This window comes from Cupriavidus pampae, from assembly GCF_914271485.1.
Lineage (GTDB): Bacteria > Pseudomonadota > Gammaproteobacteria > Burkholderiales > Burkholderiaceae > Cupriavidus > Cupriavidus pampae.
The window spans coordinates 56,117-473,254 of record NZ_CAJZAG010000007.1; the positions used below are offsets into that span (position 1 = coordinate 56,117).

The following is a 417,138-nucleotide window of genomic DNA, read 5'->3' on the forward strand; positions in this document are numbered from 1 at the left end:
GCGGATTTTGCTCGATCGAGTAATCACTCTCCGGCTCGGTGGGTAGCGGCAGATGCGGCTTTGACATGGTCGGGCGGAGTGGTGACGTTGTGGGCGCCCGCCACATTGGCGGTCGGCAGGGGACGCAGATGCGCGAGGAACTGCTCGGACGCCGCGCGCCACGAGAAGCGCTCGGCATGCGCGCGCGCGGTGGCGCGGTCGATGCGCAACGCTTCCAGACACGCTTCGCGCAGGTCTTCGTGCATCACGCCGGCGGGGCTGTCGCCGAGCACGTCGATCGGGCCCGTGACCGGATAGGCTGCCACGGGCAGGCCGCTGGCAAGCGCTTCCAGCAGGACCAGACCAAAGGTATCGGTGCGGCTTGGAAACACGAACACATCCGCTGAAGCATAGACCTTGGCGAGCTCGGGCTGCTTCAGCACGCCAAGATAATTCACGTTGGGATAGCGCGACTTCAGGCCGGCCAGCGCCGGGCCATCGCCCACCACCCATTTCGTGCCGGGGAGGTCGAGTTGCAGGAAGACCTCGACGTTCTTCTCCACGGCGACGCGGCCGACGTACAGAAAGATCGGATGCGCGGTGTTGAGGACGTTGGCGCGCTCGGGTGTAAAGACGTCGAGGTCCACGCCGCGCGTCCACAGCACGCCGTTGGTGATGCCATAGCGGCGCAGATCGTCGAGCACGACTGGCGTGGGGGCCATGACCGCGCGTGCCGAGCCGTGGAACCAGTGCAGGAAGCGATAGGTCCAGGCGAGCGGAATCGCAAAGCGCGCCTGCACGTACTCGGGAAAGCGCGTGTGATACGCGGTGGTGAAAGGCAGATCATGGCGCAGCGCATGACGGCGCGCGGCCAGACCGAGGGGGCCTTCCGTGGCGATATGCAGCGCGTCGGGGCGGAACGCCTCGATGCGCTGCCGCACCTTGCCGCCCGGGAACAGCGAGAGGCGGATCTCCGGGTAGGTGGGGCACGGAACGGTCTTGAATTCGAGTGGCGTCAGCAGATCCACCGTATGGCCCATGGCCTCGAGTTCGCGGCGCGTGGACTTGAGCGTGCGAACCACGCCGTTGACCTGGGGTTCCCAGGCGTCGGTGACGATCAGGATTTTCATCGAAGCTCCTCTGTCTCTTGGTGGCGTGTTGCAGTGTCGACCGGGGCAGCGATCGGAAAAAATTCAGCCGGCCACAGCAGTGGCAAATCAGCCGGCCACGGCGGTGGCGGCGGGGGCGCGACGACGCCGGCCGAGGCGCGAGACCGGCGGCGCGGGGGGGTCGAGCAACGTGGTCCAGTAGACGATGCGCAGTTCGCCTTCCATGGTTTCGACCAGCGCCGACAGGCTTTCCACCCAGTCGCCGTCGTTGCAGTAGAGCTGGCCATCCACCTCGCGGATCTCGGCCTTGTGGATATGGCCGCAGACCACGCCATCGCAGCCGCGGCGGCGCGCTTCGTCGACCATCGCGTGCTCGAACGAGTTGATGTAGCTGACCGCGTTCTTCACCTGATGCTTGAGGTATTGCGAGAGCGACCAGTAATCGAAACCGAGCCGCGTGCGCACGCGATTGAAGTGGCGGTTCACCGCGAGAATCAGCGTGTAGAGCGAGTCGCCGAGGTATGCGAGCCAGCGCGCGTGCTGCACCACGCCGTCGAACAGGTCGCCATGCACGACCCACAGGCGGCGGCCGGTGGCCGTGACGTGGATCGCATCCTCGCGCACCACGATATCGCCGAAGGCCATACCGTCGAACTGTCGCGCCACTTCGTCGTGATTGCCAGGCACGAAGATGACCTCGGTACCCTTGCGCGCCTTGCGCAGCAGCTTCTGCACCACGTCGTTGTGGCTCTGCGGCCAGTACCAGCCGCGCTTCAGTTGCCAGCCATCGATGATGTCGCCGACCAGATAGAGCTGGTCCGATTCGTTGTGCTTGAGGAAGTCCAGCAGGTACGTGGCCTGACAACCGGCTGTCCCGAGGTGGATATCCGAGATCCAGATCGCACGGTAGCGATGGGTCGGCGAGCCGGAGGCGGTATCGGGCAGATCGTCATCGGTGTCGTCGCGCCCGGTGCTCACCGCGGGTACCGATGGCGGGTTGGACGAACTGTGTGGCGAATGATGAGGCGGGGAGGATGGGGGCGATGAGGACGGAGGCGCGAATGCCGGCGCGGAGGGCATATATGCCGCCAGTACGGCGGTCAGCGGAAGCGTTGCTTCACCCTTGCCAAGCAGGCGCTGCGCGATGTGCGACAGACACCCACGGACGGATCGGATTGCTTGAACCATGTCGGCCCCGGTATCGGCGATGCGTGCATTGGGCCTGCGCCGCATGACGGTACCGTGACGGAAACATGAATGTCACATGAATGTGTGCCGCTCTTCGGGCGCCAGATCGCGCGTGCGCGCGGTCAGTAGTTCGAGCGCCGCGAGCGTGGCGGCGATCGCATCCGGATGCCGCAGCAGCGAAACATGCCCAATGCCCTGGAGCGGCACATGGCGCGCGCCATCGAGATAGGAGGTGCCAGCCGGGCCGGCAATGGAATCGTGCCAGCTGAAAATCGACACGATGCGCGCGCGCTGCGCGGTGGTTTCCGCGTCGGCGAGCGCGCGCAGCCATGGGCTGAGCCAGCGCATCTGGCGCGCGTTGTGGCCGCTGCCATGGCGCGCGAGCACGCAGCCGTGATGGGGGCTGCCGAGCGTCACGATGCCGCCGCAGGGGGCCTCGGTACCGGTGGTGCGCATCGCCTGCACCTGCGCCGCGCGTGCCGCGAGGCCGCCCATGCTGTGGCACACGAGCAGCGGGGGAGTGCCCGTGCGCGCCGCAATCTCGCGCATGCGTGCGAGCAGCGGCGCCGCGTAGTCGTCGATATCGCCGAGCACCGGCTCGAGGTCGATCGCCTCGCAGCGATGGCCGGCGGCCGCGAGATGCGGCGCCATGTCGAGCCAGACCGCGTGGTTGCAGCCGTAGCCATGCACGAGCAGCACGGTGGGTGCATCCGGGCGCGGCGTGGCCGGGGCCGCGAGCTTCAGCCGGGAGCGGAACGGCTGCAGCCAGTTGAACATGCGGAACACGACGATGCACTCGCCGAGGTAGCAGCGGAGTGCGCGACGAAATCCGAGCGGGGCGGGGCGCATGCCAGCAGGCAACAATGCGAATCGGTCGTGCGGCGGTACACCGACGCCATTGAGCGTGATAGCGAAGGCGAGGGCCACCGAGACACCGAACAGCAGCAGCGCGATCGCCGCGCCAATGACGAGCGCGAGTGGCCACGACCACGCGGCGAACGCCGCAATCGACTTGAGCGCCCACGCCACGCCAACCGCGGCGGTGACCTGCACCGCCACCGCGACACGCCGCAGGGCCGCCGCCGACAGGCTCATTTGCTGCTGGCGGCGTTGGTGGCGCTGGGCGGCCGCAGATCGATCAACCGCGTGCGCGCCAGACGATCGTGCAGGAACTGCCGCCGCGGGTCGAGCCACGCGAGCATGACCCAGATCAGCAATGCACCGACGAGAACGGCGACGAAGGGGCCTTTGACGAGCCCCAGTGCGTGGCCCACGGCCACGGCAGGCGGCAGCCACAACCACGCCAGCAGAAAGCGCAGGACCGCGCGCGGCCAGCGCACGCGGCCACCGTCGAGGGTTTCCAGCCGGATGCGCCAGGTCTGCATGGCAAGCGTCTGGCCATTGCGCTGCCAGAACCAGGCGAAGTACACGCCCATCACCAGGAAGCTCCACACCTGCGCCACGTACATGCTGTTCGCGCCGAGCTGCCGCAGCGCGGGCTGTGCGAGCACGTACACCGCGGTGGAGGCCATCAGCACACCGAACAGCAGCACGCCCTCATAGAGCATGCACGTCAGACGCCGCCGCAGCGTGGGCGCGCGGACCGGATCGGGGGCAGAAACGTAGGCGGTAGTAGTGGCAGACATCGCGCGCGGCCAAAGACCATGGAAACGGCCATTATGCCAAAGCCGCCACAGACGACCGAGCGGGTTTGCCCGCAATGTCGTCTGCGAAAGCGCTATCAGCGATTTTCGGCAGGCGCCGCGATCGGGAAGTCAGTGGAGGCTTCGCCGGTGACCGGCGGTGCCAGCGGCGCCGCGGCGGGCTGCGATGCGGTAGGGAGAGCGGGTGTGGCAGCCACAGGGGCAGAAGCGGCAGAAGCGGCCGCGGAAGCCACGGGTGCCGAAGCGGCTGCGGCGGGCGCGGCCGCCACTGCCGGCACCGATGCCGCCGCCTGCGCGGCAGGCGTACTGGCCGCAGCCTTGCTGGTATGCGGCTGATGCGTGCCACCCGTCGGCACCGTCGGCAGCTTCTTGCCCGAAGGCAGCGCGCTTACGGCACCCGGACGGCGCGGTACCTTCTCGGCAGCCGCGAGGTTTTTCTTCTGTTCTTCAGGCAGCTGCTGATAGCGATTCCACGCTTCGGTCTTCGCCTCGGGCGTCAGCGAGCGCGTGATCTGGTAGTTCTCGCGCGCCAGGCGACGCTGTTGCGGCGTCATCTGGACCCATTCCGCCATGCGCGCCTGCAGGCGTGCCTGCTCGTCGGCCGAATATTTCGGATACTGGTCGGCAATCCGCACCCACTTGTGCCGATTCAGTTCGGGGATCGTGTTCCAGAGCGGTTCGAGCGGCGCGAGAATGCGCTGGTGCGCGGGAGAAAGCTCCCGCCACGTCGGATGCGCATTGATGACCGGACCGGCCTGCGGCACCGAAGCCGCGCCGGTTTGTCCCTGCGCCTGCACCAGCGGCGCCGCGAACAACGCGACCCCGCCCGCCAGCGCAAGTGCGGACAGGCCCAGCCGCGCAGCCCGAGCCCATCCAGGCCGGCCGCTCGAAGCGTCGGAGAGTTCGAACGCGCGCGCCATCCCTATTGCCCGCGCTTGAGGTACACGTGGAACCCCTGGTCGGCGTAGGCAGTCGGCGGCAGATCGTCGAGCAGCATGGCGGCGTCCACATCCGCGAGTTCCTCCACCCGCTTCTGTTTCTGCCACTCGTAGATGCCACTCAGCCCGGCCACGAGCGCGATCAGCAGCCACACCAGCGCAAGGCGGCGCAGCCAGGAGCCAGCGCCATGCGCCGGTCTGTCGTGATCGGTATCTTCGAGGTTGTAGAGCGACGGTACACCGGCGGCCGCCAATTGCGGTACGCGCACCGGTGCTTCGGCCTTTTTGCGGGCAACGGCCATGCGCCGCGCGGCGGAGAGCCGTTCGGCGATGTCGGCCGGCACCGCATCCGCCGATGCGTCGAGCATGGTGCGGATGTCGCGGGCAAGGCGGCGTTCGAGAATTTGTTTGTCGTTTCGGCTCATAGTCGGACCCCACGCGCGCGCAGTGCCTGCGCCAGGGTATGCGTTGCACGGGAACAGTGCGTCTTCACACTACCTTCGGAACAACCCATCGCGGCAGCGGTTTCGGCAACATCCATGTCCTCCCAGTAACGCATCAAAAAGGCTTCGCGTTGACGCGTTGGAAGACGTTGGATCTCCTGTTCGATGATATGCATGACTTGCGCCCGCTCGACCTTGTCGGCGCTGCTCTCCGCGGATTGCGATCCGGCCTGCGCTTCCAGTGTGTCGAGTAAGTCATTATCGTCGCCGTCGCGGTCGTCGCGCAGCGACGAGAACAGCGTGACCCACGTGTTGCGGACCTTCTGGCGGCGGAAATAGTCGTGCACCGTGTTCTGCAGAATTCTCTGGAACAGCGGCGGCAATTCGGCCGCGGACTTGTCGCCGTACTTCTCGGCGAGCTTGATCATCGCGTCCTGCACGATATCGAGTGCGGCCTCATCGTCCCGCACCGCAAACACGGCCTGCTTGAATGCCCGCCGCTCTACGCTGGCGAGAAAATCGGAGAGTTCCTGGTCGGTGGCCATGCAGGCGAATTGCGGACGGAAATTGCGGGATGGACGGCGCCAGATGAAGGGAAGTGCAGCATACGACCTGCGACACCTCGGAATTGTCTGCGATGCTAGCAAAAAACACGCAACTCTGACCACTCCTGTCTTGCGATGCAGACATGCGCTTTCAAGACTGCACGGCGCAAATGGCCGCAAACGGGGTCTCCGCCAGAAGACCGTAGACCGCGCTGGTGCATTGCAGTATCATCCGCGGTTCACACGACATCAGTGGTTGGTCTCATTTGACCGCTTAAAAGGCGGTCTTCCATGCAGACGCGCACCGCTTGAACCCGAGCCACAAGCCCGGCAGAGAGCATCCAAACAATTTTTTGCCGAAAATTGCAAAGGACTGAAATGAATATGCCCAGCGCGGAATTTTCCCACGCAGACAGCAATGCCTCCTCCGCCCCCGAAATGATCGGCGCGGAAATCCTCGTTCATGCACTTGCCGAAGAAGGCGTCGAGTACGTCTGGGGTTACCCCGGCGGCGCAGTGCTCTATATCTACGACGAGCTCCACAAGCAAACCAAATTCGAGCACATCCTGGTGCGCCACGAGCAGGCTGCCGTTCATGCCGCCGATGGCTATGCACGCGCGACCGGCAAGGTTGGCGTAGCGCTGGTGACCTCGGGCCCCGGCGTGACGAACGCCGTGACCGGTATCGCCACTGCTTATCTGGACTCGATCCCGCTGGTAGTGATTACTGGCAACGTGCCCACGCACGCGATCGGCCAGGACGCATTTCAGGAGTGCGACACGGTTGGCATCACACGACCGATCGTCAAGCACAACTTCCTCGTGAAGGATGTGCGCGACCTCGCCGCGACCATCAAGAAGGCGTTCTTTATCGCCGCCACCGGCCGTCCCGGTCCGGTCGTGGTGGATATCCCCAAGGACGTGTCGCGCAACGCATGCCGCTTCGAGTATCCGAAGGCTATCGACATGCGTTCGTACAACCCGGTGAACAAGGGTCACTCGGGCCAGATCCGCAAGGCCGTGACGCTGCTGCAGCAGGCCGAACGTCCGTTCATCTACACGGGCGGCGGCGTGGTACTGGCCAATGCCAGTGAAGAACTGCGTCAGCTGGCGGCTCTCACCGGCCATCCGGTCACCAACACGCTGATGGGTCTGGGCGCGTTCCCGGGCACGAGCAAGCAGTTCGTCGGCATGCTTGGCATGCACGGCACGTATGAAGCCAACATGGCCATGCAGAACTGCGACGTGCTGATCGCGATTGGCGCGCGCTTCGACGACCGCGTGATCGGCAACCCGGCGCACTTCACCGCGCAGGCACGCAAGATCATCCATATCGATATCGACCCGTCGTCGATCTCGAAGCGCGTCAAGGTGGATATCCCCATCGTCGGCAACGTCAAGGATGTGCTGCAGGAACTGATCGCGCAGCTGCAGGCCAGCGACGTGAAGCCCAAGCGCGAGGCGCTCGCCAAGTGGTGGGACCAGATCGAGCAATGGCGTTCGGTGGACTGCCTCAAGTACGACCGCAGCTCCGAGATCATCAAACCACAGTATGTGGTCGAGAAGATCTGGGAACTGACCAAGGGCGATGCGTTCATCTGCTCGGATGTGGGCCAGCATCAGATGTGGGCCGCGCAGTTCTACAAGTTCGACCAGCCGCGCCGCTGGATCAACTCGGGTGGCCTCGGCACGATGGGTGTGGGCCTGCCGTACGCGATGGGCATCAAGAAGGCGTTCCCGGACAAGGAAGTGGTCACCATTACCGGCGAAGGCTCGATCCAGATGTGCATTCAGGAACTGTCGACGTGCAAGCAGTACGACACGCCGGTCAAGATCTGCTCGCTGAACAACGGCTATCTGGGCATGGTGCGTCAATGGCAGGAGATCGAGTACGACAACCGTTACTCGCACTCGTACATGGACGCGCTGCCTGACTTCGTCAAGCTGGCCGAAGCCTATGGTCATATCGGCATGCGCGTGGAGCGCTCGGCCGACGTGGAGCCCGCGCTGCGCGAAGCGTTCCGCCTGAAGGACCGTACCGTGTTCCTGGACTTCCAGACCGATCCGACCGAAAACGTGTGGCCGATGGTTCAGAGTGGCAAGGGTATCTCCGAAATGCTGCTTGGCTCGGAGGACCTGTAATGCGCCATATCATTTCCGTTTTGCTGGAGAACGAACCCGGCGCGCTGTCGCGCGTGGTGGGCCTGTTCTCCGCGCGTGGCTACAACATCGAAACGCTGACGGTGGCACCTACCGAGGATGCATCGCTGTCACGGATGACCATCGTGACCAGTGGGTCGGATGACGTGATCGAACAGATCACGAAGCATCTGAACCGCCTGGTCGAGGTGGTCAAGGTAGTGGACCTGACCGAAGGCGCGCATATCGAGCGCGAGCTGATGCTCGTGAAGGTGCGCGCGGTCGGCAAGGAACGCGAGGAGTTGAAGCGTACCGCGGACATTTTCCGTGGCCGCATCATCGATGTGACCGAGAAAACGTACACCATCGAGCTGACCGGCAACGGCGGCAAGCTGGATGCGTTCCTCGACGCGATCGACCGTACGGCGATCCTGGAGACTGTCCGCACTGGCGGCTCCGGAATCGGTCGTGGCGAGCGCATTCTGAAGGTCTGACCGGCGCCCCCGGCAGCGGCGGCAACCGTCCACGGTGACGGGCCGCCACCCCAATATCCCAGATCAAAGCAATTGAAGGAACCATCATGAAAGTGTTTTACGACAAGGACGCGGACCTCTCCCTGATCAAGGGCAAGAACGTCACCATCATCGGCTACGGCTCGCAAGGCCACGCCCACGCCCAGAACCTGAAGGATTCGGGCGTGAACGTGACGGTGGGTCTGCGCAAGAGCGGCGCGTCGTGGAACAAGGCCGTCAACGCCGGCCTGCAGGTGAAGGAAGTGGCCGAGGCCGTGAAGGGTGCGGACGTGGTCATGATCCTGCTGCCGGACGAGCAGATCGCCGACGTGTACAAGAACGAAGTGCATGACAACATCAAGGAAGGCGCCGCCCTGGCGTTTGCCCACGGCTTCAACGTGCACTACGGCGCCGTGATCCCGCGTGCCGACCTCGACGTGATCATGATCGCGCCGAAGGCCCCGGGCCACACCGTGCGTTCGACGTACGCGCAAGGTGGCGGCGTGCCGCACCTGATCGCCGTGCATCAGAACAAGTCGGGCGCCGCGCGCGACATCGCGCTGTCGTACGCCACTGCCAACGGCGGCGGCCGTGCCGGCATCATCGAGACGAACTTCCGCGAAGAAACCGAAACCGATCTGTTCGGCGAGCAGGCCGTGCTGTGCGGCGGTACCGTCGAGCTGATCAAGGCTGGTTTCGAAACGCTGGTGGAAGCCGGCTACGCGCCGGAAATGGCGTACTTCGAGTGCCTGCACGAACTGAAGCTGATCGTCGACCTGATCTATGAAGGCGGCATCGCCAACATGAACTACTCGATCTCGAACAACGCCGAGTACGGCGAGTACGTCACCGGCCCGCGCGTCGTGACCGAAGAGACCAAGAAGGCCATGAAGCAGTGCCTGACGGACATCCAGACCGGCGAGTACGCCAAGAGCTTCCTGCTCGAGAACAAGGCCGGTGCCCCGACCCTGATCTCGCGCCGTCGCCTGACGTCCGAGCACCAGATCGAGGAAGTCGGCGCGAAGCTGCGCGCGATGATGCCTTGGATCGCCAAGAACAAGCTGGTTGACCAGTCGAAGAACTAAGACGCAGCCGCAAGGCAGCGTGGCCGCGCACGACAGGGCGGCCACACTGTCCTGAAGCCGCCCACCGTACCGCCCACCCCGTCCGGTCCAACCCGGCGGGTGCGATTTTGGCGGTGCCTGGGCGGCTTTTTGTTATCCTGTCGCCGTGAATGAACTTCTGACCATATTTGCATGAACTATCCTCATCCGCTGATCGCCCGTGAAGGCTGGCCATTCCTGGCCGGCGCATTCGTCATCTCGCTGCTGGTGCACGTCAGCGCGGGCTTCTGGTGGGCGCTGCCGCTGTGGATCATCACGCTGTTCGTGCTGCAGTTCTTCCGCGATCCGCCGCGCCCGATTCCGTCGGCGGCGAACGCGATCCTCGCGCCGGCCGATGGCCGCATCGTCGTGGTGGAGAAGACGCAGGACCCGTATGCGGGCCGCGAAGCCCTCAAGATCAGCGTGTTCATGAACGTGTTTAACGTTCACTCGAATCGCTCCTCGCTCGACGGCAAAGTCGAGAAACTCGAATACTTCCCGGGCAAGTTCGTCAACGCGGACCTGGACAAGGCCTCCGTGGAAAACGAGCGCAATGCGCTGGTCATCCGCCGCACGGCCGACGGCCAGATCGTCACGCTGGTACAGGTGGCCGGTCTGGTGGCGCGGCGTATCCTGTGCTACACCAAGGTGGGAGACACGCTTTCGCGCGGCCAGCGTTATGGCTTTATCCGTTTTGGTTCGCGCGTCGACGTGTACCTGCCGGTGGATGCGCGCCCGCGCGTGACGATCGGCGAGAAGGTTTCGGCGTCGTCCACCGTGCTCGCCGAACTCGACGAACTGAAATAAGCCGCCCCCGGGACTGGAGACTGGCATGGGTGCTTTCAATCGCCGCAACAAGCGCGCCAACAATGGCAACGTGACGCATCTGCGTCCGTTCCGCCATAACCAGCTGCGCAACGACAGTACGTACGACAATGGCTTCGACGATGCCGAGGAGCACGACGACGATGTCGAGTACGTGCGTCCGCGGCCCCGCCGCCGCGGCATTTACCTGCTGCCCAACGCGTTCACCACGGCGGCGCTGTTCGCCGGGTTCTTCGCGATCGTGCAGGCCATGAACCAGCGCTTCGACGTCGCGGCCATCGCGATCTTCGCGGCGATGGTGCTCGATGGCATGGACGGCCGCGTGGCACGCATCACCAACACGCAGAGCGCGTTCGGCGAGCAGTACGACTCGCTCTCCGACATGACATCGTTTGGCGTGGCGCCCGCGCTGGTCATGTACGAATGGATCCTGCACGACCTCGGCAAATGGGGCTGGATTGCCGCCTTCGTGTACTGCACGTGCGCGGCACTGCGGCTCGCGCGCTTCAACGCGAATATCGGCGTGGTCGACAAGCGCTTCTTCCAGGGCATGCCGAGCCCGGCCGCGGCCGCGCTGGTGGCGGGCTTCGTCTGGCTCGTGATCGACAACAAGCTGCCGGTCAAGGAACTGTGGATGCCATGGGTGGCGTTCGCGCTCACGCTCTATGCGGGCCTGTCGATGGTCTCCAACGCGCCGTTCTACAGCGGCAAGGCCCTCGACGTGCGCTATCGTGTGCCGTTCGGCATGATGGTGCTGGTGCTCGTGCTGTTCGTGGTGGTGTCGACCGACCCGCCGGTCGCGCTGTTTGGCCTGTTCGTGGCCTATGCGATCTCGGGCTACGTGTTGTGGGCCTGGCGTGCGCTGCACGGTCAGCCCGGCGGCGTGCGCAAGGGCGGCGCTCCGCACTGATGTCTTGCCTCCTCCCGGTGGAGGAGGTTGCAACATTCGTTCTTGATTCACCTTATTTCACGTAGGGAGGATGTCATGGGCATGTTCGACTTCATCAGGGAAGCAGGCGAGAAGCTGTTCGGCAAGGGCGAGGCCAAGGCGGCGCAGGAAGCTGCCAAGGCGGATGCTTCGGCCGAGAAGGTCGAGGCCGCCAATCGCACGGCCGGCGATTCGATCGAGGCGTATATCAAGCAGATGGGCCTCGACGCGACGGGCCTGACTGTGACGGTGGATGGATCGCAGGGCAAGGTGACCGTGTTCGGCGTGGCGCCGGATCAGGCCACGCGCGAGAAGATCGTGCTTTGCTGCGGCAATGTCGAAGGCGTGGATCAGGTCGAGGACAAGATGTCCGTCAGCACCGAGTCCCCCGAATCGCAGTGGCATACGGTGGTGAAGGGCGATACGTTGTGGGCGATTTCGCAGGCGGCCTATGGCAATGGCGCCGAATACAACCGCATCTTCGAGGCCAACAAACCGATGCTGTCGCACCCGGACAAGATCTATCCGGGACAGAAATTGCGCATCCCGCCGAAATAAACGACCCGAGTTGCACGGTTTTGGCAAACCGGCTATAGTCGCCAACATGATTTCGCTGCACTCCCTATTCTCGCTCGCACTACTGGGTAGCCTACTAGGCAGCCCGGTCGGGACGCGCGCGCGCTAAGGGAAGACAGGAAGACGTTTTTTCCCAGCGCGAAATCCACAAGGATTCTTTCACGCCCCGGCCTGCATCGATTGCACGCCGGGGCGTTTTGCATTCTGGCCGGCACAATATAAAAGTCTCAGGAGCTCCACAAAATGTCTGACAAACTCATCATTTTCGACACGACCTTGCGTGACGGCGAACAATCGCCGGGCGCCTCGATGACGCGCGAGGAAAAGATCCGCATCGCGCGCCAGCTGGAGCGCCTGAAGGTCGACGTGATCGAAGCGGGCTTTGCCGCGAGCTCCAATGGCGACTTCGAAGCGATTCGTTCGATCGCCCAGGTGGTGAAGGATTCGACGATCTGCTCGCTGGCCCGCGCCAACGACAAGGACATCGCGCGTGCGGCAGAGGCCCTCAAGCCCGCCAATTCGTTCCGTATCCACACGTTCATCGCCACCTCCGCGCTGCACATGGAGAAGAAGCTGCGCATGACGCCCGATCAGGTCTATGAGCAGGCGCGCCTCGCGGTGCGTTTCGCGCGTCAGTTCACCGATGACATCGAGTTCTCGCCCGAAGATGGCAGCCGTTCGGATATGGACTTCCTGTGCCGTGTGCTCGAAGGCGTGATTGCCGAAGGCGCGACCACCATCAACCTGCCGGATACGGTGGGCTATGCGGTGCCGGAAGGCTACGCAGGTTTGATCCGTTCGGTGCGCGAGCGCATTCCGAACTCGGACAAGGCCGTGTGGTCGGTGCACTGCCATAACGACCTTGGCATGGCCGTGGCGAACTCGCTGGCCGCGGTCAAGCTCGGCGGCGCGCGTCAGGTCGAATGCACGATCAATGGTCTGGGCGAGCGTGCCGGCAACACCAGCCTCGAAGAGGTGGTGATGGCCGTGAAGACGCGCCGCGACTACTTCGACATGGACGTCGGCATCGATACCACGCAGATCGTGCCGGCGTCGAAGCTGGTGTCGCAGATCACGGGTTTCGTGGTGCAGCCGAACAAGGCCGTGGTCGGCGCCAATGCTTTCGCGCACGCGTCGGGCATCCATCAGGATGGGGTGCTCAAGGCGCGCGACACGTACGAGATCATGCGCGCGGAAGACGTGGGTTGGACCGCCAACAAGATCGTGCTGGGCAAGCTGTCGGGCCGCAACGCGTTCAAGCAGCGCCTGCAGGAACTCGGCATCGAGCTCGAGAGCGAGGCCGAAGTCAACGCCGCGTTCGCGCGCTTCAAGGAGCTCGCGGATCAGAAGGCCGAGATCTTCGACGAAGACATCGAGGCGATCGTGTCCGGCGAGGCCAGTGCCGCGGCCAACGAACACTTCCGCTTTATCTCGCTGTCGCAGCGCTCGGAGACGGGCGAGCGTCCGCATGCGCGCGTGGTGTTCAGCATGGACGGCCACGAGCATACCGGCGAGGGTGACGGCAACGGTCCGGTGGATGCCACGCTGCACGCGATTGAAGGCAAGGTCGTCAGCGGCGCCGAGCTCGTGCTGTATTCGGTGAACGCGATCACGACCGGCACGGAAGCGCAGGGCGAAGTGACCGTGCGCCTGTCGAAGGGTGGCCGCATCGTCAACGGCGTGGGCACCGATCCCGATATCGTGGCGGCTTCGGCCAAGGCCTATCTGGCCGCGCTCAACAAGCTGCACGACAAGGCTGTGCAGAAGATCAATCCGCAAATCTGACGGCAGACGCCTGCGGCATTCGGCTGCGCGCTCACGAGGCGCGTACGCGGACATCAAAAAAGCCCGCCATCGCGTATCGCGCGATGGCGGGCTTTTCCATTGCGGCGGCTCAAGCCGGTCGCATCAGTGGCGGTCGGAGCGGTCGCGCAACGGGTCGGGGGTGATCTGCGTCTGGCGCAGCACGCCGCTGTCGTCGAAGTAGAAGTTGAACATCGAGTACCACATCCGGTCCTGGAAGAAGCGGTAGGTCCAGACCTCGCGCTTCATCAGCGGGAAGTATTGGTTGGGCTCGCGCGGCGCGCCGAAGTGCTCGAGCACGTCCTGCTTGGTCCAGACGTTGACCTGCGACTTGTAGAGCTCGGTCGTGGTCAGCATGTTGCGGAAATCGGTCAGGTTGCCGTTGCGGTCGAACGTGGCCGCGTAGGCGTCTTCGCCCATGGGCTGCTTCGAGTAGATCCAGCGCGTGGTGCCGTCCTTGAGCTGGAACATGTCGGTGGGCTGGCCGAACGTGGCCTGCACCGCGCTTTGCGGCTGGCCGATCAGCTTCTGACCGGTTTCGACCGGTGCCAGCACCGTGCATGCGGCAAGCGTGGCAACAAGCGCGACGGCGGCCGACATGTGAAAAAGGCGGTGGCAAAAGCGACGGATGAGGCGCGGAAGGCGAGGGGGGAGGGCGGTCATGGCGGAAAATCTTCAGCGGATACCGCCAGTGTAGTCGGTGCTCAAGACGTTGTGGCGCCGACGTGGCTTTTGGCGCGGCGGGCGGCACGCGAGTAGTACGCATAAGAAGGGCGAAAGTACGTGTTTCGCCGCGCGCGGGAATTCGGCTATAATGCGCGGCTATCGTTTGCCGGGAGTCCGGTGGGCGATGGAGCTGGCACGACGCCGGCGGCGCATTCCGCGCTGCGGCGTTCGCAAGTGAAACAGAAAGGAAATCATCATGGCATTTGCCAACATCGACAAGACTGAAGTCATCAAGCAGTTCGCGCGCGGCGCGACCGACACGGGCAGCCCCGAAGTTCAGGTGGCCCTGCTGACCACCCGCATCAACGAACTGACCCCGCACTTCAAGGCGAACATGAAGGATCACCACAGCCGCCGCGGTCTGCTGCGCATGGTGAGCCGTCGTCGTCGTCTGCTGGACTACCTCAAGGCCACCGATGCCGACCGTTATCGCGCCCTGATCGAAAAGCTGGGTCTGCGTAAGTAAGATCGCAAAAAAGGTCGCGCGGATGGTGACACCAACCCTGCACGCACTTTTGCACGGTTTCGCGTGAGGCCTCGATGCCTGCGTCAGCGTTGCTGAGGCAGGCATTTTGCTTTTCTGGCGGCTGCGTGACTGTCGTACCTGTTTGCACCCGTTGCACCACGTCGTGTAACGGAGTAAGTTGTTTCGCTCTTTAGCTCCGAGACACCGGAGCCGGAACCAAAGAACCGGGGCCTTGTGTCATTCCATCGCGGGTACATCATTGGCGACATTTGCGACCCAGATGTTTGCGACCAAATATGGTGGCGCGATGGAATGGCATAGCACTTCCCTGCGACTGCGGCCGGCGACAATCCGGCAGTACGCCTGCGGCTGTGAACGCAGGCGCGGCGCGTCCATGCATGGGCATGGCGCGTCAGCACGAATCAAGGAACGCTCATGACCATGTTCAATAAGATCGTCAAGGAATTCCAGTGGGGCCAGCATACGGTCCGCATGGAAACCGGCGAAATCGCCCGCCAGGCTGGCGGCGCCGTGATCGTCGATGTGGAAGACACCGTGGTGCTGGCCACCGTCGTGGCCGCCAAGAACCCGAAGCCGGGCCAGGACTTCTTCCCGCTGACCGTCGACTACATCGAGAAGACCTACGCGGCCGGCAAGATCCCCGGTGGCTTCTTCAAGCGTGAAGGCCGTCCGTCGGAGAACGAGACGCTGACCTCGCGCCTGATCGACCGTCCGCTGCGTCCGCTGTTCCCGGAAGGCTTCTACAACGAAGTCCAGGTGGTGATCCACGTGGTCTCGATCAACCCCGAAGTGCCGGCTGACATCCCCGCGCTGATCGGTGCCTCGGCCGCGCTGGCCATCTCGGGCATTCCGTTCAGTGGCCCGGTGGGCGCCGCACGTGTGGGCTACAAGGATGGCCAGTACCTGCTGAACCCGACCCGTTCGCAGATCGCCACGTCGGAACTGGACCTCGTGGTCGCCGGTACCGAGCGCGCTGTGCTGATGGTGGAATCGGAAGCCAAGCAACTGTCGGAAGACGTGATGCTGGGCGCCGTGGTGTACGGTCACGAGCAGATGCAGATCGCGATCAACGCGATTCACGAACTCGTGCGCGAAGGCGGCAAGCCTGAGTGGGACTGGGCACCGGCCGCCAAGAACGAGCCGCTGATCGCCAAGGTGAGCGAGGTCGCTCTGCCGCTGCTGCAGGAAGCGTATCAACTGCGCCAGAAGTCGGCCCGCAGCCAGAAGCTGAAGGAAGTTTTCGCAGCCGTGGATGCCAAGCTGGTTGAAGCTGGCGTGACCGCCGAGAAGGTGGAAGTCGGTAACATCCTGTTCGACCTCGAAGCGAAGATCGTGCGTGGCCAGATCCTGGCCGGCGAGCCGCGTATCGACGGCCGCGACACGCGCACCGTGCGCCCGATCGAGATCCGTTCGTCGGTGCTGCCGCGCGCTCACGGTTCCGCGCTGTTCACGCGTGGTGAAACGCAGGCACTCGTGGTGGCCACGCTGGGCACCAAGAGCGACGAGCAGATCATCGACGCGCTGGCCGGCGAGTACCGCGATCGCTTCATGCTCCACTACAACATGCCTCCGTTCGCCACCGGCGAAACCGGTCGCGTGGGTAGCCCGAAGCGCCGCGAAATCGGTCACGGCCGTCTGGCCAAGCGCGCGCTGATTCCGGTGCTGCCGGCCGACGACGAATTCGCGTACACGATTCGTCTGGTCTCGGAAATCACCGAATCGAACGGTTCGTCGTCGATGGCTTCGGTCTGCGGCGGCTGCCTGGCACTGATGGACGCGGGCGTTCCGGTGAAGGCGCACGTCGCTGGCGTGGCCATGGGCCTGATCCTCGAAGGCAACAAGTTCGCCGTGCTGACCGACATCCTTGGCGATGAAGATCACCTTGGCGACATGGACTTCAAGGTGGCCGGCACGGATTCGGGCATCACCGCGCTGCAGATGGACATCAAGGTCCAGGGCATCACCAAGGAGATCATGCAGGTTGCGCTGGCACAGGCACGCGAAGGCCGCATGACGATCCTGAACGCCATGCAGGGCGCGATGGGCCATGCGCGCACCGAGCTGTCGGAGCACGCACCGCGCATGATCACGATGAAGATCCATCCGGACAAGATCCGCGAAGTGATCGGCAAGGGCGGCTCGACCATCCAGGCGCTGACCAAGGAAACGGGCACGACCATCGACATCCAGGAAGACGGCACGATCACGATCGCGTCGACGTCGACCGATGGCATGGCCGAAGCCAAGCGCCGCATCGAAGGCATTACCGCGGAAGCCGAAGTGGGCAAGATCTACGCCGGTACCGTGCTGAAGCTGCTGGACTTCGGTGCCATCGTGAATATCCTGCCGGGCAAGGACGGTCTGCTGCATATCTCGGAAATCGTCAACGAGCGCGTGAAGGACATCAAGGACTGGCTGAAGGAAGGCCAGCACGTGCGCGTGAAGCTGATTCAGGCCGACGAGAAGGGTCGTCTGCGCCTGTCGCTGAAGGCAGCGCTGGCGGAAGAGGGCGGCAGCATCAGCCCGATCGTGCAACAAGGTGATGCGCCTTCGAGCAATGATCAGCAGTAATCAGTAGTAGCAGGAATAAAAAAGCGGCTGGCGATGTCCAGCCGCTTTTTTGTTTACACTCCGGGACAACAAAATCGAGAGGAGTCCCCGAGATGAAAGCCATCGAGATCCGTGAATACGGTGCCCCCGACGTCCTGCAACTGACCGAGCGTCCCGATCCGGTCGCGAAGGCCGGCGAGGTCCTGATTCGCGTGGCCGCCGCGGGCGTCAATCGTCCCGACGTGTTCCAGCGCACGGGCAACTATCCGGTGCCGCCGGGCGCGTCCGATCTGCCGGGTCTCGAGGTGGCGGGTGTCGTCGTGGGTGGTGATCTTGCCCATGCAGCCAATCGATTCGGTCTCAAGGTTGGCGATCGCGTCTGTGCGCTGGTGCAGGGCGGTGGCTATGCGGAGCTGTGCACCGCGCCGATCGAGCAGGTACTTCCCGTGCCGGCCGGCCTCAGCGATATCGAGGCGGCGGGTTTGCCGGAGACGTTCTTCACCGTGTGGAGCAACGTGTTCGACCGCGGTCTGCTGGGCAAGGGTCCGCGCGGCGCGCAGGAAACGCTGCTGATCCAGGGCGGTTCCAGCGGCATCGGTACTACCGCGATCCAGATCGCCAAGGCGATGGGCTTCAAGGTATTCGTCACGGCGGGCACCGATGACAAGTGCAAGGCCTGCGAGGCGCTCGGCGCCGATCGCGCGATCAACTACAAGACACAGGACTTCGCGGCCGAGGTCAAGGCACTGACCGAGGGCAAGGGCGTTGATGTGATTCTCGACATGGTCGCTGGTTCGTACCTCGCGCGCGAACTGTCGTGCATCGCCGATGACGGCCGCATCGTGATCATCGCGCTGCTGGGCGGTGGCAAGGCGGAGATTCCGCTGAGCGACGTGCTGCGTCGTCGCATCACGATCACCGGTTCCACGCTGCGTCCCCGTCCGCCCGCATTCAAGGGGGCGATTGCCGATGCGCTCCACAAGAACGTGTGGCCGCTGCTCGCCGCCGGCAAGATCAAGCCGGTGATCCACAAGGTGTTCCCGGCCGCGCAGGCTGCCGATGCGCATCGGCTCATGGAATCGAGCGAGCACGTGGGCAAGATCATGCTCACGTGGTAAATGCCGGGGCCGCGCGCTACAATAGCGGGTTTTTGATCGAGAGGGGGCCCCGTGAGACAAAAGCTGGTCATCGGCAACTGGAAGCTGCACGGCAGCCTTGCCGCCAACGCGGCACTGCTGGACGGTATCAAGGCGGCACCGGCACCGGCGCGGGCGCGTCTCGCGGTGTGCGCGCCGTTCCCCTACCTGGCCCAGTGCCAGGCGGTGTTGTCCGGCACGACGATCGGCTGGGGTGCTCAGGATGTGTCCGCGGAAACGCGCGGTGCATTCACGGGTGAAGTGGCTGCGCCGATGCTCGCCGAGTTCGGTTGCGCCTATGTGCTCGTGGGTCACTCGGAGCGCCGCTCGTATCATGGTGAGACCGATGCCATCGTCGCGGCCAAGACGCTGCGCGCGCTGGAATCGGGGCTGACGCCGGTGGTCTGCGTGGGCGAGACGCTCGCGCAGCGCGAGGCGGGCGAGACGGAAGCGGTGGTGGGTCGTCAGTTGGCCGCGGTACTCGATGCGCTCTCTATCGAGCAGCTTGGTCGGATCGTGCTGGCCTATGAGCCCGTCTGGGCCATCGGTACCGGCAAGACCGCGACCAGCGAGCAGGCCCAGGCCGTGCACGCGTATCTGCGCAAGCAGGTAGTTGCGCATGGTGAAGGTTTTGCCGATGTGGCCGCGCGACTGCAGATCCTGTACGGCGGCAGCGTGAAGCCCGATAATGCGGCCGAACTGTTTTCGATGTCCGATATCGACGGAGGCCTGATTGGTGGCGCTTCGTTGAAGGCGGAAGATTTCTTGGCGATCGGCAACGCCTGAGTGCCGAACGCATGGATGGATCAGGCAAGCGAACGAATGTAATCACATGGCAATCTTCAAGACATTGTTAGTACTGGTGCAGGTCCTGTCGGCGCTCGGCGTGATCGGCCTGGTGCTGCTGCAGCATGGCAAGGGCGCGGACGTCGGTGCGGCGTTTGGCTCGGGCGCCTCGGGCAGTCTGTTCGGGGCCACGGGCTCCGCGAACTTCCTGTCGCGTACCACCGCGGTGCTGGCCTCGCTGTTCTTCGTCAGCACGCTGGGTCTGACGCTGCTTGGCAACTACAAGCCGCAGACTTCGCTGGGCGTGATGGGTGCGGGTCCGCAAACGACACCGGCTTCGGCGGTGACGGCTGCTTCCGCACCGGCCGCGGCTTCGGATGCATCGTCCGCGCCCGCAGCCCCCGCTGTTCCGAAATAATTGGCCTGCTCTGGCGAGGATTCCTGATTAAATTTGCAGTTGTGCATTGAACAAATCAGGAATCTTGAGTTAGAATGCAAGGCTTGAAACGATTCCCCAGCGACGGGAACCAAGCGAGAGAAAAACACTCTCGCAAGGGGACCGGAGGGTGTAAAAACCCGGCGCAAGGCAATATTGTTTCTCCCCCAGCCGACGTGGTGAAATTGGTAGACACGCTATCTTGAGGGGGTAGTGGCGAAAGCTGTGCGAGTTCGAGTCTCGCCGTCGGCACCAAAAAACTTGATCGGAGCCCGAAGTGGAAACATGGCTCCGGATGTGTGAAACCGCTTTGTAGAATCTGCGCAACGTACGCGCGGAATCTAAGAGCCCGTGCAACGTACGCGCGGAGTCTCGGCGGGCAAATTTCACAAGAACGTTCTTCAGGAATGTTCTATCCGGACCGATAATCCGCAGGGGGCTCCGGCAGTCCGCAAGGCGGCGCCGTAATCTAGACGGAATGGCGCTTGGGGTGGGCAACAGAACGCCGCTTCAGCTGGTGCTGTTGACAACATTCCAGATAAGGCTGGCCGTACCTTGACTCTCGAAGCCTACTTCCCCGTCCTCATCTTTATCCTCTTTGGCACCGTGCTCGGTCTGGCACTGATGTCCATCGGTCGGATACTCGGTCCCAACAAACCTGATCCCGCGAAGCTGTCGCCGTACGAGTGCGGCTTCGAAGCATTCGAGGATGCGCGCATGAAGTTCGACGTGCGCTACTACCTCATCGCCATCCTGTTCATCCTGTTCGATCTCGAGACGGCCTTCCTGTTTCCGTGGGGCGTTGCCCTCAAGGATATCGGCTGGCCCGGGTTCTTCGCGATGGGCGTGTTTCTGCTGGAATTCATCGTGGGCTTCGTCTACATCTGGAAAAAGGGCGCGCTCGATTGGGAGTGATGTGAAATGGCAATCGAAGGCGTTCTCAACGAAGGCTTTGTCACGACTACCGCTGACAAGCTGATCAATTGGACCCGCACGGGGTCGCTGTGGCCGATGACGTTTGGCCTGGCCTGCTGTGCCGTGGAAATGATGCATGCCGGCGCCGCGCGCTATGACCTCGACCGTTTCGGTGTGGTCTTCCGCCCGTCGCCCCGCCAGTCGGACGTGATGATCGTCGCCGGCACGCTGTGCAACAAGATGGCGCCCGCGCTGCGCAAGGTCTACGACCAGATGGCCGAGCCGCGCTGGGTGATCTCGATGGGCTCGTGCGCCAATGGCGGCGGCTACTACCACTACTCGTATTCGGTGGTGCGTGGTTGTGACCGCATCGTGCCGGTCGACATCTATGTTCCGGGCTGCCCGCCGACGGCGGAAGCGCTGATCTATGGCGTGATTCAGCTCCAGAACAAGATTCGCCGCACCAACACCATCGCGCGCAAGGTCTGATAATGGCGACCCTCGATACTCTCAAGGCAGCGCTCGAAAAGGTTCTCGGCAAGCGTGTGCAATCGCTGACCGAATCGATCGGCGAACTGACGCTGGTCGTGAAGGCCGCGGACTACCTCGAAGTCGCACAACTGCTGCGTGACGATCCTTCGCTGCGTTTCGAGCAGCTGATCGATCTCTGCGGCGTGGATTACTCCGACTACGCCGAGGGCACGTGGGACGGTCTGCGTTTCGCGGCGGTTTCGCACCTGCTGTCCATCACGCATAACTGGCGTCTGCGCGTGCGCGTGTTCGCGCCGGACGACGATCTGCCCGTGGTGGCATCGGTGATCGACGTGTGGAACGCGGCGAACTGGTTCGAGCGCGAAGCGTTCGACTTCTACGGCATCGTGTTCGAAGGCCATCCGGATCTGCGTCGCCTGCTGACCGACTACGGTTTTGTTGGCCACCCGTTCCGCAAGGATTTCCCGGTGTCCGGCTACGTCGAGATGCGCTATGACCCGGAACAGAAACGGGTCATCTATCAGCCGGTGACGATCGAGCCGCGCGAAATCACGCCACGCGTGATTCGCGAGGAAAACTACGGCGGAACGCAGCACTAAATCGCGCCATGGCAGATATCAAGAACTACACCCTCAACTTCGGCCCCCAACACCCTGCAGCCCACGGCGTGCTGCGGCTGGTGCTTGAACTGGACGGCGAAGTGATCCAGCGCGCCGACCCCCACATCGGCCTGCTGCACCGTGCCACCGAGAAGCTGGCGGAACAGAAGACCTGGATTCAGAGCGTGCCGTACATGGATCGTCTCGACTACGTGTCGATGATGGTCAACGAGCATGCCTACGTGATGGCGATCGAGCGCATGCTCGGGATCGAAGTGCCCATCCGCGCGCAGTACATCCGCGTGATGTTCGACGAGATCACCCGTCTGCTGAACCACCTGATGTGGATCGGCGCCCACGCGCTGGACGTCGGCGCGATGGCGGTGTTCCTGTACGCGTTCCGCGAGCGCGAGGACATGTTCGACATGTACGAAGCGGTGTCGGGCGCGCGCATGCACGCGGCCTACTATCGTCCGGGCGGTGTCTATCGCGACCTGCCCGACACGATGCCGCAATACCGTGCGTCGAAGATCCACAACGAGCGCGCCATCAAGGCAATGAACGAAGCGCGTTCGGGCTCGCTGCTGGACTTCATCGAAGACTTCACTAACCGGTTCCCGACCTACGTCGACGAATACGAGACGCTGCTGACCGATAACCGTATCTGGAAGCAGCGCCTGGTGGACGTGGGCGTGGTGAGCCCGGAGCGCGCGCTGCAGATGGGCTTTACCGGTCCGATGCTGCGTGGTTCGGGCATCGAGTGGGATCTGCGCAAGACGCAGCCCTACGAGGTGTACGACAAGGTTGAGTTCGACGTGCCGGTCGGCGTTGGCGGCGACTGCTACGCGCGCTATCTGGTGCGCGTGGAAGAGATGCGCCAGTCGACCCGCATCATCAAGCAATGCGTGGACTGGCTGCGCCGCAACCCGGGTCCGGTGATCACCGAGAACCACAAGGTGGCACCGCCGTCGCGCGTCGAGATGAAGTCGAACATGGAAGAGCTGATTCACCATTTCAAGCTCTTCACCGAAGGTATTCACGTGCCGCCGGGCGAAGCCTACGCAGCCGTGGAACATCCGAAGGGCGAGTTTGGCATTTATGCGATCTCGGACGGCGCGAACAAGCCGTACCGCCTGAAGATTCGCGCGCCCGGTTTTGCTCACCTCGCGGCCCTCGACGAGATGGCCAAGGGGCACATGATTGCGGATGCGGTCACGATCATCGGCACGCAGGACATCGTGTTCGGCGAGATCGACCGCTAAAGATTTGGGCCGTCGCCCGGACGACGATCCGGGCATGACGGCGGCCAACTGGCGGAACAAGGCAGCGACGGCTGCAAACCAGCGAAGGTGCCGCGTGGAATGACACGGGGCGCTCGCCGTTTTACTGCAATGACCATGCTATCAGCAGAAGCTCTCAAGGAAATCGATCGCGCGATCGCGAAGTATCCGACCGACCAGAAACAGTCGGCCGTGATGGCGGCGCTCGCCGTTGCGCAGGGCGAGGTGGGTTGGGTTTCCCCCGAAGTCATGCAGTTCGTCGCGAGCTACCTCGAGATGCCACCCGTGTGGGTGGAAGAGGTGGCGACGTTCTACAACATGTACGACACCAAGCCGGTGGGCAAGTACAAGCTGACGGTCTGCACCAACCTGCCGTGCGCGCTTTCGGGCGGCGAACGCGCGGGCGACTACCTCAAGCAGAAGCTTGGCATCGACTACAACGAAACCACCGCGGACGGCTGCTTCACGCTGAAGGAAGGCGAGTGCATGGGCGCTTGCGGCGACGCACCGGTGGCCATCGTCAACAACACCCGCATGTGCAGCTTCATGAGCAACGACAAGCTCGACGCACTGGTCGACGAACTGCGTGCCGAAGCCGCCGCCAAGGGGGGCAAGTAACATGACTAGTCTGCACGACCGTCATATCAAGCCGCTGATCCTGGCCGGCCTGGACGGCAAGAACTGGCACCTCGAGGATTACGTCGCGCGTGGCGGCTACAAGCAGCTGCGCCGTATCCTGACCGAGAAGATTCCGCCCGAGCAGGTGATTGCCGACGTCAAGGCGTCGGGTCTGCGCGGCCGTGGCGGCGCGGGCTTCCCGACCGGCCTGAAGTGGAGCTTCATGCCGCGTCAGTTCCCGGGACAGAAGTACCTGGTCTGCAATACCGATGAAGGCGAACCTGGCACGTTCAAGGATCGCGACATCATTCGCTACAACCCGCATTCGCTGATCGAAGGCATGGCCATCGGCGCGTACGCGATGGGCATCACCGTGGGGTACAACTATATCCACGGCGAGATCTGGAACGAGTACAAGATCTTCGAGGAAGCACTCGAGGAAGCGCGTGCCGCCGGTTTCCTTGGCGACAACATCCTCGGTTCGGGCTTCAACTTCCAGCTGCATGCGCACCATGGCTATGGCGCGTATATCTGCGGCGAGGAAACTGCACTGCTCGAATCGCTCGAAGGCAAGAAGGGCCAGCCGCGCTTCAAGCCGCCGTTCCCGGCGAGCTTTGGCCTGTATGGCAAGCCGACGACGATCAACAACACCGAGACTTTCGCGGCGGTGCCGTTCCTGCTGGAGATCGGTCCGGAGAACTACCTGAAGATGGGCAAGCCGAACAACGGCGGCTCCAAGATCTTCTCGATCTCCGGCGATATCGAGCGCCCGGGCAATTACGAGATTCCGCTGGGCACGCCGTTCTCGACGCTGCTCGAGCTGGCCGGCGGCATGCGCGGCGGCAAGCGCATCAAGGCCGTGATTCCTGGCGGTTCGTCGGCACCGGTGGTGCCGGGCGACATGATGATGGCAACGGACATGGATTACGACTCGATCGCCAAGGCCGGCTCGATGCTGGGCTCGGGCGCCGTGATCGTCATGGACGAGACGCGCTGCATGGTGCGTTCGCTGCTGCGTCTGTCGTATTTCTACTTTGAAGAATCGTGCGGTCAGTGCACGCCGTGCCGCGAGGGCACCGGCTGGCTCTATCGCATGGTCAATCGCATTGAACACGGAGAAGGCCGCCAGGAAGACCTGGACCTGCTCAATAACGTTGCCGAAAACATCATGGGCCGCACGATTTGCGCGCTCGGCGATGCGGCGGCGATGCCGGTGCGCGGCATGCTCAAGCACTACTGGAAAGAGTTCGAATATCACGTCGAACACAAGCATTGCATGGTCCCGGCCCACCCGGCCCACTCCTAAGCGTGGCAGAACATGGTTGAACTCGAGATCGATGGCAAGAAGGTAGAGGTTGCTGAAGGCAGCCTCGTGATGGAAGCGGCCCGCAAGCTGGGCACTTACATTCCGCACTTCTGCTACCACCGCAAGCTGTCCATCGCGGCGAACTGCCGCATGTGCCTGGTCGAAGTGGAAAAGGCGCCCAAGGCGCTGCCCGCCTGCGCCACGCCGGTGACCCCGGGCATGAAGGTCTACACGAACTCTGAAAAAGCCGTCAAGGCGCAGAAGTCCGTGATGGAATTCCTACTGATCAATCACCCACTCGACTGCCCGATCTGCGATCAGGGCGGCGAATGCCAGCTGCAGGATCTGGCGGTGGGCTACGGTGCATCGGAGTCGCGCTACAAGGAAGAGAAGCGTGTGGTGTTCCACAAGAATGTGGGCCCGCTGATCTCCATGGAAGAGATGACGCGCTGCATTCACTGCACGCGCTGCGTCCGCTTTGGCCAGGAAGTGGCCGGCGTGATGGAGCTCGGCATGCTGAACCGCGGCGAGCATTCGGAAATCACGACGTTCGTCGGTCAGACCGTGGATTCGGAACTGTCCGGCAACATGATCGATCTGTGCCCGGTCGGCGCGCTGACCAGCAAGCCGTTCCGCTACTCGGCCCGTACGTGGGAGCTCGCACGCCGCAAGTCGGTGTCGCCGCACGATGGCCTGGGCGCCAACCTCGTGGTGCAGACCAAGAACCAGCGCGTGATGCGCGTGCTGCCGCTCGAGAACGAAGACGTCAACGAGTGCTGGATCTCGGACAAGGATCGTTTCTCGTACGAAGGCCTGAACAGCCAGGACCGTCTGACCCGTCCGCTGCTGAAGCAGGGCGGTCAATGGATGGAAACCGACTGGCAGACCGCGCTCGAGTACGTGGCCAACGGCCTCGCCAGCATCAAGCGTGACCATGGCGCGGACCAGATCGCCGCGCTGGCCAGCCCGCACAGCACGCTCGAAGAGCTGTACCTGCTGGGCAAGTTCATGCGTGGCATCGGCAGCGACAACGTCGACTTCCGCCTGCGTCAGTCCGATTTCTCGGCCAAGCTCAACGGTACGCCGTGGCTGGGCCTGCCGGTGGCCGACGTATCGGCGCTGCAACGCGTGCTGGTGATCGGTTCCGCGCTGCGCAAGGATCATCCGCTGCTGGCCGCGCGTCTGCGCCAGGCTGGCAAGAAGGGCGCCCGCGTGGCCGTGTTGGGTGCCGGTGGCGAAGACCTGCTGATGCCGCTGGCCGCACGGGTTGACGTGGCGCCGTCGGGCTGGACCGCCGCGCTGGCCGGTATCGCCAATGCGATCGCCGCCGCCAAGGGCGTGGCCGCACCGGCAGGTGTCGCTGGTTTCGATGCCGACGGATCGGCAAACGACGGTGCCAAGAAGATTGCCGACGCGCTGCTGTCCGGCGAACGCCGCGCGGTGTTCCTCGGCAACGAGGCCGTGCGTCACCCGCAGTTCTCGGCGCTGCACGCGCTGGCACAATGGATCGCCACGGAAACGAATGCAACGCTGGGCTTCCTGACCGAAGCGGCCAACACGGTCGGTGGTTATGTGGCCGGCGCGCTGCCGCAACAGGGCGGCGCCAATGCCCAGGCGATGTTCGACACGCCGCGCAAGGCATACGTCGTGCTGAACGCCGAGCCGGAATTCGATACCGCTGATCCGCGCAAGGCTCTGGCCGCGCTGAACAACGCCGGTACCGTGATCGTGCTGTCGGCGTTCCGCTCGGACGCCGCGCTGCAATACGCTGACGTGATCCTGCCGGTGGCACCGTTCACCGAGACCGCTGGCACGTTCGTGAATGCCGAAGGCACGGCTCAGAGCTTCAACGGCGTGGTGCGCGCGCTGGGCGAATCGCGCCCGGCGTGGAAGGTGCTGCGCGTACTCGGCAACATGCTGGACGTGCCGGGCTTTGACTTCGATACGGCCGAAACCGTGCGTGACGAGGTGTTGGCCAAGGCGGTTGCGCCGATGCTGAACAACTCGACCGACGCGCAGATCAAGGTCACGGCCGCCGCGGCTGGCGGCGTCGAGCGTATTGCCGATGTACCGATCTATCACGCCGACCCGATCGTGCGCCGTGCCGATTCGCTGCAGCTGACCGCTGCCGCGCGCCGCGCGCTGCAAGTAGGCCTGTCGTCGGATCTGTTCGACAAGCTGGGCGTGCAGGTGGGCGATCCGGTGCGCGTGACCCAGGACGGTGGCAGCGTGGTGTTGCCCGCCGCGCTGGAAAACACGCTGCCGGCGAACACGGTGCGCGTGTCGGCCGCGACGGTTGCCGCCGCGAGCCTCGGCGCGCTGTTCGGCACGGTCACGGTAGAGAAGGCAATCGATCTGTCCGCGGGCCAGAAGGCCGCGGCGGTCACCGCCTAAGCGAATAAGAAGAGCGAGAACGCAACATGATCGATTGGATTACCTCGCAAGGTCACGCCATCTTCGGCAGCGTCTGGACGCCGCTGTGGATCCTGATCCGCGCCGTGGTCATTGTGGTGCCGCTGCTGCTGTGCGTGGCTTACCTGATTCTGTGGGAACGCAAGCTGATCGGCTGGATGCACGTGCGTCTGGGCCCGAACCGCGTGGGTCCGCTGGGCCTGCTGCAGCCGATTGCCGACGTGCTGAAGCTGCTGCTGAAGGAAGTCATGTTCCCGACGCAGGTCAGCCGTGGCATGTACATCATCGCCCCGCTGATGGTGCTGATGCCGGCCGTGGCGGTGTGGGCGGTGGTGCCGTTCCAGGCCGAAGTGGTGATGGCCAACGTGAATGCCGGCCTGCTGTACGTGATGGCGATCAGCTCGGTTGGCGTCTACGGCGTGATTCTGGCCGGCTGGGCCTCGAACTCGAAGTACGCGTTCATCGGCGCGATGCGCGCCGCCGCGCAGATGGTGTCGTATGAAATCGCGATGGGCTTCGCGCTCGTCACGGTGCTGATGGTGGCCGGCAGCCTGAACCTGTCGGCGATCGTCAACAGCCAGAACACCGGCTACTTCGCCAACATGGGCATCAACATCCTGTCGTGGAACTGGCTGCCGCTGCTGCCGATGTTCGGCGTCTACTTCATCTCGGGCGTGGCCGAAACCAACCGCCACCCGTTCGACGTGGTGGAAGGCGAATCGGAAATCGTGGCCGGTCACATGATCGAGTACTCGGGTATGGCGTTCGCGCTGTTCTTCCTGGCCGAGTACATCAACATGATCGTCATCTCGACGATGACCTCGCTGCTGTTCCTCGGCGGCTGGGCACCCCCGTTCTCGAGCTTCATCACGAACGCCATCCCGGGCTTCTTCTGGCTCGTGTTCAAGGTTTTCCTGCTGTTGTCCGTGTTCATCTGGATTCGCGCTTCGTTCCCGCGCTACCGTTACGACCAGATCATGCGCCTGGGCTGGAAGGTGTTCATTCCGCTGACCGTGGGCTGGCTGATCATCGTGGCGATCTGGATCAAGTCGCCGTGGAACATCTGGCACTGAATTAGGAAGCAATCGTCATGCTGACCACGATCAAGGACTTTTTCGCAAGCCTGCTCCTGAAGGAACTCTTCAAGGGCATGGCACTGACCGGCCGCTATCTCTTCGCGCGCAAGGTTACCGTCCAGTTCCCCGAAGAGAAGACGCCGATCTCGCCGCGTTTCCGTGGCCTGCACGCGCTGCGCCGCTACCCCAATGGGGAAGAGCGCTGCATCGCCTGCAAGCTGTGCGAAGCGGTGTGCCCGGCATTGGCCATCACGATCGAATCGGATGTGCGTAACGACGGCACGCGCCGTACCACGCGCTACGACATCGATCTGACCAAGTGCATTTTCTGCGGCTTCTGCGAAGAGGCGTGCCCGGTGGATGCGGTCGTCGAGACCCACCTGCTCGAGTACCACGGCGAGAAGCGCGGCGACCTGTACTTCACGAAGGACATGCTGCTGGCAGTGGGCGACCGCTACGAGCCGCAGATTGCAGCCGCCAAGGCAGCCGACGCGAAGTATCGCTAAGCACGCGCGGCCAAGCGTCACAAGCCGTATTTAGTCTTACGAATCAGGAGGCCCCGGCAATGTCCGGGGCCGCCAACAGAAGGATGCCGCAGCCAGGCGGGACACCCGTGGGGTGCCCTGTGCGAAGCGCGGCGAAAGAATCCGACACGGACCATGGAACTCACGACCACCATCTTCTATGTCTTTGCCCTGGTGCTGGTGCTCTCCGCACTGAAAGTCATCACGGCCAAGAACCCGGTGCATGCAGCACTGTTCCTCGTACTGTCGTTCTTCACGGCCGCCGCCATCTGGATGCTGCTGAAGGCGGAGTTCCTGGCGATCCTGCTCGTGCTGGTCTACGTGGGCGCCGTGATGGTGCTGTTCCTGTTCGTGGTGATGATGATCGATATCGACATCGAGCACCTGCGACGGGATTTCTGGACGTATGTGCCGATGGCTTCGGTGGTCGGCGCGCTGATCATCGCGGAAATGGCGATCGTGCTGGTGCGCAACTTCGTCGGCACCACCGCGCCGGTGGTGGCGGCGGGCACGCAGGACCCGAACTATTCGAACTCGGCCGCGCTGGGCAAGCTGATCTACACCGACTACATCTACGCGTTCGAAGTGGCCGGCATCATCCTGCTGGTGGCGATCATCGCGGCCGTGGCGCTGACGCTGCGCCGCCGCAAGGATGCCAAGGGCCAGGATATCTCCGCCCAACTGCGCACGCGTCGTGACGATCGCGTCCGCCTGGTGAAGATGCCGGTCCAGAGTGCCCAAGCCCGGGCGGAAGCGGATGCTTCGGCCGCCGCAAACAAGAACTAAGCCCGGAGAATTCGCTGTGCTCTCTCTCGCTCACTTCCTCGTGCTTGGTGCGATTCTGTTCGCGATCAGCATCGTTGGCATTTTCCTGAACCGCAAGAACGTGATCGTGCTGCTGATGGCGATCGAGCTGATGCTGCTTGCGGTGAATATCAACTTCATCGCCTTCTCGCATTACCTGGGCGATCTGGCTGGACAGGTTTTCGTTTTCTTCATCCTTACGGTGGCCGCTGCCGAGTCGGCAATCGGTCTGGCAATTTTGGTCGTGCTGTTCCGTAACCTGGACACGATCAACGTCGACGACATGGATACCCTCAAGGGCTGATCCGTGCCGAACCACGTTACCAACCAAGACCGCTCACCGACCGCACACCAATAAGCGTCCTATGGCAACCACGCTCAACCCTAACCTGCTGCTGGCGATTCCGCTGGCGCCGCTCGTCGGCGCCACGATAGCCGGTCTGTTCGGTACCAAGTTCTTCGGCCTGTTCTCCTCGGATTCGCGTGGGGGCCGCATCGTCGCCCACACCGCGACGATCCTCGGCGTCGCCATCGCCTGCGTGCTCTCGCTGCTGGTGCTGCGCGACGTGATGGACGGCGCGGGCTACAACGCCACCGTGTACGAGTGGATGAACATCGGCGGCCTGAAGCTCGAGGTCGGTTTCCTTGTGGACTCGCTGACCGCGATGATGATGGTGGTCGTCACCTTCGTCTCGCTGATGGTGCATATCTACACCGTCGGCTACATGCAGGGCGACCCCGGCTACAACCGTTTCTTCGCCTACATCTCGCTGTTCACGTTCTCGATGCTGATGCTCGTGATGAGCAACAACTTCCTGCAGCTGTTCTTCGGCTGGGAAGCGGTGGGCCTCGTCTCATATCTGCTGATCGGTTTCTGGTACACGCGTCCGACCGCGATCTTCGCGAACATGAAGGCGTTCCTGGTCAACCGCGTCGGCGACTTCGGCTTTATCCTCGGCATTGGCCTGCTGCTGGCCTACAGCGGCAGCATGAGCTACGCGGACGTGTTCGCGGCGCGCGAAAAGCTGGCGGCCGTGATCTTCCCGGGCACCGACTGGATGATGCTGACCGTGGCCTGCATCTGCCTGTTTATCGGCGCGATGGGCAAGTCGGCGCAGTTCCCGCTGCACGTATGGCTGCCTGACTCGATGGAAGGCCCGACCCCGATCTCGGCACTGATCCACGCGGCCACGATGGTGACCGCGGGTATCTTCATGGTGGCGCGCATGTCGCCGCTGTTCGAGCTGTCGGACACCGCGCTGTCGTTCGTGCTGGTGATCGGCGCGATTACCGCGCTGTTCATGGGCTTCCTGGGCATTATCCAGAACGATATCAAGCGCGTGGTCGCGTACTCGACGCTGTCGCAGCTCGGTTACATGACCGTGGCGCTGGGCGCTTCGGCTTACTCGGTGGCGGTGTTCCACCTGATGACCCACGCGTTCTTCAAGGCACTGCTGTTCCTTGGCGCGGGTTCGGTCATCATCGGCATGCACCACGATCAGGACATCCGCAATATGGGTGGTCTGCGCAAGTACATGCCGATTACCTGGATCACGTCGCTGGTGGGTTCGCTGGCGCTGATCGGTACGCCGTTCTTCTCGGGCTTCTACTCGAAGGACTCGATCATCGAGGCCGTCGCGGAATCGCACATCGCGGGTTCGGGCTTCGCGTACTTCGCGGTGCTGGCCGGTGTGTTCGTTACCGCGTTCTACTCGTTCCGCATGTACTTCCTCGTGTTCCACGGCGAAGAGCGTTTCGGCAAGGCGCATGCACATGATGCGCATGACGATCACGCGCACCATGCTCATGACGATCACTCGCATGACGACGATCATGGCCACGACGAGCATCATGGCCTGGCCCCGGGCCAGAAGCCGCACGAGTCGCCGTGGGTCGTGACGCTGCCGCTGGTGCTGCTGGCAATCCCGTCGGTCATCATCGGCGCCATCGTGATTGAACCGATGCTGTTTGGCGACTTCTTCAAGCACGGTGTGGCGTTCAAGGAAGTGATCTTCGTCGGCGAGAACCATCACGCGATGGAAGAGCTGCGCGAAGCGTTCCACGGCTGGGTGCCGATGGCGCTGCACTCGCTGACGACGCCGGTACTGTGGCTGGCCATCGCCGGTGTGGTGCTGTCGTGGTTCTTCTACATGAAGCGTCCGGATATTCCGGCCGCGCTCCAGCGCCGCTTCTCGGGCCTGTACAAGCTGCTGGACAACAAGTACTACATGGACGCGTTCAACCAGGCAGTGTTCGCGCGTGGTGCGCGCGTGCTGGGTACGGGTCTGTGGAAGGGTGGCGATCAGGGCCTGATCGATGGCCTGCTCGTGAATGGCTCGGCGCGTGTCGTGGCGACGTTCGCCGCGGCCAGCCGATACCTGCAGTCCGGCTACATCTACCACTACGCGTTTGCAATGATCGTCGGCATGCTGGTGCTGCTGACGCTGACGATCACTGGCGTGATCGGCACCAAGTGATAGGCACCGATTAAGGAAAACAAGGAAATGGTTCTGTCTTTCGCTATCTGGCTGCCTATCTTTTTCGGCTTGCTGGTCCTCTTCTTCGGCTCGGACAACAACAAGTGCTTCGTGCGCTGGGTGTCGTTGTTCGGCGCCGTGCTGAGCTTCATCGTCACGCTGCCGCTCGTGTTGCACTTCGAGCCGGGTACCGCCGCGATGCAGTTCGTCGAGCAGTCGATGTGGATCGAGCACTTCAAGATTCAGTACCACCTCGGGGTGGACGGTATCTCGATGTGGTTCGTCGTGCTGACTGCGTTCATCACCGTGATCGTCGTGATCTCCGCCTGGGAAGTGATCACCGAGCGCGTGGCCGAGTACATGGCCGCGTTCATGATCCTGTCGGGCCTGATGATCGGCGTGTTCTCGGCGCTGGACGGCCTGCTGTTCTACGTGTTCTTCGAAGCCACGCTGATCCCGATGTACATCATCATCGGCGTGTGGGGCGGCCCGAACCGTGTGTACGCGGCCTTCAAGTTCTTCCTGTACACGCTGCTCGGTTCGCTGCTGACGCTGGTTGCACTGCTGTACCTCTACACCAAGACCGGTTCGTTCGAGATCCTCGAATGGCATCAGGCCAAGCTGTCGATGCAGGAGCAGATCGCACTGTTCCTCGCATTCTTCATGGCGTTCGCGGTCAAGGTGCCGATGTGGCCGGTGCATACCTGGCTGCCGGATGCCCACGTGGAAGCACCGACCGGCGGTTCCGTGGTGCTGGCGGCGATCATGCTGAAGCTGGGCGCCTACGGTTTCCTGCGGTTCTCGCTGCCGATCGCGCCGGACGCGAGCCACACGCTGGCCCCGTTCATCATCACGATCTCGCTGATCGCGGTGATCTACATCGGCCTCGTGGCACTGGTGCAGGCGGACATGAAGAAGCTGGTGGCGTACTCGTCGATTGCTCACATGGGCTTTGTCACGCTGGGCTTCTTCATCTTCAACGACATCGGCGTCGAGGGCGGCATCATCCAGATGATCTCGCACGGCTTTATCTCGGGTGCGATGTTCCTGTGCATCGGCGTGCTGTATGACCGCGTGCACTCGCGCCAGATTGCCGATTACGGCGGTGTCGTGAACACGATGCCGAAGTTCGCGGCGCTGTCGGTGTTCTTCGCGATGGCCAACTGCGGCCTGCCGGCGACGTCGGGCTTCGTGGGCGAGTTCATGGTCATCCTGGGCGCCGTCAAGTACAACTTCTGGATCGGCCTGCTGGCCGCCACGGCCCTGATTCTGGGCGCGGCGTACTCGCTGTGGATGGTCAAGCGCGTGATCTTTGGCGACATCGTGCATCAGCACGTGCGCGAACTCGTGGACCTGAACAAGCGCGAGTTCTTCATGCTCGGCCTGCTGGCGATCATGACGCTGTACATGGGCCTGTATCCAAAGCCCTTTACCGATGTGATGCACGCCTCGGTGGCGAACCTGCTCACGCACGTCGCGCAGTCCAAGCTGTAAGCGGGGGAGAGAGAAATCAACATGCAAGCGTCTTCTAGCCTGGCCCCCGTGGCGCCAATCATTTTTCTCGCGATCGCGATTGCCGCGGTCAACTGGATCGACCTCGCGCGCGGCCAGGGCCGCCAGAGCGTGGCGTACCCGCTCTCGTTGCTGACCACGCTGGTGCTGACCGTCTGGTTCGGCATCAACGCCAGCCACGGCGAGACGCACTACGCGTTTGCCAATCTGGTCGTGGTCGACCCGATGGCCAACGTGCTGGCAGCTTTCTGCTCGTTAGGTCTGCTGGTCACGCTGATCTACACGCGCCGTTATCTGCAGGACCGCGACATGTTCGCGGGCGAGTTCTACATGCTCGCGCTGTTCACGCTCGGCGGCCAGATCGTGATGATCACCGGCAACAACTTCCTGACCCTGTACCTCGGTCTGGAACTGCTGTCGCTGGCTTCGTACGCGCTGGTGGCACTGCGCCGCGAATCACGCGTGACGTCGGAATCGGCGATGAAGTACTTCGTGCTGGGCGCGCTGGCTTCGGGCTTCCTGCTCTACGGCGTGTCGATGATGTACGGCGCGACCGGTTCGCTGAACCTCGGCGAAGTGTTCCGCGTGGTCGAATCGGGCCGCGTCAACACGACGATGCTCGCGTTCGGCGTGGTATTCATCGTGGCGGGCCTGTCGTTCAAGCTCGGCGCGGCACCGTTCCATATGTGGATTCCGGACATCTACCAGGGTTCGCCGACCGCGGTCACGCTGCTGATCGCCGGTGGTCCGAAGGTGGCGGCGTTCGCGCTGATGGTCCGCGTGCTCGTGGATGGCCTGCTGCCGCTGGCCACCGACTGGCAGGCGATGCTGGTAGTGCTGGCGGTGATTTCGCTGGCCATCGGCAACCTGACCGCGATCGTGCAGACCAACCTCAAGCGGATGCTGGCGTACTCGACCATCTCGCATATGGGCTTCGTGCTGCTGGGCCTGCTGTCGGGCGTGGCGGGCGGCTCGGCTGCCGGCGCGGCCGAGGCCTACAGTGGCGCGATGTTCTACTCGATTACGTACCTGCTGACGACGCTCGGCACGTTCGGCCTGATCCTGCTGCGCACCGGCAAGGGCTTCGAGGCGGAAACGCTCGACGACCTGAAGGGCATGTCGCGCCGCAACCCGTGGTTCGCGTTCCTGATGCTGGTGATGATGTTCTCGCTGGCCGGCATTCCGCCGATGGTGGGTTTCTACGCCAAGCTGGCGGTGCTGGAAGCGGTGGTCAAGTCGGGTATGACGTGGCTGGCCGTGGTGGCCGTGCTGTTCTCGCTGATCGGCGCGTTCTACTACCTGCGTGTGGTCAAGCTGATGTACTTCGATGCGCCGGCCGGCGAAGAGCCGCTGGAAGCGACGGCGGGCCTGCGCGGCGTGCTGAGCATCAATGGCCTGGCCGTGATCCTGCTGGGTCTGTTCCCCGCGGCGCTGATGAACCTGTGCTATCAGGCCATCCGCGCATCGCTGGGTTCGTAACTCGCTGACATCGACAGAAAGGACAGGCCAATCGTGAGTGCATCCGCTGGCGGTTGGTTTGTCATCTTGCTGGCACTGGTCTGTGCCAATCTACCGTTTATCAACCAGCGGCTGTTCGGTGCGATCGCGCTGAAGTGGGCACGCAAGCCGATGTGGCTGCGCGTGATCGAGCTGCTGGTCTGGTACGCCGTGGCGGGTGCCGCGGGCTTTGCCGTCGAGGCGAGCCTGGGCAATTCGTTCCCGCAAGGCTGGCAGTTCTACGCGATTACCGGCTGCATGATGCTGGTCTTCGCGTTTCCCGGCTTTACCTGGCAATACCTGGTCAAACACCGCGCGGCTTGAGCATCAGGTGACATACGGTGCCCGGGCCCGCAACTACCCGGAGCGCGCATGACGAAGAAGATCGACGACCCCACGACCGCATCGGATGATGGGCTGCGGGAACACCCGGTCGCCTCGGCCACCCTTCATCGCGGCAAATTCCTCACGCTCAAGCAGGACATCGTGCGCCTGCCGGACGGCAAGCAGGCCGGCCGCGAGTACGTGCTGCATCCGGGCGCGGTCATGATGATTCCCCTGTTCGACGATGGCACGGTGCTCATGGAGCGCCAGTTCCGCTATCCGATCGGCGAGGTCATGCTCGAATTCCCCGCTGGCAAGCTGGATCCGGAAGAGGGCGCGCAACGCTGCGGCGAGCGCGAGCTGATCGAGGAAACCGGCTATCGCGCGGCGCGCTGGGACTATCTGACGCGCATCCATCCCGTTATCTCGTACTCGACCGAATTTATCGACATCTTCCTCGCACGCGATCTGACCGAGGGCGTGGCCGAACTCGACGATGGCGAGTTTCTGGAAACGTTTATCACGCCGGCCGGGCAGATCATCGACTGGGTGCGGCAGGGGCGCATTACCGACGTCAAGACCATCATCGGCGCGTTCTGGCTGGAGAAGGTGCTGTCGGGAGCATGGCAGCCGGGCGAGCAGACCCTTGCGCCGTTGCCGGGGCGGCCAGCCTGACACCCGGAACCCTGCTAAGCTTGCGTTCCACAAACGGTCGTCGATGACGATAGAAAAAAATTAGCACGACCGTTCACAAATTTTCGATTCACGGCTACTATTGCCCGACGGGCTGGAAAGATCATGAAGGTGCTCGACCTGCGCTGTGCGCAAGACCATCGTTTCGAGGGCTGGTTCGCCTCGGAGGAAGATGCGCAATCGCAGATTGCACGCGATCTGGTCCAGTGCCCGGTCTGTGGCGACCATGCGGTCAGCCGCCTGCCGAGCGCGCCGCGCCTGAATCTGTCGGGCGCGACCGCGCCGACGGGCGGTGGTGGCAACCAGGGCGGCAAGCAGGTTGGCACGCCGGCTGGCAAGCAGAGTGGAGAGGGTGGCGGGGGTTCCGAGGAAGCGCGACAGGCGCTGCAGGCCCTGCAGTCTCACTATCTGAAAGCCGTGCGGCAGGTGCTGGCACAGACCGAGGACGTTGGCGACCGCTTTGCCGAAGAGGCGCGGCGCATGCACTACGACGAGGCGCCGGAACGCGGTATTCGCGGTCAGGCATCCCGGGAGGAAGTGCAGGCGCTGGCTGAAGAGGGCATCGACGCCTTTCCGCTCGTAGTGCCGGATGCTTTGAAGCAGACGGCGCACTGAACGCATCCTGTGTCCTGGCGAATGCAATGAGGCCGGCGCAGCGATGCGCCGGCCTCATTCGTTTACACATTCGCAGAACACGCCGGCCCCGAGCCGGCGCCACAGGAGACAGGCATGGACCTCAACTACACGGCGGCCGACGATGCCTTCCGCGAGGAAGTGCGCGGCTGGCTGGAAGCCACCTTGCCCGCGGACATTCGAGCCAAGGTACTCAATCACCGCCGGCCCAATCGCGACGACTTCGTGCGCTGGCACAAGCTGCTCGCGGGCAGGGGCTGGTCCGCGCCGCACTGGCCGGTCCAGTATGGCGGCACCGGGTGGAACGCGACCCAGCGCCATATCTGGGACGAGGAATGCGCGCGCGTGGGCGCGCCCGGCGTGCTGCCGTTCGGCGTGGCGATGGTCGCACCGGTCATCATGAAGTTCGGCAACGACGCGCAGAAGTCCTACTACCTCCCGCGTATTCTCGATTGCACCGACTGGTGGTGCCAGGGCTATTCCGAGCCGGGCGCCGGCTCCGACCTGGCCTCGCTGAAGACGCGTGCCGAACTGACGTCCGACGGCAGGCATTACATCGTCAACGGCCAGAAGACGTGGACCACGCTGGGGCAGCATGCGGACATGATCTTCTGCCTGGTGCGCACCGATCCCGAGGCCAAGAAACAGGAGGGCATCTCGTTCCTGCTGATCGACATGAAGACGCCGGGCATTACCGTGCGGCCGATCGTCATGCTCGACGAAGAGCGCGAGGTCAACGAGGTGTTCTTCGACAACGTGCAGGTGCCCGTGGAGAATCGCGTCGGCGAGGAGAACCGCGGCTGGACCTACGCCAAATACCTACTTGGCCATGAGCGCACGGGCATTGCGCGCGTGGGCAACTCCAAGCGCGAGCTCGGCTTCCTCAAGCGTCTGGCGCGGCAGCAGCAGAAGAATGGCCGGCCACTGCTTGAAGACCCGGTGTTCGGCGCGAAGGTGGCGGCGCTGGAGATCGAACTGATGGCGCTGGAGATCACGGTGCTGCGCGTGGTGTCGAGCGAGGCGGCGGGCAAGGGCCCGGGGCCCGAGGCGTCGATGCTCAAGATCAAGGGTACCGAGATCCAGCAACTGCTGACCGAGCTGATGGTCGAGGCGGTGGGGCCGTATGCGCAGCCGTTCGACACGGCCTACCTCGAGTGCGAACACGAGCATGCGGTGACCGGCTTCGACGATGCCGCGCCGCTGGCCGCGTACTACTTCAACTACCGCAAGACTTCGATCTACGGCGGTTCCAACGAAATTCAGAAGAACATCATCAGCCAGATGATTCTGGGGCTGTGAGGAGACACGCGATATGGACTTCAACCTGAGCGACGAACAGAAACAGCTGGCCGATGCGGTGCACCGCTTTATCGACCGGAGCTACGACTTCGAATCCCGCCGCGCGGCCTATCGTTCGGAGGCTGGTTTCAGCGACCAGGCCTGGGGCGCGCTGGTCGAGCTGGGCCTGACCGCGCTGCCGGTGCCGGAAGCGCAGGGCGGGTTCTCGGGCACGGCCGTCGACATGATGGTGGTGCAGCAGGAACTGGGGCGCGGGCTCGTGATCGAGCCGTACCTGGCGACCGTGGTCGCCGCGCATGCGCTCAAGCTGGCGGGCGGGCAGGAGGCGCTGCTGGAACAGGTGGCGGGCGGCGAGGCCAGGCTGGCGGTGGCCTTCAACGAGCCCGAGGCGCGCTATGCGCTGAACCACGTGCGCGTGACCGCAAAGGTCAGTGGCGGCGAGGGTCGGCTCGATGGCCGCAAGGTGGTGGTGATCCACGGCGCGCAGGCGGACAAGCTGGTGGTGTCGGCCCGTACCTCGGGTGCCGACGCGGATGAGGCCGGTATCTCGCTGTTCGTGGTCGATCGCCATGCGGCTGGCGTGGCGGTGCGGGACTATCGCACCATCGATAACCTGCGCGCGGCCGATATCACGTTCACCGATGCGCCGGCGACGCTGCTCGGCACGGCGGGGCAGGGCTGGGAGATCCTCGAGGCCACGGCCGACTACGCCGCGGTGTTGCTGTGCGCGGAGGCGGTGGGCATTATCGACGCGCTGAATGCCGCGACGCTCGAGTACGCCAAGACGCGTCAGCAGTTCAATTCGCCGATCGGCCGCTTTCAGGCGCTGCAGCATCGCATGGTCGAGATGTTCATTCATGCCGAACAGGCGCGCTCGATCACGGTGCTGGCCGCGGGACGCTTCGACGAGGCTACGCCGGAGGAACGCCGCCGCTTCGTGTCCGCCGCCAAGGCGCGCGTCGGGCAGGCCGCGCGCGCGGTGGGGCAGGAGGCCGTGCAGATTCATGGCGGCATGGGCGTGACCGACGAACTGCCGGCCGCGCATATGTTCAAGCGACTGACGCTGATCAACACCACGTTCGGTGACGTCGATCATCACGTCGGACGCTTTGCGCGGCAGCCGGGCTTCCAGCAGGCGGCCTGATCGACAACCGGGGGAGAGTCCATGCGTCCGATCTACTTCGAAGACTACGTCGTCGGTAGTGAACACCATCTGGGCAGTTACACCGTCACCGAGGATGAGATCGTCGCGTTCGCACGACAGTATGATCCGCAGCCGTTTCACGTCGATCGCGCGGCGGCGGAACATAGCATCTACGGTGGGTTGATCTCGAGTGGCTGGATGACGTGCGGCATCATGATGCGGCTGCTCGTGCAATACATGCCGCCCGAGACCGCCAGCATGGGCTCGCCCGGTGTCGATGAAATCCGCTGGCTCAAGCCGGTGTTCGCGGGCGACACGCTGAGCGTGGTGCTCGAAGTTCTGGAGGCGCGGCCGTCCTCCTCAAAGCCTGATCGCGGCATCGTCCATACCATCTGGCGCGCCACCAATCAGCGGGGCGAGCCAGTCTGCACCGTCAAGGGCATGGGCATGTACGGCCGCCGGCCGGCCTGAAGCGTTTCATCTTTACTCACCCTCATCTTCACCTTCAACGCGGAGACCCCATGCGTACGATTGCCACGCTGGAAGAACTGGAAAGCCTGCAGGGCCAGGAAGTGGCCGTCAGCGACTGGATCGAGATCACGCAGCATCAGGTCAACCTGTTTGCCGATGCGACCGGCGATCATCAGTGGATTCATGTCGACGTGGAACGCGCAAAGCGCGAGTCGCCGTTTGGCGCGCCGGTGGCGCATGGCTTTCTGACGCTGTCGCTGTTGCCGCAGTTCATGCACAACGCGCTGAAGTTCGAGAACACCAAGGTGGCCGTGAACTATGGGCTCAATCGCGTGCGGTTCACCTCGCCAGTGCCGGTGGGCAGCCGGTTGCGGGCGCGCATCAAGTTGCAGAAGGTGGAGCGGCTCGACCCGTTGCCGAATGCGCCGGAGCTGGTCGGCGGGCAGGCTTACTGGGACGTCACGATCGAGCGCGAAGGTTCGGATCGTCCGGTATGCGTCGCGGAATCGATTACCCGCCGTTATGGTTAACGGCGCGTAGAAGTTAGTGCTGTAGGGCGGGCCGCGGGCCCGCCAAATATGTAGAAAATCGCCACCAGGCGCGCGCTCGGAATCAAAAAGTAAGCGGACCGTAAGGTTTTCGTAATTGTCCGTTTTACAGAACAGTGTTTCCGTACCCCGTGGGTTTACCCTCAAACTTGCGTTGCGGTACAGTCGCGCCCACGATGCTTTACGTATTGCGATCTCTGCTCAAAAAAACGTGCGCGCAGCGCTGGCGCGCCCGGATGGTAACAGCAGACATGGCAAAGACATCGTGAATCGTTGCAGCCCCTCGGGCGCGCAACGGTTCGGGCAGTCCTCCACCTCAGCGCACGCCACCGCCTCTCCGGCGCCACGCGCACGCAGTCGTCAGTCGCTGTCCACGTCCTCCGGTTTTTACCTTGCTCAGCCCGCCTCCTGCCCCGTGCATCAGGCAGTTGAAGCCGCGTGCTCTCAGGCCGTGGCACAACCAGACCGTCGTGACAATGAAAACACCTAGAATGCCGCGCCTGATGCGGTTCCTGCCTTGCCTGGGCCTGCTGTTGCTGGCCGGCTGCAACCTGACGCTGATGGACCCGAAAGGGCAGGTCGGCGTGGACATCAAGGGCATCATCCTGATTGCCACCTGGCTCATGCTGCTGGTGGTGGTGCCCGTGATCATTCTGATCGTGGTCTTTGCCTGGAAGTATCGCGCTAGTAATACTTCGGCAACTTACGATCCCGACTGGTCGCACTCGACCAAGATCGAGGTCGTGGTCTGGTTGATCCCCTGCCTGATCATCATCGCGCTGGGCATCATCACGTGGCGCTCGTCGCACGAGCTCGATCCGTACAAGCCGCTCGAGTCCAACGTCAAGCCGATCACCGTCGAAGCCGTGGCGATGAACTGGAAATGGCTGTTCATTTATCCGGAACTGAAGATCGCGACGGTCAACCAGCTCGCGCTCCCGGTGAACACGCCCGTGAATTTCAAGATCACGTCGGATTCGATCATGAATTCGTTCTTCATCCCCGCGCTGGGCAGCCAGGTGTACGCCATGGCGGGCATGGAGACCAAGCTGCATCTGATCGCCAACGAAGCCGGTACCTATGACGGCATGTCGGCGAACTACAGCGGCGGCGGTTTCTCGGGCATGAAGTTCAAGACCCTCGCCATGTCGAACTATGACTTCGACGCCTGGGTCGCCAAGGTCCGCGCATCGTCGGAGCAGCTCGGCGCGGAAGGTTACAAGGAGCTCGCCAAGCCGAGCGAAGCCGTGGCCGTGACGTACTACGGCAAGGTCGATAACGACCTGTATCACGGCGTCCTGCACCAATACATGGACAAGAGCGGTCGTGCCGTAGCCCGTGAAGGCTTCGACGGCGGCCCTGTCTGCACGTCGCGCAACACGATTGGCGACGAACAGGTGTCCATGACCACGCCGGCCAAGCCGGCCGTGGGCGCGCAATCCTAGGAGCAACGATGTTTGGCAAATTGAGTCTGTCGGCGATTCCGTTTCATGAGCCGATCATCATGGTGACGCTGAGCGCGGTAATGCTCGGCGGTCTGGCGCTTTGTGGCGGCATCACCTATTTCAAGAAATGGAACTACCTGTGGCGCGAGTGGATTACGTCCGTCGACCACAAGAAGATCGGCGTGATGTACTCGCTGGTCGCGCTGATCATGCTGCTGCGCGGCTTTGCCGACGCGCTGATGATGCGTACCCAGCTGGCGGTCGCCACCGGCGGCAACACGGGCTTCCTGCCGCCCGAGCATTACGACCAGATCTTTACCGCCCACGGCGTGATCATGATCTTCTTCGTGGCCATGCCGCTGATGACGGGTCTGATGAACCTCGTGGTGCCGCTGCAGATCGGCGCGCGCGACGTGGCGTTTCCGTTCCTGAACACGCTGTCGTTCTGGCTGTTCGTGGCCGGCGCGCTGCTGGTCAACGTGTCGCTGGGCGTCGGTGAATTCGCGCGCACGGGCTGGCTGGCCTATCCGCCGCTGTCGGGTCTGGACTTCAGCCCGGGCGTGGGGGTGGACTATTACCTGTGGTCGCTGCAGATTTCCGGTCTCGGCACGCTGCTGACCGGCGTCAACTTCCTGGTGACCATCCTGAAGATGCGCGCCCCGGGCATGACGCTGATGCGCATGCCGGTGTTCACGTGGACCGCGCTGTGCACGAATGTGCTGATCGTGGCCGCGTTCCCGGTGCTGACCGTGTCGCTGGCCCTGCTGGGTGCGGACCGTTACCTGGACATGCACTTCTTCACCAATGACGGTGGCGGCAACGCCATGATGTACGTCAACCTGATCTGGATCTGGGGTCACCCCGAGGTCTACATCCTGGTGCTGCCGGCGTTCGGTATCTTCTCGGAGATCATCGCCACGTTCTCGGGCAAGAAGCTGTTCGGCTACAAGTCGATGGTGTACGCGACCAGCGCGATCATGGTGCTGTCGTTCATCGTCTGGCTGCACCACTTCTTCACGATGGGCTCTGGCGCCAACGTGAACGCGTTCTTCGGTATCACGACCATGATCATCTCCATCCCGACCGGGGTGAAGATCTTCAACTGGCTGTTCACGATGTACCGTGGCCGCGTGCAATTCACGTCGCCGGTGCTGTGGACGCTGGGCTTCATGATCACGTTCGTGATCGGTGGCATGACCGGCGTGCTGATGGCCGTGCCGGCCGCCGACTTCGTGCTGCACAACAGCCTGTTCCTGATCGCCCACTTCCACAACGTGATCATCGGCGGCGTGCTGTTCGGCTACCTGGCCGGCATCACCTACTGGTGGCCGAAGGCGTTCGGCTTCAAGCTGAACGAGCGTCTGGGCAAGTGCGCGTTCTGGTGCTGGATCCTCGGTTTCTACTTCGCGTTCATGCCGCTGTACGTGCTGGGCCTGATGGGCATGACCCGTCGTCTGAACCACACCGACAATCCGGCCTGGACGCCGTGGCTGCACCTTGCCGTGGTCGGCGTGGTGTTCGTGGCGCTGGGTATCTTCTTCCAGGTGCTGCAGATCGTGGTGTCGATCCGCGACCGCAAGAAGCTGGCCGACGTGACCGGCGACCCGTGGGGCGGCCGCACGCTCGAGTGGGCTACCTCGTCGCCGCCGCCGTTCTACAACTTCGCGCACACCCCGGTGGTGCGTGACCTGGACGCGTTCGCCGACATGAAGGCGCGTGGCGAGAAGCCGCGTACCGACGGTTACGAGCAGATCCACATGCCGAAGAACACGGGCGCCGGCTTCTACATGGGTGCTTTCAGCCTGGTGCTGGGCTTCGCGCTGACGTGGCATATCTGGTGGCTGGCCATCGCGGGCCTGATCGGCATGGTGGTGTCGTTCATCTTCCGCGCGAACGACGACCATATCGACTATTACGTGCCGGCCGCCGAGGTCGAGCAGATTGAGACGCAACAGCTGCAGCGCGTTGCTTCGGGGGCCTGACACCATGACGACTGAAGTCCTGGACCGTTTTGGGGCGCAAGCCCCCGCGCATGACCATGCGCATGACGACGCGCACGACCATGCGCATCACGACACCGGCGAGAACACGATCTTCGGGTTCTGGCTGTACCTGATGAGCGACTGCATCTTGTTCGCGTGCCTGTTCGCCGCATTCGCCGTGTTGCGCGGCGAAGTGGCGGGTGGCCCGTCGGGCAAGGAGCTGTTCGAGCTCAACTACGTGCTCGTGGAAACCTTCATCCTGCTGTTCTCGTCGATCACCTACGGCATGGCCATGGTGTCGCTGCAGAACAAGCAGAAGAGCCGCGTGATGGGCTGGCTCGCCGTGACGTTCCTGCTGGGCGCGGCGTTCATGGTGATGGAAATCAACGAATTCGCGCATCTGATTCACGAAGGCGCGGGTCCGAATCGTAGCGCGTTCCTGTCGTCGTTCTTCACGCTGGTGGGCACGCACGGCCTGCACGTGGCCAGCGGCATGCTGTGGATGCTCGTGCTGATGTATCAGCTGACGACCAAGGGCATTACCCCGGCCACCACCAAGCGCCTGATGTGCCTGAGCCTGTTCTGGCACTTCCTGGACGTCGTGTGGATCGGCGTCTTCACCGTGGTCTACCTGATGGGAGCAATGTAAATGGCCCAGCATCAATCCAGCCATGCCGCGCATGGCGATTCTCACGGTGCCGCCCACGGCCACGCTTCGGTCAAGTCGTATGTGATCGGCTTCGTGCTGGCGGTGATCCTGACGGTGATTCCGTTCAAGCTCGTGATGGACGGTTCGATGGACCGTGCCACGATGCTGTGGGTCATCCTCGGCATGGGCGTGGTGCAGATCGTCGTCCATCTGAAGTTCTTCCTGCATCTGGACAGCTCGAACGAACAGCGCGGCAACGTGATCGCGTTCCTGTTCACCGTGCTGATCCTGTTCATCGTGCTGGCCGGCTCGCTCTGGATCATGCACAACATGAACGCCAACATGATGCCGATGGCGCATTGACGCGTTAGCGGGCAATCGGAAAAAAAGCCGTTCGGTGCAAGCCGAACGGCTTTTTTCTTTGGTGCGCGCATCGGTCCGATCTGGCCGATTGCTGAAACTGTCTTACTTCGTCACAAATTCGGAGAACGCCTAAAGCCAGCGGCACTGCTTTCCACGACATTTCACGCATGTGTGAAGTTGACATGGGAGTGTGGCTTGAAACCTGTTTATCGTGTCGTTTCGATGATTGCAACGCCGATCGTCTCGGCGCATGCGGCGCCGCTGGTCGGCCTGGATGACGTACGGATCCATACCGCGCCTAACGGCGTGCCCGTCGCGGATATCGCTTCCGCCAACGCGGCGGGTGTCTCGCACAATCGCTATTCTCAGTTCAACGTCGGCCCACGCGGACTAGTGCTCAACAATACCGTGGCGAATTCGGAGACGCCGCTCTCTGAACTGGCCGGATATGTCGCGCCCAATGCCGGCATGACGCACGATGCGAGCGTGATCGTCAACGAGGTGGTATCGGCCCGGCGCAGCGAGCTCGCGGGCTTTACCGAGGTGCTGGGCCGCAAGGCTGATGTCGTGCTGGCCAACCCCAACGGCATTACATGTTCGGGCTGTGGTTTCCTCAATACCGATCGCGTGACGCTTGGCACCGGGACGCCGCATTGGCGTCCCGGCGGTGAGTTCGGTGGCCTCGATGTGAGGCAGGGCACCATCCTGGTGACCGGCGCGGGGCTCGACGGGTCGCGTCAGGCCGTGACGAACCTCGTCGCGCGGAAAGTCCGGGTTCACGGTGAAGTCCAGGCGCAGGCACTGAACCTGATCGCGGGTGCCACGAGGTTCGTGCATGCTACCGCCACGCCATTCCGCGCGTCGGGCGGCTGGATGCATGACGGCCCCGCCATCGACAGTTCGGAGCTTGGAGGCATGTACGCCGACCGCATTCGTCTGATTACGTACGATGACAATCAGGGCGTCCTACTGCGGGGGCCGGTGCGGGCGAGGGAGGTGCTCTCGGCCACGGTGCCACACTCCACGTTCGCCGTGGCCGACCAAGCCGTGGTGGCGGGCGGCAAGGTTGGCATTGCCGCATCGAACATCGCGGTGGAACGCGAAGCGGAGCTGGTATCGCTGGGCGATATGGCCCTCTACGCCAACACGCTGAAACTCGAGTTCGAGCCGGGGATGACCGCGACCAAGGCCGCCCGCGTGCATATTGCCGAGAGCGGCAAGGGCAACGGCCTGTTCAAGCTCCGCGAGCGTTTCGAGAACTGGGGCATCGTGAAGTCGGGCCAGAACCTCACGGTCATCGCACCGCATATCGAGAACACGGTGAAGGGTGTCATGGTGGCGCGGAAGCTGGTTCTGCGCGCGGAGGCTGGCGCATTCGATCTCAGTGCGGCCGGGAACGTCGCTGGCGCTGGCGAGCTGACGAATGAGGGCATGCTGGTTGGCCACGAGGAGCTACGCGGCACGGCGAGCGGACGGCTGCATAACGCGCGATACATGCGCGTCGGCGATGACGGCAAGATGGTGCTGCGCGCGAACACACTGACCAATCACGGTGTGATCGAGGGCGGAACGCTCGACATGACGGCCGCGACGATTCGGAACGAAGTGCCTGGCGGCGATACGCGCAGGTGGACCACCACGCTCTACGAGCTGGCCAAGGATGGCAAGGAATGGTACATCTGGCACGGCAGGACCCGCACCTACCGCTACTATCAGAACTACAAGCACCCGATGTTCCAGTGGCAGGAGCATGCAGCGGGGGTGAGCCCCACGACGCCGAAGATATTGGCCGGCAAGCGGCTCGCGCTGGCATTCACCGATTTCAAGAATCTTGCGGGGACGGTGTGGAGCGGCGGTACGATCGACATGCATGGCTTCACCGTGTCGGGCGATCAGAGCGGCCGGGAGTATCCCCAACTCGGTCTCTACGATGACGTCGGCAATCGGTTCCTGCTCAAGGATGCTCAACTCGTCAACGACAACCTTGCGCTGGAGTCGCGGGATGCTACGCGGCACTACACCGAGACGCGGCGCGATTTCTGGCTTTCGCCCGGTCGCAGCCGGGTCGATTTCGGCTGGACAACGTGTGGCGGCAAGGATGGTCCGCCTGACGCGAACTGCACGTATCGGGGCGAGCGGATAAGCATTCAGAGTTCGCGGTTCGAGAACGTGTACCACTCCGGTTTATTCGCGCGGAAGATCGAGGGGAGCGGCTTCTCGATGATGAACCGCGGCAAGCTGACTCTGACCCTGACCGATCTCATCGATCCCGCGATGGCGAAGCATCCGGGGGGGCACGAAGAGCGCACGCTGGAATTGCAGGAACGCCTGCATCTGGAGCAAGCACGCGGACCGCATGCGATATTCGTGAAGACCACCCGTCCCGACGCCGGATACATCGTCGAGGAGAATCCGCTGTATCTGCTTCGGCCAGAGACGAAGATGGGGGCGGGACCTGACATCCGGGCCGACAGCCAGCCTGACAGCCAGCCTGACAGCCAGCCCGACACTCGGGTCGACATTCCACCCGACATTCCACCCGACATCCCTACCGCCATCTCGCCCGCCATCTCGCCCGCTATTTCGTCCGATACCCGGGTCGATACCTTGGCCAACACCTTGGCCAACACCTTGGCCAGCACCTGGGTGGACACCCAGCACGAAGATCAGCACGCTAGCGATAGCCAGCACGACAGCCCATCCGGCAACTCACTCGACGCCCAGCCCGACACCGTGCCGGACACTCAGCCGGACACTCAGCCGGACACTCAGCCGGGCACCCAGCCCGAGCTCGGCAACGAGGTCAGGCCCCGGACCGGACCGCAGAACAGCATCGAACCCAAGCCGACGCGCGTGTCCGGACCCGAGGCAAGCGGAGGATTGCCAGAGCGCGCCGAGCGCGACAACGCGCTGGTCGACAGCACTTATCTTGCGACGCGTCTCGGTGACGCGGCGAACCCCCGCGAACTGCGGGTCGGCAACGCGGGATACGAGCAGTATCAGGTGCGCCGGCAGATGGCGGAGCTGACTGGCCAGGCGGTGCTGGCACAGTATCGGAACGACAATGATCAGATGCGCGGCTTGATGGATAACGCCGCCCGGGTCGCCAGCAGGCTGGAACTGGTGTACGGCAAAGCGCTGACCGCGCAGCAGGAAGCCGCGCTCGACGGAAACATCGTGTGGATGGTCAGGACCCGCATTGATGGTCAGTCCGCGCTGATGCCCGTGGTCTATCTGTCGCCGCGCATGCGCGCGATCAATCCGAGGACAGCGCGCATCCAGGCGGGCGAGGTTGCGCTGGCCGCCGATGCGGTACACAACGACGGTGGTCTCATCGTCGGGGCGTCGGTCAAACTGACGACGCGGGGGCGCATCGTCAATACCGGCAAGATCGAGGGCGATACGGTAGCGCTGAAAGCGATCCATGGCAGCATTGAAAACAACGCGTTCGACGCGCGCGATGGCGCGGAAAACCGTGGCGAATCGTCGTCCGTGGTGGGTACGATCGTTGCCACGGGCGACCTGTCGCTGACGGCAGCCGTCGACATCAGCGTGGCGGGCGCGAACGTCACGGCGGGTGGTAACGCGATATTGACGGCCGGCCGGCGCCTCCTGTTCGACACGATGGCGCGTAAGCGTACGACGTCGCGCGCGACGGGCTCGAGCGGGACGCTGTGGTCGTCCGCGCGAACGAGCACCGTGAGTGAAACGCGGCACGCGCGGCCGTCGCTGAAGGTTGGGGGCAATCTCCGGGCATCGAGCGGAAGCGCCACCCAATTCGCGGGTGCGCAGCTGACAGTGGGCGGCAATGCCGATCTCCACAGCGAGGGCGATGTCCGGATCATCGGCCGCACAGACACCATCGCCGAGCAGACGACGCAGCATGAGACTGGCTACTTCATCAACAACGCGCTCTATGACACGACGCGCACGGTGACGGAGCGTGTCGCCAGCACGCATGTGCCGAGTGCGATCGAAATCGGAGGTCACGGCACCGTGCATGCGGGCGGCGCGCTCACGCTGTCAGGCGCGCAGGTGAAGACGACTGGCGAGCTCGGGCTGGCGGCCGACAACCTTGACGTACGGGCGGCGCCCATCGTTGCCGCGTCGGCCACGACCACAGAAAGTCAGAGCACGCTTCGCCTCGGCGGCGCGACGCATGCCCAGGCGCGCGCCGGTGCGGGCACCGGAAAGTTCGCCGAGGGCAAGGGCAAGGGCGAGGGCAAGGACGAGTGGCCGGGTGCTAATGCGAACGCCAGTGCGGGCGCCGATGGCACGATCGAACTGTTTCGCGATAGCACGCACAGCACGAGCACGCTGGACGTGTCGCATCAACGATCGGTAGTCGATGCCGGCGGGGCGCTGCATATGCGGAGCGACAAACGCCTGCATGTCGAGGGCGCGCGGATCGGTGCGGGCGGCGACGTCCATGTGCGCGCGCGTCAGATTGCGATGGTGCCGGCGCAGGACCGGTCCGAGACCAGCTGGAGCTCGCGCGAAAGAGGTTTCGGCTATTACGCATCGACGAGCGCTGGTGCGCAGGCCGGTATCGGCGCGGCGTCAGCGGGAGAACAACCGAGTGGGCTGCCCGCCGCGCACATCAATGTGGAAGGCGGCGTGCAGTGGCGCGACGCGCAGGCGAAAAGCGCGACGGGCAGCACGACGGCCGTGATCACGGACATCACGGCAGGTGGCAATCTGGTCCGCCACGCGGACGAGGGGCTGCGCGATATCGGCACGGCGTTGACATCGGGCGGGAACATCTCGCAATCGGCGGGTGGGATTGTCAGCGAGGCAGCGCGCGATACCACGTACCAACGCCGCGATGACAGCGACCATAACGTGCGGCTTGGCGGTTATGGTTCCGCATCGGTGGGCGTGCCTGCGGCGGTGGTCGCCGGACAGTCGGCCGCGCAAACGATGGGCACGGGCGCCGGCGCGGGCGCGGGATTCAAGATCGACTATCGTCAGGCCGATGGCAGCGAGCGCGACACGACAGGGACTGCGGTCGTGTCGTCGATGCGCGCGCAAGGAGACGTGTCGAGCCACTCGACAGGGCAGACCCGAATGGAAGGCACCGCGATCGACGCGCAGGGTGCGATCGATATCCGTGGCGCAGCGGTCAGCCATCTGGCCGCGCATGACACCCGCGCCGGTGCTCGGCACTCCACCAACTCCGGCGGTGCCATCCAGCTCGATCTGGTTGCGTCGGGTGTCGGCGTGTCGGCCGATCACGCGACGGCCAGCGATCGGAAGCGCGATCGTACGGCGGTAGCAGGGACCCTGAATGCGCGCGGCAAAGTCACGGTGCATTCGGCTGACGACCTGACCTTCGAGGGAACCCACATCGAAGGCGCCGAGGCGGATCTGGCGGCAGGCGGAAATCTCGCATTCCGCGCAGCCGAGACCTCGACGGTCGCCAGTGGCGCAACGGTGGCCGGCAATGGTGGCCTCTCGGCCGGCGCCGCGTACTTCGGCATCAGTGCGGGAGTCAACGTGTCGAACCGTTCCGAGCGACATGACATCGCCACCGCGGGCAGCGTGCGGGCACGGGACGGCGCGGTCGCGATCGCAAGCGGCGGCGATGCGCGCTTCGTCGGCACATCGCTGGCCGCGACGACTGCGGTGGAGGTCGCGGCCGGGGGCGCGCTCACGTTCGATGTGACGCGCGAACATACGCGCCGCGACGGCAGCCAGATCAACGCGAGCCTCGATGTCGGTCGCGCGAATGGCACAACGGGCGTCGGCTCGCCGGGGGCCTTCGTGGGGCGCCGCGACTACGCACGCACCGAGGAAAAAGGGTCCCATATCGCCGCGACACGTGTGCGTCTGGCGTCGGCGGGGGATACCCACCTGGCCGATGTTTCCGTCGCGGCCGACACGGTCGATTATCAGACCGGTGGCACGCGCGTGGTCACCCATGCGCGCCCGGTGGAGGTGCGCGAGTCCACCGTCAACATCGGCTTGCCGCCGGTCATTCAACCCGCGCGCGTGGCACGTCCGGGCAGCCGACTGACGGCGCGCCACGGCGAGGCAGGGGACTTGCTATCCGCCGAGGCGAAACGTGCCCCCGCGCGCTTCCGGCCACCGACCGCGCTTGCCGATGGCCGCGTGGGATATCTGCTGTCACCGGACAAGCCGATGTCCGGCAAGGATATCGGCAGCAAGGCGCAGGGGGCGGAAACCGAAGACCGCGCGCGGTCCGTGCACGTCGCCGCGTCGTCGTCAGCGGAGCAGGGGCCGCCGCTCGGCCAGATGCGCGCCGACGCTGCCGCAGCGCCGGCGGGGGCGTTTGACCGCGTGGTGCGCGTCATCGACCGTCAGGGCATGGCCGGTGGTCTGGTGCTCGCGCGTGGTTCATCCACGGCGCGCCTGCAGCCTGCGGAGCAGACCGAGCCGCTGGATCTGCGCGTACAGCGGAACCGTTACGACAATCGTGTCGTATTCACCCTGGGCAACGAACCCGCCGCGCAGCGGGCCACGCAGCATCTCGTGAGCAAGCATCCCGGCACGCTCGCGGTGCGCGTGACGGCGGACGGCCTGATGGAGGATCCGCTGCCGCGGGATGCGCTGCACGGACGCACCAAGTTCACGATGATTGGTCATGGCGATCCGCGCAACGGGACGTTGGGTGGCCTGTCACCGAAGCAAATGGCGATACTGGCGCGCAACGGCATGCGCGGCGCCACCGGCGCGACGCTCGACAAGGTGAATCTGCTCGGGTGCGATAGCGCTTGCCTGCAGATGGACATGGGTACCGCACTCGCACGCCGGCGCTTGCATCCGCGCCTGACGGGCGAGACGGGGCCCGTCAAGGTTCTGGCTAGCGGACATAAGGTCAGGCCAACCGACGCGGCCGATCCCGACGCGCTTGGAAGGCGCCGCGCGGTGTCGCATGATCCGGCAGGGCGTGAGCATCGCGCAGACCGGCAGGGCACGAGCACGAACGCTGGTGCGTCGACCAGTGGCGCAGCTGCCAGTGCCGACCCCTCGCGGTGGCTGTTCGATGCGATGCGGCAGCCGATGACAGCGCAAGCCGCGCAAAACGAACGTGCGGTGGTCAGGCAGAGCGCGGTCGACGATGCCCGGATGCGTGTGGAACAGCGTGTATTCGCCAATCGCGATGTCTATGATCCCGTCGCAATCTTCGCGAAGCTGCCGCAGGCGTACAACGTCGGCCTCGACGGTCCGTCCACGGCCGAGGGGGCGGTGACACGCGATGTGCACGCACTGGCTGCGGCGCTGCACGCGTTGCCGCCGACGCCAGGGGTGTCGTATCTCGGCGCGGCCGCGCGGCCCGGCGCTTATGGCAAGTCGATTGTGCCGGGCCGCCTTGTGACATCGGGGCAGTTCCTGCATACCGACATGGCGCTGCCCGATGCGCGCGAGTCGTTGCGTGCTGCCGCGCCCTTCGGCATGCCGACGCTGTTCCGGATCGAAGGCCGTACCGGCCGCAACACGACGCCGTTCCACGCGGAGCCCAACGCCTCGATGGTCTATCTGCCCGGCACGCGTTTCGAAGTCACGGCGTTCGCGAACGATGGGCATGCGCAGTACGTGCGGCTAAAGGAGTCGTCCGCGGCCGGGGCCGCGCCGGAGACGCGTCACGGCAGGCCACGCATCGCGCGGGACCTGCTGACGGGCGAGCCCCGGCGCGGAGCCGGCATGGCGGACCAAGTGGCGTCCATCGCGCCGGCATTGCACCTCGATCCGCCCCCGCCGTTACCAGATGCGGAGGCGGAACGCCGTGCCGCGTTTTTCGCGCCGCTCAACCGGAGTTTTTCGGCGGCAGAGGCGAGCTACGAGCGCGCGATGATGCTGCCATCGTTACAGCGTGCCACCGCGCCGGTGACTGGCATGCTGCTGGCCGGTGGGCGACGGCCACCGGAGGAGCATGTGCGGGCATTGCGCGATTTCCCGGGCAACTCGTATCGTGGCGGTGCCACCGCGCCGGGGGTGTACGGCGGCCGCATCGTCGAGGGCGATATCGTGCGTTCGTCGGTGCCGCTGATGCAATCCGCATTGCTGTCCGATGCCGATCGCGCTTCGCGCCTTTTCAATCCCACCTATGTGCGCCCCTACGTGTTCGCCGTGGAAGGGCCCGGCGGACGCCAGTTCGAGGTGCCGCGCGCCGACGGTAACCGCTTCGGCGCCGAGATCGTGTTCCCGGCGCGCAGCGAGTTTTCGATCGTGGCGATTCGCGACACGCCCGCCCGGACGCTCGTCTGGGCGCGGCCATATTTCGGTGCATCGTCCCAGCCGATCAAGAACATGCACACCGGTGAGCGCATCGATCCGCCCCAATACGGAGACTAAGGGGTCCGAACGCACGAAAAGAGTGCGTGGTGCCGTGATGGTGGGCGGCACCACGCTGGTGCGAATATGGGCATTTGTCACGTTGGCATCGCGTTTTCATGGTGGCACGCTAGTTGCAGAAGCATCACCCGGGGTGCGTAGTCCCTAACCACACATAAAACTGGGAGCTGCAATGAAACGACGTGACATGCTGAAGCTGTCGGCGGTAGCCGCCGCGGCGATGATCGGTACCAGCCCGCTGATGGCGCAGTCGAAAGATCCGATCAAGGTCGGCATCCTGCATTCGCTGTCGGGCACGATGGCCATTTCCGAGACGTCGCTCAAGGATGTGGCCCTGATGACGATCGACGAGATCAACAAGAGTGGTGGCGTGCTGGGCCGCAAGCTCGAGCCCGTGGTGGTGGATCCGGCATCGAACTGGCCGCTGTTCGCCGAGAAGGCACGTCAGCTGATTACCAACGACAAGGTTGCCGTGACGTTCGGCTGCTGGACGTCGGTGTCGCGCAAGTCGGTGCTGCCGGTCTATGAGGAACTGAACTCGCTGCTGTTCTACCCGGTGCAGTACGAGGGCGAGGAAATGTCGAAGAACGTGTTCTACACGGGCGCCGCGCCGAATCAGCAGGCGATCCCGGCCGTGGAATACCTGATGAGCAAGGAAGGCGGCGGTGCCAAGCGCTACTTCCTGCTGGGCACGGACTACGTATATCCGCGCACGACCAACAAGATCCTGCGCGCGTTCCTGAAGAGCAAGGGCGTGGCCGACAAGGACATCGAGGAGGTCTACACGCCGTTCGGTCATAGCGACTACCAGACCATCGTCGCGAACATCAAGAAATTCTCGCAGGGCGGCAAGACGGCGGTGATCTCGACGATCAACGGCGACTCCAACGTGCCGTTCTACAAGGAACTCGGCAACGCCGGCCTGAAGGCCAAGGACGTGCCGGTGGTGGCATTCTCCGTGGGTGAAGAAGAGCTGCGCGGCATCGACACCAAGCCGCTGGTCGGCCACCTGGCCGCATGGAACTACTTCATGTCGATCAAGAACCCGGAGAACGAGGCGTTCAAGAAGCAATGGGCGGCATGGGTCAAGGCCAACAACCTGCCGGGCGGCGACAAGCGCGTGACCAACGATCCGATGGAAGCCACCTACGTGGGCATCCATATGTGGGCGCAGGCAGTGAAGAAGGCCGGCTCGACCGATCCGGACAAGGTGCGCGCCGCGATGTACGGCCAGACCTTCAAGGCACCGGATGGCTTCACGCTGACGATGGGCGACAACCATCACCTGTACAAGCCCGTGATGATCGGCGAAGTGAAGGGCGACGGTCAGTTCAACGTGGTGTGGAAGACGGCGAAGCCGATCCGCGCGCAGCCGTGGAGCCCGTTTATCGCGGGTAACGAAGGCAAGCCGGACAAGGTGAACTAAGCCACCGGCTTAACCCTGTTGTGACCCCTCTCCTGCGGGAGAGGGGAGCCTCCTCCCGCGGCCACCAAAGCCTAGACGCGACGTCGTTGACGTAAAAAACGCGCTACCTATTCACTCCGCCAGCCCCTCAGTTAGCTCTATGCCTCGACCCTTATTCCGATCATGGCTCCGCGCCATGCTGGCAGCGCTGCTGCTGGCCGCCGCGCCGCTCTGGGCCGCGCCACTGACGCAAGCCGATCTCAAGCCGCTGGCCGCAGACGACTTCGACGCAAAGACCGCCGCCGTGACGGCGCTGACCAAGGCCTCGCCCGAGCAGGCCGCGCCGATCCTCAAGGCCCTGCAGGACGATACGCTGCAATACGCGCCCTCGGTCGGCATGGTGCGCCAGGATGGCGACAAGCTCGTCGATGCGATCAGCGGCCAGGCCGTGACCGTGAAGCCGGACGAGCTGGAATCACTGACGCTCAACAATAGCCTGCGCGCGCTCGTCGATAGCGCCGCCAGCAGCCTGCAACTGCAGTCGCCCGATATCACGGTGCGCACGCAGGCCATCAACACGCTGTTCGATGCGCCCGAGAATGCCTCGCGCGAGGTCGTGGCGGCCGCGCGCAAAGCCGAGGCCGATGCCGGGCTGCGCGCGCGCCTCGACGTGATCTGGGCCAATACGGTGCTCGCCGATGGGGCCGATGCCGCGCGCGACGCACGACTCGAGGCCATCCGCATCCTTGGCCACGACAGCAATCCGCAGAGCCGCCAGAAGCTGGCGCCGCTGATGGAGAAGGACGAGACCGGCAAGTATCGCGAGCCCGATGCCGACGTGCGCCTGGCCGCGCAACAGGCGCTCGACACGCTACGCAGCGACCAGCGCCGTGCCGACCTCGTGGGCAATCTGTTTGCGGGCCTGAGCCTCGGCAGCGTGCTGCTGCTGGCCGCGCTGGGCCTGGCCATCACCTATGGCCTGATCGGCGTCATCAATATGGCGCACGGCGAATTCCTCATGATCGGCGCGTATGCCACATACGTGGTGCAGACGCTGTTCCGCGCCTATGCGCCGAATGCATTTGACTGGTATCTGGTGGCGGCCTTGCCGGCCTCGTTCCTCGCGGCGGCCGTGGTGGGCTTCGCGCTCGAACGTATCGTGCTGCGTCACCTGTACGGCCGTCCGCTGGAAACGCTGCTGGCCACGTTCGGCGTGAGCCTGCTGTTCCAGCAGGCCGTGCGCACGATCTTCGGCGCGCAGAACGTCGAGGTAGCCAACCCGGTATGGATGAGCGGCGGCATGGAATGGCTGCCTGGCCTCGTCATTCCGTACAACCGCGTGATCATCATCCTGTTCGCGCTGGCCGTGGTGGCCATTGCCTGGGGCGTGCTCAATCGCACGCGTCTCGGTCTGTTCGTGCGCGCCACCACGCAGAACCGCACGATGGCGGCCTGCGTCGGCGTGCGTACGTGGAAGGTCGACAGCTACGCGTTCGCGTTCGGCGCGGGCATCGCGGGTCTGGGCGGCTGCGCGCTGTCCCAGATCGGCAACGTCGGTCCGGATCTCGGGCAGGCGTACATCATCGACTCGTTCATGGTGGTCGTGCTCGGCGGCGTGGGCCAGCTGGCCGGCACCATCGTCGGCGCGTTTGGCCTGGGCATCATCAACAAATTCATCGAGCCGTTCTATGGCGCGGTGCTGGCCAAGATCTTCGTCCTGGTGCTGATCGTCCTCTTTATCCAGAAGCGGCCGCAGGGACTTTTCGCGCTCAAAGGGCGCAGCGCGGAGGCATGATGACGAGCTTTCAATCCAAATCCGCGACGGGTGGCGCGCCGTTCCGCTTGTCAGTACCCGAGCGCCAGCCGCTGTTCTCGCGCCGCGTATGGGTCGGCATGGTCCTGCTGACGCTGGTGGTGGCGATCGGCGTGCCGATCTGCGCGTTGCTGGTGCCGGAAGGCCACCCGCTCCATCTGTCGGCTTATGGCCTGACACTGGTTGGCAAGATCATGTGCTTCGCGCTGGCGGCCATCGCGCTCGACCTCGTGTGGGGTTACTGCGGCATCCTGAGCCTCGGCCACGGTCTGTTCTTCGCGCTGGGCGGTTATGCGATGGGCATGTACCTGATGCGTTCGATCGGCCGCGAGGGCGTGTACAAGAGCGATCTGCCCGACTTCATGGTGTTCCTGGACTGGAAAGAGCTGCCGTGGTTCTGGCATGGCACCGAGCATCTGCCGTACGCGTTGCTGCTGGTGATCCTGGTGCCGGGCGTGCTGGCCTGGCTGTTCGGGTTCTTCGCGTTCCGCTCGCGCATCAAGGGCGTGTACCTGTCGATCATCACGCAGGCCATGACGTACGCGGCCATGCTGCTGTTCTTCCGCAATGAGACTGGCTTCGGCGGCAACAACGGCTTTACTGACTTCAAGCGCATCGCGGACTTCGCGATCGCCGCGCCGCAGACGCGCACGGCGCTGTTCGTGCTGACGTTCTTCGCGCTGATCGGCGGTTTTATCGCGTGCCGATACATCGTGACGTCGAAGCTCGGCCGGGTGGTCACGGCGGTGCGCGACGCGGAAATGCGCGTGATGTTCTCTGGCTACAACCCGCTCGGCTACAAGCTGTTCGTGTGGACGTTCTCGGCGGTGCTATGCGGCATCGCGGGCGCGCTGTATGTGCCGCAGGTCGGCATCATCAACCCGGGCGAGATGTCGCCGGCCAATTCGATCGAGATGGCGGTGTGGGTGGCCGTGGGCGGCCGCGGCACGCTGATCGGCCCGATCGTCGGCGCGTTCCTCGTGAATGGCGCCAAGACCATGTTCACGGCGTACTTCGCCGAGTACTGGCTGTTCCTGCTCGGCGCGATGTTCGTGCTGGTGACGCTGTACCTGCCGGATGGCGTGGTGGGCCTGTGGCGCCGGTTGTCCGCGCGCCGCACGGCGAAGGGAAAGATCGAGAACGCGAGCGCACCGGTCGGGAGGGAAGCATGAACGCCGCACTGGATCTCCAACAAGCCGAGAGCGGCGAGACCACGGGGCTCGGGCGCATCGTCGAGCCCGGCGTCATCGATGTCACCCACGGTCCTATCCTCTACGTGGAGGACCTCACCGTGCAGTTCGACGGCTTCCGCGCGCTGAACAAGCTGTCGATCTCGATCGACCATGGCGAGCTGCGCTGCGTGATTGGCCCCAACGGCGCCGGCAAGACCACCATGATGGACGTGATCACCGGCAAGACCGGTCCGCGCAACGCGAACGTAAGCGGGCGCGTGTTCCTGGGCCAGACCATTGACCTGATGCGCATGACGGAGCCGCGCATCGCGCAGGTCGGTATCGGCCGCAAGTTCCAGAAGCCGACGGTGTTCGAGCAGCATCAGGTGTGGGAGAACCTCGAACTGGCGATGAAGGCCGACAAGCGCTGGTGGTCGTCGCTGCGCGCGCGGCTGACCGGCGAGGGGCATCGCCGCATCGAGGAGACGCTGGCACTGACGGGCCTCGAAGATGAAGCCTACCGTCCGGCCGGGTTGCTGTCGCACGGCCAGAAACAGCGACTCGAGATTGGCATGCTGTTGATGCAGCAGCCGCAACTGCTGTTGCTCGACGAACCGGTGGCCGGCATGACCGACGAGGAAACCATGCAGCTCGCGGGTTTGCTCAACAGTCTGCGCGGCAGCTGCTCGATGATGGTGGTGGAGCACGATATGGAGTTCGTGGCCGCGCTCGCGGGCGACACCGGCCGCGTGACCGTGCTGGCCGAAGGCAGCCTGCTGGCCGAGGGCACGCTCGACGCCGTCAAGCGCGACGAACGCGTGATCGAATCCTACCTGGGAAGATAACGATGCTGCAGGTCAATGCACTGAATCAGTTCTATGGCGGCAGCCATATCCTGCGCAACGTGAGTTTCGACGTGCCCGAAGGCAAGCTGACCACGTTGCTCGGCCGCAATGGCGTGGGCAAGAGCACGCTGCTCAAATGCCTGATGGGCGTGGTGCCCACGCGCAGCGGCAGCATCAGCTGGAGCGGCAACGCGCTCGAGAAGAAAGCGCCGTACGAACGCGTGGCCGCGGGCATGGCCTATGTGCCGCAGGGGCGCGAGATTTTTCCGCGTCTGACGGTCGAGGAGAATCTGCTGATCGGTGCCGCCAGCCGCAAGGCGCCGTCGGGCGTGCCCGATCGCATCTACCAGTTGTTTCCGGTGTTGCGCACCATGCGTCAGCGTCGCGGCGGCGATCTGTCGGGCGGGCAGCAGCAACAGCTCGCGATCGGCCGCGCGCTGATGAGCGAACCCAAGCTGCTGATTCTCGACGAGCCGACCGAAGGCATCCAGCCGTCGATCATCCAGGACATCGGCCGCGCGCTGCGGCTGCTGGTGGATGAATACGGCATGACCGTGCTGCTGGTGGAGCAGTACTACGAGTTCGCGCGTCATCTGTCCGATCACTACGTGGTGATGAGCCGCGGCGAGGTGGTGGCGAAAGGTGCCGGCGCGAACATGGAACAGGATGGCGTGCGCGAGCTGATTGCGGTCTGATCGGCACTATCGGTGTCCACTATCGGTTGCGACGACTGCGCGCTATGATGGCCGGCAACGACGGTCGTCATAGCGCTTGCCTGCACTGTCCTTCTTCATGCGTCATCCCGATTTTCCTTCTTCCGCCGTGACGTCCACTGTGACGTCCGCAGTGACGTCCTCATCGGTGCCTGCCACGTGGCAGGCAAACCTGCGCCTGCGATTTTCCGCACGTGCGCATGGAGAGGGCGCGCGCACAGCATTGGTCGAGCGTCGCCACAAGGGCCCGCTGCTGGTGCAGAAGCCGCTCTACCCCGAAGGCGATGCGATCTGCCACGCGGTGGTACTGCATCCGCCTGCCGGCATCGCGGGCGGCGATCAGCTCGAGATCGATATTGCAGTCGAGGCCGGCGCGCACGCCGTGCTCACCACGCCGGGCGCGACCAAGTGGTACAAGTCGCTGGGCCGCGAGGCCAGCCAGCAGGTGCGCATCACCGTCGCCGATGGCGCGCACGTCGATTGGCTGCCGCAGGAGAACATCGTGTTCGACGACGCGCGCGCGCGTATCGCCACCGATGTACGCGTGGCGCGCGGTGGCAGCGCGATCGGCTGGGATGCCGTGGTGCTGGGCCGGCAGGCCTCCGGCGAACGGTGGTCGCAGGGCGCGCTGTGGCTCGACACGCGTGTGGGCGAGCTCGATGGCGCCAGCAAGCCGCTGTGGATCGAACAATCGTACGTCGATGCCGATTGCGCGCTGCGTACCGCATTGCCGGGCATGGACGGTCTGCCGGTGCTCGGCACGTTGTGGGCGATCGGCGAGGGCGCCACGGCTGAACTCGCCGAAGCGCTCGCGGAACGATTGCCCTATCGCGAAGACCTGCGCGCGGGCGTCACCTGCATGACCTCGGCCGACCAACGCATGCTGCTGCTGCGCGTGCTCGGCCAACATATCGAACCCGTACGCCATTTGCTGATCGATTGCTGGACCCAGTTGCGCGCGCCGATCCACGGTGTGCCCGCGCGGCCGCTGCGGCTGTGGGCCACCTGACACCTCAATCCAACGAGACACACGACAAGGAACTCCGACGATGGAACTCACGCCGCGAGAGAAAGACAAGCTGCTGATCTTCACCGCCGCGCTGCTGGCCGAACGCCGCCGCGCGCGTGGCCTCAAGCTCAACTATCCGGAATCGGTGGCGCTGATCACCGCCGCGATCATGGAAGGCGCGCGCGACGGCCGCACGGTGGCCGAGCTTATGCACGAGGGCACCACCGTGCTGTCGCGCGAGGACGTGATGGACGGCGTGGCCGAGCTCATTCCCGAAATCCAGGTTGAAGCGACGTTCCCGGACGGCACCAAGCTCGTCACCGTTCATCACCCGATTGTCTGAACACCCCTCCACGCACCCCTACGCACGCTCCACGCACCCTACACGAGAACGCAGAATGAAGAAAACCGCTCGCACGCTGGCGCTCGGCGCCGCTCTCTCGCTCACGGCCGTCGCCGCCTTTGCCCATCCGGGGCATGAGGCCACCACCGTGCCCGGTAGTTTCTTCGCCGGCCTGCTGCACCCGTTGACCGGTGCCGACCACCTGCTGGCGATGGCATCGGTCGGCGTGTGGAGCGCGCTTGCCACGCGCGGCAGCCATGGGCAACAGCCGACCGCCGCGCAACTGCTGCGCCTGCCGCTCGCGTTCGTGGTGCTGATGCTGGTGGGCGCGGTGCTCGGCCTGACCGGCTTTGCGCTGCCCGCCGTCGAACCGATGATCGCGGCCTCGCTGCTCGTGATCGGTCTGCTGGTCGCACTGCGCGCGCAACTGCCTGCGGTCGCCGGCATGGCGATCGTCGGCGGCTTCGCGCTGTTTCACGGCTATGCACATGGCGCCGAACTGCCGGCCACGGCCGCGGCCTTGCCGACGGTGCTGGCCTACGTGGGCGGTTTTGCGCTGGCAACGATGGGCCTGCACTGCGCGGGCATCGGCATTGGCGCCGTGCTGCGTCGTTATGCGGGTTGGCTCGCGCGTATCGCGGGGGCTGGCGTGGCGCTGTACGGCGTGGGCCTGCTGGTGGCATGACGCCCACATACAAGGAGCATCGCGATGATTCCCGGTGAACTGATGCCGCTCGACGGCGAGATCGAACTCAATGTGGGCCGCGCGACCGTGAGTGTGTCGGTGGCCAATACGGGCGATCGTCCGATTCAGGTCGGCTCGCATTTCCATTTCTACGAGACCAACCCCGCGCTCGCGTTCGACCGCGAGGCCGCGCGCGGCTTCCGGCTCAATATCGCCGCGGGCACCGCGGTGCGCTTCGAGCCGGGACAGAGCCGCACGGTCGAGCTCGTCGCGCTCGATGGCGACCGCATCGTCTACGGTTTCAACGGCAAGATCATGGGAGCGCTGTAATGGTGAAGATCTCCAGGCAGGCCTATGCCGAGATGTTCGGCCCGACCACGGGCGATCGCGTGCGGCTGGCCGATACCGGCCTCGTGATCGAGGTCGAGCGTGACTACACGATCTATGGCGAGGAAGTGAAGTTCGGCGGCGGCAAGGTGATTCGCGATGGCATGGGGCAGAGCCAGCGCATGGCGAAGGACTGCGTCGATACCGTCATCACCAATGCGCTGATCGTCGATCACTGGGGCATCGTCAAGGCCGATATCGGCCTCAAGGGTGGGCGTATCGCCGCGATCGGCAAGGCCGGCAACCCTGATATCCAGCCCGGCGTGACGATCGTGGTCGGTCCCGGTACCGAGGTGATCGCGGGCGAGGGCATGATCGTCACGGCCGGTGGCATCGATTCGCATATCCACTTCATCTGCCCGCAGCAGATCGAGGAAGCGCTGATGAGCGGCGTGACCACGATGATCGGCGGCGGCACCGGCCCGGCCACGGGCACGTTCGCGACCACGGTCACGCCGGGGCCGTGGTACATGGAGCGCATGCTGCAGGCAGCCGACGCATACCCGATGAATATCGGCTTTCTCGGCAAGGGCAATGCCAGCCTGGCCGCGCCGCTGACCGAGCAGGTGGAGGCCGGCGCCATTGGCCTCAAGCTCCATGAGGACTGGGGCACCACGCCGCAGGCGATCGATACCTGCCTGAGCGTGGCCGATGCCACCGACACGCAGGTGGCGATCCATACCGACACGCTCAACGAGGGTGGGTTCGTCGAGGCCACCATCGCCGCGTTCAAGGGCCGCACGATTCATACGTATCACACCGAAGGCGCGGGCGGTGGCCATGCGCCGGACATCATCAAGGTGTGCGGCGAGGCCAATGTGCTGCCGTCGTCGACCAATCCGACGCGGCCGTACACCGTGAATACGCTCGACGAGCACCTCGACATGCTGATGGTGTGCCACCACCTGGATCCGTCGATTGCCGAGGACATCGCGTTCGCGGAATCGCGCATTCGCCGCGAAACCATCGCGGCGGAGGACATCCTGCACGACCTCGGCGCGTTCTCGATGATCTCGAGCGACTCGCAGGCAATGGGCCGCGTGGGCGAGGTGATCATCCGCACCTGGCAGACCGCGCACAAGATGGCGGCGCAGCGCGGCAAGCTGCCCGGCGATCCGCACGATGCGCGCGGTGGTCACGACAATTTCCGGGTGCGCCGCTATATCGCCAAGTACACGATCAACCCGGCGCTGACGCACGGCATCGCCCACGAGGTCGGCTCGATCGAGGTCGGCAAGTGGGCGGACCTCGTGCTGTGGAAGCCCGCGTTCTTCGGCGTCAAGCCGAGTCTGATCCTCAAGGGCGGCATGATCGCCGCGGCCGCGATGGGCGATCCCAATGCATCGATCCCGACGCCGCAGCCCGTGCACTATCGACCGATGTTTGCGTCGGCGGGCGGTGCGTTGCCGCGCTCGTCGCTGACCTTTGTCTCGCAGGCGGCGCTTGCGGCCAACGTCGGCGAGCGTTATGGTCTGGCCAAGACGCTGTCCGCAGTGCGCGGCACGCGCACGGTGTCCAAGCGCGACATGGTGCTCAACGACTGGCAGCCACAGGTGACCGTCGATCCGGAGACTTATCAGGTCGTCGCCGACGGTCAGTTGCTGACGTGCGAGCCCGCGACCGTGCTGCCGATGGCGCAGCGGTATTTTCTGTTCTGAGCGGTTGTATTGTGATCAAGATCGATAAACATTTGCCGTCCCCGCATGGGATTGCTCCGGTGCTGGTCAAGCGCGCGGTCAAACTCGTGCTGCCGTTTGGTGATCGCAGCAAGAGCCGCCTGCGCGCGACGCTCGACAATGGCAACGAGGTGGCGCTGTTCCTGCCGCGCGGTACCGTGCTGCGCGGTGGCGACCTGCTGGTGGCCGAAGACGGCGCCTTCGTCGAGGTCCAGGCGGCCGCCGAGTCGGTGCTGCAGGTGACTGCTGCCGACGCGTTGAGCCTGATGCGCGCGGCTTACCACCTCGGCAATCGCCACACGCCGGTGGAAGTAGGGCGCGACTATCTGCGGCTTGAATACGACCCGGTGCTCGCGGACATGCTCGTGCGTCTGGGCGTGACCATCGCGCGCGCGGAGCTGCCGTTCGAGCCCGAGGCTGGGGCGTATGGCGGCGGCCACAAGCATGGGCACGACGCGACGTTCGCGGAAGACTATGCGGCCGCGCAGGCGGTGTTCCATGAGCATCATGGACACGACCACGGTCATGACCATGATCATGACCATGATCGCGGGCACAGTCACAGTCATGATCATGGCCACAAGCACGGTCCCGACTGCGATCACGATCACGATCATGATCACGACCACGATCATGCGCACGGCCATGGTCACGCTCATCGCCACTGAGTGACCGCCGCGGCATGACCTCATTACCTCAGCTCATCTCGCTGCTGCATCTGGCATCGCCCGCGCTGCCGATTGGCGGCTTCAGCTATTCGCAGGGGCTCGAGGCCGCGATCGATTGCGGCATCGTGCGCGATGCGGCGACGGCCAGCCGCTGGATCCATGACAACCTCACGCACGTGCAGGCCACGTGCGAGGCGCCGGTCTGGCTGCTCCTGCATCGCGCCTGGCAGGCTGGTGATCTGGCCGCCGTGCGCGAATGGAACGACTGGTTCCACGCGACGCGCGAGACCGCCGAGTTGCGTCTGGAAACCGAACAGATGGGCTGGTCGCTTGCAAAGCTGATCGCGCAAATGTCATGGGGTGACGAGGCCATGCGCACCGGGCTGACGTCGCTGGCCCCGGTGTGCCTGCCCACTGCATTCACGGCCGCCTGCGTGGCGCTGCAGATCGATGCGCGCGATGGCCTGGCCGCGTATGCGTTCACGTGGGCCGAGAATCAGGTGGCCGCCGCCCTCAAGGCGGTGCCGCTGGGGCAGGTGGCCGGGCAACATATCCTGCGCTCGCTGCATGGCCCGGTCGGCGAGATGGTCGACGCCGCGCAGCAACGCGCCGACGCCAATCCGCCGCGGCTTTCCACGTTTTCTCCGATGCTGGGGCTGCTGTCCGCGCGACACGAGACGCAATACTCCCGGCTATTCCGTTCCTGAACCGAATCTGATTCAAACCGTACTCATGACCCGTACCAAGAAGAATCCTCCGCTGCGCGTCGGCGTCGGCGGCCCGGTAGGCTCCGGCAAGACCACGCTGCTCGAAATGCTGTGCAAGGCGATGCGCGATCGCTATGACCTGGTCGCCATCACCAACGATATCTACACCAAGGAAGACCAGCGCCTGCTGACGATCTCGGGCGCCTTGCCGGCCGAGCGCATCATGGGCGTGGAGACGGGCGGGTGCCCGCATACGGCGATTCGCGAGGACGCCTCGATCAATCTGGAGGCCGTCGATCGCATGCTGGCGAAGTTTCCCGATGCCGACGTCGTCTTCATCGAGTCGGGCGGAGACAATCTGGCGGCCACGTTCAGCCCGGAGCTGTCCGACCTGACGATCTACGTGATCGACGTGGCCGGCGGCGAGAAGATTCCGCGCAAGGGTGGCCCGGGTATTACCAAGAGCGACCTGCTCGTGGTCAACAAGACCGATCTCGCGCCCTACGTGGGCGCGTCGCTGGAGGTCATGGAGAGCGACACTCGCAAGATGCGCGGCGAGCGTCCGTTCGTGATGGGCAGCGTGAAGTCGGGGCAGGGACTGGACGAAGTGATCGCCTTCATCGAACGCCAGGGCATGCTGGGCGTTTGAATCGTACGTTGTGGCGCCGTTTTCGGTTATCGTCCGCCCGTCGGTGGTCGTCTGCGCGTCAGTTATCGTCCGCCAGACGCCGCGCGTGCTTCTTGGCCAAGGCACGCGCCACCGCCGCCACCACGTCCTGCTCGGTGTTGTCGAGCGCGGCCATATAGCGCAGCGTGGCCTGCACGGCCGGGGACGACTCCGGGTCGAACGGCGAACGCGGTTCGTCGACGTCGGATTCGTCGGTGTGCTTCGAGAAGTCGAGCATCTCCGGCGGCGGCACGCCGAGCGTATCGGCGAGCGTGCAGATGTTGTAGAGCGCGACATTTCGCGTACCGCGCTCGATGCCGCTGAGGTAGGATCGAGCGAGGCCGCTTTCGAGCGAGAGTGCTTCCTGCGACCAGCCGCGTTGCTTGCGCAACCACGTCAAATGTCGGCCGAATAGCTTGAGAGGGTCGCCAGTCATGAGCCGTTGTGGATTTTAAGTCGCTCAGAGACTAAGGGCTTTCGCCGGACTATGCCGACAAACTATAGGTCTCCGTTCTATCGGTGTCAGGCCGCTTTCTGCCGCTAATTTGGGCGATCAGGCCGGCGATCGCCGCCGATTGTCACATACAAGTCGCCCGCGCGTCTTGTCAAATCTGGCATTTTCGCTACCCTTTTTCGCTACCCGCTCTCGCGATCCGCGTCGCACTTCGGCGGCGCTGATATTGCGTGGCACCAAATAGCATCTCGCGCGCCTTGTCGTCCTGCAGCGCGCGGCGCTCGCCAGCCAATACCTCCACACCACGCTGCACGGCGGGCCGGGCGGCGATGGTGTCGAACCAGCGCTTCAGGTGCGGATAGGCATCGATTTCCACCCCCTGGTTTTTCCAGCTGCGCAGCCACGGGAACGTCGCGATATCGGCGATCGAGTAACTGTTGCCTGCGAGCCACGGATGCTGCGACAACTGCTTGTCGATCACGCCGTACAGCCGCTTGGCTTCATTGGTGTAGCGATTGACCGCGTATTCGATCTTCTCGGGTGCGTAGATGCGGAAGTGGTGCGCCTGACCGAGCATCGGTCCCACGCCGCCCATCTGGAACATCAGCCATTGCAGCGCATCATACTTGCCGCGCACGTCCTCGGGCAGGAACTTGCCGGTCTTGCTGGCGAGGTACAGCAGGATGGCGCCCGACTCGAACAGCGAGATCGGTTTGCCGTCCGGACCATCCGGGTCGACGATCGCGGGAATCTTGTTGTTGGGGCTGATCTTGAGGAAGTCGTCGCCGAACTGGTCGCCGGCGCCGATATTGATGGGGTGCACCTTGTACTCGAGGCCGCATTCCTCGAGCATGATGTGGATCTTGTGGCCGTTGGGCGTCGCCCACGTATAAACATCGATCATTCCGTGCTCTCCTCGCTAGCTCAGTGCTGGACTGAAATGGATCGCCGATTAGAGCACGGAAGGAATAAGCCTGTGGCGGGCGGGGTCTTCAGCTGCCGCGCGTCACGGGCATGCGGATACTGTCGGCGCTGACGTCCATGTGCTTGGCCAGCTCAAGCTTGGCAATCGCGTTGCGGTGGACTTCGTCCGGACCGTCGGCAAAGCGCAGCGTGCGTTGATGCGCCCACCAGCTCGCGAGCGGGAAATCGTTCGACACGCCTGCCGCGCCGTGGACCTGCATCGCCCAGTCGATCACGCGCAGCGCGGTGTTCGGCGCCACCACCTTGATCATCGCGATTTCGGCCTTGGCCACCTTGTTGCCCACGGTGTCCATCATGAAAGCCGCCTTGAGCGTCAGCAGACGGGCCATCTCGATATCGCAGCGGGCCTCGGCGATGCGCTCCTGCGTCACGCCCTGGCGCGCGATCTCCTTACCGAACGCCACACGCGACAGCGCGCGCTTGCACAGCAGTTCGAGCGCGCGCTCGGCCACGCCGATGCTGCGCATGCAGTGGTGGATGCGGCCCGGGCCCAGGCGACCCTGCGCGATCTCGAATCCGCGACCCTCGCCGAGCAGCAGATTGCCGGCCGGCACGCGCACGTCCTTGAGCTCGATTTCCATATGGCCGTGCGGCGCGTCGTCGTAGCCGAACACGGGCAGGAAGCGCTTGATGGTGATACCCGCCGTGTCGGCCGGCACCACGATCATCGACTGCTGTTCATGGCGGCCCGCGTCGGGATTGGTCTTGCCCATCACGATGTAGACCTTGCAGCGCGGATCGCCCGCGCCCGACGACCACCACTTGGTGCCGTTGATCACGTAATGGTCGCCATCGCGCTCGATGCTGCAGCGGATGTTGGTAGCGTCGGAGGAGGCAACGTCGGGCTCGGTCATCAGGAACGCGGAGCGAATCTCGCCGCGCAGCAGCGGCTCGAGCCACTGGTCCTTGAGTTCCTCCGAGGCGTAGCGCTCGAACGTCTCCATGTTGCCGGTGTCCGGCGCGGAGCAGTTGAACACTTCGGCCGACCATGGCGCGCGGCCCATGATTTCGCACATCGGCGCGTATTCGAGATTCGACAGTCCCTGCGGCGCGCGCGGCGAGCGCGGCAGGAACAGGTTCCACAGGCCGGCTTCGCGCGCGAGCGGTTTCAGGTCCTCGACCACACGCGTCGGTACCCAGGCGTTGCCGGCTTCGCGGTTGGCCTGGATCTCGGCGTAGAACTTCTTTTCGTTCGGGTAGATATGCGCGTCGAAGAACGCCAGCAGGCGCTCCTGCATCTGCCTGACTTTCGGGGAATAGTCGAAATCCATGGTGTCTCCTGGTCTGCGCTCAGCGATGCTGGCCACTCTACCCGATGCCCAGTAATTAGAGAAATGAATTTACTGGATTTGCCAGTATCAATGGCCTGCATTCCGTGACAGAATGGCCGGCATGCAGCTATCCCGGATCGACCTCAACCTCTTTGTGGTGTTCGACGCCATCTACAGCGAGGGCAGCATTACGGCGGCCGCGCGTCAGCTGAACCTGACGCAGCCGGCGGTGAGTCATGCGCTGGGGCGGTTGCGCGCGGTGTTCGACGATCCGTTGTTCGAGCGGCGCGGGCAGGGCATGGCACCGACCCCGCTCGCGCGCTCGCTCTCGGCCGAGGTGCGGGGCGCGCTGCAGTCGTTTGCGCGCACGCTGCAGGACACGCCGCACTTCGATCCCACTGCGACGGTGCGGCGCTTTACGATTGGCATGCGCGATGCGCTGGAGTCGACGCTGTTGCCACCGCTGATGGCGCGCGTCACCGAACTGGCACCGCAGGTGGAGATCGCCGCGATCCGCTTCGATCGGCGCGAGATGGAGTCGGAATTGCTGGCGGGCACACTCGATGCCGCGATCGATATCCTGCTGCCGGTATCGCCGGCCGTGCATCACTCGGCGTTTATGTCGGACCCGATGGTGGTGCTGGCGCGGCGTGATCATCCACTGGTGAAGAAAGAACTGACGCTGGAGCGCTATCTCGCGGCCGAGCACCTGCACGTATCGTCGCGCCGGCGCGGCGCGGGGCTCGAGGACCAGGCTTTGCACCGCATGGGTTTGACGCGCCGCGTGCGACTGCGTTGCCAACACTACGCGGGCGCGTGCCGCGTGGTCAGTTGCACCGACTTGCTGGCGACGCTGCCGCTGCGCTATGCACGCATCGCCAACGAGCCGTACGCGAACCACATCCTCGCGCTACCGTTCGCAGTGCCCGCACTCGAGCTGCATTTGTACTGGCACGGCGGCGGCGAGAACGATGGCGCGAACCGCTGGCTGCGCGAGCAGTTGCTGGCAGTCATGCAGTCGCTCGGCGGCATGTCGGAGGTGACGCCCGCCAGCGCCTCGCCGGGAGAGCCCGGGCTCGGATGAGCCATCGCGTGCTCATGGTTTGCTTTCGCCTTAGCGAAGAAAAGCGGGCGCAGTGGCCACGCTTATGTGCTGCCGGTTTGCTTTCCTCGCCCTTGAGGGAAAGCCGCCGCACGCCAACGGTTTGCTCCCCTCTCCCTTGAGGGAGAGGGGCGGGGGAGAGGGTGAAAGTTAAATTACCTATTGTTTTCTCCCCTCTCCCTCGGGGAGAGGGGCCGGGGGTGAGGGCGCCCGCGTCTACTCAGCGCTACAGCGTCGTGAACGACCAGCTCAGATTCACCCCTTGCCCACCCAACGTCCCCGTCACCGTCACGTTGTAACGCGTACCGCTAGTCAGTGGTGCCACCGGCGTACACATCGCCAGCCCCCGCGCCGCGCTCGACATGCCTGACGTGCGCGCATCCACCTTCGCGCAACTCACATTGCGCCCCTGCGCATCGGTAATCGTGAACGTATCCGCATTGAACGCCAGCGAGGTATTGATCGCCTGCAGCGTGACCGGATACCCAATGGTCTGCCCCGCATAAGCCGGCGCCGGATTCGGGCTTTCGTTGTTGACCCAGCTGGCCGGCACATCGGTCTGACCGTCGTACGGATACGCGACCATCAGATTGTCCGCGCCACCCTTGCTCGCATCGGCGAGATCGATGGTCTGAAAGTAGCTCGCGGAAGTCCCGCCATTGCTACCAACGCCAACGCTCTCGGCAAAGCCACTGCCGGCCGAGCCATAGCTTCCGAGCAATGCCGCGCGGTGAAACGGCGCGTTGATCAGATCGACGACCAGCGCGTCCTTCGGCGACATCGACAGATTGGCGCCCGCCACCGAAGTCCAGCGATTACCGGTCGCCACCACTTCCGCCGTGGCGTTGGTCGGATACACCGCCTGAATCCGCCCATCGGCGGTGGCACCCGTAAAGCCCGGCGCGCCCGACGTCTCGTCGTGCGTAAGCGTCTGGTTGGCGAGCATATACGCCGTATGGTTCTGCGCGGACGTCCCCAACGCATCGCGCGCCGTCAACGGCGGCAAGCCAACCTGTTCACGGCGATAGTTGGCATAGCAAAGCCCCGCGCTGCGCGCGTCGTCAAGCACGCGATAACCCGCCACGCCAGTGCCGCGCGCGGGCAGCACACCAATGGCGCCAGTCACTGGCGCGGTGGCATTGCCGGTCACGGTGTAGCACGCGCGCGCGGTCGTCGTCGGATTTGTGTTGCCAGGCCCAGCGTTCGAGGCCTGCGAACCGCTGCTGCCGGTGCCCGTGCCGGGGTTGGCGGTGAGCGCAGCAGCCGTCGGCGCGGTGCCGGCGTCGTCACCACCACCGCCGCAGGCGGCCAGCAGAACAGCCGCGCTGACAGCAAGCGGCAGGGCAAGAAGGGTATTGCGTGAAATCGGCGAGGTGGAGCGGCGCATCGAAAATGTATCCCCGGTAAGACAAAAACCGGACGATGGTAGGGGTCGATCGGGCAAGGGTCCAGCCCGCGAACATTTCTTTACGTTGTGATCCGCGCGCGCTGCACGGGCGGCGCGACTATATAAAGCGCTGCGTTGCCGACACGTTTAAATCTGATATTAATAATATTTACATCTAATGATGAAGGTCACCTCGAATGCGAAGAAATGGCCGCTTTGCTATATCCAGCGCGGAGGTGCGGATTTATCCTCTTGCGGGCGGGTGCCAAGGGCGACGTCAATATCGTCTCGGCCACAGACACCTACGAAAACCACACTACCAACAAGTCCAGCAGCGGCAGCATCGGCGTGTCCTACGGCGCGCAGGGCTGGGGTGTCTCGGTATCCGGCCAGATGAGCAAGGGCAATAGCGACACCGTTGGCACCACACAGGTGAACAGCCACGTCACCGGCAGCGAATCGGTGACGATCGTATCCGGCAACGATACGAACATCCTCGGTGGTGTGGTCAGCGGCGGCAAAGTCTCCGCCGACATCGGCGGCAACCTGAACCTCGCGAGCCGCCAGGACACAGAAGAAAGCCACGCCGAACAAAAGAGCGCAGGCGGGGGCCTGAGCATCAGCCAGGGCGGCGGCGCCAGCGGCTCGTTCTCGGCGTCGAAAGGCAAGGCTGACAGCAGCTACGCCAACGTCACCGAGCAGTCCGGCATCCTCGCCGGCGACGGCGGCTTCGACATCAACGTGAAGGGCAACACCGACCTCAAGGGCGCGATCATCGCCAGCACGGCGACCGAAGACAGGAACCAGTTGACGACCGGCACGCTGAGCTGGAGCGACATCGAGAACAAGTCCGACTACAGCAGCACGTCAATGGGCGTCACCGGCGGCCTGACGTTCGGCCAGAAGGTCGAGGACAAGACTAGCGGCCCGACCTCAGGCAAGAACACCGGCGGCGTCAGCCCCATGATCCCGCAACACGAAAGCGGTAGTCAGCACGGTGTGGCGCAGTCAGGCATCGCCGCCGGTACGATCACGATCACCGATCAGGCCAGCCAGAATCAGGACATCGCCGCGCTCAATCGAGACACCGCGAATACCAACACCACGGTCGGTAAGGGCCCCGACCTGAACAACGTTCTGGGCAAGCAGGCCGACATGATGGCGGCGGCGCAGGCGGCCGGGGAGGCGGTGGCCAAATCGATTGGAGAGCTAGCCAATTCGAAGAAAGCCGAAGCAGATAAGGTCCTTGCCAAAGCACAGGAAAGGTTCGATGCCGATCCCTCGGAAGTAAACAAGGCTTCCCGCGATTCTGCCGCATCCGATGTCGCGGGATGGGGTGAAGGAGGGGCATATCGCATTGCACTGCACGCGGCCGGCGGAGCGATGGTCGCAGGACTGGGTGGCGGCAGTGCACTCGCGGGCGGGGCCGGGGCCGGAATTGCTGCGGGGATTGCGCCGCAGCTCAACAGCCTTAGCAATGCCGCTATGGGTATAACGGGCGATGCCGACGTAGATCGGGCGTTGGGTAATACCCTAGCTAATCTTGTGGCCGGGGGGCTAGGAAGCTTGATTGGTGGCGGTTCCGGTGCGGCAACTGCGGCAAACGAAGACCGCTTTAACCGTTCCTCCACATGCCAAGGTACGGAAAAATGCGAGACCGCAGGCGGTGTCCTAGGCCTAATCCAATCCCTGGTACAGGGGCAGGTTGTCATTCACGATGGCCTCGCCGATCTCGGTTATGACGTTAAGAAGGTACTTCAGTATGGGCCACAACCGACTTATATCAATCCGAATGAATTGGACGGTCCCGGTGGTCCCAATACTCCTCCGACGGGCGCAAGCCCAGCATTCCCGCCTGTGCAAGCCTGCGTCTCGGGACCGGGGGGTGCCGGTGTGTGCGTCATTGCGCCACCGTCCCTCGGTTCAGCTAATGGCATCTTTGCTACCAAGGATGGCGGCAAGGCAAACACCGATAACCCGGGAAACGGCTCGGGGGTTGATATGCTTGGCGCGAACGGACCCAAAGTGGCGAGCAAAACGTTATGGAAAGGTGAGGGTAGCGAGAGGATTGACGTGGAAAACCCAAACCCAGGTCAAAGGCCCGGTCAGATTCATTATCAGGACAATGCGGGAACGAAATATCTCTATGATCCCAACACAAATAGTTTTCCGGATGCGCCACGTTCAGTGAACAAACTCCTTGACGACCCTAGGTTTAATGATGCTATTCAGAAAGCAATGACCAAGTATCTCGGAGAGAAAAAATGAAGTTGAACGACAACATGCGTGAAATGTTGGCAAATGAATACGTTGAATCTCATCTGGATGAGAGTCTGGACGTGATTGCACGTAGCGGCTTTGTTGCTGTCGAAGATTGTTATATTCTAAATTTCACGATAGGAAAAATAGGAAATTTTAGTAGGAATGATTTTCCCGACGCCACTGGCTTTGAGTGCTTTGTCAATTCAATTCATGTCGAGGACTTGGTGTCGAATTCACCATTGGCGCAGGCTGTCGAATTTGTGCGAACAATTTTTAATTCGTGGCGGGAATCAGGTGTATTGACAGCTATTATTTCGGCCGACGATCTCAGTGTTGTGACGAAAATTCATCTCAAGCGGCAGGGTCAAAGCTGGTTGAGTGATGACGTTGATGATTACATGGATGCCATCGTATCCGTAGACTCCACGGAAGATTTTCGTGGCGAAATTATGAAAATCGTGGGCGAGTGAAAAAATGAAAGTCTGGGGGTTGATGAGAGAATGACTCCCATTTCGGGTCGGATGTTTATGAGTGGCAAAACTGTCGATTTCGTTGGCTTCATAGGATCTGATGGCAACGTAAACGTAGGTCGTATTGCGGTACGGGGAGTGAAATGAGTTGGAGAGCAATAACGCGTGCGGAAGCATCTCTTCTGAAGTTTCTTTGACTGTTTGCTGTTCACGTTGCCACCGACCGGAATCGTCCTTCGCCCTGGAGGAGTGGATACAACATTTATTGCTGGCCCCGAAGGTTTCGTTAATGTAGCACTTGGACGGTCATAGCACGCTCAAACGGCACGTCGCACACTCACCTCTCGTGTCGAGGGCGTTGCGCCGACGTCACCAAGAAACAGACTTCGTACCGAAATCAGTTCTTGGATGCTGACCTTTCAATACGAAGCAATTTATGCCGCCCGCGATGGTCGTGGGGTTCGCTACTCCGAAGAGCTATAGAGCGTCTGTGACCGGAACGCTTTCGCATCGAGTTGAGGAAGGCCATGGGCGATATCAGAAGGCTACATGAGGCGATGCGCGCTCTCCGGACGTTGCTGACCAAGTACGCTGAGACCAAAGGAGATGCGGAGTATGCAATTAAAAAATGACGTGGATAGCATTAATGCTCTGAACGACGCAGTGAAGGGGTTTTATGAGAGAAATGGTGGAAGAAGTGCGATTCGTTTTCTTCATGGGTATACGGAGGATGGTGGTATTTATACGCATTTCTTGGTGGACAGGAAACATGTCATTCGATATGAAATTGGGAAAGACAGGAAAATTTGGCTGGGAGCTTTGTCATTAGCAATTGGTCCGCATTATTTCGGGCCTGCGGATTTTTGGTCTTATGAAGCCAGCGAGCGTTTCAAAATGGACGCTACTACCGATGCAGTGTTGCATAATCTTGCGTTGCTCGATGAATTCCTCGGCTATCCGGATTCCATGAAGAGTGTCTATGGTTACCGTCCGTAGTTCTGTGAATCTCTCTGCTGTTTGTACGATTGACGCACTCGAATCGCCTCAGTGGCGGCAGCTGCCAAGCAAATGAGGCCAGTGATGCGCGGATGTCGGCAGCAAATGTTTGTGAGAGATGATGTAGTGGAGATGGCCCCAAGTCGGGACGCGCGGTCCGGGAATGCCGATTGGCGCGTGATCATTGCGTCGAGGCATGGGGGTGGAAACAGGGATATGCGGAATCGCCTTCGGACCAAGACATTGGCCGAGGTGTGGGCTCACCGTCCAGACGCCTGCTTGAACTAAGCCGCCACTAGCCGCCCAAGCCGCTACAATCGCCAACATTCTTCCCCCCAGGAGAGCTGGCATGTCCGACGCGTCAAACGAGAGCAAGAACTCCAATAACATCCTCTGGCGCGCGACACTTGCGCTAGCCATCGTCGCGGCGCTTGGCGCCTGCGGTACGACCGACAAAGCTGCCGACGGTAGCGCCGCGCAGACTGCCGCCCCGAGCACCGCGCCAGCCGCAGCTCCCGCAGCTGCGCTGCCGGCCGCGCCCGAGGTCGCTTCGGGCTATCGCCCGGGGATGACCACCACATACGGCCAGCGCCATATGGCCGCAGCGGCCAACCCGTTGGCCACCGAAGCAGGGCGCGAAATCCTGCGTGCCGGCGGCTCCGCGATCGATGCGGCCATCGCGATGCAGGCCGTGCTCACACTGGTCGAACCGCAGGCCACCGGCATCGGCGGCGGCGCGTTCATCATGTATTGGGACGGCAAGCGCGTGCAGGCCTTCGATGGCCGCGAAACCGCGCCAGCCGGCGCCACCGAAAACCTGTTTATGCGCCCCGACGGCAAGCCGATGGAGTTTTCCGAAGGGCAGATCGGCGGCCGCTCGGTCGGCACGCCCGGCGTGCTGCGCGCGCTCGAGATGGCGCACCGCCAGCATGGTCGCCTGCCATGGGCGCGCCTGTTCCAGCGCGCGATCACGCTGGCCGACAGCGGCTTCCCGATGTCGCAACGGCTCTACACGCAGGTGGCCGCGGACAAGTTCATGGGCGGCTCGCCGGAAATGACGGCTTACTTCCTCGATGCCCAAGGCAAGGCCAAGCCGGTTGGCACGATGATCAAGAACCCGCAACTCGCGCAGACACTGCGCGATATCGCGCGGCGCGGGCCGAACGCGCTCTACACCGGCCAGATCGCGCAGGAGATCGTCACCAAGGTCAACGGCCATCCGAATCCGGGCAGCCTCTCGGCCAAGGACCTGATGCAATACAAGGCCGTCGAGCGCAAGCCCGTGTGCACCGACTACAAGCAATGGAAGGTGTGCGGCATGCCGCCGCCGTCGTCGGGCGGCATCGCCATCGCGCAGATCCTCGGCACGCTCGAAGCGCTCGAGAAGCGTGACCCGCGCTATGCGCTCGCGAGCCTCCAGCCGCGTCAGGTCAATACGCCCGCGCTGCTCGAAGCGGACCCGCTCGCGGTGCACGCGATCTCCGAGGCCGATCGCCTGGCCTACGCCGATCGCGGCCTCTACGTGGCCGACGCGGACTTCGTGCCGGTGGATGTGGCCGGCCTCGTCAGCCCGGCCTATCTGGCCGAGCGCGCCGCGCTGATCGGTGACAAGAGCATGGGCAAGGCGCAACCGGGCGTGCCAGCGGGCACCAAAGTGGCGTTCGCACCGGACCGCTCGCCGCCGCGCATCTCCACCTCGCAGATCGTCGCAGTGGACGATCGCGGCGGTGCGATCTCGATGACCACCACGATCGAATCGTATTTCGGTTCGCACATCATGGTGCGCGGCTTTATGCTCAACAACGAGCTGACCGACTTCTCGTTCACGCCGAGCGAAAACGGCAAGCCCGTGGCCAACCGTGTGCAGCCCGGCAAGCGCCCGCGCTCGTCGATGGCACCGACGCTCGTATTCGATCGCCAGAGCGGCCGTCTGGTCGCCACGCTCGGCTCGCCCGGCGGCTCGCAGATCATCGAGTACGTGTCGAAGACGGTCGTCGGCCTGCTCGACTGGAACATGGACGTGCAGAGCGCGGTAGGCATGGGCAACTTCGGCAGCCGCAATGGGCCGACGGAGCTCGAGAAGGGACTGGTGTCGCCGCAGTTGGCCGAAGCACTGCGTCAGCGTGGCCATCAGGTGGCGGAGATCGAGATGACCAGCGGCACGCAGGCCATCATGCGCAAGACGCGTGACGGCAAGCCGGTCTGGGCCGGCGGCGCGGACCCGCGCCGTGAGGGTGTGGCGCTGGCGGATTAAAAACAGAACGGCGCGGGCAGCATCGCTGCCCTCGCCTCAACAGACCCCCCAGACCACAGCCGTCCCGCTATCTTGTTCAGCTACATGCGGCGCGGTTTCGGCTGCCCGTCAGACGACGGTTAAATCAATACGGCAGAGAACAATCGATGCCTCAGGCATGCCGCCCGAGGCCATCAACTTCAGGCATCCAGCTTCACGCCCGAGGACTTCACCACTTCAGCCCAGCGCTTCTCTTCAGTCACAAACCACTTGTTGGTTTCCGGCGGCGTCATCGTCACCACTTCCGCGCCCTGACCCGCGAGCTGCGCGCGAATCTCGGGCGTGCGGATGATGCGGATGAGCTCGGCGCTCAGGCGCGCGACGATCGCATCGGGCATGCCCTTCGGTGCCATCACGCCTTGCCACGTACCCGATTCGAAGTTCGCCACGCCTTGCTCGGCGATGGTCGGCACCTGACCGACCAGCGGCATGCGCGTCTTCTTCGATACGGCCAGCAGCTTGAGCTTGCCAGCCTGCACCTGCGGCAGCGTGGCCAGCATGCCGTTCATCAGCACCTGTGCGGTACCGCCGACGGTATCGGCAATCGCTTGCGCGCCACCCTTGTACGGCACGTATTGCCATGCGGCGCCGGTCGCCTGCTGCACGGCCACACCGGCCAGATGCGGCGCGCTGCCGATGGCCGTCACGGCGAAGTTCAGCGTCTGCTTGTGCGACAGCGCAACCAGTTCCTTGAGGTTGTTGGCCGGCACGCTCGGATGCACGACCAGCAGGTGCGGCGAGTAGGCCAGCATCGCCACGCCCTTGAGGTCCTTGTCCGGGCTGAAGGTCAGCTTGGTGTAGACCGACGGGCTGATGGCCAGTGCACCCACATCGCACAGCAGCAGCGTGTGGTTGTCGGAGCCTTGCTGCGCAACCATCGCGGCGCCGATATTGCCGTTGGCGCCGGGGCGGTTATCCACCACGATCGGCTGGCCAAGCGCTTCGCCGAGTTGCTTGCTGATCAAGCGGGCGATGATGTCGGACGAACCACCGGCGGGGTAGGGCACGACCAGGCGGATCGGGCGGGTCGGCCATTTCTCTTCGGCCCAGGCGGACATCGGGACCATCAGGCCAGAGGTGCCAAGCGTACCCAGGGCGGCGAGGCCCGAAGCCTGGCCGAGGAAGCGGCGGCGTGCGTTCATTGTATGTCTCCAGTAACGCTTATCATCAGTTGTCGTATGACAAGAGTCGTCGTACAACATTGGTCGCGAGTGTAGTCGCGTTTCCGGGGCCGGTCTATTAGGGATTTACGCTTATCCATAAAGCGAAAATGGGCATCCGGGGATGCCCATGCGGCTGATCAGTTGTCTGATGACATTTGCTGGCTACTGCTGCGCCTTCTGCGCGTAGACCCAACCCATCTCCGCCATTGGTCGCGCCCGCTTGCCCGCGTCGGTGGCCTGTGCCGATGACGCCGTGCCATCCACCACCCGCTTCATGATCCCCTGCAGGATCCCGGCAATGCGGAACATGCTGAACGCAAGGTAAAAATTCCAGTCACCGGTAATCGGTCGCCCGGTCCGTTGCTCGTACAGGCGTCGGTATGTCGCTTCGTCGGGAATCCCCAGTCCCGCATGATCGAGCCCCGCAATGCCGCGAAACTGCCCGGGCGCGATATGCCAGCTCATGCAGTGATAGCCGAAATCCGCCATCGGATGCCCCAGCGTGGACAACTCCCAGTCCAGCACCGCCAGCACGCGCGGCTCGGTAGGGTGGAACATCAGGTTGTCGAGCCGGTAGTCGCCATGCACGATGCTCGTGAGCGCATCGGCATCGGCCGGAATATGCGAGGGCAACCACGCCATCAGATTGTCCATCGCGGGAATCGACTCGGTCTCCGACAGCTTGTACTGCTTGGTCCAGCGCTCGATCTGCCGTTGGAAGTAATTGCCGGGCTTGCCGTAATCGGCCAGGCCGATCGCGCGGTAATCCGCGCTATGCAGCGCCGCGATGACGCGGTTCATCTCGTCATAGATCGCGGCCCGCTCGGCGCGCGACATATCGGGTAGCGACTGATCCCACAGCACGCGGCCCGCGACGAACTCCATGATGTAGAACGCGCGGCCGATGACCGATTCGTCCTCGCACAGCGCGAACATGCGTGCCACCGGCACATCGGTGCCGGCCAGCGCCGCCATGACGCGATACTCGCGCTCGATCGCATGTGCCGACGGCAGCAGCTTCTCGCGCGGACCGGGCTTGGCGCGCATCACGTAGGTCTGCCCCGGCGTGAGCAGCTTGAAGGTGGGATTCGACTGCCCGCCCTTGAACTGCTCCACCGTCAGCGGTCCGGCAAAACCTTCCACATGCGTGCGCATCCAGGCCTCGAGCGCATCGACGTCGAAGCGCTGCTGATCGGCCACCGGCCGCGTGCCCTCAAATTGCGAAACGTTGCTGCTCATGGTGTCTCCGTAAGTCTTGTGTTTGTCCCGAGCCGGCCGTTCCCGATTGGGTGATGGCGTTACCGGTACTTCGGCTTGCGCTTCTCGAGAAACGCGCCGATGCCTTCACCCGCGTCGGCGTGATGCAGCGCGGAGACAAAGCTGTCGCGCTCCGCGGTCAGGTGTTCCGTCAACGTGGCGCTGCCGGCATGATTGATCAGCGCCTTGATGCCGCGAATCGCATTCGGCGATTCCTTCGCGAGGCCTTCGGCCAGACGTGTCGCTTCCACGAGCGCCTGCCCCGGCGGTACCACGCGATTGACGATGCCGAACTGCGCCAGCCGCGCGGGATCGATGGGTTTGCCTTCCATCATGAATTCGCTCGCAAGCTGGCGCGGCAGCATGCGCGCCAGCTCGTACGAGCCACCACCATCGGGCGTCAGGCCCACCTTGACGTACGCCATCACGAACTTCGCGTCGCTCGCCGCCACCACGAAATCGCACGCGAGCGCGAGCGAGAAGCCGGCGCCCGCGGCGGGGCCCTCGACCGCGGCAATCACGGGCTTCGGAAACGCATGCAGCGTTTCGATCCAGTGGTTCAGCGTCTCGATGCTCTCCGCCTGCACCGAAGGCGGCTTGGCGCGATTGCCGAGCAGCCGGTTCAGGTTGCCCCCCGCGCAAAACACGCCATCGGCACCGGTAAAGATCACGGCTCGGATCGCGTCGTCGCGCGCGGCCACGTCGAGCGCTTCGTGCGACGCGGCGTAGATGTCCGGATGCAGTGCGTTGCGGGCCTCGGGGTTGGAGATGGTAAGGATCAGCGTCCCATCGACGCGTTCGGAAAGCAGTTGGGCAGTCATGGCAGCCTCTGTACTCGGTGCTGTGAAGGGATGTAAGGGAGGGCGCAAACAAAAAGGGCGCCCCGTGTCTCGTCGGGGCGCCCGGAGATCAGGCTTCTTCGCTCAGCAGCGACAGGCCAAGGCCCGCGCGGCGCCACAGCCACGGGCTCGGGCGATAGCGCATGTCGCCGGTCAGGCGATCGAGGTTGCGCAGCACCTCGACGATCACGTCGGGGCCAATCGCATCGCCGAGCGCCAGCGGACCCTTCGGATACCCGAGGCCCAGGTTCACCGCGAGGTCGATATCGGTCGGCGTGGCAATGCGTTGTTGCGCGATGTCGCTGGCGATATTGACGATGGTGCTGACGATGCGCTGTGCCACAAAGCCAGCCGAATCGCGAATCACGGTTACGGGCACGCCATCGCTGCCGAACAATCCGTGCGCGGCTTCGCGCGCGGCGGCGGTCGTGGCGGGCGTGGTCATCAGCGTGCGGCGCTTGGTCGCTTCGAACGGCAGCAGCGTGTCGATGGCGATGGTGCGGGTGGCATCGAGGCCTTCCATCAGCGCGGCCGAGGTGGCGTCGAGGCCGAGCGGCGTGACGACGATCAGCGCATCGGCGGACGGTGCGTTGCCGGCTTCCGGCGCGATACCCAGCGCGGTCAGCAGCTTCAAGGTCATCGCATGGCCACGCTCGTTCGCGCGGCTGACCCATACGCTAGCGGGGCGCGCCGAGGGCACGGCCACCGCGGCGGGCACCTGCTTCTGCCCGTCCACGTACGCGTAGAAACCGCCGCCCGACTTGCGGCCGAGCAGACCGCCGACCGAACGCAGCGCCGTGATCGGCGACGGACGATAGCGCGGTTCCTGATAGAACTGGTTGTAGATCGACTCCATCACTGGATGCGACACATCGAGTCCGGTCAGATCCATCAGCTCGAACGGGCCCATACGGAAGCCAGCCTGCTCCCGCATGATGTTGTCGATATCGGCAAACGACGCCACGCCTTCCTGCGCGACCTTGAGGCCTTCGATATTCATGCCACGACCGGCATGGTTCACGATAAAGCCTGGCATATCCTTGCAGCGCACCGGCGTGTGGCCCATGCGGCGCGACAGCGTCATCAGCGCATCGCCCACGGCGGGGTCGCCGGACAGGCCGTCGATCACCTCGACCACCTTCATCAGCGGCACCGGATTGAAGAAGTGATAGCCCGTCACGCGGCCGGGATGCTTCGCGCCAACGGCAATCGCGGTAATCGACAGCGACGACGTGTTCGATGCGATGATCGCGTCGGGACGCAGGATGGCCTCGAGCTTCGCCACGAGGTCGCGCTTCACGTCCAGCTTCTCGACGATGGCCTCGAGCACCATGTCGCACGGCGCGAGGTCTTCCAGCGCCGTGCACGGATTGACGCGCGCGAGCGCGGCTTCCGCATCGGTGGCACTGATCTTGCCTTTATCCGCTAATTTGGTGAACGTATCCTGAAGATATTGACGCGCCGCGGCGACGGCCTGCGGGTTGGTGTCGAACAGATTGACGGTCAGGCCGGCCTGCGCGGCAATCTGGGCAATGCCACGGCCCATCGCGCCGGTGCCGACGATGCCGAGTGTATCGATCGAGAAGTTGCTCATGATTCGTCCAGAAAGGTGTGGTTAAATTAGCACGATCGTACGTTTTTTGCACTCGGCGCCGGCCCGTACTTTGGTACGTGGCGTGCGCTGATCGGCCAAAGTGCGTCAGACAGAGCGCGCAGAAGCGCCGCCTATTCACGATAAGGAGAGAGACATGCTCAAGCTATGCGGATTCGCCGCCAGCAACTATTACAACAAGGTCAAGCTGGTGTTGCTGGAAAAGAATTTGCCATTCGAGGAAGAACTGGCATGGGTGGGCGAGACCGACAAGTTGGCCTCGCCGATGGGCAAGGTGCCCTACATGATGACCGATGCGGGACCGCTGTGCGAATCGGAGACGCTCGCGGAGTACATCGAAGCCACCTATCCGCAGCATGCGCTGCTGCCGACCGATTCCTATCAGGCCTGCAAGGTACGCGAGCTCGTGACCTTTATTGAGCTCTATCTGGAACTGACCGCGCGCGAGCTATACCCGGAGGCATTCTTCGGCAACAAGGTCAGCGACAACGTCAAGGCGCGTCAGCAAAAGCTGTTCGAACGCTATGTGCCGGGCTTTGCGGCACTCGCGAAGTTCTCGCCGTATATCGCCGGCGATACGTTCACGCTGGCCGATTGCGCGGCGATCTGCCATCTGCCGCTCGTGTCGTCCGCGACGAAGATCATCTATGGGCGCGACGTGCTGGCGGATCTGCCGGTGAAGGATTATCTGAAGCGCATGGGCGAACGACCCACGGTGCAGAAGGTCATGGCCGATCGCAAGGTCAATGCCGAAGCGATGATGGCCCGCTACGCCTGAGCGGGCCATCATCGTTGTCGCGGAAATCCGTCAGATGCGGGCGAGACGCTCCAGCGCCAGCGCGAGCGTCTCTTCCTTCTTCGCGAAGCAGAACCGCACCACGCCCGACTCGCGCGTCTGCGAGTAGAACGCCGACACCGGAATCGCCGCCACGCCGATCTCGCGCGTGAGCCACATCGAGAAGTCGGCTTCGCTCATATCCGAAATCGCCGAATAGTCCACGCACTGGAAGTACGTGCCATCCGACGGCAGCAGCTTGAAGCGCGTGGTGGCCAGCCCGGTGCGGAAGAAATCGCGCTTGGCCTGATAGAACGCGGCCAGCTCCAGATACGGCTTGGGATCGGCCATATAGTCGGCCAACCCGTGCTGCACCGGCGTGTTCACGGTGAACACGTTGAACTGGTGCACCTTGCGGAATTCCGCGCTGAGCGCCGCCGGCGCGGCCACGAATCCGACCTTCCAGCCCGTCACGTGATAGGTCTTGCCGAAGCTCGACACCACGAAGCTGCGGCGCGCGAGTTCCGGATGGCGCGCGACCGATTCGTGACGCTGGCCGTCGTAGACCATGTGCTCGTACACCTCGTCCGACAGCACGAGGATGTCGGTGCCGGCCAGCAGATCGGCCAGCTGGTTCATGTCCTCGGTACGCCAGATCGTCCCGGTGGGATTGTGCGGCGTGTTGATGAGGATCATGCGTGTGCGCGGCGTGATCGCGGCAGCCAGCTTGTCGAACGGAATGCGGAACGCGGGCGCTTCCAGTTCCACGGGCACCACGGTGCCGCCGGCCAGCTCGATCGACGGGATATAGCTGTCGTAGCACGGCTCCAGCACGATCACCTCGTCGCCCGGATGCACCGCGCAGAGGATCGCGGTGATCAGCGCCTGCGTGGCCCCCGCGGTGATCGTGATCTCGCTGTTGGCGTCGTACGTGCGGCCGTACAGCGTGGCGATCTTGTTCGCAATGGCTTCGCGCAGCTTCGGCACGCCGGCCATCGGCGGATACTGGTTATGGCCCGCGCGCATGGCGCCGGTCACCGCATCGACGATACGCGGATCGCAATCGAAATCGGGAAAGCCCTGGCCCAGGTTGACCGCGTTCTTCTCGGCGGCCAGCGCCGACATCACGGTGAAGATCGTGGTGCCCACATTCGGCAGGCGTGACAGCGGAGGCGTAAGCGGGGCGAGAGTCGAGTCCATATAACCGTGTGGGAGGGGTAGCGATGTGCCCGCCATTCTAGCGGGCTTCGCTGGCGTTGACCTGCTGGGCGGCCTGCCACGCGGCGAGCCACGCGCCAAACGCGGCGGGCGTCAGGATCTCCACGCCGCTCGAGCGGCGCAGGCGGCTCCTGAGCTTGAGCACGGCCTTGTCCTTCGAGACCAGCGCCGCCGCCCGCGCGAAATGCGCGAGTTCGACGAATTTCTGATCGTCGGTATCGCGGCACCGTGCCAGCCGTGCCGCGGCAATCTCGGCGTCATCGGGTACCGGCTCGAGCGTGGCGTAGCGATCGACCTCGGCGAGGGCGGCCGCGTTGTCCACGGCGAATCGCACGAACTGCGGGTACTCCAGCACGCGGCGCAACTCTTCGCGGCAGTCGGCGCGGATCACGGGTGCGATGGTCCCGGCTTCCAGCGCGGCGCGAATCGGCTCCGCGTATGGATCGCGGAACACGAGCAGATCGACCCAGATATTGGAATCGAGGACGACGCGCGGAGGGGTTGGAAGGGCTTTGGCGGTGGGTTCGGTGGGCATTCGCTACAATCGGGTCTTTGTTTCTGCCCGCGATTTTGCCATGCTCATCGTCCTGTCTCCCGCCAAGTCCCTTGACTACGAGACGCCCGCGCCCGTCAAGACCCATACGATGCCGCGTTTTATCGACCGTTCGGCCGCGCTGATCGAGCGCCTGCGCCGTCTGGCGCCGCAGGATGTGTCCGCGCTGATGGACATCTCGGACAAGCTCGCGGTGCTCAATGTCACGCGCTATGCGGACTGGTCGCCAGAGTTCACGGCCGCCAACAGCAAGCAGGCGCTGCTGGCGTTCAATGGCGACGTGTATGACGGCTTCGACGCCAAATCGCTGGCCACCGACGATCTCGTGTTCGCGCAGAAACATGTGCGCATCCTGTCCGGCCTGTACGGCGTGCTGCGTCCGATGGACTGGATGCAGCCCTACCGGCTCGAAATGGGCACGCGCCTCGACACCCCGGCCGGCAAGGACCTCTATGCGTTCTGGGGCGACGATGTGACCAAGCTGCTCAACAAGGACATGTCCGAGCTCAAGCACGAAGGGCCGGCCATGCTGATCAACCTCGCTTCCGAGGAATACTTCAAGGTGGTGCGCCCGAAGGTGCTCAACGCGCGCGTGATCACGCCCGTGTTCGAGGACTGGAAGGGGGGCCGCTACAAGATCATCTCGTTCCATGCCAAGCGCGCGCGCGGCACCATGGCGCGCTACGCGGTGACGCATCGCGTCACCGAGCCCGCCAAGCTGCGGCGTTTCGCGGAAGACGGCTATGCGTTCGACAAAGCCGCCTCCAGCGACGACCGCTGGGTGTTTCGCCGCCGGCTGGAAGACTGAAGGAGACCCCATTCATGACGCCATCCCCACAATCCTCGCTACATATCTCCACATCGTTCGATTCGGGCGCGATCGAGGTGGAATCGCTCGCGCAAGCGGACGATATCCGCCTGCGTATCCGCGCCGACTCCCACGCGGACTTTCGGCAGTGGTTCCACTTCCGCCTGCAGGGCGCGGCCGGGCAGGCCTGCACGCTGCGCTTTCTGAACGCGGGCGAGTGCACCTATCCCGATGGCTGGCGCGACTATCGCGTGGCGGCGTCGTACGACCGCGCGCACTGGTTCCGCGTGCCCACGGAATACGATGGCGCCACCATGACCGCGCAGTTCACGCCCGAACATGACAGCGTCTGGTTTGCCTATTTCGAGCCGTACGCGGAAGAGCGGCATCTGTCGCTGCTGGCCACGTGCCAGCGCTCGCCACTCGCGCGGCTGTCCCATCTGGGCAGCACGGTCGATGGCCGCGATCTCACGTGCGTGACGGTGGGGCAACCGGGGCCGGGCAAGAAGACGATCTGGATGATTGCGCGCCAGCATCCGGGCGAGAGCATGGCCGAGTGGTTCTGCGAGGGCGTGCTGCAGCGCCTGACCGGCACCGGCATGTGGGCGGGCGATCCGATCGCGCGCAGTCTGCTGGATCGCGCGGTGTTCCATATCGTGCCGAACATGAATCCCGACGGCTCGGCGCGCGGCAACCTGCGCACCAATGCGGCGGGCGCCAATCTCAATCGCGAATGGATGTCGCCGTCGGCCGAGACGAGCCCCGAAGTCTTTCACGTGCGTCGCGCGATCGAGGCGACCGGGGTCGACCTGTTCTTCGATATCCACGGTGACGAGGCGTTGCCCTACAACTTCGTCGCGGGCAGCGAGATGCTGCCGGGCTTCACCGAGGTCCAGCGCGCGCAGCAGAATCGCTTTATCGAAGCGTTCAAGCGTGCCACGCCCGATTTCCAGGACAAGTACGGTTACGCCGCGAGCAAGTACAACGCGGACGCGCTCAAGCTCGCCTCGAAGTACATCGGCCACACGTTCGGCTGCCTCGCGCTGACACTCGAGATGCCGTTCAAGGACAACGCCGATCTGCCCGACCCGACGGTCGGCTGGAACGGCGCGCGCAGCGCGCTGCTCGGCACCTCGATGCTGCAGGCGATCCGGGAGTATCTGGGTTAAGGACGTCCGGGCAAAGGACGTCTGAGCTAACGACGTGGATGACCACCCGAGGGTGGTCCATCCCTCATTGCTTCTTCTTCGTTGTCGTCTTCGACGTTGTCTTTGTCGACGATTTCGATGAGGAGGATGCCGTCGCCTTGGCCGTCGAGGACTTGGCGGTGGCCTTGCCCTTCTTCGCCTTGGTACGGCTGGAGCCGGTCGCCACGGCCGGCGCGGCGGCCGGTTCGCTGATGGTGTCGCCGTCGCTGTCCAGCAGCTCGTACGCCAGCATCATGCCGTCGCTATAGCCACAGCGCACCTTCACCGGCTGCCATTGCGCTTCGCCCTGGCGCTTGTGCGCGCTCGCGGTGAACGTGACCACCGAGGTCACCGGTACCGCCTGCTTGCCCGGCGAGAAGCGCCCATTCCATGCCTCCACGGAGGCGGCATTCGCCGCCAGCGCACCAGTCGGAATCTTCAGCGCGTCGAACGTTGGCGAGCGCGGCACGACCCAGCTCGCATGCGCGGCGCAGTCGGCCACATCGGGCGCGGCGTTGTCGGTCTTCATCAATTGCTCGCGCATCTGCGAGCGATACTCGGCCAGGCTGACGCGGCCCTTGTCGGGCAGTGTCACGGTCTTGGTGGGCGGCCGCGTGGCGGAGCCAGAGCGGGCAGACGTGGTGGGCGCGGCGGCGGGAGTCGATGACGAGGCGGGCGGGGCAGGGGGCACCGCGGCACGGGTGGGCGCGGCGCCCGACGTGGACAACCCCGTCGTCGGGCCGGGCGTCGGGGAGCCATCGGGCTCGTCCCCCGGCGTGGTGGCACATCCGGCCAGCACGATTGCCCCGGCCACTGCGGCAGTCAGCATGCGGAGCCGGGTGCCTAGCAGGTGGGTCAGAATTCGGATCACGGAATCTTCTTGCTGGCGTCAGCAAAGGGATTGGCAAAGGATTGCCATGATAGAGGATGCCGCCGCCGGAAAGTTCGTAAATGTTGTTACCCTTCGTTCCCGGATACCCATAGCGGGTGCGATCGTCGCGCATCGGCGTGCATCTTCCGCAAAGGCGTGCGCACGCGCTTACGTGGAAAGGCCGATGACATCGTGCGCTATTAACAGACGGGTCAATTGCGGCGCAAGAGAGAAAAAACCCCGTGAGGCGCGGATGAGACGGTGCTCATCGTGCCTGACGGGGTTTGCCCGGGGTTTGCCCGGGTTTTGCCGTACGGGGCCAGCCGTGGCTGACCGTGCGGAAGCAGGCGTTACGCGGCCTGCGCGAAGCGCGACAACTCGTCCATCAACGCCTCGAGATTGCGCCGCAGCGTGACAAAACCCGCGTTGTGCGCGAGCCCGGCCTCGTCCATATAGAGCTTGCGGTTGACCTCGAGCTGCAGGCTGTGACGGTTCTCCTGCGGCCGTCCCACCACGCGCACGATCTCCACGCCCTTGTACGGGTGGTTGCGCCACACGTCGTAGCCCATGTCCTTGAGCAAGCCTTCCACGCGATCGGTGAATCGCTTGTCGCACGTGGTGCCATCGCGGTCGCCGACCACGAAGTCCGGATGCGCGATGCCGGGATGCTCGGTGGCGTATTGCGCGGCCTGGCTCGGCATCGAGTGGCAGTTGATATGGAACACGTGGCCATGACGGGCCACCGCCCGATCGGACAACTGCTGCAGCTGCGCGTAGTACGGCACGTAGTACTCGCGGATGCGCGCCTGCACTTCGGCTACCGACAGCTTGCGCGCATATAGCGCCTCGCCGGTGTCGAGCACACGCCAGACCAGTCCCTTGCCGAGCCGCGTCTTCGAGGTCTCCTGTTTGGCGTCGGGCCACGGCGCGTCCAGCAGCTTCTCGTCGATCTCCTCGAGGCCGCGATTGGCATCGAGGTAGCTGCGCGGAAAGCCCGCGCACAGCAGCGGAATGCCACGCGCCGGCGCGCCCGCGTAGAGCTCGTCCACGAACGTGTCCTCGGCCTGTCGCAGCAGCGGCAGGGGCAGGGCGGCGTCGTAGCCGAAGTCGGCCGGGTATTGCGTGCAGCTATGCGGCGAGTCCAGGAACAGCGCGCCACTCTCGCCTTCCGGCAGGTGCAGCACGTACGGCTGGTTAGGCAGACTGCCCGATCGGTCGGTATCCGTCATGAGGCATCAATCCAGCGAAATCTTGGCGGCAGCGGCCACGCGCTTGTTCTTGGCCACTTCGCTCGTGATCTGGGCGGCGAAGTGCGCGGGCGTATCGCCCACCGGCGTCGCGCCCAGTTCCTCGAACTTCTGCTTCACGTCCGGCATCGCCAGCACCTTGACGGCCGCGGCATTCAGTCGGGCCTGGATATCCGCGGGCAGCTTGGCCGGCGCGATCAGGCCAAACCATGCCGAGTCGTTGACTTCGGGCAGGCCCAGCTCGGCGAACGTCGGCACGTTCGGCAGTGCCGGCACACGCTTCGGTGCGGCCACCGCGAGCGCGCGCAGCTTGCCGCTCTTGATGAACTGCAGCGACGACGGCAGGTTGTCGAACAGCACCTGCACCTGACCCGCGAGCGCGTCGTTGAGCGCCGGACCCACGCCCTTGTACGGCACGTGCAGCAGTTCGGTCTTGCTGCTCATCTTGAACAGCTCGCCCATCATGTGCGACACGCTGCCGTTACCGGCGGAGCCGTAGGCGATCTTGTTCGGCTCGGACTTGGCCAGCGCGATAAAGGCCTTCATGTCGTTGGCCTTGACGGCCGGGTTCACGCTCATCACATTCGGCACCGAAGCCAGGTTGGTGATGGTCGTGAAGTCCTTGGTGGCGTCGTACGACAGCTTCGGATACACGGCGGGGTTGATGCCGTGCGTGGAAGCGGTGGCGATGCCCAGCGTGTAACCATCGGGCGCGGCCTTGGATAGATACGCGGTACCGATACTGCCGCCGGCGCCGCCGCGGTTATCGACGATCACGGGCTGGCCCAGCTCCTGGCCGAGCTTGTCGGCCACGACGCGCGCGACGATATCGGTGGTGCCACCGGCCGGGAACGGCACGACCAGCGTGATCGGCTTGGTCGGATAGTTGGCTTGGGCAAAAGCGGGCAGGGCCAGGCCGCCAACGGCGGAGGCAGCAGCGGCGACAGCGAGGACGCGAAGCAGGGGACGGCGTTGCATGGAAGCGGTTCCGTTAAGGATTGAGGGTCGACGTGCCTGGGCGCGAACGTCGGGAGTCGGGCTGTGCGGGATATGCGAATTTCGCAATGTCTGTGTTTGCGTGCAATTCTGCTTCGCGCGCACGCGGCATGCAAACGATTTAAAATCCCGGGGTCATTCCAATTGGTATTGAATAGGGGTGTAGCATGCGACGCTTATGTCCGTCGATGACGGAGTTGCAGGCGTTCGAGGCCTCCGCCCGGCACAACAGCTTCACTTTGGCCGCGCGGGAACTCCACGTGACGCAGGGGGCGGTGAGCAAGCAGGTCCGGAGCCTGGAGGCATTCCTCGGGGTCGAGCTGTTCGAGCGCGTGCGCCAGCGGCTGCTGCTGACCAGCGCCGGGGAGCGCTACCTCGAGCGCATTCGTCCGAGCCTCAACGAGATCGAGGCCGCGAGCGTGGAACTGATCGCGCGCAAAGGCCGTGGCGGCATCCTGCATATCGCGAGCATGCCGACGCTCGGCGCCAAATGGTTGATCCCTCGCTTGCCGCAGTTCTTCGCGCGCTTTCCGGAGGTGACCCTCGAATTCGTGCCGCATGCGCAGGGCTACGATTTCTCGGAGCCGGACCTCGATGCGGCGATTCGCTTCGGCGATGGCGTGTGGCCCGGCAGTCTCGCCGACTACATCACGGGGCGTGAAGTGGTGCCGGTGTGTCGCCCGGGCATGCTGGCCGATGCGGACACGCACGCGCCCGCGGCGCTGCTGCAATATCCGCTGCTACACCATACGACCGTGCCCGAGGCATGGCCGGATTGGCTCTCGGAACTTGGTGTCTCGACGCGGCAGGCCTGGAGTGGGGCGCGCTTCGACCAGTTCTCGCTGCTGACGCAGGCCGCGGTATCGGGCCTCGGCATCGCGCTGATTCCGCGCTGCCTGATCGAGGAGGAACTGGCCACGGGGGCGCTGGTGATTGCGCACCCCGCGCAGGTGCTGGCGAAGAAGGGATACTACCTTTGCTATCCGGAGCAGAAGGTCCACATGCCCGCGCTGCAAATCTTCCGCACCTGGCTGATGGAAAGCTGATTACTTCGTCAACACACGCATCGCCTGCTCCAACCCGGCAATCGTCACCGGATACATGCGCGACTTCATGATCTGGCTGATCACCGTGATCGACTGCCGGTACTGCCACAGCCCCTCCGGCTCGGGATTGAGCCAGATGAAATGCGGAAACTGCTCGATCAACCGGTTGAGCCAGACCGCGCCCGCCTCCGGATTGTTGTACTCGACCGACCCGCCCGGCTGCAGGATCTCGTATGGGCTCATGGTCGCATCGCCGACAAAGATCACCTTGTAGTCGGACGAGTACTTGTGGATCAGGTCGTAGGTGGAAACCTTCTCCGCATGCCTGCGCCGGTTGTTCTTCCACACATGGTCGTACACGCAGTTGTGGAAGTAGAAGTATTCGAGGTGCTTGAACTCGGTCTTGGTCGCGGAGAACAGTTCCTCCACGCGCTTGATGTGGTCGTCCATCGAGCCGCCCACGTCCATCAGCATCAGCACCTTGACCTTGTTGTGCCGCTCGGGCCGCAGCTTGATGTCGAGCAACCCGGCATTGGCCGCGGTGGAATGAATCGTGTCGTCGAGGTCGAGCTCGGTGTCAGCCCCGTCGCGCGCGAAACGCCGCAACCGGCGTAACGCCACCTTGATGTTGCGCGTGCCGAGTTCGACCGAGTCGTCATAGTCCTTGTACGCGCGCGCCTCCCACACCTTGAGCGCGGTGCGGTTGCCCTTGGACGGCCCGCCGATGCGAATGCCCTCGGGGTTGTAGCCGCCGTGGCCGAACGGTGACGTGCCACCGGTGCCGATCCACTTGCTGCCGCCCTCGTGCTTCTCCTTCTGCTCGTCGAGCAGCTGCTTCAGCCGCTCCATCAGCTTGTCGAGCCCACCCATCGCCTCGATCTTCGCGCGCTCCTCGGGCGACAGTTCGCGCTCGAGCGTCTTCTGCAGCCAGTCCAGAGGAATGTCGCTCTTCCAGTCGACGAGGTTCTCCACGCCCTTGAAGTAGGCCGCGAAGGTCTGGTCGAACTTGTCGAAGTGCTTCTCGTCCTTGACCAGCGTCATGCGCGACAGGTAGTAGAACTCGTCGATCGATGGCGAGATGACCTGCGCGCGCAGCGCTTCCAGCATGGTCAGGTACTCCTTGACCGAGACCGGCAGCTTGGCGTGGCGCAGCGAGAAGAAGAAGTCGATCAGCATCGTGGGCTCCCGGGGGCGGCTGCGCTGGTTGTGGACGTCCTTAGCGTGGCCGCGCCAGCTGGAACTGCAGATGCGAACGCACCATCGGCCATTCGCTCGCGATGATCGAGAACACCACGGTGTCCCGCAGCGAACCGTCGGGCAGCCGCTGGTGGCTGCGCAGCACGCCATCCTGCTTGGCACCGAGGCGCGCGATCGCGGCCCGGCTCTGGTGGTTCATCCAGTGCGTGCGGAACTCCACCGCGATGCAGTGGCGCTTGTCGAACGCGTAGCCCAGCAGCATCAGCTTGCACTCGGTGTTGAGCGGGCCGCGCTGCACGCGGCGCGCATACCACGTCGAGCCGATTTCCACGCGGCGGTTGTTGGCGTCGATGTTCATGAAGTTGGTCATGCCCACCACATCGCCGGAGTTGTTGCAGCGGACCGCAAACGGTTGCCACAGGTCCTGCTCCTGCAGCGCGAGGCGGCGCTTGATCTCGCTCTCCATCGTGTCGGGCGCCGGCACGGCCGTGTACCAGAGCTTCCACAGTTCGCCATCGGCGACGGCTTCCGCGAGGCCCGGCGCGTGCGCGGTGGTCAGCGGCTCGAGCGTGACGTGGCGGCCGACCAGCGTGGTCGGTTGAACGAAGCGGTTACCGGTCGGGTTGGTCATCGCGGTGGTCATGGGATCAGCGATTGGAGCGGTTCATGAACACCAGGCGCTCGAACAGGTGCACGTCCTGTTCGTTCTTGAGCAGCGCGCCATGCAGCGGCGGGATCGCGGCCTTGCGGTCGGGGCTGCGCAGCGCCTCGGCCGGAATGTCCTCGGCCATCAGCAGCTTGAGCCAATCGATCAGCTCGGACGTCGAAGGCTTCTTCTTGAGCCCCGGCAGATTGCGCATCTCGTAGAACGCGTCGAGCGCGGCGGCCACCAGCTCGCGCTTGATGCCGGGATAGTGCACGTCGACGATGCGCTGCATCGTGTCCGCATCGGGAAACTTGATGTAGTGGAAGAAGCAGCGGCGCAGGAACGCATCCGGCAGCTCCTTCTCGTTGTTCGACGTGATGATCACGAGCGGGCGATGGCGCGCGCGCACGGTCTCGCGCGTCTCGTACACGTAGAACTCCATGCGGTCGAGCTCGCGCAGCAAGTCGTTCGGAAACTCGATGTCGGCCTTGTCGATCTCGTCGATCAGCAGCACCACCTGCTCGTCGGCCTCGAACGCCTGCCACAACACGCCCTTGACGATGTAGTTGCGGATGTCATGCACGCGGTCGTCGCCGAGCTGCGAGTCGCGCAGCCGCGACACCGCGTCGTATTCGTACAGGCCCTGTTGCGCCTTCGTGGTCGACTTGATGTGCCATTGCAACAGCGGCATGCCCAGCGCGGCCGCGACTTCCTCGGCGAGCATGGTCTTGCCGGTGCCCGGTTCGCCCTTGATCAGCAGCGGCCGCTGCAGCGTGCGGGCGGCATTGACGGCGAGCTTGAGGTCGTCGGTGGCAACGTATTGAGCGCTGCCCTCGAAGCGAGTGACATTCGGGGTGGCGTCGGTGGTGCTGGCGTTATCGGACATGAGGGCGGCAACCTGGATGGCGGAGATGGCGAAGTTAACGGCCGGAATTGACGAGTATAAGAGCCTTTCCGGCCCGTGTCCGATGCGCGCCACGCCGGCTGGACTGCCAAGAGCCTGCTGCGGTACAATGCGCCGGTTTGACGCGCGCCGCAGAGCCGTTGCAACACCTCGCCCGGAGACAGCAAAAAATCAGCGAGAGAACAAGTGGGAAACCGCAAGCGGGAAACCCAAGTGGGTAACCGCAAGCGGGAAAACCGCGGGAAAACCAGCGTCGTCAGCGCGTCTGCTCGGTTTAATACTTCCCCCTATCATCAAAGACAATGAAAAAGCTCCTCACGATGGTGGTGTTGGGCGCGGCCGCAACGGCTGCGCAGGCCCAGGAAGTCAAGGGCAATGTGGACGCTGCCAAAGACAAGGTTGCAATGTGCATCGGTTGCCATGGCATTCCCGGTTACCGTGCATCGTTCCCGGAAACTTACGAGGTCCCCATGCTTGGCGGCCAGAGCGCCAAGTACATTGAGAACGCGCTGAAGGGTTACCAGAAGGGCGAGCGCAAGCATCCGACCATGCGTGCAATTGCCGCCTCGCTGACCGAACAGGACATCGCGAATCTGGCTGCGTACTATTCGCAGCAGAACGCCGAGACCAAACCCAACTCCCTGAAGTAAGAGGCGCGAGATCATGACGACGACCAAGACGTTTTCGATCGTGGCCGCGGCCGCGACCTTCATGGCCACGGCATGGCTGCCCGCCACTGCCAGTGCGGCCGATATCGCCGCCGGACGCGCGCTCGTGGAGAAGGGGGGCTGCGTGGCCTGCCACGGCGCGGGGCTCAACAAACCCATCGCACCCGACTATCCGAAGCTCGCCGGCCAGCATGCCGACTATCTGTTCCACGCGATGACGGGCTACCAGACGAGCGGCAACCTGCTCGTGGGCCGTACCAACGCGATCATGGCCGGGCAGATGAATGCGAATCCGGCAGTCACCGGCAAGGACGGCAAGCCGCGTCCGTTCACGCACAAGGAAGTGCGGGACATCGCCGCGTACATCGAATCGCTGCCGGGCGACCTGGTCCTCAAGAAGTAACGACCTTGATTGCCCCTCTCCCGCCGGGAGAGGGGCACCACCTCATCAGTTACCGCTGCCCGTTGCCAGACGACGAGCCTTGACGGCGTTCGCGAGCGTTTCCAGCACGCCCGTCGAATCGTCCCAGCTGATGCAGGCGTCGGTCACGGACTGGCCGTAGCACAGGTTCTCCACTGGCGTGCCCTGGACGTGGTCCTGACGGCCGCCCACGAGGTGCGATTCCACCATCACGCCGATGATGCGCTGGTCGCCACCGGCCACCTGTTGCGCGATATCGCCGCACACCGGAATCTGGTTCTCGTGCTTCTTGCTGCTGTTGGCATGCGAGGCATCGATCATCAGGCGCGCCGCGAGGCCCGCCTTGGAGATCGCATCGCAGGCTTCCTGCACGCTGGCCGCATCGTAGTTCGGCGTCTTGCCGCCGCGCAGGATGATGTGGCAGTCCTCATTGCCCGACGTCGACACGATCGCCGAATGGCCGCCCTTGGTCACCGACAGGAAATGGTGCGGCTGCGACGCGGCCTTGATCGCGTCCACCGCGATCTTGACGTTGCCATCCGTACCGTTCTTGAAGCCCACCGGGCACGACAGGCCAGACGCGAGCTCGCGGTGCACCTGCGACTCCGTGGTACGCGCGCCAATCGCGCCCCAGCTGACGAGGTCCGCGATGTATTGCGGGCTGATCATGTCCAGGTACTCGGTGCCGGTGGGCAGGCCAATCTCGGCGATGTTCAGCAGCACTTCGCGCGCGGTGCGCAGACCATCGTTGATCTTGAAGCTGCCATCCATGTGCGGATCGTTGATCAGGCCCTTCCAGCCCACCGTCGTGCGCGGCTTCTCGAAGTAGACGCGCATCACGATCTCGAGCTCGTTCTTGTAGAGGTCGCGCTGCGCCTTGAGCAGGTGCGCGTATTCGAGTGCCGCGCGCGTGTCGTGGATCGAGCAGGGTCCGATGATGACGATCAGACGGTCGTCCATGCCGTGCAGGATGCGGTGCATCGACTGGCGGGCGTCATAAATCACGTCGGAAGCCGATTCCGACAGCGCAAATTCGCGGATCAGGTGCGCGGGCGGCACGAGTTCCTTGAGTTCGCGAATACGCAGGTCGTCGGTGTTCTTCAGCATGATGGCTCCGGATCGGTCTTGATTGTGGGGTGATGATGTAGCTAAAAAATTGCAGCAATAAAAAAAGCCGCCAGGTTCGCTGGCGGCTTTTTTAGAATTTCGGGTACTTACAGCAGTCCCTCTCCATCCGCCAGCGGTGCGAGATCGCTAAAAAAGTAAAAATAAAACTTGGCGGACATGGCGGAATTCAGTTCGGCTGAGGTCAGCTTGTTTCAGTTTCAGGAAAACGCAATGCTTTTATGTCGCGGCAATCTTTGATGTGGCATGAAATTGCGCGCCAGGTGCGGAACTACCAATCGCAAAACGTGGCGCTTGCGCGACGAAGCATCTTTATATCTCTTTTCGAAAATGTTGGCAAGCGAGCCATGACTATCGCAACGATAGCCGTGGCGCGCCCGCCGCGGGCGTCAGGCCGTGCCGCCCACCGTCATGTTTTCGATGCGCAACGTCGGCTGGCCCACGCCCACGGGCACGCTCTGGCCTTCCTTGCCGCACACGCCAACACCCGAATCCAGGCGCATGTCGTTGCCGATCATCGTCACGTCCTTGAGCGACTCGGGGCCGTTGCCAACCAGCGTCGCGCCCTTCACCGGGTATGTGATCTTGCCGTCCTCGATCATGTACGCCTCGCTGGCCGAGAACACGAACTTGCCGTTGGTGATATCGACCTGACCGCCGCCGAAGTTGACCGCGTACAGGCCGCGCTTGACGCTGGCGATGATCTCGCCGGGATCGCGGTCGCCGTTGAGCATGTACGTGTTGGTCATGCGCGGCATCGGCAGCGCGGCATAGCTCTCGCGGCGCGCGTTGCCGGTCACCGGCATCTTCATCAGGCGCGCGTTCAGCGTGTCCTGGATATAGCCGCGCAGAATGCCGTCCTCGATCAGCGTCGTGCACTGGGTCGGGTTGCCCTCGTCATCGAGGTTCAGCGAGCCGCGACGGTTGGCCAGCGTGCCGTCGTCGACCACGGTCACGCCCTTGGCCGCCACGCGCTCGCCCAGACGACCCGCGAACGCGGACGAGCCCTTGCGGTTGAAATCGCCTTCGAGGCCGTGGCCCACTGCTTCGTGCAGCAGCACGCCAGGCCAGCCCGGTCCGAGCACCACGGTCATCGCGCCAGCCGGGGCAGGGCGCGCTTCGAGGTTGACCAGCGCCGAACTGACGGCCTCGTCCACATACTTGCGCAGCAGTTCGTCGGTGAAATAGCCGTACGCGTAGCGTCCGCCGCCGCCCGACGAGCCGATTTCGCGGCGGCCGTTGTGCTCGGCGATCACGGTCACGGACACGCGCACCAGCGGGCGCACGTCGGCGGCGATCACACCATCGCTGCGCGCCACCAGCACCACGTCGTATTCGCCCGCAAGGCCGGCCATGACCTGCACCACGCGCGGATCCTTCGCGCGCGCCATCTTCTCGATGCGTTCGAGCAATGCCACCTTCTCGGTTGCGCTCATCGAGTCGAGCGGGTCGTTTGGCGTATAGAGGTCGCGTCCGCCTTGCGAAGCCAGCGATTTGGCCACCTTCACGCGGCCGCTGCCGCTCTTGCCGATCGTGCGCGTGGCGGCGGCCGCCTGCGACAGGGCCGCCAGGCTGATGTCGTCCGAATACGCGAAGGCGGTCTTGTCGCCCGACACCGCGCGGACGCCCACGCCCTGGTCGATGCTGAAGCTGCCCGACTTCACGATGCCTTCCTCGAGGCTCCACGCCTCGTTGCGCGTGTACTGGAAGTACAGGTCCGCGTAATCGACCTTGTGCGTGAAGATGTCGGCCAGCACGCGCTGCAGCGTCGCCTCGTCGAGGTTGTACGGCGCCAGCAGGATCTGTTGCGCGGTAGCGAGGTTACGAATTCCGAGATCGCCGGCGTTCATGTTCGTCCTTATGTTTTGACAGCTGCTTCTTGTGGTGTAGGCCGCGCGGCGGGGCAATTCGTCGAATCAAGGCGGCGGCCAATGACTGACATCCTACAGCACGCGGTGACGCAATGCCGGCAGGTTCTGCCGGACCTCGGCCAGACGCGCCGGATCGATGGTGCCGCTCACCACGCCTTCGCCCTCGGGCAGCACGGCGAGCACTTCGCCCCATGGATCGACCAGCATCGAATGGCCCCAGGTGCGCCGGCCGTTCTCGTGCTTGCCGCCCTGCGCGGCCGCCAGCACATAGCACTGGTTTTCGATCGCGCGGGCGCGCAGCAGGATCTCCCAGTGCGCCTGTCCCGTGGTGTATGTGAAGGCGGCAGGCATCAGAATCAAGCTCGTGCCGCCACCTGCCGCCAGGCCGCGATACAGCTCCGGAAAGCGCAGGTCGTAGCAGACCGACATCGCCACGCGGCCGCACGGTGCGTCGAACGACACCGGCGCGGTGCCGGCGAGGATCGTGCGCGACTCGTCATAGCTCTCGGTGCCGCGCGTAAAGCCGAACAGATGGATCTTGTCGTAGCGCGCGACGCGCTGGCCACGTGGGTCGAACGTCAGCGACGTGTTGTAGACGCGGCCATCGTCACCACATTGGAGGGGCAGGGTGCCGCCGACCAGCCAGACGCGATGCCGGCGCGCGGCGTCGGCCAGAAAGCGCTGGATCGGGCCGTCGCCATCCGCCTCGCGGATCGCCACCTTGTCGGTCTCGGTGCGGCCCATGATGCAGAAATACTCGGGCAGCAGCACCAGCTCGGCACCGCCGCGCGCTGCCTCGGCGATCAAGGCGTCGGCGCGTGCGAGGTTGGCATCGACCGATGTGCCCGTGACAGTCTGCACGGCAGCCACCTGAAACGGTACGGCGCGTGGGGTCTCGTCGAGCGTCATGGGCATCCTCCGAATAGATTGAGCGGTTAGCGCGGATAGGCGCCCGAACGGTCCTGCACCGGTGCGCGCGTCTTGGGGTCGTCCACCTTGGTCACCTGCGGATCGGCCCAGGAGCCGGTCACGCGGTAATGCTGCGTAAAGACCTTGGAGAACTCGTCGGCGAACAGCAACTGCGCGGCCAGCGTGCCGATGCCGAGCACCGGGTTGATAAAGGCGGCGGCCACCGACGTGGTGGCCGCGTTGATGCGCGGCACCACTTCCACGTCGAGGTCCTGCGTCTCGCGCAGCAGGTTGGCGGAGCCCGTCATCGCCGCGTTGATCTGATTGCTCTTCATGCGGAACGACTCGATCGTGCCGACGCCGTTTTCGATCGTGCCGTTACCGGTGACGTCGTCGAACACGGTGCCGCGGCTCGTCACGCTGCGGAAGTCGAGCGTGGCAAAGCGCAGCAGGCTCTGCAGGCTCAGCACGCCGAGCAGCCGCGCCGCGCCCGGATCGACGCTGAGGATCTGGCCGTTCTCGAGGTGCAGCGCGAGCTTGCCCGACAGCGTCGGATAGTCGATCGACAGCGGCGAACCCTTCCAGTACACGCGGCCTTCGAGCGAACCGTTGCCGTCGCGCAGCGTGTGCGGCATGCCCATGCGATCGAGCATCGCGCCGGCATCGCGGATCTCGAGCTTGAAATTGAGCAGCGTGCGGCGTGCGCTGGCATCTGGATTCGTGACGGCAGCGGCGTCGCGCAGCCGGCGCGGCAGGCGCCACGAGCCGTTGCCCGTGAACGTGCCACCGGGTTGCTCGATGGTCAGCTTGTCGAGCGTCCACACCGAGTCCGCGCCCTCGATCGCCGTATGCGCGCGCAGTTCCACCTTGCCATAGTCACGGCCATGCAGCACGAACTGGTCGGTGACGAGGTCGATGGCCGGGAGCTCGTCGATATTGCTCGCCATCGTGTCGGTCATATGGCCGTTGTCGCTCGCGTCAGGAATATCGAGCCGCGCCAGGCGGACATTCAGCGCGCCTGTCGGCGAGTTCGCGTCGCGGCGCCACTGCGCGGTACCGTTGATCTGCGTCGACGCGATCTTCATGTTCCAGCCACCACGCGCGCGGTCGGCATCGAACGTGACGTCGTCGAGGTTGCGGCCGAACGCATCCACCGCGCGCGCGCGGACCGTCACGCGCTCGGGCAGGAATGGCGAGCTGCGATCGACGTGGCCGCCCGGGGCCGGGATGTCGCTGCCTTTGCCGCCGTCCTTGCCCGCGCTGGCGTCAAACAGCTTGCGCCACGTGTCGACATCCAGATGGTCGGCGCTGATCGCCGCCGTCACGCCGCTGACCGGTTGCGGCGCGGGCTGCTGCACGCCGATGCCGCCCGCGAGCACTTCCGTCGTTTCACCGCGATGGAGCACGTAGCGCATATTGAGCGCGTTGCCGTACTGGATCACCATCTCGTCGGGGGTGGCGGTATTGCCACGCGAGGTAACCGGCAGGGGGCGCAGGTCGAAGCGCAGCGGTATCTCCTGCGAAGCGGTCTTGCCGAGCGGTGCCGGCAGATCGACCGCCATGCCGTTGAGCTCCGTACCCACCTGCACCTGCAGACGCTTGTCGCGCACGCTGACCACCGCGTTGTACGACGTGCCGCCTTCCAGGCGCGCGCCGAGCGCGGCGAGCGAGGAGGATGCGAGTACCTCGCGGATGCCAGCCGCCGAGGTGTTGCCGGTGACGGTCACGCGCGTGCTGTTGTCGGGTTGCGTGCCACCGCCGAGCCTCGCCTCACCGCCGATAAAGCGCCCACGCATATTGTCGAGCCGGAAGCCGTGCTCGTTGAACGCGATGCTGCCGGTAGCGCCACCGAGTGGCGGCAGCTCGGGCATCAGCACGACGTCGTTGCCCGGAAACCGGAACTGGCCCTCGACCTTCGAGTCCACCGCATGATCCAGCGGCATATCGAGCTTGAGCTTCAGCTCGCCATTGCCCTGGCCGCGCGCCTCGTCGGTCACGCCGCCGATCCAGCCGCGCACCGGGCTGGCCGCGACATAACGCAGGAAGGCGGCAAGCGGGCCCTGGCCCATGCCTTCCACGTGCAGGCGGCCCGTTTCGCTGAGGTCGTCGATCTGGCCGCTGACGTCGTGCAGCGTCACGCCCGCAATGCCTTGCACGGCCGCGCGCTTGACCGTGAACGACATCGTGTTGCGCTGGAACAGCAGGTGGCCGTCGATCTCGCTGAAGTCGGGCCATGCCTTGCCACCAGTCGGTCCCGACTCGTGCGGCGCCACCTGATAGCTCACACGGTGCAGCGGCACGTCCACGCGGAAGTCGCCGGCCTTCTCGAACTGACCCTGAAACGGAAAGTGGAACAGGTCGCCGCGTAACAGGAACTTGACGTCCGCGCCGTCGCCGCCGACCAGCGCCCCGCTCAGATACTGCCGCGTATGCGGCATCGATGCCGGCAGGTAGCGCACCACGCGCGCGGCCTGCACACGTGCCAGCTCGCCGGACAGGTCGGCAATGCCGCTGGCGCCGTCACCGCCCGCGCGCCAGCTGCCGCGCACGGTGCCCGCCAGGTCGGCGTTGGCAAAGCGCAGGCCTTCGGTGCGAATCACGAGCTTGTCCTGCTCGTGCGTCCAGCGCACCTCGCCCGCGAGCTCGTCGAACGGCACGCGCGGCTCCTCGAACAGGCCCGGGAAGATCAGCGTGGCGCCCGCGCTGTCCACGCGCGCGGTGCCCTGACGATCGTCGAAGCTGAAGCTGCCGGACAGCCGCGAGAAACCCGGCGTGCCCACGCGCGGATGGCCGTCGGCCGACATCGCCGGCACCGCGGGCTGGCCGTTCATGGATACGCCGCGCAACGTGCCCTGCACTGTGTAGTGGGGTACGCCGGGGCGGTTGTCGAGCAGGCCCACGCGCTCGCGCACCCACGCCACGTCGAGGTTGTCGATATGGCCCGCCGGCTGCAGCGCGCGCAGCTGACGCAGCATCTCGGTGTCGATCGGCATCGAGGTGGCCAGCGCGCGCAGCGTGTTGAGGTCGAAGGTCGGCGCCTTGAGCGCGAACTTGCGCAGCACGTTCTGGCGATCGCGCGTCCAGTCGATGGTGACCTTGCGCATGCCTTCACGCAGACCCGGGTCGCTCGGGCTGGGCGGGCCGGCGATCGGCTCGGCCTGCCACAGCAGCGTGTCGATCGTCAGCCGGTTGTTGCCGGCGCGGTCGGCGCTGTGGATCAGATAGGCCTGCGCGTTGGCGAGCTTGAGCGGCGCGGGCGCGCCGGTCAGCTGCAGATCCACCGCGCTGGCGCGTAACCGGGTCTGGCTGCGCTGGATATTGCCGCCGCGGAAATCCACGGTGCCGCTGGTGCTGAAGGTGCCGCTATCCACCTTGTCGAAGATCGGCAGGTAGCGCTGCACCACGGGCAATTGCACCTGCGTGAAGTCCCAGTCGGCCTGGCCGTTCCAGTGCATCCAATTGCCGGCGTCGTGCAGGTAGTCGTGGCGGAAGCTGGCCTGGATCACGAGCGGCTGCGGTGCCAGCGCGCCACTGCGCGCCTCCAGCCGCAGCGTGTGATGCCCGCCGTTGCGCAGCGCGCTGAAGTGGATATCGGCCACATCGAGCTGCGGCAGGCCCGCGCGTTCGTCCAGCCAGCGCAGGTTGCCGCTGGTCAGCTCGATGCTGCCCTGGCTCATCAGCCAGTTAAGAAAGCGGTCGTCGCCGGCGGTGCTCGCCTGGGTTTCCACCGGCACTCCGGCCACCAGCAGCATGCCGTCCTTGGTACGGCGGATCAGCACATCGGTACCACTCGCCTTGAGGCTGGCGAACTGCAGGCTCAGGCCCGCCAGCGACTGCCAGGCCAGCGTGCCGTCGAGTGTGCCGGTCTGCAACAGCACGCGCTGCTGGGTGTCCACGGCGCGCACATTGCGCGCCCGGAAGGCCGGATGCCAGCCGTCCCAGAACGTGTCGAGCTCGCCGATGGTGAATTGCGCATGCAGCTCGGTGGAGGCGCGTTGCTCGAGCCATTTGCGGGCTTCGTGGGCCTGCGGCCACAGCACGAAGCGCACCAGCAGGCCGATGGCCAGCGCCAGCACCGCGAGTATCAGCGCCACACGCACGACCATGCGCGCGAGCCAGCGCCAGCACGGATGGTTCACCGCGGTGCGGAAGGCATGCCACAACTGCCGGGGCAGCGCGCCAGCGAACGTGCGCCAGCCGCGCGTATTGGAAGACGTGTGAGGGGTGTTCAAACCGGAAGCGTGAGAAGAGCCGGGGTGTGCGTTGGCGGTGGCGTCGAATACTGTCGGGGACGGCTGGGTGGACGCCAGTAAGGTGGTGGATTCGCTGCCCGCGCGCGCAGGGGTCGCGGAACCGTCGGCGGAGGCGGAAGGGCGGCTGGACATGGGCAGATTATCCGACAATACTAGCCGCTCTCCAAAGGGGTCCCGAACTAAAAGATTACTGAATGACTGCCTCCGATCCGACAGGTTCCTCACCGGTTGCCACACCGAGCTCCGCGAGTGGCACGCCGAGCGCCGCGCCCGGTGCCGCACCGAATGCAGCGCCGAACGCCACCGCATCCGCGGACCCGACCGTCGTCGATCCGACCGCGGCCTCCGGGACTGCGGATCCGGTGGCCGGGAATGACGCCGCCGCCACTTCCGGCGCACTCGGCACCATGACCGACGGTGCCTTCGCGACCATGCCGGCGCAGGATCTGGCCGCCCTCGATAGCAAGGGACACGTATTGTACTCGGCGGCCTATTCGCATTACGCGCGCCGCGTCATGCAGGCGCGCCCCGAGGTGACGGAGGTGGTGACGCAGGCCGCTGGCGTGCCGCTCACGCGCGCCTGGATGGAAGCGCGGCTCGCCGCGCTGCATGAGCCCGGGGCTGACGGGGCGGACGTCGACGCCGCGGCCGGCCGCGCGCTGCGCCGGCTGCGCGCGGAAGTCATGTGCGTGGTGATCGAGCGCGATCTGCGCGGTGCCGCCGCGCTGGGCGAGGTCACCGGCGCGATGACGGATCTGGCCGAACTGGCGATCCAGCACGGCCTGCATGTGCTCGGCAACGATCTGGCCGCGACCTTCGGCCGGCCGACCTGCAGACAGGGCGCCGAGGTGCAGGAACTGGTGGTGGTCGGCATGGGCAAGCTCGGCGGCCGCGAACTCAATGTCTCTTCGGACATCGACCTGATCTTCCTGTATGACGAGGACGGCGAGACGCAGGGGGGCACGCGCAGCCTTTCCAACCATGAATACTTCATCCGGCTGGGCCGGCGCCTGATCAACCTGCTGTCCGAGGTCACGGCTGACGGTTACGTGTTCCGCGTGGACATGCGGCTGCGTCCGAACGGCGATGCGGGGCCCCTGGTGTGCAGCCTCGGCATGCTCGAGGAATATCTGATCGTGCAGGGGCGCGAGTGGGAGCGCTATGCGTGGATCAAGGGCCGGATCGTATCGGCGCAGGACTCGCCGCACGCGCAGCGTACGGCGGCATTGCTGGAGCGGCTGACCACGCCGTTCATCTTCCGGCGCTACCTCGACTACGGCGTGATCGCGGCCATTCGCTCGCTGCATGCGCAGATCCGCGCGGAGGCGGCCAAGCGCAGTGGTGGGCTGGCCGGGCACGGCATGAACCAGCGCTCGTTCAATATCAAGCTCGGTCGCGGCGGCATTCGCGAAATCGAGTTTATGGCACAGGTGTTTCAGCTGATCCGCGGCGGGCAGGATCCCGCGCTGCGCGTGCGGCCGACGCTCGAAGTGCTGTCGGTGGCCGTCGGGCGCAATTTGCTGCCGGCAGGGCAGGCCGAGCAACTGGCCGATGCGTATCGCTTCCTGCGGCAGCTCGAGCATCGGCTGCAGTATCGCGACGATGCGCAGACCCATCACCTGCCGACCACGCCTGAAGAACAGCAGGCTGTGGCGCTGTCGATGGGATGCGCGGACTGGCAGGCGCTGGTCGAGCGCATGTATGCGTTGCAGGAGCCCGTGGCGCAGCAGTTCGAGGCGACCTTCGCCGATCCGTACGCCGAGGGCGATACGCAGCCGGCCGAGGAGTTGTGGCCCGAGCTCGTACGCGAGGAAGTGGCCACGCGCGCCACGCAGGATGGTCCGGACCAGAGCGACGAGACGGATCCCGGCTCTTCGCCATGCCAGCGCCTGCAGGCGGTGGGGTTTCTCGATTGCACGGGTCTCTACGACCGCCTGCGCGCGATTGCCACCTCGGTACGCTACCGCGCGTTGTCGGAAACCAGCCGCGCGCGTTTCGATCAACTCGTGAACCGCGCGCTCGATCTGGCCGCGAAGCAGGACGATGCCGATAGCACGATCGCGCGCTTCCTCGACTTCCTCGATGCGATCAGCCGGCGCGCGTCGTATCTGTCGCTGCTATCCGAATATCCGCAGGCGATGGATCGCGTGGCCCACACGTTGCACGCCTCGCGCTGGGCGGCCGCCTATCTGACGCGGCATCCGCAACTGCTCGACGAACTGCTCGACAGCGATGCGCTGGCCGGCGCGCCGGACTGGCCCGCATTCCGGAGCCGGCTGGGCGAGCGTCTGGCCGCGTCCGATGGGCAGGTGGAAACGCAGATGGACATCCTGCGGCGCGAGCACCATGCGGAGACCTTCCGCGTGCTGCTGCAGGATTTACGCGGCACGCTGACGGTGGAGCAGATCGCGGACCGGCTCTCGGATCTGGCCGATGCGATGCTCGAGGTCACGTTGCAGGCGGTGTGGCGGCAGCTGGCCACGCGTCACATCGAGACGCCACGCTTCGCGGTGATCGCCTATGGCCGCCTCGGTGGCAAGGAGCTCGGCTATTCGTCGGACCTCGATATCGTGTTCCTGTACGACGATCCGCACGATCGCGCGCCCGAGGTGTATGCAGCCTATGCGCGCCGGCTTATCACCTGGCTCACGAGCCATACCGCGGCCGGCATGCTGTTCGATGTGGACACGCGTCTGCGTCCCAATGGCGAGGCGGGGCTGCTGGTCACGAGTTTCGATGCGTTCCGTCGCTATCAATTCCGCGAGGGCGACAACACCGCGTGGGTGTGGGAGCACCAGGCGCTGACGCGCGCGCGCTTCTGCGCTGGCGATGAAGAGATCGGCGCGCGCTTCGAGTCGCTGCGCAAGGACGTGTTGAGCCAGCCGCGCGATGCGGCCACGCTGCGTGCCGATATCGTGGAGATGCGCGGCAAGGTCTCGGAGGGGCATCCGAATCCGACTGGTCTGTTCGACCTCAAGCACGACCGTGGTGGCATGGTCGATATCGAGTTCACGGTGCAGTATCTCGTGCTGCTGCACAGCGGCACGCATGCGGCGCTCACGCGCAACGCGGGCAATATTGCGCTGCTGCGTATCGCGGGCGAACTCGGCCTGATCGATGCCGCATTGGCGGCCGAGGTCGGCAACGCGTATCGCCTGTTCCGCGCCCGCCAGCACCAGATCCGGCTCGACGGCCATGCGCAGGCTCGTGTGCAACCCGCGAGCGTCGCTGGCGAGACGGAAAAGGTGAGGGCGCTGTGGCACGCGGTGTTCGGTGACGCCTGAAAACACGACGTCCGGGCGGCGGGGCGCTGGCACCGGCGCCATGATGGCCACGGTCGCCGGCGTGGCGCTGCTGTCGGCGCTGTTCACATTCGTGCCATGGCTGCACGCGCACGGGCTCTACATGCGCGATGCGGTGCGCGTCGATGGCCAGTGGTGGCGCATCGTCACGGCGATGTGGGTCCATCTGAGCTGGAAGCACTGGCTGGTGGACGTGGCCGCCGCCACCGGCCTGCTGCTGCTGACCGGACGCGAAGCACGCCCGCGCGACATGTTGGCGGTGCTGGTGATCTGCGGCGTGGTCGCGCAAATCGCCATGCTGCGCATCGCGTCGATCGGCTGGTACGGCGGACTGTCGGGCGCGCTGCACGGGCTGGCGCTATGGGGCGGCCTGCGCCTGCTTCAGGCCCCGGGCCTGTCCCGCGTGATCGGCGTGGTGATGTGCGTCGCCGTGCTGGTCAAGGTATGGACCGAACAGTCATGGCTCGCGGCCATCGTGTTCGATCCATCATGGAACTTCGGCATCGTCCGCGCCGCCCACGCGGCGGGCGCCGTCGCGGGCCTTGCATGCTGGGTACTACAGGAGTGGTGGAGCAACCGCCGGCGCTAGTCACCAAAGGCTTACTCCCTCTCCCTCATTGAGGCCACCGCGCGGGGCATCGCATGCTCACGGTTTGCTCCCCTCTCCCTCAGGGAGAGGGGCCGGGGGAGAGGGTGAAACTAGATTGACCTACTGTTTGCTCCCCTCTCCCTCGGGGAGAGGGGCCGGGGGTGAGGGCAGCAACGTTTCAACCGCGCCGCCGCAACCCAAATCCCACCATCCCACCAAACGCCAGCAACACCGCTACCCAAGGTGCCACCGCACCACCACCGCCGCCACCACCACCACCCGAATCGGCAACCGGCTGCGCCGCCGGCGGCGTGGTCACGGCCGACGGCGGCGTCGGTGCCAGCGCCACCGCCGCATCGGCATCCAGCAACCCCGCCCCGCACACCGCCGTCGTCGACCGCGTGCAGAACGTATTCGCCGGGTGTGCCCGCGCGGTGGCTTTCAGCGTGGCGACAATCTGGGCCGGCGTCAGCGATGGGTTGACCGACAGCATCAACGAAATCACCCCCGACACCATCGGCGTGGCAAAGCTCGTCCCTTGCGAGAGATTCACCGTGTAGTTGCCGGCCACCGTCGGGCCATCGTTCGACAGCGTACGGATAAACGACTGCCCGCCGACGCAAGCGCCGTTCTGCACTTTCGAATTGCCGCAGCCACCCCCGGGCGCGCTGATCGCAACCTGCGGCCCGACATTGGCAAAGCTCGCATTCTCGCCATCGTTCGCATGCGCGGTGACCGCGATCACACCGGCGCAGTCGGCCGGCGCTTCCACCGCGCCCGCCACCTGCCCAGGCGCGGCATTGCCAGCCGCAGCCACCACCACCACGCCGCGCGCGGCCAGATCGGTAATCGCCTGCTGCTCGATGGAGCTACAGGTGCCGCCCCCAAGGCTGACGTTGATCACGCGCGCCGGCGTCGGATTGTCCGGCACGCCCGGCACCGACAACCCACCCGCCCAGCGCATGCCATCGACGGTATCGGACAACTGCGCGCCGCAGCGCCCCGATACGCGCACCGGCTGAATCTGCGCATTCCAGTCGACCCCGGCGACATTGATGCCGTTGTTGGTCAGCGCCCCCAGCACCCCGGCCACGCGCGTACCGTGCCAACTGCTGGGTTGCGCCGTGGTGACCGTACCATCGGAGCAGACCGTGCCGGCCGGCTCAAAGTCGCCCGCATCGATCGGATTGGCGTCGCGGCCGTCGCCGTCGTTGGAGACCGACGTCGAACTGATGAAGTCGTAGCCGGGAATGATGCGGCTACCGAGGTCGGGATGCGGCAGATAGCCGGTATCGACCACCGCCACGACAATCGCATTGCTGCCCCGCGTGCGATCCCATGCGCGCGGCAGATTCACGCCCCCAGCCACCTGCTGCGGCGAACCGAGGTAGGTCTGGTTCGTGGCGAAGTCCGGATCGTTCGGCACGGTGTCATGCAGCCGCAGCCAGCGATCGGGCACCGCATCGGCAATGCGCGGATCCTTGCGCAGCCGCGCCGCCACCGCCTCGGGGTCTTCACCCGATGCGTTTGCCACCGACAGCAGTTGCATCGCGCCGCCCATCTTGCGTCGAACCGACAGCGCCACACCTGTGGTGTCCTGGAGCTGCCGCATGCGCTTGTCCGTCTCCGCAGCGTTGTCCGAGGGCGCCTGCCCGTCGCGCCAGCGCACGATGTAGTTGCCGGTATAGCGCGGCGCCGGCTTCAGCCGTACCGTGCTATCGCCCTGGGCGGACACCGGCGTCGCCAGCGCGGCGGCCGCCGCCGCGACCAGCGCCAGTGACATCACGCGGATGCCTGCATGCGAGCGCCATCGATCGAGGCGGGATGCAATGTTTGACCAGGACATTGACTGTGGCGCTGCTACGGGCATCGAGGGCTCCTGAATATTTTCTAGTACAGCAAGTAACAACCTACATGAAAGATTTTCTACGAAGGTGCCGCGCCAAACATCTGTTCGACAAGGCGCCCGACAACACAATTAATTAGGGGGCATGTCACGCGTGTTCGGCATCGTGCGATGCGGCTTGAGCATGCGATCGGGCTCGGCGGTCTCGATGCGCGGCGCGGCGCGTAGCGTCGTCGCCGCCTGCTCGAGCGTGGCATCGGCCGACTTGCTGATGGCCGTCACCAGCCATACGCCGCCCGACATCGGCCGCTTGACCACATACCGGTAAGGCCCGGCAATCCCCGCCAGCAGCTTGCCGGCATCTTCGGACACGATTACCGCGGGTGGCGTGAAGCGAACCATGATGTCGCCAATGGCGCGATCGTCGGTGATGCTGCCCGGCGGTGGCGTGTACGAGCGCGCTTCGGAGGCACATCCCGACATGGCGCCAAAGCCGGCGAAGGCCGCGGCGGCCAGCAACGCGCTCAACGCGTTGCGCGCGGGAGAACGCAGGCCGGCACCCGCCGGCGCGCGACGGCGCGACGGGGCATCCTGCAAGGTGGGGCGGCCAGGCCGCTTGCCAGTGATCATCGTTGCCTAACTCCTGGATCGCGGCGCGGCGCGCCTGTCCGTAACATCAGCCGACCGCACGGCGCGCGCGGCGTCCGTCCTTGTCGGCATCCTTGTTGCTATCTTTGCTGTCCTTGCTGCCCTTCGCGCTCTTGGCGCCCGCGTTGGCGGCATGACCACCACGCGCGTCCTGCGTCGCCGCCTGTGCCACCCCCTGCGCTACCATCTCCTCGGCATGTTGCAGCGTCGTGGCAGTCACGGTGGCGCCCCCGAGCATGCGCGCGGTTTCCGTCACGCGGCCGGCGGTATCGAGCGGCCGGATACGCGAGCGCGTGATGGGCCCATTGACTGGTCCATCCGTCTTGCTGCCCTCCACGGTATCCTTGCTCACCAGTAGATGCGTGCCAGCCTGCGCGGCCACCTGCGGCAGGTGCGTGACGCACAGCACCTGGCGTGCGCGCCCCAGTTCCTGCAGACGCCGTCCCACCACTTCGGCCACCGCGCCGCCAATGCCGGTATCCACCTCGTCGAAGATCAGCGTGGGCGTAGGCGCGGCCTCGCTCGTGATAACCGAAATCGCCAGGCTGATCCGTGCCAGCTCGCCCCCGGAGGCCACGCGGGCCAGCGGGCGCGCGGTCACGCCCGCATGGCCGGCCACGAGAAACTCCACCTGCTCCAGCCCATAACTCTGACCTTCGTCGAGCTTGTGCAGCGCCACCGAAAACGCGCCGCCGGCCATCGACAGGCCCTGCATCGCCTCGGTCACCGCCGCCGACAAGGCCTCCGCGGCACGCGTGCGCGCGGCCGACAAATGCTGGGCGAGCGTCAGGTAGGCCCCGCGCGCGGCAGTCTCGCGCGCGGCGATCTTGTTGATGTCCTGCGCAGCCTGCAGGTCGTCGAGCTGCTGACGACGCGCCAGCAGCTCGTCGGGCAGTTGCTCGGGCGGCAGCCGATACTTGCGCGCGGTGGTGTGAATCGCCTGCATGCGCGCTTCCACGGCCTGCAACCGCTCGGGATCGAGTTCGACGCGATCGACGTAACGCGACAGCGAATGCGCGGCTTCCTCGGCCTGCACCTGCGCGGGTTCCAGCGCGGCCAGCACGTCGTTGAGCGCGGGGTCGAGGTCGGCCAGCTGGCGGACCTTCTGCACGAGGCTATTCAGCGAGGACAGCACCGAACCGTCGGCCTCGTGTAGCGCGTCGAGCGCCGTGCGGCTGCCATCGATCAGGCTGGCCGCATGCGACAGGCGGTTGTACTCGGTCTGGATCTCTTCCCATTCGCCGGGCTGCGGCGCAAGCTTGTCCAGCTCGCCCACCTGCCATTCGAGCCGTTCACGCTCCAGCTGCATCTCGCGCGACTGCTGCTCGACGGCCTCGCGCTGCCGCACGCAGGCGCGCCACGCACGCCAGGCCTCGGCCACCGCGGTGGTCTGCAGGGTCAGACCGGCATGCGCATCGAACAGCAGACGCTGCGCGTCGGGCCGCAGCAGTTGCTGGTGCGCATGCTGTCCGTGGATATCGACGAGCTGGTCGCCCACCTCGCGCAATTGCGTCAGCGTGGCCGCGGCGCCGTTGATAAAGGCCTTGCCGCGCCCGCCAGCATCGACGGTCCGGCGCAGCAGCACCTCGTGATTGCCCTCATCACCACCGAGTTCGCGTTCGGCCAGCCACGCGTCGAGCGTGGCATGCGTGGCGAAGGTCGCGCTGATGCTGGCGCGCGCGGCGCCCTCGCGCACCACGCCGGCGTCGGCGCGTTCACCGAGCACGAGCGCAAGCGCATCGATCAGGATCGACTTGCCGGCACCGGTCTCCCCGGTGAACACCGTGAAGCCGGCGGAGAAGTCGAGGTCGAGCGTATCGACGATGACGAAGTCGCGGATGGACAGGCTGCGCAGCATCGTGAGCGGTGGGCGGGTGGAAGGCGGTGGGGTGGAAGGTGCGGCGTGGTGTGAGCAGGCGGCGGCAAACCGGCGCGGGGCCGGCTCAGAGCCGATTGTCCTCGGTCGGGTATTCGTGCCAATGCAGTTTCTTGCGCAGCGTGGCGTAGTAGTTGTAGCCCACCGGATGCAGCAACCGCACGGTCTTGTCCGAATGGCGCACCACGATGCGGTCGCCGGGCAACAGCGAGGTCAGTGACTGCATGTCGAAGTTCACGCTCGCATCGCGCGCGGTGGCCACCTCGATCGTCACCTCGGCGTCGTGCGGCAGCACGATGGGCCGGTTCGACAGGGCGTGCGGGGCAATTGGCACGAGCACCAGCCCAGAGAGCGTAGGATGCAGGATCGGACCACCGGCGGACAGCGCATAGGCGGTGGAGCCGGTCGGTGTGGACACGATCAGGCCGTCCGAACGCTGGTTGTACATGAAGTGGCCATCCACCGAGACCGCCAGCTCGACCATCCCCGAGATGCCGGAACGGTTGACCACCACGTCATTGAGCGCCAGCGCGGTGAAGATGATCTCTTCGTCGCGGATCACCCGGGACTCCAGCAGCATGCGGGTCTCGGCCTCGTAATGGCCGGCCAGCATGGCCGGCAGGACGCTGGTGACCTTGTCGAGCGGAATATCGGTCATGAAGCCGAGCCGGCCGTGGTTGACGCCGATCAGCGGCACGCCGGCGCCGGCCAGCTGCCGCGCGATACCGAGCAGCGTGCCATCGCCGCCCAGCACCACGGCGACGTCGGCGGTGCGGGCGATCTCCTCGGGCGTCATCGCCGGATAGCCGGTCAGGCCGGTCGCCAGCGAGGTTTCCCGCTCGAACACGACGTCCTGGCCGTTGCGCGACACGCAGGACGCGATCTCCTCCAGCGGGCCTTCGATCCCGGCGGTGGAATGGCGGCCCACAAGGGCGATGGTCTTGAACGGCGCACGCGGCGCGCTGGCTTTGGGGGGTACGGACATGGCGGGATTAGACCATACCGATATGAACGTTGTCAGCAGCCGCCCCGGGGGTTGGCGCAAGGGCCGCCTGAAGCGGGAAAACACGATTAGAATCTGGGCATTATGGACGAACGTTCGAAAACCCTTCTCAAGACGCTGATCGAGCGGTATATCGCCGAGGGCCAGCCCGTGGGCTCGCGTACGCTGTCCCGGTACTCGGGGCTCGACCTGTCGCCGGCGACGATCCGCAATGTCATGTCCGATCTCGAGGAGATGGGCTTTATCGCAAGCCCGCACACCTCGGCCGGCCGCATTCCCACGCCGCGCGGCTACCGGCTGTTCGTCGATTCGATGCTGACGTCGCGTCCGCTGGAGCGGGCGCCCGAACTGGATGCGCAACTGGCGGAGCTGGCCGGGCAGATCCAGGGCCAGCTCTCGGGCCAGCAACTGACGCCGCAGCGGATGATCACCTCCGCCGCGCACACGCTGTCCAACCTGTCCCGCTTCGCGGGCGTGGTCATGACGCCACGGCGCACTCAGTCGTTCAAGCAGGTGGAGTTCATGCGCCTGTCGGAGAAGCGCATCCTGCTGATCATCGTCAGCCCCGAAGGCGACGTGCAGAACCGCATCATCCAGACCGAACGCCCGTATACGCCCGCGCAACTGATCGAGGCCGCCAATTTTTTCAACGCGCACTATGCCGGCATGAGCTTCGACGCCGTGCGCGACCATCTGCGCGTGGAACTGCAGGACCTGCGCCGCGACATGTCGTCGCTGATGCAGGCCGCGGTAGAGGCCGGAAGCAGCGCGATGGCGGAGGAAGACGATCAGGTCTTCATCTCCGGCGAGCGCAAGCTGTTCGAGGTGGAGGACCTTGCCTCGAGCATGGACAAGCTGCGCCGGCTGTTTGACGTGTTCGAGCACAAGACCAATCTGCTGCAGCTGCTGGACGTGTCCAGCCACGCGCAGGGCGTGCAGATCTTTATCGGCGGCGAGAGCCAGCTGGTGCCGATCGAGGACATGGCCGTGATCACCGCGCCGTATGAGGTGGACGGCCAGATCGTCGGCACGCTTGGCGTGATCGGCCCCACGCGCATGGCCTATGAACGCGTCATTCCAATCGTCGATATCACCGCGCGGCTGCTTTCCAGCGCGCTGAGCCAGAACTGAACGCCGCGGCGGGGTCCGCATGCCCCCGCGCCAACGGGAACCCTATGACGTTTGCACCGGAACCGACGTACCAGCACGGGCAGGCACCGCGCACCGCGATCCTGCTGATCAACCTGGGCACCCCCGATGCCCCTACGCCGAAAGCGGTCGGCCGCTATCTGGCGCAGTTCCTCGGCGACCCGCGCGTGGTCGAGATTCCCCGCCTGGCGTGGCTGCCGATCCTCCACGGCCTGATCCTGCCGTTCCGCTCGCGCGCATCGGCCATGAAGTACGAATCGATCTGGCTGCGCGAGGCCCATATGACGGGCTCGCCGTTGCTGGTCCACACCGAACGCCAGGCCCACGCGCTGCAGCAGCTGATGAATCAGCTCGGTCACGATGTCACGGTGGCCTGCGCGATGCGCTATGGCAACCCGTCGATCGGCTCGGTGCTGGAGGCGTTGCGGCGGCAGGGCACCGAACGCATTCTGGTGCTGCCGCTCTATCCCCAGTTTTCCGGCACCACCACGGCGACTGCATTCGACGAGTTGTTCCGCGTGCTGGGCACTTGGCGCAATCAGCCAGAAATCCGGCTGGTCAAGCATTTCCACGATCATCCGGCCTATATCGCGGCGCTACACCAGCAGGTCGGCGCATACTGGGCGCAGCACGGCGCGCCGGACTTCGCGCGCGGCGACAAGCTGATCCTGTCGTTCCACGGACTGCCGCGGCGATTGCTGGAACTCGGCGATCCGTACCATTGCGAGTGCCTGAAGACCGGACGGCTGCTCGGCGAGGCGCTCGGCCTGCAGCCGGGGCAGTATCAGGTCACGTTCCAGTCGCGCTTCGGCAAGGCGGAGTGGCTGCAGCCTTATACGGCGCCGACGTTGACCGAGCTCGGCAAGGTCGGTACCGCGCGGGTCGATGTGTTCTGCCCGGGCTTTCCGGCCGATTGCATCGAAACCCTCGAGGAAATTGCGATGGAAGGGCTGTCGGAGTTTCGCGTGGCGGGCGGTAAGGATTTCCACTTCATTCCGTGCCTGAACGACGCGGAACCGTGGATTGCCGGCCTGGCCGAGCTCGCATTGCAGCATTTGCAGGGCTGGCCGCTGCGCGCGCCGCATCCGCACGAACTCGACGCCCGCCGCACGCGCGCGCAGACCCGTGGCGCGGCGGCCTGAGTGGCAGGTACATAGACATGAACGTGGATTTCGAACCCCATGCGCGGCTGCGCATCGATAAATGGCTTTGGTGCGCGCGCTTCTTCAAGACGCGCTCGCTGGCAGCGGAGGCGGTGGAGCGTGGCCGCGTCGAGGTCAACGGGCAGGCGATCAAGAACTCGCGCGAGGTCAAGCCCGGCGACACCGTCGTCATTGAGGCGTACCAGCAGCGTTGGGAAGTCGTGGTGAAGGGGATTGCCGGGGCGCGAGGTCCGGCTGCGGTGGCGCAGACGCTATACGAGGAAACCGCGGCCAGCACGGCCAAGCGCGAGCAGACGGCCGAACAGCGCCGCTACCAGAACGAGCCGACGGCGCAACTGCAGGGCCGCCCGACCAAACGCGATCGCCGTCGGATGGACGACTTCAAAGCCTGACGATTTCCGGCACTGACGAATGTTGGCACCGAGCCTCATCGGACGTAGTGAACGAGGTAGTGTTTGAAGACGGCTTTGCCGCTCCCATATTCGGTTTCGCGAGGGGTAAAGGCACCGGAGACGCAGATGAACACCGTCATCAGCGCCAGCGCGGCGAGCAGGCAGAACGTCACCACAGGCATCTTGTGCATGACAAACCTTCTGAAGTCGAAATCAGAACGATCCACGCCTACCTCCCATCATCATTTTTGTCATTTTTTCTCCATGAATAGTAGTGTGTGCGCCGCAGCAAGGCAATGACGGCTCAGTGACGAATCCCCTGCGTTTGTAACGGCTTGTTTCGAAGGCTCTGAACCGCCACCCTTGAAAAACCGCCGGTCATCGCCACCTCCGCGCTACACTTGCCGATTCCCAAGGCTTTTCGCTTTTTGCATACAGATCGATCGACATGGACGAACAGAATCAGACGCCATCTCCCACGGCTGCCGCCGACGACGCTCACGCCGTGCCCGGCACCCAGCAATCCGGTGCTGACGACCTGGTCGCGCAATTGACGCAACAGGTCGCCGACCTCGAAGCCAAGGCCAAGGAGCATTACGACATGTTCCTGCGCGCCACCGCGGATGGCGAAAACATTCGCCGCCGCGCCCAGGACGACGTGGCCAAGGCACACAAGTTTGCGATCGAAAACTTCGCGGACAACCTGCTGCCGGTCATGGACAGCCTGGCCGCCGCGCTCGCCGACAACACCAACGACATCGTCAAGCTGCGCGAAGGCGTGGAACTGACGGCCCGTCAACTCGCCAGCGCCTTCGAGCGCGGCAAGATCGTCGAGCTCAACCCGGTAGGCGAGAAGTTCGACCCGCATCGCCACCAGGCCATCTCGATGGTGCCGTCCGAGCAGGAACCCAATACGGTGGTCAACGTACTGCAACGCGGTTACCTGATCGCCGATCGCGTCCTGCGTCCGGCACTCGTGACGGTGTCGGCGCCGCGCTAAGGCTCGCCGGCCCAGTCAGATATCTCGAACGCCCGGAGCCCTTGGCCCGGGCGTTCTGCATTTCAGGAGCCTCTCATGTCCGATCCGACCACAGAATCCGCCGCCCCAAACGTTGACCACCTCGATCACCGTGCTTTCGACGCGTTCGGCATGCGCGAAGTCGATGGCACGACCATCGACGCGGCCATTGCCGATGCGGGTGACGATCTCGTCTGCGTGTTCTTCTGGGGCGTCGATTGCTTTAACTGCGAGATGGCCAAGAAAGCGATGCTGGCCAACCCCGAGCCAATCCGCGCACTCAATGTGCACTGGCTCCACGCCAACGTGTACGCGCATCCGGAACTCGGCCGCCGCTTTGGCCTGCACGGCATTCCGGTCTTCATGTTCTTCCACAAGGGCAAGAAGCTCGGCCGCGCGACGGGCTGGCATGGCCACGGGCAGTTTGCGGCCGCGGTCGGTAACGCACGCCTCAAGGCCAACGGCAAGCCGCTCGCGGGCTAGCGCGACAGCGCGTAGCCAATGCGGAACTGCCACGGCGACTTCTGGTTGTAATCGATCAGCGATTCGCCGTAACCGTAGAACATGCCCGCCATCAGATAGCCCGCAGTGCCGGGCACCAGCCGCGCGAGCGGATATGTCAGTGCCGCATTGACGCTGCCGTACCCCTTGCGCGTGCCCTTGCGTAGCGTAGCGCTCGCCTCCCAGGAATCGGGTTTGCCATACGCGATATTGAGGTCCATGTAGCCGCGATAGTGCGCGATGTCCTCGTTGTCGCTCTTGCCCACGTACCCGTAGATTTTCGGGGCGACCTTCCAGTGCCAGTCGGTCTGGTCGCCAAAGTAGAGCGTCGGGGTCACGAATAGCGTGTTGATACCGCGCGAGCTGTCGCCGCCCAGCCCGTTCGACTCGTGCTCGAAGCCCGTCGCGACAGAGAGCCGGCTGATCACGTTGTTGCGGACGCCGGTATCGGACAGGTAGTAATAAAGGCTCGGCCGGTAGTTGGTGTCGCGGAACGGCCGCGATTCACCGCTCAGGTCCCACAGCGAGAACTGCGTATAGCCGAAATACAGGTTATCGAGCACGGACTTCGAGGCGGGGTCCTTGCCTTCGAAGATCCGGAACTTGAAGCTCAGCTGGAATTTCGCGTTGGCGCCGTCATGGCCGCCGAACATGATGTACATCGGCTCATTGAACGACAGCCGCTGCGCGTCGCGCAGATCGGCCGGCGCCGGACCCGGCTCGGTCGGCACTGTCGCGATGGTTTCGCCGTCGGCCAACTTCGCGGTCGCGGCTGTTGTTGCCGCTGCAGTTGCCGCTGCCGAGCTTGCCGCGGGTGCCGTGCCGTTGGGCGGTGCCGCCGAGGCGACGCCCGGGGTGGCCCCCGAGGACGCCTGCGTCGCCGTGCCGGCACCGGCCTCGGGCGCTCGGTTCAGCGTCACGAGTACCGGCGCCGCGTCGATGCCCGCGACGTCGAGCCGCACCTGCCCGCGCAGCGTTTCCGGCCACGGCGCGGTGTACTGAAACGTTCGGGTCTCGCCATTCTTCAGTTGCACCACCGCCGGCCCCGGCGCCGTGCGCCGCGCATCGATGCGGATCGGCGCGGTCATATCGGCCGAAGCCGTGACCGCCAGTGTGCTGGGCACCTCGAAGCGGCGCGTGGCGGCGTCGCCCACCACCAGCAGTGTGACGGTGAGCGGCCGCGTGCCGTCGATCACACGCGGCGGTTGCAGCAAGGTCACGCCGGCGTGAGCGGCAACGGGAGTCGTCAGCAGGAGAAACGCGAACGCGCCGGCAAGGCCGGCGCGCGAGGGCGCAATGACGGTCATTGGGCGAGGCATTGCACGCCTGTGCGGCGCACAATTTGTCAGATTGGCAATGCCGCAAAGGCTAGCACGTCACCACCGCATCACTTGTCAGTGTTTGTCGGAAACTGACAGGTGAGTTTTCAGGCGCCCGCCCGGCGCCGGACCGAGTCGATATATTGCTGGCCGTCCGGTGGAAGCCCCGTGCGCTGGGCATTCCAGAGCATCTCGCCCAGGCACTCCATCACCTGATGCTGGGCTTCGTGCGGCGAATCCAGCCGGCGCGCAAGTGCCTCGTAGGCCGCGCGAATACCCGGTGGCTGGTCGATCGATACCTGTTCGGAAATCGACAGGTGCATCGACAGATGCAGGAACGGATTGGTCTGGCCGCGCTCGGGCGTGTAGGCCTCGGCAAGCGCGCCTTCGGTATCGGTCAGCAACGACTGGTACTCGGGATGCTCGCCGATCCAATCGACGGCCATCGCCTCGAGCGGCGTCAGGACACTGCCCGCGAGCTGCTTCTGCCATGCATCGCAGAAAAACCGGCGGACTTCTTCTCGTGAGGGATTGAACATGATGGCCGCCATTGTAGAGCAGGGCCGCGCGGCTTGCCGGTGCCGCGTTTCGATCTCTTTACGGTTGCGCCGAGATCATCAAATTAATTGACAGACTTGCACAACGCCATTGTGCGGTGCGGCAGGAGGTGCCGGTAGAATCGCACGGTCTTTTCCTCAAACAAGAGCCGCAACTCATGACTACGATCGCCCCGGCCGTGATGGCCCAGCTGTTCACCGAAGCGCGTACCCACAACGTCTGGCAGGACAAGGGCATCGAAGATGCCGTGCTGCGCCAGATCTACGAAGCGATGAAGTTCGGTCCCACGGCCGCCAACAGCTCGCCCGCGCGCATCGTGTTCGTGAAGTCGGCCGCCGAGAAGGCGCGCCTGGTCGAGTGTGTGTCCGCCGGCAACGCCGAAAAAACGCGCACCGCGCCGGTCACGGCGATCGTCGCATTCGACAACAGCTTCCATGATCAGCTGCCGCGCCTGTTCCCGCACGCCGATGCGCGTTCGTGGTACGCCGGCTCGCCCGAGAAGACTGCGCGCGACGCGCTGATGAACAGCTCGCTGCAAGGCGGTTACTTTATCCTCGCCGCGCGCGCGCTCGGTCTGGACTGCGGTCCGATGGCCGGCTTCGACGCCGCCAAGCTCAACGCCGCGTTCTTCCCCGACGGCAAGTGGTCGGTCAACTTCCTCGTGAACCTCGGCTACGGCATCGGCGAAAAGCTGCACCCGCGCCTGCCGCGCCTCACGTTCGAAGAAGCCTGCCGCATCGTCTGACGGCTACTGCGTCGGCGCTTCCGTCTTCTCGCGGAACTCGCACAACGGCTCGATCGCGCAATGCCAGCACTCTGGCTTGCGCGCCTTGCAGACGTAGCGCCCATGCAGAATCAGCCAATGGTGCGCGTCGTGCAGAAACGCATCGGGCACCACCTTGAGCAGCTTCTGCTCGACCACATCCACGTTCTTGCCCGGTGCGATGCCGGTGCGGTTCGACACGCGGAAGATATGCGTATCCACCGCGATCGTCGGCTGCCCGAATGCGGTGTTCAGCACCACGTTGGCGGTCTTGCGACCCACGCCGGGCAGCGCTTCCAGCGCGGCACGTTCGGGCGGCACCTTGCCGCCATGCTGTTCGACGAGAATCCGGCAGGTCTCGATCACGTGCTTGGCCTTGGTCTTGTACAGGCCGATCGTCTTGATGTAGTCGATCAGCCCGGCCTCGCCCAGCGCCAGCATCTGCTGCGGGGAATGCGCCACCGGAAACAGCTTGCGCGTGGCCTTGTTGACGCCCACGTCGGTCGCCTGCGCGGACAGCAACACCGCGATCAGCAACTCGAATGGCGAGCTGTACTCGAGCTCGGTGGTCGGCGTCGGATTGACTTCGCGCAGCGTCTCGAAAATGGCAAGAATCTTCTTGGCGTTCATGCGATGGCGTGAGTGGCTTGGTTCTGCTGGGTTCAGGTCTTGTCGTTCTTCTTGGTGTCCTGCGCCTGCGCCTGCGCCGCGCGCGCGCGTCGTGCCTCGGCCGCATCGATCTGCGCCTGCACCGCGGGCGACACCTCGTCGGTATTGCGTGGCCGCGTGCCCGCGGCGGCCTGCTTCTGTCGCGCGCGCTCGATCGCGGCTTGAATAATCGCCTGCTTGCGTGCCTGCGCGGCACGCTCTTCCTCGCTCTGCGTGGGCTCCGCGCGCAACGCTTCGAGCTTGGCGGCCGCCTTGGCAGCCAGGCGCGCGTCGTTCTCCTCGACCTCCCGCACCAGCCGAATCTTGCGTGCGTCGTAGCGGGCGTGCGCAACGTCGGCCTGCGCCTGCGACCATGCGGCCCAGCCGGTGCGCTCGTCCGTCACCGGAATCATGTCGATGCAATCGACGGGGCAGGGCGCCACGCAAAGGTCGCAGCCGGTGCACCAGTCGGGCAACACCGTGTGCATCTGCTTGGCCGCGCCGACGATCGCGTCGACCGGACACGCCTGTATGCACAGCGTGCAGCCGATGCACAGGCTCTCGTCGATCCACGCCACCGCGCGCGATTGCTCGATACCGCGCTCCGCGTCGAGTGGCAACGGGGCGGTACCAAGGGCCACCGATAGCCGCGCGATGCCCTCGGCGCCGCCGGGCGGGCAGCGATTGGCCAGCGCCTCGCCGCTGGCCATCGCCTCGGCATACGGACGGCAACCGTCGAACCCGCACTTTGTGCATTGGGTTTGTGGCAGCAGCGCTTCGAGTCGATCGGCGAGGGAGGATGCGGATGGGTTCACAACGGGCAAGGCAATCTTCTGGGGAACATCTTTGGGAACGACATTCTGGGAACGACGGGTGGCGCCGGCCTCTGTGTGCCATGCGCGGCAAGGATTATCCCCGATTTCGTCCGTAGGCAGAATCGGTGAACATGCGCACGTCCCCAGGCGGGGACCGATCAACACCCTATGCCATAATCCGCCGCTATGAATGATCCGGAACGTATCGCCATCGAGCCAAAAACCAAGCGGGATCCCGAAGGAACGCGGCGGCGCATCCTTGCGGCCGCCACCGAGGAATTCGCCAAAGGCGGACTTGCCGGCGCGCGCGTCGACCAGATTGCGCGCCGCGCCGAGACCAACGAGCGCATGCTGTACTACTACTACGGCAGCAAGGAAGGGCTCTTCCTGGCTGTGCTCGAGAAGCAGTACGCCGAATTCCGCGCTGACGAGGAGCGCCTGCACATCGTCGACGAGGACCCGGTCGCGGCCGTGCGCACGCTGGCCCGTTTCGTATGGGACTGGTATTACCAGCATCCGGAGTTCATCCGGCTCGTCAACAGCGAGAACCTGCACGAGGCCCGCCACCTCAAGAAGTCCGCGCAATTGCACCAACTGGTCAACCCGGTGGTGAACGTGCTGGCCGACATCATCCGCCGCGGGCAAAAGCAGGGCGTGTTCCGCGACAATATCGATGTGCCGCAGTTCTACCTGACCATCTCGGCGCTCGGCTACTACGTGCTGTCAAACCGCTACACGATCAGTGCCGTGATCGGCCGCGACGTGGCGTCGCAGGAGGAGCACGAACGATTTGCCGCGCTCCATACCGACATGCTGCTGAGCTACCTCACCAAACAGTAGAAGTCGGCGACGCAAGAAAAAAACGCCCGCGGAAGCGGGCGTTTTTGCATCGACTACCAGCGCTACGTTCAGCGGTGCTTGCGAATGAACTCGCGCAGTTCCGGGTAGATGTTTTCGCGCCAGCGACGGCCCGAGAAGATGCCGTAGTGCCCGCACTTCGGCGCAATCAGATGTTGCTTGCGCGTCTTCGGGATGCCGGCGCACAGATCGTGCGCCGCGGCGGTCTGGCCCATGCCCGAGATATCGTCGAGCTCACCCTCGATCGTCAGCAGCGCGGTGCCCTTGATGTCCTGCGGCCGCACCGGCTCGCCCTCGATCTCCCACGTGCCATTGGCCAGACGAAACTCCTGGAACACCTCGCGAATGGTGTCGAGGTAGTACTCGGCCGCCATGTCCAGCACCGCGTTGTACTCGTCGTAGAACCGCACGTGCGACTCGGCATCGTCGGCATCGCCTTCGACGAGGTTCAGGTAGTAGTCGTAGTGCGACGACAGATGGCGATCCGGGTTCATCGCGACGAAGCCCGCATGCTGCAGGAAGCCCGGATAAACCTTGCGGCCATGGCCCGGATAGTTCGCCGGCACCGTGTAGATGACGTTGTTCTCGAACCATTCGAACGACTTGTTCGTCGCCAGCGAGTTGACCGCGGTCGGGCTCTTGCGTGCGTCGATCGGGCCTCCCATCATCGTCATCGTGCGTGGCGTCTTCTCGCCGGCCGAGGCCATCAGCGAGATCGCGGCCAGCACCGGTACCGTCGGCTGGCACACGGACACCACGTGCAGCTGATCGGCGCCGATATGGCGGATGAATTCCTGGATGTAGCGGATGTAGTCCGAAAGATGGAAGTCGCCTTCCTCGATCGGCACCATGCGCGCATCGACCCAGTCCGTCACGTAGACCTTGTGGTCCTGCAGCAGCGTGCGCACGGTATCGCGCAGCAGCGTCGAATGATGGCCCGACAGCGGCGCGCACACGAGCACGGTCGGCTCGTCCTTGAGCAGCTTGATGGTGTCAGGATCGTCCGCGTATCGCTTGAAGCGCACCAGCTTGCAGAACGGCTTCTCGAACACGGTCTGCTCGACGATCGGGATATCGCGACCGTTGGACTTGACCGACTTGATGTCGAAGGCTGGCTTTTCGTATTCCTTGCCCAGGCGGTAGAGCAGTTCGTAACCGGCGGCCAGACGCGGGGCGCCGGGCACAAGGGAAAGCGGACTGAGGGGGTTCGTGAACGTCTTCGCCGTAGCTTGCGCCCACGCCGTCAGTGGGTTCAGAAGCGAGCGCTGGAACTCGTGCAGTTGATAAAGCATGCCGGATACCTGTACCTGTCGTGCCGTAAGGTTGGCTTTGTGGAGGTGCCAACGATTATGCCCGCAATCAATCGATCGTGCTTTGCAGCATATAACTGGAAGTTACATCGCCATGCGGAAAGCACAATAAGACAAACGCCTTAATTCGCCATGAGGATGTCCTACCGGCATGAAAAAGGCGACCGGAGGTGATCCTCCGGTCGCCTTTTGGCAACACTCGGGCTATTTCTTCGCTATCAGTAGACTGCGGCGATAGCGTTTACCACGGCGTCGATATTGCGGCTGTTCAGCGCGGCCACGCAGATGCGGCCCGTGCCCACGGCGTAGATGCCGTGCTCGGTACGCAGGCGATCGACTTGCGCCGACGACAGGCCCGAGTACGAGAACATGCCGCGCTGCGCCTTCACGAACGAGAAGTCGCCCGGCACGCCCTTGGCGGCCAGCTTGTCCACGAGCGCATTGCGCATCAGCTTGATGCGGTCGCGCATCTCGGCCAGTTCGGCTTCCCACATCGCGCGCAGCTCGGGGCTGTTCAGCACGGTGGCGACCACGGTGCCGCCGTGCGTCGGCGGGTTCGAGTAGTTCGTGCGGATCACGCGCTTGATCTGCGACAGCACGCGCTGCGCTTCTTCCTTGCCCGTGGTCACGATCGACAGCGCGCCCACGCGCTCGCCGTACAGCGAGAAGCTCTTGGAGAACGAGCTCGAAACGAAGAACGGCAGGCCCGACTCGGCGAACAGGCGCACGGCGGCACCGTCGGCGTCGATGTTCTCGGCAAAGCCCTGATAGGCCATGTCGAGGAACGGAATCAGGTTGCGCGACTTCACGAGCTCAACCACCTGCTTCCACTGATCTTCCGACAGATCCACGCCGGTCGGGTTGTGGCAGCACGCGTGCAGCACGACGACGGTGTTGGCCGGGAACGACTTCAGCGATTCCACCATGCCGGCGAAATTCAGGCCGTGGCTCGGGGCGTCGTAGTACGTGTAGTTGATGACCGGGAAACCGGCGGCTTCGAACAGCGCGCGGTGGTTTTCCCAGCTCGGGTCGCTGATGGCGACCTTGGCATCCGGGTACAGGCGCTTGAGGAAGTCGGCGCCGATCTTCAGTGCACCTGTACCGCCAAGTGCCTGTGCCGTCACAACACGGCCTTCGGTAATCAGCGACGATTCCTTGCCGAACAGCAGCGTCTGCACGGCCTGATCGTAGGCGGCGATGCCTTCGATCGGCAGGTAGCCACGCGGGGTGGCGGTGGTCAGGCGGGCCTTTTCGGCCTCCTGCACGGCGCGCAGCAGCGGAATTTTCCCTTCGTCGGTGAAGTACACGCCAACGCCCAGATTCACTTTGGTGGGACGCGTATCGGCATTGAAGGCTTCATTGAGGCCCAGGATCGGGTCGCGCGGGGCCATCTCGACGGCAGAAAACAAACTCATTTGAGATCTCGTGGTCAGCTGTGTAACAAAACGGAGGGCGTAGAATGCTTCGGACTGCGCTGGGTTGGCGGTAGCTTCAGGTACGGTATCCGACCGGACTGAAGCGGACTGCGCAACCCCAAGATTCTAGCGTATTCGCCCGTTTTCCTGAGGTAATTCCCTACTCTATGTCGAATCTCGCCGAAGCCGCCCCGGCCCTGGACGAAAGCAAGTTTGTCTCGTTTCCGGGATCGCCGTTCCAGCTGTACCAGCCGTTCCCGCCCGCAGGCGACCAGCCTGAAGCGATCCGCCAGCTGACGGAGGGGGTGGGCGACGGCCTGTCGTTCCAGACGCTGCTCGGCGTCACGGGCTCCGGCAAGACTTACACCATGGCCAACGTGATCGCGCGCGTGGGTCGGCCGGCCATCGTGTTCGCGCCCAACAAGACGCTGGCGGCGCAGCTGTATTCGGAGTTCCGCGATTTCTTCCCGCGCAACGCGGTCGAGTACTTCGTCAGTTACTACGACTACTACCAGCCCGAGGCCTATGTGCCGCAGCGCGATCTGTTTATCGAGAAGGACTCGTCGATCAACGAGCATATCGAGCAGATGCGGCTGTCGGCGACCAAGAGCCTGCTCGAACGACGCGACACGATCATCGTGGCGACGGTGTCGGCCATCTACGGTATCGGTAATCCGAGCGAATATCACAAGATGATTCTCACGCTGCGGACCGGCGACAAGCTGAGCCAGCGCGACATCATCACGCGCCTGATCGCGATGCAGTACACGCGCAACGAGACCGACTTCCAGCGCGGCACGTTCCGCGTGCGCGGCGACACGCTCGATATCTTCCCGGCCGAGCATGCCGAGATGGCGGTGCGCGTCGAACTGTTCGACGACGAAGTGGACGCGCTGCATTTCTTCGATCCGCTGACGGGCCGGGTGCGCCAGAAGGTGCCACGTTTCACGGTCTATCCATCGAGCCACTACGTGACGCCGCGCGACACGGTGCTGCGCGCGATCGAGGATATCAAGCTGGAGTTGCGCGAGCGGCTGGACTTCTTCTACAAGGAGAACCGACTGGTAGAGGCGCAGCGGCTCGAGCAGCGCACGCGCTTCGACCTCGAAATGCTCGCGGAGCTCGGCTTCTGCAAGGGCATCGAGAACTATTCGCGCCATCTGTCGGGGGCCGCGCCGGGCGAACCGCCGCCGACGCTGGTCGACTACCTGCCGCCTGACGCGCTGATGTTCCTCGATGAGTCGCACGTGCTGATCGGCCAGCTCAACGGCATGTACAACGGTGACCGCGCGCGCAAGACGACGCTCGTCGAGTTCGGCTTCCGCCTGCCGTCCGCGCTCGATAACCGGCCGCTCAAGTTCGATGAGTTCGAGCGCAAGATGCGCCAGGTCACGTTCGTCTCCGCCACGCCCGCGCAGTTCGAGAACGCGCACGCGGACCAGGTGGTGGAGCAGGTGGTGCGTCCCACCGGGCTGGTTGATCCGATCATCCACGTGCGGCCCGCCAGCACGCAGGTGGACGATCTGCTGTCGGAGATCCATATCCGCGTGGAGGCCGGCGAGCGCGTGCTCGTCACCACGCTGACCAAGCGTATGTCGGAGCAGCTCACCGAATTCCTTTCGGAGAACGGCGTCAAGGTGCGCTACCTGCATTCGGACATCGATACCGTGGAGCGTGTGGAGATCATCCGCGACCTGCGGCTCGGGACCTTCGACGTGCTGGTGGGCATTAACCTGCTGCGCGAGGGTCTCGACATTCCCGAGGTGTCGCTGGTGGCGATTCTCGATGCGGACAAGGAAGGCTTTCTGCGTGCCGAGCGTTCGCTGATCCAGACCATCGGCCGCGCCGCGCGTAACGTCAATGGCACGGCCATCCTCTACGGCGATCGCATCACCGATTCGATGCGGCGCGCGATGGACGAGACCGAGCGCCGTCGCGTGAAGCAGCTCGCGTTCAACGAGGCCAACGGCATTACGCCGCGCGGCGTGGTCAAACGCATCAAGGACATTATCGACGGCGTCTACAACCCCGACGAAGTCCGGGCCGAGCTGTCGGCCGCCGCGGAGCGCGCGAAGTACGAGGACATGAGCGAGAAGCAGGTCGCCAAGGAGATCAAGCGTCTGGAAAAACAGATGCTCGACCACGCGAAGAATCTCGAGTTCGAGAAGGCCGCGCAGGTGCGCGACCAACTGGCCAAGCTGCGCGCGCAGGTGTTCGGCGCCAGTGGCGACCATCTGTAGCACACGGGCCACGTCAAACGCGTACGCAAGTGCGCGTCGGCTCCTATAGTGGAGGGCGGAGCCCGATCACGAACCAGGAGCGCGCCATGGTGACAGAGTTTGAGTATGGTGGTTATGCGGTGGTGGCACGGGCAATTCCACATGCCAGCGGCGGTTACGCCGGGGTGGTGCAGATAGCCGATGCGTTCGGCGAGCCGCTCGGTCCGACCTTCGAGACCGAGACCGGTTCCGCGGCAACGCCGGAGGCTGCGCTGGCCCTGGCCGAAGCTACCGCGATGCAGACCATAGACGCCGGCGAGGTGAACTGAGATCCCGGGCCAAGGGACCGCCGGCCAGACAGGAGACAACGTCATGGCCTATCGCAGTGAATGGAAGAAGAGGGTTTTCGAGACGCACGAGGTTCAGGTGCTGGTGAAGCCCCGGTCGCAGACCGAATGGGAGTACACGGTGCGGGTCTGCCGTGCCGGGACCAATATCCGGGCGGCGAGCACGCTGACCGAGACTTCGGCCATCGGCGACCACTTCAGATCGCCCGAAGACGCCGAAACCGCCGGCTTCGCGCGCGGGAAGGTGATCTTCGAAACCATGTAGTCCGGGCGGACGCCGGGCCGCGCGGGGCACGTCTGCAGACTCTGACGGACGAAGGTAAAATGCGCTCGGCTCGGCGGTGCCGCCTCCTTAGCACATTTGGCGGAACCATGTGCCGCACCGGTCAATATGATGCACCGCGGTAGGGTTACTTGACTAAATTAGTCGGGAAAATTTATACTTGACCGAAACGTTCAAGTATTCCAACCCTGAGCATCATGAGACTCACGACAAAAGGCCGTTTCGCGGTGACCGCCATGATCGACCTGGCCATGCGCCAGGACCAGGGGCCCGTCACGCTCGCCGGCATCAGCCAGCGCCAGAAAATCTCCCTGTCCTACCTCGAGCAACTGTTCGGCAAGCTGCGTCGCCACGAAATCGTGGAAAGCGTACGCGGCCCGGGCGGCGGCTACAGCCTGGCCCGCAAGGCCGAGGCCGTGACGGTGGCGGACATCATCATCGCCGTCGATGAGCCGCTGGACGCCACGCAGTGTGGCGGCAAGGGCAATTGCCACGGCGACGAGGGCAGCGGGCGCTGCATGACCCACGAACTGTGGGCGACGCTGAACCAGAAGATGGTGGAGTACCTCGATTCCGTTTCCCTCAAGGATCTGGTCGATCAGCAACGGGCCAAGCAGCCCGCGGTGCTGCACGACATGCGCGAGGATGCGACGGCTCAGCCAGCCGCAGCCGCGCCGCGCGGCAGCAAGGTGGACAAGCAGGAAAAGCCGGCCCGGGCGCGGGTCGTGAACTCGGTCTTCAGTCTGGCGCAGTCCTGACGCTGCATCAGAAGTTGTTATAAACTATCGATAAGCGCAATCGATTAGCAGTCCCTATAAGGCAGTCATAACGATGAGCACCCCACATTTCCCCATCTACATGGATTACTCGGCGACGACGCCGGTAGACCCGCGCGTGGCGGACAAGATGATTCCGTACCTGCGCGAGCAGTTCGGCAATCCGGCGTCGCGTAGCCACGCTTACGGCTGGGATGCCGAGCGCGCGGTGGAAGAAGCCCGTGAGCAGGTGGCCGCGCTGGTTGGCGCCGATCCGCGCGAGATCGTCTGGACCTCGGGCGCTACCGAGTCCAACAACCTTGCGATCAAGGGTGCCGCGAATTTCTACTCGGGCAAGGGCAAGCACATCATCACCGTGAAGACCGAGCACAAGGCCGTGCTGGACACCACGCGTGAACTCGAGCGTCAGGGCTTCGAGGTGACGTACCTCGACGTCAAGGACGACGGCCTGATCGATATGGACGTGCTGAAGGCCGCGCTGCGCCCGGACACGATTCTGGTGTCGGTCATGCTCGTCAACAACGAGATCGGCGTCATTCAGGACATCGAGCAGATCGGCGCGATCTGCCGCGAGAAGGGCATCATCTTCCATTGCGACGCCGCACAGGCGACCGGCAAGGTGACGATCGACCTGAGCAAGCTCAAGGTCGACCTGATGTCGTTCTCGGCGCACAAGACTTACGGCCCGAAGGGCATCGGCGCGTTGTACGTCCGCCGCAAGCCGCGCGTGCGCATCGAAGCGCAGATGCACGGTGGCGGCCACGAGCGCGGTATGCGTTCGGGCACGCTGGCGACGCACCAGATCGTTGGCATGGGCGAAGCGTTCCGCCTGGCGCGCGAGGAAATGGCGACTGAGAACGAGCGTATCCGCATGCTGCGTGATCGCCTGTGGCGCGGTTTCTCGGACATGGAAGAGGTATATCTGAACGGCTCGCTGGAACACCGCGTGCCGCATAACCTCAACGTCAGCTTCAACTTCGTCGAGGGCGAGTCCCTGATCATGGCGATCAAGGACGTGGCGGTCTCGTCGGGTTCGGCTTGCACGTCGGCTTCGCTGGAACCGTCCTACGTGCTGCGCGCGCTGGGCCGCAACGATGAACTGGCGCATAGCTCGATTCGTTTCACGGTGGGCCGTTTCACCACCGAGCAGGAAATCGACTTCACCGTCGAGCTGCTGAAGAGCAAGATCAGCAAGCTCCGTGACCTGTCCCCACTGTGGGAGATGTTCAAGGACGGCGTCGATCTGAATTCGATTCAGTGGGCTGCGCACTAAGCGCCGGACCCTCAGAACGACGACAAGAACAATCCCCATAAAGCGACAAAGCAAGAGGTAGCCAAAATGTCTTATAGCAAAGAGGTTCTCGACCACTACGAAAATCCGCGCAACGTTGGTTCGTTCGACAAGAACGACGACGCTGTGGGCACTGGCATGGTCGGCGCGCCGGCCTGCGGCGACGTGATGAAGCTGCAGATCAAGGTGAATGAGGCAGGCGTGATCGAAGACGCCAAGTTCAAGACCTACGGTTGCGGCTCGGCGATCGCGTCGTCGTCGCTGGTGACCGAGTGGGTCAAGGGCAAGACCGTCGATCAGGCGCTGGAGATCAAGAACACGCAGATCGCCCAGGAACTGGCACTGCCGCCGGTGAAGATCCACTGCTCGATCCTGGCCGAGGACGCCATCAAGGCGGCGGTCGAGGACTACAAGAAGAAGCACGTAGGTGCCGAGCAGCAGGCTGTGGCCTGAGCACGGCAGCCGCCGCGAGATTGAACGAGGGCAACGATGATCACGATGACCGAAAAGGCCGCGAAGCACGTCGCGCGCTATCTGGAACGCCGGGGCAAGGGCGTGGGGCTGCGCCTGGGCGTGAAGACCACCGGCTGCTCGGGCCTGGCGTACAAGCTCGAGTACGTGGATGAGCTGGCGGCGGAAGATGCGGTATTCGAGTCGCACGGCATCAAGGTGATCGTCGATCCGAAGAGCCTGCCGTATATCGACGGCACCGAACTCGATTTCGCGCGTGAAGGGTTGAACGAGGGTTTCCGCTTCAACAATCCGAACGTGAAGGACGAGTGCGGCTGCGGCGAGTCGTTCCGCGTGTAATCGGTATCCGCGCGATGCGCGCCGGTACAGTGGGCGCGCGAGCGGGGACAAAGGAGCGGGCAACCGCTCCTTTTTGTTGGGGAAGCATTTGAAAGAAGACCATTTCACGCTGTTCGGGCTGCCGGCCCGCTTCGACGTGGACGAGGCCGCGCTGGACGCGGCGTATCGCACGGTCCAGTCGCAGGCGCATCCGGATCGCTTTGCCAATGCGGGCGACGCCGAACGGCGCGTGGCCATGCAGTGGGCCGCGCGTGCTAACGAGGCCTATCGCACGCTGCGCCAGCCGCTCAAGCGCGCGATCTATCTGCTGTCCCTGCGTGGCGTCGATATCCAGGCCGAGAGCAATACGGCGATGGCACCGGCCTTCCTGATGCAGCAGATGGAATGGCGCGAGGCGCTGCAGGAAGCGGTGGAGGCGCGTGACGAAGCGCGCCTGGACGCGCTGCTGCGCGAGTTGCGGCAGGAGAAGCGCGACCGCCATGCCGCGCTGGGTGCGCTGCTCGACGGTAGCGACGATGCCGCGGCGGGCACTGCCGCGCGGCAATTGATGTTCATCGAGAAGATCGAGCATGACGCCAGTGAGGCGCTTGACCGTCTGGACGATCGGCTCGAGGGGTAGGGGGCCCTGCGCCAACGCGCACGCCGCCACCATATAAAACGCGAAGAACTACCATGGCACTGCTCCAGATTTCCGAACCCGGCATGTCGCCGGCCCCGCACCAGCGCAGGCTGGCGGTGGGGATCGACCTCGGCACCACGAACTCGCTGGTCGCCGCCGTCCGCCATAGCATTCCCGAGGTGTTACCCGACGAACGCGGCCGTCCGCTGCTGCCATCCGTGGTGCGCTATCTGCCCGACCGCACCGCGCACATCGGCTACCGCGCGCAGGACGAAGCGGTGCGCGACCCGAAGAACACCATCATCTCCGTCAAGCGTTTCATGGGCCGTGGCCTGCGCGACGTGGCCCATATCGAGCACAGCCCGTACGACTTCGTCGATGCGCCCGGCATGGTGCAGATCAAGACGGCCGCGGGCGTGAAGAGCCCCGTCGAAGTATCGGCGGAGATTCTGGCCACGCTGCGCCAGCGCGCAGAGGACTCGCTGGGCGACGATATCGTCGGCGCGGTGATCACGGTGCCGGCGTACTTCGACGACGCCCAGCGTCAGGCGACCAAGGATGCCGCGCAACTGGCCGGACTGGACGTGCTGCGCCTGCTCAACGAGCCGACCGCGGCGGCGATTGCCTATGGCCTCGATAACGCGGCCGAAGGCATCTATGCGGTGTACGACCTCGGCGGCGGCACCTTCGATATCTCGGTGCTCAAGCTCACCAAGGGTGTGTTCGAAGTGATGTCGACCGGCGGCGACTCCGCACTCGGTGGCGACGACTTCGATCAACGCCTGCTGTGCTGGATCGTCGAGCAGGCCGGTCTGCAGCCGCTGTCGGCGGAAGACACGCGCCTGCTGATGGTGCGCTCGCGCGCGGCCAAGGAAGCCCTGTCGGAAGCGGACAGCACCGTGATCGACGCGGTGCTCGCCAGTGGCGAGATCGTGCATCTGACGCTGGATGCCGCCACGTTTATCGAGATCACCGCGCATCTCGTGCAGAAGACGCTGGCGCCCGTGCGCAAGGCACTGCGCGATGCGGGCGTGGGCGCGGAAGACGTGAAGGGCGTGGTGCTGGTGGGCGGTGCCACGCGTATGCCGGCGATCCGCAAGGCTGTCGGCGACCATTTCGGCCAGACGCCGCTGACCAATCTCGATCCCGACAAGGTGGTGGCACTGGGTGCGGCGATGCAGGCCAACCTGCTCGCGGGCAACTCGGCGCCGGGCGAAGACTGGCTGCTGCTCGACGTGATTCCGCTCTCGCTGGGCGTGGAAACGATGGGCGGGCTGGTCGAGAAGATCATTCCGCGCAACAGCACGATTCCGGTCGCGCGCGCGCAGGAGTTCACGACATTCAAGGATGGCCAGACCGCGATGGCGATCCACGTGCTGCAGGGCGAGCGCGAGCTGGCCAGCGACTGCCGTTCGCTCGCGCGTTTCGAGTTACGTGGCATTCCGCCGATGGTGGCTGGCGCCGCGCGTATTCGCGTGACGTATCAGGTCGATGCCGACGGCCTGCTATCGGTGTCGGCACGTGAAATGCTGTCGGGCGTGGAAGCGTCAGTGGCGGTGAAGCCCTCCTACGGACTGGCTGACGACGACATCGCGCGCATGCTGCAGGAAAGCTTCCGCGAGGCCGAGCAGGATATGAAGAGCCGCGCGCTGGCCGAGGAACGCGTGGAAGCCGAGCGGCTTGTGGAAGCGACCACACGCGCGCTGGAAACCGATGGTGTGTTGCTCGACGATGCGGAACGCGCGGCGATCGACACGTTGATCGCCGCAGTGCGCCAGATCGCGCAGGGCGACGACCATCGCGCGATCAAGGCGTCCGTGGATGCGCTGTCGCATGGCACCGACGAGTTTGCCGCGCGCCGCATGGATCGGTCGATCAAGAGCGCGCTGGCGGGCCGCAAGGTCAACGAGATTGGTTGAACGGCGCGGTTGATCGACACGGTTGACCGACGCCCACGACAGGAACACCCCAGGAACACCATGCCTCAGATTATTGTTTTGCCCCACGTCGAATACTGTCCCGAAGGGACCGTGATCGAAACCAAAGCAGGCGTCAGCGTATGCGACGCGCTGCTGGCCCACGGCATCGAGATCGAGCACGCGTGCGAGAAGTCGTGCGCGTGTACCACTTGCCACGTGATCGTGCGCGAGGGTTTCGATTCGCTGAACGAGGCCGAGGAAAAGGAAGAGGATCTGCTCGACAAGGCGTGGGGGCTCGAGCCCAACTCGCGGCTGTCGTGCCAGGCGATCGTCGCGGACGAGGACCTGACCGTCGAGATCCCGAAATACACGATCAACCACGCCAAGGAAGGCCACTGAGGCCCGGAGCACGCTCATGAAATGGACTGACACCTTCGACGTTGCGGCGGCGCTGTACGACAAGTACCCGGACGTCGATCCGACCACGATCCGCTTCACGGACCTGCACAAGTGGGTCATGGACCTCGACGGTTTCGATGACCTGCCTGATCGCTCGGGCGAGAAGATCCTCGAAGCGATCCAGCAGGCGTGGATCGAGGAAGCGGAGTAATCTGCTTCGGCAAGAAAGAAGAAGGGCGCGTCGGCGATGGCTGACGCGCCCTTTGTCTTTGCTGGGCCGGGATGATTAGCCCGTTACCAGCACGCCGCGCTCCATGTGCACGCGCTGACCAATCTGCACGCCGGGCTCCTGCTCGTACGTGAAGGTACGCTCGGTGCCGTCGTCCATTTTCACACGCACGTTGTAGTGGGTGTCTTTGTTGACGTGCTTCTCGACGGTATTGCCCGCGTAGCCACCCGCGGCCGCACCGGCCACGGTGCCGAGGATACGGCCGTTGCCGCGGCCGATCTGGTTGCCCAGCAGGCCGCCCACGACCGCGCCGCCGAGCGCGCCGAGACCACTGGTGTCCTTCTCGGTCTTGATCGGCGTGACGGCGATTACGCGACCGGCGGTATGGCTGGGCTTGGCGGCGGGAGCCTGACGCTCGACCGGCTGGGCCGCTTGTTGTTGCGGCGGAGGCGGTGCGTTGTTGGCGGCCTGCTCATAAGCCGGCGGACGCGTGGTCGACCCCGGTGGCGGCATTTGGGCGTTGGTTTGGGCGTTGGTTTGGGCGTTGTACTGGCTGGTGGCCGGCGCGGTGGCAACCGGTTCGCCACGATCTGCCTTGCTGATCGGCAGCACGCCGGTTACGGCCGCGACGGCGGTCAGGCTGGCGATGACCACTGCCACCGCGGCGGCTGCAATCAGCGGATGAATACGGCGGGAGGAGGGCACATTGGCTTGCATTCTTGTTCTCCAAGGCAACCGGCACTGCCGGATCGATGAAGCTAGTGTGGCGCAATGCAAGCCGAAAAGCCGTTGGATTTTGTAAGTGGTTGTAGGCCGAAAAGCGCTTGTGAATCAAGGGCTTGGCCAGCTTGTCGGCGCGTGTCCGACGAGGGTATGTAACAGAAATGCCCCTCTCCGGACGGAGAGGGGCGGGCGCTGCATCAGTCTTCGCGGCGCAGGTGCGGGAACAGGATGACGTCGCGGATGTTCGGGCTGTCGGTCAGCAGCATCACGAGACGATCGATACCAATACCGCAGCCGCCCGTCGGGGGCATGCCGTATTCGAGCGCGCGAATGTAGTCGGCGTCGAAGTACATCGCTTCTTCATCGCCGGCGTCCTTCTGCTCGACCTGCGCGCGGAAACGCTCGGCCTGATCTTCGGCGTCGTTCAACTCCGAGAAGCCATTGGCGATCTCGCGGCCGGTGATGAACAGCTCGAAACGCTCGGTGATGCCCGGCACCGTGTCCGATGCGCGCGCGAGCGGCGACACCTCGACCGGATAGTCGATGATGAACGTCGGCTCCCACAGCTGGCTTTCGGCGGTTTCCTCGAACAGCACGAGTTGCAGCGTGCCGACCTTGGCGTTCAGGAACTGCGGCGCGCTGGTGTTGACGCCGAACTTCTTGAGTTCGGCGCGCAGGAAGTCCACGTCGGCCAGTTGCGCGTCGGTGTACTGCGGCGCGTATTTCTGGATCGCCTGCGTGATGGTGAGCCGATGGAACGGCTTGGCGAGGTCGAGTTCGCGGCCCTGATAGGTCACGGTGGCGCTGCCGCGCGCATCGATCGCAGCCTGGCGGATCAGGTTTTCGGTGAAGTCCATCAGCCAGCGGTAGTCCGTGTAGGCCGCGTAGAACTCCATCATCGTGAACTCGGGGTTGTGGCGCGGGCTCACCCCTTCGTTACGGAAATTGCGGTTGATCTCGAACACGCGTTCGAAGCCGCCTACGACCAGGCGCTTGAGGTAGAGCTCGGGCGCGATGCGCATGAACATCTGCATGTCCAGCGCGTTGTGGTGCGTGATGAACGGCTTGGCCGCGGCGCCACCCGGAATCGGATGCAGCATCGGCGTTTCCACTTCCATAAAGCCCGCGTCGGCCATATGGCGACGCAGCGAGGAGATGGCGTTGGTGCGCGCGCGGAACGTGGCGCGCGTCTCGGGCGAGACGATCAGATCCACGTAGCGCTGGCGGTATTTCGTTTCCTGATCGGCCAGGCCATGGAACTTGTCCGGCAGCGGACGCAGCGCCTTCGACAGCAGGCGCAGTTCGCGCACCTGTACCGACAGTTCGCCCTTGTTGGTGCGGAACAGTTCGCCGCGCGCGCTCACGATGTCACCGAGGTCCCAGTGCTTGAACGCCGCGTAGACATCCTCGCCGACCTTGTCGCGCGTGATGTAGAACTGGATCTGACCGCTGCCGTCCTGCACGGTGGCAAAGCTGGCCTTGCCCATCACGCGCTTGAGCATCATGCGGCCGGCGATGGCCACTTCGACCGGCGCGGCTTCGAGCGCGGCCTGATCGGTTTCGCCGAACTGCGCGTGCAGTGCGGCAGCCTGGTGCGTCGGGCGGAAATCGTTCGGGAAGGCCACGCCCTGCTGGCGCAGTGCCTGCAGTTTCTCGCGCCGCTCCGCGATGATCTTGTTCTCGTCGACGGCGGGCGTCTCTGAGGCGTTGGCGGGGGCGGCGGGGTTGGCGCGCGTGGGTTCGGTCATGATGGTTCAGTAATTACGAATATCGTCGAGTTCGGTCGTGCCGAAATCGGGGCGGGACAGATAGGCGGCGATGCGCTTGGCCGTCTCGTCGGGCGAGGACAACTTGTCGTTGGACTTGAGGTCGCGGAAGCGCTGCACGTCGGCGAACTCCGCATCGCGGATGGTCGCCTGCATGTCGGTGTCGACCACGCCGGGCGCCAGCGAGACCGCGCGAATGGTGCGCGGGGCGGGGACGTCGCGATACTCGGCGTTGACCGAGCGGATAAACATGTCGAGCGCGGCCTTGCCGGCGCAGTAAGCGCTCCAGCCCGGCACCGGATTGCGCGCGGCGCCCGACGAGATCGCGAGGATCTTGCGCGGGCAGTCGAAGCGCGCGGTGTGTTCGACGAACGCGGCGGTCATCGTCATCGGCGAAGCCAGATTGGTCAGCAGATGCGGAATCAGCGTGTTCTCGTGCAGCTTGGTGATCGGGCCGATCGGCTCCACCACGCCTGCGTTCAGGATCAGCGTGATGCTGGCCGGCGCGTCATCGATGGCGTCCAGCACGCTGCCGAGCCAGCCGGCGGCGGGGCCGGGCTGGGCCAGGTCCTGCAGATGCCACGCGACCGGCACGCCGCTGGCGGCGGCGACCGCCTCCATCTCCGGATTGCGGCTGCGGGACACACAGACCACGCGGTTGCCCGGCACGAGCAATGCGCGCGTGAGGGCCGCGCCGAGCCCGCGCGAGGCGCCGGTCACGATATAAAGGTGTTTGGCTGCGCTCATGACAATCCCCGGATTTCTCGTCGATCGGTGTTGGTAGGTCTTGCTTTTGTGGAGGCCGCCGCACGCATAAGCTCACAGGCTTTCTGGAGAGGACGCGCGCGGCGGTAATACGGATGTTGCTTACAGACCCTGCTTCAGGCTCGCTTCGATAAACGGATCGAGGTCGCCGTCGAGCACCTTCTGGGTGTTCGACATTTCGACGTTCGTGCGCAGGTCCTTGATGCGGCTCTGGTCCAGCACGTACGAACGGATCTGGTGACCCCAGCCCACATCGGTCTTGCCCGCTTCCAGCTTGTCAGCTTCCGCCTGACGCTTGCGCATCTCGTGCTCGTATAAGCGCGACTTCAGCATCGACATGGCCTCGGCACGGTTGCGGTGCTGCGAACGGTCGTTCTGGCACTGCACGACGATGCCGGTCGGGATGTGCGTGATCCGCACGGCCGAATCGGTCTTGTTGATGTGCTGACCGCCCGCGCCCGAAGCGCGATACGTGTCCACACGCAGGTCGGCGGGGTTGACCTCGACCTCGAACGAATCATCGACCTCGGGGTACACGAACACCGACGAGAACGACGTGTGACGGCCGCCCGACGAGTCGAAAGGCGACTTGCGCACCAGACGGTGCACACCGGTTTCGGTGCGCAGGTAGCCGAACGCGTATTCGCCCTCGATCTTGATCGTGGCGCTCTTGATGCCGGCCACGTCGCCCTCGGACTCTTCGAGCACCTCGGCCTTGAAGCCCTTGCGCTCGCAGTACTTGAGGTACTGACGCAGCAGCATCGAAGCCCAGTCGCACGCCTCGGTACCGCCGGCGCCGGCCTGGATGTCGATGAACGCGTTGGCCTGGTCCATCTCGCCCGCGAACATGCGGCGGAATTCCATGTCCGCGACGATCGCTTCGAATCCGGCGACATCGCTCTCGATCGACTCGATCGTCTCGTCGTCGGCTTCCTCGCGCGCGAGTTCGAACAACTCGTCCGCGCCGCTCAGGTCGTCGGTGAGCTTGCTGAGCACGCCAACGACGCCCTCGATCATCTTCTTTTCTTTACCGAGGTCCTGGGCCTTCTTGGGGTTGTTCCAGACGTCGGGGTCTTCCAGCAAGCCGTTGACTTCGTCAAGGCGTCCTACTTTGACATCGTAGTCAAAGATACCCCCGTAGATCTTCCGTTCGCGAACGGAGATCGGAGATGGCACTGGAGATGGCGTTGAGGCGTTCTGCTTCCATGATGTTCCTGCGCGTCCAAAACCGGGAATTATAGCGGATCGCGCGGGGACCGCTGGTTACATCACTTGAGCGAAAATAGCGGCTTACACCCTGTATGGATACCCAGACGCATGACGGTCATTGCATCACCCCGATTGGCTTCCCCTGCATTTGTCACATTGTCTCGCCGGCGCGCGCTGTCGGTGCTCGGCGCCGCCGGCCTTTCGGCCGCGCTGGCGGCCTGCGGCACCACCGGCGGGCCCGCGCCCGACGGCTTCTATCGGGTCGAGCGTGGCGATACGCTGTATTCGATCGCGCGGCGGCATAAGCGCTCGGTGGCCGAACTCACGCGCTGGAACAATCTGTCGAGCGCGGATCAGATCGAGGTGGACCAGCTGATTCGCGTGCGCCCGCCTGCTGGCGCGGCCGCCTCGGCCTCAGGTTCGACGTCCGGAGGGGGCTCCGCACCGGCACCCGCGCGTACCGAGCCAGCGCCGCAGGGCAAGGTGCCGACCACCAGCATCCGGCTGCAATGGCCCGCTGACGGGCGCGTGACGGGGCGCTTTGCGCCGCCGGGCGAGAAGGGCATCCGCATCGCGGTGGCAAGTGGTGGCAAGGTGCGCGCGGCCGCGTCGGGCTGGGCCATCCACGTGGGCGAGATGCGCGGCTACGGCATGCTCGTGATCGTCAAGCACAATGACGACTGGCTGACCGTGTACGGCAATCTCGACAAGCCGACGGTCAAGGAGAACGCGCAGGTGTCCGCCGGGCAGGACATCGGCGTGATGGGCGCGGATGCCGAGCTGCATTTCGAGGTGCGCGGTGGCACGCAGCCGGTGGATCCGCTGCGCTATCTGCCGGCGCGTTGATCGGTCAAGTGCGGGTTATGCCTGCGCGTGTTCAATCACGAGCTGCACGCGCGTGACGCCGTTGAACGTGTTGTTGTCGAGCCGGTAGGCGACGGTGGCGCTCGCGCTGCCGAGCGCTTCGGCGTGATTGAACCAGATCGCGTCGTAGCGCTGGCTGCCGCGGCCGAGCTGGAGCTTCAGGTGCTTGCCTTTGAGGACGCTTTCGCGCAGCACGTCGAACTCGCCGCTGAACGTCGGCGGCGGGAAGCCCTGGCCCCACACGTGTTCCTCGAGCAGCGTCACAAATGCAGGATCGAAACAATCGGCGCCGATATCGCCATCGGTTTCCACCACGCGCGCCAGTTGATCTTCGGTGAGCCATTCGCGGCCGACGGCTTCGAACGCGGCCATGAACGTGTCGAACTGATCGGCGCGTAAGGTCAGGCCCGCGGCCATCGCGTGGCCGCCGAATTTCACCAGCAGGCCAGGGTGTCGCTTGGAGACGAGATCCAGCGCATCGCGCAGATGGAAGCCCGGAATCGAGCGGCCCGAGCCCTTGATATGCAGATCGTCACCGGGCGCGAACGTGATGGTCGGCCGATGGAATTTTTCCTTGAGCCGCGACGCGACGATGCCGATCACACCCTGGTGCCACGTATCGTTGAACACGCTCACGGTAAAGCGCGACGTGGGGTCGATGCCGTCGAGCGGCGTCTCGAGAATACGCAGCGCTTCCACCTGCATGCCCGCTTCGATATCGCGACGCTCGCGGTTCATGCCGTCGAGTTCCTGCGCGATGGCCCAGGCGCGCTCGTGATCGTCGGTCAGCAGGCATTCGATGCCCAGCGACATGTCGGCCAGGCGGCCGGCCGCGTTGAGGCGCGGGCCGAGGCCGAAGCCGAGGTCGAACGTATTGGCGCGCGTGGCGTCGCGCGCGGCGGCACGGAACAGCGCGGCCACGCCCGCATGCATGCGGCCCGCGCGCATCTGGCGCAGGCCTTGTGCGACGAGGATGCGATTGTTGGCGTCGAGCTTGACCACGTCGGCCACGGTGCCGAGCGCCACCAGATCGAGCAGCGTCTGCAGGTTTGGCACCTTGGCGTTGTCATACGCGCCGCGTCGGCGCAGCTCGGCACGCACGGCCAGCAGCACGTAGAACATTACGCCCACGCCGGCGAGGTTCTTGCTCGGGAACTCGCAGCCGGGCTGGTTCGGGTTCACGATCACCGCGGCCTTGGGCAGTTCCGCGCCGGGCAGATGGTGGTCGGTCACCACGACGTCGATGCCGCGCGCATTGGCGGCGGCCACGCCGTCCACGCTGGCGATGCCGTTGTCCACCGTCACGATCACGTCGGGGTGCTTCTGCGCGGCCAGTGCGACGATCTCGGGCGTCAGGCCGTAACCGTATTCGAACCGGTTGGGCACGATGAAGTCGACGCGCGCACCCAGCATGCGCAGCCCGCGCACGCCCACCGCGCACGCGGTGGCGCCATCGCAGTCGTAGTCGGCCACGATCAGCAGCGACTTTTGCGCGGCGATGGCATCGGCGAGGTATTCGGCCGCATGCGCGATGCCTTTCATCGACGCGGGCGGCGTCAGTACGGCCAGCTCGGTGGCGAGTTCATCGGGATGCAGCACGCCGCGCGCGGAGAGGATGCGCGCGAGCGTTGGGTGCAGACCCGACGCGGCAAGCGTTTCGGCGTTGGGGGTGGAGAACTGACGAACGGCGATCCGGGTCATGGGCAGAGGAGAAAAAGTTCGGGTCAGGCCGCCATGGCCAGGTCGGACAGCAGCGTGCGCCAGTTGCCGCGCGCGCCAAGGCCGCGCCAGAATTTACGCAGATCGGCGCGGCGTACCGTGAATTCGGCAAAATGGTTTTCGCCCGAGAGTACCAGCGTCAGGGCCTGCAGGCGGCCATCGGCCAGCGCGTCGAGCGCGGGCGCGAACCATTCGGTGTCGAGCGCGTGCATATGCATCAGCCATTGATGCCAGTCCGCTGCCAGATACGATTCGCTGGCATGTTCGAGCAGTGCCATCACGCTGCCGTTAGCCGGTCCGGCGTCAGCCTGCCCTACGTCGATAAAGCGCGCGGGCAGGGCGGCTGCGCGGCTGCCGCCGGCAAGCGCCAGGCCGGTCAGGAACGTGTCGTTGGCCAGCACCGTGTCGGCCAGCCTGGGCACGGCTTGCATCGCGCCGCCACCGTGGAGCCAGACCGAGTTGACCGGGATCCGGCCTGCGGCCTCGCGCGCCTCGTTGACCGGATGATCGTGCCACGTCATCTGGATTTCGTTCTGCAGGCGGCGCCAGTCGCGCGCGCGGGCGCCGGCCTGCAGCCAGATGTCGATATTGCGGCCGGCGGCGCGTAGCGGCGTGGTGGCTTCCAGCGGGCCGAACGTGGCCTCGGGCAGATACCAGCGGGCGGGCGTCGGGGTTTCCAGCGCGATGCCGGACTCGTTCAGCAGCTCGTCGATCGCGGCGCGCAAGGCGGTGGCCTCGTCGGCGCGCAGGTCGAGCTGGTCCGGATGCACGAGCACCAGATGGTCGCGCGCGGCGTGGATATGCACGGGTTGCAGGCAGGCCCAGGCGCCGTCCGTGGCGATGGAGGGGGGCGCTGCGCCGGCCGCCGCGTCCGATTGCCGCAGGTCGGCCAAACGCATATACGGCGCGGTAGGCACCCGGTCGGTCGGCAATCCGGCGCGGGCCGCGAGCCAGCGCTCCTGCGGCAGGGTCCGTAGCCAGGGATCGTCGTGACGCTCGCGGGGCCCCGGCGCGGCCCGGGTCAGCAACTTTCCGAGCGCGGGAAGCTCCAACTGCCGCAGCAGGGCGTCGGCGACGGCCTCGTCGGCACCGTCGCCACCAGGGCCGGGAGGTACCGAAAAAGGGACAATCAGGGTCAGGTGCGTCATCATAATGGCCAAGATTGTAAACTGCGGGTTGTCCGGGTGGCGTGCGAGACCGTGCAAGCTGCCCCCGGCGACTCTTTCCGAGATTTAACAGGACGACTCTTGAACTTTCCCTACGAGTGGCAAATCGGCTGGCGATACACCCGCGCGAGCAAGCGCGCCAGCCGCAACACGTTCATCTCGTTCATCTCGATGATCTCCATGCTCGGCATCGCGCTCGGCGTGGCCGCGCTGATCGTCGTGCTGTCGGTGATGAACGGCTTCCAGAAGGAAGTGCGCGACCGCATGCTGTCAGTGCTCGCGCATATCGAGGTGATCGGCCCGGGCCCGCTGCCCGACTGGCAGCAGACCGCCGCCGAGGCCTTGCAGAACAAAGAGGTGATCGGTGCCGCGCCATACGTGGCCGCACAGGCCATGCTGACGCGTGAGGATGCCGTGCGCGGCGTGCTGCTGCGGGGCGTGGATCCGACCGAGGAGCCCAAGGTCTCCGATGTGAACAAGCAGTTCACCGCCGGCAACATGAATGCGCTGGTTCCGGGCGGATTCGATATCGCGCTCGGCAGCGAATTGGCTGCGGCGATGGGCGTGCGCGTGGGTGACAAGGTCACGCTGGTGGCGCCGCAGGGCACCATCACGCCGGCCGGCGTGCTGCCGCGCCTCAAGCAGTTCACGGTGATCGGCGTGTTCTCGTCGGGGCATTACGAGTTCGACAGCGCGCTCGCGCTGATCAATATTCATGACGCGGAGACGTTGTTCCGTCAGGCCGGGCCGACAGGGGTGCGGCTCAAGCTGGAGGACATGCAGCGCGCGCCCGAGGTGGCGCGACAGCTTGCCACCACCATGACCGGCAATCTCTATCTGCGCGACTGGTCGCAGCAGAACCGCAACTGGTTCGCGGCGGTGCAGACCGAGAAACGCATGATGTTCATCATCCTGACGCTGATCATCGCGGTGGCCGCATTCAACCTCGTGTCCACGCTGGTGATGACGGTCACCGACAAGCAGCCCGATATCGCGATCCTGCGCACGATGGGCGCGCAGCCGCGTTCGATCATGAAAATCTTTATCGTGCAGGGCATTGCCATCGGCTTTATCGGGACGGTGCTCGGCGTGGCGGGTGGCACGCTGATCGCGACCAATATCGATGTGATCGTGCCCTTTATCGAGCGGGTGCTGCACGTGCAGTTCCTGCCGCGCGACATTTATTTCATCAGCGAATTGCCTTCGGATCCGCGTGTGAACGACATCACGACCATCGGCGTCATCTCTTTCGTGCTGGCGACGCTGGCCACCATCTACCCGAGCTGGCGTGCTGCCCGCGTGAACCCCGCGGAGGCCCTGCGCTATGAGTGAAACCACGTTGCTGCAGGAACCCTCGGCGGTGCCGACAGTGCCGGGATTGGCCGTGCAGGCTGGCACGCCGGTGCTGGTGGCGGAAGGGCTGACCAAGCGGTTCCGCCAGGGCGGGCTCGATGTGGACGTGTTGCGCGGCGTGGATGTGCGCGTGGACGCGGGCGAGAAAGTCGCGATCGTGGGCGCGTCGGGCTCGGGCAAGAGCACGCTGTTGCATGTGCTCGGTGGTCTCGACAATCCCGATTCGGGGCGGGTGGCGCTGCTCGGCAAGCCGTTCACGGCGTTGCGCGAGAAAGAGCGCAACAACGTGCGCAATCGCTCGCTGGGCTTTGTCTACCAGTTCCACCATTTGCTGCCTGAATTTACGGCACTCGACAACGTGGCGATGCCGATGCGCATTCGCGGGCTCAAGGAGCGCGAGGCGCGCGAGGCCGCGCAGGCGATGCTCGATCGCGTTGGGCTGGGCGGGCGCGCCAGGCATCGTCCGGGCGAATTGTCGGGTGGCGAGCGGCAACGTGTGGCGGTGGCGCGCGCGTTGGTGGGGCAACCTGCCTGCGTGCTGGCCGACGAGCCGACCGGTAACCTCGACGACCATACCGCGGGCGGGGTGTATGACCTGATGCTCGAACTGTCGCGCACGCTGGGCACAAGCTTTGTGATCGTCACGCACGATACGGATCTGGCCGGACGTTGCGATCGCGTACTGCGATTGCGCGACGGGCATCTGCATCGCGAGCGCTGAGCCTATCCGCCATGTGGATCGACACGCATTGCCATCTTGACGCGGGCGAGTTCGACGCCGATCGCGGCGCGGTGACCGATGCCGCGGCGCGGGCCGGGGTGTCGGGCATCGTGTTGCCGGCGGTGGCGGTGGCGAACTTCGGCACGGTGCGGGAGATCGCGCATCGCGATGCGCGCTGTGTGTACGCGTTGGGAATTCATCCGCTGTACACGCCGGGCGCGGGGCAGGCCGATCTCGATACGCTGCGGCTGGAAGTGGAAGCGTCGCTCGACGATCCGCGCTTTGTGGCGATTGGCGAGATCGGGCTCGATTTCTTTGTGCCGGGGCTCGATGCCGCGCATCAGACCTGGCTGTACACCGAGCAGCTGAAGATTGCGCGCGAGTTTTCGTTGCCGGTGCTGTTGCATGTGCGGCGCTCGCAGGATCAGGTCTATGCGCAGTTGCGCCGCGTGGGTGTGCGGCAGGGCATTGCGCATGCGTTCAACGGCAGCAACGAGCAGGCGCGGCGGTATGTCGAGCACGGCATGAAGCTCGGTTTCGGCGGCAATATGACGTACGAACGCGCGCGACAGATTCGCCGGCTGGCGGCCGAGGTGCCGCTCGAAGCGATCGTGCTGGAGACCGATGCGCCGGACATTGCACCGTCGTGGTTGTCCGATGGGCAGTTTGGCGAGCAACACAAGGCGCGCAACACGCCGGGCGAGGTGGCCGGCGTGGCGCGCGTGCTGGGCGAGTTGCGCGGCATGCCGCTCGATACATTGGCCCACGCCATGTGGGCCAATTCGGTCGCGGCGATGCCGCGACTTGCCGCGTTCGCGGACACCATGGCGCCGCGCACGGCGTGAGGTGGTGTGGGCGGGCCGTGCCTGGTCCGCTTCAGATCATGTAGAGCGCGCCAAGCGCAACGAGGCACGTCGCTACTGCCGCGTAGTAGGGCAGTCCGTGCGCCAGCGCCTCGCGTCGTGTTGACCCATGCGTCCTCGGCACGCCTCGCTGCAAGGGCGCATTCATTTGGCGTTGCCAACCCGCTTGAGCTTGACCACACGCGAGACCTGACCGAGCGTGAAGCTGCTGTTCACGACATACGGTGCGCAGTCGGGCGGCGTCGTCAGCGAGCCTGCCGCCGTGAAATCGCCGGCGTAGCGATATTTGTCGGTGGCACCCCTGATGAACACGGGCACGGGGTCGGTCTGCGCGGCGAGCGTCCTGCCTGCCGCGCGCGCCGCGGCGCTGCTGCTGCACACGATGGTATCGGGCGCGCCGGGATTGAGGTCCGGGCGCAGGCAGACGGCCACCACCTTGCCGTTCTTGGTGGGCAGGAATGCCTGCTTGCTGCCGCCGCATACCCTATGAATCTGCTCGCGCGTGTAGTCCTTGCCGATTTCAAACATTGTGAATCTCCACAGTGATGCGCGGACCGATTGCCGCGACATCGAGACGCTGACGATAGCGGTTTGCATATAAACGGCGCGGCAAATATGGGGGTGGGTTTGTAAAGGGCGCGATGTCGGAATCAAACCGACACGTTTTCGTAACCGGCCGACACGTTTTTACGTTTCCTTTCGCGCTACAACGCTGCTTTTCCGACCGGGGAGAGGGGCGATGCGCGCTTGCCTGCTGGCGTTCGTGGCCGGTTGCTGGTGGCTGCAGCAGCAGGCGCGCTTGCCGTCGTGGCGTGGTTATGCGGTGGTGCTGGGGTGTCTGCTGGTGGGGCTGCTGGCGCGGCGAGTGTGGCGCGGCTGGGCGGCAGCGCGTTCGCCCTTGCGGTTGTCTTTGCCCTTGCAGGCGAGGTCGCCTTCGGCTTCTGCGTCGGCTTCTGCGTCGGCGTCAGCTTCGCCGTCGGCATCGGCTTCGACGTGGCGTTTGGCGTCGGCCTGGCCTTCTGCGTCAGCATCGCCATTGCAGACGCCGGGCCTGGCCACGCGCCCGTCTCCATTCGCTGTCGTGGTCGCCGTTGTGGTGGCGCTTACGCTCGGCGCAGGGTGGGCCAACTGGCGGGCGTCGTTGCGCATGGCGGACTGGTTGCCAGAGGACGCGGCGGGGCAGAACGTCGTGCTCTCGGGCCACATCGCGGGGTTGCCCGATGTGGCCGCGCATGGGACGCGCTTCCTGTTCGCGCCCGATGCGGCGGCGCGCGCGGAAGGTGTGCCAGCGCGCGTGTTGTTGAGTTGGCGCGATCCGCCCGCCGCGCTTGCGCCGGGGCAACGCTGGCAGCTGAGCGTGCGGTTGAAGCGCCCGCGCGGGCTGGCCAATCCGCACGGCTTTGACTACGCGTATTGGCTGCTCGGTGAAGGCATTGGCGCCACCGGTTACGTGCGCGCGGCGCGGGCCGGGCCGGAGGCTGGCAATGGTGCACGTGTCGCCCGCTGGCGTGCCGCGCTGCGCGCGCGCATGCAGGCGGCCATGCCGGCGGACGCACGCCTTGGGGGCGTGCTGGTGGCGCTGGCGATCGGCGACCAGCGCGGCATCGCGCAAGCGGATTGGGACACTTTTCGGCGCACCGGCATTTCGCATCTGGTGAGCATCTCGGGGCTGCACATCACGATGCTGTCGGGCGCGATAGGAGCGCTCGTGCATGGGCTATGGCGCCATTCGCTGGGGCTTGGGCGTAGGTTGCAGCGGCCATTGCCACTGTGGTGGCCGGCGCGGCAGGCGGCGCTGGTCGCCGCGGTGGCCACCGCGCTTGCCTATGGATTGATCGCAGGCATGCAGATTCCCGCGCTGCGCACGGTGGCAATGCTGAGCGTGGCGGCGGTGGCGCTGTGGAGCGGTCGCGCACCGCCCGCGTCGCTGGTGCTCGCGTGGGCCGCCGCCGTTGCGGTGGCACTGGACCCGTGGGCGGTGATGGCGCCGGGCTTCTGGCTGTCGTTCGGCGCGGTGGCGGTGATCTTTATGGTGGCGGCCCGCGACGAACACATCGCCGCGCGCGCAGAGGCGCGTAAGCGCAAACGAGACGCCGTCTCGCCGGGCGATGCCACGAGTGCTGCCGCGCGCAGTGCTGCAAGCACGGCAGGTGCCGCAGGCATGTCGGACACGGCACGCGAGGCCGGCGCGCCGGCATTGGCAACCAGCCGAGGCCGCGCGTGGCTCGCGCGCATGCGCGCCGTCTGCGCGGATGCCGCGCGCGTGCAGTGGGCCGTGACCATCGGACTGGTGCCGTTTTCGCTGTTGCTGTTCGGGCAGGTATCGGTGGTATCGGCGCTGGCCAACGCGGTGGCGATCCCTGTCGTCAGCTTCGTGGTCACGCCATTGTCGCTGCTTGGCGCGGTGGTGCCATTGCCAGTCGCGCGCATCACGCTCGCGGTAGCGCATCGGGCCATGGCGTGGCTGACCGACGGTTTGGCGTGGCTGGCCCAACCATCATGGGCCGTCTGGGAGGCGGCGCAGGCCGGACCGGTGGCCCTTGCGCTGGCGTTGATCGGCGTGTTCCTGATGCTCGTGCCCGGCGGCGATCGCGTGATGCGCTGCCACGGTGCGCTGCTGATGGTGCCCATGCTCATCGCGAGCGGCATGCCGATTGCGCAGGGCGAGATGCGCGTGACCATCCTCGACGTCGGGCAGGGCACCGCGGTGCTGGTGGAAACGCGCACGCACGCGCTGCTCTACGACACGGGCCCGGCGTACCTGTCGGGCACCAGCGCGGGCGCGCAGGTGGTGGTGCCGTACTTGCGCGCCACTGGTGTGCGGCGGCTCGATCAACTCATGGTCAGCCACGAGGACGCCGATCACGCCGGCGGCGTGCGCGATATCGAAGCCGCGTTGCCAATCGCCGCGCGGTTGACGGCGGCGCCGCCGATGCAGTCATGGATGACACCGCAGCCATGGCAACTGTGCGAGGCAGGCATGTCGTGGGAATGGGACGGTGTACGCTTTGCCGTCGTGCACCCGCTCGCCGGGCAGTCCGGCAACGCGCGTTATGCCAGCAATGCACGCAGCTGCGTGCTGCGCGTGGCCACCGCGCATCGCAGCGTGCTACTGACCGGCGACATCGGTACAGCCGAGGAGCGCGCACTCGCGCGCCGCGACGCGATCGATGCCGACATCCTGATCGTGCCGCATCACGGCAGCGGCACCTCGTCGAGTTCGACATTGCTGCATGCGGTGGCGCCAGAGATTGCGATTTTCCAGCTTGGCCACCGCAACCGCTACGGGCATCCGCGCGCGGACGTGTGGGCGCGTTATGCCGCGCGGGGAATCCACCGCTATCGCACCGACGAAACCGGCGCCATCACGATCGTCACGCAGGGCGACAGCTACGACGTATCGACCTACCGCCAGCGCGTCAGGCGCTACTGGCGCGATGCGCCACCGGCCCCGCGCTGAGCGCGCCGTGCAGGGGTCGCCTTCCCGGACTTGGCGGGTTTCGCCGCAGCAGGCGCATCCGCAAACACCGCCGGCTCCGCCCCCGCAATCCGCCGCTCTCGCAGATGCGCCTTCGCGCGCTGCAGACCCGGCGCCACCGTATCCGCGCGCTGCAGCGCCACGCCCGCAGCCAGCACATCGCCAAGCACAAGGTGGCAAATGCGCGAAGTCATCGGCGTATAGATATCGCTGTCTTCCTCGACATCCGAAAATACGCAAACATCCGACAGCCCCGCAAGCGGCGAGCCGCTATGGGTCAGCGACAACACGCTCGCACCACTGGCACGTGCCAGCGTAGCGGCCGTCAGCATGTCCCACGTGCGCCCGCTGTTCGAAACAAGTACCGCCACATCCCCAGGACGAAGCAGCGCCGCCGACATGCTGAACACATGCGAGTCCGAATACGCCGTGGTCGGAATGCCGAGCCGAAAGAACTTGTGCTGAATGTCGAGCGCAACAATGCCCGAGTTCCCGCAGCCATAGAACTCGATTCGCCGCGCATTGGCCAGCAGCGCAATCGCATGCTCGACCTGATCCGCCGACAGCGCATTACGTACGGTCATTAGCGTGGCAATCGTGCGGTCGAACACCTTGCCCGCGATATCGGCAGGCCGATCGTTGGCCGCCACATCCTGATGCACGAATGGCGTACCACCGCCAACGTTCTGCGCAAACTGCAGCTTGAATTCGCGAAAGCCGTCATAGCCAAGCGCCGCGCAGAATCGCGCGATGGTCGGCTGCGAAACGCCGGCGCGTTCGGCCAGCTCGGGCATGGACAGGCGAATCACGCTCGCGCCGTGGCGGGCAATGTAATCAGCCAGGCGGCGCTCGGAAGGGCGGAGCGTGTCGTAGACGGCAAGAATTCGGTCGCGCATGATCGATATAAGGTTCGTGTAGAGATTCTACACGCGAGGTGGCGCGATTTTCGGCGCCCGTCCACCGGGGCGCACCTAGGGGTTTCCCCAATTTTGGGCCAATTTGCGCACGAAAATGCAGATTCGGCCCGATCGATGGGTTTCGCCGCAACAGCGTGCGTGGATATAATGTAGAAAATCTACAGACCGGAACGTCCATGCCCCACGATTCCAACACCGCGATCGGCGCGAATGTCACGGCCGAGGTTGCCGCCATTACCGAGCGCGTGATAACGCGCAGCCGCGCCAGCCGCGCCGCCTACCTGGCCCGCTGCGAGCGCACCCAGCAGGAACTCGGCCCGCTCCGCGGCATGTCATGCGCGAACCTCGCCCATGGTTACGCGGCGCTGCCCGCCAACGACAAGCTGCGCCTGCGCGTCGACCACGCACCGAATCTCGGCATCGTCACCGCATACAACGACATGCTGTCCGCGCACCAGCCATACGAGCGCTATCCGGCGTTGATCCGCGAAGCCGCGCGCGCGGCCGGCGCAGTGGCGCAGGTGGCGGGCGGCGTGCCCGCGATGTGCGACGGCATTACGCAAGGCAACGCGGGCATGGAGCTATCGCTGTTCTCGCGCGATGCTATCGCGATGGGCACCGCCATCGCGCTCTCGCACAATACGTTCGATGCCGCCGTGCTGCTCGGCGTGTGCGACAAGATCGTGCCGGGCCTGCTGATGGGCGCGCTGCAATTCGGTCATCTGCCCATGGTGTTCGTACCTGCGGGCCCGATGGCCAGCGGCCTGCCCAATAAGGAGAAGGCGCGCGTGCGGCAGCTGTACGCCACCGGGCAGGTCGGCCGCGACGCGCTGCTCGAGGCCGAATCCGCGGCCTATCACGGCGCTGGCACCTGCACGTTCTACGGCACCGCCAACAGCAACCAGTTCCTGATGGAGATCATGGGTCTCCATATGCCGGGCGCGGCGTTTATCCACCCGGACAGCGGCCTGCGCGACGCACTGACCGTGTCCGCCGCCCAGCGCGCGCTGGCGCTGATCGCGCGCGGCAACGAATACACGCCACTCGCACGCATCGTCGATGAACGCGCGATCGTCAATGCGATGATCGGCCTGCTGGCAACTGGCGGCTCCACCAATCACACGATCCACCTCGTGGCCATGGCGCGTTCGGCCGGCATCGTGATCGACTGGAACGATTTCGATCGCCTGTCGCGTATCACGCCGCTACTGGCACGCGTGTATCCGAACGGCTCGGCCGATGTGAACCACTTTCATGCGGCCGGCGGCGTGGCCTACGTCATCGCGCAACTGCTGGATGCGCGGCTGTTGCACGAGGACGTGGAGACCGTGGCCGGCCGCGGCCTCGCGCGCTACGCGCAGGAACCGGTAATGACCGATGGCAAGCTGCACTGGCGCGATGGCCCGGCCACGAGCGGCGACGCTACCGTACTGGCGCCCGCGTCGGCCCCGTTCTCGCCGGAAGGCGGCCTGCGCCTGATGGCTGGCAACCTCGGCCGCGGCGTGATCAAGGTCTCGGCGGTGGCCGAGGAGCATCGCGTGATCGAAGCGCCCGCGCGCGTGTTCGATTCGCAGGAAGCCCTGCAGGCCGCCTTCGAGGCGGACGAGCTCAATCGCGATGTGGTGGCCGTGGTGCGCTTTCAGGGCCCGAACGCCAACGGCATGCCCGAGCTGCATCGCCTCACGCCCGCGCTCGGCGCGTTGCAGGACGCCGGGCATCAGGTCGCGCTGGTAACCGATGGCCGCATGTCGGGAGCTTCGGGCAAGGTGCCCGCGGTCATCCACGTCGGGCCCGAGGCGCTGGCCGGTGGCCCGCTCGCGCGGGTGCGCGATGGCGACCGCATCCGCGTGGACGCTGTGGCCGGCACGCTCGAATATGTGGGCGATGCCGCCGCACAGGCCGCCTTCGCGGCGCGCCCGGCCGCCGTGGCGCCGAACGACGATTTCTCGCGCTTCAGCCTCGGCCGGGGCCTGTTCGGCCTGTTCCGCCGTCATGCGCGCACCGCGGAAGAGGGCGGCAGCGCAATGGACCTGTCCGAAGCCGACGCTGTCCAAACGCCGGCGGTGGTCGCACAATAGGCGCGCACCGGTCCGCGCACAGCCAACATTTTCAAAGCTTTCCCGCTGGCGCAGGCGTCAGCGGGCACCTTCGCGTCCGGCGCCATGTCCGGCATCGCGCCCGGCGCGAAGGCTACCGACAAGGATGGCACGACCATCCGACCATGATCGACGGAGCAGACATGATCTACATCCTGATGGGCGTCTCCGGCAGCGGCAAGAGCACGGTGGGCCAGTTGCTGGCGGATCGCCTGCACTGCGGCTTCCACGACGCCGACGATTTTCACCCTGCCGCCAACAAAGAGAAGATGCATGCCGGCATTCCCCTAACCGACGACGACCGCTGGCCATGGCTGGCGGCGATGCGCGCGGCCATCGACGCGGCCCGGACGGAAAAGCGTCCGCACGTCTTTACCTGTTCCGCACTGCGGCAAGTCTACCGCGATCGCCTGACCCCGCCCGACGGCGGCGTGACGTTTGTCTACATGAAGGGCGACGCCGAGACCATCGGCGGCCGCCTGTCCGTGCGCACGGACCATTTTTTCAACCCGGCGCTGCTGCAAAGCCAGTTCGCGACGCTCGAGGAACCGCGCGACGCGCTCGTGCTCGATATCCGCCGGTCGCCCGAGGAGTTGGTGCAGGACATCCTGGACCGCCACCCGCCCGCCTCCTGCTGACGCTCGCCGGCGCCCCTCGGGAGTGGGGACGGCCGCGCCAGCACCTATCGGGGTGGCAAGCATCTTGCTACATTGTTGCCGTGCCTCGGGAGCGCCCCATCTTGCGGGATTTGCCGAGGCGGATATGCTGAAAGGGCCAATACTCGCAGGCATCGACAACAGGCGGCCACCGGGAGGTTGACAGCACCGGGCGGCCCATCCAACGAGAGGAGCGGCCATCATGGCGGCGCGTTTTTTCGACGAGATGCTGGAGGCCAGGGACGATGGGGGACTCAGCCTCGTCCAGGCAGGAGAGACATTGCCGGCCGGTGCCGTGCGCGCGCACTACCGGAGCTTCACCGACTGGCTGGGACGCCAGCCCGGCGCGGTCATGGACAACAAACGCGCCGAGGCGGACCTGATCTTCCGCCGCGTGGGTATCACCTTCGCGGTCTATGGCGACAAGGACGAGTCCAACAGCGGCACCGAGCGGACCATTCCGTTCGACGTGATTCCGCGCATCTTTCCCGCCAGCGAATGGGCGACCCTCGAGCGAGGCCTGCGGCAGCGCGTGGCCGCGCTGAACCGCTTTATCCATGACATCTATCACGGCCAGGACATCATCCGCGCGGGCGTGATTCCCGCCGACCAGATCTACAACAACGCCCAGTACCGTCCCGAGATGCTCGGCATCGACGTGCCGCGCGATATCTACGCCCACGTGGCGGGGATCGACGTGGTGCGCGCGGGCGAGGGCGAGTTCTACGTGCTGGAGGACAACCTGCGCGTGCCGTCTGGCGTCTCGTACATGCTCGAGAACCGCAAGATGATGATGCGGTTGTTCCCCGACCTGTTCGCGCGCAATCGCGTGGCGCCGGTTGCGCACTATCCCGATCTGCTGCTCGACATGCTGCGCGGCGTGTCGCCGCAGAATATTGCCGACCCCACCGTGGTGGTGCTCACGCCCGGCATGTACAACTCGGCGTATTTCGAACACGCGTTTCTGGCCCAGCAGATGGGTGTGGAACTCGTGGAAGGCAGCGACCTGTTCGTCGAGGACGACCACCTGTACATGCGCACGACGCAGGGGCCGCAGCGCATCGACGTGATCTACCGGCGCGTCGATGACGATTTTCTCGATCCGCTCGCATTCCGTCCGGACTCCGCGCTTGGCGCGGCCGGGTTGCTGTCGGTCTATCGCGCGGGCAACGTCACCATCTCCAACGCGATTGGCACTGGCGTGGCCGACGATAAGTCGATCTACCCGTACGTGCCGGACATGATCCGGTTCTATCTCGGCGAGGAAGCGATCCTCTCCAACGTGCCCACCTATATGTGCCGCCGTCCCGACGACCTGCAATACGTACTCGACCATATGGGCGAGCTCGTGGTCAAGGAAACGCACGGCGCCGGCGGCTACGGCATGCTGGTCGGTCCCGCGGCCACGCGCGCGGAGATCGACCAGTTCCGCGAGGTCGTGCGTGCGCGGCCGGAGCAATACATTGCGCAGCCGACGCTGGCGCTGTCGACGTGCCCGACGTATGTCGAGTCCGGCATCGCGCCGCGCCACATCGACCTGCGACCGTTCGTGCTGTCGGGCAAGGAGGTACGCATGGTGCCGGGCGGACTCACGCGTGTGGCGTTGCGCGAAGGGTCGCTGGTGGTGAATTCCTCGCAGGGGGGCGGCACCAAGGACACATGGGTGCTGGAACGCTAATGAGCCATCCGCCGGGGAGAACATCATGCTGAGCCGTACCGCCGACCACCTGTTCTGGATGGCCCGCTACACCGAGCGCGCGGAGAACACCGCGCGCATGCTGGACGTCAACTACCAGACCTCGCTGCTGCCGCAGTCCGCCGAAGTGGCGGAGCAGGGCTGGTGGGCGATGCTCGATATTTCCGAGCTCACCGATGCGTTCGATCAGAAGTACGGATTGCTGACGCGCGACGACGTCATCGATTTCATGGTGCGCGACATGACCAACCCGTCGTCGATCATGAGCTGCCTGCGCGCGGCGCGCGAGAACGCGCGCGCGGTGCGCGGCTCGCTGACGACCGAGGTGTGGGAAACGATCAACACTACCTGGCTCGACGTGCAGCGCCAGATCGCCGACGGCGAACTGCACGAGGACCCGTCGCGCTTCTTCGAGTGGGTCAAGTTCCGCTCCCATCTGGCGCGCGGCGTGCAGTTCGGCACCATGCTCAAGGACGACGCGTTCCACTTCATGCGGCTGGGCACGTTCCTGGAGCGGGCGGACAACACCGCGCGGATTCTCGACGTCAAGTTCCAGGCATCGGGCAGCGATGACGCGGACCCGAACCGCGAGCAGAACGACTTCTATCACTGGGCCGCGGTGCTGCGCTCGGTGTCGGGCTTCGAGGTCTACCGCAAGATCTATCGCGCGGTGATCACGCCGCAGCGCGTGGCGGAACTGCTGGTCCTGCGGCCCGACATGCCGCGCTCGCTGGTGTCGAGCATGGACGAGGTGGTGTCGATTCTCGCGCTGGTAGCCAACCAGCAATCGTCCGAGACCGAGCGTCAGGCTGGTAAACTCCACGCTGACCTGAAATATGCGCGGATCGACGATATCTTCGCGTGTGGTCTGCACGCCTACCTGACGAGCTTCCTGGAGCGCATCGGCGACCTCGGCAACGGTATCAGCCGGGACTTCCTTGTGCCGCTTGCTGCCTGAGGCCGATCCCATGCCCCCCAAGCGGTGCCCTCCGAGTGCGCGGCGTGCGGCGACACGCCTGCCGCGCACCCTTCTATCGTGAAATACAAGATTCATCACAAGACTGTCTACCGCTACGCGGAACCGGTGCGCCGCAGCGTGCACGAACTGCGGCTGGAGCCGCGTTCGGGCCCGCTGCAGGCGGTGCAGGCCTGGCACGTCTCCGCGCCGGGCAACCTGTCGGAGGCGCGTGACGGCTTCGGCAACATCATTCATAACTTCACGCTGACCGGTCCCGCGAGCCGCATCGAGATCATTGCCACGGGCGAGGTCGAGGTGAACGCCGAGGAGGGTCAGACGGGCTTCTACGACTTGCCGGACGCCGGCGAGGCACGCGTATCGCCGCTGTATTTTGTCGCCCCCACGCCGATGACCGCGGCACCTCCCGAAATGCGCGCGTTTGCGGCGCCATTCCTGGCGGCGGGGCATGAGTTGCCGGCGCTGCTCGCGCTTGCGGACGGCATTGCGGGCCGCGTGCGCTACAAGGCCGATACGACCGACGTAGGGACCTCCGCCGCCGAAGCGTTTCATCTGGGCAGCGGCGTCTGCCAGGATCAGGCGCAGGTGATGGTGGGCGCATGCCGCGCATTCGGCATCCCGGCCCGCTATGTCAGTGGTTACTTCTATGATCCGGCCGCGACCGAGATGGCTAGCCATGCGTGGGCCGATATCTGCCTGGACCCGGACAGCGGGCTCTGGTGCAGTATCGACGTCACGCACCGTTGCGTGACCGATGGGCGTCACATACGCCTTGCCGTGGGGCGTGACTATGCCTCGGCGGCACCAATCCGGGGCGTGCTCGAGGGTGGCACCGGCGAAACCATGGAAGTCACGATCGACATCTCCGCGATGGCGTGAACAGGCGGGCGCCCGGGTCAAACGGGCGCGCACCGTCGCCGGGGCGCTAGAATGCAGGTTTATGCCGCGCGCGGACGCACGCGCGGGCGCCCCCTAAGAAAAAGACCATGACGTATTGCGTAGCCATGCGGCTGGATGCCGGCCTGGTATTCCTTTCCGATTCCCGCACCAATGCCGGTGTGGATGCGATTTCCACCGCACGCAAGATGACCGTGTTCGAGGAACCCGGCGATCGCGTGATGGTGCTGATGACCGCCGGCAACCTGGCCATCAGCCAGTCCGTGCGGCAGTTGCTGGCCGAGGGCCGCGATGAGAAGCGTTCATTGTGGACCGCGCGGGATATGTTCGAGGCCGCGACCATTGTCGGGGACGCGGTGCGCGCCGTGCACAAGCGCGATGCCCACGCGCTGCGCGACGCCGGCATCGAGTTCAACGTCAGCCTGATCTTCGGCGGCCAGATCCGCGGCGAGCGCACGCGCCTGTTCCATATCTACGCCGCCGGCAACTTCGTCGAGTCGACGCCGGAGACGTGCTATTTCCAGATCGGCGAGGCCAAATACGGCAAGCCGATCGTCGACCGCGTCGTGCATCCGTCGCTGCCGCTGGGCGAGGGCGCCAAGTGCGCGCTGATCTCGATGGACTCGACGCTGAAGTCCAATATCTCGGTGGGTCTGCCGCTCGATCTGCTGGTGTACGAGGCCGATTCGCTGCGCGTGACGCGCTTCGTCACCATCGACGAGAAGAACGCGTACTTCCGCATGATCCGCGACACGTGGGGGCAGCGCCTGCGTCAGGTGTTCGGCGAGATCTGCAACCCCGAATGGGATTCCGCCACGCCGGCGGAATTTCCGCTGGCGCGTGACGAGGCGGACCGTTGGGGCCAGCCGGTACGGGCCAAGCGCGAACGCGCGTAACGGCATGCCTGCATGGTGGGGCGCACGGTCGAGCACACCGGGCGCCGCGCAAAATCCGCGGGGCGTCGGCGCGTCCGCTCATGTATAATCCCGATTTCCCCGGCAAGCTCGGTTTATGACCAAATTCGTCTTCGTCACCGGTGGCGTCGTCTCTTCTCTCGGCAAGGGCATCGCTGCTGCTTCGCTCGCGGCCATTCTCGAGTCGCGCGGCCTCAAAGTCACCCTCCTCAAGCTAGATCCTTACATCAACGTCGATCCCGGCACGATGAGCCCCTTCCAGCATGGCGAGGTGTTCGTGACCGAAGATGGCGCTGAAACCGACCTCGATCTAGGCCACTACGAGCGCTTCGTCTCGGCCAAGATGCGCAAGTCGAACAACTTCACGACAGGCCAGATCTACGAGTCGGTGATTCGCAAGGAACGCCGCGGCGAGTACCTCGGCAAGACCGTGCAGGTCATTCCGCATATCACCAACGAGATCCAGGCATTTGTCGAGCGTGGCGCCGCGGCGTCGCACGAAGGCAAGGCCGATGTGGCGCTGGTGGAAATCGGCGGTACGGTTGGTGACATCGAGTCGCTGCCGTTCCTCGAAGCCGCGCGTCAGATGAGCCTGCGTCTTGGCCGCAACCATTGCGCATTCGTGCACCTGACGCTGGTGCCGTTTATCGCCAGTGCGGGCGAGCTCAAGACCAAGCCGACGCAGCACTCGGTGCAGAAGCTGCGCGAAATCGGTATCTCGCCGACGGCGCTGCTGTGCCGTGCCGATCGTCCGATTCCCGACGACGAGCGCGCCAAGATTTCGCTGTTCGCCAACATCCCGCAGGAAGCCGTGATTTCGGTGTGGGATGCCGACAGCATCTACAAGATTCCGCAGATGCTCAACGAGCAGGGCCTCGACCGCCTGATCTGCGAAGAGTTGCGTCTGGACCCCAAGCCGGCGGACCTGTCGATGTGGCAGCGCCTGGTGAACGCGCAGGAAAACCCCGAGCACGAGATTCGCATCGGCATGGTTGGCAAGTACGTCGATCTGACCGAGTCGTACAAGTCGCTGATCGAGGCGCTGCGCCACGCGGGCATGCACACGTCGACGCGCGTGAACATCGAGTACATCGACTCGGAAGAACTCGAGTCGGGTCACCTCGAAGTCCTGCAGCCGCTCGATGCGATTCTGGTACCGGGCGGCTTCGGCAAGCGCGGCACCGAAGGTAAGATCCGCGCGATTCAGTATGCGCGCGAGAACAAGGTGCCGTACCTCGGCATCTGCCTGGGCATGCAGCTCGCCGTTATCGAATATGCGCGTCACGTGGCCGGCATGGGCGACGCGAACTCGACCGAGTTCAACCTCGAGACCGAGCATCCGGTGGTCGCGCTGATTACCGAGTGGCTCGACCGCGAAGGCAAGGTCGAGCAGCGTACGGCCGAGTCCGACCTCGGCGGCACGATGCGCCTGGGCGCGCAGCGCGTGCCCACGAAGGAAGGCACCAAGGCCAACGCGATCTATGGCGCCGAAGTGAACGAGCGCCATCGTCACCGCTATGAAGTCAACAACCACTACGTGCCGCAGCTCGAGAAGTCCGGCCTCGTGATTTCGGCGCGTACGCCGACCGAGAACCTGCCCGAGATGATGGAGCTGCCGGATTCGCTGCATCCGTGGTTCGTGGGCGTGCAGTTCCACCCGGAATTCACGTCGACGCCGCGTGACGGCCATCCGCTGTTCAAGGCCTACGTGCAAGCCGCGCTGGCCAGCCAGCAGCGCAAGGGTGCCTGAGCCAGCGCATCGCAGAGGAGACATCATGAAACTGTGTGGATTCGACGTCGGTCTGAACCATCCGTTCTTCCTGATCGCCGGTCCGTGCGTGATCGAGTCCGAGCAGATGGCACTCGACACGGCAGGCGAGCTGCGCGAGATCACGAAGGCGCTGGGCATTCCGTTCATCTACAAGTCGTCGTTCGACAAGGCCAATCGCTCGTCGGGCAAGACGTTTCGCGGACCGGGCATGGAGCGCGGTCTCGAGATCCTGGCCACGGTGAAGCGCGAGATCGGTGTACCGGTGCTGACGGATATTCACGAGATCGACGAGATCAAGCCCGTCGCCGCCGTGGTGGACGTATTGCAGACGCCCGCGTTCCTGTGCCGCCAGACTGATTTCATCCGTGCCTGCGCGCAGAGCGGCAAGCCGGTGAACATCAAGAAGGGCCAGTTCCTGGCGCCGCACGACATGAAGAACGTCATCGACAAGGCACGGGACGCGGCGCGCGACGCCGGCCTGCCCGATGACGTGTTCATGGCCTGCGAGCGTGGTGTCTCGTTTGGCTACAACAATCTGGTTTCCGACATGCGCTCGCTCGCGATCATGCGCGAGACCGCGGCCCCCGTGGTGTTCGACGCCACGCACTCGGTGCAGTTGCCGGGCGGGCAGGGGACGAGCTCGGGCGGTCAGCGCGAGTTCGTGCCGGTGCTGTCGCGCGCCGCGGTGGCAACTGGCGTGGCAGGTCTGTTCATGGAGACCCATCCGGATCCGAACAAGGCCATGTCCGACGGTCCCAACGCGGTACCGCTGTCGCGCATGAAGGAACTGCTGGCAGTCCTGCGGGACCTCGATGCGCTGGTCAAGCGCGCGGGTTTCCTCGAAGATAATTTCAGCTGGCCTGCCGCCTGCGCGTAAGTCATTGCGCCGTTACCGCCCGCTAATCGCGGGCGGTTTCCTTTGCGGCGCATTTTGCTGCTTACTTTGCGATGAAGTTTGCGATGGACTTTGCGGCGTCATATGCAGTCGGTATGGGTAGCCGGTATAGGCATTCGATACTCATACTTCGTACAGAGTTTGCGGATACTGCATGGCCGCCGCGCGCAACTTGGCCTATGCTTTCCCGGTTTCCCAATCGAGCAGCTTCAAGAATCAACAGTAGAGAGAGGAATTCATGAGTGCAATCGTAGATATCATCGGTCGCGAAGTTCTCGACTCGCGCGGTAATCCCACGGTCGAGTGCGACGTGCTGCTGGAGTCCGGCGTGATGGGCCGTGCCGCAGTGCCGTCGGGCGCATCCACGGGTTCGCGCGAAGCCATCGAGCTGCGTGATGGCGACAAGTCGCGCTATCTGGGCAAGGGCGTGCTGAAGGCCGTTGAACACATCAACACCGAAATCTCCGAAGCGATCATGGGTCTGGATGCCTCCGAGCAGGCGTTCCTCGACCGTACGCTGATCGACCTCGACGGCACCGACAACAAGGGCCGCCTCGGCGCCAACGCCATGCTGGCGGTGTCGATGGCCGTGGCCAAGGCCGCGGCGGAAGAAGCCGGCCTGCCGCTGTATCGCTACTTCGGTGGTTCGGGCGCGATGCAGATGCCGGTGCCGATGATGAACATCGTCAACGGTGGCGCGCACGCCAACAACAGCCTGGATATCCAGGAATTCATGATCATGCCGGTGTCGCAGACGAGCTTCCGCGAAGCGCTGCGTTGCGGCGCGGAAGTCTTCCACGCGCTCAAGAAGATCCTGGCCGACAAGGGCATGTCCACCGCGGTCGGTGATGAAGGCGGCTTCGCGCCGAATTTCTCGTCGAACGAGGAATGCCTGAACACGATCGTGCAGGCCGTCGAGAAGGCTGGCTACAAGGTTGGCGAGGACGTGCTGCTGGCGCTGGACTGCGCCGCGAGCGAGTTCTACCACGAGGCCGAAGACGTGTACCAGCTGGAAGGCGAAGGCCTGAAGCTGAGCTCGACGCAGTTCGCCGACTACCTGGCCAACCTGTGCGACAAGTTCCCGATCGTCTCGATCGAGGACGGCATGGCCGAGGGCGACTGGGATGGCTGGAAGACGCTGACCGACAAGCTCGGCAAGCGTGTGCAACTGGTCGGTGACGATCTGTTCGTGACCAACACGAAGATCCTGAAGGAAGGCATCGAGAAGGGCATCGGCAACTCGATCCTGATCAAGATCAACCAGATCGGCACGCTGACGGAGACGTTTGCCGCGATCGAGATGGCCAAGCGCGCGGGCTACACCGCCGTGATCTCGCACCGTTCGGGCGAGACCGAGGACAGCACGATCGCCGATATCGCCGTGGGCACCAACGCTGGCCAGATCAAGACCGGCTCGCTGTCGCGTTCGGACCGTATCTCCAAGTACAACCAGCTGCTGCGCATCGAGGAAGATCTCGGTGATATCGCCAGCTACCCCGGCAAGAGCGCGTTCTACAACCTGCGCTAAACCTTTCGCGGGTGTCTGCCGTTAAAACGGCGCTATCCTCACTGGATAGCGCCGTTTTTGTTGCTTGTTACGTTGCATTTTGTGTTTTGCTTTGCATTCTCGTGCGGCATGCGCCATGATTGTGCCGACCCGAATTTGACTAGCGCCCCTCTTATCGTCTCAGATGCGCCTGATCTCGCTGTTGCTGTTCATCCTGCTGCTGGCTATCCAGTACCCGCTCTGGCTGGGCAAGGGCGGATGGCTGCGCGTCTGGGATCTGAGCCACCACGTGGACGAGCAGGCGTCGCGCAACCAGTCGCTGAAGTTGCGTAATGCGAAGCTGGAAGGCGAGGTGAAGGACTTGCAGGAAGGCACGGGCGCGATCGAGGAACGCGCGCGCTACGAGCTCGGCATGGTCAGGGAAGGCGAGGTGTTCGTGCAGTTCGTCGCACCGGCGCCGAAGGTCAGCGCCACGCCGCCGCTGCCGCCGCCACCGAATTCGGTCGCGGGCATGGGCGGTCATTGACGCTCACTGGCGAGTCACCACCACCCGTACGGGTAACCGCCCCAGCCACCCCCCCAGTATCCCGGCGAGCCGACGCTGACGCCAGCGCCCCAGCGGCTGCCACCCCCCCAGCCGCCGCCCCATCCACCGTAGGACACATTCCAGCTCGAGTAGGGATACGCGTAGGCATTGGCCCATGCGCGCGCCTGCTGCTGGCTTGCGATGACCGCTGCCTGGTCGCGCAGGATCTGCGCGTTGAGCGCGGTCAGCTGTTGCTTCTGCTCGGGTGTGATCGGCGGGGGCGGCACCGCGTTGGGCGCGAGCCGGGACGTGAACGGCGAACCGTTCGCGTCGCGCGGCAGGTCGGACGCGCAGCCGGTCAGTAACAACGCGGCCAGTGCGACCGGTGCGACCAGCGCGCAGGAAAGGACCTTCCGATCTGGCAATGTACCCATCTCAGTCTCCTCCAGGCGCTGGCCGCACGGTCAGCGGCGTTTAGTGATGTTGATGCGCGCCGTCCCCAGCGCCAGTGGCCACCGGCGCCGTGAACAGTTGCGCGCTGTCCACCGGATCGAACTCATAGCGCTGGCCGCAGAAATCGCAATGGATCTCGACGTGGCCGCGTTCCTCGATAATGCCCTCGATTTCCTCGCGGCCCAGCGATTGCAGCATGCCAGCGACCTTCTCGCGCGAGCATGAGCACTGGAAATGCGGCTGCATCGGCTCGAACACGCGCAGGCCGGTGGCCTCGATGTCTTCCCAGAACAGCTTGCGCAGCAGCGTCTCCGGCGTCTCGCCGAGCAATTCTTCCTGCTTGAGCGTGGCGCCGAGCTGGCATGCGCGATCCCACGTGTCGAGGTCCTGCGCGCGGCCATCCTCGCTCAGCGGTTCGCCGGTTTCGCCAACCTGCGCCGGTGCGCTGCCGTAGCCTTCCAGCGTGCCGCCATACGATGGCAGCTTCTGCAGCAGCATGCCGGCGGCCACCTGATCGTTGGCCGCGAGCCAGAGCCGCGTGTCGAGCTGCTCCGAGGCCTGCATATAGTGCTCGAGCACTTCGCTTACGGAGTTCAGCGGACCGTGCTGGTCCGACAGCGGCACGATACCTTGATACGCCTGCTGGCCCGGCAGCTTGTCCTTCGGGTCGAGCGTGATCGCGAAGCGGCCCTGACCCTTGACGTTGACCATCTGACGCAGCGTGGCGTCGTCGGGGATTTTGCCACCCTCAGCGGCGCCCTCGGCCAGTTTGGCCGTGGCGCGCATCGACAGGTCCGACAGGCATTCGACCACGAGCATGCGCACGGGGCCGTCGCCATGGACCTGCATGACCAGCGCGCCGTTGAACTTGAGGTTGGCGGACAGCAGCGCCGCGGCCGCCATCATCTCGCCCAGCACGTGCCGTACCGCCAGCGGATATTCATGGCGGTTCAGCACTTCCTGCCAGGTCGCTTCCATGCGCACCAGTTCGCCGCGCACGGGGGCTGCGTCGAAGAGGAATTTCTGGAGAATGTCGGGGTTGGTGGTGGCGGTCACTAAACGGTCCTTCTGGTTTGCTTCAATCAATTCAGTCGATGCGCTTCAGTGCAACCTTGTAGGTTGCCTGGCGCTTGGCATAAGTTTCTGCGTTGCGGTACAGGTTGGCCACGTCCTCGTCCGTCAGCTGACGCACGACCTTGGCGGGCGTGCCAATAATCAGCGAGCGGTCCGGAAAGACCTTGCCTTCGGTGACCAGCGCGCCAGCGCCGACCAGGCATTCCTTGCCGATCACGGCGCCGTTCAGCACCACGGCCTGGATGCCGATCAGCGAGCCGTCGCCCACTGTGCAGCCGTGCAGCATGGCCTGATGGCCGACCGATACCTTGTTGCCCAGCGTCATCGGGCGGCCCGGGTCGGTATGCAGTACCGCGCCTTCCTGCAGGTTGGTGTCTTCGCCCACCACGATCGGCTCGTTGTCCCCGCGGATCACCACACCCGGCCATGCGCTTGCGCGGGCCTTGAGCGTCACGTTGCCGATGATCGTTGCTTCCTTCGCCACATAGGCATCGTCGTCGATGATGGGGGTAAGGTCGCCGAGCTGGTAAATCGCCATGGAGTCTCCTGCCTGAGGCATTCGGGATAAGTGGGGATGGCCGCGCGATTTTCAAACCGGCGCGCAAACAGCCACGGATGGGCTGAGGGCAGGCCGGCTGGGCCCCGCTAGAATGGCGGCATTCCGAGATTTTACGCCGATGCCAGTGATCCCACCCGCCTTGCCATCACTTTCCCCGACCGCGCTGTCCGTGCGCCAGCAGGCGCTTGAACTGCTTTGCATGAACGATGCCAGGGCCAAGGCGGCCGCCACGCGCGCGTTGTATGCGGCCATGGGGGACGGGGCGGGTACTGGGGTGGACGCCGCGGTGGACTTGGCTGCATGCATCGTTGCAGATCCTGCCCGCATGCTGCCGGGGCGGCCCGAGCGGCCCGAGCTGGTGCCGCCGCAGCACGTCGAGCGGCGGCGCTCGATCCACACCACGGCCGGGCGCGCGAACCTGATCCATGCGCTGTGCCATATCGAGTTCAATGCGATCAACCTCGCGCTCGATGCGGTGTGGCGGTATGCGGGCATGCCGGCGGCGTTCTATACCGACTGGCTGCGCGTGGCGGACGAAGAGGCGTATCACTTCACGCTGCTGGCCGATCATCTCGAGACGCTGGGCGCGCGATATGGGGACTTCACCGCGCATAACTCGCTCTGGGAAATGTGCGACAAAACCGCGGGCGACGTGCTGGCGCGCATGGCGCTGGTACCGCGCACGCTCGAGGCACGCGGGCTCGATGCCTCGCCGCCCGTGCGGGCCAAGCTGGCCGAGGCGGGGGATCAGGCGGCGGCTGAAATCATCGACGTCATCCTGCGCGACGAGGTGGGCCACGTGGCGATCGGGAACCGCTGGTACCGGTATTTGTGCGAGCAGCGCGGGCTGGATCCGGTGGCGACCTATCCGGTGCTGGCGCGGCAATATGGCGCGCCCAAGCCGCGCGGGCCGTTCAATCTCGATGCGCGACGCGCGGCGGGGTTTGATGACGATGAGCTGGCGTGGCTGGAAGGGGCGGCCGGATAAGCCGCCCGGATAGCCTGCACCGAGCTTACCGCTTGCCCGCGCGTTCTTCCTCCAGCAGTCGCAGCACGCGGCGCTGGATCTTGCCTGTGGTCGTCATCGGCAACTGGTCGATAAACTCGATGGCCTTCGGATACTCGTAAGGGGCGAGCTGCCCGCGCACGTGCTGCTGCAACTCGGCGATCAACGCCGCGTCGCGTTCGGCCGAGCGCTCCACCGACGGCGTCAGCACGATAAACGCCTTTACGATCGCGCCACGTTCCGGGTCGGGCGAGGGCACCACCGCGCAGTTGGACACGGCCGGATGCTTGAGCAGGCAATTCTCGATCTCGCTCGGACCGATGCGATAGCCCGACGACTTGAACACGTCGTCCGCGCGGCCCTGATACCAGAGGTAACCATCGGCATCCATGCGGGCAAGATCACCCGTGCGGCACCAGCGCAGCCCGTCGCGTTCGACGTACTTGTTGAGCGTGGCCGCTTCGTTCTTCCAGTAACCAAGAAAGAACACCGGATCCGGATGCCCGTGAATGTCGGTCGTGCAGACCGCCACCTCGCCATCCACGCCCGGGGCACACGGTGCGCCGTCCTCGTCGATGACCGCCACGCGGTGGCCCGGATAGGGCCGTCCCATCGACCCCGGCCGCGCGGGCCAGCCCAGCCGTTCGCCATCATGCTGCGCGGTGCAGTTGCCGACGATGTAGTTCATCTCGGTCTGCCCGAACATCTCGTTGACGACGATGCCGAGTGCATCGCGGCACCAGCTGAACACGGTCTCGCCGACTGCCTCGCCCGCGCTCATGATCGCGCGCAGGCGCAGGTTGTAGCGCGCCGACGGTTCCGGGCACGCCTTCATCATCTGCTTGAGCGCGGTCGGGAACAGGAACGTGTTGGTGACGCGATAACGTTCGAGCAACTCGAACGCGCGCTCGGCGGTGAAGCGCCCCTGATAGCCCACGATCGGTTTGCCGAAGTAGAGCGCCGGCATCAGCGCATCCCATAGTCCGCCGGTCCAGGCCCAGTCGGCGGGGCTCCAGAACACGTCGTGGTCCTGCGGATACCAGTTCTGCGAACACACAAAGCCGGTCAGGTTGCCGATCAGCGCGCGATGCGGCAGCAGCGCGCCCTTGGGCGGTCCGGTGGTGCCACTCGTATAGATCAGCACCGCGGCATCATCGGCCTTGGTGATCTCGGCCGTGAAGGACGGCAACTGCGCCGCCAGCAGCGTGTCCCAGTCGAGATCGCCGCGACCCTGCGCGTCGCCCACGCCGATCACGGTGGCGAGCGTCGGGCATTCCGGGCGTGCCGCCAGCAGGTTGTCGATCGACGTCTCGTCCACGATGGCCACGCGCGTTTCGCTGTGATCGATGCGGTACGACAGGGCCTCCGGGCCGAACAGCATCGACAGCGGCATTGCCACCGCGCCAAGCTGGTAGACGGCCATGCCCGCGATCACGGTTTCGATGCGCTGCGGCATGACGATCGCCACGCGATCTCCACGACGCACGCCGAGATTGCGCAGCGCGCGCGAAAGCCGGTTGGCTTCGGCCTGCAGGTAGGCATAGGTGTGCGCGCCACGCCGGCCGTCCTCGTGCTCGGTGTACACGGCAATGCGCAGCATCGTGGCGCGATCGCGCGCCCAGCGGCCGAGGCACACCTCGGCCAGATTGAATTCGTCAGGCACGTTCCAGCGGAACGTATCGTGCAGCGCGGGATAGTCGTCGCGGCGGTCCGCGGGCAAGGCGGTCATCCGGGTGTCTCCGTTTGTCGTTCGCGTGTCATGCCCCGATTTGGCTATCTGGCAATGGCTTTGGCCTATCGCATTGGCCTATAATCGGCCGGGCAAAACGAACGATCGTTCTATTATTCTTGTCCCGACGCTTCCGCAGCGGTCGGGCATCGGGGAAACCCCGGGGAGCACCATGACCATCTCGGAAACATCGCGTTCGGAATTTATCACGCTGCGGGGCCTCCGCACCCATGTTCGGCACTGGGGCCGGGATGGCGCGCCAAAGTTATTCATGTTGCATGGGTGGATGGATGTCGCCGCATCGTTCCAGTTTCTCGTCGATGCGCTCTCGCACGAGTGGCATGTCATCGCGATGGATTGGCGCGGCTTTGGCGAAACCGACTGGTCCACCCGCTATCCGGGCACCGAGTCGTATTGGTTCGGCGACTATGTGGCGGACCTCGAGGCGCTGGTCGACCACTATCAGCCGGAAGGGCAGGTCGATTTGCTCGGCCACAGCATGGGCGCGAATCTGGTCTGCATCTACGCGGGCGTGCGGCCGCAGCGCGTGCGCCGCGTGGTGGATCTGGAAGGGTTCGGCATGACGCGCACCCATCCGGAGCAGGCGCCGGGACGGCTGGCCAAATGGCTCGATGAATTGCGCGAGCGGCCGCAACTTCGGACGTATGCCAGCGAGCGTGAAGTGGCCGAGCGCCTGCAGAAGACCAACCCGCGCCTGCGCGACGACCGCGCGGCGTTTCTGGCGGCGCATTGGTCGCGTCAGGACGCGGACGGACAGTGGGCGTTGTTGGCCGATCCTGCCCACAAGATGATCAATCCGCAGCTGTATCGCATCGACGAGATCATGGCGATCTGGGCGCAGGTGACTGCGCCGGTGCTGCACGTGGAAGGGCGCGATTCGCCCACGCTGGCGCGGCTTGCGCACAAGGAACCGATCCCGGAATTCCGCGAACGCTTCCGCGCGTTCCGTGACTTCCGCGAAGCGACCGTCGATGACGCCGGCCATATGATCCATCACGATCAGCCGGAGGAAGTGGCGCGGCTGACCGAGGCCTTCCTGTTGGCCTAGAGGTTGGGTTCAGGCGGGTTCAGGCGCGCAAGCTCACGCGTGCGTGAGCTTCTGCGCGAGCGCCGGGTTGTTGCTGGTGTGCATATGGACCAGCGCTTTGTTGGGATAGGCGTAGTGATAGGCGCGGCGCAATGCGAGCGCGGCCTCGTGGAAGCCCGAGAGGATAAGCTTCTGCTTGTTCGCGTAGTAGGCGATGTCGCCTGCCGCAAAGACGCCGCGGCGCGAACTCTCGTACGTCGTCGTGTCGGGGATGAAGATGCGGCCCGCGCGCATGTCCAGGTCCCACTGCGCGATCGGGCCCGGCTCCGACACCAGACCGTAGAGCGCGATCACGTCGTCGGCCGGGATCTCCTTGTCGCCGTCGCGCGATTTCACCTGTACGGCGGTCAGCGCGCCATCGGCGGTGGCAAGCCCGCCGAGCATGCCCATCACAAAATCCATCTCGCCGGCCTCGACCGCCGCGCGCATCGACGCCACCGTATGATCGGCCGCGCGAAAGCCCTCGCGACGGTGGAGCAGCGTCACGCGTGCCGCCACCTTGCGCAGCGCCAGCGCCCAGTCGAGCGCGGAGTCGCCGCCGCCGGCGACAAGGACTCGCTTGCCGGCAAAGCGCGACAGCTCGCGCACGGCGTAATGCACGTGCTTGCCTTCGAGCGCGACGGCTTCCGGCACCGAGACGCGCTGCGGCGCGAACGCGCCCGCGCCCGCGCACACGAGCACGGCCGCGGCATCGAATCGCTTGCCGCCATCGGTCGTGACCAGCAGACGCGGATGGCCATCGTCATTGGTGATGTCAGTCACGCTGTCGGCGCGCTGCCCAAAGTGCATCGGCGGCGCGAATGGCGCGCATTGTTCCAGCAGGCGATCGACCAGTTCCTGCGCATTGCAGCCCGGAATCGCGGGAATGTCATAAATCGGCTTTTCCGGATATAGCTCCGTGCATTGGCCGCCCGCGCGGTCGAGCACATCGATGATCTCGCACGTCAGCCCCAGCACGCCGGCCTGGAACGCGGCGAACAGGCCTACGGGGCCGGCGCCCACGATCAGCACATCGGTACGGACGGTTTCAGGAGCGGGAGAGGTGGACATGGCAGATATCGGAGGCGGCAACGACGGGAAAGGGCTGAGGCGTGATGACACCCATGGCACCCAGGGCACCCACGGCGGGCATCGCGGCCCCATCTGGCCGCCACTATACCGTGCCGCCCGTCCGCGCCGGCGCACGCCAGCACCGCTGGCAGGGCTATCGTCCGACCATCCCAGTTCAGAGGGGGGCGCGGAAAGTACACGGCCGGGAGTAGAATGACGCCATGCAAAACGCTCATTCGATCAACGCCGACCTGCACTGCCATTCCACCGTTTCCGACGGTACGCTCGCCCCCGCCGAGGTGGCGGCGCGCGCCAGCGCGGGCGGCGTGGCATTCTGGGCGCTGACCGATCACGATGAGCTGGGCGGCCAGGCCGAAGCCCGCGCCGCCGCCGAGGCCCATGGCATGCGCTATGTGCCCGGCGTGGAAATCTCGGTCACATGGGCCGGCCAGACCGTGCATATCGTCGGTCTGCAGATCGACGCCACCCATCCCGACCTGATCGACGGACTCGCGCGCACGCGCGACGGCCGCGCGCGCCGAGCCGCCGACATCAGCGATGCGCTGGGCCGCATCGGCATCGAGGGCGCCTATGCGGGCGCGCTGCGCCATGTGGGCAATCCCGATCTGATCTCGCGCACCCACTTCGCGCGCTGGCTCGTCGACGAAGGCTATTGCGACTCGATCAGCGAGGTGTTCGACAAGTACCTGTCCGAAGGGCGTCCCGGGTTTGTGGGCCATCGCTGGGCCGCGTTGTCCGACGCGGTGGGCTGGATCCTCAAGGCCGGCGGCATCGCCGTGATGGCGCATCCGGGCCGGTATCACTACACGGACACGCAGCACGATGCGCTGTTCGACGAGTTCGTGCAGCTCGGTGGCCGCGCGGTGGAAGTGGTAACCGGCAGCCACACGCCGGACCAGTTCAAGCGCTATGCCGAAGTGGCGCGTCATTACGACCTGCTGGCATCGCGTGGCTCCGACTTCCACGGCCCCGGCGAAGGGCGCGTGGAGATCGGCACGCTGCCACCGCTGCCGCCGTCGGTCACGCCGATCTGGCACAACTGGTAAGCAGTCGATGTCCCCGATTTTCCTATGTCCCAATACTTCGAGGTTCATCCCGACAACCCGCAGTCGCGGCTGATCAAGCAGGCCGCGCAGATCGTACGGCAGGGCGGGCTGATTGCGCTGCCGACCGATTCCAGCTACGCGCTGGCCTGCCAGCTCGACGACAAGGCCGCCGTCGAGCGGCTGCGTCGTTTGCGCGGCATCGACGACAAGCATCACCTGACGCTGATGTGCAGCGATCTGTCGGAGCTCGGCAACTTCGCGCGCGTGGACAACCGCCAGTATCGCTGGCTCAAGGGCGCCACCCCGGGCCCGTACGTGTTCATTCTGGAAGCCACGAAGGAAGTGCCGCGCCGGCTTTCGCATCCGGCGCGCAAGACCATCGGCGTGCGGGTGCCCGACCATGCGATTCCGCTGGCGCTGTTGGCCGAGCTGGGGCAGCCGCTGATCTCCGCGACGCTGCAGTTGCCCGGCGACGAGGTGCCGATGAACGATCCGGCCGAGATCCGCGCGCGGCTGGAGAAGCAGCTCGACCTGGTCATCTGCGGCGGCCCCGCGCCCGCGCAGCCGACCACCGTGATCGACCTGACCGGCGGCGAACCCGAACTGGTGCGCGCGGGACGCGGCGATCTCGCTTATTTCGGGCTCACCGCGGACGCCTGACATGCGCGCGCGGCGGCGCGCTGGGTACAATAGCCGCCATGGATTCCTCTCTCATCCAGACCTTCGCGGTCTACGCCCTGCCTGTCCTGTTCGCCATTACGCTGCACGAGGCTGCCCATGGCTACGTGTCGAAGCATTTTGGCGATAACACCGCCTACGTGCTGGGCCGCGTCAGCCTGAACCCGGTGCGCCATATCGATCCGATCGGGACCATCGCGGTACCGCTGCTGCTGTACTTCCTGACCAAGGGGCAGTTTGTCTTTGGCTATGCCAAGCCGGTGCCGGTGGTGTTCAGCCGCCTGCGCAACCCGCGCTGGCACGGCATGTGGGTGGCGCTGGCGGGGCCGGGCAGCAATCTGCTGCAGGCGTTCGTGTGGGCGCTGGTCGCCATCGGGCTGGCGTGGGCGCGCGTGCAGGAACCGTTCTTCGCCGAGATGGCGCGCGCGGGCGTGCTCGTCAACCTCGTGATGGCGGCCTTCAACCTGTTTCCGATTCCGCCGCTCGACGGTGGCCGGGTGCTGACGGCATTGCTGCCACAGCGCATCGCGCATGCGGTCAGCCGCATCGAGCCGTACGGCATCTTCGTGGTGCTGGCGCTGGTGGCGGCCGGCGTGATCACGCAGGTCTGGATGCGGCCCGTGATCAATCTGCTGGCCACGCTCGTGGAGCTGATGCTGCAACCGTTCCTGATGCTGCTGCAATGAGCGCGCAGCCCTCGTCGTGGGTCACGCGCTGGGCCCATCTGATTCGCCCCGGTGGCCGCGTGCTCGATCTCGCCTGCGGTAGCGGCCGCCACGCCGCGTGGCTGGCGGGGCAGGGCTTCGCGGTGCTCGCGGTCGATCGCGACGCCACAGCCGTGGCCGCGCTGCCGAGCCCGGTTCAGGGCTCGATAACGGGCCGCGTGGCGGATCTGGAGCAGGGCGCATGGCCTTTGGGCGATGTCGCGGCAATGGACGCACTGGTCGTCACCAACTACCTGCATCGGCCGCTGTGGCCGCATCTGCTGGCCACGCTCGCCCCCGGCGGCGTGCTGGTCTACGAGACCTTCGCGGCCGGTAACGAGACCGTTGGCAAGCCCTCCCGGCCCGATTTTCTGCTGCGCCCCGGTGAACTGCTGGACGTGGTCAAAGGGCAATTGCGGGTGATCGGCTACGAGGACGGTGTGCTTGCGGCGCGCTCCCAGGGCGGCTCGCCAGCTTTCGTGCAGCGGATTTGTGCGGTGCGGGAGGCGCCAGTGGCGGCCGATGCACCTCCGGTCCGCTACGGGTTGCCGGAGGCGCCAGCGCCCGCATAATTGTCGGGTCGGCGAGGGCGCCATTGTGGCGTTGCCGGGCGTGTCAGCGCGAACGACGCGCCACACGTTGCTTATTGAAACGTTTTTAGACGTTTTCCCTCATCCAGTGGGTGGTCGGAACCCCGAACGGTTCCGGTACAATCTCGTTTATTCGTATCCCGGATTTCCCGAACTTATGACTCAGATTACCGGCAGCATCGTGGCCATCGTGACCCCGATGCACGAGGATGGCAGCCTGGACTACCCGGCACTGCGCGCCCTGGTGGACTGGCACGTCGCCGAAGGCACCGACGGCATCGTGATCGTCGGCACCACTGGCGAGTCGCCGACCGTCAACGTTGACGAGCACTGCGAGCTGATTCGCGTGGCCGTCGAGCAGTCCAACAAGCGGATCCCGATCATCGCCGGTACTGGTGGCAATTCCACCAAAGAGGCCATCGAGTTGACCGCCTTCGCCAAGAAGGTCGGTGCCGATGCCTCGCTGCAAGTGGTGCCGTACTACAACAAGCCGACGCAGGAAGGTATCTATCGTCATTTCCGCACGATCGCGGAAGCGGTGGATCTGCCGGTGCTGCTGTATAACGTGCCCGGCCGTACGGTTGCGGACATGACCAACGACACCATCCTGCGCGCTGCGCAGGTGCCTGGCATCGTTGGCGTCAAGGAAGCCACCGGCAATATCGATCGTGCCGCGCAGTTGATCAAGGATGCGCCCGCGCATTTCGCGATCTACAGTGGTGACGATCCCACCGCGATCGCGCTGATGCTGCTGGGCGGCAAGGGCAACATCTCGGTGACGGCCAACGTGGCACCGCGCAAGATGCACGAGATGTGCGTGGCCGCGGTGAAGGGCGATGTCGTCACCGCGCGCCGACTGCACATGGAACTGATCGAGCTCAACAAGGCGATGTTCGTCGAGGCGAATCCGATCCCCGTGAAGTGGGCCCTGCAACAGATGGGCCGCATGAAGAGTGGCATCCGTCTGCCGCTGACGCCGCTCTCCGAGAACCAGCACGACTACGTGCGCCGCGCGCTGGCTGCCGCCGGCCTGCTCGGTTGATTTTCCTAACCGTGTCCGGCCCTGGCCGACCTGCCGATATCCCGTTGAATAGGATTGTGTGTCAATGAAACTGAAGCTTAACCGCCGTGGCGCGACGCAAGTCGGTCGCCGCGCCGCAGTGGTCGCGCCTGTGCTGGCCATGACCCTGATTACCGGCTGCAGCAGCATCAACGAGGCGATGCAGCCGGACAAGATCGACTACAAGTCCCAAGGCAAGAAGACCGCGTCGCTCGACGTGCCGCCCGATCTGACCAAGCTCGATGGCGACCGTCGCTACACGGTGCCCGATGCCGCCGGCACGTCCACGCTGTCGACGTACAACCAGGCCAACAAGGTTGCGCGCGAGCAGACCGGTACCGAGAACGTGCTGCCCAGCACGAGCGGCATCCGTATGGAGCGCGATGGCAACCAGCGCTGGCTCGTGATCAGCAACGGCATGCGTGGCGATCAGCTGTGGCAGTCGCTGCGCGGCTTCTGGCAGGAGAACGGCTTCCTGCTGGTGCAGGACTCGCCCGAGACCGGCATCATGGAAACGGACTGGGCCGAGAACCGCGCCAAGATCCCGCAGGATTTCATCCGCAACACGATTGGCAAGGTGTTCGACGGTCTGTACTCGACGTCCGAGCGCGACAAGTTCCGCACGCGCGTCGAGCGTTCGCAGAACGGTCAGCTGGAAGTTTTCATCAGCCACCGTGGCGCGCAGGAGCAACTGACCGGCGTGGAGAAGACCCAGACGGTGTGGACCCCGCGTCCGGCCGATCCGGATCTGGAAGCGGAATTCCTTTCGCGTCTGGCGCAACGCCTGGGCGTGCAGAAGGAAAAGGCCGACCTGATGGTCAAGAATCCGACGCCGGCGGGCAATGCTGCCGCGCAAGCCGCGCCGGTCGTCTCGCCCACGGCAACCGGTATCGGCGCCGTGGCGGCCACCGGTGCTGCCAGCGCGGACGGCGAGAAGTCGTTCCTGGCGCAGGTCAATGGCATGCCCGCGCTGCAACTGCCGGAGCCGTTCGATCGCGCCTGGCGTGCGGTGGGTCTGTCGCTGGACCGTGTGAACTTCACCGTCGAGGATCGTGACCGCGCGCAAGGCCTGTACTACGTGCGCTACGTCGATCCGCGCGCCGAGGCGGACAGCCGCGGCTTCTTCTCGCGCATCTTCTCGAAGGCCAACGACGGCAAGACCGCGAAGAAGTATCGCGTCGCGCTGAAGGGCAACGGCACCGGCACCACGGTAACCGTGCAGAACGATGCGGGGCAGCCGGAGAACACCGACATCGGCAAGCGTATCCTGGCCCTGCTGGACGAACAGCTGCATTGATGACGTTGGACGCCAACGTACACCCCACGGCGCCAGCCGTGGGGGTTGTTCCGCGAGCGCATCGATGATGCGCTTTGCTTTTTTGGGAAGCGGCAGCGAAGGCAATTCGCTGCTGATCGAGTCGTTCGACGGCACGAGCACGACGCGCGTGCTGCTCGACTGCGGCTTTGGCATCCGTGAGACCGCCCGTCGGCTCGAGCGATTGGGCGTCACGCCCGACCAGCTCGACGCTCTGCTTGTGACGCACGAGCATGGCGATCATATCGGCTCCGCCTACTCATTCGCCGCCAAGCATCGGTTACCTGTGCACACGAGTCATGGCACATGGATGGCTACCTCGCATCTACGCGGCGCGGATGTCGCCGATGTGCGCGTGTGCTGTGCCGATCGCGGCTTCGACATCAAGGGTTTGCAGGTGCTGCCGTACACGGTGCCCCATGACGCGCGTGAGCCGTTGCAGTTCGTGCTGTCCGATGGGGATGCGCGGCTTGGCGTGCTGACCGATGCGGGCATGGAGACGCCCTACGTGACGGCAAAGTTGGCCGGGGTGGATGCGCTCGTGCTCGAGTGCAATCACGATCGCGAGATGCTGCGCAATTCCGCGTATCCGTATTCGCTCAAGCGTCGCATTGGCGGAGATTTCGGTCACCTTGCCAACGAGGTGGCAGCTGACATTCTGCGGCGCGTTGCGCATGCGGGACTGCGTCGCGTCGTCGCCGCGCATTTAAGCAAGCAGAACAACACGCCGCTACTCGCCGCAGGTGCGTTGGCGGAGGTGTTGAATGTCGCGCTGGAAGAGATTCTGATTGCGGACCAGGAGCAAGGGCTCGACTGGCAGCCAGTACGTGATTGAAGCGGGTGTGGGTAACAAAAAAGCCGGCGTTAAGCCGGCTTTTTTGTTCGGAACGAACCGATTTACTGCTTAGCTGCGGGAGCCGATGCGTCAGCAGCAGGTGCCGAAGCGTCAGCAGCCGGAGCCGAAGCGTCAGCGGCCGGTGCCATAGCAGCGGGAGCCGAAGCGTCAGCTGCGGGAGCAGCAGCAGCCGGAGCAGCAGTTTCAGCGGCCGGAGCGGCAGCTTCTTCCTTCTTGCCGCAAGCGGCGAGAGCAACAGCGGCCAGCAGGGAAGCGATCAGGAGAGACTTCTTCATTGTTCGTCCTTTAACTTTTATAAACTCAAAAACAGGCGATGAATAATTACCGGTAATTATCGCTCTTCAACTGCAAAATCTTCTTACGCAGCTGCCAGAAGCAAAAGCTAGGGCTGTTCGCAAACGGCATATCTGCAGATATGCAGTCGTACACAGGCCAGCCAGCGGGCGATTATATCCGCGTTTTCCCGGCTTGTGTACTGGCGAAATTTATCAGTTCGCTTTGTTACGCATTATTACACCGCGTCTGGCAATAGCTGCAGCCAACCTTCCATTGTCCAGTCATGAAAGGTTTCCAGCAGGTCCGGTAACGGCGCACACGCAGTCACCTCTTCTGGTGTCAGGCAGCGGTTGTCGGCAAGCCGACGTAGCCATTTGGCCAACGCGGCCGGCGGCTCGTACGCTTCTCCATTGATGAAGAAGTGCGTCTTGTCGTAGAGCGCTATCGATGCAGGAGCAAGGACCACGCCATGCGTTTGCGCGAGCTTCTCGTACTTGCGCGCGGTCAACTCCGCGACCTCCGCGAACTCGACACCAGGCTTCGGTTCCGACAGATGCGTGCCGAGGAATTCGGACACCATGCCCGGTGTCCAGCGCATCGCGGTAAGGCGCTCCGCCACCGCGCGCGTGAGGTTGGCCGGCAGTTGCGCGGGATGGATGGTGGCCCCTTCGCCGGCATCCGCATAGCGGCCCGAGAGGTCCTCGTTGTCTTCCACCGTTTCGGATAGCCACGCGAGGAAGTGACCCGCGAGTTCGCGGAATGCCGGCGCGCGAAAACCGATCGACGCCGTCATGCATTCGCCCTCGGCCACACCGTCGTGCGCGTACTGCGGCGGCAGATAAAGCATGTCGCCTGGCTCGAGCACCCATTCCTCTTCCGCGGTGAATTGCGAAAGGATCTTGAGCGGAAGATTCGGGACCAGATCCAGCTTGGTCTGCGACGAGATGCGCCAGCGGCGCCGGCCCGAGACTTGCAGCAGGAATACGTCGTACGAATCGAAGTGCGGACCGACGCCACCACCGTCGGTGGCGTAGCTGATCATGACGTCGTCGAGGCGTGCGTCGGGAATAAAGCGAAACTGGCTCATCAGCTCCGCGGCGGCGGTGTTGTGGAGGTTCACACCCTGGACCAGCAGCGACCACTGCCGCGTCTTGCGCGAGGGCAGGTTCTCTTCCGCGAACGGACCGTTGTCGAGCTTCCAGCGGTTGCGAAAGTACGACACCATGCGCGACTCGACGTCATCGCGATCGGCCAGCGAAAAAAGCGCTTCGCGCGACACCGGCGGCACGATTCCCGGCACGGCCTGTCGAATCAGTAGCGGTTTGCGGTGCCAGACGTCGCGCATGAAAGTTGCGGGCGTCAAGCCGCCGAGAAGCGTGAGCGGCGCATCGGGATCAATGGGGCCCGCAGGCAATGCCTGCGCGTATAATGCGGAATCGCTCATGGAGTCAAGAATTGAAAATCGCTAAGAACACGGTGGTGTCCGTGGGGTACAAGCTCTCGGACGGGCAGGGCAATCTGATCGAAGAGTCGGATGAGCCGATGGTCTACCTGCACGGCGGCTATGATGGCACGTTCCCCAAGATCGAGGAAGCGCTCGACGGCCACGAAGCAGGTTTCGAAACGGAACTGCAGCTCGAGCCCGAGGATGCGTTCGGTGACTATGATGCGGAGCTCGTGAAGGTGGAGGCGCGCGATCGTTTTCCCGAGCCGCTCGAAGTCGGCATGCAGTTCGAAGGCGTGCCTGAGGACGGCGATGAGGACGACTCCATCATCTACACGGTGACCGATGTCGCCGAAGACAAGATCGTGCTCGACGGCAACCATCCGCTGGCCGGCATGGCACTGCGCTTCTCGCTCAAGGTGTCTGACGTCCGCGAGGCAACCGCCGACGAAATCGAACATGGTCATGCGCATGGCGCGTCGGGCGTTGAAGTCGTCGATGAAGACGAAGACGACGACAACGGCCGTCACACGCTGCACTGAGATCCACTCGGATCGCACCACAAAAAAGCCGGCTGATCGCCGGCTTTTTTGTCGTCCTGATTTGGCCTCGATTCAATCTTTGGGGCCGTCCTGAAGCCGCACTTGGAACACCGAGCGCGTGCCTGGCGTCACCATCAGTTCGGTCCATTGCGTAGGGGTGCCCACCGGTAGCGAGACACGCGTGAAGTTGCCGATGACCTTGCTGGCGTTGTCGCGCAGCGGCTTGTCGACGCTGAAGCCGCCGAGGCTCGCGTGCACGAGCAACACCTGGCCATCGAAGTGCGTGGTCAGTTCGCGTAGCTGTCTCTTGAACTCGACATAGCCGTCGCGCGAACCGTGGCGCAGGAAGCCATCGAAAATCGATGGGCGGCCGCGTTTTTCCCAGCCGTTGTTGAACTGCGGATCGCCGTGAACGATGACGATGACGCCCGCGAGGTTGCGCTGATCGGCTACCGAAAACGCGCGCGCCAGCCATTGGCGGTTGGCCTCGCGGCGATCCTCGAACTCGCTGTTGCGGCCGCCCTCGGTGCGATAGTGGTTGTTGTCGCCGGGTAGATTCAGTCCGACCACGAGCACATTGCCGACGACGAGGCGCGCGTTTTCGCGATAGCTGCGGAACAACGCCTGATCCGACTGGCGTACCACCGGCAACGTGCGTCGGCCCAGGGTGGCGTCGGCCGGGAAGAACAGTTCACGCAGCCGGTTGAGGCGTTCCACCGCATCGAACTGGCCGTTGACCGGCTGCTGGCATTCGGCCCAGTCGGTCTCCCCAGGCACGTAGAGCAGCGGCACCGGCGAGTCGTCAAGCAGGCGTTCGCGCGCGGCGAGCAGGGCGTCTCCGCACGATTCGGTATCGCCCTTGATGCCGCCCGCATGGACCACCAGATCGATCTGACGATTGCCCAGTTGGTTGAGCAGCGTGGTGGTGTCCGTTTCAGCGGCGACCCATTGCGGCACGTCCGCGAGCAGCGCGATGCGCAGCGGTTTGACGGTCGGTGTCGGCGGCGGCGTGACCTTCGAGGTGCTGGCGGCCTGTGCGGGTATCGTCGATGTCAAGAGCGCGAGCGCCAAGGTCAGCGCGAACGGCAGGACGAACCGTGCTGCAGTCATGATCAGGCGTTGCCCTCGGCCAGGGCCTTGAGGCGGTACAGCGCGTCGAGCGCATCGCGTGGGGTCAGACTATCGGGATCGAGGTCGACCAGAGCGCCGAGCGCGGCGGCATGCGACGCCGATACGGCGGTGCCGGCAGTCAGACCTTCATCATCTGCCTCATCATCCGGCGGCGTGGCCGGTGCGGCGAACAGATCGAGTTGCGGCGTCGGCGTAGCGTCCGCCGATTGCTGCTCCAGCCACGCGAGGTGCTTGCGCGCGGCGCGGATGACCGGTTGCGGCACGCCCGCCAGTTGCGCCACCTGCAGGCCATAGCTCTGGCTGGCGGGGCCGTCCTGCACCGCGTGCAGGAACACGATGCCGTCGCCATGCTCCACCGCCGACAGATGCACGTTGGCGGCCTGCGGGAATTCCTGTGGCAGTTGCGTGAGTTCGAAGTAGTGCGTGGCGAACAGCGTGTGGCTGCGGTTGTGCGACAGCAGATAGCGCGCAATGGCCCATGCCAGCGCCAGACCGTCGAACGTTGAGGTGCCGCGGCCGATCTCATCCATCAGCACGAGGCTCGACGGCGTGGCGTGATGCAGGATGCCGGCCGCTTCGGTCATTTCCACCATAAAGGTCGAACGACCGCCGGCCAGATCGTCGGCCGCGCCGATACGCGTGAATATGCGATCGATCGGACCGATGACCGCGCGGCGTGCCGGCACCCAGGCGCCCACGCATGCCAGCAGCACGATCAGCGCGGTCTGGCGCATGAATGTCGACTTACCGCCCATGTTCGGGCCGGTGATCAGCAGCAGTTTGCGGGCTTCGTTCAATTGCGCGTCGTTGGCGATAAACGCGACAGATTCCGCGGCAAGCTGACCTTCGACCACGGGGTGACGGCCCTGCACGATGTCGATCACGTTTTCGCCGACGCGTTCGGGCTGGGTCCAGTCGAGCGTCTGCGCGCGTTCGGCAAGCGCGGCGATCACGTCGAGGCGCGCAAGGGCCACGGCCACGCGCTGCAGGCTACCGATATGCGGCAGCAGTTGCTGGAGCAGCGCGTCGTACAGCAGCTTCTCGCGGGCGAGCGCGCGGTCCTGCGCGGACAGCGCCTTGTCCTCGAACGTCTTCAGTTCCGGCGTGATGTAGCGCTCGGCGTTCTTCAGCGTCTGGCGGCGGCGATAGTCGTCGGGCACCTTGTCGGCCTGGCCGTTGGTGACCTCGATATAGAAGCCGTGCACGCGGTTGTATTCCACGCGCAGATTGGCGATGCCGGTGCGCGCGCGTTCGCGCGTCTCCAGGTCGATGAGGAACTGGCCGCAGTTCTCGGAGATATCGCGCAGCTCGTCGAGGTCCGCATCGTAGCCGCGCGCGATCACGCCGCCATCGCGCACGACGGTAGACGGCTCGTCGGCCACGGCGCGTACGAGCAGGTCCAGGCAATCCTGCGGTACGCCCAGATCGCTCACGGTCTGCGTCAGCAGCGGGGCGTTGTCATCGAGCGTGACGCTGGCTTGCACCTCGGGCAGCGCGCGCAGCGTGTCCCGCAGCGACGACAGGTCGCGTGGGCGCGCGGACAGCAGTGCGAGTCGCGAGGTGATGCGTTCCACGTCGGCCAGCCGGCGCAGCACGATGCGCACACGGTCGGGGCCTTGCGAGATCAGCGCGCCGATTGCCTGCTGACGTGCCTGCGGAATGGCCGCATCGCGTAGCGGATGATGGAGCCAATGGCGCAGCGCGCGGCTGCCCATCGTGGTGGCGCAGGTATCGAGCAGCGAGAACAGCGTCGGCGATTCGCCGCCACGCAGGGTCTCCGTCAGTTCGAGGTTGCGGCGCGTCGCGGTGTCGAGGCCGACGAACTCCGTTTCGCGTTCGACCAGCACGCCTTGTACGTGGCGCAGGGACTGGCCCTGCGTGGTGGCCGCGTAGTTGAGCAGGGCGCCGGCGGCGCCGAGCGCGGCGCCGAGGCCCGCGCAGCCGAACGGTTCGAGGCTTGCCACGCCGATCTGCTCGCGCAGGCGGCGCGTGCCCGCGTCCTGATCAAAATGCCATTCGGGCAGGCGCGTGCGGGCACATGTGAGTGGCGGCAGGTCGATGCCATCGGCGTGCAGCAGTTCGGCCGGACGAATCCGTTCGAGTTCGCGCGCGAGTTGTGCGGCATCGCATTCCATCAGGCGCAGCTCGCCGCTGGCGAGGTTCAGCCATGCCAGACCCGTCTTGCTTACGCCGCGGCGTGTGGTCTGCTGGTGCACGGCCATCAGGAAGGTGTCGACCTTGTCCGGCAGCAGGGCGGCATCGGTCAACGTGCCGGGCGTGACGATGCGCACGACCTTGCGCTCGACCGGACCCTTGCTCGTCGCCGGATCGCCGATCTGCTCGCAGATCGCAACGGATTCGCCGAGCTTCACGAGCTTGGCGAGGTACTGGTCCACCGAGTGGAATGGGATGCCGGCCATGCGGATCGGCACGCCGGCTGACTGCCCGCGCGAGGTCAGCGTGATATCGAGCAGCCGCGCGGCCTTTTCGGCATCGTCGTGAAACAGCTCGTAGAAATCGCCCATCCGATAGAACAGCAGCGTGTCCGGATGATCGGCTTTCAGACCCAGATACTGCAGCATCATGGGCGTGTGCTTCTCGGGCGCCGGTTTGCCCTTTGCCGGCGCTACCTGCCGGCCATCATTCGCCGCGGCTTCCACAGCCCCGTGGCCAGTTTCGCCGGGCGCATCAGCGCGGTCGTCGTTGCGTTGGGATAGGGCTTCAGCAGACATGCATTCCTCTCGGGCAGCGCATGACACGCCGCCTGTCGTTCAGGTTGGGCGGCGGCTCGCACAACGATGTGACGAGCCGCCGACGCAAACGCGCATTTTACTGCGTGCCGCGCCTTGTGCCTTGATCCTGTGCCGGACTTTTGCGAGAGAAACGTTACTCGGGGCGGGTTACTCGGGGCGAGGAGCGGTCAGCTTCTTCGCGCTGGTGAGTACTGCCAGGACTTCCGCGCTGAATACTTCCGGCACTTCGTCGGGAATATTCGGGGAGGTCAGCGCGTTGCGTCCCGCTTCGGCAAGCGCCGTGAGCAGGCCGTCGAGGTCGCGTTTGCTGTCGCGGGCGATCAGGGCGAACGCGAGAGACAGCATCTCCCGGTGCGCCTGAATGATCGCCATATGAGCGGTGGCGTTGTTTTCCATGCTGGGATCTGTCAGATTGCGGCGGGCTTGGTCGGCTTGGCGTTGTCCAGCGAGTACGGCGCCAGCAGGCGGACCATCTGGGCGAAGGCCTTCGGGTTGCCGGCGAGGATTTCGCCTTGTTCGATCTGGCGCGCTTCGCCGGCATAGTTGCCCACGAGGCCGCCTGCTTCGGTGATCAGCAGGTTGCCGGCGGCCATGTCCCACGGCTTGAGGCCGCGTTCGAAGAAGCCGTCCAGACGGCCGCAGGCCACGTAAGCCAGGTCCAGCGCGGCGGCACCGGGGCGGCGCAGGCCTGCGCAGCTGCGCGTCATCAGCGCGAACATTTCGAGGTATTCCTCCATGCCTTCGAGGTCACGGAACGGGAAGCCCGTGCCGATCAGGCAATCGGCCAGCTTGTCGCGGCGGGTCACGCGGATACGGCGGTTGTTCAGGAAGGCGCCGGCGCCCTTGGTCGCGGTGAACAGTTCATCGCGCGTCGGGTCGTAGACCACGGCCTGCACGGGCTGACCCTTGTGCAGTTGGCCGATGGACACCGCATACTGCGGAAAGCCGTGGATGAAGTTGGTGGTGCCGTCGAGCGGGTCGATGACCCAGGTGTATTCGTGGTCGGTCAGCTCGCCTTCGGACCAGGACTGGCCCGACTCTTCCGCTAGAATGGCGTGCTCCGGGTAGGCGGTGCGGATGATCTCGATGATCGCGGCCTCGGCGGCGCGGTCTACCTCGGTCACGAAATCGTTGTGTTGCTTGCGCGTAACGCGGACCAGATCGACGTCGATGGACGCGCGATTGATGATGGAACCCGCCTTGCGGGCCGCCTTGACGGCGATATTGAGCATCGGATGCATAAATCTCTCCTGGCCGGCGCGGATCGCCGCGCTCCGGTTTCATGAGAGAAACGCGGCAGCGGCACGAAAGCAGCACGGCGGCAACACAACGAATTGTCGAAGAACGGAAACGCGGCCATGCGGCCGCGTCGGCAATGAAGGCTGCATTGTATAGGAAGCCAGCCGATGACACACGGGGCAGATGCGCCTCCTTATTTGCCTACATGAACTCAGAAACACAATCCTCGTCCCAATCTGTCCCCGCTTCGGGTGGCGAGCGTGCCGCATCCGACATTTTCGGCCGCGTCCGCTTTGTGCTCGTGGAAACGAGCCATCCCGGCAACGTCGGCTCGGTGGCGCGCGCGATCAAGACGATGGGGTTTGGGGACACGCCGGGCAGCCTGGTACTGGTGTCGCCGCGTGAACCGGATGTGCTGAACCACCCCGATGCGATCGCCATGGCCAGCGGGGCCGACGACGTGCTGGCCCGTGCGCGCATCGTGGATAGCATCGAGCCCGCGCTGGCGGGCGCGGCGCTGACCATCGCCATGACCGCGCGTCAGCGCGAATTCGGGCCGCCGCGGCTGCTGCCGCGCGACGCCGCCATGCAGGCTGGCTCGGTGCTGGGCAGCGCGGCCACGTCCGACGTGGCCTTCGTCTTCGGAAACGAGCGCTATGGCCTGCCCAACGACGTGGTGGAGCGATGCTCGGCGGTCACGCATATTCCCGCCAACCCGGCCTATGCATCGCTGAACCTCGCGCAGGCCGTGCAGCTGATCGCCTACGAGATGCGCCTCGCGCTGCTGGACGCGGCGCCGACCCCGGTTGCAGTGGCGCACGGTGCGCTCAATATCGGCTATGCTGGGGAGCCCGCCACCGCGGAGCAGATCGAATCGATGTTCGATCATCTGCAGACGGGCCTGGTCGCCATCGGCTTTCTCGACCCGGACAACCCGCGCAAGCTGATGCCGCGCCTGCGGCGTCTGCTGGCTCGCAGCGGGCTCGAGCGCGAGGAGGTCAACATCCTGCGCGGCGTCGCCCGACATATGCTGCGGGTTGGAGAGCGGGGTAGTCAGGACGATGCCGGGCAGGACCCACAAGAACAGAACCCACAGCGGAACCAGTAGGGTGGAACAGTAGAGGAGCGACGAGCGTGGCGGAGATTCCGGCGTACTACATGCGAGGCGGCACGAGCAAAGGCATGTTCTTTCTGGCGGACGACCTGCCGAAGGACGCCGAGGCCCGTGATGCGCTGCTGCTGCGCGTGATCGGGTCGCCGGACCCCTATGCCCGCCATGCCGACGGCATGGGCGGCGCCACCGCAAGCACCAGCATGGTGGCACTGGTACGCGCGTCGCGGCGCGACGGTTGCGATATCGAGTTTCACTTTGGCGCGGTGTCCGTGGATACCGCGCGAATCGACTGGACCGCCAACTGCGGCGATCTGGTCGCGGCGGCCGGCCCGTTCGCCATCTGGCGCGGCTTTGTGCCCGCACGCGATGGCGCCGCCACCGTGCGCATCTGGCACGTCAATGCCGGCCAGGCCATCCATTCCCAGGTCCCGTGCCGCAATGGCCATCCGGTGGAGTCGGGCGAGTTCAATGAAGACGGCGTGCCGTTTCCGTGCGCGGAAATCGTGCTCGCCTATCAGGACCCGCCCGAGGTCGTGCACCACAGCGCGCGACGCCTGATGACCGGAATCGTGCACGTGCCGGAGCGATGTTGAGCGCGCATGCGCGAATGTCCCTGACGGCGTCAGGGCCCGGCGTCGGACTGGCAAATCTCTTACACTCCCTGATCCCTCGCTGACCCTGGCCGTCAATCCCCCGGCCAACGATCATGCCGGCGACTGCCCGCATCGGCGCCTTTTTCATATGGCGCCGCCTGCCGCGCGGCGCACGGCCTGGCATCACGACAAGACAAAGATGTTCACTCGCCTGAAGGAAGATATCGATTCGATCATGCTGCGCGACCCTGCCGCGCGCAGCCGCCTGGAGGTGCTGACCTGCTATCCGGGTCTCCATGCCGTGCTGTTTCACCGGGTCGCGCATTGCTGCTGGCGCGCGGGTCTGCATTGGCTGGGCCGCTGGATTTCCCACTGGGCACGCTTTTTCACGGGCATCGAGATTCATCCGGCGGTCCGCATGGGACGTCGCGTGTTTATCGATCACGGCATGGGTGTGGTGATCGGCGAGACCGCCGAGATCGGCGACGATTGCACGATCTATCAGGGCGTGACGCTCGGCGGCACGTCGCTCTACAAGGGCCAGAAGCGTCATCCGACGCTGGGACCCGGCGTGGTGGTCAGCGCGGGCGCGAAGGTGCTCGGGGGCTTCGAGGTGGGCGCCGGAGCGCGCGTGGGATCGAACGCGGTGGTGCTCAAGCCGGTGCCGCCGGGCGCGACCGCGGTGGGAATTCCGGCGCGGATCATCCTGCCCGATGCACCCACGCAGCAGCAGGGCGCCAAGCAGGAGTTCTCGGCCTACGGCATTACGCCCAATGCGGACGATCCGGTGTCGCTGGCGCTCAAGAGCCTGATCGACAATGCCGCGCAACAGGACGATCGCATCAAGGCCGTGCTGGCCGCGCTCGATCGGCTGGGCGAGCACCTCGAGAACACGCCGAACGATCGCTTCGATGCGAGCGAGCTACGCAGCCTGATGAAGTAGGGGTGCAGTAAGGGTGAAGCAGAGGCGCGGGTCAGTCGGCCTGCGTCAGTTCGCTAAAGCCGTTCGCGTCCAGCTGCAGCACTGCGGCGCGCGGGTTGCGCGTGTCGAGGTCCCAGTCGGTGAGGACCCAGCGATCGTTCTCGCCGTGCTGATGATGCGCGGGACGATGCGTATGGCCGTGCACGACCGTGTGCGTGCCGGTGGCGGCGAGTAATGCCTCGACCGCCGCCGGGGTCGCATCGCCATACATGATCTGATGCGTGCGGCCGGCTTCGCTGTCCGCGCGCAGGCGGCGCGCCACCGCTAACCGCATCGCCAGCGGCAGCGCCAGGAACGATCGCTGTACCCAGCGCTTGCGTGTCCACATCCGGAAGCGGTTATAGCGTTCGTCGTCGAGGCACAGCATGTCGCCATGACTCAGCGCCACGCGCTGGCCACCGCAGATGACTACCGTGGGATCAGGCAGCAACGTCGCGCCCGCCGCGTCCGCAAAGCGCTGGCCGAGCAGAAAGTCGCGGTTGCCGTGCATCAGGTAGACGGGTACGCCGCATGCGGACAGACGCCGCAGCAGCTGCGCGACATCGCGCGCGAACGGCCGGTCCAGCGCGTCGTCGCCCACCCAGAATTCAAAGAAATCGCCGAGGATGAACAGTGCGCGCGCATTCGCGGCGGCACGATCGAGCAGGCGCTCGAACGCGGCGCGCGTGCGCCGCATGTTCTCGGTCAGATGAAGATCCGAAACGAACCACGCCGGTGCCGGCACCTCGATCGGTGCGGCCACCGGCGTGAAATCAAGCAGGTCCGATGACGATACTTGCAAGATTGTCAGGAGGCTAGGGCGTCGATTACTCGAGCACCACGGCCTTCTGGATCACGACGTCCTCGAGCGGCACGTCCTGATGGAAGCCCGAGCTGCCCGTACGCACGGCCTTGATCGTATCGACGATGTCGGTGCCTTCGGTCACCTTGCCGAACACGGCGTAGCCGAAACCTTGCGGCGTGGGCGCGGTGAAGTTCAGGAAGTCGTTGTCCACCACGTTGATGAAGAACTGGGCGGTCGCCGAGTGGGGCGCGTTGGTACGTGCCATCGCCACCGTATAGCGCTCGTTCTTGAGGCCGTTGGACGCTTCGTTGTCGATCGGCGCGTCGGTGTCCTTTTGCTTCATGCCCGGCTCGAAACCGCCGCCCTGGACCATGAAGTTCTTGATCACGCGATGGAAGATCGTGTTGTCGTAGTGACCCTTGCGCACGTAGGCGAGGAAGTTCTCCACGCTCTTGGGTGCCTTTTCGTCGTCGAGTTCGATGACGATGTTGCCCTGGTTGGTCTGCAGTTGGACTTTGGTCATGGTATTCCTCTGTTCGTAGTCTCCGGCACGGCCGGCATTACTTGGTGACGATGGTGGCCGATTCGATCACGACCGGCGCGGCCGGGACGTTGCGCATCGAGCCATAGGCCGTGGTCGGCGTGGTCTTGATCTTCTCGATCGTATCCATGCCATCCACCACCTTGCCAAAAACGGCGTACCCGTTGCCGTCGGGCTGCGGGTAGTCGAGGTTCGAATTATCCACCACATTGACGAAGAACTGGGCCGTGGCCGAATTCGGATCCGAAGTCCGCGCCATCGCCACCGTGCCGACCTTGTTCTTCAGGCCGTTCTGGGATTCGAGCGGAATCGGCGCGCGCGTCGGTTTTTCCTTCATGTCGCGGTCGAAGCCGCCTCCCTGCACCATGAAGCCGTTGATCACACGGTGGAAGATGGTGCCGCTATAGAAGCCACTGCGCACGTACTCGAGGAAGTTGGCCACGGTCTTCGGGGCGGCATCGGGATACACCTCGATGGTGAAATTGCCCTTGTTCGTGACGAACTGCACGCGTTCGGTCTTCTGCGTGGCGGCGGCCGGCGCGCCCTGCGCGAACGCGGCAAACGGGGAGAGGGCGACGGCGGCGGCCGCGAGGCCGGCCAAAACGATACGACGGGAAACGCTCATGAACTTGACTCCGATTTAACGATTATCCGACTTGCCGGTGGCCGGTTTCCGGGACGACTTCGAGGGAGACTTGACGGCCGGCGCGGCGGCTGGTGCCGAGGCCGGCGTGGCGGGGGTGGCCGCGGCATCCGTGGCCGAATCCTCACGCACATGCCGCAGTGCATCAGTCGCGCGCGCGTCGCCCGGGTTGCGGCGCAGCGCATCGCGGTAGGCCTGTTCGGCCATGCGGCGGTACACATCGCCAAGATTCGTATAGGCGATCGCGAAGTCGGGGCGGGCCTCGATCGCGAGCTGCAGTTCGGATTCGGCGCGCTTGAGGTCGCCGCGCTTGGCGTACAGCAATGCCAGGTTGTTGTGCGGCTCCGGCAGTTCGGGGAAGTCCTGCGCCATCTCGGCAAACGCGCGCTGCGCTTCGTCCTCGCGGCCGGACTGGGCCAGTGCCCAGGCACGCTGGAAACGTGCCTGCGCGTTGCGCGGATTGGATGCCAGCACGCGGTCGAACGCTTCCACCGCATCGCCGTAGCGCTTCTCGCGCACGGCCTTTTCGGCCGGCACCATGCCGGGGTCCTTCGACTGCGGGCCGGTGGGCTGGGCGGGCGGGGGTGTCAGCGAGAGCGGTCCGTTCTGTGCCATGGCGGGCTGGGCGGCGAAGGCCGCCAGCAGGGCCAGCGTGGCGGCCAGCATCGCCACGGGCGCGCGAGGCAAGCGCCGCGACGAGGGACACGTCGGCAGGCGCGACAACGCGCGCGCCACGGCAGGGTGGCGACCGACGGTCGAGGTAGGCAGAGGCAGGCTCATGTATGTGCGGTCCGTTATACTCCGCGGCATTCTAGCAAAGGGCGGCGGTCCCCCCGTACAAGGCCGTTCCGGTAAGATAGGCGCCTCTACGCAGGTCCCGCGGTTTCACCACCTACTTTCCTTCATGCAGCAACTGAACATCTACAACACGCTCGCGCGTGAGAAGCAGCCTTTCGTGCCAATCGAACCGGGCAAGGTCCGCATGTATGTGTGCGGCATGACCGTTTACGATTACTGTCACGTCGGCCACGCGCGCGTGATGGTGGTGTTCGACATGGTGCATCGCTGGCTGCGCGCCGCGGGGTATGACGTCACGTACGTGCAGAACATCACGGACATCGACGACAAGATCATCCGCCGCGCGGCCGAGAATGGCGAGACCATCGGCCAGCTGACCACGCGTTTCATCCAGTACATGCACGAGGATGCGGCCGCGCTGGGCATCATTCGTCCCGACCACGAGCCGCGCGCCACGGACTACGTGCCGCAGATGCTGAACCTGATCGAGAAGCTCGAGGCCAATGGCCTGGCGTATCAGGCCAGCGACGGCGACGTCAATTATTCGGTGCGCAAGTTCCAGGGCTACGGCAAGTTGTCGGGCAAGTCGCTCGAGGACCTGCGTGCGGGCGAGCGCGTGTCGGCCAACGACGCCAAGCAGGATCCGCTCGACTTCGTGTTGTGGAAATCCGCGAAGGAATCCGAGCCGCCCGAGACCAAGTGGACGTCGAAGTGGGGCACCGGGCGTCCGGGCTGGCACATCGAATGCTCGGCCATGAGCTGCACGCTGCTGGGCGAGCATTTCGACATTCACGGCGGCGGTGCCGATCTGCAGTTCCCGCATCACGAGAACGAGATTGCGCAGTCCGAGGGCGCGAGCGGCAAGCCGTTCGTCAACCTGTGGATGCACAACGGGTTTGTGCGCGTGAACGACGAGAAGATGTCGAAGTCGCTCGGCAATTTCTTCACGATCCGCGAGGTGCTCAAGCAGTACGACGCGGAAGTCGTGCGCTTCTTCATCCTGCGCGCGCACTATCGCAGCCCGCTGAACTACAGCGATGCCCACCTTGACGATGCGCGTGGCGCGCTGACGCGTCTGTACACGGCGCTGAAGGAAACGCAGCCGGGCGGTTGCGCGGTGGATTGGGACGAGCCGCACGCGAAGCGCTTTGCGGACGCGATGAGCGACGACTTCAACACGCCGATCGCGATGTCGGTGCTGTTCGACCTCGCCAGCGAGGTCAATCGTACGGGCTCGACGCTGGCCGCGCGCCAGCTCAAGGCACTGGCCGGCACGCTGGGGCTGCTCGAGCGCGATCCGCATACGTTCCTGCAGGGTGGTCACGTAGCCGACGGCCTGTCGCCGGACGAGATCGAGGCGCGCATCGCCGCGCGCAAGACGGCCAAGGCCGAGCGCAACTTTGCCGAGGCGGACCGCGTGCGCGCGGAACTGCTCGAGGCGGGCGTGGTGCTCGAGGACAAGCCGGGTGGCGTGACCGAGTGGAGGCGTGCTTGAACGCTGCCGCGCGCAAGCCCACGGCAACGGCCAAGTCCGCGAGCAAGGGCGAAGCCAAGGTCGTTGCCAAGACGGCTACCAAGGCAGCCACCAAGGTCGCAGGCAAGGCGCCCGCCAAGTTGCCCGCGAAGGTGCCCGCCAAATTGACCGCCGAGAAGGCGCCAGCCAAGACCGGTGCGGCGGGGAAGGGCGCGCGCGCGTCCAAGCCCGTGTTACCGGAAGCCGAGGGCATGCCCATCCCGGTGGAGACGGTCGTCGATGCGATGCGTCCCGCGTATTGGGATGAAGCCTGCGCGGACCTGATGAAGCGCGACCGCATCCTGCGCAAGATGATTCCGACCTACGGCCCCGCGCACCTGACTTCGCGCGACGATCCGTTCGTCACGCTGGCGCGCTCGGTGGTCGGGCAGCAGATCTCGGTCAAGGCCGCGCAGGCGGTCTGGGATCGCTTGGCCGCGATGTGCCCGCGCCTGACACCGAGCCAGTTCCTCAAGGCCGGCAACGAGCAGCTGGCCAGCTGCGGGTTGTCGCGGCGCAAGGCGGAATACATCATCGATTTGTCAGAACATTTCAAGGCCGGACGCGTCCATGTCAATGAGTGGGCTGCGATGGAGGACGAGGCGGTGATCGCCGAGCTCACCCAGATTCGCGGCATTGGGCGCTGGACCGCGGAAATGTTCCTGATGTTCAACCTGATGCGCCCGAACGTGCTGCCGCTCGACGACGTTGGCCTGATCAATGCGATCTCCGCCAATTACTTCAGTGGCGAGCCGGTAACCCGTAGCGAGGCACGTGAAGTGGCCGCCAACTGGGAGCCGTGGCGCACGGTGGCTACCTGGTATATGTGGCGGAGTCTCGATCCGTTGCCGGTGACGTATTAGACGTTTGGCACAGGGTTGAACCACATATGACGTGGAAATTTTGCCGGAAAGTGTAGAACGTTCAACTTTCGGGGCGGTCGGCCGGGGACTTTTTTCCGGTAGAATGCGCCCCTTCACAGACAGGTCCGCGTTTCTATGAAAACCACCTTCCTGGATTTCGAACAGCCAATCGCCGAGCTCGAGGCAAAAATCGAAGAACTGCGCTTTGTGCAGGACGATTCGGCAGTCGATATTTCCGAAGAGATTTCGCGGCTGGCTGGCAAGAGCCAGCAGCTCACCAAAGATATCTACGCCAACCTGTCGCCCTGGCAGGTTGCGCAAATCGCCCGTCACCCGCAGCGTCCGTACACGCTCGACTATGTGCGGGAGATCTTTACCGATTTTCACGAGCTGCATGGCGACCGCTCGTTTGCGGACGATCTGTCGATCGTGGGCGGCATGGCGCGCTTCAACGGCCAGGCATGCATGGTCATCGGCCACCAGAAGGGCCGTGACACGAAGGAGCGCGCGCTGCGCAACTTCGGCATGTCCAAGCCGGAAGGCTATCGCAAGGCCAAGCGCCTGATGGAACTGGCGGACAAGTTCGGTCTGCCGATCTTCACGTTTGTCGATACGCCGGGCGCGTTCCCGGGCATCGACGCCGAGGAGCGCAACCAGTCGGAAGCGATTGGCCACAACCTGTACGTGATGTCCGGCCTGAAGGTGCCCCTGATCGCGACGATCATCGGCGAAGGCGGTTCGGGTGGTGCGCTGGCGATTGCGGTTGGCGATGTAGTGCAGATGCTCCAGTTCGCGACGTATGCGGTGATTTCGCCGGAAGGCTGCGCATCGATCCTGTGGAAGACCGCCGAGAAGGCACCGGAGGCCGCCGAGGCACTGGGTCTGACCGCGCATCGTCTGAAGGCGCTCGGCCTGATCGACAAGATCGTCAGCGAGCCGCTGGGTGGCGCGCATCGCGATCCGAAGAACATGGCAACGATGCTCAAGCGCTCGCTGGCCGAATCGCTGCGCCAGTTCCAGGGCATGAGCGTGAAGGAACTGCAGGCGCGCCGTCTCGAGCGTCTGCTCGCGTATGGCAAGTTCAAGGAAACCGGCGCGACCGAATGATGGTTGCCCGCCGACGGGGATGAGGGCGGCTACGTTGCCGTTCGCTCGCCTCACCGACAAGGTCGCACAGGCTGTGCAAGCCAGTGCGGCCTTTGTTGTTTCCGCGCCCACGGACGCTTCGATCGTTCACCCGAACGGTGGCGTCATCGCGGTAGCCCTGTCCGGCGGCCGGGACTCCGTGGCGCTGCTGCATGCCGCGCGCGCGGCGGCGGCCACGCTATCGTTGCCGCTGGTCGCGCTGCACGTTCATCACGGTCTGCAGGCACAGGCCGATGCCTGGGAAGCCTTCTGCGTGGAACTGTGCGCAGGCTGGAACGTGGCGCTGCACACCGAGCGCGTGCAGGTGGCGGGGCGGGGTGGCGAGGGCATCGAGGCCGCGGCGCGGCGCGCGCGTTATGACGCGCTCGGCCGCATGTGCCGCGCTGCCAATGCGCGCGTGCTGCTGTTCGCGCATCATCGCGACGACCAGGTGGAGACCGTGTTGCTGCGCCTGTTCCGCGGCGCCGGCGTGGCGGGGCTGGCGGGCATGCCGGCAATGCGCGCGCTCGATGCCGCAGGCGACGTGCAGCTGCTGCGACCGTGGCTCGAGGTGCCGCGCGCCGAGATCGATGCGTATTGCAGCCACCACGCGCTGCGCTGGATCGAAGACCCCTCCAACACCGATACCCGTTTCGCGCGCAACGCCTTGCGTAGTCATCTGCCGGCATTGATGGCCGCGTTTCCCGGCCTGCAGGAGAGCGTCGCGCAGGCCGCCGCGCATGTGGCGCAGGCGGCGGGCATGCTCGACGACGTGACCACGCGCGACCTTGCGGGCATCGTGCGTGCCGCGCGCGATGCCGATACGTTCGCCGAACTCGATCTGCCGGGATTGCGCGCGCTGTCGCCCGCGCGCGGCGATGCGGTGCTGCGTACCTGGTTGCGCGACCTCGGCACGCAGGCCCCGACTACCGCGCGGCTGGCGGCGATGCGCAGGCAGTTGATCGAGCATGACGGGGGCGAACCCGCTATCGCACACGACGGGCTGGTGCTGCGGCGCTTCCGCGACAGCGTGCTCGCGTGCCGCCCGGCACCGTCGGTCCCGCCAGAGCCTTTCGATTTCGTCTGGCAGGACTGGCAGGCCGAGGGGCAGGTGAGGGTGCCGGCGTGGCAGGGGGTGTTCCGGTTCACGCGCGACGACAGCTTTGGCGTGCCCGAGGCGGTGCTGCGCGCGCCCATGCATGTGGCGGTGCGCGCCGGTGGGGAGCGCATCGTGCTGCGGCCGGGCGGGCCCGCGCGCGCGCTCAAGCAGGCTTATCAGGAAGCAGGCGTGCCAGCGTGGCGGCGTGAGTTTTTGCCATTGCTGTGGGCCGGGAGTACGCTCGTGCTGGCGGCCGGGCTTGGGCTGCATCGACGCTGGCCCGACGCTCCTCATGCGCCGCGTTGGCGCGTGGAGTGGGTGCCCGATCGGTTGCCGGCACGGGTCCCTGACCCCACGCAGCGCCCCTGAAATCGCCCCAACGCCACTTCGTTGCACATTGCGATACCGGGCTAGCCTTGCCGGAGCGTCACGGTTCGTGTATTTTCAAGGGCTTTGCACAATCGCTGGCGTCGACAAGAAGATGGCTCTCATCGTTCACAAATACGGCGGCACTTCGATGGGTTCTCCGGAACGCATCAAGAATGTCGCCAAGCGCGTGGCCAAGTGGCACCGCGCAGGTCACCGCGTAGTCGTGGTGCCTTCGGCCATGTCGGGCGAGACCAATCGCCTGCTGGGTCTTGCCAAGGAAATTTCCGCGCAGCCGGATCCGCGTGAGCTGGACATGCTGGCATCGACCGGCGAACAGGCCAGCGTGGCACTGCTCGCGATCGCGCTGCATGGCGAGGGCATCGATGCCGTGAGCTACACCGGCTGGCAGGTTCCTGTTAAGACTGACTCGGCCTATACCAAGGCCCGCATCCAGTCGATCGATGACGAGCGTATCCGCAGCGATGTGGATGCCGGCAAAGTGGTCGTGATCACGGGCTTTCAGGGCATCGACGAAGAGGGCAATATCACGACGCTGGGTCGTGGCGGCTCGGACACGTCGGCTGTGGCCATCGCGGCCGCGATCAAGGCTGAGGAATGCCTGATCTATACCGACGTGGACGGCGTGTACACGACCGATCCGCGCGTGGTCGAGGACGCGCGCCGACTGGATCAGATCACCTTCGAGGAAATGCTGGAAATGGCCAGCCTCGGGTCCAAGGTGCTGCAGATCCGCTCGGTGGAGTTTGCCGGCAAATACCGCGTGAAGACGCGCGTGCTGTCGTCGCTGACCGACCCCATGATTCCGCTCGAGCAGGAAATGCATTCGGGCACGCTGATTACTTTTGAGGAAGAATCTGAAATGGAAGCAGCCGTCATTTCCGGCATCGCATTTGCCCGTGACGAAGCCAAGATCACTGTGTTGGGCGTGCCGGACAAGCCGGGCATCGCGTACCAGATCCTGGGCCCGATCGCCGACGCCAATATCGACGTCGACATGATCATCCAGAACCAGTCCGTGGACGGCAAGACCGACTTCACGTTCACGGTACCGCGCGGTGATTATCAGCGCGCGCTGACGATTCTTAACGACGGCGTGAAGGGCCATATCGGCGCCGGCAACGTGTCGGGCGATCCGAAGGTGTCGAAGGTGTCCGTGGTCGGCGTGGGTATGCGCTCGCACGTGGGCATCGCCAGCAAGATGTTCCGCACGCTGTCGGAAGAGGGCATCAACATCCAGATGATCTCGACGTCGGAGATCAAGATCTCGGTGCTGATCGACGAGAAGTACATGGAGCTCGCCGTGCGCGCGCTGCACAAGGTGTTCGAACTCGATCAGGCGTGATCGGGCTTCGTTGAGAATTTTCTGGCGAGCGGCGGAATGTTGGATATTGTCATCGATTCATCGTTGACCAATTGAACGTCACTCGCTAGAATACGCGCTTCGTTGTGTGGACTCCCTCGCACAACGCAAGTTTGGGAGACGTGGCCGAGAGGTCGAAGGCACTCCCCTGCTAAGGGAGCATCTGGGCCAAAACCTGGATCGAGGGTTCGAATCCCTCCGTCTCCGCCAGTACATCTGTATATGGCGGCAAACCCCGGAAGATCGCGGTCTTCCGGGGTTTTGTTTTTTGGGCGCGGGTTTCCCCGGTACATCACGCCCTCTATCCGGGCAAAGCCGAAATCGTTCGAAGCCTCCGCACCAAACCCTCTCGCTTGAAAGTTACGGCAACACGCCCAGCTTTTCCAACCGATACACGAGCTGTCGGACCGTCAGGCCCAGCAACTGTGCGGCGCGTGACTTGTTGCCGCCGCACTCGATTAGCGCCTGGCGAAGCTGTTGGGCCGAGTGCGATTGCGCGGTGACATAGGGGCGCACTAACGCTGCCGCGAAAGAGGGGAGCGCTTCAGTGAGGGAATGCTGGTCATGGTGCAACGGAGCGCGTGGCGCCATGCCGAGGGGCGTAGTTGTTGTACGGACCGGCGCATCGGGCTTGGGCAGAATGCGCTCGACCTCCGCCTCGTCAACAATCGCGTTCTCCGCGAGCAGTACCAACCGTTCGATCAGGTTCGACAGTTCGCGGATGTTGCCGGGCCAGTCATGGTTCTGCAGCCGGTTGATCGCGGACTGAGTGAGGTTGACGTTGCGCTGGTGGGTCTGGTTGATGTGGTTCAGGAAATGGAGCACCAGCGCGGGAATGTCTTCGCGCCGGTCGGACAGCGCGGGCAGCCGGATCGGAATCACGTTGAGCCGATAATAGAGATCCTGGCGAAACGTGCCGCGCGCGGCTTCTTGTTCGAGGTCGCGGTTGGTGGCAGCGACGAGGCGTACGTCAATGCCAATCTCGCGTTTGCCGCCCAGGCGTGTGATGGTGCCTTCCTGCAGCGTGCGCAGCAGCTTGGTCTGCATCGAAAGCGGCAGCTCGCCGATTTCGTCGAGGAAGATCGTGCCCGTGGTGGCCTGCTCGAACCACCCTGCGCGCGCGGCGTTGGCCCCTGTGAACGCACCGCGCTCGTAGCCGAACAGCTCCGACTCGAACAACGTCTCGGGAATGGCCGCACAGTTGATCTTGATGAAGGGCCGCTCGCGCCTTGGGCTGGCCAAGTGCAACGCGCGTGCGAAAAGCTCCTTGCCAGTACCGGACGCGCCCATTAGCAGCACGCTTGCGGTGGCATCGGACACACGCTCAAGCTCGGAGATTGCTTTCAGCACCGAGGGCGCCGTGCCGACGATGCCATACCGTGCGGCTTCGGTCTGCAGCGCGCGAGACAGCATCTCGTTGCGCTGCTCCAGCACTTTCGTGCGCGCGCGCAGCGTGGCCTGCAACTGCAGCAGTTGTCCGGCAAGCGTCGCCAGAATACGCAGGATCGTCAGGTCGTCGCTGAGCGCGCGATTGCGCATGCGGATGCGATGACAGGCGAGCACGCCGACCGTCTTCTGTTCGATCTTGATCGGCATGGCGATGAACGACACCATGCCTTCGGGCAGATGCGCGCGCTGTACCGCGCGAAACAGGAAGCGCGGTTCCTGGTCGATGTCCTGGACGATGGTCAGTTGCCCCGCCGCCAGTACACGGCCCGTGATGCCTTCGCCGACCTTGTACACGCCCAGCGCTGTCTCCTTGCGCGTGAGGCCGTATGCGAAGCGAATGCTCGCGGTGTCGGTCTCCTCGTCGAGCAGCACCACACGTCCGCGGTTGAGGCCCAGCAGCTCCGACATCAGATGCAGCATCTCGCGCAGGGTCACGTCCGGCGACAGGCTGCGGCCCACCAATGCCATCACCTGTTCCAGCAGCAGCATCTCCTGCTGCCGCCAGTAGCCGAGTCCGGTTTCGGGGTCGGATTCCGGGATCGGGGTCTGTTCCTTCACGGGTTTGCTCCTCGTTCACATCGCGAGGAGTATCGCCCATTGGTCAACAAAATGTCGACATTGTCGACATTTTGTTGGGCGGCAGACGCCCGTCCGTGCCGTTCTAATTTTCAATAAAGTGATTTAAAATCAACGACTTGCGTGCATTTCGATGCGTTGGCACGGCGATTGCGATAAAGGCTGCGCAGGCACGACTGCCTGTCCTGAATCCAACACAAATGGAGCACGCCTTGACCACCGAGACCGTCACCACCTACCTGCGTCCGATCGATCGCGAGGGCCTTCTGAAGTTTGCCGCCTCCGGCCGCGAGAACCCCGAGCGCCGCGGCATCAACAAGGTCCACACCGTCATGAAGGGGCAGTTCCGCTCCTGGAGCTTCACCGGCGATCACAACCCCGTGGTCGTCGACGAGCCGCCGCACCTGTTCGGCGAGAACACCGTGCCCGCACCGGGCGAGATCGCGTTGTCGGGTCTGGGGGGCTGCCTGTGTGTCGGCATTACGGCCGTGGCCACCTATCGCGAAGTCCGTCTGTCGCGCCTCGAAGTGTTCCTCGAAGCCGATATCGGCAACACGGCCGCGTGGGGCGCTGGCGGTGCCGAGCGCGAGGCGAAGGACATGGGTTTCCAGGCGATTCGCGTCAAGGTGTTGATCGAGGGTGACGCCACGCGCGAACAGCTCGACGACATCGTGCAGCACGCCAACTTCCATTCGCCGGTGGCCAACACCATGCGCAATCCCGTGGCGTTCTCCATCGGCCTGGCCGACTGAGGACTGAACCCGCGCGACGCCGCGCATCGCAGGTCAAGCATCACGGGAGAGCCGCCATGACCACCGTTGTAGCCAGTGCACCGATATTCGAGCCATCGTGGACCGACGCCATGGTGATGCAGCACGTCACGTCGATTGCCGACGGACCGCTGGCCGATGCGGCCTACCGCATCGATCACGAAGGGCATTACCCACGCGAGATCATGGCCAGCCTCGGCAAGGCCGGCGCATTCGCCGCGCACCTGTCCGGCAGCGGCGGCCGCTATGGCCTCGCGCTCGATGCCATGCGCGCGATCAGCCGGCGTTGCGGCTCCACTGGGTTTCTTGCGTGGTGTCACGACGTGTGTGGTCTCTATATGGAGGCCTCGGGCAATCCGGCGCTGCAACGGTTGCTGGCCACGCATGCAACGGGTCAGACGCTCGGCGGGACGGCACTGTCCAATCCCATGAAGGCATTCGCGGGCATCGAGAAGATGCTGCTGCGCGCCACGCGTGTCGCGGGGGGCTATCGCGTGAGCGGCGCACTGCCATGGGTCAGCCATATCGCGCCGGGACAGTACTGCGGGGCGATCGCCACCGTGTATCGCGATGACGGCACGGCGTCTCACGACATCATGTTCATGCTCCATTGCACGGGCGCCGTGACGCTGCGCCAGTGTCCCGAGTTCTCCGGGATGGAAGGCACGAGCACATGGGGCGTGCGCGTGGACGACCTGTTCGTCGGCGAGGACCTGCTGATCGCCGATCCGGCGCAGCCGTTCATCGCGCGCATTCGCGCGGCGTTCATCCTGCTGCAGATCGGCATGGCGACGGGCATCGTGCAGGGCAGTATCGACGCGATGCAGGAAGTGGAGCCGTTGCTCGGCCACGTGAACCGCTTCCTCAGCGACCGGCCCGACGAGATGCAGGGCGAGCTCGACGAGCTCGAGCAGCGCGTGGCGCGGCTGGCGGCGAATCCGTTCGATGGCAGCAAGGACTATCTGCTGGACGTGCTGGATGCGCGCGCGCAGGGCGCCGAGCTCGCGTTGCGTGCGTCGCAGTCCGCGCTGCTGCATCAGGGGGCGCGCGGCTACCTCGTGAGCGCGGCCGCGCAACGGCGCATTCGCGAGGCGCATTTCGCGGCGATCGTCACGCCGGCCATCAAGCATCTGCGCTGGGAAATGGCGCGCCTGTCGCGCGAGGAGGTGCCGGCATGAGCGCGATGACGACACCATGGCGCCAGTTCATCTGCCGCGCGTGCGGGCTCATCTATGACGAAGAGAAGGGCGACGCCGACAGCGGCCTCGCGCCTGGCACGCGCTTCGAGGACATTCCCGACGACTGGGAATGCCCGTTGTGCGGCGTCGTCAAGGCCGACTTCGAACCGTATGTCGTCGTCATGATGCCGCCGGCGGCATCGCCCGCGCCGGTGGCCGCGCGTGGCCGCGGCATCGTGGTCGTCGGCGCGGGCATCGCGGGATGGAGCGCGGTGGAAGCGATCCGCCGGCTCGATGCCGATGTCCCCATCACGATGGTGACGTCCTGCGCGGGCGATCGCTATCACAAGCCCGAATTGTCTATCGCGTTGAGCCGTGGCATGGCCCCCGCATCGCTGGTGCGTGAGACGGCCACCGATGCGGCGCGTCGGCTGGGTGTGCGCTTGCTTGCCGAAACCTTCGTCGTCGGCCTCACGCCGGCGACGCATCAGCTACGCACCACGCGCGGCACGCTGCCCTACACGCATCTGGTCATGGCGATGGGCGCGCGACCCGCGATGCCCGCGGTGCTGCCGCCATCGCTGTGCTGGCGCGTCAACGACCTTGCCGGATGGAGCCGCCTGCAGGCGCGCATCGGCGACGGCCGGCGCCGCATCGCCATCGTCGGTGCCGGCATGATCGGCTGCGAACTCGCGGAAGACTTCGCGCGCGCGGGCCACGACGTCACGCTCATCGACGTGCAGCCGCTGCCGCTGGGCAACATGCTGCCGGAAGCCGCGGCGCTGCGGCTACGCGCGGGCCTCGCGCAGATCGGCGTGAAGTTTGCGGGCACTCGCGTGGTGGCCGGCCTCACGCAAACGGCCGACGGCGGCAAGCGTCTGACCCTGAGCGACGGCGCGACGATCGATGCCGACGAGGTTGTCGTGGCGACCGGCCTCGTCACCGACAGCCGCGTGGCACGTGGCGCGGGACTTGCATTCGACAAGGGCATCGTTGTCGACGCGCGGACGCTCGAAACGAGCGCGCGCGATGTCTACGCATTGGGCGATTGCATCAGCCTGGACGGCGCGCCGTGCCGCTTTATCGAGCCGATTGCGCAGCAGGCGGCGGCCATTGCGCATGCGGTGACGGGCCTCGGCGATACACGCTACGAACATCGCCAGCCCGTGGTGCGGCTCAAGACGCGATCCGTACCCATCGTGGTGCGTGGCACGCCCATGCGCGACGGCGAATGGCGCGTGCTCGACGACACGGCCGATTTTCTTCATATGCAGCAGTGGCACGACGGTGTGGCTATCGCGACGCTGCAGGCGGGTACCGCCAGACAGGCCATCGCAGCCTGAGCATTCCCGAGTATTTCCCAAACGACCTATCAACGATTCAGGGGTGCCCGAGATGAACGAACCGACCAAGCGAGGCGATCAGAGCCTGTACCGACCCTACGATGCGGACACGTCGCTGTCCGGCTGCCAGTGCGGCCAGCATCATTCGCAGGCGGCGCACGACCGCGCGAGCGATGCCGAATCGCTCTCGAACGACTTCGTCGAGGCGGCGGCCGTGCGCGCGCTGTTTCCCGAGGACGCGACACGCCGCAACCTGCTGAAGGCCGTCGGCGCCAGCGCCGTCATGGCCGCGGTGGGCTCGCTGCTGCCGATGGGCGACCTGCGCGCGGCCGTGCTGGAGAAGCCGGGCACGCTCGAGAAGAAGTCGCTGAAGGTCGGCTTTATCCCGATCAACTGCGCCACGCCGCTGATCATGGCGTCGCCGATGGGCATGTACGAGGCGCAGGGCCTCGACGTCACGCTGGTCAAGACCGCGGGCTGGGCGCTCGTGCGGGACCAGATGCTCAATCGCGAGCTCGATGCCTCGCACTTCCTCGCGCCGATGCCGCTGGCCATCTCGATGGGCCTCGGCTCGTCCGCCCAGCCGATGCGCGTGGCCACGATCCAGAACATCAACGGCCAGGCCATCACGCTCGCGCTCAAGCACAAGGACAATCGCGATCCGCGCAACTGGAAGGGCTTCAAGTTCGCGATTCCGTTCGAATACTCGATGCACAACTTCCTGCTCCGATACTACCTCGCGGAGCATGGGCTCGACCCGGATCGCGACGTGCAGCTGCGCGTGACGCCGCCGGCGGAGATGATCGCGAACCTGCGCGCGGGCAATATCGATGGCTTCCTCGGGCCGGATCCGTTCAATCAGCGCGCCGTGTACGACCAGATCGGCTTTATCCATATCCTGTCGAAGGAAATCTGGAATGGCCACCCTTGCTGCGCGTTCGGCACGTCGCAGGCCTTTATCGAGCAGAACCCCAATACGTTCGCCGCGCTGTACCGCTCGGTGCTCAATGCGGCCGCCATGGCGCGCAAGCAGGAGAACCGCGCCGAGATCGCCAAGGCCATCGCGCCCGCGAACTACCTGAACCAGCCGGAGACCGTGATCCTGCAGGCGCTGAGTGGGCGCTTTGCCGACGGTCTCGGCAAGGTCCGGAACGAACCCGATCGCGCGGACTTCGACCCGATGCCGTGGTACTCGATGGCGACATGGATGCTCACGCAGATGAAGCGCTGGGGCTACATCAAGGGTGACGTCAACTATCAGCAGATTGCGCAGCAGGTGTTCCTGCTGACCGACGCGCAGAAGCAGATGGCGGCGCTCGGCATGACCGAAGGCGCCAACGCCGGCAAGAACGGCAACCGCCCGATCACGGTCATGGGCAAGGTGTACGACGCCAGCGCGCCGCAGCGCTACGTCGACAGCTTCGACATCAAGCGCGCCTGAGACAGGGGGAGTCATGACGACGCAAGTGAAGATTCGCGCCGCGATCCTGTCGCTGGTCATGCTGTTGCTGCTGCTCGGCATCTGGCAGGTCTCTACGCAACCGAGAAGCGTGGCCGCACCGCATGTCGCGCAGGGCGGCGCCGATGCCGACGCCGCCGAGTATGCGTTGCTGATGGGTCAGGCACCGCCGTCGGGCGCCGCGCAAAGCGCGGGCGAGAAACGCGCGTCCGGCTTCCCGACGCCTGCGCAGTTCGCCACGGTGGCGTTGGGACATCTCAAGAGCCCGTTCTACGATCGCGGTCCCAACGACAAGGGCGTCGGCATCCAGCTCGCTCACTCGCTCGTGCGCGTGGGCCTCGGGTATCTGCTCGCCATGATCGTTGCCATCCCGCTCGGCTTCGTCATCGGCATGTCGCCGCTGCTCTACCGCGCGATCGACCCGTTCGTGCAGGTGCTCAAGCCGATCTCGCCACTCGCATGGATGCCCATCGCGCTGTACACGATCCAGGATTCGACGGTCTCGGGCATCTTCGTGATCTTTATCTGCTCGATCTGGCCGATGCTGATCAACACGGCGTTCGGCGTGGCGGGCGTGCGCAAGGACTGGCTCAACGTGGCCCGCACGCTCGAGGTCACGCCGCTGCGCAAGGCGTTCCGCGTGGTGCTGCCCGCGGCCGCGCCGACCATCATCACGGGCATGCGGATTTCCATGGGCATTGCGTGGTTGGTGATCGTCGCGGCGGAGATGTTGATCGGCGGCAGTGGTATCGGCTACTTCCTGTGGAACGAATGGAACAACCTGTCGCTCTCCAACGTCATCTTCGCGGTGCTCGTGATCGGCGTGGTGGGGATGGTGCTGGATATGCTGTTTGCGCGGCTTCAACTGAAGGTGAGTTATGCGGAATAAGAACGCGGTGTTCCTCTCGGTCCAGGCGCTGAGCAAGCGCTATCGCCCCGACCTGCCGCCGGTGTTCGAGAACGTCGGCTTCGAGATCGAGCGCGGCGAGTTCGTCTGCGTGATCGGCCATTCGGGCTGCGGCAAGAGCACGATCCTCAATGTGCTGGCGGGCCTCGAAGAGGCGAGCGGCGGCTACGTGATCATGGACGGCAAGGAAGTCTCCGGCCCGAGCCTCGATCGCGGTGTCGTGTTCCAGGGGCACGCGCTCATGCCGTGGTTGACGGTGGAGCAGAACATCGCGTTCGCGGTGCGCTCGCGGCATCCGGACTGGTCGCGCCGGCAGATCGCCGAGCATGGCGCGCGCTTTATCGAGATGGTCGGCCTGACGGCCGCCGCGAGGAAGAAGCCGTCGGAACTGTCGGGCGGCATGAAGCAGCGGGTGGGCATTGCGCGCGCGTTCTCGGTGGAGCCGAAGATGCTGCTGCTGGACGAGCCGTTCGGCGCGCTCGATGCGCTCACGCGCGGCGTGATTCAGGACGAGCTGCTCAGGATCTGCGCGGCCACGCACCAGACCGTGTTCATGATCACGCACGACGTGGACGAGGCGATTCTGCTCGCGGACAAGATCTTCCTGATGAGCAACGGTCCCAAGGCGCGCATCGCCGAGATCGTCGTCAACACGCTGCCGCGGGCGCGCACCCGGGAGACGATTCATCACGATCCGCAGTTCTATCGCATTCGCAACCACCTCGTCGATTTTCTCGTTCGTCGTTCCACGACGATCCAGCAACGCTCGGGCGATGTTGCCGAGCTGCCCGTCACGCGTATCGTCCGCCCCGGCCTCGAGACGGGTGACGACACCGCGTTCGTTCTTACCGCTTAACCACAACCTGCCAGGAGGCAACATGATTTCCAGCCGTGAAGAAGTGACCCAGATGATCGTTTCCGCCAAGGTCCGCAAAGGCATCAAGTGGGCGGACGTGGCCGAGCTGACCGGCATGTCGAAGGAATGGACGACGGCGGGCTGCCTCGGCCAGATGACGTTCGACAAGCCGCAGGCCGAGGCCATCGGCAAGCTGTTCGAACTGTCGGACGAGGCCGTGGCATGGCTGCAGGTGGTCCCATACAAGGGTTCGCTGCCCACCGCCGTGCCGACGGATCCGCTGATCTATCGCTGGTACGAACTGGTCAACGTGTATGGCACGACGATCAAGGAACTGATCCACGAGGAGTTCGGCGACGGCATCATGAGCGCGATCGACTTCTCAATGGATATCCAGCGTACGCACGATCCGAAGGGCGATCGCGTGAACGTCGTGCTGTCGGGCAAGTTCCTGCCGTACAAGACGTACTAAGCTGTCCGCATGTCCGCTCTCATCGAACCCTTCTTCGATCCCGTGTCCGCCACGTTCACGTACGTCGTGCGCGCGGAAGGCGACGCGCGCTGCGCGATCATCGACCCCGTGCTCGGCCTCGACGTGCGGCATGGGCGCGTGCTCACGGAGCCGGCCGATCGTGTGGCGGACTATGTGCGCGCGCATGGGCTCGAGGTGCAGTGGCTGCTGGAGACGCACGTGCATGCCGACCACGTGTCGGCCTCCTCGTATCTGAAATCGCAGTTGGGCGGGCGGATCGGTATCAGTGAGCATATCGTGCAGGTACAGCGCGCGTTCGGCGAGACGTTCAATCTCGCTGGAATGCGCAGCCCTGCTGGCGCTGAGTTCGACCGTCTATTCCGCGACAACGAGTCGTTCTCCATCGGGACGTTGCAGGCAAGCACGATGCACCTTCCCGGCCATACACCGGCGGACATGGCATATCGCATTGACGGCGATACAGTGTTCATCGGCGATACGCTGTTCTTTCCCGATGTCGGCACGGCACGTTGCGACTTCCCGGGTGGCGATGCGACCAAACTGTACCGCTCGATCCGGCGTCTGCTCTCGTTGCCGCCGGAAACGCGTCTTTATCTCTGCCACGACTATCCACCGGCGAGTCGTCCGCAGCTCCGGTGGCAAACAGACGTTCTTACTCAGCGTCGCGACAACGTCCACATGCGTGACGAGATGTCGATCGAAGATTTCGTCGCCATGCGCACCACGCGCGATGCTACGCTGGCATTGCCGAACCTCTACTTCCCGGCGGTGCAGATAAATATTCGCGCGGGTCGGATGCCCGAGGCTGAGGATAATGGCACGTCCTATCTGAAGCTACCGCTCGCCGCGCATGAGTGACTAGGAGGAAGGTCCGAAGACGGCGTTGCTGAGTACAGCAGATCGTCGGCATTCGCCTTGCCACGTCTTCGTCCAGGAAGTCACCCACTTCTGGTCCAAACTGTCACCGCAAACTCACCCCCTCGCCCTCCGAGGGGGGGCTCAGCACCATCCCCGCGTCATCCCCTTCAGCGTTTCCCCAATTTCGCGCACGCCGCGCACCAAAATCCGCCATCGCTACCCCCGTCCCAAGGGGAAACCCCAGTTTTATTGCTGGCACGATGTGTGCAACATGTTTGCTAAACAATACTGAGTAATTGCAATGCAATACCAAGCGCGCATCGAAACCAAGCGAGAAGCATGAACATCGACGACTACCAAAATCTGGACGGCCTGGGCATGGCCGAGCTGCTGGAGCAGGGCGAGACCACCTCTGATGCGCTGACGCGTTGCGCGATCGAGCTTGCCGAGGCGTGGAATCCAACCCTGAACGCGATTACCTATCCGCGCTATGAAGAGTCCCTGGCGATTGCCGAGACATGGCAGCCGCGCGGCGCGTTTCGCGGCATTCCATTCCTGCTCAAGGATTCGGGCTTCGCGCATCGGCGCTTTCCGTCGAGTATCGGATCGCGGTTGTTTGATGACACCACCTATCCGTTCGATGCGACGGTGGCCGGCCGCTTCGAAGAAGCCGGACTGATCCCGTTCGCGAGGTCGACGGTGTCCGAGCTGTGCATGGGCGCGTCCACCGAAGCACGACGCAACGGCGCCCCCACACGCAATCCGTGGGATCTCGGCCGTTCGGTGGGCGGTTCCAGCGGTGGCGCCGCGGCCGCCGTGGCCGCGCGCATCGTGCCGGTGGCGCACGGCAGCGACGGCGGCGGTTCGATCCGGATTCCCGCAGCGTGCTGCGGCGTGTATGGCCTCAAGCCATCACGCGGGCGCGTGCCGATGGGTCCCGCGCGTGGCGAAGGGTGGGGTGGCATGGCCTCCGATGGTGTGCTCAGCGTGACTGTGCGCGACACCGCCGCAGCCATGGACCATATCAGCGGATATGAGCCCGGCGCGCCGTACGCGGCGCCACCGCAGACCGAGTCGTATCTGGAGGTGGTCAGGCTCGCGACCCGGCAACTCGATGGCGCAGCCCGCATGCCGCTGCGCATCGGCATCCTGCGCGAAGGCTGGAACGGTATCGGCATCGTCCCCGAATGCGATGCGGCCGTGACCCATACCGCCAGGCTGCTGACTTCGCTTGGTCATGACGTAACGGACGCCAAGCTACCGACGCTCGACTACTCGGGCTTCGTGCTCGCGCACGGCAACATTCTCGCCACCAACGTCGCGCTGGCCGTGGACACGCGCCTCAAGGCCGTCGGCCGCGCCTTGCGCGACGACGATATCGAGCCCGTGCTGGCCAAGGCCTATGTCATTGGCAAGAGCCTCGATGCCGCGACCTACGTGGATGCCGTGCAGCGCCTGCATGCGATCGGCCGCGCGTTCGCCACGACGATGCGTGACTACGACCTGCTGCTCACGCCCACGCTGACCACGCTGCCCGCGGAGCTCGGCTTTCTCGCGCTTGACGTCGACCTGCCGTTCCGCGACTTTCGCGAGCGCGCCGCGCACTACGCGACGTTCCTTGCCGTGATCAATGCGGCCGGCCTGCCCGCCGCGAGCCTGCCGCTGTCGTGGACGGACGCGGGGCTGCCGGTGGCCACGCAGCTGATCGGTCATTTCGGACGCGAGGATATGGTGCTCGCGCTGTCCGCTCAGCTCGAGGCATTGGCACCGTGGTCGCACCGCAAGCCAACGCTCGCCCGGACCTGAACTCCGGTACGCACGCCATCAACGCCCCTATCAAACGTTCGATATCCAAGGAATCCGGCATGAAACTGCTCACTTCCACTTTCTCCCGCTGGCTCGCCCCGCGCGTGGCGCCGCTCGTCATGCCCGTCATGACGGCCGTGGTCACCGCTCTCGCGCCTGCCGCCGCGCACGCTCAGCCGCCCGCCACCGCGCGCATCGTGCTGCACGCACCGTTGCGCGTACTGGATCCGGTGCTGACCAACGCGTACATCACGCGCAATCATGGCTACCTGGTCTACGACACGCTGTTCGCGATGGATGCCGCCGGCAAGCCGCAGCCGCAGATGGTGGAGACATGGAAGGTCTCGGCCGACCAACTGGAGTACTCGTTCACGCTGCGCAAGGGCCTCAAGTTCCATGACGGCTCGGCGGTGACCGCGGACGATGTGGTGGCGTCCCTCAAGCGCTGGGGCGAGCGCGATCCGATGGGGCAGCGCCTGGTGGCGGCAATGGACAAGATGGAAGCCGCCGGCACCGATACCGTGACAATCCGCCTCAAGCGTCCGTTCGGCCTGATGCTCGACGCACTGGCCAAGCCCGGCTCGCCGGTGCCGTTCATCATGCCTAAACGCATTGCGGCCACACTGGCCTCACAGGCAATCACCGAGGTGGTGGGGTCGGGACCGTACAAGTTCGTGCCCGCTGATTTCCAGCCGGGCGTCAAGGCAACGTATGTCAAGTTCACCGACTACGTACCGCGCAAGGAGGCGCCGTCGTCCTTCGCCGGCGCGAAGGTCGCGCTGGTCGATCGCATCGAACTGGTCAATATCTCCGACGCGCAGACCGCCGTCAACGCGCTGCGCAGCGGGGAGGTGGACTTCGTCGAAGACGTGCCACCGGACCTGATGCCGCAACTGGAAGGCGTGAAAGCCGTCGCACTCAAGCCGTACGGCAAGAACAGCAACGCGTTCACGCTGCGCATGAACTGGCACCAGCCGCCATTCAACAACGTCAAGGTGCGCCGCGCCGCGCTGGCCGCGCTCTACGAGGTCGATTACCTCGACGCGCAGATTGGCGATGCCAATGTCTACCAGGTGTGCGGCGCGGTACTGACGTGCGTGTCGCCGTACGCCTCGGAGGATGGCGCAACGCAAACGAAGAAGCCCGATCTCGCGCGCGCCAAGGCGCTGCTGAAGGAGAGCGGTTACGACGGCACCAAGGTCGTGATCCTGCATCCGACCGACCTGCCAATCATCTCGAGCTTTGCCTCGGTCACCGCGCAGACCCTCAAGCAGATCGGCATGAACGTGGAGATCCAGTCGATGGACTGGGCCACGCTTCTCGCGCGCCGCACCAAAAAGGAACCGGTCGCGCAGGGCGGCTGGAGCGTCTTCCATTCGAGCTTCAGCAGCCTGGATCTGCTGAGTCCGATCGTCAATCCGAACCTCGACGGCCGCGGCGAAGCCGGCTACGTCGGCTGGTCGCGCAATGACGAGATGGAGAAGCTGCGCGATCAGTTCGCGCAGGAAAGCGATGTCGCCAAACGGAAGCAGATCGCCACGGCGATCCAGAAGCTCTCGTACGAGCAGGTCTTCTTCGTGCCGCTGGGCGGGTACTCGAAGTACAAGGGCTACAGCAAGCGCCTGGCCAATATGGTCGATGCACCGCTGCCGCTGTTCTGGGCCGGCAAGCCCTGACGTGACGGCAACGCGCAGGCAAGGAGGCAACCCATGCTAGAAATCGTCATCAAGCGGCTGATCTCGACCATCCCGGTGATGCTGACCGTGGCCACGCTCGTATTTCTGCTGCTACGGCTCGCGCCCGGAGATCCGGCGCGCGTGATTGCCGGAGACATGGCCAGCGAAGACACCATCACGCAGATCCGCGGCGAGATGGGGCTCGATCAGTCGGTGGGCACGCAGTACGTCCGCTGGCTCGCCGCATTGGCGCAGGGTGATCTTGGTCACTCGGTACTGTCGAAGCAGCCCGTGTCCACGCTGATCGCCGCGCGGCTCGGTCCGACGTTCTCGCTCGCGGGCGGAGCGATCCTGCTGACCATCGCACTGGCCATTCCGCTCGGCGTGCTGGCCGCGTGGCGGCATCGACGGCTGGCCGATCGCGGCATCATGGCCGGGGCGGTCCTCGCGTTCTCGGTGCCCGCGTTCGTGGTCGGCTATCTGCTGATACTGGTGTTCTCGGTCAAGCTGAACTGGCTACCGGTGCAGGGCTATACGCCGCTGGCCGAGGGCGTCGGCGAGTATCTGTCGCACCTGGTATTGCCGGTGATCACGCTGGCAACGATCTTCGTGGCGCTGATCACGCGCATCACCCGCGCCAGCGTGCTCGACGTGCTCGGCGAAGACTTCGTGCGCACCGCGCGCGCCAAGGGCGTGACCGAGCGCTTCGTACTGTTCCGCCACGCACTGCGTAACGCGGCGATTCCCATCGTCACCGTGGTCGGTGTGGCGTTGACCACGCTGATCAGCGGCGTGGTGGTCACGGAGACGGTATTCAACATCTCGGGCGTTGGGCGGCTCATCGTCGATGCCGTGCTCTCGCGTGACTATCCGGTCGTGCAGGGAACGATTCTGTTCTTCTCGTTCCTGTATGTGTTTATCAACCTGCTGATCGACATCGCCTATGTTGTGCTCGATCCGCGCATCCGCTACTGACGTGGTGGACGGAGTCGAATCATGAGTTTCTCCGCGACCCTCGGAACTGCACGGCGCGCCACGCGTGCCGTGGCGGGCGACCGTGCGATGCTGATCGCGCTGTGCCTGCTGCTGTTGCTCGTGGTGGCATCGATCTGCGCGCCGTACATCGCGCAGCACGATCCGGCCTCGCTGTCGCCGCGCATGCGTCTCAAGCCTGCGTCGGCCGAATACTGGCTCGGCACCGACTCGCTCGGCCGCGATCTGCTGGCCCGCGTGCTCTACGGCGGCCGCCTGTCGATCATGCTGGCGGCGCTGGTCAGCGTGCTCTCGGTGGTGATCGGTCTCGCCATCGGCCTTGCGGCCGGCTTCGTGCGGCGGCTCGATGCCCCGGTGATGCGTCTGATGGACGGCATCATGGCCGTGCCGGGGCTGCTGCTGGCCGTGGCCATGGTGGCGCTCGGCGGCGCCAATATCGTGACGATGGTGCTGGCCATCGCGATTCCGGAGATTCCGCGCATTGCACGGCTGGTGCGCAGCGTGGTGCTGTCGGTGCGCGAAGAGCCGTATGTGGAAGCCTCGGTCGGCGCTGGCACGCCCGCGTTGACCGTGCTGTGGCGCCACATCATGCCGAGCACGATCAATCCGCTCGTGGTGCAGGCCACGTTCGTGTGTGCGGCCGCGATCCTGACCGAGGCGGTGCTGGGCTTCCTCGGCCTGGGCTTTCCGCCAGAGATTCCGAGCCTCGGCACGATCATCGCCGAAGGCCGTCCCTACTTCCAGCGGGCGCCATGGATCGTGCTCTATCCGGGCGTGTTCCTCGCGTTGCTGATTCTGTCCGTCAACGTATTCGGTGACGCGCTGCGCGATCGCCTCGACCCGCGCCTGTCGCGCACGAGAAAGGGCTGATGATGTCGCGATCCACAGATATGACTGCCACCCCTGTGCTGGAAGTCCGCAACCTCACGGTACGTCTGCCCGATGGCGGCGATCGCCGCCATGCGGTGCAGGATGTCTCGCTGGTCGTGCGGCCGCGCGAGACCGTCTGCATCGTCGGCGAGTCCGGTTCGGGCAAATCCGTGACCTCGAGCGCCGTCATGGGCTTGCTGCCGCGCAATGTGCTCACGGTCGAATCCGGCCAGATTCTGCTGGCGGGCCAGGACATCACGCAGGCCACGCCCGCGCAGTTGCAAGTGCTGCGCGGCCATCGCATGGCGATGATCTTTCAGGAGCCGATGACCGCGCTCAATCCTCTGATGCGCATCGGTGACCAGATCGCCGAGGTCTTCACATTCCACGCGAAGCAGATGGATGCGGCCGCGCGCGAGCGCCGCGTGCTGGAGTTGCTGACGGACGTGCATCTGCCGCAGCCGGACACCATCCGCCACGCTTATCCGCATCAGCTCTCGGGCGGGCAGCGCCAGCGCGTGATGATCGCGATGGCGCTTGCGATGGAACCGGGCCTGATCATCGCCGACGAACCGACCACCGCGCTCGACGTTACCTCGCAGGCCCAGGTACTGCGGCTGCTCAAGGAGCTCTCGGACCATCACGACAACGGCGTCTTGTTCATCACGCACGACTTCGACGTGGTGGCGGAGATTGCCGACCGTGTGATCGTGATGCAGTCGGGCCGCATTGTGGAGCAGGGCACGGCCGACGATGTGCTCAACCGCCCGCGGCATCCGTACACGCAACGGCTGCTGGACGCGCGGCCGCGCGGCGACTTCCGCGCACCGGCGCTGCCGGAGTCGGCCGACACCGCGCTTGCCGTGCGCGAGTTGACGATGCGCTTCGAGACGCGTTCGATGTTCCGCTCGCGCCGCCGCAGTGTGCTGGCGCTCGACGCGGTATCGTTGGCGGTCAAGCGTGGCGAGACCCTCGGCATCGTCGGGGAGTCGGGTTCCGGCAAGAGCACGCTGGGCCGTTGTCTGGCACGGTTCAACACGCCGACTGCGGGCGAGATCGAGCTCGACGGTCAGACGCTGTCGTCGATGAACCGTGCCGCCTCGCATGCATGGCGAAAGCGCGTGCAGATGGTGTTCCAGGACCCGTTCCGCTCGTTCAATCCACGCCTGACCATTGGCCGCACGCTGGCCGAGGGGCCCATGAACTTCGGTGCGAGCCTGGCCGACACGCAGGTGCGCATGCGCGAGATGATGCAGCTCGTGAGCATGGATGCCAGCGCGCTCGAGCGCTTTCCGCACGAGTTTTCGGGTGGCCAGCGGCAACGGCTGTCGATCGCGCGTGCACTGATGATGGATCCAGAGATCCTGATCGCCGACGAAGCCGTATCCGCGCTCGACGTCTCGGTGCAGGCGCAGATCCTCGACCTGCTCGAGTCGATTCGCGAACGGCTCGGCCTCAGCATCGTGTTCATCACGCACGACCTGCGGGTGGCGGCGCGGCTGTGCCATCGCATCGTGGTGATGCAGCGCGGCCAGATCGTCGAGACCGGGAGTGCGCAGGACGTGTTCCTGCGGCCGCAGAGCGCGTATACGCGCGAACTGGTTGCCGCGATCCCGGGACAGGCAGGCGAGGGCGGTGGTTCGGCAAGTGGCACCTCGTCGGCAGGCGGCACGTCGCCGGCATTCATGGAGGCTCGTGTCGCATGACTGCCGCGCCCATCCATATCGCCTTTCTGAGCCAGTCCGCGTCGCTCGCCTACTTTCAGCCGATGATGGCAGAGCGCATGCCGCATGCCGAGGTGTCGGTCTGGCCGGATCCCCGTTGCCTCGAGGCCGAGGTCGCGGTGTGCTGGAATCCTCCGCCCGGCATTTATGCACGCATGCCGCGGCTGCGACTGATCCACAGCATCGCTGCCGGCGTCGATAACGTGATCGAGGGGCAGGACACACGTGGCCTGCCAGTCTGTCGCGTGGTCGATCCCGGCCTCGCGCGCGGCATGATCGAGTACGTACGCTGGTCCGTGCTGTACTTTCATCGTCAGTTCGACCGCATGGCCGTGCAGCAGCGCGAGCGCGTATGGAAACGCCTGCCATTGCAGGCCGCTGAGGCATGTCGCGTTGGCGTGATGGGCCTCGGTGAACTCGGCGGCATGGTGGCACGCACGCTGCGTGACGATGGCTATGACGTCGGCGGCTGGTCGCGTTCGCCACGCGAGATCGATGGCGTGACGGCGTGGCATGGCGCCGAAGGGCTTTCCGCCTTCCTCGCGCGTACCGACGTGCTGATCTGTCTGCTGCCGCTGACCGACGCCACACGCGGCATTCTTGGGGCGCGCACGTTTGCGCAGTTGCCGCGCGGCGCGGCGCTCGTGCACTGCGGCCGTGGTGAACATCTCGTTGCCGACGAGCTGATCGCGGCGCTGACGTCCGAGCAATTGCGTGGCGCCGTGCTGGATGTGTTCCCGGTCGAGCCGTTGCCCACCGACAGTCCACTCTGGGGTTGCCCGGGCGTCGTCGTCACGCCGCACATGGCGTCGATGGCCACCTCCACCGAAGTCGTCAGTCAGGTCGCCGCCAATATCACGCGCCTGACGGCCGGCGAGTCGTTACGCAACACCGTAGATCTTGCGCGCGGCTACTGATACGCGCGCGAATTTCCTATCTCCCTGATTCCGGAGTTTCGATGCATCCCGAAGATCCCGCTTTCACCCTGCCCACTGGCGCGCCGGCGTCCGTGGATCCGCAGATTCGTGAGTTCCTGACGAAGATGGCCGCCGATGCGGCCAAGTATCCGCGCCGCGATACCGTGTCGATCGCCGAAGGCCGTCGCATCGGCGAAGCCGTGCGCGCGCCGTGGGCACAAGGCGGCCCCGAGATGGCCAACACGACCGAGCAGTATGTCCCGACGCGGCACGGCCCGGTGCGCGTGCGCATCTACACGCCGCGCCAGCGCGTGATGCCGGGCGCGTTCCTCTACATCCACGGTGGTGGCTTCGTGCTGTTCAGCATCGACACCCATGATCGCGTCATGCGTGAGTACGCCGAGCGCGCGGGAATTGTTGTCATCGGCATCGACTACACGCGCGCGCCGGAAGCCAAGTTTCCGCAGCCGCTCGAGGAATGCGTGGACGTGGTGCGCTGGGTGCATGCCCAGGCCGCGACGCTGGGTATCGATGCGAAGCAGCTGTTCGTTGGCGGCGACTCGGCGGGCGGAAATCTGTCGATGGGCACGTGCCTGACGTTGCGCGATGAAGGCGACGCCGGTCTGCTGCGCGGCGCGGTGCTCAACTACGGGGCCTATAGCAACAACCTGTTCCGCAACTCGGTGGTGCGCTATGGGGCGGGCGACTACGGGCTGTCGCTGCATATGATGATCTGGTTCCGCGGGCTGCATATCGGCAAGGGCGAGGACTTCTACGATCGGCGCTACAACATCCTCGGCGATTCGCTCGAGAATCTGCCACCGCTGTTCATGGTCATCACCGAGTGCGATCCGCTCTATGACGACAACCTGGAACTCGACCGCCGCCTGCGCGCGATCGGGGCCGATGTGGAGTCGAAGGTCTATCCAGGGACGGTGCACAGCTTCCTTGAAGCGGTGTCGATCGCCGACGTCGCGGCGGAAGCGTTCGACGATACCGCCCGCTGGCTCCAGCGCAAGGCCGGATGAGAGGAGGCAGTTCATGTATACGCCACCCGCCTACGCCGAGCAGGACGTCGATGCGCTCCATGCCTTTATGCGCGGCCACAGCTTTGCGTCGCTCATCACGTTCTCCGGTGATCGCGTCAACGTGACGCACCTGCCGTTCCTCCTCGACACCTCGCGTGCGCCCGTGCTGTACACGCATATGGCGCGCGCTAATGCCCAGCTGGCCGATCTGCGCTCGGGTGCCGAGGCGTTGGTTGTGTTTCAGGGGCCGCACGCGTTCATCTCGCCGAGCTGGTACGAGAATCGCCATACGTTTCCCACGTGGAACTACACCGCGGTGCATGCGCGCGGCACGCCCGCCGTGATCGATGAAGCCGACGAGGTGCTTGATCTGCTCGAGCGCACCGTCGCGCGCTACGACACCCCGTTGGGTGGCGCGTGGACGCTCGGTGGCATGCCCGCCGAGACCACGCGCATGCGCATGGGCGCGATCGCGGGCGTGCGGATTCCGATCGCCACGCTGGAAGGCAAGATGAAGCTCAATCAGGACAAGTCGATTGCGGATCGGGTGGGGGTGATCACCGCGCTCGAGGCACTGGGAGAGCCGCAGGGATTGGCCGTGGCCGCGCTGATGCGCGAGCACGCCGACATGCACGGGGCAGTGCCATCGGCCGCGTTGCAAAAGAATCGCACCAATGCGTAATGCCAGGGAGCCAATGTTGAATCTCGATGAAGTGATTGCCACGGCGGCGGCGACGCTGCCCACGGCATCTGCGGGCAGTCCGGAGCCGCAAACCGAAGCCACCGTGCGGCGCGATCTGTCGCTGCTGTACCGGCTAATCGCGCACTTTCGCATGACCGACATCATCGACACGCATATCAGCGCGCGCGTGCCGGGGAGCGAGGATCATTTCCTGATCAATCGCTACGGGGTGCTGTTCCATGAGATGCGGCCAGAAACGCTGGTAAAGATCGACACCGAGGGGCGATCGGTTGAGGCCGGCGACCCTGCGCAGCAGCGCGTGAACGCGGCCGGCTTCACCATCCATTCGGCCGTGCATATGGCGCGGCACGATCTGGCCTGCGTGATCCACACCCATACGGCTGACGGCATCGCGGTGGCGGCGCAGCGCAAAGGCCTGCTGCCGATCTCGCAGCATGCGCTGCGCTTCTACAACCGGCTGGCGTATCACGATTACGAGGGCATCGCGCTCGAACTCGCCGAACGCGAGCGGCTGGTGGCCGACCTCGGCACCCACAAGGCGATGATCCTGCGCAACCATGGCCTGCTGGCCGCAGGCACCACGATTCAGGAAGCGTTCGTCAATATCTATTACCTGGAGCGGGCGTGCCAGGCGCAGATCAAGGCGACGTCAGGCGGTGCCGAACTGGTCTATCCCTCGGCCGAAGTCTGCGAGCGGACCGCGCGTCAGTTCGAGCGTCCGACGGCGCCGGAGTATTGCCAGCGCGTGTGGAACGCTGCCATCCGCTTGCTGTAACGGCGAGGAGCCGGGCTCAGGACAGGCCCGGCTTGCCGCTGAGCGCCTTGGTACCGCTCATCAGCAGCGGCGCGAAGCGGCGGGCGAAGTCGTCGATGCTCCAGTCGGCCAGCGAGCCGGAGATGTCGATCGCAGCGATGGGTCGGCCTTCGTGATCGAGGATCGCACTGGCGAGATTGATCTCGCCAAGCATGCTTTCCTCGGCTGCCACGGCGTAGCCATCGGTGCGGCATTGACGTACCAACGCGCGAATCTGGTCGTGGTCTGTCACGGCCTTGCGCGTGAGCGGCTGCGACGTGCTGCGCGCGAGGATGTCATCGACCTGTTCATCGCTCATGTGCGACATCACCGCGCGGCCACTGGCGGTGTGGATGGTGGCAAGGCGCCGGCCGATCAACGTGGTCGTGTAGGTTTGCCGCTTGGTCTGGCGGCGCAGCGCGAAGATGATCGTGAGGTCGTCGAACAGGCTCAGTTCCACGCGCTCGCCGGATTCCTTCTGCAGATCGACGATCAGTGGCGTGGCGCGCTCGAGTAGCGGTACGCTGCGGAGATAGTCGAAGGTGCGTTCGAGGATCTTCTTTCCCGGCAGGAACGCCTTGCCATTGGCCCCGCGCTCCAGATAGCCGAGGGCGACGAGCGTATGTGCCATGCGCTGGACCGCGCTGCGATCCATGTCGCAGATGCTGGCCAGTTCGTTGAGCGTTAGCGGACCGGGCCGATCGGCAAAGGCCTCGAGCAGGCCCAGGCCCTTGGCGAGGGACTGCACGAATAGCGTGTTGGTGCGTTCGGGGCGTTCACTCATGGCCGAATGAAGTATTGAATATCGAATGCTCGGTATCTTATATCAATACTGCTTCCGCTTCGCCCGCTAATGTAAGCATCGCATCAGTGTGTGGAATGCGGGTGCGATGCTCTCTTCCGGGACGCACGCATATCCAAGCAAAAGGCCGCGTTGCACGGAGGGCGTCATGTAATAGCGGGACAACGGACGCACCATGATGCCTTGCTCGCGCGCACGCGCGGCCACGGCCGCATCGTCCACGCCATCGGGCAGCCGCAGCACAAGATGCAGGCCGGCATTGCTCGCATGCTCGTGCAGGGCATCCGGTCCGAGATATTGCTCGATCAGTCCGGCCAGAATCGCGCGGCGCCGCGCATAGAGCGGCCGCATGCGACGGATGTGGGCGGCGTAGTCGCCAGCCTGCATGAACTCTGCAACGGTGGCTTGCGTCATCAGATGTCCCGCACGGTAGAGCTCCGCGTGCGCGGTCTGGAACGCGGCGGCAATCGGCTTCGGCAGCACCATGTAGCCCATGCGCAGACCCGGATAGAGCGTCTTGCTGAACGTCCCGATATAGATTACGGGCGCATCGGGCTCCAGCCCCTGCAACGAGGGAATCGGCTGGCCCGAGAAGCGGAACTCGCTGTCGTAGTCGTCCTCGACGATCCAGCTACCCTGGCGGCGGGCGAATTCGAGCAACTCGCGCCGGCGTTTCAGGCTCAGTACCGCGCCGAGTGGATATTGATGCGACGGCGTGACAAAGATAAAACGCGGGGCGGGGCGGCGCAGTACGGCGCCGGTATCGGGCAGCGTCATGCCTTCCGCATCCACGGGCCGCGGCACCATGCCGATATCGCTGACCTCCAGCACGCCGCGAATGCCCCAGTAAGCAGGTTCTTCCACCCACGCGGTTTCGCCCGGCGTGCCGAGCATGCGGACCACGAGGTCGATGGCCTGATGAATACCTTCGGTGATCAGCACCTGCGAGGCGTCGCATTGCACGGAGCGGGCCACGCGCAAATGCGCGGCCACGGCTTCACGCAGTGCTGGCAGGCCGCCACCGTGGCTATAGCTGAGCCATTCGGGATGCGGCTGCCGCCAGAGCTTCGCCGCGATCTGCGCATAGCGTCGATGGGGAAAACGGGCGAGATCCGGCACGCCCGGCATGAACGCGCCCCACTGCGTGGAGGACGCCGACGCATTGGCAATCAGCCGCTGGCCGCGTGGCGAGAGCCCCGGCATCGGTACGGCACCCTGGCGCTGAGGGTCGGTGGCTACGATGACCGACGCATTGAGAAAGCGTTCGGGTGCGGTGTCTGCGACGAAGGTGCCGCTGCCCGTGCGCGCGGTGAGGTATCCCTCGGCCATCAGTTGCTCGTACGCGAACATCACCGTATTGCGTGACAAGCCTAGCTCCACGGCCAGATCGCGTTGCGGCGGCATGCGCGTGGCCGGGGCGAGGCTACCCTCCTGAATCGCGCCGCGAATGCAGGCGTACAACGCGCGATTGAGCGGCCGGCTTAGCGAGGCGACGCCATCCGGTCCCATGCGCTGGAGCAGCAGGTCGGCGCAGATCGATTTCAAATTGGCACCAGACAATTTATGAAAGTGGTGCTGGATTGTAGGGCCAAATTGCCTTGGAATGAGGGGGTCCTCAAAACCCTCCTCCCTGCCACCAAGGCCACCAACATGAAAAACCTCGACCTCGATCAACGCCGCTCCCTGGCCACGCCGCGCGGCGTCGGCGTGATGTGCGACTTCTATGCGGATCGCGCGGAGAACGCAACGCTGTGGGACATCGAGGGACGCGCCTATACCGACTTTGCCGCCGGCATCGCGGTGCTGAACACGGGCCACCGCCATCCGCGCGTGATGCAGGCCATCGCGGCGCAGCTCGAGCGCTTTACGCATACGGCGTATCAGATCGTGCCGTATCAGGGCTATGTCTCGCTGGCCGAGCGCATCAACGCGTTGGTGCCGATCAAGGGCGTCAACAAGACCGCGCTGTTCACCACCGGCGCGGAAGCCGTGGAAAACGCGATCAAGATCGCCCGTGCGCATACCGGCCGCCCTGGTGTCATTGCGTTCTCGGGCGCGTTCCACGGACGCACGCTGCTCGGCATGGCGCTGACCGGCAAGGTGGTGCCATACAAGGTCGGCTTTGGTCCGTTCCCGGCGGACGTCTACCATGCACCGTTCCCGAATGCGCTGCGTGGCGTGACCACCGGAAAGGCGTTGGAGGATCTGGAGTCACTGTTCAAGACCGACATCGATCCGTCGCGCGTCGCCGCGATCATTCTCGAGCCCGTGCAGGGCGAGGGTGGCTTCAATCCCGCGCCGGCTGACTTTATGCGCGGCCTGCGCACGGTCTGCGACCGCCACGGCATCGTGCTGATCGCGGACGAGGTTCAGACCGGCTTTGCTCGGACGGGCAAGTTGTTCGCGATGTCGCATTACGACGTCGAGCCCGATCTGATCACGATGGCCAAGAGTCTGGCCGGCGGCATGCCGCTGTCCGCCGTTTGCGGCCGCGCCGAGATCATGGATGCACCGCTGCCCGGGGGCCTCGGTGGCACCTACGCCGGCAATCCGCTCGCGGTGGCTGCCGCGCACGCCGTCATCGACGCCATCACCGAAGAACACCTGTGCGAGCGCGCCGCCGCGTTGGGCGCCCAACTTACCGAACGTCTGCAGTCTGTGCGCGCCCGCTGCCCTGCGTTGGCGGAGATTCGCGGCCTGGGTTCGATGATTGCCGCCGAGTTCACCGACCCAATCACCGGCGCTCCGAGCGCGGAAGCCGCGAGGGACGTGCAGAACCGTGCCCTGGCATCTGGCCTGATCCTGTTGACCTGCGGTGTCTACGGCAACGTGATTCGGTTCCTGTATCCGCTGACGATTCCGCAGGCACAGTTCGATGCGGCGTTGGAGTTGTTGGAGACGGCGTTGGTGGGATAGTGCCCGTCAGTTCCTTCGAAGAAACTTTCTGCGTCTCCGAAAGATTTCACTTCAATCTCTATGGTGGATGACAGAACATCATTTGACCCATGCGCGTCGTTGGGGGGCGTAGCTCGGTCCATGCGCCGACTCCCACGCATGCCAACGACAACTTTCATCGGAGACGCAGCCATGAGGGCAATACTCATCGCGACCGCCTTGGGGAAGCTGCTGATGACGCGACTGTAGGCACCCTCCAGTTCAACGATCGGCGCGCATATGCGAGTCATCCTGAGCCTCCTGCTGACGATGGGCCTGTTCGCTGCATCTGATCCTTCGCGCGCGCAGACTTTTGGCATCGTGGGCACCAACGTGCAGAAGCAGGCTAACGCGGTGCTGACATTGATGTCATTCGCCGTCGTGCCCGATCTGGCATCCAGTGCGCTCTCCATCAGCAACACCAGTACCGACAATCCCGATATCACGCTCTGGCAGCTTGGCGGTGGCTTCACGCTAAGCCAGTCATTTCCGCTATACCTCGAGGGCTCGGTGGCCTACAACCGATACGATCCGACCTTTGTCGCATCGAATGGTCAGGAAACCCGTCGTCTGCCAACCAAGTGGAACACCTTCGCCGGCACCGTCGGAGTTGGCTGGGATTTTCCTTTGACCGAGAGCAAGGAGCTGGTGTTTCGGCCCATCCTCAATGCATCGATCGGACGCGTCGCGAGCGACCTTTCGGTGGCCAAGTTCGCAGTCGAGCAGAAGACCGACCGCGACATCATGTTTCTCGAAGATGGAGCGATGAATGCGTACGGCGTAGGCGGGTCGGTGATGCTCGACTGGGAGAGCCATCGCGGAGACAACGATATCGATCTGGAACTCCGCTATACGAATATTTATTTGCGCAGCTTCGGGACCTCGTACGGTATCGGGGCGTCGTCCGCCGCGCAGACCGCGAGCCTTTATGCGCGCTGGCGCGCACCCACGGGCCTCCGGGCACTCGATCGCCCGGTCCGTTATGTTCTGGAACTCTCCCATTCCCATTACTTCGGAAGTCAGGCCGGAGCGCTGGGCTTCGATTACCTGACCACCGTCGGCACCGGGCTGGAGCTGGACACAAGCGCCCATGAGGTCTTCGTGACGCGAATCCGCGCAGTGGTGCGGTATGTCTTCGGCAACAACGTCTCCGGGGTGTCATTCGGGTTCGCGGCAAGCTTCTAGAACCGGTTCCTTTCGGGCACGCCAGCGCGAAAGCGTGATGATCCGTTGCGAAAGGATTCACTTCGACAAGCGCCGATCGTCCGCCAAGATAAGTCATTCTGGGGGATGCACGTGGCGATCATGAACGACTGTCATGAGCTCGGTCCGCGCTACCGACAACTCGCCGGATGGAAGTTGTGCTCGGCACTATTGGCGGGTGGCGTCGTAGTGTGTTCCCCAGCACATGTGCACGGCGCAGATCCCGCTTCGGCTGTCGAGCCAGCGTCCGAATCAGCGGTCGGAGCGGCGGCTGCGCAACAGAGCTGGATTGACCGCATTCTCGAGAAGCTTGGCGCTTCCAAGGAAGTGGACCTCAGTCATGGAATTGACTGGGGAATCCTGCCGGGACCGTTCTACAACCCGGAAATGGGCTTTGGCATTGGCGCGGCGGCCATCGGCCTTTACCAGCCATCCAATGCCGCCAGGACGACCCAGCTTTCCACGCTGTCCATTCGAGGATTCGGCACAGTCAAAGGCGCCTATGGAATCTCGATCGAGAACAACACATTCTTTGCGGATGACAGCTATCGCTTTCTGGTCGAGGCGGCGCTGATCAATATGCCCACGGCCTATTGGGGCGTGGGATATGACAACGCGATCGACAATGCAAATCGGGAGACATACACGCGCAAGCAGGTGCTGCTGCAACCCAGGATGATGTTTCGTGTGCGACCGAATGTCTATGTGGGCGCCGGGTGGAGCCTGCAATACGACGATGCGGTAAAGCTCGAGCGCGGCGCGGACAGCGCGCTTGCCAGGGACCCGAACGGGCCGCGTGTGCTCAGCTCCGGCGTCAGTGCGCATTTCTCCTACGACACGCGAGACTTCATCCCGAACCCTTACCAGGGCGAGTCGTTGCTGATCAATACCGTGATCTATCGCCGAGGTCTTGGCAGCGACACCGACCTCGAGAATCTGGAGATCACGGCCAACAAGTATTTTCGGGTCCGAGAGCGCGATGTGCTGGCGTTTGATGTCTACGCCAATATGAACTGGGGCGATGTGCCGTGGGACATGATGGCGACGCTGGGTAACAACAAGCGGATGCGCGGGTACTTCCAGGGGCAGTACCGCGACAAGGTCATGGCCGGCGTCCAGGTCGAGTATCGCTGGCATATCGTGGGACGCCAGGGCATGGTGTTCTGGCTTGGCACTGGCGCGATCGCGCCGAATCCCGGGGCGCTTGCATCCGCGCACTGGTTGCCCAATGCGGGTATCGGTTACCGCTTCGAGTTCAAGCCTCGCGTGAATGTCCGCTTTGACGCCGGCGTGGGTAGTCATACGAAAGGGGTGTACTTCCAGATCAACGAGGCATTCTGAGCTACGCGGCAACCTGCTGCTCGGAGCAAGGAGTCGCAATCATGCATATGCGGTCCGTTTGGGTAACGATTGGCGAGCTGTGCATTGCATGGAGCGGGCTGATTGGCGTGGCATCCGCGCAAACCGATACGCCGCAAGAGTCTTCCTTTCCCGATCACAAGCCTCGACTTTCGTTCTTCGATACCGAAGACGGCATGCTCGATACAAGCGATTTTCTTCTACAGCACAAGGGCGCGTTACCTGTGCCGACTGTCATTACAGAGCCGGCTGTCGGCTATGGCTTCGGGCTTGCCCTTGCATTCTTCTCTGAGTCGGACGCTTCGCGGCAGGCAAAGCAATCTGGCACCGGGCCCGCGCCGCCCAATATCACCGCGATCGGGGGTGCCTACACTGACAACGGCACCTGGGCTGCGGGAGCCGCCCACTTCCATACATGGGGTGACGATCGGATTCGGTATCTGGGTGCGATTGCCAAGGTCGATGCCAACCTTGAGTACTTCGGGCAGGCCAACCAGCCCCGTGCCTACCAGCTGAGAGGCTTCGCGCTGATCCAGCAGTTGCTCTTTCGAGTGGCGGACTCGCACTGGTACATCGGACCGCGCTATGTGTATGCCGATATGTCGTCGACCTTCAAATTCGGCGATACCGCGAGGGAACTGGGGCCAATCGAGCAGGACCTTCGCATTGGGAAGGGCGGTGTTGTCATTGACTACGACTCGCGTGACAACATCTTTTTTCCGAACAAGGGCAGCTACGCGGAGGTGGAAGCCCAGTTCGCGCGAAGCGCATTCGGTAGCACGCAGAGCTTCAACATGTACAACGCTCGCGGGTTCACGTGGCTGCCCATCAGTCGCAACTGGATTCTCGGGCTGCGCGCTGATACGAAGTTCTCAACGGGTAACGTCCCGTTCTATGCGCAACCATATGTCGATCTGCGTGGCGTGCAAAAAGGCCGTTATCAAGACCGGAATGCGGTTGTCGCCGAGGCGGAGCTGCGTTGGGACGTGACACCGCGGTGGTCAGTGCTGGCGTTCTCGGGAACGGGGAAGGCATATGGCCGCTGGCATGACTTTTCCGATGCCACGACAGTAATAAGCGTCGGGACGGGATTTCGCTACATGCTTGCGCGCAAGCTGGGACTGTCAATGGGAGTCGATGTCGCCCATAGCAGGGGGCAGAACGCTTTCTACATTCAGGTTGGTAGCGCATGGCGCTAGGGTTTGACAGAACGGCTGAGAGTGACTCAACAAAAAGTTTCATGACGGAGACGGAAATCGTTACTTCGGCATCGCCAGGTGCTGCGATAAAGTCTCCTAGGCATTCTAAAAATCCAATAATGCCAGGGAGATATCAATGAAATTGTGGGGGTTCCGAGCATCAGTTGCCAACTTGCTTCCCACGCGCTCCCGACGACTGGAGGTCACTATGGCCCGCTTGCCTGCCTTGAGTCTGCTCGTAGTCTTGATGGCGGCCTGTAGCAGTACGCCGCCGCCCGCGACGCGTTCGTCGGCGAGCTCGACGACGACACCAGCCGCCACGCCCGCCACCACCACAGCGGCGCCGGACGCAAGGCTGGTGGATCCCGCCGTGATACAGGCACTGAAGGCCATGGGGAGCTACCTCCAGACGCTGAAGCGGTATGCGGTGGCGATCGATCTATCCGGTGAGCGGGTATTGGCTGACGGCGAGAAACTGCAGCACACGGCGACCGCGGACCTTCAGGTCTCGGCGCCCAACAAGCTGCGCGCGCAGATGCGCAGTGCGCGCTCTCAGCGTGATCTGATCTTCGACGGCCGGACCGTCACGCTTTATCAGCCTCAGCAAAAGTACTACTCGCAAGCGGAATTCGCAGAGACCAACGCCGTGCTCGTCGAGCGACTGCGGCAGCGATATGGCGTCGAGATTCCTTCGGCCGATCTCTTTCTATGGGGCACATCGGCGGCACCTCTCGATAACATCCAGTCAGCCATGAACGCCGGGCAGGATTTCGTCGGGGGAACACTGTGCGATCACTATGCGATCCGTCAGGGCGACTTCGACTGGCAGATCTGGATCGCGGCCGGCGACAGGCCTTTGCCCTGCAAACTCGTTATCACCAATCGCGCCGATGAAGCGCGCCCGCAATCCGTCACGCTCTATCGTTGGAACCTGAATCCGAAGTTTGGAAATTCGGTCTTCACGTTCACGCCACCGAAGGGCGCGACGGAAGCGAAATTCGTTCCGCTCAAGACCCAGCAGAGCCAGTAGAGGGAGCACAGCCATGAGATGCACGGTCGGCAAGCTGATGGCAGTGGCCGCAGCGGCGGTATGCCTGGTGGCGATGGGCTTTGCTCCACACGCCGAAGCGCGCCCGGGAGGCGGCGGAGCGCATGCCGGTGGTGGAGGGCAGGCCAGAGGCGGTGGCGCGCATGCCGCGGGCAATCGCGCTGGCGGTGGCAACGTCGGTGCGAACCAGCAGGTGAACAATTCGCGCGCGGATGCGCGTACCCGCGATGTCAGGAGCAATAGCGTCAATAGTGTGAATGCCAGCCGGGACGTCAACATCAGCTCGAATCGCAATGTCAACGTGAACGTGGACAGCCATGGTGGCTGCTGTGGCTGGGACAACGACTATCATCCGGTCGCGACTGCGGCGGCGGTGACCGCGGCGGTGGCGGTAACCTCGGCGGTGGTGGGGTCCATGGTGCGAAGCGTCCCCCCCGGTTGCGCGCCGGTCAACTATGGGGGCATGGTCTATCAGCAGTGCGGGAGCACGTGGTACATGCCGCAGGGTGCGCAGTATGTTGTGGTCAATCCACCGTACTGAGCTCCCTTATGAGCGCGGCGTTTGACTGGTTCCTGCAGGTACTACACAAGCATCCGGAGGTCGCTTTCTTTCTTGTACTCGGCTTGGGGTATGTACTGGGAAAGCTCAGGATTGGCACATTCACGCTCGGGGCAGTGACTGGGACGTTGCTGGCAGGTGTGCTTATCGGTCAGTTCGGGCTGAAGATCTCCGGCGATGTGAAGCAATGCTTCTTCCTGCTTTTCCTGTTCTCCATTGGATTTCGCACCGGGCCACAGTTCTTCCGCGGCTTGCGTAGCGACGGCCTGCAACAGGCGCTATTGGCGGCAATTGTTGCCTCGACTGGACTGGTGGTGGCGTTCCTGGTGAGCAAGTTCTTTGGCTACCAGGCCGGCACCGCGGCAGGCGTCGTGGCGGGGGCACTGACCGAGTCCGCCACCATCGGTACTGCCAGCGATGCCATCTCGCGACTGGCCTTGTCCGAATCCGCTCGACAGATTCTCACCAACCAGATCCCCGTTGCGTTTGCCGTCACCTATCTGGTGGGCGTGATTGGTGCGGCATGGATCCTTAGCCAACTCGCGCCAAAGCTTCTTGGCGTGGACCTACCCGCCGTGTGCCGCGAGCTTGAGAGCAAGATGCAGGGCAACACCACGCACGGCATACCAGGGCGAAGGGAATTCGAGCTTCGCTCGTACGCTATCGAGGAAGGTTCGCCGCTAGTGGGTGCGTCAATTGCAGAGCTGGAAGCCGCTATGAGCGATCAGCGCCTTTTCATCGAACGCATGCGGCGAGACGGCGTTGTGATCACGACCACGCCTGATACCGCGCTGCGCGCGGGAGATGCGATCAGCGTAGCGGGCCGGCGCATGCTACTAGTCGAGCGGATGGAAGGACCGGGCTCGGGCGTGCGTGAAATCGACGACCGCGAACTGTTGGATGTAGAAGCGGAATCGCTGGACGTGGTGATCACATCGAAGGCGATCGACGGCCGCAGGCTTGGGGATCTGGCGCGGGAGCACGGGGCACGCGGCGTATTCGTGATGCGCGTGACCCGTGCCGGCACGCCATTGCTGATCGCGCCCGAGACCGTGCTCAACCGTGGCGACGTGGTGACGCTCGTGGGCAGTGCGTCGAGCGTGGATGCCGCAGTCGGGAAGCTCGGTGTGGCTGATCGCGCTACCAATGCAACTGACATGGTCCTGGTATCGCTGGGTATTGTGGTCGGGGCGTTTGTGGGCGTCCCCGCGTTGATCGTTGGTGGCGTCGAGATCGGCCTGTCTCTGAGCGTCGGGGTGCTGCTCGGCGGGCTGGTATGCGGCTGGCTGCGCTCCGTGCAGCCACGCCTGTTCGGACGCATACCGGGACCGACGCTGTGGGTGTTCGAATCCATCGGATTGACAGGATTTGTTGCCATCGTGGGCCTGAATGCCGGCCCCGACTTCGTCAAGGGGCTCCAGGCTAGCGGGCTTTCCCTTCTGCTTGCGGGTCTGTTGACGGTCGGCATTCCCATGCTCGTAGGTGTATTCGTCGGGCACAAACTTATGAAGATGCATCCAGGTGTCATGCTGGGAGTGTGCGCGGGAGCTTCGACTGCCACGCCGGCGTTGGCGGCCGTGCAGGAGGCCGCGAAAAGCGCTGTACCGACGCTAGGCTATGGCGTGGCTTATGCTGTAGGAAACGTGCTGCTAGCGTTGTGGGGAACCGTAATCGTGGCGTTGATGACTTGATGTTATTCCCCGGAGACATGTCCACCCCCAACTCCTTCTCCACGCCCCCTCAGCAAGCTTTGGCGCAGTTGGCGCCGCGCACGGTTCTGTTGCTAGCTACCGCGGCGGGGCTTTCCGTTGCGTCGCTTTACTACAGCCAGCCGATGCTGGGCCTGCTGACCGATGACCTTGGTGTTTCGGCGACTCAGGTAGGGCTGGTGACCACACTGACGCAGCTGGGTTACGCGGTGGGGATCTTGTTCCTCGCGCCATTGGGAGATCGCTACGATCGGCGGTGGATTATTGCGATCAAGTCGGCGGTGTTGGCGCTGGCGTTGCTGGTTGGGGCGGCGTCGCCTGGGCTTGGGTTGTTGCTGGTGGCCAGTGCCGTGATTGGGATCACCGCCACGCTCGCGCAGGATGTCGTGCCGGCTGCGGCGACGTTGGCGCCTGAGGAGAAGCGGGGGCGGGTAGTGGGGACGGTGATGACCGGCCTGCTGCTGGGCATTCTGCTGTCGCGCGTGGTCAGTGGCGTGGTGGCCGAGCATATTGGCTGGCGCGTGATGTTCGTGATGGCTGCCGCAAGTGTGGCGTTGATTGGCGTGGCGTGCTGGCGTGGGTTGCCCTCGTTCAAGCCGACGACGCAGTTGCCCTATGCGGCGTTGCTGGCCTCGCTGGTGCAGCTCTGGAGCCAGCATGGGGCGGTGCGTCGCGCGATGCTCGCGCAGGGGTTGCTGGCGGTGGGCTTCAGCGCGTTCTGGTCGACGCTGGCCCTCATGCTCTATGACGCGCCATTTCATCTCGGTAGTGCCACGGCGGGAGCGTTCGGGCTCGCCGGCGCGGCGGGAGCGCTGGGCTCACCGTTGGCGGGGCGGATTGCCGATCGGCGTGGGCCCGAGCTGGTGACGCGGCTGAGTACCGCGATCACGGCGGTGTCTTTCGGCGCGATGCTGTGTTCGTTGTGGCTCTCGCCGCATGCGGCGCTGGTGCTGATCGCCGTCTGCGCGATTGGGTTCGATCTCGGTGTCCAGACGACACTTGTCGCGCATCAGACCATTGTCTTCGGCATCGATCCGGGCGCGCGTAGCCGGCTGAATGCCGTGCTGTTCGTAGGCATGTTCACGGGCATGGCGCTCGGATCGGCGCTGGGCAACGCGGCACTCGCGCATTGGGGGTGGGCGGGGGTGTCGGCGCTGGCGGTGATCAGCTCGCTGGCGGCGCTCGTCGTGCGCTTGTGGCCTGTCACGCGATGAAACCACGCGGCAACGCGGGTCATCCGCAAGAGGTAGACTTTCGCATTGATGCTCCACCATGAGGGAGCACAACGAGGAGCTACCGTGAACACCCCTAGTCACAATCGTATTGCGCAACTGTTTGGCATCGATCTGCCCGTGATCCAGGCACCCATGGCGGGCGCGAGCACGCCTGCCATGGCGATTGCCGTGAGCGAGGCGGGCGGGCTTGGTTCGTTGCCGGCGGCGCTGTATTCCGTCGAGGAATTTGCCGCGGCGCTGGCCGAGGTGCGCGCCGGCACGAAGAAGCCCGTGAACGTCAACTTCTTCTCGCATGTGCCGCCCGCTGCGGATCCTGTACAGATGATGAAATGGCGCGCGCTGCTCGCGCCGTACTACGTCGAGCACGGCATCGATACGAGTGGGCCGATTCCAACGGGGAATCGCGCGCCGTTCAACGAGGAGTACTGCGCCGTCGTGGAAGCGTTTCGTCCCGAAGTGGTTAGCTTTCATTTCGGGCTGCCCGAGGAAACACTGCTTGAGCGCGTGCGACGCACGGGCGCCAGGATCATCTCCTCGGCAACCTCGGTGGCGGAGGCGCGTTGCCTCGAGAAGCGTGGCGTGGACGCGATTATCGCGATGGGCTTCGAGGCCGGCGGGCATCGTGGCAATTTCCTGACGGACGATCTCGATATCGCGAGCGCCGTGGGGACGTTTGCGTTGGTGCCGCAGATCGTGGACGCGGTCAGTGTGCCGGTGATTGCCGCGGGCGGTATCGCCGATCAGCGGGGCGTGCGTGCGGCGCTTGCACTGGGGGCGGAGGCGGTGCAGGTTGGCACGGCCTATCTGTTCACGCCCGAGGCCAAGGTCTCGGCCATCCACAGGAAGGCGCTCAAGGAAGCCGCGGATAACGATACCGCGCTGACCAACCTGTTCACGGGCAGGCCCGCGCGTGGCATCTTCAATCGGCTGATGCGCGAGGTGGGTCCGATCTCGACGGTGGCGCCGGCATTCCCGACTTCGGGTGGCGCGCTGATCCCGCTGCGCAAGGCCGCGGAGAACGAGCAGCTGGGCGACTTCACCAATCTCTGGTCGGGGCAGGCCGGTCCGCTCTCGAAGGAAATGAGCAGCGCCGCGCTGACGCGGTATCTTGGCGAAGTGTTCACCGCCACCCGCGAGGCGTGAAGTCGAGTCCGGAGCGCGCTGCGCCTACCGGCCGCCGGTGACGTCGAGGAACGTGCCTGTGATGTACGACGCCTCTTCGCTGGCCAGCCACAGGATGGCGCGCGCGACTTCTTCAGGCTGACCGCCACGCCCCATCGGGATCGCGTCCTTGACGCGATCCACGCGCCCCGGCTCGCCGCCGCTGGCATGCATCTCGGTGTAGATATGCCCAGGGCGCACGCAGTTGACGCGGATGCCATCGCGCGCCACTTCCTTGGCGAAGCCGGTGGTGAAGGTTTCGAGCGCACCTTTTGACGCCGCGTAATCGATGTACTCGTTGGGGCTGCCAAGCCGCGCGGCACCCGATGAGATATTGATCACGGAGCCGCCGCGTCCCTGATAGCGATGCGACATGCGTTTGACCGCCTGCTGCGCGCAGAGAATCGGGCCGAGCGCGTTGACCGCGAAGATGCGCTGCATGCGTTCGAAGCCGAGATCTTCGAGCCGGGACTGCCTTGCGAGGATGGCGGCGTTGTTCACCAGCACGTCGATACGGCCGAACGTCTTATCGATCTTGCCGAACAGCTGCGCCACCTGTTCCGGATCCGCGCTGTCCGCACGCACCGCCAGCGCGCGGCGTCCGCTGGCTTCCACGTCCGCTACGACCGCGAGCGCATCGGATTCGCGCGAGACGTAGGTGATGGCCACGTCGTAGCCGTGCGCGGCCGCGAGGCGCGCAGTGGCTGCGCCGACACCACGGCTGCCGCCGGTGATCAGGATTAATGGGTTTTGTGACGAAGCTTGCGATCCGGTGTTCATGGGTACCTCTCCTTCCGATGATATTTGCTTATACGCCCAGACAAACCGCGCCCACCGTCACCACGCTACAAGCGATCCAGCGCATGGCGCTGACGCTTTCCTTGAGGGCCATACGTCCGATCAGCACGGCGAAGACGACGCTGGTCTCGCGCAGTGCCGAGACACCGCCCATCGAATCCGACTGCAGCGCCCAGATCACGATGCCATAGGCGGCGATCGACAGCATACCGCCGCCGATCGAAGCGCCGACCGACGACAGGTTGGTGCGCACCGGTTTCCAGATGTCAGTGACGCCGCGCGTGGCGATAAACCAGACCGGCATCAGCCAGTAGAACAGGAACATCCACGCGGTGTAAGAGATTGCCTGCCCGGCCGCATGGCGCACGCCGAGGCCATCGATCACGGTGTACAGCGCAATGGTGGCACCGGTGGCCAATGCCATCAGGATGCCGGCGCGCGAGGTGCGGCTGCGCTGCAATGCCAGCGCGATGATGCCGGCGGAAACCAGAAAGATGCCGAATGCATGCAGCAGGTCGATGCGTTCGCCCGCAAACAGCGCCGCGCCGAGTGCCACCAGCAGCGGTGAACTGCCGCGCGCGATCGGGTAGGCCTGGCCGAGATCGCCGCGCTGGTAGGACTGCACGAGCGCGAGGTTGTACGCGATATGCACGAGCCCCGAGGCGATGAGGTACGGCCATGCCGCGGCGTCGGGCAGGGGTACGACGAGCACGACGATCGTCGCAACCATGGCGATCGCCATGCTCATCCACGTCATCGACAGCGCGCGATCGCTGTTGCCGTGCAGCAGGGCGTTCCAGCTCGCGTGCAGCACTGCGGCCAGCAAAACAAGGCCTCCGGTATAGCCAAGCATGGGTGCGTCGATCAATGAGGTTGCGATGCGTGCAGAATATCTATCTTGAATCGGCCGCGCAAACCAGATAAATTGACCTTTTGACATAGAAAATCTAAAGCGATGAAGCCGATGCTGCCTCCTCTCAATGCCTTGCGCGCGTTCGAAGCGGCGGGGCGCCTTGGTAGCTTCAAGGAGGCAGCCACCGAACTGCACGTGACGCAGGGCGCCGTGAGCCAGCAGGTGCGCGCGCTCGAAGCATGGCTCGGCGCGCCGCTGTTCGAGCGGCAGCATCGGAGTGTGGTGCTTACCGCGGCAGCGCGCGCATACCTCGATGACATCGGCCCACTGTTCGCGCATCTGGGGCAATCGACGGCGCGCTACGGCCTGCCACGCGCCGCGCCGCGCGCGCTCTCGATCAATGCATCGGCCACGTTCGCGCTGCGCTGGCTCGTGCCGCGGCTTGCTGTGTTTCGGGCGTTGCATCCCGATGTCGAGATTACGATGGACACGTCGAACGAGCCGGTCGAGAGCCTGCGAGAAGGGTATGACCTGATCGTTCGTGGCGGGCCCGATACGTTCTATGGCTACGTCATGCGACCGTTCCTGACGGAGGAGCGCGTACCTGTATGCAGTCCCGCGTTGAAGCGGCGCGGTCGTCTGCGCGAGCCGGTGGACCTCGAGCGGCACACGCTGCTGCACACCACGAGCCTGCCGCGCCTGTGGCCGGACTGGCTCGCCAAGGCGAATTTGCCCGCGCTGCGGCCGGCGTCGTCGATGACGCTCGACCATTTCTACCTGACGATTCAGGCGGCCATCGATGGCGTAGGGGTGGCGGTGGGACCGACGGCGCTGGTCGCCAGCGATCTGGAATCTGGGCGCTTGATCTTGCCGTTTGCCGGGCCGCGTCTGCCATCGCGTAGCTACTGCACCTATGTGCCCGAGACCCGTGAGGGCGACCCGTTGATCTCGACGTTCCGTGCGTGGCTGGAGCAGGAGGGGGCTAACGCGCGAGCCTACGTACCGAGTCGGTCGAAGCGCGCCACAAGGAAGTCCACGAACAGCCGAATTCGTGACGAGAGTCGGTGACGGTGCGGATACACCGCGTAGATGTCCGCTTCGGGCGTCGCGTACTGGGGCAGCACCTGTACCAGCCTGCCGCTGCGCAGGTAACGCTCGATGTCCCACTCCGCGCGCATCACGATGCCGAGACCGCCGAGCGCCCACGTCACCGCGATCTCGCCATCATTGGTAGTCAGGTTGCCGCGCACGTGAATGGTCTCGGTGCGGGATTTCGCGCCCTTTACCGGCGTCAGGCGCCAGATGCCATAGGCATCGCTACCCTGACGGATGCCGATGCAGTTATGGCGCAGCAGATCGGCCGGTGTGAGCGGCTCACCGTGTTCGCGCAGGTATTTGGGAGCGGCGCAGAGCAGCCGGCGATTTGGCGCGAGCTTGCGCGCGATGATGCGCGCGTCCGGCGGCTCGCCAAAGCGCACACAGACATCGAAGGCATCTTCCGAGAGGGGTGGCGGATCGGCCGACAGCTGCAGTTGCACATCGACGTCGGGATACATCCGGCTGTACTCGGCGATTACCGGTGCCAGATGCATGCGGCCAAAGCCCAGCGTGGCGTTGACGCGCAGCAGGCCGCTTGGGCGTCCCGCCGCGTTCGACAGCAATTGCTGCAGATCGTCGATATCGGCGAGGATGCGCCGCGCGTGTTCGAGCAACACTTCGCCCTCGGGCGTCAGGCTCATGCGTCGGGTGGTGCGGACCACCAGCGGCATGCCGAGCCGCGCTTCCATCTGCGACAGCCGCTTGCTGACGGCCGCGGTGGACACGCCGAGATCGCGTGCCGCGGCACTCAGGCTGCCCGCTGCCACCAGCGCCGAGAAGAAGCCGAGCTCCATCGGCTGAATCGCATTGGCGCTGCCTGACGGCAGGATCATGGCGCGCCATCCCCTTGGTTACCAGCGCGCTCGCCTGCGCGTTTGCCGATCCACCCGAGTACGGTGGCGATGATCTCGGTCGGCTTGCAGGGTTTCTCGAGCACCGCATCGAACAGCTCGGGATGCTCGCGGCCGATATGCGCCTGCGCGGCGGTCAGCAGGATCAACGGGATATGGGCGTGAGTGGCATCGGCGCGTAACGCGCTGGCGAGTTCGAAGCCGGTCATGACCGGCATCATGAAGTCGGTCACCACTACGTCCGGAGATTCGGCCGCGATCACGCGCAGTCCCTCCATGCCGTCGGCCGCCGTGACCACGCGCACGCCCTCGGTGGAGAGCATGAACGCCAGTGCATCGGCATTCATGGTCTCGTCATCGATGACGACTACGGTTGGCATGGGATCAGGTCCGCGCGGAGAATTGCTGGCCGGACTCGAACGTCGCCTGCTGTGCGCCGTACGCATCGGCGGTGATCATCATGCGACTGCGCACATGCAGGCCACCCTGACCGATCTGCACTTCGTGCAGCCCGTTGTCGAACGCACTGTCGCGCATCTTGACGACGCTGATAAAGCGACGCAGTTCGCCGTTGATCGGGGCGTGCCGCAACGACACCAGGTTGTCCATCAGACTCGAGTAGTCGGGCAGCGGATGGGGGCCTAACGGGCCTGAATTGTCGCGGACCTCGAGCGTGCCGATGGTCGTCACGCCGAGTGCGCGCAATTCGTTGCCGAGCGCCGTGTAGAACTCGATCAGCCGGGCCGGATGCACCGCCGCGCGCTCGAAGCCCGAGTTGCCGTCGACGAACAGCCGGTGGATGCCGCGTTCGCGCACGGTGTCGAGCAGTTGGTGGCCGAGCGAGTCGAGCAGGTTCTCGGTCAGCGGATGCCATGCGATATGCACCGCGCCCGACTTCTCCAGCGCCTCCAGCGGAATGCCAAGCGCCTGCGCCTTGGCGCGCAGCCGCTTGGGCGACTCATAGAAGCCGAAGTACAGCGCGGGCGCCTCGGGCGTGGCCTGGCTCAGGAAGTTCAGGCCGAACGTGGTCTTGCCGCTGCCCGCCGGGCCCAGCAGCAGCGAGATCGACGCGGCGGTGAGACCGCCGCCGGCGATCGCCTCGAAGCCGTCGACACCACTGAGCGTCCGTGCATGCACGACCACTTCCTCGTCGGACGGCTTGCTATGCATCGCTTCGAGCCGCGGATAGACGTCGATGCCGTGATTGGAAATCCGGTACTGATGAAAGCCACCGAGTGCCGCGCTACCGCGTGATTTCGATACCCGAATCAGGCGGACGGTGCGGATGCCGACGAGCTCTTCCTTGAGTTGCAGCACGCCATCGACCATGGTGTGCTCGGGGCTGACGTCGTCCACGCGCGCACTGGTCAGGAACAGCACGGTGCAGCCTGTGAAGGCCGCATGGCTCTGGAGTTCGGCGACGAAGGTTTTGACATCGAGCGCGGACTCGGCGCGATCTTTCGCGATCAGCAGGCCATCGAGAATCAGCGTGGTGCATCGCTGGCGCGCGAGTTCGGCGCGCAATGCCTTGACCAGCGCCGGCAACCCTTCATCGCGCAGGACCGTGAACAGGCTGATATAGAAGATGTCTCGGCCGACCACCGCGCTGTCGTAGAAGTCGAACGTCGCGAGCGCCTGGAACAACCGGTCGTGAGACTCGGCCAGCAGTGTCGCGTAGAGGACTCGGCCGCCTTCCTGGACCTGACGAAACGCAAACTGGTTGGCAAGGATGGTCTTGCCCGCGCCGGGGCTGCCCTGCACGATATACGACGCCCCCTGCACCAGGCCGCCGCACAGGATGGTGTCCAGTCCCGAGACACCGCTTTGGACGCGGACGAGTTGGTGGGTCATAGGTCAGTAGGTTGCCGGCAGGTAAAGAGTGCGTTCGGCGAGAAGGGCCGATGGCTCCCGATGCGCGCCATTGTAGACCAGTGGGCGGTGACTGACGATTGACGGGGCATCGGGATGAGTTCCGCGATGCCCCGGAGGACAGCGCGAGCGCGCTAGGGCACGAAGCGTTCGACCGTCGCCACGTCGCCGCCGTTGAAGCCGCCGATCATCAACACGCTGCCATCGGCGAGCACTACCGCCTGTGCGGCGTTGCGGCCCGCAGTCATCGGGCTGCCGGCGGTCCAGGTGTTGGTATCGGGGTTGTAGATCTCGGTCGAGGTCGCGCGCACGCCGCCGCTGAGGGCGCCGCCCGCCACGAGCACGCGACCATCCAGCAGCGCGGTGATGGTGGGAATGATGCGCTGCGCGAGCATCGTGCTCGCCGTCCATGTCGATGTGAGCGGGTTGTAGCGCTGGGCCGTGCCTGCTCGGTCGGTCGATACGAGGATGGTGCCGTCGGACAGGCGTGTGGCAACGGTGAAGTTGCCGGTAATGGGGAAGGACTCCGTGGTCGTGCCACTGCCGTCGATGGCAACGCGCTCGACCGTGTTGACGTAGCTGCCGAGGTTGACGCCGCCGATCATCAGCACGTTGCCGTCGGGCAGCAGTGCCGCGGCATGCTGGGCGCGTGGCGTCGCGAGCGATGAAGTCATTCGGGTCCAGCTGTTGGTCACTGGATCGAACAGGTCCATGCTGCCGAAGAAGGTAAGCGTGCCACCGGGGGCGGTATAGCCCCCGGCAACCAGCACCTTCCCATTCGCCAGCAGCGTGGCGGTATGGTTTGAGCGCTCGTCAGTCATGGTGCCCGCTGCCGTCCATGTGCCGACGACGGGATCGTAGATTTCGGCGCTGGCGACGGCGATACCGTTGGCGAATTCACCGCCGGCGACGAGTACCTTGCCGTTGGGCAGCAATGTTGCCGTGTGCCCGCTGCGCGCCGCGAGCATGGCGCTGGCGGAGGTCCACAGGTTGGCGACTGGATCGTAGATCCATGCGGCGGCGGTATAGCCGCCGGCGCCTAAGCCCCCCGCGACGAGGACGCGACCATCGTTGAGGCGCGTCGCGGTGAAGTAGTGCACCGGCACTGGCATCGGCGCAGGTGTCACCGCGCTCCACGTGCCGCGCGAGGTCACGACGATCCGCACTTGTGCCTGCGCGCTGCCGGCCGTGTTGCTGCCGGTGATCGTGTAGGTGATGGACGTCTGGATCACAGCGGGCGTGCCGGTGATCGCCCCGGTGGTGGTATTGAGGCTCAGGCCTGTGGGAAGCGCGGGCGCTACCGTGAACGATGCGATCGCGCCGCCGGTTGCCACCGGCGTGTTGGGCGTGATTGGCTCGTTGGTGACATAGAGCGCGCTCGCCGTCGCGTAGGAGAGGCTCGCCGGCGCCACCAGGACCGCCTGCACGGTGATCTGCAGCGTCGCGGTGATGGACCCGGCCGCGTTGCTGCCAGTGACCGTGTAGGTGGCGGCAGGCGTGACGGTGGTGGGTGTCCCGCTGATGGCACCCGTCTGCGCGTCGAGCGCGAGGCCCGCCGGCAACGCCGGCGCGATGCTGTACGCGCTGATCGGGCCGCCGCTGCTGGTGGCGGTGTTGGCGGCAATCGCCTGACCGACGGTGTAGGTGACGGTGGCCTCGCGGTAGCTCAATGTGGCCGGGGCTGCCGCGGCGCCGCGCACTTCGATCTGCACGCGCGCGGTGGCGCTGCCGGCCGTGTTCTGCGCGGTCACGGTATAGACGGCCGATGGGCTGACCACCGTCGGCGTGCCGCTGATGACGCCAGTGGCGGCATCGAGCGCGAGGCCGGCTGGCAGCGACGGGCTGACTGTATAGCCGTCGATCGCGCCCCCACTGGCGCTCGGGCGGTTAGCCACGATCGCGGTGCCCACCTGATACGTGGCGGACGTCATGCCGTAGCTCAAGCCGGTGGGCGCCTGCAATGCATCATCGTCGTTGCAGCCGGCGAGCAGCGCGATGATCGAGCACGTCAGCAGCAGGAATAGACGCTGGAGGGTGGAGCGATGACCAGGCATGAGGTTGACCCGTGATTTATTGTGATGTGCGCCAGACTGCGCGTGCGCGATAGTAGCATCAACATCACGCCTCATAACGGTAATTCGCCGCAGAAGCGCACCGCAAACACCCGATTGGGTGGGTTTGTCCGGTCACGATACGGTATGACGCTGGCTTTCCATGTCCCTTATGGGAGACAATCAGCCGCAGGGTGGCTACCCGCCGAGACACAGACGCATCGATAACAAGAACATTCGCAAAGATGACGCTCTATCAGATCAAACCGAAGTTCCAGGCAAGGCTGCGGCCGCTCGTGCAGAAGCTGGCCGCGCGCGGGGTCACCGCCAATCAGGTCACCGTCGCCGCCATGGTGGGATCGATTCTGGTCGGCGGGCTGGTGGGCGCGTTGATCTGGCTGCCGGGCATCTTTCTGCTGATGCCGATCTGGCTATTTATCCGCATGGCGCTGAACGCGATCGACGGCATGCTGGCGCGCGAGCACAACCAGCAAAGCGTGCTCGGTGCCTACCTCAACGAGCTCGGCGACATCGTGTCCGACCTCGCGCTCGTGATTCCCTTCGTACTGCCGTTTGGGACTGGCGTACTGCCGTTCGCGGTGCTGGCCGTGATGGTCGAGTGCGCGGGGCTGATCGGCCCGATGGTCGGTGCCAGCCGCCGCTATGACGGCCCGCTCGGCAAGAGCGACCGCGCGCTGGTGCTTGGCGCGCTGGGCCTGTGGCTAGGCCTCGGTTTTGGCCCCGGTCATGCGGGTGGCTGGATCTGGGGCGTGCTGTGCCTGCTATCCATCGTCACCATCGTGCGGCGCGTGCAGCGTGGCGTGCAGGAAGCCACCGCCGCGCGTGGCGCGGGCATCAAACCTTCCACCAGTGAGTCGTCCAACGAGGAGTGAGTGTCCGTGGCCCCTACGCCCCGCATCCCGATTGAATCGCAGTTCCAGACGCACGATGGTCAGACGCTGTTCTATCGATACTGGCCAGCGGTCGACACCACCTCTTCGAAGCGCGCAGTGCTGCTGTTCCATCGCGGGCACGAGCACTCGGGGCGCGTCGCCCACCTCGTCGATGAATTCGATCTGCCCAACCACGCGTTCTTTGCCTGGGATGCGCGCGGGCATGGTCGCAACCCGGGCGAGCGAGGCTACAGCCCAAGCCTAGCGACCTCGGTGCGCGATATCCAGACCTTTGTCGATCATATCGGCGCGACCTATGGGATCGCGGTAGCGGACGTGGCTGTGGTGGCGCAGAGCGTGGGCGCGGTGCTTGCCGCCACGTGGGTGCATGACTATGCGCCGCCTCTGCGCGCGCTGGTGCTGGCCTCGCCGGCGTTCAAGGTCAAGCTCTACGTGCCGTTCGCGCGGCCGGGGCTGAAGCTGATGCACAAACTGCGCGGCAAGTTCTTCGTCAACAGCTACGTCAAGGCGAAATTCCTGACGCACGATCCTGAGCGCATCGCGAGCTATGACACCGATCCGCTGATCACACGCCCGATCGCGGTGAACATCCTGCTTGATCTCTACGAGGCCGCCGATCGTATCGTGGCCGATGCCGCAGCGATCACGGTGCCGACGCAATTGCTGATTTCGGGCGCGGACTGGGTGGTCCATCGCGGGCCGCAGGATGCTTTTTTCGAGCGGCTGGGCGCGCGCGTCAAGCAGAAGATCGTGCTCGATGGCTTCTATCACGACACGCTGGGCGAGCGCGATCGGGCACGGGCGGTGAGCGCTGCGCGGCAATTTATCGTGCACGAGTTCGAGACACCTTCGGCGCGCGTGTCGCTGCGCCACGCGGATCGCGAAGGCGCGTTCAAGGACGAATCCGATCGGCTCGCGCAACCGCTGGCACCACTGAGCCCGGCGGGGGTGTATTGGGCGATGACGCGCGCGGGGCTGCGCTTTGGCGGCACCTTGTCACAGGGCGTCAGACTCGGGCACGAGACCGGGTTCGACTCCGGCTCGACGCTCGATTACGTCTATCGCAACGAGGCGGCGGGACGGTTGGGCATCGGCAAGGTGATGGATCGCAACTACCTCGATGCGATCGGCTGGCGTGGCATTCGGCAGCGCAAGGTGCATGTTGAGGAGTTGATTGGCGAGGCCATTGCGCGCCTGCATGCGGCGGGCGCACCGGCGCGCATCGTCGATATCGCGGCCGGTCATGGCCGTTACGTGCTGGAGGCGCTGGCGTCGCAGCAGTCGCGGCTCGGTCATCTCGATGGCGCGGCGGTGGAGAGCATCCTGCTGCGCGACTACAGCGAGCTCAACGTCGAGCAGGGTCGCGCGTTGATCCGCGCCAAGGGGCTCGAGCAGATTGCGCGGTTCGTACGCGGCGATGCGTTCGAAGGTGACAGCCTGGCCGGGATCGACCCCGCGCCGACGCTGGCGATCGTGTCGGGGCTCTACGAGTTGTTCGGTGATAACGATATGGTGGCGGGTTCGCTCGATGGACTCGCACGTGCCGTGCGACCGGGTGGGTATCTGGTCTACACGGGCCAGCCGTGGCATCCACAGCTAGAGTTCATTGCGCGCGCGCTGACCAGTCATCGGGCAGGGTCGGCGTGGGTGATGCGCCGGCGCTCGCAGGCCGAGATGGATGAACTCGTGCGCGCGGCGGGCTTCGAGAAAATCGCGCAACGCATCGATCCGTGGGGCATTTTCACGGTCAGCCTGGCGCGGCGCGTAGGAAGTTCAACCCAGGCGGCATGATGGCAAGCGTCCAGCCTGTCGCCACCGCGGACGTGCCCACGCGTCGTCCATGGGGCCTCGCCATCGTGTTGCTGGCCGGGATGGGCGTGCTGTTCTTCGGCTCGTATGGCCTCGCTAACACGCTTGCCAGCATGCGCACCGACGTGCCGTATTTCCACTACGCGTGGGAGCGGCAGATACCGTTCGTACCGTGGACCATCTTGCCGTACTGGTCGATCGATCTGCTGTATGGCATCTCGTTTGCGCTGTGGCGCACGCGCGCGGGCTTGCTCACGCACGTCAAGCGGCTGCTGATGGCGCAGGTGATCTCGGTCGTGTGTTTTATCGCGTTTCCGCTGCGGTTCTCGTTCGAGCGGCCGCCGGCCGATGGCTGGGCCGGACACCTGTTCACGCTGCTCGGTGGTTTCGACAAGCCGTTCAATCAGGCGCCGTCGCTGCATATCAGTCTGCTGGTGGTGCTGTGGGTCGCGTACGCGATGCATGTGCCGGCGCGGTGGCGTTGGGTCTTGCATGGGTGGTTCGCGCTGATCGGCATCTCGGTGCTGACCACGTACCAACACCATCTGATCGATGTGCCGACGGGTTGGCTGGTGGGCTGGCTGTGCGTGTTCGCGTTTCCGCTGGCGCGGGCGGCGGCGCCCGCGCAGCCCGATCCGCGTGCGCGTGCGCTGGCCGGGCGCTACGGCGTTGGCGCGGGCGTGTTCCTGCTGCTGTCGCTCGCGGCATTGCGGTGGTCGGTGACGGCATGGCTGCTGCTGACGTGGGTCGCGCTCGCACTGCTGTGCGTCGCATGGGTCTATCGCAGCGGACGGCCGGAGGGGTTTGGCAAGCGCGATGACGGCGCGTTGCCGATGGCGGCGTGGTGGCTGCTGGCTCCCTATCTGGCCGGCGCATTCCTCAATTCACGCTGGTGGACGCGTGGTCAGTCGCCGGTCGATCATGTTGCCGACAACGTATGGATCGGGCGTCTGCCCAGTGCCCGCGAGATGCGGCAGGCCGATGCCGATGCGTTGCTCGACCTCACGGCCGAATTCCCGCGCCGCGTCGAATCGGACGAGTATTGCTGCGTGCCGGTGCTGGACCTGACGGTGCCGACGCAGCCTCAGTTGCAGCGTGCGGTGCGCCAGATCGATGCGTGGCATCGCGAAGGCCATACCGTGCTGGTGTGCTGCGCACTCGGCTATTCGCGCAGTGCGCTGGTGGTGGCATGCTGGCTGGCGCGGCATCGCAGACTAAGCCCCGCGCAGGCGTTGGTCGCGTTGCGCAAGGCGCGGCCCTCGGTGGTGCTCGGCCCGGACAGCGTGGCGGCATTGGAGGCTTTTGTGGAGCAGCGTCATGGCACCGATTGAAGACGTCGATCGCAACGTCGACCACAACGTCGACCGCAGCGTCGACCACCAGGCGCGCTGGCTCGCGCAGGCCGCAAGCGCATCGCTGCGCGCGGCGGCGCGAGTCAATGTCCTGGGGCTAGTGCTGGCGCTGGTCGATGTCCTGCTGGCCGGCATCATGCTGACTGCGGGTTCGCAATGGTTATGGCTTGGTGCGTTGTGCGGGCTCGCCGCACTGGGACAGCTGGTGCTGTTGATTCGCATCGAGATCGATCGGGGCCTGTTTCTGGCGCTGTCGCGTATGCATGGCAACGACGATCTGCGCGCGATGGATGACGCGATGATTGCGCTCGGATGGATCTCGCCGGCCGAGGCCACCAGTCGTCCGCCACGGCCAATGGCCGATCGCGCGCGCGGAGCCGGGCGCTTTCTCAAGCTTGCGGCCGCGCTGGCCGCATGGCAGTGGCTGGCCGCGATGCTGATCCTGTTTGCGCGGCTGACGTGACTTTCAACCTTATGGACATCCTCCCGGCATGAACTGGATTGCAAGACTCGTGGCGCGCGCGATTATCGGCTTTGCGCGGCTGCTGACCGGCATGCAGGCGCGCTGGAACGGCTGCATGCCGGCGGCCACGCAGCGCGTGTACTTTGCCAACCACAGCAGTCATGGCGACTTCGTGCTGATCTGGGGCAGTCTGCCACCCGACCTGCGGCCCGCGACGCGGCCCGTGGCGGGCGCCGACTACTGGCTCAAGTCGCCACTGCGACGCTTCATCGGGCGGGACGTGTTCCATGCGTTGCTGATCGATCGCACCGGAGGGCGCGATGGCGTGGCCGCCGACCCCGTCACGCAAATGCAGCAGGCACTGGCGGCGGGATCATCGCTGATCATCTTTCCCGAGGGCACGCGCAACACCACCGAGGAGCGGCTGCTGCCGTTCAAAAGCGGCATCTATCACCTGGCGCGCAGTTGCGATGCGCAGAAGGTTGATGCGGCGATCGAGTTCGTGCCGGTGTGGATCGATAACCTGAATCGCGTGATGCCAAAGGGCGAGATCGTGCCCGTGCCGCTGCTATGCACGGTGACATTCGGCACGCCGCTGACACTGGCGGCGGACGAGCCGAAGGACGCATTCCTCGCCCGTTGCCGTAACGGGCTGCTCTCGATTGCCCCCGAGCTGGATGACTGAACGCCATGCATGACACTCAACTGTTGTTCGCCGGCGCGTTCGGCGTGCTGATTTTTGCGTCGCTGGTGACGTCGCTGTTGCGCTGGCGCGTGGCGAAGGGGCAGCCCAACAGCGTGATCGACAACCTCGCATCGCGGGTCTCCGCATGGTGGTGGATGATCGGCATTCTCGGCGTGGTGTTCGCGATGGGACGCGTTGCCATCGTGATCCTGTTCTGGATGCTGTCGTTCTATGCATTGCGCGAGTTTTTAACGATCACCACCACGCGACGCGGCGATCATCGCGCGATCGTGGCGGCGTTCTTCTTCTTTCTGCCATGCCAGTACCTGCTGGTCTACAGCGGCTGGTATGGGCTGTTCTCGATCTTTATCCCGGTCTACGCGTTTCTGTTCCTGCCGATCCTCGCCGCGCTGTCGTCGGAGACCACGCGCTTTCTCGAACGCTGCGCGGGCGTGCAGTGGGCCGTGATGATCTGCGTGTTCTGCATCTCGCATGTGCCCGCGCTGCTGACGTTGCCGATTCCGGGCTTCGAGGAGCGCAACCTGCTGCTGATCGCCTTTCTCGTGATCGTGGTGCAGGGCAGCGATGTGTTGCAGTACGTGTGGGGCAAGCTGATCGGCAAACGCAAGATCGCGCCGAACCTGTCGCCGTCGAAGACCGTGGAAGGGTTTGTCGGCGGTGTGCTGAGCGCGACCGCGCTCGGGGCATCGCTGTGGTGGATCACGCCGTATGGCTCGCCGCTGAAAGCGGGTGCTGTCGCGCTGGTGATTGCGCTGATGGGCTTCTTCGGTGGGTTGGTGATGTCGGCGATCAAGCGCGATCGCGGTATCAAGGACTGGGGCCACATGATCCAGGGGCATGGCGGCATGCTCGATCGGCTGGACTCCGTCGTGTTCGCGGCGCCGGTTTTCTTCCATGTGACGCGGTACTGGTGGGTGCCCTGAAGCCCATTTGTTACCGCCGCGCACAAGTGTTTGTGGAGCGGGGCCGTTCATGAATCTCTTTGACTGACCTAGATTTACGCCATCGACCACGACGGTTCGATTGGCAGCGAGCAAGACGCCAAGGTCAATCCAAATTTGAAGAGGTTCATCATGAGCACAACGCAATCCACGCAAAAAGTCGTCATCATTACCGGCGCCTCGCAAGGCATCGGTGCAGAACTGGTGAAGGGATATCGTCAACGCGGTTATCGCGTGGTCGCCACCGCACGCAGCATCAAGCAGGGCGACGACGCCGATGTCGTGGCAGTGGCAGGCGATATCGCCGATCCGGACACCGCACGCCGCGCCGTGGCCGCCGCCGTAGAGAAGTTCGGCCGCGTGGACGCGCTGGTCAACAACGCCGGCATCTTTATCGCCAAGCCGTTCACGGGCTACACCGCGGAAGACTTTACGACGAAGGTTGGCGTGAACCTGGCTGGCTTCTTCTACATCACGCAACTGGCCATCGCCGAGATGGAAAAGCAGGGCAAGGGCCACGTGGTCAGCATCACCACCAGCCTGACCGATCACGCGATCGACGGTGTGCCTTCGGTGCTTGCATCGCTGACCAAGGGCGGCATCAACTCGGCGACCAAGTCGCTGGCCATCGAGTACGCGAAGCGCAATATCCGCGTGAACGCCGTGTCCCCCGGCATCATCAAGTCGCCGATGCACGCACCGGAAACCCACGCCGCGCTGGGTAGCCTGCACCCGGTTGGCCATATGGGCGAAATGAGCGACATCGTGGAAGCTGTGCTGTTCCTGGAGTCGGCTCCGTTCGTCACGGGCGAGATCCTGCACGTGGACGGCGGCCAAAGCGCCGGCCACTGAGTCGCAAGGTAGTTTTTTTGGGTGTTTCCTAGTTGGTGCTTCAAGCAGCGGCCATGAGTTTTTTCATGGCCGTTTTTTTCAATGCCAGTTCAGCAGCTTGATCCACGCCGCCACCGTCACGCTCGACACGATCGTCGACAACACCACCGCCGATGACACTGCGGCTTCGCCCGCGCGGTAGCGCAGCGCCAGCAGGTACGAATTGATGCCAACCGGCATCGCCGCGAACATGGTGGCCACGCCGGCATAGGCAGGCGGCATCTCGAACACGTGGAACGCGATGACCCACACGAACAGTGGGTGCAGCACGAGCTTGCCGACCGTGATCAGCGCGGCCACGCCGAGTCCGTCGCGCAGGCGGTATTGATGCATCGAGACGCCGAGCGAGAAGAGCGCGCACGTCGATGCGGTGGCGCCGAACGCGTTGACGATGGCCGATACGGTACCGGTCAACGGAATCTGTAACGATCGCAGGACGGCGCCGAGCACCAGTGCGAGCACGATCGGGTTGCGCGCGAGGCGTTTGCCGACGCCCGCGAGGCGCGCGCCGATGGTGCCGCCCGGGGTGTCGCCATCCGCGCGTTCGATCAGCACGGTGGCCGCGGTCATCATGATCGGCAGGTGCACGGCCAGCAGCAGGAACAGCGGCACCTTGCCCGCATCCCCATACACCGCGAGGATGATCGGCACGCCGAAGAACACCGTGTTGGACTGGCTTGAAGCAAAGCCGCCGATCACCGCGGCCTGGCCCGCGGACATGCCGCGCCAGCGCATGAACAGCGTGAGCAATCCCCACACCAGCGCGCAGCCACCAAAGTACGCGACCCAATAGCCAACGTGGATGGCGGCGCCTTCGTTCGGCTGCGCCATGGTCTGCACGATCAGCGCGGGCACCGCCACCGCGAACACATATTCCGACAAGCCTTCGCCGACGCGCTGCGAGATCACGCCCATGGCCGCGAGCGCCCAGCCCGCAAGAACAATGGCGAACATGGGCAGGATCAGCTGGGTAAGGTCCATCGATAAGGCGGCGCGGCGTGCGAAACGAATGAAGTCGTGCATTGTATTGACGTCGCTACATTGTCGCCACCTTTGCCATGTTTGAACCACTTTGGGGCATGCGGCACATTGTGTCGCGCTGATGACGCGGGTGACGATAGCGACACCCCACCAACGACGGATGTGGGCGGAGCGGTTACATGCCGTTATCCGGGGAAAGAGTCGGCGCCATAGCGGGGCGCCAAGAAAGGGAGGAGACGGCACGGTGGGCAGCCGACGGGGCAGCCTGCACAACAAGAGGCCGAGAACATGAGCGATGCAGCATTGCGTCCCGCGACCAGCGGGGCCAGGAAGGCGTTGTTGATTGGCGGCGGGGCGCCGAATTCCACTCTGATTGCCGGCGCATTAGCGGCATTCCTCGATCACGGCATCGAATTCGATGTCATTTCCACAGCGGGCGCCGGGGCCCTGATGGGCCTGCTTTATACCGTGCCACGCGGCGGTGACCGACGCGCGGCGCTGGAACGCTGGATGGAAGCCGGCGTCGCCGACGAGATCTATCGGCATTTCCCGGTCAACTACAAGGTGTTCATGAAGCCGGGCGACACCGCCGATGTCTATCGGCAATGGCTCGCGGCGATGCCATGGACACGCCCGTTCTTCGATGCCTTCGGCGCCGATAGCCACAACGGGATGCAGGCGGACTGGATGCGGCTGATGCTCGCGAGCCTGTCGCCGAGCAGCCTCACGCCGAAAAGCCTGGGCCTGTGCGCGCATCTGCCGTTTGCCGAAGAGGCGATCGACTTCGACGCGCTGCGCGAGGGCAACAGGCACTTCTATATCAATGCGTACAACGTGACGCAGTCGCGCATGGAGATCTGGGGCAAGGACGACATCACGCCCGATCATATCCGCGCGGCCTTCGCGTTTCCGTTTATCTACCCGCCATATCGCATCGGCGACGACGACTACATCGAAGGCGCGGCGATCCAGCCGGTGAACTTCGGTGCGCTGGTGTCCGATAGCGATAACGCGCCGGGCCTGCATCGCGATCTCGACACGCTCGTGATCTTCGACATCCTCGGCTCCGAGAAGCTGATTCGCAAGCCGCGCGGGCTCTATGACGCGTGGGTGCAGTCGATCATCACGCCGCTGGTCGCGCTTGCGCGTCAGGACGTGCGCTTGTTCGAGCTCGAGCACAACCGCGATGCCGTGACCGGTCAGCCGAAGCGCAATCTGCTCAAGGTCGATCTGATGGGGGGCATACCGGCCGAGCACTGGCCGGAGGTCACCGATTGGTCGCGCTCGAACCTGCGCAAGCTGTTCGAGATCGGCCATGCGGCCGGCATGGCCTTCTGCGAAGAGCATGGGGCACTGCTGCGGCAGCCCTCCGCGCAACCCGTTCCCAATGTGCTGCCACGCGCCGACGCCGGCGCCGCAGCGCCGCTACAGACCGCGTGACAGGAGCGCGGCGATACAGCCGCGCCGGCACGCTCAACTTTCCATTACTACTCCAGGATTCCAATGACCATCGTCAAACGTATCGTCCTGACGCTCGTCCTGATCGCGCTTGTGCTGTCGGGCGTCAATGCCTGCGCACTCTGGCAGATTCATCGCTCGCAGGAGCGGCTGTTGTACCTCCAGTCCAAGGTGCTGCCGAGCTTCAAGGACCTCGACGCCGCCAAGGGCGCGGTGGCCGATATGCGCGTGTTTGGCTATCGCCACCTCGTGTTGTCCGACCCGCAGGCCAAGGCGCAGCTCGACAAGGTAATCGAAGGCGCGGTGGGGCGCTTCGATGCGGCCCTGCGTGACTACGAGCAGAACGACATCAAGGATGAGGCCGATCGCAAGATGCTCGAGGCCGATCGCGCGGGCATGCAGGCGTACCGCACGGCGCTGGTGCCGTTCTATGCGGCGTCCAATGCCAACGATATCGAGGCGGCGCGGCAGGTGCTGTCGCCGGGTGGCGCGCTCGACAAGGGCGCGGCGCAACTGCGTCAGGCCATCAACGATCATGTGGACTACAACACGAAGATCGCGGGTATGCAGGTGGCCGACAATACCGAGGCTTACCAGTGGGCGGTGGCCAATGTGGTGGGCGGATCGATCCTGGCGGCGATTGTGGCGTTTGTGTTTGGCGGGCTGCTGTGCCGCGTGGTGCGTCGCGGGCTGGACGGCATGCGGGCGTCGATCGAGCAGGTGAACGATACGCTCGACCTGTCGGTGCGCGCACCGGTGGCGCGGATGGATGAGATTGGCCACGCGGCACATGCTTTCAACGAGCTCATCGGTCGCATTCGCGAGGCAATGACGCTGGTGTTGCAGTCGACGTCGTCGGTCAGCACGGCGTCACGTCAGATCGCTAGCGGCAATGCCGACCTGTCGTCGCGCACGGCGCAGCAGGCGGCCTCGCTCGAGGAAACGGCATCGAGCATGACGGAGCTGACGGTCACGGTGCGTCAGAACGCGGACCATGCGCGCGAGGCCAACACGCTGGCGCTCGAGGCCAATGATGTGGCTGAAGCCGGTGTGACCGTGGTCGATCGCCTCGTGCATACGATGGAAGATCTGCATGGGGGCTCGGCCAAGATTGCCGAGATCACGACGCTGATCGAGGGTATTGCGTTCCAGACCAACATCCTGGCGCTGAACGCGGCGGTGGAAGCCGCGCGCGCGGGCGAGCAGGGACGAGGCTTTGCGGTGGTGGCGGGCGAGGTGCGTAGCCTCGCGCAGCGGTCGTCCGCGGCGGCGAAGGAGATCAAGGGGTTGATCGACGAGTCGGTGTCGTCGGTGCGCGAGGGCTCGGTGCAGGCCACGCAGGCGGGACAGACCATGAACGATGTGAAGCGCGCGATCCGACGGGTGAACGATCTGATTGGCGAGATTGCTTCGGCGTCTGACGAGCAGAGCCGCGGTATCGAGCAGGTGAACGAGGCGATCAATCAGATGGAGGGCATGACGCAGGAGAACGCGGCCCTGGTGGAGGAGGCCGCGGCGGCGTCGCACTCGCTGGAGGAGCAGGCGGCGACGCTGGATGGCGCGGTGTCGGCGTTTCGAGTCGAGGGTGGGGAGGGCTATCGTGCTTCGGCTGCGCCGGAGGCTGGATCTTGGCAGGGGCGGCGGTTGGCGATTGCCTGAGGTTGCTTGAGACGCCGGGGGCCCTCACCCCCGGCCCCTCTCCCCGAGGGAGAGGGGAGACAACAATGGGTGAATTAACCTTTCACCCTCACCCCCGGCCCCTCTCCCTCAAGGGAGAGGGGAGCAAACCGGTAGCGCGCGGGCGCGGCCACTGCGGTCGGCCACCACTGCGTACTCAAGCCGCATGCGCGCGTGGTGCGAAGCGGGCCAGCACATGGCCCGACATGCCCTTGGCCAGTTCCTCTTCGCCGAAGAACACCTTGCCGATGCCTTCCTTGTTGAGCAGCGCGGATTCTTCCTCGCTGTGCGTGCGCAGCACGATCTCGATAGTCGGGTTGAGCGCGCGCGCGATGTTGGCCATCTGACGCACGTCGAGCGGATTGGCCGTGGCCACCACCAGCAGCGCCGCGTTGGCGATATGCGCCTGGATCAGTACCGCCGGGTCCACCGCATCGCCGGACACCGCGGCGATGCCGCGCTTGCGCAGGCTCTCCACCAGTTCACGATTCTGTTCGGCCACCACGTACGGCACCCCGCTCGACTCGAGCGCGGCGGCAATGCGGCGGCCGACGCGGCCGTAGCCGACCAGTACCACCTGACCTTCGAGGTACTTGCGCTCGGTGGTCATCGGCAGTTCCGCATACGGATCCTCACGCTGCTCCAGCTTGCGCGCAAATTCGGAACGGTCGAGAATCCAGCGCCGCAGTGGCTCGATGCAGGCGAACAGCAACGGGTTCAGCGCAATCGAGATCAGGGCGCCAGCCAGCACGAGGCTCATGCCCTCCTGTGGCAGCAGCTTGAGCGACAGCCCCAGCCCGGCCAGGATGAACGAGAACTCACCGATCTGCGCCAGACTCGCCGAGACCGTCAGCGCGGTATTGAGCGGATAGCGGAACGCGAGCACCAGTGCCAGCGCCGCGATCGACTTGCCGAAGATGATGATCAGCACCACGCCGAGCACATGCAGCGGCTCCGCGATCAGGATATGCGGGTCGAACAGCATGCCGACCGAGACGAAGAACAGCACCGAGAACGCGTCGCGCAGTGGCAGCGATTCCTCGGCCGCGCGATGGCTGAACTCGGACTCGCGCATGACCATGCCCGAGAAGAACGCGCCGAGCGCGAACGACACGCTGAACAGCGCGGCCGCGCCGTAGGCGATACCGATCGCCGAAGCGACGACAGACAGCGTGAACAACTCGCGCGAACCCGTGCGTGCCACCTGCCACAACAGCCACGGCAGAATCCGTCGACCGGCCACCAGCATCACCGCGACGAAGGCCGCCACCTGCAGCAGCGTCTTGCCGATCGTGAGCCACAACGCGCCGCCGCTGCCATCGTCGGCCGCGCCGGCGGTGCCCAGCGCGCCCGCCGCGGAGCCGCCCAGCACGCCGGCCAGCGGCGGCAGCAACACCAGCACCAGCACCGTGGCGAGATCTTCCACCACGAGCCAGCCCACCGCGATGCGTCCGTTCATGCTTTCCAGCACGCCGCGCGTCTCCAGCGCCTTGAGCAGTACCACCGTGCTCGCGCAGGACAGCGACAGGCCGAAGATCAGCCCCGCGCCCCAGTCCCAGCCCCACCACCACGCCACGCCCATGCCGAGCACGGTGGCCAGCGCCATCTGCGCCACGGCACCGGGTACGGCAATCCGTTTGACGGCCAGCAGGTCGCGTAACGAAAAATGCAGGCCCACGCCGAACATCAGCAGCATGACGCCGATCTCGGATAGTTGTGAGGCGAGGTTGACGTCGGCGACGAAGCCCGGCGTAGCCGGGCCGATGATGATGCCGGCCAGCAGATAACCGACGAGAGCCGGTACTTTGAGGCGCTCAGCGATGAACCCGAGAATCAGTGCGATACCGAATCCGGCTGCGAGCGTGGTGATCAGGGAGATATTGTGGTCCATTCAGCGGGCATGTTTCGAGCGGGCTGAAAACGGGCGAGGCGCCGGCTTTCATCAGGATTTGAGAAGGGCGTCGCGCTTGGCGGATCGCGTTTGCGCAAGCCACATGGTATCGCATGAATGGCGAAAGCCCGCGATAAGCCGCTCACCGAGGGTTATGGCCGACCGTCCAGGCATGCACCCGACGCAGGCATTCAGCCCTGCCGTGGTGCATATTTCAGGCATCGCTCTTGCAGTGTAACGACTTCCCCTCAAGGTCAAGGAGAAGTAATGAGTTTCGCCAAGCTAGCTAGCCTGATGGTCGCGGCAGGTATCCTGAGCGGCGCCGCACAAGCCGCCGAGCCGCTCACGGGCACGCTGCAGAAGATCAAAGACACGGGTGTCATCACGCTGGGCGTGCGGGATTCGTCCATTCCGTTCAACTACAACCTCGGCGGCGTGCGCCAGGTCGGTTACTCCTACGATATCAACACGAAGATCGTGGAAGCCATCAAGGAGCAACTGAAGCTGCCGACGCTGCAGGTCAAGGAAATCCCGATCACCGCGCAGAACCGCATCACGCTGCTGCAGAACGGGACGATCGACATCGAGTGCGGCTCGACCACCAATAACCTGGACCGCCAGAAGCAGGTGTCGTTCACCAACACCATCTTCATCATCGGCACGCGCATGCTGGTGAACAAGAGCAGCGGCATCAAGGACTGGGCCGACCTCAAGGGCAAGAATGTGGTGACGACCGCTGGCACCACGTCCGAGCGCCTGCTGCGCAAGATGAACGACGAGCAGCAGATGGGCATGAACATCATCAGCACCAAGGACCACGGTCAGTCGTTCCTGACGCTGGAGTCCGGCCGTGCCGTGGCGTTCATGATGGACGATGCGCTGCTGTTCGGGGAGCGCGCCAAGGCCCGCAACATGAACGACTGGATCGTCGTCGGCAAGCCGCAGTCGCGTGAGGCCTATGGCTGCATGCTGCGCAAGGACGATGCGCCGTTCAAGAAGCTGTCGGACAACGTCATCGCGGGCCTGATGAAGGACGGCGAGATCAAGACGATGTACACCAAGTGGTTCCAGGCAGCGGTACCGCCCAAGGGCCTGAACCTGGACTTCCCGCTGTCGGAAGATATGAAGGCACTGTTCAAGACGCCGAACGACAAGGCGCTGGACTGATGTCTTTCAGGCGTTGTTGCCGAATTCGCGCAACAACGCCTCCCGGTCCTGATCGAGCGCCGGCGGGTTGCGCACCCCGCGCAATGCCGGTGACTCGCCCACCTTGACCGGATTGCCCGCCACGCGCAGCGTGCGCGCCGCGCCGATGCCGATATCGAGCAGCATCTCGCGCGCGGCCACATGCGGGTCGTCGAGAATCTGCGGCACGCCGTTGAGCGGGCCATGCGGCACGCCCGCGGCTTCCAGAATCGTTTCCCAGTGCGCGGTAGTGTCCTGCATCAGCCGCTCCTCGAGCACGGCCTTGAGCGCCACGTGATGCTCGTTACGCGCCGGCACGTTGATAAAGCGCGCATCGCGTACCCATGCGGGGCGATCGAGCGCCTCGCACAGCTTGCCGAACAGCGTGTCGTTGCCGACCGCGATCACGATAAAGCCATCGCCAGTGGCAAACATGTCGAATGGCGTGATCGATGGATGCCGCGTGCCGAGCGGCCTGGGCACACTGCCGGTGGCCGAATAACGCGCGATCGGATTTTCCAGTAACGCCACCTGGCAATCGAGCATCGAGATATCGACGCGCTCGCCCACGCCACTCTGCGCGCGCTTGAGCAACGCGGCCTGAATGCCGATGGTCGCGTAGAGCCCCGCGCCGATATCGCCAATCGACACGCCCACGCGCGCGGGATTGCCGCCCGCTTCGCCGGTGACGCTCATCAGCCCGCCCATCGCCTGCACCACCATGTCGTAGGCAGGGCGATTGCGATAGGGACCGGTCTGGCCAAACCCCGAGATCGACGCGAACACCAGCCGCGGATGGCGCGCATGCAGCGCCTCCCACGTATAGCCGAGCCGCGCCATGACGCCCGCGCGGAAGTTCTCCACCAGCACATCGGCGGTCTCGAGCATGCGGTCGAGCACCGCGCGATCCTCGGGGCGCTTGAGGTCGAGCGCGATCGACTGCTTGTTGCGGTTGATCGAGGCGAAGTACGCGGACTCGCCATCGACGAACGGGCCGACCTGGCGCGAGTCGTCACCGCCGTCGGGGTTCTCGATCTTGATCACGCGCGCGCCGAGGTCGGCAAGCATCATCGTGCAGTACGGGCCGGCGAGCACCCGCGTGAGGTCGACGACGGTGATGCCGGCGAGGGGGAGATGCGTGTCCTGCGTCATGAAGCGAGCTCCTGCTCAGTCGATCTTTGCGCCACTGGAAACCGCGAGGTCCACGCCGGTCTTGCCTTCGCGCGCGGCGAACTCGCGGAACTCGGCGACCGACGACGACACCGAGATCTCGTCGCCTTGCGCGAGGAAGCGTTTCTTGAGTTCGGGGTCGGCCATCACCTTTGCGGTGGCCGCGAACAGCCGGTCGATGATCTCGGGCGGCGTCCTGGCGGGGGCAAACAGGCCGTACCAGACCGACAGGTCGTAGCCCTTGAGGCCGCTCTCGTCGATGGTCGGCAGTTGCGGGCTCGAATTCGAACGCTGTACGGACGTCACCGCAAGCGGGATGACCTTGTGCGTGTCGATCATCGGCTTGACCGATGGCGCGGTGCCGAATGTCAGCTGCACGTCGCCGGCCGCCACGGCCTGCGCCGACGGCGCGCCGCCCTTGTACGGCACGTGGGTCATCTGCACGTTGGCCAGCTTGGTGAAGTACACGCCCGCCAGATGCGTGATCACGCCATTGCCGGACGAAGAGTAGTTGAGCTTGCCCGGTTGCGCCTTGGCCTGCGAGATCAGGTCGGTCACGCTCTTGATGCCCGAGTCCTTGTTGACGGCGAGGATCAGCGGCGCGGCCGAGAGTTTGGTGATCGGCACGAAGTCCGATGCCTCGTAACGGATCTTGGGGTACATCACCTTGTCGCCGCCCATCAGGCTGGCGGTGGCGATAAGCAGCGTGTAGCCATCCGGTGCGGACTTGGCGGCGAACTCGGCGGCGATCGTGGTGCCGGCGCCGGGGCGGTTGTCGACGACCACGGGCTGGCCGAGCTCGCGGCTGAGCGCGTCGCCGTAGAGGCGCGCGGAGTTGTCCGCGCCGCCACCGGGCGGGAAGCCGATGACTAGGCGGATCGGCTTGTTCGGATAACCGGTGGCCGCGTTCGGCGTCGCCTGCGCGGAGGCCGTCGCGGGCAGCAGGGCCGACGCCATGCCAAGCGCGGCAAGCGCTGCGATAACGATCCTGGGGTGGTGCAACTGCTGGGTCATGCTTGTCTCCTCCGTAGCTGTCTCGCTACTGTTGGTCATTGCCCGATGGTGGTTGCTGAAATGCCGGTGCTTATTTGCCCGTGTTCATTTGCCGGTGCTCATTTTCCGGTGAACGCTGGCGCGCGTTTCTCCTTCCATGCCGCCGCGCCTTCGCGCAGGTCCTGCGAGGTTTCCGCGCGATGCTGGTCGCGCACCAGCGCTTCCACATCGAGCTGACCGCGCGCAATCGCGTTGAGATGCTGCTTCATGCCAAGCAGGGCGATCGGCGCCATCGACGCAAGCTGCGTGGAAAGCTCGCCCACACGCGCCTGCAACGTATCGGCGGCCACCATCTCGGTGAGAAAGCCGATGCGCAGCATGGTCTGCGCGTCGATGCGATCGGTGGTCAGGAACAGATGCTTGGCCGCGTTGAGGCCGAGCCGGGAGACATAGCGCTCCAGGCCGCCGCGATAGAAATGCAGGCCGAGCCGCGCCGCGGGCATGAACATGTCGCAGTCGGGCACGCCGATGCGGAAGTCGCATGCAAGGCAGAGGTCGGTGGCGCCGCCGTAGACGCCGCCGTGGATCGCGGCGATCGTAATCGGGCGCGCGTGCTCGATCACGTCCATGGTCTCGCCAAAATTCACGGCGCTTTCGTCCGCCTTGCCCCCGAGCGAGCCAATGTCGTAACCGCTGCAGAAGTATTTGCCGGCACCGACGAAGCGCAATACCAATACGTGATCCATCCGATTGACGGCCAGCACATGGTCGCGCAGTGTGCGTACATCTTCCGGCGACAGCCGATTGGCCACTGCGGGACGCTGCAGCGATATCGTGGCGATGCGGCCCTCCACGGAGAGAACCGGTTTGCTATCATCCATTCCGTAATATCTCAGAGTCGAATTGATATATTTGCGAAGCCTATAGATATTTTTATTAAGGACGAACAGGGGTATACCCGTGCAATCGTTACAGGACCGTATTCGCGAAAGCATCATTGCCGCCATTCAGAGCGGCGCGCTGCGTCCCGGCGCACAGATCGACGAGAAGGCGCTGGCCGAACAATTCGACAGTTCGCGTACGCCCGTGCGCGAAGCCTTGCTGATGCTGGCCGCGCAGGGGCTCGTGACCATCGTGCCGCGCGCCGGCATGTTCGTGCATCGGCCGAGCGCGGCCGAGCTGGTGGCCATGTTCGAGACGCTGGCCGAAATGGAGGGCGTGGTCGCGCGGCTGGCCACGCAGCGCATGACCGCGGCGGGCCGGCATGCGCTGGCGCGCGCGCACGAGGAGGCCGGCGCACAGGTCGCGCGCGGCAACACGGCCGCCTATGTCGAGGCCAATCGCCGTTTTCATGAGGTCGTCTATCAGACCGCGGCCAACCCGTACCTGTCCGAGCAGATCATTCAGCTGCGACGGCGGCTCGCGATCTACTGGCAGGGCAAGGGACTGATCAACGACGCGCGCGTGCCGAGTTCGTATCGCGAGCACGGCTATGTGGTCGAGGCCATCCTCGCGGGCCAGGCCGATGCCGCCGCGGATGCGATGCGCACGCACGTGTCGGCGGGCGGCAAGGCGATTGCCGACCTGGTGCTGCTGGCGTGCGCGGCCGAGGCGGAGGTGGAACTGACGGTGCAGCACGATGGCTGAGCGATCGGAACGACCGGAGGGGCGGGAGGGGGGCGAGCGACGGACTGGCACGCAGAGCATCGAGCGCGCGCTCGACATCCTGCGCATCGTCGCGATGGGCGGGCATGCCGGCATGCGGCTCAAGGAGATCGTCGCGGCCGCGGGGCTGGCGGAAGCGACAGTCGTGCGCATCGTGCAGGGGCTGGTGGCCAACGGCATGCTCGCACGCAATGAGCGCTCCAGCCGCATCGTGTTTGGCCAGCTCGCGCAGGAATTCGGCATGCTGACGGCCGGCGAGCCGTCGGTGGATGTCGAGCACTGGCATCCGATCGTGCAGGACCTGGCGGCGATCACCGGCGAGACCATCTATCTGAACCGGCGCAATGGGCACGACTCGGTCTGCATGGACGTGTCGATGGGCGCGCAGCCGGTGCAGGCGCATCCGATCGCCGTCGGCGTGCGGCGGCCGCTCGGCGCGGGCGGAGGGGGGCTGGCGATCCTGATGTCGATGCCGGACGAAGAGGTCGCGCGCAGCCTCGCCCACAATGCGACGCGCTATCCGTACTACGGTCTCGACTCCGCCGGCGTGCACGCGCTGGTGACCAGCGGCCGCGCGCGTGGCTATGCGCTGCTGCAGGGGCTGACGATCCGCGGCGTATCGGTGGTGGGGCTGACGGTGCCGGGGCCGGTGCCCTATCTGTCGTTGTGCGTGTCGGGTCTGAGCTCGCGGTTATCGGGGCCGGTACTCGATGAAACCGCCGCGATGTTGCGCGCGCGGCTGGACCTCGAGGCCCGGCGGATGGGGCTGATCTAGAGGACATTTGAAACTCCACAATGCGGAGTTTCGCCGGGCGGTGATGTGCCGGATACTGTGTCGTGCTTCGATAATCGTTCGAAAGCAAAAACGACATTTCATCCGGGAGACCACATCTTGAAGCCATCACGCTCTCCGCGCCTGATCGCGGCGTTGTTGCTGGCGTGCGCGTCCGCCTTCGCGCATGGCCAGTCGTATCCGACCAAGCCGGTCCGCATCGTCGTGCCGTTCGCGCCCGGCGGCGGCCTGGACAATATGACGCGGCGCGTCGCGCAGAAGCTCACCGAGCAGACCGGCAATACCTTCCTTGTCGAGAACAAGGCCGGCGCGAGCGGCACCATCGGCATCGCGCAAGTGGCCCGCGCCGCGCCGGACGGCACCACGCTGCTGGCCAACGACGGCTCGTACACGATGCTGCCGTATGTGTTCAAGACACTCGCCTGGGACCACGCCAATGACTTTGTGCCGATCACCACGACTTCGGTGTCACCGGCCATCCTCGCGGTGGGCCCGAACACCCGCTTCACTACGGTGGCGGAACTCGTGCGCTATGCCAAGGCGCATCCGGGCGAGGTGACCTACGGCACTGGCGGCGTCGGCAGCTCGCTGCATTTCGCTACCGAGCAGTTCGCGCAGGCGGCCGGCATCACGCTGCGCCATATCCCGTTCAAAGGCGCTGGCGAAGCGATGGCCGCAGTGGCCGGCGGGACCGTCGATATCGCCATGGGTGGCCCATCCTCGGCGCTGACGCTGGCACAGGCCGGCAAGGTGCGGGCGCTCGCGGTCAGCGCCTCACACCGGCTTTCGGTGTTGCCGCAGGTGCCCACGTTCAGCGAGTCCGGCATCGACTACCAGATGAGCTACTGGACTGGCCTGGCCGCACCGAAGGGCACGCCGCCGGAGATCATCACGTTCCTGCAGAAGCAGGTGGCGAAGTCGATGGAAGGCGAGGACGTGCGCGCGTATTACACGTCGATTGGCGCGGACCCGGGCGGTATGCCGAGCGCGGAGTTCGCCACGTTCATGCGCAACGAGGTCGGCCGCTGGAAGTCGGTGGCGGCCGGGGCCGGCATCCAGCCCGAATGAATGATGAGGGATGTGAGCAGTCGATGACGAGCATGCATGCGATGTTCCCGCCGCGCGCGCCCGTGGTGCGCGAGGCGGAGGTGTTCAGCCGGTTGCCGGATCGCTTTCGCCGCGAGACGGTATCCGACTGGGGCCAGATCAACCGACCGGGCCATCAGGTCGATTCCTTCCTCGAAGGCCCTGTGTTCGACCGCGCGGGCAATCTCTACGTCTGCGATATCCCGCATGGCCGCATCTTCCGCATCGCACCGCATGGCGAATGGACGCTGGTCGCACAGTACGACGGCGAGCCCAACGGCCTCAAGTTCCATGACGACGATCATCTGATTGCGGCCGACTATCGCCGTGGGCTGGTGCGCATCGACGTGCGCGACGGCAGCGTGACGCCGCATCTGTCGCGCCGCCACAGCGAAAGCTTCAAGGGCCTCAACGATCTGATCTTCGATCACGCGGGCAACCTGTACTTCACCGATCAGGGGCAATCGGGCATGCACGACCCGGCGGGCCGGCTGTATCGGCTCTCGCGCGATGGCAGGCTCGACGTGCTGGTCGATGGCATCCCGAGCCCGAACGGCGTGTGCCTGTCGCCCGACGAGCGCGTGCTCTATCTGGCGGTGACGCGCGCCAATGCGATCTGGCGCGTGCCGCTGCATGCGGACGGCGGCGTCTCGAAGGTCGGCGTGTTTTTTACGTCTTACGGCCCCGCGGGGCCGGATGGGCTGGCCATGACGGCCGATGGCCTGTTGCTGGCCGCCAATCCGGGGCTGGGCCATGTGTGGGTGCTGAACGCGCGCGCGGAGCCGGTGATGGTGCTGCGCAGCCCGTCCGGCACGTCGGTGACCAATATCGCGTTTGGCGGCGAAGGGCGGCGCACCGTCTATTGCACCGAGTCGTCCACGGGCACCGTGCTATGCGCGACGATCGATCAACCAGGGCTGAGGCTGGCGCAGGCCGGCGACGCCCAGCCATGAGGAACTCGCGATGATGCAAGACCTGCCTACCGTCACCGCACGCCGCGTGCAGATGCGCCTGCGTCTCGAATCGGGCCGCACGCTGTGGGTACCGGGCGCGTACGACGTGCTGAGCGCGCGCATGATCGTCCATGCCGGCTTCGAGGCCGTGGTGGTGAGCGGCTTTGGTGTGTCCGCCTCGATGCTCGGCATGCCCGACACCGAGCTCTACACGATGACCGAGAACCTGTCGGTGGTGCGCGCGGTGTGCAACACGGTGCCGGTGCCCGTCATGGCCGATTGCGATACCGGCTACGGCAATGCGATCAACGTCATGCGCACCGTGCGCGAGTTCGAGGCCGCCGGCGCGGCGTCCATTACGCTCGAGGATCAGATCTCGCCCAAAAAGTGTCCGGCGGTCAGCGATGCCACGTCGCTGCTGTCGCTCGACGAGGCGGTGGGCAAGATTCGCGCGGCGGTGGCCGCGCGCCGCGATCCGTCGATGGCCATTATCGCGCGCACCGATGCGCGCACGCCCGAAGACGCGATCGAGCGCGGCCGGGCCTATGCCGCGGCCGGTGCCGATGTGATCAAGCCCATCAGCAAGTGTTTCGACTCGTTCGAGGGCCTCGTGCAGCTGCGCGACGCTGTGCAGCGGCCACTGGCGATCTCGCTGCTCGGCAAGCTGCAGCGCAATCTGTCCACCGGGCAGATCGAAGAACTCGGTGGCATCTGCACGTTCCCGTTGCTGCCGCTGCTGACCGCGGCCGCGGCGCTGCAGAGCAACCTTGTCGCACTGAGGCAGAGCCTGCGGCCCGACACGGTACCGATTGCGCCGATGCGCGAGATGGACTTCAAGCAATGGATCGGCTTCGAGCACGTGGAGGAGCTTGAACGTCAGTTCCTGCCGCAGACGCGCTGAAGTACCGATACGCGCGGACGATCCAAAAATAAAGAGAGGAGACACATCATGATCACGCGACGCACGTTCTGCGGCGCCTTCGGGACCGTTCTGGGCGCAACACTGGCCGGTGCCGCCTCGCGAGTGCATGCCGTCGAACCGTGGCCGAACCGGCCGCTGCGCATCATCGTGCCGTTCACCGGCGGCAGCGGCGCCGACGCGACCGCGCGCTTCTATGCCGAGAAGATGTCGCCGATGCTGGGTCAGCCCATCATCGTCGAGAACCGTCCCGGCGCGGACGGCGCGATCGGCATCATGGCGGTCAAGGCGTTGCCCGCGGATGGGTACACGATCCTGCAAGGCAGCATCGGCCCGATGACGGTCAATCCGGCGATCAACGCGGACCTTCAGTACGACCCGATGCGCGACTTCGTGCCGCTGACCGGATACGGCCGCAATATGAACGTGATCGTCGTTGCCAACGAGTCGAAGCTGAACAGCTTTGCCGATCTGCTGGCAAGCGCGAAGGCCACGCCGAACGGGCTCAATATGGGCACGTTCTCGCCGACGCTCGCGCTCACGGGCGCGTGGCTGGGCAAGCTCGCGGGTGCAAAGTTCAACAACATTCCGTACAAGGGGCAAGGGCAGGTGATGACCGAGGTCATCGGCAATCAGCTCGACTTCGGCATGGTGGATCTGGGCGGGGCGTCCACGCTGATTCGCACCGGCAAGCTGCGCGCGCTCGCGGTCACCGGCGATGCGCGGCACGCGGACTTCCCGAATATCCCGACGGTCAAGGAGAGCGGCATCGCCGAATTCTCGCAATACAGCTGGAATGCGTTCTACGTGCGCGCCGATACGCCGGCGGCAATTCGCGCGAAGCTCGGCGAGATGATCCGCACCGTGATGACGAGCGACGCGACCATCCGCGCGCTGTATGCGCCCAAAGGCAGCGAAGGCATTCCGCTCACGCCCGCGCAGATGCAGAAGCTGCAGCAGGAAGAGATGGCACGCTTCCGCCGCGTGGCCGCCGACGTCGGCATGGCCCCACGCTGATACGCATCGCCCGAGGAGAATATCGATGTATCCCGCACCGAATCCGCTGCGCGCGAAGCTTGCCGCCGGCGAATGCATCACCGGCCTGTATATCCAGACCGCGAGCCCCGACTGCGTCGAGATTGCCGCGGCGGCTGGCTACGATTACGCGATCATCGATCAGGAGCATGGGCCGTTTGGCTACGGCGAAACCGTGGCGCTGATCCGCGCGGCCGAGGCCAGCGGCATCTGTCCGATCGTGCGGGTGCCCGACCATCGCGCGTCCGAGGCGCGCAAGGCGGTGGAAGCTGGCGCGCTCGGGGTCTATGTGCCCGACGTGCGCACGGCCGAGCAGGCGGCGGAGGCGGTGGCGTCGGTGCGTTTTCGTGTCGATGGGGATGGCGGCATGCGTGGCGCGTGCCCGACGGTGCGGGCCGCGCGGGGGCGCGGTGCCGCGGAGTGGGAGCAGTATGCGGCGTGGTCCAACGAGAATGTCATGGTAACGCTGCTGGTCGAGAGCGAGCAGGCGCTGGCCAATCTTGACGCGATTCTCGCCGTGCCCGGCGTCGACATGGTCGCGCTAGGCCGCTTTGACCTCGCGCATGAGATGGGCCTGCATGGCGATCGCTACGGCAGCGTGATCAGCGATATCTTCGAGACCTTCGTCGCGCGTGCGGAGCAGGCAGGGGTGCCGTACGTGACGCGGCTGCGTCCCGCCGATGCGGCCACGATGCGCGCGGAACGGCAGGCGTGGGTCGCGCGTGGCGCGCGTAATTTCACGATGGGGTCGGACCGCGAGTTTATGGCGAAATCGTTCGCCGCGGCCTTGGCGCCGATGAACGACTAGGGAGTGCGGTCCGCCACGCGGTCCGCCAATATTGCCGCGCGCACGTTCTGCACGTGCGCGACGCCCGCGGCTTCCGCTTCGTCGGGACTGCCCGCAAGCACGGCTGTGGCGATGCGCCGGTAGTCGGCCAGTCGCATCTGCTGCAACGACGCAAGCCGGTGCTGTGCATGCACGATCGGCATATGGATGGTTGGAAACAGGCGGCGCAGCTCCCGGTTGCCGCCCATATCGAGCAGCGTGCGGTAGAAATGCCGGCGCGCGGTCGAGAACGACACCACCGCGCCACGCGCCTCGTCACTGCGAGCGCGCTCCGCCTTTTCCGCATTCACGAGTTCCTGCACTGCCGCGCGCAATGCCTGTGCCTGCGTGCGATCGCCGCTGCCACGCGCGGCGGCACGCGCGAGCAGGCCGGTCATGCGCTCGGCCACGTCCAGCACATCGAGCGTGTCCTGCAGGCTCAGGCGGCGAATCATCGCCCCGCGATGGCGCGGCAGTTCGACGATGCCCTCGGCCGCCAGTCGCTGCAGCGCTTCGCGTACGGAATTGCGGCCCACGCCGAACTCGGTCACGAGGTCGGTTTCCACCAGGCGCTGGCCCGGCACAAAGCTGCCAAGCTCGAGTCCTTTCAGGATGCCGAAGAACACGGTATCGGAAGCACTACGGGAGGCGCTGCGGCCAGCATCGTCCGGCACCTCCGACGGGTCGGTTGCGATGGCCGCGGCAGCGGGCGAAGCGGAGAGGGAGGCGGGAGATCTTGTCACGAGCCGCATTTTAATGGATTGCCCCTGTGTGCGGCGCAGCCGGCGCATGATTTGCGCCCCCGGGAATTCCCGTCGTTGACATAGGATGAAATCGTCCTACAATTTCGTCCTGACATAAAAACGACGGAGACACGCGATGACGGACACGCTACTGGGCCTGCGCGGCAAGCGCGCGCTGGTTACGGGGGCGTCCAGCGGACTGGGCGCGCACTTTGCGCAGCGGCTCGCGGCGCAGGGAGCCGAACTGGTGCTGGCGGCACGGCGCGTGGAAGCGCTGCGGGACGTGGCCCGCCAGTTGGAACCGTATGGGAACGCGCAATGCGTGGCACTGGACGTGACCGATGCGGCCTCGCGCGCGGCCATGGTCGCGGAAGCCGGGCCGATCGATATCCTTATCAACAACGCCGGACTGGTGCGCGAAGGCGCCGCGCTCAAGCACACCGAGGCCGACTGGGACCTCGTGCTCGACACCAACCTCAAGGGCATGTTCTTCGTCGCGCAGGCGCTGGCGGCAGGCATGCGCGAGCGCGGCGGCGGCAGCATCGTCAATATCGCCTCGGTACTGGGTTTGCGCCAGGCCGGCGGGGTGGTGTCGTACGCGGTGTCCAAGGCCGGCGTGGTGCAGCTGACGCAGACGCTCGCGCTCGAATGGGCGCGCCACGGCATTCGGGTCAATGCCATCGCACCGGGCTATATCGATACCGAGCTCAATCGCGATTTCTGGCAGACCGACGCGGGCCGCGCGCTGATCTCGCGCATTCCGCAGCGCCGGCTCGGGCAGCTCGCGGACCTCGACGGGCCGCTGCTGCTGCTCGCTTCCGATGCCTCGCGCTATATGACCGGCGCGGTGATCGCCGTCGATGGCGGGCACCTCGTCAACACATTGTGAAAGATTGAAAGGGAAACCCATGTTTACGCCGTGTCCCACCGATAGAAGCCGCGAGATCGCGGATCGCGTCGAGCGCTTCGTGCGCGACGTGGTTGCGCCGTACGAGCAGGATCCGCGCTGCGCATCGCATGGCCCCTCGGCCGAACTGGTCGAAGAGTTGCGCGTGAAGGCGCGCGCCGCCGGTGTGATGACGCCGCATATCCTGCCCGATGGTTCGCACCTGACGCAGCTGGAGACCGCCGCCGTGCTCAAGCGCTCGGGCCTGTCGCCGCTGGGTCCGGTCGCCGTCAACACCATGGCGCCCGACGAGGGCAACATGTTCCTGATCGGCAAGGTCGGCACGGCCGCGCAGAAGGCGCGCTTCCTGGCCCCGCTGGTCAGCGGCGCGGCACGCTCGGCGTTCTTTATGACCGAGCCGGCGGAAGAGGGCGGGGCAGGTTCCGATCCGTCGATGCTGCAGACCACGGCCGTGCAGGACGGTGACGCGTGGGTGATTCGCGGCCGCAAGAAGTTCATCACCGGTGCGGAGGGGGCGAAGGTCGGCATCGTGATGGCGCGCACGGGCAGTGGCGAGCGTGCGCAGGCCACCATGTTCCTCGTCGATCTGCCGCATCCGGCGATCCGGCTCGAGCGCGTGCTCGATACCATCGACAGCTCGATGCCCGGTGGCCATGCACAGATCCTGATCGACGACCTGCGCGTGCCGGCGGATCAGGTACTGGGCGAGGCGCACGAAGGGTTTCGCTACGCGCAGGTACGCCTGTCGCCCGCGCGGTTGTCGCACTGCATGCGCTGGTTCGGCACCGTGGCGCGCGCGGACGAGATCGCACGCGCGTATGCCACCACGCGCAAGGCATTCGGCAAGCTGCTGATCGACCACGAGGGCGTGGGCTTTATGCTGGCCGAGAACCTGATCGACCTGCAGCAGGCCGCGTTGATGATCGACTGGTGCGCGGGCGTGCTCGACGCGGGGTCGTCGGCCACCACCGAGAGCTCGATGGCCAAGGTGGCGGTGTCCGAAGCGCTGTTCCGCGTCGCCGATCGTTGCGTGCAGATCCTCGGCGGCAATGGCGTGTCGCGCGATACCATCGTGGAGCAGGCGTTCCGCGAGTTGCGCGCGTTCCGCATCTACGACGGCCCGACCGAGGTCCACAAGTGGTCGCTGGCGAAGAAGATCAAGCGCGATACGTTAGGGGGTGCGCATCATGGCTGACGCGCGCGGAGGGAAATCCGCGGGCGCCACCGTGCCCGTACGCGCGCAGCATCGCCTCGACGAGGTCGCGTTGCGTAACTGGATGGAGCAGAACGTAACGGGCTTTGCCGGCCCGATGCAGATCGACCAGTTCAGCGGTGGCCAGTCCAATCCCACGTACCGGCTGCGCACACCTGGGCGGCACTATGTGCTGCGTCGCAAGCCCCCGGGCGAGCTGCTCAAGGGCGCGCATGCGGTGGAGCGCGAGGCGCGCGTGATGGCCGCACTGGGGCAGACGGATTTTCCGGTGCCGGTCGTGCACGGCCTGTGCACCGACGACAGCGTGATCGGTAGCTGGTTCTTCGTGATGGACATGGTCGATGGCCGCATCTTCTGGGATGCGAGCTTTCCCGAGGTGCCGCAAGCCGAGCGGGCCGCGTATATGGACGCGATGAACGCGACGCTGGCCGCGCTGCATGGCATCGATTACGCGGCGATCGGGCTTGGCGACTACGGCCGCCCCGGCGGCTATGTCGTGCGGCAGATCGAGCGCTGGTCGAAGCAGTACCTCGCCGATGAACTCGCGGGGCGTCATCCGGCCATGGACCGGCTGGTTGACTGGCTGCCCGCGCATCTGCCCGCATCGGATGCCACGTCGATCACGCATGGCGACTTCCGCGTGGACAACATGATCTTCCATCCGACCGAGCCGCGCGTGATTGCGGTACTCGACTGGGAGCTGTCCACGCTTGGCGACCCGCTTGCGGACTTCGCGTACCACGCGATGATGTACCGCATGCCGCGCGACATTCTCGGCGGCGTGGCGGGGCTGGACCTTGGCGCTACCGGCCTGCCCGATGAAGCCGCGTACGTGGCCGCATATTGCTCGCGGACCGGGCGCGCGGGCATCGACGATCTCGATTTCTATATCGCCTTCAACATGTTCCGCTTTGCCGCGATCCTGCATGGCATCAAGGGCCGCGCGGCGCGCGGCACCGCCGCCAGCGCCGACGCGCAGGCCATGGGCGAGCGCTTCGCGCGCGTGGCGGAGCTCGCATGGGAGCAGACCGCGAGCATGCGCTAGCGCAGGCAAAGAACCTGTAAAAAAACAAAGGACACAGGAGACAACGTAATGAACAAGATATATGGCTCCGCCGCCGCGGCGCTCGAGGGCGTGGTACGCGACGGACAGACCATCGCGGTGGGCGGCTTCGGCCTGTGCGGGATTCCGGAGGCGCTGATCGACGCGTTGCGCGACAGCGGCGTGCAGCACCTGACCGCGATCTCGAACAACGCGGGCGTGGATGGCTTCGGTCTCGGCAAGCTGCTGGAGACGCGTCAGATCCGCAAGATGATCGCGAGCTACGTCGGCGAGAACAAGGAGTTCGAGCGCCAGTACCTGGCCGGCGAACTCGAACTCGAGTTCACGCCGCAGGGCACGCTGGCCGAAAAGCTGCGCGCGGGCGGCGCGGGCATTCCGGCGTTCTTCACCAAGACCGGGGTCGGCACGATGGTCGCCGAAGGCAAGGAAGTGCGCGAGTTCGACGGCAGCCAGTACGTGATGGAGCGCTCGCTGGTGCCCGACGTGGCGCTGATCAAGGCCGATGTGGCTGACCATGCGGGCAATCTGCGTTTCCGCTACACCGCGCGCAACTTCAATCCGGCCGCGGCCATGGCCGGCAAGCTCTGCATCGTCGAGGTGGAGCATCTGGTGGAGACCGGCGCGATCGCGCCCGACGATATTCATCTGCCGGGCATCTACGTGCACCGTATCGTCGTCAACGCCCATCCCGAGAAACGCATCGAGAAGCGCACCACGCGCGCCGCCTGAGCCGGAGACACCGATATGCCATGGACTCATGAACAGATGGCCGCGCGTGCGGCCGCGGAACTGCAAGACGGCTTTTATGTGAACCTCGGCATTGGCCTGCCGACGCTGGTGGCCAACCATGTGCCGCCCGATATCGACGTCTGGCTGCAGGCCGAGAACGGCATGCTCGGTATCGGCCCGTACCCGACCGAGGACGAGGTCGATGCGGACCTGATCAATGCGGGCAAGCAGACCGTGACGACCGTGCGTGGGACCTCGATCGTCAGCAGCGACCAAGCCTTTGCGATGGTGCGCGGTGGCAAGATCAACCTGAGCATTCTCGGTGCGATGCAGGTGAGCGAGCAGGGTGACCTCGCCAACTGGATGATCCCGGGCAAGATGGTCAAGGGTATGGGCGGCGCGATGGACCTGGTCGCGGGCGTGGCACGCGTCGTCGTGCTGATGGAACATGTAGCGCGGCGGAAGGATGGCGGGTTCGACCTCAAGATCCTGCCGCAATGCACGTTGCCGCTGACAGGGGTGCGCGTCGTGAGCCGCATGATCACGGATCTCGCGGTCATCGATGTCGTGCCAGCCGGACTGCGGGTGGTGGAACTCGCTCCCGATGTCACACCGGGCGTGCTGCAAGAGCTGACCGGCGCCACGCTGATCTTCGACTGAAGTTCGTTCCGACGGAGGCCGCCATGGCGTCACGTCCCTCGCCGGTGCAGCGCGCGCTCTCGGTACTGCGCGCGCTGTCCGACCCCGAAGTCCGCCGCATGAGCGATGTGGCGCGCGCCACCGGACTCGATCCGGCCACCGCGTCACGCATGCTCGACATGCTTGTGCAGGAGGGCTTTGCCACGCGCGATGCGCGGCGCCATTACGGCATCGGCCCCGAGATCTTTCAGCTGGCCGATGTGGCGCAGCGTCGCGTCGATCTGCGCCAGCTCGCGCGGCCCGGGCTACTACGACTGGTGGAAGCGTTCGAGGACACCGCGGTGCTGACCGAGGCCAGCCACGGCGAAGCGGTGTGCTCGGACCTCGAACCGGGCACGCATGCCGTGCATGCGAACTACGTGACGGTGGGCACGCGCCGGCCGCTTGGCGTCGGCGCGGGCAGCCTCGCGGTACTCGCGTGGCTGCCGGCGGTCGAGCGCACGCGGCGCCTGCAACAGACCGCGCGCAAGCTCGTCAACTATCCGCGCCTGACCGCCGCGGCCATCGGCGGCGAGATCGATGCCGCGCACGCGCGCGGGCATGTGATGTTTCTCGACTGGGTCATCGATGGCATGGGCGGCATCGCGGTGCCGATTCTGGACTACGAGGGGCGGCCCATCGGTGCGCTCAGCGTGGCCGCGCTGAGCGCGCGTCTGCGCGCCAACGAAGCCGCGCTCGCGCGCCAGCTCAAACAGGAAGCGCGCGCCATCACCAGCGCGTGGACGCGCGCGGTGATGCCCGCGCGCGAGGCTCAACGCTTTGGTTCAGGCGCGCCGGGGCCGCGCAGCAGCGGCGCCAGCGCCTCGGGAATCTCCACTTCGAAGCGCAGGACCGCGCTGGCGAGCGCCTTGCCGTAGTTGTCGATGGCCAGGCTGCGCGACACACCGCCGCCCAGCGCGCCATCGGCCACGAAGTTCAGCACCTTCAGGCCATCGACCTCATGGCGCGTGACCGCGCCCGTGATCAGCGTGCCGTAGTGCGCCTTGAATGCGGCGGCGGTCAGCTGCGTCTTGAGCAGCGGATAGAACTCGGGCGCGTAGGCAATGACGGCCGTGTTCGAGGTATTGCCTTTGTCGCCGGAGCGGGTATGCGCTACGCGGCGCAGTGGAACACGCATCGGATTCTCCTTTGCCATGATCAGACGAACTGCACATGAGAGGCGATCAGCGTGCGCGGCACCAGTGCCGACCACACGCCGATGATCTCGCGCGTGCGGTCCTGGTGCGGCACGCGCTTGCCTGTGGAAGCGAGGCCGCAGACCGCCATGCTGTCGATCTCGCGCCCCACCTTGGCCGCTTCCGCGCGCGTGCGCGTGCGGGCAGCCACGCGCACGGCGATCTCGTTGGGCTCGCAGGCCGGCGCGGGGGAGGCCGCGCCATGCACGGCATTGACGCCCAGAAAATCGATACGCAGTTCTTCGGCGTCGAGCTTCGCCAGCGCGAAGCGTTCGGTCAGAATGGTCCTGGCCAGTTCGGCCTTGCCGAGGCAACCCGGGCCGGCGTAGAAGAACATATCCTCGCCGATATGGCCCTCGGTGCAGCCGAGCGAGACCTTGAGCGTATCGGTGCGCGGCAGGCCGCTCACATGGCTGATGCGCACGCGATCGGGGCCGACCTGTTCGAGCCGCGCGGTGGAGAAATCCACGATCACATCGGGCGTGATGTAGCGGCGCGGGTCATGCACCTCGTAGAACATCTGCTCCTTGACGGTCTCGAGGTCGATGCGGCCGCCGGTGCCCGCCACCTTGGCAATGACCGCCGTGCCATCGGCCTCTACCTCCGCGATCGGGAAGGCGAGGTTCCACGGTTCGGGCACATCCTTGTAGCCGGGGTCGCCAAAGTAGCCGCCGGTCACCTGCGCGCCGCATTCGAGCAGATGGCCGATCGCGCTGCCGCTGGCCAGTCGCGCCACATCGTCGGGGCTCCAGCCGAAATGATGAATCATCGGCGCGAGAAACAGCGAAGGGTCGGCCACGCGTCCGGTGATCACGATCTGCGCGCCCGCGCGCAGCGCCTCGACAATCGGTGCCGCGCCCTCGTACGGTTCCGCGCTGATCAGCGTGTCCTTGAGCGTGGCCACCGGCTGGCCGCTTTCGAGCAGCGTCAGGTCGAGTTCGCAGATGCTCCTGGTCAGGTCGGTGGTCGTCACCGCGGCGATCTTCACGCCAGGCAGACCCAGTTCCTCGCAGAGTGCCGCCACGCGTTGCGCGGCCGCGAGCGGGTGGATCCATCCCTGATTGCTGACGATGCGCGTGCCGTTGGCGATGCAATGCGGCAGCACCGCGCGCATGCGTTCGTCGAGGTACGTGTCGTAGCCCGCGAACGATGGGTCGCGACGCTTGCGCACCTGCGCGGCGGAGACGGTGGCCTCGGCCATCGTCTCGAAGCACAGGTAGTCGAGCTTGCCGAGGCGCGCGGACAGCTCGGCTGGCTCGACGCGATCGCCCCACCAGCCCGAACCCGAGCCGATGCGCAGTATAGTTGTCTGGGTCATGACGTTTTTGCCTTTGCTTGCTGCGCTTTAACTCATTGCGCCTTGATATTGGCCGTGCGAATCACGCGCGACCACTTCTCGGTGTCGCCGCTGATCTCCCTGGCGAATGCCGCCGACCCTTCACCACCGGGTTCCGCGCCAAGTTGTTCGATACGCAGGCGCACGTCGGGCATCGCCAGTACCTTGTCCACGGCCTGCTGCAATTGCCGCACGCGCTCCGGCGGCGTGCCGGCCGGCGCCAGCAGACCAAACCACGAGTTCACTTCGTAGCCGGGCAGTCCCGACTCGCGCACCGTCGGCACCGACGGCAGCACCGACGCGCGCTTGGTACTGGTCACCGCGAGCGCCTTGACCTTGCCAGCCTGAATCTGTGCCAGCGCGGATGGCAGGTTGTCGAACATCAGGTTGACCTGTCCCGCGAGCAGATCCGTCATGGCCGGCGCCGCGCCCTTGTACGGCACGTGCTGCATGGTCGTGCCGGCCATGATGTTCAGCAGCTCTCCCGACAGATGCGGCGATCCGCCCGTGCTGGTCGAGGCGTAATTGATCTTGCCGGGCTCGCGCTTGGCCAGCGTGATCAGCTCGCCGATCGAATGCGCATTGAGCGTGCTGTTGATCAGTAGCACATTGGGCGAGTTGGCCACCAGCGTGACCGGTGTGAAGTCCTTCGCGCTGTCGTACGGCATGCGTGCGTAGATAAACTGGTTGGTCACCTGTGTGCCGAGCGTGCCCATCAGCAGCGTGTAGCCATCGGGCGCGCTGCGCGCGACCGCTTCCGCGCCGATATTGCCGCCCGCGCCGGGACGGTTGTCGACCACGATCGACTGGCCGAGCACCTCGCCGGTCTTCTGCGCGATGAGCCGCGCCAGGATGTCGGTGGTCCCACCGGGTGTGAATGGCACCACGAGCCGCAGCGGCTTGGACGGAAACGTCTCCGCCGCACGGGCCGGCGTGGCACTCAGCACGAAGGTAGCGCATGCCAGCGCGGCAAAGGGCAGGGCAGTCAGCAGACGCTGACGCGGGAAGGCTTTCATCGGACGGTCTCCTGAGGCGCGCGCGGTGCGTGCCCGCTATGGTTTCGTTTAGGGAAACTCTGTGCGGCACATGGTAGGAAGCCGCCGGAAACACCGTCAATCAAAAGGCCTATATTTTCATTGGATGAAAATCCTGCGACGCCGGCCACCGGGCGCGCCTTTCTCCCGCAAACGCGTCGTATTTGAAAACACCGGTCGGCATCGCTCCCTAGAATTCCCCCCCAAAGGAGGATAGCCCCGCGACTTATCCGCGTGGCGGCGCATGAAATGAAACTGAGCGATCTGTCGACCCCCGAGTTTTTCGAGAATCCGTACGCGCTGTATGAGCAGTTGCGCAACGGCGAGGCTTTGCACTATCTGGCGCCCAATCTGGCCATGACCGCGAGCTTTCCGCTGATCGAGGCGATGTTCACCGACCGCCGGTTCGGCAAGACGTTTCTTGCGGGCGTGCGTGCGCGCTATGGCGAGGAGGGGCTGGAGCAGCCGGTGTTTCAGGGGCTGAGCCGCATGTTCCTGTTTATGAATCCGCCGATGCACACGCGGCTGCGCGCGCTGGCGACCAAGGCCTTCAGCGGTCGCAATATCGAATCGCTGCGCGAGCTCTCGCAGTCGGCGACGGACCAACTAATCGATGCGTTTCCGGCGGAGGGTGAGTTCGACCTGATGAAGGACCTCGCTACGCCGCTGCCAGTGTCGATCATCTGCCGTCTGCTCGACATTCCGGTGGCGGACGGCCTGCGCCTGGGCGCGGCCGCGACCACGGTGACCACCGTGCTCGATGTGGCGCCGCTCGCGCCGGATCGGCTCGCGGATGCCAACGCGGCGGCCGAGGAGCTGGAAGCGTACTTCCGCGACGTGGTGATCCGGCGACGCGAGGCACCGGGCACCGACCTCGTGTCGGCGTTCGTCACGTCCGAGGTCGATGGCGATCGGCTCAGCGATGACGAGGTGATCTCGCAGATCGTGCTGCTGTTCGTGGCCGGCCACGAGACCACGTCGAACATGATCGGCAACGCGCTGCTCGCGCTGTTCCGACATCCGGAGCAGCTCGCCAAGCTCAAGGCCAATCTGTCGCTGATGCCGCAGGCGGTGGCCGAATGCCTGCGTTATGACGCCTCGGTGCAGACCATGACGCGCGCGGCGCTGGAAGACGCCACCATCGACGGCGTCACGATTCCGCGCGGCACCCTCGTGTTCATGATGCTCGGCGCTGCCAACCGCGATCCGGCGCGCTTTGCCAACGCGGACCGCCTCGACATCACGCGTGCCGATGCCGGCAAGCAGATCGCGTTCGGTGGCGGCATCCACTATTGCCTGGGCGTGCGGCTGGCCCAGCTGGAAATGGAGATCGCGCTGACCACGTTGCTGCGCCGCGTGCCGGATCTGGCGCTGAAGGACGTCGTCAATGCGCAGTGGCGTCGGCACAGCAATCTCCGTGGCTTGCAGGCGCTGCCGGCCACCCGCGCTCCGATCACTGCCTGAGCCACTTCGTCTCTTCGTCTCTTCGTCTTTTCGTCTCTTCGTTGCTTGCAGCGGGGCAGCCGTCGTCGGGTCGGTTGCCCCGTTTTGGTGAGTACAGTTAGCGTTAATATATGCCTTAAGAAGCATTTATGAGCGTGCACTGCACAACTGTACTCCTCCGCGCCAGTACAGTCTGTGTGCTCCCCACACCCCTCCCGTCCCATAGGCTACTTCCCGTGACGTGGCGCCGAATCGGGCTCCGCGCGCGAGTTCGAGGAAGTCGCCCCCGTTATGAGCACCACCCCAGAAAAGGGCCATGTGGCCCCGTACACGCACCCGGCCGGCGGCTGGGGTGCCCTGAAATACGTCGCCGTCAATCTGATCAAAGAGAAGGTGGCCGGCGGCAAGTACAAGCTGCTGTTCAAGCAGAACCAGCCGGATGGCTTCGATTGCCCCGGTTGTGCCTGGCCCGACCGCCAGCACGCCTCGACGTTCGAGTTCTGCGAGAACGGCGTCAAGGCGGTGGCCGCGGAGGCGACCAGCAAGCGCGTGACCCCGGCGTTCTTCGCGCAGCATACGGTCACCGAACTGCTCAAGCAGTCGGACTACGAGCTCGAGCAGCATGGCCGGCTCACGCACCCGATGGTCTACGACAAGCAGACCGACAAATACGTCCCGATCGCATGGAACGACGCGTTCCAGTTGATTGCGCATCATCTGAAGAAGCAGCCGAACCCTGACGCCGCCACGTTCTATACGTCGGGCCGCGCCAGCAACGAAGCCGCGTTCCTGTTCCAGTTGTTCGTGCGCATGTACGGCACCAACAATTTCCCGGACTGCTCGAACATGTGCCACGAGGCCACCAGCCGCGGCTTGCCGTTGACGGTAGGCGTGGGCAAGGCCACGGTGCTGCTCGATGACTTCGAGCACGCCGACACGATCATGATCTTCGGGCAGAACCCGGCGACCAATCACCCGCGCATGCTCGGCGAGCTGCGCGAGGCGGCGCGCCGTGGCACCACGATCGTCTCGATCAACCCGCTCAAGGAGCGCGGCCTGCAGCGTTTTGCCAGCCCGCAGCACCCGGCCGAAATGCTCACGGGTTCGAGCACGCAGATCGCCTCGATGTTCGTGACGCCCAAGCTGGCCGGCGACTTCGCGCTGATCAAGGGTCTGGGCAAGCGAGTGATCGAGCTCGACGATGCGGCCATCGCGGCCGGCACGAAACGCGTGATCGATGTGGACTTCATCGAGGCCCATACCTCGGGCTTCGACGCCTTTATCGACGACCTGCGCGCCGAGAGCTGGGCCGATATCGTGGCCGAGTCGGGCGTGTCGCGCGAGGACATCGACGCGTGGACGGATGTGTACGTCAAGGGCGAACGCGTGATCGCGTGCTGGGGCATGGGTATCACCCAACACAAGAACTCGGTCGCCACGATTCAGATGCTGTCCAACGTGATGATGCTGCGCGGCAATATCGGCCGCACCGGCGCGGGCCTGATGCCCGTGCGCGGGCATTCGAACGTGCAGGGCGATCGTACCGTCGGCATCGAGGAGCAGCCGAGCGAGGACTTCCTGAACCGTCTGGGTCAGGTGTTCGACTTCGAGCCGCCGCGTCATCACGGCCAGGATGTGGTGGGTGCGATTCAGGCCATGCTCGACGGTCGCACCAAGGTCTTTATCGGCCTGGGCGGTAACTTCGCGATGGCCACGCCGGATACGCCGCGCACGTGGCAGGCCCTGCGTAACTGCGACCTCGTGGTCAATATCGCGACCAAGCTGAACCGCAGCCATCTGATCATGGACGGCGACGCGCTGGTGCTGCCGACCATGGGCCGTACCGAGATCGACCTGCAGGAAGGCGTGGCGCAGGGCGTGACGGTGGAGGACTCGGTCTGCATGGTCCATATGTCGTACGGCATGAACAAGCCGGCGTCGCCGGACCTGATGTCCGAGACCGCGATCGTGGCCGGCATGGCCGCCGCCACGCTGGGTTCGGCCAAGGTGGACTGGAAGTGGTATGCACGCGACTACAGCCGCATTCGCGACGCCATCGAGAAGGTGATTCCGGGCTTCGAGGACTACAACGAGCGCGTGGCACAGCCGGGCGGCTTCCACCTGACGCCCGCGTCGCGCAACCGCATCTGGCGCACCGATTCGGGCAAGGCCACGTTCCTCGTGCATGCGATCGACAAGGACACCCCGATCAAGCGCGCGCGGGAGAAGTACGGCAAGGACCTGATGGTCATGATGACCACGCGTTCGCACGACCAGTACAACACCACGATCTACGGCCTCGACGACCGTTATCGCGGCGTGTTCGGGCTGCGCCGCGTGGTGTTTATCAACGCCGCCGATCGCGAGCGCCTCGGTTTTGCCGCGGGCGAGCGCGTGGACGTGACGAGCGTGTGGGATGACGGCATCGAGCGTCATGCGCAGGACTTCCTGCTCGTGGACTACGACATTCCGGCGGGCTGCCTGGGCGCGTATTACCCGGAAACCAACCCGCTGGTGCCGCTCGAGAGCATTGGCGACCGCTCGGGCACGCCGACCTCCAAGTCGATCCCGGTGCTGCTGAGCCGCGCGGCGTTGCAGGGCTGACGCGTTTTTAGCGTTTTGATGGCGGCCGCTTGTACGCCCGATGCTGTCATCGGGCGGCGGCCGCGCAACTGTATGCCTCCCGATTCGGCAAGGTCGGATAACATGGCTCCATGCTTTCAGCGTGCGAGAACCTAATGACTCCTGCCGAACCGACCATCCCACCGACTTCCGCCCCCGCCAATTCGGCAACCCCGGCGGCCACCCCGGCCACTTTGGCCGATGTTGCCGCCGATGTTGCCGCCGATGAGCGCGCCGGCTATGTCGCGCGCGAAATCGTCCGCCACAAGGCCGGCGTGGCCACCGAGGCCGTGGACAACGTGGCCGAGGAAGTGCCGGTCGCGCTGGTCTACAACGATATTTCCCATGCCGTGATGATGGCGACGCCGCGCGACCTCGAGGCGTTCGCGATCGGCTTCTCGCTGACCGAAGGCATTGTCGATAGCGTGTCCGAGATCTACGACATCGATGTCGTGGAAGGCTGCGACAGCTACGAAGTGCAGATGCGGATCAGTCAGCGCGCGTTCATGGCGATGAAGGATCATCGGCGGGCCATGGCCGGCCGCACGGGCTGCGGCGTCTGCGGCATCGAGAGCATCGAGCTGCTCGATCTGCAGCCAGTGCCGATTGCCACGCCGCGCGCGCCGCTGGTGCCCACGCGCGACATGATCGAACGCGCCGCCGCGGAACTGCCGGCCTGGCAAACGCTGATGCGCGCCACCGGCGGCGTGCACGCGGCCGCCTGGTGCGGCGCCGATGGCGCGGTGCGTCATGTGTTCGAAGATGTGGGCCGGCACAACGGCCTGGACAAGCTGATCGGCCATCTGGCCAGCGAGCGCGTGCCGCTCGACGATGGCTTCGTGTTTCTGTCGAGCCGCGCCAGCTACGAGCTGGTACGCAAGGCCGCGCGCATGAACATCCAGATGGTGGCCACGATCTCGGCGCCGACCTCGCTGGCGATTCGCATTGCCGAAACCGCCAAGGTGCGGCTGCTGAGCTTCTGCCGCAAGGATGGCTACGTCGAATACACGGGGCGGGGTAGCCAACCCTCTGATCCCGAGTCCGGGCACTGACACAGGAGTCGCACGATGGCCCTCGATCATCGACTTTCGCTGGCCTGCGCGGTGCTGACCGTCAGCGACAAGCGCACGGCTGAGAACGATACCTCCGGCGATCTGCTCGCGCGGCTGCTTGGCGAGGACGGGCACCGCTGCGTGCGGCGCGCGATCGTGGCGGACAACCGCTACCAGATCCGCCGCGTGCTCAGCGACTGGATCGTCGCTGACGACGTGCAGATCATCCTGACCAACGGCGGCACTGGTTTCAACGAGCGCAATTCGCTGCCCGAGGCGGTACAGCCGCTGTTCGATCGCGAGGTCGAAGGGTTTGGCGAACTGTTCCGCTCGCTGTCGTACCAGAGCGTCGGCGGCTCGGCGATCCAGTCGCGCGCGCTGGCCGGCACCGCCAACGGTCGCGTCATTTTCTGCATACCGGGTTCCGAAGACTCCTGCCTGACCGCCTGGAACGGGCTGCTGCGTACGCAGCTGGACAGCCGCACGCGGCCCTGCAACTTTGCGTCCGGCTTCCGCTAGGAGCTTGCGATGCTGAAGTTCGATGACGCCCAGGCCCGTTTTGCCGCGAGCGTGGCACCCGTGTGCGAGTCCGAATCGATCTGGCTGGAGCTCGCGCCCGGCCGCGTGCTTGCCAGCAATCTGGCCTCCCGTTCCGAAGAACCATTGCCCGCCGCGGGCACGCTGCTGCAGCCGGGCCATATCGCCGCGCTGGCCGCGCAGGGATACGTCGAGGTCCCCGTGTTCCGGCTGGTCGAGGTGGCGCTGTTGCGCGTGGACGACGCTCCCACCGACGCGGCACCCGATGCCAATAGCCCGATGCTCGAGGCCCTCGTCCATTCGCTGGGCGCGGTGGTGCGTCGCCGGGGCCATGTGCCGGCGGAGGGCGCGCGCCTGCACGATGCGCTGGTCGATCTGATCGAGGAAGGCGAGTGCGATGTGGTGTTTGTCAGTGGCGCGCCACAGTTATTCGCCGGGGCGCTGGTCGCGGCCGGTGGCGAACTGCTGTGCCGGCAGGTCGACATGAACCCCGGCCGCGCGGTGCTGCTTGGCAAACTGCGGGGCCGGCCGCTGGTCTGCCTGCCCGCCGACGCGGCGGCCGCTTACGTGTCCTTTGTACTGCTGGTCACCCCGATGCTGCGCCGCATGCAGGGGCGGGCGCTGATTTATCCGCCGGTCAGCCGCGTCGAGCCGGATTTTTTCGTGCCGCACCATGGCGAAGGCGACGCGTTCTGGCGTGTCGAGCGCGCCACCGCGGCCGATGGCACCGATTGGGTGCGTGCCGCGGTACGCGCCGATAGCCAGCCCGATGCCTCCGTGGCCACGCTGGGTGACGCATCGGGTCTGGTGCGCATCGCCCCGCATATGTCCGGGAGGACACAAGGCCGCGTTCCGTATTACGATCTCAGCCGTTGGCTTTGCTGAGGGCGCCCCGGGGGGGTGCCGGCTGGCCATCCATTCAGGCGAAAGGCTGACGGGCGGTGAATCTATACGAGAAGCTTGCGACGGATATCGAGGCGCTGGTGCAGCAGGGGGTATTGCTGCCCGGCGAGCGGATTCCGTCGGTACGGCAGGCCAGCCAGCATCACCGGCTCAGCATCACCACCGTGATTCGCGCGTACGTGCTGCTGGAAAGCCGCGGCATTATCGAAAGCCGCCCCCAGTCGGGCTACTTCGTGCGCGCCCGGCGCGAGGAGCCGGTCGTCGAGTTGCGGCCATCGCGGCCTGACCCACGGCCGTCGGCGGTGGATGTCAGCGGCATGGTGCTGTCGACGCTGCGCTCGATCCGCTCCGACGATGCGATCGCGCTCGGGTCGCCGTATCCCGATCCCACGCTGTTTCCATGGCAGCGCATCAACCAGTACGCCAACAATATCGGTCGCCGCTACGCGACATGGAACGTGCTCGACGATCTGCCGCCGGGCCAGCCGCAACTGATTCGCCAGATCACGCGGCGCTATCTCGAGAACGGCTACACCATCGACCCCAACGAACTGATCATCACGATTGGCGCCACCGAGGCGATCAACCTGTGTCTGCAGGCGGTGGCCAAGCCCGGTGACGCGATTGCGGTGGAGTCGCCGACGTATTACGCGATGCTGCATGCGATCGAGCGGCTGGGTATGCGTGCGGTGGAAGTGCCGACCGATCCGGTGGAGGGTATGGACCTGCCGTCGCTGATGCGCCTGATCGAGGAGCGCGGCATCAAGGCGTGCATGGTGATGCCGAACTTCCAGAATCCGCTCGGGTTCCAGATGTCCGACGAGCGCAAGCGGCAGCTGGTGGCCTTGCTGACCGAGAAGGACATTCCGGTCATCGAGAATGATGTGTATGGCGAGCTGTATTACGGCGATGCGCATCCCACCTCGCTGAAGGCGTACGACACCGCTGGCATCGTGCTGCATTGCGCGTCGTTCTCGAAGACGCTGACCAACGCGTGGCGCATCGGCTGGGCGCTGCCGGGGCGGTATCGCGAGACGGTGGAGCGGCTCAAGTTCCTCAACACACTGACCACGCCCGCGATTCCGCAGCTTGCGATTGCCGAGTTTCTGAAGAACGACGGCTATGATTTTCATCTGCGGCGCGTGCGCAAGGCCTACGCGCAGCAGGCCGATATCATGGCTGCCGCCGTGCGACGCTTCTTTCCGCCCGGCACCAGCGTGTCGCGGCCCACTGGCGGTTACGTGATGTGGGTGCAGTTGCCCGAAGGCGTGGATGCCATGGTGCTGTATCACCTGGCATTGGAGCGCAAGATCACGGTGGCGCCGGGACATATGTTCTCGGCTGCGCCGACCTATACGAATTGCATCCGGCTCAATTACAGCGCGGCCTGGACGTCAGAGATCGAGGCGGCCGTCATCACGCTCGGCAAGCTTGTGGCGTCACTGCAGGCACGCACGGGGCCGGTGCAGGAGATGTCCGGATAACGACTAGATGGGAGACAACAACATGGAAGATCAGACCCCTGCGGAAGAAACCGGCGGCGAAGACCTGGATCCGGCGGTCGCCGGCATTCTTCAGGTCCTGTGGACCGCCAGTCAGGAGACCGACGGCAAACGCTGGTCCCTTGCCCGCATCAGCAAGCGTGCCGCGGTCCAGATGAGCGTGCTGCGCCGCGTGCTGACGCAGCTCGAGCAACTGGAGCTGGCGGAAACGACGATGGACGAGGAAGGGCGCGGCACCGCGCACCTGACGGAGGAGGGCGAGGCACTGTGTGCCGAGTTATTCGACGGCCAGGCCTCGCAGCTGACGCGGCATTAGCGCTTAAACCACCTTCCCCGGATTCATCAGGCCACGTGGGTCAAACGTTTGCTTGACTGCCTTCATCAACGCAAGCTCGACCCCACTCTTGTAACGCGCATTCTCCTCAAGCTTGAGCTGTCCCAGCCCATGCTCGGCTGAAATCGACCCCCCAAACCGATGCACGCTATCGTGCACGATGCGATTGACCGTGTCCTGATTCGCCAGAAACGCATCATGATCCCCGCCCTCGGGCGGTGACACGTTGTAATGCAGATTGCCATCGCCAAGATGCCCGAACGTGACCATGCGCGCGCCCGGAAACACCGCCTGCAACAACGCGTCAGTGGTCTCGATAAAGTCCGCCACCTTCGAGATCGGCACCGCGATATCGTGCTTGATGTTCTTCCCTTCCTCCACCTGCGCCAGCGGAATATGCTCGCGCAAATTCCACAAATCACGCGACTGCTGCATCGATTCGGCCACCACGGCATCGAGCACCACACCGGCCTCGAACGCCGCCGTCATCATGGTCTCGAAAATCGCCCGCGCATGCTCCTCGCTCTCGCTGTCCGACAACTCCAGCAACACAAGCTGCGGATACGGTTGCGCGAACGGATAGCGCAACTGCGGATAATGCCGCGTGACCAGCGTCATGCACAGCTCCGACATCAGCTCGAAGCCCGTCAGCATAGACCCCGCATGCGATTGCGCGATGGACAGCAGCGCCAGCGCATCGCGCGGACTCTGTAGCGCGGCCAGCGCGGTCACCCGCGCGCGCGGCGCCGGATAGAGCTTCATCACCGCGGCGGTGATGATCCCAAGCGTGCCCTCGGCACCAATGAACAGATCGCGCAGGTCATACCCGGTGTTGTCCTTGCGCAGACCCCGCAGCCCCTCCCAGACCTCGCCAGTGGCCGTCACCACCTCGAGCCCCAGACACAGCTCACGCGTATTGCCATAGCGCAGCACGCCCGTGCCACCGGCGTTCGTCGACAGATTGCCGCCAATCGTGCAGCTACCCTCGGCGGCAAGACTCAGCGGAAACAACCGATCGTGCTCGCGCGCGGCATCCTGCAACTGCTGCAACACCACGCCTGCTTCCACGGTCACGGTGTTGTTCACCGGATCCACCTGCCGAATCCGATTGAGCCGCTGCAGCGACAGCACCACCACGCCACGCGCGGCCGCCTCGCCTGCCGCGGGCGTGGCCCCGCCGCACAAGCCCGTATTGCCACCCTGCGGCACGATCGCAAAATCATGCGCATGGCAGGCATGCACGATGGCGGCCACTTCCTGCGTGGTGCCGGGACGCAATACGGCCAAGGCATCGCCGGTATAGCGCTGGCGCCAGTCGGTCAGGTAAGAGGCCTTGTCCTCGGTCTCGGTCAGTACATGCTGCGCGCCGATGGCGGCACGGCACAGGTCGAGAAACGAATCGGGTTTCGCGGTGGGCATAAGAACGGTTGTCTCCGGATGGCGCACTCAGCGCGTTTTATTCTTGGTCTGCGCGCGCGAGTGCTGCTTGTAAGGGCGCAAATAAAAGATCGTGCTGAAAAAGAACACCAGCGTCAGGGCCACCTCGACGATCGCCAGCAGCGCCGACGGTCCGCGATCGCTGGTCGCGCGCACCACGCCCTCGGTGAAGTACAGCAGGATCAGCATCGACGACCACTGCAGCGTATAGCGATTGCGCGTAATCACGCCGCGCAGCACCGGCAGCAGAAACACCACCTTGACGATCAGCCACGAGCCACCGGGCCGCAGCGGTGCCAGAAACCATTCCCACGCGATGCATAGCACCATCAGCGCAATCAGGCTGATCAGGCTGGCGCGATGAAGCGCGGTATTGTGAAGCGCGGCGGCGGGGGGCGTCATGCCGCGGCCTCCGCTGCATTGCCCTTCAGCTTCAGCGCGGTCTGCGCGAGACGGCGGCCCATCGCCACCGCCAGCGCCGATTCGTGCTCGGAGATCGGTCCGCGATTGTCGACATGCGCATGATGGCTCGGGCCGTAAGGCGTGCCCCCGGCGGTCGTGGTCATCAGCCCGGGCTCGGAATAGGGGAGCCCCATCACGAGCATGCCGTGGTGGAACAGCGGCAGCATCATCGACAGCAGTGTGGTTTCCTGGCCGCCATGCAGACTGCCGGTGGAGGTAAACACGCAGGCGGGCTTGCCGGCCAGCGCGCCAGACAGCCATTGCGAGACCGTGCCGTCGAGAAAGTACTTCATCGGCGCGGCCATATTGCCGAAGCGGGTCGGGCTGCCCAGCGCCAGGCCCGCGCATTCCTCGAGGTCGCGCAGTTCCGCGTACGGGGCGCCTTCCGCGGGAATATCGGCGGCTGTGGCCTCGCACACGGTGGAGACCGGCGGCACCGTGCGCACGCGCGCCTGCGCGCCGGGCACGCTGTCGATGCCATTGGCGATCAGCTCGGCGAGCTTGCGGGTATTGCCGTGACGGCTGTAGAACAGGACCAGAATGTCTGTCATGAAGGCTCGGCGATCGAGGGGAACCGGACCGTACGGTGACGGCGGTGCCGTGAACAATGCGCGTATTATAGTTGCGTGCTTCTCTCGGGCCACACGCGTCCGAAAGATTGACTGCCAACCCCGCCAACCCCAATACAAGGAAATCGCTCCCGCATGCCCGCTGTACGCATCGCCCGCCTGCGCAGGGAATGGAACCTGCAGAAGGTGCGCGCGCTTTCCCGCTACGCGCTACGCCGCGCCGCCGAGGACCGTCTGCCGCAGGTCTCGGCCAGTCTGACGTTTACCACCGTACTGGCCGTGGTGCCCGTGCTCACGGTCGCGTTCGCGCTGCTCGCGGCGTTTCCGATGTTCCGCGACTTCCGCGGCCAGATCGAGGCCTTCCTGTTCCAGAATCTGATTCCGGGCGGCAATATCAGCGACTCGGTGTCGCGCTATATCGGCCAGTTCGCCAAGAGCGCGCGCGGGTTGACCGCGCTGGGTCTGGTCGGGCTGATGCTTACGTCCGTGCTGACGATGTTGACGGTGGAGGACGCGCTCAACGCGATCTGGCGCGTCAAGCGCCGCCGGCCGTTCGCGCAGCGTGTGCTGGTGTTCTGGGCCGTGCTGACGCTTGGGCCCGTGCTGATTGGCGCGAGCCTGTCGATCAGCTCGTACCTGATCTCGATCTCGGCCGGCTATGTCAGCACGATGCCGTTCGGCGTGGGACTGCTAGTAGGTCTCACACCGGTGCTGCTGTCGGCCGTCGCGTTCGCGTTCCTGTACATGGCGGTGCCCTACGCGTACGTGGAATGGCGCGATGCGATCGCGGCCGGTCTGGTGGCCGCCGTCGCGTTCGAAATCGCCAAACGTGGTTTTGGCTACTTCATTACGCATATCCCGACCTACACCGCGGTGTACGGCACGTTCGCGGTGTTGCCGCTGTTCCTGCTGTGGATGTATGTGAGCTGGCTCGTCACGCTGCTCGGCGCGACCATCGCCGCCAATCTGCCGGTGATCCGGCAGGGCTACTGGCGCCGCCGCTCGTTCGCGGGCAGCGAGTTCTTCGACGCGCTCGGCGTGCTGTACCTGCTGTACCGCGCCCGCGACGAGGTGCCGCGCAGCGTGGGCGAACTCGACATGGGCCGTAAGCTAAGGGTGGAGGCGGACTACCTTGCCAGTCTGCTGGGCAAGCTCAAGGGCCTGCACCTGATCGGCAAGCTCCAGCAGGAACGCGGTCAGGCGCACTGGGCGCTGCTGTGCGATCCCTCGCAGGTAACGCTACGCGTGCTGCACGACCGCCTGGTGCTGAACCTCGCGCGGCTTCCGCGCACCGCGCTGGCGCACCAGATGCAGGGCGTGGACCGCCTGCGCGGCATCCTCGACAACCCCCAGCTGAACCAGCCGCTGGAGGTCGTGTTCCGTCAGCAGGAGGAAGGCAAGCCAGTGCTGGAGGTGGTGCCACCGGGCTGGCACGGCCAGATTTAACTTGCATGAGCGGCTACGCCGCTCGCCCTCACCCCCGGCCCCTCTCCCGCAGGGAGAGGGGAGCAAACAATAGGTAAGTTTGAATTCACCCTCTCCCCCGACCCCTCTCCCTGAGGGAGAGGGGAGAACACCGGGCGCAGACCGCGCGCATACCGCTGGTTCGCTCCCTGAGCTTGGGGGAGAGAGCGGAGCACCGATGGCGCAGGACCGTGGCGCAGACCGCGCCTATGCCGCCGGTTTGCTCCCCTCTCCCTTAGGGGAGAGGGGCCGGGGGAGTGGGGTATCAAATCCCTATTGTTTTGATTTGCTCCCCTCTCCCCCGGGGAGAGGGGCCGGGGGAGAGGGCACTTTCCTTGCAAAGGCCGCCAACGCATCCAGCACCTCATCCGGCCGCTCCCCCATCAACGCATGCCCGCAAGGCACCGTGACCAGCGTCGCGTCGGCCATCCGCGCGGCCAGTGCCTGCGCGGCCTTCGGCGATGTCATCTGATCCTTCGTCCCCGTCACGAACAACGCCGGACACGACACGCCAGCCGCCGCCTCCTCGCCATGCGCATAGGCGTTGCACGCCGTGAAATCGGTATGAAACACATGCGCATCCGGATTGCGCCGCGCCACGCGTTCCATCAGCCGTTGGCTGCCACCATGCATCCACGCCCCGGGCCCGGGCGAAGATGGCTTGTTGGCAAGGCTCGATAACGACCACTGCGTGACCATCGCAATGGCTTCCGGCTCGCGATGTAGCGCGGCGTCGAGCAGCGCCTCGGAAACCTTCATCGGATACGCGGTCGCCAGCAAACCAATCCCACGCACCGCCCCCGCATGCCGCGCCGCGCATTCCAAAGCGATCAGCGACCCCATGCTGTGGCCAAACACCAGCGCCGGCGCAGTGACGCCCGCCGCGGCGACCAGCGCCATGACCCAATCCGCCATCGCCTCGACCGTGGTCAACGGCGCCCCCGCGCTGCGATGATGCCCCGGCAGATCCACCGCAAGCACCGAGAACCCATGATTGGCAAACCAGCGCGTCTGCAACCCCCAGACGCTGTGATCGTTCTGCGCCCCGTGCACGAACACGGCACAGGGCAGGGTGGCGTTGAACGGCTTGCCACCGGTATAGGCATAGGCATTCTGGCCCTGAACGGTGAGTTCCATCAGCGGCCTCCCTTAGCACCCGCGCCCATCGCGCGCTCGGCGGCCTTGAGGCCGCGCTTGAGATCGTCGATCAGATCGTCCGGATCCTCGAGCCCGATCGACAACCGGATCGTCCCTTCGCCAATCCCCGCCGCCTTGAGCGCGGCCGCATCCATGCGGAAGTGTGTGGTGGAAGCAGGATGAATCACCAGCGAACGCGCATCGCCCACATTGGCCAGGTGCGAGAACAACGACAGGCTTTCGATAAACCGCTGCCCCGCCACGCGATCCGCGCGCAGGTTGAAGCTGAACACCGCGCCGCAACCGCGCGGCAGCAATCGCCTGGCCAGCGCATGGTCCGGATGCGACTCCAGCTCCGGATAGGCCACCGCCTCGACCATCGGATGCGCGGCGAGAAACGCCACCACGCGGCGCGTGTTGTCGACATGGCGCGCCATCCGCAGCGGCAGCGTCTCGATGCCCTGCAGCAGCTGCCACGCCGCCATCGGATTCATCGCCGCGCCAAAATCGCGCAGTCCCTCACGCCGCGCGCGCAACAGGAACGGTGCCACCGTGCTCTCCTCGGTGAACACCATATTGTGGAACCCCGCATACGGCTCGGAGAGTTCGGGAAAGCGCCCCGACGCATCAAAGTCGAACGTGCCACCTTCCACCAGCACCCCACCAATCGTCGTGCCATGCCCACCCAGAAACTTGGTCGCCGAGTGATAGACCATGCCGGCACCATGGTCGAACGGACGCAGCAGATAGGGCGTGGTGAACGTGGAGTCCACCAGCAGCGGAATCCGATGATCCTGCCCAAGCTGCGCCACGGTCTCGATATCGAGCACATCCAGCCCCGGGTTGCCGAGCGTCTCGCCAAACAGCAGCCGCGTCTCGGGCCGGATTGCCGCACGCCACGCGTCGATATCGCGCGGATCGACGAACGTGGTCTCGATGCCAAAGCGGCGCATCGTGTAGTGCAACAGGTTGTGCGAGCCGCCATAGAGCGCCGACGACGCCACGATATGCGACCCCGCCCCCATCAGCGTGGCCACCGCCAGATGCAACGCCGCCTGCCCCGAGGCCGTGCCGATCGCCCCCGCGCCGCCCTCGAGCGCGGCCACGCGCTCCTCGAACACCGCCACGGTCGGGTTTGAAATACGCGAATACACGTGTCCCGCGCGCTCCATATTGAACAGCGAGGCCGCGTGCTCGCTGTCGCGAAACACAAACGAGGTGGTCAGATGGATCGGTGTGGCACGGGCCCCGGTGGCGGGGTCCGGCGCGGCGCCAGCATGCAGCGTCAGCGTATCGAAGCGGGTTCCGGACATGGGTGTCTCGCTAGTGGTTGTCTCCGGTGGGCATCCTAGCACCGGCGTACGGCGGCGCCATCGAGGGAAACGCGCACGTCGCACGTGGACGCACATCTGGAAGCGCAGTCTGGAAGGAATGCTCGCTTTACTTGATCGCCCGGTTTGGGCTAGCATCGCCGCATCGGACGGGCCTTTGCCGGCTTTTCCAGTGCATTTGCAAACAAACACGAACAAATCGATACAACGCTGCCTGCCGGCAGCCGCGGAGACCGTCATGAAAGTCAGCGACATCCTTCAGATCAAGGGCAACACCTTGTACACCGTCAATCCGGACACGTCGCTGCTGGAAGCGGTCAACACCATGGCCGAGCACGATATCGGCTCGGTGGTGATCATGGAGTACGGCGAGCTGGTCGGCATGCTGACCTTCCGCGAGATCATCGAGACCCTGGCGAAGAATGACGGCACAGTCGGCACGCACAGCCTGCGCAAGATCATGGACGACGCGCCGCTGACCTGCACGCCCGAGACCGACGTCAATGAAGTGCGCCGCATGATGCTGGAGCGCCACACGCGCTATCTGCCGGTGCTCGACAACCGTACACTGATGGGCGTGATCTCGTTCTATGACGTCGCCAAGGCGGTGGTCGAGGAACAGAGCTTCGAGAACAAGATGCTCAAGGCGTATATTCGCGACTGGCCGGAAGAGCGGCCAGAGGAGCGCTCGGACGAGCGGACCGCGCAGCCTTAAGCCCCCGCCTCGCCCCGCGCCGCGCCGCCAGGGAGGGCGGCGCCCGCGCCCGTCCCCGCGCATCATACGAAGCCATCCAGAAAGCCATCGATGAGCCAACATAGTCAGTTCCGCCTGCTGGGTCTGCGGCGGTTTGCCCCGTTCTTCTGGACGCAGTTCCTCGGGGCGATGAACGACAACGTCTTCAAGGTCGCGTTCACGTCGCTGGTGACGTATCACACCGCGTTGTTCGAGGGCGTCGATGCCCACTCCGCCGCCTTCCTGATTTCCGCGATCTTTATTTTGCCGTTCGTGCTGTTCTCGGCCACAAGCGGGCAGATCGCCGACAAGATCGAGAAATCGCGCCTGATCCGGCTGGTCAAATCGCTCGAGATCGCCATCATGCTGCTCGGCCTGGCCGGGTTCTACTGGCACAGTGCGCCAATCCTCTACACCGGCACGTTCCTGATGGGCCTGCACTCGACGCTGTTCGGGCCGGTCAAGTTCGCGTACCTGCCGCAGCATCTGGACCAGACCGAACTGGTCGGCGGCAACGGGCTCGTGGAAATGGGCACGTTCGTGGCGATCCTGTTCGGCACCATCATCGGCGGCGAGCTCGCCGGTCTGTCGAGCGGTGGCGAGATTGTCGGACCGCTCTACGTCGGCATCGTTTGCGTGATGCTGGCCATTGCCGGCCGCATCGTATCGCGCGGCGTACCGGATTCGCCCGCGCCGCAACCGGACCTGCGCATCAACTGGAACCCGTTCACCGAGACGTGGCGCAACCTGATGCTCGCGCGCGAGCGCCGCGTGGTGTTCCTGAGCCTGCTCGGCATTTCGTGGCTGTGGTTCCTCGGTGCCACCTTCCTGACCTCGTTCTTCAGCTTTGCCAAGGATGTGCTCGGCGGCGATCAGAACGTGGTCACGCTACTGCTTGCGGTGTTCTCGATCGGTATCGGCTTTGGCTCGCTGCTGTGCGAGCGGCTCTCGAGCCGGCATGTGGAAATCGGCCTGGTGCCGTTCGGCTCGATCGGCATGACGGTATTCGCGGTGGATCTGTACCTGGCCACGCATGGGGAAAGCGCGGCCGGCACGCTGACTGGCATTGGCGGTTTTATCGCGGCGCCGGGCCACTGGCGCGTGCTGATCGACCTATTTGGCGTGGCGATGTTCGGCGGCTTCTACAGCGTGCCGCTCTATGCATTGATCCAAAGCCGCTGCGCGCCCACGCACCGCGCGCGCATCATCGCGGCCAACAACATCCTGAACAGCTTCTTCATGATCGCGGCCTCGCTGCTCGGCGTGGTGCTCACGTCCGCGGGCTACACGATTCCGCAGTTGTTTCTCGTGGTCGGCCTGCTCAACGCGGTGGTCGCGATCTACATCTACACGCTGGTGCCGGAATTCCTGCTGCGCTTTATCGCCTGGATTCTGGTGCACACGATCTATCGTCTGCGCCGCATCAATGCCGAGAACATTCCCGACGAAGGTCCCGCGGTGCTCGTATGCAACCACGTGAGCTTTGCCGACGCGGTGGTGCTGATGGCCGCGAGCCCGCGCCCGGTGCGCTTCGTGATGGACCACCGCATCTTCAAGATCCCATTCCTGTCGTGGTTCTTCCGTCAGGCGCGCGCGATTCCGATCGCCCCGGCGCACGAGAACGCGGAGATGCTCAAGCGCGCATACGACGCCGTGGCGGAGGCGCTGGAGGAGGGCGACCTCGTCTGCATCTTCCCGGAAGGCAAGATCACGGCCACCGGCGACCTCAATCCGTTCAAGGGCGGCGTGCAGCAGATCATCCGGCGCACGCCGGTACCGGTGGTGCCGATGGCGCTGCGCGGCCTGTGGGGCAGCTTCTTCTCGCGCAAGGACGGTCCCGCGATGTCGCGGCCGTTCCGGCGCGGTATCCAGAGCAAGCTGGAACTGGTCGTCGGCACGCCGGTGCCGCCCGACGAGGTCACGGCAGAGGGGTTGAGGCAGACCGTGGCGGCGTTGCGCGGCGAATGGCGCTAGTCACACGATCGCCAACCAATGATCCGATAACGCCTCGGCGAGCCAGACCGGGTAGCGAGTCACGAGTAGAGGGGAGAGGGAGAACACCATGATCACGCTCTACACGTTTGGCCCCGCGTTCGGGCTGCCCGATGCCAGCCCGTTCGTCACCAAGGCTGAGCTGCTGCTCAAGCTCTCGGGCCTGCCGTACGAGACCCGGCGCGGCAGCCTGCGGCGCGCGCCCAAGGGCAAGCTGCCGTATCTCGACGACACCGGCCGCATCATCGCGGACTCCACGCTGATCCGGCTGTATCTCGAGAAGACCTATCACATCGACTTCGATGAGGGCCTGGACGCCGCGCAGCGCGGCACCGCCTGGGCTATCGAGAAGCTGATGGAAGACAACCTGTACTGGGTGGTGGCGCGCGTGCGCTGGCTCGATCGCGAGAACTTCGAGCGCGGGCCCGCGCAGTACTTCCGCCGCGTGCCGGCGCCGGTGCGCGGCCTCGTCGAACGGCTGGTGCGGCGCAAGGTCCGGCAGATGCTGTGGAGCCAGGGTGCCGGACGCTATACCGATGACGAACTGGTGGCACTCGCCAACCACAGTGTGGGCGCGATCGCCGATGTCCTTGGCGATCGACGCTATCTGATGGGCGATCGGCCGTGCGGCGCGGACGCCACGTTGTTTGCGTTTGCGGGCGCGTTGATGTCGCCAGTGTTCGAGACGCCGATCCGCACCGCGGCCGAGGCGCGGCCCAATCTGGTGGCCTATATCGCGCGCATGCGGCGCGAGTTCTATCCCGACTTCGCGTTTCCCGCCGCGGCAACTGCAACTGCCACAACTGCCGCCTTGCCCGGTCCCGGTATCGCGGCCGCCTCGGTGGGTAACGCGGGCGCCGATGTCGCGGAGGCCGCCGATGCCGCCGCCACGCCGATCGCCGCGCAAAATAGCCGTACAATGTAGGCCGTTTTTGACTTCTCGGCGGTTTCGATCATGTCCGGCAATACCCTTGGCCTGCTGTTCACTGTCACCACGTTTGGCGAATCGCACGGTCCCGCCATCGGCGCCGTCGTGGACGGCTGCCCGCCGGGCCTGTCGCTGACCGAAGCCGACATCCAGGGCGACCTCGATCGCCGCAAGCCGGGCACCTCGCGCCACGTCACGCAGCGCAAGGAACCGGATCAGGTTGAGATCCTGTCGGGCGTGTTCGAAGGCAAGACCACCGGCACGCCGATCTGCCTGCTGATCCGCAACACCGACCAGCGCAGCAAGGACTACGGCAATATCGTCGAGACCTTCCGTCCCGGCCACGCCGACTACACCTACTGGCAAAAGTACGGCATCCGCGACTATCGCGGCGGCGGCCGTTCGTCGGCACGACTGACCGCGCCCGTGGTGGCCGCGGCGGCCATCGCCAAGAAATGGCTGCGCGAGCAGTACGGCACCGAGATCCGCGGCTATATGTCGGCGCTCGGTGAGGTGGAAGTGCCGTTCCTCGACTGGAAGCATGTGCCGGAGAATCCGTTCTTCGCGCCCAACGACGAGATCGTGCCCGAGCTCGAGACCTACATGGATGCGCTGCGCCATGACGGCGATTCGGTCGGCGCGCGCATCAACGTGGTGGCCAGCGGCGTACCGGTCGGCCTCGGCGAGCCGTTGTTCGACAAGCTCGATGCCGATATCGCGCACGCGATGATGGGGATCAACGCGGTCAAGGGCGTCGAGATCGGCGCGGGCTTCGACAGCGTCGCGCAGCGCGGCACCGTGCATGGCGACGAACTCACGCCCGAAGGCTTCAGTACCAACAACTCCGGTGGCGTGCTCGGCGGTATCTCCACCGGCCAGGACATCACGGTGTCGATTGCGATCAAGCCGACCTCGAGCATTCGTTCGCCGAAGGCGTCGATCGACAAGGCCGGCGCTCCGGCCACGGTCGAGACCTTCGGTCGTCACGATCCGTGCGTGGGCATCCGCGCCACGCCGATCGCTGAAGCCATGCTCGCGCTCGTGCTGATGGATCATGCGCTGCGTCATCGCGCGCAATGCGGCGACGTGCACGTGGACACCCCGCGCATTCCCGCGCAGTCTTGAGCACCGGCGGGAGCGAGCCAGCCGCGCAGACCGGCAATCGGACGGAAGGTCGGACCGGCATCGATACCGCCACCTATCTGCGCTTTGGGCTCTTCTACCTTGGCTACTACGGCTATGTAGGCGTCATCTCGCCCTACATCAGCCTGTATTTTTCCGGACGCGGTTTTTCTCCCGTACAGATCGGCGTGCTGATGGCCTGCTTTCAGGTCAGCCGCATCGTCGGCCCGTATCTGTGGGGCTGGCTGTCCGACGTCATGCACACACGCGTGCGCATCCTGCGGCTGACCTCGGTTTCCGCGCTGCTCGCGTTTCTGATCGTGCCCGGGGTCGAGACCTACGGCGGCATGATGGCGATGATGATCGGCCTCAACCTGATCACCAGCGCGATGTCACCGCTCGGCGATGCGCTAACCATCTCCACGCTGCGCCGCCACGGCGCGTTCGACCACCGCTATGGCCGCGTGCGCATGTTCGGCTCGGCCGGCTTTATCGGCGCGGTACTGCTGGGCGGCGCGCTGTTCGAGCACTACGGCATCCTCGCCTTTCCGTGGCTCGCGAGCGCGATGCTCGGTGTGTTTGCCCTGGTGGTGCTGGGCATGCGCGATGCCAACGACGACGGCCCACGCGTGCGCCCACCACCAGCCTTGCCGCTGCTGCGCCGCCCGGATGTCGCCTGGTTCCTGGCGTCGGCGCTGCTGATGATGTTCGCGCATGCGGCGCTCTACGTGTTCTATTCGCTGTACCTCGAGCAACTCGGCTACAGCAAGCTCGCCATCGGTGTGATGTGGACCATCGGCGTGGTGGCGGAGATCGTGTTCTTCTTCTATCAGGGCCGCCTGTTCTCGCACTTCTCGCTACGCGCGATTCTCGCCGGCACCTTCGTGCTCGCGGCGATACGCTTCGGCCTGACCGGTTATCTGGGGCAATTGGTATGGCTGATGGCCGTGGTGCAGATTCTCCACGCCGCCACCTTTGCCGCGCACCACAGCGCAAGCCTCAAGCGCCTGCAACACTGGTTCGCGGGCCCGCTGCAGGGCAGGGGGCAGGCACTATACACGGGGATTTCGTACGGCGTGGGCGGCACGCTCGGCGGCCTGACCATGGGCTGGACGTGGAAAACGCTGGCCCCCATGCACACCTTCGGCCTGGCGGCCATCGCCGCACTGCTCGGCGCCGGCTGTGCATGGATGAGCTTCCGCAAGGACGACTAAGGTTTTCTCGCCGCTTCGTCAAACCAACCCAGCCACCCGCTCCGCAATCGCCAGCGACGACGTCAGCCCCGGCGACTCGATCCCAAACAGGTTCACCAGCCCCGGTACCCCATGCACCGCGGGGCCATCGATGCGGAAGTCGGCCGCCACCTCCGTAGGGCCGCTGATCTTCGGCCGAATCCCGGCATACCCCGGCTGCAGCGCCCCATCCGCGAGCCCCGGCCAGTAGCGCCGCACCTCGGCATAGAACCCATCCGCATCATGTGGCGGCACGCTGTACTCGATCTCGTCGATCCATCGCACGTTGGGACCAAACCGTGCCTGGCCACCGAGGTCGAGTGTCAGATGCACGCCCAACCCCGCCGCTTCCGGCACCGGATAGATCAACCGCGAAAACGGCGCGCGCCCCGCCAGCGTGAAATAGCACCCTTTGGCGTAAAACTGCGGCGGCACGTGCTCGCGCGGCACGCCCGCGATGCGGCGCGCCAGATCTGGCGCGGTCAACCCCGCCGAATTGATGACCGTACGCGCCAGCAGCGTGGTCGTGCCCTCGCCGCCAACCTCGAGCCGAATCCCCTCCGCGGTCACCGCGCCCGACAACACCGGCGACTGCACCGCCAGCATCGCCCCCGCGCCTTCGGCATCGCCGAGCAACGCCGTCATCAGCCCATGGCTGTCGATAATTCCCGTCGAAGGGGAGAGCAGCGCCGCCTCGCATTCGAGTTGTGGCTCCAGCGCGCGCGCCTCATCGCGTGACAGCAGTTGCAGATCGTGCACGCCGTTCGCCGCCGCCTTGGCACGAATGCCTTCGAGCGTGGCCACCTGCGCGGCACTGGTGGCCACGATCAGCTTGCCGCAGCGCCGATGCTCGACGTGGTGGCTCTCGCAAAAATCGTAGAGCATCGCCTTGCCCCGCACGCAAAGCTCGGCCTTGAGCGAGCCCGCCGGATAGTAGATGCCCGCGTGAATCACCTCGCTATTGCGCGCGCTCGTGATCGTGCCAAACGCGTTCTCGGCCTCGAGCACAATCACCTCGCGCCCCTGCAGCGCCAACGCGCGTGCCACCGCGAGTCCCACCACGCCGGCGCCGATGACGACGCAATCCACCTGTTCCATCTGATGCTCCTTGATAACGATCAGGATAGGGCGAGCCCCATGCGCGACGCGGCAGCGGCCAGATGCGCCTGCGCGGCAGCGCGCGCGGCATCGGCATCGCCCGCCACGATCGCCGCGACCAGCGCCGCGTGCTCGGCATCGGCCGCGCGCGGCGCGCCAGTGCGGGCCGACAGCCGCGCACTGTTTTCCCACGCCCGCTGCCGCGCCAGCAGCAACTGTTGACTCACGAAATCGGTCAGGCCCGTAAAGCACGGGTTATGCGCGGCCGCCGCAATCGCGTGATGAAACGCCACATCGGCCGCCGCCGCGCTCGCGAAGTCCAGCGCATGCGCCTGCATCGCGCCAAGCGCTGCGCGAATCGTCGCGATATCGGCAGCCGTGCGCCGCCGCGCGGCCATCTCCGCGCAGGCCACTTCCACCACGCGCCGCAGTTCGAACAGCTGTTCGAGCGAGGGCCCGCCGTCCGGCGCACTGGCAACCCGCCAGACCTGCCCGCCGGGCGTCTCGGAGACATACGCGCCCGACCCCTTGCGGGTCACAAGCACGCCATCGGCCTTGAGCAAGGCAATCGCTTCGCGCACGATCGGCCGGCTCACGCCAAACGCCTCGGCCAGCCCCGCTTCGGCAGGCAGCCGTGCGCCAGCGGCAAAGCGCCCCGCGGCGATTTCGTCGCGCAGGGTCTGGGCAATGCGGCTTGGCAGCGAGGCCGGGCGGGAAAGCGGTTCCATCGATATGTCAGGCTGTCTGACAGATTTTTGATGTGGCGATTGTGGGCGAGTCGCAACGGCGCGTCAAGCCAAACACCGCGATCCCCCGAAAATGGGGGGTCAAACGGGGGTCAAGGTTGTCTTCAAACGGTCGATAGCAGATAAATACATCAGGCCGGCAGGAAACCGCCGGCCTGCTCGTGACACCTGCGCATGAAGTTGGAGGAAATCGGTCGGATGAGATCGATCTCATTCAGCCTCTCATGGAGACGCCCGCCATGATCCAGCTTTCCCCTCAAGACCTGCCGGTTGGCCAGCCCCTGCCATGGTCGCTGCTCGACGGCGATGGCAACCTGATGCTCGGCAGCGGTTGCGTAATTCCCGACAAGCGCGACCTCGCGCTCGTGTTCCGACACGGTACGGTGTGCCGTCCGGAAGAACAGTCCGAAGCCGAGAACGACCCGATCAGCCCACGCGGCCGCCTGAGCGCGGGCCCGCTCGGTCTGCAGGTCGGCACGCTGCTGCACGTCAAACTGCCGGGCGAGAGCTCGCGCGCGGCAGCCAGCCGGTTGATCGGCTTTATCGATCAGGGCCTGTTCGTGACCTGGCCCAGCCTCGGCGGCCGCGAACTGGGCGTCCAGGCCGGCGAGACGCTGCTGCTGCGCGGCTTCTCGGGGCAGGCGATCCATAGCTTCACCTCGACCATCACGGCGGCATGCCGCAGCCCGTTTCGCTATCTGGTGCTGTCTTCGCCCGCGGAAACCGAACATACGCCGGTGCGTAGCGCCGCGCGCGTCCCGACGCGGCTGGCGGCCTACCTCGTGCCCGATGGCCCCGGCGATGGCGATACGGAAGAATCGATCGACGGTCTCGTCGCCAGCGGCATGGCGCGGCTTGGCCTGCTGTCGGACCTCAGTACCGGTGGCGCGTTGATCCAGACTTCGGCCCCGGGCCTCGCCATCGGCAGCCGCATCCGGCTACGTTTCCGTTTGCGTACCGCCTCGATCGACAGCGACATTACGCTCAACGCGCAGGTGCGTGGCGCGCCGGCAGGCAGCGACGACGCCGAATTCCCGGCATGCGGCGTCGCCTTCGACGCGCTCGGCGAGCGCGAGCTGACATTGCTGCAGTGTTTTATCTACGAGCAGTTGCTGAGCAGCACGCGCATGACGGTGTAGGGCGTGGGATCTTCATAACTCGTCGTGCGCCTCGGGTGTAAAGCCGGCCTCGCGCATCGCTTCCGCCTTGACGCGCAGGCTCATGCCGACCCTGATCGAACGGAAATCGGTCTTCTCTGCCGCAACCGCGCTCATGTGATGGATCGAGGCAATGATGCCGTTGTGCACGGTGTCCTTGCCGAACGGATCAAGCAGCGTCGATGGTGCCTGCATGCTATCCACGATCAGGATGTGGTTGCGCCCGTCGGGATCGCTCTGAATCACGTAGTGCACGATGCTGACCGGCACCGTGTCGACGTATGCCACGGCGGCAAACAGTTGCCGAGAGCCATCCCCTGCCTCCTCACGCATCTCGCGCGCTCGATGCAGCCATCGGTCGAGCATGGCCTCCGGCGTGCACCCCAGGTGCCGCGTCCGGATGCTCCATGACAGCCAATGCATCGCCCCCGCATCTTCGCGAGCCTCGCGCAGCTGTGCCATCCAAGCCTCGAGGATCGGTGAAACGATTTCGCTGGCCGGCCGCGATGGCGCCGCGCCGCCCGAATCGAAACGGAAACGAATGGCATAGCGGAACTGGCGCCGTGCGCGAACATCGGACCGGTGCAGCCCATCGCCATCGCGTATCCACGTGGAGGGCGCCGGCGGCGCGACGATCCACTGTTCCGGCGTCACCTCCCGCGTGCGATAGCCCTCGAGCGGCAGGTAGTACCACGCTGGCGCCAGTTCAGTGGTGGTCGATGCACCTTCGCAGGCGAGCGGCCCCGTTGAAGCGTCCGGCTCGTCCGAAGGCTGGGCCGCCGGCTGGCAGGGCGTATCGAGAAAGTACTGGCTGGCCGTATGCACGTGCGCGCTGCAGGCGGGTGCAGCGGCAAGGACGGAGTCGCCCGTAGCCATGGTGGCGATGAGCCTTGCGACCAGTACTGCGAATCGACTCGATAACGCGGAGTTCGTTGCTGCGGAGTTCGGTACTGAAAATACGCGACGCATCGTGAAGGCATGCCGAAGGAAAACCTCATCCTAGGCATGCCCACGGCACTCGGAAATGGCCGAAGCCCGAAAGCGCGTTACATGTTCACGTAATTCGGACCGCCGCCACCTTCGGGCGTGACCCACACGATGTTCTGCGTCGGGTCCTTGATGTCGCAGGTCTTGCAGTGCACGCAGTTCTGCGCGTTGATCTGCAGACGCTCCTTGCCCTCTGCGTTCTGCACGAACTCATAGACACCGGCCGGGCAGTAGCGCGACTCGGGGCCCGCGTACTTTTCCCAGTTCACGTTCACCGGCACGCTCGCATCCTTGAGCGTCAGGTGCGCGGGCTGGTTTTCCTCGTGGTTCGTGTTGCTGATGAACACCGAGCTCAGGCGATCGAACGTGAGCTTGCCATCGGGCTTCGGGTATTCGATCTTCTCGCACTCGGCCGCCGGCTTCAGGTAGACGTGATCGGGCTTGGTCCGATGGATCGTCCACGGCGGATTGCGGATGCCGAGCTTCGGCAGCAGCCATTGCTCGATACCGGTCATCAGCGTGGCCGTGGTGCGGCCCTTCTTGAACCACTGCTTGAAGTTCTTCGCCTGCAGCAGTTCCTTGTACAGCCAGCTCTGCTCGAACGCCACCGGGTAGGCGCTCAGTTCGTCGTGCTGACGGCCGGCCTGCAGCGCGTCATAGGCGGCGTCGGCGGCCATCATGCCGGTCTTGATCGCGGCATGGCTGCCCTTGATGCGCGAGGCGTTCAGGTAACCGGCCTCGCAGCCGACCAGCGCGCCGCCGGGGAACACCGTCTTGGGCAGCGACAGCAGCCCGCCGGCCGTGATCGCGCGCGCGCCGTAGCCGATGCGCTTGCCGCCTTCGAAGTACTGGCGAATCTCCGGATGGGTCTTGAAGCGCTGAAATTCCTCGAACGGCGACAGCCAGGGGTTGGTGTAGTCGAGGCCGACCACAAAGCCCACTGCAACCTTATTGTCCTCCATGTGATAGAGGAACGAACCACCGTATGTGGCGGGGTCGAGCGGCCAGCCCGCGGTGTGGACCACGAGCCCAGCCTTGTGCTTGGCCGGGTCGATTTCCCACAGCTCCTTGATGCCAATGCCGTAGCTCTGCGGATCTTTGCCCGCGTCGAGCTGGTATTTGGCGATCAGTTGCTTGCCCAGATGGCCGCGCGCGCCTTCCGCGAAGATCGTGTACTTGGCGTGCAGCTCCATGCCGAGCTGGAAGTTCTCGGTGGGCTCGCCTTCCTTGTTGATCCCCATGTTGCCGGTGGCCACGCCCTTGACCGAGCCATCCTCGTTGTAGAGGACCTCGGCGGCCGGAAAGCCCGGGAAGATCTCCACGCCCAGCGCCTCGGCCTGCTGGCCGAGCCAGCGTACGAAGTTCGACAGGCTGATGATGTAGTTGCCGTGGTTATGGAAACACTCGGGCAGCAGTGCGTTCGGGGTGGCCTTGGACGCAGTCTGGTCGAGAAATAGGAACTTGTCCTCGCTCACCGGCTGGTTCAGCGGGGCACCGAGTTCCTTCCAGTTGGGGAATAACTCGCTGAGCGCGCGCGGATCCATGATCGCGCCGGACAGGATATGCGCGCCGGGCTCCGAACCCTTCTCGAGCACGCAAACATTGACGTCACCACCTTTCTCCTGGGCCAGCTGCTTGAGCCGGATCGCCGCGGCCAGGCCGCCGGGGCCCGCGCCAACGATGACGACGTCGTACTCCATGGCTTCGCGGGGGCCGAACTGCTCCAGGAGCTGTTGCTGATCCATTGTCTCTAACCCTCTAGGTTTTTGTGGCGGCGTAGCGGCCGCACGGTTGCAGCACGCAATCTGGGCATGCGAGTCTGCGGTTGTGGGAGATACTGCGGCGAACCGGCGTGACAAGGGCGGCAGAGGCGGGGTCGCGATCACCTTTCGGACGTCACCGCGGACGCAACTACGGACGTAACCACCGATGCAATTACCGGGGGTTATCCGCGTTTTTCCTCTTTCCCTTTGGGGACCAAGTTCTTAGAATCTCCGGCATTGTCCGGGACTCGACACCCTCAGGCAAGACATTTTTTGGAACGACCGTTCTTTTTTTTGGTATGCTGCCTTCCGCTTCAGGCAAGGGGAGGCAGCGGGCGTCCGGCCTGACCGGACGTGCCCCACACCGAGGTAATCATGGGTTTGTCGATCAATCTGGAAGGCAAGGTCGCATTCGTGACCGGCGCGTCGAGCGGGCTCGGCACGCGCTTCGCCACCATACTGGCCGCCGCGGGCGCCAAGGTCGTGCTGGCCTCGCGCCGCGTAGACCGTCTCAAGGAGCTGCGTGCCGCCATCGAGGCCGACGGCGGCAGCGCGCATGTGGTGCGGCTCGATGTCACCGACTTCGACAGCATCCGCGCGGCGGTCGCCCATGCGGAGACCGAGGCTGGCTCCATCGATATCCTGGTCAACAATTCGGGGGTATCCACCACGCAGCGGCTGTCGGACGTCACGCCCGACGACTTCGACTTCGTGTTCGATACGAACACGCGCGGCGCGTTCTTCGTGGCGCAGGAAGTGGCCAAGCGCATGATCGCGCGGGCCAAGGGCGCCGAGAAGCTCGGCAACCCGCTGCCGCAGGCGCGCATCATCAATATCTCGTCGGTGGCCGGGCTCAAGGTGCTGCCGCAGATCGGCGTGTACTGCATGAGCAAGGCGGCCGTGGTGCAGATGACCAAGGCCATGGCGCTCGAGTGGGCGCGGCACGGCATCAACACCAATGCGATGTGCCCGGGCTATATCGAGACCGACATCAACCGGCATCACTGGGACACCGATGCCGGCCAGAAGCTGATTCAGATGCTGCCGCGCAAGCGGCTCGGCACCCCCGAGGATCTCGACGGTCTGCTGTTGCTGCTGGCATCCGACGCCTCGCGCTTTATCAACGGCGCAGTCATGACCGCTGACGACGGAATGGTATAACCGCAGGCTGTCAAACCACCGCCCGGCTGCGCGCCAGAAGCGTGCCCGGGCGTGCTGTCCTTGAACCTCCGGGCTTATCCGGTCCCTCGGGGTGGGCAGTTGTTGGCATAATCGACTGGTTTTTTGCCGTCATAACATCAATAACAAGCATTGCCGCGCGGCGCATGCACACGCACGCGCGGACCGGACCGGAGGCCGGGAAGATGGATCAAGAGGAGCAGGCACGGCGCAACGCCGGGCCGCAACACGCGGTTTCGCAGCACATTATCGATTCGGCCGTAGTGCCGGAGGCCGTTGACGAAGCGAAAGACAAGGATTTCCGCGTATCGCCGCGCATCGAGGACTGGATCGGCGTGGGCGTGATGGTATTGCTGGTCGCCATCACCTTCACCAACGTGATCGTCCGCTACTTCACCGATGAATCGTTCGCCTGGACCGAGGAGTTCTCGGTCTTTCTGATGATCGTGCTCGCGCTCGTGGCCGGCAGTGCCGCGGTGGCGCGCGATCGCAATATCCGCATCGAGTTCTTCTTCGAGCGTGGCAGCGAGGCCCGCCAGCGTCGGCTCGCGATCCTGTCCGCGCTCGGCGTGGCCGTGATGTTCCTCGCGCTGGCCGTGCTCGGCGCGCGCGTGACGTGGGACGAGTACACGTTCGGCGAGACCTCGCCGGGCATCGGCGTACCAAGCTGGTGGTACTCGATCTGGCTGCCGGTGTTCTCGCTGGCCATCGTACTGCGCGCGCTGGGCCTGATGGCGCGCAACGTGCGCGCGCTGCGCCAGCTTCATGCCGAAGGCCGTGAACGGGGAGGGCGCGCGCCATGACCCTCGTCGCCATCGTCCTGTTCGCAGTCTTTATCATCCTCATGCTGCTCGGCGTGCCGATCGGCGTGTCGCTGGGCCTCGGCGGCGTGGCAGCGATCGCCCTGTCCAACCTCGACACGCAGATGTTCGGTCTGCTGGCCGTGCCGCAGAACTTCTACGCGGGCCTGGCCAAGTATCCGCTGCTTGCAATCCCGATGTTCGTGCTGGTCGGCTCGATCTTCGATCGTTCCGGCGTGGCGTCGCGACTCGTGACCTTCGCCATCGCCATCGTCGGCCGTGGGCCCGGCATGCTGCCGCTCGTCGCGATTCTCGTCGCGATGTTCCTCGGCGGCATCTCGGGTTCGGGTCCAGCCAACGCGGCGGCCGTCGGCGGTGTGATGATCGCCGCGATGTCGCGCGCCGGTTATCCGCCCGCGTACAGCGCATCGGTCGTCGGCGCCGCCGCGGCCACCGACATCCTGATCCCGCCGTCGGTCGCGTTCATCATCTACAGCGTGCTGGTGCCGGGTGCCTCGGTGCCCGCACTGTTCGCGGCCGGCATGATCCCGGGCGTGCTCGCCGGCGTAGCGCTGATCGTTCCCGCGGTGTGGCTCGCGCGCAAGCACAAGATGGGCGCGATCGAGGCCGATCTGCCGCGTCCGCCGTTCTGGAAGAGCATGCGCGAAGCCGCATGGGGGCTGGTCGCGCCGTTCCTGATTCTCGGTGGCATGCGCGCGGGCTGGTTCACGCCGACCGAGGCCGCGGTGGTTGCGGTGGTGTACGGTCTGTTCGTCGGCATGGTGATCTACCGCTCGATCGGCATGCGCGATCTGTTCGTGATCTTTCAGGAAGCCGCCGAAACTTCGGCCGTGATCCTGCTCGTGGTCGCGCTCGCCGGCATCTTCGCGTATGCGCTGTCGACGCTTGGCGTGATCGACCCGCTTGCCCACGCCATCGCCAATTCGGGTCTCGGCGAATACGGTGTGCTCGCGCTGATCGTGCTGCTGCTGATGACGGTGGGCATGTTCCTCGACGGCATCTCGATCTTCCTGATCTTCGTGCCGCTGCTGCTGCCTATCGCCAACGCCTTCCACTGGAACCCGGTGTGGTTCGGCGTGGTGCTGACGCTCAAGGTCGCGCTGGGCCAGTTCACGCCGCCGCTCGCGGTCAATCTGATGGTGTCATGCCGGATTGCCCGCGTGCGCATGGAAGAAACCGTGCCCTGGGTGATCTGGCTGCTGGCCGCGATGTTTGTCGCGATGCTGGCGGTGCTGGCCTACCCGCCACTGGCAACGTGGCTGCCGGACTATCTGGGCTATTGAGGCCCCGCTGTTTGAAAACAAATTCCAAGACGTATCGATTCCCAACCAGGAGAGTTGCATGAAACGCCGTGCCCTGATGCTGTCCGTTGCCGCCACGATCGCCGCCGCGGCGCTCGCGCCCGCTGGCGCCATGGCCCAGACCTACAAGTCCGAATACAAGCTGTCGCTCGTGGTCGGCACCGCCTTCCCTTGGGGCAAGGGCGGCGAGATCTGGGCGGACCTCGTGCGCCAGCGCACCAACGGCCGCATCAACATCAAGCTGTACCCGGGTACCTCGCTCGTGGGCGGCGACCAGACGCGCGAGTTCTCGGCGATCCGCCAGGGCGTGATCGACATGGCCGTTGGCTCCACCATCAACTGGTCGCCGCAGGTCAAGGAACTGAACCTGTTCTCGCTGCCGTTCCTGATGCCCGACTACAAGGCGATCGACGCGCTGACGCAGGGTGAAGTGGGCAAGCAGATCTTCACGACGCTCGAGAAGGGCGGCGTGGTGCCGCTGGCCTGGGGCGAGAACGGTTTCCGCGAGGTGTCCAATTCCAAGCACGAGATTCGCAAGCCCGAGGACATGAAGGGCCTGAAGCTGCGTGTGGTGGGCTCGCCGCTGTACATCGAGACCTTCAATGCGCTGGGCGCCAACCCGACGCAGATGAGCTGGGCCGACGCCCAGCCGGCCATGGCCTCGGGCGCTGTGGACGGCCAGGAGAACCCGCAATCGATCTTCGCGGCCGCCAAGCTGTACACGGTGGGCCAGAAGTTCGTCACGACGTGGGGCTACGTGGCCGATCCGCTGGTCTTCGTGGTCAACAAGCAGATCTGGGAAAGCTGGACCCCGGCTGACCGCGAGATCGTCAAGCAGGCCGCCATCGACGCCGGCAAGCAGGAAATCGAACTGGCCCGCAAGGGCCTGTCCGAAGCCGGCGCCCCCGCGTGGAAGGCCATGGAGCAACACGGCGTGAAGGTCACCGACCTGTCCCCGACCGAACGCGACGCCTTCAAGAAGGCCACCGCCAAGGTCTACGACAAGTGGAAGAAGCAGATCGGCGCCGACCTGGTCACCAAGGCCGAACAGTCGATCGCCAAGCGTTGAGCATCGTATAGCCCTGCCACGGCGCCAGGAATCACAATCCTGGCCTCTACGGGAGGCGGAGGGCAAGCGTAGTGGCTACGCAATGCCACCGGTTTACTCTCTCCCCTGACGGGGACAAGTCAGCGCAGCGGCTACGCACGCCAACGGTTCGCTCCCCTCTCCCCGGCGGGGAGAGGGGCCGGGGGAGAGGGGGACCTTACCTATTGTTTTAAGGTTTTCTCCCCTCTCCCTGCGGGAGAGGGGCGGGGGAGAGGGCGAGCGGCGCAGCCGCTCATCGGCTCACGAGACGCTGCACGAGGTCCACCGATGTGTGGGCCCCGTACTTCTTCATCAGCCGCGCACGGTAGATATCCACCGTGCGCGGGCTGATCGCCAGCAGCTTGCCGATCTCCTTGCTGGTCTTGCCCTCCACCAGCTGGGCCGCGATATCGCGTTCGCGCGCGGTCAGCTCGGCCGTGACCGGTCGCTTCTGCGACAGATCCTCAAAGGTCCAGATCCCCGCGCCCAGCGCCTGCCGCCGGTCCAGCGCGCGGCCCGTCACGTGGCACCAGAACAATTCCCCGGTCGCTCGCTTCATGATCCGTTCATCGGAGTACATGCCCCGAGCATTCATGATCGGCACGATGCGCACACCGGTGCGCTCGAACTCGTCAGCCGAGGGGTAGAGCGTCTGGAACGACTGCCCGATCAGCACCGCGCGCGTGGTCCCAAAAATCCGGCACACCTCGTCGTTGCAGTCCTCGATCATGCGCTCGCGCGACAGCACGAGACCGACGGGGGCCAGCTGGAAGGCGGTCTGGTAGTCGATGGCCGGCATCATCCTTAGGCTTGTCCCTTATGTACTTTTACGTAATGGCGTCCGCGCCGTTGCCTGGCGTATGCTGTCGGCCGGATAGCACGACCGGGAAACGCGGTAACAAACGCGGTAAAAACGGCGCCAGAGCGCCCGATTGTACCGTTACAATTTCCCGGCGTGCCTGACCGATCGTCCCGAGGCGGCACGTCTTCCGCGCGGGAATCACCGAGGAACAAGGAGCAAAGCATGAACAAGGTCTACGCCAGCGCCACCGAGGCGCTCGCGGACATCGTCCGTGATGGCCAGACGATCGCCGTGGGCGGTTTCGGGCTGTGCGGCATCCCCGAGGCGCTGATTGCCGCGCTGCGCGACAGCGGTGCCAAGCAGCTCACCTGCATTTCCAACAACGCGGGCGTCGACGGCTTCGGCCTGGGGCAGCTGCTGGCCACGCGTCAGGTCAAGAAGATGATCTCGTCATACGTGGGCGAGAACAAGGAGTTCGAGCGCCAGTATCTGGCCGGCGAACTCGAGCTCGAATTCACGCCGCAAGGCACGCTGGCCGAGAAGCTGCGCGCGGGCGGTTCGGGCATCCCGGCGTTCTTCACCAAGACCGGCGTCGGCACCATCGTGGCCGAGGGCAAGGAAGTCCGTGAATTCAACGGCGAGAAATACGTCATGGAACCGTCACTGACGGCCGACGTCGCGCTGGTCAAGGCCTATAAGGCCGACAAGTCCGGCAACCTCGTGTTCCGTCGCACCGCGCGCAACTTCAACCCGGTCTGCGCAATGGCTGGCAAGATCACCGTGGCCGAAGTCGAGCATATCGTCGAAACCGGCGAAATCGATCCCGACGACGTGCACCTGCCCGGCATCTTCGTGCAACGCCTGGTGCTGAACACCACCCCCGAAAAACGCATCGAGCAGCGCACCGTGCGTGCTAAGTGAGGAGAAGATCATGGCATGGACACGTGACGAAATGGCTGCGCGCGCAGCCCGCGAACTCGAAGACGGTTTTTATGTGAACCTCGGTATCGGTCTGCCGACGCTGGTGGCGAACCACGTGCCGGAAGGCATGGAAGTGTGGCTGCAGTCGGAAAACGGCCTGCTGGGCATCGGCCCGTTCCCGACCGAGGATGAAGTTGACGCCGACATGATCAACGCCGGCAAGCAGACGGTGACGACGCTCAAGGGCTCGTCGATCTTCTCGTCGGCCGATTCGTTCGCGATGATCCGCGGCGGTCATATCAACCTGGCCATTCTCGGCGCGATGCAGGTCAACGAGCGCGGCGATCTGGCCAACTGGATGATCCCGGGCAAGATGGTCAAGGGCATGGGCGGCGCGATGGACCTGGTCGCCGGCGTGGGCCGCGTGGTCGTGCTGATGGAACACACGGCCAAGAAGAAGGACGGCACCGAGGACATCAAGATCCTCAAGGAGTGCAACCTGCCGCTGACCGGCGTGGGCGTGGTCAACCGCATCATCACCGACCTCGGCGTGATCGACATCACTGACGCCGGCCTCAAGCTGGTGGAACTCGCCCCGGGCGTGACCCGCGACGAGATTCAAGAGAAGACCGGCGCGTCGCTGAAGTAAGCACCCCTTGTTTGCTCCCCTCTCCCTGGAGGGAGAGGGGCAGGGGTGAGGGTAGTCTTTACTGCGCCACCCAACCCCCATCCATATTCCAGATCGCGCCCCGCACCTGCCTGGCGGCATCGCTAGCCAAAAACACCGCCAACGCACCCAACTCCTCGGGCGTAACAAACTGCCCCGACGGCTGCTTCTCGATCACGAGCTCGCGCTTGGCCTGCTCGATATCGATCCCTTCCTTCTGCGCGCGCGCTTCCACCTGCTTCTGTACGAGCGGCGTCAACACCCATCCGGGGCAAATCGCATTCGCCGTCACGCCCGTCTGCGCGGTTTCCAGCGCGGTGACCTTCGTGAAACCGACGATGCCATGCTTGGCGGCCACATACGCCGACTTCTGCGCCGACGCCACGAGCCCATGCGTGGAAGCGACATTGATGATGCGCCCCCAGTTCTTCTGCTTCATGCCAGGCAGCACCAGCCGCGTCGTGTGAAACGCCGACGTCAGATTGATCGCAATGATCGCGTCCCAGCGCTCGACCGGAAAGTCTTCGATATTGGAGACGTACTGGATGCCAGCGTTGTTGACGAGAATATCGGCACCACCGAAGTCCGCATCGGCATAGCGGATCATGTCTTCGATCTCGCCAGCCTTGCTCATGTCCGCGCCGTGATACCCGACCTTGATGCCATTGCCAGCCTTGGCGATCGCATCCTTTGCGCCGTCCGCGTCACCAAAGCCGTTGACGATGATGTTGGCGCCCTGCGCGGCAAGCGCCTGCGCGATGCCGAGTCCAATGCCACTGGTCGAGCCGGTTACCAGAGCGGTCTTGCCTTTGAGCATGCATGCCTCCGTCGGAGAAATCTCGAATGATCTCGAATGAAGATCTCGAATGAAATCGGGGCCGGCCCGATCGAGCCCGACCCCGCGGGAATGTGCTGTGGCATTGTACTCGCTGCGGCGTACAATCCTGCTTTGCCCATACCGCCACCGTCCCGCCGTATTTCCCCCGGGAACCGGCTCTAGAAGGGAGTTCCGATGTCGTCGAGTCTGTCCAGTCCGCGCCTTGGTTTCGTCCAATGCATCAGCACCACCGGCCTGCATCGCATGGCCTATCACGAGTGGGGCGACCCCGCGAATCCGCGCGTGCTGATGTGCGTGCACGGCCTGACGCGCACCGGTCGCGACTTCGACACCGTGGCCCGCGCGTTGTCCGGCGACTACCGTGTGATCTGCCCCGACGTGGTCGGCCGCGGCCGCTCGGACTGGCTGGCAGATCCACGCCGCTACGTGTTGCCACAGTACGTGTCCGACATGGTCACGCTGATCGCGCGGCTCAACGTCGAGCACGTCGACTGGTTCGGCACCTCGATGGGCGGCCTGATCGGCATGAGCCTCGCGGGCCTGCCGAAATCGCCGATCCGCAAGTTGTTGCTCAACGACGTGGGCCCGAAGATCGCACCACAGGCACTCGAACGCATCGGCTCGTACCTGGGCCTGCCTGTGCGGTTCAAGACGTTCGAGGAAGGCCTCGCTTATCTGCAGACCATTAGCGCATCGTTCGGTCGTCATACGCCCGACCAATGGCGCGAGCTGAACGGCGCGATCCTCAAGCCGATGCAGACGCCCGAAGGCATGGAGTGGGGCCTGCATTACGATCCCGCGCTCGCGGTGCCGTTCCGCGAGGCCACGCCAGAGATCGCCGCCGCCGGCGAGGCCATGCTGTGGCAACTGTTCGCCGGCATCCAGGGCCCGACGTTGATCGTGCGTGGCGCGCAGTCGGACCTGCTGCTGCGCGAGACCGTCGCCGAGATGACCGCGCGCGGCCAGAACGTGAGTTCGGTGGAGATTGCCGACGTGGGCCACGCGCCGACGTTCGTCGATCCCGCCCAGGTGGCCGTGGCAAAGGCATTCTTCCTCGGCACCTGAGTTTTTTCGTTTTCAATACAGAGATTCATCATGAGCACCAACGCACTGAAGCGCGCCCCCGGGGGCGCGCGCCTCTCCGAATACGCGGTCTTCAACGGCGTGGTCTATCTCGCCGGCCAGGTGCCCGAGGTGGATCCCAAGGCCGACCTGCGTGGCCAGACCCGCGAGGTGCTTGGCCATATCGATCGTCTGCTCGAAGAAGCCGGCAGCGACAAGACGCGCATTCTGTCGTGCCAGATCTTTCTGACCGACGTCACGCGCATCGGCGAGATGAACGAAGTGTGGGACGCGTGGGTCGCGCAGGGCAACACGCCGCCGCGCGCCACCGTGGAAGCGCGTCTGGCGAATCCCGACTATCTGATCGAAGTCGTGGTGACCGCCGCGCTGAACTGAGGCGGAGTGGCTGCAAATGGTGACGTCGACCGACCTGACGAGCCAGACCGCGGGCGTACCCGATGCGCACCTCGTGGAGCGCGCGCTCGCGTACGTACGCGAGGTGGCGGAGCCGGAGGGTAGTCCGCCCGCGCAATTGCCCACTGGCGAGAGCGTGCTGTCGCATGCCGAGGGCATGCTGCGCATTCTCGATGGCCTGCGCGTGGACGATGCCGCGCGCGCGGCCGCCTGCCTGTTTCCGCTGGCGACGTTTGTCGACGGCGCCGAAGCCGAAATCGCACCGCGCTTCGGTGACGAGGTAGCGGGCCTCGTCAAGGGCGTGCGCCAGCTGCTGCGCATCGGCGCCATCGCGGTATCGCAGGCCGATGGCGCGGAGTCGAAGAAAGCCGAGTCAAAGAAAGCGGAGTCAAAGAAGGCGGAGTCGTCGAAGAACGAAGCCGCCGCGCGCCATGAGCAGGTGGAAGCGCTACGCAAGATGCTGCTCGCGTTCGCGCAGGACATCCGCGTGGTGCTTGTGCGGCTGGCCTCGCGACTGCAGACCCTGCGCTGGCTCGCGCAGACCAAGACCATGCCGCTGCCCGGCGTCGCGCGCGAGACGCTCGATATATACGCGCCGTTGGCCAACCGGCTCGGTATCTGGCAGATGAAGTGGGAGCTAGAGGACCTTGCATTCCGCTTCGAGCAACCCGAAACCTACAAGCGCATCGCGCGGCTGCTCGACGAAAAGCGTATCGAGCGCGAAGGCTATATCTCGCAGGCCATCGCGCGACTGCAATCGGAACTCGCCGAGGCCGGCATCCGCGCCGAGGTGAGCGGCCGGCCCAAGCACATCTACAGCATCTGGAAGAAGATGCGCGGCAAGGAACTCGACTTTGCCGACCTGTACGACGTACGCGCATTCCGCGTGATCGTCGACGACATCAAGGACTGCTACACGGTGCTCGGCATTGTGCACCACATCTGGCAGCCAATTCCGCGCGAGTTCGACGACTATATCTCGCGGCCGAAGTCCAACGGCTATCGTTCGCTGCATACGGTGGTGATCGGCGACGACGGGCGCGCGTTCGAAGTCCAGATCCGCACGCAGGAGATGCACCACTTCGCCGAGTACGGCGTGGCCGCGCACTGGCGCTACAAGGAAGCGGGCGCCAAGGGGTATGGTGGCAACTTCGCGGCCAACGAACGCTACGACGAGCGCATTGCGTGGCTGCGACAACTGCTGGCGTGGAAGGACGATGCCGACCATACCGTCGCGCACGAGGACTCGCCGTGGGAGCAGCTCAAGCACGCGGCCATCGATGACCATATCTATGTGCTGACGCCTCAGGCGCGTGTGGTCGCGCTGCCGCAGGGCGCCACGCCGCTGGACTTCGCGTACTACCTGCACAGTGACCTCGGCCATCGCTGCCGCGGCGCGCGTGTCGATGGCGCGATGGTGCCGCTGAACACGCCGCTCAAGAACGGGCAGACTGTGGAGATCGTCGCGCTCAAGCAGGGCGGTCCGTCGCGCGACTGGCTCAATACGGAGCTCGGCTACCTCGCCAGTACGCGGGCGCGCGGGAAGGTGCGCGCGTGGTTCAACGCGCTGGACTCGCAGGAGACCATCGCGCAGGGCCGCGCGATGATCGACAAGACGCTGCAGCGCGAGGGCAAGACCGCGGTCAATCTCGACGACCTCGCCACACGCCTGCAGTTCAAGACGCCCGAGGATCTGTTCGCGGCAGTGGCAAAGGAAGAGTTCAGCCTGCGCCATGTCGAGCAGGCGCTGCGCCATCCGGAAGGCGAGGCCGAACCGCAGTACAGCGAGGAAGAGGCCGTCACCAAGAAGAGCCGTGCGACAAGCGTGGCGCGCGGCGCCAAGAGCGGCGTGCTGGTGGTCGGCGTGGATTCGCTGATGACGCAGATGTCGCGTTGCTGCAAGCCCGCGCCGCCCGACGACATCGTTGGCTTCGTCACGCGCGGCCGCGGCGTGTCGATTCACCGGCGCAACTGCCATACGTTTCTGCAACTGTCGACGCGCGCGCCGGAGCGCGTGATCCACACCGAATGGGGCAAGCGCAGCGATGCGGTGTATCCCGTCGACATCCAGGTGGAAGCGATCGACCGTCAGGGTCTGCTGCGCGATATCTCGGAAGTTCTGTCGCGCGAGAGGATCAACGTGACCGGCGTGAAGACGCTGACGAGCAAGGGTGTCGCGCGCATGCAGTTCACGGCCGAAGTTGCGGAGGCCACGCAGCTGCAACGCGCACTGTCCTTGATAGAAGATGTACAAGGGGTGTTGCAAGCGAAAAGAAAGTGATGCTATACTTGCGTCTTCGCTAGGCTCGTAGCTCAGCTGGTTAGAGCACCACCTTGACATGGTGGGGGTCGTTGGTTCGAGTCCAATCGAGCCTACCAACGCACAAGCAGTACTGAAGTAATTGCAGCATCAATATCGAGGGGCATCATGGTTATGACACCGCGAACTACTACCGCTAATCTGCGACAGTAGTCGAGGTACGCCCTTCGAGCCGGAGCGATCCGGTGAATGAAAGAAAAACGCGGCCTTGGCCGCGTTTTTTTTCGTCTGTCGTTTGCTGGCCGCCTGATAAGCTGCCGGTCTCCACAAGAGCACAAGAGGTGCAAGATGATCGCAATCACGCTGCCGGACGGATCCCGTCGTGAATTTCCCGGCCCCGTCACGGTGGCCGAAGTGGCGCAGAGCATTGGCTCGGGCCTGGCCAAGGCCGCGCTCGCCGGCAAGGTGGATGGCCGGCTCGTCGATACGAGCTTCCGCATCGAGCAGGATGCCGCGCTCGCCATCGTCACGGACAAGGATGCCGATGGCGTCGACGTGATCCGCCACTCGACGGCTCACTTGCTCGCGTACGCGGTCAAGGAGCTCTATCCCGAAGCGCAGGTGACGATCGGTCCCGTGATCGAGAACGGCTTCTACTACGACTTCGCGTACAAGCGTCCCTTCACGCCCGAGGATCTCGTGGCGATCGAGAAGAAGATGACGGAGCTCGCGCGCAAGGACGAAAAGGTCACGCGTGAAGTGCTGAGCCGCGACGACGCGGTGGCGCTGTTCGAGTCGATGGGCGAAAAGTACAAGGCTGAGATCATCGCGTCGATTCCGGCGAGCGACGAGATCGGCCTCTATCGCGAAGGCAACTTCGTCGATCTGTGCCGCGGCCCGCATGTGCCGTCGACGGGCAAGCTCAAGGTCTTCAAGCTGATGAAGGTGGCCGGCGCCTACTGGCGCGGCGATGCCAACAACGAGATGCTCCAGCGCATCTACGGTACGGCCTGGGCGAAGAAGGAAGACCAGGACGCGTACCTGCATATGCTCGAGGAAGCCGAGAAGCGCGATCACCGCAAGCTCGGCAAGCTGCTCGACCTGTTCCATCTGCAGGAAGAAGCGCCGGGCATGGTGTTCTGGCATCCGAAGGGCTGGGCTGTGTGGCAGGCCGTGGAGCAGTACATGCGTGGGCGCCTGACGGAAGGTGGCTACGAGGAAGTGCGCACGCCGCAGGTGATGGACCGTTCGCTGTGGGAGAAGTCGGGGCACTGGCAGAACTACAAGGAGAACATGTTCGTCACGGAGTCGGAGAAGCGCGACTACGCGATCAAGCCGATGAACTGCCCGGGCCATGTGCAAATTTTCAATCACGGTCTGCGTTCGTACCGTGACCTGCCGCTGCGTCTGGCCGAGTTCGGCGCCTGCCATCGCAACGAGCCTTCGGGCGCGCTGCATGGCCTGATGCGCGTGCGCGGCTTCGTGCAGGACGATGCGCATATCTTCTGCACGGAAGCGCAGATCGTGGAAGAGGCGAAGGCGTTCAACGAACTCGCGTTCTCCGTCTACGACGACTTCGGCTTCAAGGATGTGCAGGTGAAGCTGTCGCTGCGTCCGGACCAGCGTGCCGGTTCCGACGAGACGTGGGATCACGCCGAGGAAGGCCTGCGCCTGGCGCTGCGCGCCTGCGGCGTGGAGTGGGAAGAGCTGCCGGGCGAGGGCGCGTTCTATGGCCCGAAGGTCGAATACCACATCAAGGATGCGATCGGCCGCTCGTGGCAGTGCGGCACGCTGCAGCTCGACCTCGTGCTGCCGGAGCGCCTGGATGCCGAGTACGTGTCCGAGGACAACTCGCGCAAGCGCCCGGTAATGCTCCACCGCGCGATCCTGGGTTCGTTCGAGCGTTTCCTCGGCATTCTGCTGGAGAATCACGCCGGAGCGCTGCCCGCTTGGCTTGCGCCGGAGCAGGTCGTGGTGCTGAATATCGCGGATTCTCACGCAGAATATGCCGAAAACGTAGTGCAACTCTTGCAAAAACAAGGGTTTAGGGCCAAGGCGGATTTGCGTAACGAGAAAATTACGTATAAAATCCGCGAGCATTCCCTTCAGAAGATCCCCTACCTGCTGGTGGTGGGTGAAAAGGAGCGGGATGCCAATCAAGTGGCCGTGCGTGCCCGTGGCAATGTGGATCTCGGCGTAATGTCCGTATCCGCATTTGTGGAGCGTCTGCAGCAAGACGTCTCCAGCAAAGCCTGAGGCGACGAGCACGGCTTGTTTTTTTGTCTTCTTGAGGTAACGCAACATCGCTACAGACAAAGGTCACCGCATCAACCGTGAGATCAGCGCACCCGAGCTGCGCCTGGTAGGGGTTGATAACGAACAGCTGGGCATCGTCAAGTTCATGGACGCGCTGCGCATGGCTGAGGACAAGGACTTGGATCTCGTGGAGATCGCTCCTAATGCGGCTCCGCCCGTGGCCCGCATCATGGACTACGGCAAGTTCAAGTACGAAGAAGCCAAGCGCGCGCACGATGCGAAGCTGAAGCAGAAGATCATCCAGGTCAAGGAAGTGAAGTTCCGCCCTGGCACGGATGATGGCGACTACAACGTCAAGCTGCGCAATCTGCGTCGCTTCCTGGAAGAAGGGGATAAGACCAAGATCACGCTGCGTTTCCGCGGTCGTGAGATGGCCCACCAGGAAATCGGCGCGCGCGTGCTGGAACGGTTGAAAGCTGATCTGGAGGAACTTGGCCAGGTCGAACAGATGCCGAAGATGGAAGGTCGCCAGATGGTGATGGTGCTGGCTCCCAAGAAGAAGAAGTAAGCAGTTTTCCTGCGCGAAGCGACGACCGGGATGCACGGCATCCCGGTGTTGTTTTGTGCGGAGCCGTGCGGGGGCCTTCGGGCCGCCGTACAAAAACAAGTGGATGCGGGTCATACAAGTGTTGGCGCCAGCCGGCCACCTGCATGCATGTCATAGAGCTGGAGTTTTTCATGCCTAAGATGAAGACCAAGAAAAGCGCTTCCAAGCGCTTTACGGCGCGCCCGAACGGTTCGTTCAAGCGCGGCCAGGCCTTCAAGCGTCACATCCTGACCAAGAAGACCACCAAGAACAAGCGTCAACTGCGCGGCACCCAGGACGTCCATGAGACGAACCTGAAGTCCGTTCGCGCAATGATGCCGTACGCGTAACCCTAACGATCACGAAAGGAGAGCTTTATGCCTCGAGTAAAACGTGGGGTCACCGCACGGGCCCGTCACAAGAAAGTCATCGACGCAGCCAAGGGTTACCGCGGCCGTCGCAATAACGTCTATCGCATCGCCAAGCAGGCGGTCATGCGTGCTGGCCAGTACGCATACCGCGATCGTCGCAACAAGAAGCGCGTGTTCCGCGCCCTCTGGATTGCACGTATCAACGCTGCCACGCGCGAGCATGGTCTGACCTACAGCGTGTTCATGAACGGCCTGAAGAAGGCTTCGATTGAACTCGACCGCAAGGTGCTGTCGGACATGGCCATTCACGACAAGCCTGCCTTTGCCGCCATCGTCAACCAGGTGAAAGCCTCCGTTGCCTGATGCCGGCTCCGGTGGCGCCGCAAGGCGTCACTGGGCAAGCACCGACCGCAAGGTCACGTAAGAACGGGGCTCCTCACCGAGCCCCGTTTTTATTTCGGCATGTCATTTCGGCGTGTCATTCGGCATGTCGAATGGCGTTTTTCCGAAGACGCTATTCGAGATGCTCTCTCGCACGATGCGGGTCCAACCCGTAGTGCCAACATATTCCACGATTGCCGTCATGTCCCTGGATCTGGATCAAATCGTCGCCGACGCTCAGGCAGCCTTCGCCGCCGCTAACGACAACGCCACGCTGGAAAACGAGAAAGCGCGTTTCCTCGGCAAGACCGGCGCGCTGACCGAACTGCTCAAGGGGCTCGGCAAGCTCGACCCCGAAGCGCGCAAGACCGAAGGCGCGCGCATCAACCAGACCAAGCAGCAGGTGGAAGCCGCGCTGCAGGCGCGGCGCCAGGCGCTGGCCGATGCGCTGATGAACGCGCGCCTCGCCTCCGAGGCCATCGACGTGACATTGCCGGGCCGCGCCGCGTCGCACGGCAGCCTGCATCCGGTCATGCGTACCTGGGAGCGGGTCGAGCAGATTTTCGGCTCGATCGGCTTCGACGTGGCCGATGGTCCCGAGATCGAAACCGACTGGATGAACTTCACCGCGCTGAACAACCCGGACAACCATCCGGCGCGTTCGATGCAGGACACGTTCTACATCGATGGTCGCGACAGCGACGGCAAGCTCCTGCTGCTGCGTACGCATACCAGCCCGATGCAGGTCCGCTACGCGCGCATGCATGTGCAGAAGTACGCGGGCAAGGCGATGCCGCCGATCAAGGTGATCTGCCCCGGTCGCACGTATCGTGTGGACAGCGATGCCACGCACTCGCCGATGTTCAATCAGGTGGAAGGCCTGTGGATCGGCGAGGACATCAGCTTCGCCGACCTGAAGGGCGTGTACACGGACTTCCTGCGCAAGTTCTTCGAGCGCGACGATATTCAGGTGCGCTTCCGTCCGTCGTACTTCCCGTTCACGGAGCCGTCGGCGGAGATCGACATGGCGTTCGGCAACGGCAAGTGGCTCGAGATCTCGGGCTCCGGTCAGGTGCATCCGAACGTGCTGCGCAATATGGGCCTGGACCCGGAGCGCTATGTGGGCTTTGCGTTCGGCTCCGGCATCGAGCGCCTGACCATGCTGCGTTACGGCATCAACGACCTGCGCCTGTTCTTCGAGGGCGACGTGCGTTTCCTGCGTCAGTTCGCCTGACCATTCGTCCGACCAAGCGCCGTTCCACGTCGATCCAGACCTCACAGATACTTACCGATCAGAAGCGCCATGCAATTCTCGGAATCCTGGCTTCGTACCTTCGCCAACCCTGAAAAAACCTCTACCGACGCGCTCTCGCACAAGCTGACGATGGCCGGGCTGGAGGTGGAAGAGGTGGGCCCGGTTGCGCCGCCGTTCAGCAAGATCGTGGTCGCGCATGTGCTGGCCACCGAGCGCCATCCCAATGCCGACCGTCTCAACGTGTGCCAGGTGGATGCCGGCACCGGCGAGACGCTGCAGATCGTCTGTGGCGCGCCCAACGTCAAGCCTGGCATCAAGGTGCCGTGCGCGCTGGTGGGCGCCGTGCTGCCGCCGGCCGAGGCTGGCGCCGCGCCGTTCGAGATCAAGGTGGGCAAGCTGCGTGGCGTGGAAAGCTACGGCATGCTGTGCTCCGCGCGCGAACTCAAGCTGTCGGAAGACCAGGGCGGTCTGCTGGTGTTGCCGGACGATGCGCCGGTGGGGCAGGACATTCGCCAGTACCTCGACCTCGATGACCAGATCTTCACGATCAAGCTGACGCCAAACAAGGCGGACTGCCTGTCGATCCATGGCGTGGCACGCGAGGTGTCGGCGCTGACCGGCGCCACGCTGACGCTGCCCGACATGTCGCCGGTGGCCGTGACCCTCGACGAGCGTCTGGCGGTCAAGGTATCGGCGCCCGATCTGTGCGGCCGTTTCTCGGGCCGCGTGATTCGCGGCGTGAACGCGCATGCGGCCACGCCCGCGTGGATGGTGCAGCGACTCGAGCGTTCGGGTCAGCGCAGCATTTCCGCACTGGTCGATATCTCGAACTACGTGATGCTGGAGCTCGGACGCCCGAGCCACGTGTTCGACCTCGACAAGATTCATGGCGGTCTCGATGTGCGTTGGGGCCGCAAGGGCGAACAGCTCAAGCTGCTCAACGGCAATACGGTCGAGATCGACGAGAACGTGGGCGTGATCGCCGACGACAAGGAGATCGAGAGCCTGGCCGGCATCATGGGCGGCGACAGCACCGCGGTGTCGCTCGACACCACCAACATCTACCTCGAGGCCGCATTCTGGTGGCCCGAGGCGATTCAGGGCCGCGCACGTCGCTACAACTTCTCCACCGACGCGGGTCACCGCTTCGAGCGTGGCGTCGACTATGCGACCACCGTCGAACACATCGAACGCATCTCCGCGCTGATCCTCCAGATCTGCGGTGGCCAGGCCGGTCCGGTCGATGACCAGATCGTGAACGTGCCGGTGCGCAAGCCGGTATCGCTGCGCGTGGCGCGTGCCGAGCGCATTCTCGGTATCGAGCTGTCGGCCGTGGAAATCGCCGATGTGTTCCAGCGTCTGAATCTGCCGTTCACGCGGACGCAGGGCGCCGACGGTGAAGTGTTCGAGGTGACGCCGCCGAGCTATCGCTTCGACATCGAGATCGAGGAAGACCTGATCGAGGAAGTCGCGCGCATCTATGGTTTTGAACGCATTCCCGCGCGCCCGCCGATCGCCGAGAACGAAATGCGTCCGACCAACGAAGGTCGCCGCTCGCAGCACGTCGTGCGTCATGCACTGGCCGCGCGTGACTATCAGGAAGTCGTCAACTTCGCGTTTGTCGAAGAGAAGTGGGAGCGCGACTTCGCTGCCAACGACAATCCGATTCGCCTGCTCAACCCGATCGCGAGCCAATTGGCCGTGATGCGCTCGACGTTGTTCGGCGGGCTGGTGGAAAAGGTGCGATACAACCTCAACCGCAAGGCCGCACGCGTGCGCTTGTTCGAGGTGGGGCGCGTGTTCCACCGCGATCCGAAGGCGGTCGATGGTGGCCTGACCGTGGCTGGCTACGACCAGCCGATGGTGGCCGCGGGCATTGCCTACGGTCCGGCGTTCGAGGAGCAGTGGGGCGTGCCGACGCGCGCGGTGGACTTCTTCGACGTCAAGGGCGACGTGGAAGCGTTGTTCCACCCGCATGTGCCACGCTTCGAGGCGGTCTCGCATCCGGCGCTGCATCCGGGGCGCGCGGCGCGCGTGCTGGTGGGTGGCAAGGCGGTCGGCGTGGTTGGTGAACTGCATCCGCGCTGGTTGCAGGAATATGAATTGACGCAGGCGCCGGTGGTGTTCGAACTGGACCTGCAGGCACTGCGCGATGTGGGGCTGCCCACCTATACCGAGATCTCGCGTTTCCCGGCGGCGGTGCGTGATCTTGCCGTGGTGGTCAAGCAGACGGTACGCGTGCAGGACATGCTCGACGCGATGCGCGAGGCCCTGGATAAGGCCGATCTGGGCCGCTATTGCCAGAGCCTCGTGTTGTTCGACGAGTTCCGTCCAAAGGCGGCTTCGGCGGCCATTGGCGCGGACGAGAAAAGCCTTGCGTTCAGACTAACCTTGCAAGATACTGGGGCGACGCTTCAGGACGAAACCGTCGATCAGGCAGTACGCTGCATGGTCGATGCGCTGGCAGCGGCGTTCGACGCCCGCCTGCGCGGCTGAACTGCTCGATAAGGCTAAACCGCCTGTGAAGGCTGGAGCGCCCGGGCACAGATCCCGGGCGATCGTATAACTCCATGCCCACGAGCGATCTTAGAATCAGCAAAAAGACGACCGAGTGAACGACCGAGACGCGATTTCCATGAATGCAGCAGAACTGGGCGAGGTTGGCGACCGGCACGCTTCCTCTCTCGATGACGCATCGCCGGAAGCCCGCGCGACCGAGGTGCCTACGCTGACCAAGGCCGAGCTCGCAGAGATGCTGTTCGACCAGGTTGGTCTGAACAAACGCGAGTCCAAGGACATGGTCGAAGCCTTCTTCGACGTCATTCGCGAAGCACTGGAGCAGGGCGACAGCGTCAAGCTGTCCGGCTTCGGCAACTTCCAGTTGCGCGACAAGCCCCAGCGTCCAGGCCGCAATCCCAAGACAGGTGAAGTCATTCCGATTACCGCGCGACGCGTGGTGACGTTCCACGCGAGCCAGAAACTCAAAGGCCTCGTCGAGGAACGCGCAGGCGTCGCCGTCGTATCGAACTGATACCGCATGCGAGCGGCTGCGGCCGCGTGCATGACGCTGGTGTTGTCCGTACTGCCCGTGCTATCTCCGCTGTTCCTGCTGTCTTCCACTCCGACGTCAGATCATCCATCGCATGACGGAAAAATCCAGCGAGCGCGTTGCGCTGCCGCCGATTCCTGCAAAACGCTACTTCACGATCGGTGAGGTGAGCGAGCTTTGCGCCGTCAAGCCGCATGTGTTGCGTTACTGGGAGCAGGAGTTCACGCAGCTCAAACCGGTGAAGCGCCGCGGCAATCGTCGCTACTATCAACACCACGAAGTCCTGCTGATCCGCCGCATCCGTGACTTGCTGTACGAGCAGGGCTTCACCATCAATGGCGCCCGCAACCGCCTCGACGAAGTCCGTCATCACGGCGGTGCCGCGACTGCGCCAGACGTCGAAGAGTCCACCAGCATCGCACGCGAGGAAGCGCCGATCCTGACGGTCGACATCAATCAATTACGCGGCGAACTCGTTGAGGTGCAGCATCTGCTCGCACAACTGAAGGAGATCGCGAGGCACGGATAAAACGTGCGCGAGCGACTAGCCATCGGCTAAATCTTGCTGTTATAATCGCGTTCTTTCGGGGCGTAGCGCAGCCTGGTAGCGTACCTGCATGGGGTGCAGGTGGTCGGAGGTTCAAATCCTCTCGCCCCGACCAATATTCATAAGGCCTAGCGGGTTTTGCTCGCTAGGCCTTTTGTCTAACTTGCGTAGTATTGTCTAACTTGAGGGTGGTAGCGCCGAGTTGTCTATCGGTGTCGAGCATCAGCATTCGGCGGACTGCAATACCGGATACGCACTCAGCCATCCTCGAAGCGCAATTTTTCGGGATCGCAATGGCTAACGTCGGCATCTGGCTCTTCAATCTGACTCAATGCGGCTACTATGCAAGTAGAGCGCCGCGCCGCGGCACTCCTCCAGCGTTGAGTTCCATCGGATCCGCATTGAGTGATCTGTCGCGATGGAGTAACGGACGCAGGCTGACTGAAACCTGTCCGTATGACCTGACGGACGGAAGTGACATACCTCTTTCTTATCTGCTGGCATGCGAGCCCGAAGCCGGTGGTGACTACCTGATCGGAATCTGGAATCGTGTTAACGGCGATTCAAACCGTATCGCTTCCATTGGACACGACGACATAGTCGGTGCTGCGCGAACGGAGTACACGGACGTCGACGAGGCTCGGATCCCGGGGTTTGCCACATATTTTTGGGTGATGCCCGCCGAAGCCAAAGTGGCTGCCGTTCGAGTAAAGCATCGTACAAACGGCGTACGCACGCTCGAGCACTACCTGCGAAATTTCCTGAAGTTTGTTAACCCTCAGCATACGGTTCATCGCGACGACGAAGAGCGAGGATTAGTTGTAGTCGGCTATAGAGACAACCCAGAAGCCGAGATCGTGCGACAGCTCTTCGCAAAGTTTGCTCTGGGGACTATCCGAAAAGTAGGGGACCTCGACTTCATTCGGGCGCGTTGCAACGACATTAGAGCTATCGTCTCGAAGACGACAATCACGAGTCGCGAGGACGTGGATCAAGACTTCTGGCAGACCTTATCGAGGCGCGTCGGTTTTGGTGGGCGCGCTATGCTTGAAGAGGTCCCCCTAAAGTTACAACTCCCCATGACGTTCACCGAGGCAGAGCTGAACAACACACTCGCCGATTGGGAGGCGAAGGAAGAGCAGAAGCTTTCGGATTGGGATGATCTGGGCTTCGTCTTCACTGGCGAGTCCTCCCCGCGATGGCTCAGCAAGTCCCATGCTAGGAACAATTTTGACGTAGATGTACAATGGATAGACGAGGAGCAAGTCAATCCGCGTGCACTCTTGCAGCAGCTTCGGCGTTATAGAAACGACGTATTAGCCTTGGGGTGAGACATGAGATGGCTTTGGCTGATTTTGGTTGTTGCGTCAGCGGGAATCGGCTACTTCTCTGGGCAGGAAATTCCATTGGCCTCCCAATGGCCCTATTTTGAGGCGCTCAGAACCACCAGTTCCATCGTATTTGGGGTGATGGGAGCGCTGCTGGCGATCGTTTATCCCGAAGTGGTTAAGCAGGGTTTCCGGGCGGAAGGGCTGGGGCCTGGAGACCCCGGTAACTTGCGCATCGTGGTAGGTGCATTGGCTTACTCCGCGCTCCTGTTGCTAGTGCTCGTGCTGATAGGGCCTGCCTTCGCGTGGATCAGCCAAGCCACAGAAAAGGCATCGTTCCTAGCACAAGTCCAGGGTGTCAGTTTCGGCGTGCTTTGCATGTTGACTATGGGGCAGATCTGGATACTGACAAATGTCCTCCACCCACTTGATTTTCTGGTTACACATCTGGAAATCGGCTCTAAGAAGGAGGCGGCGAAACGCCGAATCCACCAGTTTGGCCCGGGCGACAAGAAAACCGGGCGCTAGCTGCCGTTTCGAGTCTTCTGTACGGGGCTTACCCGCTCAATCTCGCGGGCCTTCGTGTAGTGTGCGGTCATCTCTGCGGTCGTGTGGCCGGCCAGCGCCTGTGCCGCTACCGCACCCTCCAGCCTTCGCTTATCGGTCAGCGCCTTCGCGCGCAGGTCGTGAAAATGCATCCCGACCAGATGCAGCGGATCGAGCTCAATGTTCGCCTTCAAGCATCGCTCTTCATATCGCTGCCGCGCTCGCTGGCAGGCTCGCTTCCACGCTGTCTGAGCTCCGCTGTATGTGAACCTGCCGCCGGCCTGTGTGCAGATCACGGGGCCGATCGCCTTCACCTTGCCGGCCTTTGCTCCCTCCAGCGTCGCCTTGAGCTCCGGCGTCATCATGATCAGCATCCGCACGCCAGAGCTGTTCACCGTCTTTGCCGGATGGAACATGATTCCCTCATCGGAGACTTGCGTCCAGTTCAGCGCGAGCAGATCGCCGATGCGCTGGGCCGTCTGGTAGGCGAGGTCGATCAGCGCCACGATCGGTGGGCCTGACGGCGTAGGCTTGTCGTCATTGCCAAGCAGCGCGGCGGCGCGCACCTCATCGAGTTCCGCATCCGTGATGTAGCGATCGCGCTTTGCTTCTGTGGCGCCCGCCACCTCGCTCACCGGGTTGGAGTTGCGCAGGCCCTTACGCACTGCGTACGTGAACATCACTGACAGCAACGCGCGATACTTGTTGCTGGTGTTAGGCTTCGACTCGAAGTGCTTATCGAGGAAGCGCGCGACGTTCTTCGGCTGCACCTCATCCACACGGAATTTGTCGAACTCCTCTTTGACGAAGGTAGCCATGCGGCGATATTCCTCCTGCGTTTTAGCCGCATAGGTCTTCAGTTTCGCAAGCAGCCACGCGTCCACCAGGCCAGACATCATTTCCTGTTGGGAGTGCTCCACGTCCCGATTGATCGCAGCCAGCTCCGAATAAAGCCGCGTCAGGCCGTCGCTGACCCGGCACAGCTTGTGCCACTTCCGATTTATATCCACGAAGTACCACGCGCCGTTCTTCTCGTAGACGCGCGACGGGAGAGGCGACGCCTTCTTTCGCCGACCGATCATGCCGCCCTCCTGTCTGATGCCAACTCCGGAGGCTTGCGCGGTGCCTTCTGATGCTTCGATGATGCAATGCCCGTCACGTGGTGACGCCACACGCGCACACTGCCGTCAGGACGTCGATCCGCCGGAATACCGGCTTTCTGCAGCGCATCGAGTTGTTCGGCCGCGCGGCGGTATCCGGTTGCCTCGATGATCTCTTGTTTGGTCAGGGTCAAGGATTCCAATTTCTGCTCCCAGGCTCTCCGGGTTGTTTCGATGATTCGTGTTGTGCGGATGTTGTCGTTCATCCGTACAGTGCTTCGAACGCTTCAACGTCGCACTGCGATACCCAAGCCGCGTCGCCGAACTTGTAGGTCGCCGGATACCTCCCGCCGGGGAAGGTGAAGCTCGCCGAGCAATGGCCGGGCTTCGTGTCAAGGCGGTCGCCGTATACGTGGGCATGGATAGCAACCGCTCCCGGATACTTCGCCTCCACGAGCTCAATCAGCGCGGTTTCTGCGGCCCGACGCCCGCGGCGACGAGCGGCATCGATTGCGGCGCATGCGGGGGAGCAGTAGACGAACTGTCCACGTGGCACGGGTTGGGCCTCCGACCATGTGTCGAAGTGCGGATCCGCCTCGACGTCGTCCATGTCTTCATCCACGCGGCAGCTGCAGTGAAAGCACTCGTAGTGCCATCCCTGTGCGATGAGCGCAAGCGGGGGCACCGGTCCTGGCGCGTATTGATCAAGGGCCGGCCGCCGACGGCAATGGTCAACCTCCTCCCATTCGCAATTGCATTCGTTCGCTCCCTCACGGCGCGCGGTCGCCGAATTGGTGGCGAACACGATGGCCCAGTTATCGCCGCCGTCGTACACCTCATAAGCCTTGAGGCCTGTGTTGGTTTACATAGGATCAACTCAAGTTTTGTGCCCAGTGGCCGATAGGCGGCCTATGGGAACCTTGAAAAAACTGCAGGAAGAATTCGGTGTGGTCACGGGGATGGCGCTCAATGACTTAGTGCGAGGCTTCAACAACAAGCTGGCAACCTTCAACGCCATCCGGACCGCGCAAGGAAAGATGACCCTCCAAGAGGATTTGGACGACGGAATCGCGGTTGCCCGACAGATGGTCGCGGACGGCGAAATGTCGCGGGAGGAATATCTCGACCTCATTGGCGAAGAGCCGCCCGATAACACATAGGAAAAAGTCGCGGCAGTCGCCTTGGTGGCAGTGGTTGGTCAGCATGCTAGGATGCCTCGAATAGTGGAGATAGATATGGCGACACTGGACGATGGCGATGTCATTCGAGCCCTAGGGACGGTTGCGTTGCGGTCTGCATACGTCGAAGAGGCCATCGACGACTGTCTAGAGCAATTTATTGGTCGCGGGAAGGCTGAAGAACGTTTGCGAAAGCAGTCAGCTCGGGACAAGGCCAAGGTGCTTCGGCGGCTAATAAATGGAACGCCATTCGACGAGGAGTTGGCGTATTTGCCGGCGTTACTCCACGCGGTCATCGAGACATTAGAAGAGCGGAACACCGTCATCCACGGCCGCATGTATGCTGATCCGTCCGGCGGTATTGTCCGTCGGTCCGCACGGCATGGAGTGCCAGATACCCCCGCGAGTTCGGCCGAGCTATATGGTCTTGCTGATCGACTCGACGAAATGCTGCCGCATCTGCTGCATGCTTCGAAATTCAGGCTCCGTAGGCACCTCGATCGAAGTGCTGGGGAACATCGGGTCACGCTGCCACCCCCATAGTCTTCACGTCGCGCCGCGACCAACTCGCCAACTCCGGCGCGTTCGCGCGCACCAGCGCGGCAGCCATCGGCGGACTCACGCTGTTGCCGCACATGCGAACCTGCGCGTGCTTAGGCATCTTGCGGCCGTTGATGACGGGCGCGATTACATAGCTGCTCGGGAAGCCCTGCGCCGCGTACAGCTCGTGCGGCTCGAGCATGCGCATGCCGATGTCGGCGATGTAGTAGGGCACGCCCTTGACGGTGACCAGCCCGAAGCGATCCGTGCACGGGATCGTGTGCATCGGCTCGCGCAGATCGACGCCATCTTTCTCGTTGCCGTAGTACTTCTGCAGGAAGGCGCGGACCTCACCGATGTGCGTGCCTTGAGCCGAGATCGTGTGCACGGGATCGCCGGTCTCGCTGCCAGTGCACTCACCGCGGAGCTTCACCAGATTGGACGTGACGATGCACGTGTCGGCCTTCGCCGTCAGCGTCTGCGCGGGCTCGTTGACGTCGCGCGGGCGGCTCTGGCCAGCGCGGCCGCCGCAGCCGACGATCTGGGCCGACACGAGGGCGTGGTGGTCGGTGGTCGTGACCGTGCTCGCCGGGTGGGTCAGGGAGACGCCTGGGCCCTCGTAGTTTCCGCCGTAGTGCTTCGCGAGGAACGCGGAGACCAGCGCATGCTTCGCGCCGCCGGCGACGACCGTACCGAGCGGCTTGTCGAGCCCGGGTACGCGCGGTGCCTGGCCCGGGCGCTCTCCGTAGCCTGTCTGCACCAGCGTCACGCTGGCTAGCGCGAAGTGGCCGCCCTTGACTTCGGCGCACTGCGTGCGCAGAGGTTCGTCCGCCAACCATGCGCGCGGGCTGGAAGCGTTCGCGCATTCGGTGATGACCGGCGAGACGACGCCGTAGCCATGCTTCGACGTGATCGTTTGCAAAGGCTCGCTAGTTGGCTGCCCACGGAATTGGTCGCCTCCGTGGTTCACCTTCACGATGAACGGATCTGCTGCCTCGATGACGTATCGCTGCAGCCCGCGCGCGATGCGGCGCAGCGTGGCGTCCGCCAGCGGCTTCGTGCGCTCAAATATGGACGGGCAGGGAATCGACCAGTCGATGCATTCGGCAGCAGTGCGCCACGGCTTCCGCTGCTTCGCCTTAACCGCTTCGGGGGTCGGCGCGCCGTGCGTGGGCTCAGGCCATACGATAGGCTGGCCGTCGCAGCGCGCGATCAGGAACAGCCGCTTGCGGATCGTCGGCGCACCGTAGTCGCATGCGCGCAGTTCCTTCCATTCGACCGCATAGCCCTTCTCGTTGAGCTGGCGCACGAATGAGCGGAACGTGTCGCCCTTGCGCTTCGGGCACGGCGTGCCGTCGTAGAGCACCGGGCCCCACGTACGGAACTCCTCGACGTTCTCGAGGATGATCACGCGCGGCCGCAATAGCGCCGCCCAGCGCATCGCCACCCACGCCAGGCCGCGAATCTTCTTATCGCGCGGTTTTCCGCCCTTAGCCTTGCTGAAGTGCTTGCAGTCGGGGGAGAACCAGGCGAGGCCCACAGGGCGACCGGCAGCCAGCGCGACGGGGTCGACGTCCCACACCGACTCGCAGTGGTGCTGTGTCTGCGGATGGTTCATCGCGTGCATGGCCACGGCCTCGGGATCGTGGTTGATCGCGATGTCTACGTGACGACCGAGCGCGAGTTCGATGCCGCAGCTGGCGCCGCCGCCGCCAGCGAAGTTGTCCACGATGATCTCAGGTGCAATATCGAGGAGAAACTGATCACGTATCATCCTGGAAGACCCTTATTCGAAGAAATCAGATGAGAAGAGAAATCGGAGGAACATCGGTCATCAATGGCGCTTACTGCTACGTGTTCTCTTCGCTGGAGGAGGCGCAAGATTTCTTGGTGTGCCTCGACGACGGTGGCGCGGCAATCAGTTGCGCGCTAAAAATCAAACCGCTCCGCGTTGAACACATTCCACTGGCTCAAAGAGGACCAAAGCCTCGGAACTAATCCTTTTGCCGTCCAATGGCGTCGCGCCCTTTTGGGGCCTGTGTCCACCATTGGGCGGGTTTGCCTCTGCTGCCGTAGTTGAGCGGAGTAAAGACCTGTCCGATCCGGCCCTTGTCGCGAAGGAAACCCCACTCCTTCACATCCTTCGCGGGCACTAGGAACAGCGACCAGACTTCGCGCGGCGTGTTGATTCCGCGCAAGGGGCCTGGAAGCAGGATCACGCGGTGGAATGTGTCGCCGGTGAGAACATTGAGCCAGCGGACCTTGCGTGTGCCGCTGCGCGTCGCCTCGTAGTACCAGCCGAGCAGAATGAAGGAGATGGCCCAGCGCCATGGGTGATCGTGCAGTCCACGGTCAGGATCCGAGCCTACGAAGCGATGCAGATACAGACGGAGGCCGAACATCGCACAGACGAAATAGCGCTCGAGGTAGGGCTGGCCGCGATCGCTGATGATCTTGCAAGGGCGCGTGGCCGAGTATGCGAGGAACAGGCGGCGGATCACGGGGGTGGTGCTGACGAGTTTCATATCGGGCATCGATTTGGTGTTGGCCGCCGACCAGCGATTCATGGCGCGAGCGCCGATTGCTAATGCAGCGAAGTAGGTGGCGACGAAGGGAAGCGCGGCGGCGAAGGCTAGGTGCTGTGACATGGCTCTGGTGCCTGAGTTGATCTAGGCTTTGTACGGCGACCAGCCCAGCGCAGGCTGGCCTGTCGCCTTGCTGATAACGGTGTTGCCGTGCTTGTCGACCTTCGTCGTACGGACCATTACGATCGGCGCGTAGATCTTCGAGGTTGTTCGTGCGACCTCGATCCAATCCCGTGCGAACTGCGGAGCATCAAACGTCGGGCTCACCTGCACCGGCGCGTGATTGGTCAAGATGACCTCCGCCGCGCTACGGACCTTGTCGCGCCACTCTTCCTTGGTTTTGCAACCGACGTCCGCGCCGTTCTTCTCCAGGCGCTTCTCGGCGAGCTTGGCGGCATGCGTGATGGTCATGCCGAAAACACAGAATGCAGACATGTCAGGCTCCGTTGGTCTTCTTCATTTCGGCGTCGAACTGATCGCGCACAACGACTAGGCGCGCAACTGCGTCCTGCGCGGCGACTCCGTAGAAATTGCCAGTACCGAGGACGCCGTCGATCGCGGCGACGACCTCATTTGGGGGCGGCAGGCCGGCGGGCACGGGAGCCTTACCGACGCGACTTGCGCTTTCTGCGGCCGCGCGGTTATTAGCGAGCGTGCGAGAGAGGTGATCGGGCATGTTGTTCATGGCGACATCTCAGTGCACGCGGACGAGGACCGGCGAGCCGTTTTCCCAGCGGCCGGTGACGATGAAGCCCGCCGCGCGCGAGGCGCGGACGAACTCCTCCCAGGTCATGTCATCGTTCATGACAGTCTCCAGATAGGCGAACGGGAGAGGGCGGCACTGTCATCGTTCGCCCAGGCGTAAAGGCCCGAGAGAGCGATCGCGGCGGCGGCGATGCCGATCCAGAAGGCGATGGCGCGGACGAGCTTCACGCGTAGGCCCTCCGATCTTCGCGCTGACGCTCCTGGTGAGCCTTCAGCGCACCCTTGTAGCTGGCTTTGGCTTCCTTCTTGGTCTTGCACCATTCGCCCTCTACGTCGCGGCGATCTCGCCAGCCGTCGCCGACGGTGCGGTACATGCGGTATTGGCAGCCAAAGCGATCGCCGCCACTCCATTGCTGCAGGATGCAGTCGTAGCGCGTACGGGTCTCGAACTTCGGCATGCGGCCGCCGATAAGGAACTCGGCGAAGCTGTCACCGGCGCAACCGTCGGCGCGCAGATATTCCTCGTAGCGCGAGGGCTTCTTCAGCTCGGGCAGGGATGTGATCGCAAGAACACGACCAGCTTCGGTCGTGTAGAAGACGATGTCATCCTCGGGTAGGAACTTCGGTCGATGGCCACGCACCATCAGGCCAGCATCCTCCAGCAATTCCAAGTCCGCCATGTCGTGATGGCCGGGGCCAGCGACGAAGTGGTTACGGTGCGGCTCGCGGTGGCGCTCATTGATGCCGAGCGTATGTTGCAGCAGGTTGATCTGGTAGACGGTGGGATGAGTCATGCCCGATCTCCCGCCGCAGCGCTGGCCTTCTTGATGACAGCCTCGCGTTCGTAGAAGCGCGTGATGCCGTCGCCGTCGACCAAGTCGCCGGCGTTTGCCTCACCCCACGCGAACTTCTGCTCGGTGGTCATGAGGTTCAACGCGTTGTGGATGATTTGGTGCGCGTGGCGCAGTTCGCGCAGGAGCTCGGCGTTGCAGTTGACCGCGGAGGCCTGTCGCTGGGTAGCTTGATCGGCGGTCATGGCTCAGCGCTTCGTCACGAGAGATACGACGAGCACCACGCACAGCGTCCACACCATGATCCCGATAGGTACGAGTTGATCCATTCCCATCTCCTGTTATGCGTTGAAGCGCAGTTGACGGGTTAACTATACATCAATGAATAGAAATATCAATACGCGAATGAATAGTTTCGGCGCTATGTTTCTCCGAGGCGCTTTGCCCTTGCCAATCGGCGTGCGAGATCGGTGAGGTGCTCGACCGAAAGGAGGTCGTCGTCTAGATAGGCGCCGTTGACGAAGGCTTTGTATGTCCCGTCATCTTGGCGGAAGAGGTGGATTGAATCGTCCTGCGCAGCGCGCGGCAGCGCGTTTTGCTTGTCCATCCGCCTCAGCCGGCGCTTGTGCTCGGCGAGGCTAACTACGTTGCTCATGTGACCCCTCATGCGCAGGAATTCTTGTTGTCCTGCAGTTCTGAGGTACTCACTTAACGCGGACGAGGTGGCGTATTAACCCCACGTCCGTTGGATGCAGCGCAATCGGCCGGGGCATATGCAAACACTTCTGCAGCGACGACAAATAAAAAGCCCGCCAAGGCGGGCTTTTGCTGGGTGCGCTCGTGTCAACGGGTTTTTACCCTCTTGTTGCTTTGCGGCACGGGGTCTGGCTCCCCGCCCGAGATTACCTTGCCGCGCTCTCCCGATGCAGTCGTCTCGCTGTTGTGCATAACCCGCGGTTGGAAAAGGGTGTAATCGCCCCGCGCCTTCGCGTCCTGTAGGGCGCCAAGCAGTTGTGACAGTACAGCGCTCGGTAACGTCTTAATCAGCGCCTGCGTAGCCTCGAGTTGGGTGGACCGGACGCGCTCCTCGATCGATTGACTTGCCAGCGCCAGAAAGTCCGCGCTGCTCTTCATCGGGTCGAGATCCAGTTCGGGCGGCACATCGCCAGGTCCCTCTGCTAACCAAGTCGCAGACACGTTCAGCGCGGCAGCGATTTTTTTGATCGTGCCTAACTCGGGTGTATCGGTTTGCCCCTTGAGGATGCGATTGATGGTTGGCTGCGGGACGCCAGTCATTCGGGCGAGGGCGCTTTGGCTCTTCACCTTCCGGGTCTGCATCAAGCGATCAAGGCGGGTAGCGATTGTCATAGCTTCGGATATACGGGCACGAATAAAAGCGGTCAAATTTCTATTCATGCGCGCATTGACAATCTATGCGGCAATGTATAGATTGGGGGCATGGACAAGACGCATCAAGTCAAGCTCGCCGAACTGAAGGCCCACACCGGGATGAGTGAGGTCGCGCTTAGCCGCCACCTGCAAATCTCCCAGCCGACGGTTAATCGGATCCTAAACGGCCAAGGGGACTGCAAAGGCAGCACCCTGGTCGCGATCGACCGGATGCACGCCGAGGTGTTCGGTCGGCCGCTGGCCGCCTGACTAGTTCCCGCTCTGGCCGTCTTCCAATGCTTGTGCGATGCGTTCCAGTCGCGCGAGGAGTTCCCGCGTCGCGCGGATGCAGTCGTGAAGGGCAGGGCGCTGGTCGAGAGGCTGTTTGCGACTGCGGTGGGGTTTGCCTTTGCCAGTTGCGAGCCACTGAGCGGAAACGCCGAGGGCGCGCGCGATGGCTTCGGTGTGGCGGCTACCGGTCGCGTTGCGATTCGGGTCTGCGAGGTACTGGACGGATTGGTACTGAACGCCGATGAGCCGAGCCAGACCGCGCCGGGATGTCGGCGGCTCGGTCTGTTGCATGGCCCAGCGAAGGCGTTCGGCGTACGTGTACATGCGGTTGAGTGTGTCATTGCCTCTGTGCAGATGTGTCTGTGTTTTGCCGGTAGAAGCTTCTGCCGGGTCGGGCGAGCAGCTCGACGAGAACGAGAAGGTCCACGGGGCCAATCCCTGTGATTCGCGGCAACAGCCGCTGCAACACCGAGAAGGAAACGTCATGTCCCGTCGATCCGAGTTTCGCAATGAAGTGAAGACTCGACTCCGAGACCGCGCTTACGACGCGCTACAGCTTTACAAGCAGGTCAACGGTATCGAGAGCGATTCCGCGGCCCTGGCTCGTATTGCTGAGCAGCATCTGTTCGGCGCTGTGGGTACTTTGCCCGTGGCGATCGGTGGCGTCAGTGACGACTTGGGACACTTTGGGACGACGGTGGCGGCATGACGAGCAGCGCAACAGAAGCAAAGGCATTGCTGCCCGCAGACGAAGCGCGGGCGCTGGTTATCAAGGCGGCGGAGCAGGGTGTCACGACGCCTGAATTGCTGGGTTACCACATCCTCCGCAGCGCGTTCGGTGCGCTGCATCCCGAGGTGGTTGCATTCGAACAGCGTCCCAAGTCGGGACAAGTTGGGACGGAAGGGGTGGCGCGATGATGGCGCAGTCGACAGTGCACTTGGGCCCGGCCGCGGCGGCGCCGAACGCGGCGAATCAGGCTAAGCCGCGGTTCATGCGGGTCGGGGCGACCCAACTGCGCACGATCGTGCAGCGTGGTTCGCCAATGTTCAAGGAGGGCGCGTGGCCCAGCCCGGAAGCGTGCTTGCTCGCTGCTGTTGTCGAGCAGTGGCTGTTTGACGTCGTGCAGGAGGCTCGTCGGCAGATGGCGGACGACGCCCACCTGTACGTGTCCGCCCAGGTGCGCACGCTCTACGGCTTCGAGCGCGTGAGCGTACAGGCTGTGGCAAGCGCAATCGGCATCGAGCCCGTCTGGCTGGACCGCATCCTCGACGCGCTCGAGCTGTCGTTTATCCCGATCGCGCAGGAAACCCGCCAATGATGATTCACGAGTTGACCAGCCGGGAAGACGTGCGCGCTCAGGGTGCCGACGCGTTTCGTGCGGGCCTGACGCCCGATGACAACCCGCACTGGCCGCCTGGCACGGACGCGCATCTTGAGTGGCACGCAGGATTCAAGAATGAGAAGTACGGCCAGGGGAAGGTCTCCCGCGGAAGGGCCTCGTGATGTCAGGTCAACTGCTTGTATTCAGAATGGCCACAGCTACCGCAAACGTAGACGCGCCGTTGCACGCCCATGTCGCCGAATGTCGGATCGGCTTCCGTCCTTTCAAGCTTGTACGAGAGTCCGTGGCAACGCGGGCATTCATCGCCTTTGGGCGTCTGAGTCTGCGATTTCTCAAGCATCTCGACCCGCTTCTTCAGCGCCTCCACCTCTTTGACCAGTCCTATTACCTGCTTCCATACGGGAAGCTGTTCGAGCAGTTTCACCAAGTCGGACACGGAAAAGGAAAGCACGATAGCTCCTTGTTTGAGTGGCCAGCACGCGAACGTAGCGCGCCGTGCTGTTTGGGGGATCTGGACCGAGGGCATCTTATCAGGTGCTACGTTGCTCCAATCTTTGTGAGGGATTGACCGATGCAAACGCAAGTCGCACACACCAGTATCCGCACGTATCGCGACATCGAGAAGGACGGCACGCTCAGCCAGCGGCAGCGCCAGATTCTCGCGGTGATGAAGCCGTTTCCAATGGACTACTCGCTGCAGGAGCTGGCACAGCTGACCAAGCTGCCCATCAACGTGGTGAGCGGCCGCGTGAACGAGTTGCGCGAGAAGGCCGGCGAGATCGAGCGCGCGCCTGCACGTCCGTGCACAGTCACCGGCCGCACCATTCGCCCGGTGCGCCGCATCCACCCCCAAAGATTGCTGTTCTGATGGCGTCCACGATCTATCGCAACACGAAGCTGCTCGAGATTGTTCGGGCGCTGCCGTGCCAGCACTGCAACCGCGCCGACGGCACCGTGGTCGCTGCGCACTCCAACCAATTGCGCGACGGCAAGGGCCGCGGCATCAAGGCTCACGACTACCGCATCGCCGCGCTTTGCTTTCGCTGCCACTCCACGCTCGATCAGGGAGCGCAGATGTCGCGCGCTCAGCGCGAGGAAATGTGGGAGGCCGCCCATCGCAGAACGATAGGGCAGTTGTTTGAGCGCGGCCTGTTGCTGGTGGCCGCGCGATGAATCACTTGTTCTTCTTGATCTCTTGCTCGACGCGGGTTCGGACGGGGCCGACCTTCTCCACTGCTTTCTTAACCTCGGCCGGTTTGACGCCCATCTTCTTGGCCACCTGGTCCACTTCCCAAGATTCGTTTTTGTTGACCTTGGAACTATCGCGTCCGTCCTTCTTTTTCAGGTTGTCACCCATTTGGGTCTCCTCATTTTGCCGTCATTGGCGCAGTGAATTTGGCACGTTCATAGACCTTCTTGTTACCCCACGGCTGAGGGGGTGTCGCGTATGAGCACCATCATCATGTCCGCCTGCTGGCCGCTGAATGGGATGTCGATCGCACAGAAGGCGGTCCTCATCTCGCTGGCCGACAACGCCAATGACCAAGGCGTGTGCTGGCCGTCCATTCCGACGATCGCCGCGCGGGTTTGCGCATCCGAGCGCGCGGTCCAGAACGCGATCAAGTGGCTGGAGTCCGCCAAGGTGATCAAGGCGAACCGGAGCAATGGCCGGCACACGAGCTACACCGTAGCCCCCGCAGCATATTCACCCCCGCAGGAAATTCACCCCCGCACCGCGTGCGCCAGCGAAGGAAATGCACCGGCGCAGGATGTTCACCACACCCCCGCAGGAAGTACTGGGGTACCCCCGCAGGAGATGCACCAACCCCCGCACCAGGTGCCGTCTAACCGTAATAAACCACCAAAGGAACCATCAAGGAACCGTCAGGGCGCGCGCGGTGGGAAGTCGAAAACCGGAAAGACTGCGGATGGGTTTGATGACCTGTGGGCGATCTACCCGAAAAAGCAGGCCAAGCAGGATGCGCAGAAGGCGTTCACGAAGCTGGCGCCCGATGCAGAGTTGCTCGCGTTGCTGTTTGGCGCAGTGATGGCGCAGAGCGCGTGGCCGAGCTGGACCAAGGACGGGGGCGAGTACATCCCGAACCTCGCGACCTGGCTCAACGGACGGCGCTGGGAAGACCTGGCCCCGCCGCCTCCCGCCGCGCGCGGTGCGGCGGCTGAGCCCGTGGCCGACTGGTGGACGACCGCAACCGGCATCGAGACGAAGGGCGCGGAGATCTGGCGCGCCCGCAAGGCCGAGGAGCTTTTCCAGCAGTACCGCGTCGGCGTGTTCAAGCACGCAGGGGAGGGGCCGTGGCGTCAGGCGCTGCTCGCGGATCTGCTGCGCACCAAGAGCGCGTCGTACGCATCGGTTCACGAGTACTTCTACGGCCATCCACCGACGGAGGTTCAGGCTTGATCGTTCATCAGTTCGATCGGATACCAGCTGCGGACAACGGCGAATTGGTCGCGCGCGGTGATTTGGGCGCGTATAGCTTCCCCGCGCAGATCGTCCAAATCGCGGTGCGCTCCGTATGCCTCTCGGATTCGCGTGAGCGCATGGACAGAGGCATTGAGATTGGCCATGGCCTCAATCATGTCAGGCGGGATCGACGGGCCAAGCTCTCTTTCAAGATCTGCGAACTCCCGAATGATCTGGGCGCATGCATTTGCCTGGTCAGCAGTGGCGCGGATGAATGTCCACACATCCCTGTGAGTGGCTCGGCGTTTGATCGCGTCGATGGTATCGACAAGCGTAAGGGTCGGGGTGGTCGTGCTCATGGGTGCGCCTCCGCTGCGAATGAGCTTGCATCCTATACACAGGCCAGAGCGGTATGCATACCCCAGATGGGTGTTGCATGAGCGGGTGGGGACGGTGGGGCAATGCGAACGGACGAGGCATGGCGACACGAGTGCGAGGTGCGGTGGCTGGCGGCGCTGCCAGACGACCGGGTGATCGCGTTTCTGACCGTGGTGGAGAAGCGGCGGGGCCGGTCGGTGGCGGAGCAGCTGGCATCGGACATGCGCGCGCACCGGCGCGCAAGCCGAGCAAGTACGGCAACGAGCGGGTGACGTGGAACGGTCAGAAGTTCGATAGCCGCCGCGAGATGGAGCGATACAGCCATCTGCTGATGCTGGAGCGGGCCGGCCGCATCCTGCAACTCGAGCGTCAGGTGGTGTTCATCCTCGCGCCCGCAGTGGTGATCGATGGTCGGAAGCGACCGGCGCTGAGGTACGTGGCTGACTTCCGCTACCTCGAGCTCGGCGCCAAGGTGAAGACCGTTGAGGACGTGAAGGGAAAGATCACCGAGGGGTACCGGATCAAGCGGCATCTGATGGCAGCCATGGGGATAACGATCAAGGAGGTCAAGTGAGGGAAATCAAGCTCAACGAATCCACGGTGGACGAGCAGCGGTTCCGTGCCGTGCTGGACGAGGACCAGATTGAAGCGCTGATCGTTGCTGCCGTTGCAGCAGCGGCGGGCGTGGACCCGAAGGCGAAGAACGTCGTCAAGACTGTCCGGATCAGCAACTCGAACGCCGGAGGGATCAACCCGTCGCACTACCAGGCCGTGTGTGACCTGGTGGTTGATCGCTCCCCGGCACCGCCCGAGAACGGTGCGTCATGACTGGCCCGCAGCCGCTGAGTGCGGATGACCTGTTCCTGACGCAGAAGGCGGCCATGGCGATCGGTCTGGAAACGAGGCGCTACCGCGTCCGCGACTGGGAGGTCATCCATGTGCGCAAGCCGGGCGGCCAGTGGCGGGAGTTCAACCCGCTGCACGACAACAGCGCGACCTTCGAGGTTCTGGTAGGTACATACGGCGCGACGACGCCGGAAGCAGCGCGGCGCCTGGCAGTGGAAGAGGCCTGCCGCATGCTGGATAGGAGAACGTGAGTCATGGAGATGATCTGCGACGTGTTCGCTGGCCTGACGATCCTGATTGTCGTCGGCCCGCTGGTGTGGGGGATGGTGCGATGAATGCGCCCTGGACCGACGAGGACGAGCTGCGGCTCGCCGAGCTTGTGCGCACCGGCATGGCCTGGTGGGAAATTGGCGCGCGGCTGGATAGGACCGGCCCGGCGTGCCAGCAGAAGGCGAGCGAGCTGAACCTCGGCTTGAAGCCGTACACCGGCAATCGCTCGGTGCTGTGGACGGCGATCGTCATTATCTGCTCGGACGGTCGCCCGAGGACCGTGCACGATCTGGTGAGGTTGACCGGCGGCAGCCGACCGGCCATTGACGCGATCATGAAGAAGCGGCGTGCCAGCGGAAATGCGCACGTCGCAGACTGGGCTCGAAGCCTCAAAGGGCCAGCGAAGCCTCTGTGGTTGCCTGAGCCGGGTATCGATGCGCCGAAGCTGCACACGCTCACGAAGGCGGAGCGGCAGCTTGCGCGTATGCATCGGATCAAGCGGGAGGACCCGCTGGGCTACAAGGCGATCCTCGACCGCACGGTGGTGCGCCGCCGCCTGAAGAAGGGCACGGTGACGCAGCAGCATCCGCTGGTGCAGGCGCTGTTCGGCATGGGAGCGCGGCCATGAACGAGCGGATGAAGGGCGGCGCCTTGGCCAAGTTGGCCGGCATGCTCTGCGGCAACCCAGAGTTCTGGCGCATGGTCGCCGCGCGCACCGGCAAGCCGTGCCAGTCGAACGAAGACGCCAAGGCGTACGTGCTGCGCGTATGCGGCATCGAATCGCGCGCGCATCTTGACCACGTGCCGGCGGCCGAAGCCAAGTTTCACGCCGCGGTGCGCCTCCCGTGGACCAGGTGGCAGCAGGGCGCGCGCGGCGCCGCACAGAGATAAGCGATACAACCGGGGGAACAGGAAAATGGATCAGCCACTCTTCGACAGCGCCGACAGCGCGCTCCGCTTTGCGTTTTCCTACTCGAAGCAGCAGTACTCGCCCACGCCGATGGCCCGTCTGATGCGCGGCACGGTGGGCAGCGGCAAGGGGCTCGTTGGCAATGACGGCGCCGCCCAGGCCGGCATGGTGCGCAGTGAGGTCGAGAAGCTCGACGCGCTGCAGCTCGCGATCCTGATCGCTCAGTTCGCGCCAGCGCATCTACCGTGCGACTGCGGTGCGTCGTGCTGCTCGAGGAAGAAGCTCAACCCCGAGTGGAACGCTGCGGTGAATTTCCTGACCGAGCACACCGTGCAGTTATTCGCTGGGTCGCTGTCGCACTACCGGCTGCGCCGAAGCCTGATCGAGCGCTACTTCGGCGCGCGGCGCGATGGTAATGGCAAGAAGCTGTCCGTGGAGCGCTTGTCGGAAGAGTGCGGCGTGCACAGACACACGGCGGCGTCGCACAATGAGCGGCTGACTCGCTATCTGCGTGGCACGAAGGGGATCAATGGCGAGGTGGGCATCCAGGCGCGTGCCATGAGAGTCGTAGACGAGATCCTGCGCGGGCACGGGTTTGTGGGAATAGCTGACGCAGCGTGAGCTCATACGCAGGCAGTCTGCAGTACACTGCCCGCGTCAAACGAAATGGGGACATCGTCGTGCGCATCCTAGGTCTCGCAGCTCTTATTTGCCTGAGTTCAATCTCCTCTATTGCGTCAGCCCAAAATGCCGCGGACTTGGTCGGGACGCTTCGAGTTACATTCCAGCCAATGAGCGCTGGCGGCGTGCTGCAGGGGTGCTCCTACGTTTTCCAAACGGTCGTGCAGGACTATGCATACAAAGGCGGTGAACTGACGCTATTGGACGGTTCAATCACGTACTGGACGAACGACTCTTCGGCCGGGATTGGTTTAAAGCTTGGAGTTGGAAATAACGATGCAAGCGGGAAGATGGTTTTTAACCCGCCCGCAGATGCATTCATCAAGACGGCCCATGGCAGTACAGCCAGGTCAGCCCGCGTACAGAACGCCTCGGAAACGCCGGGCTACACGATGTATTCGATCGGCTTGGACAAGCAAACCTCGGAAGTCCTTAAGGACATGTTAGACGAGGTGCCATTTCAGGTCGGTTTCAATAGAAAGAAGGGTGGGATGGATGTCTACGGTTCAGTCGATCCTCAGGTGGCTGGTTCTGTGAAAGCTGGCAGTGGGCTCCAACGGCGACGCTCGAAGGAGGCGCCACAGGCGTTCCTGAACTGCATGGATGAACTGTTGAACGCGAGCAGGAAGCCGTCTCGATAGGCTGGGTATCAAATCGCACTTGACGCTTCGACATTTTTTGTCGAAAATTCGCGTCAATTCGATACACCGCAGAATTGTCTCCAAAGCCCGCAGAGCGAAAGCCAGCGGGCTTTTTGCATTGGAGCGCGGGATCTACCGATGAAAACTCCAGCCGACTTCCACACCAACGAGTCGTACTGGCAGGAATATGAGTGCCCGAGATGCGGGCAGGATCTCGACATCTACCCGATTCCTTACCGCGGCGACACCATCGGGTGCGGCTGCGGAACCGAGTGGCCGGCGTGGGAGCACCAGCCGAACACGTATATCGTTGATGCTGATGGCTGCATGATCTGCGTCACGCTGCCTTTAACGTCTGTCTCCTCCCGGTAGTACCTCCGGGTTTGGGCGCGCTGCCATGCAGCTTCCGCCCGCTCTTTCTTCGCAGGGCCGTATGCCAGCTACCCCGACCGTGCGCGGCCGACTGCCGATGCTTGGCGGCAGGGTGGCGATGGCTACTGGTCGGGCGCCGACGATGCAACCTGGCTCGTGGCGTACGAACGAGCAGAGCAGCAGTCAGCGCGGCTATGACTATCGATGGCAGAAGGCGCGCGCGGCTTATCTCCGGCTGCACCCGTACTGCATTTACTGCATGCGAGACGCATCAATCCGATCCACGAGTGTTGCCGAAGTCATCGTCGAGTGCGCTGAGCGTGGGCTGCCTGTTCCGTATGGCAACGTGGTCGACCACATTGAGGCGCACCGCGGTGACAAGGCACTGTTCTGGGATGAGTCGAACTGGCAGACGCTTTGCCGCACGCACCACAGCGGGCAAAAACAGAGGGAAGAAGCCGGTTCTGGCTTCTGACTGATCGCGCTAACATAAGCTCCCGATATTCTCCGGAGCGACAGCAATGAAATCATCCTCAGGTGGTGGTAATCCTGATCCATTCATCCATGAAATACCGGAGCCGGTTAGGAGCCAAATGCAGCAGATGCTGCAGGGGCTGAGTGGGATGCTTACCCAGGCCATCATGGATTGGGGCCTGGAAGTGGTTAAGCATGTCGCTATCATTAACGCAGCTGGTCTTGCTGGAGCGACGGCCCTCGCTGCAGCTCCTTCGAAGGCGGAAGCCATAGTTGCGGTCACACCATTTCTGGTCGGTCTTCTCCTCGCTGTCGTAGTGATGGGAGTGATTTTCCTCTTTTCGTTCTTTATCGGTCTTTGGTACCAGCACAGACTGTCGAGATTTATGTTCGGAGTTGGGCGAGCGAGTTCATTGCGCCCTTCAAAGTGGGTGTTTTTTGCGATGGCTATTCAATGGCTCGCCGTCGCGGCTGCGATTGCCGCCTTCACCATCGGGATGGTCCGACTTATCGGCGTCGTGGGTTGATCGGCGCGTAGTGGTGTGGCGGGGGGGGCAGGAAAAGTCCAGCCGGTCCGGCGGGTCTAGACCGCCTGTTCCCTCACGCGCAGAAAATTTCCCGTTGTTTGATTTCCCTCAGTGATGGGTAATCAAAGAATTCAAAGATTCGAATTCAAAGGACACAAAATGCCACGAGGCGGAGCACGGCCCGGGGCGGGCAGGAAACCGAAGAAGGCTGTCGAGGAGGGCGTAAAGCCCGCGAAAATGAAGTCGAAGGCCGGCGGATTCACCGACGCGAGCGGCGTCAAGGTGCCGGGCGCGCCGACGGACTGGCCTTTCGGCACTGAACCGCCGGCTCAGACCACGGCACCCGCGCAACAGGCCCCGTTTGTACCGAGGTCCCCGGAAGAGCTCTCAAAGCTCATGCCGCTCGACTATCTGCTCGAGGTCATGCGGGACGAATTCGAGGAGCGTGGCCGACGAGTTCAGGCCGCGACCATCGCGGCTCCGTATTGCCACGCAAAGAAGGGCGAGAGCGGCAAGAAGGAGCAGAAGGACGAGGCAGCGAAGAAAGTCGCCGGCCGTTTTTCTCCGGCCCCGCCGCCGAAGCTGGTGGTCAACAACTAGGCGTGGAGACGGACAGATGACGAAACCGGGGAGAGATGGTTGGTCCGCCATTCCGCAGACGGATGACCCGCGGGAGTGGTTGCGAGCGGTGATGAACTCGCCCGACATCGAGATGGAGCACCGCATCGAGGCGGCCGCCGCTCTCGCGAATGCAGATGTCGTCGACGACGCGGACGAATAACGGTTTGACGCGAGCGGATTGATGGACTGGACGACTGCATGCCCAGACTGGGAGGATCGCCTCATCTCAGGGCGGTCGATCATCCCGCCGCCCATCTTTCGCGACCAGGCCGAGCAAGCGCTGGCCATCTTCAAAGAGTTGCGCGTCGTGGATCTCCCAGGGAAGCCAACGTTTGGCGAGTGTTGCGACCAATGGGTGTTCCAGTTCGTGGCGGCCATCTTTGGTGCATACGATGCACAGACCGGCAACCAGCTGATCCGTGAGTTCTACCTGCTGATCAGCAAGAAGAACACGAAGTCCACGATCGCCGCCGGCATCATGCTCACGGCCGTGATCCTCTGTTGGAGGCACGAAGAAGAGCATTTGATCCTGGCGCCCACGAAGGAAGTTGCTGATAACAGCTTCAAGCCCGCGGCCGGCATGATTCGCGCGGACGATGAGCTGGCGGCGCTGTTCCATATTCAGGACCACATTCGCACCATCACGCATCGCGTGTCGCGGGCGACACTGAAGGTCGTCGCGGCCGACACGGACACCGTGTCAGGGAAAAAGTCTGGCCGCATCCTCGTCGATGAGCACTGGCTGTTCGGCAAAAAGGGCAACGCCGAAGCGATGTTCATGGAGGCGACGGGCGGCCAGGTATCTCGCAATGAAGGCTGGGTCATCTATCTCACCACGCAGAGCGACGAGCCGCCGGCTGGCGTCTTCAAGGAGAAGCTGAACTATTACCGCGACGTGCGGGATGGAAAGATCCATGACCCCAAGTCACTCGGTGTTCTGTACGAGTTTCCGACGGCGATGGTGAAGTCTCAGGCGTATCTGGATGCCGAGAACTTCCACATCACCAACCCCAATATCGGGCGCTCGGTGAGCGTTGACTGGATAGCGGACCAGTTGCGCAAGGTCGAGCACAAAAAGGACGGTGCATTTCAGCAGTTCCTAGCCAAGCATCTGAACGTCGAGATCGGGCTGAGCCTGCGATCGGACAACTGGGCAGGCGCGCTGTTCTGGGAAGCGCAATCTGTGCCAGGCCTGACGCTATCCGAGTTGCTACGGCGTTGTGAGGTCATCGATGTCGGCATCGACGGTGGCGGTTTGGACGATTTATTGGGTGCCGCCGCCGCGGGCCGAGACCGTGAGACAGGTGATTGGTTGACGTGGTGCCGCGCATGGGCGCATCCGACGGTCCTCGAGCGGCGCAAGAGCGAGGCTTCTCGACTGCGTGACTTGGAACTCGATGGTGATCTGGTCATCGTCGATCGAATTGGCGAAGACGTCGAGCAGCTCGCCCAGATTGTGCTGCAGATTCACGAAGCCGGCCTGCTAGACAAGATCGGCGTCGATCCGAGCGGCATTGGCGCGGTTCTCGACGCGCTGTTGGCCGCCGGGATCCCTGAGAAGAATTCCAACGGCGAAGATATGATCGTCGGCATCTCGCAGGGCTGGAAGCTGGGAGGCACGATCAAGACCACCGAGCGGAAGTTGGCCGAGGGCGCGCTCTGGCATGGAGGTACGGCGCTCATGAGTTGGTGCGTCGGCAATGCCAAGGTGGAACCTCGCGGCAACGCAATCCTGATCACAAAGCAGGCCAGCGGCACGGCCAAGATCGACCCGCTGATGGCGCTGTTCAACGCCGTCGCGCTGCTGTCGCTAAACCCTGAAGGGATGGGCTCCATGGACGACTGGCTGAGCAATCCCATTGTGGCAGGCCACGCATAATGAAATTCAACCTTACGGGCGTCGCACGCGGAGTCCGCGCGGCCATCGACGGCTTCGTTCGGTCGTTCTCCCTGACCGACCACGAACTGTATAACCGCAATGCGGCGTTCGAGGCGGGCGTCGAGGTGACGCCCAAGGCGGTGATGCAGTTGGACGCGGTCTGGAGTTGCGTGCGGCTGATCTCGGAGACGATCGCGACACTGCCGCTCGCCATGTACGAGCGCACGTCGGCGGGCAAGCGCGTGTCGCCGCAGCATCCGCTGCACTTCGTCATCCACGACCAGCCGAACGCGGATTCGACGGCTTCGGTGTTCTGGGAGGCGATGGTGGCCGCAATGCTGCTGCGCGGCGCCGGCAGGGCCGAGAAGCTGTATGTCGGCGAGCAACTCGTCGGCCTGGCTTACCTCGACCCCGACAAGCTCGTCTGCACGCGGGACTTCAACACCGGGCGCAAGAAGTTCACGTACCCCCGCCCGAACGGTACGCTGCGCGAGATTCCGGAGGCCCGCGTCTGGACGATCCCAGGTTTCACCCTCGACGGCACCAATGGTGTGTCGGTAATCGCGTATGGCGCCAAGGTGTTCGGCAACGCGATGGCCGCAGACAAGGCCGCTGCGCAGACGTTCAAGTCGGGATTGCTCCAGACCGTCTACTACAAGATGGCTGCGTTCCTGAATCCGAAGCAGCGCGCGGAGTTCAAGGCGAATCTCCAAGGATCGGTAGAGCGGGGCGAGACGCCGCTGCTGGAAGGCGGAACGGACGTCGAAACTGTCGGCATCAAGCCATCCGACGCGCAACTGCTGGAATCGCGCGGATACTCGGTTGAGGCCATTTGTCGGTGGTTCCGCGTGCCGCCATGGATGGTCGGGCATACCGAGAAGTCCACGAGCTGGGGCACCGGCATCGAGCAACAGATGATCGGCTTCCTGACCTTCACGCTGGCGCCGTGGCTGAAGCGAATCGAGCAGGCGATCAGCAAGGATCTGCTCCGCCCCAGCGAGCGAGCACGCCATTATCCAAAGTTTTCCGTCGAAGGGCTGCTGCGTGCGGACAGCGCCGCGCGCGCTGCCTTCTACGCCGCGATGGTGAACAACGGCATCCTGACGCGCGACGAGGTGCGTGAGCTGGAAGACCGCGAGCCCATGGGAGGGAACGCCGCGGTGCTCACCGTCCAGTCGGCCATGACCACGCTCGATGGGCTCGGTACCACCGACGCCAGCGACGCCAACAATGCGAGGGCGGCCATCCGCGCCTTCCTCGGCTTCGAAGACGACCAGAAAAGGGGTTGATCCCATGAGCAAGAAGACGCTACCGGGGGCGCCGGAGGGACGCCCTTGCGCCGGCATTTCGAGCCAGTTGCAACCGCGTGCGCTCGACCGCTGGCACGCCAATGTGCGCGCGGCATCTGACGATGACGTTGAGCGCACGATCAGCGTCTATGACGTGATCGGCTACGACTACTGGTCGGGCGACGGGGTGACGGCGAAGCGCATTGCCGGCGCGCTGCGTGGCATGGGCGCCGGGCCGGTGACGGTCAACGTCAATTCCCCAGGCGGCGACATGTTCGAAGGCCTCGCGATCTATAACTTGCTCCGCGAGCATGACGGCGAGGTCACGGTCAAGGTGCTCGGCCTGGCCGCGTCCGCCGCGTCGATCATCGCGATGGCCGGCGACACCGTGCAGATCGCACGCGCCGGTTTCCTGATGATCCACAACGCATGGGTGATGGCTATCGGCAACCGGAACGATCTGATCGAGGTCGCCGCGACGCTGCAGCCGTTCGATGATGCGATGGCGAGCATCTACTCCGCGCGCACCGGGCAGGACATCAAGGCAATGGCGAAGCTCATGGACGCCGAGACGTGGATCGGCGGGAAGGCGGCGATCGACGACGGCTTCGCTGACGACTTCCTGCCGTCCGACCAAGTGAAGAAAGGCGAAGGAAAGGCCAGCGCCTCGGCGATCCGCCGAATCGAGGCGGCGCTGCGCTCCAGCGGCATGCCCAAGTCCGAGGCCATGCGTCTCCTCAGCGATTTCAAGTCCAGCTCGGGCGACCCGGCTGGCAGCGGTGAGGGAGATCCCACCGAACGAGTCGAGCCCCGGCCCGATTCCCTCAGTAGTGCCGCGGCATTGGCCGCATCCCTCATCTCAATCAACGCTTGAAAGGCACACCATGTCGCAAATCGAGAAGGACATCGAGACGATCAACGCCAGCCTCACGAAGGTCAGCGATCAAATCAAGACCCAAGCCGAAGCTTTCGTGAAGAACGCGAAGCAGAGCGAGTACGCCGTCGCAAAAGTGGACGAGCTGCTGAACAAGCACGGCGAGCTGCAGAACAGCCTGACCGCGACCCAGCAGGCGCTCGCCAAGCTGGAAGCGAATGGCGCCGGTGGCGACTTGCAGCACCAGACGTTCGGCCAGCAGTTCGTGGGCGGCGAAGACTTCAAGGCTTTCGCCGACAAGGCGACGCCTCGCGGCCGCGTGGACATGACGTTCAAGGCCGCCATCACCAGTCTGACGACCGACGCCGACGGCTCGGCCGGCGACTTGGTGCAGACGACCCGTCTGCCTGGCGTGCTTCCGCTGCCCCAGCGCCGCATGACCGTCCGTGACCTGATCACCCCGGGCACGATGGACGGCAACACGCTGGAGTACGTGAAGGAGACTGGCTTCACGAACAACGCGGGCATGGTCGCGGAAGGCGCGAAGAAGCCCGAGTCGTCGATGAAGTTCGACCTCGTCACCACGTCGGCGAAGGTCATCGCGCACTTCGTCAAGGCATCGCGCCAGATCCTCAGCGACGCGTCGCAACTGGCTAGCATGATCGACGGGCGCCTGCGCTACGGTCTGGCCTTCAAGGAAGAGCAACAGTTGCTGAACGGTGACGGCACGGGCCAGAACCTGCTGGGCATCATCCCGCAGGCGTCGGCCTTCGTGGCGCCGTTCGATCCGGCGGGCACGGAGACGAACATCGACAACATCCGTCTGGCGATGCTGCAGGCGTTCCTCGCCGAATACCCGGCCACGGGGCACGTGATGAACCCGATCGACTGGGCGCGCATCGAGTTGCTGAAGGACACCACCGGCCGCTACATCATCGGCAATCCGCAGGGCAGCATCGGCGCCACTCTGTGGAACTTGCCGGTGGTCGAGACGCAAGCCATTGCCGTGGACAAGTTCCTGACCGGCGCGTTCAAGCTGGGCGCCCAGGTGTTCGACCGCTGGCTGGCTCGCGTCGAGGTTGCCACCGAGAACGAAGACGACTTCGTGAAGAACATGGTGACGATCCTCGCCGAAGAGCGCCTGGCGCTGGCCGTGTACCGGCCCGAGGCGTTCATCTACGGCGACTTCGGCAACGTGACCTGATCGGCAGCAGCCGGTTCGGAGGGCCCGCTCTGGCGGGCTTGTGTCACTTACTGGAGACGATCATGAAGATCAAGTTCAAGGCGACGGACCCACGTGCGGGGACCGTCGTTCAGATGGACAGCAGCCGCGGCCAGCATTTCATCGACACCGGCGCCGCCGTGCTGGTGAAGGAAGACGACCATCGCTCTGCGGTGGCCCGCGCCGAGCTGGACAAGGCGCTGGCCGGCCTACCCGGCGACAACACCGACCCGGACTATGTCGTCGGCGCCATGCGCTCGCACTTCAAGGACGTGTTCACCGACGCCGACGAGGCGAAGGTGCGCGCCTTGGTAAAGGCGCCTGCTGCTGGCGCGCCGGAAGGTCAGACCGCCAGCGAGTCGGCGGCATCGGAGGCGGCGCCTGTCGCGGCTGCCGACGAAAAGCCGGCCGCCGAGGCGAAGACCAAAGCCAAGGCCAAGGGAGCCTGACATGCCGATCCTCGGTCTCGACATTGTGAAGTCGCACTTGCGGGTCACGTGGCAAAACGAGGATCAGCTTATCGGGATCTACCACGCGGCCGCTGAAGGATCCGCCGTCTCGTTCTTGAACCGGAAGGTCTACAACGACGAAACCGAGATGGCAGCCGCGGTCGAGGCCGGTACCGCCGGCGACGATCCGATGGTTGCGAACGCTGAGTTTCATGCCGCAGTGCTGCTCACGGCCGGCCATCTGTACGTCAACCGCGAGCAGGTCGTCCTCGGTGTCACGGCGGTGGATTTGCCGATGGGCGCGCGCGACTTTCTCCAGCCCTACCGCGTGGGGCTGGGCGTATGAGGGCGGGGCAGCGCTCGGCGCTGGTCGAGTTTCAGCGCAATGTCCCGACGCAGGACGATGCGGGACAGCCGATTTCGTCATGGGCGACCGTCGGCGCACCAGTCTGGGCAGATGTGCGACACCGAACCGGCGCTGAGTCCATTCGGGGAGACACCCCGGCGTCGGTTGTGCAGGTCAGCGTTCGCGTCCCATACCCCGTGCTGTCGGAGTTTTCCATAGACAGCAGCATGCGCGTGCTGTGTGACGGGGATGCTTATGAGGTTCAGGCGGTGCTGCCTGACAAACAAAGGAGGCAGCACGTGGACGTGGTGTGCCAGCTCGTGCCGGCTCGCGTGGATTGAAGGATGGACAGCGTCTCGTTCAAGTTTGACGGCGGCTTCGACGATGTGCTCGAGCAACTGGAGGACCGAGTCACCGCGGTCGTCCGACCGATAGCGCGGGCGGGAGCGTTGGTTTTCTACGAAGAGGCGCGTCGCCTTGTGCCGGTCCACCAGGGGGCACCCATCAAGCGCCGCAGCGGCGTGGAGACGAAGCCAGGGCAATTGCGCGACGCTATCTACCACGTCTATTCAGAACGACTGTCCAGCGAGCATTTCGCGGTCTACCAAGTCAGCTGGAATGCGAGAAAGGCGCCTCATGGGCATCTGGTCGAGTACGGGCATTGGCGCGTGAACAAGCTTGTGAAGACCGAGACGGGTTGGGCGGCCACGACGGAGCGCTTGCCGACGCCCGTGCGCGTGCCCGCTGTCTCCTTCATCCGGCGTGCAGGCGACCGCGCAGAGGCGGCGATGGCGGCGATGCAGAAGAGAGCTGCGGAGGTGGTGCCCGAAGTACTGCGGTCAATGAGTAGTGGTGGCGGAGATTACGCATGACGATTGAGGCAGATCTGAGGACCGCGCTCGGTGCCTTGGTGGCTGGCCGCGTCTATCCGGATACCGCGCCAGACGGCGTCGTGCTCCCGTTCATCGTGTACCAGCAGGTCGGCGGCGATGTGGTCGACTTCCTCGCGGGCGCTCCTGACAAGCAAAACGGCCGCTTTCAGATCGAGGTCTGGGGCACAACAAGGGCTCAGGCCAGTGCGCTGATACGTCAAGTCGCGACGATCGTCCCCGAAAATCCAGCGCTGCTCGGTTCCCCACTCGGCGGGGCCTTGTCGAACTATGACGGCGTTCTGAACTGGTACGGAGCGCAGCAGGATTTCTCTCTTTGGTTTTCAGTCTGACGCCCGTTCGGGCGCTTAACCACCGCCCGCAGTAGCGGGCATCTCTTACTACGGAGCCAGCTATGTCGGTACGTCTTCCGAACGGTTCGATTTTCTCCATTGCCTCCGCTGTGGCAGCGGCCACCGCAATGACTGCGTTGAGCAACGCCAATCCGGCTGTGGCCACCGCCCCCGATCACACGCTCGTCAATGGCGACATCGGAATCATCAAGTCGGGCTGGTCGCGGCTCGATGACCGGATCGGGCGCGTCGCCGCCGTGGCCGACGACAATTTTTCGCTCCAAGGCTTCGACACCACCAGCGTCGACACCTTTCCCGCGGGCGGCGGCGTGGGCAGCTTGCAGAAAGTTAGCACCTGGCAGGAGATTAAGCAGGTGCTGACATCGACAAGCCAAGGCGGCGAGCAGCAGTTCTTTACCTACTCGTTCCTCGAGGACACGGGCGACGACAAGCAGATCCCCACCACGCGCAGCGCGCGCTCGATCACCTTGACGATCGCGGATGACCCGACTCTGGCGCACTATGCCCCGCTCAAGGCCGCGGACGAAGACCGCCTGGCGCGTGCGATCCGTTTCCGTCTACCCAACGGGGATGCCATCTACTTCCTGGCCTACGTGTCGATGACCGACATGCCCTCCACCACGAAGAACGAAGCCATGGCCATCACGGTGACGCTCTCGCTGGCAGGGAAGCCCACTCGCTACAATGTGGCAGGTGCCTGATGTTCAAGATCACCCCGAACCCCACGTTCGCCGCCACCGTCGAGATCGCGGTTCCCGGCGAGAAGGCCGCCAAGCTGAAACTCGTCTTCCGCCACAAGACGCGCGATCAGGCGAAGGAGTTCTTCCATCGCGTATCGGAGGAGGCGAAGAATGGCTCTGACGACGGCAGTCCTGCGTCTCGCGAGCGGAAGGTCCTCGAGGAGATCGTCGCCGGTTGGGAGGATGTCGATCAGCCGTTCAGCGGTGATGCGCTCGAGCTGGTGCTCCTGAACTACCACAACGCGTCGTCCGCCATTCTCGATGCGTACATGGAGCAGCTGACCCAGGCGCGCCGGGGAAACTGATTGCGGCGTCCCGCCGGCTGTTCTGGCGGGCGCCGCCGGCTGATGAGCTTGCTGCATTCGGTATGACGGTGTCGGACGTCGCACCGGCGGATGTTGAGGTGTGGCCGGACAACGAGAAGGCGTTGGACGTGTTCGTGCAGATGAGCACCCAGTGGCGGGTGGGGATGAACGGTCCTGTTGGGCTGGACTACAGCGTGCTGCCATTCGTCATGCGAATGCAGCGCGTGCCGCGATCGGAACATCCCGAGGTTTTTGAATCTGTTCGGGTCATGGAGCACGCGGCGATGGATGAAATGAGCGAAGGAGAAGCATGAGCGAGGTAGTCGGAAAGGCCACACTCCAAGCGGATGCCGACGTCTCTGGGCTCAAGGCTGGCTTTGCGGAGGCGAAGAAGTCCGTTCAAGACCTCGAGCAGGCGGCGGCCAAGTCTTCGCAGAACACGTCGCGTGGCGTGCGCGGCATGGGCGAATCTGCCCGGGATGCAGCGGACAAGATGGACGCGGCCTCTCGCCGGTTCCTGCAGTCACTTGAACGACAGGCGGATCGAGCTGGCAAGACCGCTTCCGAGTATGCCGCCCTGCGCGCACAGCAACTTGGTGTCGGCGACGCAGCGGCGCCGTTCATCCAGCGTTTGAAGCAATCCGAGACCGCAGTTGACAGCCTTGGCATGTCCGCGCGCGCGACGGCCGCGGCGCTGCGCGGCGTCCCAGCTCAGTTCACAGACATCGTGACGTCGTTGGCGGGGGGGCAGAGTCCTCTGCTCGTGCTCACGCAGCAGGGCGGACAGCTCAAGGACATGTTTGGGGGCATTGGCCCGGCCGCTCGTGCGCTCGGTGGCTACGTGGCAGGCCTGATCAACCCCTTCACGCTCTCCGCCGCGGCGGCCGGCGCCTTAGCTGTAGCGTTCTATCAGGGTTCGAGGGAGTCGGCGAACTTCGACAAGGCACTGATCAGCACGGGAAACTATGCCGGGAAGACGGCGGCGGAACTGGCAGGGATTGCCCAGCGGATCGGCGACGCCGTGGGTACCCAGGCCGCGGCGGCAGACGCGATCACGCAGATTGCTTCGACCGGTCGAATTGCGGGTGAGCAGTTCGAAGGTCTCGCGCGTGCGGCGCTCGAGTGGAAGAAGGCGACTGGCACCGCTATCGACGACACCATCGCAAAGTACGTCCAACTCGGCGACGAGCCGGTGAAGGCCTCGCTGAAGCTGAACGAGCAGTATCACTATCTCACGTACGCGGTCTTCGAACAGATCAAGGCGCTTGACGAACAGGGCAGGAAGGAAGAGGCCGCCGCGCTTGCACAGCGCGCGTTCAGCGCCGCTCTTGCCGATCGCGCAAAGGAAGTGCAGGCGAACCTCGGTCTGCTGGAGAAAGGGTGGTTTGCCGTCGCATCGTCTGCCAAGGGGGCTTGGGACGCGATGCTTAACATCGGCCGCGAGCGCACCGCCAGCGACAACCTGAACGACCTCTACAAGACGATGGCCGTGCAGGAGAAGGAACTCGCTGAAGCGCGGGCGAAGGGCTACAACACGGTGCAGCTCGAGGCTGCGCTGAGCAGGAACCTTGAGCTCGTGAAGAAGTACAACACTGCGGTGGTCGCCGAGAATGCCAAGGGCGAGGCTGAGGGCAAGGCGCGTCGTGACAACGACGCCAAGCTCGCGGCGCAACAGCGGCTGGATGCTCAGGACAAGGCAACTCGTACCCGAGCTAAGCAGCGCAAAGACGAGATCGAACAGTTGCAGCGTGATTCCCAGACGCTGGGACTTACGGCGGAGGAGTACAACCGCCGCGCGGGGCTGATCAACGACAAGTACAAGGACCCGAAGGAGAAGGCGTTCGCCGAGGACTATGGCACGCGGTACCTCGACCAGTTGCGCCAGGCCGGCGCCGCGTTGAAGGAGCAGCTAGCCGACTCGGACAAATTCACTGCCGCTGAGAAAGCTCGTGCAGAGTTCGAGCAGCAGATCGCCGACATCAAGACCAAGAAGGTGCTCACGGCGGATCAGCGCAGCCTGCTCGCGCGACAGGACGAAATCCGGGCTCAGCTCGAGATGAACGTGGCCGCGAACGCCGAGGTTGAGGCGAAGAAGGCAGCAACGAAAGAGCAGGAGAAGCAGAACCGGTTGCTGCAGGAGGCCCGTACACAGGCCGCCGGCATCGACGTCCGTATCCGTGAAAGCGCTGCCTCTCGATCTGAGCAGTACGACCGGCAGCTCGCGGTGTTCGGCCTCGGTAGCCAGGCGCGGGAGCAACTGGCGTCCACGCAAACCGTCTACCGCGAGTTCGGCCGCATCCGGACGGACTGGATCAAGACGATGTCCGACAAGGGCCTCGTCGGCACAGAGCTTTTCACGGACCAGATCAACCGCATCCGAGACGCGCAGCAGGCGGCGCTTGACCAGGTCGGTGAGTACTACGCTGAGCTGCGAGACAAACAGAGCGACTGGCGTTATGGGGCGCTGGCTGCGATGTCTGACTATCGCGACGCGGCGGCGAACACGGCCGATCAAACCGGCCGTCTGTTTGGCAACGCGTTCCAGGGCCTCGAAGACGCCGTCGTGCAGTTCGCAACTACCGGCAAAGCCAGTTTCGGTGATTTTGCGCGGTCGGTCATCGCGGATCTGGTGCGCATACAGGCGCGGGCCGCGCTGTCGGGATTGGCTCAGATGGGCATCCAGCTTGTAGGCAGCCTGTTCTCGGCTGGGGCCGGCGCGGCGGCGGACGCCGGAAGCGCTTGGAATGCGTTCAGCACGGGCCCCAGCGCCGCGGGCTACGCCTCTACCACGGGAGCTGTTGGTTCAGGCATGTTCAGCGATACCTCGATGCAGTTCGGCGGCTTCCGCGCAGGCGGAGGCGATGTAGAAGCCGGCAAGGCATATGTCGTTGGCGAGAAGCGCCCGGAAGTCTTTGTCCCCGCGCAATCGGGGCGGATCCTGTCAAATACCGGCGGGGCGCCGATATATGTCAGCACTCAGGTCAACGTCAGCGACGGCTCGTCGCAAACGCAGGTCACCGGCGGTGACGCGGAGATGGGGCGCGCGATCGGCGATATGGTGAATGCCAGTATCACCGAACGCTTCAACCGCGAGCAGCGCCAAGGTGGCGTGCTCTGGAAGATGCGAAACGGGCAGGCATAAATGGCGATCGAGACTTTCGCGTGGAAGGCCGCTGGCCCCAGCGTGCAGGGCGACACCACCCTGCGCGTGCGCGCCGCTCAGTTCGGTGATGGGTACAAGCAAGTGGCGGCCGATGGCATCAACAACAAGGTCCAGACCTGGCCGATGAAGTTCGTGGGGACAGAAGCGCGGATCGCGGAAATCATTGCGTTCGTCGATCGACACGCGGGCTTCAGATCGTTCTACTGGACGCCGCCCCTCGGGGTGCAGGGGCTCTACCGGGTGCCCAAGTACACGCCCGCGGTCGAAGCCGGCGGCGTCTACAGCTTCTCGGCAACCTTCGAACAGGCGTTCGCGCCCTGATCCATGTCAAAGCAAACAATCGCGCTTGGAACGCCGCCTACTGGCTCTGACGGCGACACCTCCCGGGTGGCCTTCGGTAAGTCGAACAACAACTTCGATGAGCTGTACAAGCGCGCGCAATCGCAACTCGACAAGAGCATTGCCGGCGCTGCTGGCGTGGTCACTCTGACCGCTCTGGAGGCACTCAACGGCTGCATCAACCTCTCCGGATTGATCACCGGTGACAAGGAAGTGGTGCTGCCTGCCGACGTAACCCAGATGTGGGTAGTGCGCAATAGCACGACGGGAAATTTCCGAGTGCTAGTCCGCAGCGCTAGCGGTATTGGTGTTGTGCTGCAGCAGGGCACTAGTGACATCCTCTTGGCCGATGGCGCAGGAATCCTCAGCGCAACAACTGGCGTTGCGGCCGCAGCGAAGCAGCCCGTGCGTCGAAATCTATTTCGCAACGCCCAGTGGAAGATCAACCAGCGCGGTTATGTTAGCGGCACAGCTACGACCAGCGCACTCCAGAACACATATGACGGGTGGCGCGTCGTTGTGTCAGGACAGGCGGTAATTCTGAATGGCGATACGGCCACGGCGCCGGCAGGGGGCATGGAACAAGTCGTCGAGGCTGCGGACCTTGATGCTGGCTCGTACGTCATGACGTGGGAGGGTTCGGCAGTTGGATTTGTTGGCACCACACAGGTTGTGAGCGGGTCGCCTTTCACGCTGAACGGTGGAGGCAACGTCAACTTCCGATTCGCTAACGGGTTTGTTCGACGCCCTGCGCTGTCACGTGGGACTTCCGCGCTTCCGTTCGAGCCGCGCGAGTTCGCGTCAGACTTGGCCATCTGCAAGCGCTATACCAACCTCCTCTATGACATTGGAGCGACGGTCCCATTCGCCAGCGGCATTGCGGTGGATGTGAATAACGCGGTTGCGTACATCCCCATCCCAGAGATGTACGCAACTCCAACGGGGTTCATATTGTCTGGCAGCGCGATCGCGCAGACCAACGTCGGTGCTATTGGATTGGCACAGGCGACGGGTAGGTCTAAGTCGGTGGCCAGCCTCGTTTTCTCAACGACGGCGACTATGTCCGTTTGGTCGGCTGTTTTCGCGTCCTCTCAGGCCGCCGGCTTCAAGTTTCTACTTGTGGCGGAACCCACATAACTGACCATGTACCAAGAGCACCGATTGAACAGTGGCGAACTCACAAGCGTGACTCGGGTTTCGGATGGCGCGTGCATTCCTCCAGATCCGGAAAGTTCGGACTATGCCCAGTACCTTGCTTGGCTCGCGGAGGGAAATCAACCGCTGCCCGATCCGTTGCAGTCGGACGAAGCCATTCAGGCTCGCCGACTTGCGGCCGCACTCGTGGAACGCTCCCGCCGCATAGCCGAGGCCGATGTCGCCACGCAGGGGATGGCAGACGCCTTCATCGCGGGAATGCTGTCCGCAGAGGAGGCGTCGCGGTTCCGGGCCTACGCCGCTTACAAGTTGGCGCTGGCGAGGGTGGCAGATCAAGCCGGCTGGCCCACTGAACCAGCATGGCCGGAGGCTCCTGCGCAATGACGATTGCAGCTGACATCCAGAAGCTCGAGCCCGGCGAGTTGGTAGAGTTGTTCGAGCTCGATGCGACTGCACAGGGCGGCGACGTCCTGCGCTATCACGCCTATACGCGGGTAGGGCCGATCTGGTGGCAGGGCAACGAATACTCACCCTGGCCGGTGAAGGCTGAGGGCTTCGCGCGGACTGGGGACGGGCAACAGCCCTCGCCGACGCTCTCCGTCGGGAACGTGAATGGCTCGATCTCGGCGCTGTGCATCGCTCTCAATGACTTGGCCGGCGCGCGGCTGACGCGTAGGCAGACGCTCGGGAAGTACCTCGACGCAGCGAACTTCCCCGATGGCAACCCCACCGCGGACCCAGAGGAGGAACTGCCGCCGGAGCTATGGATCGTCGAACAGAAAACGAACGAATCCAACGAAACGGTCACGTTCGAGATGTCCAGTCCCCTGGACTTCGGGGGCGCCCAGTTGCCCCGTCGGCAGATCGTGGCGAACGTTTGCATGTGGCTCACGATCGGCGGTTACCGCGGCCCATACTGCGGCTACACAGGTAACGCGTACTTCGATAAGGACGACAACCCTACGGCGGATCCAGCACGAGATCGCTGCAGCGGCCGCCTCAGCTCGTGCAAGCTCCGATTCGGCGCGAATAACCCGTTGCCATACGGTTCCTTCCCCGCCGCGGATCTGATCAGGACTTGATATGGAAAGCGAGACGCTGAGGGCGATCCGGGAACATGCGACGGCTGACTATCCGCGCGAAGCCTGTGGGTTGATAGTTGTGGTCAAGGGCCGAGAGCGCTACGTTCCGTGCCGGAACGTGGCCGTCGGCAGCGAGCATTTCGTATTGCCGGCGGCAGACTACGCGGCCGCAGAGGATATGGGCGAAGTAATTGCGGTAGTGCATAGCCATCCGGACTTTCCCGCGGAGGCCAGTCAGGCTGACCTGGTCGCATGCGAGGCCTCTGGGTTGCCGTGGCATATCTTGTCCTGGCCGGCGGATGACCTGCGTACGATCGAGCCGAGCGGGTACGAGGCTCCGCTGGTTGGGAGGCGATTCGCGCATGGAGTGCTCGACTGCTACTCGCTCGTACGCGACTGGTACCGGCGCGAGAGGGGTATCGATTTGAAGGACTTCTCGCGGCGCGATGACTGGTGGAAAAGCGGCGAGGACCTCTACATGCAGCACTATGGCGAGGCTGGGTTCGCGGTGGTCTCGCAGGATCTGCCCGAGCAGGTTGGTGACGTGATCCTGATGCAGCTGCGATCGGAGGTGGTCAACCACGCGGGAATCTACATCGGGAACGGCCAGATGCTGCACCACGTGCACGGTCGGCTTTCGACCCGCGACGTGTACGGCGGCTACTGGCAGGAGATTACGCGGTGCGTGTTGAGGTATCGGGGATGAAAGAGAAGATCCGTACGATTCGCCTGTATGGGAGGCTGGGTGCTCGATTTGGACGAGTGCACCGGCTAGCTGTCTCGAGCGCAGCAGAGGCCGTGCGCGCGCTAGGCGTACTCCTTCCGGGCTTCCGCCAGGAGCTTGCCAGCAGCTCTGAACGTGGTGTGGCCTATGCTGTCTTCATCGGCAGGGAGAACATCGGAAAGGATCAGCTCGATCTCCCGCCCGGCCGCGAAGATATTCGCATCGCCCCCGTGCTGCAGGGATCGAAGCGCGCCGGCATATTTCAGATCATCGTCGGTGTCGCTCTGATCGTGGTCGGTGTTATCACCCAGCAATACAACCTCGCGTACATGGGTGGTGCGATGGCGCTTGGCGGCGTCATCCAGATGCTGTCTCCCGTCACGAATACCCTGTCGTCGCGCGATAGCCCCAGCAATGGGGCAAGCTACAACTTCAACGGCCCAATCAACACATCGGCTCAGGGTAATCCGGTGCCGTTGCTCTATGGTCGGATGATCGTCGGCAGCGCGGTCATCTCGGCGGGCATCTACGCTGAAGATCAGGTCTAGCGCCCCTCATTTCTAATCCCACGGCCCTGCGTAAGCGGGGCTTTTTCTTTGGTGCAGCAGATGCGCGACATCATCGGTTATGGCGGTGGCAAGGACGGAGGCGGGGGCAGCACGCCCGTCGAAAGCCCCGACAGCTTGCACTCGATTGCCTACGCGCGCGTATTGGACCTCGTATCTGAGGGCGAGATTAGTGGGCTCGTCAACGGGCTACAAAGCGTCCTGCTAGACGGAACACCGATTCTGAATCCTGATGGATCTCAGAACTTCATGAATGTATCGCTGGCGCATCGGACCGGCACACAGGACCAGGACTACATACCCGGATTCCCTTCGGTCGAAAACGAGCAGGCTGTAGGCGTGACGCTGACGACTGCGAATCCATGGGTCCACGCGATCAACAACAGCCAACTCTCTGCAGTTCGCATCCGGCTGGCCGTGCCCGCCTTGTCGAAGGCGAATACGTCGAACGGGGACATCGGCGGCTATCGCATCGACTATGCGATCGACCTATCCACGGACGGCAGCAGCTACGTCACTGTGGTGAGCGCGGCTTTCGACGGTAAGACGACCAACGAGTACGCGCGCAGCCATCGCGTCGATCTGCCTCCGGCTGCGCAGGGTTGGTCGGTTCGAGTGCGCCGCCTTACCCCCAACGCCAATAGCCAGACGATCGCCGACACCACGATCATCCAATCGATCACCGACGTCATTGATGGAAAGCTCAGGTATCCGAACAGCGCCATCGTTGGCCTGCAGATCGACGCCCGGCAGTTCAATAACATTCCCAGCCGCGCTTTCGACATGCGCGGTCGCATTATTCGAGTTCCGTCGAACTACGACCCGCTGACCCGCAACTACGCGGGTGTGTGGGACGGTACGTTCAAGATGGCGTGGACGGATTGCCCAGCGTGGATTTTCTATGACCTGGCGCTACATCCGCGCTATGGGCTGGGCGATCGAGTGAACGCAGCGATGGTCGATAAGTGGTCGCTGTACCAGATCGCCCAGTACTGCGATGAGTTTGTCGAAGACGGTAGGGGCGGGATGGAGCCGCGCTTCACGTGCAACTGCTACCTCCAGAGCCGCGCAGACGCGTACAAGGTGCTTCAGGACCTTGCCTCCGTGTTCCGTGGCATGTCCTACTGGGCGTCGGGCAATGTGGTGGCGGCTTGCGATATGCCGTCGGACCCCGTCTATACGTTCACTGCGGCGAACGTTATCGACGGGAAGTTCAGCTATCAGGGCAGTGGCCTGAAGGCTCGGAAGACTGTCGCCCTCGTCTCGTGGAACGACCCGGCCGACGCGTATCGCGCGAAGGTCGAGTACGTGTCTGACGACGAAGGCATCGCACTCTATGGTGTCAGGCAGACAGAGGCCACGGCGTTCGGCTGCACATCTCAGGGACAGGCCCAGCGCATGGGCCGGTGGATCCTGCTGACTAGCCGGCTGGAAACCGAGGTCGTGAGTTTCTCTGTCGGATTGGATGCTACCTTGGCTGCCCCTGGGGCGGTGATCAGAGTGGCGGACCCCACGCGCGCGGGACGGCGCCTGGGCGGCCGCATTCGCAGCGCGGCGGGGCGCACGGTGGTGCTCGACAAGGCGGACCAGGTAGCGGCGGGCAATACGCTGACAGTCATTCTGCCCACTGGTGAGGCACAAACGCGCACGATCCAGACCGTTGTCGGCGACACCGTGACCATGACAGCGGATTGGACAGCTGTGCCCGAGCCTGAATCCGTGTGGGCGGTTGAGAGCAGCGAGCTCAAGACCCAGCTCTTCCGCATCCTATCGATCACCGAGAAAGAGGGCATCACACGAGACGTAGCCGCGCTGCGGCATGAGCCTGGGAAATACGGGTTCATTGACAGCGGTACGCGCATTGAGCCTCGACCCGTGACGGTGATCCCGCCATCGGTTCAGCCGCCGCCGGCGGAGGTGCTGATCGGATCTTTTTCGGTCATCGCACAAGGCATCGCGTCGACGACCATGACGATCTCTTGGCCTGCGGTGGCCAGCGCGGTGGCATACGAGGTTGAATGGCGGCGCGACAACAGCGAGTGGGTGCGCGCTGGCAGGACTGGTTCGCTGAGCATCGAGGTGCCGAACATATACGCCGGCACCTATCTCGCTCGCGTGCGCGCCATTAACGCTATCGACGTGCCGTCCATCCCTGCTTACTCGGTGGAGACTGTATTGGCCGGGAAGACCTCTCCTCCGCCGGTCGTGACGTCCCTAGTGGCCACAGGTTTGGTGTTCGCAATCCGGCTGGATTGGGGCTTCCCGAATGACGGGCCCCTTGATGTCGAGCGCACGGAGATCTGGTACAGCCAGACCACCAGCTTGTTCGATGCGATCAAGCTCGCCGACTTCGCGTTTCCGCAGAACACCCACACCCTGATGGGGCTCGCGGCTGGCACGACTTTCTTTTTCTGGGCACGGCTGGTCGACAAGAGCGGAAACATCGGCGCGTGGTACCCAGCGGGCATCGGCGTGCAAGGTCAATCCAGCGCGGACGCCGATGAGATCCTCGAGTACCTGAGCGGGAAGATCGGCAAGACCGAGCTCGCGCAGGGGCTGCTTTCGCAGATTGAATCGGTCGCTCCGCCCTTCGCTGGAAGCACGGAGGAGTTTGCTGGATCGGTACAAATCTTTGCTGGCATCGTTTCGATCCAATCGCTGCAGCAGGAAGCCGACCTCGCACTGGCACAACAGCAGACCACGCTGCAGGCGCAGATCGGGGAAAACACGGCGCTAGTACAGACCACCGCCTCCGCGATGGTCGCGCTCGACGGCAAGATTTCCGCTGCATACACCATCAAGGTGGGGCTGACTCAAGACGGCAAGTACTACGGCGCGGGCATGGCAATCGGCGTGAGCAACGAGTCGGGCGTCGCCCAGTCTCAAATTCTGTTTCAGGCGGATCGCTTCGCGCTGCTCAATGTGGCCAACGGCGTGGTATCGACGCCATTCGTCATCCAAGGCGGGCAGACCTTTATTGCCCAGGCATTGATCGGGTCAGGCTGGATCACGAACGCGATGATTGGTGACTTCATCCAATCGAACAACTATGTCGCCGGCGTGTCGGGGTGGCGCATCGATAAGGCCGGCACGTTTGAAATCAACGGTGTGGCCGGCGGGGGGCGGATGCTCCTGACGTCGCAGTATCTGAAGTTCATCGATCCGAGTGGCATCGCGCGCTTTGAAGCAGGGAACGTCTGATGACGTGGACATGCCGCCTGCGCGACGCAGCAGGGAACGTGCTGTTCGACGGCGCCTATAGGATGGGCCGAACCATTGGATACGTTGATGTTTCGTCAAATGGCTCCATGGTCGTTCCGGCGTGGGCTGAGAACGAGCCGTTCTTCCGGGCGCTACCCATCGGAGGAGGGCCACTCGCCGGCCTTCGTACGCCGCGCATAACGGTATCGGGCACGACGATCACCTGGACATACTCCGGAGCTGGTAACACGGGCAACGGCGTCACGAGAATCTTCTTGGGGGTCAAGTGACGATCATCCGCATTAGGGGCGACTACAACACGATCCAGATTGGCGACGACTATTGCAATCTGGCGTTCATGTCTAAGGGGGTGGTCACCAGCGGTGGCGGATCGTACAGCCTCGCGACGGTGACAGTGACTGGACGCAGTCCGCTGTTATTCCTGAGGCCGACACAAGGTTACTGCTGCGTGCAGAGCGTGACCAATAGCGGCAACACGTGGACGTTCACGATCGGGATGCAGAGTGGGGTCACTCAGTGCGCTTACTACGTCTTCGACACGATCCCCGGGCCCAGTTCGGAACCGTACACGATCCGCCTGCGCAATGCGTTAGGAGAGGTCACCTTCGACGCGGCCTACAAATATCTGCGCGTCCTCGACGCCGTCGCGTTGGCAGACGGCTTCTCTGATACCAACGTCGCCGCCCCGAGCGGATTTACTGTTGCGGCCGCCTTCTCTGACCCGGGCTGGTTCCTGTTGCAGGTCAACCAGCCTGCTGGCGGAGCGCCCCAGTACCCGTGGGCGTACTCGTTTTATATGAACGGTGGCATTTGCCAATGTGCTCGGATTCCTACGGTCTCTTACCAGGTGCCACCGGGATCGATTCAGGTGGGGTCGGGCCAATCTCCCTCATCGGTCATTTTCATTGACGTCACCAACCTGTAGCCCGCATCGCGCGGGCTTTCTTTATTCGGGGAATCCATGGCAGACAACACGACGACGAGCGCGGAGAAAAAGCCGCGATGGATCGATACGACCATCAACCTGCAGGCCCTGATGGGCAGTCTGATAGGTGGTGGTGTGGCGTTGACGGTCGCCTACTTCGGCATCGTCGGCCGAGTGGCCTCGCTCGAGCAAAAGGACAGTGAGCACGAGCGGCACTTCCAACGGGTGGAAACAGACATCAGGCAGACGCGCGACGACACCTCGCAGCAAATGCGCAACATCAGCGCGGACGTAAAAGAGCAACTGAGCGGGGTCAGCAACGACGTGAAGGACATTCGTCGCTACCTCATGGACAACGCCGCCGGTGCGCGGACCGACATCAAGAGGTGGACGCGATGAAGCAGTTCCTCGCCGCCCCGTGGGCGGAGATCAAGGAGTGGTGGTCGCCCAAGATCGGCGTCGTGGGCATTGTGGTGCTTGCCGCGGTGCCGGCTATCTCCGACCAGTGGCCAAACTTTGCGCCCGGTCTGCTGGCACTGTTCCCGAAGCATGGTGCGCAGTGGGTGCCAATCGTCGGTGCGGCACTGGCCGTGCTGGCCCGAGTCATTAGCCAAGCGGCAGTCCTCGAAGCATTCCGCCGCCTGTTCCGCAAGAAAGGGGGCGAAGATGCCTAGCTACGATGCAGTGAAGCTCAAGGCTGAGCTGACGACCGATGAAGGGCGCCGCGAGCGCATCTATACCGACACCGTGGGCAAGATCAGTGGCGGTATCGGCCGAAACCTAACCGACAAGGGGTTCCGCGCCGACGAAATTGACCTCATGTATCGGAATGACGTGGCCGCGGCGGAGGCTTGGCTCGATCGCAATCTGTCGTGGTGGCGCCAGCTGGATGCGGTGCGGCAGCGCGTGATGCTCAACATGGCGTTCAACATGGAGGGCAAGCTGCTGGGATTTCGGAAGTTCCTCGCGGCTGCCAAGGCGGGCGACTATCCAACGGCTTATTCGGAGATGTTGGACAGTCTCTGGGCGAATCAGGTCGGCGCGCGCGCGAAGCGACTCGCCGCGATGATGGCCACCGGAGAAGAAGCATGACTGCGACGATCATTGCGGCGCTGCTGAAATTCGGGCCGTGGCTCCTCGGTGTTGCAGGCGTCGTATTCGCGGCCTTCCGACACCAGCAGGCCAGCACCGCCACGGCGAAAGCCGCTCAGCGCGAGGCCGAGGCCGATGCCAAGGTCGCGCAAATCGAGAGAACCGAAGGGGAGGCGGATGCAACGGCCGCGCGCGCGCAGGTCAATGCCGTCAAGGAGCGAACGAATGTCGAGAACGAGATTGCTGCCGGCCCTGCTGGCGAGTCTGCTGACCGCCTGCGCAACGACTGGTCCCGCGATTGAGCCGCAGCCGCAGATCGTCACGCGCACCCGCGTCATTGACACGGGCTGCCAGACGTTCAAACCAGTCTATATCAGCAAGGCGGATGTCCTGACGAATGAGACGGCCGACGATATTTTGGCTAACAACGTGGCCGGGGAGCGTCAGTGCGGGTGGAAGCCGCGGGGAAAGTAGGCGACCGGCATCTGAAGGCGATAGAAGCGGCCGCGCCATGTTGAATTCCGGATGCGTCGGCCGCCGCCTACTATGACGCCGTGCAAGAAGGGTGGTGGGACGCACCGGAAGACCGTCAAGGCTTGGACGCGCTAGATACCGAACTTATTCACTTCCCGCCGGGCCACTTCTTTTCCAGAAAGGCGGTGAGTTGCTCGCGCAGGATGGGTTTGCGTCCGGGGTAGTCGGCAATCCCTTGAAGGATTACTTCGCGGCTTTGCTGACTGTTGTTGTAGTTGTGCGTCTTGAGGTAGTGGTCGATAAAGTACTCGACTTCCCATTCTTCGGTCGTCGACACAAAAATGCGATCCAGGTGACCCCGGTAGTGTTTGTTGTCCTTCCCCGACCATTCGCCCGTCTTAAGAGCCATCATCAACTCCGATAGATTTGCCGAAATTGGCAACCCTAGAGTACGTGCCAAAGTAAAAATTTCAAGGAATCCCCGGCGTAAACCCTTACGGACATCGAGGGTGACCGAGGGGTGAGACGATGCAGCAGTAGGGACTCGGCGTATTAGGTTAGCGGCCTGACGAAAAGTGCTTTAATATTCACGTACGGGCGAGGGCGCGAGGTGACTTTCGAGTGTTGCACGTGTGTTACGATCGCTCAGCTTCATGCGGTAAATCGCACACTTGAATTCGCCCGAGTCAACTTTATATCTTGCGTGATATAGTGCTCAACCTATACGATGGGGACAACGTACAGGAGGATCTGGACCGCATCAGGCAGGTCTCACTTGCCGATGGGGATCTCTTGGACGTTTTCCTAACGCAGATCGCGGAGAGCCGGGAAGCGATTTGGAGCCTTTCTCAGCGTGCGGGTGAGCATCCCGACCCACTTTTTAGCGTCAAGGTCATCGAGTGCTTTCAGCAGCGAGGGTTCAATGTCTCCCGCATTCGACCGTTAAGGTTGCTATCGCAATATCGAGTAATTGTGGCGTTTGACGCGCAAAACGACGATTTTTACGTGCTTGCGGTGGTCAGGAAAAAGCCTCACGATGCACCCGCAGCAATCGACCCTGATTCCTACGACTATGAGCCAGATCATCCTTTATCGCACCGTGTCTGCGATGAATACGACGACCTCGGCATCCCCCGGATCCGTCTGGGCTGACGAGCATGTCCACGCGACCACGCAGTCGCCGTCCGGTGTGACTGTCCTTGTTAGCCCAGATGTGCCGCATCGCTCGCCCCGCACGGGACGGCTACCGCGGGGGGTGGAAGCGACCCATAGAGAGACACGGGATCGAGATTATCGTGCTCGCATGGAAGGCGCGCGGCGACAACTTGTTAGCGAGGCGTTCGGGCCCGATGTCGATTCAGTTTCGAAACTTCGCTTGGCTCGGGGCCTTTCCCAACAGCAGCTCGCAGCGGCCATGGAAACAAGTCAATCGCATATTGCCAAGATAGAGGCAGGTCAAGTTCGTTTGTACTTCGAAACTGCGAAGCGCTTAGCTAGGGCTCTAAACGTTGGATTGGACCAAATCGAGCCGCTACTGCCAGGCTATACCGCGCCCGCCCTCACTACACGTGGGTCATCGCGATGAGACACGCTTACGGTTTTTTTTGCGACGACATTCGCGCCGAAGTCGGCAATAAGATCTCCTTGATGGGCCTTTATACCGGCGAGATGCATATCTCTCGTCAAGAGACGCCTGGGGGCTTGCCATGGGGGATCCCGAAGCTATGTGTCGCGGCCTATATGGACGTACCTGTGAACGAGCCTATTCGTTCGCTTCAGCTCACGTTGAAACGTGGGGATGAAACGTTGCAAGACATCGTGGTGCCTCCGGCAGAGATCCAGCAAATCATCGCGGCAGCAGTGGCGAAGAACGATCCAGATGATCCGATACGAGTCGTGGTCATAAATATGAACGTGGTTTTAGCTCCGTACATGATCGAAAAGAATCATGTGCTGGACATGCTGGTGATCGCCGACGGTGTCACCTATCGCGCTGCGAAGTTGCGAGTCAAAATAACGGATCCAGCATCTACTGCATCTTCGGGCGCCTAGCGCTCCGCGTCGGTGCACTTGCAATCGGCACTCTGGAGCAACCACATTCCGCTGTATGTTTTTTCAAGGTGGGATGGCGGCACAATCTGACAATCGAAGCCCGAATGAGCGTGTCCGGCTCACCTGATGCGCACGTCGTGCCGGCGGCCGTATCTATTGCCACCTCATCGAAGATGCGATCGCCGGCCGCTCGACGGTGCAGCGTGGCACAGCAGCGGCAGTGGATAGCTAACCTCAGTGCGGTGATCTAATTCAGTTATACGAGTTGCGGGGTTCCGGCGGCACGATCTTGAAATCGATGCGCTGCGTCAGGATCTGAGGGCTACCCGGATTGCAGCGAGCGTTGCGGGCCGCCTCGATCGCGGTATCGTCGAGGTCTTTCATGCCAGAAGACGTGCGCAAGGTCGCGGTACTCACACTGCCATCTTCTGCGACGGCGATCGCCACGACAGCCGTGCCTTTGTAGTGGATCTTCTTGGCGAAGGCTGGGTACTCGATGGCGCCCAAAGTACAGCGCGCCTCAGCGCCGTGAGCGGCGGAAAGACCAAGAGAAGTGCCAATTATGGCGACAAATACCAGACCCGTTTTTTTCATGGTTTTGTCCTTTTGTGTGCATGGAGGATCGGTCAAGCGGGCACAGATGTGCACCCCGACATAGAGGGGTTGAGGCCGCCGAGAAGGGGCCGCGATCTGTCCTATAGGGGTAAGTGCGGCCCTTACGAATCAGGCACTTACAGAGGATGGGTTTGGGATCTAATAGGGAGATTTCACTTCGTCATTCCTTTTAGAATCAAGGTTTTAACGAAGGTGAACGGAGAGGTTAATAGCCTATTAAGTCTTCGCGTGAGTTTCTCGAATGGAGATGGGTGGCCGGCTTCTCGGTTGACTATGCTTGAGGCGCGCAACGTCTGAGGAGATAGCCATGACTGCCGAACACCTAGGGCAGGAACCGTCCGCTCCGGCCAACCCAAACTGGCCAAGCCGGACTGGAAATCCATCGGGAGGAGGTCGGGGTAACAACCCGCCCTCGAAAGGCAAGTAGGCCCCGATCTCGTGGGAATACGGCTCAAGAAGCTCCGAAATTGTTGGATTTTTCGAGCGCCCGATATTCCCACGGATCGCCCGGAAACTGGCTTTGCACAAGGCTTGATGCCTGAGATTGTGATTCTTAGCTTCTGATGCCCCGAGACTGTCTAACTTGCCCATGAAATCTCCCGGAGAGCGGCATGGTTTGGTGCTCAATAATTGAGCAGCAAGTTAGAGGAATCGTCTCAAGTCTTTGATCCTGCTGACAAACATTGAGACATGGGGTGCAGGTGGTCGGAGGTTCAAATCCTCTCGCCCCGACCAGATTAGACCCGCTTGGCGTAAAGCCAAGCGGGTTTTTCATTTGTGTCGCAGGGTAGCGCGCATACCCCGTTTCTTGGATGACATCCAATATCACGCCGCTGGCAGTTGCAGTCGGACCGTGGAGACCGGCACCTCGCGCTGCTTGATGTAGCCCTCTGTCGTCGCCCGATCAGTGTGCGCGCCAGCGATCTGCAGCGCCTCGATGTTGTACCCCGCCTTCTTCGCATCGGTGAGCGCTTTCGCACGGATGTCCTTCACCGTGTACCCCTTCCCATCGAGTTGCGCGCGCGCCATTGCGTCACGCCAGGCATCGCGGCACGCCGCGGCCGTCTTCACCTTGCCGTTACGATCCGTCACCACAAAGTCTTCGGTGAGCGAGCGGATGTTGATGTCTCGTTGCAGTTCCCTGGCGCGCCGCAGCACGTCTTCGATCTCCGGCGTGATCGGCCAGTCCACCGCCTCGCCGCTGCTGTCGGCGGTCTTGCTCGGCACGAAATGGATTACGCACGCAGCGCGATCGACTTGGGACCAGCGCAGTTGCCGGATGTCAGTGGAACGCTGGCACGTGAGATAGCAGAGGTCGACGAATACCTGCATTTCGGGGCCGGTGGGCACCTTCGCCGCGAACGTGCGCCGCGCTCCGCCGACTGACTTCTCGTAGCGGTAGATAGCCAGCGCATCGCGGATCGCGAGGAAGTGCGCATGCGGGATGTACACCTTGCGCGTTTTCGGTTTCTTGAGCGCGACCTCACGGCACGGGTTCAGTGCGACGTAGCGGCGCAGTACCGCCCAGCTGAAGAATTTCGACAGCCATCCCTTCATGGCTGTCTGGGTGGGCAGCTTGTCGGCCCAGTTGCCGATGAGAAATTCCTCGACCGTACCTGGGTCCACCTCCTCGATTGCCTTCAGCTTGAACGCCTTGCGTATGTCCTCACCGCGGCGCCGCCACTCGACGCGATACGAGTCGGCATAGTGCTTGTCGTTCTGGTTCATGTACACCGCGACCAGGCGCGACATGCTGGCCTCATCGGCATCGATCTCGAGCTTCCGCTTTTCCTCGGCGAGTCGCTCGTACATGCGCGTCTGTCCTTCATCCACACGGCAGAGCTTGATCCACTTCTCGTCGGTGTTGCGCACCCAGTGGTAGCTGCCCGAGCGGACATACACGCGGCTTGGCAACCCATCAGCCTTCAGGCGGCGACGTGCATTCATGCCGCCTTCCTGATCGGCACCAGCGGCGTGCGCGCGCTCGTCGCCGCGCCCGGCAGCACGCCGGCGCGCTTGGCCTGCAGCCCTTCGAACGCGGACCAGCTCATGATGATCCGGCCGTCCGCGCGCTGGACCGGCCTGACGCCGAAATGCTGCTCGAACCATCGTATCTGCAGACTGTGCCGCTTCAGGCCGGTGACGTCCTTCAGGTCCTGTTCGCTCAATAATCGGTTGTCCATCTGTAGCTTCCAGAGTCGCCGGGTCGTTTCGATAATGCGTGCAGCTGTTGCAGATAGCGGGCACTTCTTTGAGGTCATCCGAGCTCCTGTTCCACCTGTCGCATCGCGTCGACCTTCGCGAGCGCGTTGCAATGGAGAACGCGGGCGTATTCGACGACGACGTTCTTGTCGATGGCGCCCCAGACTGCGCGCTTCTCAACAGCCCGGAGATAGTTCGAAAGAAGAGGGACGGCGTTCGGGCTTCCTGCGAGTTGGTCGAGGAAGGACTTCTCGGTGTTTGTGCCGTAGTTCGGTTCGGCGGGTGCGCTCATGTCGCGGCTCCATCGTTGTGTTGATGGAGAAATACTAGCCAGGCTATTAATTCAGTTCAATAGCTAGGCTAGTTTGTGTGCCATAGTATGTTTTAATAGCTATGCTATTTCGATAGGCGGCTGCGAAAAAAAACCGCCCAGTGGGGCGGTTCGATGCGTCTTCGCGATGCCTCTAATCGGGCCGCCAGGCCGAGGCCTTCACGATGGCGGCGACGAAATCCATCTGATCAATTTCCTCGACAGGAATCTTGATCGTCTTGTGGCTCTGGTTGACCGACAGCAGGTGCGTGTAGCCATCACGCGTATAGCCGAGGATCTTGATCATCACGCGCCCGTCTTTCGATTTCACCAGCACTTCATCGCCGGCCGTGACCGGATGGCTGGGCTCCACGACGACAAATTCACCGTCCTTGATGCGAGGCTCCATCGAGTCGCCCACGCACCGAAGGCCGTAGGCGTTGGGGTCAGTGCTAACGAAGTGGAGGTAGCCGTCGCCGTGGCCTACGGGGTACTCCAGTTCGCAAAAATGTCCGTTGTCTCCGAGCTGCGCCATCGCTACTACCGGTATTTTCTTGTATGAGTTCTGCGGGATCGGAATCGGGTTCCAGTCGTCGTTGCTGGCAATCTGTGCCTTCTTCGCGCCCTTGCCGACAGCAATCCAGATGGCACTGTAACCCGTCAGCTCCTGTAGCTTCACAGCTATTTCGAGGGGTATGGCTGTCTGCACAAGTACGCGATCGAGGCCGGCCGCGTCTATCCCCAGCTTGTCGACGAGCTCAAGGATGTCGCGACCCTGCAAGGCCTCGATCACGCGCTCGTATGCGGGGAGGAAAGGCTCCGGGACGGGGGTGACCTGGTCGGTCGGCGACTCATTCGTCTTGAGCGACGTGAGATTGAGCGTCTTCGAAATCGACCTCATCTCGTCGGCGAGCCTCGGGCTGAATGCCGCCACGTCAACGCCCAGTCCGCGCGCGAAGCCGGCGGCGGCTTTCAGGTTGAGGGCTCGTCGAGCGTTCAGATACTGCCAAACCATCCCCTGGCTGCCGATCTCGAAGCGGTTGCCGAATTCCTCCTGGCTGATTTTGCCTTTGCGGTCGGCAAACAGCGCCTTGAGGCGGTCGGCGTCCTCAATTTGCCAGGTTTCGAGGGTTTTGGTGGTTCTCATCATGCGCGCGAGTGTAGCGGTGCTATTCATTTCTACAACAAGCATAGCTATTGATTCGTGTAATAGCTATGCTATTATAAATCTCATGAAACTCGCCGAATACCTCGAATCGACCAAGACCAGCCAAGCGGCATTCGCTAAAGGGCTCGGGGTCTCCCAAGGACTCGTCTACCAGTGGATCGCTGGCAAACGGCCGGTTTCGGCCGAGCAGTGTCCGCTGATCGAGCGGCTCACCGATGGTGCGGTCACCTGCGAAGAGCTCAACGATAAAGTCGATTGGGCATTCGTGCGAGGTTCCGGCGATCGCGCCGCGGTGTAGGACCAGGGCGCGGAAGCACCAGCCATGAATTACTACGAGCGCCACATCGGCGATTACATCCGCGACACGGTCAGCCTGACCATGCTCGAGGATGGCGCCTACAACCGCTTGCTTGATCAGTACTACCAGACCGGGCGACCGCTTTCGCTGGACAGGAAGATGGTCTATCGCCTGGCGCGCGCGACGAGCGCCGCCGAGCGCAAGGCCGTTGACTTCGTGCTGGACACCTTCTTTCAGCATACCGAGGAGGGCTACACGCAAAAGCGCGTGCAGGCGGAAATCGAACGGTTTTCACAGAAGCAGCGCAAGGCGAAGGCATCTGCGGAAGCACGCTGGAGCAAATCCAAAGGCAATGCGAACGCATTCGAATTGCATGGCGCGTCGGATATGCGAACGCATAGCGAAGGCAATGCTCACCAGACACCAGACACCAATCACCAGACACCAGTAAAACCTACTACCACCACTGACGTGGTGGTCGCCGACAGCCAGCCGGCTGCCGACCTGATGCACGTCGGCGAACCGGATCAAAGACCGGGCAAGCCAGACTGCCCGCACCAGCAGATCATTGCCCTGTACCACGACATCCTGCCGATGTGCCCGCCCATCCGTGACTGGACGCCCGCGCGTGCTCAAGCCCTGCGCGCCCGTTGGAACGAGAACAAGGACCGGCAGAACCTCGACTACTGGCGGCGCTTCTTCACGTTCGTTGCCGACTCCGACTTCCTCACCGGCAGAACGAGCAGCGCTGGTCGCAAGCCGTTTCGCGCAAGCCTCGAATGGATGTGCAAGGCCGAGAACTTCACGAAAATCCGCGAAGAGCGGTATCACGAGGGAGCCGCGGCATGAACGGCCCTGACGACTTTCCACAGCCGCGCTCGCTGCATAGCGTCGAGGCCGAACAGGCAGTGCTGGGTAGCTTGCTGCTCGAGAACGAGGCGATCGATCGGATCGACGGGCTCGACGCCGCGCACTTCTGGCGCGACGACCACCGCGTGGTCTTCTCCGCGATCATGCGCCTGGTGACGGCCAACAAGCCGGCCGACGTCGTGACCGTGTATGAATTCCTGCAGGCCAATGCTCAGGCAGGGCGTGCAGGCGGCCTGCCGTACCTGAACGCGCTGGCGCAGAACACGCCGTCAGCGGCGAACGTCGCGCGCTATGCCGAGATCGTGCGAGACCGTGCCCTGCTGCGCGAGACTGCGGCGGCTGCGCGCAAGGTGCTCGAGCTGGTCGAAACGCCGAGCGCGATGAAGGGCACCGAGATCGTGGATAAGGCGCAGGGCTTGTTGGCTCAGCTGGCACAGATCGGCGTCAGTCGGGGGCCAAAGATGCTCTACGACCTGATGAATGAGTTCGTCGAACGGGTGGACGAGCGTTACCACAGCCGGATCGAGCCCGGCATCTCGACGGGGATTGCATCGCTCGACCGCGCGCTGAACGGCGGCTTTCACGACGGCAACCTGATCATCATTGCTGGCCGGCCTTCGATGGGGAAGACGGCGTTGACCACGGACATCGGGCTCAACATGGCCAGGGCTGGACGCAGCGTTCTGCTGGACTCAATGGAAATGTCGGATCAGGAGGTCGTCGCGCGGGCGGTCGCAAACCGCGGCGACATTCATCTATCCGCGCTGTTGAATGGTCGCCTCGGGGACAAGGACTGGCCGCGCCTGACTTGCGCGATCCGGCAGATGAACGACATGCGCTTCGCTATCGATGACAGCCCAGCCATGTCGCTGCTCGAGGTGCGCACGAAAGCGAAGGCGCACCAGCGCAAGCACGGGCTCGATGTCCTGATCGTCGACTACCTTGGCTTGATGTCAGGCGGCGAGGAAAAGATACGCACCCAACAGATTGGCGCGTACTCGCGCGGACTGAAGAGCCTGGCCAAGGAACTGAACATTCCGGTCGTGGCGCTGGCCCAGCTCAGCCGAAAGAGCGAGGACCGGCCGGACAAGAAGCCAATCCTGTCCGACCTGCGCGATTCGGGCGACATCGAACAGGACGCGGACGTGGTCATGCTGGTGCACCGGCCCGAGATGTACGACCCGAACAACGACGCGTTGACGGGCTACGCCGAGCTGCTGATCCGGAAGAACCGGAACGGGGCGCTTTGCGATGTGCCGCTGCTATACCGCGGTGCGGTGACGAAATTCGAGGAATGGACGGGTCCGGCGCCGATGATCAGCCACGGTCCAGCCGTCCGCAAGCGCGGCCTCGCCGCGGAACTTTGATTGCAGGCCCACGCGTGTTTTTTGATTGGAGAGGATTAGATGGACAAACCGCTGTTCGCAGACGTCTCACACGCGCTGCACGTTTCCTACCTGGCGCTTGCGATGCCACCGCGGCAGAAGGCGTCGTTCCGCAACATGCTGATCCATCTGATCGAGGGGATCGATGAGCCAACGGCAGCGCAGGAGAAGTGGCTGGCCGAGTTGCGTGGCCCCGCGGGCATGGGCGACTACGACCCGGACCGGCTGACCATGATCGAGATGCGCGCTCAGTACGCGATGATCACCGACGCGGCGAAGACACGGCTGACGTCGCCGGAGTACGCGGCGGTGCTGGCGCGCTACGGCCACGGGCCCGACAAGATGGCCGGATGCCAGCGTCTGGCGGTCTACGCGCGACGCTCGTGCGGGCTGACAGCGCTTGGCCTGCTCACCAGCCTGACGGTCCGGCACCATCTGCCGCGCGCGCAGCGGGATGGGTACGCCCTGCGTGACCTCGCCGACAAGGCGAAGACCAGCACCTACAAGGTCGCTCAGGCAGCGAAGTGGATGGAGAAGAATTTCAGAGCGCTGGAGGCAAAAGCGTTGGAGCGGCTGGAGCCTTCATTTGTGGCTCACGGCCTCGTGCCAGACCGTACAACGTGCGACTCGGCGCAAGCGGTTGTCGCGTAAGGGATCGCGGGAGAAATTCTCTTGCCTTCTTCAAACAAGCGATGTAGATTTAACCCACACTCAGCCAAGCCCCGCCCGGTTCACGCCGCGCGGGGCTTTTTTATTGCCTCGCAGCTTTATCGGAGTAGAGCATGGCCAATACCAGCGCAACCGGCGGGCCGCTGGCACCAGCCGTCGCATCTCCGCCGATCGAAGACGATGCGCTCGACGACTTGCTGCGGGTACTGGTCGCGGGCGTGACAGGGCTCAGCGGCTCGATGGTGCGGTCGCTATGGCAGCCTGCCGACGCGGAGCCCCCAGGGCCAGACACAGACTGGTGCGCGATGGGCATCACTGCCCAGACCAACGACGCGGCGCCGGTGATTCGGCACGATCCGGCCGGAGACGGCAGCGATATCTACATTCGGCATCAGGACCTCGACGTGCTGTGCTCGTTCTACGGGCCCGGCGCGAAGGGTAACGCGCAGCGCCTGGCCGACGGCATGGCCATTCCGCAGAACAGCGAACAGCTAGGCGTGCACGACGCGAAGTTCATCAGCGTTTCGGACATCCGCCCGGCGCAGGACTTCGTCAATCAGCAGGGGGTACGGCGTTACGACATGACGCTGAACCTGCGTCGCAAGATCACCCGGACCTACCCGGTCCTGAACCTGCTCTCCGCAGAAGTGCAGTACACCACCGACTCGGTGCCGCCGGTAGCCGGCACGACCATCATTGACCAGTAGAGGCACAATATGTCCAACGGACTGCCGGTTTCTCGGCTAATCAACGTCGCCATCAATATGTCGCCGCTGGCGGCGCAAGGCGCCAATCTGAATACAGCGCTGCTTCTGGGCGCATCGTCGGCGATCGATGCCAACGAGCGCATGCGCGCGTTTGGCTCCATCGACGAGGTGGCATCCACCTTCGGCACGCTCGCGCCCGAGTATCTGGCGGCGCTGCTGTACTTCCAGCAGACGCCCCAGCCGTCCGAACTGCTTATCGGCCGCTGGGCGAAGACCGCAACGTCTGGCCTGCTGCGTGGCGCGGCACTCTCGACGGCGCAGAAGGACATCAACACGTGGAAGGCCGTCACGGCGGGCTCGTTCAAGGTCACCGTCGATGCGAGCCTGAAGACGCTGTCCACGCTGGATTTCTCCGGCGTGACCAACCTGAACGGCGTGGCCACGATCATCCAGACCGCGCTGGCCGGCGCGACGTGCGTGTGGAACGGTACGCAGTTCGTCATCACGTCGCCTACCACTGGCACCTCGTCGAAGATCAGCTACGCGACGCCCACGGGCACTGGCACCGATATCTCCACGATGCTTGGCATGACCAGCTCGCTGGCGTCCGCGCCGGTTGATGGCATCCTGGCCGAGACGCCCGACGCCTGCGTGGCGCTGTTTCTCGATCGCTTCGCCAACAAGTTCCTCGGCCTCCAGTTCGCGGACAGCAGCCTGACCAACGACCAGCACGTAGCCGTGGCCGACCTCATCGAGGGCGACCAGAAGCACCTGTATGGCGCCACGACGCAGGAGCCGCAGGCGCTCGACAGCACGGCCACCACGGATCTGCTGTCGCGCTTCAAGGCAAAGGCCTACAAGTACTCGTTCGCGCAGTACTCAAGCACGAGCCCGTACGCTGTCGCTTCGCTGTTCGGACGCCTGCTGACGACCGATTTCAACGCCAACAACAGCACCATCACGCTGATGTGGAAGCAGGAACCCGGCATCGTGCCGGAGACCCTGTCGAGCACGCAGGCGAATGTGCTGCAGGACAAGCGCGGCAATGTCTTCGTCGCGTACAACAACGACACCGCGATCGTTCAGTACGGCGTGACGCCGAGCGGCATCTTCATCGACTCGGTCTACAACTCGATCTGGTTCCAGAACCGTATTCAGACCGATGTGTACAACCTGCTGTATCAGAGCCCGACGAAGATCCCGCAGACCGACACCGGCAATGCGCTGATCGCCACCGTGATCGCGAGCGTGTGCGACGCGGCGGTGAATAACGGCTATCTGGCGCCGGGCGTATGGAACTCGGCCGGCTTCGGCGCATTGAAGCAGGGAGATCCGCTGGCCAAGGGCTACTACATCTACGTGCCACCGATCGCATTGCAGTCGCAGGCCGACCGCGAGGCTCGCAAGTCGGTGCCGTTCCAGATCGCCGCCAAAGAGGCCGGCGCCATCCACAGCGTTGACATCCTCGTCAACGTGAACCGCTGATAGGGGAAATCATGTCGGGTACCTATTCCTTCATCGACGTCCAGGCATCCATCACGGGTCCTGGCGGCTCTTTCTCGCTGGGATACGGCGAGGCCACGGCACAGGAGGGCATCACTGTCGCCATGGCGAACGACAAGAATGTGATGACCATCGGCGCGGACGGCGAGGGCATGCATAGCCTGCACGCCGACAACTCCGGCCAGATCACGCTGCGCTACCTCAAGACGGCACCGATCAATCGCACGCTGATGGCGTTGTACAACGGCCAGAAGCTCGACAGCCGGCTGTGGGGCAAGAACGTGATCGTCATCAACCAGTCGGTGGCGGGCGATATCGTCACGGCGGTGCAGTGCGCCTTCAAGAAGTTGCCCGACCTGACGTATGCGCAGGACGGCGGCACGGTCGAGTGGGTGTTCGAGGCGGTGCGCATCGACGAAATGCTGGGGACGTACTAATGGGCCGCGAGATTCAGCTTGGTGGCAGCCAATACTCGATCGGGCGCCTGAGCGCGATGCAGCAGCTGCACGTCTCGCGTCGAGTGGCGCCGATCGTGCCAGCGTTGATTCCGGTCTTTCTGAGCATGCGCGGCAGCGCCACCTTTGGCGAGAACCTGGAAGGCCTTGCCGACGCGTTGCAGCCACTCGCGGATGGGCTGGCTGGTCTGAAGGACGAGGACGCCGAGTATGTGGTCGGCACCTGCCTGTCCGCCGTCCAGCGCCAGCAGCCGACCGGCTGGGCGCGCGTGTGGGCGCTCGAGCAGAAGCGCCTCATGTTCGAAGATATGGACATGGGGGTGATCCTTCCGCTCGTCGTGCAGGTCATCGTGGCGAATCTCGGCCCTTTTATTCAAGGGTTGCTTACCAGCCAAGCGAGCAGCCCAGATCTGGCGACACCAGCTGGGTAAGACACCTGCCGGGCGGCGAGGAATACCTGCTTAGGCCAGTCAAGGCTCAGATGTGCAAGTACGAATCGATGTTCGACGGCACGCTCGGCCTTGCGGACTTCGCGCTGATGAATGACTTCCTGCTGATGGAAGACGACAACCAGGCAGCCGCACGCCGCGCGCTGGATCCGAAGAATGGCCAATAACGACAATATCCGCGAGCTTCTGGTCGGTCTCGGCTTCAAGGTCGATGAGACGGGCTTGAAGAACTTCGACGAAGGGGTCGAGCGGGCCGCGAAGGGCGTCACGCAACTCGTCACGACCATCGGCGCGTCCGCGCGTTCGGTGAGCGCTGGCGTCTCGGCGCTCGCGTCGAAGCTCGAGGAAATCTACTTCGTTGCCCAGCGGACCGGCGCCACGGCGACCAGCCTGAAGGCCTTCGACTTCGCCGCGCGCAACCTTGGCATCTCGTCCGAGACGGCGTTTGGTGCTGTCGAAAGCCTGGCGAAATACCTGCGCAGCAATCCAGCCGGTGAGCGCTACCTCGCCACGCTGGGCGTGCAGACGCGTAATGCGAACGGCGAGCTGCGCGACACTGCGGACATCCTTGCCGATGTTGGCAAGGAACTGGCCAACAAGCCGACCTTGTCGGGCAAGTATGGAGAAGCCCTCGGTATCGACCCGAACCTCCTGCTGGCAATGCGCAGCGGCGAGTTCGCCAGGTTCATGCAGCAGTACCGGGATATGTCCCGGAACAGCGGTCTGGACCAGGCGGCGGAAGACTCGCACCGTTTCATGGTGCAGATGCGCGAGCTCGGCGCGACGTTCGAGAGCTTCGGCATCAAGGTCGAGGGGGCGCTGCTGCGCAAGGTTGGGCCGCTGCTGGAGCAGTTCCAGGGGTGGGTTGACGAGCATGGCGACGAGATCGCCGGGCGGGTCGCGGATATCGCGAGCGCCATCCTGACCGCGGCGGAGACGCTTGGGCCGCCGCTGAGGTGGGTGGCTGACCAGTTCATCGAACTGGACCGGGTCACCGATGGCTGGTCTACGAAAATCCTGCTGCTGGTCAGCGCGTTCGGCGCGCTGGGCGGCTTCAAGATCGTTGGCGGCCTGTGGGACATGGTGAAGGCGGTGCGCGCACTGTTCGCAGCCAATGCTGCCGCGGCGGCCGGTGGCGCAGCGGCTGGTGCGGGCGGCGCGGCTGGGGCGGCAGGTGCTGGGGCGGCAGGTGCGGGGGCGGCAGGTGCTGGTGCGGCAAGTGCCGGTGCGGCAAGGGCTGGTGCAGTGGCTGGCCGGATGTCGCGCTTTCTGCCGTGGCTTGGGCGATTCGCAGGTGCGGCCGGCCTGGGGCTCTACAGCAGCGACCTGAATACGGGCGAGGAAGCGGAACTTGCGCGGCGACGTGCCGCGGCTGGCGCGGAGCAACGGCCCGCCGGCGCATACGGCGCTGCGCAGTGGAATCCGGATCGGCAGGCGAACTTCAAGGCGTGGTCGGGCAAGGACATCCGCGATTCGTCGCTGACGGAACAGTTGCAGTTCGTGCACTACGAGCTGACGCAGGGCGCCGACCAGCGCGCCGGCCAGTTGCTGCGGGCCGCGCAGAACGCCCAGCAAGCTGGAGAGATCGTATCGCGTTACTACGAGCGTCCGGCACAGGCTGATGCCGAAGCCGCACGCCGTGGTGCGTCCGCTGTCTCGCTGCAGCAAGAGACGAACATCAACGTGTACGGTGTCTCCGATCCCGCCGCCGCTGGCCGCGCGGCAGCCGACTCGCAGGCGCAGGTGAATGGCGACATGGTGCGCAACTTTCAGGGAGCAATCGCGTGAGCATTCTCGACATGATCTTCTTGAAGTCGAAACGCATCGACGCCATCGAGATCGGCGTTGAGCTCGAGGAAACACATCTCGACGAGTTGCAGATCACCGAGCACCCTGTGGAGAAGGGCGCGGAGATCAACGATCACGCGTACAAGCGCCAGCCCGAGCTGACACTGAAATGCGGGTGGAGCAATTCACAGATCAAGGCACTGGCCGGAGCGCTGGAATCGATCTTTGAGGGCGGTGCGCTGCCGTCAGCCGACTACGTCAGCACGGTCTATTCCCAGCTGCTGGCGCTGCAGGAGACGCGGCGGCCGTTCGATGTGGTCACGTCCCTCCGCATCTACCGCGACATGTTGTTCAAGTCGCTGTCGGTGACGAAGGACCAGAAGACGGGCGCCGCACTGTACATCACAGCGACGCTGAAGCAGATCCGGATCGTCCAGACGCAGGCGACGACGCTGCCGACGCGGCAGGACCAGGCAGATCCGCAGTCAACCGCCGAGACCCTGACAGCTGGGGTCAAGGCAGCGTTGCCGGCCATCCCGGTGCCCGGCGGCGCGATTCCCTCGGAGCTCTGGTGATGGCGAACTACTTTGAAGTCCCGCTGAGTCCGGAACCGCAACGTTTCACCATCACGCTCGGCGGCGTGGACTATCGACTGACGGTGCAGTATCGGAAGGCTGGTGGCGCCGGCTGGGTGCTCGATATCGCCGACGCGGCGAACCAGCCGCTGGTCAGTGGATTGCCGCTCGTGACCGGCGTGGATCTGCTCGGGCAGTATCGGCACCTGCAGTTCGGCGGCCGGCTCTGGGTGCAAGGCGCGGAGAATCCCGACGATGTGCCGACGTACGACGATCTGGGCATCGGCTCGCACGTGTTCTGGGTGACAGACTGATGGGCGTTCATCAATTTGGCCGAAAGGTCTCGATCCTCGTTGGCCAGGACGGCGGCGCTGCGCTTGAACTGTCCGATCTGCGTGTCGTGTACACCATCAAGCGTGGCGACAATCAGACGCCCAACTCGGCGCGCCTGCGCGTGTTCAACGTCTCGGATGCCACGCGCCATCGCATCGAGCGCGAGTTCGGGCGGATCGTGGTGCAGGCTGGCTACGAGGGGAACTTCGGCATCATCTTCGACGGCACGATCAAGCAGGTTCGACGGGGGCGCGAGAACCAGACGGATACCTATCTGGACATCACCGCGGCAGACGGCGATTCGGCCTATAACTTCGCCGTCGTGAACAACACGCTTTCCGCCGGCTCGACGGCCGCGGATCACGTGCAGGTGTGCACAAGGGCGATGGTGCAGTTTGGCGTAACGCTCGGCTACACACCATTCGGCAACCCGACATCGTCCAAACCGACGGCGGCCGATATTGCCGACCAGCAGGCCAAAGTGGGTGCCGCGCGCAAGCCGCTGGACGCGAAGCAGAGCGAGCAGCTTGCATTGCTTGGCCAAGTCAAAGACTTGCGCGTCCGGGCAGAAGAACTCAGCCAGGCGGGAGATCAAGCTGGTGAGATCGCGCTGCTTCGTCAGGCACAAGGCCTGCTGGGGCAGGTCGATCAGCTCGAGAAAGAGGTGAACAGCCTGTACCTGCCGGCGTGGCAGCGCGAGGACGCGAAGCTGAAGGCGATGCAGGCTTCCGCGGCGCTGCCAGATCCGCCGGTCGCATCCCGACAAGGGTTGCCGCGCGGAAAGGTGATGTTCGGCATGGCTCGCGATTTCATGCGCTGGACCGCGCGAACCGAGCAGACAGTCTGGAGCATCCAGGACGGCAAGGTGATCATGGTGCCGGAGACTTCTTACTTGCCGGGCGAGATTCCGGTGATCACCGCCGAAACGGGCATGATTGGCATGCCCGAGCAGACGCAAAACGGCATCACGATCAAGATGCTGACGAACCCGAGCGTCAAGATCGGACGGCTGATCCGGATCGATAACGCCAGCGTGCAGCGGTATGAGTACAGTCTCAACGTGGGGCAGAAGGAGCAGAACGAGCGGATCCAAAAGCAGGCGAAGCTGCAGGATGACGGCTTCTACTACGTCATGATCGCCGAACACTCTGGCGACACGCGCGGAAAGGAGTACTACACCGATGTGTTCTGCCTGGCGGCAGACGTCACAGTGCTGCCGGACAGCCTTAACGATCGCGGAGAGGTAAAGCCGGAAAACGCGATCAAGCGCTTCGGCTAGCGGCCTTAGGCCGGCAGCACGCTCGGCGCAACTAACAGAATCATCTTCTTCCTAGCGACACCATGGACAGGCGAGAACGGGTCAACGACCCTGAAGTAGCGCTTCGCGAGGCGCTGGACGGGTATCGCGCGGGCATCTGGACAGCGCTGCCGGGCATCGTCCAGTCTTTCCAGAGCGCCCCAGGTCGGTCTCCAACCTGCTCGGTGCAGCCCGCGATCAAGATGCAGGTGCGCCAGCTGGATGGCACGATTGCGAGCGTCGCGCTGCCGTTGCTGGTGGACTGCCCGGTGCAGTTCCCGTCTGGCGGCAATTGCACGCTGACCTTCCCGGTGGCCCCGGGCGATGAATGTCTGGTCGTGTTTGCCAGCCGTTGCATCGACGGCTGGTGGCAGTCGGGTGGCGTGCAGGAGCAGGCGGAACTGCGCATGCACGATCTGTCGGACGGGTTCGTGCTGCTGGGCTTCCGCTCCGTGCCGCGCGCGCTGACGGACGTCAGCACTGCCACGGCGCAGCTGCGCAGCGACGACGGCACGACTTACGTGGATCTGGACCCGGCCGGTCATATCGTCAAGGTCAAAGCTCCCGGGGGCATCGTGTTGGATACGCCAACCGTGACCGTGACAGGCGTGATGGCTGTGCAGAACGCCGGTTCTGCCTCAACCGCCTTCTCCATCAACGGCAACACGCAGTTCACCGGTCAGGTGCGCGCCAATGGCAAGCGCATCGACGACACCCACGCTCACAGCGGCGTGCAGCCGGGCAGCGGCAACAGCGGCCAGGTCATCTGAGGATTCCCAATGCGGTACAGAAAACTTGACGCTGACGGCGATTACGTCTTCGGCGGGCAGCAGGCCGACTTCAACAAGGACGTGCCGGAGGCAGTCGCGCAGGCGGTGCTCACACGGTTGCGGCTTTTCCGCGGCGAATGGTTCCTCGACATCACGGAGGGCACGCCGCTCGACCAGATCATCGGCAAATACACCGCGGGCACCTACGACGCGGCGATTCGCCAGCGGATCCTGGGCACGCAGGGCGTGACCGCGCTGGTGGCCTACTCGAGCGACTTCAATCCCGACACGCGCAAGCTGAGCGTGTCGGCGACCATCACCACCCAGTACGGGAAAGACCCCGTGCAGATCGATGGGACTCTGTAATGGCCATCACGACCACCGCACCGACAATCGATGACAACGGCATCTCGGCGCCGATCTATGCCGACGTCCTCGAATACCTGAAGAGCAAGTACCGCGTCATCTATGGGCCGGATATCTACCTCGAGGACGACAGTCAGGACGGCCAGTTGGTGGGCGTATTCGCCGCGTCCATCAACGATGCCAACGCGACGACGGTAGCGGTCTACCGTTCGTTCAGCCCCGCAACCGCGCAGGGCGACGCGCTGGCCAGCAATGTGAAGATCAACGGCATCGCCAGGAAGGCGGCCTCGTTCTCGACGGCGGACCTGATGATCGTCGGCCAGGCCGGGGCGCCCATCGCGAACGGCATTGCCAAGGACGCGAACAACAACCAGTGGACGCTGCCGGCAAATGTGATCATCCCACCGGGCGGCGCGATCACGGTCACGGCGACGTGCACGGCGCTCGGCGCGATCGCGGCGGCGGCCGGCACGATCAATCAGATCGGAACCCCGACGCGGGGCTGGCAGACGGTGACGAATCCGGCGGCCGCGGCAGTTGGCACACCAGTCGAGTCGAACGCGGCGCTACGCCAACGCCAGACGGTGTCCACGGCGCTGCCGTCGCTGACGGTGCTGGACGGCATCATCGGCGCTGTGTCGAACGTCCCGGGCGTAACGCGTCTGCGCGCGTATGAAAACGACACGGCCACGACGGATGCGAATGGCTTGCCTCCGCACTCGATCTCGCTGGTCGTGGCGGGTGGCGATAACACCGACATTGCCAACGCGATCGCGGTAAAGAAGACGCCGGGCTCGCCTACTTATGGCACGACCGCGGTCGTGGTGCAGGACGTCTATGGGCGCCCGATCACGATCCGCTTCTACCGGCCGTCGAGCGCGGGTGTGACCGTCGCCATTTCGCTCAAGGCGCTGGCCGGCTACACGACCGCCACGGGTGACGCCATCAAGAAGGCGGTGTCCGACTACATCAACGGGGTGGACATCGGCGGCGGGGTTTCCGGCAGCGTCGAGTGGGCGGATGCGATCACCGCGGCGAACGGCGTGGGTGGCGGTACGACGTTCAAGCTGACGGGACTTACGCTGACTGGCCCCGGCGGCGCGGGCCTGCCAGACGTTGCGCTGCTGTTCAACCAGGTGGCGGTGTGCACGCCGGCCGATGTCGTGCTGACGGTGACCTGATATGGCGGACATCTCTCAGTACACCGGCCGGATCACCAGTCAGCACAACCAGAAGCCGAAGTACATGGCGATGGTCGAGGCGCTGACCGGAACGATGGTCGACCAGCAGAACGTGCTGGCGAGCATGCCTGGCAAGTTCGACCTCGACAATGCGGTTGGCGACCAGCTCGACAGCATCGGCATCTGGGTGGGCATCTCGCGGAATGTGCCCATTCCTTTGACGAACGTCTATTTCTCGTTTGACGCGGAAGGGATCGGGTTTGAGCAAGGCAGCTGGAAAGGGCCATTCGACCCGGACACCGGCTTGACGCGGCTGGACGACGCCACCTACAGGCTGGTCCTCCGCGCGAAGATCGGCGCGAACCACTGGGACGGCACGCTCGGCGCGTCGAAGGCGATCCTCGACTCGATCTTCGGTGGCGGCACGTTCGTCTTCATCGAAGACAACCAGGACATGTCCATGACGATCGGCATTGCCGGCGTCATCCCGTCTGCGGTTTTTCTCGCGCTGCTGCGCAATGGACTTATCCCGATCAAGCCCGAGGGTGTGCGGGTCAACATCGTCATCGTGACGACGACGGATGGCAGTCCTATTTTTGGTTTCGACATAAGCAACGACCTCGTCGCCGGTTTCGATACTGGCGCGTGGGGGTCTTCCCTGTAAAGGCACACATGGCAAACGATTTCCTTGTCTTTGGTGGCGCTGGCGGCGCCAACGTCATTAACCAGGCAACCTATGCCGCTCTGGGCGCGCGTATCGCGGGCTTCGCGTCTGGCGTAGCACAGTCGTCCCAGCTCAACAAAGTCTGGCGCCAGTCGAGCATCATGTCCGCGGTGCTGGCGCAGTTCATCTCGGACCGTACAGGGCAGGACGTGCTGGACGATGGCACGATCGCTACGATCCTGGGGAACCTGAAACTGTCTGCCGCGGCTGTGAACGGCGATGTCACGAAGGCGTTCAGCGTGGCGCCGGCGACCATCAGCACGCATGCCCTGCAGCTCGGGCAGGCCATTCAATTATTTGGAGGCTCGGTCACTAACGTCACATCGGGAACGACCACTCTTACGTCGCAGAACGCCGGGCTTGTCCTGGTAAATGCGTCGGGAGGGAATGTGACGATCAACCTCCCGCCGGCGTTCGGGCAGCCCGGCCTGCCCTTCATCTTCATTCGTATCGACAACGTGCCCTCGATCTCGGTGACGGTGAACCGGACAGGCACGGACACGATCGATGGGGTAATACTGACGTCGTTTCAGTTGATTGGGCAATACGACAGGCGTCACATCAAGTCGAGTAGCACTGGCGCCTGGTACACCGTTTCGGCGAGCTATGCTTCAGCTTGCTCGGCGTATCTGAGCACCGCCCAGACTGGGATTGCGGGCGCAACGTTCACGAAAGTCAGCTTACAGTCCAAGCTGGCGGACGGTGGCGGCGAGTTTGATACTTCGACCTTTCGTTTTATCGCCAAGCAAGCCGGCCTCTATCAGATCAACGGCGGGGCCAATATCAATGCCCCAGCTGTCAACAACGGCTACTTCTGCGCCATCTTTCGAAACGGTGTGATGGAGAGGCGCGGCACTTCCGTAATTGGCTATGCCGCGGTGGTTCAGTCGTGCGCTGCGGTTTCCGCAATGATGACGCTCTCCGCCGGCGACATCATCGAGCTCTACGTCTACGGCGACGCCGGCTTTAGCCTGGTCAACGGCCCCTCCGCCACTCGACTTGACATCACGCGAGTTCAATAAGGATCATCCATGAATCTCCTCGATTGCATCCAGTACGCGTTTCCCGATGCTCGTCCGGGTGTTGATTTCACGCTCATCGACCGCCTGGATAGAAATGGACCGCAAATTGCCACTTGGGACTATGCAGGGGCACCGGAGCCGAGCACAGCCCAGTTGCAGGAAGTCGCCGAGGATGCCGCGCGCGAAGCTATCGCTCGAGACGTTCGATTCGACCGCGACAATCTGCTTGCTGCGGATGACTGGCTTGTTCAGCGTCATCGAGACCAAGTCGATGCGGGCAGCCCCACCGCATTGACCGCTCCGCAGTACGCAGATCTGCTGAGATACCGCCAAGCGTTGCGAGACATGCCGACCCAAAGCGGGTTTCCGTCCAACGTCGATTGGCCCTCGCGCCCGATCTAGGCGGCGTTGACTCAACGGCTCGCCCGCTTTGGCGGGCCTTTTTATTTCCGGGGAATCAATGCGACAAGTCACGCCGGCAGAAGGCGCTAGCTATGCGGGTAGCGGGATCTCGATTGCTTCGTCGCTCACCTTGACCGATATCGGCATCATCATCGGTATCGTGACAGCGCTGCTCACGTTCGGGCTGAATGCCTACTTCTTGCGACGCAAGGATCAGCGCGAAGCCGAAGAGCACAGGGCCCGCATGCACGTGCTGGAGGAGCATGACGATGGATAGGCAACGCGTCGCAGTGGCGCTCCTCACGGTATCGACAGCCGGAATCTTGGCTTGGAATGCGCAGGAGAGTTTCACTGATCGCGCGATCGTACCGACCAGGGGTGATAGGCCGACGATTGGCTTCGGGTCCACCCGATACGAAGACGGTACCCAGGTGAAGATGGGCGACACGATCACGCGCGAGCGCGCGGCGATCCTCGCCAAGAATCTGCGGACTACCGACGAAAAGCGATTCGCCGCCACCCTGCCGGGCGTCCACCTCTATCAGGCGGAGTTCGATATCTATATGGACTTCGCCGGGCAGTTCGGTATTGGGACCTGGCGGTCTTCGTCGATGCGCCGAGATCTTCTGGCCGGGAATTTCGCCGGTGCGTGTCAAGCACTGCTCCGCTATAAGTTCTCGGCGGGGTATGACTGCTCAAGACCAGGCAACAGGGTGTGCCGCGGTGTTTGGAGTCGACAGCAGGAACGTCACCGCGGATGTATGGAGGCGCAATGAAGTACGGAAGCCGAAAATTCGTCACGGCATTGCTGGTCGTAGTGTCTGCCGATGTGCTGGTGTGGCTGGGCTCTATCGAAGCGTCAGTATGGGGCGCGACGATTGGCAGTGTTGCTGCGGCCTACATCGCGGGGAATATCGCTGAGAAGATGGTGCGAAAGTGAACTTTCTCGATGCGAGACTCTGGCTAGCCATGGCCGCCGCCGTCCTTATCGCCTATGCGGGCGGAAGGTGGGAGCAGCACAGGATCGATGAGACGGATTTGGCTCTCGAACGGGCAGGGGCCGCGCGCGATGCCGCGCGAGCGCAAGTCAAGGCGGTAGACGACGCCCGCATCGAAGAGCAACGCCGCGTTACGGCTCAAACGGAGGTGACCAATGCAGCAAGGAAAGAAGCCGACGCGGCTTGGGCTGATGCCCGCGCTGCTGATGGCGCTGCTGACCGGCTGCGCGGGCGTATCGCCCAGTTACTCATCGCTGCCCGCGCCGCCCCCAAAGATTCTCCCGCTGCCGGCGGCAGCCCGGCAACCGACGATCCCATCGGAATGCTTGCCGACGTGCTCCAAAGGGCTGACCGTCGAGCGGGAATCCTGGCTGAGTACGCCGACGCCGCTCGCATCGCCGGCCAGGCCTGTGAACGAAGCTACGATTCCCTAATAGAGGTTACCGAAAAGCCCGCGGAGAAAATCACCAATGACGCGCTGCAAGTAGGCGTGGCGGATACCCGCAGAGCAGACATCAAGCCGGGCATTGTCGTGGCATACGGCGTCCAATAACTGCCCCTGCGCAGGCTGGAGATCGGCATGCTGCCGTGCCTATTCTTTGTGCGACTTCTTGGATGAGTTTAGGTCTGATCGTTGTGGAGTAAGGCCAAGCAGCCGAAATCGTGCCCTGCATGGGGTGCAGGTGGTCGGAGGTTTTTCTGTGAGGCAGATGCGATAAGCGGGTTTAGATGACCCTCCGGAATCAATGAAATTTAAAGGCCTGACGATTTAGATCGTCGGGCCTTTTGCTTATCTTGAGCCTTGTTTCATCAACTCGACCGAGATGCATCGCTGCGTGATGCCACGCATTGGAGCACCGGTCAGACTCATCCAATGTTTGCAATCGTCGACGTAGCGTCTGATGTCGTCGCGCCACCGGAACAGGCTGGGGCGAAGACTAAGTTTTGGTACGCGGATGCGCGGTACGGATGGACCTTGTTCAAGGAGGGCCGTCCGAATACTGGTGAGAACTGGGCCGAGCGCCTTGCATGTGAGTTCGCCGTGCAACTCGGGCTGCCGCATGCAGTTTTACGAGTTGGCGCGGTGCGGGCCGTTGCATGGGGTGATCTCGCCGGACTTTGTGCCGGCGGGAGGGATGCTGCTTTCCGGCAACGACTTGCTAATGAAGTCTCGCGGGCTACGGAGCGAGGACCTCGAACCGAAACAGTTGGCACGTCTGCATGGGTTGCGGGGTGTTCTCAGTCATCTTCAACGCCTCTCCGACGACGGACTATGTATGCCTCGTGACTTCGTTCCTTTCGAGGGAATCGAGACACCGCTGGACGTGTTCGTTGGCTATCTCCTGTTCGACGCACGGATTGCGAATCCGGATCGGCATGGTGAGAACTGGGGGATCGTGACCATCACGCCAGCGGAGGATGAGTTTCTCGCCCCTGCCTTCGATCACGGGGCAGCAATGGGCCGGAGCCTGCTGGATGGCGAGCGAGCGGAGCGTCTGCGTACGAAGGATCGTGGGCGCGACGTTGACGCATTCTGCGCAAAGGCTCGCTCTGCGTTCTATCCCATGGAGCTTGGCGAGCGCGTCAAAGCGAAGGGAACGTTCGAAGTGTGTGCGGTGGCCGCGGAGTACGCGCCCCTCGCTATGAAGGCATGGGTGAATAAGCTCAGGGCGATTGAACCGCATCAGATTGACGCGACGATAGCTCGAGTGCCCGACGAGGTGATGTCGCACATCGCGAAGACTTTCACGGCGAAAGTGCTGAAGATCAACAGGGCGAGATTGCTCTCCGTCCCGACTGGAGAACTCAAATGAAAACTGTCTATATTTCCGATCGCACCCGTTATGCCGACCGACCTAACGAACGGATGGTCGTGGCGCGCCTGGACTGGGACGGCGAGCGGTACCTCTTTTCCTACACGCGTGGCGTCAAACGCTCCCATTTTCTCCTGTCTTGGGAATGTCAGGCCAAGCTTTACCACGCGCAAGGATTCAAGTCCCTGCCCCCAGTGCTGTCGATCCGCCGTATGAATCGATCACGGCCCGATCTTCCGCAGTATCTGCGATGGATGGGGCTGGATGCGCCGGACGAGATGGCCGAATTGGCGATCTCCGGTGGGATCAAGGCGACCGATTACATCGAGACGTTGCCGTTGCCCGAGAGAACGCCTGACGGCAGGTATCTGCTCCAGTTTTTCACGCGTGGACTCACCCAAACCAATCGTCCCAGCCTCGACGCCGCGCGCCGCTTGAGTCCGGGCGATCGGCTGCGGCCAGTCATGGACGACTCGACGGGCACCTACGCGCTATTCGCGGAAGCCGGAGGAGATGCTCCTGCGGTCGGCTATCTGCCGCGCCTATTCACCAAGGATGCGGGCCGATTGCTCGAACGCTATGGCCGGGACGTGCAGGTAGAAGTGCAACGCGTCAATCCCGAGGCAGCGTTGAGCATGGTGGTCCTGTGCACGCTGACTTGTCCCTGGCCCGAGGGCTTTGAACCGTTTGATGGCGAAGACGACTTTATCTCGCTTGCGAGGCCCGACGCGGAAGATTGCACCGATGAGCGTTGTGTAGCCTGTCGGATTAACAGGGAGTTGCTTGAGGAGGAGCGCCTCCGCTCAGCGTCTGCAAAGATCGCACAGGCGTGAAGCACATAAAGTCGCCGCCTAATTTGAATCCACCGCCTCGAGTTGCTACCATGAAGATTCGATTCCAGTCATCGGAGGGATTTCATGTCTGACAAGGGCATCGGTATTGCCGGTACGACGTGCATTGCATTCGCCGTTGCGGGGCTTGCGCTCGCGGCGTCGTTCTTCCTCGCGTATTACGCGGTCAATCCGAAGCGCATCACCCAGAGCGGGGGGTGAGCGCCTCAGGCATGGGCCGCCAGTCCTTGCATGACATGCCGTTAGCCGTGCGCGAGGCGTTTGCGGACGCCTGCGCGCGGCATGGTTTTGTCTGGGAGGACTTCGAGGTGAGCGCGGACGCCGATGTGGTCAGCGTCGCGCCCGTGGCTGGCGGAGATTTGCGCGCGTATCCGACAGCGGCCGGCGACGTGCCGTGGACCGTTGCATTCGAGCGCGATCTGGCGCTTGATGTGTTCGGCCCGCCGCTGGCGGATTAGGCAGGCAGGGCACGGTCAGGCCGGCAGCGCACGCAGTGACGAGCCGGCGAGGCTGCGGTGGCCACCGTGGCGCGAGTCTGCGCCGCGCTCTTCCACGCCCACGTTCGCCCCTTCGATCCGGAACACCTCCACCGCGGCCGAGAGCCGATGCGCCTGTTCTTCAAGCGCGCCTGCTGCTGCAGCCGCCTCTTCCACCAACGCGGCGTTCTGCTGCGTGACTTCGTCCATCTGTGCCACTGCCACGTTGACCTGATCGATCCCGCTGCTCTGCTCGGAGGCCGCCGCGGCAATCTCGTTCATGATGTCGCTGACGCGTGCGATGGCCGTGACGATCTCGTTCATCGTCGTGCCCGAACGCGACACCAGATCCGCGCCCGATTCCACGCGCGACGTCGACGCGTCGATCAGCCCCTTGATCTCCTTGGCCGCGCCCGCGCTACGCTGGGCCAGCGAGCGTACTTCCGACGCCACCACCGCGAAGCCACGTCCCTGTTCGCCCGCGCGCGCCGCTTCCACGGCCGCGTTGAGCGCAAGAATGTTGGTCTGGAACGCGATGCTTTCGATCACGCCGACGATCTCGCCGATCTTGCGCGAGTCGCTGACGATGTTGTTCATGGTGCCAACCACTTCCTTGGTCAGGTCGCCGCCCTGGGCGGCCAGTCCCGACGCGCCTTGCGCCAGCTGGCTGGCCTGGCGCGCGTTCTCGGCGGTCTGCTTGACCGTCGAGGTCAGCTCTTCCATGCTCGCCGCGGTTTCCTCGAGCGAGGCGGCCTGTTCTTCGGTACGCTGCGACAGGTCGGTATTGCCCGACGAGATTTCGCGCACGCCGTGGTTGATCGACTCGGTGCCACTGCGCACGGTGCGGACGGTTTCGATCAGCGAGGCCTGCATCTGCTGCAGCGCGGCGCTCAGGCGGCCCATCTCGTTCTTGCTGACCACCGTGACGCGGCCGGTCAGGTCACCGTCGGCAATGCGCTGGAACTGTGCGATGGCGGCGTTCACCGGTACCACGATGGCGCGCATCATCAGCGCGCGGCCGATCCACGCCAGCAGCAGGGCGCCGCCGAGGCCGATGGCGACCGCCCAACTGAGCAGACGGAAGTGCGCCTGCGCATCGTTATAGCGCTGCTCGCCGCGATCGAGATGGCGTTTTTCCAGTGTAAGCATCGCTTTTTCGTAGGCGCTGTAGAGCGGCGGCAGCTTGCGCGCCTGCATTTGCAGGAAGGCTTGGCGGTCGCCGCTCTTCAGGGCGGCCAGTGCGGGATTCACGCCCTCGGACAGGAACTTGTCGCGCTTGTCCTGCATATCCTTGACGAGCTGCTGTTCCTCGGCGTCCGGGCTGGCCAGTCCGACGTAGTGCTCGATCCGTTCGTTGGCGTTCTTGAGGTATTGGTCGAATCGCTTGAGCACCGCGTTGGCGGCTTCCTGGTCGTTGAGTTCGACCAGCGAGGCATAGGTAGCCAGGGCCAGGCGCAGCCGCAGCAGTTGGCCGGCGCTGCCTTCGAGGTCGGCCACGGCCGGTGTGTCCACCGTGTACATCTGCTTGAGGGATTCATTCCCGGCGCGCATGGACAACAGGCCGGCGGCGGCACCGATGACCAGTGCCAGACCGAAAAACGCGATCATCAGGCTCAGCTGGCCTCGGATCGTGAGGTGCTTCCACATTGTCTTCCTCTCCTTTTGGTCGCGGCGCCTCGTTTTGAGGGGACCCAAAGCGGTCAACGGATGTGGCGGGGCGTTTCTGAAGAGAGGGTTTGCACTGGAGAGGGTTTGCACTGAGAGGGGACCCTCACCCCCGGCCCCTCTCCCTGAGGGAGAGGGGAGCAGGCATCGGACGCCGGCTTAGTCTTTCGCTTTCGCCCGCTCGATGGTCATATGCGTCGGCATCATGTTCACCGTGGCGTTGTGCATGACCCACAGCGAGCCAGCCACCACGATCACGATGCCAAACATCGTGCAGAGGAAAATCCCGGTGTTGAAGCGCTGGCCCGGACGTACGCCCAGATGCAGGAAGAACACCAGCTGTACCAGCAGCTGCACGACGCACAGCACGACGATGGCCGCGAGGCCCATGCCCTTGGGTACCACGTCATACATCACGGCGCCGAACGAGGCGAACGTGAGCGCCAGGCACAGGAAGAAGCCGATTACGTAGCCGGTCAGGTTGCCATGCGCGCCCGCATCATGCTGCGCCGGGTGAAGGGTGTGAGTGCTCATACGAACTCCCGCAGATAGACGAAGGTGAACACGCAGATCCAGATCAGGTCCAGAAAGTGCCAGAACAGGCTCAGGCACGCCATGCGTCGGCGCGTCACGGCGTCAAGGCCGAACGTCTTGAGCTGATGGATCATCACGACCAGCCACAGCAGGCCGACGCTCACGTGCAGGCCGTGCGTGCCAACCAGTGCGAAGTAGGCCGACAGCGAGGCGCTGACATTGGGGCCCGCGCCACGGTGAATCAGTTCGGCGAACTCATGGATCTCCATCGCGATAAAGCCCGCGCCGAACAGGAACGTGATGACGAGCCAGACGATCGTGCGCTGCGTGCGGCCCGCGTACAGATTGAGCATCGCCACGCCAAACGTGAAGCTGCTGAACAGCAGCAGCATGGTCTCGCCGAGCACGAACGGCAGCTCGAACAACTGCTGGCCGCTCGGGCCGCCGGCCGTGTTGTTGACGAGCACGCCGAACGTCGCGAATAGCGTCGCGAAGATCAGGCAGTCGCTCATCAGATAGAGCCAGAAACCCAGCGTCAGCGTGGTGCTGCTGTCATGGCTGTGGTCGTGGCCATGGTCATGCGCATGGCTGCCGCCATGACCATGGGAAACGGTAAGGACTTGGCTCATGGTCAGGCGGCCTCTTTCAGTTGTGCATAACGCGCGTTCTCGATGCGCGCGACTTCTTCCGCCGGCACGTAGTAGTCGACGTCACGGTTGTAGCTGCGCGCGATAAACGTGCCGATCACGCCGATCAGGCTGCCAATCGCCACAGCCCACATATGCCACACCAGCGCGAAGCACAGCACCAGGCCAAAGATCGAGACAATGAAGCCGTCACCGGTGTTCTTCGGCATATGGATCGGTTCGTAATGCGCCGGCTGCTTCCAGGCGCGGCCCGCTTCCTTGTCGTCCCAATGCTGCTCGAGCGACGTGATATTCGGCACCACGGCGAAGTTGTAGAACGGCGCCGGCGAGGCGGTCGCCCACTCGAGGCTGCGGCCATCCCACGGATCGCCGGTCAGATCCATGTTCTGCTTGCGATCGCGCACGCTGACGTAGATCTGGATCAGGAACGCGAGGATACCGGCCGCGATCACGAATGCGCCGATCAGCGCCACCACGAGGTACGGATGCCAGTCGACATTGGCGTAATGGTTCATCCGGCGCGTCATGCCCTTGAAACCAAGCACGTAGAGCGGCATGAACGCGAGGTAGAAGCCGACCATCCAGCACCAGAACGAGATCTTGCCCCAGCGCTCGTTGAGCGTGAAGCCGAACACCTTCGGGAACCAGAAAGTAATCGCCGCCAGGCAGCCGAACAGCACGCCGCCGATGATCACGTTGTGGAAGTGGGCGATCAGGAACAGGCTGTTATGCAGCACGAAGTCCGCGCCGGGCACGGCCAGCAGCACGCCGGTCATGCCACCCACCGCGAACGTGACCATAAAGCCGATGGTCCAGAGCGTGGACGAGTGGTAGCGGATACGGCCGCGGTACATCGTGAACAGCCAGTTGAACAGCTTGACGCCGGTCGGAATCGAGATGATCGACGTCATGATGCCGAAGAACGCGTTGACGTTGGCGCCCGAACCCATCGTGAAGAAGTGATGCAGCCAGACGAAGAACGACAGCACGCCGATCGACGATGTGGCGTACACCATCGACGTATAGCCGAACAGCGGCTTGCGCGAGAACGTCGAGATGATTTCCGAGAACGCGCCGAAACACGGCAGGATCAGGATGTACACCTCGGGGTGACCCCAGACCCAGATCAGGTTCACGTACATCATGGCATTGCCACCAAGCTCGTTGGTGAAGAAATGCATGTCGAGGTAGCGGTCCGCCGTCAGCAGCGCGAGCGTGGCGGTGAGCACCGGGAACACGGCGACGATCAGGATATTGGTGATCAGCGCAGTCCAGGTGAACACGGGCATCTTCATCAGGTTGAGACCCGGCGCGCGCATGCGCAGGATCGTCACGATGAAGTTGAGGCCGGTCAGTGTGGTCCCCAGCCCCGATATCTGTAATGACCAGATGTAGTAGTCGACCCCGACCGTTGGACTGTAGCCAAGCTCTGACAATGGTGGATAGGCGACCCAGCCGGTGGCCGCGAAATCACCGACGAACATCGACATCATGACCAGCACCGCGCCCATCGCGGAGAGCCAGAAGCTCAGCGAGTTGACGAACGGGAAGGCGACGTCGCGCGCGCCGATCTGCAGCGGCACGATCACGTTCATCAGGCCCAGGATCAGCGGCGTGGCCACGAAGAAGATCATGATCACACCGTGCGCGGTGAAGATCTGATCATAGTGGTGCGGAGGCAGGTAGCCGGCCGCATCGCCATAGGCGAGGGCCTGCTGCAGGCGCATCATGATCGCGTCGGCAAAGCCGCGCAGCAGCATGACCAGCGCGAGGATGATGTACATCACGCCGATCTTCTTGTGATCGACCGAGGTAATCCATTCGGTCCAGAGATACTTCCACTTGCCGAAATACGTGATCGCGCCGAGCAGCGTGGCGCCGCCAAGCAGCACCACCGCGAGCGTGACCATGATGATCGGCTCGTGATACGGGATGGCTTCTAGATTGAGTTTGCCCAACATGGCTGGTTACTCCGTCACGCTGCCGTTCGCGGCGGCGCGGGGGACAGGATTGGTAATGGCGTTGAAGGCCTGCAGCGCCGCGGGACTGTCGGTGCGGCACACCGGGTCGGTGGCCTTCATGTATTTGTCGACGGTGCCGGCGAACAGCGCGGGCGCGACGCTCGAGTACAGCGTGACCGGATCTTTCGTGCTCGGTTGCTCGAGCGCGCGGTACACGGACGCGGTAAGCGGCGTGGACGAGCGCTTCGCTTCGGCGATCCACGCGTCGAACTCCGCGCGCGAGGTCGCATACGTCTTGAAGTGCATGTCGGAGAAACCCTCGCCGCTATAGGCGGCCGACTGGCCCAGGTAGACGCCCGGCGTATCGGCGATCAGATGCAGTTGTGTCTGCATGCCGGCCATCGCGTAGACCATGCTGCCGAGTTGCGGGATGAAGAACGAATTCATCATCGACTCGGACGTGATCTTGAAATTGATCGGCGTATCGACGGGAATCGCGAGCTGGTTCAGCGAGGCGACGCCGTATTGCGGATAGATGAACAGCCACTTCCAGTTGAGCGCGACGACCTCGACTTCCACGGGCTCCACCTGCGAGTCGAGCGGACGGTAGGGGTCGAGCTTGTGCGTGGAGGTCCAGATCAGAATGCCCAGGAACGCCACGATCACGCATGGGATGGTCCATACGACGATTTCGATCCTCGTCGAGTGCGCCCACTTCGGCGCGTACGTTGCCTTGGTGTTGCTGTCGCGATAGCGCCACGCAAAGACCAGCGTCAGGATGATGACCGGGATGACCACCATCAGCATCAGGAACAGCGAGACCAGAATCAGCGATTTCGCCTGATGGCCGATGTCGCCTTTGGGGGAGAGCAACTCGATGGTGCAGCCGGAGAGCAGCAACAGCGAGCCAGCGGCGAGCGCAAGGCCCGTGGCGCGCCGCCAGCCGGAGCCGGACGGGGGTAGACAAGTACGCATACGAGGGTTTTAATGTATGGATATACGGGACGTCGCAGCGGACAGTAAGGTAAGACAAGCCCCATACATCGAGCCAGATCGGACAAAACTACAACCCATGCGCACAAATATGCCTCCGAACACCTCCATACAAGACGATGGCGCCACCTCGTGGCTGACCGGATTACACGCCGGCGGTGGCGCGCGCTACCTGCAGATTGCGGAGCGCATCGAGCACGCGATTGCTGACGGCACGCTCGTGCCGGGCGATCGGCTGCCGCCGCAGCGACGAATTGCCGCACTGCTCGGCGTGGACCTGACCACGGTCACGCGCGCGCTGTCGGAAGCGCGCCGGCGGCATCTGATCGAGGCACGGGGCGCGCTCGGCACGTTCGTGGCGGCGCCACGCGTGGAACTCGCGCAGCGCGTGGACTTCAGCATGAACGTGCCGCCACCGCCCGACGGTGTGGACTTCGACGACCTGCTGCGGCGCGGCGTGTCGCAGGTGCTGCTGCGCGCCGATGCCAGTCTGTTGATGACGTATCAGCTCGGTGGTGGCAGTCACAGCGATCGCGCGGCCGGGGTGATGTGGCTGGCGCCGATGCTCGGCCCGATCGAGCCCCCGCGGTTGATGGTGTGCCCCGGCGCGCAGGCCGCGCTGGCGGCGCTGATTCTGTCACTGACGCAACCAGGTGACGCCATCGTGACGGAGCCGCTGGCCTATCCGGGCATCCGCCTCGCGGCCGAGCAACTCGGTCGCCGGGTCATTGCGGTGGATGTGGATGCCGATGGCATGCGACCCGATGCGCTGGCCGAGGCCTGCCAGACACACAATGCGCGGCTGGTCTACCTGAATCCGACCACACAGAACCCCACCACGTGGACCATGCCCGAGTCACGCCGTCATGAGATCGTGGCGACGGCCGCGCGTCACGGCGTGCTGATCATCGAAGACGATCCGTACTGGCTGCTGACACCCGATGCGCCGCCGCCGCTCGCGCGACTCGCGCCCGATCGCGTGTGCTACATCTCGACGATGTCGAAGTGCCTGAGCCCCGGGCTGCGCACCGCGTTTGTGGTGCGGCCCGCGAGCGTGGCCGAGGACGCGATTCTTGGAGCGCTACGGGCGTTCGCACTGATGTCGGCGCCGCTCACCACCGCGGTGACCACGCAATGGATTCACGATGGCGCGGCAGAGACGCTGCTCGGTGGCATCCGGCGTGAAGCGGACGCGCGCCAGGCGATTGCGCGCCAACTGCTGTCGAGCGTGGGGCAGGCGCCGCCGAGCGGCATTCACCTGTGGTACACGCTGCCGAGCTACTGGACCTCGCAGGCGCTGGCCAATGCGGCGCGCGCGGAAGAACTGCGCGTCACGCCATCGGAAGCATTCGAGGTAGGTCCACACCGTGTCAACGCCATCCGCATCTCGCTGGGTGGCGCGACGGATCGACTGCTGCTCGCGAGCGGATTGCGTCGGCTGGCCGATCTGCTGGCTCGCAGGCCCGACAGCATTCGTGAAATCGTGGTGTGAAGGAATAAAAAAAGAATCGCGGCAGGCCGTGCGGGCGGGTGAGGGGTGCCCGCAAGAGGGAGCGCAAGACGAGGAGGAGGGAGTCTTGCCAAAAACGGCCTATCACGCCGCGACCTGAAAAAATCGGCGTACATCAAAACAGGGTGAAGCTACGGCGCACCCTTCGCAGGCAATACGCAGGCAATACGCAGGCAATACGCAGGCAATACGCAGGCAATACGCAGGCGAGCAGTACAGTTGCCCGCGTGCATCAGGGATACAGTCCGTTGATACGGGCATCTTCGGCGACAGCGGCGTACCATCGCGACGATGGTTTTACTGCTTGTCGCAACGCTTGCCATTACGCACGTTGCAACCCCAATCGCCGCCATCGCCGCCATCGCCGCCGCCGCCGCAACGCCCGTTGCTACGTGGGTGTGCCGCTCAGCCTACTGTGCAGGCCGGCGTATGTGCCGCGACGATGCGCTCCGCACGCTGCAGATTCTGCGGATAGTCGTTGTCGTTGCCAGCCGGATTGAAGCCGGCCGCTTCGAGATTTGCGAGATCGCGCTCCACACTCGCACGCGTCACCGGGGCATTGCAGGGTTGCGGCGCACTGGCCTTCAGCGCGGCGAGCGTCTGCTCTTGCGCGCGGGTGGCGGCATGCGCGCTCTGCACGTTCAGCGCCGCAAATGCGCTCGCGGCAAGGATCAGTGCCTGGAAGGCGGTGGTCAGATTGAGGCGGCGGGCGCCTTCGGTGCGTGCTTGCATGATGCGTTCTCCGTGGACGTGAAATCGGTCACTGGCGTCGTGCGTCTGACTGTGTGCATGCGGCGTCGAACCATGGGCTCCATCGTAGGAGAGCACGAGCGAAGTCGACGGATACAGTCCGCGACACTGAGGTGCGGCACAGTCGGCGACACAGTTCGCCACCGGCCATTCGCATGTGCCGCGGTTCCGATTTCACGCGCGATTTTCGTTCCGCACGACGCTGACGCTGAGCTTCGTCGCAATCACGGCAACTGTATCCGTCGATTTTCCCGTCGGTCTCTTAATCTTCGCTGCACGGCACGAACGGATGCCGCTGTCCACCGAAGAGAGCCCTGCGATGCACGGAATAACCGCACTAGATCTCGCGCGAATCCAGTTTGGATTCACAGTCTCGTTTCACATCCTGTTTCCCGCGATCACGATTGGCCTGGCCAGTTATCTCGCGGTCCTGGAAGGATTCTGGCTGCGCACGAAGAACCCCGTCTACAAGACCCTGTTCCACTTCTGGGTCAAGATATTCGCCATCAATTTCGGCATGGGCGTGGTGTCCGGCCTCGTGATGGCTTATCAGTTCGGCACCAACTGGAGCTTCTTCTCGGAGTTCGCCGGGGGCGTGACCGGACCGCTGCTGACGTACGAGGTGCTGACCGCGTTCTTCCTCGAAGCGGGCTTTCTTGGCGTGATGCTGTTTGGCTGGAATCGCGTTGGCCCGGGCCTGCATTTCCTGTCAACGATCCTGGTGGCCGTCGGCACACTGATCTCGACGACATGGATCCTCGCGTCCAACAGCTGGATGCAGACGCCACAGGGCTACGAGGTCGTGAATGGCCGCGTGGTGCCGACCGACTGGCTCGCCGTCATCTTCAATCCGTCGTTCCCATACCGTCTGGCGCATATGAGCATCGCCGCGTTCCTGTCCACGGCGCTGTTCGTCGCCGCGGCGGGCGCCTGGCTGCTGCTGCGTGGCAAGTCGGAAGTCGCCTCGCGCAAGATGCTCTCGATGGCGATGTGGATGGTGCTGATCGTCGCGCCGATCCAGGCATTCGTCGGCGATGCGCACGGTCTCAACACGCTCAAGTACCAGCCGGCCAAGATCGCCGCGATGGAAGGGCACTGGGATACCGCGCCCAAGGGCGACAAGGATGGTTTCCCCCTGATCGTGTTCGGCATTCCTGATATGGACAAGGAGGTGACGAAATACGCGATCGAGATCCCGCGCCTCGGCAGCCTGATCCTCACGCACAGCCTCGATGGCCAGATCAAGGGACTGAAGGACTTTCCCAAGGCCGATCGTCCCAACTCGACCGTGATCTTCTTCACCTTCCGCGCGATGGTCGCGCTCGGTGTGCTGATGATCCTGTTCGGCGTGGCCGGTGTGCTGCTGCGCCGCAATGGTGCGCTGTTCCGCAACCGCATCTTCCTTCGCTTTGCCGTGGTGATGGGCCCGACCGGCCTGATCGCGCTGCTGGCCGGCTGGCTGACCACCGAGATCGGGCGGCAGCCGTGGGTGGTCTACGGCCTGCTGCGCACGACCGACGCGGTGTCGCGGCATGACGTGGGGCCGATCGCGGTCTCGCTGGCGGCATTCGTGGTCGTCTACTTCCTGCTGTTTGGCGCGGGCATCCGCTACATGCTGAAGCTCGTGAACAAGGGGCCGGATGGCGGCGCGCACGGCGATGTGACGCCGGGTCATATCCCGGTGCCGCCGCAGCCGGCGCCGATGGGTGGGATGGCTCCCGCGCTGGCCGGGGTCGCCACGACGCGTGCCGCGGGCGGTGGCGCCACCACTGCGCACCTCAGCAACCGATAAACAGATAACAGGGCAAACTGTCATGGGTATCGATCTTCCCCTCATCTGGGCCGCGCTGATCTACTTCGGCGTGATGATGTACGTGATCATGGATGGCTTTGATCTTGGCATCGGCATCATGTTTCCCTTCGTGAAAGACCGCGTCGATCGCGACGTCATGATGAACACCGTCGCGCCGGTCTGGGACGGTAACGAGACGTGGCTCGTGCTCGGCGGGGCCGCGCTGTTCGGCGCGTTCCCGCTCGCCTACGGTGTCGTGCTGAGCGCGCTGTATCTGCCGCTGATGGGCATGCTGCTGGCGCTGATCTTCCGTGGCGTAGCGTTCGAGTTCCGCTTCAAGGCCAGCGATCGCACGCGCCCGCTTTGGGACAAGGCGTTTATCGGCGGCTCCGCGCTGGCCGGCTTCTTTCAGGGCGTGGCGCTGGGGGCCTACATCAACGGTATCCACGTGAGCGGCGGCGACTATGTCGGCGGCGCGTTCGGCTGGTTCGCGCCGTTCCCGCTGTTCACCGGCCTCGGCGTGGTGGTGGCCTATGCCTTCCTCGGCTGCACGTGGCTGATCATGAAGACCGAAGGCCGTCTGCAGGGCCGCATGATCGCCGCGGCCACGCCGCTGACCGCGATGATGCTGATCTTTATCGCGATCACCAGCGTATGGACGCCGTTCTCGCATCCGGAAATCGCCCAGCGCTGGTTCTCGTTGCCGAACCTGTTCTGGTTCGCGCCGGTGCCGCTGCTCGTACTGGCTTCCGCGTTCGGCATCATCCGCCTGCTTGGCGTGCGTCCTAACGCCGGGCCGTTCCTGCTGGCGCTGCTGATGGTGTTCCTGGGCTACACCGGGCTCGCCATCAGCGTGTGGCCGAACATCATTCCGCCCGAGGTTTCCATCTGGCAGGCCGCATCGCCGCCGCAGAGCCAGGGCTTCATCCTGGTGGGCGCGCTGTTCATCGTGCCGATCATCCTGACGTATTCGTCGTGGTCGTACTACGTGTTCCGCGGCAAGGTCAAGGCAGGGGAGGGGTATCACTAATGGATAAGAACGATCGCAAGCTAGGCGTTCAGCTCGGATGGATGGCATTGCTGTGGCTGGGCGGGGTGGGCACGGTCTTCGTGTTCGCGTCGCTGATGCGGATGCTGATGCGACTTGGCGGACTGGTGCCCTGATCGCGTCATGATGGCTCGCATGATCGGCTTCCCCAGCGCACGCGACTGGGTGTTCTCCGCCAAGGTGTTTGTGGCCGCGATGCTCGCGCTGTATATCGCGCTGGCATTCGCGTTGCCGCGTCCGTACTGGGCGATGGCGACGGTGTATCTGGTGTCGCATCCGCTGACCGGCGCCACGCGGTCCAAGGGCGCGTATCGCGTGGTTGGCACGCTGCTCGGCGCGGTGGCGGCGGTGATTCTGGTGCCGCCGCTGGTGGATGCGCCGGCATTGCTGATGGGCGCGATCGCGTTCTGGGTTGGTGCGCTGCTGTACCTGTCGCTGATGGAACGCTCGCCGCGCAGCTATGTATTCCTGCTGGCCGCCTACACGCTGCCGATCGTCGCGCTGCCGTCGGTCAACGATCCGATGCAGATCTTCGACCTCGCGGTGGCGCGTGTGGAAGAGATCTGCATCGGCATCGTCTGCGCGAGCGTCATCGGCTCGCTCGTGTTTCCGGCGCGCGTGGCTTCCGCGCTCAACGCGCAGACCACGGTCTGGCTGGCCGATGCCTCGCGCTGGGCGTCGGCCATGCTCACCGGCGCGCCGGGCGACATGCAGCAGCACGACAGCCGCTACAAGCTGGCGGCGGATATTCGCCAGCTCGACACGCTGATCACGCATCTGCAGTACGACGCCGACACTGCGATGGCGGTGCGCTGCGCGCGCGTACTGCATGCGCGCATGACCATGCTGTTACCGGAACTGTCTGGCCTGGCCAGCGTGCTGCAGGCCCTGCATGGGCATGCGGCGGGCGTGCCCGAGACGCTGGCAACGCGCATGGCGGGGGTGGCCACGTGGATGCGCGGGGAGTCCAGCACAATCGTGGTGCCGGCGCCCGCCAGCGTGGCCGCCAAGTCGCCCGAGCCGGGCTGGCATGCGGACCTCGTGGCCACGGCCGAGCACCATCTGGCCACGCTCTCCGATCTGTGGCACGACTGCCTGGTGCTGCAGCAACACATCAGCGATCGTGCCGTCGACCAGCACATGCCGGAGCTGCGTTACGAAGATCCGCCCAGCGAGCCCGCCTATCACCACGATCACTGGATGCTGCTGGTCTACGCGCTGACCGCCGGCGGCGCGACGTTCGCGGCCGGGTATGCGTGGATTCTGTCGGGCTGGATCGAAGGTGGGGCGCCGGTCGCGCTGGCCGCGCTGACTACCTGCATCTTTGCGACCACCGACGAGCCACAGCGCGTGGCCTGGCGCTTTGTACGCTGGGCCATGGTGTGCCTCGTGGTGTCGTGGTTCTACATCTTCGTGGTGGTGCCGTTCGCGCATGACTTCGCGGGGCTGGCTGGTCTGCTGGCGGTGCCGTTCCTGATTATCGGCGCGCTGATTGCGCGCCCCGGGTTCAATCTGTTCGCGGTGCTGCTATCGGTCAACGCCGCGTCGTTCGCTAACGTGCAGATGCTGTACGACGCCAACTTTGGCAATCTGTTCAACGGCACGCTGGCGACGTTCGGGGCCATGATCTTTGCGCCGCTGTGGGTGGTGACGGTGCGCCCGTTTGGCGCGCACGCGGTGCTGCGGCGGCTGGTGCATGCGAGCTGGAAAGATATCGCGCTCGGCGCCGATCGTCGCGAACTGGAAGAGCATCCGCAATTGCGCGGACGCATGCTCGATCAGTTGCAGCGGCTGGTGCCGCTGCTCGCGGCCAGCAACGACAAGGCGTCGAACCGGGGCTTTGCCGAGTTGCAGGTTGGGTTTGGCACGCTGATGCTGCAGCGGGACTTCGAGACGTTGCCGCCCGCGGCGCAGGGCATGCTCGCGCGCGTGTTGCGTTCGCTCGAATATCACTACCTGCGGCGCGTGCGCGAAGGGGAGCCGTTGCCGCCGCCAAGGCAGCTTGCCATGCGCATCGACCATGCGCTGGAGGCCATCGCTAGCGGAGGAGTAGGCGCGGCATCGCGCGATGCGGTGTCCGCGCTGACGAATATCAGGCTGTCGCTGTTCCCCAATCAGCCCATGTAGATCTGCGCGAGCCCTTCCTTGAGCGCGGTGGCGATCTGGTCGTGGCGACGATCGATATGGCGCGCAAGGATCGGCATGCAGCGGTCCGCATCGCGGGCCTTGAGCCCGAGCAGGATCTCGCGGTGGTCGTTCTGGCTCACGCGGCGATCGCAGCGTTCCATATCGATCCAGCGCACGAAGCGGATGCGCGCGTTGATATTGCGCAGCACGCGCAGCATCTCGAGGTTGCCCGACATCGCCATCAGGCTTTCGTGAAAGATCTCGTCGAGCCTCACGAGTTCTTCCACCGAGCGATCGCCCGGTTCGGGTCCGGTGTTCTCGAGGAACATCAGCAGCGCGTCGATCTCTTCTTCCTTCGCGCGTTCGAGCGACAGCCGCAGCGCTTCGGTCTCCACGATCTTGCGCATCTCGTAGAGCGAGAACACTTCCTGCGCATCGAGGTCGCGGCAGAAAAAGCCCTTGCCCGGAGAAAATCGCAGCAGCCCTTCGGTGGTCAGGCGCGTCAGCGCTTCGCGCAGCGGCGTGCGGCTGACGCCGAGCGCGCTCGCCAGCACGCCTTCATTGAGGCGTTCGCCGGGCTTGAAGTCATAACCGACGCTCATGGCCTTGAGCTTGTCGTAGACCTGCTCGACGATGCTGTCACTTGCTGCTGTTGCCACGGTATTCAGTCCTGTCTTTCTGAGATCTGCGCGAAGGCAGGAATATACCTGAATTCGATGCTGTGCACGGGCGTGTATACACGCCCATGCGGCGTCGCGGGTCAGTCTACGTGCGCGCCCGAATCCTTGACGATTTTCGCCCACGTTTTCATATCGGCCTGCTGCACGCGCTTGAATGCGTCGGGGCCGCCATCCTTGATCGGCTGAATGGCCTGACTAACCAACCATTCCTTGAAACTGTCGGTATTGATGGCCTTGAGCACGGCTTTCGACATGCGGTTCTGAATCTCGGCCGGCAGATTGGCCGGGCCGAGCAGGCCATACCACGTGGTGCTTTCGAAGCCAGGCAGGTTGCACGCTTCGGCGACGGTCGGCACGTCGGGCAGCACGCTGACGCGCTGTGGCGACGTCACCGCGAGCGCGCGGACCTTGCCGGACTGGATCGCCCCGAGACTCGGCGAACTCTGGTTGAAGAAGAAGTCCACCTCGCCCGAGAGCAGGGCGGTCATGGCCGGGCCCTGTCCTTTGTAAGGGATATGCACGTAGCTGGTTTTCGACGCCGTGGCGAACTGCGTACCGGCCAGATGGCCCGATGCGCCGTTGCCGGTGGAGGCGTAGTTGAGCGTGCCCGGCGCCTTCTTCGCGGCATTGAGCAGATCCGCGCAGGTCTTGATCTCGGGATGCTTCTCGGGGTTGATCAGCAGGATATTCGGCAACGTGCCCAATAATGCAATGCGCGAGAAATCATTCACCACATCGAATTGCAATTTCGAATATAGCGCGGGGTTAATCGCGTGCGTGCCGGCGGTGCCCAGCAGGAACGTATAACCATCCGGCTTGGCCTGCGCCACCAGTGCAGACGCGATATTGCCGCCAGCGCCGGGGCGATTATCCGAGATAAACGAGACGCCGAACTCCTTGTTCAATTCGACGCCAAGTTTGCGTGCGTAGAGGTCGGTGGCGGCACCGCCAGGGAAACCGCTGACGATCGAAATCGTGTTGTTTGGCCACGACTTGGTGTCTTGGGCGGAGCTGGTGCCGCTGAACGTGATCAGCGTGGAAGCCAGCAGGGTGGCGGAAAGCAGGACCTTGTGTGACACGACCGGGCGCTTCGTCATGGGGGACGCTCCTAAGCAGGGTGGCTGGGTGACGGGCACTTGCCGGCTCGCTGCCGGTGCTGCACTCCGTCCTGTATACAGACTTTAATTATTGATCTGTATTCTGTAAAGCGTTATGCTGCGTTCACCGCTGTGCCGCTGAAACTTCCCTGTTTTGGTTCGCTCGGCACTGTAATGGCGCAAGCCTGCTCATGTCGCTCATCTATCCGCTTTAACCCTTATTGCAGAGCACAAACAAATGACCTCGACCTCCACTTCCGCAAACTCCACGTCCAATACTGGTGCATGGCGTGCCGTCTTCGTCGATGCCAATCCCACGCTGACGGAAGTGTCTTTGCGCCTGCGTCGTGCCGATGACCTGCCGCTCGAGGTCAATCAGCAACCCGATATCAAGTCGGAAGGGCTGCCGGCCGCGCTTGGTGGCGCGCCGATCGCGATCATCGACCACACGCATCTGCCGACGGAGATCGCGCGGCAGTGCAAGGGCCTGAAGCATGTCGTGTTCCTGGGCACGGGCGCGCGCAGCTATATGCATCCCGAGGAACTCGCCGAGCTCGGCATCACCGTGCATACGATCAAGGGGTACGGCGATACGGCCGTGGCCGAATGCGCGTTTGCGCTAATGTGGGCGGCGGCACGCAACTTCGCGCGCATGGATCGCGAGATGCGCGCGGGCAACTGGCTGCGCTCGGATGCCGTGCAACTGACGGGCAAGACCATTGGACTGGTGGGCTTTGGCGGTATCGCGCAGGAGCTGGCGCGTCTGGCGCGTGGCATGGGCATGCGCGTGCTGGCGTGGAACCGCACGCCGAAGACCGCCGAGGGCGTGGAGTTCGTGGACCTCGATACGCTGTTGAAGCAGAGCGATGTGGTGTCGCTGCATCTGCTGCTCAACGACGAGACGAGCGGCATGATCAATGCGCAACGCATTGCCTCTATGCGCGATGGCGCGATCCTGATCAACACCGCGCGCGGCGCGCTGGTCGATGAGGACGCGATGATTGCGGCGCTGCGCAGCGGCAAGATCTCGCATGCGGGCCTCGATGTGTTCACGGTGGAACCGATGCCGGCCGGCCACGTGCTGACCACGCTGCCGAACGTCACGCTGTCCGCGCACTCGGCGTTTCGCACGCCCGAAGCCAACAACAATCTGATCGAGGCGGCGCTCCAGCATTGCCGTCAGATCGTCGCCACCAACGCCTGAGTGACCGCCATGACTACTAGTGCTTCCATCGTCCGCCTCGACCAGAATCATCGCCGCAGCCGCGCGGTCATCGCCAACGGCATGGTGTTCCTGGCCGGGCAGGTGGCCGACGACAAGGCTGGAGATATCACCGCGCAGGCGCGCGAAGCGCTGGCCAAGGTCGATGCGTTGCTCGCCGAGGCGGGCACCGACAAGCGCCGCGCGCTGACCGCGCAGATCTGGCTGGCCGATATGGCAGACTTCGATGCATTCAACGCGGTCTGGGATGCCTGGGTCGCGCCCGGCGAAACGCCGACGCGGTGCTGCGGCAAGGTGGAGCTCGCCGATCCCGCGTATCGCGTGGAGATCGTCATGTCTGCGTTGTTGGCGTAACCCTGTTGGCGTAACCCTGCTGGCGTGACCCTGCTTAGTCCCTGACTCTAGAAAGGAACCCCATGATTTCCACGACCGATCCCCACCGCAACCGCAAGCCGATCAATATCGGCGAAGAGGAATGGGCGGTGCGCGTACAACTGGCGGCCGCCTATCGGCTGGCCGCCAAGTTCAACCTGACCGATCTGATCTACACGCATATCTCGGTGCGCGTGCCGGGGACGACCGACCAGTTCCTGATCAACCCGCACGGCTGGTTCTTTGACGAGATCACCGCGTCGTGCCTGGTGAAGATCGATACCGAAGGTCGCCCGATCGGCGACAACCGCTTCGAGGTCAACGCGGCCGGTTTCACGATCCACAGCGCGTTGCATCAGAGCCGCCATGATGTGGAATGCGTGGTGCATCTGCACACCGACGCCGGCATGGCGGTGGCCGCGCTCGAGTGCGGGCTGCTGCCGCTGAACCAGATCAGCATGCAGTTCTACAACCGCGTGAACTATCACGACTACGAGGGCATTTCGCTCGACCTCGACGAGCGGACACGTATCGTTGCGTCGATGAAGGACGCCCACTACCTGATCCTGCGCAACCATGGCCTGCTGACCACGGGGCGTTCGGTCGCGGAGGCGTTCACCCGCATGTTCTATCTGAACCGGGCGTGCGAGATTCAGCAGAAGACGCTGTCGATGGGGCAGAAGGTCACGATGCCGTCGCCCGAGGTGTGCGAACACGCGGCAAAGCAGCACGACGACTACGCCTACCTCGACACGGTCCATCTGGACCGCGAGTGGACGGCACTGCTGCGACTGCTGGATCGCGACGGCGGCGATTACCGCTGTTGAGCCGCGGCGGGTGTGTCAACGATCCGCGCGGTATAGCGACCAGACAGTCGCGCTCAATACCAGCGCCGCCACACCCGCCACCATCAGCGCCGCACCAAAACCACTGGCAAACGCCTGACTGGCCAGTGCGGCCGTCGTGGCGCGCGCGGCGGTGTCGAGCGGGGCGATCGCCTGCGCGATGTCGCCTGCCAGCACGCGCGTCATGAAATCCGTGCCCAGCGTATCGCGCCACGAGAAACCCGCGGGCAACGCGGCTTCGAACGCCTGCTGGGTGTGCGACGCCAACACGGCACCGAGCACACCCACCGCGGTCACGATGGCCGAGAACCGCGTGGTCGTGCTGATGCCCGATGCCATCCCGGTCCGGTGCACCGGCACGCAGGCCATGATGGCCTTCTGCGTATCGCCATTCATCACGCCAGCGCCCAGCCCCGTGACGATCATCCCCACCGCCACCAGCCCATAGTGCGCATGCGCGGCGACGGCCGCCACGAGCAGATTGCCGGTGCCGATCAGCAGCAGGCCGGCCACCAGCACGCTGCCACTGCCGTCAAACCGCGCCGACAGCCGCGCACCGACGAATTGACCAAAATAAGGTCCGACAATCATCGCGAGCGCAAACGGCAACATGCCCACACCCGCGTGCACCGCCGACATGCCAAACGCATTCTGCAGATACAGCGGCAGGAAGGTCATCATCACCTGCGCGCACGCGGCATAGCCGAACATGCCCAGCACCGCGCCCACAAAACGCGGCTGCCGGAACAGCGCCAGGTCGATCATTGCGTGCGCGGTGGCCCGTTCATGCAGCACGAACAGCACCAGCAGTACCGCGGCGCCACCGAAGCGCGACCACGTAGCCAGTGATGCCCAGCCATGCGCGGGCACATCGATCAGCGCCCAGATCGCGAGCATCAACGCCACGCCAAACAGCGCGCTGCCCACGACATCGATGCGGGAGCTGGTCGGGTTGCGCGACTCGGTCACGGCGTAGCGCACGCACGCGACCAGCACGAGGCAGATCGGCACATTGATCAGGAAGATCCAGCGCCAGCCCACCCACTGCGTGATGACGCCCCCGACCAGCGGTGCAATGGTAGTGGTGATGCCCATGCACGTTCCCCAGATCGCCCACGCGCGCGTGCGTTCGGCCCCTTCATGGAACGTGTTGGCAATGATGGCCAACGCAGCGGTCAGCAGCATCGCGGCGCCAACGCCCTTGATCGCGCGCGCAACGTTGAGGAACGTGGCAGTCGAGGCCAGCCCGCAGCCAACCGATGCGAGGATAAACACCGCCAGACCGATCAGCATCATGCGCTTGCGACCCAGCCGGTCGGCCAGCCCGCCAGCCGGCAGCAGGCACGACGCGAACGCGACCATATACGCACTGACGACCCATTCGACATCGGCAAAGCTCGCCTGGAACGTGCGCGCGATGGCGGGCAACGAGACGGCCACCACGTTGGTGTCGAGCACGATCAGCGAGCACGTGGCCGACGCGGTGCCGAGAATAAACGCCTTGGTGCCACGGCCCATGGCAGTGGCGGGCGCGGCGGGCCGGCTGAACGGTGACGGCGATTGCGGGGACAGGGGCGTGGACATGGTAGTGCGGAAAGCAGCGAGGGTTGCATCTTAACGACGCGACTATTGCCTGTCATTGCTATACAGTGACAACATCGTTAACGGAATTGGCAACAGCGTGGCATAGCAGGATCATGAAGGAACTCGACATTGCTCATCTGCGCGCCGTGACCGAGGTGGCGCGCCAGCTCCATTTCGGTCATGCGGCGGAAGCGCTCGACCTTGCGCCGCCGATGCTGACGCGGCGTATTCAGGAAGCCGAGCGGCTGCTGGGCGCGCGGCTGTTCCATCGCACCCGCCGCTCGGTGGAACTGACCGCGGCCGGGCAGGCGTTCCTGCCCGAAGCCCTCGCGGTGCTCGAACACCTGGCGCGTGGCATCGAAGTGGCCGCGCGCGCGGAACGCGGCGAAGTGGGGCGGATCGAGGTGGGTTACGTCGGCTCGGCGGCTTATGCCGGCGTGCTGCAGCAGAACATCCGCGGCTTTCGCGATACGCATCCGCTCGTCGATATCCGCATCCATGAAGTGGTCATGGACCGCATCGGCCCAATGCTCGAGGCGGGCGAGATCGACGTGGCGTACTGCCGCCCACCGATGACGCTGCCCGACGGCATGCGCACGCAGACCGTGCATCGCGACGCGTTTCTGCTGGCATTGCCGTCCGATTCGCCGCTCGCTGATGAGGCTGAGATCCAGCCCGCGCAACTACGCGAGGCCACGTTCGTGGTGCCGGAGCAGGAAGCCGGAACGGTGGAGGTGGCGCGGCGCGGGCGCTTTTCGGCGGCCTTCGGCCCGCGCGGCGGCACGCTCGCGGCAGTGCTGGCGCGCGTGGCGCTGGGGAATAGCGTGGCCGTGGTGCCGGGCACGCTCGCGTCCTGTGTGTCGCTACCGGGCGTGGTCTATCGGCCGATCGCGGGCAAGCCGATCGTGTCCGAGGTCGCGCTGGCCTATCGCGCCGGCGAAGTCTCGGCCACCGTGCGCGCGTTCGTGCGGTATGCGATCAGCGACGCGCGGGTGTCTGCGCGATAAAGGCCTGAACGAAGACCTGACACAGCGCCTCCATGCCGCGCGCATCGTCGTTATCGAAGCGGCCGGGCACCGGACTATCCACGTCCCACACGCCGATCAGGGTGCCATCGTCGGTGAACAGCGGCACAACGACCTCCGAGCGCGATGCCGCGTCGCACGCGATATGGCCCGGGAACGCGTGCACATCGGGTACCACCTGCGTGACCCGCGTCTGCGCGGCCGTGCCGCACACACCCCGACCGAGCGCGATGCGCACGCACGCCGGTTTGCCCTGGAACGGGCCCACCACGAGCTCGGTACCGTCGAAGAAGTAGAAGCCGGCCCAGTTGAGATCGCGCAGCGAATGGAACACCAGCGAGGAGAAATTGGCGGCGTTGGCGATGGGATCGCGCTCGTCACCGAGCAGACCGCGCGCCTGCTCCACGAGCTCCGCATAGTGTTCGGTCTTGGATAGGTGCGAGGCGTCGGTGGAGAGCGTGAACATATTGGGCAAGAGGGCAGCAGGGACAAAAAGCGAATCGCGTCATTCTATCGGGCTTCCGATGTCCTCTCTCGCATTGGGGTCGGCCAGCTTTGTGACTAAGCTGATGAGAGATCAACCGAGGATCAACCGAGGGGAGCGATGCAGGCCTGTGACCTTTGCCATCTGCTGGTGGGCGAGCCGGCAAGCGTGCCGCCACACGAGAATCTGCAGGCGTCCGGCATCGGCGCCATGTCCAATCGCTGCAAGGTGGATAGCCGTTGGCGCTGCACGGGCTGCGGCGCGTGGATGTACCAGAGCACCGCGTTAGGGCAGCCGCCCAACATGTGGCGCATGGGCGGTCCCCCGCCAAGGTAGGGGGCACCTCACGCTTACGTAGCATGTGACCAAGGCAACACCCATGTTACGATGCGCGGCGTAATTGGAGTTCATATGTTTGTCTGCCAGAACCAACCTTGCGGTGCCAAATGGGCGCCCACCGAGGTGACGATCAAAAACGAAGGGCAGGGATTTTTGTTCCGCTGCCCACTTTGCGGCGCACGCAATCACTTGCAGGCGCGTCAGCGGCCGGATGGCACTACCGAATACAGGCAAGCGCGACGGGAATCACCACCCGCCGATACCGAACGCCCACGCGGACGACGGTCCTGACCTCGAAACTTGGAGGAAATATGGCGTGACGGCGCCAGATTCCCTCAAGACGGCGGATATGGGACCGATAAGAACATTATGGACATTAGTGATCTTTCCCACGACTCCGCTTCGAATTCCGAAGTCATCGGCTGGTCGGGCGCAACGCCTCAGGTTATCGCGAGGGTGTTGAACGCCGCGCTCGCTGCGCAGGACCTGTCGGGGTTTGCCGCGCTCCTGTCTGATATCGCACGCGATCGCGGCCTCAAAGGCGCACGCGGTACGCATCAGTCGATCTACGACATGCCATATGCGAGTCTGCTGCCGAGGCAGAAGCATATGCTCGCGGATGCGTTCGATCTGTTTATCCGGCTCGGCATCGAATTTCGCGCGCGCGGCGCCGATGAGGACGCCGACGACGCGCTGGGCGAAGACCTCGAACCGTTGCGCGATATCGATGACGAGGACGCGATCGACGACTGAGCGATCGACTTCTAGCGCGCTCGACGACTGAGCGATCACGGACTGCCGTGATGGGGGCTCACCCCCGATCGAGCAGTCCGATCTCCCGTACCGCCACGGATAGCATCGACAACCCAGCCGTCGATGGCGCGCCCGACGCGCGCTGATCGGCCAGCATCTGCGCATAGCGATCGAGCGCCGTCTGCCGTCCCGCGCGCCACGTATCGATCAGCGTGTTCGCATCATCGACCCCCGGCGCGCTCGACAGCACGCTGGTGGCCAACGCGCGTTTGAGTCGCCCAAGATCTTCCAGCGTCGTGGTGCGTGCCAGCAGATCCCAGTGCGTATCGGCCGGCAGGGCCAACGCGCGCTCGCGCAACCAGCCGAAGTTCAGATGCGTATCCAGCGCGAAATACACGCCCGCCACCGCATCCAGACTGCGGTCGCAGTTGGCCGCGACCTCGGCGATATCGAGTGCCGCAGCCGCGGTGTCGCTGGCAGCCACCGCCATCGCGAGCGTCGCGTCGACGCCGGCATCGGTCAGTTCGTGCACGCGCGCATCCAGGGCCGCCGCGGTCTCGGTGGGCAACAGTTGCGGTAGCTGCGGCGTAAGCCAGCGCGCGGCCTCGACGAAGCGCGCGGCGCCAGCCTCCACCGTGCCACCGCCGCGCAGATAGCGCACAAACCAGAGCGACGCGCGTTCCAGCAGCCGGCCCAGCGCGCCGAACATCTGCGCCTGCACCGCATCGTCCACGCGATTGTCGAGCGCATCGATGGCCTGCCACAGCGCGGTCAGCCCAAACACGTCGCGTGCCAGCATGCACGCGCGCACGATCTCGGCCGGCCGGGCATCGGTCTCCTCCATCAGGTGATGCACGAAGGTGGCGCCGATACGATTCACCAGCATATTGGTCAGATGCGTGGCCAGGATCTCGCGGCGCAGCGGATGCCGTTCCATCGCGCCCGCATACCGTTCCCGCAGCGGCAGGGGGAAATAATCGGGCAGCAGATAGGCGACCAATGGGTCGTCAGGCAGGTCCGACACCAGCAGTTCGTCGTAGAGCCACATCTTGCTGTAGGCCAGCAACACCGCGCGCTCGGGCGAGGTGAGGCCGGCCCCGTCGGCCTTGCGTTCGGCGATCGCTTCCTCGGAAGGCAGGAATTCGAGCGGGCGATTAAGCCGGCCCGCGCGTTCGAGCCAGCGTATCAGCCGGGCCTCGGCATCGATCAGCGCGGCCGATTCGCGCCCGGCCACGGACAGCGCCTGCGTTTGGTAGTAGTTGTCCTGCAGCACGAGCAGGCCCACCTCGTCGGTCATCTCGGCCAGCAGCGTGTTGCGCTGCTTCTCCGTCATCTCGCCTTCGCGCACGACAATGCCGAGCAGAATCTTGATGTTGACCTCGTGGTCCGAACAATCGACGCCGGCGGAATTGTCGATCGCATCGGTATTGATGCGGCCACCCTTGCGCGCGAACTCGATGCGCCCCAACTGCGTGAAGCCCAGATTGCCGCCTTCGCCGATGACCTTGCAGCGCAGTTCGCTACCGTTGACGCGCACCGCGTCGTTGGCGCGATCGCCCACCTGCTGATGCGTTTCGTTGGCTGACTTCACATAGGTGCCGATGCCGCCGTTGTAGAGCAGATCGACCGGCGCCATCAGGATCGCGTGAATCAGGTCGGCCGGCGACAACGACGTGGCCTCGATATTCAGCGCCGCGCGTACCTGCGGCGTCAGCGCAATTGACTTGGCCGTGCGCGGATAGATGCCGCCGCCCTCCGAGATCAGCTTGGTATCGTAGTCGGCCCAGCTCGAACGCGGCAGCGCGAACAGCCGCGTGCGCTCGGCCAGCGTGCGAGCGGGGTCCGGATCGGGGTCCAGAAAGATATGGCGATGGTCGAACGCGGCCAGCAGGCGGATACACGGCGAAAGCAGCATGCCATTGCCGAACACGTCGCCCGACATATCGCCGATACCGACCACCGAGAACGGCGTGCGCTGGATATCGATGCCCATCTCGCGGAAGTGCCGCTTGACGGATTCCCACGCCCCACGCGCGGTGATCGCCATCTTCTTGTGGTCGTAACCGACCGAGCCACCCGAGGCGAACGCATCGTCGAGCCAGAACTTGTACTCGCCCGAGATCGCGTTGGCATAGTCGGAGAACGTGGCCGTGCCCTTGTCGGCGGCCACCACGAGGTACGGGTCCGATTCATCGTGCCGCACCACGCTCGGCGGCGGAATCAGTTCTCCCGCCACGAGGTTGTCGGTCAGGTCGAGCAGGCCGCGCAGGAAGGTCTGGTAGCACGCCACGCCCTCGGCGAGGAACGCGTCCCGATCTGTCATCGGCGGCGGGCGCTTGACCACGAAGCCACCCTTGGAGCCGACCGGCACGATCACGGTGTTCTTGACCATCTGCGCCTTCATCAGGCCTAGCACCTCGGTCCGGAAATCTTCGCGGCGGTCGGACCAGCGCAGTCCGCCCCGCGCTACGCGGCCGCCGCGCAGGTGCACGCCTTCCACGCGCGGCGAGTAGACCCAGATCTCGAACATCGGGCGCGGCTCGGGCAGGCCCTGCACCAGCGCCGGATTGAACTTGAACGACAGGTAAGGGCGGGGCGCGCCTTGCGCATCGCGCAGGAAATAGTTGGTGCGCACGGTGGCCATCATCACGTTGAGGAACAGCCGCAGGATGCGGTCCTCGTCGAGATTGGGCACCTGATCGAGCGCCGCGCTGATATCGTCGAGCAGCTTCTGGCAGCGTGCGTCCTGTGCGGGCTCGGGCGCGGTGCCGGGCAGACCGCAGGCGATGGCCGGATCGAAACGCGCCACGAACAGTGCCACCAGCATCGCCGCGATGCGCGGATTGCTGGTCAGCGCGCGCTCGATATAGGCGTTGCTGAAGGTCGAGCCCACCTGCCGCAGGTACTTTGCATAGGCGCGCAGAATCGTCACGTCGCGCGCGCCCAGACCCGCGCGCAGGACCAGCCGGTTGAGATCGTCGTTCTCGATCTCGCCGTTCCAGGCGCGTCCGAACGCATCCTCGAACAGTGGCTTGATGCGCTCGATCTCCACGTCGATCGGCGGGCCGTCATGGTCGTTCGCGATCTCGAGCCCAAAGTCGTGGATCCACACCGGCAGGCCCGCATCGGGCTCGATCAGATAGGGACGCTCTTCATCGACGCGCACGCCAAGGTGCTCGAGCATCGGCAGGCTGTGCGACAGCGCGATGGGCTCACCCGCGCGGAACACCTTGAAGCGGAACGCGCCGGAAGCGGCCTCGATCGGCCGGTACAGATTCATCGCGAGTCCGCTTGGATGCTGGCGCGCGTGCTCCATCAGCTCAATATCGCGCACGGCCGTGCGCGCGGCATAGTCTTCGCGATAGCCGGCGGGGAACGAGTCGCCGTAGCGGCGCAGCAGACTGTTGCCCAGTTCCTCGCCGCGACTCTCGTGCAACGCGCTGGCCAGATCGTCCTGCCAGCGGCGCGTAGCCTGAACGATGCGCTCCTCCAGCTCGCGCGTGTCCACTTCCGGCATGGTGCCGGGCTGGCCGCGCACGGTCAGCTGGATGCGCGCGAGTGGGGACTCCGACAACAGCGGTGTGAACTCGCAACTGGTGCCGTTGAACGCCTTCACCAGCAGCTTCTGGATACGCTGGCGCAGGTCCGTGTTGTATTTGTCGCGCGGCACGAACACCAGGCACGACACGTAGCGGTCGAAGCGGTCGCGCCGCACGAACAGCCGCGTGCGCTGATGTTCCTGCAGGCGCAGGATGCCGAGCGCGATGTCATACAGCTCGTCTTCATCCACCTGGAACAGATCGTCGCGCGGATATTGTTCAAGGATCGTCACCAGCGACTTGTACAGATGCCCCTTGGTCAGGAAGCCCGCGCGCGCGAGGATATTCGCGCATTTGCGGCGCACCAGCGGGATCTCGGCGCTCGACACCATATAGGCGGTCGAGGTATAGAGCCCGACAAAGCGACGCTCGCCGAACAGCTTGCCATTGGCATCGACGAGCTTGATGCCGACGTAGTCCAGATAACCGGGCCGATGCACGGTCGCGCGCGAGTTGGCCTTGGTCAGGAAGATCGGAGATTCGCCTTCGATGATGGCGCGCGCGGCGGCGGGCAGGGGCGTCAGTGCGTCGTCACCGGGCGTACGCAGGGACTCGCGCAGAATGCCGGAGCCGGAGCCATCGACGCCGCGCAGCCAGAACTGGCCGTCCTTCGATACCAGCTCGTAGTCGCGGTGACCGAGAAACGTGAAATGGTCATCGATCATCCATTCGAGAAACGCGCGTGCCTCCAGCGCGACGGGCGTGTTGGCATCGGGGGCACTGGCCATGCGCAGCACGGTCTCGCGCGCGATGCTCTGCATCGCGGGCCAGTCCTCCACCGAGGCGCGCACGTCGCCGAGCACGCGTGCAATGCCCTGCCGCAGCGCTTCCAGCCGCGCTGGGTCGCCGGTACGATCGACCTCGAAGTGAATAAACGATTCGAGCTGGCAGGCCGTCTTGGACTCGTCCTTGCCCTGATTCTTGCCCGGATTTCCCGACGCGTCCGGGCCGCCCAGGCCGATGCTCTCGATCGTCCCGCGCGCATCGCGGCAGACGCGGAAGACCGGATGGATCGCCGAATGGAGCGTGAGCCCGGCGCGATTGATATCCATCGTCACCGAGTCCACGAGGAACGGCATATCGTCGTTCACGATCTCGACGATCGTGTGGTCCGAATGCCAGCCGTGTTCCTCGAGGTTCGGGTTGTAGACGCGCAGCCGCGCGTGGCCGGGCTGGAATTTCTGCGCGGTCTGCCAGTGCGCCATCACGGCGCCATACAGATCCGCTACTTCCCGTGCGAGCAAATCCTCCGCATCGGCCAGGTCATAGTAGTGCCGCAGTAGCGGCGCCACGATGTCGAAGGTCTGTGTCGGCAGTCGATCGCGCGCAAACGCGAGCAGTTCATCCAGCAGGAGTGCGACTTTTTCTTCGTTTTCCGGTGGCATGGCATCCCCTCGGCATGTGCCGACGCATGCTCATACTGTAGGAAAAAATGGCCGCGCCGGCTGACAAAAATTCCGGCTCGCGCGTGTTCGAAAGTTGCTCAGGCCGCGAGCCGACTACGTCGTTCGGCGTGGTTGTGCAAGGTGCCGGTCATGCGCTGCAACAAACCGCCGAGCGCCGCGCGCTCCTCGGTATTGAGGTGTCCCACCGAGACCGAATGCAGCGCCTTGACGGCCTGCGCGGCGCGCTCGAAGCGCGGTCGCGCGGCAGGCGCGATGCACGGGGCGCCGGTCTCCGCGAACTCGATCCAGCCCTCCGCGTGCAGGTCCGCAAGCAGGGCTTCGGTCCGCGCGCTGTCGATGTAGACGGTGCCCTGGAACGGTTGGGCGCGCGTCAGGCGTTCCTGCCCGATTGCACGCAATAACAGCCATTTGGTATAGGTCAGTCCGGAAACGGACAGGGTTTGCTCGAGGGCCGCCTGCCATGCGGTGACCGCATCGACAAGGGCAAGAACCACTGGTTCATTCGTTTCGAGTGCTTTGGGCTGCATTGGCTTGAGTCTCCCGAATGGTCGCCGCCGTGGCACATTAATGGCCGGACAATTGATGGTGCTGGCCGGCCCGGTCGGCACGGGCGCTGTCTGCTCTCTCTTCAGACGGCGTGAATTCCCGATGGCCGCCACAGTATCAGTAATGTCGATACATTTGCATAAAGGCACGGGTAAATCCTAGTCATTCTTTTGGTGCAGGCGGATTGGAAGCCGCCTGACTAAAGGATGAGGTGGCCTCGCGTGTGTGCTCCATCCCGCGCTTTGCGCGCCTTGGTCCGATCCATTCCGGCGGCTTCCACAGATACCGCGCATCGCGCTCGCGCCACGCGTCGGCAAACATCTCGCGCCATTCGTGGAAGGTGAGCGTCAGCGGATTGTGCGTGCGCACCTGCCGCGTGATGCCGTACACCGGCGCCTCTATCTCGGGCACGAAGGTGCCGAACATCCGATCCCATACAGTGAGCACGCCCGCGTAGTTGCGATCGATATACGCGGGGTTCTTCGCATGATGGACACGATGGACCGATGGCGTATTCAAGACCCGCTCCAGCCGCGGCCAGCGCGCGCCGAGCCGCGTATGCACAAAAAACTGGAACGCGAGGTTGAGGCCGACGGCCAGGATCACCCAATCCGGCGTGAAACCCAGGAACGCGAGCGGAATCCAGAACAGCCACATGCCGGAGAGCGGATAGGTCAGACTCTGACGGAATGCCGTCGAGAAGTTCATACCCTCCGACGAATGGTGCGTGACATGCGACGCCCACAGCCAGCGCACGCGATGGCTCGCGCGATGGAACCAGTAGTAGAGAAAGTCCTGCAGCAACAGCAGCAGCGCGAACGACCACCACGTCTCGGGTACCGCGCGCAAGCCATGCGCGTAGCACCAGCTGTAGACGGTCCGGATCATCAGCCACAGAAAGAACGCGTCCGCAGCCTGATGCATCAGCGCGAGCGTGGCGTTGGAGAGCGTATCGCGCCAGCTGTAGATCGAGCGGTCGCGACGCGACCAGTACCAGGCCTCCCAGCCGATCGTCAGCAGGAACACCGGGGCGAAGGCCATCAGGATCAGGCCAGGATCGAACGAGGCGGGGGCAGGCTGCATGGGCGCCAGTGTGCACCGCCTTTATCGGCATGTCATCGGCATGACATGGAGGAAGTCCTCCATACGGAGGCTGGCGTAGAATTCTGCGAACACCTTCACCAGACCATCAAGACGAAAAGAGGGAGCCGAGACATATGACGGAGTTTGTGACCACGACAGTGCAGGGCGGTGTCGGATACCTGACACTGCAAAGGCCTCAGGCCCTCAATGCGCTGTCGCTGGAGATGATTCGCGCGATGACCGAAGCGCTGGACCGATGGGAGGCCGATCCCGAGGTGGCGGCCGTGGTCGTGGCCGGTGCCGGTGGCAAAGCGTTCTGCGCGGGTGGCGATATCCGCTGGTTCCATCGTGCGTATCACGAGAACGATCCGCTGCTGATGCAGTTCTTCGTGGAAGAGTACGCGCTCAATCAGCAGATCCACCGCTACAAGAAGCCCTACATCGCGCTGATGGATGGCGTGGTGATGGGCGGCGGTATGGGCATCTCGCAGGGCGCGCGCCGGCGCATCGTGACCGATCGCACGAAAATGGCGATGCCGGAAACCAATATCGGTCTGTTTCCCGATGTCGGTGGCGGCTGGTTTCTCGCGCGCACGCCGGGACGGCTCGGTGAGTATCTCGGGCTGACGGGGGTGGTGATCCACGCGGCCGACGCGTTGTACGCGGGGCTCGCTGATGTCTATCTGCCCACCAATGCGCTGGCAGAGTTGACGGCCTCGCTCGAGGCGACGTCGTTCACAAGCGGCGATGCCGTGCTGGCCCATATCGACAACTTTGCGCGTTCGCACGCTAACGCGTGCCAGCCGCGCGACAGCCAGCTTGCGAAGCTGTACGATCCGATCGATCGGCTGTTCGCGGGTGCGAGCGTCGAGGCGATTCTGCATGCGGTGAGCGATGCCGGTGGAGATGAAGGAGGCGAAGGGCCCGCCGACTGGGCTGCGCAGACCGCGGCGATGCTGCGTAGTCGTTCGCCGCTGATGCTGTGCGTGACGCTCGAGCAGATTCGCCGCGCGCGCGACATGTCGCTCGAGGATGAACTGCGCATGGAACTCGACATGATGCACGAGGTCTTTGCGCGCGGCGATGGCGTGGAGGGTATCCGCGCGCTCGCCATCGATAAAGATCACAAGCCGCAGTGGAAGCCGTCGCGCCTGGACGATGTGTCCGCCGCGCGCGTGCGGGCATTCTTCGATAGTCCGTGGCGCCGCGAGGATCATCCGCTGGCCGCACTCGGACGCTGATGCCTGAGGCCTGCAAGTCGGGCCTCGTTGGGTCCCCGTTTTCGTATCTCCCGTTTTAGTACCCCCGTCCCGTACTTAACCGTCGAAAGGAATCGTAATGAGCAATCCTCGTGATGTCGCTGTAGTGGTGGGTAGCCTGCGCAAGGAATCCCTGAACCGGAAGATGGCGCACGCGCTGGCCGCGCTTGCGCCGCCGCAACTGAAGCTCGAGATCGTGGAAATCGGTGCCCTGTCGCACTACGACCAGGACGACGATACCGATACGCCGCCGGCCGCCTGGCAGACCTTCCGCGATCGCATTCGCCGCAGCGATGCGGTGCTGTTTATCACGCCCGAGTACAACCGTTCAGTGCCTGGCGTGCTCAAGAACGCGATCGACATCGGCTCGCGTCCGTATGGCAAGAGCGCATGGGATGGCAAGCCGGGCGGCGTGATCAGCGTCTCGCCGGGCGCGATCGGCGGGTTTGGCGCCAATCACCATCTGCGCCAGTCGCTGGTGTTCCTGAACGTGCCGGTGCTGCAGCAGCCGGAGGCTTATATCGGCGGCGCCGCGACGCTGTTCGACGACAAGGGCGGCATCGCCAACGAAAGCACGCGCGGCTTTCTGGAGAAGTACCTGGCGACGTTCGCCACCTGGATCGAACGCAACGCCGTACGCTAATCCGAGTCAGGGTCAGTCCAGTCCTACATGCGGTTGCGGAAGGGACCTGACATCGGCAGGACACGCACTTTTCTATAGTGAAGTCACTGGATTCACGACCGAAAAGGAGCACATCATGCCGTACATCCTCGCTTGGCTGCTTGGCGTTCCCGCCTTCGTTCTGGTACTGATCTGGCTGTTCATGCATTGATCGATACCGCGCTGGACCCCACCCGAAATACTGGGGTGGAGGAGACAGACCCAACGGCGTCCTTCGGGGCGCCGTTGTCTTTTGAGGCTCAGGGACCACCCCACGCGAGGTTCAAGGCGATCGCCTATACTGCTGGGTTTTCCGCAAGATCCTTCGCCTCACCCGCCATGACAGTCAACCCCCGCCGCATCTCGGTCGCGCCCATGATGGCAGACAGAACATCGCGATGTCTGCTACTTGGGTCCACAATCACTTCGTCCCGGCGAGATCCGCTCCTAGTAGACTCCACGAGAAACTCTGACATGTGCGATGTCGATGGCTTGTCGGTCGGAAGACAGACCTAGGCAACTCCAGTGTTGTTCAGCAAATCTCCGAGCGCAGTGAAGTCGCGCCAATGTAATCATGTATCAGACAGATCAAGATCGAATATTTAGAACGGTTGCTGAGGAGTATCTCGCAGCGAATGAGGCGGGATGGACAGCGAAGAATTCGCGACACAATCGCCAGCTTCTTCAAGACCACGTCTACCCTGTCATTGGCTACCGTGTTTTGCTCAGCCTTTCGGAAGCCGAATATCTAGCGATTCTGGAGAGGTTGCTTGAGAAGGGAATGAGCGAGACTGCCCGCCGGCTGCGGACTCGCATCCTGCACATCCTTGAGTTTGCAATCGAAAAGGGCTACGCGACCTCTTCAGATTTGCCATTCCTGGCGCAGGGCTGATGGCCAGTACTACCGTTCTGCCGCATTGGAGCGTCTTTGGTCGCTTAATGACAAAATTTGTCTCGGCGCTCCAATTCAAGTGGTCTTCGTGACACGTTCTGTCAGTTACATATGACACGTTTGGTTACATTCAACCCGGAACCTACGATATCTTGGGCCCCGGCCGGTTGGCACAGGGCTTGCGTTACTGTGCGTGCAGCATGAGCTGTCCAAATTTAAAAAGGGGTCAATTTCCATGAAAAAAGCGCAGACGGGAATCAAACGGGTACAACAAAAGGGCTTCACGCTGATCGAACTGATGATCGTAGTGGCGATCATCGGTATTCTGGCAGCAATCGCCATTCCGCAGTACCAAGCCTATGTTGCTAAGTCGCAGGTCAATCGCGTAATCGGCGAAACGTCGGCCCTGCGCACGGCAGCGGAAACTTGCTTGAACGAAGGCCGAACCGTAGCGGTCAACGCAGCCCCTGGTGCCGCCAACGAATGCAATATGGGGCGTACGTATTCCAGCTTGATGAGCGACGCGAACAACTATCCGGTCGTAGATCTGGCTGCTGATTCGGCTACGATTATCGGCACGCTGGGCAACACGGCAGCTGCATCGGTTACCGGCGCTATTGTCACGTGGACCCGCTCCCCGCAAGGTTCGTGGACTTGCGGTGTAACGGCTTCCGCCGCCAAGGGTTGGGATAACTCGTACGCTCCGTCGAGCTGCCCGGTGGCACCGGGAGCCTAAGGTAAGTAAGCGTAGATAAGAGTAAAAGCCCTGGACTTTCCCTAGGGTTGTAAGAGCAAGAACCTTGGACTTTCCCCAGGGGTGTGAGAGCAAAAAGCCCTGGCCTTTCCCCAGGGCTTTTTCCTTTTTGGGCCGCGTGCTTGCCCTTTGGCGATGGCCGTAGCAGGTGCCATTCTCAGCATCCTGGCCGCTACGTCACTGTTGAGCTTTCAAGTCGTAGCCAGCGCCTGCTTCAGTCGTTGGTAGTCGGCCCGTGCTGCAGTCCGTTGCTTATCGAGGTATTCCGCCACGTCGCGGATGTCGCCCACCAAGTTCCGGCCTTCCTTGCGCATGGGAATCGGAAAGCTCCCGGAAGAGAGACGGTTGTACGCCGTCTGCTTCTGGATACCGATTGCATCGCAGACCTCGTCCAGCGAAAGAAGCATGCGGCCATCAAACTGGGCGGCCAGCAAAATGAGGCTGGATCTCACAACATGCCCTCCGCGCCGTTTGAAATTAGTCGTGACGCAGCTTCCTGTTCCGCGACCGTCTCGGCATAGAAGATTCGGTTGTCCTGCCTGGCAGTCGGCGGGGCCGCCTCGCTTGTGTCCGGGCTTTGGGTGCCGCGCAGCAGTTGAAGGGAGACTCGAGTGCCGGCGCGGAAGTGCTGCGGCACGGCGTGATCGAGGGCGAGCGTGATGTCTCCCGACAAATGACGCAAACGAGTCAGGGTGCCTTGGACTGCTACGGCGCGGCCGGCGCGCGGCATCTGTGGCGCCGGGGGCCGACGGCGAACGTACATTGCACAAGGTCCGTCTTCAGTGTCGTAGATCTCGGTCAGGATCCAGCTCTCGCCGCGTGGGCGAGATGGCGTCCAGTAGCTACAGTCCGTACTGTTGGAATCGAGGTATCGATCAAACGCGGCGTGGTCATCGCTCGCCATGTCGACGAATGCTGCCTCGATGCCGAAAGCCTGCAGGAAGTCATCGATGCCAACATCCTCGTCGAGGGCGGGGAGCGCTGAGTGGATCAGATGGCCCTCTGGATCGCGTGTGATTATGCGGGGCGTGAGCAACTCGTCGGCAAGACCTTCCAAGCTCGGCTGGCACGCCTGGTTGCAGTGATTGACCAAGGCGTCCGCCAGCACGCTCGCACGTGTTCCGCGCCGGTGCAGCATCATCGCGAAATTCGCGACGTCGACGGCGTTGCCCTTCAGCAGCGAGCCAACGAGCAGTGCGGCAAGATACTCAACGGTGCATTGCTCAGCGTCATCCCATCCGCCGCGCCCCTCGGCACGCTTCGCGGAGAGCCGGGCCTTCATGTCATCGGCCATCGCATCGACGTGTAGATCGTCAGTGTGCGGCTGAAACTCGTGAGCGTTGATCTCGTGCAATGAGTCCTCGAGGTCCGTAGCGGCATTGCGCTCGTAGATTTGCAGATCGCCTTTGAGGTCGTGGGACGCCCGACGCTGCTGGCGCGCATTGAGCCAGGAGCGACCGGCGCGGATCAGGTTGGAAACTGCCTCGCTCATGTTGCCGATTGCGGTGTCGGTCTTCGACATGTCAGGCCTCCTCGGTGGCGACGGTTGATTCGGTGGCCAGCAGGTCATCGAGGGACTTGCCGTCTTTCAGGGCTTGCTCGACCCATGCCGGGCGCTTGCCGCGGCCGGCCCACGTGTTGCCGGCAGCATCGGTGTAGCGCACGACCTTTGACTTGACGATGGGCTTGGCCGGGGTGGTTGCGGGGGCGGGGTCACGCGTCGGCGCCGATGATGCGGCAGTCTTTGCCGCGGCTTGCGGGTCACGCAGGATGGTGGGGAGCCAACGGCGGCCAGCGAGGTATTCCTCGGCCGCACCGATCATGGCGTCTTTCTTCATAGTGCCGATGCGTTCGGCCGCCTCGTCGCCCGCGACCTCGCGCACGGCATCCATGCGTCGAGCTTTGGGCGCGCGCTGGCCAGATAGGAACTCGCCGTGGGTTCCCACCAGTCGGCCATGTCGAGATCGACGGGGGCGCCGGGTTCGCGCGTGTGCGTGAATGTCGGATTCTTCGCGAGTGGCCTGCGTGTCGATTCTGTGCGCCACGCAGACGGCCAGCAGGTCCAACTGTTCGACCTGGCTCAGACCCTGCAGCCAGGTAAACAGATCAGTCGGGCTTTTCGCATTGTGGGGTATCGCACATAGGCCAGACGCAGAATGACTACAACGCGCGAGAATACTTTGGGCAGATGACCCTCACCGAGGTGAGCATCTGAATCGTGCTCCTTATCACCCGCCTCCGTTATGTCGGGGTGATGTTTGGGAATGTGCCCAGAGGGAGCCTCCAGCATTACTTCGAGTGCATCCGATTTGCTGATGAGCCTCACGGATGAGCTTTCCATGAGGACGGCTCGCTGATGATGATCTCCTGCACTTTTTGAAGCCTGGAGAATATGGACGAAATCGAAGCAGCTGAAGATCGATCCAAGAAACGAGTGACGACGGTCGCCACGTATGCTCTGGGGGCCGTCTTCGTAATAGTGGCTTGGTTGGCCGGCGAGAACATAGATCAATTTCTCCATTCCCAATTTGTCGGATCAATGAGCCCGGCAACTGCGGGCGCTTTCGTCAAAGCAAGCCGACTGGCAGAGTTCGGTACGGCAATATCGTTAGCGGTGTTTTTTGTCGCGTTCGTAGTTAGCCTCGAACTCAAGGGAAAGTTCGCACGGTTCTACTTGCGCGTGGGAGGACTGCTCATGGTTGTCGAGAGCTTCGTATTGTGGATTCCCGTTATGCGCATGGCAGCGGCTCACGGCTGATTGCACAGGAGTGCAAATGAAACGAGCAATCTTCATGCTGTTGGGAATCTTTCTCAGCCTCGCTGTTGCGTGGGGAGTCTTTATTGTCCTGGACCACCTTCTCCACATCGAGAGGTTGCTTGAGCTTGAAGGTGCCGCATTCCTCGCGGCATTTGAGACGATCGTTGTGGGGAGTGGTTTGGCCTACATCATGTTTGGGAAGGCTCTGATCATCCAAACAAAGATCGAGGAATTGCTCAGAGATGCCTTCTCCGGTGGCGCGCACTCCGACTCATCACACAGTGGCCATGACCTCGCGCCTGTCCTTCGATGGACTTTCATTTTCGCGGGACTTTCGATTGTTCTCTACGCGTTCCTTTTCGCTGTCGAGAGGTTGAGCGAGAAGCTCTGATTGCGGTGTTCGCAACTGCACCAGCCGTTCAAATCGTCGTTCGGTTGATTGCGGGCGGTCGAACGTCTGCACCTCGGTGAACACCACCTCGCCGCCTTGCTTCAGGCGGATCTGAGCCGTGTACCCTATACTTCCGTCCTTTCGCGCGCGTTGCGTGCTCGTGCCCATATCTCGCAGTGCTACACGAGTTTCTGTAGTGCTACATCGCAGCACTTTGCGCGGTGAATGAGTCGATACAGTCAGAATCAGTAGGAAATGACACAACCCCGTAGCATCCCGCAGACCCAAGCCACAGGCGGATTTCCTGACAAATCAACGGGTCGGAGAATATCTGTGGCGCCGATGATGGACTGGACCGATCGCCACTGCCGCACGTTTCACCGAGCGTTAAGCCAGCACATCTGGCTCTATACGGAGATGGTGACCACGGGTGCGCTGCTACATGGTGACGTGGCACGACATCTCGATTTCAATGCCGCGGAGCAACCGGTGGCGCTGCAGCTGGGTGGCAGCGAGCCGGCGGATCTGGCGCAGGCGGCGAAGCTTGGCGAGCAGTGGGGTTATGCGGAGATCAATCTCAACTGCGGTTGCCCGTCGGAGCGCGTGCAACGTGGGGCGTTCGGGGCGTGCCTGATGGCTGAGCCGCAGCTCGTCGCTGATTGCGTCAAGGCGATGCGCGACGCGGTGTCGGTGCCGGTGACCGTCAAGCATCGCATCGGCATCGATACGATCGAGCACTACGGCTTTGTGCGCGACTTCGTCGGTACCATCGCCGAGGCCGGCTGCGAAACCTTTATTGTCCATGCGCGTAACGCCATCCTGAAGGGCCTGAGCCCGAAGGAGAATCGCGAGATCCCGCCGTTGCGTTACGAGGTGGCCTACGAGCTCAAGCGCGAGTTTCCACAACTCGAGATCCTGATCAATGGTGGCATCGTCACGTACGACGAGATCGCGGCGCACCTCGAGCACGTGGATGGCGTGATGATCGGACGCGAGGCCTATCACCAGCCTTACTTCCTGTCCGAGATGGACCAGCGCTTCTATGGCGCCGACACGCCGGTTCGCACGCGTCATGACGTCGAGCTTGCGATGCAGGAGTATGTGGTGGGCGTGGTGGAGCGGGGCGGTTATATGGGTGCCGCCACGCGCCATATGCTTGGCCTGCACCGCGGAATTCATGGTGGGCGCGGCTGGCGTCGGGTGTTGTCGGACGCGCGTCGGATGAACGCGGCGCGCACGCGTCAGGAGATCGTCGCGCTGTTCGAGGAAGCCCGCTCACATCTGCGGCCCGATCTGCGCGAAGCTGCCTGATCCTCTTGATGCGGCCTATCCGGGTGCGCAGCGGGCCCCCAGAAAATCGAAGAAAGATTCTAAATTCGAACGATCGTGCTGGAAACGTATGCGGGGCGGCACTTTGAACATTGCAGCAGCCGCAAAGCCGCACTGGCAAAGGGATTCCCCTAATTCGCCATGACCGTCACAAGTTCTTAAACTGGCTGTGCCCTCGAATACAGGGCTTTCTTCAACTGATTATTGGCCCGCCGCGTGCGGGCTTCTTTTTTTCACGATTTCCCGAGCCGACGGTGCTCACTATCCGTTTACCCGAATGGTGAGGGGCGCCTCTTGCGGCTACATTCACTACGCCTTCAGGGCAATTGAGATCGCTTAAATTCGAGTCCGCTGCGGCGGGCTCTTTTTTTTGCTGTGCTGTCGAACATCCGCGTCTTGCGGCGGCGCGGAGAGCGAGGGTCATCGGTGACGAACGACGGTTGACGAGGCTCCCGTGGAAAAAAGCAGGCGACGCTTCAATGAAGGTCGCCTGACGGGAATGTCGAGGGGGGTCAATGTCCCTCAGCCCGAAGTATCTCGCACGTTGTCACCTCCCTTAAACCCTGCCTTGGTAGGGGCGACGGCGTTAGAATTTTCCGATTTTGCGCGGGTCCTTTTCGGATTGGCCCGCGGGCGTTCGTCACACTGCCGATTGAATCGCGCAATTCCACTGTGCGGTGCAGCAAGCGTGTTACGATCGCGGCCAATGCCGCGTCAGATGGCATATGGGCAGTGGGTGGCTCCTTCGGTTAAGAAGGGTCCGCTCCGATGGAGGAAGAACTTGAAGTGGGTCAACCCATCCTGCATGGGTATGGGAAAACTCGGAAGGGCGTGGGGAAATGGACGGCGACGCATCGTTCGGTATCGTATTCGAAGGCTACCGCCTGATCTGGGTGGCGGAGCAACTCCAGGATGGCAAATGGACCGCGCGCTATTGCTGGCATCGCGGGACGACGGAGGCTGCGGGCAAGGCGCTGCAGCAGGACGTGCTCAACGGCAAGTCCAAACGGCTACTAGGTCTGTTCGAGACCGAGGACGAGACCATCGCTGCCATCAAGGAAGCGGTGATGCTCGAGGCGAAGTGGCAGGGCGGTTGAAGCCATCGTACGAGGCACGAAAAGATCTTCAGATTTTTTTGTGCGGAGTACTAGCCATCGCCCCAAGATCCTTGTAGAATCTCGTTCTTCGTTGATCGCGCATCACCTGATCGACGAAGCAAAAATGCTCGGCAGTAAAAGAGCAAAAATGTTTGGCAGTAAAGCGCCAAGCAAGTTCGACGGTGGCTGTAGCTCAGTTGGTAGAGTCCAGGATTGTGATTCCTGTCGTCGTGGGTTCGAGTCCCATCAGCCACCCCAAAAGATTTCTGCAAAACAGCCGCTTCCGAGCGGCTGTTTTGCTTTCTGCGTTGCGCACCGACGCAGTGTCCTCGCATCGCCAACATCGAAGGGTAGCTACCTGCGCTCCCTAGTCAGCTTCACTGAGGGTCTCCAATTTCATGGTGGGTGGCTCGGTCGGATTCTATCCAGAGCGCGCAAACCAGCGACCCCAGAGGTACGCAGATTCCTGCGAAGTTTCCGATTCAATAGCTGTTCTCTGGATTGACCGGCAAACTTTGCTTGCTCTTGCCCGCAATCAAGTGTTGCCGAATCGTCTGCCAAAGTCCTTCAACAGTGATAAGGCTCCGTGCTGTAATCAGTCGTCGTCGCCACTCGGTCGGCGGCGCGATGCACCCGAGTCTGGGTGCGCGCGTTCTCGCAAACACTGATCGTATAACCAGCACTGAGATGCCAGTCGTCCAACTGCGCCCTGCAACAATTGAAGAGGATCTGTCTCGCGACGTCAGCGCCTTGCTAAGCGAGACGTACCGATATCGCCAGCGTGACGATCCTGCGATCGCTCGTCTCATGTGGCGGGCGGGCAAGCTTCAGAATGCCGATGCCGCTGCCGCGATGCGGCTCAAAACTGTCCTTGAGGTATGTCGCGGTGATTACGATCAAGCGATGTACTGGGTGCGCAATATCGAACGCCTCAAGCGTCATGACGTTCACCTCGCCGCTCTGTGCACAGTGTTGATCAACTTTGGCTACTTTGCCGAATCGCAGGCACACTTTGCCAGGCTCATGGACACAACGGAGAGCGGCGCCATGCATCTTCATCTCGGTGTGCCGAACGGGGCGTTCAAGCGTTATCTCGACTCGCTGGACGCCAGCCGCACGCTCGCGGATATTCACCTATCTAATGAGGCGCAGATTCGCGACGTGGTTTCGATCATGGACGCGAATGGGGATTCCGATGAGGATCTCGGCCGAGTCATGGATATCGCCGGCGGAATTCTGCGTGAGCGAAAGCTTGTCTACATGGGAAATGCTCATCAGCTTCGGCCGGTTGTCGAGCCGGTCGATGGTGGCCATCCATATTTCGGTGCGTATTTCGGCGAACGTGACCGCCGATTTCGGGATCGTGACCGATTCGGCGGGATGGGAGTTGCGCGGTGTCGATTGTAGGGTTTCGTATCAGTCTTGGTCGAGTCCTG

The 417,138-nt window shown here is 64.1% G+C and carries 424 protein-coding genes, 5 tRNA genes and 3 pseudogenes (1 of these 432 running past the window's edge); 300 read left to right on the plus strand and 132 right to left on the minus strand.

What is annotated here, in order from left to right; genetic code table 11:
• The 8 genes from LDO41_RS17870 to LDO41_RS17905 form a co-directional block, all read right to left on the minus strand.
• Positions 1-67, minus strand: the beginning of a protein-coding gene (locus tag LDO41_RS17870) for a diacylglycerol kinase (protein ID WP_223990616.1). The gene continues 386 nt to the left of window position 1, outside the view; the window shows 67 of its 453 coding nt (coding positions 1-67); it begins with the start codon at positions 65-67; its stop codon lies beyond the left edge, outside the window.
• Positions 24-1,109 carry a glycosyltransferase family 4 protein gene (locus tag LDO41_RS17875; protein WP_223990619.1) on the minus strand — a complete coding sequence of 362 codons (1,086 nt, stop codon included), beginning with the start codon at positions 1,107-1,109 and terminating at the stop codon, positions 24-26. The genes LDO41_RS17870 and LDO41_RS17875 overlap by 44 nt, the downstream gene beginning before the upstream one ends.
• A gap of 87 nt (positions 1,110-1,196) precedes the next feature.
• Positions 1,197-2,276, minus strand: coding sequence for a UDP-2,3-diacylglucosamine diphosphatase (locus LDO41_RS17880; RefSeq protein WP_223990621.1), 1,080 nt, complete (start codon positions 2,274-2,276; stop codon positions 1,197-1,199).
• A 72-nt stretch (positions 2,277-2,348) separates the two neighbouring features.
• The gene (locus tag LDO41_RS17885; protein WP_223990623.1) at positions 2,349-3,371 is read right to left on the minus strand and encodes an esterase/lipase family protein; all 1,023 of its coding nucleotides are present in this window, start codon (positions 3,369-3,371) and stop codon (positions 2,349-2,351) included.
• Complete coding sequence (locus tag LDO41_RS17890; RefSeq protein WP_223990625.1) at positions 3,368-3,922, minus strand: RDD family protein; 555 nt, start codon at positions 3,920-3,922, stop codon at positions 3,368-3,370. The genes LDO41_RS17885 and LDO41_RS17890 overlap by 4 nt, the downstream gene beginning before the upstream one ends.
• Before the next feature lie 95 nt (positions 3,923-4,017).
• Positions 4,018-4,860: a DUF3106 domain-containing protein gene (locus LDO41_RS17895; protein ID WP_223990626.1), complete on the minus strand. Its 843-nt coding sequence runs from the start codon at positions 4,858-4,860 to the stop codon at positions 4,018-4,020.
• A 2-nt stretch (positions 4,861-4,862) separates the two neighbouring features.
• Positions 4,863-5,303 carry a DUF3619 family protein gene (locus tag LDO41_RS17900; protein ID WP_223990628.1) on the minus strand — a complete coding sequence of 147 codons (441 nt, stop codon included), beginning with the start codon at positions 5,301-5,303 and terminating at the stop codon, positions 4,863-4,865.
• Entirely contained in the window at positions 5,300-5,866 is a 567-nt protein-coding gene (locus tag LDO41_RS17905) for an RNA polymerase sigma factor (protein WP_223990630.1), read from the minus strand. Before LDO41_RS17905 ends, LDO41_RS17900 begins: the two co-directional genes overlap by 4 nt.
• A 378-nt stretch (positions 5,867-6,244) precedes the next feature.
• On the opposite strand from LDO41_RS17905, the gene LDO41_RS17910 reads away from it, so the two are divergent.
• The 7 genes from LDO41_RS17910 (at position 6,245) to LDO41_RS17940 (ending at position 13,734) form a co-directional block, all read left to right on the plus strand.
• A complete protein-coding gene (locus LDO41_RS17910) occupies positions 6,245-8,008 on the plus strand; it encodes an acetolactate synthase 3 catalytic subunit (RefSeq protein WP_223990632.1) in 1,764 nt (587 codons plus the stop codon).
• Entirely contained in the window at positions 8,008-8,499 is a 492-nt protein-coding gene (ilvN, locus tag LDO41_RS17915; RefSeq protein WP_223990633.1) for an acetolactate synthase small subunit, read from the plus strand. Before LDO41_RS17910 ends, ilvN begins: the two co-directional genes overlap by 1 nt.
• Positions 8,500-8,585: 86 nt before the next feature.
• On the plus strand, positions 8,586-9,602 hold the full coding sequence (ilvC, locus tag LDO41_RS17920; RefSeq protein ID WP_223990635.1) for a ketol-acid reductoisomerase: 1,017 nt from the start codon (positions 8,586-8,588) through the stop codon (positions 9,600-9,602).
• Between the two features lie 171 nt (positions 9,603-9,773).
• A complete protein-coding gene (locus tag LDO41_RS17925) occupies positions 9,774-10,427 on the plus strand; it encodes a phosphatidylserine decarboxylase (RefSeq protein WP_223990637.1) in 654 nt (217 codons plus the stop codon).
• Between the two features lie 25 nt (positions 10,428-10,452).
• The gene (pssA, locus tag LDO41_RS17930) at positions 10,453-11,355 is read left to right on the plus strand and encodes a CDP-diacylglycerol--serine O-phosphatidyltransferase (RefSeq protein WP_223990639.1); all 903 of its coding nucleotides are present in this window, start codon (positions 10,453-10,455) and stop codon (positions 11,353-11,355) included.
• 75 nt (positions 11,356-11,430) lie between these two features.
• Positions 11,431-11,931: a peptidoglycan-binding protein LysM gene (gene lysM, locus LDO41_RS17935; RefSeq protein ID WP_223990641.1), complete on the plus strand. Its 501-nt coding sequence runs from the start codon at positions 11,431-11,433 to the stop codon at positions 11,929-11,931.
• A gap of 261 nt (positions 11,932-12,192) precedes the next feature.
• The gene (locus LDO41_RS17940; RefSeq protein ID WP_223990643.1) at positions 12,193-13,734 is read left to right on the plus strand and encodes a 2-isopropylmalate synthase; all 1,542 of its coding nucleotides are present in this window, start codon (positions 12,193-12,195) and stop codon (positions 13,732-13,734) included.
• A 123-nt stretch (positions 13,735-13,857) separates the two neighbouring features.
• On the opposite strand, the gene LDO41_RS17945 is transcribed toward LDO41_RS17940, so the two are convergent.
• Positions 13,858-14,352 (minus strand): hypothetical protein, encoded by a 495-nt coding sequence (locus LDO41_RS17945; protein ID WP_223990645.1) that lies wholly within the window; start codon positions 14,350-14,352, stop codon positions 13,858-13,860.
• Between the two features lie 322 nt (positions 14,353-14,674).
• Between LDO41_RS17945 and rpsO the strand changes: the two genes are divergently transcribed.
• The 45 genes from rpsO to ureG all read left to right on the plus strand — a co-directional run bounded on the left by rpsO (position 14,675) and on the right by ureG (position 65,324).
• Entirely contained in the window at positions 14,675-14,944 is a 270-nt protein-coding gene (gene rpsO / locus LDO41_RS17950; protein WP_223990647.1) for a 30S ribosomal protein S15, read from the plus strand.
• A gap of 435 nt (positions 14,945-15,379) precedes the next feature.
• Positions 15,380-17,536, plus strand: coding sequence for a polyribonucleotide nucleotidyltransferase (pnp, locus tag LDO41_RS17955; protein WP_223990649.1), 2,157 nt, complete (start codon positions 15,380-15,382; stop codon positions 17,534-17,536).
• A 92-nt stretch (positions 17,537-17,628) separates the two neighbouring features.
• Positions 17,629-18,633: an NAD(P)H-quinone oxidoreductase gene (locus tag LDO41_RS17960; RefSeq protein WP_223990651.1), complete on the plus strand. Its 1,005-nt coding sequence runs from the start codon at positions 17,629-17,631 to the stop codon at positions 18,631-18,633.
• Positions 18,634-18,684: 51 nt separating this feature from the next.
• The gene (tpiA, locus tag LDO41_RS17965; protein ID WP_223990653.1) at positions 18,685-19,437 is read left to right on the plus strand and encodes a triose-phosphate isomerase; all 753 of its coding nucleotides are present in this window, start codon (positions 18,685-18,687) and stop codon (positions 19,435-19,437) included.
• A gap of 46 nt (positions 19,438-19,483) precedes the next feature.
• Complete coding sequence (gene secG, locus LDO41_RS17970; protein ID WP_223990655.1) at positions 19,484-19,855, plus strand: preprotein translocase subunit SecG; 372 nt, start codon at positions 19,484-19,486, stop codon at positions 19,853-19,855.
• Positions 19,856-20,043: 188 nt separating this feature from the next.
• A tRNA-Leu gene (locus LDO41_RS17975) sits at positions 20,044-20,128 on the plus strand.
• A 300-nt stretch (positions 20,129-20,428) separates the two neighbouring features.
• A complete protein-coding gene (locus tag LDO41_RS17980) occupies positions 20,429-20,788 on the plus strand; it encodes an NADH-quinone oxidoreductase subunit A (protein ID WP_223990657.1) in 360 nt (119 codons plus the stop codon).
• Positions 20,789-20,794: 6 nt separating this feature from the next.
• A complete protein-coding gene (locus tag LDO41_RS17985; RefSeq protein ID WP_223990659.1) occupies positions 20,795-21,277 on the plus strand; it encodes a NuoB/complex I 20 kDa subunit family protein in 483 nt (160 codons plus the stop codon).
• Positions 21,278-21,279: 2 nt separating this feature from the next.
• Positions 21,280-21,879: an NADH-quinone oxidoreductase subunit C gene (locus LDO41_RS17990; RefSeq protein WP_223990661.1), complete on the plus strand. Its 600-nt coding sequence runs from the start codon at positions 21,280-21,282 to the stop codon at positions 21,877-21,879.
• Positions 21,880-21,887: 8 nt separating this feature from the next.
• Positions 21,888-23,141, plus strand: coding sequence for an NADH-quinone oxidoreductase subunit D (locus LDO41_RS17995; RefSeq protein ID WP_223990663.1), 1,254 nt, complete (start codon positions 21,888-21,890; stop codon positions 23,139-23,141).
• A 135-nt stretch (positions 23,142-23,276) separates the two neighbouring features.
• Positions 23,277-23,777, plus strand: a complete 501-nt coding sequence (gene nuoE, locus LDO41_RS18000) for an NADH-quinone oxidoreductase subunit NuoE (protein WP_223990665.1) — start codon at positions 23,277-23,279, stop codon at positions 23,775-23,777.
• 1 nt (position 23,778) lies between these two features.
• Entirely contained in the window at positions 23,779-25,083 is a 1,305-nt protein-coding gene (gene nuoF, locus LDO41_RS18005; protein WP_223990667.1) for an NADH-quinone oxidoreductase subunit NuoF, read from the plus strand.
• Between the two features lie 12 nt (positions 25,084-25,095).
• The gene (gene nuoG, locus LDO41_RS18010) at positions 25,096-27,477 is read left to right on the plus strand and encodes an NADH-quinone oxidoreductase subunit NuoG (protein ID WP_223990669.1); all 2,382 of its coding nucleotides are present in this window, start codon (positions 25,096-25,098) and stop codon (positions 27,475-27,477) included.
• A 26-nt stretch (positions 27,478-27,503) separates the two neighbouring features.
• Positions 27,504-28,568, plus strand: a complete 1,065-nt coding sequence (gene nuoH, locus LDO41_RS18015) for an NADH-quinone oxidoreductase subunit NuoH (protein ID WP_223990671.1) — start codon at positions 27,504-27,506, stop codon at positions 28,566-28,568.
• Positions 28,569-28,585: 17 nt separating this feature from the next.
• A complete protein-coding gene (nuoI, locus tag LDO41_RS18020) occupies positions 28,586-29,077 on the plus strand; it encodes an NADH-quinone oxidoreductase subunit NuoI (protein WP_109581656.1) in 492 nt (163 codons plus the stop codon).
• A gap of 153 nt (positions 29,078-29,230) precedes the next feature.
• Positions 29,231-29,881 (plus strand): NADH-quinone oxidoreductase subunit J, encoded by a 651-nt coding sequence (locus LDO41_RS18025; protein ID WP_223990673.1) that lies wholly within the window; start codon positions 29,231-29,233, stop codon positions 29,879-29,881.
• Positions 29,882-29,897: 16 nt separating this feature from the next.
• Entirely contained in the window at positions 29,898-30,203 is a 306-nt protein-coding gene (gene nuoK, locus LDO41_RS18030) for an NADH-quinone oxidoreductase subunit NuoK (RefSeq protein WP_223990676.1), read from the plus strand.
• A 61-nt stretch (positions 30,204-30,264) separates the two neighbouring features.
• Positions 30,265-32,376 (plus strand): NADH-quinone oxidoreductase subunit L, encoded by a 2,112-nt coding sequence (nuoL, locus tag LDO41_RS18035; protein ID WP_223990679.1) that lies wholly within the window; start codon positions 30,265-30,267, stop codon positions 32,374-32,376.
• A 27-nt stretch (positions 32,377-32,403) separates the two neighbouring features.
• Positions 32,404-33,870 carry an NADH-quinone oxidoreductase subunit M gene (locus tag LDO41_RS18040; RefSeq protein ID WP_223990681.1) on the plus strand — a complete coding sequence of 489 codons (1,467 nt, stop codon included), beginning with the start codon at positions 32,404-32,406 and terminating at the stop codon, positions 33,868-33,870.
• A gap of 21 nt (positions 33,871-33,891) precedes the next feature.
• Positions 33,892-35,367 (plus strand): NADH-quinone oxidoreductase subunit NuoN, encoded by a 1,476-nt coding sequence (nuoN, locus tag LDO41_RS18045; protein ID WP_223990683.1) that lies wholly within the window; start codon positions 33,892-33,894, stop codon positions 35,365-35,367.
• Positions 35,368-35,400: 33 nt separating this feature from the next.
• Positions 35,401-35,709, plus strand: a complete 309-nt coding sequence (locus LDO41_RS18050) for a DUF2818 family protein (protein ID WP_223990685.1) — start codon at positions 35,401-35,403, stop codon at positions 35,707-35,709.
• 48 nt (positions 35,710-35,757) lie between these two features.
• Positions 35,758-36,384 carry an NUDIX domain-containing protein gene (locus LDO41_RS18055; protein WP_223990687.1) on the plus strand — a complete coding sequence of 209 codons (627 nt, stop codon included), beginning with the start codon at positions 35,758-35,760 and terminating at the stop codon, positions 36,382-36,384.
• Between the two features lie 123 nt (positions 36,385-36,507).
• Positions 36,508-37,017 (plus strand): DUF1178 family protein, encoded by a 510-nt coding sequence (locus tag LDO41_RS18060; protein ID WP_223990689.1) that lies wholly within the window; start codon positions 36,508-36,510, stop codon positions 37,015-37,017.
• Between the two features lie 114 nt (positions 37,018-37,131).
• Positions 37,132-38,334: an acyl-CoA dehydrogenase family protein gene (locus tag LDO41_RS18065; protein ID WP_223990691.1), complete on the plus strand. Its 1,203-nt coding sequence runs from the start codon at positions 37,132-37,134 to the stop codon at positions 38,332-38,334.
• Positions 38,335-38,347: 13 nt separating this feature from the next.
• Positions 38,348-39,478, plus strand: coding sequence for an acyl-CoA dehydrogenase family protein (locus LDO41_RS18070; RefSeq protein WP_223990693.1), 1,131 nt, complete (start codon positions 38,348-38,350; stop codon positions 39,476-39,478).
• A 21-nt stretch (positions 39,479-39,499) separates the two neighbouring features.
• Positions 39,500-39,949 carry a MaoC family dehydratase gene (locus LDO41_RS18075; RefSeq protein WP_223990695.1) on the plus strand — a complete coding sequence of 150 codons (450 nt, stop codon included), beginning with the start codon at positions 39,500-39,502 and terminating at the stop codon, positions 39,947-39,949.
• Between the two features lie 50 nt (positions 39,950-39,999).
• Complete coding sequence (locus LDO41_RS18080; protein WP_223990697.1) at positions 40,000-40,479, plus strand: MaoC family dehydratase; 480 nt, start codon at positions 40,000-40,002, stop codon at positions 40,477-40,479.
• Positions 40,480-40,973: 494 nt separating this feature from the next.
• Positions 40,974-41,942 carry a ubiquinol oxidase subunit II gene (gene cyoA / locus LDO41_RS18085; protein WP_223990699.1) on the plus strand — a complete coding sequence of 323 codons (969 nt, stop codon included), beginning with the start codon at positions 40,974-40,976 and terminating at the stop codon, positions 41,940-41,942.
• Between the two features lie 8 nt (positions 41,943-41,950).
• Positions 41,951-43,924 carry a cytochrome o ubiquinol oxidase subunit I gene (cyoB, locus tag LDO41_RS18090; protein ID WP_223990700.1) on the plus strand — a complete coding sequence of 658 codons (1,974 nt, stop codon included), beginning with the start codon at positions 41,951-41,953 and terminating at the stop codon, positions 43,922-43,924.
• 4 nt (positions 43,925-43,928) lie between these two features.
• Positions 43,929-44,573, plus strand: a complete 645-nt coding sequence (gene cyoC, locus LDO41_RS18095; protein ID WP_223990702.1) for a cytochrome o ubiquinol oxidase subunit III — start codon at positions 43,929-43,931, stop codon at positions 44,571-44,573.
• The gene (cyoD, locus tag LDO41_RS18100) at positions 44,574-44,936 is read left to right on the plus strand and encodes a cytochrome o ubiquinol oxidase subunit IV (RefSeq protein WP_223990704.1); all 363 of its coding nucleotides are present in this window, start codon (positions 44,574-44,576) and stop codon (positions 44,934-44,936) included. It begins immediately after the preceding gene.
• Between the two features lie 222 nt (positions 44,937-45,158).
• Positions 45,159-53,252 carry a two-partner secretion domain-containing protein gene (locus tag LDO41_RS18105; protein WP_223990706.1) on the plus strand — a complete coding sequence of 2,698 codons (8,094 nt, stop codon included), beginning with the start codon at positions 45,159-45,161 and terminating at the stop codon, positions 53,250-53,252.
• Between the two features lie 172 nt (positions 53,253-53,424).
• On the plus strand, positions 53,425-54,678 hold the full coding sequence (gene urtA / locus LDO41_RS18110; protein ID WP_223990708.1) for an urea ABC transporter substrate-binding protein: 1,254 nt from the start codon (positions 53,425-53,427) through the stop codon (positions 54,676-54,678).
• A gap of 139 nt (positions 54,679-54,817) precedes the next feature.
• On the plus strand, positions 54,818-56,452 hold the full coding sequence (gene urtB, locus LDO41_RS18115; RefSeq protein WP_223990710.1) for an urea ABC transporter permease subunit UrtB: 1,635 nt from the start codon (positions 54,818-54,820) through the stop codon (positions 56,450-56,452).
• Positions 56,452-57,642: an urea ABC transporter permease subunit UrtC gene (urtC, locus tag LDO41_RS18120; RefSeq protein WP_223991387.1), complete on the plus strand. Its 1,191-nt coding sequence runs from the start codon at positions 56,452-56,454 to the stop codon at positions 57,640-57,642. The genes urtB and urtC overlap by 1 nt, the downstream gene beginning before the upstream one ends.
• On the plus strand, positions 57,639-58,487 hold the full coding sequence (gene urtD / locus LDO41_RS18125) for an urea ABC transporter ATP-binding protein UrtD (RefSeq protein WP_223990712.1): 849 nt from the start codon (positions 57,639-57,641) through the stop codon (positions 58,485-58,487). Before urtC ends, urtD begins: the two co-directional genes overlap by 4 nt.
• Before the next feature lie 2 nt (positions 58,488-58,489).
• Entirely contained in the window at positions 58,490-59,182 is a 693-nt protein-coding gene (gene urtE, locus LDO41_RS18130; RefSeq protein WP_223990714.1) for an urea ABC transporter ATP-binding subunit UrtE, read from the plus strand.
• A gap of 97 nt (positions 59,183-59,279) precedes the next feature.
• Positions 59,280-60,209: an urease accessory protein UreD gene (locus LDO41_RS18135; RefSeq protein ID WP_377741725.1), complete on the plus strand. Its 930-nt coding sequence runs from the start codon at positions 59,280-59,282 to the stop codon at positions 60,207-60,209.
• Between the two features lie 40 nt (positions 60,210-60,249).
• Positions 60,250-60,552, plus strand: a complete 303-nt coding sequence (locus LDO41_RS18140; protein WP_223990716.1) for an urease subunit gamma — start codon at positions 60,250-60,252, stop codon at positions 60,550-60,552.
• Positions 60,553-60,607: 55 nt separating this feature from the next.
• Positions 60,608-61,237, plus strand: coding sequence for a HupE/UreJ family protein (locus LDO41_RS18145; RefSeq protein WP_223990717.1), 630 nt, complete (start codon positions 60,608-60,610; stop codon positions 61,235-61,237).
• A gap of 24 nt (positions 61,238-61,261) precedes the next feature.
• Positions 61,262-61,567 carry an urease subunit beta gene (locus LDO41_RS18150; protein ID WP_223990718.1) on the plus strand — a complete coding sequence of 102 codons (306 nt, stop codon included), beginning with the start codon at positions 61,262-61,264 and terminating at the stop codon, positions 61,565-61,567.
• Positions 61,567-63,282: an urease subunit alpha gene (ureC, locus tag LDO41_RS18155; RefSeq protein WP_223990719.1), complete on the plus strand. Its 1,716-nt coding sequence runs from the start codon at positions 61,567-61,569 to the stop codon at positions 63,280-63,282. The genes LDO41_RS18150 and ureC overlap by 1 nt, the downstream gene beginning before the upstream one ends.
• Before the next feature lie 11 nt (positions 63,283-63,293).
• Positions 63,294-63,968 (plus strand): urease accessory protein UreE, encoded by a 675-nt coding sequence (ureE, locus tag LDO41_RS18160; protein WP_223990720.1) that lies wholly within the window; start codon positions 63,294-63,296, stop codon positions 63,966-63,968.
• A 14-nt stretch (positions 63,969-63,982) separates the two neighbouring features.
• Positions 63,983-64,675 carry an urease accessory protein UreF gene (locus LDO41_RS18165; protein WP_223990721.1) on the plus strand — a complete coding sequence of 231 codons (693 nt, stop codon included), beginning with the start codon at positions 63,983-63,985 and terminating at the stop codon, positions 64,673-64,675.
• Between the two features lie 25 nt (positions 64,676-64,700).
• Positions 64,701-65,324 (plus strand): urease accessory protein UreG, encoded by a 624-nt coding sequence (gene ureG / locus LDO41_RS18170; RefSeq protein ID WP_223990722.1) that lies wholly within the window; start codon positions 64,701-64,703, stop codon positions 65,322-65,324.
• A 58-nt stretch (positions 65,325-65,382) separates the two neighbouring features.
• On the opposite strand, the gene LDO41_RS18175 is transcribed toward ureG, so the two are convergent.
• The 3 genes from LDO41_RS18175 to LDO41_RS18185 all read right to left on the minus strand — a co-directional run bounded on the left by LDO41_RS18175 (position 65,383) and on the right by LDO41_RS18185 (position 68,051).
• Positions 65,383-65,778, minus strand: coding sequence for a helix-turn-helix domain-containing protein (locus tag LDO41_RS18175; RefSeq protein ID WP_223990723.1), 396 nt, complete (start codon positions 65,776-65,778; stop codon positions 65,383-65,385).
• A 187-nt stretch (positions 65,779-65,965) separates the two neighbouring features.
• Complete coding sequence (locus tag LDO41_RS18180; RefSeq protein ID WP_223990724.1) at positions 65,966-66,700, minus strand: glutathione binding-like protein; 735 nt, start codon at positions 66,698-66,700, stop codon at positions 65,966-65,968.
• An 88-nt stretch (positions 66,701-66,788) separates the two neighbouring features.
• Positions 66,789-68,051, minus strand: coding sequence for an acyl-CoA dehydrogenase family protein (locus LDO41_RS18185; RefSeq protein WP_223990725.1), 1,263 nt, complete (start codon positions 68,049-68,051; stop codon positions 66,789-66,791).
• Positions 68,052-68,172: 121 nt separating this feature from the next.
• Between LDO41_RS18185 and LDO41_RS18190 the strand changes: the two genes are divergently transcribed.
• Entirely contained in the window at positions 68,173-69,135 is a 963-nt protein-coding gene (locus tag LDO41_RS18190; RefSeq protein ID WP_223990727.1) for a LysR family transcriptional regulator, read from the plus strand.
• Positions 69,136-69,379: 244 nt separating this feature from the next.
• Here the strand turns inward: LDO41_RS18190 and LDO41_RS18195 are convergent, their stop codons facing one another.
• Positions 69,380-70,540: a CAP domain-containing protein gene (locus LDO41_RS18195; RefSeq protein ID WP_223990729.1), complete on the minus strand. Its 1,161-nt coding sequence runs from the start codon at positions 70,538-70,540 to the stop codon at positions 69,380-69,382.
• 261 nt (positions 70,541-70,801) lie between these two features.
• On the opposite strand from LDO41_RS18195, the pseudogene LDO41_RS18200 reads away from it, so the two are divergent.
• From LDO41_RS18200 to ggt, 4 genes and pseudogenes are all read left to right on the plus strand, one after another.
• Positions 70,802-72,808 (plus strand): annotated as a pseudogene (locus tag LDO41_RS18200) (hemagglutinin repeat-containing protein); the annotation flags it as partial.
• Positions 72,805-73,272: a hypothetical protein gene (locus LDO41_RS18205; protein ID WP_223990731.1), complete on the plus strand. Its 468-nt coding sequence runs from the start codon at positions 72,805-72,807 to the stop codon at positions 73,270-73,272. The pseudogene LDO41_RS18200 and the gene LDO41_RS18205, both read left to right, overlap by 4 nt.
• A gap of 615 nt (positions 73,273-73,887) precedes the next feature.
• Positions 73,888-74,268, plus strand: coding sequence for a hypothetical protein (locus LDO41_RS18210; RefSeq protein ID WP_223990733.1), 381 nt, complete (start codon positions 73,888-73,890; stop codon positions 74,266-74,268).
• 349 nt (positions 74,269-74,617) lie between these two features.
• Positions 74,618-76,522, plus strand: coding sequence for a gamma-glutamyltransferase (gene ggt / locus LDO41_RS18215; protein ID WP_223990735.1), 1,905 nt, complete (start codon positions 74,618-74,620; stop codon positions 76,520-76,522).
• A gap of 179 nt (positions 76,523-76,701) precedes the next feature.
• Here the strand turns inward: ggt and LDO41_RS18220 are convergent, their stop codons facing one another.
• The 4 genes from LDO41_RS18220 to LDO41_RS18235 form a co-directional block, all read right to left on the minus strand.
• The gene (locus LDO41_RS18220; RefSeq protein WP_223990737.1) at positions 76,702-77,703 is read right to left on the minus strand and encodes a Bug family tripartite tricarboxylate transporter substrate binding protein; all 1,002 of its coding nucleotides are present in this window, start codon (positions 77,701-77,703) and stop codon (positions 76,702-76,704) included.
• Between the two features lie 183 nt (positions 77,704-77,886).
• Positions 77,887-78,963 (minus strand): phosphotransferase, encoded by a 1,077-nt coding sequence (locus LDO41_RS18225; RefSeq protein WP_223990739.1) that lies wholly within the window; start codon positions 78,961-78,963, stop codon positions 77,887-77,889.
• Positions 78,964-79,022: 59 nt separating this feature from the next.
• Positions 79,023-79,802 (minus strand): oxepin-CoA hydrolase, alternative type, encoded by a 780-nt coding sequence (locus tag LDO41_RS18230; RefSeq protein WP_223990741.1) that lies wholly within the window; start codon positions 79,800-79,802, stop codon positions 79,023-79,025.
• 88 nt (positions 79,803-79,890) lie between these two features.
• Positions 79,891-81,414 (minus strand): 3-hydroxyacyl-CoA dehydrogenase, encoded by a 1,524-nt coding sequence (locus tag LDO41_RS18235; RefSeq protein WP_223990743.1) that lies wholly within the window; start codon positions 81,412-81,414, stop codon positions 79,891-79,893.
• A gap of 154 nt (positions 81,415-81,568) precedes the next feature.
• On the opposite strand from LDO41_RS18235, the gene LDO41_RS18240 reads away from it, so the two are divergent.
• Complete coding sequence (locus tag LDO41_RS18240) at positions 81,569-82,210, plus strand: glutathione S-transferase (RefSeq protein ID WP_223990745.1); 642 nt, start codon at positions 81,569-81,571, stop codon at positions 82,208-82,210.
• Between the two features lie 30 nt (positions 82,211-82,240).
• On the opposite strand, the gene LDO41_RS18245 is transcribed toward LDO41_RS18240, so the two are convergent.
• A complete protein-coding gene (locus tag LDO41_RS18245) occupies positions 82,241-83,407 on the minus strand; it encodes a pyridoxal phosphate-dependent aminotransferase (protein WP_223990747.1) in 1,167 nt (388 codons plus the stop codon).
• 37 nt (positions 83,408-83,444) lie between these two features.
• Positions 83,445-83,960 (minus strand): putative toxin-antitoxin system toxin component, PIN family, encoded by a 516-nt coding sequence (locus LDO41_RS18250; RefSeq protein WP_223990748.1) that lies wholly within the window; start codon positions 83,958-83,960, stop codon positions 83,445-83,447.
• A gap of 40 nt (positions 83,961-84,000) precedes the next feature.
• Between LDO41_RS18250 and yaaA the strand changes: the two genes are divergently transcribed.
• Together yaaA and LDO41_RS18260 are read left to right on the plus strand one after the other, a co-directional pair.
• Positions 84,001-84,786 carry a peroxide stress protein YaaA gene (gene yaaA, locus LDO41_RS18255; protein ID WP_223990749.1) on the plus strand — a complete coding sequence of 262 codons (786 nt, stop codon included), beginning with the start codon at positions 84,001-84,003 and terminating at the stop codon, positions 84,784-84,786.
• A gap of 14 nt (positions 84,787-84,800) precedes the next feature.
• Positions 84,801-85,955 (plus strand): M14 family metallopeptidase, encoded by a 1,155-nt coding sequence (locus LDO41_RS18260; RefSeq protein WP_223990751.1) that lies wholly within the window; start codon positions 84,801-84,803, stop codon positions 85,953-85,955.
• A gap of 64 nt (positions 85,956-86,019) precedes the next feature.
• Here the strand turns inward: LDO41_RS18260 and LDO41_RS18265 are convergent, their stop codons facing one another.
• From LDO41_RS18265 to LDO41_RS18275, 3 genes are all read right to left on the minus strand, one after another.
• Entirely contained in the window at positions 86,020-86,844 is an 825-nt protein-coding gene (locus tag LDO41_RS18265) for a BspC domain-containing protein (RefSeq protein ID WP_377741661.1), read from the minus strand.
• 350 nt (positions 86,845-87,194) lie between these two features.
• A complete protein-coding gene (locus LDO41_RS18270) occupies positions 87,195-88,073 on the minus strand; it encodes an N-formylglutamate amidohydrolase (protein WP_223990753.1) in 879 nt (292 codons plus the stop codon).
• Positions 88,074-88,079: 6 nt separating this feature from the next.
• On the minus strand, positions 88,080-89,069 hold the full coding sequence (locus LDO41_RS18275) for a Bug family tripartite tricarboxylate transporter substrate binding protein (protein ID WP_223990755.1): 990 nt from the start codon (positions 89,067-89,069) through the stop codon (positions 88,080-88,082).
• Positions 89,070-89,254: 185 nt separating this feature from the next.
• On the opposite strand from LDO41_RS18275, the gene LDO41_RS18280 reads away from it, so the two are divergent.
• The gene (locus LDO41_RS18280) at positions 89,255-90,133 is read left to right on the plus strand and encodes a LysR family transcriptional regulator (protein ID WP_223990757.1); all 879 of its coding nucleotides are present in this window, start codon (positions 89,255-89,257) and stop codon (positions 90,131-90,133) included.
• Here LDO41_RS18280 and LDO41_RS18285 read toward each other — a convergent pair whose 3' ends face one another.
• From LDO41_RS18285 to LDO41_RS18295, 3 genes are read right to left on the minus strand one after another with little or no spacing between them, the layout of a single operon-like run.
• Complete coding sequence (locus tag LDO41_RS18285) at positions 90,134-91,309, minus strand: vWA domain-containing protein (protein WP_223990759.1); 1,176 nt, start codon at positions 91,307-91,309, stop codon at positions 90,134-90,136.
• A 40-nt stretch (positions 91,310-91,349) separates the two neighbouring features.
• On the minus strand, positions 91,350-91,973 hold the full coding sequence (locus tag LDO41_RS18290; RefSeq protein WP_377741659.1) for a GNAT family N-acetyltransferase: 624 nt from the start codon (positions 91,971-91,973) through the stop codon (positions 91,350-91,352).
• A 4-nt stretch (positions 91,974-91,977) separates the two neighbouring features.
• Positions 91,978-92,862, minus strand: a complete 885-nt coding sequence (locus LDO41_RS18295; protein ID WP_223990761.1) for an AAA family ATPase — start codon at positions 92,860-92,862, stop codon at positions 91,978-91,980.
• A gap of 320 nt (positions 92,863-93,182) precedes the next feature.
• On the opposite strand from LDO41_RS18295, the gene LDO41_RS18300 reads away from it, so the two are divergent.
• Together LDO41_RS18300 and LDO41_RS18305 are read left to right on the plus strand one after the other, a co-directional pair.
• Positions 93,183-93,530: a c-type cytochrome gene (locus LDO41_RS18300; protein ID WP_223990763.1), complete on the plus strand. Its 348-nt coding sequence runs from the start codon at positions 93,183-93,185 to the stop codon at positions 93,528-93,530.
• A gap of 61 nt (positions 93,531-93,591) precedes the next feature.
• Positions 93,592-93,951 (plus strand): c-type cytochrome, encoded by a 360-nt coding sequence (locus LDO41_RS18305; RefSeq protein ID WP_223991395.1) that lies wholly within the window; start codon positions 93,592-93,594, stop codon positions 93,949-93,951.
• A 45-nt stretch (positions 93,952-93,996) separates the two neighbouring features.
• Here the strand turns inward: LDO41_RS18305 and aroG are convergent, their stop codons facing one another.
• From aroG to LDO41_RS18325, 4 genes are all read right to left on the minus strand, one after another.
• Entirely contained in the window at positions 93,997-95,076 is a 1,080-nt protein-coding gene (gene aroG / locus LDO41_RS18310; RefSeq protein WP_223990766.1) for a 3-deoxy-7-phosphoheptulonate synthase AroG, read from the minus strand.
• 407 nt (positions 95,077-95,483) lie between these two features.
• Positions 95,484-96,944 (minus strand): metalloprotease TldD, encoded by a 1,461-nt coding sequence (gene tldD / locus LDO41_RS18315; RefSeq protein ID WP_223990768.1) that lies wholly within the window; start codon positions 96,942-96,944, stop codon positions 95,484-95,486.
• Between the two features lie 93 nt (positions 96,945-97,037).
• A complete protein-coding gene (locus LDO41_RS18320) occupies positions 97,038-97,874 on the minus strand; it encodes a carbon-nitrogen hydrolase family protein (RefSeq protein ID WP_223990770.1) in 837 nt (278 codons plus the stop codon).
• Positions 97,875-97,900: 26 nt separating this feature from the next.
• Positions 97,901-102,259, minus strand: a complete 4,359-nt coding sequence (locus tag LDO41_RS18325) for a YhdP family protein (RefSeq protein WP_223990772.1) — start codon at positions 102,257-102,259, stop codon at positions 97,901-97,903.
• A gap of 275 nt (positions 102,260-102,534) precedes the next feature.
• Here LDO41_RS18325 and glnE point away from each other — a divergent pair, with 275 nt between their 5' ends.
• Positions 102,535-105,411: a bifunctional [glutamate--ammonia ligase]-adenylyl-L-tyrosine phosphorylase/[glutamate--ammonia-ligase] adenylyltransferase gene (gene glnE / locus LDO41_RS18330; protein WP_377741722.1), complete on the plus strand. Its 2,877-nt coding sequence runs from the start codon at positions 102,535-102,537 to the stop codon at positions 105,409-105,411.
• Between the two features lie 40 nt (positions 105,412-105,451).
• Positions 105,452-106,018: a rhombosortase gene (gene rrtA / locus LDO41_RS18335; protein WP_223990774.1), complete on the plus strand. Its 567-nt coding sequence runs from the start codon at positions 105,452-105,454 to the stop codon at positions 106,016-106,018.
• A gap of 178 nt (positions 106,019-106,196) precedes the next feature.
• Here the strand turns inward: rrtA and mprA are convergent, their stop codons facing one another.
• The 4 genes from mprA to LDO41_RS18355 form a co-directional block, all read right to left on the minus strand.
• Entirely contained in the window at positions 106,197-107,864 is a 1,668-nt protein-coding gene (mprA, locus tag LDO41_RS18340; RefSeq protein ID WP_223990775.1) for an MprA protease, GlyGly-CTERM protein-sorting domain-containing form, read from the minus strand.
• A gap of 132 nt (positions 107,865-107,996) precedes the next feature.
• A complete protein-coding gene (locus tag LDO41_RS18345; RefSeq protein WP_223990777.1) occupies positions 107,997-108,494 on the minus strand; it encodes a hypothetical protein in 498 nt (165 codons plus the stop codon).
• Between the two features lie 46 nt (positions 108,495-108,540).
• On the minus strand, positions 108,541-110,370 hold the full coding sequence (gene recN / locus LDO41_RS18350; protein ID WP_223990779.1) for a DNA repair protein RecN: 1,830 nt from the start codon (positions 110,368-110,370) through the stop codon (positions 108,541-108,543).
• 85 nt (positions 110,371-110,455) lie between these two features.
• The gene (locus tag LDO41_RS18355) at positions 110,456-111,373 is read right to left on the minus strand and encodes an NAD kinase (protein WP_223990781.1); all 918 of its coding nucleotides are present in this window, start codon (positions 111,371-111,373) and stop codon (positions 110,456-110,458) included.
• Positions 111,374-111,475: 102 nt separating this feature from the next.
• Between LDO41_RS18355 and hrcA the strand changes: the two genes are divergently transcribed.
• The 3 genes from hrcA to LDO41_RS18370 are packed head-to-tail and all read left to right on the plus strand — an operon-like array spanning position 111,476 to position 114,095.
• The gene (gene hrcA, locus LDO41_RS18360) at positions 111,476-112,522 is read left to right on the plus strand and encodes a heat-inducible transcriptional repressor HrcA (RefSeq protein ID WP_223990783.1); all 1,047 of its coding nucleotides are present in this window, start codon (positions 111,476-111,478) and stop codon (positions 112,520-112,522) included.
• A 44-nt stretch (positions 112,523-112,566) separates the two neighbouring features.
• Positions 112,567-113,682, plus strand: coding sequence for a ferrochelatase (gene hemH / locus LDO41_RS18365; protein WP_223990785.1), 1,116 nt, complete (start codon positions 112,567-112,569; stop codon positions 113,680-113,682).
• 17 nt (positions 113,683-113,699) lie between these two features.
• Positions 113,700-114,095: an RNA-binding S4 domain-containing protein gene (locus LDO41_RS18370; RefSeq protein WP_223990787.1), complete on the plus strand. Its 396-nt coding sequence runs from the start codon at positions 113,700-113,702 to the stop codon at positions 114,093-114,095.
• Between the two features lie 35 nt (positions 114,096-114,130).
• On the opposite strand, the gene LDO41_RS18375 is transcribed toward LDO41_RS18370, so the two are convergent.
• Complete coding sequence (locus tag LDO41_RS18375; RefSeq protein WP_223991433.1) at positions 114,131-114,322, minus strand: hypothetical protein; 192 nt, start codon at positions 114,320-114,322, stop codon at positions 114,131-114,133.
• 221 nt (positions 114,323-114,543) lie between these two features.
• On the opposite strand from LDO41_RS18375, the gene grpE reads away from it, so the two are divergent.
• A complete protein-coding gene (gene grpE, locus LDO41_RS18380; RefSeq protein WP_223990789.1) occupies positions 114,544-115,095 on the plus strand; it encodes a nucleotide exchange factor GrpE in 552 nt (183 codons plus the stop codon).
• Positions 115,096-115,170: 75 nt separating this feature from the next.
• Complete coding sequence (locus LDO41_RS18385) at positions 115,171-115,596, plus strand: thioredoxin family protein (RefSeq protein ID WP_223990791.1); 426 nt, start codon at positions 115,171-115,173, stop codon at positions 115,594-115,596.
• On the opposite strand, the gene LDO41_RS18390 is transcribed toward LDO41_RS18385, so the two are convergent.
• Both LDO41_RS18390 and LDO41_RS18395 read right to left on the minus strand, forming a co-directional pair.
• Complete coding sequence (locus LDO41_RS18390; RefSeq protein ID WP_223990793.1) at positions 115,593-116,921, minus strand: phospholipase A; 1,329 nt, start codon at positions 116,919-116,921, stop codon at positions 115,593-115,595. The two genes, LDO41_RS18385 and LDO41_RS18390, sit on opposite strands and share 4 nt — an antisense overlap.
• A 119-nt stretch (positions 116,922-117,040) precedes the next feature.
• The gene (locus LDO41_RS18395) at positions 117,041-117,472 is read right to left on the minus strand and encodes a DUF1841 family protein (RefSeq protein ID WP_223990795.1); all 432 of its coding nucleotides are present in this window, start codon (positions 117,470-117,472) and stop codon (positions 117,041-117,043) included.
• Between the two features lie 176 nt (positions 117,473-117,648).
• On the opposite strand from LDO41_RS18395, the gene LDO41_RS18400 reads away from it, so the two are divergent.
• Entirely contained in the window at positions 117,649-118,236 is a 588-nt protein-coding gene (locus LDO41_RS18400; protein WP_223990797.1) for a malonic semialdehyde reductase, read from the plus strand.
• A gap of 3 nt (positions 118,237-118,239) precedes the next feature.
• On the opposite strand, the gene nth is transcribed toward LDO41_RS18400, so the two are convergent.
• Both nth and rsxB read right to left on the minus strand, forming a co-directional pair.
• Positions 118,240-118,884 carry an endonuclease III gene (gene nth / locus LDO41_RS18405; protein WP_223990798.1) on the minus strand — a complete coding sequence of 215 codons (645 nt, stop codon included), beginning with the start codon at positions 118,882-118,884 and terminating at the stop codon, positions 118,240-118,242.
• A 32-nt stretch (positions 118,885-118,916) separates the two neighbouring features.
• Positions 118,917-119,717 (minus strand): electron transport complex subunit RsxB, encoded by an 801-nt coding sequence (gene rsxB / locus LDO41_RS18410; RefSeq protein WP_223991399.1) that lies wholly within the window; start codon positions 119,715-119,717, stop codon positions 118,917-118,919.
• A gap of 204 nt (positions 119,718-119,921) precedes the next feature.
• On the opposite strand from rsxB, the gene LDO41_RS18415 reads away from it, so the two are divergent.
• A complete protein-coding gene (locus tag LDO41_RS18415; protein ID WP_290370903.1) occupies positions 119,922-120,557 on the plus strand; it encodes a TetR/AcrR family transcriptional regulator in 636 nt (211 codons plus the stop codon).
• Between the two features lie 68 nt (positions 120,558-120,625).
• Here the strand turns inward: LDO41_RS18415 and LDO41_RS18420 are convergent, their stop codons facing one another.
• Together LDO41_RS18420 and LDO41_RS18425 are read right to left on the minus strand one after the other, a co-directional pair.
• Positions 120,626-121,867, minus strand: a complete 1,242-nt coding sequence (locus LDO41_RS18420; protein WP_223990802.1) for a polyhydroxyalkanoate depolymerase — start codon at positions 121,865-121,867, stop codon at positions 120,626-120,628.
• Positions 121,868-122,103: 236 nt separating this feature from the next.
• A complete protein-coding gene (locus LDO41_RS18425; protein WP_223990804.1) occupies positions 122,104-123,300 on the minus strand; it encodes an amino acid aminotransferase in 1,197 nt (398 codons plus the stop codon).
• Between the two features lie 167 nt (positions 123,301-123,467).
• Between LDO41_RS18425 and uvrB the strand changes: the two genes are divergently transcribed.
• The 11 genes from uvrB to iscX all read left to right on the plus strand — a co-directional run bounded on the left by uvrB (position 123,468) and on the right by iscX (position 132,174).
• On the plus strand, positions 123,468-125,540 hold the full coding sequence (uvrB, locus tag LDO41_RS18430; protein WP_223990806.1) for an excinuclease ABC subunit UvrB: 2,073 nt from the start codon (positions 123,468-123,470) through the stop codon (positions 125,538-125,540).
• An 86-nt stretch (positions 125,541-125,626) separates the two neighbouring features.
• Positions 125,627-125,848, plus strand: coding sequence for a hypothetical protein (locus LDO41_RS18435; protein WP_223990808.1), 222 nt, complete (start codon positions 125,627-125,629; stop codon positions 125,846-125,848).
• Between the two features lie 43 nt (positions 125,849-125,891).
• On the plus strand, positions 125,892-126,131 hold the full coding sequence (locus LDO41_RS18440) for a hypothetical protein (protein ID WP_223990810.1): 240 nt from the start codon (positions 125,892-125,894) through the stop codon (positions 126,129-126,131).
• A gap of 215 nt (positions 126,132-126,346) precedes the next feature.
• Entirely contained in the window at positions 126,347-126,907 is a 561-nt protein-coding gene (iscR, locus tag LDO41_RS18445; protein ID WP_223990812.1) for a Fe-S cluster assembly transcriptional regulator IscR, read from the plus strand.
• Positions 126,908-126,974: 67 nt separating this feature from the next.
• On the plus strand, positions 126,975-128,198 hold the full coding sequence (locus LDO41_RS18450; protein ID WP_290370904.1) for an IscS subfamily cysteine desulfurase: 1,224 nt from the start codon (positions 126,975-126,977) through the stop codon (positions 128,196-128,198).
• A gap of 66 nt (positions 128,199-128,264) precedes the next feature.
• Positions 128,265-128,669 (plus strand): Fe-S cluster assembly scaffold IscU, encoded by a 405-nt coding sequence (iscU, locus tag LDO41_RS18455; RefSeq protein WP_223990816.1) that lies wholly within the window; start codon positions 128,265-128,267, stop codon positions 128,667-128,669.
• 36 nt (positions 128,670-128,705) lie between these two features.
• On the plus strand, positions 128,706-129,026 hold the full coding sequence (gene iscA, locus LDO41_RS18460) for an iron-sulfur cluster assembly protein IscA (RefSeq protein WP_223990818.1): 321 nt from the start codon (positions 128,706-128,708) through the stop codon (positions 129,024-129,026).
• An 88-nt stretch (positions 129,027-129,114) separates the two neighbouring features.
• Positions 129,115-129,645 carry a Fe-S protein assembly co-chaperone HscB gene (hscB, locus tag LDO41_RS18465; protein WP_223990820.1) on the plus strand — a complete coding sequence of 177 codons (531 nt, stop codon included), beginning with the start codon at positions 129,115-129,117 and terminating at the stop codon, positions 129,643-129,645.
• A 53-nt stretch (positions 129,646-129,698) separates the two neighbouring features.
• The gene (gene hscA / locus LDO41_RS18470; RefSeq protein ID WP_223990822.1) at positions 129,699-131,564 is read left to right on the plus strand and encodes a Fe-S protein assembly chaperone HscA; all 1,866 of its coding nucleotides are present in this window, start codon (positions 129,699-129,701) and stop codon (positions 131,562-131,564) included.
• A gap of 60 nt (positions 131,565-131,624) precedes the next feature.
• Positions 131,625-131,963: an ISC system 2Fe-2S type ferredoxin gene (fdx, locus tag LDO41_RS18475; protein WP_223990824.1), complete on the plus strand. Its 339-nt coding sequence runs from the start codon at positions 131,625-131,627 to the stop codon at positions 131,961-131,963.
• A gap of 16 nt (positions 131,964-131,979) precedes the next feature.
• Positions 131,980-132,174, plus strand: coding sequence for a Fe-S cluster assembly protein IscX (gene iscX / locus LDO41_RS18480; protein WP_223990826.1), 195 nt, complete (start codon positions 131,980-131,982; stop codon positions 132,172-132,174).
• Positions 132,175-132,249: 75 nt separating this feature from the next.
• Here iscX and LDO41_RS18485 read toward each other — a convergent pair whose 3' ends face one another.
• The 4 genes from LDO41_RS18485 to prfB form a co-directional block, all read right to left on the minus strand.
• Entirely contained in the window at positions 132,250-132,909 is a 660-nt protein-coding gene (locus LDO41_RS18485; protein WP_223990828.1) for a glycine zipper 2TM domain-containing protein, read from the minus strand.
• A 203-nt stretch (positions 132,910-133,112) separates the two neighbouring features.
• Positions 133,113-134,663, minus strand: coding sequence for a lysine--tRNA ligase (lysS, locus tag LDO41_RS18490; RefSeq protein WP_223990830.1), 1,551 nt, complete (start codon positions 134,661-134,663; stop codon positions 133,113-133,115).
• A 6-nt stretch (positions 134,664-134,669) separates the two neighbouring features.
• Complete coding sequence (locus LDO41_RS18495; RefSeq protein WP_223990832.1) at positions 134,670-135,428, minus strand: SDR family oxidoreductase; 759 nt, start codon at positions 135,426-135,428, stop codon at positions 134,670-134,672.
• Between the two features lie 120 nt (positions 135,429-135,548).
• A protein-coding gene (gene prfB, locus LDO41_RS18500; RefSeq protein ID WP_223990835.1) for a peptide chain release factor 2 occupies positions 135,549-136,653 on the minus strand; the annotation gives its coding sequence in 2 pieces (ribosomal slippage) (positions 135,549-136,571 and positions 136,573-136,653; 1,104 coding nt in all).
• A gap of 110 nt (positions 136,654-136,763) precedes the next feature.
• Here prfB and LDO41_RS18505 point away from each other — a divergent pair.
• Positions 136,764-137,501, plus strand: a complete 738-nt coding sequence (locus LDO41_RS18505; RefSeq protein ID WP_223990837.1) for a M23 family metallopeptidase — start codon at positions 136,764-136,766, stop codon at positions 137,499-137,501.
• Positions 137,502-137,516: 15 nt separating this feature from the next.
• Here LDO41_RS18505 and recJ read toward each other — a convergent pair whose 3' ends face one another.
• Positions 137,517-139,220, minus strand: coding sequence for a single-stranded-DNA-specific exonuclease RecJ (gene recJ, locus LDO41_RS18510; protein ID WP_223990839.1), 1,704 nt, complete (start codon positions 139,218-139,220; stop codon positions 137,517-137,519).
• A 23-nt stretch (positions 139,221-139,243) separates the two neighbouring features.
• Positions 139,244-140,389 (minus strand): hypothetical protein, encoded by a 1,146-nt coding sequence (locus tag LDO41_RS18515; RefSeq protein WP_223991400.1) that lies wholly within the window; start codon positions 140,387-140,389, stop codon positions 139,244-139,246.
• Between the two features lie 96 nt (positions 140,390-140,485).
• Between LDO41_RS18515 and LDO41_RS18520 the strand changes: the two genes are divergently transcribed.
• The 3 genes from LDO41_RS18520 to LDO41_RS18530 are packed head-to-tail and all read left to right on the plus strand — an operon-like array spanning position 140,486 to position 143,323.
• Positions 140,486-141,736 (plus strand): lipoprotein-releasing ABC transporter permease subunit, encoded by a 1,251-nt coding sequence (locus tag LDO41_RS18520; RefSeq protein WP_223990841.1) that lies wholly within the window; start codon positions 140,486-140,488, stop codon positions 141,734-141,736.
• Positions 141,729-142,478, plus strand: coding sequence for a lipoprotein-releasing ABC transporter ATP-binding protein LolD (lolD, locus tag LDO41_RS18525; protein ID WP_223990843.1), 750 nt, complete (start codon positions 141,729-141,731; stop codon positions 142,476-142,478). The genes LDO41_RS18520 and lolD overlap by 8 nt, the downstream gene beginning before the upstream one ends.
• An 11-nt stretch (positions 142,479-142,489) precedes the next feature.
• Positions 142,490-143,323 carry a TatD family hydrolase gene (locus tag LDO41_RS18530; protein WP_223990845.1) on the plus strand — a complete coding sequence of 278 codons (834 nt, stop codon included), beginning with the start codon at positions 142,490-142,492 and terminating at the stop codon, positions 143,321-143,323.
• Positions 143,324-143,485: 162 nt separating this feature from the next.
• Here LDO41_RS18530 and LDO41_RS18535 read toward each other — a convergent pair whose 3' ends face one another.
• Positions 143,486-143,869: a hypothetical protein gene (locus tag LDO41_RS18535; protein WP_223990847.1), complete on the minus strand. Its 384-nt coding sequence runs from the start codon at positions 143,867-143,869 to the stop codon at positions 143,486-143,488.
• Positions 143,870-144,157: 288 nt separating this feature from the next.
• Entirely contained in the window at positions 144,158-144,400 is a 243-nt protein-coding gene (locus tag LDO41_RS34360) for a hypothetical protein (protein ID WP_396022272.1), read from the minus strand.
• 22 nt (positions 144,401-144,422) lie between these two features.
• Here LDO41_RS34360 and LDO41_RS18540 point away from each other — a divergent pair, with 22 nt between their 5' ends.
• The gene (locus tag LDO41_RS18540) at positions 144,423-146,801 is read left to right on the plus strand and encodes a DNA internalization-related competence protein ComEC/Rec2 (protein ID WP_377741642.1); all 2,379 of its coding nucleotides are present in this window, start codon (positions 144,423-144,425) and stop codon (positions 146,799-146,801) included.
• On the opposite strand, the gene LDO41_RS18545 is transcribed toward LDO41_RS18540, so the two are convergent.
• A complete protein-coding gene (locus LDO41_RS18545) occupies positions 146,768-147,715 on the minus strand; it encodes a MurR/RpiR family transcriptional regulator (protein WP_223990851.1) in 948 nt (315 codons plus the stop codon). The two genes, LDO41_RS18540 and LDO41_RS18545, sit on opposite strands and share 34 nt — an antisense overlap.
• Positions 147,716-147,912: 197 nt before the next feature.
• Between LDO41_RS18545 and edd the strand changes: the two genes are divergently transcribed.
• The 10 genes from edd to ftsB all read left to right on the plus strand — a co-directional run bounded on the left by edd (position 147,913) and on the right by ftsB (position 159,670).
• Complete coding sequence (gene edd, locus LDO41_RS18550) at positions 147,913-149,814, plus strand: phosphogluconate dehydratase (protein WP_223990853.1); 1,902 nt, start codon at positions 147,913-147,915, stop codon at positions 149,812-149,814.
• Positions 149,815-149,975: 161 nt separating this feature from the next.
• Positions 149,976-150,470: a gluconokinase gene (locus LDO41_RS18555; RefSeq protein WP_223990855.1), complete on the plus strand. Its 495-nt coding sequence runs from the start codon at positions 149,976-149,978 to the stop codon at positions 150,468-150,470.
• A gap of 220 nt (positions 150,471-150,690) precedes the next feature.
• The gene (locus LDO41_RS18560; protein WP_223990857.1) at positions 150,691-152,166 is read left to right on the plus strand and encodes a circularly permuted type 2 ATP-grasp protein; all 1,476 of its coding nucleotides are present in this window, start codon (positions 150,691-150,693) and stop codon (positions 152,164-152,166) included.
• 25 nt (positions 152,167-152,191) lie between these two features.
• The gene (locus LDO41_RS18565; protein WP_223990859.1) at positions 152,192-153,142 is read left to right on the plus strand and encodes an alpha-E domain-containing protein; all 951 of its coding nucleotides are present in this window, start codon (positions 152,192-152,194) and stop codon (positions 153,140-153,142) included.
• A 78-nt stretch (positions 153,143-153,220) separates the two neighbouring features.
• On the plus strand, positions 153,221-154,039 hold the full coding sequence (locus tag LDO41_RS18570) for a transglutaminase family protein (protein WP_223990861.1): 819 nt from the start codon (positions 153,221-153,223) through the stop codon (positions 154,037-154,039).
• 107 nt (positions 154,040-154,146) lie between these two features.
• Positions 154,147-154,953 carry a peptidase gene (locus LDO41_RS18575; RefSeq protein ID WP_223990863.1) on the plus strand — a complete coding sequence of 269 codons (807 nt, stop codon included), beginning with the start codon at positions 154,147-154,149 and terminating at the stop codon, positions 154,951-154,953.
• Between the two features lie 115 nt (positions 154,954-155,068).
• On the plus strand, positions 155,069-156,721 hold the full coding sequence (locus LDO41_RS18580) for a CTP synthase (RefSeq protein WP_223990865.1): 1,653 nt from the start codon (positions 155,069-155,071) through the stop codon (positions 156,719-156,721).
• 25 nt (positions 156,722-156,746) lie between these two features.
• Positions 156,747-157,619 (plus strand): 3-deoxy-8-phosphooctulonate synthase, encoded by an 873-nt coding sequence (kdsA, locus tag LDO41_RS18585; protein ID WP_223990867.1) that lies wholly within the window; start codon positions 156,747-156,749, stop codon positions 157,617-157,619.
• 256 nt (positions 157,620-157,875) lie between these two features.
• Entirely contained in the window at positions 157,876-159,165 is a 1,290-nt protein-coding gene (gene eno, locus LDO41_RS18590) for a phosphopyruvate hydratase (RefSeq protein ID WP_223990869.1), read from the plus strand.
• A 163-nt stretch (positions 159,166-159,328) separates the two neighbouring features.
• A complete protein-coding gene (gene ftsB / locus LDO41_RS18595) occupies positions 159,329-159,670 on the plus strand; it encodes a cell division protein FtsB (RefSeq protein ID WP_223990871.1) in 342 nt (113 codons plus the stop codon).
• Between the two features lie 14 nt (positions 159,671-159,684).
• On the opposite strand, the gene LDO41_RS18600 is transcribed toward ftsB, so the two are convergent.
• The 3 genes from LDO41_RS18600 to LDO41_RS18610 are packed head-to-tail and all read right to left on the minus strand — an operon-like array spanning position 159,685 to position 161,735.
• The gene (locus LDO41_RS18600; protein ID WP_223990873.1) at positions 159,685-160,104 is read right to left on the minus strand and encodes a hypothetical protein; all 420 of its coding nucleotides are present in this window, start codon (positions 160,102-160,104) and stop codon (positions 159,685-159,687) included.
• A gap of 40 nt (positions 160,105-160,144) precedes the next feature.
• Positions 160,145-161,179: an Hsp33 family molecular chaperone HslO gene (gene hslO, locus LDO41_RS18605; protein ID WP_223990875.1), complete on the minus strand. Its 1,035-nt coding sequence runs from the start codon at positions 161,177-161,179 to the stop codon at positions 160,145-160,147.
• A 31-nt stretch (positions 161,180-161,210) separates the two neighbouring features.
• Positions 161,211-161,735 carry a gamma carbonic anhydrase family protein gene (locus LDO41_RS18610; protein ID WP_223990877.1) on the minus strand — a complete coding sequence of 175 codons (525 nt, stop codon included), beginning with the start codon at positions 161,733-161,735 and terminating at the stop codon, positions 161,211-161,213.
• A gap of 112 nt (positions 161,736-161,847) precedes the next feature.
• Here LDO41_RS18610 and LDO41_RS18615 point away from each other — a divergent pair, with 112 nt between their 5' ends.
• Positions 161,848-162,744 (plus strand): ferritin-like domain-containing protein, encoded by an 897-nt coding sequence (locus tag LDO41_RS18615; protein WP_377741636.1) that lies wholly within the window; start codon positions 161,848-161,850, stop codon positions 162,742-162,744.
• 25 nt (positions 162,745-162,769) lie between these two features.
• Here the strand turns inward: LDO41_RS18615 and LDO41_RS18620 are convergent, their stop codons facing one another.
• Positions 162,770-164,491: an acyl-CoA synthetase gene (locus tag LDO41_RS18620; RefSeq protein ID WP_223990881.1), complete on the minus strand. Its 1,722-nt coding sequence runs from the start codon at positions 164,489-164,491 to the stop codon at positions 162,770-162,772.
• 172 nt (positions 164,492-164,663) lie between these two features.
• On the opposite strand from LDO41_RS18620, the gene LDO41_RS18625 reads away from it, so the two are divergent.
• Positions 164,664-165,560 carry an alpha/beta fold hydrolase gene (locus tag LDO41_RS18625; protein WP_223990884.1) on the plus strand — a complete coding sequence of 299 codons (897 nt, stop codon included), beginning with the start codon at positions 164,664-164,666 and terminating at the stop codon, positions 165,558-165,560.
• 33 nt (positions 165,561-165,593) lie between these two features.
• Here LDO41_RS18625 and LDO41_RS18630 read toward each other — a convergent pair whose 3' ends face one another.
• The gene (locus tag LDO41_RS18630; RefSeq protein ID WP_223990886.1) at positions 165,594-166,649 is read right to left on the minus strand and encodes an NAD(P)/FAD-dependent oxidoreductase; all 1,056 of its coding nucleotides are present in this window, start codon (positions 166,647-166,649) and stop codon (positions 165,594-165,596) included.
• Positions 166,650-166,870: 221 nt separating this feature from the next.
• On the opposite strand from LDO41_RS18630, the gene LDO41_RS18635 reads away from it, so the two are divergent.
• From LDO41_RS18635 to LDO41_RS18665, 7 genes are all read left to right on the plus strand, one after another.
• Positions 166,871-167,716: a 3',5'-nucleoside bisphosphate phosphatase gene (locus LDO41_RS18635; protein WP_223990888.1), complete on the plus strand. Its 846-nt coding sequence runs from the start codon at positions 166,871-166,873 to the stop codon at positions 167,714-167,716.
• Positions 167,717-167,740: 24 nt separating this feature from the next.
• The gene (locus tag LDO41_RS18640) at positions 167,741-168,376 is read left to right on the plus strand and encodes an L-threonylcarbamoyladenylate synthase (protein WP_223990890.1); all 636 of its coding nucleotides are present in this window, start codon (positions 167,741-167,743) and stop codon (positions 168,374-168,376) included.
• Between the two features lie 38 nt (positions 168,377-168,414).
• Positions 168,415-169,080 (plus strand): site-2 protease family protein, encoded by a 666-nt coding sequence (locus LDO41_RS18645; protein WP_223990892.1) that lies wholly within the window; start codon positions 168,415-168,417, stop codon positions 169,078-169,080.
• A complete protein-coding gene (locus tag LDO41_RS18650; RefSeq protein ID WP_223990894.1) occupies positions 169,077-169,670 on the plus strand; it encodes a class I SAM-dependent methyltransferase in 594 nt (197 codons plus the stop codon). The genes LDO41_RS18645 and LDO41_RS18650 overlap by 4 nt, the downstream gene beginning before the upstream one ends.
• Positions 169,671-169,845: 175 nt before the next feature.
• On the plus strand, positions 169,846-170,730 hold the full coding sequence (dapA, locus tag LDO41_RS18655) for a 4-hydroxy-tetrahydrodipicolinate synthase (RefSeq protein WP_223990896.1): 885 nt from the start codon (positions 169,846-169,848) through the stop codon (positions 170,728-170,730).
• A gap of 64 nt (positions 170,731-170,794) precedes the next feature.
• Complete coding sequence (gene bamC / locus LDO41_RS18660; protein ID WP_223990898.1) at positions 170,795-172,045, plus strand: outer membrane protein assembly factor BamC; 1,251 nt, start codon at positions 170,795-170,797, stop codon at positions 172,043-172,045.
• A 64-nt stretch (positions 172,046-172,109) separates the two neighbouring features.
• Positions 172,110-172,898, plus strand: a complete 789-nt coding sequence (locus LDO41_RS18665; RefSeq protein WP_223990900.1) for an MBL fold metallo-hydrolase — start codon at positions 172,110-172,112, stop codon at positions 172,896-172,898.
• A 62-nt stretch (positions 172,899-172,960) separates the two neighbouring features.
• Here LDO41_RS18665 and LDO41_RS18670 read toward each other — a convergent pair whose 3' ends face one another.
• Positions 172,961-173,194 carry a hypothetical protein gene (locus tag LDO41_RS18670; RefSeq protein WP_223990902.1) on the minus strand — a complete coding sequence of 78 codons (234 nt, stop codon included), beginning with the start codon at positions 173,192-173,194 and terminating at the stop codon, positions 172,961-172,963.
• A 236-nt stretch (positions 173,195-173,430) separates the two neighbouring features.
• A complete protein-coding gene (locus LDO41_RS18675; RefSeq protein WP_223990904.1) occupies positions 173,431-174,639 on the minus strand; it encodes a cupin domain-containing protein in 1,209 nt (402 codons plus the stop codon).
• 11 nt (positions 174,640-174,650) lie between these two features.
• Here LDO41_RS18675 and LDO41_RS18680 point away from each other — a divergent pair, with 11 nt between their 5' ends.
• Complete coding sequence (locus LDO41_RS18680) at positions 174,651-175,181, plus strand: FKBP-type peptidyl-prolyl cis-trans isomerase (protein WP_223990907.1); 531 nt, start codon at positions 174,651-174,653, stop codon at positions 175,179-175,181.
• 72 nt (positions 175,182-175,253) lie between these two features.
• On the opposite strand, the gene LDO41_RS18685 is transcribed toward LDO41_RS18680, so the two are convergent.
• The 4 genes from LDO41_RS18685 to LDO41_RS18700 all read right to left on the minus strand — a co-directional run bounded on the left by LDO41_RS18685 (position 175,254) and on the right by LDO41_RS18700 (position 180,306).
• Positions 175,254-176,291 (minus strand): hypothetical protein, encoded by a 1,038-nt coding sequence (locus LDO41_RS18685; RefSeq protein ID WP_223990909.1) that lies wholly within the window; start codon positions 176,289-176,291, stop codon positions 175,254-175,256.
• 2 nt (positions 176,292-176,293) lie between these two features.
• Positions 176,294-178,897 (minus strand): DNA mismatch repair protein MutS, encoded by a 2,604-nt coding sequence (gene mutS / locus LDO41_RS18690; protein ID WP_223991402.1) that lies wholly within the window; start codon positions 178,895-178,897, stop codon positions 176,294-176,296.
• Positions 178,898-179,212: 315 nt separating this feature from the next.
• Positions 179,213-179,461: a hypothetical protein gene (locus LDO41_RS18695; protein ID WP_223990911.1), complete on the minus strand. Its 249-nt coding sequence runs from the start codon at positions 179,459-179,461 to the stop codon at positions 179,213-179,215.
• An 11-nt stretch (positions 179,462-179,472) separates the two neighbouring features.
• On the minus strand, positions 179,473-180,306 hold the full coding sequence (locus LDO41_RS18700; protein ID WP_223990913.1) for an inositol monophosphatase family protein: 834 nt from the start codon (positions 180,304-180,306) through the stop codon (positions 179,473-179,475).
• Between the two features lie 203 nt (positions 180,307-180,509).
• On the opposite strand from LDO41_RS18700, the gene LDO41_RS18705 reads away from it, so the two are divergent.
• The 3 genes from LDO41_RS18705 (at position 180,510) to cysE (ending at position 182,954) form a co-directional block, all read left to right on the plus strand.
• A complete protein-coding gene (locus LDO41_RS18705; RefSeq protein WP_223990915.1) occupies positions 180,510-181,412 on the plus strand; it encodes an RNA methyltransferase in 903 nt (300 codons plus the stop codon).
• 26 nt (positions 181,413-181,438) lie between these two features.
• Positions 181,439-182,011, plus strand: coding sequence for a PrpF domain-containing protein (locus LDO41_RS18710; protein WP_223990917.1), 573 nt, complete (start codon positions 181,439-181,441; stop codon positions 182,009-182,011).
• 199 nt (positions 182,012-182,210) lie between these two features.
• Positions 182,211-182,954: a serine O-acetyltransferase gene (cysE, locus tag LDO41_RS18715; RefSeq protein WP_223990919.1), complete on the plus strand. Its 744-nt coding sequence runs from the start codon at positions 182,211-182,213 to the stop codon at positions 182,952-182,954.
• A gap of 31 nt (positions 182,955-182,985) precedes the next feature.
• Here the strand turns inward: cysE and LDO41_RS18720 are convergent, their stop codons facing one another.
• Genes LDO41_RS18720 through LDO41_RS18735 form a run of 4 tightly spaced genes read right to left on the minus strand, consistent with a single transcriptional unit; the run spans position 182,986 to position 185,741 of the window.
• Entirely contained in the window at positions 182,986-183,774 is a 789-nt protein-coding gene (locus LDO41_RS18720; protein WP_223990921.1) for a UDP-2,3-diacylglucosamine diphosphatase, read from the minus strand.
• A 25-nt stretch (positions 183,775-183,799) separates the two neighbouring features.
• The gene (locus tag LDO41_RS18725; RefSeq protein ID WP_223990923.1) at positions 183,800-184,300 is read right to left on the minus strand and encodes a peptidylprolyl isomerase; all 501 of its coding nucleotides are present in this window, start codon (positions 184,298-184,300) and stop codon (positions 183,800-183,802) included.
• A 37-nt stretch (positions 184,301-184,337) separates the two neighbouring features.
• Positions 184,338-184,943 (minus strand): peptidylprolyl isomerase, encoded by a 606-nt coding sequence (locus LDO41_RS18730; protein WP_223990925.1) that lies wholly within the window; start codon positions 184,941-184,943, stop codon positions 184,338-184,340.
• A gap of 15 nt (positions 184,944-184,958) precedes the next feature.
• Positions 184,959-185,741 carry a tetratricopeptide repeat protein gene (locus LDO41_RS18735; protein ID WP_377741629.1) on the minus strand — a complete coding sequence of 261 codons (783 nt, stop codon included), beginning with the start codon at positions 185,739-185,741 and terminating at the stop codon, positions 184,959-184,961.
• A gap of 124 nt (positions 185,742-185,865) precedes the next feature.
• Between LDO41_RS18735 and cysS the strand changes: the two genes are divergently transcribed.
• From cysS to LDO41_RS18765, 6 genes are all read left to right on the plus strand, one after another.
• Complete coding sequence (gene cysS / locus LDO41_RS18740) at positions 185,866-187,254, plus strand: cysteine--tRNA ligase (RefSeq protein ID WP_223990927.1); 1,389 nt, start codon at positions 185,866-185,868, stop codon at positions 187,252-187,254.
• Positions 187,251-188,135 carry a DNA-3-methyladenine glycosylase family protein gene (locus LDO41_RS18745; RefSeq protein WP_223990929.1) on the plus strand — a complete coding sequence of 295 codons (885 nt, stop codon included), beginning with the start codon at positions 187,251-187,253 and terminating at the stop codon, positions 188,133-188,135. Before cysS ends, LDO41_RS18745 begins: the two co-directional genes overlap by 4 nt.
• Positions 188,136-188,270: 135 nt before the next feature.
• The gene (locus LDO41_RS18750; protein WP_223990931.1) at positions 188,271-189,242 is read left to right on the plus strand and encodes an acetyl-CoA carboxylase carboxyltransferase subunit alpha; all 972 of its coding nucleotides are present in this window, start codon (positions 188,271-188,273) and stop codon (positions 189,240-189,242) included.
• Positions 189,243-189,261: 19 nt separating this feature from the next.
• Complete coding sequence (tilS, locus tag LDO41_RS18755) at positions 189,262-190,728, plus strand: tRNA lysidine(34) synthetase TilS (protein ID WP_223990933.1); 1,467 nt, start codon at positions 189,262-189,264, stop codon at positions 190,726-190,728.
• Positions 190,729-190,840: 112 nt separating this feature from the next.
• Entirely contained in the window at positions 190,841-192,091 is a 1,251-nt protein-coding gene (locus LDO41_RS18760) for an aspartate kinase (protein ID WP_223990935.1), read from the plus strand.
• A gap of 134 nt (positions 192,092-192,225) precedes the next feature.
• Positions 192,226-192,319 (plus strand) — tRNA-Ser (locus tag LDO41_RS18765).
• Positions 192,320-192,469: 150 nt separating this feature from the next.
• On the opposite strand, the gene LDO41_RS18770 is transcribed toward LDO41_RS18765, so the two are convergent.
• Complete coding sequence (locus LDO41_RS18770; RefSeq protein WP_377741718.1) at positions 192,470-194,047, minus strand: sigma-54-dependent Fis family transcriptional regulator; 1,578 nt, start codon at positions 194,045-194,047, stop codon at positions 192,470-192,472.
• Between the two features lie 287 nt (positions 194,048-194,334).
• On the opposite strand from LDO41_RS18770, the gene LDO41_RS18775 reads away from it, so the two are divergent.
• From LDO41_RS18775 to LDO41_RS18855, 17 genes are all read left to right on the plus strand, one after another.
• A complete protein-coding gene (locus LDO41_RS18775) occupies positions 194,335-194,886 on the plus strand; it encodes an OsmC family protein (RefSeq protein ID WP_223990937.1) in 552 nt (183 codons plus the stop codon).
• 56 nt (positions 194,887-194,942) lie between these two features.
• Positions 194,943-196,082 (plus strand): acyl-CoA dehydrogenase family protein, encoded by a 1,140-nt coding sequence (locus tag LDO41_RS18780; RefSeq protein WP_223990939.1) that lies wholly within the window; start codon positions 194,943-194,945, stop codon positions 196,080-196,082.
• The gene (locus LDO41_RS18785; protein ID WP_223990941.1) at positions 196,079-197,425 is read left to right on the plus strand and encodes an FAD-dependent oxidoreductase; all 1,347 of its coding nucleotides are present in this window, start codon (positions 196,079-196,081) and stop codon (positions 197,423-197,425) included. Before LDO41_RS18780 ends, LDO41_RS18785 begins: the two co-directional genes overlap by 4 nt.
• Before the next feature lie 52 nt (positions 197,426-197,477).
• The gene (locus LDO41_RS18790; RefSeq protein ID WP_223990943.1) at positions 197,478-198,866 is read left to right on the plus strand and encodes a CmpA/NrtA family ABC transporter substrate-binding protein; all 1,389 of its coding nucleotides are present in this window, start codon (positions 197,478-197,480) and stop codon (positions 198,864-198,866) included.
• Positions 198,867-198,879: 13 nt separating this feature from the next.
• The gene (ntrB, locus tag LDO41_RS18795; RefSeq protein ID WP_223990945.1) at positions 198,880-199,773 is read left to right on the plus strand and encodes a nitrate ABC transporter permease; all 894 of its coding nucleotides are present in this window, start codon (positions 198,880-198,882) and stop codon (positions 199,771-199,773) included.
• Positions 199,763-200,647, plus strand: coding sequence for an ABC transporter ATP-binding protein (locus tag LDO41_RS18800; protein WP_223990947.1), 885 nt, complete (start codon positions 199,763-199,765; stop codon positions 200,645-200,647). Before ntrB ends, LDO41_RS18800 begins: the two co-directional genes overlap by 11 nt.
• Before the next feature lie 22 nt (positions 200,648-200,669).
• Positions 200,670-201,119 carry a cyanase gene (gene cynS, locus LDO41_RS18805; protein WP_150375335.1) on the plus strand — a complete coding sequence of 150 codons (450 nt, stop codon included), beginning with the start codon at positions 200,670-200,672 and terminating at the stop codon, positions 201,117-201,119.
• A 9-nt stretch (positions 201,120-201,128) separates the two neighbouring features.
• Positions 201,129-201,998, plus strand: a complete 870-nt coding sequence (locus LDO41_RS18810) for an MBL fold metallo-hydrolase (protein ID WP_223990949.1) — start codon at positions 201,129-201,131, stop codon at positions 201,996-201,998.
• A 339-nt stretch (positions 201,999-202,337) separates the two neighbouring features.
• Complete coding sequence (locus tag LDO41_RS18815) at positions 202,338-203,804, plus strand: amidase (protein ID WP_223990951.1); 1,467 nt, start codon at positions 202,338-202,340, stop codon at positions 203,802-203,804.
• Between the two features lie 59 nt (positions 203,805-203,863).
• Positions 203,864-205,480, plus strand: a complete 1,617-nt coding sequence (locus tag LDO41_RS18820) for an ABC transporter substrate-binding protein (RefSeq protein WP_223990953.1) — start codon at positions 203,864-203,866, stop codon at positions 205,478-205,480.
• Between the two features lie 33 nt (positions 205,481-205,513).
• Entirely contained in the window at positions 205,514-206,455 is a 942-nt protein-coding gene (locus LDO41_RS18825; protein WP_223990955.1) for an ABC transporter permease, read from the plus strand.
• Between the two features lie 21 nt (positions 206,456-206,476).
• Complete coding sequence (locus tag LDO41_RS18830) at positions 206,477-207,343, plus strand: ABC transporter permease (protein ID WP_223990957.1); 867 nt, start codon at positions 206,477-206,479, stop codon at positions 207,341-207,343.
• A 20-nt stretch (positions 207,344-207,363) separates the two neighbouring features.
• Positions 207,364-209,049: an ABC transporter ATP-binding protein gene (locus LDO41_RS18835; RefSeq protein WP_223990959.1), complete on the plus strand. Its 1,686-nt coding sequence runs from the start codon at positions 207,364-207,366 to the stop codon at positions 209,047-209,049.
• Positions 209,046-209,984, plus strand: coding sequence for a 2-hydroxyacid dehydrogenase (locus LDO41_RS18840; protein ID WP_223990961.1), 939 nt, complete (start codon positions 209,046-209,048; stop codon positions 209,982-209,984). The genes LDO41_RS18835 and LDO41_RS18840 overlap by 4 nt, the downstream gene beginning before the upstream one ends.
• Before the next feature lie 41 nt (positions 209,985-210,025).
• Positions 210,026-211,012, plus strand: a complete 987-nt coding sequence (locus tag LDO41_RS18845; RefSeq protein ID WP_223990963.1) for an alpha/beta hydrolase fold domain-containing protein — start codon at positions 210,026-210,028, stop codon at positions 211,010-211,012.
• Between the two features lie 13 nt (positions 211,013-211,025).
• Entirely contained in the window at positions 211,026-211,694 is a 669-nt protein-coding gene (locus tag LDO41_RS18850) for an FMN-binding negative transcriptional regulator (protein WP_223990964.1), read from the plus strand.
• 13 nt (positions 211,695-211,707) lie between these two features.
• Positions 211,708-212,490, plus strand: a complete 783-nt coding sequence (locus tag LDO41_RS18855) for a class II aldolase/adducin family protein (protein WP_223990966.1) — start codon at positions 211,708-211,710, stop codon at positions 212,488-212,490.
• 16 nt (positions 212,491-212,506) lie between these two features.
• Here LDO41_RS18855 and LDO41_RS18860 read toward each other — a convergent pair whose 3' ends face one another.
• Both LDO41_RS18860 and pdxR read right to left on the minus strand, forming a co-directional pair.
• The gene (locus tag LDO41_RS18860) at positions 212,507-213,292 is read right to left on the minus strand and encodes an IclR family transcriptional regulator (protein ID WP_223990969.1); all 786 of its coding nucleotides are present in this window, start codon (positions 213,290-213,292) and stop codon (positions 212,507-212,509) included.
• Between the two features lie 66 nt (positions 213,293-213,358).
• Positions 213,359-214,855, minus strand: coding sequence for a MocR-like pyridoxine biosynthesis transcription factor PdxR (pdxR, locus tag LDO41_RS18865; protein WP_377741627.1), 1,497 nt, complete (start codon positions 214,853-214,855; stop codon positions 213,359-213,361).
• A 105-nt stretch (positions 214,856-214,960) separates the two neighbouring features.
• Between pdxR and LDO41_RS18870 the strand changes: the two genes are divergently transcribed.
• From LDO41_RS18870 to LDO41_RS18885, 4 genes are all read left to right on the plus strand, one after another.
• A complete protein-coding gene (locus LDO41_RS18870; protein ID WP_223990971.1) occupies positions 214,961-216,226 on the plus strand; it encodes a 4-aminobutyrate--2-oxoglutarate transaminase in 1,266 nt (421 codons plus the stop codon).
• 288 nt (positions 216,227-216,514) lie between these two features.
• Positions 216,515-217,429 (plus strand): hypothetical protein, encoded by a 915-nt coding sequence (locus tag LDO41_RS18875; protein ID WP_223991410.1) that lies wholly within the window; start codon positions 216,515-216,517, stop codon positions 217,427-217,429.
• 120 nt (positions 217,430-217,549) lie between these two features.
• On the plus strand, positions 217,550-218,788 hold the full coding sequence (locus LDO41_RS18880; RefSeq protein ID WP_223990973.1) for a BamA/TamA family outer membrane protein: 1,239 nt from the start codon (positions 217,550-217,552) through the stop codon (positions 218,786-218,788).
• Between the two features lie 47 nt (positions 218,789-218,835).
• The gene (locus LDO41_RS18885; protein ID WP_377741716.1) at positions 218,836-220,005 is read left to right on the plus strand and encodes a BamA/TamA family outer membrane protein; all 1,170 of its coding nucleotides are present in this window, start codon (positions 218,836-218,838) and stop codon (positions 220,003-220,005) included.
• A 105-nt stretch (positions 220,006-220,110) separates the two neighbouring features.
• On the opposite strand, the gene LDO41_RS18890 is transcribed toward LDO41_RS18885, so the two are convergent.
• Positions 220,111-220,398 (minus strand): hypothetical protein, encoded by a 288-nt coding sequence (locus tag LDO41_RS18890; protein ID WP_223990977.1) that lies wholly within the window; start codon positions 220,396-220,398, stop codon positions 220,111-220,113.
• On the opposite strand from LDO41_RS18890, the gene LDO41_RS18895 reads away from it, so the two are divergent.
• Genes LDO41_RS18895 through LDO41_RS18915 form a run of 5 tightly spaced genes read left to right on the plus strand, consistent with a single transcriptional unit; the run spans position 220,364 to position 225,699 of the window.
• Complete coding sequence (locus LDO41_RS18895) at positions 220,364-221,035, plus strand: DUF2092 domain-containing protein (RefSeq protein ID WP_223990979.1); 672 nt, start codon at positions 220,364-220,366, stop codon at positions 221,033-221,035. The two genes, LDO41_RS18890 and LDO41_RS18895, sit on opposite strands and share 35 nt — an antisense overlap.
• Positions 221,036-221,048: 13 nt before the next feature.
• Positions 221,049-221,594 (plus strand): hypothetical protein, encoded by a 546-nt coding sequence (locus LDO41_RS18900; RefSeq protein ID WP_223990981.1) that lies wholly within the window; start codon positions 221,049-221,051, stop codon positions 221,592-221,594.
• An 8-nt stretch (positions 221,595-221,602) separates the two neighbouring features.
• Positions 221,603-223,303, plus strand: a complete 1,701-nt coding sequence (aspT, locus tag LDO41_RS18905) for an aspartate-alanine antiporter (RefSeq protein WP_223990983.1) — start codon at positions 221,603-221,605, stop codon at positions 223,301-223,303.
• Positions 223,304-223,320: 17 nt separating this feature from the next.
• Positions 223,321-224,535 carry an MFS transporter gene (locus LDO41_RS18910; RefSeq protein ID WP_223990985.1) on the plus strand — a complete coding sequence of 405 codons (1,215 nt, stop codon included), beginning with the start codon at positions 223,321-223,323 and terminating at the stop codon, positions 224,533-224,535.
• 48 nt (positions 224,536-224,583) lie between these two features.
• Positions 224,584-225,699: an NAD(P)H-dependent flavin oxidoreductase gene (locus tag LDO41_RS18915; protein ID WP_396022274.1), complete on the plus strand. Its 1,116-nt coding sequence runs from the start codon at positions 224,584-224,586 to the stop codon at positions 225,697-225,699.
• 24 nt (positions 225,700-225,723) lie between these two features.
• Here the strand turns inward: LDO41_RS18915 and LDO41_RS18920 are convergent, their stop codons facing one another.
• Complete coding sequence (locus tag LDO41_RS18920; RefSeq protein ID WP_223990988.1) at positions 225,724-226,497, minus strand: glucose 1-dehydrogenase; 774 nt, start codon at positions 226,495-226,497, stop codon at positions 225,724-225,726.
• Between the two features lie 28 nt (positions 226,498-226,525).
• The gene (locus tag LDO41_RS18925) at positions 226,526-227,368 is read right to left on the minus strand and encodes a DMT family transporter (RefSeq protein WP_223991412.1); all 843 of its coding nucleotides are present in this window, start codon (positions 227,366-227,368) and stop codon (positions 226,526-226,528) included.
• Between the two features lie 102 nt (positions 227,369-227,470).
• Between LDO41_RS18925 and LDO41_RS18930 the strand changes: the two genes are divergently transcribed.
• Positions 227,471-228,436: a LysR substrate-binding domain-containing protein gene (locus tag LDO41_RS18930; protein WP_223990991.1), complete on the plus strand. Its 966-nt coding sequence runs from the start codon at positions 227,471-227,473 to the stop codon at positions 228,434-228,436.
• Here LDO41_RS18930 and LDO41_RS18935 read toward each other — a convergent pair.
• The 4 genes from LDO41_RS18935 to LDO41_RS18950 form a co-directional block, all read right to left on the minus strand.
• Positions 228,364-229,299 (minus strand): LysR family transcriptional regulator, encoded by a 936-nt coding sequence (locus LDO41_RS18935; protein WP_223990993.1) that lies wholly within the window; start codon positions 229,297-229,299, stop codon positions 228,364-228,366. The genes LDO41_RS18930 and LDO41_RS18935 overlap by 73 nt on opposite strands.
• Positions 229,296-229,697 carry a response regulator gene (locus tag LDO41_RS18940; RefSeq protein WP_223990995.1) on the minus strand — a complete coding sequence of 134 codons (402 nt, stop codon included), beginning with the start codon at positions 229,695-229,697 and terminating at the stop codon, positions 229,296-229,298. The genes LDO41_RS18935 and LDO41_RS18940 overlap by 4 nt, the downstream gene beginning before the upstream one ends.
• Positions 229,698-229,701: 4 nt before the next feature.
• Positions 229,702-231,168 carry an ATPase domain-containing protein gene (locus LDO41_RS18945; protein ID WP_223990997.1) on the minus strand — a complete coding sequence of 489 codons (1,467 nt, stop codon included), beginning with the start codon at positions 231,166-231,168 and terminating at the stop codon, positions 229,702-229,704.
• A 152-nt stretch (positions 231,169-231,320) separates the two neighbouring features.
• Positions 231,321-233,240 (minus strand): kelch repeat-containing protein, encoded by a 1,920-nt coding sequence (locus LDO41_RS18950; RefSeq protein WP_223990999.1) that lies wholly within the window; start codon positions 233,238-233,240, stop codon positions 231,321-231,323.
• A gap of 242 nt (positions 233,241-233,482) precedes the next feature.
• Here LDO41_RS18950 and LDO41_RS18955 point away from each other — a divergent pair, with 242 nt between their 5' ends.
• The 7 genes from LDO41_RS18955 to LDO41_RS18985 all read left to right on the plus strand — a co-directional run bounded on the left by LDO41_RS18955 (position 233,483) and on the right by LDO41_RS18985 (position 240,274).
• Positions 233,483-234,130: a CDP-alcohol phosphatidyltransferase family protein gene (locus LDO41_RS18955; protein ID WP_223991001.1), complete on the plus strand. Its 648-nt coding sequence runs from the start codon at positions 233,483-233,485 to the stop codon at positions 234,128-234,130.
• A 6-nt stretch (positions 234,131-234,136) separates the two neighbouring features.
• Positions 234,137-235,942 (plus strand): bifunctional alpha/beta hydrolase/class I SAM-dependent methyltransferase, encoded by a 1,806-nt coding sequence (locus LDO41_RS18960; protein WP_223991003.1) that lies wholly within the window; start codon positions 234,137-234,139, stop codon positions 235,940-235,942.
• A complete protein-coding gene (locus LDO41_RS18965) occupies positions 235,942-237,291 on the plus strand; it encodes a phosphatase PAP2/dual specificity phosphatase family protein (RefSeq protein ID WP_223991414.1) in 1,350 nt (449 codons plus the stop codon). Before LDO41_RS18960 ends, LDO41_RS18965 begins: the two co-directional genes overlap by 1 nt.
• Entirely contained in the window at positions 237,278-237,775 is a 498-nt protein-coding gene (locus LDO41_RS18970) for a hypothetical protein (protein WP_223991005.1), read from the plus strand. The genes LDO41_RS18965 and LDO41_RS18970 overlap by 14 nt, the downstream gene beginning before the upstream one ends.
• Positions 237,776-237,803: 28 nt before the next feature.
• The gene (locus LDO41_RS18975) at positions 237,804-238,460 is read left to right on the plus strand and encodes a lysophospholipid acyltransferase family protein (RefSeq protein ID WP_223991007.1); all 657 of its coding nucleotides are present in this window, start codon (positions 237,804-237,806) and stop codon (positions 238,458-238,460) included.
• Between the two features lie 5 nt (positions 238,461-238,465).
• A complete protein-coding gene (locus LDO41_RS18980) occupies positions 238,466-239,404 on the plus strand; it encodes a phosphatidate cytidylyltransferase (RefSeq protein ID WP_223991008.1) in 939 nt (312 codons plus the stop codon).
• A 150-nt stretch (positions 239,405-239,554) separates the two neighbouring features.
• On the plus strand, positions 239,555-240,274 hold the full coding sequence (locus LDO41_RS18985; RefSeq protein ID WP_223991010.1) for an SDR family NAD(P)-dependent oxidoreductase: 720 nt from the start codon (positions 239,555-239,557) through the stop codon (positions 240,272-240,274).
• Positions 240,275-240,352: 78 nt separating this feature from the next.
• On the opposite strand, the gene LDO41_RS18990 is transcribed toward LDO41_RS18985, so the two are convergent.
• Positions 240,353-241,294, minus strand: a complete 942-nt coding sequence (locus LDO41_RS18990) for an AEC family transporter (protein ID WP_223991013.1) — start codon at positions 241,292-241,294, stop codon at positions 240,353-240,355.
• Between the two features lie 288 nt (positions 241,295-241,582).
• Here LDO41_RS18990 and LDO41_RS18995 point away from each other — a divergent pair, with 288 nt between their 5' ends.
• Both LDO41_RS18995 and LDO41_RS34225 read left to right on the plus strand, forming a co-directional pair.
• Positions 241,583-242,734 carry a patatin-like phospholipase family protein gene (locus LDO41_RS18995; RefSeq protein ID WP_223991015.1) on the plus strand — a complete coding sequence of 384 codons (1,152 nt, stop codon included), beginning with the start codon at positions 241,583-241,585 and terminating at the stop codon, positions 242,732-242,734.
• A 63-nt stretch (positions 242,735-242,797) separates the two neighbouring features.
• Positions 242,798-244,411, plus strand: coding sequence for a methyl-accepting chemotaxis protein (locus LDO41_RS34225; protein WP_290370897.1), 1,614 nt, complete (start codon positions 242,798-242,800; stop codon positions 244,409-244,411).
• 175 nt (positions 244,412-244,586) lie between these two features.
• Here the strand turns inward: LDO41_RS34225 and ybaL are convergent, their stop codons facing one another.
• Positions 244,587-246,320, minus strand: coding sequence for a YbaL family putative K(+) efflux transporter (ybaL, locus tag LDO41_RS19010; protein ID WP_223991017.1), 1,734 nt, complete (start codon positions 246,318-246,320; stop codon positions 244,587-244,589).
• Positions 246,321-246,587: 267 nt separating this feature from the next.
• Here ybaL and LDO41_RS19015 point away from each other — a divergent pair, with 267 nt between their 5' ends.
• Positions 246,588-247,487, plus strand: coding sequence for a glutamate/aspartate ABC transporter substrate-binding protein (locus LDO41_RS19015; RefSeq protein ID WP_223991019.1), 900 nt, complete (start codon positions 246,588-246,590; stop codon positions 247,485-247,487).
• 6 nt (positions 247,488-247,493) lie between these two features.
• Here LDO41_RS19015 and LDO41_RS19020 read toward each other — a convergent pair whose 3' ends face one another.
• The 3 genes from LDO41_RS19020 to LDO41_RS19030 form a co-directional block, all read right to left on the minus strand.
• Positions 247,494-248,657 carry a CaiB/BaiF CoA transferase family protein gene (locus tag LDO41_RS19020; protein ID WP_223991021.1) on the minus strand — a complete coding sequence of 388 codons (1,164 nt, stop codon included), beginning with the start codon at positions 248,655-248,657 and terminating at the stop codon, positions 247,494-247,496.
• 15 nt (positions 248,658-248,672) lie between these two features.
• Positions 248,673-249,632: a tripartite tricarboxylate transporter substrate binding protein gene (locus LDO41_RS19025; RefSeq protein WP_377741714.1), complete on the minus strand. Its 960-nt coding sequence runs from the start codon at positions 249,630-249,632 to the stop codon at positions 248,673-248,675.
• A 155-nt stretch (positions 249,633-249,787) separates the two neighbouring features.
• Positions 249,788-250,549 (minus strand): enoyl-CoA hydratase/isomerase family protein, encoded by a 762-nt coding sequence (locus LDO41_RS19030; RefSeq protein ID WP_223991025.1) that lies wholly within the window; start codon positions 250,547-250,549, stop codon positions 249,788-249,790.
• 79 nt (positions 250,550-250,628) lie between these two features.
• Here LDO41_RS19030 and LDO41_RS19035 point away from each other — a divergent pair, with 79 nt between their 5' ends.
• The 7 genes from LDO41_RS19035 to LDO41_RS19065 all read left to right on the plus strand — a co-directional run bounded on the left by LDO41_RS19035 (position 250,629) and on the right by LDO41_RS19065 (position 256,927).
• Positions 250,629-251,315, plus strand: coding sequence for a GntR family transcriptional regulator (locus LDO41_RS19035; RefSeq protein WP_223991027.1), 687 nt, complete (start codon positions 250,629-250,631; stop codon positions 251,313-251,315).
• Positions 251,308-252,108 carry an IclR family transcriptional regulator gene (locus LDO41_RS19040; protein ID WP_223991029.1) on the plus strand — a complete coding sequence of 267 codons (801 nt, stop codon included), beginning with the start codon at positions 251,308-251,310 and terminating at the stop codon, positions 252,106-252,108. The genes LDO41_RS19035 and LDO41_RS19040 overlap by 8 nt, the downstream gene beginning before the upstream one ends.
• A gap of 117 nt (positions 252,109-252,225) precedes the next feature.
• Positions 252,226-253,194, plus strand: a complete 969-nt coding sequence (locus LDO41_RS19045; RefSeq protein WP_223991031.1) for a Bug family tripartite tricarboxylate transporter substrate binding protein — start codon at positions 252,226-252,228, stop codon at positions 253,192-253,194.
• Positions 253,195-253,235: 41 nt separating this feature from the next.
• Positions 253,236-254,165, plus strand: a complete 930-nt coding sequence (locus tag LDO41_RS19050; protein WP_223991416.1) for an SMP-30/gluconolactonase/LRE family protein — start codon at positions 253,236-253,238, stop codon at positions 254,163-254,165.
• Between the two features lie 10 nt (positions 254,166-254,175).
• Complete coding sequence (locus tag LDO41_RS19055; protein WP_223991032.1) at positions 254,176-255,066, plus strand: isocitrate lyase/PEP mutase family protein; 891 nt, start codon at positions 254,176-254,178, stop codon at positions 255,064-255,066.
• Positions 255,067-255,114: 48 nt separating this feature from the next.
• Positions 255,115-256,101, plus strand: a complete 987-nt coding sequence (locus LDO41_RS19060; RefSeq protein ID WP_223991034.1) for a Bug family tripartite tricarboxylate transporter substrate binding protein — start codon at positions 255,115-255,117, stop codon at positions 256,099-256,101.
• Between the two features lie 25 nt (positions 256,102-256,126).
• Positions 256,127-256,927 (plus strand): HpcH/HpaI aldolase family protein, encoded by an 801-nt coding sequence (locus LDO41_RS19065; protein ID WP_223991036.1) that lies wholly within the window; start codon positions 256,127-256,129, stop codon positions 256,925-256,927.
• On the opposite strand, the gene LDO41_RS19070 is transcribed toward LDO41_RS19065, so the two are convergent.
• The gene (locus LDO41_RS19070) at positions 256,924-257,571 is read right to left on the minus strand and encodes a GntR family transcriptional regulator (protein ID WP_223991418.1); all 648 of its coding nucleotides are present in this window, start codon (positions 257,569-257,571) and stop codon (positions 256,924-256,926) included. The two genes, LDO41_RS19065 and LDO41_RS19070, sit on opposite strands and share 4 nt — an antisense overlap.
• A 253-nt stretch (positions 257,572-257,824) precedes the next feature.
• Here LDO41_RS19070 and LDO41_RS19075 point away from each other — a divergent pair, with 253 nt between their 5' ends.
• The 6 genes from LDO41_RS19075 to LDO41_RS19100 are packed head-to-tail and all read left to right on the plus strand — an operon-like array spanning position 257,825 to position 263,156.
• Positions 257,825-258,577: an SDR family NAD(P)-dependent oxidoreductase gene (locus LDO41_RS19075; RefSeq protein WP_223991038.1), complete on the plus strand. Its 753-nt coding sequence runs from the start codon at positions 257,825-257,827 to the stop codon at positions 258,575-258,577.
• Positions 258,578-258,596: 19 nt separating this feature from the next.
• A complete protein-coding gene (locus LDO41_RS19080; protein WP_223991040.1) occupies positions 258,597-259,790 on the plus strand; it encodes an acyl-CoA dehydrogenase family protein in 1,194 nt (397 codons plus the stop codon).
• Positions 259,783-260,853: a phosphotransferase gene (locus LDO41_RS19085; protein ID WP_223991042.1), complete on the plus strand. Its 1,071-nt coding sequence runs from the start codon at positions 259,783-259,785 to the stop codon at positions 260,851-260,853. The genes LDO41_RS19080 and LDO41_RS19085 overlap by 8 nt, the downstream gene beginning before the upstream one ends.
• Positions 260,854-260,901: 48 nt before the next feature.
• Positions 260,902-261,600, plus strand: coding sequence for a CoA transferase subunit A (locus LDO41_RS19090; protein ID WP_223991044.1), 699 nt, complete (start codon positions 260,902-260,904; stop codon positions 261,598-261,600).
• A gap of 15 nt (positions 261,601-261,615) precedes the next feature.
• Positions 261,616-262,260: a 3-oxoacid CoA-transferase subunit B gene (locus LDO41_RS19095; RefSeq protein WP_223991046.1), complete on the plus strand. Its 645-nt coding sequence runs from the start codon at positions 261,616-261,618 to the stop codon at positions 262,258-262,260.
• Positions 262,261-262,283: 23 nt separating this feature from the next.
• Positions 262,284-263,156, plus strand: a complete 873-nt coding sequence (locus tag LDO41_RS19100; RefSeq protein ID WP_223991048.1) for an IclR family transcriptional regulator — start codon at positions 262,284-262,286, stop codon at positions 263,154-263,156.
• Here the strand turns inward: LDO41_RS19100 and LDO41_RS19105 are convergent.
• The 3 genes from LDO41_RS19105 to LDO41_RS19115 are packed head-to-tail and all read right to left on the minus strand — an operon-like array spanning position 263,051 to position 265,826.
• Positions 263,051-263,416: an AtuA-related protein gene (locus tag LDO41_RS19105; RefSeq protein WP_223991050.1), complete on the minus strand. Its 366-nt coding sequence runs from the start codon at positions 263,414-263,416 to the stop codon at positions 263,051-263,053. The two genes, LDO41_RS19100 and LDO41_RS19105, sit on opposite strands and share 106 nt — an antisense overlap.
• Positions 263,417-263,436: 20 nt before the next feature.
• Complete coding sequence (locus LDO41_RS19110; RefSeq protein WP_223991052.1) at positions 263,437-264,792, minus strand: acyclic terpene utilization AtuA family protein; 1,356 nt, start codon at positions 264,790-264,792, stop codon at positions 263,437-263,439.
• A 32-nt stretch (positions 264,793-264,824) separates the two neighbouring features.
• Complete coding sequence (locus LDO41_RS19115; protein WP_223991054.1) at positions 264,825-265,826, minus strand: Bug family tripartite tricarboxylate transporter substrate binding protein; 1,002 nt, start codon at positions 265,824-265,826, stop codon at positions 264,825-264,827.
• A gap of 267 nt (positions 265,827-266,093) precedes the next feature.
• Between LDO41_RS19115 and LDO41_RS19120 the strand changes: the two genes are divergently transcribed.
• The 7 genes from LDO41_RS19120 (at position 266,094) to LDO41_RS19150 (ending at position 274,219) form a co-directional block, all read left to right on the plus strand.
• Positions 266,094-267,308: a cytochrome P450 gene (locus tag LDO41_RS19120; RefSeq protein WP_223991055.1), complete on the plus strand. Its 1,215-nt coding sequence runs from the start codon at positions 266,094-266,096 to the stop codon at positions 267,306-267,308.
• Positions 267,309-267,578: 270 nt separating this feature from the next.
• Entirely contained in the window at positions 267,579-269,891 is a 2,313-nt protein-coding gene (locus LDO41_RS19125; protein ID WP_223991057.1) for an FdhF/YdeP family oxidoreductase, read from the plus strand.
• A 134-nt stretch (positions 269,892-270,025) separates the two neighbouring features.
• A complete protein-coding gene (gene fdhD / locus LDO41_RS19130; RefSeq protein WP_223991059.1) occupies positions 270,026-270,961 on the plus strand; it encodes a formate dehydrogenase accessory sulfurtransferase FdhD in 936 nt (311 codons plus the stop codon).
• A gap of 15 nt (positions 270,962-270,976) precedes the next feature.
• On the plus strand, positions 270,977-271,480 hold the full coding sequence (moaB, locus tag LDO41_RS19135; protein ID WP_223991061.1) for a molybdenum cofactor biosynthesis protein B: 504 nt from the start codon (positions 270,977-270,979) through the stop codon (positions 271,478-271,480).
• Positions 271,481-271,489: 9 nt separating this feature from the next.
• Positions 271,490-272,383: a molybdopterin-binding protein gene (locus LDO41_RS19140; protein ID WP_223991063.1), complete on the plus strand. Its 894-nt coding sequence runs from the start codon at positions 271,490-271,492 to the stop codon at positions 272,381-272,383.
• Positions 272,384-272,439: 56 nt separating this feature from the next.
• A complete protein-coding gene (locus LDO41_RS19145; RefSeq protein ID WP_223991065.1) occupies positions 272,440-273,885 on the plus strand; it encodes an aminotransferase-like domain-containing protein in 1,446 nt (481 codons plus the stop codon).
• Between the two features lie 22 nt (positions 273,886-273,907).
• Positions 273,908-274,219, plus strand: coding sequence for an ArsR family transcriptional regulator (locus LDO41_RS19150; protein WP_223991067.1), 312 nt, complete (start codon positions 273,908-273,910; stop codon positions 274,217-274,219).
• A 3-nt stretch (positions 274,220-274,222) separates the two neighbouring features.
• Here the strand turns inward: LDO41_RS19150 and LDO41_RS19155 are convergent, their stop codons facing one another.
• Genes LDO41_RS19155 through wrbA form a run of 3 tightly spaced genes read right to left on the minus strand, consistent with a single transcriptional unit; the run spans position 274,223 to position 276,687 of the window.
• Positions 274,223-275,656: an FAD-binding oxidoreductase gene (locus LDO41_RS19155; RefSeq protein WP_223991069.1), complete on the minus strand. Its 1,434-nt coding sequence runs from the start codon at positions 275,654-275,656 to the stop codon at positions 274,223-274,225.
• A gap of 27 nt (positions 275,657-275,683) precedes the next feature.
• Complete coding sequence (locus LDO41_RS19160) at positions 275,684-276,076, minus strand: DUF2069 domain-containing protein (protein ID WP_223991071.1); 393 nt, start codon at positions 276,074-276,076, stop codon at positions 275,684-275,686.
• Positions 276,073-276,687 carry an NAD(P)H:quinone oxidoreductase gene (wrbA, locus tag LDO41_RS19165; RefSeq protein ID WP_223991072.1) on the minus strand — a complete coding sequence of 205 codons (615 nt, stop codon included), beginning with the start codon at positions 276,685-276,687 and terminating at the stop codon, positions 276,073-276,075. The genes LDO41_RS19160 and wrbA overlap by 4 nt, the downstream gene beginning before the upstream one ends.
• Positions 276,688-276,840: 153 nt before the next feature.
• On the opposite strand from wrbA, the gene LDO41_RS19170 reads away from it, so the two are divergent.
• A complete protein-coding gene (locus LDO41_RS19170; protein ID WP_223991074.1) occupies positions 276,841-278,151 on the plus strand; it encodes a YihY family inner membrane protein in 1,311 nt (436 codons plus the stop codon).
• 291 nt (positions 278,152-278,442) lie between these two features.
• Here the strand turns inward: LDO41_RS19170 and LDO41_RS19175 are convergent, their stop codons facing one another.
• Both LDO41_RS19175 and LDO41_RS19180 read right to left on the minus strand, forming a co-directional pair.
• Complete coding sequence (locus LDO41_RS19175) at positions 278,443-279,306, minus strand: alpha/beta fold hydrolase (protein WP_223991076.1); 864 nt, start codon at positions 279,304-279,306, stop codon at positions 278,443-278,445.
• Positions 279,306-280,619, minus strand: coding sequence for an O-acetylhomoserine aminocarboxypropyltransferase (locus LDO41_RS19180; protein WP_223991078.1), 1,314 nt, complete (start codon positions 280,617-280,619; stop codon positions 279,306-279,308). The genes LDO41_RS19175 and LDO41_RS19180 overlap by 1 nt, the downstream gene beginning before the upstream one ends.
• A gap of 256 nt (positions 280,620-280,875) precedes the next feature.
• Here LDO41_RS19180 and LDO41_RS19185 point away from each other — a divergent pair, with 256 nt between their 5' ends.
• The 5 genes and pseudogenes from LDO41_RS19185 to LDO41_RS19205 form a co-directional block, all read left to right on the plus strand.
• Positions 280,876-281,352, plus strand: coding sequence for a CBS domain-containing protein (locus LDO41_RS19185; protein ID WP_223991080.1), 477 nt, complete (start codon positions 280,876-280,878; stop codon positions 281,350-281,352).
• A gap of 90 nt (positions 281,353-281,442) precedes the next feature.
• Complete coding sequence (locus LDO41_RS19190; RefSeq protein WP_223991082.1) at positions 281,443-283,344, plus strand: MFS transporter; 1,902 nt, start codon at positions 281,443-281,445, stop codon at positions 283,342-283,344.
• 88 nt (positions 283,345-283,432) lie between these two features.
• Positions 283,433-284,149: pseudogene (locus LDO41_RS19195) on the plus strand (glutathione S-transferase C-terminal domain-containing protein); the annotation flags it as partial.
• A 168-nt stretch (positions 284,150-284,317) separates the two neighbouring features.
• Positions 284,318-285,415, plus strand: coding sequence for a chorismate synthase (gene aroC / locus LDO41_RS19200; protein WP_223991084.1), 1,098 nt, complete (start codon positions 284,318-284,320; stop codon positions 285,413-285,415).
• Positions 285,367-286,717: pseudogene (locus LDO41_RS19205) on the plus strand (MFS transporter); the annotation flags it as partial. The gene aroC and the pseudogene LDO41_RS19205, both read left to right, overlap by 49 nt.
• Here LDO41_RS19205 and LDO41_RS19210 read toward each other — a convergent pair.
• Together LDO41_RS19210 and LDO41_RS19215 are read right to left on the minus strand one after the other, a co-directional pair.
• Positions 286,645-287,742 carry an NAD(P)/FAD-dependent oxidoreductase gene (locus LDO41_RS19210; protein WP_223991088.1) on the minus strand — a complete coding sequence of 366 codons (1,098 nt, stop codon included), beginning with the start codon at positions 287,740-287,742 and terminating at the stop codon, positions 286,645-286,647. The pseudogene LDO41_RS19205 and the gene LDO41_RS19210 overlap by 73 nt on opposite strands.
• A 20-nt stretch (positions 287,743-287,762) precedes the next feature.
• The gene (locus LDO41_RS19215; protein WP_223991089.1) at positions 287,763-288,470 is read right to left on the minus strand and encodes a FadR/GntR family transcriptional regulator; all 708 of its coding nucleotides are present in this window, start codon (positions 288,468-288,470) and stop codon (positions 287,763-287,765) included.
• Positions 288,471-288,727: 257 nt separating this feature from the next.
• Here LDO41_RS19215 and LDO41_RS19220 point away from each other — a divergent pair, with 257 nt between their 5' ends.
• Entirely contained in the window at positions 288,728-289,627 is a 900-nt protein-coding gene (locus LDO41_RS19220) for a flagellar brake protein (protein ID WP_223991091.1), read from the plus strand.
• 12 nt (positions 289,628-289,639) lie between these two features.
• On the opposite strand, the gene LDO41_RS19225 is transcribed toward LDO41_RS19220, so the two are convergent.
• Complete coding sequence (locus LDO41_RS19225) at positions 289,640-290,521, minus strand: hypothetical protein (protein WP_223991093.1); 882 nt, start codon at positions 290,519-290,521, stop codon at positions 289,640-289,642.
• A 170-nt stretch (positions 290,522-290,691) separates the two neighbouring features.
• Positions 290,692-292,377: an electron transfer flavoprotein-ubiquinone oxidoreductase gene (locus tag LDO41_RS19230; protein ID WP_223991095.1), complete on the minus strand. Its 1,686-nt coding sequence runs from the start codon at positions 292,375-292,377 to the stop codon at positions 290,692-290,694.
• A gap of 393 nt (positions 292,378-292,770) precedes the next feature.
• Here LDO41_RS19230 and LDO41_RS19235 point away from each other — a divergent pair, with 393 nt between their 5' ends.
• The 4 genes from LDO41_RS19235 (at position 292,771) to LDO41_RS19250 (ending at position 296,765) form a co-directional block, all read left to right on the plus strand.
• Positions 292,771-293,556 carry an SDR family oxidoreductase gene (locus LDO41_RS19235; RefSeq protein ID WP_223991097.1) on the plus strand — a complete coding sequence of 262 codons (786 nt, stop codon included), beginning with the start codon at positions 292,771-292,773 and terminating at the stop codon, positions 293,554-293,556.
• Between the two features lie 203 nt (positions 293,557-293,759).
• Positions 293,760-294,377 (plus strand): TRAP transporter small permease, encoded by a 618-nt coding sequence (locus tag LDO41_RS19240; RefSeq protein WP_223991099.1) that lies wholly within the window; start codon positions 293,760-293,762, stop codon positions 294,375-294,377.
• Positions 294,374-295,678, plus strand: coding sequence for a TRAP transporter large permease (locus LDO41_RS19245; protein ID WP_223991101.1), 1,305 nt, complete (start codon positions 294,374-294,376; stop codon positions 295,676-295,678). Before LDO41_RS19240 ends, LDO41_RS19245 begins: the two co-directional genes overlap by 4 nt.
• A gap of 58 nt (positions 295,679-295,736) precedes the next feature.
• On the plus strand, positions 295,737-296,765 hold the full coding sequence (locus LDO41_RS19250) for a DctP family TRAP transporter solute-binding subunit (RefSeq protein ID WP_223991103.1): 1,029 nt from the start codon (positions 295,737-295,739) through the stop codon (positions 296,763-296,765).
• A gap of 271 nt (positions 296,766-297,036) precedes the next feature.
• Here LDO41_RS19250 and LDO41_RS19255 read toward each other — a convergent pair whose 3' ends face one another.
• Entirely contained in the window at positions 297,037-297,582 is a 546-nt protein-coding gene (locus LDO41_RS19255; protein WP_223991420.1) for a PAS and helix-turn-helix domain-containing protein, read from the minus strand.
• A gap of 225 nt (positions 297,583-297,807) precedes the next feature.
• Between LDO41_RS19255 and LDO41_RS19260 the strand changes: the two genes are divergently transcribed.
• Positions 297,808-298,506 (plus strand): CoA transferase subunit A, encoded by a 699-nt coding sequence (locus tag LDO41_RS19260; RefSeq protein WP_223991105.1) that lies wholly within the window; start codon positions 297,808-297,810, stop codon positions 298,504-298,506.
• A gap of 10 nt (positions 298,507-298,516) precedes the next feature.
• The gene (locus tag LDO41_RS19265) at positions 298,517-299,155 is read left to right on the plus strand and encodes a CoA transferase subunit B (RefSeq protein WP_223991107.1); all 639 of its coding nucleotides are present in this window, start codon (positions 298,517-298,519) and stop codon (positions 299,153-299,155) included.
• Positions 299,156-299,213: 58 nt separating this feature from the next.
• Here LDO41_RS19265 and LDO41_RS19270 read toward each other — a convergent pair whose 3' ends face one another.
• Positions 299,214-299,990 (minus strand): 3-hydroxybutyrate dehydrogenase, encoded by a 777-nt coding sequence (locus tag LDO41_RS19270; RefSeq protein WP_223991109.1) that lies wholly within the window; start codon positions 299,988-299,990, stop codon positions 299,214-299,216.
• Between the two features lie 195 nt (positions 299,991-300,185).
• Between LDO41_RS19270 and LDO41_RS19275 the strand changes: the two genes are divergently transcribed.
• The 15 genes from LDO41_RS19275 to LDO41_RS19345 all read left to right on the plus strand — a co-directional run bounded on the left by LDO41_RS19275 (position 300,186) and on the right by LDO41_RS19345 (position 314,048).
• Entirely contained in the window at positions 300,186-301,076 is an 891-nt protein-coding gene (locus LDO41_RS19275; RefSeq protein WP_223991111.1) for an alpha/beta fold hydrolase, read from the plus strand.
• 30 nt (positions 301,077-301,106) lie between these two features.
• On the plus strand, positions 301,107-301,469 hold the full coding sequence (locus LDO41_RS19280; RefSeq protein WP_223991113.1) for a RidA family protein: 363 nt from the start codon (positions 301,107-301,109) through the stop codon (positions 301,467-301,469).
• Between the two features lie 16 nt (positions 301,470-301,485).
• On the plus strand, positions 301,486-303,768 hold the full coding sequence (locus tag LDO41_RS19285) for a RelA/SpoT family protein (protein ID WP_223991116.1): 2,283 nt from the start codon (positions 301,486-301,488) through the stop codon (positions 303,766-303,768).
• Positions 303,769-303,789: 21 nt separating this feature from the next.
• Positions 303,790-303,866 (plus strand) — tRNA-Val (locus LDO41_RS19290).
• Positions 303,867-304,095: 229 nt separating this feature from the next.
• Positions 304,096-306,003, plus strand: a complete 1,908-nt coding sequence (thrS, locus tag LDO41_RS19295) for a threonine--tRNA ligase (protein ID WP_223991118.1) — start codon at positions 304,096-304,098, stop codon at positions 306,001-306,003.
• 46 nt (positions 306,004-306,049) lie between these two features.
• Positions 306,050-306,571, plus strand: coding sequence for a translation initiation factor IF-3 (gene infC, locus LDO41_RS19300; protein ID WP_223991422.1), 522 nt, complete (start codon positions 306,050-306,052; stop codon positions 306,569-306,571).
• Positions 306,572-306,741: 170 nt separating this feature from the next.
• A complete protein-coding gene (gene rpmI / locus LDO41_RS19305) occupies positions 306,742-306,939 on the plus strand; it encodes a 50S ribosomal protein L35 (RefSeq protein ID WP_006575466.1) in 198 nt (65 codons plus the stop codon).
• Between the two features lie 27 nt (positions 306,940-306,966).
• Positions 306,967-307,323, plus strand: coding sequence for a 50S ribosomal protein L20 (gene rplT, locus LDO41_RS19310; protein WP_092292801.1), 357 nt, complete (start codon positions 306,967-306,969; stop codon positions 307,321-307,323).
• A 226-nt stretch (positions 307,324-307,549) separates the two neighbouring features.
• Positions 307,550-308,575 carry a phenylalanine--tRNA ligase subunit alpha gene (gene pheS, locus LDO41_RS19315; protein ID WP_223991424.1) on the plus strand — a complete coding sequence of 342 codons (1,026 nt, stop codon included), beginning with the start codon at positions 307,550-307,552 and terminating at the stop codon, positions 308,573-308,575.
• 69 nt (positions 308,576-308,644) lie between these two features.
• Positions 308,645-311,092, plus strand: a complete 2,448-nt coding sequence (gene pheT, locus LDO41_RS19320) for a phenylalanine--tRNA ligase subunit beta (protein WP_223991120.1) — start codon at positions 308,645-308,647, stop codon at positions 311,090-311,092.
• A gap of 139 nt (positions 311,093-311,231) precedes the next feature.
• Entirely contained in the window at positions 311,232-311,627 is a 396-nt protein-coding gene (locus LDO41_RS19325; protein WP_223991122.1) for an integration host factor subunit alpha, read from the plus strand.
• Between the two features lie 112 nt (positions 311,628-311,739).
• Entirely contained in the window at positions 311,740-312,174 is a 435-nt protein-coding gene (locus LDO41_RS19330; protein WP_223991124.1) for a MerR family transcriptional regulator, read from the plus strand.
• Between the two features lie 56 nt (positions 312,175-312,230).
• Positions 312,231-312,307, plus strand: a tRNA-Pro gene (locus tag LDO41_RS19335).
• A gap of 97 nt (positions 312,308-312,404) precedes the next feature.
• Complete coding sequence (locus tag LDO41_RS19340; protein WP_223991126.1) at positions 312,405-313,523, plus strand: hypothetical protein; 1,119 nt, start codon at positions 312,405-312,407, stop codon at positions 313,521-313,523.
• A 3-nt stretch (positions 313,524-313,526) separates the two neighbouring features.
• Positions 313,527-314,048 (plus strand): hypothetical protein, encoded by a 522-nt coding sequence (locus LDO41_RS19345; RefSeq protein ID WP_223991128.1) that lies wholly within the window; start codon positions 313,527-313,529, stop codon positions 314,046-314,048.
• Here the strand turns inward: LDO41_RS19345 and LDO41_RS19350 are convergent.
• The 3 genes from LDO41_RS19350 to LDO41_RS19360 are packed head-to-tail and all read right to left on the minus strand — an operon-like array spanning position 314,045 to position 315,776.
• Positions 314,045-315,148: a tyrosine-type recombinase/integrase gene (locus LDO41_RS19350; protein WP_223991130.1), complete on the minus strand. Its 1,104-nt coding sequence runs from the start codon at positions 315,146-315,148 to the stop codon at positions 314,045-314,047. The genes LDO41_RS19345 and LDO41_RS19350 overlap by 4 nt on opposite strands.
• Positions 315,145-315,432, minus strand: coding sequence for a DUF4224 domain-containing protein (locus LDO41_RS19355; RefSeq protein ID WP_223991132.1), 288 nt, complete (start codon positions 315,430-315,432; stop codon positions 315,145-315,147). The genes LDO41_RS19350 and LDO41_RS19355 overlap by 4 nt, the downstream gene beginning before the upstream one ends.
• Complete coding sequence (locus tag LDO41_RS19360; RefSeq protein WP_223991134.1) at positions 315,429-315,776, minus strand: hypothetical protein; 348 nt, start codon at positions 315,774-315,776, stop codon at positions 315,429-315,431. The genes LDO41_RS19355 and LDO41_RS19360 overlap by 4 nt, the downstream gene beginning before the upstream one ends.
• 301 nt (positions 315,777-316,077) lie before the next feature.
• Between LDO41_RS19360 and LDO41_RS19365 the strand changes: the two genes are divergently transcribed.
• The gene (locus LDO41_RS19365) at positions 316,078-316,326 is read left to right on the plus strand and encodes a hypothetical protein (RefSeq protein WP_223991136.1); all 249 of its coding nucleotides are present in this window, start codon (positions 316,078-316,080) and stop codon (positions 316,324-316,326) included.
• Positions 316,327-316,401: 75 nt separating this feature from the next.
• Positions 316,402-316,887: a hypothetical protein gene (locus tag LDO41_RS19370; RefSeq protein ID WP_223991138.1), complete on the plus strand. Its 486-nt coding sequence runs from the start codon at positions 316,402-316,404 to the stop codon at positions 316,885-316,887.
• Here LDO41_RS19370 and LDO41_RS19375 read toward each other — a convergent pair.
• The 9 genes from LDO41_RS19375 to LDO41_RS19410 all read right to left on the minus strand — a co-directional run bounded on the left by LDO41_RS19375 (position 316,868) and on the right by LDO41_RS19410 (position 322,333).
• A complete protein-coding gene (locus LDO41_RS19375) occupies positions 316,868-318,658 on the minus strand; it encodes a DNA cytosine methyltransferase (RefSeq protein ID WP_223991140.1) in 1,791 nt (596 codons plus the stop codon). The genes LDO41_RS19370 and LDO41_RS19375 overlap by 20 nt on opposite strands.
• 220 nt (positions 318,659-318,878) lie before the next feature.
• Positions 318,879-319,532 (minus strand): hypothetical protein, encoded by a 654-nt coding sequence (locus tag LDO41_RS19380; RefSeq protein ID WP_223991142.1) that lies wholly within the window; start codon positions 319,530-319,532, stop codon positions 318,879-318,881.
• 21 nt (positions 319,533-319,553) lie between these two features.
• On the minus strand, positions 319,554-319,904 hold the full coding sequence (locus tag LDO41_RS19385) for a hypothetical protein (protein WP_223991144.1): 351 nt from the start codon (positions 319,902-319,904) through the stop codon (positions 319,554-319,556).
• Position 319,905: 1 nt separating this feature from the next.
• Positions 319,906-320,154, minus strand: coding sequence for a hypothetical protein (locus LDO41_RS19390; protein WP_223991146.1), 249 nt, complete (start codon positions 320,152-320,154; stop codon positions 319,906-319,908).
• Positions 320,155-320,270: 116 nt separating this feature from the next.
• Positions 320,271-320,402, minus strand: a complete 132-nt coding sequence (locus LDO41_RS34230; protein WP_290370898.1) for a hypothetical protein — start codon at positions 320,400-320,402, stop codon at positions 320,271-320,273.
• Positions 320,399-320,968 (minus strand): hypothetical protein, encoded by a 570-nt coding sequence (locus LDO41_RS19395; RefSeq protein ID WP_223991148.1) that lies wholly within the window; start codon positions 320,966-320,968, stop codon positions 320,399-320,401. The genes LDO41_RS34230 and LDO41_RS19395 overlap by 4 nt, the downstream gene beginning before the upstream one ends.
• Entirely contained in the window at positions 320,965-321,210 is a 246-nt protein-coding gene (locus LDO41_RS19400; RefSeq protein ID WP_223991150.1) for a hypothetical protein, read from the minus strand. The genes LDO41_RS19395 and LDO41_RS19400 overlap by 4 nt, the downstream gene beginning before the upstream one ends.
• A 176-nt stretch (positions 321,211-321,386) precedes the next feature.
• Positions 321,387-321,620, minus strand: a complete 234-nt coding sequence (locus LDO41_RS19405; protein WP_223991152.1) for a hypothetical protein — start codon at positions 321,618-321,620, stop codon at positions 321,387-321,389.
• A gap of 188 nt (positions 321,621-321,808) precedes the next feature.
• Complete coding sequence (locus tag LDO41_RS19410) at positions 321,809-322,333, minus strand: helix-turn-helix domain-containing protein (protein ID WP_223991154.1); 525 nt, start codon at positions 322,331-322,333, stop codon at positions 321,809-321,811.
• 90 nt (positions 322,334-322,423) lie between these two features.
• Between LDO41_RS19410 and LDO41_RS19415 the strand changes: the two genes are divergently transcribed.
• The gene (locus LDO41_RS19415) at positions 322,424-322,624 is read left to right on the plus strand and encodes a helix-turn-helix domain-containing protein (protein WP_223991156.1); all 201 of its coding nucleotides are present in this window, start codon (positions 322,424-322,426) and stop codon (positions 322,622-322,624) included.
• Here the strand turns inward: LDO41_RS19415 and LDO41_RS19420 are convergent, their stop codons facing one another.
• The gene (locus LDO41_RS19420; protein ID WP_223991158.1) at positions 322,625-322,969 is read right to left on the minus strand and encodes a hypothetical protein; all 345 of its coding nucleotides are present in this window, start codon (positions 322,967-322,969) and stop codon (positions 322,625-322,627) included.
• 160 nt (positions 322,970-323,129) lie between these two features.
• On the opposite strand from LDO41_RS19420, the gene LDO41_RS19425 reads away from it, so the two are divergent.
• From LDO41_RS19425 to LDO41_RS19440, 4 genes are read left to right on the plus strand one after another with little or no spacing between them, the layout of a single operon-like run.
• A complete protein-coding gene (locus tag LDO41_RS19425) occupies positions 323,130-323,354 on the plus strand; it encodes a hypothetical protein (RefSeq protein WP_223991160.1) in 225 nt (74 codons plus the stop codon).
• Positions 323,351-323,563, plus strand: a complete 213-nt coding sequence (locus LDO41_RS19430) for a hypothetical protein (protein ID WP_223991162.1) — start codon at positions 323,351-323,353, stop codon at positions 323,561-323,563. Before LDO41_RS19425 ends, LDO41_RS19430 begins: the two co-directional genes overlap by 4 nt.
• A complete protein-coding gene (locus tag LDO41_RS19435) occupies positions 323,560-323,964 on the plus strand; it encodes a hypothetical protein (protein WP_223991163.1) in 405 nt (134 codons plus the stop codon). Before LDO41_RS19430 ends, LDO41_RS19435 begins: the two co-directional genes overlap by 4 nt.
• The gene (locus tag LDO41_RS19440) at positions 323,961-324,149 is read left to right on the plus strand and encodes a DUF4148 domain-containing protein (RefSeq protein WP_223991165.1); all 189 of its coding nucleotides are present in this window, start codon (positions 323,961-323,963) and stop codon (positions 324,147-324,149) included. Before LDO41_RS19435 ends, LDO41_RS19440 begins: the two co-directional genes overlap by 4 nt.
• Before the next feature lie 2 nt (positions 324,150-324,151).
• Here the strand turns inward: LDO41_RS19440 and LDO41_RS19445 are convergent, their stop codons facing one another.
• Positions 324,152-324,439, minus strand: coding sequence for a hypothetical protein (locus LDO41_RS19445; RefSeq protein WP_223991167.1), 288 nt, complete (start codon positions 324,437-324,439; stop codon positions 324,152-324,154).
• 120 nt (positions 324,440-324,559) lie between these two features.
• Between LDO41_RS19445 and LDO41_RS19450 the strand changes: the two genes are divergently transcribed.
• Together LDO41_RS19450 and LDO41_RS19455 are read left to right on the plus strand one after the other, a co-directional pair.
• A complete protein-coding gene (locus tag LDO41_RS19450; protein WP_223991169.1) occupies positions 324,560-324,856 on the plus strand; it encodes a LexA family transcriptional regulator in 297 nt (98 codons plus the stop codon).
• Positions 324,856-325,161 carry a DUF1364 domain-containing protein gene (locus LDO41_RS19455; RefSeq protein WP_223991170.1) on the plus strand — a complete coding sequence of 102 codons (306 nt, stop codon included), beginning with the start codon at positions 324,856-324,858 and terminating at the stop codon, positions 325,159-325,161. Before LDO41_RS19450 ends, LDO41_RS19455 begins: the two co-directional genes overlap by 1 nt.
• A gap of 1 nt (position 325,162) precedes the next feature.
• Here the strand turns inward: LDO41_RS19455 and LDO41_RS19460 are convergent, their stop codons facing one another.
• On the minus strand, positions 325,163-325,345 hold the full coding sequence (locus LDO41_RS19460; protein WP_223991172.1) for a DUF3606 domain-containing protein: 183 nt from the start codon (positions 325,343-325,345) through the stop codon (positions 325,163-325,165).
• Positions 325,346-325,435: 90 nt separating this feature from the next.
• On the opposite strand from LDO41_RS19460, the gene LDO41_RS19465 reads away from it, so the two are divergent.
• A complete protein-coding gene (locus tag LDO41_RS19465) occupies positions 325,436-326,407 on the plus strand; it encodes a helix-turn-helix domain-containing protein (protein ID WP_223991174.1) in 972 nt (323 codons plus the stop codon).
• Here the strand turns inward: LDO41_RS19465 and LDO41_RS19470 are convergent.
• Positions 326,398-326,769 (minus strand): hypothetical protein, encoded by a 372-nt coding sequence (locus LDO41_RS19470; protein ID WP_223991176.1) that lies wholly within the window; start codon positions 326,767-326,769, stop codon positions 326,398-326,400. The genes LDO41_RS19465 and LDO41_RS19470 overlap by 10 nt on opposite strands.
• Positions 326,770-326,871: 102 nt before the next feature.
• Between LDO41_RS19470 and LDO41_RS34500 the strand changes: the two genes are divergently transcribed.
• The 37 genes from LDO41_RS34500 (at position 326,872) to LDO41_RS19650 (ending at position 353,047) form a co-directional block, all read left to right on the plus strand.
• Positions 326,872-327,060, plus strand: coding sequence for a DUF7696 family protein (locus tag LDO41_RS34500; protein ID WP_455423714.1), 189 nt, complete (start codon positions 326,872-326,874; stop codon positions 327,058-327,060).
• Positions 327,003-327,362 (plus strand): DUF1064 domain-containing protein, encoded by a 360-nt coding sequence (locus LDO41_RS19475; RefSeq protein WP_455423719.1) that lies wholly within the window; start codon positions 327,003-327,005, stop codon positions 327,360-327,362. Before LDO41_RS34500 ends, LDO41_RS19475 begins: the two co-directional genes overlap by 58 nt.
• Complete coding sequence (locus tag LDO41_RS19480; protein ID WP_223991180.1) at positions 327,359-327,616, plus strand: hypothetical protein; 258 nt, start codon at positions 327,359-327,361, stop codon at positions 327,614-327,616. The genes LDO41_RS19475 and LDO41_RS19480 overlap by 4 nt, the downstream gene beginning before the upstream one ends.
• Complete coding sequence (locus LDO41_RS19485) at positions 327,613-327,885, plus strand: hypothetical protein (protein ID WP_223991182.1); 273 nt, start codon at positions 327,613-327,615, stop codon at positions 327,883-327,885. The genes LDO41_RS19480 and LDO41_RS19485 overlap by 4 nt, the downstream gene beginning before the upstream one ends.
• An 80-nt stretch (positions 327,886-327,965) precedes the next feature.
• Positions 327,966-328,532 carry a hypothetical protein gene (locus LDO41_RS19490; protein ID WP_223991184.1) on the plus strand — a complete coding sequence of 189 codons (567 nt, stop codon included), beginning with the start codon at positions 327,966-327,968 and terminating at the stop codon, positions 328,530-328,532.
• A complete protein-coding gene (locus tag LDO41_RS19495) occupies positions 328,529-328,795 on the plus strand; it encodes a hypothetical protein (protein WP_223991186.1) in 267 nt (88 codons plus the stop codon). The genes LDO41_RS19490 and LDO41_RS19495 overlap by 4 nt, the downstream gene beginning before the upstream one ends.
• 25 nt (positions 328,796-328,820) lie before the next feature.
• The gene (locus LDO41_RS19500; protein ID WP_223991188.1) at positions 328,821-329,435 is read left to right on the plus strand and encodes a DNA-binding protein; all 615 of its coding nucleotides are present in this window, start codon (positions 328,821-328,823) and stop codon (positions 329,433-329,435) included.
• Positions 329,432-330,136: a hypothetical protein gene (locus tag LDO41_RS19505; protein WP_223991190.1), complete on the plus strand. Its 705-nt coding sequence runs from the start codon at positions 329,432-329,434 to the stop codon at positions 330,134-330,136. Before LDO41_RS19500 ends, LDO41_RS19505 begins: the two co-directional genes overlap by 4 nt.
• A 433-nt stretch (positions 330,137-330,569) precedes the next feature.
• Entirely contained in the window at positions 330,570-330,983 is a 414-nt protein-coding gene (locus LDO41_RS19510; protein ID WP_417291719.1) for an HNH endonuclease signature motif containing protein, read from the plus strand.
• A 46-nt stretch (positions 330,984-331,029) separates the two neighbouring features.
• Complete coding sequence (locus LDO41_RS19515) at positions 331,030-331,509, plus strand: hypothetical protein (RefSeq protein WP_223991194.1); 480 nt, start codon at positions 331,030-331,032, stop codon at positions 331,507-331,509.
• 237 nt (positions 331,510-331,746) lie between these two features.
• A complete protein-coding gene (locus LDO41_RS19520; protein WP_223991196.1) occupies positions 331,747-332,109 on the plus strand; it encodes a terminase small subunit in 363 nt (120 codons plus the stop codon).
• 16 nt (positions 332,110-332,125) lie between these two features.
• Entirely contained in the window at positions 332,126-332,290 is a 165-nt protein-coding gene (locus LDO41_RS19525; protein WP_223991198.1) for a hypothetical protein, read from the plus strand.
• Between the two features lie 21 nt (positions 332,291-332,311).
• Entirely contained in the window at positions 332,312-334,009 is a 1,698-nt protein-coding gene (locus LDO41_RS19530; protein ID WP_223991199.1) for a terminase large subunit, read from the plus strand.
• The gene (locus LDO41_RS19535) at positions 334,009-335,298 is read left to right on the plus strand and encodes a phage portal protein (protein ID WP_223991201.1); all 1,290 of its coding nucleotides are present in this window, start codon (positions 334,009-334,011) and stop codon (positions 335,296-335,298) included. Before LDO41_RS19530 ends, LDO41_RS19535 begins: the two co-directional genes overlap by 1 nt.
• Positions 335,299-335,302: 4 nt before the next feature.
• Positions 335,303-336,172 carry a head maturation protease, ClpP-related gene (locus LDO41_RS19540; protein WP_223991203.1) on the plus strand — a complete coding sequence of 290 codons (870 nt, stop codon included), beginning with the start codon at positions 335,303-335,305 and terminating at the stop codon, positions 336,170-336,172.
• 10 nt (positions 336,173-336,182) lie between these two features.
• A complete protein-coding gene (locus LDO41_RS19545; protein WP_223991205.1) occupies positions 336,183-337,376 on the plus strand; it encodes a phage major capsid protein in 1,194 nt (397 codons plus the stop codon).
• Positions 337,377-337,438: 62 nt separating this feature from the next.
• The gene (locus LDO41_RS19550; RefSeq protein WP_223991207.1) at positions 337,439-337,843 is read left to right on the plus strand and encodes a hypothetical protein; all 405 of its coding nucleotides are present in this window, start codon (positions 337,439-337,441) and stop codon (positions 337,841-337,843) included.
• 1 nt (position 337,844) lies between these two features.
• Positions 337,845-338,189, plus strand: coding sequence for a head-tail connector protein (locus tag LDO41_RS19555; protein WP_223991209.1), 345 nt, complete (start codon positions 337,845-337,847; stop codon positions 338,187-338,189).
• Entirely contained in the window at positions 338,186-338,530 is a 345-nt protein-coding gene (locus LDO41_RS34365; RefSeq protein ID WP_223991211.1) for a phage head closure protein, read from the plus strand. The genes LDO41_RS19555 and LDO41_RS34365 overlap by 4 nt, the downstream gene beginning before the upstream one ends.
• 3 nt (positions 338,531-338,533) lie before the next feature.
• Positions 338,534-339,061 (plus strand): HK97 gp10 family phage protein, encoded by a 528-nt coding sequence (locus tag LDO41_RS19565; RefSeq protein ID WP_223991213.1) that lies wholly within the window; start codon positions 338,534-338,536, stop codon positions 339,059-339,061.
• The gene (locus LDO41_RS19570; protein ID WP_223991215.1) at positions 339,058-339,411 is read left to right on the plus strand and encodes a DUF3168 domain-containing protein; all 354 of its coding nucleotides are present in this window, start codon (positions 339,058-339,060) and stop codon (positions 339,409-339,411) included. The genes LDO41_RS19565 and LDO41_RS19570 overlap by 4 nt, the downstream gene beginning before the upstream one ends.
• Before the next feature lie 62 nt (positions 339,412-339,473).
• Positions 339,474-340,133, plus strand: coding sequence for a phage tail protein (locus LDO41_RS19575; protein ID WP_223991217.1), 660 nt, complete (start codon positions 339,474-339,476; stop codon positions 340,131-340,133).
• The gene (locus tag LDO41_RS19580) at positions 340,133-340,477 is read left to right on the plus strand and encodes a phage tail assembly chaperone (RefSeq protein ID WP_223991219.1); all 345 of its coding nucleotides are present in this window, start codon (positions 340,133-340,135) and stop codon (positions 340,475-340,477) included. Before LDO41_RS19575 ends, LDO41_RS19580 begins: the two co-directional genes overlap by 1 nt.
• Positions 340,478-340,539: 62 nt before the next feature.
• A complete protein-coding gene (locus LDO41_RS19585; protein WP_223991221.1) occupies positions 340,540-340,791 on the plus strand; it encodes a DUF1799 domain-containing protein in 252 nt (83 codons plus the stop codon).
• Positions 340,788-343,619 carry a phage tail tape measure protein gene (locus LDO41_RS19590; RefSeq protein WP_223991223.1) on the plus strand — a complete coding sequence of 944 codons (2,832 nt, stop codon included), beginning with the start codon at positions 340,788-340,790 and terminating at the stop codon, positions 343,617-343,619. The genes LDO41_RS19585 and LDO41_RS19590 overlap by 4 nt, the downstream gene beginning before the upstream one ends.
• Positions 343,620-343,961: a phage tail protein gene (locus LDO41_RS19595; RefSeq protein WP_223991225.1), complete on the plus strand. Its 342-nt coding sequence runs from the start codon at positions 343,620-343,622 to the stop codon at positions 343,959-343,961. It abuts the gene before it with no gap.
• Positions 343,962-343,964: 3 nt separating this feature from the next.
• Positions 343,965-345,116, plus strand: a complete 1,152-nt coding sequence (locus tag LDO41_RS19600) for a hypothetical protein (RefSeq protein WP_223991227.1) — start codon at positions 343,965-343,967, stop codon at positions 345,114-345,116.
• A 6-nt stretch (positions 345,117-345,122) separates the two neighbouring features.
• Complete coding sequence (locus tag LDO41_RS19605) at positions 345,123-345,518, plus strand: tail fiber assembly protein (protein ID WP_223991228.1); 396 nt, start codon at positions 345,123-345,125, stop codon at positions 345,516-345,518.
• The gene (locus tag LDO41_RS19610) at positions 345,515-346,216 is read left to right on the plus strand and encodes a phage minor tail protein L (protein WP_223991230.1); all 702 of its coding nucleotides are present in this window, start codon (positions 345,515-345,517) and stop codon (positions 346,214-346,216) included. The genes LDO41_RS19605 and LDO41_RS19610 overlap by 4 nt, the downstream gene beginning before the upstream one ends.
• Before the next feature lies 1 nt (position 346,217).
• Entirely contained in the window at positions 346,218-346,922 is a 705-nt protein-coding gene (locus LDO41_RS19615) for a C40 family peptidase (RefSeq protein ID WP_223991232.1), read from the plus strand.
• Positions 346,919-347,488, plus strand: a complete 570-nt coding sequence (locus LDO41_RS19620; protein ID WP_223991234.1) for a tail assembly protein — start codon at positions 346,919-346,921, stop codon at positions 347,486-347,488. Before LDO41_RS19615 ends, LDO41_RS19620 begins: the two co-directional genes overlap by 4 nt.
• 60 nt (positions 347,489-347,548) lie before the next feature.
• Positions 347,549-350,707, plus strand: coding sequence for a host specificity protein J (locus LDO41_RS19625; RefSeq protein ID WP_223991236.1), 3,159 nt, complete (start codon positions 347,549-347,551; stop codon positions 350,705-350,707).
• A 286-nt stretch (positions 350,708-350,993) separates the two neighbouring features.
• Positions 350,994-351,653, plus strand: coding sequence for a hypothetical protein (locus LDO41_RS19630; protein ID WP_223991238.1), 660 nt, complete (start codon positions 350,994-350,996; stop codon positions 351,651-351,653).
• 36 nt (positions 351,654-351,689) lie between these two features.
• Complete coding sequence (locus LDO41_RS19635; protein ID WP_223991240.1) at positions 351,690-352,052, plus strand: hypothetical protein; 363 nt, start codon at positions 351,690-351,692, stop codon at positions 352,050-352,052.
• Positions 352,049-352,327 (plus strand): DUF7940 domain-containing protein, encoded by a 279-nt coding sequence (locus LDO41_RS19640; RefSeq protein WP_223991242.1) that lies wholly within the window; start codon positions 352,049-352,051, stop codon positions 352,325-352,327. Before LDO41_RS19635 ends, LDO41_RS19640 begins: the two co-directional genes overlap by 4 nt.
• Positions 352,320-352,745, plus strand: a complete 426-nt coding sequence (locus tag LDO41_RS19645) for a lysozyme family protein (protein WP_223991245.1) — start codon at positions 352,320-352,322, stop codon at positions 352,743-352,745. Before LDO41_RS19640 ends, LDO41_RS19645 begins: the two co-directional genes overlap by 8 nt.
• Positions 352,742-353,047 carry a hypothetical protein gene (locus LDO41_RS19650; protein WP_223991247.1) on the plus strand — a complete coding sequence of 102 codons (306 nt, stop codon included), beginning with the start codon at positions 352,742-352,744 and terminating at the stop codon, positions 353,045-353,047. The genes LDO41_RS19645 and LDO41_RS19650 overlap by 4 nt, the downstream gene beginning before the upstream one ends.
• Positions 353,048-353,367: 320 nt before the next feature.
• Here LDO41_RS19650 and LDO41_RS19655 read toward each other — a convergent pair whose 3' ends face one another.
• Positions 353,368-353,631, minus strand: coding sequence for a hypothetical protein (locus LDO41_RS19655; RefSeq protein WP_223991249.1), 264 nt, complete (start codon positions 353,629-353,631; stop codon positions 353,368-353,370).
• A gap of 287 nt (positions 353,632-353,918) precedes the next feature.
• On the opposite strand from LDO41_RS19655, the gene LDO41_RS19660 reads away from it, so the two are divergent.
• The 3 genes from LDO41_RS19660 to LDO41_RS19670 all read left to right on the plus strand — a co-directional run bounded on the left by LDO41_RS19660 (position 353,919) and on the right by LDO41_RS19670 (position 355,271).
• Complete coding sequence (locus LDO41_RS19660) at positions 353,919-354,371, plus strand: hypothetical protein (RefSeq protein ID WP_223991251.1); 453 nt, start codon at positions 353,919-353,921, stop codon at positions 354,369-354,371.
• A gap of 151 nt (positions 354,372-354,522) precedes the next feature.
• Positions 354,523-354,804, plus strand: a complete 282-nt coding sequence (locus LDO41_RS34370) for a helix-turn-helix domain-containing protein (RefSeq protein WP_223991252.1) — start codon at positions 354,523-354,525, stop codon at positions 354,802-354,804.
• Positions 354,801-355,271 (plus strand): hypothetical protein, encoded by a 471-nt coding sequence (locus LDO41_RS19670; protein WP_223991254.1) that lies wholly within the window; start codon positions 354,801-354,803, stop codon positions 355,269-355,271. Before LDO41_RS34370 ends, LDO41_RS19670 begins: the two co-directional genes overlap by 4 nt.
• 252 nt (positions 355,272-355,523) lie before the next feature.
• On the opposite strand, the gene LDO41_RS19675 is transcribed toward LDO41_RS19670, so the two are convergent.
• The 5 genes from LDO41_RS19675 to LDO41_RS19695 all read right to left on the minus strand — a co-directional run bounded on the left by LDO41_RS19675 (position 355,524) and on the right by LDO41_RS19695 (position 359,548).
• The gene (locus LDO41_RS19675; protein ID WP_223991256.1) at positions 355,524-355,865 is read right to left on the minus strand and encodes a TonB family protein; all 342 of its coding nucleotides are present in this window, start codon (positions 355,863-355,865) and stop codon (positions 355,524-355,526) included.
• A gap of 846 nt (positions 355,866-356,711) precedes the next feature.
• Positions 356,712-357,833 carry a tyrosine-type recombinase/integrase gene (locus tag LDO41_RS19680; protein ID WP_223991258.1) on the minus strand — a complete coding sequence of 374 codons (1,122 nt, stop codon included), beginning with the start codon at positions 357,831-357,833 and terminating at the stop codon, positions 356,712-356,714.
• Positions 357,830-358,147: a DUF4224 domain-containing protein gene (locus LDO41_RS19685; protein ID WP_223991260.1), complete on the minus strand. Its 318-nt coding sequence runs from the start codon at positions 358,145-358,147 to the stop codon at positions 357,830-357,832. The genes LDO41_RS19680 and LDO41_RS19685 overlap by 4 nt, the downstream gene beginning before the upstream one ends.
• Positions 358,144-358,380 carry a hypothetical protein gene (locus tag LDO41_RS19690; RefSeq protein ID WP_223991262.1) on the minus strand — a complete coding sequence of 79 codons (237 nt, stop codon included), beginning with the start codon at positions 358,378-358,380 and terminating at the stop codon, positions 358,144-358,146. The genes LDO41_RS19685 and LDO41_RS19690 overlap by 4 nt, the downstream gene beginning before the upstream one ends.
• Before the next feature lie 172 nt (positions 358,381-358,552).
• Entirely contained in the window at positions 358,553-359,548 is a 996-nt protein-coding gene (locus LDO41_RS19695) for a S24 family peptidase (protein ID WP_223991264.1), read from the minus strand.
• A gap of 82 nt (positions 359,549-359,630) precedes the next feature.
• Here LDO41_RS19695 and LDO41_RS19700 point away from each other — a divergent pair, with 82 nt between their 5' ends.
• The 27 genes from LDO41_RS19700 (at position 359,631) to LDO41_RS19820 (ending at position 378,481) form a co-directional block, all read left to right on the plus strand.
• Positions 359,631-359,864, plus strand: coding sequence for a transcriptional regulator (locus LDO41_RS19700; protein WP_223991266.1), 234 nt, complete (start codon positions 359,631-359,633; stop codon positions 359,862-359,864).
• Positions 359,865-359,888: 24 nt separating this feature from the next.
• The gene (locus LDO41_RS19705) at positions 359,889-360,713 is read left to right on the plus strand and encodes a YdaU family protein (protein WP_223991269.1); all 825 of its coding nucleotides are present in this window, start codon (positions 359,889-359,891) and stop codon (positions 360,711-360,713) included.
• A complete protein-coding gene (gene dnaB / locus LDO41_RS19710) occupies positions 360,710-362,101 on the plus strand; it encodes a replicative DNA helicase (protein ID WP_223991270.1) in 1,392 nt (463 codons plus the stop codon). Before LDO41_RS19705 ends, dnaB begins: the two co-directional genes overlap by 4 nt.
• Before the next feature lie 39 nt (positions 362,102-362,140).
• Positions 362,141-362,770 (plus strand): hypothetical protein, encoded by a 630-nt coding sequence (locus LDO41_RS19715; protein ID WP_223991272.1) that lies wholly within the window; start codon positions 362,141-362,143, stop codon positions 362,768-362,770.
• Between the two features lie 131 nt (positions 362,771-362,901).
• Positions 362,902-363,495 (plus strand): phage neck terminator protein, encoded by a 594-nt coding sequence (locus tag LDO41_RS19720; RefSeq protein WP_223991274.1) that lies wholly within the window; start codon positions 362,902-362,904, stop codon positions 363,493-363,495.
• A 9-nt stretch (positions 363,496-363,504) separates the two neighbouring features.
• A complete protein-coding gene (locus tag LDO41_RS19725; protein ID WP_223991276.1) occupies positions 363,505-364,980 on the plus strand; it encodes a DUF3383 domain-containing protein in 1,476 nt (491 codons plus the stop codon).
• A gap of 11 nt (positions 364,981-364,991) precedes the next feature.
• On the plus strand, positions 364,992-365,435 hold the full coding sequence (locus LDO41_RS19730; RefSeq protein WP_223991278.1) for a phage structural protein: 444 nt from the start codon (positions 364,992-364,994) through the stop codon (positions 365,433-365,435).
• Positions 365,435-365,884, plus strand: coding sequence for a phage tail assembly chaperone (locus LDO41_RS19735; RefSeq protein WP_223991280.1), 450 nt, complete (start codon positions 365,435-365,437; stop codon positions 365,882-365,884). The genes LDO41_RS19730 and LDO41_RS19735 overlap by 1 nt, the downstream gene beginning before the upstream one ends.
• Before the next feature lie 50 nt (positions 365,885-365,934).
• Positions 365,935-366,069, plus strand: coding sequence for a DUF6889 family protein (locus tag LDO41_RS34235; RefSeq protein ID WP_290370899.1), 135 nt, complete (start codon positions 365,935-365,937; stop codon positions 366,067-366,069).
• Positions 366,059-367,690 (plus strand): phage tail tip lysozyme, encoded by a 1,632-nt coding sequence (locus tag LDO41_RS19740; RefSeq protein ID WP_223991282.1) that lies wholly within the window; start codon positions 366,059-366,061, stop codon positions 367,688-367,690. Before LDO41_RS34235 ends, LDO41_RS19740 begins: the two co-directional genes overlap by 11 nt.
• Positions 367,687-368,265, plus strand: a complete 579-nt coding sequence (locus tag LDO41_RS19745) for a phage baseplate protein (RefSeq protein ID WP_223991284.1) — start codon at positions 367,687-367,689, stop codon at positions 368,263-368,265. Before LDO41_RS19740 ends, LDO41_RS19745 begins: the two co-directional genes overlap by 4 nt.
• Positions 368,265-368,579: a phage baseplate plug family protein gene (locus LDO41_RS19750; protein WP_223991286.1), complete on the plus strand. Its 315-nt coding sequence runs from the start codon at positions 368,265-368,267 to the stop codon at positions 368,577-368,579. Before LDO41_RS19745 ends, LDO41_RS19750 begins: the two co-directional genes overlap by 1 nt.
• A 140-nt stretch (positions 368,580-368,719) precedes the next feature.
• Positions 368,720-369,877, plus strand: coding sequence for a hypothetical protein (locus tag LDO41_RS19755; RefSeq protein WP_223991288.1), 1,158 nt, complete (start codon positions 368,720-368,722; stop codon positions 369,875-369,877).
• Positions 369,878-369,939: 62 nt separating this feature from the next.
• Positions 369,940-370,665: a Gp138 family membrane-puncturing spike protein gene (locus LDO41_RS19760; protein WP_223991289.1), complete on the plus strand. Its 726-nt coding sequence runs from the start codon at positions 369,940-369,942 to the stop codon at positions 370,663-370,665.
• Positions 370,666-370,674: 9 nt separating this feature from the next.
• Positions 370,675-371,031 (plus strand): hypothetical protein, encoded by a 357-nt coding sequence (locus tag LDO41_RS19765; protein WP_223991292.1) that lies wholly within the window; start codon positions 370,675-370,677, stop codon positions 371,029-371,031.
• Positions 371,031-372,212 carry a baseplate J/gp47 family protein gene (locus tag LDO41_RS19770; protein WP_223991293.1) on the plus strand — a complete coding sequence of 394 codons (1,182 nt, stop codon included), beginning with the start codon at positions 371,031-371,033 and terminating at the stop codon, positions 372,210-372,212. Before LDO41_RS19765 ends, LDO41_RS19770 begins: the two co-directional genes overlap by 1 nt.
• 1 nt (position 372,213) lies before the next feature.
• Positions 372,214-372,876: a DUF2612 domain-containing protein gene (locus tag LDO41_RS19775; RefSeq protein WP_223991295.1), complete on the plus strand. Its 663-nt coding sequence runs from the start codon at positions 372,214-372,216 to the stop codon at positions 372,874-372,876.
• 8 nt (positions 372,877-372,884) lie between these two features.
• Positions 372,885-373,958, plus strand: a complete 1,074-nt coding sequence (locus tag LDO41_RS19780) for a hypothetical protein (RefSeq protein ID WP_223991297.1) — start codon at positions 372,885-372,887, stop codon at positions 373,956-373,958.
• A gap of 9 nt (positions 373,959-373,967) precedes the next feature.
• Positions 373,968-374,360 (plus strand): XkdW family protein, encoded by a 393-nt coding sequence (locus LDO41_RS19785; RefSeq protein ID WP_223991299.1) that lies wholly within the window; start codon positions 373,968-373,970, stop codon positions 374,358-374,360.
• Positions 374,361-374,418: 58 nt separating this feature from the next.
• The gene (locus LDO41_RS19790) at positions 374,419-374,637 is read left to right on the plus strand and encodes a phage holin family protein (RefSeq protein ID WP_223991301.1); all 219 of its coding nucleotides are present in this window, start codon (positions 374,419-374,421) and stop codon (positions 374,635-374,637) included.
• Positions 374,630-375,136 (plus strand): glycoside hydrolase family protein, encoded by a 507-nt coding sequence (locus LDO41_RS19795; protein WP_223991303.1) that lies wholly within the window; start codon positions 374,630-374,632, stop codon positions 375,134-375,136. Before LDO41_RS19790 ends, LDO41_RS19795 begins: the two co-directional genes overlap by 8 nt.
• Positions 375,133-375,300 (plus strand): hypothetical protein, encoded by a 168-nt coding sequence (locus LDO41_RS19800; RefSeq protein WP_223991305.1) that lies wholly within the window; start codon positions 375,133-375,135, stop codon positions 375,298-375,300. The genes LDO41_RS19795 and LDO41_RS19800 overlap by 4 nt, the downstream gene beginning before the upstream one ends.
• 29 nt (positions 375,301-375,329) lie before the next feature.
• Complete coding sequence (locus LDO41_RS19805) at positions 375,330-375,911, plus strand: DUF2514 family protein (protein WP_223991307.1); 582 nt, start codon at positions 375,330-375,332, stop codon at positions 375,909-375,911.
• A gap of 508 nt (positions 375,912-376,419) precedes the next feature.
• Positions 376,420-377,172, plus strand: a complete 753-nt coding sequence (locus tag LDO41_RS19810; protein WP_223991309.1) for a HipA domain-containing protein — start codon at positions 376,420-376,422, stop codon at positions 377,170-377,172.
• Positions 377,169-378,005 carry a hypothetical protein gene (locus LDO41_RS19815; protein WP_223991311.1) on the plus strand — a complete coding sequence of 279 codons (837 nt, stop codon included), beginning with the start codon at positions 377,169-377,171 and terminating at the stop codon, positions 378,003-378,005. The genes LDO41_RS19810 and LDO41_RS19815 overlap by 4 nt, the downstream gene beginning before the upstream one ends.
• 84 nt (positions 378,006-378,089) lie before the next feature.
• Positions 378,090-378,224 carry a hypothetical protein gene (locus LDO41_RS34240; RefSeq protein ID WP_290370900.1) on the plus strand — a complete coding sequence of 45 codons (135 nt, stop codon included), beginning with the start codon at positions 378,090-378,092 and terminating at the stop codon, positions 378,222-378,224.
• A complete protein-coding gene (locus LDO41_RS19820; RefSeq protein ID WP_223991313.1) occupies positions 378,221-378,481 on the plus strand; it encodes a hypothetical protein in 261 nt (86 codons plus the stop codon). Before LDO41_RS34240 ends, LDO41_RS19820 begins: the two co-directional genes overlap by 4 nt.
• A 15-nt stretch (positions 378,482-378,496) precedes the next feature.
• Here LDO41_RS19820 and LDO41_RS19825 read toward each other — a convergent pair whose 3' ends face one another.
• The 5 genes from LDO41_RS19825 to cyoA (LDO41_RS19845) form a co-directional block, all read right to left on the minus strand.
• Positions 378,497-380,146 carry a methyl-accepting chemotaxis protein gene (locus LDO41_RS19825; protein WP_223991315.1) on the minus strand — a complete coding sequence of 550 codons (1,650 nt, stop codon included), beginning with the start codon at positions 380,144-380,146 and terminating at the stop codon, positions 378,497-378,499.
• Between the two features lie 177 nt (positions 380,147-380,323).
• Entirely contained in the window at positions 380,324-380,698 is a 375-nt protein-coding gene (gene cyoD, locus LDO41_RS19830) for a cytochrome o ubiquinol oxidase subunit IV (protein ID WP_223991317.1), read from the minus strand.
• Positions 380,695-381,327 carry a cytochrome o ubiquinol oxidase subunit III gene (gene cyoC, locus LDO41_RS19835; protein WP_223991319.1) on the minus strand — a complete coding sequence of 211 codons (633 nt, stop codon included), beginning with the start codon at positions 381,325-381,327 and terminating at the stop codon, positions 380,695-380,697. Before cyoC (LDO41_RS19835) ends, cyoD (LDO41_RS19830) begins: the two co-directional genes overlap by 4 nt.
• A gap of 2 nt (positions 381,328-381,329) precedes the next feature.
• The gene (gene cyoB / locus LDO41_RS19840) at positions 381,330-383,306 is read right to left on the minus strand and encodes a cytochrome o ubiquinol oxidase subunit I (protein ID WP_223991321.1); all 1,977 of its coding nucleotides are present in this window, start codon (positions 383,304-383,306) and stop codon (positions 381,330-381,332) included.
• A gap of 6 nt (positions 383,307-383,312) precedes the next feature.
• Entirely contained in the window at positions 383,313-384,281 is a 969-nt protein-coding gene (gene cyoA, locus LDO41_RS19845) for a ubiquinol oxidase subunit II (protein WP_223991323.1), read from the minus strand.
• 109 nt (positions 384,282-384,390) lie between these two features.
• Here cyoA (LDO41_RS19845) and LDO41_RS19850 point away from each other — a divergent pair, with 109 nt between their 5' ends.
• Positions 384,391-385,791 carry an aminotransferase-like domain-containing protein gene (locus LDO41_RS19850; protein ID WP_223991325.1) on the plus strand — a complete coding sequence of 467 codons (1,401 nt, stop codon included), beginning with the start codon at positions 384,391-384,393 and terminating at the stop codon, positions 385,789-385,791.
• Positions 385,792-386,214: 423 nt separating this feature from the next.
• Here the strand turns inward: LDO41_RS19850 and LDO41_RS19855 are convergent, their stop codons facing one another.
• Entirely contained in the window at positions 386,215-386,541 is a 327-nt protein-coding gene (locus tag LDO41_RS19855; RefSeq protein ID WP_223991327.1) for a DUF4148 domain-containing protein, read from the minus strand.
• 337 nt (positions 386,542-386,878) lie between these two features.
• Between LDO41_RS19855 and LDO41_RS19860 the strand changes: the two genes are divergently transcribed.
• The 4 genes from LDO41_RS19860 to LDO41_RS19875 are packed head-to-tail and all read left to right on the plus strand — an operon-like array spanning position 386,879 to position 391,526.
• Entirely contained in the window at positions 386,879-388,351 is a 1,473-nt protein-coding gene (locus LDO41_RS19860; protein WP_290370901.1) for a cytochrome ubiquinol oxidase subunit I, read from the plus strand.
• 22 nt (positions 388,352-388,373) lie between these two features.
• Complete coding sequence (gene cydB, locus LDO41_RS19865; protein ID WP_223991329.1) at positions 388,374-389,381, plus strand: cytochrome d ubiquinol oxidase subunit II; 1,008 nt, start codon at positions 388,374-388,376, stop codon at positions 389,379-389,381.
• The gene (locus tag LDO41_RS19870; RefSeq protein WP_223991331.1) at positions 389,381-389,515 is read left to right on the plus strand and encodes a DUF2474 family protein; all 135 of its coding nucleotides are present in this window, start codon (positions 389,381-389,383) and stop codon (positions 389,513-389,515) included. The genes cydB and LDO41_RS19870 overlap by 1 nt, the downstream gene beginning before the upstream one ends.
• Positions 389,516-389,522: 7 nt before the next feature.
• Positions 389,523-391,526: an FUSC family protein gene (locus tag LDO41_RS19875; RefSeq protein ID WP_223991333.1), complete on the plus strand. Its 2,004-nt coding sequence runs from the start codon at positions 389,523-389,525 to the stop codon at positions 391,524-391,526.
• Here LDO41_RS19875 and LDO41_RS19880 read toward each other — a convergent pair.
• The gene (locus LDO41_RS19880) at positions 391,514-392,185 is read right to left on the minus strand and encodes a GntR family transcriptional regulator (RefSeq protein ID WP_223991334.1); all 672 of its coding nucleotides are present in this window, start codon (positions 392,183-392,185) and stop codon (positions 391,514-391,516) included. The genes LDO41_RS19875 and LDO41_RS19880 overlap by 13 nt on opposite strands.
• 101 nt (positions 392,186-392,286) lie before the next feature.
• Entirely contained in the window at positions 392,287-393,303 is a 1,017-nt protein-coding gene (locus LDO41_RS19885) for a Bug family tripartite tricarboxylate transporter substrate binding protein (protein ID WP_223991336.1), read from the minus strand.
• Between the two features lie 238 nt (positions 393,304-393,541).
• Between LDO41_RS19885 and LDO41_RS19890 the strand changes: the two genes are divergently transcribed.
• From LDO41_RS19890 to LDO41_RS19900, 3 genes are all read left to right on the plus strand, one after another.
• Positions 393,542-394,507 (plus strand): NAD(P)-dependent oxidoreductase, encoded by a 966-nt coding sequence (locus tag LDO41_RS19890; RefSeq protein ID WP_223991338.1) that lies wholly within the window; start codon positions 393,542-393,544, stop codon positions 394,505-394,507.
• 9 nt (positions 394,508-394,516) lie between these two features.
• Positions 394,517-394,879: a RidA family protein gene (locus LDO41_RS19895; RefSeq protein ID WP_223991341.1), complete on the plus strand. Its 363-nt coding sequence runs from the start codon at positions 394,517-394,519 to the stop codon at positions 394,877-394,879.
• Positions 394,880-394,941: 62 nt separating this feature from the next.
• Positions 394,942-395,724, plus strand: coding sequence for a class II aldolase/adducin family protein (locus LDO41_RS19900; protein ID WP_223991343.1), 783 nt, complete (start codon positions 394,942-394,944; stop codon positions 395,722-395,724).
• A 15-nt stretch (positions 395,725-395,739) separates the two neighbouring features.
• Here the strand turns inward: LDO41_RS19900 and LDO41_RS19905 are convergent, their stop codons facing one another.
• A complete protein-coding gene (locus LDO41_RS19905; protein WP_377741624.1) occupies positions 395,740-397,326 on the minus strand; it encodes an MFS transporter in 1,587 nt (528 codons plus the stop codon).
• A 113-nt stretch (positions 397,327-397,439) separates the two neighbouring features.
• On the opposite strand from LDO41_RS19905, the gene LDO41_RS19910 reads away from it, so the two are divergent.
• Entirely contained in the window at positions 397,440-398,333 is an 894-nt protein-coding gene (locus LDO41_RS19910; RefSeq protein ID WP_223991345.1) for a LysR family transcriptional regulator, read from the plus strand.
• On the opposite strand, the gene LDO41_RS19915 is transcribed toward LDO41_RS19910, so the two are convergent.
• Positions 398,305-398,817, minus strand: a complete 513-nt coding sequence (locus tag LDO41_RS19915) for a GAF domain-containing protein (RefSeq protein ID WP_223991429.1) — start codon at positions 398,815-398,817, stop codon at positions 398,305-398,307. The two genes, LDO41_RS19910 and LDO41_RS19915, sit on opposite strands and share 29 nt — an antisense overlap.
• Before the next feature lie 138 nt (positions 398,818-398,955).
• On the opposite strand from LDO41_RS19915, the gene LDO41_RS19920 reads away from it, so the two are divergent.
• Complete coding sequence (locus tag LDO41_RS19920; RefSeq protein ID WP_223991347.1) at positions 398,956-399,171, plus strand: hypothetical protein; 216 nt, start codon at positions 398,956-398,958, stop codon at positions 399,169-399,171.
• 372 nt (positions 399,172-399,543) lie between these two features.
• On the plus strand, positions 399,544-399,927 hold the full coding sequence (locus tag LDO41_RS19930; RefSeq protein ID WP_223991350.1) for a hypothetical protein: 384 nt from the start codon (positions 399,544-399,546) through the stop codon (positions 399,925-399,927).
• A 58-nt stretch (positions 399,928-399,985) separates the two neighbouring features.
• Here the strand turns inward: LDO41_RS19930 and LDO41_RS19935 are convergent, their stop codons facing one another.
• The 3 genes from LDO41_RS19935 to LDO41_RS19945 form a co-directional block, all read right to left on the minus strand.
• Positions 399,986-404,911 carry an NAD-glutamate dehydrogenase gene (locus LDO41_RS19935; RefSeq protein ID WP_223991353.1) on the minus strand — a complete coding sequence of 1,642 codons (4,926 nt, stop codon included), beginning with the start codon at positions 404,909-404,911 and terminating at the stop codon, positions 399,986-399,988.
• 98 nt (positions 404,912-405,009) lie between these two features.
• Positions 405,010-405,426 carry a MarR family transcriptional regulator gene (locus LDO41_RS19940; protein ID WP_223991355.1) on the minus strand — a complete coding sequence of 139 codons (417 nt, stop codon included), beginning with the start codon at positions 405,424-405,426 and terminating at the stop codon, positions 405,010-405,012.
• A gap of 214 nt (positions 405,427-405,640) precedes the next feature.
• Complete coding sequence (locus LDO41_RS19945) at positions 405,641-406,561, minus strand: sterol desaturase family protein (protein WP_223991357.1); 921 nt, start codon at positions 406,559-406,561, stop codon at positions 405,641-405,643.
• Positions 406,562-406,695: 134 nt separating this feature from the next.
• On the opposite strand from LDO41_RS19945, the gene LDO41_RS19950 reads away from it, so the two are divergent.
• From LDO41_RS19950 to LDO41_RS19970, 4 genes are all read left to right on the plus strand, one after another.
• Positions 406,696-407,802 carry an enoyl-CoA hydratase/isomerase family protein gene (locus tag LDO41_RS19950; RefSeq protein WP_223991359.1) on the plus strand — a complete coding sequence of 369 codons (1,107 nt, stop codon included), beginning with the start codon at positions 406,696-406,698 and terminating at the stop codon, positions 407,800-407,802.
• A 97-nt stretch (positions 407,803-407,899) separates the two neighbouring features.
• Positions 407,900-408,463 carry an NADPH-dependent FMN reductase gene (locus tag LDO41_RS19955; protein ID WP_223991361.1) on the plus strand — a complete coding sequence of 188 codons (564 nt, stop codon included), beginning with the start codon at positions 407,900-407,902 and terminating at the stop codon, positions 408,461-408,463.
• Between the two features lie 592 nt (positions 408,464-409,055).
• Positions 409,056-409,373, plus strand: a complete 318-nt coding sequence (locus LDO41_RS19960; protein ID WP_223991363.1) for a phage integrase central domain-containing protein — start codon at positions 409,056-409,058, stop codon at positions 409,371-409,373.
• A gap of 235 nt (positions 409,374-409,608) precedes the next feature.
• On the plus strand, positions 409,609-410,109 hold the full coding sequence (locus tag LDO41_RS19970) for a pilin (RefSeq protein ID WP_318036297.1): 501 nt from the start codon (positions 409,609-409,611) through the stop codon (positions 410,107-410,109).
• Between the two features lie 209 nt (positions 410,110-410,318).
• On the opposite strand, the gene LDO41_RS19975 is transcribed toward LDO41_RS19970, so the two are convergent.
• From LDO41_RS19975 to LDO41_RS19985, 3 genes are read right to left on the minus strand one after another with little or no spacing between them, the layout of a single operon-like run.
• Positions 410,319-410,579 (minus strand): helix-turn-helix transcriptional regulator, encoded by a 261-nt coding sequence (locus LDO41_RS19975; protein WP_223991365.1) that lies wholly within the window; start codon positions 410,577-410,579, stop codon positions 410,319-410,321.
• On the minus strand, positions 410,576-411,649 hold the full coding sequence (locus LDO41_RS19980; RefSeq protein WP_223991367.1) for a hypothetical protein: 1,074 nt from the start codon (positions 411,647-411,649) through the stop codon (positions 410,576-410,578). Before LDO41_RS19980 ends, LDO41_RS19975 begins: the two co-directional genes overlap by 4 nt.
• 1 nt (position 411,650) lies before the next feature.
• Positions 411,651-412,019, minus strand: coding sequence for an H-NS family nucleoid-associated regulatory protein (locus LDO41_RS19985; protein ID WP_223991369.1), 369 nt, complete (start codon positions 412,017-412,019; stop codon positions 411,651-411,653).
• A 500-nt stretch (positions 412,020-412,519) separates the two neighbouring features.
• Between LDO41_RS19985 and LDO41_RS19990 the strand changes: the two genes are divergently transcribed.
• From LDO41_RS19990 to LDO41_RS20015, 6 genes are all read left to right on the plus strand, one after another.
• Positions 412,520-412,885, plus strand: coding sequence for a hypothetical protein (locus tag LDO41_RS19990; RefSeq protein ID WP_223991371.1), 366 nt, complete (start codon positions 412,520-412,522; stop codon positions 412,883-412,885).
• A gap of 16 nt (positions 412,886-412,901) precedes the next feature.
• Positions 412,902-413,276: a hypothetical protein gene (locus LDO41_RS19995; RefSeq protein ID WP_223991373.1), complete on the plus strand. Its 375-nt coding sequence runs from the start codon at positions 412,902-412,904 to the stop codon at positions 413,274-413,276.
• Between the two features lie 255 nt (positions 413,277-413,531).
• Complete coding sequence (gene dusA, locus LDO41_RS20000) at positions 413,532-414,587, plus strand: tRNA dihydrouridine(20/20a) synthase DusA (RefSeq protein ID WP_223991375.1); 1,056 nt, start codon at positions 413,532-413,534, stop codon at positions 414,585-414,587.
• 857 nt (positions 414,588-415,444) lie between these two features.
• On the plus strand, positions 415,445-415,702 hold the full coding sequence (locus tag LDO41_RS20005) for a hypothetical protein (protein ID WP_223991377.1): 258 nt from the start codon (positions 415,445-415,447) through the stop codon (positions 415,700-415,702).
• A gap of 182 nt (positions 415,703-415,884) precedes the next feature.
• Positions 415,885-415,960 (plus strand) — tRNA-His (locus tag LDO41_RS20010).
• A gap of 429 nt (positions 415,961-416,389) precedes the next feature.
• Entirely contained in the window at positions 416,390-417,109 is a 720-nt protein-coding gene (locus LDO41_RS20015) for a hypothetical protein (RefSeq protein WP_223991379.1), read from the plus strand.
• Positions 417,110-417,138: the final 29 nt, after the last annotated feature.

Coding starts and splice junctions, on each gene's coding strand:
- LDO41_RS17875 (WP_223990619.1), bottom strand. CDS start 1,109: ATGAAAATCCTGATCGTCACCGACGCCTGGGAACCCCAGGTCAACGGC.
- LDO41_RS17880 (WP_223990621.1), bottom strand. CDS start 2,276: ATGGTTCAAGCAATCCGATCCGTCCGTGGGTGTCTGTCGCACATCGCG.
- LDO41_RS17885 (WP_223990623.1), bottom strand. CDS start 3,371: ATGAGCCTGTCGGCGGCGGCCCTGCGGCGTGTCGCGGTGGCGGTGCAG.
- LDO41_RS17890 (WP_223990625.1), bottom strand. CDS start 3,922: ATGTCTGCCACTACTACCGCCTACGTTTCTGCCCCCGATCCGGTCCGC.
- LDO41_RS17895 (WP_223990626.1), bottom strand. CDS start 4,860: ATGGCGCGCGCGTTCGAACTCTCCGACGCTTCGAGCGGCCGGCCTGGA.
- LDO41_RS17900 (WP_223990628.1), bottom strand. CDS start 5,303: ATGAGCCGAAACGACAAACAAATTCTCGAACGCCGCCTTGCCCGCGAC.
- LDO41_RS17905 (WP_223990630.1), bottom strand. CDS start 5,866: ATGGCCACCGACCAGGAACTCTCCGATTTTCTCGCCAGCGTAGAGCGG.
- LDO41_RS17910 (WP_223990632.1), top strand. CDS start 6,245: ATGAATATGCCCAGCGCGGAATTTTCCCACGCAGACAGCAATGCCTCC.
- ilvN (WP_223990633.1), top strand. CDS start 8,008: ATGCGCCATATCATTTCCGTTTTGCTGGAGAACGAACCCGGCGCGCTG.
- ilvC (WP_223990635.1), top strand. CDS start 8,586: ATGAAAGTGTTTTACGACAAGGACGCGGACCTCTCCCTGATCAAGGGC.
- LDO41_RS17925 (WP_223990637.1), top strand. CDS start 9,774: ATGAACTATCCTCATCCGCTGATCGCCCGTGAAGGCTGGCCATTCCTG.
- pssA (WP_223990639.1), top strand. CDS start 10,453: ATGGGTGCTTTCAATCGCCGCAACAAGCGCGCCAACAATGGCAACGTG.
- lysM (WP_223990641.1), top strand. CDS start 11,431: ATGGGCATGTTCGACTTCATCAGGGAAGCAGGCGAGAAGCTGTTCGGC.
- LDO41_RS17940 (WP_223990643.1), top strand. CDS start 12,193: ATGTCTGACAAACTCATCATTTTCGACACGACCTTGCGTGACGGCGAA.
- LDO41_RS17945 (WP_223990645.1), bottom strand. CDS start 14,352: ATGTCGGCCGCCGTCGCGCTTGTTGCCACGCTTGCCGCATGCACGGTG.
- rpsO (WP_223990647.1), top strand. CDS start 14,675: ATGGCATTTGCCAACATCGACAAGACTGAAGTCATCAAGCAGTTCGCG.
- pnp (WP_223990649.1), top strand. CDS start 15,380: ATGACCATGTTCAATAAGATCGTCAAGGAATTCCAGTGGGGCCAGCAT.
- LDO41_RS17960 (WP_223990651.1), top strand. CDS start 17,629: ATGAAAGCCATCGAGATCCGTGAATACGGTGCCCCCGACGTCCTGCAA.
- secG (WP_223990655.1), top strand. CDS start 19,484: ATGGCAATCTTCAAGACATTGTTAGTACTGGTGCAGGTCCTGTCGGCG.
- LDO41_RS17985 (WP_223990659.1), top strand. CDS start 20,795: ATGGCAATCGAAGGCGTTCTCAACGAAGGCTTTGTCACGACTACCGCT.
- LDO41_RS17990 (WP_223990661.1), top strand. CDS start 21,280: ATGGCGACCCTCGATACTCTCAAGGCAGCGCTCGAAAAGGTTCTCGGC.
- LDO41_RS17995 (WP_223990663.1), top strand. CDS start 21,888: ATGGCAGATATCAAGAACTACACCCTCAACTTCGGCCCCCAACACCCT.
- nuoE (WP_223990665.1), top strand. CDS start 23,277: ATGCTATCAGCAGAAGCTCTCAAGGAAATCGATCGCGCGATCGCGAAG.
- nuoF (WP_223990667.1), top strand. CDS start 23,779: ATGACTAGTCTGCACGACCGTCATATCAAGCCGCTGATCCTGGCCGGC.
- nuoG (WP_223990669.1), top strand. CDS start 25,096: ATGGTTGAACTCGAGATCGATGGCAAGAAGGTAGAGGTTGCTGAAGGC.
- nuoH (WP_223990671.1), top strand. CDS start 27,504: ATGATCGATTGGATTACCTCGCAAGGTCACGCCATCTTCGGCAGCGTC.
- nuoI (WP_109581656.1), top strand. CDS start 28,586: ATGCTGACCACGATCAAGGACTTTTTCGCAAGCCTGCTCCTGAAGGAA.
- LDO41_RS18025 (WP_223990673.1), top strand. CDS start 29,231: ATGGAACTCACGACCACCATCTTCTATGTCTTTGCCCTGGTGCTGGTG.
- nuoL (WP_223990679.1), top strand. CDS start 30,265: ATGGCAACCACGCTCAACCCTAACCTGCTGCTGGCGATTCCGCTGGCG.
- LDO41_RS18040 (WP_223990681.1), top strand. CDS start 32,404: ATGGTTCTGTCTTTCGCTATCTGGCTGCCTATCTTTTTCGGCTTGCTG.
- nuoN (WP_223990683.1), top strand. CDS start 33,892: ATGCAAGCGTCTTCTAGCCTGGCCCCCGTGGCGCCAATCATTTTTCTC.
- LDO41_RS18055 (WP_223990687.1), top strand. CDS start 35,758: ATGACGAAGAAGATCGACGACCCCACGACCGCATCGGATGATGGGCTG.
- LDO41_RS18060 (WP_223990689.1), top strand. CDS start 36,508: ATGAAGGTGCTCGACCTGCGCTGTGCGCAAGACCATCGTTTCGAGGGC.
- LDO41_RS18065 (WP_223990691.1), top strand. CDS start 37,132: ATGGACCTCAACTACACGGCGGCCGACGATGCCTTCCGCGAGGAAGTG.
- LDO41_RS18070 (WP_223990693.1), top strand. CDS start 38,348: ATGGACTTCAACCTGAGCGACGAACAGAAACAGCTGGCCGATGCGGTG.
- LDO41_RS18075 (WP_223990695.1), top strand. CDS start 39,500: ATGCGTCCGATCTACTTCGAAGACTACGTCGTCGGTAGTGAACACCAT.
- LDO41_RS18080 (WP_223990697.1), top strand. CDS start 40,000: ATGCGTACGATTGCCACGCTGGAAGAACTGGAAAGCCTGCAGGGCCAG.
- cyoA (WP_223990699.1), top strand. CDS start 40,974: ATGAAAACACCTAGAATGCCGCGCCTGATGCGGTTCCTGCCTTGCCTG.
- cyoB (WP_223990700.1), top strand. CDS start 41,951: ATGTTTGGCAAATTGAGTCTGTCGGCGATTCCGTTTCATGAGCCGATC.
- cyoC (WP_223990702.1), top strand. CDS start 43,929: ATGACGACTGAAGTCCTGGACCGTTTTGGGGCGCAAGCCCCCGCGCAT.
- cyoD (WP_223990704.1), top strand. CDS start 44,574: ATGGCCCAGCATCAATCCAGCCATGCCGCGCATGGCGATTCTCACGGT.
- LDO41_RS18105 (WP_223990706.1), top strand. CDS start 45,159: ATGATTGCAACGCCGATCGTCTCGGCGCATGCGGCGCCGCTGGTCGGC.
- urtA (WP_223990708.1), top strand. CDS start 53,425: ATGAAACGACGTGACATGCTGAAGCTGTCGGCGGTAGCCGCCGCGGCG.
- urtB (WP_223990710.1), top strand. CDS start 54,818: ATGCCTCGACCCTTATTCCGATCATGGCTCCGCGCCATGCTGGCAGCG.
- urtC (WP_223991387.1), top strand. CDS start 56,452: ATGACGAGCTTTCAATCCAAATCCGCGACGGGTGGCGCGCCGTTCCGC.
- urtD (WP_223990712.1), top strand. CDS start 57,639: ATGAACGCCGCACTGGATCTCCAACAAGCCGAGAGCGGCGAGACCACG.
- urtE (WP_223990714.1), top strand. CDS start 58,490: ATGCTGCAGGTCAATGCACTGAATCAGTTCTATGGCGGCAGCCATATC.
- LDO41_RS18135 (WP_377741725.1), top strand. CDS start 59,280: ATGCGTCATCCCGATTTTCCTTCTTCCGCCGTGACGTCCACTGTGACG.
- LDO41_RS18140 (WP_223990716.1), top strand. CDS start 60,250: ATGGAACTCACGCCGCGAGAGAAAGACAAGCTGCTGATCTTCACCGCC.
- LDO41_RS18145 (WP_223990717.1), top strand. CDS start 60,608: ATGAAGAAAACCGCTCGCACGCTGGCGCTCGGCGCCGCTCTCTCGCTC.
- LDO41_RS18150 (WP_223990718.1), top strand. CDS start 61,262: ATGATTCCCGGTGAACTGATGCCGCTCGACGGCGAGATCGAACTCAAT.
- ureC (WP_223990719.1), top strand. CDS start 61,567: ATGGTGAAGATCTCCAGGCAGGCCTATGCCGAGATGTTCGGCCCGACC.
- LDO41_RS18165 (WP_223990721.1), top strand. CDS start 63,983: ATGACCTCATTACCTCAGCTCATCTCGCTGCTGCATCTGGCATCGCCC.
- ureG (WP_223990722.1), top strand. CDS start 64,701: ATGACCCGTACCAAGAAGAATCCTCCGCTGCGCGTCGGCGTCGGCGGC.
- LDO41_RS18175 (WP_223990723.1), bottom strand. CDS start 65,778: ATGACTGGCGACCCTCTCAAGCTATTCGGCCGACATTTGACGTGGTTG.
- LDO41_RS18180 (WP_223990724.1), bottom strand. CDS start 66,700: ATGATCGATGTTTATACGTGGGCGACGCCCAACGGCCACAAGATCCAC.
- LDO41_RS18185 (WP_223990725.1), bottom strand. CDS start 68,051: ATGGATTTCGACTATTCCCCGAAAGTCAGGCAGATGCAGGAGCGCCTG.
- LDO41_RS18190 (WP_223990727.1), top strand. CDS start 68,173: ATGCAGCTATCCCGGATCGACCTCAACCTCTTTGTGGTGTTCGACGCC.
- LDO41_RS18195 (WP_223990729.1), bottom strand. CDS start 70,540: ATGCGCCGCTCCACCTCGCCGATTTCACGCAATACCCTTCTTGCCCTG.
- LDO41_RS18205 (WP_223990731.1), top strand. CDS start 72,805: ATGAAGTTGAACGACAACATGCGTGAAATGTTGGCAAATGAATACGTT.
- LDO41_RS18210 (WP_223990733.1), top strand. CDS start 73,888: ATGCAATTAAAAAATGACGTGGATAGCATTAATGCTCTGAACGACGCA.
- ggt (WP_223990735.1), top strand. CDS start 74,618: ATGTCCGACGCGTCAAACGAGAGCAAGAACTCCAATAACATCCTCTGG.
- LDO41_RS18220 (WP_223990737.1), bottom strand. CDS start 77,703: ATGAACGCACGCCGCCGCTTCCTCGGCCAGGCTTCGGGCCTCGCCGCC.
- LDO41_RS18225 (WP_223990739.1), bottom strand. CDS start 78,963: ATGAGCAGCAACGTTTCGCAATTTGAGGGCACGCGGCCGGTGGCCGAT.
- LDO41_RS18230 (WP_223990741.1), bottom strand. CDS start 79,802: ATGACTGCCCAACTGCTTTCCGAACGCGTCGATGGGACGCTGATCCTT.
- LDO41_RS18235 (WP_223990743.1), bottom strand. CDS start 81,414: ATGAGCAACTTCTCGATCGATACACTCGGCATCGTCGGCACCGGCGCG.
- LDO41_RS18240 (WP_223990745.1), top strand. CDS start 81,569: ATGCTCAAGCTATGCGGATTCGCCGCCAGCAACTATTACAACAAGGTC.
- LDO41_RS18245 (WP_223990747.1), bottom strand. CDS start 83,407: ATGGACTCGACTCTCGCCCCGCTTACGCCTCCGCTGTCACGCCTGCCG.
- LDO41_RS18250 (WP_223990748.1), bottom strand. CDS start 83,960: ATGCCCACCGAACCCACCGCCAAAGCCCTTCCAACCCCTCCGCGCGTC.
- yaaA (WP_223990749.1), top strand. CDS start 84,001: ATGCTCATCGTCCTGTCTCCCGCCAAGTCCCTTGACTACGAGACGCCC.
- LDO41_RS18260 (WP_223990751.1), top strand. CDS start 84,801: ATGACGCCATCCCCACAATCCTCGCTACATATCTCCACATCGTTCGAT.
- LDO41_RS18270 (WP_223990753.1), bottom strand. CDS start 88,073: ATGACGGATACCGACCGATCGGGCAGTCTGCCTAACCAGCCGTACGTG.
- LDO41_RS18275 (WP_223990755.1), bottom strand. CDS start 89,069: ATGCAACGCCGTCCCCTGCTTCGCGTCCTCGCTGTCGCCGCTGCTGCC.
- LDO41_RS18280 (WP_223990757.1), top strand. CDS start 89,255: ATGCGACGCTTATGTCCGTCGATGACGGAGTTGCAGGCGTTCGAGGCC.
- LDO41_RS18285 (WP_223990759.1), bottom strand. CDS start 91,309: ATGCTGATCGACTTCTTCTTCTCGCTGCGCCACGCCAAGCTGCCGGTC.
- LDO41_RS18290 (WP_377741659.1), bottom strand. CDS start 91,973: ATGACCACCGCGATGACCAACCCGACCGGTAACCGCTTCGTTCAACCG.
- LDO41_RS18295 (WP_223990761.1), bottom strand. CDS start 92,862: ATGTCCGATAACGCCAGCACCACCGACGCCACCCCGAATGTCACTCGC.
- LDO41_RS18300 (WP_223990763.1), top strand. CDS start 93,183: ATGAAAAAGCTCCTCACGATGGTGGTGTTGGGCGCGGCCGCAACGGCT.
- LDO41_RS18305 (WP_223991395.1), top strand. CDS start 93,592: ATGGCCACGGCATGGCTGCCCGCCACTGCCAGTGCGGCCGATATCGCC.
- aroG (WP_223990766.1), bottom strand. CDS start 95,076: ATGCTGAAGAACACCGACGACCTGCGTATTCGCGAACTCAAGGAACTC.
- tldD (WP_223990768.1), bottom strand. CDS start 96,944: ATGAACGCCGGCGATCTCGGAATTCGTAACCTCGCTACCGCGCAACAG.
- LDO41_RS18320 (WP_223990770.1), bottom strand. CDS start 97,874: ATGACGCTCGACGAGACCCCACGCGCCGTACCGTTTCAGGTGGCTGCC.
- LDO41_RS18325 (WP_223990772.1), bottom strand. CDS start 102,259: ATGTCCAGCCGCCCTTCCGCCTCCGCCGACGGTTCCGCGACCCCTGCG.
- glnE (WP_377741722.1), top strand. CDS start 102,535: ATGACCGACGGTGCCTTCGCGACCATGCCGGCGCAGGATCTGGCCGCC.
- rrtA (WP_223990774.1), top strand. CDS start 105,452: ATGATGGCCACGGTCGCCGGCGTGGCGCTGCTGTCGGCGCTGTTCACA.
- mprA (WP_223990775.1), bottom strand. CDS start 107,864: ATGTCCTGGTCAAACATTGCATCCCGCCTCGATCGATGGCGCTCGCAT.
- LDO41_RS18345 (WP_223990777.1), bottom strand. CDS start 108,494: ATGATCACTGGCAAGCGGCCTGGCCGCCCCACCTTGCAGGATGCCCCG.
- recN (WP_223990779.1), bottom strand. CDS start 110,370: ATGCTGCGCAGCCTGTCCATCCGCGACTTCGTCATCGTCGATACGCTC.
- LDO41_RS18355 (WP_223990781.1), bottom strand. CDS start 111,373: ATGTCCGTACCCCCCAAAGCCAGCGCGCCGCGTGCGCCGTTCAAGACC.
- hrcA (WP_223990783.1), top strand. CDS start 111,476: ATGGACGAACGTTCGAAAACCCTTCTCAAGACGCTGATCGAGCGGTAT.
- hemH (WP_223990785.1), top strand. CDS start 112,567: ATGACGTTTGCACCGGAACCGACGTACCAGCACGGGCAGGCACCGCGC.
- LDO41_RS18370 (WP_223990787.1), top strand. CDS start 113,700: ATGAACGTGGATTTCGAACCCCATGCGCGGCTGCGCATCGATAAATGG.
- grpE (WP_223990789.1), top strand. CDS start 114,544: ATGGACGAACAGAATCAGACGCCATCTCCCACGGCTGCCGCCGACGAC.
- LDO41_RS18385 (WP_223990791.1), top strand. CDS start 115,171: ATGTCCGATCCGACCACAGAATCCGCCGCCCCAAACGTTGACCACCTC.
- LDO41_RS18390 (WP_223990793.1), bottom strand. CDS start 116,921: ATGACCGTCATTGCGCCCTCGCGCGCCGGCCTTGCCGGCGCGTTCGCG.
- LDO41_RS18395 (WP_223990795.1), bottom strand. CDS start 117,472: ATGTTCAATCCCTCACGAGAAGAAGTCCGCCGGTTTTTCTGCGATGCA.
- LDO41_RS18400 (WP_223990797.1), top strand. CDS start 117,649: ATGACTACGATCGCCCCGGCCGTGATGGCCCAGCTGTTCACCGAAGCG.
- nth (WP_223990798.1), bottom strand. CDS start 118,884: ATGAACGCCAAGAAGATTCTTGCCATTTTCGAGACGCTGCGCGAAGTC.
- LDO41_RS18420 (WP_223990802.1), bottom strand. CDS start 121,867: ATGCTTTATCAACTGCACGAGTTCCAGCGCTCGCTTCTGAACCCACTG.
- LDO41_RS18425 (WP_223990804.1), bottom strand. CDS start 123,300: ATGAGTTTGTTTTCTGCCGTCGAGATGGCCCCGCGCGACCCGATCCTG.
- uvrB (WP_223990806.1), top strand. CDS start 123,468: ATGTCGAATCTCGCCGAAGCCGCCCCGGCCCTGGACGAAAGCAAGTTT.
- LDO41_RS18435 (WP_223990808.1), top strand. CDS start 125,627: ATGGTGACAGAGTTTGAGTATGGTGGTTATGCGGTGGTGGCACGGGCA.
- LDO41_RS18440 (WP_223990810.1), top strand. CDS start 125,892: ATGGCCTATCGCAGTGAATGGAAGAAGAGGGTTTTCGAGACGCACGAG.
- iscR (WP_223990812.1), top strand. CDS start 126,347: ATGAGACTCACGACAAAAGGCCGTTTCGCGGTGACCGCCATGATCGAC.
- iscU (WP_223990816.1), top strand. CDS start 128,265: ATGTCTTATAGCAAAGAGGTTCTCGACCACTACGAAAATCCGCGCAAC.
- iscA (WP_223990818.1), top strand. CDS start 128,706: ATGATCACGATGACCGAAAAGGCCGCGAAGCACGTCGCGCGCTATCTG.
- hscA (WP_223990822.1), top strand. CDS start 129,699: ATGGCACTGCTCCAGATTTCCGAACCCGGCATGTCGCCGGCCCCGCAC.
- fdx (WP_223990824.1), top strand. CDS start 131,625: ATGCCTCAGATTATTGTTTTGCCCCACGTCGAATACTGTCCCGAAGGG.
- iscX (WP_223990826.1), top strand. CDS start 131,980: ATGAAATGGACTGACACCTTCGACGTTGCGGCGGCGCTGTACGACAAG.
- LDO41_RS18485 (WP_223990828.1), bottom strand. CDS start 132,909: ATGCAAGCCAATGTGCCCTCCTCCCGCCGTATTCATCCGCTGATTGCA.
- lysS (WP_223990830.1), bottom strand. CDS start 134,663: ATGACCGAACCCACGCGCGCCAACCCCGCCGCCCCCGCCAACGCCTCA.
- LDO41_RS18495 (WP_223990832.1), bottom strand. CDS start 135,428: ATGAGCGCAGCCAAACACCTTTATATCGTGACCGGCGCCTCGCGCGGG.
- LDO41_RS18505 (WP_223990837.1), top strand. CDS start 136,764: ATGACGGTCATTGCATCACCCCGATTGGCTTCCCCTGCATTTGTCACA.
- recJ (WP_223990839.1), bottom strand. CDS start 139,220: ATGACCCGGATCGCCGTTCGTCAGTTCTCCACCCCCAACGCCGAAACG.
- LDO41_RS18515 (WP_223991400.1), bottom strand. CDS start 140,389: ATGATGACGCACCTGACCCTGATTGTCCCTTTTTCGGTACCTCCCGGC.
- lolD (WP_223990843.1), top strand. CDS start 141,729: ATGAGTGAAACCACGTTGCTGCAGGAACCCTCGGCGGTGCCGACAGTG.
- LDO41_RS18530 (WP_223990845.1), top strand. CDS start 142,490: ATGTGGATCGACACGCATTGCCATCTTGACGCGGGCGAGTTCGACGCC.
- LDO41_RS18535 (WP_223990847.1), bottom strand. CDS start 143,869: ATGTTTGAAATCGGCAAGGACTACACGCGCGAGCAGATTCATAGGGTA.
- LDO41_RS18545 (WP_223990851.1), bottom strand. CDS start 147,715: ATGCGCGACCGAATTCTTGCCGTCTACGACACGCTCCGCCCTTCCGAG.
- edd (WP_223990853.1), top strand. CDS start 147,913: ATGCCCCACGATTCCAACACCGCGATCGGCGCGAATGTCACGGCCGAG.
- LDO41_RS18555 (WP_223990855.1), top strand. CDS start 149,976: ATGATCTACATCCTGATGGGCGTCTCCGGCAGCGGCAAGAGCACGGTG.
- LDO41_RS18560 (WP_223990857.1), top strand. CDS start 150,691: ATGGCGGCGCGTTTTTTCGACGAGATGCTGGAGGCCAGGGACGATGGG.
- LDO41_RS18565 (WP_223990859.1), top strand. CDS start 152,192: ATGCTGAGCCGTACCGCCGACCACCTGTTCTGGATGGCCCGCTACACC.
- LDO41_RS18575 (WP_223990863.1), top strand. CDS start 154,147: ATGACGTATTGCGTAGCCATGCGGCTGGATGCCGGCCTGGTATTCCTT.
- LDO41_RS18580 (WP_223990865.1), top strand. CDS start 155,069: ATGACCAAATTCGTCTTCGTCACCGGTGGCGTCGTCTCTTCTCTCGGC.
- kdsA (WP_223990867.1), top strand. CDS start 156,747: ATGAAACTGTGTGGATTCGACGTCGGTCTGAACCATCCGTTCTTCCTG.
- eno (WP_223990869.1), top strand. CDS start 157,876: ATGAGTGCAATCGTAGATATCATCGGTCGCGAAGTTCTCGACTCGCGC.
- ftsB (WP_223990871.1), top strand. CDS start 159,329: ATGCGCCTGATCTCGCTGTTGCTGTTCATCCTGCTGCTGGCTATCCAG.
- LDO41_RS18600 (WP_223990873.1), bottom strand. CDS start 160,104: ATGGGTACATTGCCAGATCGGAAGGTCCTTTCCTGCGCGCTGGTCGCA.
- LDO41_RS18610 (WP_223990877.1), bottom strand. CDS start 161,735: ATGGCGATTTACCAGCTCGGCGACCTTACCCCCATCATCGACGACGAT.
- LDO41_RS18615 (WP_377741636.1), top strand. CDS start 161,848: ATGGCGGCATTCCGAGATTTTACGCCGATGCCAGTGATCCCACCCGCC.
- LDO41_RS18620 (WP_223990881.1), bottom strand. CDS start 164,491: ATGACCGCCTTGCCCGCGGACCGCCGCGACGACTATCCCGCGCTGCAC.
- LDO41_RS18625 (WP_223990884.1), top strand. CDS start 164,664: ATGACCATCTCGGAAACATCGCGTTCGGAATTTATCACGCTGCGGGGC.
- LDO41_RS18630 (WP_223990886.1), bottom strand. CDS start 166,649: ATGTCCACCTCTCCCGCTCCTGAAACCGTCCGTACCGATGTGCTGATC.
- LDO41_RS18635 (WP_223990888.1), top strand. CDS start 166,871: ATGCAAAACGCTCATTCGATCAACGCCGACCTGCACTGCCATTCCACC.
- LDO41_RS18640 (WP_223990890.1), top strand. CDS start 167,741: ATGTCCCAATACTTCGAGGTTCATCCCGACAACCCGCAGTCGCGGCTG.
- LDO41_RS18645 (WP_223990892.1), top strand. CDS start 168,415: ATGGATTCCTCTCTCATCCAGACCTTCGCGGTCTACGCCCTGCCTGTC.
- LDO41_RS18650 (WP_223990894.1), top strand. CDS start 169,077: ATGAGCGCGCAGCCCTCGTCGTGGGTCACGCGCTGGGCCCATCTGATT.
- dapA (WP_223990896.1), top strand. CDS start 169,846: ATGACTCAGATTACCGGCAGCATCGTGGCCATCGTGACCCCGATGCAC.
- bamC (WP_223990898.1), top strand. CDS start 170,795: ATGAAACTGAAGCTTAACCGCCGTGGCGCGACGCAAGTCGGTCGCCGC.
- LDO41_RS18665 (WP_223990900.1), top strand. CDS start 172,110: ATGATGCGCTTTGCTTTTTTGGGAAGCGGCAGCGAAGGCAATTCGCTG.
- LDO41_RS18670 (WP_223990902.1), bottom strand. CDS start 173,194: ATGAAGAAGTCTCTCCTGATCGCTTCCCTGCTGGCCGCTGTTGCTCTC.
- LDO41_RS18675 (WP_223990904.1), bottom strand. CDS start 174,639: ATGAGCGATTCCGCATTATACGCGCAGGCATTGCCTGCGGGCCCCATT.
- LDO41_RS18685 (WP_223990909.1), bottom strand. CDS start 176,291: ATGACTGCAGCACGGTTCGTCCTGCCGTTCGCGCTGACCTTGGCGCTC.
- mutS (WP_223991402.1), bottom strand. CDS start 178,897: ATGATGCTGCAGTATCTGGGTCTGAAAGCCGATCATCCGGACACGCTG.
- LDO41_RS18695 (WP_223990911.1), bottom strand. CDS start 179,461: ATGGAAAACAACGCCACCGCTCATATGGCGATCATTCAGGCGCACCGG.
- LDO41_RS18700 (WP_223990913.1), bottom strand. CDS start 180,306: ATGCATCCGATGCTCAATATCGCCGTCAAGGCGGCCCGCAAGGCGGGT.
- LDO41_RS18705 (WP_223990915.1), top strand. CDS start 180,510: ATGAACTCAGAAACACAATCCTCGTCCCAATCTGTCCCCGCTTCGGGT.
- cysE (WP_223990919.1), top strand. CDS start 182,211: ATGTTCACTCGCCTGAAGGAAGATATCGATTCGATCATGCTGCGCGAC.
- LDO41_RS18725 (WP_223990923.1), bottom strand. CDS start 184,300: ATGACCAAAGTCCAACTGCAGACCAACCAGGGCAACATCGTCATCGAA.
- LDO41_RS18730 (WP_223990925.1), bottom strand. CDS start 184,943: ATGAGCGTTTCCCGTCGTATCGTTTTGGCCGGCCTCGCGGCCGCCGCC.
- LDO41_RS18735 (WP_377741629.1), bottom strand. CDS start 185,741: ATGAGCCTGCCTCTGCCTACCTCGACCGTCGGTCGCCACCCTGCCGTG.
- cysS (WP_223990927.1), top strand. CDS start 185,866: ATGCAGCAACTGAACATCTACAACACGCTCGCGCGTGAGAAGCAGCCT.
- LDO41_RS18750 (WP_223990931.1), top strand. CDS start 188,271: ATGAAAACCACCTTCCTGGATTTCGAACAGCCAATCGCCGAGCTCGAG.
- tilS (WP_223990933.1), top strand. CDS start 189,262: ATGAGGGCGGCTACGTTGCCGTTCGCTCGCCTCACCGACAAGGTCGCA.
- LDO41_RS18760 (WP_223990935.1), top strand. CDS start 190,841: ATGGCTCTCATCGTTCACAAATACGGCGGCACTTCGATGGGTTCTCCG.
- LDO41_RS18770 (WP_377741718.1), bottom strand. CDS start 194,047: ATGCTGCTGCTGGAACAGGTGATGGCATTGGTGGGCCGCAGCCTGTCG.
- LDO41_RS18775 (WP_223990937.1), top strand. CDS start 194,335: ATGGAGCACGCCTTGACCACCGAGACCGTCACCACCTACCTGCGTCCG.
- LDO41_RS18780 (WP_223990939.1), top strand. CDS start 194,943: ATGACCACCGTTGTAGCCAGTGCACCGATATTCGAGCCATCGTGGACC.
- LDO41_RS18785 (WP_223990941.1), top strand. CDS start 196,079: ATGAGCGCGATGACGACACCATGGCGCCAGTTCATCTGCCGCGCGTGC.
- LDO41_RS18790 (WP_223990943.1), top strand. CDS start 197,478: ATGAACGAACCGACCAAGCGAGGCGATCAGAGCCTGTACCGACCCTAC.
- ntrB (WP_223990945.1), top strand. CDS start 198,880: ATGACGACGCAAGTGAAGATTCGCGCCGCGATCCTGTCGCTGGTCATG.
- LDO41_RS18800 (WP_223990947.1), top strand. CDS start 199,763: ATGCGGAATAAGAACGCGGTGTTCCTCTCGGTCCAGGCGCTGAGCAAG.
- cynS (WP_150375335.1), top strand. CDS start 200,670: ATGATTTCCAGCCGTGAAGAAGTGACCCAGATGATCGTTTCCGCCAAG.
- LDO41_RS18810 (WP_223990949.1), top strand. CDS start 201,129: ATGTCCGCTCTCATCGAACCCTTCTTCGATCCCGTGTCCGCCACGTTC.
- LDO41_RS18815 (WP_223990951.1), top strand. CDS start 202,338: ATGAACATCGACGACTACCAAAATCTGGACGGCCTGGGCATGGCCGAG.
- LDO41_RS18820 (WP_223990953.1), top strand. CDS start 203,864: ATGAAACTGCTCACTTCCACTTTCTCCCGCTGGCTCGCCCCGCGCGTG.
- LDO41_RS18825 (WP_223990955.1), top strand. CDS start 205,514: ATGCTAGAAATCGTCATCAAGCGGCTGATCTCGACCATCCCGGTGATG.
- LDO41_RS18830 (WP_223990957.1), top strand. CDS start 206,477: ATGAGTTTCTCCGCGACCCTCGGAACTGCACGGCGCGCCACGCGTGCC.
- LDO41_RS18835 (WP_223990959.1), top strand. CDS start 207,364: ATGACTGCCACCCCTGTGCTGGAAGTCCGCAACCTCACGGTACGTCTG.
- LDO41_RS18840 (WP_223990961.1), top strand. CDS start 209,046: ATGACTGCCGCGCCCATCCATATCGCCTTTCTGAGCCAGTCCGCGTCG.
- LDO41_RS18845 (WP_223990963.1), top strand. CDS start 210,026: ATGCATCCCGAAGATCCCGCTTTCACCCTGCCCACTGGCGCGCCGGCG.
- LDO41_RS18850 (WP_223990964.1), top strand. CDS start 211,026: ATGTATACGCCACCCGCCTACGCCGAGCAGGACGTCGATGCGCTCCAT.
- LDO41_RS18855 (WP_223990966.1), top strand. CDS start 211,708: ATGTTGAATCTCGATGAAGTGATTGCCACGGCGGCGGCGACGCTGCCC.
- LDO41_RS18860 (WP_223990969.1), bottom strand. CDS start 213,292: ATGAGTGAACGCCCCGAACGCACCAACACGCTATTCGTGCAGTCCCTC.
- LDO41_RS18870 (WP_223990971.1), top strand. CDS start 214,961: ATGAAAAACCTCGACCTCGATCAACGCCGCTCCCTGGCCACGCCGCGC.
- LDO41_RS18875 (WP_223991410.1), top strand. CDS start 216,515: ATGGGCCTGTTCGCTGCATCTGATCCTTCGCGCGCGCAGACTTTTGGC.
- LDO41_RS18880 (WP_223990973.1), top strand. CDS start 217,550: ATGAACGACTGTCATGAGCTCGGTCCGCGCTACCGACAACTCGCCGGA.
- LDO41_RS18885 (WP_377741716.1), top strand. CDS start 218,836: ATGCGGTCCGTTTGGGTAACGATTGGCGAGCTGTGCATTGCATGGAGC.
- LDO41_RS18890 (WP_223990977.1), bottom strand. CDS start 220,398: ATGGCCTTCAGTGCCTGTATCACGGCGGGATCCACCAGCCTTGCGTCC.
- LDO41_RS18900 (WP_223990981.1), top strand. CDS start 221,049: ATGAGATGCACGGTCGGCAAGCTGATGGCAGTGGCCGCAGCGGCGGTA.
- aspT (WP_223990983.1), top strand. CDS start 221,603: ATGAGCGCGGCGTTTGACTGGTTCCTGCAGGTACTACACAAGCATCCG.
- LDO41_RS18910 (WP_223990985.1), top strand. CDS start 223,321: ATGTCCACCCCCAACTCCTTCTCCACGCCCCCTCAGCAAGCTTTGGCG.
- LDO41_RS18915 (WP_396022274.1), top strand. CDS start 224,584: ATGCTCCACCATGAGGGAGCACAACGAGGAGCTACCGTGAACACCCCT.
- LDO41_RS18920 (WP_223990988.1), bottom strand. CDS start 226,497: ATGAACACCGGATCGCAAGCTTCGTCACAAAACCCATTAATCCTGATC.
- LDO41_RS18925 (WP_223991412.1), bottom strand. CDS start 227,368: ATGCTTGGCTATACCGGAGGCCTTGTTTTGCTGGCCGCAGTGCTGCAC.
- LDO41_RS18930 (WP_223990991.1), top strand. CDS start 227,471: ATGAAGCCGATGCTGCCTCCTCTCAATGCCTTGCGCGCGTTCGAAGCG.
- LDO41_RS18935 (WP_223990993.1), bottom strand. CDS start 229,299: ATGATCCTGCCGTCAGGCAGCGCCAATGCGATTCAGCCGATGGAGCTC.
- LDO41_RS18940 (WP_223990995.1), bottom strand. CDS start 229,697: ATGCCAACCGTAGTCGTCATCGATGACGAGACCATGAATGCCGATGCA.
- LDO41_RS18945 (WP_223990997.1), bottom strand. CDS start 231,168: ATGACCCACCAACTCGTCCGCGTCCAAAGCGGTGTCTCGGGACTGGAC.
- LDO41_RS18950 (WP_223990999.1), bottom strand. CDS start 233,240: ATGCCTGGTCATCGCTCCACCCTCCAGCGTCTATTCCTGCTGCTGACG.
- LDO41_RS18955 (WP_223991001.1), top strand. CDS start 233,483: ATGACGCTCTATCAGATCAAACCGAAGTTCCAGGCAAGGCTGCGGCCG.
- LDO41_RS18965 (WP_223991414.1), top strand. CDS start 235,942: ATGGCAAGCGTCCAGCCTGTCGCCACCGCGGACGTGCCCACGCGTCGT.
- LDO41_RS18970 (WP_223991005.1), top strand. CDS start 237,278: ATGGCACCGATTGAAGACGTCGATCGCAACGTCGACCACAACGTCGAC.
- LDO41_RS18975 (WP_223991007.1), top strand. CDS start 237,804: ATGAACTGGATTGCAAGACTCGTGGCGCGCGCGATTATCGGCTTTGCG.
- LDO41_RS18980 (WP_223991008.1), top strand. CDS start 238,466: ATGCATGACACTCAACTGTTGTTCGCCGGCGCGTTCGGCGTGCTGATT.
- LDO41_RS18985 (WP_223991010.1), top strand. CDS start 239,555: ATGAGCACAACGCAATCCACGCAAAAAGTCGTCATCATTACCGGCGCC.
- LDO41_RS18990 (WP_223991013.1), bottom strand. CDS start 241,294: ATGGACCTTACCCAGCTGATCCTGCCCATGTTCGCCATTGTTCTTGCG.
- LDO41_RS18995 (WP_223991015.1), top strand. CDS start 241,583: ATGAGCGATGCAGCATTGCGTCCCGCGACCAGCGGGGCCAGGAAGGCG.
- LDO41_RS34225 (WP_290370897.1), top strand. CDS start 242,798: ATGACCATCGTCAAACGTATCGTCCTGACGCTCGTCCTGATCGCGCTT.
- ybaL (WP_223991017.1), bottom strand. CDS start 246,320: ATGGACCACAATATCTCCCTGATCACCACGCTCGCAGCCGGATTCGGT.
- LDO41_RS19015 (WP_223991019.1), top strand. CDS start 246,588: ATGAGTTTCGCCAAGCTAGCTAGCCTGATGGTCGCGGCAGGTATCCTG.
- LDO41_RS19020 (WP_223991021.1), bottom strand. CDS start 248,657: ATGACGCAGGACACGCATCTCCCCCTCGCCGGCATCACCGTCGTCGAC.
- LDO41_RS19025 (WP_377741714.1), bottom strand. CDS start 249,632: ATGGCGTCGGCCCTGCTGCCCGCGACGGCCTCCGCGCAGGCGACGCCG.
- LDO41_RS19030 (WP_223991025.1), bottom strand. CDS start 250,549: ATGGATGATAGCAAACCGGTTCTCTCCGTGGAGGGCCGCATCGCCACG.
- LDO41_RS19040 (WP_223991029.1), top strand. CDS start 251,308: ATGGCTGAGCGATCGGAACGACCGGAGGGGCGGGAGGGGGGCGAGCGA.
- LDO41_RS19050 (WP_223991416.1), top strand. CDS start 253,236: ATGTTCCCGCCGCGCGCGCCCGTGGTGCGCGAGGCGGAGGTGTTCAGC.
- LDO41_RS19055 (WP_223991032.1), top strand. CDS start 254,176: ATGATGCAAGACCTGCCTACCGTCACCGCACGCCGCGTGCAGATGCGC.
- LDO41_RS19060 (WP_223991034.1), top strand. CDS start 255,115: ATGATCACGCGACGCACGTTCTGCGGCGCCTTCGGGACCGTTCTGGGC.
- LDO41_RS19065 (WP_223991036.1), top strand. CDS start 256,127: ATGTATCCCGCACCGAATCCGCTGCGCGCGAAGCTTGCCGCCGGCGAA.
- LDO41_RS19075 (WP_223991038.1), top strand. CDS start 257,825: ATGACGGACACGCTACTGGGCCTGCGCGGCAAGCGCGCGCTGGTTACG.
- LDO41_RS19080 (WP_223991040.1), top strand. CDS start 258,597: ATGTTTACGCCGTGTCCCACCGATAGAAGCCGCGAGATCGCGGATCGC.
- LDO41_RS19085 (WP_223991042.1), top strand. CDS start 259,783: ATGGCTGACGCGCGCGGAGGGAAATCCGCGGGCGCCACCGTGCCCGTA.
- LDO41_RS19090 (WP_223991044.1), top strand. CDS start 260,902: ATGAACAAGATATATGGCTCCGCCGCCGCGGCGCTCGAGGGCGTGGTA.
- LDO41_RS19095 (WP_223991046.1), top strand. CDS start 261,616: ATGCCATGGACTCATGAACAGATGGCCGCGCGTGCGGCCGCGGAACTG.
- LDO41_RS19100 (WP_223991048.1), top strand. CDS start 262,284: ATGGCGTCACGTCCCTCGCCGGTGCAGCGCGCGCTCTCGGTACTGCGC.
- LDO41_RS19105 (WP_223991050.1), bottom strand. CDS start 263,416: ATGCGTGTTCCACTGCGCCGCGTAGCGCATACCCGCTCCGGCGACAAA.
- LDO41_RS19110 (WP_223991052.1), bottom strand. CDS start 264,792: ATGACCCAGACAACTATACTGCGCATCGGCTCGGGTTCGGGCTGGTGG.
- LDO41_RS19115 (WP_223991054.1), bottom strand. CDS start 265,826: ATGAAAGCCTTCCCGCGTCAGCGTCTGCTGACTGCCCTGCCCTTTGCC.
- LDO41_RS19120 (WP_223991055.1), top strand. CDS start 266,094: ATGAAACTGAGCGATCTGTCGACCCCCGAGTTTTTCGAGAATCCGTAC.
- LDO41_RS19125 (WP_223991057.1), top strand. CDS start 267,579: ATGAGCACCACCCCAGAAAAGGGCCATGTGGCCCCGTACACGCACCCG.
- fdhD (WP_223991059.1), top strand. CDS start 270,026: ATGACTCCTGCCGAACCGACCATCCCACCGACTTCCGCCCCCGCCAAT.
- moaB (WP_223991061.1), top strand. CDS start 270,977: ATGGCCCTCGATCATCGACTTTCGCTGGCCTGCGCGGTGCTGACCGTC.
- LDO41_RS19140 (WP_223991063.1), top strand. CDS start 271,490: ATGCTGAAGTTCGATGACGCCCAGGCCCGTTTTGCCGCGAGCGTGGCA.
- LDO41_RS19150 (WP_223991067.1), top strand. CDS start 273,908: ATGGAAGATCAGACCCCTGCGGAAGAAACCGGCGGCGAAGACCTGGAT.
- LDO41_RS19155 (WP_223991069.1), bottom strand. CDS start 275,656: ATGCCCACCGCGAAACCCGATTCGTTTCTCGACCTGTGCCGTGCCGCC.
- LDO41_RS19160 (WP_223991071.1), bottom strand. CDS start 276,076: ATGACGCCCCCCGCCGCCGCGCTTCACAATACCGCGCTTCATCGCGCC.
- wrbA (WP_223991072.1), bottom strand. CDS start 276,687: ATGACAGACATTCTGGTCCTGTTCTACAGCCGTCACGGCAATACCCGC.
- LDO41_RS19170 (WP_223991074.1), top strand. CDS start 276,841: ATGCCCGCTGTACGCATCGCCCGCCTGCGCAGGGAATGGAACCTGCAG.
- LDO41_RS19175 (WP_223991076.1), bottom strand. CDS start 279,306: ATGGAACTCACCGTTCAGGGCCAGAATGCCTATGCCTATACCGGTGGC.
- LDO41_RS19180 (WP_223991078.1), bottom strand. CDS start 280,619: ATGTCCGGAACCCGCTTCGATACGCTGACGCTGCATGCTGGCGCCGCG.
- LDO41_RS19185 (WP_223991080.1), top strand. CDS start 280,876: ATGAAAGTCAGCGACATCCTTCAGATCAAGGGCAACACCTTGTACACC.
- LDO41_RS19190 (WP_223991082.1), top strand. CDS start 281,443: ATGAGCCAACATAGTCAGTTCCGCCTGCTGGGTCTGCGGCGGTTTGCC.
- aroC (WP_223991084.1), top strand. CDS start 284,318: ATGTCCGGCAATACCCTTGGCCTGCTGTTCACTGTCACCACGTTTGGC.
- LDO41_RS19210 (WP_223991088.1), bottom strand. CDS start 287,742: ATGGAACAGGTGGATTGCGTCGTCATCGGCGCCGGCGTGGTGGGACTC.
- LDO41_RS19215 (WP_223991089.1), bottom strand. CDS start 288,470: ATGGAACCGCTTTCCCGCCCGGCCTCGCTGCCAAGCCGCATTGCCCAG.
- LDO41_RS19220 (WP_223991091.1), top strand. CDS start 288,728: ATGATCCAGCTTTCCCCTCAAGACCTGCCGGTTGGCCAGCCCCTGCCA.
- LDO41_RS19225 (WP_223991093.1), bottom strand. CDS start 290,521: ATGGCTACGGGCGACTCCGTCCTTGCCGCTGCACCCGCCTGCAGCGCG.
- LDO41_RS19230 (WP_223991095.1), bottom strand. CDS start 292,377: ATGGATCAGCAACAGCTCCTGGAGCAGTTCGGCCCCCGCGAAGCCATG.
- LDO41_RS19235 (WP_223991097.1), top strand. CDS start 292,771: ATGGGTTTGTCGATCAATCTGGAAGGCAAGGTCGCATTCGTGACCGGC.
- LDO41_RS19240 (WP_223991099.1), top strand. CDS start 293,760: ATGGATCAAGAGGAGCAGGCACGGCGCAACGCCGGGCCGCAACACGCG.
- LDO41_RS19245 (WP_223991101.1), top strand. CDS start 294,374: ATGACCCTCGTCGCCATCGTCCTGTTCGCAGTCTTTATCATCCTCATG.
- LDO41_RS19250 (WP_223991103.1), top strand. CDS start 295,737: ATGAAACGCCGTGCCCTGATGCTGTCCGTTGCCGCCACGATCGCCGCC.
- LDO41_RS19255 (WP_223991420.1), bottom strand. CDS start 297,582: ATGCCGGCCATCGACTACCAGACCGCCTTCCAGCTGGCCCCCGTCGGT.
- LDO41_RS19260 (WP_223991105.1), top strand. CDS start 297,808: ATGAACAAGGTCTACGCCAGCGCCACCGAGGCGCTCGCGGACATCGTC.
- LDO41_RS19265 (WP_223991107.1), top strand. CDS start 298,517: ATGGCATGGACACGTGACGAAATGGCTGCGCGCGCAGCCCGCGAACTC.
- LDO41_RS19270 (WP_223991109.1), bottom strand. CDS start 299,990: ATGCTCAAAGGCAAGACCGCTCTGGTAACCGGCTCGACCAGTGGCATT.
- LDO41_RS19275 (WP_223991111.1), top strand. CDS start 300,186: ATGTCGTCGAGTCTGTCCAGTCCGCGCCTTGGTTTCGTCCAATGCATC.
- LDO41_RS19280 (WP_223991113.1), top strand. CDS start 301,107: ATGAGCACCAACGCACTGAAGCGCGCCCCCGGGGGCGCGCGCCTCTCC.
- LDO41_RS19285 (WP_223991116.1), top strand. CDS start 301,486: ATGGTGACGTCGACCGACCTGACGAGCCAGACCGCGGGCGTACCCGAT.
- thrS (WP_223991118.1), top strand. CDS start 304,096: ATGATCGCAATCACGCTGCCGGACGGATCCCGTCGTGAATTTCCCGGC.
- rpmI (WP_006575466.1), top strand. CDS start 306,742: ATGCCTAAGATGAAGACCAAGAAAAGCGCTTCCAAGCGCTTTACGGCG.
- rplT (WP_092292801.1), top strand. CDS start 306,967: ATGCCTCGAGTAAAACGTGGGGTCACCGCACGGGCCCGTCACAAGAAA.
- pheT (WP_223991120.1), top strand. CDS start 308,645: ATGCAATTCTCGGAATCCTGGCTTCGTACCTTCGCCAACCCTGAAAAA.
- LDO41_RS19325 (WP_223991122.1), top strand. CDS start 311,232: ATGAATGCAGCAGAACTGGGCGAGGTTGGCGACCGGCACGCTTCCTCT.
- LDO41_RS19330 (WP_223991124.1), top strand. CDS start 311,740: ATGACGGAAAAATCCAGCGAGCGCGTTGCGCTGCCGCCGATTCCTGCA.
- LDO41_RS19345 (WP_223991128.1), top strand. CDS start 313,527: ATGAGATGGCTTTGGCTGATTTTGGTTGTTGCGTCAGCGGGAATCGGC.
- LDO41_RS19350 (WP_223991130.1), bottom strand. CDS start 315,148: ATGATCGGTCGGCGAAAGAAGGCGTCGCCTCTCCCGTCGCGCGTCTAC.
- LDO41_RS19355 (WP_223991132.1), bottom strand. CDS start 315,432: ATGAACGACAACATCCGCACAACACGAATCATCGAAACAACCCGGAGA.
- LDO41_RS19360 (WP_223991134.1), bottom strand. CDS start 315,776: ATGGACGACGTCGAGGCGGATCCGCACTTCGACACATGGTCGGAGGCC.
- LDO41_RS19365 (WP_223991136.1), top strand. CDS start 316,078: ATGGGAACCTTGAAAAAACTGCAGGAAGAATTCGGTGTGGTCACGGGG.
- LDO41_RS19370 (WP_223991138.1), top strand. CDS start 316,402: ATGGCGACACTGGACGATGGCGATGTCATTCGAGCCCTAGGGACGGTT.
- LDO41_RS19375 (WP_223991140.1), bottom strand. CDS start 318,658: ATGATACGTGATCAGTTTCTCCTCGATATTGCACCTGAGATCATCGTG.
- LDO41_RS19380 (WP_223991142.1), bottom strand. CDS start 319,532: ATGTCACAGCACCTAGCCTTCGCCGCCGCGCTTCCCTTCGTCGCCACC.
- LDO41_RS19385 (WP_223991144.1), bottom strand. CDS start 319,904: ATGTCTGCATTCTGTGTTTTCGGCATGACCATCACGCATGCCGCCAAG.
- LDO41_RS19390 (WP_223991146.1), bottom strand. CDS start 320,154: ATGAACAACATGCCCGATCACCTCTCTCGCACGCTCGCTAATAACCGC.
- LDO41_RS19395 (WP_223991148.1), bottom strand. CDS start 320,968: ATGACTCATCCCACCGTCTACCAGATCAACCTGCTGCAACATACGCTC.
- LDO41_RS19400 (WP_223991150.1), bottom strand. CDS start 321,210: ATGACCGCCGATCAAGCTACCCAGCGACAGGCCTCCGCGGTCAACTGC.
- LDO41_RS19405 (WP_223991152.1), bottom strand. CDS start 321,620: ATGAGCAACGTAGTTAGCCTCGCCGAGCACAAGCGCCGGCTGAGGCGG.
- LDO41_RS19410 (WP_223991154.1), bottom strand. CDS start 322,333: ATGACAATCGCTACCCGCCTTGATCGCTTGATGCAGACCCGGAAGGTG.
- LDO41_RS19415 (WP_223991156.1), top strand. CDS start 322,424: ATGGACAAGACGCATCAAGTCAAGCTCGCCGAACTGAAGGCCCACACC.
- LDO41_RS19420 (WP_223991158.1), bottom strand. CDS start 322,969: ATGTACACGTACGCCGAACGCCTTCGCTGGGCCATGCAACAGACCGAG.
- LDO41_RS19425 (WP_223991160.1), top strand. CDS start 323,130: ATGTCCCGTCGATCCGAGTTTCGCAATGAAGTGAAGACTCGACTCCGA.
- LDO41_RS19430 (WP_223991162.1), top strand. CDS start 323,351: ATGACGAGCAGCGCAACAGAAGCAAAGGCATTGCTGCCCGCAGACGAA.
- LDO41_RS19435 (WP_223991163.1), top strand. CDS start 323,560: ATGATGGCGCAGTCGACAGTGCACTTGGGCCCGGCCGCGGCGGCGCCG.
- LDO41_RS19440 (WP_223991165.1), top strand. CDS start 323,961: ATGATGATTCACGAGTTGACCAGCCGGGAAGACGTGCGCGCTCAGGGT.
- LDO41_RS19450 (WP_223991169.1), top strand. CDS start 324,560: ATGCAAACGCAAGTCGCACACACCAGTATCCGCACGTATCGCGACATC.
- LDO41_RS19455 (WP_223991170.1), top strand. CDS start 324,856: ATGGCGTCCACGATCTATCGCAACACGAAGCTGCTCGAGATTGTTCGG.
- LDO41_RS19460 (WP_223991172.1), bottom strand. CDS start 325,345: ATGGGTGACAACCTGAAAAAGAAGGACGGACGCGATAGTTCCAAGGTC.
- LDO41_RS19465 (WP_223991174.1), top strand. CDS start 325,436: ATGAGCACCATCATCATGTCCGCCTGCTGGCCGCTGAATGGGATGTCG.
- LDO41_RS19470 (WP_223991176.1), bottom strand. CDS start 326,769: ATGAGCACGACCACCCCGACCCTTACGCTTGTCGATACCATCGACGCG.
- LDO41_RS34500 (WP_455423714.1), top strand. CDS start 326,872: ATGCGAACGGACGAGGCATGGCGACACGAGTGCGAGGTGCGGTGGCTG.
- LDO41_RS19485 (WP_223991182.1), top strand. CDS start 327,613: ATGACTGGCCCGCAGCCGCTGAGTGCGGATGACCTGTTCCTGACGCAG.
- LDO41_RS19490 (WP_223991184.1), top strand. CDS start 327,966: ATGAATGCGCCCTGGACCGACGAGGACGAGCTGCGGCTCGCCGAGCTT.
- LDO41_RS19495 (WP_223991186.1), top strand. CDS start 328,529: ATGAACGAGCGGATGAAGGGCGGCGCCTTGGCCAAGTTGGCCGGCATG.
- LDO41_RS19500 (WP_223991188.1), top strand. CDS start 328,821: ATGGATCAGCCACTCTTCGACAGCGCCGACAGCGCGCTCCGCTTTGCG.
- LDO41_RS19510 (WP_417291719.1), top strand. CDS start 330,570: ATGCCAGCTACCCCGACCGTGCGCGGCCGACTGCCGATGCTTGGCGGC.
- LDO41_RS19515 (WP_223991194.1), top strand. CDS start 331,030: ATGAAATCATCCTCAGGTGGTGGTAATCCTGATCCATTCATCCATGAA.
- LDO41_RS19520 (WP_223991196.1), top strand. CDS start 331,747: ATGAAGTCGAAGGCCGGCGGATTCACCGACGCGAGCGGCGTCAAGGTG.
- LDO41_RS19525 (WP_223991198.1), top strand. CDS start 332,126: ATGACGAAACCGGGGAGAGATGGTTGGTCCGCCATTCCGCAGACGGAT.
- LDO41_RS19530 (WP_223991199.1), top strand. CDS start 332,312: ATGGACTGGACGACTGCATGCCCAGACTGGGAGGATCGCCTCATCTCA.
- LDO41_RS19535 (WP_223991201.1), top strand. CDS start 334,009: ATGAAATTCAACCTTACGGGCGTCGCACGCGGAGTCCGCGCGGCCATC.
- LDO41_RS19540 (WP_223991203.1), top strand. CDS start 335,303: ATGAGCAAGAAGACGCTACCGGGGGCGCCGGAGGGACGCCCTTGCGCC.
- LDO41_RS19545 (WP_223991205.1), top strand. CDS start 336,183: ATGTCGCAAATCGAGAAGGACATCGAGACGATCAACGCCAGCCTCACG.
- LDO41_RS19550 (WP_223991207.1), top strand. CDS start 337,439: ATGAAGATCAAGTTCAAGGCGACGGACCCACGTGCGGGGACCGTCGTT.
- LDO41_RS19555 (WP_223991209.1), top strand. CDS start 337,845: ATGCCGATCCTCGGTCTCGACATTGTGAAGTCGCACTTGCGGGTCACG.
- LDO41_RS34365 (WP_223991211.1), top strand. CDS start 338,186: ATGAGGGCGGGGCAGCGCTCGGCGCTGGTCGAGTTTCAGCGCAATGTC.
- LDO41_RS19565 (WP_223991213.1), top strand. CDS start 338,534: ATGGACAGCGTCTCGTTCAAGTTTGACGGCGGCTTCGACGATGTGCTC.
- LDO41_RS19570 (WP_223991215.1), top strand. CDS start 339,058: ATGACGATTGAGGCAGATCTGAGGACCGCGCTCGGTGCCTTGGTGGCT.
- LDO41_RS19575 (WP_223991217.1), top strand. CDS start 339,474: ATGTCGGTACGTCTTCCGAACGGTTCGATTTTCTCCATTGCCTCCGCT.
- LDO41_RS19580 (WP_223991219.1), top strand. CDS start 340,133: ATGTTCAAGATCACCCCGAACCCCACGTTCGCCGCCACCGTCGAGATC.
- LDO41_RS19585 (WP_223991221.1), top strand. CDS start 340,540: ATGACGGTGTCGGACGTCGCACCGGCGGATGTTGAGGTGTGGCCGGAC.
- LDO41_RS19590 (WP_223991223.1), top strand. CDS start 340,788: ATGAGCGAGGTAGTCGGAAAGGCCACACTCCAAGCGGATGCCGACGTC.
- LDO41_RS19595 (WP_223991225.1), top strand. CDS start 343,620: ATGGCGATCGAGACTTTCGCGTGGAAGGCCGCTGGCCCCAGCGTGCAG.
- LDO41_RS19600 (WP_223991227.1), top strand. CDS start 343,965: ATGTCAAAGCAAACAATCGCGCTTGGAACGCCGCCTACTGGCTCTGAC.
- LDO41_RS19605 (WP_223991228.1), top strand. CDS start 345,123: ATGTACCAAGAGCACCGATTGAACAGTGGCGAACTCACAAGCGTGACT.
- LDO41_RS19610 (WP_223991230.1), top strand. CDS start 345,515: ATGACGATTGCAGCTGACATCCAGAAGCTCGAGCCCGGCGAGTTGGTA.
- LDO41_RS19615 (WP_223991232.1), top strand. CDS start 346,218: ATGGAAAGCGAGACGCTGAGGGCGATCCGGGAACATGCGACGGCTGAC.
- LDO41_RS19620 (WP_223991234.1), top strand. CDS start 346,919: ATGAAAGAGAAGATCCGTACGATTCGCCTGTATGGGAGGCTGGGTGCT.
- LDO41_RS19625 (WP_223991236.1), top strand. CDS start 347,549: ATGCGCGACATCATCGGTTATGGCGGTGGCAAGGACGGAGGCGGGGGC.
- LDO41_RS19635 (WP_223991240.1), top strand. CDS start 351,690: ATGGCAGACAACACGACGACGAGCGCGGAGAAAAAGCCGCGATGGATC.
- LDO41_RS19640 (WP_223991242.1), top strand. CDS start 352,049: ATGAAGCAGTTCCTCGCCGCCCCGTGGGCGGAGATCAAGGAGTGGTGG.
- LDO41_RS19645 (WP_223991245.1), top strand. CDS start 352,320: ATGCCTAGCTACGATGCAGTGAAGCTCAAGGCTGAGCTGACGACCGAT.
- LDO41_RS19650 (WP_223991247.1), top strand. CDS start 352,742: ATGACTGCGACGATCATTGCGGCGCTGCTGAAATTCGGGCCGTGGCTC.
- LDO41_RS19655 (WP_223991249.1), bottom strand. CDS start 353,631: ATGATGGCTCTTAAGACGGGCGAATGGTCGGGGAAGGACAACAAACAC.
- LDO41_RS34370 (WP_223991252.1), top strand. CDS start 354,523: ATGGAAGGCGCGCGGCGACAACTTGTTAGCGAGGCGTTCGGGCCCGAT.
- LDO41_RS19670 (WP_223991254.1), top strand. CDS start 354,801: ATGAGACACGCTTACGGTTTTTTTTGCGACGACATTCGCGCCGAAGTC.
- LDO41_RS19675 (WP_223991256.1), bottom strand. CDS start 355,865: ATGAAAAAAACGGGTCTGGTATTTGTCGCCATAATTGGCACTTCTCTT.
- LDO41_RS19680 (WP_223991258.1), bottom strand. CDS start 357,833: ATGAATGCACGTCGCCGCCTGAAGGCTGATGGGTTGCCAAGCCGCGTG.
- LDO41_RS19685 (WP_223991260.1), bottom strand. CDS start 358,147: ATGACCTCAAAGAAGTGCCCGCTATCTGCAACAGCTGCACGCATTATC.
- LDO41_RS19690 (WP_223991262.1), bottom strand. CDS start 358,380: ATGAGCGCACCCGCCGAACCGAACTACGGCACAAACACCGAGAAGTCC.
- LDO41_RS19695 (WP_223991264.1), bottom strand. CDS start 359,548: ATGATGAGAACCACCAAAACCCTCGAAACCTGGCAAATTGAGGACGCC.
- LDO41_RS19700 (WP_223991266.1), top strand. CDS start 359,631: ATGAAACTCGCCGAATACCTCGAATCGACCAAGACCAGCCAAGCGGCA.
- LDO41_RS19705 (WP_223991269.1), top strand. CDS start 359,889: ATGAATTACTACGAGCGCCACATCGGCGATTACATCCGCGACACGGTC.
- dnaB (WP_223991270.1), top strand. CDS start 360,710: ATGAACGGCCCTGACGACTTTCCACAGCCGCGCTCGCTGCATAGCGTC.
- LDO41_RS19715 (WP_223991272.1), top strand. CDS start 362,141: ATGGACAAACCGCTGTTCGCAGACGTCTCACACGCGCTGCACGTTTCC.
- LDO41_RS19720 (WP_223991274.1), top strand. CDS start 362,902: ATGGCCAATACCAGCGCAACCGGCGGGCCGCTGGCACCAGCCGTCGCA.
- LDO41_RS19725 (WP_223991276.1), top strand. CDS start 363,505: ATGTCCAACGGACTGCCGGTTTCTCGGCTAATCAACGTCGCCATCAAT.
- LDO41_RS19730 (WP_223991278.1), top strand. CDS start 364,992: ATGTCGGGTACCTATTCCTTCATCGACGTCCAGGCATCCATCACGGGT.
- LDO41_RS19735 (WP_223991280.1), top strand. CDS start 365,435: ATGGGCCGCGAGATTCAGCTTGGTGGCAGCCAATACTCGATCGGGCGC.
- LDO41_RS34235 (WP_290370899.1), top strand. CDS start 365,935: ATGTGCAAGTACGAATCGATGTTCGACGGCACGCTCGGCCTTGCGGAC.
- LDO41_RS19740 (WP_223991282.1), top strand. CDS start 366,059: ATGGCCAATAACGACAATATCCGCGAGCTTCTGGTCGGTCTCGGCTTC.
- LDO41_RS19750 (WP_223991286.1), top strand. CDS start 368,265: ATGGCGAACTACTTTGAAGTCCCGCTGAGTCCGGAACCGCAACGTTTC.
- LDO41_RS19760 (WP_223991289.1), top strand. CDS start 369,940: ATGGACAGGCGAGAACGGGTCAACGACCCTGAAGTAGCGCTTCGCGAG.
- LDO41_RS19765 (WP_223991292.1), top strand. CDS start 370,675: ATGCGGTACAGAAAACTTGACGCTGACGGCGATTACGTCTTCGGCGGG.
- LDO41_RS19770 (WP_223991293.1), top strand. CDS start 371,031: ATGGCCATCACGACCACCGCACCGACAATCGATGACAACGGCATCTCG.
- LDO41_RS19775 (WP_223991295.1), top strand. CDS start 372,214: ATGGCGGACATCTCTCAGTACACCGGCCGGATCACCAGTCAGCACAAC.
- LDO41_RS19780 (WP_223991297.1), top strand. CDS start 372,885: ATGGCAAACGATTTCCTTGTCTTTGGTGGCGCTGGCGGCGCCAACGTC.
- LDO41_RS19785 (WP_223991299.1), top strand. CDS start 373,968: ATGAATCTCCTCGATTGCATCCAGTACGCGTTTCCCGATGCTCGTCCG.
- LDO41_RS19790 (WP_223991301.1), top strand. CDS start 374,419: ATGCGACAAGTCACGCCGGCAGAAGGCGCTAGCTATGCGGGTAGCGGG.
- LDO41_RS19795 (WP_223991303.1), top strand. CDS start 374,630: ATGGATAGGCAACGCGTCGCAGTGGCGCTCCTCACGGTATCGACAGCC.
- LDO41_RS19800 (WP_223991305.1), top strand. CDS start 375,133: ATGAAGTACGGAAGCCGAAAATTCGTCACGGCATTGCTGGTCGTAGTG.
- LDO41_RS19805 (WP_223991307.1), top strand. CDS start 375,330: ATGGCCGCCGCCGTCCTTATCGCCTATGCGGGCGGAAGGTGGGAGCAG.
- LDO41_RS19810 (WP_223991309.1), top strand. CDS start 376,420: ATGCAGTTTTACGAGTTGGCGCGGTGCGGGCCGTTGCATGGGGTGATC.
- LDO41_RS19815 (WP_223991311.1), top strand. CDS start 377,169: ATGAAAACTGTCTATATTTCCGATCGCACCCGTTATGCCGACCGACCT.
- LDO41_RS34240 (WP_290370900.1), top strand. CDS start 378,090: ATGTCTGACAAGGGCATCGGTATTGCCGGTACGACGTGCATTGCATTC.
- LDO41_RS19825 (WP_223991315.1), bottom strand. CDS start 380,146: ATGTGGAAGCACCTCACGATCCGAGGCCAGCTGAGCCTGATGATCGCG.
- cyoD (WP_223991317.1), bottom strand. CDS start 380,698: ATGAGCACTCACACCCTTCACCCGGCGCAGCATGATGCGGGCGCGCAT.
- cyoC (WP_223991319.1), bottom strand. CDS start 381,327: ATGAGCCAAGTCCTTACCGTTTCCCATGGTCATGGCGGCAGCCATGCG.
- cyoB (WP_223991321.1), bottom strand. CDS start 383,306: ATGTTGGGCAAACTCAATCTAGAAGCCATCCCGTATCACGAGCCGATC.
- cyoA (WP_223991323.1), bottom strand. CDS start 384,281: ATGCGTACTTGTCTACCCCCGTCCGGCTCCGGCTGGCGGCGCGCCACG.
- LDO41_RS19850 (WP_223991325.1), top strand. CDS start 384,391: ATGCCTCCGAACACCTCCATACAAGACGATGGCGCCACCTCGTGGCTG.
- LDO41_RS19855 (WP_223991327.1), bottom strand. CDS start 386,541: ATGCAAGCACGCACCGAAGGCGCCCGCCGCCTCAATCTGACCACCGCC.
- LDO41_RS19860 (WP_290370901.1), top strand. CDS start 386,879: ATGCACGGAATAACCGCACTAGATCTCGCGCGAATCCAGTTTGGATTC.
- cydB (WP_223991329.1), top strand. CDS start 388,374: ATGGGTATCGATCTTCCCCTCATCTGGGCCGCGCTGATCTACTTCGGC.
- LDO41_RS19870 (WP_223991331.1), top strand. CDS start 389,381: ATGGATAAGAACGATCGCAAGCTAGGCGTTCAGCTCGGATGGATGGCA.
- LDO41_RS19875 (WP_223991333.1), top strand. CDS start 389,523: ATGATGGCTCGCATGATCGGCTTCCCCAGCGCACGCGACTGGGTGTTC.
- LDO41_RS19885 (WP_223991336.1), bottom strand. CDS start 393,303: ATGACGAAGCGCCCGGTCGTGTCACACAAGGTCCTGCTTTCCGCCACC.
- LDO41_RS19890 (WP_223991338.1), top strand. CDS start 393,542: ATGACCTCGACCTCCACTTCCGCAAACTCCACGTCCAATACTGGTGCA.
- LDO41_RS19895 (WP_223991341.1), top strand. CDS start 394,517: ATGACTACTAGTGCTTCCATCGTCCGCCTCGACCAGAATCATCGCCGC.
- LDO41_RS19900 (WP_223991343.1), top strand. CDS start 394,942: ATGATTTCCACGACCGATCCCCACCGCAACCGCAAGCCGATCAATATC.
- LDO41_RS19905 (WP_377741624.1), bottom strand. CDS start 397,326: ATGTCCACGCCCCTGTCCCCGCAATCGCCGTCACCGTTCAGCCGGCCC.
- LDO41_RS19910 (WP_223991345.1), top strand. CDS start 397,440: ATGAAGGAACTCGACATTGCTCATCTGCGCGCCGTGACCGAGGTGGCG.
- LDO41_RS19915 (WP_223991429.1), bottom strand. CDS start 398,817: ATGTTCACGCTCTCCACCGACGCCTCGCACCTATCCAAGACCGAACAC.
- LDO41_RS19920 (WP_223991347.1), top strand. CDS start 398,956: ATGCAGGCCTGTGACCTTTGCCATCTGCTGGTGGGCGAGCCGGCAAGC.
- LDO41_RS19930 (WP_223991350.1), top strand. CDS start 399,544: ATGGACATTAGTGATCTTTCCCACGACTCCGCTTCGAATTCCGAAGTC.
- LDO41_RS19935 (WP_223991353.1), bottom strand. CDS start 404,911: ATGCCACCGGAAAACGAAGAAAAAGTCGCACTCCTGCTGGATGAACTG.
- LDO41_RS19945 (WP_223991357.1), bottom strand. CDS start 406,561: ATGCAGCCTGCCCCCGCCTCGTTCGATCCTGGCCTGATCCTGATGGCC.
- LDO41_RS19950 (WP_223991359.1), top strand. CDS start 406,696: ATGACGGAGTTTGTGACCACGACAGTGCAGGGCGGTGTCGGATACCTG.
- LDO41_RS19955 (WP_223991361.1), top strand. CDS start 407,900: ATGAGCAATCCTCGTGATGTCGCTGTAGTGGTGGGTAGCCTGCGCAAG.
- LDO41_RS19960 (WP_223991363.1), top strand. CDS start 409,056: ATGTATCAGACAGATCAAGATCGAATATTTAGAACGGTTGCTGAGGAG.
- LDO41_RS19970 (WP_318036297.1), top strand. CDS start 409,609: ATGAAAAAAGCGCAGACGGGAATCAAACGGGTACAACAAAAGGGCTTC.
- LDO41_RS19980 (WP_223991367.1), bottom strand. CDS start 411,649: ATGTCGAAGACCGACACCGCAATCGGCAACATGAGCGAGGCAGTTTCC.
- LDO41_RS19985 (WP_223991369.1), bottom strand. CDS start 412,019: ATGGATGCCGTGCGCGAGGTCGCGGGCGACGAGGCGGCCGAACGCATC.
- LDO41_RS19990 (WP_223991371.1), top strand. CDS start 412,520: ATGGACGAAATCGAAGCAGCTGAAGATCGATCCAAGAAACGAGTGACG.
- LDO41_RS19995 (WP_223991373.1), top strand. CDS start 412,902: ATGAAACGAGCAATCTTCATGCTGTTGGGAATCTTTCTCAGCCTCGCT.
- dusA (WP_223991375.1), top strand. CDS start 413,532: ATGACACAACCCCGTAGCATCCCGCAGACCCAAGCCACAGGCGGATTT.
- LDO41_RS20005 (WP_223991377.1), top strand. CDS start 415,445: ATGGACGGCGACGCATCGTTCGGTATCGTATTCGAAGGCTACCGCCTG.
- LDO41_RS20015 (WP_223991379.1), top strand. CDS start 416,390: ATGCCAGTCGTCCAACTGCGCCCTGCAACAATTGAAGAGGATCTGTCT.